Source organism: Flavobacterium sp. CR10 (assembly GCF_055814415.1).
In genome coordinates this window covers 4,553,822-5,015,194 of sequence record NZ_CP185985.1, presented here as the reverse complement: position 1 = coordinate 5,015,194, position 461,373 = coordinate 4,553,822, and the positions used below count along the sequence as shown (strand labels likewise).

Annotated in this window: 389 protein-coding genes, 5 tRNA genes, 2 other RNA genes and 2 pseudogenes (2 of these 398 only partly in view); 214 read left to right on the top strand and 184 right to left on the bottom strand. The window is 33.9% G+C overall.

Annotation, left to right across the window (positions count from 1 at the left end; translation table 11 throughout):
* Positions 1-307, top strand: the 3' portion of a protein-coding gene (locus ACNRYB_RS21095; RefSeq protein WP_473728640.1) for a metallophosphoesterase family protein. 188 nt of this gene lie to the left of the window's left edge; only the last 307 of its 495 coding nucleotides appear in the window; its start codon lies beyond the left edge, outside the window; it ends in the stop codon at positions 305-307.
* Here ACNRYB_RS21095 and ACNRYB_RS21090 read toward each other — a convergent pair whose 3' ends face one another.
* The 3 genes from ACNRYB_RS21090 to ACNRYB_RS21080 form a co-directional block, all read right to left on the bottom strand.
* Positions 308-1,222 (bottom strand): sensor histidine kinase, encoded by a 915-nt coding sequence (locus tag ACNRYB_RS21090; protein ID WP_129745647.1) that lies wholly within the window; start codon positions 1,220-1,222, stop codon positions 308-310. It lies immediately after the preceding gene.
* Positions 1,223-1,233: 11 nt separating this feature from the next.
* A complete protein-coding gene (locus ACNRYB_RS21085; RefSeq protein WP_129745648.1) occupies positions 1,234-1,893 on the bottom strand; it encodes a response regulator transcription factor in 660 nt (219 codons plus the stop codon).
* A gap of 151 nt (positions 1,894-2,044) precedes the next feature.
* The gene (locus tag ACNRYB_RS21080) at positions 2,045-2,455 is read right to left on the bottom strand and encodes a DUF4293 domain-containing protein (protein WP_129745649.1); all 411 of its coding nucleotides are present in this window, start codon (positions 2,453-2,455) and stop codon (positions 2,045-2,047) included.
* Between the two features lie 181 nt (positions 2,456-2,636).
* Between ACNRYB_RS21080 and rho the strand changes: the two genes are divergently transcribed.
* A complete protein-coding gene (gene rho, locus ACNRYB_RS21075; RefSeq protein ID WP_473728639.1) occupies positions 2,637-4,478 on the top strand; it encodes a transcription termination factor Rho in 1,842 nt (613 codons plus the stop codon).
* A 160-nt stretch (positions 4,479-4,638) separates the two neighbouring features.
* Here the strand turns inward: rho and ACNRYB_RS21070 are convergent, their stop codons facing one another.
* The 4 genes from ACNRYB_RS21070 to ACNRYB_RS21055 all read right to left on the bottom strand — a co-directional run bounded on the left by ACNRYB_RS21070 (position 4,639) and on the right by ACNRYB_RS21055 (position 8,024).
* Complete coding sequence (locus ACNRYB_RS21070) at positions 4,639-5,655, bottom strand: M28 family peptidase (RefSeq protein WP_473728638.1); 1,017 nt, start codon at positions 5,653-5,655, stop codon at positions 4,639-4,641.
* A gap of 9 nt (positions 5,656-5,664) precedes the next feature.
* Positions 5,665-6,639 (bottom strand): DUF3667 domain-containing protein, encoded by a 975-nt coding sequence (locus ACNRYB_RS21065; protein ID WP_129745652.1) that lies wholly within the window; start codon positions 6,637-6,639, stop codon positions 5,665-5,667.
* 49 nt (positions 6,640-6,688) lie between these two features.
* Positions 6,689-7,462, bottom strand: coding sequence for a dienelactone hydrolase family protein (locus ACNRYB_RS21060; RefSeq protein WP_129745653.1), 774 nt, complete (start codon positions 7,460-7,462; stop codon positions 6,689-6,691).
* A 109-nt stretch (positions 7,463-7,571) separates the two neighbouring features.
* Positions 7,572-8,024 carry an Lrp/AsnC family transcriptional regulator gene (locus tag ACNRYB_RS21055; protein WP_129745654.1) on the bottom strand — a complete coding sequence of 151 codons (453 nt, stop codon included), beginning with the start codon at positions 8,022-8,024 and terminating at the stop codon, positions 7,572-7,574.
* Positions 8,025-8,248: 224 nt separating this feature from the next.
* Here ACNRYB_RS21055 and rocD point away from each other — a divergent pair, with 224 nt between their 5' ends.
* The gene (rocD, locus tag ACNRYB_RS21050) at positions 8,249-9,499 is read left to right on the top strand and encodes an ornithine--oxo-acid transaminase (RefSeq protein WP_473728637.1); all 1,251 of its coding nucleotides are present in this window, start codon (positions 8,249-8,251) and stop codon (positions 9,497-9,499) included.
* 190 nt (positions 9,500-9,689) lie between these two features.
* On the opposite strand, the gene ACNRYB_RS21045 is transcribed toward rocD, so the two are convergent.
* From ACNRYB_RS21045 to ACNRYB_RS21015, 7 genes are all read right to left on the bottom strand, one after another.
* Positions 9,690-10,949 carry a YeiH family protein gene (locus ACNRYB_RS21045; RefSeq protein WP_473728636.1) on the bottom strand — a complete coding sequence of 420 codons (1,260 nt, stop codon included), beginning with the start codon at positions 10,947-10,949 and terminating at the stop codon, positions 9,690-9,692.
* 209 nt (positions 10,950-11,158) lie between these two features.
* On the bottom strand, positions 11,159-12,778 hold the full coding sequence (locus ACNRYB_RS21040; protein ID WP_473728635.1) for a sulfatase-like hydrolase/transferase: 1,620 nt from the start codon (positions 12,776-12,778) through the stop codon (positions 11,159-11,161).
* Positions 12,779-12,929: 151 nt separating this feature from the next.
* The gene (locus ACNRYB_RS21035) at positions 12,930-13,646 is read right to left on the bottom strand and encodes a thioredoxin domain-containing protein (protein ID WP_473728634.1); all 717 of its coding nucleotides are present in this window, start codon (positions 13,644-13,646) and stop codon (positions 12,930-12,932) included.
* 12 nt (positions 13,647-13,658) lie between these two features.
* A complete protein-coding gene (locus tag ACNRYB_RS21030) occupies positions 13,659-14,717 on the bottom strand; it encodes a sterol desaturase family protein (RefSeq protein WP_473728633.1) in 1,059 nt (352 codons plus the stop codon).
* A 178-nt stretch (positions 14,718-14,895) separates the two neighbouring features.
* Positions 14,896-16,812: an arylsulfatase gene (locus tag ACNRYB_RS21025; protein ID WP_473728632.1), complete on the bottom strand. Its 1,917-nt coding sequence runs from the start codon at positions 16,810-16,812 to the stop codon at positions 14,896-14,898.
* A gap of 174 nt (positions 16,813-16,986) precedes the next feature.
* The gene (locus ACNRYB_RS21020) at positions 16,987-18,459 is read right to left on the bottom strand and encodes a RagB/SusD family nutrient uptake outer membrane protein (protein ID WP_473728631.1); all 1,473 of its coding nucleotides are present in this window, start codon (positions 18,457-18,459) and stop codon (positions 16,987-16,989) included.
* Positions 18,460-18,475: 16 nt separating this feature from the next.
* Complete coding sequence (locus tag ACNRYB_RS21015; RefSeq protein ID WP_473728630.1) at positions 18,476-21,607, bottom strand: SusC/RagA family TonB-linked outer membrane protein; 3,132 nt, start codon at positions 21,605-21,607, stop codon at positions 18,476-18,478.
* Positions 21,608-22,535: 928 nt separating this feature from the next.
* Between ACNRYB_RS21015 and ACNRYB_RS21010 the strand changes: the two genes are divergently transcribed.
* From ACNRYB_RS21010 to moaA, 9 genes are all read left to right on the top strand, one after another.
* Complete coding sequence (locus ACNRYB_RS21010) at positions 22,536-23,708, top strand: molybdopterin molybdotransferase MoeA (RefSeq protein ID WP_473728629.1); 1,173 nt, start codon at positions 22,536-22,538, stop codon at positions 23,706-23,708.
* Positions 23,709-23,810: 102 nt separating this feature from the next.
* On the top strand, positions 23,811-24,557 hold the full coding sequence (locus tag ACNRYB_RS21005; protein WP_473728628.1) for a sulfite exporter TauE/SafE family protein: 747 nt from the start codon (positions 23,811-23,813) through the stop codon (positions 24,555-24,557).
* Positions 24,558-24,784: 227 nt separating this feature from the next.
* Positions 24,785-25,357 carry a molybdenum cofactor guanylyltransferase gene (locus ACNRYB_RS21000; protein ID WP_473728627.1) on the top strand — a complete coding sequence of 191 codons (573 nt, stop codon included), beginning with the start codon at positions 24,785-24,787 and terminating at the stop codon, positions 25,355-25,357.
* 5 nt (positions 25,358-25,362) lie between these two features.
* Positions 25,363-26,151: a uroporphyrinogen-III C-methyltransferase gene (gene cobA / locus ACNRYB_RS20995; RefSeq protein WP_129745666.1), complete on the top strand. Its 789-nt coding sequence runs from the start codon at positions 25,363-25,365 to the stop codon at positions 26,149-26,151.
* Between the two features lie 2 nt (positions 26,152-26,153).
* Positions 26,154-26,393 (top strand): MoaD/ThiS family protein, encoded by a 240-nt coding sequence (locus tag ACNRYB_RS20990; protein ID WP_129745667.1) that lies wholly within the window; start codon positions 26,154-26,156, stop codon positions 26,391-26,393.
* Positions 26,394-26,396: 3 nt separating this feature from the next.
* Entirely contained in the window at positions 26,397-27,458 is a 1,062-nt protein-coding gene (gene moeB / locus ACNRYB_RS20985; RefSeq protein ID WP_473728626.1) for a molybdopterin-synthase adenylyltransferase MoeB, read from the top strand.
* 157 nt (positions 27,459-27,615) lie between these two features.
* A complete protein-coding gene (locus tag ACNRYB_RS20980; protein WP_066034044.1) occupies positions 27,616-28,047 on the top strand; it encodes a molybdenum cofactor biosynthesis protein MoaE in 432 nt (143 codons plus the stop codon).
* A 9-nt stretch (positions 28,048-28,056) separates the two neighbouring features.
* On the top strand, positions 28,057-28,971 hold the full coding sequence (gene moaCB, locus ACNRYB_RS20975; protein ID WP_473728625.1) for a bifunctional molybdenum cofactor biosynthesis protein MoaC/MoaB: 915 nt from the start codon (positions 28,057-28,059) through the stop codon (positions 28,969-28,971).
* On the top strand, positions 28,958-29,965 hold the full coding sequence (gene moaA / locus ACNRYB_RS20970) for a GTP 3',8-cyclase MoaA (RefSeq protein ID WP_129745670.1): 1,008 nt from the start codon (positions 28,958-28,960) through the stop codon (positions 29,963-29,965). Before moaCB ends, moaA begins: the two co-directional genes overlap by 14 nt.
* 123 nt (positions 29,966-30,088) lie before the next feature.
* Here moaA and ACNRYB_RS20965 read toward each other — a convergent pair whose 3' ends face one another.
* The 3 genes from ACNRYB_RS20965 to ACNRYB_RS20955 all read right to left on the bottom strand — a co-directional run bounded on the left by ACNRYB_RS20965 (position 30,089) and on the right by ACNRYB_RS20955 (position 36,191).
* Positions 30,089-30,748, bottom strand: a complete 660-nt coding sequence (locus tag ACNRYB_RS20965) for a hypothetical protein (RefSeq protein WP_473728624.1) — start codon at positions 30,746-30,748, stop codon at positions 30,089-30,091.
* A gap of 132 nt (positions 30,749-30,880) precedes the next feature.
* A complete protein-coding gene (locus tag ACNRYB_RS20960; protein WP_473728623.1) occupies positions 30,881-32,311 on the bottom strand; it encodes a rubredoxin in 1,431 nt (476 codons plus the stop codon).
* Between the two features lie 364 nt (positions 32,312-32,675).
* Positions 32,676-36,191 (bottom strand): molybdopterin-dependent oxidoreductase, encoded by a 3,516-nt coding sequence (locus ACNRYB_RS20955; RefSeq protein ID WP_473728622.1) that lies wholly within the window; start codon positions 36,189-36,191, stop codon positions 32,676-32,678.
* A gap of 154 nt (positions 36,192-36,345) precedes the next feature.
* Here ACNRYB_RS20955 and ACNRYB_RS20950 point away from each other — a divergent pair, with 154 nt between their 5' ends.
* Positions 36,346-37,050 (top strand): Crp/Fnr family transcriptional regulator, encoded by a 705-nt coding sequence (locus ACNRYB_RS20950; protein WP_473728621.1) that lies wholly within the window; start codon positions 36,346-36,348, stop codon positions 37,048-37,050.
* Positions 37,051-37,332: 282 nt separating this feature from the next.
* Here the strand turns inward: ACNRYB_RS20950 and ACNRYB_RS20945 are convergent, their stop codons facing one another.
* The 10 genes from ACNRYB_RS20945 to nirB form a co-directional block, all read right to left on the bottom strand.
* A complete protein-coding gene (locus ACNRYB_RS20945; RefSeq protein ID WP_473728620.1) occupies positions 37,333-37,956 on the bottom strand; it encodes a class I SAM-dependent methyltransferase in 624 nt (207 codons plus the stop codon).
* An 8-nt stretch (positions 37,957-37,964) separates the two neighbouring features.
* Entirely contained in the window at positions 37,965-39,545 is a 1,581-nt protein-coding gene (locus ACNRYB_RS20940) for an SIR2 family protein (protein ID WP_473728619.1), read from the bottom strand.
* Between the two features lie 123 nt (positions 39,546-39,668).
* The gene (locus ACNRYB_RS20935) at positions 39,669-40,034 is read right to left on the bottom strand and encodes a hypothetical protein (protein ID WP_281633271.1); all 366 of its coding nucleotides are present in this window, start codon (positions 40,032-40,034) and stop codon (positions 39,669-39,671) included.
* Positions 40,035-40,172: 138 nt separating this feature from the next.
* Positions 40,173-41,432, bottom strand: a complete 1,260-nt coding sequence (locus ACNRYB_RS20930) for an alginate export family protein (protein WP_473728618.1) — start codon at positions 41,430-41,432, stop codon at positions 40,173-40,175.
* 95 nt (positions 41,433-41,527) lie between these two features.
* Positions 41,528-43,012 (bottom strand): MFS transporter, encoded by a 1,485-nt coding sequence (locus tag ACNRYB_RS20925; RefSeq protein ID WP_473728617.1) that lies wholly within the window; start codon positions 43,010-43,012, stop codon positions 41,528-41,530.
* Positions 43,013-43,111: 99 nt separating this feature from the next.
* On the bottom strand, positions 43,112-43,771 hold the full coding sequence (locus tag ACNRYB_RS20920; RefSeq protein WP_473728616.1) for a response regulator: 660 nt from the start codon (positions 43,769-43,771) through the stop codon (positions 43,112-43,114).
* 622 nt (positions 43,772-44,393) lie between these two features.
* Positions 44,394-46,202 (bottom strand): sensor histidine kinase, encoded by a 1,809-nt coding sequence (locus tag ACNRYB_RS20915; protein ID WP_473728615.1) that lies wholly within the window; start codon positions 46,200-46,202, stop codon positions 44,394-44,396.
* A gap of 6 nt (positions 46,203-46,208) precedes the next feature.
* Positions 46,209-46,793, bottom strand: coding sequence for a DUF4202 domain-containing protein (locus tag ACNRYB_RS20910; protein ID WP_473728614.1), 585 nt, complete (start codon positions 46,791-46,793; stop codon positions 46,209-46,211).
* A 136-nt stretch (positions 46,794-46,929) separates the two neighbouring features.
* On the bottom strand, positions 46,930-47,307 hold the full coding sequence (gene nirD / locus ACNRYB_RS20905) for a nitrite reductase small subunit NirD (RefSeq protein ID WP_473728613.1): 378 nt from the start codon (positions 47,305-47,307) through the stop codon (positions 46,930-46,932).
* Positions 47,308-47,528: 221 nt separating this feature from the next.
* Positions 47,529-50,042 (bottom strand): nitrite reductase large subunit NirB, encoded by a 2,514-nt coding sequence (gene nirB / locus ACNRYB_RS20900; RefSeq protein WP_473728612.1) that lies wholly within the window; start codon positions 50,040-50,042, stop codon positions 47,529-47,531.
* A 267-nt stretch (positions 50,043-50,309) separates the two neighbouring features.
* On the opposite strand from nirB, the gene ACNRYB_RS20895 reads away from it, so the two are divergent.
* The gene (locus tag ACNRYB_RS20895) at positions 50,310-51,089 is read left to right on the top strand and encodes an META domain-containing protein (protein WP_473728611.1); all 780 of its coding nucleotides are present in this window, start codon (positions 50,310-50,312) and stop codon (positions 51,087-51,089) included.
* Positions 51,090-51,222: 133 nt separating this feature from the next.
* On the opposite strand, the gene ACNRYB_RS20890 is transcribed toward ACNRYB_RS20895, so the two are convergent.
* Together ACNRYB_RS20890 and ACNRYB_RS20885 are read right to left on the bottom strand one after the other, a co-directional pair.
* Complete coding sequence (locus ACNRYB_RS20890) at positions 51,223-52,512, bottom strand: DUF2130 domain-containing protein (RefSeq protein WP_473728610.1); 1,290 nt, start codon at positions 52,510-52,512, stop codon at positions 51,223-51,225.
* 350 nt (positions 52,513-52,862) lie between these two features.
* Positions 52,863-53,744 (bottom strand): LysR family transcriptional regulator, encoded by an 882-nt coding sequence (locus ACNRYB_RS20885; RefSeq protein WP_473728609.1) that lies wholly within the window; start codon positions 53,742-53,744, stop codon positions 52,863-52,865.
* Between the two features lie 217 nt (positions 53,745-53,961).
* Between ACNRYB_RS20885 and ACNRYB_RS20880 the strand changes: the two genes are divergently transcribed.
* Positions 53,962-54,669, top strand: a complete 708-nt coding sequence (locus tag ACNRYB_RS20880; protein ID WP_129745686.1) for a class I SAM-dependent methyltransferase — start codon at positions 53,962-53,964, stop codon at positions 54,667-54,669.
* Positions 54,670-54,763: 94 nt separating this feature from the next.
* On the opposite strand, the gene ACNRYB_RS20875 is transcribed toward ACNRYB_RS20880, so the two are convergent.
* The 4 genes from ACNRYB_RS20875 to ACNRYB_RS20860 form a co-directional block, all read right to left on the bottom strand.
* Positions 54,764-55,222: a DUF3291 domain-containing protein gene (locus tag ACNRYB_RS20875; RefSeq protein ID WP_473728608.1), complete on the bottom strand. Its 459-nt coding sequence runs from the start codon at positions 55,220-55,222 to the stop codon at positions 54,764-54,766.
* Positions 55,223-55,379: 157 nt separating this feature from the next.
* Positions 55,380-55,658 (bottom strand): putative quinol monooxygenase, encoded by a 279-nt coding sequence (locus tag ACNRYB_RS20870; RefSeq protein WP_008468761.1) that lies wholly within the window; start codon positions 55,656-55,658, stop codon positions 55,380-55,382.
* Between the two features lie 2 nt (positions 55,659-55,660).
* On the bottom strand, positions 55,661-56,266 hold the full coding sequence (locus ACNRYB_RS20865; RefSeq protein ID WP_473728607.1) for an NAD(P)H-dependent oxidoreductase: 606 nt from the start codon (positions 56,264-56,266) through the stop codon (positions 55,661-55,663).
* A gap of 256 nt (positions 56,267-56,522) precedes the next feature.
* A complete protein-coding gene (locus ACNRYB_RS20860) occupies positions 56,523-57,509 on the bottom strand; it encodes an aldo/keto reductase (RefSeq protein WP_343707141.1) in 987 nt (328 codons plus the stop codon).
* Between the two features lie 116 nt (positions 57,510-57,625).
* Between ACNRYB_RS20860 and ACNRYB_RS20855 the strand changes: the two genes are divergently transcribed.
* The gene (locus ACNRYB_RS20855) at positions 57,626-58,471 is read left to right on the top strand and encodes an AraC family transcriptional regulator (RefSeq protein ID WP_129745690.1); all 846 of its coding nucleotides are present in this window, start codon (positions 57,626-57,628) and stop codon (positions 58,469-58,471) included.
* 190 nt (positions 58,472-58,661) lie between these two features.
* On the opposite strand, the gene ACNRYB_RS20850 is transcribed toward ACNRYB_RS20855, so the two are convergent.
* Together ACNRYB_RS20850 and ACNRYB_RS20845 are read right to left on the bottom strand one after the other, a co-directional pair.
* The gene (locus tag ACNRYB_RS20850; RefSeq protein ID WP_473728606.1) at positions 58,662-59,423 is read right to left on the bottom strand and encodes a C40 family peptidase; all 762 of its coding nucleotides are present in this window, start codon (positions 59,421-59,423) and stop codon (positions 58,662-58,664) included.
* A 67-nt stretch (positions 59,424-59,490) separates the two neighbouring features.
* Complete coding sequence (locus ACNRYB_RS20845) at positions 59,491-60,669, bottom strand: acetyl-CoA C-acyltransferase (protein WP_473728605.1); 1,179 nt, start codon at positions 60,667-60,669, stop codon at positions 59,491-59,493.
* A gap of 239 nt (positions 60,670-60,908) precedes the next feature.
* Between ACNRYB_RS20845 and ACNRYB_RS20840 the strand changes: the two genes are divergently transcribed.
* The 3 genes from ACNRYB_RS20840 (at position 60,909) to ACNRYB_RS20830 (ending at position 61,171) form a co-directional block, all read left to right on the top strand.
* Positions 60,909-60,992, top strand: a tRNA-Ser gene (locus ACNRYB_RS20840).
* A 14-nt stretch (positions 60,993-61,006) separates the two neighbouring features.
* Positions 61,007-61,081, top strand: a tRNA-Pro gene (locus tag ACNRYB_RS20835).
* A 16-nt stretch (positions 61,082-61,097) separates the two neighbouring features.
* A tRNA-Arg gene (locus ACNRYB_RS20830) sits at positions 61,098-61,171 on the top strand.
* Positions 61,172-61,280: 109 nt separating this feature from the next.
* On the opposite strand, the gene ACNRYB_RS20825 is transcribed toward ACNRYB_RS20830, so the two are convergent.
* The 3 genes from ACNRYB_RS20825 to ACNRYB_RS20815 are packed head-to-tail and all read right to left on the bottom strand — an operon-like array spanning position 61,281 to position 62,691.
* On the bottom strand, positions 61,281-61,487 hold the full coding sequence (locus ACNRYB_RS20825; RefSeq protein WP_473728604.1) for a hypothetical protein: 207 nt from the start codon (positions 61,485-61,487) through the stop codon (positions 61,281-61,283).
* A gap of 6 nt (positions 61,488-61,493) precedes the next feature.
* Complete coding sequence (locus ACNRYB_RS20820) at positions 61,494-61,961, bottom strand: lipocalin-like domain-containing protein (RefSeq protein ID WP_473728603.1); 468 nt, start codon at positions 61,959-61,961, stop codon at positions 61,494-61,496.
* Positions 61,962-61,989: 28 nt separating this feature from the next.
* A complete protein-coding gene (locus ACNRYB_RS20815) occupies positions 61,990-62,691 on the bottom strand; it encodes a S24 family peptidase (RefSeq protein ID WP_473728602.1) in 702 nt (233 codons plus the stop codon).
* A gap of 223 nt (positions 62,692-62,914) precedes the next feature.
* On the opposite strand from ACNRYB_RS20815, the gene ACNRYB_RS20810 reads away from it, so the two are divergent.
* From ACNRYB_RS20810 to ACNRYB_RS20720, 19 genes are all read left to right on the top strand, one after another.
* Positions 62,915-63,187 carry a hypothetical protein gene (locus ACNRYB_RS20810; RefSeq protein WP_473728601.1) on the top strand — a complete coding sequence of 91 codons (273 nt, stop codon included), beginning with the start codon at positions 62,915-62,917 and terminating at the stop codon, positions 63,185-63,187.
* Position 63,188: 1 nt separating this feature from the next.
* Positions 63,189-63,443, top strand: coding sequence for a hypothetical protein (locus ACNRYB_RS20805; RefSeq protein WP_473728600.1), 255 nt, complete (start codon positions 63,189-63,191; stop codon positions 63,441-63,443).
* Between the two features lie 115 nt (positions 63,444-63,558).
* A complete protein-coding gene (locus ACNRYB_RS20800; RefSeq protein ID WP_473728599.1) occupies positions 63,559-64,503 on the top strand; it encodes a hypothetical protein in 945 nt (314 codons plus the stop codon).
* 2 nt (positions 64,504-64,505) lie between these two features.
* Positions 64,506-66,530: a DNA translocase FtsK gene (locus tag ACNRYB_RS20795; protein ID WP_473728598.1), complete on the top strand. Its 2,025-nt coding sequence runs from the start codon at positions 64,506-64,508 to the stop codon at positions 66,528-66,530.
* A gap of 2 nt (positions 66,531-66,532) precedes the next feature.
* On the top strand, positions 66,533-66,706 hold the full coding sequence (locus ACNRYB_RS20790; RefSeq protein ID WP_473728597.1) for an NUMOD4 domain-containing protein: 174 nt from the start codon (positions 66,533-66,535) through the stop codon (positions 66,704-66,706).
* Positions 66,684-67,037, top strand: coding sequence for an HNH endonuclease (locus ACNRYB_RS20785; protein WP_473730261.1), 354 nt, complete (start codon positions 66,684-66,686; stop codon positions 67,035-67,037). The genes ACNRYB_RS20790 and ACNRYB_RS20785 overlap by 23 nt, the downstream gene beginning before the upstream one ends.
* Positions 67,025-67,420: a DUF3127 domain-containing protein gene (locus ACNRYB_RS20780; RefSeq protein ID WP_473728596.1), complete on the top strand. Its 396-nt coding sequence runs from the start codon at positions 67,025-67,027 to the stop codon at positions 67,418-67,420. The genes ACNRYB_RS20785 and ACNRYB_RS20780 overlap by 13 nt, the downstream gene beginning before the upstream one ends.
* Before the next feature lie 21 nt (positions 67,421-67,441).
* Complete coding sequence (locus tag ACNRYB_RS20775; protein WP_473728595.1) at positions 67,442-67,624, top strand: hypothetical protein; 183 nt, start codon at positions 67,442-67,444, stop codon at positions 67,622-67,624.
* Between the two features lie 177 nt (positions 67,625-67,801).
* Positions 67,802-68,572, top strand: a complete 771-nt coding sequence (locus ACNRYB_RS20770; protein ID WP_473728594.1) for a hypothetical protein — start codon at positions 67,802-67,804, stop codon at positions 68,570-68,572.
* Between the two features lie 8 nt (positions 68,573-68,580).
* A complete protein-coding gene (locus ACNRYB_RS20765; RefSeq protein ID WP_473728593.1) occupies positions 68,581-69,423 on the top strand; it encodes a hypothetical protein in 843 nt (280 codons plus the stop codon).
* Between the two features lies 1 nt (position 69,424).
* On the top strand, positions 69,425-69,973 hold the full coding sequence (locus tag ACNRYB_RS20760; RefSeq protein WP_473728592.1) for a hypothetical protein: 549 nt from the start codon (positions 69,425-69,427) through the stop codon (positions 69,971-69,973).
* 50 nt (positions 69,974-70,023) lie between these two features.
* Positions 70,024-70,281, top strand: a complete 258-nt coding sequence (locus tag ACNRYB_RS20755; protein ID WP_473728591.1) for an Acb2/Tad1 domain-containing protein — start codon at positions 70,024-70,026, stop codon at positions 70,279-70,281.
* A 63-nt stretch (positions 70,282-70,344) separates the two neighbouring features.
* Complete coding sequence (locus tag ACNRYB_RS20750; protein WP_473728590.1) at positions 70,345-70,938, top strand: hypothetical protein; 594 nt, start codon at positions 70,345-70,347, stop codon at positions 70,936-70,938.
* A gap of 18 nt (positions 70,939-70,956) precedes the next feature.
* Positions 70,957-71,454 carry a hypothetical protein gene (locus ACNRYB_RS20745; RefSeq protein WP_473728589.1) on the top strand — a complete coding sequence of 166 codons (498 nt, stop codon included), beginning with the start codon at positions 70,957-70,959 and terminating at the stop codon, positions 71,452-71,454.
* On the top strand, positions 71,451-72,506 hold the full coding sequence (locus ACNRYB_RS20740) for a nucleoid-associated protein (protein ID WP_473728588.1): 1,056 nt from the start codon (positions 71,451-71,453) through the stop codon (positions 72,504-72,506). The genes ACNRYB_RS20745 and ACNRYB_RS20740 overlap by 4 nt, the downstream gene beginning before the upstream one ends.
* Positions 72,506-72,889 carry a hypothetical protein gene (locus ACNRYB_RS20735; protein ID WP_473728587.1) on the top strand — a complete coding sequence of 128 codons (384 nt, stop codon included), beginning with the start codon at positions 72,506-72,508 and terminating at the stop codon, positions 72,887-72,889. The genes ACNRYB_RS20740 and ACNRYB_RS20735 overlap by 1 nt, the downstream gene beginning before the upstream one ends.
* Positions 72,867-73,148 carry a hypothetical protein gene (locus ACNRYB_RS20730; RefSeq protein ID WP_473728586.1) on the top strand — a complete coding sequence of 94 codons (282 nt, stop codon included), beginning with the start codon at positions 72,867-72,869 and terminating at the stop codon, positions 73,146-73,148. The genes ACNRYB_RS20735 and ACNRYB_RS20730 overlap by 23 nt, the downstream gene beginning before the upstream one ends.
* Complete coding sequence (locus ACNRYB_RS20725) at positions 73,135-73,566, top strand: hypothetical protein (protein ID WP_473728585.1); 432 nt, start codon at positions 73,135-73,137, stop codon at positions 73,564-73,566. Before ACNRYB_RS20730 ends, ACNRYB_RS20725 begins: the two co-directional genes overlap by 14 nt.
* 42 nt (positions 73,567-73,608) lie before the next feature.
* A complete protein-coding gene (locus tag ACNRYB_RS20720) occupies positions 73,609-73,860 on the top strand; it encodes an HU family DNA-binding protein (protein WP_473728584.1) in 252 nt (83 codons plus the stop codon).
* A gap of 36 nt (positions 73,861-73,896) precedes the next feature.
* Here ACNRYB_RS20720 and ACNRYB_RS20715 read toward each other — a convergent pair whose 3' ends face one another.
* From ACNRYB_RS20715 to ACNRYB_RS20705, 3 genes are read right to left on the bottom strand one after another with little or no spacing between them, the layout of a single operon-like run.
* Positions 73,897-82,449, bottom strand: a complete 8,553-nt coding sequence (locus ACNRYB_RS20715; RefSeq protein ID WP_473728583.1) for an LPD23 domain-containing protein — start codon at positions 82,447-82,449, stop codon at positions 73,897-73,899.
* A gap of 2 nt (positions 82,450-82,451) precedes the next feature.
* The gene (locus tag ACNRYB_RS20710) at positions 82,452-83,942 is read right to left on the bottom strand and encodes a hypothetical protein (RefSeq protein ID WP_473728582.1); all 1,491 of its coding nucleotides are present in this window, start codon (positions 83,940-83,942) and stop codon (positions 82,452-82,454) included.
* A gap of 2 nt (positions 83,943-83,944) precedes the next feature.
* On the bottom strand, positions 83,945-84,565 hold the full coding sequence (locus ACNRYB_RS20705) for a hypothetical protein (protein ID WP_473728581.1): 621 nt from the start codon (positions 84,563-84,565) through the stop codon (positions 83,945-83,947).
* A gap of 100 nt (positions 84,566-84,665) precedes the next feature.
* Between ACNRYB_RS20705 and ACNRYB_RS20700 the strand changes: the two genes are divergently transcribed.
* From ACNRYB_RS20700 to ACNRYB_RS20690, 3 genes are all read left to right on the top strand, one after another.
* Positions 84,666-84,771, top strand: a tRNA-OTHER gene (locus ACNRYB_RS20700).
* A gap of 326 nt (positions 84,772-85,097) precedes the next feature.
* Positions 85,098-85,259, top strand: coding sequence for a hypothetical protein (locus ACNRYB_RS20695; protein WP_473728580.1), 162 nt, complete (start codon positions 85,098-85,100; stop codon positions 85,257-85,259).
* A gap of 101 nt (positions 85,260-85,360) precedes the next feature.
* Positions 85,361-85,576, top strand: coding sequence for a hypothetical protein (locus tag ACNRYB_RS20690; protein WP_473728579.1), 216 nt, complete (start codon positions 85,361-85,363; stop codon positions 85,574-85,576).
* Here ACNRYB_RS20690 and ACNRYB_RS20685 read toward each other — a convergent pair.
* The 5 genes from ACNRYB_RS20685 to ACNRYB_RS20665 are packed head-to-tail and all read right to left on the bottom strand — an operon-like array spanning position 85,571 to position 93,266.
* Positions 85,571-85,972, bottom strand: coding sequence for a hypothetical protein (locus ACNRYB_RS20685; RefSeq protein WP_473728578.1), 402 nt, complete (start codon positions 85,970-85,972; stop codon positions 85,571-85,573). The genes ACNRYB_RS20690 and ACNRYB_RS20685 overlap by 6 nt on opposite strands.
* Entirely contained in the window at positions 85,965-86,690 is a 726-nt protein-coding gene (locus tag ACNRYB_RS20680) for a hypothetical protein (protein WP_473728577.1), read from the bottom strand. The genes ACNRYB_RS20685 and ACNRYB_RS20680 overlap by 8 nt, the downstream gene beginning before the upstream one ends.
* Before the next feature lie 11 nt (positions 86,691-86,701).
* Positions 86,702-91,705 (bottom strand): Ig-like domain-containing protein, encoded by a 5,004-nt coding sequence (locus tag ACNRYB_RS20675; protein ID WP_473728576.1) that lies wholly within the window; start codon positions 91,703-91,705, stop codon positions 86,702-86,704.
* The gene (locus ACNRYB_RS20670) at positions 91,705-92,562 is read right to left on the bottom strand and encodes a hypothetical protein (RefSeq protein ID WP_473728575.1); all 858 of its coding nucleotides are present in this window, start codon (positions 92,560-92,562) and stop codon (positions 91,705-91,707) included. The genes ACNRYB_RS20675 and ACNRYB_RS20670 overlap by 1 nt, the downstream gene beginning before the upstream one ends.
* Positions 92,562-93,266, bottom strand: a complete 705-nt coding sequence (locus ACNRYB_RS20665) for a hypothetical protein (protein ID WP_473728574.1) — start codon at positions 93,264-93,266, stop codon at positions 92,562-92,564. Before ACNRYB_RS20665 ends, ACNRYB_RS20670 begins: the two co-directional genes overlap by 1 nt.
* 109 nt (positions 93,267-93,375) lie before the next feature.
* Between ACNRYB_RS20665 and ACNRYB_RS20660 the strand changes: the two genes are divergently transcribed.
* The gene (locus ACNRYB_RS20660) at positions 93,376-93,612 is read left to right on the top strand and encodes a hypothetical protein (RefSeq protein WP_473728573.1); all 237 of its coding nucleotides are present in this window, start codon (positions 93,376-93,378) and stop codon (positions 93,610-93,612) included.
* A 48-nt stretch (positions 93,613-93,660) separates the two neighbouring features.
* Here the strand turns inward: ACNRYB_RS20660 and ACNRYB_RS20655 are convergent, their stop codons facing one another.
* The 12 genes from ACNRYB_RS20655 to ACNRYB_RS20600 all read right to left on the bottom strand — a co-directional run bounded on the left by ACNRYB_RS20655 (position 93,661) and on the right by ACNRYB_RS20600 (position 108,798).
* On the bottom strand, positions 93,661-94,743 hold the full coding sequence (locus tag ACNRYB_RS20655) for a hypothetical protein (RefSeq protein ID WP_473728572.1): 1,083 nt from the start codon (positions 94,741-94,743) through the stop codon (positions 93,661-93,663).
* Positions 94,744-94,804: 61 nt separating this feature from the next.
* Positions 94,805-96,154 carry a hypothetical protein gene (locus tag ACNRYB_RS20650; RefSeq protein WP_473728571.1) on the bottom strand — a complete coding sequence of 450 codons (1,350 nt, stop codon included), beginning with the start codon at positions 96,152-96,154 and terminating at the stop codon, positions 94,805-94,807.
* 25 nt (positions 96,155-96,179) lie between these two features.
* Entirely contained in the window at positions 96,180-97,373 is a 1,194-nt protein-coding gene (locus ACNRYB_RS20645) for a hypothetical protein (RefSeq protein WP_473728570.1), read from the bottom strand.
* A 129-nt stretch (positions 97,374-97,502) separates the two neighbouring features.
* Positions 97,503-97,799, bottom strand: a complete 297-nt coding sequence (locus ACNRYB_RS20640) for a hypothetical protein (RefSeq protein WP_473728569.1) — start codon at positions 97,797-97,799, stop codon at positions 97,503-97,505.
* A gap of 64 nt (positions 97,800-97,863) precedes the next feature.
* A complete protein-coding gene (locus ACNRYB_RS20635) occupies positions 97,864-100,278 on the bottom strand; it encodes a hypothetical protein (RefSeq protein WP_473728568.1) in 2,415 nt (804 codons plus the stop codon).
* Between the two features lie 3 nt (positions 100,279-100,281).
* The gene (locus tag ACNRYB_RS20630; protein WP_473728567.1) at positions 100,282-102,504 is read right to left on the bottom strand and encodes a hypothetical protein; all 2,223 of its coding nucleotides are present in this window, start codon (positions 102,502-102,504) and stop codon (positions 100,282-100,284) included.
* Positions 102,501-102,845, bottom strand: coding sequence for a hypothetical protein (locus tag ACNRYB_RS20625; RefSeq protein WP_473728566.1), 345 nt, complete (start codon positions 102,843-102,845; stop codon positions 102,501-102,503). The genes ACNRYB_RS20630 and ACNRYB_RS20625 overlap by 4 nt, the downstream gene beginning before the upstream one ends.
* Complete coding sequence (locus tag ACNRYB_RS20620) at positions 102,842-103,423, bottom strand: hypothetical protein (protein WP_473728565.1); 582 nt, start codon at positions 103,421-103,423, stop codon at positions 102,842-102,844. Before ACNRYB_RS20620 ends, ACNRYB_RS20625 begins: the two co-directional genes overlap by 4 nt.
* A 76-nt stretch (positions 103,424-103,499) precedes the next feature.
* Positions 103,500-104,180: a hypothetical protein gene (locus ACNRYB_RS20615; protein ID WP_473728564.1), complete on the bottom strand. Its 681-nt coding sequence runs from the start codon at positions 104,178-104,180 to the stop codon at positions 103,500-103,502.
* 3 nt (positions 104,181-104,183) lie between these two features.
* Entirely contained in the window at positions 104,184-104,756 is a 573-nt protein-coding gene (locus ACNRYB_RS20610; RefSeq protein WP_473728563.1) for a glycoside hydrolase family 108 protein, read from the bottom strand.
* A gap of 2 nt (positions 104,757-104,758) precedes the next feature.
* Positions 104,759-105,316 carry a hypothetical protein gene (locus tag ACNRYB_RS20605; protein WP_473728562.1) on the bottom strand — a complete coding sequence of 186 codons (558 nt, stop codon included), beginning with the start codon at positions 105,314-105,316 and terminating at the stop codon, positions 104,759-104,761.
* A gap of 11 nt (positions 105,317-105,327) precedes the next feature.
* Complete coding sequence (locus ACNRYB_RS20600) at positions 105,328-108,798, bottom strand: hypothetical protein (RefSeq protein ID WP_473728561.1); 3,471 nt, start codon at positions 108,796-108,798, stop codon at positions 105,328-105,330.
* A gap of 144 nt (positions 108,799-108,942) precedes the next feature.
* On the opposite strand from ACNRYB_RS20600, the gene ACNRYB_RS20595 reads away from it, so the two are divergent.
* On the top strand, positions 108,943-109,467 hold the full coding sequence (locus ACNRYB_RS20595; RefSeq protein WP_473728560.1) for a hypothetical protein: 525 nt from the start codon (positions 108,943-108,945) through the stop codon (positions 109,465-109,467).
* Here the strand turns inward: ACNRYB_RS20595 and ACNRYB_RS20590 are convergent.
* From ACNRYB_RS20590 to ACNRYB_RS20535, 12 genes are all read right to left on the bottom strand, one after another.
* Entirely contained in the window at positions 109,421-109,915 is a 495-nt protein-coding gene (locus ACNRYB_RS20590; RefSeq protein WP_473728559.1) for a hypothetical protein, read from the bottom strand. The genes ACNRYB_RS20595 and ACNRYB_RS20590 overlap by 47 nt on opposite strands.
* Positions 109,916-109,942: 27 nt before the next feature.
* Positions 109,943-110,437, bottom strand: a complete 495-nt coding sequence (locus ACNRYB_RS20585; RefSeq protein WP_473728558.1) for a hypothetical protein — start codon at positions 110,435-110,437, stop codon at positions 109,943-109,945.
* On the bottom strand, positions 110,434-110,700 hold the full coding sequence (locus ACNRYB_RS20580; protein WP_473728557.1) for a co-chaperone GroES: 267 nt from the start codon (positions 110,698-110,700) through the stop codon (positions 110,434-110,436). The genes ACNRYB_RS20585 and ACNRYB_RS20580 overlap by 4 nt, the downstream gene beginning before the upstream one ends.
* A gap of 1 nt (position 110,701) precedes the next feature.
* Positions 110,702-111,529, bottom strand: coding sequence for a hypothetical protein (locus ACNRYB_RS20575; protein ID WP_473728556.1), 828 nt, complete (start codon positions 111,527-111,529; stop codon positions 110,702-110,704).
* A gap of 1 nt (position 111,530) precedes the next feature.
* Positions 111,531-111,758 (bottom strand): hypothetical protein, encoded by a 228-nt coding sequence (locus tag ACNRYB_RS20570; RefSeq protein ID WP_473728555.1) that lies wholly within the window; start codon positions 111,756-111,758, stop codon positions 111,531-111,533.
* Positions 111,759-111,761: 3 nt separating this feature from the next.
* The gene (locus ACNRYB_RS20565; RefSeq protein ID WP_473728554.1) at positions 111,762-112,226 is read right to left on the bottom strand and encodes a hypothetical protein; all 465 of its coding nucleotides are present in this window, start codon (positions 112,224-112,226) and stop codon (positions 111,762-111,764) included.
* Positions 112,226-112,501: a hypothetical protein gene (locus tag ACNRYB_RS20560; RefSeq protein WP_473728553.1), complete on the bottom strand. Its 276-nt coding sequence runs from the start codon at positions 112,499-112,501 to the stop codon at positions 112,226-112,228. Before ACNRYB_RS20560 ends, ACNRYB_RS20565 begins: the two co-directional genes overlap by 1 nt.
* The gene (locus ACNRYB_RS20555; protein WP_473728552.1) at positions 112,498-112,935 is read right to left on the bottom strand and encodes a crossover junction endodeoxyribonuclease RuvC; all 438 of its coding nucleotides are present in this window, start codon (positions 112,933-112,935) and stop codon (positions 112,498-112,500) included. Before ACNRYB_RS20555 ends, ACNRYB_RS20560 begins: the two co-directional genes overlap by 4 nt.
* Before the next feature lie 3 nt (positions 112,936-112,938).
* Positions 112,939-113,280 (bottom strand): hypothetical protein, encoded by a 342-nt coding sequence (locus ACNRYB_RS20550; protein ID WP_473728551.1) that lies wholly within the window; start codon positions 113,278-113,280, stop codon positions 112,939-112,941.
* On the bottom strand, positions 113,273-113,425 hold the full coding sequence (locus ACNRYB_RS20545) for a hypothetical protein (protein WP_473728550.1): 153 nt from the start codon (positions 113,423-113,425) through the stop codon (positions 113,273-113,275). The genes ACNRYB_RS20550 and ACNRYB_RS20545 overlap by 8 nt, the downstream gene beginning before the upstream one ends.
* 10 nt (positions 113,426-113,435) lie before the next feature.
* Positions 113,436-113,684 (bottom strand): hypothetical protein, encoded by a 249-nt coding sequence (locus ACNRYB_RS20540; RefSeq protein ID WP_473728549.1) that lies wholly within the window; start codon positions 113,682-113,684, stop codon positions 113,436-113,438.
* A gap of 302 nt (positions 113,685-113,986) precedes the next feature.
* Positions 113,987-114,385: a hypothetical protein gene (locus ACNRYB_RS20535; RefSeq protein ID WP_473728548.1), complete on the bottom strand. Its 399-nt coding sequence runs from the start codon at positions 114,383-114,385 to the stop codon at positions 113,987-113,989.
* A gap of 1,555 nt (positions 114,386-115,940) precedes the next feature.
* On the opposite strand from ACNRYB_RS20535, the gene ACNRYB_RS20530 reads away from it, so the two are divergent.
* From ACNRYB_RS20530 to ACNRYB_RS20405, 26 genes are all read left to right on the top strand, one after another.
* Positions 115,941-116,156 (top strand): hypothetical protein, encoded by a 216-nt coding sequence (locus ACNRYB_RS20530; RefSeq protein WP_473728547.1) that lies wholly within the window; start codon positions 115,941-115,943, stop codon positions 116,154-116,156.
* A gap of 8 nt (positions 116,157-116,164) precedes the next feature.
* On the top strand, positions 116,165-116,398 hold the full coding sequence (locus ACNRYB_RS20525; RefSeq protein WP_473728546.1) for a hypothetical protein: 234 nt from the start codon (positions 116,165-116,167) through the stop codon (positions 116,396-116,398).
* 51 nt (positions 116,399-116,449) lie between these two features.
* On the top strand, positions 116,450-117,151 hold the full coding sequence (locus ACNRYB_RS20520) for a hypothetical protein (RefSeq protein ID WP_473728545.1): 702 nt from the start codon (positions 116,450-116,452) through the stop codon (positions 117,149-117,151).
* Positions 117,152-117,156: 5 nt separating this feature from the next.
* Complete coding sequence (locus ACNRYB_RS20515) at positions 117,157-117,318, top strand: hypothetical protein (protein ID WP_473728544.1); 162 nt, start codon at positions 117,157-117,159, stop codon at positions 117,316-117,318.
* Positions 117,319-117,325: 7 nt separating this feature from the next.
* Complete coding sequence (locus ACNRYB_RS20510; protein ID WP_473728543.1) at positions 117,326-118,648, top strand: N-6 DNA methylase; 1,323 nt, start codon at positions 117,326-117,328, stop codon at positions 118,646-118,648.
* 18 nt (positions 118,649-118,666) lie between these two features.
* Entirely contained in the window at positions 118,667-118,951 is a 285-nt protein-coding gene (locus tag ACNRYB_RS20505; protein WP_473728542.1) for a hypothetical protein, read from the top strand.
* The gene (locus ACNRYB_RS20500) at positions 118,948-119,361 is read left to right on the top strand and encodes a hypothetical protein (protein WP_473728541.1); all 414 of its coding nucleotides are present in this window, start codon (positions 118,948-118,950) and stop codon (positions 119,359-119,361) included. The genes ACNRYB_RS20505 and ACNRYB_RS20500 overlap by 4 nt, the downstream gene beginning before the upstream one ends.
* Positions 119,345-119,782, top strand: coding sequence for a PcfK-like family protein (locus ACNRYB_RS20495; protein WP_473728540.1), 438 nt, complete (start codon positions 119,345-119,347; stop codon positions 119,780-119,782). Before ACNRYB_RS20500 ends, ACNRYB_RS20495 begins: the two co-directional genes overlap by 17 nt.
* A 326-nt stretch (positions 119,783-120,108) precedes the next feature.
* Positions 120,109-121,065: a PcfJ domain-containing protein gene (locus ACNRYB_RS20490; RefSeq protein WP_473728539.1), complete on the top strand. Its 957-nt coding sequence runs from the start codon at positions 120,109-120,111 to the stop codon at positions 121,063-121,065.
* Positions 121,066-121,134: 69 nt separating this feature from the next.
* A complete protein-coding gene (locus ACNRYB_RS20485; RefSeq protein ID WP_473728538.1) occupies positions 121,135-121,413 on the top strand; it encodes a hypothetical protein in 279 nt (92 codons plus the stop codon).
* 86 nt (positions 121,414-121,499) lie between these two features.
* A complete protein-coding gene (locus tag ACNRYB_RS20480) occupies positions 121,500-121,655 on the top strand; it encodes a hypothetical protein (protein WP_473728537.1) in 156 nt (51 codons plus the stop codon).
* Positions 121,642-121,890, top strand: a complete 249-nt coding sequence (locus ACNRYB_RS20475; RefSeq protein ID WP_473728536.1) for a hypothetical protein — start codon at positions 121,642-121,644, stop codon at positions 121,888-121,890. Before ACNRYB_RS20480 ends, ACNRYB_RS20475 begins: the two co-directional genes overlap by 14 nt.
* Positions 121,868-122,155, top strand: a complete 288-nt coding sequence (gene acpP, locus ACNRYB_RS20470) for an acyl carrier protein (RefSeq protein ID WP_473728535.1) — start codon at positions 121,868-121,870, stop codon at positions 122,153-122,155. The genes ACNRYB_RS20475 and acpP overlap by 23 nt, the downstream gene beginning before the upstream one ends.
* 69 nt (positions 122,156-122,224) lie before the next feature.
* Positions 122,225-122,716: an ASCH domain-containing protein gene (locus tag ACNRYB_RS20465; RefSeq protein WP_473728534.1), complete on the top strand. Its 492-nt coding sequence runs from the start codon at positions 122,225-122,227 to the stop codon at positions 122,714-122,716.
* Positions 122,710-123,546, top strand: a complete 837-nt coding sequence (locus tag ACNRYB_RS20460) for a phosphoadenosine phosphosulfate reductase (RefSeq protein ID WP_473728533.1) — start codon at positions 122,710-122,712, stop codon at positions 123,544-123,546. Before ACNRYB_RS20465 ends, ACNRYB_RS20460 begins: the two co-directional genes overlap by 7 nt.
* Before the next feature lie 6 nt (positions 123,547-123,552).
* Entirely contained in the window at positions 123,553-123,777 is a 225-nt protein-coding gene (locus ACNRYB_RS20455) for a hypothetical protein (RefSeq protein ID WP_473728532.1), read from the top strand.
* Between the two features lie 45 nt (positions 123,778-123,822).
* Positions 123,823-124,215 (top strand): hypothetical protein, encoded by a 393-nt coding sequence (locus ACNRYB_RS20450; protein ID WP_473728531.1) that lies wholly within the window; start codon positions 123,823-123,825, stop codon positions 124,213-124,215.
* 3 nt (positions 124,216-124,218) lie between these two features.
* A complete protein-coding gene (locus ACNRYB_RS20445; protein ID WP_473728530.1) occupies positions 124,219-125,937 on the top strand; it encodes a DNA cytosine methyltransferase in 1,719 nt (572 codons plus the stop codon).
* A 56-nt stretch (positions 125,938-125,993) separates the two neighbouring features.
* Complete coding sequence (locus ACNRYB_RS20440) at positions 125,994-126,779, top strand: GIY-YIG nuclease family protein (protein WP_473728529.1); 786 nt, start codon at positions 125,994-125,996, stop codon at positions 126,777-126,779.
* A 256-nt stretch (positions 126,780-127,035) separates the two neighbouring features.
* The gene (locus ACNRYB_RS20435; RefSeq protein WP_473728528.1) at positions 127,036-127,419 is read left to right on the top strand and encodes a hypothetical protein; all 384 of its coding nucleotides are present in this window, start codon (positions 127,036-127,038) and stop codon (positions 127,417-127,419) included.
* A 4-nt stretch (positions 127,420-127,423) separates the two neighbouring features.
* Positions 127,424-127,705, top strand: coding sequence for a hypothetical protein (locus ACNRYB_RS20430; protein ID WP_473728527.1), 282 nt, complete (start codon positions 127,424-127,426; stop codon positions 127,703-127,705).
* Positions 127,706-127,707: 2 nt separating this feature from the next.
* On the top strand, positions 127,708-128,022 hold the full coding sequence (locus ACNRYB_RS20425) for a hypothetical protein (RefSeq protein WP_473728526.1): 315 nt from the start codon (positions 127,708-127,710) through the stop codon (positions 128,020-128,022).
* Positions 128,019-128,579: a hypothetical protein gene (locus ACNRYB_RS20420; RefSeq protein ID WP_473728525.1), complete on the top strand. Its 561-nt coding sequence runs from the start codon at positions 128,019-128,021 to the stop codon at positions 128,577-128,579. The genes ACNRYB_RS20425 and ACNRYB_RS20420 overlap by 4 nt, the downstream gene beginning before the upstream one ends.
* Positions 128,580-128,645: 66 nt before the next feature.
* Entirely contained in the window at positions 128,646-128,768 is a 123-nt protein-coding gene (locus ACNRYB_RS20415; RefSeq protein ID WP_473728524.1) for a hypothetical protein, read from the top strand.
* A 242-nt stretch (positions 128,769-129,010) separates the two neighbouring features.
* Positions 129,011-129,466 carry a TRM11 family methyltransferase gene (locus tag ACNRYB_RS20410; RefSeq protein ID WP_473728523.1) on the top strand — a complete coding sequence of 152 codons (456 nt, stop codon included), beginning with the start codon at positions 129,011-129,013 and terminating at the stop codon, positions 129,464-129,466.
* A 46-nt stretch (positions 129,467-129,512) separates the two neighbouring features.
* On the top strand, positions 129,513-129,746 hold the full coding sequence (locus tag ACNRYB_RS20405) for a helix-turn-helix domain-containing protein (protein WP_473728522.1): 234 nt from the start codon (positions 129,513-129,515) through the stop codon (positions 129,744-129,746).
* A 55-nt stretch (positions 129,747-129,801) separates the two neighbouring features.
* On the opposite strand, the gene ACNRYB_RS20400 is transcribed toward ACNRYB_RS20405, so the two are convergent.
* From ACNRYB_RS20400 to ACNRYB_RS20390, 3 genes are read right to left on the bottom strand one after another with little or no spacing between them, the layout of a single operon-like run.
* Entirely contained in the window at positions 129,802-130,203 is a 402-nt protein-coding gene (locus ACNRYB_RS20400) for a hypothetical protein (RefSeq protein WP_473728521.1), read from the bottom strand.
* Between the two features lie 35 nt (positions 130,204-130,238).
* Entirely contained in the window at positions 130,239-130,700 is a 462-nt protein-coding gene (locus tag ACNRYB_RS20395; RefSeq protein ID WP_473728520.1) for a hypothetical protein, read from the bottom strand.
* Positions 130,684-132,096 (bottom strand): tyrosine-type recombinase/integrase, encoded by a 1,413-nt coding sequence (locus tag ACNRYB_RS20390; protein ID WP_473728519.1) that lies wholly within the window; start codon positions 132,094-132,096, stop codon positions 130,684-130,686. Before ACNRYB_RS20390 ends, ACNRYB_RS20395 begins: the two co-directional genes overlap by 17 nt.
* Positions 132,097-132,293: 197 nt before the next feature.
* On the opposite strand from ACNRYB_RS20390, the gene ACNRYB_RS20385 reads away from it, so the two are divergent.
* Positions 132,294-132,806, top strand: coding sequence for an AAA family ATPase (locus tag ACNRYB_RS20385; protein ID WP_473728518.1), 513 nt, complete (start codon positions 132,294-132,296; stop codon positions 132,804-132,806).
* Positions 132,807-132,893: 87 nt separating this feature from the next.
* Here the strand turns inward: ACNRYB_RS20385 and ACNRYB_RS20380 are convergent, their stop codons facing one another.
* Positions 132,894-133,406, bottom strand: coding sequence for a PRC-barrel domain-containing protein (locus ACNRYB_RS20380; protein WP_202003876.1), 513 nt, complete (start codon positions 133,404-133,406; stop codon positions 132,894-132,896).
* Positions 133,407-133,412: 6 nt separating this feature from the next.
* The gene (locus tag ACNRYB_RS20375) at positions 133,413-133,583 is read right to left on the bottom strand and encodes a hypothetical protein (RefSeq protein WP_202003879.1); all 171 of its coding nucleotides are present in this window, start codon (positions 133,581-133,583) and stop codon (positions 133,413-133,415) included.
* Positions 133,584-133,861: 278 nt separating this feature from the next.
* Here ACNRYB_RS20375 and ACNRYB_RS20370 point away from each other — a divergent pair, with 278 nt between their 5' ends.
* Positions 133,862-134,386: an STM3941 family protein gene (locus ACNRYB_RS20370; RefSeq protein WP_473728517.1), complete on the top strand. Its 525-nt coding sequence runs from the start codon at positions 133,862-133,864 to the stop codon at positions 134,384-134,386.
* 26 nt (positions 134,387-134,412) lie between these two features.
* Here the strand turns inward: ACNRYB_RS20370 and ACNRYB_RS20365 are convergent, their stop codons facing one another.
* The gene (locus ACNRYB_RS20365; RefSeq protein ID WP_473728516.1) at positions 134,413-134,856 is read right to left on the bottom strand and encodes a GNAT family N-acetyltransferase; all 444 of its coding nucleotides are present in this window, start codon (positions 134,854-134,856) and stop codon (positions 134,413-134,415) included.
* 210 nt (positions 134,857-135,066) lie between these two features.
* Between ACNRYB_RS20365 and ACNRYB_RS20360 the strand changes: the two genes are divergently transcribed.
* Positions 135,067-137,343: a polyprenyl synthetase family protein gene (locus ACNRYB_RS20360; protein WP_473728515.1), complete on the top strand. Its 2,277-nt coding sequence runs from the start codon at positions 135,067-135,069 to the stop codon at positions 137,341-137,343.
* Here ACNRYB_RS20360 and ACNRYB_RS20355 read toward each other — a convergent pair whose 3' ends face one another.
* The 4 genes from ACNRYB_RS20355 to ACNRYB_RS20340 all read right to left on the bottom strand — a co-directional run bounded on the left by ACNRYB_RS20355 (position 137,344) and on the right by ACNRYB_RS20340 (position 140,617).
* Positions 137,344-138,117, bottom strand: coding sequence for a ThuA domain-containing protein (locus ACNRYB_RS20355; protein WP_473728514.1), 774 nt, complete (start codon positions 138,115-138,117; stop codon positions 137,344-137,346).
* Between the two features lie 27 nt (positions 138,118-138,144).
* Positions 138,145-139,914 (bottom strand): glycoside hydrolase family 9 protein, encoded by a 1,770-nt coding sequence (locus ACNRYB_RS20350; protein WP_473728513.1) that lies wholly within the window; start codon positions 139,912-139,914, stop codon positions 138,145-138,147.
* Positions 139,915-140,099: 185 nt separating this feature from the next.
* On the bottom strand, positions 140,100-140,303 hold the full coding sequence (locus ACNRYB_RS20345) for a hypothetical protein (protein WP_473728512.1): 204 nt from the start codon (positions 140,301-140,303) through the stop codon (positions 140,100-140,102).
* A gap of 38 nt (positions 140,304-140,341) precedes the next feature.
* Positions 140,342-140,617: a hypothetical protein gene (locus tag ACNRYB_RS20340; protein WP_473728511.1), complete on the bottom strand. Its 276-nt coding sequence runs from the start codon at positions 140,615-140,617 to the stop codon at positions 140,342-140,344.
* A 125-nt stretch (positions 140,618-140,742) separates the two neighbouring features.
* On the opposite strand from ACNRYB_RS20340, the gene ACNRYB_RS20335 reads away from it, so the two are divergent.
* Together ACNRYB_RS20335 and ACNRYB_RS20330 are read left to right on the top strand one after the other, a co-directional pair.
* Entirely contained in the window at positions 140,743-141,063 is a 321-nt protein-coding gene (locus tag ACNRYB_RS20335; protein ID WP_473728510.1) for a helix-turn-helix domain-containing protein, read from the top strand.
* A 173-nt stretch (positions 141,064-141,236) separates the two neighbouring features.
* Positions 141,237-142,340: a fatty acid desaturase family protein gene (locus ACNRYB_RS20330; protein WP_129745703.1), complete on the top strand. Its 1,104-nt coding sequence runs from the start codon at positions 141,237-141,239 to the stop codon at positions 142,338-142,340.
* A gap of 57 nt (positions 142,341-142,397) precedes the next feature.
* Here the strand turns inward: ACNRYB_RS20330 and ACNRYB_RS20325 are convergent, their stop codons facing one another.
* On the bottom strand, positions 142,398-142,919 hold the full coding sequence (locus tag ACNRYB_RS20325; protein ID WP_473728509.1) for a hypothetical protein: 522 nt from the start codon (positions 142,917-142,919) through the stop codon (positions 142,398-142,400).
* 204 nt (positions 142,920-143,123) lie between these two features.
* Between ACNRYB_RS20325 and ACNRYB_RS20320 the strand changes: the two genes are divergently transcribed.
* Positions 143,124-143,771, top strand: a complete 648-nt coding sequence (locus ACNRYB_RS20320; protein WP_473728508.1) for a M15 family metallopeptidase — start codon at positions 143,124-143,126, stop codon at positions 143,769-143,771.
* Here ACNRYB_RS20320 and ACNRYB_RS20315 read toward each other — a convergent pair whose 3' ends face one another.
* From ACNRYB_RS20315 to tsaD, 9 genes are all read right to left on the bottom strand, one after another.
* Entirely contained in the window at positions 143,772-144,338 is a 567-nt protein-coding gene (locus tag ACNRYB_RS20315) for a hypothetical protein (protein ID WP_129745706.1), read from the bottom strand.
* Between the two features lie 4 nt (positions 144,339-144,342).
* Entirely contained in the window at positions 144,343-145,524 is a 1,182-nt protein-coding gene (locus tag ACNRYB_RS20310) for a class I SAM-dependent methyltransferase (protein ID WP_473728507.1), read from the bottom strand.
* A gap of 2 nt (positions 145,525-145,526) precedes the next feature.
* The gene (locus ACNRYB_RS20305) at positions 145,527-146,618 is read right to left on the bottom strand and encodes an AI-2E family transporter (RefSeq protein ID WP_473728506.1); all 1,092 of its coding nucleotides are present in this window, start codon (positions 146,616-146,618) and stop codon (positions 145,527-145,529) included.
* Positions 146,619-146,723: 105 nt separating this feature from the next.
* Entirely contained in the window at positions 146,724-147,689 is a 966-nt protein-coding gene (locus tag ACNRYB_RS20300) for a zinc metalloprotease (RefSeq protein ID WP_343707126.1), read from the bottom strand.
* Between the two features lie 312 nt (positions 147,690-148,001).
* Positions 148,002-148,895, bottom strand: a complete 894-nt coding sequence (locus tag ACNRYB_RS20295; RefSeq protein ID WP_473728505.1) for a hypothetical protein — start codon at positions 148,893-148,895, stop codon at positions 148,002-148,004.
* An 88-nt stretch (positions 148,896-148,983) separates the two neighbouring features.
* Positions 148,984-149,481: a TrmH family RNA methyltransferase gene (locus ACNRYB_RS20290; RefSeq protein ID WP_129745711.1), complete on the bottom strand. Its 498-nt coding sequence runs from the start codon at positions 149,479-149,481 to the stop codon at positions 148,984-148,986.
* 10 nt (positions 149,482-149,491) lie between these two features.
* Positions 149,492-150,130 (bottom strand): DUF4159 domain-containing protein, encoded by a 639-nt coding sequence (locus ACNRYB_RS20285; protein WP_473728504.1) that lies wholly within the window; start codon positions 150,128-150,130, stop codon positions 149,492-149,494.
* 114 nt (positions 150,131-150,244) lie between these two features.
* Complete coding sequence (locus ACNRYB_RS20280) at positions 150,245-150,949, bottom strand: 16S rRNA (uracil(1498)-N(3))-methyltransferase (protein WP_473728503.1); 705 nt, start codon at positions 150,947-150,949, stop codon at positions 150,245-150,247.
* 3 nt (positions 150,950-150,952) lie between these two features.
* Complete coding sequence (tsaD, locus tag ACNRYB_RS20275) at positions 150,953-151,975, bottom strand: tRNA (adenosine(37)-N6)-threonylcarbamoyltransferase complex transferase subunit TsaD (RefSeq protein WP_129745714.1); 1,023 nt, start codon at positions 151,973-151,975, stop codon at positions 150,953-150,955.
* A gap of 194 nt (positions 151,976-152,169) precedes the next feature.
* Here tsaD and ACNRYB_RS20270 point away from each other — a divergent pair, with 194 nt between their 5' ends.
* From ACNRYB_RS20270 to ACNRYB_RS20250, 5 genes are all read left to right on the top strand, one after another.
* Complete coding sequence (locus ACNRYB_RS20270; RefSeq protein WP_473728502.1) at positions 152,170-156,705, top strand: translocation/assembly module TamB domain-containing protein; 4,536 nt, start codon at positions 152,170-152,172, stop codon at positions 156,703-156,705.
* Between the two features lie 309 nt (positions 156,706-157,014).
* Positions 157,015-158,001: a 6-phosphofructokinase gene (gene pfkA / locus ACNRYB_RS20265; protein WP_008468812.1), complete on the top strand. Its 987-nt coding sequence runs from the start codon at positions 157,015-157,017 to the stop codon at positions 157,999-158,001.
* Positions 158,002-158,096: 95 nt separating this feature from the next.
* Complete coding sequence (gene gap, locus ACNRYB_RS20260) at positions 158,097-159,101, top strand: type I glyceraldehyde-3-phosphate dehydrogenase (protein WP_008468814.1); 1,005 nt, start codon at positions 158,097-158,099, stop codon at positions 159,099-159,101.
* Positions 159,102-159,232: 131 nt separating this feature from the next.
* Positions 159,233-160,084, top strand: coding sequence for an N-acetylglucosamine kinase-like protein (locus ACNRYB_RS20255; RefSeq protein ID WP_008468817.1), 852 nt, complete (start codon positions 159,233-159,235; stop codon positions 160,082-160,084).
* 10 nt (positions 160,085-160,094) lie between these two features.
* Positions 160,095-160,469, top strand: coding sequence for a methylglyoxal synthase (locus ACNRYB_RS20250; RefSeq protein WP_053470300.1), 375 nt, complete (start codon positions 160,095-160,097; stop codon positions 160,467-160,469).
* Here the strand turns inward: ACNRYB_RS20250 and ACNRYB_RS20245 are convergent.
* Complete coding sequence (locus tag ACNRYB_RS20245; RefSeq protein WP_129745716.1) at positions 160,450-160,830, bottom strand: RidA family protein; 381 nt, start codon at positions 160,828-160,830, stop codon at positions 160,450-160,452. The genes ACNRYB_RS20250 and ACNRYB_RS20245 overlap by 20 nt on opposite strands.
* A 28-nt stretch (positions 160,831-160,858) precedes the next feature.
* Entirely contained in the window at positions 160,859-163,561 is a 2,703-nt protein-coding gene (locus ACNRYB_RS20240; RefSeq protein WP_165352392.1) for a putative LPS assembly protein LptD, read from the bottom strand.
* A gap of 82 nt (positions 163,562-163,643) precedes the next feature.
* Between ACNRYB_RS20240 and ACNRYB_RS20235 the strand changes: the two genes are divergently transcribed.
* The 7 genes from ACNRYB_RS20235 to ACNRYB_RS20205 all read left to right on the top strand — a co-directional run bounded on the left by ACNRYB_RS20235 (position 163,644) and on the right by ACNRYB_RS20205 (position 170,416).
* Positions 163,644-164,768 (top strand): N-acetylmuramoyl-L-alanine amidase family protein, encoded by a 1,125-nt coding sequence (locus tag ACNRYB_RS20235; protein ID WP_129745718.1) that lies wholly within the window; start codon positions 163,644-163,646, stop codon positions 164,766-164,768.
* Between the two features lie 50 nt (positions 164,769-164,818).
* The gene (locus ACNRYB_RS20230) at positions 164,819-165,784 is read left to right on the top strand and encodes an MlaD family protein (RefSeq protein ID WP_129745719.1); all 966 of its coding nucleotides are present in this window, start codon (positions 164,819-164,821) and stop codon (positions 165,782-165,784) included.
* Between the two features lie 6 nt (positions 165,785-165,790).
* The gene (locus ACNRYB_RS20225) at positions 165,791-167,128 is read left to right on the top strand and encodes a 4Fe-4S dicluster domain-containing protein (protein WP_129745720.1); all 1,338 of its coding nucleotides are present in this window, start codon (positions 165,791-165,793) and stop codon (positions 167,126-167,128) included.
* Positions 167,129-167,231: 103 nt separating this feature from the next.
* A complete protein-coding gene (locus ACNRYB_RS20220) occupies positions 167,232-168,023 on the top strand; it encodes a (Fe-S)-binding protein (protein ID WP_473728501.1) in 792 nt (263 codons plus the stop codon).
* 78 nt (positions 168,024-168,101) lie between these two features.
* Positions 168,102-168,584: an ABC transporter ATPase gene (locus ACNRYB_RS20215; protein WP_111365999.1), complete on the top strand. Its 483-nt coding sequence runs from the start codon at positions 168,102-168,104 to the stop codon at positions 168,582-168,584.
* A gap of 245 nt (positions 168,585-168,829) precedes the next feature.
* A complete protein-coding gene (gene bshA, locus ACNRYB_RS20210; protein ID WP_129745722.1) occupies positions 168,830-169,975 on the top strand; it encodes an N-acetyl-alpha-D-glucosaminyl L-malate synthase BshA in 1,146 nt (381 codons plus the stop codon).
* 15 nt (positions 169,976-169,990) lie between these two features.
* Complete coding sequence (locus ACNRYB_RS20205; RefSeq protein ID WP_343707114.1) at positions 169,991-170,416, top strand: protease complex subunit PrcB family protein; 426 nt, start codon at positions 169,991-169,993, stop codon at positions 170,414-170,416.
* Positions 170,417-170,590: 174 nt separating this feature from the next.
* Here the strand turns inward: ACNRYB_RS20205 and ACNRYB_RS20200 are convergent, their stop codons facing one another.
* Both ACNRYB_RS20200 and ACNRYB_RS20195 read right to left on the bottom strand, forming a co-directional pair.
* On the bottom strand, positions 170,591-171,088 hold the full coding sequence (locus tag ACNRYB_RS20200; RefSeq protein ID WP_129745724.1) for a hypothetical protein: 498 nt from the start codon (positions 171,086-171,088) through the stop codon (positions 170,591-170,593).
* A 139-nt stretch (positions 171,089-171,227) separates the two neighbouring features.
* Entirely contained in the window at positions 171,228-172,049 is an 822-nt protein-coding gene (locus tag ACNRYB_RS20195; protein ID WP_129745725.1) for a UDP-2,3-diacylglucosamine diphosphatase, read from the bottom strand.
* 189 nt (positions 172,050-172,238) lie between these two features.
* On the opposite strand from ACNRYB_RS20195, the gene aroC reads away from it, so the two are divergent.
* From aroC to ACNRYB_RS20180, 3 genes are all read left to right on the top strand, one after another.
* A complete protein-coding gene (gene aroC, locus ACNRYB_RS20190) occupies positions 172,239-173,297 on the top strand; it encodes a chorismate synthase (RefSeq protein WP_473728500.1) in 1,059 nt (352 codons plus the stop codon).
* A gap of 52 nt (positions 173,298-173,349) precedes the next feature.
* Positions 173,350-174,612 (top strand): dicarboxylate/amino acid:cation symporter, encoded by a 1,263-nt coding sequence (locus tag ACNRYB_RS20185; protein ID WP_129745727.1) that lies wholly within the window; start codon positions 173,350-173,352, stop codon positions 174,610-174,612.
* Between the two features lie 232 nt (positions 174,613-174,844).
* A complete protein-coding gene (locus tag ACNRYB_RS20180) occupies positions 174,845-176,920 on the top strand; it encodes a response regulator (RefSeq protein WP_473728499.1) in 2,076 nt (691 codons plus the stop codon).
* Here ACNRYB_RS20180 and ACNRYB_RS20175 read toward each other — a convergent pair.
* Both ACNRYB_RS20175 and ACNRYB_RS20170 read right to left on the bottom strand, forming a co-directional pair.
* Positions 176,917-178,164 (bottom strand): DEAD/DEAH box helicase, encoded by a 1,248-nt coding sequence (locus ACNRYB_RS20175; RefSeq protein ID WP_129745729.1) that lies wholly within the window; start codon positions 178,162-178,164, stop codon positions 176,917-176,919. The two genes, ACNRYB_RS20180 and ACNRYB_RS20175, sit on opposite strands and share 4 nt — an antisense overlap.
* Before the next feature lie 134 nt (positions 178,165-178,298).
* Complete coding sequence (locus tag ACNRYB_RS20170) at positions 178,299-179,336, bottom strand: formimidoylglutamase (protein WP_473728498.1); 1,038 nt, start codon at positions 179,334-179,336, stop codon at positions 178,299-178,301.
* Positions 179,337-179,434: 98 nt separating this feature from the next.
* On the opposite strand from ACNRYB_RS20170, the gene ACNRYB_RS20165 reads away from it, so the two are divergent.
* A complete protein-coding gene (locus tag ACNRYB_RS20165; protein ID WP_473728497.1) occupies positions 179,435-180,313 on the top strand; it encodes a hypothetical protein in 879 nt (292 codons plus the stop codon).
* Positions 180,314-180,473: 160 nt separating this feature from the next.
* On the opposite strand, the gene hutI is transcribed toward ACNRYB_RS20165, so the two are convergent.
* Together hutI and ACNRYB_RS20155 are read right to left on the bottom strand one after the other, a co-directional pair.
* The gene (hutI, locus tag ACNRYB_RS20160; RefSeq protein WP_473728496.1) at positions 180,474-181,712 is read right to left on the bottom strand and encodes an imidazolonepropionase; all 1,239 of its coding nucleotides are present in this window, start codon (positions 181,710-181,712) and stop codon (positions 180,474-180,476) included.
* Positions 181,713-181,805: 93 nt separating this feature from the next.
* Entirely contained in the window at positions 181,806-182,858 is a 1,053-nt protein-coding gene (locus tag ACNRYB_RS20155) for a glutaminyl-peptide cyclotransferase (RefSeq protein WP_473728495.1), read from the bottom strand.
* 88 nt (positions 182,859-182,946) lie between these two features.
* Here ACNRYB_RS20155 and ffs point away from each other — a divergent pair.
* The 5 genes from ffs (at position 182,947) to ACNRYB_RS20130 (ending at position 185,718) form a co-directional block, all read left to right on the top strand.
* An RNA gene (gene ffs, locus ACNRYB_RS20150) (signal recognition particle sRNA small type) lies at positions 182,947-183,044 on the top strand.
* A gap of 179 nt (positions 183,045-183,223) precedes the next feature.
* The gene (locus ACNRYB_RS20145) at positions 183,224-184,027 is read left to right on the top strand and encodes an SDR family oxidoreductase (RefSeq protein ID WP_473728494.1); all 804 of its coding nucleotides are present in this window, start codon (positions 183,224-183,226) and stop codon (positions 184,025-184,027) included.
* A gap of 4 nt (positions 184,028-184,031) precedes the next feature.
* A complete protein-coding gene (locus ACNRYB_RS20140; protein WP_129745734.1) occupies positions 184,032-184,223 on the top strand; it encodes a hypothetical protein in 192 nt (63 codons plus the stop codon).
* Positions 184,224-184,472: 249 nt separating this feature from the next.
* Positions 184,473-185,129 (top strand): fructose-6-phosphate aldolase, encoded by a 657-nt coding sequence (gene fsa, locus ACNRYB_RS20135; protein ID WP_066034088.1) that lies wholly within the window; start codon positions 184,473-184,475, stop codon positions 185,127-185,129.
* 91 nt (positions 185,130-185,220) lie between these two features.
* On the top strand, positions 185,221-185,718 hold the full coding sequence (locus ACNRYB_RS20130; RefSeq protein ID WP_129745735.1) for a hypothetical protein: 498 nt from the start codon (positions 185,221-185,223) through the stop codon (positions 185,716-185,718).
* 125 nt (positions 185,719-185,843) lie between these two features.
* Here the strand turns inward: ACNRYB_RS20130 and ACNRYB_RS20125 are convergent, their stop codons facing one another.
* The 3 genes from ACNRYB_RS20125 to ACNRYB_RS20115 all read right to left on the bottom strand — a co-directional run bounded on the left by ACNRYB_RS20125 (position 185,844) and on the right by ACNRYB_RS20115 (position 189,232).
* Complete coding sequence (locus tag ACNRYB_RS20125) at positions 185,844-187,313, bottom strand: MFS transporter (protein WP_129745736.1); 1,470 nt, start codon at positions 187,311-187,313, stop codon at positions 185,844-185,846.
* Positions 187,314-187,488: 175 nt separating this feature from the next.
* Positions 187,489-188,190, bottom strand: a complete 702-nt coding sequence (locus ACNRYB_RS20120; protein WP_343707104.1) for a LytR/AlgR family response regulator transcription factor — start codon at positions 188,188-188,190, stop codon at positions 187,489-187,491.
* Complete coding sequence (locus ACNRYB_RS20115) at positions 188,180-189,232, bottom strand: sensor histidine kinase (protein WP_473728493.1); 1,053 nt, start codon at positions 189,230-189,232, stop codon at positions 188,180-188,182. The genes ACNRYB_RS20120 and ACNRYB_RS20115 overlap by 11 nt, the downstream gene beginning before the upstream one ends.
* Before the next feature lie 278 nt (positions 189,233-189,510).
* Between ACNRYB_RS20115 and ACNRYB_RS20110 the strand changes: the two genes are divergently transcribed.
* The 5 genes from ACNRYB_RS20110 (at position 189,511) to chiA (ending at position 203,626) form a co-directional block, all read left to right on the top strand.
* The gene (locus ACNRYB_RS20110) at positions 189,511-192,531 is read left to right on the top strand and encodes a SusC/RagA family TonB-linked outer membrane protein (RefSeq protein WP_473728492.1); all 3,021 of its coding nucleotides are present in this window, start codon (positions 189,511-189,513) and stop codon (positions 192,529-192,531) included.
* A gap of 12 nt (positions 192,532-192,543) precedes the next feature.
* Entirely contained in the window at positions 192,544-194,136 is a 1,593-nt protein-coding gene (locus ACNRYB_RS20105; protein WP_473728491.1) for a RagB/SusD family nutrient uptake outer membrane protein, read from the top strand.
* 103 nt (positions 194,137-194,239) lie between these two features.
* Positions 194,240-196,177, top strand: a complete 1,938-nt coding sequence (nagB, locus tag ACNRYB_RS20100) for a glucosamine-6-phosphate deaminase (protein WP_473728490.1) — start codon at positions 194,240-194,242, stop codon at positions 196,175-196,177.
* A gap of 157 nt (positions 196,178-196,334) precedes the next feature.
* On the top strand, positions 196,335-198,401 hold the full coding sequence (locus ACNRYB_RS20095) for a beta-N-acetylhexosaminidase (protein ID WP_473728489.1): 2,067 nt from the start codon (positions 196,335-196,337) through the stop codon (positions 198,399-198,401).
* Positions 198,402-198,889: 488 nt separating this feature from the next.
* Positions 198,890-203,626, top strand: a complete 4,737-nt coding sequence (gene chiA / locus ACNRYB_RS20090; RefSeq protein ID WP_473728488.1) for a T9SS-translocated chitinase ChiA — start codon at positions 198,890-198,892, stop codon at positions 203,624-203,626.
* Positions 203,627-203,821: 195 nt separating this feature from the next.
* Here chiA and ACNRYB_RS20085 read toward each other — a convergent pair whose 3' ends face one another.
* Positions 203,822-204,052: a hypothetical protein gene (locus tag ACNRYB_RS20085; RefSeq protein ID WP_473728487.1), complete on the bottom strand. Its 231-nt coding sequence runs from the start codon at positions 204,050-204,052 to the stop codon at positions 203,822-203,824.
* A gap of 207 nt (positions 204,053-204,259) precedes the next feature.
* On the opposite strand from ACNRYB_RS20085, the gene ACNRYB_RS20080 reads away from it, so the two are divergent.
* Both ACNRYB_RS20080 and ACNRYB_RS20075 read left to right on the top strand, forming a co-directional pair.
* Positions 204,260-205,030: a TlpA family protein disulfide reductase gene (locus tag ACNRYB_RS20080; protein WP_473728486.1), complete on the top strand. Its 771-nt coding sequence runs from the start codon at positions 204,260-204,262 to the stop codon at positions 205,028-205,030.
* Between the two features lie 245 nt (positions 205,031-205,275).
* The gene (locus ACNRYB_RS20075) at positions 205,276-206,895 is read left to right on the top strand and encodes an ABC-F family ATP-binding cassette domain-containing protein (protein WP_129745745.1); all 1,620 of its coding nucleotides are present in this window, start codon (positions 205,276-205,278) and stop codon (positions 206,893-206,895) included.
* A 350-nt stretch (positions 206,896-207,245) separates the two neighbouring features.
* Here ACNRYB_RS20075 and ACNRYB_RS20070 read toward each other — a convergent pair whose 3' ends face one another.
* From ACNRYB_RS20070 to ACNRYB_RS20060, 3 genes are all read right to left on the bottom strand, one after another.
* Positions 207,246-207,419, bottom strand: a complete 174-nt coding sequence (locus ACNRYB_RS20070) for a hypothetical protein (RefSeq protein WP_008468862.1) — start codon at positions 207,417-207,419, stop codon at positions 207,246-207,248.
* Positions 207,420-207,579: 160 nt separating this feature from the next.
* Positions 207,580-208,836 (bottom strand): GTP pyrophosphokinase, encoded by a 1,257-nt coding sequence (locus tag ACNRYB_RS20065; protein ID WP_473728485.1) that lies wholly within the window; start codon positions 208,834-208,836, stop codon positions 207,580-207,582.
* 134 nt (positions 208,837-208,970) lie between these two features.
* Entirely contained in the window at positions 208,971-209,570 is a 600-nt protein-coding gene (locus ACNRYB_RS20060) for a DUF4145 domain-containing protein (protein ID WP_473728484.1), read from the bottom strand.
* 209 nt (positions 209,571-209,779) lie between these two features.
* On the opposite strand from ACNRYB_RS20060, the gene pyrR reads away from it, so the two are divergent.
* From pyrR to ACNRYB_RS20030, 6 genes are all read left to right on the top strand, one after another.
* Positions 209,780-210,319 (top strand): bifunctional pyr operon transcriptional regulator/uracil phosphoribosyltransferase PyrR, encoded by a 540-nt coding sequence (gene pyrR / locus ACNRYB_RS20055; protein ID WP_473728483.1) that lies wholly within the window; start codon positions 209,780-209,782, stop codon positions 210,317-210,319.
* 185 nt (positions 210,320-210,504) lie between these two features.
* Positions 210,505-211,431 carry an aspartate carbamoyltransferase catalytic subunit gene (locus tag ACNRYB_RS20050; protein WP_057120673.1) on the top strand — a complete coding sequence of 309 codons (927 nt, stop codon included), beginning with the start codon at positions 210,505-210,507 and terminating at the stop codon, positions 211,429-211,431.
* A gap of 214 nt (positions 211,432-211,645) precedes the next feature.
* Positions 211,646-211,978 (top strand): hypothetical protein, encoded by a 333-nt coding sequence (locus ACNRYB_RS20045; protein ID WP_008468866.1) that lies wholly within the window; start codon positions 211,646-211,648, stop codon positions 211,976-211,978.
* Between the two features lie 95 nt (positions 211,979-212,073).
* Positions 212,074-212,979 (top strand): ribonuclease Z, encoded by a 906-nt coding sequence (locus tag ACNRYB_RS20040; RefSeq protein ID WP_129745748.1) that lies wholly within the window; start codon positions 212,074-212,076, stop codon positions 212,977-212,979.
* Positions 212,980-213,183: 204 nt separating this feature from the next.
* Positions 213,184-213,828: a pyridoxamine 5'-phosphate oxidase gene (pdxH, locus tag ACNRYB_RS20035; RefSeq protein ID WP_129745749.1), complete on the top strand. Its 645-nt coding sequence runs from the start codon at positions 213,184-213,186 to the stop codon at positions 213,826-213,828.
* A 185-nt stretch (positions 213,829-214,013) separates the two neighbouring features.
* A complete protein-coding gene (locus ACNRYB_RS20030) occupies positions 214,014-214,520 on the top strand; it encodes a CAP domain-containing protein (RefSeq protein ID WP_473728482.1) in 507 nt (168 codons plus the stop codon).
* Between the two features lie 122 nt (positions 214,521-214,642).
* On the opposite strand, the gene ACNRYB_RS20025 is transcribed toward ACNRYB_RS20030, so the two are convergent.
* From ACNRYB_RS20025 to ACNRYB_RS20010, 4 genes are all read right to left on the bottom strand, one after another.
* Positions 214,643-216,586 (bottom strand): OmpA family protein, encoded by a 1,944-nt coding sequence (locus ACNRYB_RS20025; RefSeq protein WP_473728481.1) that lies wholly within the window; start codon positions 216,584-216,586, stop codon positions 214,643-214,645.
* Positions 216,587-216,598: 12 nt separating this feature from the next.
* Positions 216,599-217,516: a PorP/SprF family type IX secretion system membrane protein gene (locus ACNRYB_RS20020; RefSeq protein WP_473728480.1), complete on the bottom strand. Its 918-nt coding sequence runs from the start codon at positions 217,514-217,516 to the stop codon at positions 216,599-216,601.
* A gap of 133 nt (positions 217,517-217,649) precedes the next feature.
* Positions 217,650-227,600: an HYR-like domain-containing protein gene (locus tag ACNRYB_RS20015; RefSeq protein WP_473728479.1), complete on the bottom strand. Its 9,951-nt coding sequence runs from the start codon at positions 227,598-227,600 to the stop codon at positions 217,650-217,652.
* Between the two features lie 35 nt (positions 227,601-227,635).
* Positions 227,636-228,184 carry a hypothetical protein gene (locus ACNRYB_RS20010; protein ID WP_473728478.1) on the bottom strand — a complete coding sequence of 183 codons (549 nt, stop codon included), beginning with the start codon at positions 228,182-228,184 and terminating at the stop codon, positions 227,636-227,638.
* Between the two features lie 497 nt (positions 228,185-228,681).
* Between ACNRYB_RS20010 and ACNRYB_RS20005 the strand changes: the two genes are divergently transcribed.
* The 6 genes from ACNRYB_RS20005 to ACNRYB_RS19980 all read left to right on the top strand — a co-directional run bounded on the left by ACNRYB_RS20005 (position 228,682) and on the right by ACNRYB_RS19980 (position 234,260).
* Complete coding sequence (locus tag ACNRYB_RS20005; RefSeq protein WP_111377238.1) at positions 228,682-229,167, top strand: SixA phosphatase family protein; 486 nt, start codon at positions 228,682-228,684, stop codon at positions 229,165-229,167.
* Between the two features lie 5 nt (positions 229,168-229,172).
* Positions 229,173-231,251 (top strand): polyphosphate kinase 1, encoded by a 2,079-nt coding sequence (ppk1, locus tag ACNRYB_RS20000; RefSeq protein WP_473728477.1) that lies wholly within the window; start codon positions 229,173-229,175, stop codon positions 231,249-231,251.
* A gap of 35 nt (positions 231,252-231,286) precedes the next feature.
* Positions 231,287-232,177, top strand: a complete 891-nt coding sequence (locus tag ACNRYB_RS19995; protein WP_008467933.1) for a Ppx/GppA phosphatase family protein — start codon at positions 231,287-231,289, stop codon at positions 232,175-232,177.
* Between the two features lie 14 nt (positions 232,178-232,191).
* The gene (locus ACNRYB_RS19990) at positions 232,192-232,773 is read left to right on the top strand and encodes a TMEM175 family protein (RefSeq protein WP_343707087.1); all 582 of its coding nucleotides are present in this window, start codon (positions 232,192-232,194) and stop codon (positions 232,771-232,773) included.
* Positions 232,774-232,776: 3 nt separating this feature from the next.
* A complete protein-coding gene (locus tag ACNRYB_RS19985) occupies positions 232,777-233,337 on the top strand; it encodes a Crp/Fnr family transcriptional regulator (protein ID WP_129747647.1) in 561 nt (186 codons plus the stop codon).
* Between the two features lie 344 nt (positions 233,338-233,681).
* Positions 233,682-234,260 carry an NAD(P)H-dependent oxidoreductase gene (locus ACNRYB_RS19980; protein ID WP_473728476.1) on the top strand — a complete coding sequence of 193 codons (579 nt, stop codon included), beginning with the start codon at positions 233,682-233,684 and terminating at the stop codon, positions 234,258-234,260.
* Positions 234,261-234,339: 79 nt separating this feature from the next.
* Here ACNRYB_RS19980 and ACNRYB_RS19975 read toward each other — a convergent pair whose 3' ends face one another.
* Positions 234,340-234,756, bottom strand: a complete 417-nt coding sequence (locus ACNRYB_RS19975; RefSeq protein WP_129747649.1) for a DNA polymerase III subunit gamma/tau — start codon at positions 234,754-234,756, stop codon at positions 234,340-234,342.
* A 257-nt stretch (positions 234,757-235,013) separates the two neighbouring features.
* Positions 235,014-236,099: a DNA polymerase III subunit gamma/tau gene (dnaX, locus tag ACNRYB_RS19970; RefSeq protein WP_066034110.1), complete on the bottom strand. Its 1,086-nt coding sequence runs from the start codon at positions 236,097-236,099 to the stop codon at positions 235,014-235,016.
* 180 nt (positions 236,100-236,279) lie between these two features.
* Here dnaX and ACNRYB_RS19965 point away from each other — a divergent pair, with 180 nt between their 5' ends.
* From ACNRYB_RS19965 to ACNRYB_RS19955, 3 genes are all read left to right on the top strand, one after another.
* Positions 236,280-237,074, top strand: a complete 795-nt coding sequence (locus ACNRYB_RS19965) for a peptidase (protein ID WP_129747650.1) — start codon at positions 236,280-236,282, stop codon at positions 237,072-237,074.
* A 14-nt stretch (positions 237,075-237,088) separates the two neighbouring features.
* Positions 237,089-237,484 carry an NIPSNAP family protein gene (locus ACNRYB_RS19960; RefSeq protein WP_473728475.1) on the top strand — a complete coding sequence of 132 codons (396 nt, stop codon included), beginning with the start codon at positions 237,089-237,091 and terminating at the stop codon, positions 237,482-237,484.
* A 107-nt stretch (positions 237,485-237,591) separates the two neighbouring features.
* Positions 237,592-238,788 (top strand): DUF1963 domain-containing protein, encoded by a 1,197-nt coding sequence (locus tag ACNRYB_RS19955; protein WP_473728474.1) that lies wholly within the window; start codon positions 237,592-237,594, stop codon positions 238,786-238,788.
* Between the two features lie 369 nt (positions 238,789-239,157).
* Here ACNRYB_RS19955 and ACNRYB_RS19950 read toward each other — a convergent pair whose 3' ends face one another.
* Positions 239,158-239,451 (bottom strand): SH3 domain-containing protein, encoded by a 294-nt coding sequence (locus tag ACNRYB_RS19950; protein WP_473728473.1) that lies wholly within the window; start codon positions 239,449-239,451, stop codon positions 239,158-239,160.
* A gap of 125 nt (positions 239,452-239,576) precedes the next feature.
* Between ACNRYB_RS19950 and rnpB the strand changes: the two genes are divergently transcribed.
* Together rnpB and ACNRYB_RS19940 are read left to right on the top strand one after the other, a co-directional pair.
* Positions 239,577-239,908, top strand: an RNA gene (gene rnpB, locus ACNRYB_RS19945) — RNase P RNA component class A.
* Positions 239,909-239,938: 30 nt separating this feature from the next.
* The gene (locus tag ACNRYB_RS19940; RefSeq protein ID WP_473728472.1) at positions 239,939-241,186 is read left to right on the top strand and encodes a cation:dicarboxylate symporter family transporter; all 1,248 of its coding nucleotides are present in this window, start codon (positions 239,939-239,941) and stop codon (positions 241,184-241,186) included.
* 303 nt (positions 241,187-241,489) lie between these two features.
* On the opposite strand, the gene ACNRYB_RS19935 is transcribed toward ACNRYB_RS19940, so the two are convergent.
* From ACNRYB_RS19935 to ACNRYB_RS19925, 3 genes are all read right to left on the bottom strand, one after another.
* Positions 241,490-241,684, bottom strand: coding sequence for a hypothetical protein (locus tag ACNRYB_RS19935; RefSeq protein WP_129747656.1), 195 nt, complete (start codon positions 241,682-241,684; stop codon positions 241,490-241,492).
* A 96-nt stretch (positions 241,685-241,780) separates the two neighbouring features.
* Entirely contained in the window at positions 241,781-242,467 is a 687-nt protein-coding gene (locus ACNRYB_RS19930; protein WP_129747657.1) for a response regulator transcription factor, read from the bottom strand.
* 10 nt (positions 242,468-242,477) lie between these two features.
* Entirely contained in the window at positions 242,478-243,836 is a 1,359-nt protein-coding gene (locus ACNRYB_RS19925) for a sensor histidine kinase (protein ID WP_473728471.1), read from the bottom strand.
* A 139-nt stretch (positions 243,837-243,975) separates the two neighbouring features.
* Between ACNRYB_RS19925 and ACNRYB_RS19920 the strand changes: the two genes are divergently transcribed.
* From ACNRYB_RS19920 to ACNRYB_RS19910, 3 genes are all read left to right on the top strand, one after another.
* Entirely contained in the window at positions 243,976-246,090 is a 2,115-nt protein-coding gene (locus ACNRYB_RS19920) for a TonB-dependent receptor domain-containing protein (RefSeq protein ID WP_473728470.1), read from the top strand.
* A 72-nt stretch (positions 246,091-246,162) separates the two neighbouring features.
* Entirely contained in the window at positions 246,163-246,831 is a 669-nt protein-coding gene (locus ACNRYB_RS19915) for a hypothetical protein (protein ID WP_129747660.1), read from the top strand.
* A gap of 62 nt (positions 246,832-246,893) precedes the next feature.
* A complete protein-coding gene (locus tag ACNRYB_RS19910) occupies positions 246,894-247,577 on the top strand; it encodes a hypothetical protein (protein WP_473728469.1) in 684 nt (227 codons plus the stop codon).
* A 45-nt stretch (positions 247,578-247,622) separates the two neighbouring features.
* Here the strand turns inward: ACNRYB_RS19910 and ACNRYB_RS19905 are convergent, their stop codons facing one another.
* The 3 genes from ACNRYB_RS19905 to ACNRYB_RS19895 all read right to left on the bottom strand — a co-directional run bounded on the left by ACNRYB_RS19905 (position 247,623) and on the right by ACNRYB_RS19895 (position 249,629).
* Positions 247,623-248,045, bottom strand: coding sequence for a hypothetical protein (locus tag ACNRYB_RS19905; protein WP_129747662.1), 423 nt, complete (start codon positions 248,043-248,045; stop codon positions 247,623-247,625).
* Between the two features lie 160 nt (positions 248,046-248,205).
* A complete protein-coding gene (locus ACNRYB_RS19900) occupies positions 248,206-248,811 on the bottom strand; it encodes an RsmD family RNA methyltransferase (protein WP_473728468.1) in 606 nt (201 codons plus the stop codon).
* Positions 248,808-249,629 carry a DUF3822 family protein gene (locus ACNRYB_RS19895; RefSeq protein WP_119791930.1) on the bottom strand — a complete coding sequence of 274 codons (822 nt, stop codon included), beginning with the start codon at positions 249,627-249,629 and terminating at the stop codon, positions 248,808-248,810. The genes ACNRYB_RS19900 and ACNRYB_RS19895 overlap by 4 nt, the downstream gene beginning before the upstream one ends.
* A 316-nt stretch (positions 249,630-249,945) precedes the next feature.
* Between ACNRYB_RS19895 and ACNRYB_RS19890 the strand changes: the two genes are divergently transcribed.
* The 4 genes from ACNRYB_RS19890 (at position 249,946) to kdsB (ending at position 254,403) form a co-directional block, all read left to right on the top strand.
* A complete protein-coding gene (locus ACNRYB_RS19890) occupies positions 249,946-251,355 on the top strand; it encodes an ATP-dependent DNA helicase (RefSeq protein ID WP_129747665.1) in 1,410 nt (469 codons plus the stop codon).
* Positions 251,356-251,565: 210 nt separating this feature from the next.
* Complete coding sequence (gene ygiD, locus ACNRYB_RS19885; RefSeq protein WP_473728467.1) at positions 251,566-252,396, top strand: 4,5-DOPA-extradiol-dioxygenase; 831 nt, start codon at positions 251,566-251,568, stop codon at positions 252,394-252,396.
* A 303-nt stretch (positions 252,397-252,699) separates the two neighbouring features.
* Complete coding sequence (locus ACNRYB_RS19880; protein ID WP_473728466.1) at positions 252,700-253,512, top strand: class I SAM-dependent methyltransferase; 813 nt, start codon at positions 252,700-252,702, stop codon at positions 253,510-253,512.
* A 156-nt stretch (positions 253,513-253,668) separates the two neighbouring features.
* Positions 253,669-254,403, top strand: coding sequence for a 3-deoxy-manno-octulosonate cytidylyltransferase (gene kdsB, locus ACNRYB_RS19875; protein ID WP_263522857.1), 735 nt, complete (start codon positions 253,669-253,671; stop codon positions 254,401-254,403).
* Between the two features lie 204 nt (positions 254,404-254,607).
* Here kdsB and ACNRYB_RS19870 read toward each other — a convergent pair whose 3' ends face one another.
* The 9 genes from ACNRYB_RS19870 to ACNRYB_RS19830 all read right to left on the bottom strand — a co-directional run bounded on the left by ACNRYB_RS19870 (position 254,608) and on the right by ACNRYB_RS19830 (position 269,522).
* The gene (locus ACNRYB_RS19870) at positions 254,608-257,022 is read right to left on the bottom strand and encodes an alpha-ketoacid dehydrogenase subunit alpha/beta (protein WP_473728465.1); all 2,415 of its coding nucleotides are present in this window, start codon (positions 257,020-257,022) and stop codon (positions 254,608-254,610) included.
* A gap of 190 nt (positions 257,023-257,212) precedes the next feature.
* Positions 257,213-259,960, bottom strand: coding sequence for a gluzincin family metallopeptidase (locus ACNRYB_RS19865; protein WP_473730260.1), 2,748 nt, complete (start codon positions 259,958-259,960; stop codon positions 257,213-257,215).
* 298 nt (positions 259,961-260,258) lie between these two features.
* Positions 260,259-260,987, bottom strand: coding sequence for an LOG family protein (locus ACNRYB_RS19860; RefSeq protein WP_008467887.1), 729 nt, complete (start codon positions 260,985-260,987; stop codon positions 260,259-260,261).
* A gap of 10 nt (positions 260,988-260,997) precedes the next feature.
* On the bottom strand, positions 260,998-261,168 hold the full coding sequence (locus ACNRYB_RS19855) for a hypothetical protein (protein ID WP_165352455.1): 171 nt from the start codon (positions 261,166-261,168) through the stop codon (positions 260,998-261,000).
* 251 nt (positions 261,169-261,419) lie between these two features.
* The gene (gene uvrA, locus ACNRYB_RS19850) at positions 261,420-264,251 is read right to left on the bottom strand and encodes an excinuclease ABC subunit UvrA (protein WP_473728464.1); all 2,832 of its coding nucleotides are present in this window, start codon (positions 264,249-264,251) and stop codon (positions 261,420-261,422) included.
* Positions 264,252-264,352: 101 nt separating this feature from the next.
* A complete protein-coding gene (locus ACNRYB_RS19845) occupies positions 264,353-265,306 on the bottom strand; it encodes a Fic family protein (protein WP_129747674.1) in 954 nt (317 codons plus the stop codon).
* A gap of 64 nt (positions 265,307-265,370) precedes the next feature.
* Entirely contained in the window at positions 265,371-267,155 is a 1,785-nt protein-coding gene (locus ACNRYB_RS19840) for a chloride channel protein (protein WP_473728463.1), read from the bottom strand.
* 72 nt (positions 267,156-267,227) lie between these two features.
* A complete protein-coding gene (gene ggt, locus ACNRYB_RS19835; protein WP_473728462.1) occupies positions 267,228-268,916 on the bottom strand; it encodes a gamma-glutamyltransferase in 1,689 nt (562 codons plus the stop codon).
* Positions 268,917-268,937: 21 nt separating this feature from the next.
* Positions 268,938-269,522, bottom strand: coding sequence for an acyl carrier protein phosphodiesterase (locus ACNRYB_RS19830; protein WP_473728461.1), 585 nt, complete (start codon positions 269,520-269,522; stop codon positions 268,938-268,940).
* 208 nt (positions 269,523-269,730) lie between these two features.
* Here ACNRYB_RS19830 and glmM point away from each other — a divergent pair, with 208 nt between their 5' ends.
* A complete protein-coding gene (glmM, locus tag ACNRYB_RS19825) occupies positions 269,731-271,119 on the top strand; it encodes a phosphoglucosamine mutase (protein WP_473728460.1) in 1,389 nt (462 codons plus the stop codon).
* A gap of 315 nt (positions 271,120-271,434) precedes the next feature.
* On the opposite strand, the gene ACNRYB_RS19820 is transcribed toward glmM, so the two are convergent.
* Both ACNRYB_RS19820 and ACNRYB_RS19815 read right to left on the bottom strand, forming a co-directional pair.
* A complete protein-coding gene (locus ACNRYB_RS19820) occupies positions 271,435-272,919 on the bottom strand; it encodes a glycosyl hydrolase (protein ID WP_473728459.1) in 1,485 nt (494 codons plus the stop codon).
* 210 nt (positions 272,920-273,129) lie between these two features.
* On the bottom strand, positions 273,130-274,002 hold the full coding sequence (locus ACNRYB_RS19815) for a lysophospholipid acyltransferase family protein (RefSeq protein WP_473728458.1): 873 nt from the start codon (positions 274,000-274,002) through the stop codon (positions 273,130-273,132).
* Between the two features lie 112 nt (positions 274,003-274,114).
* On the opposite strand from ACNRYB_RS19815, the gene ACNRYB_RS19810 reads away from it, so the two are divergent.
* Positions 274,115-274,753, top strand: a complete 639-nt coding sequence (locus tag ACNRYB_RS19810) for a rhomboid family intramembrane serine protease (RefSeq protein ID WP_008467877.1) — start codon at positions 274,115-274,117, stop codon at positions 274,751-274,753.
* Positions 274,754-274,804: 51 nt separating this feature from the next.
* A complete protein-coding gene (locus ACNRYB_RS19805) occupies positions 274,805-275,497 on the top strand; it encodes an SIMPL domain-containing protein (RefSeq protein ID WP_473728457.1) in 693 nt (230 codons plus the stop codon).
* A 228-nt stretch (positions 275,498-275,725) separates the two neighbouring features.
* Here ACNRYB_RS19805 and ACNRYB_RS19800 read toward each other — a convergent pair whose 3' ends face one another.
* Entirely contained in the window at positions 275,726-277,096 is a 1,371-nt protein-coding gene (locus ACNRYB_RS19800) for a sensor histidine kinase (protein WP_473728456.1), read from the bottom strand.
* A gap of 250 nt (positions 277,097-277,346) precedes the next feature.
* Here ACNRYB_RS19800 and ACNRYB_RS19795 point away from each other — a divergent pair, with 250 nt between their 5' ends.
* Complete coding sequence (locus tag ACNRYB_RS19795) at positions 277,347-278,324, top strand: YheT family hydrolase (RefSeq protein ID WP_473728455.1); 978 nt, start codon at positions 277,347-277,349, stop codon at positions 278,322-278,324.
* 9 nt (positions 278,325-278,333) lie between these two features.
* Here the strand turns inward: ACNRYB_RS19795 and ACNRYB_RS19790 are convergent, their stop codons facing one another.
* Positions 278,334-279,101, bottom strand: coding sequence for a DUF2490 domain-containing protein (locus ACNRYB_RS19790; protein WP_473728454.1), 768 nt, complete (start codon positions 279,099-279,101; stop codon positions 278,334-278,336).
* 257 nt (positions 279,102-279,358) lie between these two features.
* Here ACNRYB_RS19790 and ACNRYB_RS19785 point away from each other — a divergent pair, with 257 nt between their 5' ends.
* The 18 genes from ACNRYB_RS19785 (at position 279,359) to ACNRYB_RS19700 (ending at position 312,509) form a co-directional block, all read left to right on the top strand.
* Complete coding sequence (locus ACNRYB_RS19785; protein ID WP_473728453.1) at positions 279,359-279,985, top strand: TetR/AcrR family transcriptional regulator; 627 nt, start codon at positions 279,359-279,361, stop codon at positions 279,983-279,985.
* 30 nt (positions 279,986-280,015) lie between these two features.
* Positions 280,016-281,257, top strand: coding sequence for a TolC family protein (locus ACNRYB_RS19780; protein ID WP_473728452.1), 1,242 nt, complete (start codon positions 280,016-280,018; stop codon positions 281,255-281,257).
* Between the two features lie 11 nt (positions 281,258-281,268).
* Complete coding sequence (locus tag ACNRYB_RS19775) at positions 281,269-282,171, top strand: HlyD family secretion protein (protein ID WP_473728451.1); 903 nt, start codon at positions 281,269-281,271, stop codon at positions 282,169-282,171.
* An 11-nt stretch (positions 282,172-282,182) separates the two neighbouring features.
* A complete protein-coding gene (locus ACNRYB_RS19770) occupies positions 282,183-283,133 on the top strand; it encodes an ABC transporter ATP-binding protein (RefSeq protein ID WP_473728450.1) in 951 nt (316 codons plus the stop codon).
* Positions 283,123-283,866, top strand: coding sequence for an ABC transporter ATP-binding protein (locus ACNRYB_RS19765; RefSeq protein WP_473728449.1), 744 nt, complete (start codon positions 283,123-283,125; stop codon positions 283,864-283,866). Before ACNRYB_RS19770 ends, ACNRYB_RS19765 begins: the two co-directional genes overlap by 11 nt.
* Before the next feature lies 1 nt (position 283,867).
* On the top strand, positions 283,868-284,974 hold the full coding sequence (locus ACNRYB_RS19760) for an ABC transporter permease (protein ID WP_473730259.1): 1,107 nt from the start codon (positions 283,868-283,870) through the stop codon (positions 284,972-284,974).
* Entirely contained in the window at positions 284,971-286,095 is a 1,125-nt protein-coding gene (locus ACNRYB_RS19755) for an ABC transporter permease (RefSeq protein WP_473728448.1), read from the top strand. Before ACNRYB_RS19760 ends, ACNRYB_RS19755 begins: the two co-directional genes overlap by 4 nt.
* Before the next feature lie 631 nt (positions 286,096-286,726).
* Positions 286,727-288,793, top strand: coding sequence for a fibronectin type III domain-containing protein (locus ACNRYB_RS19750; protein ID WP_129747690.1), 2,067 nt, complete (start codon positions 286,727-286,729; stop codon positions 288,791-288,793).
* A 4-nt stretch (positions 288,794-288,797) separates the two neighbouring features.
* Positions 288,798-293,900 (top strand): T9SS type A sorting domain-containing protein, encoded by a 5,103-nt coding sequence (locus ACNRYB_RS19745; RefSeq protein ID WP_473728447.1) that lies wholly within the window; start codon positions 288,798-288,800, stop codon positions 293,898-293,900.
* A 3-nt stretch (positions 293,901-293,903) separates the two neighbouring features.
* Positions 293,904-299,360, top strand: a complete 5,457-nt coding sequence (locus tag ACNRYB_RS19740; RefSeq protein ID WP_473728446.1) for a hypothetical protein — start codon at positions 293,904-293,906, stop codon at positions 299,358-299,360.
* Between the two features lies 1 nt (position 299,361).
* Positions 299,362-300,375 (top strand): hypothetical protein, encoded by a 1,014-nt coding sequence (locus tag ACNRYB_RS19735; RefSeq protein ID WP_473728445.1) that lies wholly within the window; start codon positions 299,362-299,364, stop codon positions 300,373-300,375.
* A gap of 362 nt (positions 300,376-300,737) precedes the next feature.
* Positions 300,738-301,160 carry a hypothetical protein gene (locus ACNRYB_RS19730; protein ID WP_473728444.1) on the top strand — a complete coding sequence of 141 codons (423 nt, stop codon included), beginning with the start codon at positions 300,738-300,740 and terminating at the stop codon, positions 301,158-301,160.
* Between the two features lie 18 nt (positions 301,161-301,178).
* On the top strand, positions 301,179-301,808 hold the full coding sequence (locus ACNRYB_RS19725) for a hypothetical protein (protein ID WP_473728443.1): 630 nt from the start codon (positions 301,179-301,181) through the stop codon (positions 301,806-301,808).
* Positions 301,809-301,939: 131 nt separating this feature from the next.
* Entirely contained in the window at positions 301,940-302,782 is an 843-nt protein-coding gene (locus tag ACNRYB_RS19720; RefSeq protein ID WP_473728442.1) for a hypothetical protein, read from the top strand.
* 30 nt (positions 302,783-302,812) lie between these two features.
* Positions 302,813-303,856, top strand: coding sequence for a hypothetical protein (locus ACNRYB_RS19715; RefSeq protein WP_473728441.1), 1,044 nt, complete (start codon positions 302,813-302,815; stop codon positions 303,854-303,856).
* Between the two features lie 61 nt (positions 303,857-303,917).
* Positions 303,918-305,261 carry a PKD domain-containing protein gene (locus ACNRYB_RS19710; RefSeq protein WP_473728440.1) on the top strand — a complete coding sequence of 448 codons (1,344 nt, stop codon included), beginning with the start codon at positions 303,918-303,920 and terminating at the stop codon, positions 305,259-305,261.
* Positions 305,262-305,268: 7 nt separating this feature from the next.
* Positions 305,269-307,725, top strand: coding sequence for a hypothetical protein (locus tag ACNRYB_RS19705; RefSeq protein WP_473728439.1), 2,457 nt, complete (start codon positions 305,269-305,271; stop codon positions 307,723-307,725).
* A gap of 89 nt (positions 307,726-307,814) precedes the next feature.
* Positions 307,815-312,509 (top strand): hypothetical protein, encoded by a 4,695-nt coding sequence (locus ACNRYB_RS19700; RefSeq protein ID WP_473728438.1) that lies wholly within the window; start codon positions 307,815-307,817, stop codon positions 312,507-312,509.
* Positions 312,510-312,960: 451 nt separating this feature from the next.
* On the opposite strand, the gene ACNRYB_RS19695 is transcribed toward ACNRYB_RS19700, so the two are convergent.
* Positions 312,961-313,350, bottom strand: coding sequence for a hypothetical protein (locus tag ACNRYB_RS19695; protein ID WP_473728437.1), 390 nt, complete (start codon positions 313,348-313,350; stop codon positions 312,961-312,963).
* A gap of 176 nt (positions 313,351-313,526) precedes the next feature.
* On the opposite strand from ACNRYB_RS19695, the gene ACNRYB_RS19690 reads away from it, so the two are divergent.
* The 4 genes from ACNRYB_RS19690 (at position 313,527) to ACNRYB_RS19675 (ending at position 316,674) form a co-directional block, all read left to right on the top strand.
* Positions 313,527-314,105 (top strand): Crp/Fnr family transcriptional regulator, encoded by a 579-nt coding sequence (locus ACNRYB_RS19690; RefSeq protein WP_473728436.1) that lies wholly within the window; start codon positions 313,527-313,529, stop codon positions 314,103-314,105.
* A gap of 163 nt (positions 314,106-314,268) precedes the next feature.
* Positions 314,269-315,126 carry an SDR family oxidoreductase gene (locus ACNRYB_RS19685; RefSeq protein ID WP_473728435.1) on the top strand — a complete coding sequence of 286 codons (858 nt, stop codon included), beginning with the start codon at positions 314,269-314,271 and terminating at the stop codon, positions 315,124-315,126.
* 46 nt (positions 315,127-315,172) lie between these two features.
* Positions 315,173-316,177, top strand: coding sequence for a VOC family protein (locus tag ACNRYB_RS19680; RefSeq protein WP_473728434.1), 1,005 nt, complete (start codon positions 315,173-315,175; stop codon positions 316,175-316,177).
* 416 nt (positions 316,178-316,593) lie between these two features.
* Positions 316,594-316,674 (top strand) — tRNA-Tyr (locus ACNRYB_RS19675).
* 220 nt (positions 316,675-316,894) lie between these two features.
* Here ACNRYB_RS19675 and ACNRYB_RS19670 read toward each other — a convergent pair.
* From ACNRYB_RS19670 to ACNRYB_RS19655, 4 genes and pseudogenes are all read right to left on the bottom strand, one after another.
* Positions 316,895-317,281, bottom strand: a pseudogene (locus ACNRYB_RS19670) (TlpA family protein disulfide reductase); the annotation flags it as partial.
* Between the two features lie 18 nt (positions 317,282-317,299).
* Positions 317,300-318,061, bottom strand: a complete 762-nt coding sequence (locus ACNRYB_RS19665; RefSeq protein WP_473728433.1) for a DUF4369 domain-containing protein — start codon at positions 318,059-318,061, stop codon at positions 317,300-317,302.
* Between the two features lie 262 nt (positions 318,062-318,323).
* Positions 318,324-318,764 carry a KTSC domain-containing protein gene (locus ACNRYB_RS19660; protein ID WP_129747705.1) on the bottom strand — a complete coding sequence of 147 codons (441 nt, stop codon included), beginning with the start codon at positions 318,762-318,764 and terminating at the stop codon, positions 318,324-318,326.
* Between the two features lie 374 nt (positions 318,765-319,138).
* A complete protein-coding gene (locus ACNRYB_RS19655; RefSeq protein ID WP_129747706.1) occupies positions 319,139-319,384 on the bottom strand; it encodes a hypothetical protein in 246 nt (81 codons plus the stop codon).
* A gap of 87 nt (positions 319,385-319,471) precedes the next feature.
* Here ACNRYB_RS19655 and ACNRYB_RS19650 point away from each other — a divergent pair, with 87 nt between their 5' ends.
* The 9 genes from ACNRYB_RS19650 to ACNRYB_RS19610 all read left to right on the top strand — a co-directional run bounded on the left by ACNRYB_RS19650 (position 319,472) and on the right by ACNRYB_RS19610 (position 327,979).
* Positions 319,472-320,014 (top strand): hypothetical protein, encoded by a 543-nt coding sequence (locus ACNRYB_RS19650; protein ID WP_473728432.1) that lies wholly within the window; start codon positions 319,472-319,474, stop codon positions 320,012-320,014.
* Positions 320,014-320,154, top strand: a complete 141-nt coding sequence (locus tag ACNRYB_RS19645; RefSeq protein WP_473728431.1) for a hypothetical protein — start codon at positions 320,014-320,016, stop codon at positions 320,152-320,154. Before ACNRYB_RS19650 ends, ACNRYB_RS19645 begins: the two co-directional genes overlap by 1 nt.
* 114 nt (positions 320,155-320,268) lie before the next feature.
* Positions 320,269-320,502, top strand: a complete 234-nt coding sequence (locus ACNRYB_RS19640; protein ID WP_008467808.1) for a hypothetical protein — start codon at positions 320,269-320,271, stop codon at positions 320,500-320,502.
* Positions 320,474-320,872: a YchJ family protein gene (locus ACNRYB_RS19635; protein WP_473728430.1), complete on the top strand. Its 399-nt coding sequence runs from the start codon at positions 320,474-320,476 to the stop codon at positions 320,870-320,872. The genes ACNRYB_RS19640 and ACNRYB_RS19635 overlap by 29 nt, the downstream gene beginning before the upstream one ends.
* 106 nt (positions 320,873-320,978) lie before the next feature.
* Positions 320,979-322,097, top strand: a complete 1,119-nt coding sequence (locus tag ACNRYB_RS19630; RefSeq protein ID WP_008467804.1) for a vWA domain-containing protein — start codon at positions 320,979-320,981, stop codon at positions 322,095-322,097.
* 167 nt (positions 322,098-322,264) lie between these two features.
* Entirely contained in the window at positions 322,265-323,728 is a 1,464-nt protein-coding gene (locus tag ACNRYB_RS19625) for a magnesium chelatase (RefSeq protein ID WP_473728429.1), read from the top strand.
* 306 nt (positions 323,729-324,034) lie between these two features.
* Complete coding sequence (locus tag ACNRYB_RS19620; RefSeq protein WP_129747710.1) at positions 324,035-324,889, top strand: DMT family transporter; 855 nt, start codon at positions 324,035-324,037, stop codon at positions 324,887-324,889.
* A 449-nt stretch (positions 324,890-325,338) separates the two neighbouring features.
* On the top strand, positions 325,339-326,625 hold the full coding sequence (locus ACNRYB_RS19615; RefSeq protein WP_207214075.1) for a Glu/Leu/Phe/Val family dehydrogenase: 1,287 nt from the start codon (positions 325,339-325,341) through the stop codon (positions 326,623-326,625).
* Positions 326,626-326,755: 130 nt separating this feature from the next.
* Positions 326,756-327,979 (top strand): sterol desaturase family protein, encoded by a 1,224-nt coding sequence (locus ACNRYB_RS19610; RefSeq protein ID WP_129747711.1) that lies wholly within the window; start codon positions 326,756-326,758, stop codon positions 327,977-327,979.
* Positions 327,980-328,132: 153 nt separating this feature from the next.
* Here the strand turns inward: ACNRYB_RS19610 and ACNRYB_RS19605 are convergent, their stop codons facing one another.
* Positions 328,133-329,731: a DUF6377 domain-containing protein gene (locus ACNRYB_RS19605; RefSeq protein WP_129747712.1), complete on the bottom strand. Its 1,599-nt coding sequence runs from the start codon at positions 329,729-329,731 to the stop codon at positions 328,133-328,135.
* Positions 329,732-330,213: 482 nt separating this feature from the next.
* On the opposite strand from ACNRYB_RS19605, the gene ACNRYB_RS19600 reads away from it, so the two are divergent.
* From ACNRYB_RS19600 to ACNRYB_RS19575, 6 genes are all read left to right on the top strand, one after another.
* Entirely contained in the window at positions 330,214-330,735 is a 522-nt protein-coding gene (locus tag ACNRYB_RS19600; protein WP_129747713.1) for a DUF5004 domain-containing protein, read from the top strand.
* A gap of 8 nt (positions 330,736-330,743) precedes the next feature.
* Positions 330,744-331,826: a hypothetical protein gene (locus tag ACNRYB_RS19595; protein ID WP_129747714.1), complete on the top strand. Its 1,083-nt coding sequence runs from the start codon at positions 330,744-330,746 to the stop codon at positions 331,824-331,826.
* Positions 331,827-331,854: 28 nt separating this feature from the next.
* A complete protein-coding gene (locus ACNRYB_RS19590) occupies positions 331,855-334,854 on the top strand; it encodes a SusC/RagA family TonB-linked outer membrane protein (RefSeq protein ID WP_242502556.1) in 3,000 nt (999 codons plus the stop codon).
* Positions 334,855-334,882: 28 nt separating this feature from the next.
* Positions 334,883-336,394 (top strand): RagB/SusD family nutrient uptake outer membrane protein, encoded by a 1,512-nt coding sequence (locus tag ACNRYB_RS19585; protein ID WP_343706649.1) that lies wholly within the window; start codon positions 334,883-334,885, stop codon positions 336,392-336,394.
* Positions 336,395-336,659: 265 nt separating this feature from the next.
* The gene (locus ACNRYB_RS19580; protein WP_473728428.1) at positions 336,660-337,904 is read left to right on the top strand and encodes a glycoside hydrolase family 99 protein; all 1,245 of its coding nucleotides are present in this window, start codon (positions 336,660-336,662) and stop codon (positions 337,902-337,904) included.
* 25 nt (positions 337,905-337,929) lie between these two features.
* Positions 337,930-339,948: a glycoside hydrolase family 97 protein gene (locus ACNRYB_RS19575; RefSeq protein WP_473728427.1), complete on the top strand. Its 2,019-nt coding sequence runs from the start codon at positions 337,930-337,932 to the stop codon at positions 339,946-339,948.
* Between the two features lie 311 nt (positions 339,949-340,259).
* Here the strand turns inward: ACNRYB_RS19575 and ACNRYB_RS19570 are convergent, their stop codons facing one another.
* Positions 340,260-341,171 carry a hypothetical protein gene (locus ACNRYB_RS19570; RefSeq protein ID WP_129747718.1) on the bottom strand — a complete coding sequence of 304 codons (912 nt, stop codon included), beginning with the start codon at positions 341,169-341,171 and terminating at the stop codon, positions 340,260-340,262.
* 174 nt (positions 341,172-341,345) lie between these two features.
* Between ACNRYB_RS19570 and ACNRYB_RS19565 the strand changes: the two genes are divergently transcribed.
* From ACNRYB_RS19565 to ACNRYB_RS19555, 3 genes are all read left to right on the top strand, one after another.
* Positions 341,346-341,822, top strand: a complete 477-nt coding sequence (locus ACNRYB_RS19565) for a MarR family winged helix-turn-helix transcriptional regulator (RefSeq protein ID WP_129747719.1) — start codon at positions 341,346-341,348, stop codon at positions 341,820-341,822.
* Between the two features lie 60 nt (positions 341,823-341,882).
* On the top strand, positions 341,883-343,304 hold the full coding sequence (locus ACNRYB_RS19560) for an MATE family efflux transporter (protein WP_473728426.1): 1,422 nt from the start codon (positions 341,883-341,885) through the stop codon (positions 343,302-343,304).
* A gap of 220 nt (positions 343,305-343,524) precedes the next feature.
* Positions 343,525-344,688, top strand: coding sequence for a hypothetical protein (locus ACNRYB_RS19555; protein ID WP_473728425.1), 1,164 nt, complete (start codon positions 343,525-343,527; stop codon positions 344,686-344,688).
* 100 nt (positions 344,689-344,788) lie between these two features.
* Here the strand turns inward: ACNRYB_RS19555 and ACNRYB_RS19550 are convergent, their stop codons facing one another.
* Entirely contained in the window at positions 344,789-345,223 is a 435-nt protein-coding gene (locus tag ACNRYB_RS19550; RefSeq protein WP_129747722.1) for a DUF6526 family protein, read from the bottom strand.
* Positions 345,224-345,524: 301 nt separating this feature from the next.
* Positions 345,525-346,010 (bottom strand): DNA-deoxyinosine glycosylase, encoded by a 486-nt coding sequence (locus ACNRYB_RS19545; protein WP_473728424.1) that lies wholly within the window; start codon positions 346,008-346,010, stop codon positions 345,525-345,527.
* Between the two features lie 171 nt (positions 346,011-346,181).
* Between ACNRYB_RS19545 and ACNRYB_RS19540 the strand changes: the two genes are divergently transcribed.
* Together ACNRYB_RS19540 and ACNRYB_RS19535 are read left to right on the top strand one after the other, a co-directional pair.
* On the top strand, positions 346,182-347,207 hold the full coding sequence (locus ACNRYB_RS19540) for a helix-turn-helix domain-containing protein (RefSeq protein WP_473728423.1): 1,026 nt from the start codon (positions 346,182-346,184) through the stop codon (positions 347,205-347,207).
* A 229-nt stretch (positions 347,208-347,436) separates the two neighbouring features.
* The gene (locus tag ACNRYB_RS19535; RefSeq protein WP_473728422.1) at positions 347,437-348,390 is read left to right on the top strand and encodes a bifunctional helix-turn-helix transcriptional regulator/GNAT family N-acetyltransferase; all 954 of its coding nucleotides are present in this window, start codon (positions 347,437-347,439) and stop codon (positions 348,388-348,390) included.
* A 77-nt stretch (positions 348,391-348,467) separates the two neighbouring features.
* Here ACNRYB_RS19535 and ACNRYB_RS19530 read toward each other — a convergent pair whose 3' ends face one another.
* From ACNRYB_RS19530 to ACNRYB_RS19485, 10 genes are all read right to left on the bottom strand, one after another.
* On the bottom strand, positions 348,468-349,667 hold the full coding sequence (locus tag ACNRYB_RS19530) for an NAD(P)/FAD-dependent oxidoreductase (RefSeq protein ID WP_473728421.1): 1,200 nt from the start codon (positions 349,665-349,667) through the stop codon (positions 348,468-348,470).
* A complete protein-coding gene (locus tag ACNRYB_RS19525; RefSeq protein WP_473728420.1) occupies positions 349,664-350,179 on the bottom strand; it encodes a low affinity iron permease family protein in 516 nt (171 codons plus the stop codon). Before ACNRYB_RS19525 ends, ACNRYB_RS19530 begins: the two co-directional genes overlap by 4 nt.
* Before the next feature lie 2 nt (positions 350,180-350,181).
* A complete protein-coding gene (locus tag ACNRYB_RS19520; RefSeq protein WP_473728419.1) occupies positions 350,182-353,001 on the bottom strand; it encodes an AsmA family protein in 2,820 nt (939 codons plus the stop codon).
* A 91-nt stretch (positions 353,002-353,092) separates the two neighbouring features.
* A complete protein-coding gene (locus ACNRYB_RS19515) occupies positions 353,093-353,914 on the bottom strand; it encodes an MlaD family protein (RefSeq protein ID WP_473728418.1) in 822 nt (273 codons plus the stop codon).
* 22 nt (positions 353,915-353,936) lie between these two features.
* Positions 353,937-354,713, bottom strand: coding sequence for an ABC transporter ATP-binding protein (locus tag ACNRYB_RS19510; RefSeq protein WP_473730258.1), 777 nt, complete (start codon positions 354,711-354,713; stop codon positions 353,937-353,939).
* A 4-nt stretch (positions 354,714-354,717) separates the two neighbouring features.
* Positions 354,718-355,476: an MlaE family ABC transporter permease gene (locus ACNRYB_RS19505; protein WP_129747731.1), complete on the bottom strand. Its 759-nt coding sequence runs from the start codon at positions 355,474-355,476 to the stop codon at positions 354,718-354,720.
* A 242-nt stretch (positions 355,477-355,718) separates the two neighbouring features.
* Positions 355,719-356,963: a beta-ketoacyl-ACP synthase II gene (gene fabF, locus ACNRYB_RS19500; protein ID WP_473728417.1), complete on the bottom strand. Its 1,245-nt coding sequence runs from the start codon at positions 356,961-356,963 to the stop codon at positions 355,719-355,721.
* A complete protein-coding gene (locus tag ACNRYB_RS19495) occupies positions 356,963-357,520 on the bottom strand; it encodes a TetR/AcrR family transcriptional regulator (RefSeq protein ID WP_473728416.1) in 558 nt (185 codons plus the stop codon). Before ACNRYB_RS19495 ends, fabF begins: the two co-directional genes overlap by 1 nt.
* Positions 357,521-357,671: 151 nt before the next feature.
* A complete protein-coding gene (locus tag ACNRYB_RS19490; RefSeq protein WP_473728415.1) occupies positions 357,672-359,942 on the bottom strand; it encodes a glycosyltransferase in 2,271 nt (756 codons plus the stop codon).
* Positions 359,923-360,981 carry a glycoside hydrolase family 130 protein gene (locus ACNRYB_RS19485; protein ID WP_473728414.1) on the bottom strand — a complete coding sequence of 353 codons (1,059 nt, stop codon included), beginning with the start codon at positions 360,979-360,981 and terminating at the stop codon, positions 359,923-359,925. Before ACNRYB_RS19485 ends, ACNRYB_RS19490 begins: the two co-directional genes overlap by 20 nt.
* Positions 360,982-361,251: 270 nt before the next feature.
* Between ACNRYB_RS19485 and ACNRYB_RS19480 the strand changes: the two genes are divergently transcribed.
* On the top strand, positions 361,252-361,413 hold the full coding sequence (locus ACNRYB_RS19480; protein ID WP_129747735.1) for a DUF1328 family protein: 162 nt from the start codon (positions 361,252-361,254) through the stop codon (positions 361,411-361,413).
* 91 nt (positions 361,414-361,504) lie between these two features.
* Here the strand turns inward: ACNRYB_RS19480 and ACNRYB_RS19475 are convergent, their stop codons facing one another.
* From ACNRYB_RS19475 to ACNRYB_RS19450, 6 genes are all read right to left on the bottom strand, one after another.
* Complete coding sequence (locus tag ACNRYB_RS19475; protein ID WP_129747736.1) at positions 361,505-361,972, bottom strand: DUF1440 domain-containing protein; 468 nt, start codon at positions 361,970-361,972, stop codon at positions 361,505-361,507.
* Between the two features lie 27 nt (positions 361,973-361,999).
* Positions 362,000-362,509 carry a DinB family protein gene (locus tag ACNRYB_RS19470; RefSeq protein WP_343706667.1) on the bottom strand — a complete coding sequence of 170 codons (510 nt, stop codon included), beginning with the start codon at positions 362,507-362,509 and terminating at the stop codon, positions 362,000-362,002.
* A gap of 177 nt (positions 362,510-362,686) precedes the next feature.
* On the bottom strand, positions 362,687-362,899 hold the full coding sequence (locus ACNRYB_RS19465; RefSeq protein WP_317126361.1) for a hypothetical protein: 213 nt from the start codon (positions 362,897-362,899) through the stop codon (positions 362,687-362,689).
* 13 nt (positions 362,900-362,912) lie between these two features.
* Positions 362,913-363,293, bottom strand: a complete 381-nt coding sequence (locus ACNRYB_RS19460; RefSeq protein WP_473728413.1) for a DoxX family protein — start codon at positions 363,291-363,293, stop codon at positions 362,913-362,915.
* Positions 363,294-363,821: 528 nt separating this feature from the next.
* Complete coding sequence (locus ACNRYB_RS19455) at positions 363,822-364,553, bottom strand: GNAT family N-acetyltransferase (RefSeq protein WP_129747739.1); 732 nt, start codon at positions 364,551-364,553, stop codon at positions 363,822-363,824.
* Positions 364,554-364,626: 73 nt separating this feature from the next.
* A complete protein-coding gene (locus ACNRYB_RS19450; protein ID WP_129747740.1) occupies positions 364,627-365,226 on the bottom strand; it encodes a Crp/Fnr family transcriptional regulator in 600 nt (199 codons plus the stop codon).
* 207 nt (positions 365,227-365,433) lie between these two features.
* Between ACNRYB_RS19450 and ACNRYB_RS19445 the strand changes: the two genes are divergently transcribed.
* Complete coding sequence (locus tag ACNRYB_RS19445; protein WP_473728412.1) at positions 365,434-368,289, top strand: hypothetical protein; 2,856 nt, start codon at positions 365,434-365,436, stop codon at positions 368,287-368,289.
* A gap of 168 nt (positions 368,290-368,457) precedes the next feature.
* On the opposite strand, the gene ACNRYB_RS19440 is transcribed toward ACNRYB_RS19445, so the two are convergent.
* The 6 genes from ACNRYB_RS19440 to ACNRYB_RS19415 form a co-directional block, all read right to left on the bottom strand.
* Positions 368,458-369,876: a TolC family protein gene (locus tag ACNRYB_RS19440; protein WP_473728411.1), complete on the bottom strand. Its 1,419-nt coding sequence runs from the start codon at positions 369,874-369,876 to the stop codon at positions 368,458-368,460.
* 320 nt (positions 369,877-370,196) lie between these two features.
* A complete protein-coding gene (locus tag ACNRYB_RS19435) occupies positions 370,197-373,361 on the bottom strand; it encodes an efflux RND transporter permease subunit (protein ID WP_473728410.1) in 3,165 nt (1,054 codons plus the stop codon).
* Between the two features lie 12 nt (positions 373,362-373,373).
* Positions 373,374-374,591: an efflux RND transporter periplasmic adaptor subunit gene (locus ACNRYB_RS19430; protein ID WP_473728409.1), complete on the bottom strand. Its 1,218-nt coding sequence runs from the start codon at positions 374,589-374,591 to the stop codon at positions 373,374-373,376.
* 249 nt (positions 374,592-374,840) lie between these two features.
* The gene (locus ACNRYB_RS19425; protein ID WP_008467721.1) at positions 374,841-375,434 is read right to left on the bottom strand and encodes a TetR/AcrR family transcriptional regulator; all 594 of its coding nucleotides are present in this window, start codon (positions 375,432-375,434) and stop codon (positions 374,841-374,843) included.
* A 438-nt stretch (positions 375,435-375,872) separates the two neighbouring features.
* A complete protein-coding gene (locus tag ACNRYB_RS19420) occupies positions 375,873-376,172 on the bottom strand; it encodes a type II toxin-antitoxin system RelE/ParE family toxin (protein WP_129747744.1) in 300 nt (99 codons plus the stop codon).
* Entirely contained in the window at positions 376,162-376,389 is a 228-nt protein-coding gene (locus tag ACNRYB_RS19415; protein WP_129747745.1) for a DUF2683 family protein, read from the bottom strand. Before ACNRYB_RS19415 ends, ACNRYB_RS19420 begins: the two co-directional genes overlap by 11 nt.
* A gap of 130 nt (positions 376,390-376,519) precedes the next feature.
* Between ACNRYB_RS19415 and ACNRYB_RS19410 the strand changes: the two genes are divergently transcribed.
* Positions 376,520-376,948 carry a cupin domain-containing protein gene (locus tag ACNRYB_RS19410; protein WP_473728408.1) on the top strand — a complete coding sequence of 143 codons (429 nt, stop codon included), beginning with the start codon at positions 376,520-376,522 and terminating at the stop codon, positions 376,946-376,948.
* A gap of 67 nt (positions 376,949-377,015) precedes the next feature.
* Here ACNRYB_RS19410 and ACNRYB_RS19405 read toward each other — a convergent pair whose 3' ends face one another.
* The gene (locus ACNRYB_RS19405; RefSeq protein WP_473728407.1) at positions 377,016-377,351 is read right to left on the bottom strand and encodes a hypothetical protein; all 336 of its coding nucleotides are present in this window, start codon (positions 377,349-377,351) and stop codon (positions 377,016-377,018) included.
* Positions 377,352-377,718: 367 nt separating this feature from the next.
* Here ACNRYB_RS19405 and ACNRYB_RS19400 point away from each other — a divergent pair, with 367 nt between their 5' ends.
* Both ACNRYB_RS19400 and ACNRYB_RS19395 read left to right on the top strand, forming a co-directional pair.
* On the top strand, positions 377,719-378,267 hold the full coding sequence (locus ACNRYB_RS19400) for a type 1 glutamine amidotransferase domain-containing protein (RefSeq protein ID WP_473728406.1): 549 nt from the start codon (positions 377,719-377,721) through the stop codon (positions 378,265-378,267).
* Between the two features lie 678 nt (positions 378,268-378,945).
* Positions 378,946-379,179 (top strand): hypothetical protein, encoded by a 234-nt coding sequence (locus tag ACNRYB_RS19395; protein ID WP_473728405.1) that lies wholly within the window; start codon positions 378,946-378,948, stop codon positions 379,177-379,179.
* A 213-nt stretch (positions 379,180-379,392) separates the two neighbouring features.
* Here the strand turns inward: ACNRYB_RS19395 and ACNRYB_RS19390 are convergent, their stop codons facing one another.
* From ACNRYB_RS19390 to ACNRYB_RS19370, 5 genes are all read right to left on the bottom strand, one after another.
* A complete protein-coding gene (locus tag ACNRYB_RS19390; protein WP_473728404.1) occupies positions 379,393-381,123 on the bottom strand; it encodes an ATP-dependent nuclease in 1,731 nt (576 codons plus the stop codon).
* A 32-nt stretch (positions 381,124-381,155) separates the two neighbouring features.
* On the bottom strand, positions 381,156-382,133 hold the full coding sequence (locus tag ACNRYB_RS19385; protein WP_473728403.1) for a phospholipase D-like domain-containing protein: 978 nt from the start codon (positions 382,131-382,133) through the stop codon (positions 381,156-381,158).
* Positions 382,134-382,437: 304 nt separating this feature from the next.
* Positions 382,438-383,526, bottom strand: coding sequence for an efflux RND transporter periplasmic adaptor subunit (locus ACNRYB_RS19380; RefSeq protein WP_473728402.1), 1,089 nt, complete (start codon positions 383,524-383,526; stop codon positions 382,438-382,440).
* A gap of 222 nt (positions 383,527-383,748) precedes the next feature.
* The gene (locus ACNRYB_RS19375) at positions 383,749-387,039 is read right to left on the bottom strand and encodes an efflux RND transporter permease subunit (protein WP_066034215.1); all 3,291 of its coding nucleotides are present in this window, start codon (positions 387,037-387,039) and stop codon (positions 383,749-383,751) included.
* A 12-nt stretch (positions 387,040-387,051) separates the two neighbouring features.
* The gene (locus ACNRYB_RS19370) at positions 387,052-388,437 is read right to left on the bottom strand and encodes a TolC family protein (protein ID WP_473728401.1); all 1,386 of its coding nucleotides are present in this window, start codon (positions 388,435-388,437) and stop codon (positions 387,052-387,054) included.
* 173 nt (positions 388,438-388,610) lie between these two features.
* Here ACNRYB_RS19370 and ACNRYB_RS19365 point away from each other — a divergent pair, with 173 nt between their 5' ends.
* The 3 genes from ACNRYB_RS19365 (at position 388,611) to ACNRYB_RS19355 (ending at position 390,946) form a co-directional block, all read left to right on the top strand.
* Entirely contained in the window at positions 388,611-389,648 is a 1,038-nt protein-coding gene (locus tag ACNRYB_RS19365; protein WP_473728400.1) for a sensor histidine kinase, read from the top strand.
* Positions 389,645-390,349, top strand: coding sequence for a LytR/AlgR family response regulator transcription factor (locus ACNRYB_RS19360; protein ID WP_473728399.1), 705 nt, complete (start codon positions 389,645-389,647; stop codon positions 390,347-390,349). Before ACNRYB_RS19365 ends, ACNRYB_RS19360 begins: the two co-directional genes overlap by 4 nt.
* Before the next feature lie 123 nt (positions 390,350-390,472).
* Positions 390,473-390,946: a hypothetical protein gene (locus tag ACNRYB_RS19355; protein ID WP_066034219.1), complete on the top strand. Its 474-nt coding sequence runs from the start codon at positions 390,473-390,475 to the stop codon at positions 390,944-390,946.
* A 116-nt stretch (positions 390,947-391,062) separates the two neighbouring features.
* Here the strand turns inward: ACNRYB_RS19355 and ACNRYB_RS19350 are convergent, their stop codons facing one another.
* From ACNRYB_RS19350 to ACNRYB_RS19310, 9 genes are all read right to left on the bottom strand, one after another.
* The gene (locus tag ACNRYB_RS19350) at positions 391,063-391,827 is read right to left on the bottom strand and encodes an SDR family oxidoreductase (RefSeq protein ID WP_473728398.1); all 765 of its coding nucleotides are present in this window, start codon (positions 391,825-391,827) and stop codon (positions 391,063-391,065) included.
* A 282-nt stretch (positions 391,828-392,109) separates the two neighbouring features.
* Positions 392,110-392,832 (bottom strand): SDR family oxidoreductase, encoded by a 723-nt coding sequence (locus ACNRYB_RS19345; RefSeq protein ID WP_129747755.1) that lies wholly within the window; start codon positions 392,830-392,832, stop codon positions 392,110-392,112.
* A 291-nt stretch (positions 392,833-393,123) separates the two neighbouring features.
* Positions 393,124-394,047, bottom strand: coding sequence for a helix-turn-helix domain-containing protein (locus ACNRYB_RS19340; protein ID WP_473728397.1), 924 nt, complete (start codon positions 394,045-394,047; stop codon positions 393,124-393,126).
* Positions 394,048-394,237: 190 nt separating this feature from the next.
* Complete coding sequence (locus ACNRYB_RS19335; RefSeq protein WP_473728396.1) at positions 394,238-394,798, bottom strand: 2'-5' RNA ligase family protein; 561 nt, start codon at positions 394,796-394,798, stop codon at positions 394,238-394,240.
* A gap of 25 nt (positions 394,799-394,823) precedes the next feature.
* On the bottom strand, positions 394,824-396,191 hold the full coding sequence (locus tag ACNRYB_RS19330; protein ID WP_473728395.1) for an alginate export family protein: 1,368 nt from the start codon (positions 396,189-396,191) through the stop codon (positions 394,824-394,826).
* A gap of 5 nt (positions 396,192-396,196) precedes the next feature.
* Positions 396,197-397,984 carry an amidohydrolase gene (locus ACNRYB_RS19325; RefSeq protein WP_473728394.1) on the bottom strand — a complete coding sequence of 596 codons (1,788 nt, stop codon included), beginning with the start codon at positions 397,982-397,984 and terminating at the stop codon, positions 396,197-396,199.
* A gap of 172 nt (positions 397,985-398,156) precedes the next feature.
* Positions 398,157-398,846, bottom strand: coding sequence for a hydrolase (locus ACNRYB_RS19320; protein WP_473728393.1), 690 nt, complete (start codon positions 398,844-398,846; stop codon positions 398,157-398,159).
* Positions 398,847-399,070: 224 nt separating this feature from the next.
* Positions 399,071-399,385 (bottom strand): hypothetical protein, encoded by a 315-nt coding sequence (locus ACNRYB_RS19315; RefSeq protein WP_129747760.1) that lies wholly within the window; start codon positions 399,383-399,385, stop codon positions 399,071-399,073.
* A 1,256-nt stretch (positions 399,386-400,641) separates the two neighbouring features.
* Complete coding sequence (locus tag ACNRYB_RS19310) at positions 400,642-401,673, bottom strand: helix-turn-helix domain-containing protein (protein ID WP_473728392.1); 1,032 nt, start codon at positions 401,671-401,673, stop codon at positions 400,642-400,644.
* A gap of 107 nt (positions 401,674-401,780) precedes the next feature.
* Between ACNRYB_RS19310 and ACNRYB_RS19305 the strand changes: the two genes are divergently transcribed.
* The 3 genes from ACNRYB_RS19305 to ACNRYB_RS19295 all read left to right on the top strand — a co-directional run bounded on the left by ACNRYB_RS19305 (position 401,781) and on the right by ACNRYB_RS19295 (position 406,911).
* Positions 401,781-404,174, top strand: a complete 2,394-nt coding sequence (locus ACNRYB_RS19305) for a TonB-dependent receptor (RefSeq protein ID WP_129749040.1) — start codon at positions 401,781-401,783, stop codon at positions 404,172-404,174.
* Between the two features lie 25 nt (positions 404,175-404,199).
* Complete coding sequence (locus tag ACNRYB_RS19300) at positions 404,200-405,432, top strand: DUF4374 domain-containing protein (protein ID WP_473728391.1); 1,233 nt, start codon at positions 404,200-404,202, stop codon at positions 405,430-405,432.
* Positions 405,433-405,567: 135 nt separating this feature from the next.
* Positions 405,568-406,911, top strand: coding sequence for a PepSY-associated TM helix domain-containing protein (locus ACNRYB_RS19295; protein WP_473728390.1), 1,344 nt, complete (start codon positions 405,568-405,570; stop codon positions 406,909-406,911).
* Between the two features lie 86 nt (positions 406,912-406,997).
* On the opposite strand, the gene ACNRYB_RS19290 is transcribed toward ACNRYB_RS19295, so the two are convergent.
* The gene (locus tag ACNRYB_RS19290; RefSeq protein ID WP_473728389.1) at positions 406,998-407,864 is read right to left on the bottom strand and encodes an alpha/beta hydrolase; all 867 of its coding nucleotides are present in this window, start codon (positions 407,862-407,864) and stop codon (positions 406,998-407,000) included.
* A gap of 479 nt (positions 407,865-408,343) precedes the next feature.
* Here ACNRYB_RS19290 and ACNRYB_RS19285 point away from each other — a divergent pair, with 479 nt between their 5' ends.
* The 8 genes from ACNRYB_RS19285 (at position 408,344) to ACNRYB_RS19250 (ending at position 418,494) form a co-directional block, all read left to right on the top strand.
* Positions 408,344-409,810 (top strand): MFS transporter, encoded by a 1,467-nt coding sequence (locus tag ACNRYB_RS19285; protein WP_473728388.1) that lies wholly within the window; start codon positions 408,344-408,346, stop codon positions 409,808-409,810.
* A 96-nt stretch (positions 409,811-409,906) separates the two neighbouring features.
* Positions 409,907-410,746 carry a 5-dehydro-4-deoxy-D-glucuronate isomerase gene (kduI, locus tag ACNRYB_RS19280; RefSeq protein WP_129749045.1) on the top strand — a complete coding sequence of 280 codons (840 nt, stop codon included), beginning with the start codon at positions 409,907-409,909 and terminating at the stop codon, positions 410,744-410,746.
* A gap of 1 nt (position 410,747) precedes the next feature.
* Complete coding sequence (locus tag ACNRYB_RS19275; protein ID WP_473728387.1) at positions 410,748-411,539, top strand: gluconate 5-dehydrogenase; 792 nt, start codon at positions 410,748-410,750, stop codon at positions 411,537-411,539.
* 24 nt (positions 411,540-411,563) lie between these two features.
* Positions 411,564-412,964 (top strand): glucuronate isomerase, encoded by a 1,401-nt coding sequence (gene uxaC, locus ACNRYB_RS19270; protein ID WP_473728386.1) that lies wholly within the window; start codon positions 411,564-411,566, stop codon positions 412,962-412,964.
* 99 nt (positions 412,965-413,063) lie between these two features.
* Complete coding sequence (locus tag ACNRYB_RS19265) at positions 413,064-414,083, top strand: sugar kinase (RefSeq protein WP_111425577.1); 1,020 nt, start codon at positions 413,064-413,066, stop codon at positions 414,081-414,083.
* A 216-nt stretch (positions 414,084-414,299) separates the two neighbouring features.
* Positions 414,300-414,968, top strand: a complete 669-nt coding sequence (locus ACNRYB_RS19260) for a bifunctional 4-hydroxy-2-oxoglutarate aldolase/2-dehydro-3-deoxy-phosphogluconate aldolase (protein WP_281633052.1) — start codon at positions 414,300-414,302, stop codon at positions 414,966-414,968.
* A gap of 220 nt (positions 414,969-415,188) precedes the next feature.
* The gene (locus ACNRYB_RS19255) at positions 415,189-416,634 is read left to right on the top strand and encodes a tagaturonate reductase (RefSeq protein WP_473728385.1); all 1,446 of its coding nucleotides are present in this window, start codon (positions 415,189-415,191) and stop codon (positions 416,632-416,634) included.
* A gap of 237 nt (positions 416,635-416,871) precedes the next feature.
* Positions 416,872-418,494, top strand: a complete 1,623-nt coding sequence (locus tag ACNRYB_RS19250; protein ID WP_473728384.1) for a UxaA family hydrolase — start codon at positions 416,872-416,874, stop codon at positions 418,492-418,494.
* Positions 418,495-418,803: 309 nt separating this feature from the next.
* Here ACNRYB_RS19250 and ACNRYB_RS19245 read toward each other — a convergent pair whose 3' ends face one another.
* Entirely contained in the window at positions 418,804-419,832 is a 1,029-nt protein-coding gene (locus tag ACNRYB_RS19245) for a LacI family DNA-binding transcriptional regulator (RefSeq protein WP_343706711.1), read from the bottom strand.
* A 288-nt stretch (positions 419,833-420,120) separates the two neighbouring features.
* On the opposite strand from ACNRYB_RS19245, the gene ACNRYB_RS19240 reads away from it, so the two are divergent.
* The 16 genes from ACNRYB_RS19240 to ACNRYB_RS19165 all read left to right on the top strand — a co-directional run bounded on the left by ACNRYB_RS19240 (position 420,121) and on the right by ACNRYB_RS19165 (position 450,992).
* Positions 420,121-421,560 carry a glycoside hydrolase family 28 protein gene (locus ACNRYB_RS19240; RefSeq protein WP_473728383.1) on the top strand — a complete coding sequence of 480 codons (1,440 nt, stop codon included), beginning with the start codon at positions 420,121-420,123 and terminating at the stop codon, positions 421,558-421,560.
* Between the two features lie 30 nt (positions 421,561-421,590).
* Complete coding sequence (locus tag ACNRYB_RS19235) at positions 421,591-424,692, top strand: SusC/RagA family TonB-linked outer membrane protein (RefSeq protein WP_473728382.1); 3,102 nt, start codon at positions 421,591-421,593, stop codon at positions 424,690-424,692.
* A 12-nt stretch (positions 424,693-424,704) separates the two neighbouring features.
* On the top strand, positions 424,705-426,390 hold the full coding sequence (locus tag ACNRYB_RS19230) for a RagB/SusD family nutrient uptake outer membrane protein (protein WP_129749054.1): 1,686 nt from the start codon (positions 424,705-424,707) through the stop codon (positions 426,388-426,390).
* Between the two features lie 100 nt (positions 426,391-426,490).
* A complete protein-coding gene (locus ACNRYB_RS19225) occupies positions 426,491-427,429 on the top strand; it encodes an alpha/beta hydrolase fold domain-containing protein (RefSeq protein ID WP_473728381.1) in 939 nt (312 codons plus the stop codon).
* 12 nt (positions 427,430-427,441) lie between these two features.
* Entirely contained in the window at positions 427,442-428,407 is a 966-nt protein-coding gene (locus tag ACNRYB_RS19220; RefSeq protein ID WP_473728380.1) for a DUF4861 family protein, read from the top strand.
* Positions 428,408-428,690: 283 nt separating this feature from the next.
* The gene (locus ACNRYB_RS19215; protein WP_473728379.1) at positions 428,691-429,890 is read left to right on the top strand and encodes a glycoside hydrolase family 88/105 protein; all 1,200 of its coding nucleotides are present in this window, start codon (positions 428,691-428,693) and stop codon (positions 429,888-429,890) included.
* Between the two features lie 22 nt (positions 429,891-429,912).
* Positions 429,913-431,136 carry a glycoside hydrolase family 88/105 protein gene (locus ACNRYB_RS19210; protein ID WP_473728378.1) on the top strand — a complete coding sequence of 408 codons (1,224 nt, stop codon included), beginning with the start codon at positions 429,913-429,915 and terminating at the stop codon, positions 431,134-431,136.
* A gap of 145 nt (positions 431,137-431,281) precedes the next feature.
* The gene (locus ACNRYB_RS19205; RefSeq protein WP_473728377.1) at positions 431,282-432,871 is read left to right on the top strand and encodes a glycoside hydrolase family 43 protein; all 1,590 of its coding nucleotides are present in this window, start codon (positions 431,282-431,284) and stop codon (positions 432,869-432,871) included.
* 254 nt (positions 432,872-433,125) lie between these two features.
* Positions 433,126-435,120: a pectate lyase gene (pelA, locus tag ACNRYB_RS19200; protein ID WP_473728376.1), complete on the top strand. Its 1,995-nt coding sequence runs from the start codon at positions 433,126-433,128 to the stop codon at positions 435,118-435,120.
* 353 nt (positions 435,121-435,473) lie between these two features.
* Positions 435,474-436,829 (top strand): glycoside hydrolase family 28 protein, encoded by a 1,356-nt coding sequence (locus ACNRYB_RS19195; RefSeq protein ID WP_473728375.1) that lies wholly within the window; start codon positions 435,474-435,476, stop codon positions 436,827-436,829.
* A 215-nt stretch (positions 436,830-437,044) separates the two neighbouring features.
* On the top strand, positions 437,045-437,788 hold the full coding sequence (locus ACNRYB_RS19190; protein WP_473728374.1) for a rhamnogalacturonan acetylesterase: 744 nt from the start codon (positions 437,045-437,047) through the stop codon (positions 437,786-437,788).
* 1,020 nt (positions 437,789-438,808) lie between these two features.
* Entirely contained in the window at positions 438,809-442,990 is a 4,182-nt protein-coding gene (locus ACNRYB_RS19185) for a tail fiber domain-containing protein (protein ID WP_473728373.1), read from the top strand.
* Between the two features lie 381 nt (positions 442,991-443,371).
* Complete coding sequence (locus ACNRYB_RS19180) at positions 443,372-446,218, top strand: hypothetical protein (RefSeq protein ID WP_473728372.1); 2,847 nt, start codon at positions 443,372-443,374, stop codon at positions 446,216-446,218.
* 529 nt (positions 446,219-446,747) lie between these two features.
* The gene (locus tag ACNRYB_RS19175) at positions 446,748-448,052 is read left to right on the top strand and encodes a gliding motility-associated C-terminal domain-containing protein (RefSeq protein ID WP_473728371.1); all 1,305 of its coding nucleotides are present in this window, start codon (positions 446,748-446,750) and stop codon (positions 448,050-448,052) included.
* 20 nt (positions 448,053-448,072) lie between these two features.
* Positions 448,073-448,990, top strand: coding sequence for a PorP/SprF family type IX secretion system membrane protein (locus ACNRYB_RS19170; RefSeq protein ID WP_473728370.1), 918 nt, complete (start codon positions 448,073-448,075; stop codon positions 448,988-448,990).
* A gap of 22 nt (positions 448,991-449,012) precedes the next feature.
* Positions 449,013-450,992 (top strand): OmpA family protein, encoded by a 1,980-nt coding sequence (locus tag ACNRYB_RS19165; protein WP_473728369.1) that lies wholly within the window; start codon positions 449,013-449,015, stop codon positions 450,990-450,992.
* A 116-nt stretch (positions 450,993-451,108) separates the two neighbouring features.
* Here ACNRYB_RS19165 and ACNRYB_RS19160 read toward each other — a convergent pair whose 3' ends face one another.
* The 4 genes from ACNRYB_RS19160 to ACNRYB_RS19145 form a co-directional block, all read right to left on the bottom strand.
* Positions 451,109-452,116, bottom strand: coding sequence for a helix-turn-helix domain-containing protein (locus ACNRYB_RS19160; RefSeq protein WP_129748205.1), 1,008 nt, complete (start codon positions 452,114-452,116; stop codon positions 451,109-451,111).
* A 30-nt stretch (positions 452,117-452,146) separates the two neighbouring features.
* Positions 452,147-453,127: a helix-turn-helix transcriptional regulator gene (locus ACNRYB_RS19155; RefSeq protein WP_129748204.1), complete on the bottom strand. Its 981-nt coding sequence runs from the start codon at positions 453,125-453,127 to the stop codon at positions 452,147-452,149.
* A gap of 441 nt (positions 453,128-453,568) precedes the next feature.
* Entirely contained in the window at positions 453,569-454,885 is a 1,317-nt protein-coding gene (locus tag ACNRYB_RS19150; RefSeq protein WP_473728368.1) for a sigma-54-dependent transcriptional regulator, read from the bottom strand.
* A gap of 5 nt (positions 454,886-454,890) precedes the next feature.
* Entirely contained in the window at positions 454,891-455,982 is a 1,092-nt protein-coding gene (locus ACNRYB_RS19145; protein ID WP_473728367.1) for a sensor histidine kinase, read from the bottom strand.
* A gap of 371 nt (positions 455,983-456,353) precedes the next feature.
* On the opposite strand from ACNRYB_RS19145, the gene ACNRYB_RS19140 reads away from it, so the two are divergent.
* From ACNRYB_RS19140 to ACNRYB_RS19120, 5 genes and pseudogenes are all read left to right on the top strand, one after another.
* On the top strand, positions 456,354-456,887 hold the full coding sequence (locus tag ACNRYB_RS19140; protein WP_129748202.1) for a YcxB family protein: 534 nt from the start codon (positions 456,354-456,356) through the stop codon (positions 456,885-456,887).
* Positions 456,888-457,042: 155 nt separating this feature from the next.
* Positions 457,043-457,483, top strand: coding sequence for a hypothetical protein (locus tag ACNRYB_RS19135; RefSeq protein WP_129748201.1), 441 nt, complete (start codon positions 457,043-457,045; stop codon positions 457,481-457,483).
* Between the two features lie 181 nt (positions 457,484-457,664).
* Entirely contained in the window at positions 457,665-457,865 is a 201-nt protein-coding gene (locus ACNRYB_RS19130) for a hypothetical protein (RefSeq protein ID WP_242502578.1), read from the top strand.
* A 9-nt stretch (positions 457,866-457,874) separates the two neighbouring features.
* Positions 457,875-458,943, top strand: a pseudogene (locus tag ACNRYB_RS19125) (DUF4861 family protein).
* A 418-nt stretch (positions 458,944-459,361) separates the two neighbouring features.
* Entirely contained in the window at positions 459,362-459,538 is a 177-nt protein-coding gene (locus ACNRYB_RS19120) for a histone H1 (RefSeq protein ID WP_008467640.1), read from the top strand.
* A 111-nt stretch (positions 459,539-459,649) separates the two neighbouring features.
* Here the strand turns inward: ACNRYB_RS19120 and ACNRYB_RS19115 are convergent, their stop codons facing one another.
* The gene (locus tag ACNRYB_RS19115; RefSeq protein ID WP_129748200.1) at positions 459,650-460,690 is read right to left on the bottom strand and encodes a GntR family transcriptional regulator; all 1,041 of its coding nucleotides are present in this window, start codon (positions 460,688-460,690) and stop codon (positions 459,650-459,652) included.
* Positions 460,691-461,074: 384 nt separating this feature from the next.
* Between ACNRYB_RS19115 and rhaT the strand changes: the two genes are divergently transcribed.
* Positions 461,075-461,373 carry the 5' end (the start) of an L-rhamnose/proton symporter RhaT gene (rhaT, locus tag ACNRYB_RS19110; protein WP_473728366.1) on the top strand. 751 nt of this gene lie beyond the right edge of the window, so 299 of the gene's 1,050 nt are visible here — the first part of the coding sequence; the start codon lies at positions 461,075-461,077; its stop codon lies off the right edge, out of view.

Here is a 461,373-nt window from a genome sequence, read left to right as displayed (position 1 = left end):
AGAATTTCCGCTAAATAACCGTTTTTCGTGCGAAAATGTATCGGTTTGGATTACGCATATCGGTGGTTATCCTGGAAAATACAATCAGAATGTTAGGGAAGAATTGGCTTTGAATCCGCCGAAATTATTTATTTGCGGACATTCGCATATTTTGAAAGTCATGTTTGATAAAAAGCATAATTTACTGCATATGAATCCGGGTGCAGCTGGAAAAAGCGGTTTTCATAAAGTGAGAACCATGCTTCGATTTGTAATTGACGATGATAAAATAAAAGATTTGGAGATTATTGAGATAGGAGCCAAATAATTAATGAGGCAACGGAATCTGAATTTTTATTTTAGTTCCCTGATTTTCTTTTGAAACAATTGATAATGAACCTTTGTATTTTTTAATTCTGGCTCTAATTCTATTTAAACCAAAACCTTCAGCATCTTTTAGTTTTTGAGTTTTAAAACCAATTCCGTCATCATAGATACGCAAGACCAATTGGTTATCTTTTTCCGTGAGAGAAAGTTTTGCTTTTTTGGCGTTGCTATGTTTTGTGATGTTGCTGAACAATTCGCTGACAATAAAATAGATTTTCATTTCAAATTTTTCGGCATATCTTCTGCTGGTCGGAATAAAGCTTGAAAACTCAAATTCAATAGCCGAATTGGAGTTTTTTTCGCATAAATCTTCTAAAGAATATATTAACCCAAAACGCACCAAAAGCGACGGAACAAGATCGTGAGACATATCTCTTAAAAGTTCATGAGCTTCAGATAAAATAGCTTTTGCTTTCTGTATTTCGTCCGATTTTATATTGTTTTGTGCTGTAAATGTATTTAAATGTAATCCCGCTGATGATAATAGCGAATTGATATTGTCGTGCAGAAAAGAAGCAATTTTTTTGTGCTCTGCTTCTTGAGAATCAATGCCAGAATTGATGATATCGAGAAGGATTTTCTGTTTGGTATCTTTTCGTTTTATTTTTTGCTTAAGCTTATTGTTTTGATATAAAAAATATAGCAAAAGAAAAATGATAACTGTAAGTATAATAGATAAGCTGACGATTTTCTTATTTCGTAACTGTTCCGATTTGCTAATAGGTTTAATTGTTGTTTTATTATCAACTTGAGTTTGAAGAGCTTTTGTGTTTACAGTGTCTTTCGGCTGTGCAAGACTAGTTGCTTTAACAGCAAAAAATAATAGCAAAGAGATAAAAAAACGAAAAACAGACATAAAAGCAATTGTTATGGATTAATCAGATTGTTTTTAAGAGCATATTTTACCAAGCCGATTGTACTTTTGATATTCAGCTTTTTCATGATGTTTTTACGATGCGTTTCAACAGTATGCGAACTAATAAAAAGCTTTTCACTGATTTCTTTTCCGCTGTATTCCAAAGCAATCAGAATAATGATTTCAATTTCTCGTGGACTTAAAATTGGATTTTCTATAATCACATTGTGATTCAGTTTCGGACTGTCCATAAAGGAGTTGAAGATTTTTTCTCTGACCGCGTCGCTAAAATATTCCTGGCCTTGATATACAGCTTCAATCGCTTCAATAATATTTTCTCCAGCACAATTTTTTGTAAGATAGCCTTTTGCTCCCAGTTTCATTACTTCTTTAATGATTTTTAAATCATCATAACTAGATAAAATGATGACTTTACAAAGCAGTTGTTTTTTATTAAATTCTTTAAGGGTTTCAATACCATCTTTTTTAGGCATGCTGATGTCTAAAATTAAAACATCGGCTCGGTCTTTCACAACATCATCATAGACAGTTGTGCCGTCTAGTGAAGTTCCTGCCACTTCAAAGTTTGAAACGGTTTGAAGTAAGTTGGATAATCCATCAATTAAGACCTGATGATCGTCTGCAAGATGAATTCTTATTTTTTGTACCATGATTATTTGAATTCGAAAAAAAAAACAAAATTATCATGTAAATTATATTTTATTATGCTCTTTAGGTTTGATTTATAACATAATAGGGTAAAAAAAAACCCGAATAAAAATTCGGGTTCTTCTTCGCACAAAATAAACTAAGTTTATAGGTTTACCTCAAACGATCAACAGATTTTACAAGATCTTCGTCCTTTTTGATGGCCTTATTAGCTAATACTAATAACACGATAGCAACAATCGGCATGAACATCCCAATACCTTTCTCAGAGACCTCAGCCCCTCCAGATAAATTTAGTGATCGATATACAAATAATCCTAATAAAATTAAATTTAATATTATATTAAGTCTGTTTAACACAAACTGATTTTGTCTCTTTTTAAATGAAATAATACTGATAATACTGAGCATAGTGGTCAAACCTAATAAAACAGTATAAAGCTGATCCTGCATAAAAAAGAATGGCTTTCCTGCACTAGTTGTCCAAAGCGGAACAAAAAGCATTAAAATGCCAGTTGCAGCAAAAGCTAGAAATAAGTATACAGTCTGAATTCTTTGTATCATGGTATAAAAATGTTTTACAAAAATATATTTTCTTTTTTTAAAATACTATTGTATGATAAAATTTTATTCGTATTATTGCATCATAATACCGTAAGCACTTCATACTGCGGTCAATTCAAATTAATTATCTACCTATTCTTTTTACAGTATTCCTTAAAATAATTAAATTCATAGAACATTCATGTTTGATATTTCTGCATTAAAAGAAATGAAGCTTTCTGAGCTTCAAGAAATAGCTAAGTTAGCTAAAACAATAAAGATAACTGGTGTCAAAAAAGAGACTTTAATTAGTCAGATTTTAGCACACCAAGAGGCATCTCTTGCGCCAACAGAAACTCCAAAAACTGAAGCAGCAGAAACTAAAGAAGAGAAACCAAAACGAGCTAGAATTGCACCAGTCAAAGCAAAAGCAGAAAATACCAAAAATGCACCTGTTTTAGAATTTGATAAAGTAGAGGAAACTGTTCAGAATACAGAAACTGCAGAAAAAGTAGAGCCAATTGCAGAAACGGTGACAGAAGCAGTACAAGAGAACAAGCCTGCAGCGGCAAAAAAAGAGCCTAAAGCGGTAAAATTCAATAAACAGGCATACGAGAAAAAAGTAGCTCTTAAAAAAGAGAAAGAGGCAGTAAAAGAAGTTGGAGCTACTGAAGAAGTTGCAGATTCAACTCCATCAGAATCAATTATTTCTGAGCCGACAGCAGAAACAGCTGAAAAAACTACACAAACTCCTGCAAAAAAGGTTAATCCGAATCCGAATAAAAATCAGAACCAGAACCAAAATCAAAACCCGAATCAGAACCAAAATCAAAACGGGAATGGCAATGGAAACGGAAACCACAATAACCAAAATCCTAATCATAAGAATAAAAAAAATAACAATAATTTCAGAGATTCTGATTTTGAATTTGATGGAATTATCGAAAGTGAAGGTGTTCTTGAAATGATGCCAGACGGTTACGGATTTTTACGTTCTTCTGATTATAATTATTTAGCTTCTCCAGATGATATTTATTTATCAACTTCGCAAATTAGATTATTTGGTTTAAAAACTGGAGATACTGTAAAAGGAGTGGTTCGCCCGCCAAAAGAGGGAGAGAAGTTTTTTCCTTTGGTTCGTGTATTAAAAATCAATGGTCACGATCCGCAAGTTGTTCGCGATAGAGTTTCTTTCGAACACTTGACACCGGTTTTCCCTTCAGAAAAATTCAAACTTGCCGAAAAAGGCAGTTCTATTTCAACAAGAATCATAGATTTGTTTTCGCCAATAGGTAAAGGTCAGCGTGGTATGATCGTTGCTCAGCCTAAAACTGGTAAAACAATGCTTCTTAAAGATATTGCAAACGCTATTGCAGCCAACCATCCAGAGGTTTATTTAATTGTTCTTCTTATCGACGAGCGTCCTGAGGAGGTTACTGATATGCAAAGAAGTGTGCGTGGTGAAGTTATTGCTTCAACTTTTGATAGAGAACCACAAGAGCACGTAAAAATCGCTAACATCGTATTGGAAAAAGCAAAACGTTTAGTGGAATGCGGTCACGATGTTGTGATTCTTTTAGATTCGATTACGCGTTTAGCAAGAGCTTACAATACTGTTCAGCCAGCATCTGGAAAAGTATTAAGTGGAGGTGTTGATGCTAATGCATTACAAAAACCAAAACGTTTCTTTGGAGCGGCTAGAAATGTAGAAAACGGAGGTTCTTTAAGTATCATCGCAACTGCATTAACAGAAACTGGTTCTAAAATGGATGAGGTTATCTTCGAAGAATTTAAAGGAACGGGTAACATGGAATTACAATTAGATCGTAAGATAGCCAATAAACGTATTTTCCCAGCAATCGATCTTACTTCATCTAGTACACGTCGTGATGACTTGTTATTAGATGAAAAAACATTGCAAAGAATGTGGATCATGCGTAAATATCTATCAGATATGAACCCAGTAGAATCAATGGATTTCGTAAACGATCGTTTCAAGAAAACGAAGAATAATGAGGAGTTTTTGATTTCGATGAATGACTAATTTAAAGTTGCTAAGATGCTAAGATTCTAAGGTTTTTAGCTTTGAGTAAAAAGTAAATCAAAAAATATAATATAAAAAAAAGGATGAGTTTTACTCATCCTTTTTTTATAACCGTTCCTAAAAGAAAACTTAGAATCTTAGCATCTTAGAAACTTAGCAACTATTTCTTATCCACCACTGGTCTATTTTCTCTATTAGCTAAATCCCAGGCTAAAACGAAAGCAAGTTTTGTTCTTTTAGTTAAAGCATCGTATTCGATTTTTTCCGGAGTATCGTCTTTTCCGTGGTAGTCTTCGTGAACGCCGTTGAAGAAGAAAACAGATGGGATGCCGTGTTTAGCAAAGTTATAGTGGTCAGAACGCTCGTAGAAATGGTTTGGATCTTTAGGGTCATTAAATTTAAAATCCAAGTCCATTTTGATGTATTTTTCGTTTTGAGCAACAACAGCATTGTGTAAATCAGAAGATAATCTGTCAGCACCAATTACATAAACGTAGTTGTTTGTATTTGAATGCTCAACATCACGACGTCCGATCATATCGATGTTGATATCGGCAATTGTATTTTCGATTGGAAATAATGGATTTTCAGAATAATAACGTGATCCATGTAAACCATGTTCTTCTCCAGTTACATGAAGAAACAAAATAGAACGTTTTGGTCCGTGGCCTTGTTTTTTAGCTTTAGCAAAAGCTTTAGCCATTTCAATAACCGCTACAGTTCCAGAACCATCATCGTCAGCGCCATTGTAAACTTCACCATCTTTAATGCCCACGTGATCGTAGTGTGCAGAAATTACCAAAACTTCATTTGGCTTTTCTGTTCCTTCAATGTAAGCCCAGATATTTTCAGAATCAGGAAGGTTTTGGTTGCGTCTTGCGTTCATAAAGGTTGCAGGAACTGGTTGGTAGTAATCTGAAGCTCCTTTAGGGAAAGATATGCCACTTTTCTTGTATTGCTCAATCATGTAAAGGCCTGCTTTTTTCTGTCCTTTAGAACCAGTTTCGCGACCTTCCATTTCATCAGAAGCAACAGTATAAAGCATTTTCTTTAAGTCTTTTTCGCTAATTGCTTTTACATATTTGGTAGGGTCCGAATTGTCATTGGATACAGTTGCCTGTGCGGTTTTACATGAATACGTAGAGACAATTAAGAATAAAATGAGTAATTTTTTCATTTCTTATGGTTAGTGTAAATTAATAAATGTGTAAAGAACGTATAAAGTCAGTAAAAATAGGATAAATAGTGAGTTTATTATAAACAAGAAAAAACTTTTGATAAAAGATACTATTCTTGACTCACCGTAAAAACGATGATGCGCTGGATAGAAATAATAGCACATCCAAATTGTTCCTACAAATGTCGTGATTGATGATATGAAAGACAAAGGACTATCTTCTCCAAAAAGGCCAATAAATCTATCTATAATAAACATGATTAGGAAAATTAGCAGTAGGAAAGAAAAATAGTGGAGTGTAAAAATTCCATGATCAAAGTAATACCATCTTTTTTTGTTGTGGAAAAGCCACAAGAAAAAAGCAAAAAACGGCATAATTATAAATAGTATTTTAGGAAGATTATGAAAGAACGATTCAACAAATTTTTCATAAATCTCTTTTTTGGTATATTTTTCCGTTACGTGTATTGCTTTTTCAGAAAACCAATAGGAGGAAGCATTTAACTTCTCATTTTCTTTTCCATATTTCTGAATCGAATCAATTTCTTTCATCGTTTTAAAATGGAAATATCTTTTGTCATTCTTTCTGCTTATATTTAGGCTGTCAGTAGCCTTAGAGAGTTCTTTGTTAAGTGCTTCTTCACTTTTATCAATTTTTTCGCCTACATTGTTTGGAAACATTGCAATTAATAAAAATGTAATAAAACTTATAAAAATGTAAAGTCGAACTGGTGCAAGATAAGATAAACGTTTTCCTGAAAGGTATTCTTTTGTAAGCGTAGACGGTTTGAACAGCAGATTTTTTATTGTTTTCCAAAAAGCATTTTCGTAATGCGTTAAATCTTCAAAGAAATGAACAAATAAATGATGAAAAGTTTTTCGGCTATCGCTGTTTTCTTGCCCGCAGTTTGGACAATATTTTTGTTCTACAACATGCCTGCAGTTTAGACAAGTTTTGTCTTCTCTAATTTTATTATGTGACATTGGTTTGTATGAATTGGTTTGTTCTGGTAGTCTTTATTTTTTTTTGAAATTATTTTTTCAGGACTTCGTTTAAGAAAAGCTGTAAATGGTCAAAAGATCTTTTTGCAGCAACAGCATTATACGCAGCACCTTTAGAATTATCACTTCCAGCTTCAGGATTTGTAAAAGAGTGAACAGCATTTGCGTAATAAATCATTTCCCAATCTGCTTTAGCATCGCGCATTTCCTGCTGAAAAGCGGCAATTTCGTCTTTAGGAACAAAAGGATCGTCGGCTCCATGGCAGATAAGAACTTTAGCAGAAATTAGTTCCGTTTTTCTACTCGCATCTTTTCCTAAACCTCCATGAAACGAAGCAATACCTTTTACATTCAGATGCCCGCGAGCAGCTTCAAGAACTCCAGTTCCTCCAAAACAATAGCCAATTGCGACAATGTTGTCTTTGTTTGCGCCAGATTTAACTAATTCCTTCAAAGCAGCATCAATACGTTTTTGATAAGCCTCATAATTCGTTTTATAGTAACCTGCCTGTTTTCCGGCTTCACCTGTGTTTTTAGGATAATTTCCTTCACCATAGATATCGGCGATGAAAACATGATAACCTAATTTGGACAATTCTTCTGCAATTCCTTTAGAAGCGTTATCAATTCCTAGCCAGGCTGGCAAAAGTAAGATTCCTGGATTGTTAGCGCTTTTTTTAGCAGATTTTATAAATAGACCATTCAGCTGCTGGCTTCCTTCTGAATATTTTACTGGTTTTAACTGCGCATTCATAAGATTAGAAAATAAGATTGCACTGAATAAAATGATTATGGAGTTTTTCATAATTTCTTCAATTTTTAACAAATATCAGAAATATTATGTTACAAAAAAACCTCACAAGTAAATTCTTGTGAGGTTTGTAACCAATATTATAAAAGAATATTTTTCCTTTTTATAATGATATGTTTCGTTTAAAAGCGCATCCTAATTCTACAATAGAATCGGTTTTGTCGATACCTGGAATTCCATCAATTTTTTCATAAAGAATACGGCGCATGTGCTCATGATTTTTCGCAATGATTTTTATATAAAGCGTAAAGGAACCCGTTACATAATAACATTCGGTAATCTCAGGAATTTCTTTAAGCGCTTCAATAATTCGTTCAGAATCAGAATCTTTGTTTAGTGTGAGTCCAGTAAAAGAAGCCCAGTCGTAACCTATTTTCTTTTCTTGAATAATGGGTTTTATTCCTCCAATTACACCTTGTTCAATCATTCTGTTAATACGCTGGTGCACCATTGTATTTGATATTTTAAGATTAGTGGCGATGGCAGAAAAGGCCATTCTTCCGTCTTTTTCTAATTCTTTAAGAATACTAATATCAAATTCGTCTAATAATTCCATTCAGTAAAAATCGTTTTAAAATTGAGTCTTTTGCGATTTATAAAAGTAATTCTTTTTTTTAATAAACGGTCATCTGATTAAACTTCTCCAAAAAATAATATGCCTTTTTTACGATGCTTAAATTTAAGTTTTGACTTTTATTTTGTTGTATTTGAGTCAAAATATTGTTTTTTGAGTTGTTATTTGTTTAATTTTAATATTTTTGCAGAAATAAAAAGCATATTATGACAAGTACAGAAAAAACACTTTCATCAAAATCAGAAGTTTTGATTGAAAAAGAAAACAAATATGGAGCTCATAATTACCATCCGCTTCCTGTAGTTTTAGAACGAGGAGAAGGCGTTTATGTATGGGATGTTGACGGAAAGAAATATTATGATTTTTTATCTGCTTATTCTGCAGTAAATCAAGGTCACTGTCATCCTAAAATTGTGAATGCAATGGTAGAACAGGCGCAAAAGCTGACTTTGACTTCGCGCGCTTTTTACAATGATAAATTAGGAAATTATGAAGAATATATAACGAAATATTTTGGTTTCGATAAAGTTCTTCCAATGAATACAGGTGCTGAAGCAGTTGAAACAGCTTTAAAAATTTCAAGAAAGTGGGCGTACGAAGTAAAAGGAATTCCAGAAAATCAGGCGCAGATTATTGTGTGCGAGAATAACTTTCACGGAAGAACTACAACTATAATTTCATTTTCGAATGATGAAACAGCACGCAAAAACTTTGGACCTTTTACAGATGGTTTCATCAAAATAGAATATGATAATCTTGAAGCTCTTGAAAACGCTTTAAATTCATCTAAAAATATTGCTGGATTCTTAGTCGAGCCAATTCAGGGTGAAGCAGGAGTTTATGTTCCTTCAGAAGGTTATTTAGCGAAAGCGAAAGCACTTTGCGAAAAACACAACGTACTTTTTATTGCCGATGAGGTACAAACAGGAATCGCGCGTACAGGAAAATTATTGGCAGTTCATCACGAAAATGTACAGCCGGATGTTTTAATTCTTGGAAAAGCAATTTCTGGCGGAGTTTATCCAGTTTCGGCTGTTTTATGTAATGACGAAATCATGAATGTGATTAAACCTGGTCAGCACGGATCTACTTTTGGTGGAAATCCTGTTGCAGCAGCTGTTGCGATCGCTGCTCTTGAAGTAATTAAGGATGAAAAATTGGCTGAAAATGCAGAACGTCTAGGAGTGATTTTAAGAGATGGATTAAATAAAATTGCTGCTAAAAATGATTTAATTACACTAGTTCGCGGAAAAGGTCTTTTAAACGCAATTGTAATCAACACAGATGAAGAATCTGATTTCGCTTGGGAAATATGCTTGAAATTTAGAGATAATGGATTATTGGCTAAACCAACTCACGGAAATAAAATCAGACTTGCTCCGCCTTTGGTAATGACTGAAGAGCAAATTAAAGAATGTCTTGACATTATCGAGAAATCCTTGAATGAGTTTAAATAATCCTCCTTTGAGATTAAAAATAGAAAAAGCAGCAAGTATACTTGCTGCTTTTTTTGTAGAGACCATTTTTTGTTTTAAAAAGCGACTGTTTTATAAAGAAACGCATCTCTACCCATTCCTTTAGGAACGTCAGCTCGATAAAATTGGATTAAATTGGTTTATATATTCCGCAGGAATCTGTGTTTTGTTTTTAAGGTTTAAAAAGCAAAAAAGCTATAATCAATGTAATAAAGATATTAAAGAATTGTGCGGTTAAAAATGCGATCAAAGGTTTTCTGCTATTATGCTGTAATAGATCTTTAAAATTGGTTTCTAAACCAATGCTAGTAAAAGCTAAAGCAAACCAAAGCCCTTGCAGATTTTTTAAACTTTCCTTTAATTCATCACGAGTTTCTGGTGCAACAAAAAAAGAGAAAACAATGGAAGCCGCAATAAAGCCAATGACAAACTTTGGAAAGCGTTCCCAAATAACGCGAAGCGTTGGCTTAGATTCTCGAACTTCTGAAGACTGATTGTGCGTGTAAGTCCAATAAACAGAAATGGCAAAAGCGGCTAATCCTAATAAGACATTTTGAGAAAATTTTACGATTGTGCTTATTTTTAGTGCTGTTTCGCCAACCAAAGTTCCAGATGCCACTACAGCGCCAGAAGTATCAATACTTCCGCCAAGCCAGGCTCCTGTAACTTCTTCGGGAAAATTAAAATGACTTGCAATGATCGGCATAAAAATCATCATAGGAATCGCTGTGACCAAAACCATAGAAATCACGTAAGACAATTTTTTAGAATCTCCTTTTATCGCCCCAGAAGTGGCAATAGCTGCAGATACACCGCAGATTGAAACCGCACTCGAAATCATCATGGTCAATTCGTCATCGACTTTTAGTTTTCTACAAAGCCAGAATGCAAAATACCAAACGGATAAAACCACGACCAAAGCCTGAATTAAACCTAACGATCCCGCTTTTAGAATATCCGAAAAGATGACGCTTGTTCCCAATAGAACCAATCCGATTTTGACAAAAAGTTCGGTTGACAAAGCAGAACGAAACCATTCTGGAAGCTTGAAAAAATTTCCGATAATCAATCCAATTGCTAAACTGAAAATGACAGCTTCGAGATTGAGTGCTTTTATTTCAGTATTTCCGGCTAATATTAATGCAAGTATTGTGAGAAGATAAACTATTGGAAATCCGAAAATGAAATTTTTAATCGATTTTCCAACTAAAAAAGTGCCGATTATTCCAATGACAATAAAATAAAAAAACTGAAAACCAATTATTTTAATGTTTTTAATTTCGAAAACATTATTTATTAAGTCTGTTCCGTTCGTCCATTTAAAAAAGGGAACTTCGGGAAGAAAAATAAAAAGAGACATTCCGATAATGAGAAAACCGAGAATTACGACGGTCCAGTCTTCGTGAATAGTAAATTTTGTTGAGGTTGACATTGTATTCTTAATTAATTTGTTATCCTAACAGTTTTTTTTAAACCTGTTAGGTATTATTTGTAGGATTAAAATAATAGCTGCTATGTAATTGATTTTGAATCTTCTAGATTTCCTGTTTGCTTTGGACTGATTTAAAAGTAAATACCTAACAGGTTTAAAAAAAACTGTTAGGATATTGGAATTATTTCGTCTGTAATGTTTTAGATAGTTTACAAATCGACAAAGTATTTTTGTTTGCCAAAGTCAAATTCATAATAAGTTAAATTAGGCCATAGCGGTTTAATTAAACCTTTTTCCCAAGTTTGCAGTGCAGTTTGCAATTCTTTTACTTTTTCGGGATTTTTTTGTGAGAGGTCTGTTGTTTCAGATTTATCTGAGGTAAGATTGTACAACCATTTTTCATGTGTTCTTCCGCTAATGACTAGTTTCCAATCACCACTTCTAATCGCTTTTGCATCACCCGAACGCCAGTATAAATCCTTGTGAACTGTTTTATTTTCATTGACAGTTTTTACTAAATCCACACCATCATAAATTCTGTCTTTTGGTAAATCAGAACCAATTGCCGATGCAATGGTTGTAAAAATATCCAAAGTGCTTACAGGCTGTTTATAAATAGTATGCGGTTTGATTTTTCCTTTCCACGAAAGTGCAAAAGGAACATTGATTCCGCCTTCAAAATGCGAAAATTTGCCGCCCTTCAATGGTGCATTTGTTGTCGCAAAAGTATAATCGGCACCACCATTATCGCTGGAAAAAATGATTAAAGTGTTTTCTTCAAGACCTTCTTTTTTGACTTTTTCACGAATTCTGCCAATCGCATCATCCAAAGCACTGATCATGGCAAAATAAACGCGTTTGTTTTCATCTTTTACATTCGGAAAACGATCGTAATATTTTTTACGAACTTGAAATGGCGTGTGAGGCGCATTAAACGGAATATAAAGCAAGAAAGGTTTGTTTTTGTTTTTATCAATAAATGCTTCCGCTTCTTCAGCAAATTTTTCGGTTAAATAAGCTTTTTCATCAATAATGGTGCTGTCTCTGCGAATTTGTCCAATTCCGACACGGCCGTTGCCCCAAATGGTTTTGTCGGTAAAATCTTTGTGATGATGATTAATGATATCTGGATTATCATCTTCTGGAGCATAAAGCGAAAATGCCTGATAAAATCCGTAATGATAATCAAAACCACGGTCTAAAGGAAAAAATCCTTTGTTGTGGCCTAAGTGCCATTTTCCGATAATTCCTGTGGCATAACCTTGTCTTTTAGCTAAATCGGCAAAAGTGATTTCAGATTTTGGAAGCCCTTGAGTTTTAATAAAAGCTTCGTTTGGGTAATTGATTTTATCGTTCAGTCTCCAGCTATCAGTATTCAGTAAATATTTAAAAGCATAATATTCCAGATTGTTTTTAGGATAACGATCTCCAGGCTGATATTCATGTCCAAAACGTTCTTGATATCTTCCTGTGATTAACCCCGCGCGCGAAGGCGAACAGATTGCAGCAGAGGCGTAACCATCGGTAAAAGCAACTCCAGAAGCTGCTAAAGAATCGATCTGTGGGGTAGGAGTCGATTTTCCGCCGTAGAGCGAAATATCATACTTGCCCAAATCATCGGCAAGCAGAATAATGATATTGGTCTTTTTTCCAACAATGGAATCTTTAGGTTTTGAGGCTAAAAATTCTTTTTTTCCTTGTGCCAATTTCTGATCTTCTTTGACTAAAGTGCCATCAGTATTAATCGGCCAGAATAAAAATGCTGCCAGAAGGAGAATCACTATTAAAATGGAGAGAATAATTTTAGTTATTTTTTTATAGGTTGCCATATTTTGGTTTTTGGTTAGTTCGCATTGCTATTGCCAGTATTTTGTCATCCTGAGGAACGAAGGATCACACACGTAGCTCTACAAAGATTGTCGACTCTGATTATGGGGCTTCGACTTCGCTCAGCCTGAAAAACTGTATAGTTTAAAACTGTCACTTAGAAGCCAACGCAACATCAACTTCGTTCTTCAAGTCATTTATTCCTTCTTTCTTAAAAACGATTTTTCCATTTTGATATAAGATCAAAGTCGGGAAGATTTTGACGGTTTTTAAATCGGCAATAACTTGCGGACTGTCTTCCAATTCAATTTCTACGATTTTTAAATTCGAACCATATTCTGATCTAATGTTTTCTAAAATTGGTTTTACTTTTTTGCAAGGAGCACAGTATTTTGAACCGATATCTACTAAAACAGTTTTATTATCAGCAATAATTTTATTGAATTCTGCCAAGGATAATTTGCTTTTTAGATTAGAATAAAAAGGTTTTCCGTTTCCAATCCAATTGGCAATTCCGCCTTCTAAACTATAGGCTTCTGAGAAACCATTTTTTAATAATTCTTTTTCTAAAGCGACACTTCTGCCAGCTCCGATGGAATATATAAAAACAGGTTTTGACTTGTCTAGTTTAGCAACAGATTGCGCATAGTTTTCAGATTGGAGATTAAAGTTTACAGCACCTTCAATATGATTCAATGCAAATTCTTCTGGAGTTCTGGCATCAACAATCTGTGGATTTTTTTGGCTTTTTATTTTCGAATAAAATGAATCGAGCGATAATGAGCTGTGAATTTCATTTTGCGAAAAAGCAGCAACTGCCCATAAAAAGGCAATTGCTGTTATACTGGTTTTTACGATTTGATTTTTCATATCAAGAAGCATTTATACTTGTTCTAATACCGGTGCAGGAGTTTCTTCGGTTGTAACTGGCTTTGGTTTTAGCGGAAGCGATAATACACCTTCGGCAAGAGAACTTCCTTCTTTTTTAGATTTAAAAATCGGCCAAAGAAACTGTGCATACCATTCTTCTTGTTTGTATGATTTTGTTCCGAATGATTTTGGATATTGGCGAGTAATCAATCCTGTTCCGAAAATAACATCCCAAATGAAGAACATGTTTCCGAAGTTTCCTTTAAAATGACCAACACCGTCTCCGCTTGTATCTGCGTGATGTGCGTGATGCGTAGCAGGAGTAGAGATCAATCTTTCTAAAACCCATGCAATTGGATGCAATATCCTGTATTTGTAAAATGGTTTATCCCACGGAATGCTTGAGTGCGCTCCTAAAGTGATGAAACTTTTAATCACTAAAACAAATAAAGCAGGAAGGCCTAAACCTAAATACGTTAAAGTGGCTGTCAAATAAATTTGAGAAAAGAAAACCGTATAAATAAAGTTTTGCCTAGAAGCCATTGCCATACCCATGTACGGAGCCGAATGGTGCGTTCTGTGAAAACGCCATAAAAATGGAACTTGGTGATGCAGTCTATGGTACCAATACTGCGTTAAATCGTCAGCAATTGCTATTAAGAAAAAGCCTCCCCAAAACGGAACCCACGCTAAAGCATTAGCCGCGCTTGGCAATAAATAAGGTAAAGCTGTTAAACTGAAAAATGCAATGATAGGAGGTAAAAGCAATTTTGGCGCTAAGAAACAAACAATATCAATTTTTCGTTCTTCGCCTGTCCATTCATCATCGTATAAGCCTGCAGCAAATTCGATTATTCCTAAAACCAGCATGAAAACGGTTAATCCCCAAGTGCGGATGTTTTCGAAAGCCGGTTTTGCAAATTCTAAAAACGAAGGCAATGCAATATGCGATTCACTTATAGCTCCGCCAGTTAATTTAAAATACAGATAAATTGCCACTACAGGCAATGAATAAATGAAGAAACTTATTGTTAAGTCTCTCGTTAGTTTTTCTTTTTGAACTATTGCCATGATTTCTTATTTTAAAAATTGATTTACTACTGCTAATCCGCCAGCTAGGATAGCCAGTGGAACTAAAAACAAGATTATCCCAACGACAATCTTTTTTCCTATGATTTCATAATCTACTCGTTTCATAATTATTCTTTTTATGTCCTGCAAGGTTTTTCAAACCTTGCAGGTTCTGTAATTAATTATTGGTTCCACCTGGTTTAGTTGCTTGTTTGATTAAATCAGAAATTGTTTTTCCTTTATCAGCACCAGTATTGTGAATTCTTCTGTTATAAACATCCTGCCAATCGATTAAAGGATATAGATTATTTTCTTTTGCCTGTTCGTCAAATAATTTTTGAAGTTCTGCCAGTTTTTCAGGATACTTTTTCGCTAGATTGTTGCGTTCGTTAAAATCTTCGTTTAGATTGTATAATTCCCAAACATCAGTATCGAAGTTGCTTGGAGCAGGTTTTTCGTTGCTTCCTAAAGATTTTTTTACTGCGAAAGAATCTGGCAAATGCGCCGCAGAAGCTTTCCACCCATCTTTATAAATTGCTCTATTTCCAAAAATGTAGTAATACTGCACTTTATGTAATGATTCAGCTTTCGGATTATCTAAAGAAGCTTGGAAAGAAGAACCTTGAATAATGTCTTGTTTAATTCCTTTGATATATTCTGGCACTTTAATTCCAACAATATCCAAAGTAGTTGGCAATAGATCTGTTACATGACTGTACTGATTTCTGATTCCGCCTTTGTCTTTGATTCCGTTTGGATAAAAAACAATCAGCGGGTTGCGGGTTCCTCCTTCAGATTGCGCATCTTGTTTCCAGTTTTTGAAAGGAGCATTTGTTGCCTGCGCCCATCCTAAGGGATAATTGGTATTTAAACCTTTAGCTGTTCCGATTTCGCCGATGTTGTTCAAATTGCTTTGGAAGTTTTCTTCGTCAGTTTTTCCTTGAGCAAATAAACTTTGGTTAATTGTTCCTTGCAGCGTTCCTTCTTTACTTGCACCGTTATCTCCAATGGCAACAAAGATTAAAGTATTATCCAATTGTCCGCTTTGTTTTAAATAATCCACAACTCTTCCAATTTCATAATCCGTATACGTTAGGAATCCAGCGTAAACTTCCATGAATCTTGCGTATACTTTCTTTTGGTCTGGAGTTAATTTTTTCCATTCTGTAATTAAAGCGTTGCGATCTGGAAGACCTGCATTTTGAGGAAAGATTCCCAATTTCTTTTGGTTTGCCAATACTTTTTCACGGTAAACATCCCAACCTTCGTCAAATTTGCCTTTGTATGGTTCGACCCATTTTTCAGCTACTTGATGCGGTGCGTGAACCGCTCCTGGCGCATAATACAAGAAGAATGGTTTTCCAGGCGCTGCTTTTTGCTGTTTCTGAATGTAGCTGATGGCTTTATCTGTAATTAATTCATTCAAATGACGTCCGTCTGGTTTAATGTGAACTTGATCTTCTACCAAATCAGGATTGTACTGATCGGTTTGAGAACCTAAGAATCCGTAAAAATGATCGAAACCTTTTCCTGTCGGCCATCTGTCAAACGGACCCGCATCTGTTGCATCTTCGTCTGGTGTAACACCATATTTTCCAACTGCAAAAGTGTTGTAACCGTTGTCACGTAAAATTTCAGCAATAGTTCCTTTATCAGAAGGAATTCTTCCGTCCCAACCTGGGAAACCTGCTGATAAAATAGTGTGAGAAAATCCGCTTACGTGAACTCTTCCTGAATTTCTTCCAGTTAATAAAGCGGCACGGGTAGGAGCGCAAATGGCTGTTGTATGGAAGTTCGTGTAACGTAATCCATTATTTGCTAGATTATCAAAAGTTGGCGTGTTGATTAAACCTCCAAAAGCGCTTGAAGCTCCAAATCCAACATCATCCAATAAAATCCAAACAATGTTCGGAGCGCCTTTTGGTGCCGTTACAGGATCTGGCCAGTATTCTTTAGAATCAGCCAAAGTTTTTCCGATTGTACCCTTAAATTCTTGTTTGTCTTGTGCTATTCCCAATTGGGCAATCAGGAATGCTGTAATCAAAAGTCCTTTCTTTGGGCTTTTGGCAACAATGTTATTTTTAAAATTTTTCATAGTCTATAATTTTTTTAGTTAAAAGGTTTTCAAATAATATTTTGTTTTTTTAGGAGCTAATCCCGCTATCCGTTGCAATCTTTTGTGGCGAACCCCGCCACAAAAGAATTTTCACTTCTATCGGGGATAGGGTATTCATTGTCAGAAGATTATTTGTTTACATTTCATTCAATACTAATATCCAGGATTCTGAGGCAACCCGTCAGGGTTAATATTTCTTTCGCTTTGCGGAATCGGATACAGATTATTTCTTTCTGATACTGAGTTTTTAGCTGTAACCTTTTTTACCTCAGTAACCAAAGTTCCCCATCTTACCAAATCGTACCAGCGCTGTCCTTCCTGAACAAATTCCTTTTTGCGCTCTTCCTGAATTGCAGCTCTAAAAGACGTCTGATTTAATCCCACTAAATCTATTGTTGGATCTGGAGTTGTAATGGCTTTTCCAAAAGCTCTTCTTCGCACTTGATTAATCAATTCATAAGCCTCTGCAGTCGGTCCGCCTTGTTCATTTATCGCTTCCGCTAAAGACAGAAGGATGTCGGCATAACGAATAACGGGAAAGTTGATTGCTACGTTTGAAGGTGTCGCCAGATTAGACAAATCCAAGTATTTTTTGAAGATAGGTTTTGGAAAAGTGTATAGCGTTCCCGTTGACGGATTAAGCAATTGTTTGGCATAACTGACATCTCTTCTTTTGTCTCCAGGCGCATAGATATCATAAAACAAAGCAACGTCTGAAATAATATCTGCTGGCTCAGTTGCTGTAAATCCAGTAAAAGAAGTGGCTTGAAAAGTACTTCCGCTTGATCCGTTTCCTGCTTGATTTGGCTCAAACTGAACAGAGAAAATATGCTCTTTTCCGTTCTTTTTTGTTTTAGTGAAAATATCTTGGAAATCTTCAAACAAAGCATATCCGTAACCTCCGTCAATTACTTCTCTAGCTTTTGCAATAGCGTTTGGCCAATCTTTTCTAGTCAGATATACTTTTGCTAAAATGGCTTTAGCGGCTCCAGAAGTAGCACGCCCAGCATCTGCTGCCGTATATGTTTTTGGAAGCGCTTCGGCATCTGTCAAATCTTTGATGATTTGGGTGTAAACTTCTTCAACTGTAGAGCGATTCGTTTTTAAATCTCTCAAATTGATAGATTTAGCTTCATGCAAAACAATCGGAACTCCGCCCCAAAGACGAACTGCTTGAAAATAAAGCAATGCTCGGATGAATTTAGCTTCATTAATTAATCTTGTTTTGATCACTTCAGAACCTGAAACTTTCGGAATATTGTCAATAGAAACATTCGCTCTATTAATTCCGTTGTAAATTTGTCTCCATGCTACCTGAACACGGTCATTTGTAGCATCGTGTGTTAAACTGCTCATGGCTCTAACCTGCGGATTTGTAGCAGAAACTCCTGCGGCAGCATAATCAGATCCCATGTCGGTTAAGAAGTAAAGGTTTCGACCAAATAAACTCTGTTCACCCGGATCAAGGCTTAAAGAAGCATAAACCGCAGTTACACTTGCAACAGCATCATCTTGAGTGATAAAATAATTGTCTTCAGTTACAAAAGAGTTGGGAGTTACCTCAAGATCAGCGCACGATACCAATAGACCGGTACTTAAAAGGAATGTTATAATTATCTTTTTCATTATATATTTTTTTTACTTAGAAAGTTACGTTCAAGCCCGAGATGAATGTTTTTGAGTTTGGATAAGAACCAAAATCAATTCCCGGATATAAGTTGTTTTGTTCGTATGAACTTACCTCTGGATCATAGCCAGTGTATTTGGTCCATGTAATTAGGTTTTCTGCTGATACGTAGATTTTTACGCTTTTTGTTCCCAGTTTTTTAGAAACGCTTTTTGGTAAAGTGTATCCTAATGTGATTAGTTTTAATCGTAAGAAAGAAGCATCTTCAACATAACGCTCTGAAACGATTCCTAGTGGTGAACTTGAAGCTCTCGGAATTTCATTGCTAGGATTTGTTGGCGTCCATCGATCATTTAGAGTTGCCGCCGCATTAGTTCCAAGTGTAGAAATCTCTAACTGTTGATTTAAAGCATTGAAGATTTTTCCGCCGTATGCGCCTTGAAAAGAGAAATTCAAGTCAAAATCATTGTATGAAACCGTGTTGCTGAAACTACCCACAAATTTGGGCTGAGATGTGCCTAAGTTTCCTTTGTCAAGAGCTGTAATTACACCATCTCCGTTGGTATCAACATACTTTCTGTCTCCCACTTTTGTGTTTGCCAAACTGTTGATTTTTGGCTGTGTATTTACTTCTTCTTGAGTTTGGAAAATTCCGTTGGTTCTATAACCCCAGAAAGTTCCTAATGGCAAACCTACTTTTACAGTAACAGGCTGCTGTTGCAATAAAGAGCCATTTGGCACAACAGGAAAAAATTGATCGACACCGTTTCCGATTTCTGTAACTTTATTTCTGTTTAAAGAAAATACGATGTTAGAGTTCCAAGCGAAGTTTTCTGTTTTAATGTTTTCAGTTGTTACACCAAACTCGAAACCTTTGTTTTCAACTCCACCAATGTTCTGAAGCACTGTGGCATAACCTGAACTCAATGGCACTGGAACGTTGATTAATAAATCTTTTGTCTTTTTATAATAAACATCAAAAACAAAATTGATTCTTCTATCTAAGAGTGATAAATCCAATCCAACATTATATTGATTTGTTTTTTCCCATTTCAAATCAGGATTTGCCAATCGGGTAGGAGCTAAACCTGTGTATAATGTTCCTCCAAAAGAATAGTTTACAGATCCCATTGAAGCCAAAGGAAGGTAGTTTCCAATTTCTTGGTTTCCTGTTGTTCCAGCTGTAATTCTTAGTTTTGCTTCGGTTACGCCTTTAATGTTATTGGCAAATTCTTCGTCGGTTATATTCCATGAGAATCCAGCAGAAGGAAAGTAGCCCCAAAGCGATTCTGAACCAAATCTAGAAGAACCGTCTGCACGTCCAGACAATGTAAAGTTGTATTTTCCTTTATAAGAATAATTGACTCTAGCCAGCCAAGATTTCAAAACACTTTCGTAAGCTTCACTGTATGGTTTTACCGCCACACCATCTTGAAGTGCATTGTAGGTATTGGCATCGTTAACAAAAGTCTGAGCTCCTGCATTCACAACCTCACCTTTTGTGTACTGAAGTGTGTAACCGCCTAGAGCAGAGAATTTGTGATCTTGACCAAAAGTAGTATTGTAAGTAAGCGTGTTTTCATTTAAAACAGAACTTACTAATCTTTCACCAATAGATGCCAAACCTTTTGTTCCTGCACCAGTAGTGGTATTAGAAGGCGCGTAATAGTTTTGTTTTGTATTTAAAACATCACCGCTCACGGCAACTTTAGCTGTTAATTCTTTATTGAATTTATATTCGCCAAACAAACTGGTTAGGATTCTATTCAATTTGGTTTCGTTCGTTGTATTTTCCAAATCATTAATCGGATTCGGAACAAAACCATTTACAGAAGTTGCATAAGGATTGTTCGTTACATTATAACTTCCGTCTGCATTTTTGATAGGAACAACAGGTGCTGTCAAAACCACGCTAACAAGCGGATTTGGATTTCTACCAGCATTGGCGCCACCATTTGTACCAACACCATTTGCAATGGAGTTCGTGTAATTGGCATTTACGCCAAATTTGAATTTTTGGGAATAATTTCGTTCGTAGTTAGCTCGAAGTGAAATACGCTTAAAATCGGAACCTAAAACGATACCATCCTGATCAAAATATCCTGCAGAAATAGCGTATCTCGATTTTTCGTCTCCACCCGAAAAAGATAAATTATGATTTTGAACAGGTGCTGCCGTTACAAATGCTGCCGACTGCCAATCGTAGTTTCCAGAAGTCTTCAAAGCCTCGATCTGTGCAGGAGAAAAAGAAGGAGCCTGACCAATACTTGCCTGAACGTCGTTTCTTAAACTTGCCCATTCGCTGGCATTCATCAATTTCAGTTTTTTTGAAATATTTTGGAAACCAAAATAGCCTTGGTACGAAATATTATCTTGTCCTTTTGTTCCCTTTTTCGTCGTAATAATTACAACTCCATTGGCACCTCTAGAACCATAAATTGCTGTTGCTGAGGCATCCTTAAGAACTTCAATAGATTCGATATCAGCAGGATTAATAGTAGAAAGCACATTGACACTCGCACCCGCATATGTTACTCCTGCGCTACTGTTACTATTATCGTTGTAAATTAAGATTCCGTCAACAACATAAAGCGGTTCATTACCAGCAGTAATAGAGTTTCCTCCGCGAATGCGAACACTAGAAGAAGCACCAGGACGGCCAGAACTTTGTGTAACTACAACTCCCGCTACAGCGCCCCTTAATAGATTATCTGCCGAAGAAGTTACCTGAGATAAATTGGCTTTTGGAACCGATGCCACAGAACCTGTAATGTCTTTTCTCTTTTGGGTTCCGTAACCTACAACTACCAATTCGTCTAGTTCTTGACGCTCTTCTTTAAGGTTAATAATGACTGGATTTTTCTCTACTATTATTTCGAGTTTTTTGTATCCGATGTAACTTACGATTAAGGTGTAAGGAAATTTTTGTCCAGTTTGAAAATAAAATTTTCCTTCTGCATCTGTGACAACACCGTGGGTTGTTCCTTTAATGGTAACCGAAGCACCTATAATAGGTTGATTTGTAATAGCATCAACAACGGTTCCGTCTAGTTTTGATTGAATAAGCGGGGTGGTATTCTGGGCATATATTCCTGCCGTTATGAAGAGTAGAAACAGCAGTATGTGTATGTTTAACTTTTTTTTCATTTCTTTGTGTTGGTTTTAAGTAATTAACAAGACGCCCTGAGCACTGTTTATACAGCACTCTAAAAGTGTTCTTGATTTAGTGATAAATGTTCTTTAAGCCTTGCCATTTCTGTTGCCGCAGAAATGGCTTTTTTTATTTAAAGCAACAGGTTTGCATTGTTTTCATTTTAGTCTTTTTAATTGTTAGTTATTTAATTTGAAAATAAAATAGGTATGGTTTCAAGAGCCTTGCCCAATACAATTGAATGCATTGGATAGATTTCTTGGTTAAAATTCAATAAATATTTTTGGTGATATTTTTTATGTTTTGCTTCGATATGATTCTAAAGGCAAACAAAGTAAGAATAGATAATTAACAACAGAAACACATATAACAAATAGTGCTATAAGTGTATTTTTTAGGAAGAATGTAACGCGATATGCTTTCTGTTGTTTTCACAATAATAATTTTTTATGGTTTGAAATATTATTTTAAACTCTACTAATCCTATAGACAAAGTTAAATTTTATATAATAAAAACCAAAAGTTTGTTGACTTTTTTTTGAAAAATATATGTTTGTAGAAGCGCTGTAAGAAGGATTTGTTTTGCTTGTCCCTTATTTTAAAAGGTCTAACAAAGAATCTTATAATCAGATAAATGTTAAAATAAATTTTGTCTTCGAGTTAAAATTGTAGTATTTTATACTTGTTTTTCAACTTGAAAACAAGGCTTCTAATAGAATTAAATGGCTTAAAAAGTATCAAAAGAGTCCTAAAAAACTCTTTTGATACGTATATCTAAAATCTAAATTTAAATTTCAAGTTGATTTTTAATAAATTAGAGTAATTTTATAGACTATAAAAGAAAAGTAAAATTTTTTAATCAACCTACGGATAAATACTTATATTTGTATTAAGTATTTTTACTTAGTTTTATAATTAAACGAAATGATAGAAGTAAAAGAAGCTTTAGAAATTGTCGCTGCAAACAGTTCAGTTTTGTCCACTCAGAAAATTTCTGTTCAAAAAGCGCTCGGATATGTTTTGGCAGAAACAATTTACTCGCCGATTTCAATGCCACCGTTTCGCCAATCGGCAATGGATGGTTATGCTTTTATTCATTCAAGAAGACATCAATTTGATGTGGTAGGAATTTCGCAGGCTGGCGATCATGCCAATGTAAAACTAAAAGAAAACCAAGCCGTACGCATATTTACAGGCGCATATGTCCCTAATGACGCAGATACTGTTGTAATGCAGGAACATGTAATGGTAAATGGAGATTCAATTTTGATTGCAAAAATGCCAGAACCTTTTGCTAATGTTAGAAACAAAGGCGAACAGATTAGTGCAGAGGATGTTGTTTTTGATGCCAATACATTAATAACTCCAGCAGCAATTGGTTTTTTAGCTTGTTTAGGAATTACAGAAATAACAGTTTATAAAAAACCGAAAGTGGCTATTTTGGTTACTGGAAACGAGCTGGTAAAACCGGGAAAGAAACTTCCTAAAGGAAAAATTTATGAGAGTAATTCGATAATGCTCCAAGCGGCTTTGCAAACCATCGGAATTAATAAAGTGAAAGTTCACACGGTAAAGGACAATTTGAAAGCAACGAAAAAAGCATTGCAGCCAATACTTAAAAAGAATGATATCGTACTAATATCTGGCGGAATTTCTATTGGAGATTTTGATTTTGTAAAAGAAGCTTTGCTGAAAAATGGAGTCGAAGAGCTTTTTTACAAGATTAATCAGAAACCTGGAAAGCCGATGTTTTTTGGTTCTAAAAAAGATACTTTAGTTTTTGCATTGCCAGGAAATCCAGCTTCGTCATTGACTAATTTTTATATTTATGTATATCCTGCAGTTAAAAATAAAATGGGATTCTCAAATACCCATTTACCAAAAATTGTTCGAAAATTAGAAAACGACATAGTCAATGACACGGGAAAAACACTTTTTTTAAAAGCATTATATAATGAAACAAGTGTTACAATTTTAGAAGGACAAGCCTCTTCAATGTTAAATTCTTTTGCTATTGCAAATGGTTTGGTAATTGTGCCGCAGGATGTTGAAAATATTAAAAAAGGCGAGTCGGTAACGATTCTCCCAATCGATTAAAGTTCTTAAGAGAATAAATTTTACGGCAAAAAGCAAAAAGCACTATATAAATAAAAACACATAGCAATAAACTTTAAACTTGAAACAAATAAAACAAAATACATGAGTCTCCTAAATTCAGAAAACATACTATTATTCAGTTTCGCATTAATTGTAATTGCGTTTTTATATTCAAGTGTTGGACATGGAGGAGCTTCGGGATATTTGGCCTTGATGAGCATTTTTGCTTTTCCGGTTTCGATTATGAAACCATCGGCTTTACTGCTGAATTTATTTGTATCCAGTATTTCGTTTTTGTTTTATTATAAAAATAATTATTTCAAGCCCAAGCTGTTTTATCCGTTTGCGATTGCTTCGATTCCCGCAGCTTTTATAGGAGGTTTTATCACTTTAGATAATGCGATTTATAAAATAATTCTCGGAATTGTATTGGTTTTTGCAGCGTTGAGGTTGTTTGGAGTATTTAATTTTAAAGAAAAAGAAGAAGTAAAAATAAATCTTCCATTTGCTCTGGCAATTGGTTTTGCCATCGGATTATTATCTGGAATGTTAGGAATTGGCGGCGGAATCATTTTGAGTCCAATCTTATTATTTTTAGGATGGGCGTCAGTAAAAGAATCGGCAGCGATTTCGAGTTTGTTCATTTTTGTGAATTCGTTCGCAGGAATGTTAGGATTTTTTTTAGGAGGAAAAACAATTCCAATGGAAAGTTTTTATCTCGTTCCAATTGCAGTTGTAGGAGGAATGCTGGGAGGATTTTACGGAAGCGAATCTTTCTCCAACAGAACATTAAAAATGGTTTTAGGAACTGTAATTTTAATGGCAAGCGTGAAATTGATTTTTCCATGATAATGATATGGTTTTGCCACTCCCGATAGCTATCGGGATTCACAGATTAAATAAGATTTTTATTTGCCACGAATTACACGAATTTCAGTTACATATTTTAAAAAAATAATTTGTGAAAATTTGTGTAATTCGTGGTAAAAAAATCAACACAAAGTATTTAAAGAAATCTTTTTAATCCTTTTAATCTGTGGCAAGAATAGACAAAAGAAACCTGAAATAAGAAAACTATGAAAACACTAACAGTATTTATTCTTTGCGGAGGAAAAAGCTCCAGAATGCAGTCAGAAAAAGGATTGGTTTTGTTTCAGGAAAAACCATTCATTGAGCATATCATTCAGGCAATTTTGCCCATTACAAACCATATAAAATTAATCACGACTTCTAAAGAATACGATTATTTAAACTATGAAAAAATACCAGATTTAGTTGAAGATAAAGGTCCGTTGGGCGGAATTTACACTGCTTTATCACATTCAGAAACCGAATTCAATCTGATTTTAAGTTGTGATATTCCGTTGATTTCAACTGAATTATTGCAGGAATTAATTTCAAAACATACAAGTGAGGCTGGAATTACAGTTTTTGCTTCCGAAAGTAAAACACATCCATTAATCGGAATTTATTCTAAAGAAATTGTTCCAATTATAAAAAAAGCGATTGATTCAGATGAATTGAAAATGATGGATCTTCTTGCGAAAGTGCCGCATCAGATTATCAATATAGAAGAAAGTGAAAACTTTCATTTGACGAATATTAATTCGGCAGACGAATTAGACGATTTGAATATCAATTTAAGTTAAGGATTATGCAAAGCTTAAAAACACCCAAATTGACAATCGTAGGCGCGGGCCCAGGCGATGTTGAATTGATTACGATGAAAGCCATAAAAGCTTTAAAAAGTGCCGATGTAGTTTTGTATGATGCTTTGGTAAACGAAGAATTGTTAGAGTATGCATCGAATGCAGAAATTGTTTTTGTTGGAAAACGATTAGGATGCCATGCTTACACACAAGATCAAATTAACGATTTGATTGTTTCTATGGCAAAAACTCATGGACATGTTGTTCGTTTAAAAGGTGGCGATCCGTTTGTTTTTGGAAGAGGAAGTGAAGAAATCGAATTTGCAGAAGATTTCGGAATTGAAACGGCTATTGTCCCTGGAATTTCATCTGCTTTAGGAGTTCCCGCTTCGGTTGGAATCAGTTTGACACAGCGTAAAGTAGCCGAAAGTTTCTGGGTTATTACAGGAACAACTTCAGACCATAAATTGTCAAAAGACATTCAATTGGCATCAAAATCAGCAGCAACGGTTGTTATTTTAATGGGAATGCATAAATTGGATGAAATCATTTCGATTTATCAAGAAAACAGAAATGATGATTTACCAATTGCCATTATTCAAAACGGAACAAAAAATTCAGAGCAAAAAGTAATTGGAACTATCAATACAATCACTAAATTGGTATCTGAAAAAAACATATCATCGCCGGCGATTATTGTGATCGGCGAAGTCGTAAGAAATACATCAAGTTGGATTTCGTATTTTCAGGAACACTTTGATGACGAATTTATTTTTCAGAATTTAAATTTATAAAAATGATTGAGGTTAAATATTTTGGAGCTGTTGCCGAAAAGACAAAATGTGAATTCGAAAAATTATCTTTTTCAGAAGAATTATCATTGCAAAAACTATTGCAGGATTTAAACGAAAAATATGAATTCGAATCGTTGACTTTCAGCGTAGCAGTCAATCAGAAAATAGTTCCCAAAGCTGTAGATTATGCACTGCAGACCAATGATATTGTAGCTTTATTACCGCCGTTTGCTGGAGGATAAATTATGAGTACAGATAAACGATATAACCGACAAATTATTCTTTCGGAAATAGGAGAAGAAGGCCAGCAGAAATTAGCAACAACAAAAGTTTTGGTAATTGGTGCTGGAGGTTTAGGCGCTGCAATTTTGCCATATCTGGCTTCTGCAGGAGTCGGAGAAATTGGAATTGCAGATCATGATGTTATTGAAATTTCGAATCTTCAGAGACAAGTAATTTATAAAACTGATGCTATCGGAAAATCAAAAGCAAAAGAAGCAAAAGCAATGATTGCTGAATTGAATCCTTTGGTTAAAGTAAAAGCAATTTCTGAAAAAGTATCTGGAAAAAATGCCATTTCGTTATTTGAAAAATATGATATTATTGTTGATGCAACAGACAATATTGCAATCAAATATTTAATAAACGATGCCTGTTTGGTAACTAATAAGCCAATGGTTTACGGTTCAATTTTCAGATTTCAGGGACAAGTTTCGGTTTTCAATTATCAGAATGGCCCAACATATAGATGTCTATATCCCGATGAAAATTTAAATGCACTAAATTGTGAAGAAGCCGGAGTATTAGGAGTTTCGGTTGGAATTATCGGAATGTTTCAGGCAAATGAAGTTTTAAAAATGATTCTCGGAATTGGAAACGTTTTAAGCGGAAAAATATTGGTTTATAATACGCTGAATAATGAACAGCAAAAGTTCGATTTCGAGAAAAGTGATATTCAAACCATAACCAGAGAAGCATTTGAAGAAAAATACAATAAATGTGAAGTTGAAGAAGTAAGTTTTGAATTGGTTTTGAATGAAATGGATAATGATGAGGTTCTTTTTCTTGATGTTCGAAATACAGATGAATCGCCAAAAATTAATATAAAAAATCAGATTCAGATTCCGTTGATGCATTTGGAAAAAAAAATTGAAAAACTGGATAAAAATCAGAAGATATATGTTTTTTGTCAATCTGGAATTAGAAGTAAAATTGCGTTCGAATTGCTTCAAAGGCATCGATTTAAAAATATAAAAAGCATTGCTGGGGGAGCTTTAGCAATGAAGCAATTATTAAAGAGGAAATAAAAATATAGCCACAAATTAGAATTTTAAGTTAGATTGTCACCCTGAGCGGAGTCGAAGGGCATTCCAATTGAACGTGGGCTTCGACTCCGCTCAGCCTGACAAAAACTAGTGTAAATCATTGTAATTCGTGAATTCGTGGCTATAAAAAAAATAAAAAATGAGTAAAAATGTATTTGTAGAAGGACCAATTTCTCCCGAATTTATCGCAGAATCGATTGCCAAACATCAATCGAAACATACAATTGGGGCACATAACATCTTTTTAGGACAAGTTCGTGCCGATGTTATTCACGACAATACCGTCGTGGCAATTGATTATTCTGCCTATAAAGACATGGCAAATGAAGCATTATATGCCATTAGAGAAAAAGCTTTCGCTAAATTTGATTTAACCTGCATGCACATTTATCACAGTTTGGGCGTTGTAAAAGCAGGCGAGATCTGTTTGTTTGTTTTTGTTTCGGCTACGCGTCGCAAACAAGTGTATGAAGCCACAGAAGCCATCGTTAATTGGATAAAAACTGATGTGCCGATTTTTGGCAAAGAAATGTTTGAAAATGATACATTCACTTGGAAACAAAATACCTAAGAAATTATAATGGTAGATATTACGCATAAAATAAGCACTTTAAGAGTCGCAACCGCAACCGCAATTGTAAAAGTTAGCAAACAAGAAACAATTGATGCCATTGTGAATAATTTAGTGCCAAAAGGAAACGTATTTGAAATGGCAAAAACGGCTGGATTATTTGCGGTAAAAAATACGCATTTGTCCATTCCAGATTGTCATCCGCTTCCAATTGAGTTTACTTCGGTTGAATATCAAATCGAAGGATTGGAGATTCACATTATTTTCAAGGTAAAAACGGTTTACAAAACAGGAGTTGAGGTTGAAGCCATGCATGGCGCATCTATCGTAGCCTTGACAATGTATGACATGTTGAAACCAATTGATAAAGAAATTGAGATTTCAACAATAAAATTAATCAATAAAGAAGGCGGAAAATCGTCTTTCAAAAATAAATTTCCGAATGCGATAAAAGCGGCGGTTTTTGTTTGCTCCGATTCGATTTTTGCTGGCGATAAAGAAGATCGTTCAGGAAAAACAATTGTAGAAAAACTGGATTCTTACGGAGTTGAAACTTCTCATTATGAAATCATTCCAGATGAATTGGATATTATTCAAGAAAAGACAAAAGCTTTCGCTAAAGAAAATCAGCTGGTAATCTTTACAGGCGGAACTGGTTTGTCTCCAAGAGATGTAACGCCTGAAGCTTTAGAACCGATTTTAGAAAGCAGAATTCCAGGAATCGAAGAAGCCATTCGCAGTTACGGACAGCAAAGGATGCCGTATGCCATGCTTTCCAGAAGTGTTGCCGGAACTTTAGGTAAAAGCCTAGTTTTGGCATTACCGGGTTCAACAAATGGAGTAAGAGAATCTATGGATGCTGTTTTTCCGCACGTAATGCACGTTTTTCATATTTTAAAAGGAAAAAACCATGACAGCCTCTAACACAATTTTGACGGACGGTTTCGGGCGCAAGCATAATTATTTGCGCATTTCGCTGTTGGAAAAATGCAATCTGCGTTGTACGTATTGCATGCCAGCAGATGGAATCGCATTATCTCCAAAAGCCAGCTTAATGACGGCAGATGAGATTTTTGCCATTGCTCAGACTTTCGTAAAAAATGGTGTTGACAAAATCAGGTTAACAGGCGGAGAGCCTTTATTGAGAAAGGATTTTCCTGAAATTGTTTCCAGATTATCGACTTTAGATGTTTCACTTTCAATAACAACAAACGGAATTTTAATAGATCGTTGCATAGACGTTTTAAAGCAATTTAGTGTCAAAAAAATCAATTTGAGTTTAGATACTTTAGTTTCATCTAAATTTCATACGATAACGCTTAGAAATCAGTTTGAGAAAGTGATTGATAATCTGCATTTGCTCCTAAATAATGATTTTCAAGTAAAAGTAAATGTAGTTTTGATTAAAGGTTTTAATGATAATGAAATTGTCGATTTTGTAAAATTGACCCAATTTCTGCCTATTTCTGTTCGTTTTATTGAGTTTATGCCGTTTGCTGGAAACGAGTGGGACAGGAGTAAAATGGTTTCGCAGAAAGAAATCTTATCTTTAGTAGAAACTGATTTTTCTTTAGACAACATTCAAAAACTGGAAGACGAAAAAAACTTTACTTCAAGGAATTATAAAATAAACGGTTTTCAAGGTGATTTTGGAATTATCAGTTCTATTACAAATCCGTTTTGCGATAGCTGTAATAGAATCCGCTTGACGGCTGACGGAAAAATAAAAAATTGCCTTTTCTCCAATTCAGAAACTGATTTGTTGACTGCTTTTAGAAATGGAGAATCCATAACAGATTTGATTTCAGAATCGATTCAAAATAAAAAGAAAGTCCGCGCTGGAATGTCGACAGTAAATGAGATTAATGATCCTACTCTTCATTCAGATAATCGTAGTATGATCGCAATTGGAGGGTAAATTAATTATTAATTGTGAATTATTAATTGTGAATTGTCTGGCTGAGTGAAGTCGAAGCCTAATTCGCAATGACTCGTTGGAGCGTAAAAAAAGGTTTAACTTAAAGTCAAACCTTTCTCATAACTATTTTTTCTTTTTAGCTTTCGCTTTTTTCTGAGCCTTTGCTTTCTTTTCAAGTTTCTTGGCTTTCGCTTTTGCTTTCTCTTTTTTAGCCTTTTCTTTTTTCTTCTCAGCTGCTTTTAGTTTTGCTTTTTTAGCTTTTTCTAATTTTTTAATAACAGCTTTAATCGCTTTTTCTCTTTTCTTTTCTTTTTCTTTTTTTGCTTTAAGTTTAGCTTTCAGCTTCGATTTTATATCGTTTTTTTCTTTTCCAATTTTTTCAATAGTTACAACAGGTTTGTTTTCTTCAAAAGGTACTGGAATGTCATTGGTTTTAATTTCTACGATTTCAGAAACGATAGGTGCTGTTTTTGCAGGTGCTGTTGCCACTTTTTTTACAGTTGCCGATGGAGTCGTTTTAGAAGCAGCTCTTACAGGAGTTTTTGCGGCAGGTTTTACAGTAGCAGCGGGTGCTTTTGTAGCTGTTGATTTCGCAGCAGGCGATTTTGTAGTAGCAGTTTTTGTAGAAGAAGTCTTAGAAGCTGATGGTTTTACAGCCGTTCGAGTAGTTCTTCTAATTGTTGTCTTAGTTTCTGGTTGTATTTCTGTAGTGCTTTCTACAGCTGTTTCTGCTGGAATATCGGTAACTTTTTCAACAGAAGATTGTGTTGTTCTTTTTATCATAACTGTATTTTTTTATTGAATAAATCGATGTTAACTAAATGGTTTTAAAGCTTTTGAAGTATGCAGCTTTACCATAAATTCTTAGTTAAGCTAAATATACGCAATTTTTGGATACATAAATTATAGAACTTATTAATTTTCAATAGTTTCCAAAATCCTAAAATTGCTTTTTGGCGCTTCGCAAAGAGAACAGCAATACGTTTCTGGGAGATTTTCAAACAAAAGGCCTTTTGGAATACCTTGCGTTTCATCTCCATATTCAGAATTATAAAGCGTTAAACATTCTTGACATTGGTAAATATCCTGCTGTGGTTTTTCTTTTTTCTGTTGCTTTTCAGTAGTCTCAGATGCTGTATTTCCTAGTTCTTCAAAATATTTTCGGCTTAATTCAATTAAAATGGTTGGCAGTTCGAGTTTGTCAATATCTTGCGAATGCACAATGTATTCACGTGTATTTGGGTCGAAATTCTTTGCAAATAATACATTATAAGTATCTCTGATTTTGATCGATTCTAAAGCTACCGGAAGTTCATTTTTTTCGATTACAATCGAAGTAAAATAATGTCCGTCGCGATTGTATTCTGAAATTCCAAAATTCAATCCGTAAGTACTGATATCGAATTGATCTAATGTTCTAACTAGAAAAGTTTTAAGATTTAAAGCCCATTCCATTGCAACGGGTAAATGCCAGTTTAGTTCTAATAGCGAATGGCGAACGTTTATGCCACGTTTTCCTAGGAATTTTTCCCACTCCAGTTTTCTATCTTTCGGAATTCCTTTTATAATGAAGGATTTCCAAGGCGTGATACAGATTTTCCCAATTTTGCATTCAAAACACAAATCACACATTTCTTTTAAGAAATCTAAATCGTAAAGATTGTTTCGCCAATACAATCCCAACCAATATTGATCGATTCCCATTCTATTCATTCCTTCGTAATACGGAAATGGATAAAATGGAATATTTAATGGCTTGTCAATCGTTCGGTTATTAGTATCTAAAGCTTCGCTAACTAAAGCAAAAAGCGTTTCTATATCTGCTGAATCTTCTTCTGCAATTTTTTCGATTTCATAATAAATCTTAGCCAAATCCCAACTGTAAAGCAAAACAGGATAAACTTCCATTTTCTCCCATTTCGTAAGACGAATGTACAAATACCAATAATCTTCGTGTTCTGAAGCAATGAAATTCAAATGTCCTGTAAACAAAGGAACCAATTGCTGTTTCGGGTCGGTTATATTAACTTTTAGTTTAGGCTGTTCTTTGAATTCTTCTAAAATATAGAGAAAACGATTTCCAGTCAGCCAATTGGTATTTCTGAAAATATCAGTTGAAACATAAGACGAAACAATATTATTCCCGCTTTTCTGATCTGGATAAACAAAGTGATGTTTCCCTAAAGTAGTTTTATCCAAAGATTTGAACCCTTTTGGAAAAATAATATCCTGTCTAGAACCAAACGAAATGGAATCCAGCTCTTCTTCCAAAGCGATATTTACAACTTCTCGTAATTCTCCCGGCGATATAACGCCTCCTTTTACTATTAATCTTGTTAGTTCCATTTTGTTTCTTTTGTTTCAGGTTTTCTTTGTTTCAGGTTTTTTACAAGGTTTGTCAGGCTGAGCGGAGTCGAAGCCCAATTCCAATTGGAGCGCCCTTCGACTCCACTCAGGGTGAAATTGCGTTGTTTCAAGTTTCAGGTTTTTGGGCTGTGTTGATTTTAACGCAGAGTTCACAAAGTTTTTTCGCAAAGGTTTTTAAGGTTTACATTCTTTATCATAAATTGTTTTCTATCGAAAAAGTTCACAAAGCTTGACTAAAATCTATTCTCAAAGCTTTGCGAACTTTGTCTACTCATTAAGAATCTATCAAATAAACTTTGCGCTCTTTTCGGTAAAATTTATGTTCAAAGTAAAGCAACAAAACTCATTTACACTTTGCCAATATTTCCTTAACCTCCGTTTTACAGCTTCCGCAACCCAATCCTGCGCCTGTATTTTTGCATAATTCTGTAAAATCGTTTACGCCACTTTTAATGGTTTCTTCAATGTTTCCAGCTCCGACTTGACTGCACGAACAGACTAATTTTCCTAAAACCGGTTTTGCATTAGAACTTCCTCTCAAAAGCGTATTTCGTTTGTCTGATAATTCGATTTTGCTTTCAATCATCGTTTTGAATTCGGCAAACTCATTTTTATCGCCCATTAAAATGGCACCAACCAAAAGATCGTCTTTTACGATACATTTTTTATAATAACGTTTTTTAAGATCGGCAAAAACAATTTCTTCATACGAATCATCATTTTCTGGAATCGTAATATCGCCGATACTGCAAAGGTTGATGTCTTCTAATTTTAGAATATTCATTAAAATCGAACCTTTGTAATAACTGCTGATATCACCCGCCAAAAAGTTAGCCAAGATATCGGCCTGTTCTTCTGCAGCAGACGTGATTCCGAATAGTTTATTGTTGAATTCGGCTATTTCGCCAATTGCAAAAATATCGGGATTTGAAGTCTGCAAATACTGATTCACTTTTACGCCTCTTCCGCAGATTAAACCGCTTTCTCGAGCAATTTCAATGTTTGGAATTGTTCCAATCGTATATACAATCGCATTCGCAGTCAATATTTTACCACTTTTTAAAGCAATTTCGATCTCATTTGGATTATCGGTTTCAAAAACGGTGCTGACTTCATTATCAAAATAAATCTGAATGTCACGAAGCTGTACTTCTTCGGCTAATAATTTACTTGAAATTAAGTCTAATTGTCTTTCCATTAAACGAGACGCACGCTGGATTATCGTTGTTTTTACCTTTTTATGTTTTAAAGCGGCAGCCAATTCTAATCCTAACAAACCACCGCCAATAATGACAACATGCTGTTCTTCTGGTGGAAGATTGGTGCTGTCTAAGTGTTTTTTCAAACGGTCTGCATCTTCTTTTCTTCGAACGGTAAATCGGCCGGGAAGATGAAGCTGTGCATTTTCCGGAACAAAGGGACGGCTTCCAGTAGCTAGAATCAACGAATCAAAAGTATGCGTTTCGCCTTGACTGTCTTTTATAATTTTATTTGCAGTGTCTATTTTATCAATAGCTACTCCGGCTTTCATCGTTATTTTTAACTTATTGAAAGTTTCGCCGTCTTTGACTTTTAAAAGTTGTTCCCAAGTAAATTCTCCCGTCATGTATTCAGGAAGCAAAACACGATTGTAAAACGGATTCATTTCATTAGAAAAAACAATAATTTCATCAGTCGAATTGAACTCACGATAGTTTTGAATGAATCGGAATGAAGCTGCTCCGGCGCCGACAATGGCAATTTTTTGAAATGGTTTTATATATTTTTTAATCGAAACGGTCGTGAACTTAAAATCGGGTTCTTTTGAAATTGGATCTACAACAGTATTCGTTAAATTATTGGTTCGGTTTAAATCATTTTCGAGTTGTTTTCCCCAATGCATGGGCAGAAAAAGAACTTTTTCTTTGATTGCGTCCGTCACTTTCGCTTTTACACGAACTTCGCCATTTTTGCTAGAAACGGTTACGATATCACCATTTTTAATATCGTTTTTAAAAGCATCAATTGGATTTATTTCTAAAACCGGACTCGGAATATGTGTTAACAAGCGCGATACTTTTCCGGTTTTCGTCATTGTATGCCATTGATCGCGAATTCTTCCTGTTGTTAAAATAAAAGGGAATTCGGCGTTTGGCTGAACCGATGTATTTTCGATCGAAACGGGTAAATTAAAAATCGCTTTTCCTGAAGGAGTATAGAATTTTTTATCTGTAAACAATCTCGGGGTTCCCGGATGATTGTAATCAGGAACTGGCCATTGAAACGTTCCTTCGTTTTTTAAACGATTGTAATTTAAGAATGAAATATCAATATTGGTATTTTTGGTAAGTGCACAATGTTCTTTATAGATTTCTTCGGCACTGTTGAAATTAAAGCCGTTGAAATTCATTTTTTTAGCAAAACGAATCAAGATTTCAATATCTGGAAGCGCTTCGCCTGGAGCATTAATTCCTTTTGGAAGATAGGAAATGCGACGCTCTGAATTGGTCATCGTTCCTTCTTTCTCTAACCAACCCGCTGCAGGCAATAGTAAATCGGCAAATTTGGCTGTATCCGCATTGTGTGAAATATCCTGAACCACCACGAATTTTGCATTTTTAAGTGCTTTTTCTGCTCTTCTAGAATCGGGTAAACTCACTAACGGATTGGTGCAGATAATCCAAACGGCTTTCATTTTTCCAGATTCTAAGGCTTCAAACATTTCTGTTGCCGTTAAACCCGGTTTATCGGAGATTTCGTCAACGCCCCAAAAGTCAGCAACTTCTTTTCGATGCATCGGATTTGCGATATCTTTGTGTGCGGCTAAAAGCGTAGCCATTCCGCCCACTTCACGACCGCCCATTGCATTTGGCTGACCTGTTAATGAAAAGGGACCAGAACCCGGTTTTCCAACTTGCCCTGTTAATAAAGATAAATTCAGCAATGCTGTATTCTTATCAACGCCAACAGCGCTTTGATTGAGTCCCATTGCCCAAAGCGAAATAAATCCTTTTGCTTTCCCAATAATATCGGCAGCAAGTTTAATGTCGTTTACGGAAATCCCGCAAAGTTTAGAAGCTTTTTCAAGAGAAGTGCCTAGAACTAAATCTTTGTATGGTTTGAAATTTTCAGCGTGATTTTTAACGAAATCATGATCTACATAACCTTTTTCGATAATGCGTCTGGCGATAGCATGATATAAAATAATATCTGAACCTGGAATAATCTGCAAATGCAAATCGGCGAAAGCGGCAGTATCGGTTCGTCTTGGATCGATACAGATTATTTTAGTTTTCGGATTTTTCTCTTTGTGTTTTTCTAATCTTCTAAAAAGAATAGGGTGGCACCAAGCGGGATTTGCGCCTGTAATTAAAAACGTGTCTGCCAATTCAATATCATCATAAGCAATCGGTACAGAATCTTCTCCAAAAGTCTTTTTATAACCCACAACTGCAGAGCTCATGCAGAGTCTGGAATTAGTATCTATATTGTTGGTTTTCAAAAAACCTTTTACCAATTTGTTGACTAAGTAATATTCTTCAGTCAAACATTGTCCCGAAATATAAAATCCAACGCTGTCTGGGCCGTGTTTTTTTATGATAGAAGAAAAAACAGCAGCGGCACGATCCAAAGCGGTATCCCAACTCACTCGCTCAAGCGGATAGGATTTGTTTCCGCGCATTTCAGGATACAGAATTCGGTCAGACGTATCATTAACTACGTAGTGCAAGTTCATTCCTTTAGAACATAACATTCCTTTGTTTACAGGATGATCTTTATCGCCTTCTACCATCACGCCATTTTTAGCATCGTTGGTTACAATTATACCACAGCCAACGCCACAGTAGGAACAGGTAGTTTTGATCTTCGTAGTTTGCATTACGTTTCGTTTTTAAATAAATCACTTACTTAAGTCGAAACAAAAATAAGTATTTTTTAAGTATTAATACTTAATTTTTGATTTATTTTTTTACTTTTGATAAAAAGAAATGAGGAACAACAAATTAGTTTTTAATTGCTAAAAATGAGAACTCATGAAAGAAGAACAAGCTGTATGTTATTCCTGTACAAATGAGAATTGTTTCATCAAGAAACACTTGTATTTGGAGCAGATGACAAGTTATATTTCTAAAAAACAAAACATTATCTGCAAAAAATCGGATCAGTTTATAACGGAAGGTTCGCCTTTGCAAGGCCTTTATTTTATTCGCAAGGGAAAAGTTAAAACGGTAAAAACAGGAATTAACGGTCGTGAACAAATAGTGAGATTAACCACGAATGGCGATATAATAGGTTTCCGAGGATTTGGAACAAGTAAGAAATACTTAATTGGGGCTTATGCGCTTGAAGATACGGTTTTGTGCAATTTTAGCAACGAAACCATGCGCGAAATTTTGCAGCATGTTCCAGAGTTTACTTATGCTTTAATGTTGTTTTATGCCGAGGAATTAAATAAAAGCGAGAATAATATTCGAAAGATTGCTCACATGAACGTCCGCGAACGTGTGATTGATTTACTGCTTTATATTCATCGCAAATTTGGACAAAGGAATGGTTTGATTGATATTGAGCTTTCGCGAAAGGAAATTGCAGATTTTGCTGGAACTACAGAAGAACAGGCGATTCGTGTTTTGTCTAGTCTTAAAAAAGAAGCATTGATTAAAACGGAAGGAAAACGTGTTGGGATTTTGGAAGTTTCAACCTTGCGAGCTGAAATTATGGAGCACAAATATTTTTGATTTGAGGCTCTAAGTTGCTAAGATTCTAAGATGCTAAGGTTTTGATTTGTGAGATTATTGTAGAGGCGCACTGCAGTGCGTCTCCACGTAGAAGTGTTTCATTTTGGAATAGATTTTTAAGGTTTTCTAACACATAGAAACATAGAATTTGAAATCTGTCGAAAAAGATTATTTTAAAAATCTAGATTTTTACACATAGCTATGTGTATTTATGAAAGTGAAACGCCTTTAAGCGCATTGGAATCTATGTTTCTATGTGTTAAAATTATTACGTACAAATATTTATTTTTTCCTTCCCACAAATCGAATTACAGAACCCGTTCCGTTATGAAATAAACCTTCGTTGAGTTCGATTTCTTTTTCTTCTAATTCGATGATTTCGTAGTTCGGAAAATCGGTTTTGATTTCTTCTATTGAAAAAAGAGATTCAACGTCTTTTGGTCCGCCTACTTTTTCATTTTTGGTTACATATTCTAAATGTTTTTTGCTGAAAGCTTCAAAAATAATAATGCCGTCTTTTTTTAATAAAATATTCAGCTGTTTATGAATATCCGACTTAATTTCTGCTGGAAAATGGGCGTAAATTAAGGCAATGGCATCAAATTGATTTTCTTCAAAATCTAAAGTTTCTAATTCTCCAACCTGATAATCAATCGAAACATTGTTTGCTTCAGCAAGTTTTAATGCCTTATTTCTTCCTTCTTCACTAATATCAAAGGCGGAAACATTCCAGCCTAGTTTTGAGGCAAAAATGGCATTTCGTCCTTCTCCTTCAGCGGGGAAAAGAATCGTACTAGGATTTAGTTTTTCAATTTGTTCTTTTAAATAATTATTGGGTTCTTCGCCGTATGCGAATTCTTCGCTTTTATAACGGTCGTCCCAACGTTGAGTCCAGTTGTTGTTCATTATATTTTTTAGTTTGTTTTGATGCTAATGAATAATAAATAATCATATAAGCATATAAGTTTTCTGAAATGTGTGCCTAATTTACTGTCGTTGATTAAATCAATATTGGCTTCTAGATAATTTTTTAATTGTTCTAAATCTATTTTTTCTGGTGATAATAAAGGAGTGTATAATAATATATGGAGCTGATTATTTGTCTTTTGTAACTCTTCAAAAGATGAAAAAATTTCATTTATTTCATCTAATTTTTTGGCATAATGTTTCGAAGGATAAAAAGACTCTATTTTTACATCATTCACTTTTTTTATAAATGCGGGAGAAAATTCTTTGATATCACTATTTTCGTCTATTTTTCCGAATTCGTTTAAAAGACCTGCGGCATTCAGGTGCTTAAAAAATGGAATATATGTTCCCATTAATGAGGGTAAACATAAAATAGAAATTTTTAAAGGATCCCAATTCCTTGATATTATTGAATCTATTAAAACATCTTTAAGTTCTATCCCTTTTATTCCAACTTCTGCAAATCTATCTTTTAAGCCTACTCCATAAACAAATTCAGCTTCATGTAAATTTTCAATATCGTCTAAATTATCAGCTACGTATATTTTAGATTTTGAAGAATTAGATTTTACAAAATCATACACCATCCCTTTCATTTGTCTCAAAATTTTTATAGGCAATTTTCTTTTATTGTTAGCAAGTATAGTATAAACATCAATAAAACTATTCAAGGTAATAAGTTTCAATGGAATTACTGTGTCAGAAATTAGAATTGTACTATCAATTATTGTAGTTTGCGTAGCTGAAGAATTCCATTGGCAAAATATTAAACGATCTTTTAATTTGCTTATGTTTTCTTTCGTTAAGCATTTAATGATTGATTTTAGAATGGATTGGATATTTTTGTCGTCTAGGCTGTAACCAATAAAGATTATAGGATTCTCAACAAATATTGTAAGTAGTTTTGAAGCGAGATATTCATTTCTCTCTTCGAAGTTTTGATAATCTTCTTCAGTTAGAACTAGTGAATTTGGTTGGGAAGAACAGCCATGTATTTTATAAATTTCACCAATTGAAAATAGTTCTGAAAAAATTAGTTCTTGTTGTCCAACAAATTTTTTAAAATCAGGGAATAGACTTTCAAGTAATTGGTCCCAATTAGTTGTGATAATTCCATCGATATTGATTTTTTTTAAAAGCTTAATTTCTTTTTCAACTATATCTTCCGTTAAAAGTTGCATTTTTTTATTTATTTTTTGTGCAATTTCATATTTTAACGGTGAAAATTTACTATTTGCTAGAGTTTCGAATGTTTGCCTGCTTTCGATAAATTCATCAGCACTCCACCATATCTCATTAAATTCATTTCCAATCAAGGAAGCAGCTTTTGGTAATTGTGAGTCAGCATTAGATTTATAAAAATTATAAGGTTTTGGTAATTTTAGTTCTTCACAAATTTCGCTTAACAATAATTCCCATGTTGGAAGACCTATATATCTTCTTGAAAATCCCGAACCAATGAATAAAAAAGGAGCAGTGGAAAATTTAGCAATATGTTCTTTGAATTGGTTTGTGAATGTTTCCATATTTTAGAGGTTAATTGGTTGATAAATACCAAATATACTTATTAACTATAATTTATTTTAAAAAAAAAACTGCCCTTTTTCTGTTTTGAAAAGGGCAGTTTATATATTTAGATTTCTTTAATCTTAGCCAACAAATTTTGTTTCACCACTATTAATGTCGATTTCAGCAAAATTATGTTTTCCGATTACGATAAGCAGTTTGTCTGAATTATAACCTACATATCTAATTTCAGGTTCTCCTTTTTTTGGTTTTCCGCAAACAGAAATTACATTAGTCTGCCATTTCAATTTGCTTCTTTTGTAGGCCGAAATGGTTTGCAAATCGTTTTCAACATAATAAACAATGTTGTTTTTTTTGATTCCTCTTTTTTGCGTTTTTGCAAAGTTTATTTCTGAGTTTTTAGAAATTAAGGCATCATTGTACTTTTGAGCGATACCTGTCTGCGTGACAATAAAAGTCACCAGAGATAATTTAAGAAATGGTTTCATTAGGATAGAATTGGGGGTTCATAATCGATTCAAATATAAATAATTAAATGATATAATAACTTTTCTAGTAGACAAAAAAAATACCCTTTTCCAGAAATAGGAAAAGGGTAAAATATATAAGTCAATTTTAAAGAAAAACTATTTTTTCCAGCTAAAAATTCTTGGATTGACAGAAACCATAACCCAAGCCCAATTGTTGGTATGATTGGCATCTCCGTTTTTGATAAATTCCATCGTTTTAGAGCCAAACATTTGAGAATAACCTCCTGTAACCGTGATGTCTTTTTTGAAATTGTAGCCAAAAGAAGCATCGATTTCAGTTCCTAAATAAGAGTCCATTTTTTCATTTAATGGCGTAACAACATCTGCTGCTGATAAAAACACATGCGGACTTAAGCCAAACTGCCATTTGTTTACATTATAACTCAGTTTGATAAAGACATCTTGCAAACCTACACTGTTTAAGTGATTTCCAACATAGAAATAATCCATAAAACCATTAAAGCCATGGTTGGTTCCAAAAATAGGATTAAATGATTTGATTACTGCACTTCCGTCATTTGTCGCTTTTCCTGATAAAAACTCGTATCCTAAACCGGCTTTAAAAGAATCGGTTACGCTGTAATTAAAGTTTGCTGCAGCATTCCAAGCGCTTACTTCCAGATCTGTGCTTTTTCCAGTTTGTCCGTAGAACCATAAATTGCTATCTATTTTACTGTTTTTGAAAGTTAAATAAGGCCCAAAAGTTTGTTTGTAATCTACTAATAATTTAGCATCGGCATTCGCATATTCGTACCCAGTGTTCAATAGTAAGAAACTTAAACCAAATGGATCGCTAAATTGGTTGTGATACCAAGCATATTGCATTGCTTTATAATTGGCAACGGTATAAGGTGTTTGAAAAGTATTTTCGGCAGTTGAATTATAGGCTCCTCCAAAATCTAATTTTTGTTTTTCGGACTTGTAAGTAACGGTTAACGCATCGTGGCTTTGACCTTGTTGCGCCCAATCCATTTCACCAAGAATACGCTGATTATCGTAAGAAAGAACCTGACGCCCCATTCTGGCACTCCATTTTTCAGTGAAATTATATTGTGCCCAAGCCTCGAAAACAGCCACACCATTTTTATCAGCAACTGTTGCCGGAGGAACATCTCCCCATGTTCTCGTGTTTTGCAAAGTTAATTTTACGATTAAATCATCTTGCTTGAAATTAATGCCAAGGCGAGAACGCTGCGAAATTTGTGAAGTTCCTTTTTGTCCTTCTGGAAGAAGGGTTTTGTAGCCGTTGCGATATTCAAAACGTGGCCTAATTTGCAGATTTACATCTAATTCTTGAGCTTGTATTTCAAAACTTAATCCTACGATAAGTATTAAAATTAGTTTAAGTTTTTTCATAAAATTATTAAGGTTTTATCGAAGGTAAAATTATAAGAAAAAGCTGTTTTTTATTATGATTTCAATCATATTTATAATTTTTTTTTAATCTAAGTCTAATATGCAGGCTCTAATTTTGCTCTACTTACTTTAACTTGTTTCTTCTTAGATAATTGTGTTATAGTGTAATGCATCCAAACAAGACATGCAGTTGAAAAGATTAAAATGAAGATCCATGAACTTGACCAGATTCCAGTTGCAGTTAAAAGATATCCGAAGATTATTGGGCCAAAGAAACCGCCTAATCCGCCGATCATTCCAACCATTCCGCCTACAACGCCAACTTCGTTGGGGAAATATTCTGGAATATGTTTGTAAACTGCCGCTTTTCCAATTCCCCAAGAAATCCCGATTAGAATTACGAGAATCAAGAAAACCCACATGTTGGCATCAAATTTAATAACCGTTACTCCTTTGGCAATGAGTTCTTTTTTCGCAACACTTTGATTGTGTGATACAACTACATCCTGCCAGCTTGAAGTGGTTGGGAAAATCGTATTTTGAGCTGTATTTGCTGTTTTTTGTGCAATTGGATATTCTTTATCTCCAACTTTTACGGTTTTATCGCTGATTTGGTTTACAACACCTTTTTTAGTTGCCAAGATTCCAGGACCAGAAGTCGTAATTTCCATTTTTGGAATTGATAATAATGCGCTTAAAATTACTGAAGAACCCAAAACCCAATACATTACTTTTCTAGCTCCGAATTTATCAGATAGATAACCTCCAAAAGCTCTGATTACACCTGATGGCAAGCTAAACATAGTGGCAAACAAACCGCCCATTACTAAGCTAGTTTGATACACATTCATGAAATTTGGTAGCAACCATTGTGAATAGGCCACAAAACATCCAAAGACCAAGAAATAATAAGCTCCGAATCTCCAAACTCTTTGTGATTTTAAAGGCACAAGCATTTGTGAAACCGTTTTGGTACTGCTTTCTGGTTTTTTGTTTTGAGTGAAAAGTAAAAAGGCAATGCCAATTACAACCAAAGAAACAGCATAAATAACAGGAAGAATTTTCCAGCCATTTTGCGGATCATTTACTGAAAAATGATTTAATAATGAAGGTGCTAAAAATGTTGTAATGGCAGCACCGGCATTTCCCATTCCGAAGATTCCTAAGGCACGTCCTTGCCATTCTTTTGGATACCAAATTGAAGTGTAGCCAATTCCAACTGCAAAGCTAGTTCCCACCATTCCGAAGAAGAAACTAAGTAAAGCAAACATGAAAAAACTGTCTGCGTAGGGAAGGAGGAAAAGCGGAATCGAACTTAATAAGAGTAAAAGTGAAAAAACATATTTGCCTCCAAATTTATCGGTTAAGATTCCTATAGGAAGACGCATAATTGAACCTGTTAGAATCGGAATTCCTAAAAGCCATCCAACTTGAATAACATCCCAATGGAAAATTCCGTTATCGACTAAAAAGGTTACTAAAACCCCGTTTAATGTCCAGCAGGCAAAACACACTGTAAAAGCCAATGTGTTCAAAAATAAAATTTTGTGTGATTGCGATAATGAGTTTGTCGTTTTCATAGTACTTATATTTTTTATCAAAATTAAGTACTATAACTTAGTTAAAAGATGCGAAAACGCAGTTTTAGAAAAATAATTACGTATTTATACGTATTTTTTTTAAATTAAAGAATACTCAGTCGCTTTATTAGAAAGTTCCATAAGGTTTTTCACTTTCAGTTTTTTCATTAGATTGAAACGGTGCACTTCAGCTGTTCTTTTACTAATGTCAAGTGCTTCAGCGATTTCTTTGTTTCCTTTTCCGGATAATAAAAGTGTAAGGATTTCTTTTTCTCTTTTGGTAATCATCATTTCTTCGCCTAAAGTTTGCTTAGGTTCTAATGATGTTGATGAATTAGTTAATTGGCTAATTAATATAGAAGAGATGTCTCCGCTGAAATATTTTCCTCCAGCTGAAACGCTGTGTAATGCTTTTAAGAATTCTTCTTTTGAAGAACCTTTTAATAAATAACCATCGGCGCCCGCTTTGATAGATTTCAATACGTATTCTTCAGATTCATGCATCGAAAGCATGATGATTTTTACGCTGTTTTTTTCGTTTCTAAGTTTTTCTACTACCTCTATGCCAGTTAAGTTTGGCATACGAATATCTACTATAAGTAAATCAGGATTTGTTGCGGCAACGATTTCAAGCGCATCTGCACCATCAATTGCTTCGCCCACAACCTCGATGTTTGCTTCGTTTTCCAATAAAGATTTGATTCCGTCTCGAACAAAAACATGGTCATCTGCCAGCACTACACGAATGATATTACTCATAATTTACTTAATTTAGATTCTAGATTTTTACGTATATTCATCTATAACGAAGACGCTAATATACGTACTTTTTTTAAAAGTAAATTCCAATATTAAAATTTCTAATGTTGGAATCTCCAAATTTCAAAGTATTTATGGGTTTAACTTTGTCAAAGTTTAAAACTTTGACAAAGTTTTTTTGTACAGTTTTCCCACCCAGTTTGTCATCCTGAGGAACGAAGGATCTCCGCAAGTAGCTCTACAAAGATTGGTGATTTTGATTGTGTTTTCTTTGCACGCAGATTCCGCAGATTTAAACAGATTTTTTTATTGTAAAGCTGTAAAGATTGTGGATTTTGATTGCGGAGTTTCTTGTGTGATTCTTCGTTCCTCAGAATGACAAAAAAGACGTTAAGTAAATAAGTCGTCTTTTGAAAACGAGTGCCCGCGAGAGGGATAGGAGCAGTCCGCCGCAGCGGAGCGGATAGCCCGACAGTATTAGGAAAAGTGGGCGAATATAGACAAAGTATGTTTGCCCACTTTTTCTAATACTGGCTCGCCCTAATTAATTAGAAAATGAGATAATGTGTCAATTAGATAATTCTTAGAATGCGTTGAATAATTATCTAATTTTCTAATTGTCTCATTTAAGAATTGGAATATTGAACGTAATTCTCGTTCCTTCTCCAGGAATTGATTTGATGAAAACACGTCCGTTGATGTATTGAATGCGTTCGTTCATGAATAATAAGCCCATTCCGGATTCGCTGTTGCGTTTTTTGTCTACTGAATTGATGTCAAAACCTTTTCCGTTGTCATCGACGATGATGCTTAATAGGGATTCACTATGCGAAAGCTGGACGATGATATGAGTTGATTCGGCATATTTTATGGCATTGTTGATGGCTTCTTGCGTAAGTCTGTAAATATTGATTTCGATTAAGGAATCTAAACGCTGATCGAAATCGGTTTTATTGTAGAAAAGGATTTCTTTCCCTGTAAGTTTTGAAAGTTCCTGAGTAAGTTTTGATAATGATGAAACGATTCCGTGATCGCTTAATTCTGGTGGCATTAGATTGAAAGTTGCCGTGCGGACACCTTTTATAATGTCTAGTGAAAGTTTCTTTAAATACTCGATTTTTTGCTCGGATTTTTCTCGGTCATCCAAATTGATACTTTCTAAACTGAATTTTAAACCTGTAAGCATTTGACCAATTCCGTCGTGAATTTCTTTAGCGATTCGGTTTTGTTCGTTTTCCTGATTTTCAACTATTTTGCTTGAAATAATCTTTTGCTGATTGATTTTTTCGGTTGTGTTTTCAAGGTTTAGACGCTCGACTTCGCGCTGTGCTTTTTTGCGTTCGGTGATGTTGAAACAAACGATCAAAAGTTCTAGTTCGTCTTTTTTGATCATTACAGGAACCATTGATAAATCTAGCCAAATGGTTTGATTTTCTTTGTTTAAAATACTGATTTCGCCTTGCCATCCACTGCGCTGTTTTTCGAAAATGAGTCGGTCGAAATTAACTTGTTCTTTTTCGTCGACAGTTAAAACTTCTGAGAATTTTTTGTTAGAAGAGAATTTGGTGTAATTGAGCAATTTGGCAAATTTTTCGCCGATATGAATTATGGAACCGTCTGGTGAAATTCGGCAATAGAGTAACGTGTTTTCCATTGCATAATTGAGCGATTTTAATTCTTTTACGGAGTTTTCTTTTATTTCGCTTAGGATTTCGGTGTCGTATGCGAGTTTTAACGCTTTCTTTTCTGATGATAGAAGTTTGGCAATTAATCTTTCGATTTTCTTGTTGGTTGGTTTGAAAATGAAGAAGAATTCTAGAAGTAGAACAAGTAAAGTGAATCCGAAAATCCAGTATTCGATTCGTCGTTGTTCGGTTACTTTTTCGTGTGCTTCGAGATCGTATTGGGTTACGATTTCATTCATTTTGGAAAGGAAATTGCCTTCGTTTTCCAGAATTGTTTTTACGTGTTTTTGATTTTCGGCTGATTGTTTCTTTTGTTTTAAATTCTTTAAAAACGAATCGGTTGCTACGGCAATTTTACTGAAAATCGGATTGATTTCCAGATATAGTTTAGAAAGTGTTTCTGATTTTTCTTTTGGAAAAGCCAGACTGTCGTTTCCGTTTTCAAGTGCGTTTTGGTTCTTTTTCCACAGTGCCAAAACTTCTTCTAAATGTGAAATTTGTTTAACAGATGCGGTATCAGAAACGAAATGCAGAATCAGAACTTCTTTGACGATTTTCTGACTCAGCATTCGCTGTTTTCCTGAAAAGTTTATGATTTTAGAATCGCTTAACTGCTGATTCAGATTGTATTGAACTAAAAACTGACTAATGATTATGGTTAAGGCAATAGTAAGAAGCGCAAAAAAATACAGACGGCGTAAATTTTTGAAAGTGATTTTATCTTCTTCCTGATTGCTTTTTTTCATACGGTTTTACAATCCCAAAGAGGCTTTTATGAGATTCAAATTTTCTTCAGAATATTTTATTTTTAATGCTTCCTGATGTCCTTTGTCCGACATTTTATCCCAGGTTTTCTTGATGATGTTTTTTAGTTTTTCTTCATCATGTTTGTGAACGAAAGGTTCTAAGTAATATTCTAAAAACACGAGACATATAACGTCTTCGAGTAATTGCGTTTCGGCATCTTTTTTAAGTAGTTTTTTCTCGATTAAGAAAGAAACACGATCGATAAACGTTTGATCGTAACCTGCTTTTTCAAGAATTTCAGCAGTAGTTTTTGCGTGGAATTTTTTCAATTCTTCTCTCCATTTCAAATAACCCACACGATCCATTGGGTACGATTCGCGAGCGACTTTCCATCGGCAGATATGTTGGGCTTTTGAAGCAATCTGAATTTCTTCGGATGCATTGGGCTCAAAATCCATAAGTCTTTTGTACATCCTGTCAGAATACAATAATTCTTTTGGATATTCTTTGTTTTGGTCGGTTTCTATGTTTGGGTCTTGTGCGTTTTCGGCATCAATCCATTCGCTTGCTTTCTGAAAAGGTGTGTTCATTTTTTTGGTTAAGTAATAGATTTCAAAGATACGGAATTAGTGGAAAAGTCGAAAGTCTAAAGTGAGATGAAAGAAGGAAGAGGCAAGACTATATAGGTTTTCAAATCTTGCTTCTTGCTTCTTGCCTCTTAAAAGTCTAATCTACAAACCCAACAAATACTTCATTTTCAACGATTTTTATTGGATACGTTGCTATTTTATAATCGTCTCCGTTTAGGTTTGTTCCGTCTATTAATGAAAATGTTTTTTTATGCATCGGACACGCAATTTTCGGAATATCATCAGCAGATCCTGTCATTCCTCTTGAAAGAACCATTTCCATTTTGTGCGGGCAGGCGTTTTGGCAAGCGTACCATTCGTTTCTGCGTGTGAAATTGAAAATGGCGATTTGTTTGTTTTTGTATTTGATGCATCCGCCTCGATTGGTTGGGAAATCTTCAACTTTACCTGCTTTGAACCAAATTGTAGCGTCGCTTGCGTGAACTGTTTCGTATTGATTTAAGATTTCTTCCATTTTGTTTTTGTTTTGATTTCCTGTTTCTTAGCCCTCTTTTTACAATCAAGAGAGATTTGATGGCGCAGTAAAAAAGAGGGCAAGAAGGACAGCAAACGTTTGTGATTTTTTTCTTTTTTTTGGAGCTTGATGTATTGCCGCCAAGGCGTAAAGGCGCTAAGTTTTTTTAAGTTTTTTTAATTTGACTTTGTGACTTTGTGTCTTTGTGGCAAAATATTTTTTTAAGTCCAGGCTTTTGGCATTTTTTGATCTCTTAGAGGAACAAAAACAGCATTGTCGTCTTTTTCGTCTGAGTTTATGAAATGATTGAAACGTTTTAATAATCTTGGTTTTTCCAGCACTTGTTTCCACTCGCATTCGAAAGTGTTTACCAAAGTCTGCATTTCGGCTTCTAGCGTTTCACAAATTCCTAAACTGTCTTCAATGATTACTTGTTTCAAATATTCTAAACCGCCGTCTAATTTTTCTAGCCAAGTTGATGTTCGAATCAGCGGACCAGCGGTGCGGATGTAATACATTAAGAATCTGTCCATGTATTTGATAACGGTTTCTTTGTCGATTTTTTCTGCTAATAAAACCGCGTGTTTTGGATTTGCACCGCCATTTCCTGCGATGTATAAATTCCATCCACCTTCAACGGCGATTAATCCGAAATCTTTTCCGCGTGCTTCTGCGCATTCGCGAATGCAGGCAGAAACTCCACCTTTTAGTTTATGAGGAGAACGGATTCCTTTATATCTATTTTCAAGTTCGATGGCAAATCCGGCGCTGTCGTCCATTCCGTAACGGCACCAAGCATTTCCGACACAGCTTTTTACGGCACGAAGTGATTTTCCGTAAGCATGACCGCTTTCAAAGCCGTTGTCGATTAATATTTTCCAGATTTTTGGCAAGTCGCTTAAATGTGCTCCGAATAAATCGACTCTTTGCGCTCCTGTTATTTTGGTGTATAAATCGAATTGTTTTGCTACTTCGCCAATAACGATAAGTTTTTCTGCGGTAATTTCGCCACCGGCAACTCTTGGAACAACAGAATAGGTTCCATTTCTTTGAATGTTAGCTAAAAATCTGTCGTTTGTATCTTGAGTTGTGACGTGTTTGTTAGCGGTGTCATTATAAATACTTGAGAAAATGGAAGCAACAACGGGTTTACAGATTTCGCATCCATCGCCTTTTCCGTGATGATCCAGAACGTCGTAGAAATTCTCGTATTTGTTGATTTTAACCAAATCAAATAATTCCTGACGTGTGTAGCTGAAATGCTCACAAATAACTTCTTTAACTTCTTTACCTAAAGATTTCTGAGTGGCTTTTACCAAATCAGAAACCATTGGTTTACAACCGCCACAGCCCGAAGTTGCTTTGGTTGCTTTAACAACATCTGAAAGTGAAGCACAACTTTCGTCTAAAATTTTACAGCAGATTGCGCCTTTGGTAACATTTTCGCAAGAACAAATTACAGCTGTATCTGGCAAATCCATTACGCTTCCTAAAGACGAACCTTCAGATCCATCACGAGAACCTAAAATTAGATCTTCTGGATTTTTAGGCAATGTCATTTCGTTGATATAAATCTGGAAAAGCGAATTGTAATCACTGGAATCTCCGACTAAAATTCCGCCTAAAAGTGTTTTAGAATCTTTGGTGACATTGATTCTTTTATAGATACCGCTTAATTTATTTTCATAAATAATTGCAGTTACATTTTCATTTTCAATGAAAGGATCACCAAAACTTGCCACTTCAACACCAATTAATTTTAATTGTGTTGACATATCGATGGTTTCTCTCATGATTTTATCGCCATTTAAAATTTGCTCGGCAGCAACATCGGCCATTTCGTAACCTGGCGCAACCAATCCGTAAATATTATGATTGTAAAGTGCGGCTTCACCAATAGCAAAAATGCAAGGATCTGATGTTCGCATTTGATTGTTTACCACAATTCCGCCTCGTACACCAACTTCAAGTCCAGAAATTCTAGCCAGTTCGTCGCGAGGTTTAATTCCAGCAGATATAACTAGCATGTCTACTTTTAACAATTCGTCGTTGGCAAACATCATTCCAGTTATACTTTCCTTTCCGTCAATATATTGTGTTGCTTTGTTAAGATGAATTCCAATATTTAATTCTTCAATTTTAGACTGAAGCATATCGCTTGCCCCTTGATCCAATTGTCTCGGCATTAAGCGAGGTGCAAATTCCACCACATGCGGATTCAATCCTAAATCTCTAACCGCTTTTGCAGCTTCTAATCCTAAAAGGCCTCCGCCTAAAACAGCTGCTTCTGTAGCGCCTTTGATTTTTATTTTTTTGGCGTAAGCCATAATAGCATCTAGATCTTCGATAGTTCTGTACACAAAAACACCTTCTTTTTCTACTCCTTCAATTGGCGGTACAAAAGCCGAAGAACCTGTTGCCAAAACTAAGTGGTCGTACGTATGTGTTTTGCCTAAGTGTGTATGAATTGTTTTTGAGTCACGATTAATATCTGTAATTAGCTCAGATGTGTTTAGAATAATATTGTTTTCTGTGTACCATTCGGTTGTTGATAATGATAAGTCATCAGCTGTTTTACCTCCGAAGTATTCGCTTAAGTGAACGCGATCGTAAGCTCTTCTTGGCTCTTCTCCAAATACTGTGATTTGATACTTTTCTTGTCCTGATTTTGCAACAAACTTTTCGCAAAATTTATAACCAACCATGCCGTTTCCAACTACTATTACTCTAATCATGATTTCTTTAATTAAGTATTACTACGCAAATATAAGTATTTATACTTATATAAATACGTAAATTATTTATTTTTTAATCGTAATATGTGTTTTTGGACTACGTATTTTAGCTTGATCTTTTACGTAGTGCGGGTTTTGAGAGAATTTAAAGAGCATTAAAAGTTTAAATTTGAAAAGAATCTAAATAAGGAATTCAGAAAAATGTCGTAAATTCATAAGAATTTTATTGATGTTTTGTTAAAAAGAAACGATTTAAAGAAAAACGTTATGAGAAAAATACTTTCACTTTTGCTTTTACTGTCAATTATGACAAGTTGTAAAACAACAGCGGGCAAAAATTCAGATACAAAAGAAACAGCGCAGGAAGGAGTTAAAGAAGACGATATGAATTACTTTTTTAAAGGAACTGGAAATGAGCCATTTTGGGGAATTAAACTAGGGAATGAAGAAATTGTTTTCACGTCATTAATTCCTGGGAAAGAAAAAATCACTTTTCCTGCTGTGGAAGCTATAAAAGCTATGGATGCTAACGTTAAGATGTATAAAGTAAGTAATGAAACAGCATCGGCTACGATTACGATTCAGCAATTGGATTGTCAGGATTCGATGTCGGGTGCAATTTTTCCTTATAGCGTAAAAGTTGAAATCAAAAATAATTCGGAATTAGAAACAAAAAAGTTGAGTGGATGCGGAAAATATCTTACCGATTATCGTCTTCATGATATATGGGTTTTGGAAGAATTAAACGGGTATAAAGTTTTTGCAACCGATTTTCAGAAAGAAATGCCTCGAATTGAAATTAATTCGGCAGAAAATAGATTTTCTGGTTATGGAGGCTGTAACGCCATCAGTGGTTCTATTTTTTATGAAAAGGATTTATTGCGTTTTACAAAAGTAATTTCAACGCTTATGGCTTGTCCGCAAGGGAATAAAGAAGGAGAATTTACAAAAGCATTGCAGAGTACCACTACTTATTCGATTGGGAATAATCAATTGATCTTGTCAAATCCTTCAGGGAAATTGGCTGTTTTTAAGAAGGTAGATTAACGCACTGTTTTGTCATTCCGAGGAACGAGGAATCACACACGAAACTTCGCAAAGATTGATGATATAGCATGAGGAATTACTTGTGTGATTCCTCGTTCCTCGGAATGACAGACTTAACCTTAAAATAGAGGATTTATTCAAACAATTCCTTTGGTTCTTCATCTTCTGATTCTTCACCTTCAATAAAATCCAATTCCAAAGCTTTCACGCTCTGAACCGCATTTCCGGCAATACCGCGAATCGAACCGTACATGCCTAATGTATTATGAACCACTTTTTCGATTTGTTTTTCGCGTTGTTTCCAGATTCTCTGCATCGCTCTTTTTTCAGAATCTAAGTCGCTTTGCATTTGCGTGAAGCCTTCTACAATACCTTCAATCTGCAAACGGAATTCGTTGCTCGTAAGGAAATCATATAACATCGACATTTTATCGCCTTTGTTTTCCTGCGCCTGAACGGCTTGATTAATCTGAATAAGCGACTGACGTAAAACCGCACTCAAACCTTTAAATTCTTCATATGTGCAAATCCAGATTCCGTCGCGCATGCCCATTCTTTCCATTCCGTTTGGCATTACTTCGGTCACTAAGACTCCGATATTGGCTCTTTTAGTTCGAATGTCATTTTTAAATTTTTCAATCCACGAAGGCTGAAATGCTTTTGTTCTTTTACTTTCATAATAAATAGAACCGCAGTTTTGATGTTCGCGCGTGTTTACAATCTGAAGGCAATCGGCACCGTTTGCGCCTTTTTTGACTTCGTCGATACTGTCAAGAGGGAAGTTATTGGCTAGCCATTCTTCAATCGCCAATTCCATTACTTCGCCTTGCAATTGCATCGAACCTTGTTCCTGCTTGCGTTTCATTTCTTCGGTTAATTTTTTCTGCTCTTCTAATTGCTTTTGAAGTTCTTTAAATTTTAACTCGTTTTTATCGTCTTCCTGTTTTCTGATTTTTTCACGTTCCAATGCCAATTGCGCGTTTAACTGCTTTTCGGCTTCGGCCTGAATTGCTTCTTTCATTTCCAGTTTTTCGCGCTGTAATTTTGCGATTTCACCTTCCATTTTATTTAGTTCCCTGATTTTTTCCGATTTCTCAGAGAGTTCTTTTTCCATTAAAAGCAAACGATCTTTGTTCTCTTCTTCGAGTTTGGCTTTTAGCTTTTCAGAAATTTCTTTTTCGGCTGTTTTTTTCTCGCGTTCCAAACGTTCTGCGAAAAGTTCGTTTTCTTGTTTCTTTTTGGCTTCAAATTCGGCTTTGGCTTTTTCGAATTGCTCATTTTTAAGCTCTAATTCACGATTCTGAATATTGGCTTTTTGTTGAAATTCTTTACGAATACTATCTTCCAATTGATGTTTTAATACATCATTTACATCGATAGGGGTTCCGCAGTTTGGACACTGAATTGAAGATTGCTCAGCCATTTTATATTGAGATTTTATTGTAGAATTTGAATTTGCTAAGATATTTAAAAGTTCTGTTTTTATAATGTGGATTTCTGTACTAAATTGTAACGAATTTTTGTTATAGCCACGAAGGTGCTAAGGCGCTAAGTTTTTTTATTTCACGCAGATTTTATAAGATTTAGGCAGATTCTGCAGATGTTTCTCTCATTTTTGTCATTTCGACGAAGGAGAAATCTTAGCAAGTAGCTCCGTTGCTATAAGCCAATCTTTGTAGAGCTTCTCGTGGAGATTTCTCCTTCGTCGAAATGACAAAAATGAGAGAAATTCTTTTAATCATTATAATCTGTGGCAGAAAAAGACTTTGCGTCTTAGCGTCTTTGTGGCAATAAAAACGCAACAGCAGATCGAGTGATTTCAGATTCATCTTCCCTCGAAGTTATAATCGAAACATCGGTTTTTAAATTGACTTTTTTTAATTCGATGAATCCGAGTTCAGGATTTTGATTGTTTCTTGCAATGTTAGAAGGAACAATCGAAACACCTAATCCATTCTTTACTAATTGTACGATTGAATTAATGTTGTTAGCTTCGTGAATGATTTTCGGCGTAAAGCCATAAAAAGCGCACAATTCCAGCAAAACTTCATGATAATGCGGTGCGTAATCTTTATTGAAGAAAACGAATGTTTCGTCTTTTAATTTTAATATCTCATTTTCCGATTTTATCTGAAGTGATTTTTTATTGTAAACCAACGAGAATCCATCCTGAAACCATAAATCGGATTTTATTTTAGGCGACTGAATTGGCGAACGGATAATTCCCATTTCGATTTTTCCTTGCTCCAAAGCATTGATTTGCTTGGTGGTTGAGATTTCAAAAAGTTTGAAATTTACGTACGGGAATTGTGTTTTTAGATGTTTGATTAAATCGGAAATCACGGCAGAATAAATGGAACTGATATAAGCGATTCTGAATTCGCCCGAAATATTTTCGGCTATCTTTTTTGTTTTTAATGAAATGCGTTCCAGATTCTGAAAAAGGTCTTTTACTTCTTTTTCGAAATATTTTCCGGCTTCGGTTAGTTCGACTTTTTTATTGTTCCGAATGAAAAGCTTTGCTTGAAGTTCTTCCTCTAATTCAGCGATTTGCCTACTTAATGGTGGCTGAGAAATAAATAGTTTTTCTGATGCTTTGGTAAAATTTAATTCTTCGGCTACTGCTAGAAAATATTTTAGGTGACGTAATTCCATGATACTTTTGAAGTATTATTAATTGATAAAAATAGTATTTTTAAAGTATTTATGAAAAATATAGTTTTGATAAAAAAATAATTCTCTCGATTAAGCAGATACAGCAGATTATTAATTTTAGATAAATCATCTTAATCATAATAATATCCCAATCATATAATAGCAAAAAGATTAGCTCAATCTGCTTAATCTGCGAGAGAAAAAAAAACAAAAGACCATGAAAAAATCAACCATCGAAGAAATTAAAGAAAGATTTGACAATGATGTCGAACGATTTTCAAATTTAGAAACGGGACAAGTGGCTACAATCGACGCTACTATTTCTTTGGAATTAATAACCGAAGCTTCAAAACGCATTGTTCCAAATGCTAAGAATGTATTGGATGTGGGCTGTGGAGCAGGAAATTATACTTTAAAAATGTTGTCAAAAGTGCAGAACTTAAACTGTACTTTGGTCGATTTGAGTTTACCAATGTTAAATCGTGCTTTTGAAAGAGTTTCAGGAGAAACCAAGGGAAAAGTGGAAATAAAACAAGGTGATATACGAGAAGTAGCTTTAGAAGAAAATAGTTTTGATATTATCTTGGCTGGCGCAGTTTTGCATCATTTACGTGATGATGAAGATTGGGAAACCACTTTCGCTAAATTGTTTAACTTATTAAAACCTGGAGGTTGTTTAATGATTTCTGATTTGATCACGCAAGATACGGAGTTATTGAACGAATATACTTGGCAACGTTATGGAGAATATTTGGAAGGAATAGGAGGGACGGAGTATCGTCAGAAAGTTTTGGATTATATTGAGAAAGAGGATTCGCCAAGATCTATGAATTATCAATTGGATTTGATGAAAAAAGTTGGTTTTTCAAAAGTTGAAATTTTGCATAAGAATATGTGTTTTGGTGCTTTTGGCGGAATTAAATAATTGTTTTTTGCCACGAATTTCACTAATTTACACGAATTATTTTTTTGTTTAGAAAGAAATTAGTGAAAATTAGTGAAATTCGTGGCGATAAAAGCTATGCTTCAACGGGCACTGGAAATTTGTTTCTAAGGTCAAAAACTAAATCTGATGGACCATTTTGCTGTAAATAATCTAATTTTTTTACAGCTTCTTCAAGGGTAGGAATATGTCCTTTCGGAATCCACCACATAGCGGTGTGGGCTTTTCCGAATTTTTGAAACCATTCTTTTCTGCGTTTTAAAAATTCGCTGTGAAAAGTTTTGTACATATAATGTTCCAATGTTTCTATATTTTCCCAAACGGAAACATTGATGATAATTTGTTCATCATTGTACGGATTAAGACTTGTAGCATTGTCAGTTTCGTCTTTTAAGCGCCAAACAAAACCTTCGCTTTCTTCAGCTAAAGTATTTACAGCATCTAAATTGTCTACAAATTCTTTCATGATCGGATCGTTAATATCGACTCCTTTCATTTTGGCAATATTAATTTCGGCAAGGTGATAATTGCTCATAAAAAAATTAGTTTTCTAAATTTTAGGCAATTTAGCTTTTTTCTGAATATTGTGTAGGATTTTTTTTTCGCCGCGAATTACACGAATTTCACTAATCTTCATATTCTCAATTAAAAAACAATTCGTGAAAATTTGTGTAATTCGTGGCAAACTAAACTTATAAAATCTGCGCAGTTTTGTAAACTTGAATCGGACTTGAAACTAGATTTTCAGTTTTTTTGATGAATTCTTGCAAATAAGATTGATTGTTATGCAAGTCTAATCCCGGTTGATCCTTCCATTCTTCCCAAAGAATAAAAACATTTTCGGAAGTGTGCAAATCGTAACGAATACATGCAGCTTCTTTTCTAGTTTCGGTTACTAGATGTGTCAGCAGGTTTTTAACTTCAATTAAATGCTCTGGTTTACTTTTTAAAATTGCGGTAATCGAAATCATAATTATAAGTTTTTAAAAGTTTGCTCTAAATGTTTCGTATAATTCTCTTTAAAGATAGCAATATTTTCTGGTGTTGCGCCTTTTTCTACATCGTGGAAATGGAATCCGTTTATTTTTTCCATTCCTGTGAATTTGTTCATTTTATGGAATCCGAACATAACGCCGTCATCAACAGAAGTTTCTTCGAAGAATTCGCCTGGAAGTGTAAAAGCCGTTGCTGGTGCGTTCCAGCTTGTGGTAAGCATGTACTTGCGTCCGTGCAGAAGTCCGCCAGTTCCGTAATTGATGTCTGGATTTACACGGCTTCTTCCGTCGCTTTTGTATATTCCGTTGTTGTGTCCTTGTGTGAAAACATCGTCAATGTATTTTTTGAAAAGATTCGGAATTTGAAACCACCAAACTGGTGTATGATAGATAATTAAATCTGCCCAAACGAATTTTTCTACTTCTTCTTGTAAATCGATTTGATCTTCGATGTGCGTTGTTTTTATTTCGTAATCGTTGTTTTTTGAAAGAAATTCAACTGTCCAATCTTGAACGGTTTTGTTGAATTGTCCTCCTGAATGTGCGAATTTTTGTCCGCCGTTAATTATAAATATCTTTTTCATTTTAATTGTTATTTATTTTGAAAATGGACGCGTGAGGGATTGAGGCGGTATCCTTTTGCGTAATGAAATGAAGCAAAAGATATAGTCGAAAGCCCGACCCGGAGGGGGCACGCCCAAATTCTAATTATTTATTTTTTGAGATTTTGTTTTAACACATAGAAACATAGATTTTTCTTTCGTTAAAAGGGAATGGAAAGAAACTAGTTTCTAACACATAGTACACTAATTGACTATGTTTCTATGTGTTAAAAAAGAATTATTTTATTTTAGCAATTGCCTGATTGATGAATTCTAATTCTGAAGCTGATAAGTCAAAATCCATTGTTTTGGCGTTTGAAATAGCTTGTTCTGCGTTTCTTGCTCCAGCAAGAACAATTGAAATTCCTTTTTGTAAAGTGGTCCAACGTAAAACCAATTGTGATAAACTTGCTTCTTTTGCGTGTGCTAAAGAAGTTAATTCTTCAACCAAAGTTTTTACTTTTTGAAGATCAAATTGATTGAAATATCCGTTTCTATGGTCGTTTTCTTTCAGTTTGCTGTCAGTGAAATATTTTCCAGTCAATAAACCTCTTTCCATAGGACTGTAAGCAATGATTCCGATATTTTCTGCAACTGTGAAAGGAATTAGTTCTTCTTCAATTTTGCGATTTAGCATGCTGTATGCCACTTGATTTGAAGCCACTTGAATTGTTTTTTGTGCTTCCTGAATTTGTGCGACATTGTAATTACTTACTCCGAAAGCTCTGATTTTTCCTTGCTGAATTAAGCTTTCAGCAGCTTCCATTGTTTCAGAAATTGGTGTTGTTGAGTCTGGCCAGTGAATTTGAAGTAAATCAATATAATCAGTTTGAAGACGTTTTAAACTTTCTTCAACTTCTTTTATTACGTTTGCTTTTGATGAATATTTGTAAACCGGAACTTTTTTACCATTGTCGTCAGCGTCGAAAAAGTAATCGCCTTTTCCGTTATTGCTTCCGTCCCAAACCAAACCAAATTTAGTAAGTAATTGAATTTTAGAACGATCGTAAGGTTTTATAGCTTCTCCGATCATTTCTTCGCTTAAACCAAATCCGTAAAAAGGAGCAGTGTCAATTGTAGTAACGCCGTGATCAATAGAAGCCTGAACAGATTCTATTGAATCTTTTTTTTCTGTTCCGCCCCACATGGTTCCACCAATGGCAAATGCACCGTATGTAATAGCTGATAATTCAAGTTCTGAGTTGCCTAATTTTCTATATTCCATGATTGTAATTTTATTTTGATTAATTTGACGAGGCAAAATTATACTGTTTTTATGATTCTTATTTGGTATATATTTGTCTTTTTTAGGTATATTTGCATCTTCAAATAAATGGAATTATGAAAAAAGAAAATTTATACGAACCTTTTACAGTCTCTTTTGAAACGCTGAATGAATATCCAGATGTGGGAGATCGTCATAATTTTTTCGAACTGGTTTATATTTTAGAAGGTACGGGAAGACAGTGTATTAATAAGAATATTTTTGAATATGATCCAGGGCATTTGTTTTTATTGACGCCTGAGGATTGTCATAATTTTACCATTGAAACCAAAACGAAATTTTTCTTTTTAAGGTTTAATGATATTTATTTGAAAAATTCGAGTCTGCAGAATGAAAATATTCAGCGATTGGAATATATTCTTCAAAATGCAAATCATCAGCCGGGCTGTATTCTTAAAAATGATCCTGATAAATGTCTGGTGAAAGTAATGATTGAAGCCATTTGCCGTGAACATCAAGATAAAGATGTTTATAACCAGGAATTGATTCAGCAGTTGGTCAATACGCTGATTATTATTGTGGCGAGAAATATTGCAAAATATCTTCCTGAGCAGGTTAATATTGGAACAGAAGCCAAAGCGATGGATATTCTGCAATATATTCAAAATAATATTTATTATCCGGAAAAAATCAAAGCAGAATCAATTAGCGATTATTTCGGAATTTCGAATACGTATTTAGGCCGTTATTTTAAGAAGCATGCCAGCGAAACGATGCAACAGTATATCAGTAATTATAAAACAAAACTGATTGAACACCGTTTGCAATTTAGCGATAAGCGTATTAATGAAATTGCGTACGAGTTTGGTTTTACAGATGAAAGCCACTTTAATAAGTTTTTTAGAAAACAAAAAGGGTATAGTCCGTCTGAATTTAGAAAGTCGATTCGATTGAGTGCTTAAGGCTTTTTGCCACAGATTAAGTGGATTACAAAGGATTTTTTATTTCACGCAGATTCTGATGATTTAGGCAGATTTAAAAAGATTTTTTTTAAAATAAATCTGCTTAATCTGCTCAATCTGCGAGAGAAAAAAGAAATCAGTACAAATCTGCGTTTTCGCAAAGCGAATCTGTTTTATCCGTGTACTTTAATTAGATAATTTTTTTGATAACACGAAGTTTGTGAGTGTGCTTGTTTAATTCGGGATTGTAAATTCCAGTGTGGTCCAAACGGTCAATACGTACTTTTCCACTTGCGTGAATGATGTAATTATTTTCCATTATGATGCCGACATGGGTAATGTTTCCTTCGTCATTATCAAAGAAAGCTAAATCGCCTGGTTCGCATTCTTCAATGAAACTTAACGGATCTCCTTCTAGTGCTTGTTGAGAGGCATCGCGATGAATTTTATATCCGTTTAATTTGTAAACCATTTGAGTAAATCCAGAACAGTCAATTCCGAAAGGTGTTTTTCCGCCCCATAAATACGGAGCATTCAAATACATAAAAGCAGTTTTGATTAAAGCGCTTTTGGGTTTGATGCCACTGGTTTTAGTTCCTTCAAAATCAAAATTTGAAGTATTGATTTCGCTGTTGTTTAAAAAAGACAGTGATGCTCCAAACGGAATAGGAAGCAATAGGTTATTTGGTGCCGTGATATAATCAATTAAATCTGCATTTAAAATAATCGACTCTTTACTCAAAAGATCAAATTGCTCTTTAGTAATTTCCTGATATTGTTTAGAATCTACCCAGCCTTCGTAATCATCGTATTGAATTCTGATTCGCGCCCATTGATTATGGCGTTCTAAAATTTCGATATGCTCGCCAAACAAGAGCTGTGTAACAATTTCACTTCTGTCGCTGGCTTCAGCTCGAACAGGTACTATGGCTAGATTGCAAATTCCAAACATTTAAGGAAATTTATTAGTTGAAAATCAGGAGTTATAAACATAACTCCTGATTTTTTAAGATATTGTTTTACGCTCTTTCGATAACAATTGCCGATGCGCCACCGCCACCGTTGCAGATTGCAGCAGCTCCAGTTTTTGCATTGTTTTGTTCTAAAACATTTAGTAAAGTTACAATAATACGTGCTCCAGAAGCTCCAAGAGGATGTCCTAAAGAAACAGCGCCACCGTTTACGTTTACTTTATTGTTATCAAGGTTTAATATTTTTGCATTGGCTAATCCAACTACAGAGAAAGCTTCGTTAAATTCGAAGAAATCAACATCTGAAATTGAAATTCCTGCTTTGTCTAAAGCTTTTGGTAATGCTTTTGCCGGACTTGTTGTAAACCATTTCGGTTCTTGAGCAGCATCTGCGTAACCTTTTATGTAAGCAAGAGGTTTTAACCCTAATGCATTTGCTTTTTCTTCAGACATTAAGACCAAAGCTGCAGCTCCGTCATTAATTGTAGAAGCATTTGCTGCGGTTACAGTTCCGTCTTTTGTAAAAACTGGTGCTAAAGAAGGAATTTTATCTAATTTCACATTAGTATATTCTTCGTCTTTTGAAAAGATAACTGGCTCGCCACGTCTTTGAGGAACTTCAACAGGAACAACTTCATTGTCGAATTTTCCAGCGTCCCAAGCTTTTGCACTTCTTTCATAAGATTGAATTGCGAAAGCGTCTTGTTCTTCACGAGTGATTTTATATTCAGAAGCACACAAATCAGCGCAAACTCCCATTGCGTTATTGTCGTAAGCATCTGTTAAGCCATCTTTCTGCATTCCGTCCAACATTGTTGCTGGACCAAATTTGTTTCCGGCACGCATTTGTACATAATGTGGAATCAAACTCATACTTTCCATTCCACCCGCCACTACAATTTCAGCGTCACCGCATGCGATTGCTTGAGCAGCGAACATTACGGCTTTCATTCCAGAAGCACATACTTTGTTTACTGTTGTAGCAGCAACTTCTTCAGACAGACCAGCAAAAAGTGCTGCTTGACGTGCTGGCGCTTGTCCGACACCTGCCTGAATTACATTCCCCATGAAAACTTCATCGACTAATTTTGGGTCAAGGTTAATTTTTGAAAGGGCTCCTTTTATAGCAGCAGCGCCTAATTTTGGTGCAGGTACAGTAGATAACCCGCCCATGAAACTTCCGATAGGTGTTCTAACGGCAGAAACGATAACAACTCTTTTGTTCATTTTCTGTTTAATAATAGTTAGTAAGCAAATTTAATGTTTATTTGAATAAATTCAAATTTTGTATTGAATAGGGGTGATTTTAAATTTAAGGTGAAATTTTTGTTAATTCTATTTGTTTGATTGTGAAGTGTTTTTGAAAAAAGATAAAAAAAAACTAAAAAAACTCAAAAAAAAGCTTGTGAGAAAAGGAATGTTGTTATACATTTGCACTCGCAAAACGGAAGCAATTCCACTAGCAAGGAGAGGTGCCAGAGCGGTAATGGAGCAGATTGCTAATCTGTCGACGGGTAACCGTCGCCAGGGTTCGAGTCCCTGTCTCTCCGCTTAAATTTTGCCTCGGGGTGTAGCGTAGCCCGGTTATCGCGCCTGCTTTGGGAGCAGGAGGCCGCAGGTTCGAATCCTGCCACCCCGACTACAATTGAAATAATGGACGCATAGCTCAGCTGGATAGAGCACCTGCCTTCTAAGCAGGCGGTCGAAGGTTCGAATCCTTCTGCGTTCACTTAATCAAAAGCGTAAGCCTTTAAATACAAGGGTTTACGCTTTTTTCTTTCGCCATTTTCCCGACAATTGCCCGACAACTTTTCTACAAAAAACAATAAAAAACCAGCTTATTTAGCTGGTTCGTAACATGTGTTGATAGGGTATTTATCAAAATCACTTGCATTAATTGTTATTTCCTTCCCATTGTCAAGAGTAATAAAGCTCCTGTCTTGGATAGTACTATGTCCTTTTATTTTTCCATTTGGACAATAATTATCATCTTTGGAGCATGATAATATACAAGAGATCGCTAAAATAAATAATGCTTTTTTCATATTATGTTAATTAATGCGGTTATATACATTAACACTTTGTCCTTCTGAGTAATTATCAGTATTCGGATTGCTTCCATCATTATTTGTTTCAAAAACAGAAATAGATTCTAACTTTAGTGAAGTACTTGTAAGTTCTTTTATCTTGTATTTTGCTTCATATATTGTAACATTTCCATTTTTTTGAGTATCCGTTAAAATATTATCCACAACAGTATAAGTACCGCTTTCAGAATACTGAACGCAAACGTTACTGGAATTTTTATCTGAATATTTTGTTACAGATGATCCATCTGACTTAAATTCAGTAATATCTAACTCCTTGTTACAAGAATAGCCAGAAATTGGTTTTCCGTTTTCTAAAATATCTACAAGATGCCATTTTCCAACAATTTCATTTGAGCTTATTTTTTTTTCATCGTCACTTGAGCATGACAGCATTAAAAAAAAACTCAGACCAAGTAATGCTTTTTTCATAATTTTTAATTTTAATTAATAGATTTATTTATAGTTGGGAATTAATTCTAATGGATGCTTTGACTAAGGCTAAAGCTTTTATGCTACTTATAGGAAATTCAACAGTTTGATGATGTTGATTCTGTGAAACAAATTGAACGTAACCTTCCCTTTCTGATTTTTTAATGAATTTAGTAAAGAAATACTCGTTTCCGTCATTGTTGACATAAGCTAAATACATTTCTCCCCAGATTATATTATGTTGAATGTTATTTATTTCTTTATACATTACTATATCCCCACTTTTTAATAATGGGTACATGCTATCGCCAGTAACATATAATGCGCCATCGCACTTAGGAAGTTTAGGAATTCTTATGTAGTCAATTGGTATTTGCTTTTGAGCGCCCGCAAAGAGATCGACAACACCTGCTGCCACTTGTACATCGTAAAGAGGTATATCTTGGTTATCAATAATTTTATCTGTCTTCAATTTTCTTACCGACAAACCATTTTCATCAGCAGTGTTCTTAAGCATATTTCCTTTGCCTATTAAAAGCCATTCAATATTAATATCTGGATAATTGGTAATTATATCTTCTATTGCATTGGAATTTATGGGCGTTAATTTTGATTTACCCTTAAAATTGCCATAAGTCATACCGATGTTTTCAAAAAATTTTTCCTTTGCAATCCCTTTGATTTCGGCTATTTGCAAAATCCTTTCTTTAATATTAGAAGATTTATCCACTTTAAATTTGTTTATTAGAAGATTTATTTACTATATTTGTTTCAACGAAAACAAATAAAAACTTATTCATTTTGATTGTTGTTTTTAATACAAACTAATAAAAACCAATAAAAGTGCAAATGTAGATGAAAAATCTCATAAATAAGATATTACAAATAAAAAAGGGTGTTTTTCCCCATTAATCATGTTCAATTGTATTTACTAAATAAACAACCTAACCGCTATGGAAATATTAAAAATTGAATTAAGTGAAGAGCAAATGAATACTATAGCAGAAAGAGCTGCTGATATTTGTGAAGAACGCTCATTAACAAAAACCGAAGAAAAGCAAAAGTTCTTTACAGTTAAACAAGTTGCTGACTTGACACATTCCACACCTTGGACTATAAGAAATCACATTAAACTGGGAGTTATGGAAGCATCAAAAACAGGGAAGAGCTGGCTTATGACACAAGAACAAATTGACAATTATACTAACCAAAATAAGAAAAAATAGTATGGCAAGACACGTAATTATTTCCCGTAAAAAACAAAAAACTGCTAAATTCTTAATTAAGCAGGGTTACACTGAATTAGAAGCTAGCGTTGAGGATTTAGATTCTAAAACATATCTGCTTTTAAATACAAAAATCAAAACTTTCTATTTTTTAGACAAGGAATCTTTACAGCATGCCATTTCCTTAATTGAAAATGCATTTAATAAAAAAGCAAAAATTATAACTCTAAAAGACATAAAGAAATGGGAAGATTAATCCCTGAATCAGATGAACCAGAAAAAGGATGCGCTTGGATGATTTTCGCCTTCTTCTTAGGAATTGCATTATGCATTCTAGCAACTAAAGTATAACGATGTAAATTATAAAAACCATGGTACACGAAACCGAAATCATTACAACTGAGCCAAACACAGAATTGATCTATCAGCAGGAAAAAGCTCAAATTGACACCCAAATTGCGACAGCAAAACATTATCCTAGGGATATTAAGCAAGCTGTAAACGATTCTATTGCAACAGTAACTATGGATTTAGAAACTGCGCAAAGCTGTAATTATGCTTTACCACGTGGTGGTAAAACCATAAACGGACCATCTATCCATCTTGCGCTTATTTTAGCCCAGAATTGGGGTAATTTAAGAATTAGTTCTAAAATAACAGATATTGATGGAAAAAACATTACATCTAGAGGTATATGTTTTGACCTGCAAAAAAATATTGCAATTGAGCAGGAGGTAAAAAGGTCAATAATGACGAAAAATGGCAGAATGAATGACGATATGATTACAGTAACAGGAAATGCTGCAAATTCGATTTCATTAAGAAATGCAATATTAAAAGTTATTCCTAAAGCCGTTGTAGATAAAGTTCTAAAATCTGCTAAAGATTATATTATTGGAGATGTTTCAGACGAAACAAAACTAATAAAAAAAGTCAATGACTACTTCGAACGCTTCTTAAATACTTACGGAGTAACTGAACAAGAAATTTTAAATCTATTTGGTAAACCAAACAAATCAACGATTACATCTGACGATCTTGTAACGCTAATTGGTTATGGTCAAGCTATAAAAGACGGCGATTCAACCGCAGATTTAATTTTCAGAGCTAAAAAAGTAAATGATGCTTCAAAAGCCGAGAAAGTTGATTCTGCCAAACTTCGCATTAAAATTAACCAAGCAAAAACAAAGGACGCTCTTGAAAAGCTAAAAAAGGATATTCCAGAAGAAGATACAGAAACCTACACATTGTATTCTGACAGATTAAGAGAATTATCCGCTTCGCCTGCAACTACTACAAAAAATACAATGCCATAATCATGAGTATCTATAACACATATTCTCCTGAGCAAATTGAAAACCATCTTTCTCAATTTTTAGTGAATAGCTGGTCATATTCTGCAGTTGGTACTTTTTCCCGAAACCAAAAGGCTTATGAAATGCAGTACGTATATGGTTATAAGTCAAAATCATCAGCTACTACAGTAGCTGGAAATGCTTACCACGCTGCTTTACAGCATTATTTTATTCAATTTAAAGAGAAAGCTGAAAAACTGCCAGAATTAGTTGATCTAGAAACAATAGCTTACAATTACATTGAGGAAATGGATCCTAGAGACTGGAAACTGCAGAAAACTAATCCAACTGTTGAAGATTGTTTTAAGGAAGCCTGCAAAACGGCCTCTAAACTGATTCAATATTTTTTGAAGGACATTTTTGTTTATACCGATGAAATTGAAGAAATATTAGATGTTGAACATTACGGTAAAGAAATTTTTGTAACAATAAACGGTGTAGAAATTCCACTGCCTCTTTATTATAAAGCTGATCTTGTAGTAAAACTTAAAGACGGAAGAATTGTTATAATAGACAATAAATCTAAACAGACTTATACACCTGAAGCTGATATAAAACTTTCTCACGGTAAACAAGCTATCACATATATTAAAGGTTATGAAGCTGAATTTGGCGTAAAAGTAGATGAAGTCTGGTTTATTGAAAATAAATCATCTGAAAATAGAGATAAAACGCCACAACTTGTTAAATATGTTTTGGATATGTCTACAGAGGATGTAAGGAGATACTATGAAGCATCGCTTTATGAAGGTCTTAGGGCTTTAGTTACTGCAGTAAATGACCCAGATTACGTGTATATAATGAATGATAGCGATAATTTCATTGACAAAGCAGAGATATATGAATTCTGGACCAAAACACTCATTTCTGAGGTTGAAGATTTCACTGGAGTTGATCCAACAAAAACTGAAATGGTTCAGCAACGATTAAAAAAAATAAAAGACACTGGAATAAAAACTATTAATCCAAAAGTTATTAAGCAATTCAGGCAAAATGCTGCTGAATTTATTCAATACGATTATTCAAACAAAGATATGACACAAGAAGAAAAAATTGAGCACTCTCTTCGCCGATTTGCAATTATTGTAAAAGTTGCAAAAATATTCGACGGTTATTCAAGTAATACTTATCTGCTTCAAATTGATGCAGGAACTAAGATTGGAAACATTGCTTCCCATAAACTAGATATAGCGAATGCTTTAGACGTGCCAAGTGTAAGAATTAGCACAAGTCTTACAGTATGGGAAGGAAAATCTTATCTAGCAGTAGAAGTATCTAAGAAACGTGAACGCGATCTTATTTTCAATAAGAAAGACTTGGTGGATTATAAAATCCCTATAGGAAAAAGCAATTTAGAAGAAGTGATTCACTGGGACCTGAATAATCATTCTACACCTCACGTACTCGTTTGTGGTGCTACTGGTTCTGGAAAATCAGTTGCTCTAAAGTCTATTATTGAATATATGAAACTTGCTAAAGTAAAAGATATTACAATTCTAGATCCAAAATATGAATTTGCTCAAATGAATATTCCAGGAGTTACAGTTATCAGCGATATCTACGAAATTGAAATGTTTCTGATAGAAGCCGTAGAAGAAATGAATGTGCGTGTAAAATCAGGACTAAAACATGGTTTTAAAGCAATTATTGCAGACGAGTTTGCTGATGCACAAGCGCAGGCGAGAAGTGGCAAAGCATTAGGCGGAGACAAATCTTTAGAAGAAAATCTTCGAATTCTATTACAAAAAGGACGTTCTGCGGGATTTAGAATTATTGCTGCAACTCAAAGAGCATCTGTAAAAGTAATTACTGGTGACGCAAAAGTAAACTTCCCTGTTCAAATCTGTTTCCGTGTTCCAAAGGAAGTTGATTCAAAAGTGGTTATTGATGAGGGAGGTGCTGAATCATTGGCAGGTGCTGGAGACGGTTTAATTCGTTCTCCAGAATATCCAGAATTAGTGCGTTTCCAAGCATACTTTAAGCCTTAATTATGGAGAATTGGATAGATATTGAAGGTTATGAAGGTTTATATAAAGTTAGTGATTTGGGCAACATTAAATCTTATTCATTTAGAATTCCAAGAAACATTTCACAGTATAAAAACAAGAAAGGTTATCTAACAGTAAAACTATCGAAAGAAAATAAAAGGTTTTCAAGCTCATAGATTAGTTGCTGAAGCATTTATTCCTAATCCTGACAATAAACCAGAAGTAAACCATAAAAAAGGAATTAAAACCGATAATAGAGCTTCTGAACTAGAATGGTGCACATCCAGTGAAAATAAAAAACATGCTGTAGAAGTATTGAAAAATATAAGTAAAAGGCGAAGATTCACCAAATCAGACATAATGTATATCCGAAAACATGCAATACAAGGAAAAGATGGTATTAATGGAAATGGAAATATAAAAGAGCTATGTCTTAAATTCAAAACAAGACAATCAGTAATTCATAGCATAATAACATTTAAAACATACAACCAATGGCCGAAATAACTGGAAAAATAAAGATTATAGGAGATATTCAAACATTTGATAGCGGTTTTTCAAAAAGACAAATTGTTATCACAACTGACGAACAGTATTCAAGTGATATTCCTATGGACTTTCTAAAGGATAAAGCAGAATTACTAAACAATTATAAAGTTGGTGAAGATGTTAAAGTATCAGTGAATATAAAAGGATCTGAATACAATGGAAAATACTATGTTGGATTAAACGCATGGAAGATTGAAAGGCTTGGCGCAGGAACATCTAATTCTAATCGGCCCGACAGCGCAGTTGATCAACATTTTAATCGCCAAGCAGAAACCAATGCACAGACATTTGCTCCAGCAACCAATGTCAATGAGGACGAGCCAGATGATCTGCCATTTTAATAAATTGTAATTTTTCAAATTATGGAACCTGAATTTTATATAATTCCTGCTTTAACTGAAAGCAATGTTTATTTTCTGTTTAGAGACATTGGAATAGAAGTAAAATTCACTCTAAAAGATGGCAGAGTAATGATTATCGGAAAAGGATTTCTAACTCCTAATGAACTAGAATTCATTAAAATCCATTTTTTATTTAAAATTTAGTGTAAATAAATTACACTTTAAATGTAAATTATTTATACATTTGTGTCGTAGAATTTAATATTCCATATGTAGACCATCCCCTACAGAAGACATAAAGGTTAAACTTAACCTTGACAACAAGCCCTTATTAAGACCGAGTGGATGGCGGTCTTTTTAAAGGGCTTTGTTTTTAAAATTATGGCACTAACAGATCAACCATACTTGCCACTTTATGTTGATGACTGGATGAACAACACAAAATTAAAAATGTGTAGTCCAGGAGCACACGGTTTGATGATTTCAATCATGTGCTTAATGCATAAATCAGAATCTTACGGAATCATTTTGCTTAAGCAAAAATTCAAGCAAAGCAATAAGCAACAATTAAATTTTGCTACGCAAATTGCAAGACTTTCTTCTTTTGATTTGCTTGAAATTGAAAAATATTTCTATGAATTAATCGATGAAAAAGTACTTGAAATTGATGGCGACACACTTATATGTTCACGAATGGTAAAAGATGCTGAAATCAGCAAAAAGAGAGCTTCAAGCGGAAAATCTGGAGGAAAAAAAACTCAAACATCCATTAAAAATTTTGCTAAAGCAAATATAGAAGCAAACTCTGTAATTGGAAATGAAAATGAAAGTGTAATTGAAAGTGTAATTGAAATAAAAGAAAAAAGGCAAATTTCAAAATTTTCAATTCCTACAATTCAAGAAATTGAAGATTACTGTTCAGAGAGAAATAATTCTGTAGACGCTAATAAATTTTTCGATTTCTATCAAGGAAAAGGATGGATGGTTGGAAAAAATAAAATGAAAGATTGGAAAGCTTGTGTTAGAACTTGGGAAAAAAATTCAAACGATTCAAAGAAAACTCCAAAAATAGATGATGATCCAATTGTTGCAGGAAGAATGAGAAAATCTGGATTTGAAGAAAGTATGAGTAACTGGATAATTCCAAAATAATAAAAGAAATGGAGTACAAAGTAGACAAATTAGCAATCGCACAGGAACAAGAAGCAAGAGCATCTGTGAAAATTGCAGAAATTGAAGATCGTTGTAGCGTACATGCTGTTTCTTTTTTAAAGCAAAATTTTGGATTTGTAAAACTTAGAGACAGAAAAACTGAACCTGAGTTTGCAATATTAATTGCAGCTGCAATGACAAAAGCAGCAGTTCTAGCAGGACTTAAAGGTATTGACAAACTTCATCAGCCTGATATTCTTAAAGCGATTTTTACTCATTACAGCGATTTGACTTTAGAGGAAATTTATAAAGCGTTTGAACTTGAAAGATTTAATGTTTATGAAGAAAAGACCGAACATTTTCAACAATTTAATGCCGAGTATGTAACTGCAATTTTGAAAAAGTACCGTGTTTACAAGCATAAAATCAAAACAGAACACAATATCGTACCCGCTAAAGATTCAGAAAAAGAACCTTCCGAAGAAGAGAAAGAGCAAATGGTTAAGAATGCAGTAAACCGTGTCTTCGACGAATACAAAGAGACTGGAACAATTGAGGGAATTACCGAATACATTTTTGATTTTCTGGTTGAGAAAGGAAAGATTAAAACAAGAGGCAGTGAAGCGCTTGTAAAATACTACGAACAAAAACTTTCCGAAGCAAAAGAGCAGCTGAAAAAAGAAAACGAAAAGACAGAAGCTAAAACTCCAGCAGAAAGAAAATCATTGACAATTGATCTTGAAAGAATTGTTTCTGGCAGATCGGGTAAAATTTTAATACGAGCCAAGCGAAACATTCTCCTGGAATTTTTTAAAAAACAAACTGAATTAAAAACCGAAACAATTTTTTAAGATGAAAGTTAAAGAGCAATTTTTACCAGAAGAGGTATTTGAATATCTGCAACTGTACTGTAAACACAACCAGTTCCAGATTGTAAAACGTGGGGAAAAAGAATTTAGCGTTTTGCCAACTCCTGATTTTATTTTGGAATATCTGCAAATACCAAACCACGAACTGCATTTAACTTTTATCCGAAGCGCAAACAAAGATTTTGATAATGATCTGCGTATTCATGCAGATAACATCATAGAGGGCAAAAAAACTGCATTGGCTTCTGTTTTATACATCAGTACAGGTGCAGAAACAAGTGTAAACGGAACTGCATTTTGGAAGCATCATAAACACGGCTTAAAGCTTCCAGAAAATGTTACCAACGAAGAATTCGACAGATTGCTGATAGAAGATAGTAATGACTTGAAGAAATGGGATTTGGTTAACATTGCTTGGGCCGTTCCTAATAGAAGAGTTCTTTATGATTCAAATCTTTTTCATTCAAAATGGCCCGCAGAAATTTCAGTCGGAACTCGAATCGTATTAGTATGTTTTTACACAAAAAATTAGAATATAAATCAATTAAACCTCGCTTGGTTAGGTTAAAGCTAATTTAAAATATGGAGAATACAACAGAAGAAAAAAGAGAATTGACTTTTGGAGAAAAAGCAGTCGGATTAACATTTAATCCAAGTCATAATTCAAGTGTAGACCAAATAAAAAGAAAGTTTGCAGAAGTAATTGATTTTCTAAATGACTTTAGAAATGATCAAAATCCTTCAATTGCAAACGAATCTAAAAGAATGGCTTCAATTGCAATTACAGAAGCACAAACCTCACAAATGTGGGCTGTAAAAGCAATTACTTATACAGAGTAATAAAGCACCTCCCCCGGAGACGGGGGAATTTAAAACGATTGGGAAATCATAAAAACGAAAATCATGTTAGTAAAATTTAAAAATTTAACCGATGTAACATACACACATCTTAAAAATGTTGTCTGTAAAGACGAATTAAGACCAGCAATGTCCGGAGTCTACATTGACTTAAAAGAATCAAAACTAGTGGCAACCGATGCACATGTATTAATAGCTTATCCAATTGAAATAATTGAAAATGATTCTGACAAAGAAGGAGTTATTGTTCCAATAGAGTATTTCAATAAATTAAGATATATGGTTCCATTGCCATCAAAAAGAAAAGGCCCAATTGAGCTTGAATATATTCTTACAGACACTTATGCAGAAATTCATTTTCTTGGAGAAATGATCTATAGAAGAAAATACATAGATTTTACTTATCCAAAATGGAACAGTGAAAACGTTATGGTAAATCCTGCTGACTATCCAGATAAACCTAAAGAACTTGGAGTTAATATCAATGTCTTGCAAAAGATGATATCTGGAATTCCGAAATCAAATACAGGGATTTATAAGATGGAAACCACATCTGCAAACAAATGCATTCTCTTTACTTCAAATAATAGCGATTACACTACGCCTATAAAAGCTATAGTAATGCCTTGTTCTCTCTAACTTAAAATCTAAAAACGAATGAATGAAACTAAATATTCAAAAAAGGAATTAGATGTTATATCTCATTCTTTAGGAATTGATTTATTCAAGTCTGTAATGTCAGATAAGAAAAAAGACAAAACTCTCCCGTTAGAATTTTACAGAAATAGGTATCAAATAGAAAGTGACGAAACACTAGATCATTTAGTTACAAAAGGATATGCTTATAAGCAAGATTATTCAAACCTAAATTTCTATCACATTACCGAAGAAGGAATTATAAAATTTAGAAAAGAGTTTGAAGTATTAGTAAATTATCAACCTAAAGCAAATAGAGATATAAACTATCTAAAGCACAAAATAAACTGGTATTGTGATTTTTATGGTTATCGTTTTTGTAGTGATAATTCTGATCATATTTTGGAAGAATATAATACAAAATATTCTAAAGGTATTTATGTGTCTCATACAACAAGAGATTGTATTCAGAGATTCAAAAAAGATTTAAAACAACATTTCAAAACTATAAAATCATGATAAATTTATTCAACGCACAGATAGAAACTCTGTCACTTCATAGAGTTGGCAACAAAAGTAGAAACGAAGCAATTTTTCTTTCAAACGAACCATACAAATTAAACGACGAAATTCTTCCGCTAATCAAAGAGTTTTTCTTTAAGCCATTCCGCGAAAAAGAAGAAAATTACTTTCAGTTCGCTCATGAAGTGGATATCGACTACAACGAAATGTATAACAATGTCCAGCGAGTTTTTAATGCTCCTGACCACTTTCATTTAATTTCACAAGAAATTACAAAACATCTTTATGAGCAGTCAAATCACCCACACATTAAAAACGGTGATGTTATCATTGCTCACATTACAAATGTTTCAATTGATAATAATGTTGTAGATGCAATAGGTATTTTCAAAAGCGAAATTCTTGACGATTTTATCAAGTTTGAAGAAAATGGAGATCATTTAGAAATGATTTTGCAGCAAGGAATCAACCTCAGCAAATTAGACAAAGGATGCTTGATTTTCAATTACAAAAAAGAAGAAGGCTACAAGATTCTTTCAATTGACAGCAATCGTTATGATGCCCGTTACTGGTTAGAGCATTTCTTGTCTGTAGATGCTTTTGAAGATGAAAATTTCTTGACCAAAAAGTATTTGAAATTCTGCCAAAACTTTGCTAAAGATGTTGTATTGCCTGCCGAAGACAAAAAAGAAGAAGTGATGTTCCTTAATAAATCGGTAAACTACTTTGCCAAAAATGACGAATTTGAAGAAAGTATTTTCTTGAATGAAGTTTTAGAGAATCCTGATTTGATTTCAGAATTCAAAAACTATAAAGTTGATCAGGGCGCCAAATATAGCATTGAAGATGTATCAAACTTCCAAATTTCAAATACCGCAGTTTCAGATGCCAGAAAATCATTCAAAAATGTGATTAACCTGGACACTGGTGTCACAATTAAAATTGACATTACAGATCCTGAAAAAGCTAATCAGATAATTGAAAAGGGTTATGATTCTGAAAGAGATCAATATTATTATTTAGTTTACTTCAATAAAGAAACAAAATAATGTCTGCCCATTTAAAAAGAATATGTTCCGGAATAACAATGGAGTGTTTCGGAACAACATTCAAGCTTAGAATAGCTAGAGATCAAAAGTACAGCCGAGGCAGATTTTTCATTCAGGTCACTTACAATGCAAAATGTAATAAAACTGGAAAAAATCAGGAATGGCATGGACGAAAATGGTATTTATCTGAACACATGACAGATGATGAAGTTATTAAAACTGCTTTTGCAGCATTTAAAGCAACCGTAGAACACGAAATAATGGAAGGATTTAAAGTTAATGGAATAACTCTTTTTAATCCGCATGTAAGTTATTTATCGTTATTAAGTATATCTAACCAAGAAATAAGCCGAGAATCACATGTCGAAGAAAACCACACTTAAAAATATTTCACGAACCGAATTTGTTGTAGAGGCAAAAGAAGGTAAAAGTTTTTCTTCTGAGCAGATAAAACTTTCCGCTTTACTTAGAATTGCAGATGCAGCAGAGAACATGAGTAAAAGTTATGTAGATATGCAGGCTGATCTGGATTTTTTTAGAAAACGAAATGAGGAATTATTGCTTGAAAATAGTCAGCTTAAGAAAAGAAATGCTAATCAAAAAGGACAACTAACTAAAAAAGCAAAGTATGGATCAGTATAGAGCGATAGAATTATGTAAAGAAGCTGTAGAATTGTGGGGGCAAGCAGAACAAATTAAAATGTGGCACGAAGAAGTTGGTGAATTAATGCAAGCTATAAATAAGCATCATAGAAAACCAACAAACGAAAATTTAGATCATTTGTGCGAAGAAGTTGTTGATGTTAAAATATTAACAATGCAACTTGAAATAATGGGGCCATCAGATAGAATTGGTTATTGGTTCGAGTTTAAAATGAATCGCTTGGAGTCTAGAATAAATGCTGAAAAAGAAAGACGAGCTCAATACGCAGAAGATTTAAAAAACAATAATCCAAGATACTACGAAATATTCAAATTGATAAATGATATGAATAGGCTCCCTTTAGACGGAGAAATTCAAGAACTTATCAGAGTAGTATTAGAAACCGAAAAATCTTAATTTAAAACCTCGCGATAATAGGTAAATCGCTAATCTTATGTTATGACTAAATCACAATTAATCGAGAATGTAGCAGCTGAAAATGGTTTAACTAAAGTAGATGCTAAAAAAGTAGTAGAAAGTGTTTTAAACAACATTCAAAGAGGCTTGAAAAATGATGGTAAAACATCACTTCAAGGTTTCGGTAATTTTTCAACTGCAGAAAGAAAAGCTAGGGTAGGTAGAAATCCACAAACAGGAAAGCCAGTAGAAATTGCTGCTAAAACTGTAGTAAAATTTAAAGCACAGTTCTAAAACCAAAAAGCCTTACTAAGATAGTAAGGCTTTTTTTTATTTCTCGAGATCTTTTTTCAGCTTTTTGTATTCTAGAATTACTCCTGGAGTAAGAACTCCTTTGGCACGTTTCATCTGGCGTATAACTTCTTTGCTGTCTTTGCTTCCATCGGTAATATCACCGTAGTAATGCATAATCATTAGAGCTTTTACATCATTTCCCTGTTCATATTTAATATCGATAATCGCTCCGTCAATTCCTTTAAGACGAATCTTATCTTTTATTTTATTGAACATTCTTTTTCTGTCAGCAGGATCTAATTCTTTCAGCTTTGCATTTACTTCTTCTTTGGTAACCTCTTTATTGATATAATCTTTAGCCAACTGATTAAACTCAGCTTTCTGTTTATATTTTTCAATATTTATTTTATCGATTTTTTCCTGAAGATCTTTTCTTGCTGAAAGCTTTCTATTGAAATCTGAAGGATAGCTTATAATTCTTTTTCCAGTTGATTTATAAACTGAATTAACCAAATCCTTACCAATTTCTTTCATTCCTTTATCTGACACAGCTGCATCCATTCCTCCATATAACATTCCAACAAATGGATTCGTATTTGGTCCGGTAATCAAGCTTTCAACAAATGCCTTGCTTCTTATTGGAGACACTTTATGGCTATCACCAATTTTTTTATAGAAATCCTCAACATTAGGATTATTTAACCCCTCAACCTGCAATGGAACTTTTCCAATATCGTTTGAAAGAGGTTCGTCTCTGAAAAAATCGTAACCAGTAGTGTATGTCAAAGTTCCTTTTACGATTGGTGTTCTTGTAAATAATCCTGCCGGACTTGTAAAATCGATAGGCATTACATTGCTATTGAAAGTAAATGCAGCATCATCTAAAATTCTTCCTGCAGTTTTCTTCTGCTGTCCAGTAAAACTGCGAATCATATTATTATAAATATCATCTGTAACAGACATTACTGGCGAAAGCTCCTGCGCTTTTGCAATTTTAATAACCATGTATTCGCCGTCTGCATTTTTAATAGGAACAGGAATATTCATATACTTACTTTTTTGGTAAGTGCTAATTCCTTCCATAGCATGCAAGTATATTTCAGCAGCAGTTTTATCTTCTTCATCGTCTGGTTTAAATGCGCTTAACAATGCTAAAGAAATTCCGATAGGAACTGCAGAAGCCAACGTAGCAACCTGCAATACTCTTGAAGTAGTACCTACAGGATCTCTTTCGAATGCTGTTGCTGCAACACGCCCGCCCTGAAAAGCTACATTTATATAAGGAACTGCAGATTCTAAATCCTTAGTCACATTACCGCCTTGATTGAAATCTAAAATGCTTCTAGCATTGGTAACAGCTTCGTTGTAAATATCATCCAACTGCTGTTTGTCTGTAACTTCTGAAATGTCATTTAATCCTAAATCTTTCAATTGATTTTGAATTGATCTTTGGAATATACCTAAACGGAACATCATTTCACTGTACTCAGATATTTTTGAAAGAGTAACTTTTGAAAAAATGTTTTTTGCTGCATCTTTAAATTTTGGATCAATCAATTTTTCAATTGTACGGCCAACAACAGAATTCTTTTTTAATCTACCTTCTGAACTTAAAAAATCCATTGCACCGCCGTATTCTATATATTTCTTAAGAACATCACTATTATCAGCATTTCTAAGTTCTTTAAACGATTTTAAGGCATCTTTTCCAACTTGAAGCATTGCTTTTGGAACAAAATTGCTATACTGGTCAGAGAAAGTAGTTGTAAACATAAAATCTCTAGGAGTATTGACAATAGGGAATGCTGGATTATTTCCTGTTGCAATAGCTTTTACCAATGCAGAACCAGTAGCGTATGATAAAGCTTCTTTAGCTCTAGAATCTAAGAAATTACCCAGTTTATCAACCCAAGATTCATAAAGTTCCTGTTCCAAAAAGAACTGGTGCTGTTTTCCATCAACATAATAATATGCTTTTTGGAAATTAGCAGGAGTTTTATCGTACTTGTATTTAGGATTACCGCTATCAGTATATCCAACAATTGGATTATCAATTACTTTTGAAGACAGCTCTTTGAAATATTTATAGAAACGTTCCTCTTCTTTATCTTTAAAGTTTTTCGGGTCAATTGCTTCGTAGCGTTTTAATGCTTTTGGATATTCCTCAGTCATAAAACGTTTGTTGAGGTTGTTCATTGCAATTGCTTTTTGGCGCGCAAGCAATGAGTTTGTAAGCAGCCATTCAGAATTCAAAACCAAGCTGTTTGCATCACCCTCTTTCATTGATTTAATCTGATCAGAACTCAATCCTCCAGTTTCAAGATTATTTGTTCTTTTATTTTGAGCCAAATCACCATTAAAATCTGTGACAAATTCTAAAAATACACGTGGCTGGTAATCGACATTATTCATAGAATCGAAAGATTCTTTTGAAATAAGGCCGTTATCATAAACCTGCTGCAATAAATCTTTGTATGTTTTAAAGTACTGCTTTGCTCGTTTTTCCAAGTCTTTATACTTTTCCTCGCCTAAGTTTTTTTCAAGCTTAGAAAGGAATTTTTCAGACTTGTTTTTATCAATGAAATTTGGATGCGAGACAGGTTCTAGACCTCTTTGCTCACGATTTTCATCAATGGCAATAAAACGTTTAGCCTGGATAATTTCATCTAACGTATTTCGTTCCTCACGTGTTAATCCTTTATAGATTTTGTTATATGCTTCTTCAAACATAAGTTTAGCCTTACCAGAAGCTCCATGAGCATTAATCATAAGATTTCTGGTATTTCGCAATCCGGATTTGGATAAAAGTGATTTCGATAAATACTGACGATCGGTAAATCTCTTTACAAAATTTCTATAAGCATCACGCAAATGTTCCTTTGCCGGCTTTTCATTGCGCAATTCTTCACGCTCTTTCTCAAATGTCTTAGAAACTTCTTCAAATGCTTCATCCTCAGAAATATTTTCTGAAGCAGATCTGTTCATTAAGTTTTCAGTCTGGCGAAGATTATCCTGATCAATTTGAGGTTTTCCAAAGGTATCATTGAAATCTTTTTCAGCCTCAGTTTTTTCAGAATCGCTTAAGCTTTTATACCAATCGGTATTCTTTAATGCATCAAGTCCTGACTGTACTACCTCAGCAACAGTCTTACCAGCTTTCACAGCAGCACGCATTGCCTGTATTGCAGCTTTGGCGACAACAATAGGAATTCCAGACGATAGGTTTTCTTTACCAAATTGGTCTAGATTATTTTCCATTTCGTCAAGCCAGTCTAAGAATTTCTCTGTAGGTGACTTTTCTTCTACTTTTTCAGTTTTCTGTTCTCTGCTGCTTTCTTCGCGATTGCTATCCTCATTGCTTTCTGGCGAATTAGGTAATCGCTCTGATCTTTCGGATTCGAATTGCTCGTAGATTTCTGCTCGGTCTTCTTCTGGGATTGATTCGATTGATTTTTCATACTGTTCAATATAATATTGTAATTTTTCCTCTTCGCTTAAACTTTCTTCCGCCTGTACTGATTCGAATAAAGCACGTTCAGAATCTGTCATAAATTCTTCATAAGCATTTATTGCTTCCTGCTCAGTCAAACCAAAATAAGGATCGATTGATTTCTGGTAGTTTTCATTTAACTGCTGTCTAACTGAATCTAAATTTTCATTAGAACCTAGAATGTCTATTAATGCGTTTCTTACTTCCTGTTCGTCTAAATTTAAATCTTCATTTTCAGCAACAATTCCCTCTGCAACATTCTCGATGCTTGCCATTTTCTTTTTAAAGAATTGATCGCTGGCCCAATTGGAATCTTTGTTCCCTAACTCCCTTTCAAGGCTTTCTTTTGAAAATTTAGTTCCTTTGGCTATCTCCAGCAAAGCAACTTCATACTCATTTGAGGGTATAAAGTTATCAATACTTTCCTGAATCTGCTTTTTATTGGCTTCATTAATTTCATTTTCAGTCATATTGCCGTCAGCAATCGCTAAAATTTTATAATAGTTAGCATTCTTAACGCGTTTTTTGCCGTCTTTTGTTTTTCTCCAGGTATATTCTTTTACTTCCTTGCCATTTTTTTTGATAATTTTTGTTTCGCCATTTGCCTTTTTCTCAATTGTAAATTCACTTCCTTTGAAATTAGCTTTTTTAGTTTCTGGCGCACCAAGCATCATATCATAAATTTTCTGCATTTCTGGAGAAAGCTTAATGTCAATTTCGCTATTTGTAATGCCGTTGTATATATCTGTAAGCCATTTTTTGAAATCTTCAAAAATTGATTTCATTTCTGGATTAGGAGCTATGCCATCAGCAAGATATTTTTCGAATGAACGTGCAAAATGCTCTGACGTTTCACGATTCCATTCTTTATGACCTGCATCATCTAAAATAGTTTTTCGTTCGGCATCAGTCAAATAATGTTCGTAAACGTGAGCCAGTTCATGTAGTGGAGTAGAAACGTTTGGATCTTCCAAAGCATAAATAATAAACTTTCCATCTTCCGCAAGCATGGCTCCTTTTTCTCCTTGGAAAAGAACAATCTGTTCGTCACGTTTGATATCTTCAGTTTCGGAAAGCAATGTGTTTCTTCTTTCTTCAGGTGTCATGCCTTGTCTAGTTTCGGTATTTCTAGCCTGTACCTCTCCAGCTAGACTTTCATATAAATCAAAATCACTTTTCTTTAAAATATCTTGAATGGAATTTAAATTTTCAAACGCTTTTAAAGGGTTAGAATTTTTTCCAAATAAGGAAGATTTAATTTTTTCTAGAACGTTCTTGTATTTAGGTTTTTTATCTATTGCTTCTTCTAATCTAATTCTTACTTCTCTAGGATTTCCCCCTTGTGCAAAACCTTCTTTATTCTGAATAAAATGTTGTAATTCATGTAAAAGAGTAGGCAAAATCTCTCTATAAGTTTCTATCTTACTAGGGTTAATAACGATTCTATTAGACTTCAATAAAGCAGAAGCTATAGAATTCATATTATTATTGATTTGGAGCCTAATATCCTTTAAGTCAGGGTATGCCTCAAATAACTCATCAAAATCTAAAGCTTCACCTATAGTTTCAGTTTTTGGGGTAATTCTTTTCAGGTTAGCTTTAGAGCTATCCAACTCATAACCCCATTTACCATCTATACCTTTTTCCCATCCAGTCGCTAATCTGATTTCTAAAGGAGATTTCCCCCCTTTTTCCATACTTCTTGCAACAGATAGGTTATTTTTTATTTCTGAAGCCAATTTTGCATTTTGTCCAACAATCTGAAATAATGCTTTTCCTTTCTTAGACAATTCTTTTGCAGTTTCAGAATTTCCTTTTTCAAAAATAAGCTTATCAAACATTTCTTCTTTAGAAATGCCTGATCTTTCAGCCATTGTTTCAATGGTTTTTTCCATAATGGCAGTACTGGCTTTAGACTGTTTTCTATCTAAGCCAAAAGTCTCCTGATTTATTTTTTGGAGTTTCTTTGTAACTTCTCCTTTGCGAGTTGGAGCGTTAGGGGTATTTTGTAAACGTGTTTCTTTCCCCTCACTTGCTGTTCTGTCAGTACTAGGTCGAACGTTTCCATCAGTAGAAACATCATTTCCTGCCGGTGATTCATTTTGAACAAATTTATATTGATAATCTGATGTGTTTCCTGTAGTCTTATCTCCGATCACTACCGCGTTTCCTTCTCTTTCTAATTTGGCCCATAATGCTTCAGATTCAGGAGTTCTCTGCTTGTCAGAAACAAGGTCCAGATTATACTTTGATTTCAATAAGTCGGCAGCCTGCTTATACATTATGGTTCCAATGCCTTTTTTTTCTAAAGAAGGATTGAATATTCCAGAAAGTTTAATGCTTACCTCTCCATTTTCTGGCTTGCTAATTTCAATATGGCCAATGCGGTTTCCATTCTCAGTAAATAAAAGCTTATTTTGTTTGTCTTCTGAAACTTCTATGTCTGCAGTATTTAAAGTCTCTTTTTCTCCTTTACCATTTGTATATTCTACAATTCGGCTTTCTTTTACAATTGGTTTTTTATCCGTTTTTTCATTTTGAGGGTAATTACCCTCTAATTCTGAACCATTTTTCTGAGTTTGAGTGCCATCTAAAGGTAAATTTACCTCACTTTTTGATTCAGCAGTTTTTTCTGTTTGTTGGGATTCATTTTTTTTAGAATCCGCATAAATTTCATTAGCACGTTCCAATACCTGTTCATTGGTAATAGTCATGTCTTTTTTACCATCTGGATTTAATTCGGTAACCAAATCTTCCAAAGCCTGTTTTTTAAGCTTTTCTTGCTCCTTTAATGGTAATACCTCTACAGCAGATGTTTTGCCCTCAACAATAGAATTTCGCTGTTCCTGTAATGCTTTATAATCTTCTTGAAGACCTTCCAATAATTGTTTTTTATTAGGGAGGTTACCGTCGGCAATTTCTTGTGCCTGAGCTTTAATTTCGCCTGCCTGTCCATTTAAACGAATAACCTCGTCGTAAAGTTCAGCGGGCATGCCATCAATTTTTCCAATAGTATTTGCAACAATTTTTGAACTGTCCGATGTAGCCTTTTCGATTTGTTTTTCAATAACTTTTCTTTCTGTGTCAGTAAGATCTTCATTTTCTAATTGCCTTGAAAATTCAATGATTTTTTTAGAGTTTTCGTCTAATGTGCCTAAATCATTTTTTGACTGGAAAGGACGGACAACTGCACCAAAAATATGTGGGTATGTTTTTAAAATTGAAGTAAGCGTAAAAGTATCTTTAAATACTTGGCCAGTATTATCCAATAGGTTTACATCTTTTTTGCCTAAAACATATTTATCATTGAAATTTTGTGCAAAATTTGTGAATTGTTCTCCAGACATTTCTTTGCTCATGTCAACCCCGAAATCTTTGGCCCAATCTTTAGCTTTTTGTGCTGCAGTTTTTTTAATTAGATCAGCTTCTCCTTTCGCAATAGATTCTAAAACACGTCCTCCTTTTTTTAGAATACCCATAGTAGGCAATTCAGAAACTACCTCAGCACCTCCATATAAAAGTGGAGCCGAAGCCATTTCAAGCGGAGAATAATTAGCTTTTCCAGACAATACTTCATCATTCATTTCTGTGAATTTCTTCCCAGTAGAAGAAGCGCCAAGTGCAGCCAATCCTCCTGCGCCAGTAGCAGTAGTAGCTAAAATAGGAAGTTGGTTTCCTACAAGATCAGAAGCATAGTTGTAAAACCCTTCAAGGCTTTCAATCTGGTCAACAGGCTTGCGGAGATTTTCTCTATTTTCCGCAATTTTTTTATCCAAGTCAGAAACCATCTTTTGCCCGCTTAATGCTCTTACTTGGTCCATTGCATTAGGGCTAAGGCTATTAATGTAATTGAATGCTCCCAACAATCCAGAACCTAATTCAGATGCAGATGCACCTATGTTTCCAACAAAGTTTTTTAAATCGCCATATTCTCGCTTAAATAAGTCAAGTTCCTGTTGAGCGGTTCCGAGATCTTTCCTGTTCTTAAGAATATAATCCTCATTCTTTTGAAGTTCAGCACCAATATTTTTTATTTCAGTGCCTAAATCCTGATATCTTTTAAATAGATCTTCTGGCAATGGCTGATTATTATCTCTAAATTTTGCCAGTTGGTTTTCAATGCTTTTATATTCATAAATTTTATTTTCAGCAACTCTGCGCATTGCAGATGTAACCTTTAATCTTTTTAGGTTGTCTTCCTCCAAATGATTTGCTTTTTCAGCTCTATCCACCATTAAAAGCTGTTTGTCTTTTTCTGGAAGATCATCTAAAAAAGAATTCGCACGATCAATAAATAAATTGTCCTTTTGTTTTGTTTTAAATAATTCTCCTGCACGCTGATTGATTTCTTGATCAGAAAGTTTCTCCTGATTTTTTTTAGCCTCAGAAACTACTTGTTTCTTTTCATCAGCCAAAGGATCTGTATCTGCTCTGTATGGCAATAAGCTTAAAGCTCCAGGTGTAGTTCCTGCAATACTTTCAATAGTAGTGTTATAAGCTTTTTTAGCTATGTTTTTGACGTTGTTCCATACGCCTTTTACCTGAACAGCATCTTGAAGTCTCTGTTCAGCCACTGCATCATCGTCATTATTTTGTGTAGCATTATAGAATGAATTTTCAAGCTGGCTCACTCTATAGTTTTGGTCGGCTTTCTTTTGTTTTTCAGATTCTTTCTGTAATGCAGAAAGCTCGTCTGTTTTAGACGAGATTATATCCATGTTTTCAGGAGTGACTTTTACATTGGCAAGTTCCTTGCGAAGCTGTTCCTCACGAATTTTGTTTTTTCCTGCTTTACTAGGTTTCGGGATATATTCCTCGAAAGGTTTTTCAATAGCGGGAAAACCCGAAGAACCATTGGCTGGTGCCGAATCCGAATTTGGACCAGGAGAAGCAGATCCAGAATTCTTTTTTTTTTTACCTCCAACCTTTAATTCAAAATCATCATAAGAGCCTAAATCAAAATTGTTTGCACTGGCAGCATCAAAAAGCTTTCTTCTTGATTCAGGACTATCCATTTTTGTATTAAATTCATCATAAGAACCTAAATCAAAATTGTTTGATGTTAATGCGTCGTATAATTTTCTTCTTGGATCTGGCATGACTAATAATCGATTTTAATTTTTTTAACTGTAGTTGTAGACGGAGTGTTTTTATTGGAGTTTTTATTTATCCTTTGAAGTTCTGATCTAAGTTCCTGTTCGCTAGAATAACCTGCACGGCTTATAAGGTCATTTAATTCAGTTCCTTTAACTTTTCTTCTGAAATTTCCATAACTATTTCCCGTTGAATAGCTATTTAGTGTTAGTGTTCCATCAGGAGATACATTATAATCTTCACCTGCTTTGTATTTCTGGCCTTTATTGACAAGAGCTTTTCCTGTAACAATTATATTATTATTGTTATCAATCGCAAATCCAGTTATAAACCCATCGTTTAGTTTAGAGTTTTTACCTCCTAAATTTTTGAATTTCAGATTTTCGCCTTTTATTCCAATCATATTAGGTTTTATTACATCTGCTTTTAATACGTTTCCAGTAAAATCATCTTTTCGCATCGAAGAATCGAATGTTGTTTGAGTTCTTTCAACTGCAGTTTTTGCATTGTCTTTCGCCTCTTGGCGAGCATCTTTTGCTGCTTGACGTGCCTCTTTCTGTTGGTCTAGGGTATTAAAGTTTCTTGTTTTTTCGACACCGCCTTTAACACGTAATTTTATGTCATTTTCAAAAGCATCTGCAATTGAACGTAAAGCCTGAGTGTCCGTGTAATCTGTGATACCTGCTTCACGGGCAAACGATTTTAATTTCGCTGTAGGAGTAACACCATCTGATTCAAATAACTGGTTATTTACATACTCCTTAAGCAATTGGGGATTTATAGCAGTAGTCTTAGTACGTGTTACTCCGTCGTCTGTCTGATTGACTTCTGGCTGTAATTTTGTTGAAGCTTCCAATACCTCCTTATCGCGATCAAATCTTTTTTGGAAATCATACTTTGGAACTACATTTTGTATCTTATCATACGTTTCGAAATCAGTTGTCCCATCGGGATTTTTAAAAGCAATCATTGGATATCCATTTTCATCCAATGCCAAAAGTTTGTTTTCATAACCAGTTTGAAAGTTATTTTCATAGGCTGGATCAGGAAATAATGTGCCGTCTGCTACACCTTTCCTAATTACCGCATCACGATCAGTCAAACTTTTGGTCATTGCAACAAGATTGTCTGGAAGATTATTTATGTTTTGAAGCTTTAAAGATGCTTTTAACTTTTCTTCATCTGTAGATTTGGGATTATTAAGTGTTTCCATTAAAGGAACGTACTCCTTCTGAGCTTCCATAATTAGACGGCCCTGAGCTTCATTTAAACTTTTAGATCCAGTATCGTAATTTGATAATGGTTTTACATATTTATTCCAAAGATCTTGTTTCTCTTTATCAGCTTTATCTTTTTTGTTTTGTGCAATAGCATCTTCAGCTCTTTTTTCAGCTCTTCTATGCGCATTGTTTTCTTCCTGCTGTTGAATATCTTGAGAGACATCACCTTCAAGAGGACGTAATTGACGATAAGCCGTAAATGTTCCCTGAGTAGCCATAATTAAAATCCGGTATTATAAATTTTAGAAAAGTCTGTTTTTGGCAATGCGCTTTTGTATGGGGCAATTCCTACTGTTTTTATTTTACCCGATATAGGGTCTACGACAGGGGTTTCTTTTGAAAAATCAATGTTGTTTGCTCCATAAATTGCAGCATTTCCAAGTCCTCTGAATCCGCTCCACATATCTTGACGTCCAACTTGAATTTGATTGCCTAATCCAGCCAAGTCAGCTTCTTCACGATTTTCTTTCATCGATCTGATTGCGGCATTATCTCCAGCTATAGCATAATTTCGTTTAGTGATCTGATCATCTAAGTATGCTCTAGCTTCTCTGGTAGCGGCATTGTTAGCAGAAACTATTCCTGGAAGATAGGCAGCGCCTCGCGAACCCATTCCTCGAATAGCATCAATAGCATTTGCCGAAGTTCTTTGAGATTCTTCACGCATAAGGTCACTTCCAACTGTACTAATTGGAATTGCCTGATACGGATTTGAAGCATCTAAATCTTGTCGCTCATAATCACGCAAAGCTTTTTCTCCTTTTCGTTTGTTTTCTGCTCCTTGATATGCCTGATAAGTAGCTAATCCAGTGCCGATTGCTGTTGTAGTTAAAGCCGCCATAATAGAAATAATTTATACTAAGTACAAATGTAATCAATTTTTAGTATAAATTAATTGCACTAAATATGTAAATGTTTTATATTTTTGAAAATATAAAAATGGGAATTAGCTCAGTTGTTAGAGCGGTTGCAAAATTGGTTATCCGAAAGGAGAGTAAACCCAAATAATTCGACAGCAGGTCGGCGGTTCAAGTCCGTCATTCTCCACAACCTTTAGAAAGGAATTTGATGATTTTTTTGCATACGGTATAAGTGGGTATTTATTCGATTAAGTGATTTCAGAATTTATACAGCCTAAAAAAATCACCTGTAAAAAAATTAGCAGCAATCAAATTCCGAACACTTGTAGACAAAATGCCCGTAGCAATACGGGCATTTTATAATTTATAACTAATTTATTGGTATATTTGTATACATTTAGTGAGGATATTATTTCTGATAATACAGAATGAATTTATAGAACAATAAACTTTAGGCAATAATATTAAAGTTAAAAATGAAATCAAGTTCGATAAACTCAAAAATGATTAATTATGGGAAAACAAAAAACAACAACTACACCAACTCAGAAGAAGATCATAGAAGCAATGGACAAAGTTTCTGAAAAATTAATTGAGTTTAAAAAGAAAAATAACAGCGATCTAGTTGTTATGCAGGATGGTAAAATTGTAAGAATAAAAGCTAGTTCTTTGTAAGCTGTTATTTCAATTATAGTGAAAGCTCTCATAAATGAGAGCTTTTTATTTTGTTACAATAAATAACATTTTGGTAAAGCACTATGTTTTAATTTTACCAAATGGAAGAAAAGTATCTATATAAAGGAAAATTATTTGAAACCGATCCTGATGTTGACAAGGCAAACGCAGAATATCAGGAAGCTATTAAAAAGTTTTTAGCAAAAGAAATCACACTTGAAGAATGCCGTAAATATCAACAAGCGGTTTTTGAAGCTGTCAATAACAGCACTATAGGGTGGACTATAAGAAAGGAAATAAGGGAAGGGAAATCATAGAACCTTAACCATTTCATCTACTTTAACAGTTCCTTCGATAAATCCAACATCTTGATAATCTTTTTTCAAAAACTGATTCTTTACCACCGTATAGATGTACTTGCTTCCTTTTTTTCGGGCCAGCTCACATAATTCATGAATTAATATCTGTTTGGCTTCTTTACGATCTTTATTTTTGTATTCTTTATCAGAAATAATAAACTCGCTCCAAGCAACAGCACTATTGGTAAAGTATATAAATCCGGCTATTATTGGAATGCCATCTTTCTCAACCATAAAACCGCCTGTTCCGTTCTCAGGAAGAAAATCTCTTGGCGGTATATCCCAGTTCCATTCTTTCCACCATTTGCATAGTAGATCATAGTCTTCCAGTTTTAAATATCTTATTTTAAACATAGCTTTTCACGGCATTAGTGCTTACTGCAAATAATTCTACTTTTTCGGTATCATCATTAATGAGTTCTACTTCCATGTAATAGCCGCGTACTTCACCGCCCTCAATACGTGATTCTTTTTTGGAGAATGAATATAATCCAGTAGTAGGAGCGGTTACAATTGCATCTACAGTTATAACAGATCCATCAATTGATTCTATTGTTCCTATTAGTTCATTATTGCTGCCATTCAATTGATAAAGCTTATCGCCAACACTTACAAAATCTGAAACTTGATTAAAAGTTATATCAAGTCCGGTAACAGAAGATATAACTCCAATTCCCTGAACAGAGTTTCCATGAAAATCATTTTCATCTTCATTCTTTCTCATGTAGGCGAAATGACGGCTCTCTCGTTTATCAAATTCTTCTTTTTTAATTGAACTGTTGGAGTAATTTGTTTTTACAATAGCGGACCACGGATTGTTTCCTTCCAAAACCATAGTCTTAAAAATCTTATCATCCGCGCTTGATTCATTAAAGAAAAATACAATTTTAGAAGAATGCTGAACTCCGTAAAAATTATTACGCACGCCAGTGTCCTCGTTATGAAGATATAACTGGCCGTTTTTAATAGTGTAAAATCTATTGTTCAAACGAATCATTCCATCTGGAAGATAAGTCCAAAAAGAAGTCCATCCTTCTGATTTCTCCGAATGTGATAATGTATATTGTGGCATTTCTTAAATTTTTATATTGTTCCTGTATTCAAAATAGTACCATCTGAATCAATTTCCCACCATGTAACGCCGTCATTAATAAACTTGTTTGTTGTAGAATATCCGAAAAGACCAAAATCAGTATCTCCTTTTATGTTGGTATAGAATCTGGCAGGAGTAGTCTGTAAAAAGAACTTCATTGATTTTGTTTTCGCAAGCGAAGTTTTGTTTGCATCATCATAAAAGCCCCAAACTATCTTGTCGTTTCCAATTTTTAAATTTTCTTCTGGTATAGGACACACTCCATTAAAAGTCCATGCAGTTCCAGAAGTACCAGTCACTCGTATTTTTATTGTTGTTGGAGTTGCAGAAGTTTTATTAAACAGTAATGTTCCATTACCATCTGTAGCTTCTGTAACATTATCGGCGATATCTGACTGCACTACTGTAAAATCAGGTTCTATGTTTCCAGTATCTTCAAATGTACTTCCGTTATAACTGTAAATATGAAATCCAGTTTTTAGACCTAAGAGACCTGAGTAACTAACTGGCGGACCAGGATTTAATCCATCACCTACATACTTAGAATCAGAAACTTTAACATCATTATAATATATTTCAAATCTGTCAGGAACACTCTGAGCATCATATTTAATTCCAGTAAATCCAGTAGATGTTCCCACATTAATTACAGCTTCATAAACGCCAGTAGCACCTCCTGCAGTAACAGAAGCAGAACAAGGCACACCAAGGCTAATAAAAATTGAAGCAGTTGAGCTGCATACTCCGTTATCAACCTTGTAAACCAAAACATCATCATAATTAGCAGAACCATCATGAGTATATGTAATTGTTTTGTCTGTATTTACTATCGCGGTTCCATGCAGAGGGTTCGTGAAAATAGTCACGGTAACATCTGCAGGATTAATATCATCATTTGCAAGCACATTCACATTCACGCTTCCGCCAACTGTTGCATTTGCATTATCATCTGATAATACCGGCTTACGGTTAGTATAATCCCAAATCAGATATAAAATTTCATCAGTATCTGATCTGTTGAATAGAAAGTTTCCGAATTTTGTATCTGAATAGCCAGGCTCGATTAAAGATGAAATGCTTATAAAATTTGCAGCAGAGAGAATAGTATCAATGTTTGAGGCATTGTAAACCGTATCTGTTATCAGGAATCCCATTCTGTTGCATTCTTCCAATGAAAATTCACCAGAAGTTGTCATGTCTTTAAAGGCTTGCATTGTGAAAATAGAATTGTTCAAAGGGAACTTGCCAACTCCTTCAATTCCTGTTTCAGTGAAAAACTTGCTTACAGGACTTGTGCCAAAAGCATCGTCGCTAGAATATAATACAGAACTTCCCCATTTAAATCGAGTTGTTGTATTTTTACCAACATCTTCAGTATCATTTACAATTATGCTCACAATCTTTAGTTCAGATCCAACAGGACATACATTACCAATTGAATAGCTGATTGATTCTGAAGCTACAGGAGTAATGGTTACTGTCACAATATTCTGAACCAAACTCGTTCTAGCAAAAGTTAAATTGCCTAAACCTGTTACATTTGAAACAACATGGTCAACTTCATTAAATCTGGCTACTATTGTCGCATTTCCGACAGTAATATTATAATTTAATATAATATCTCCACTCAGGTCATTTAGCTTAAACTCGTAAACGAATACACCTTTCTGATCATCTTTTATAATTTCATTTCCGCACGACAATTGAAGCAGGCGTACAGGCTCTTCACCAACAGAAAACATATACTGCTTTGTATATCCATCATAACCGCCAAGCATTTTTGCATTAGGCTGTGAAATGAATAAATCTCTAAACCAATCCTGCATTCCTTTTGTGATTGCTGTGGTACCGTCAATAGATAATCTTGTAATTTCTCCCTGTTCCGGATTTGCATAGTAAATCTGATAATTGTTTTCAGCAAAACTTTCTGGGTGCTTTCCAATGCCATTGCTACCTAAATAAGTTATTTCTGAACCTAATGTTTTATCAATAGAACCCACGTTTGAAGAGCCGTCAACATTGTACAAAACATCTTTTTCAAACATTACTTTAGAAGCCTTACGCTCTTTTAAAACAAGAATATCGTTATCTCGGCTATGAAGCTTCTGAATGCTTCCATACTGCTTATCCAATTCTTTGAAATTTCCAGTAGCAGTATTAAAAACATTAAGTCCATTAATATTTCCGCTTTCAATATATGCTTCTCCAAAAATCAAATCAGTTGATCGCCGAATCGCTTTGTATTGTTCAATAGCTGCAATTGAAGGTCTTAAATCTACATTCAAAAACTCCTTATTAAATGCATCTTTAATTATATAACTTTCGGCACCATTGCCCATGCAATAGCAGTTGAAAAAATCCAAGTCAATTATTGCAGGAAGAACACTTGTCTGATTCTGCAGATTACCCTGATGCTGTCCGTTAATAATTTCAAACGTCTGCTCAGTTTCATAATATAACTCTTCATCTGTAGATTTCTTTTCTTCAGTTTCAAGAATTATCAAGCCATTTGCTGCAGTTATATTGACCGAACCAGTTAAATAAGAAGGGTGCTGTCCATTTCCATTTAATTCATTATGGATTCGTAAGAAATACTTTCCTGCTGGATCTTCAACAAAAAATTTAATTCCAAACATGCTAACCAATTTGCCTCGTACCACGCCATTAGTATCATAGCTAAATTCACCTGTGTTACCTCCAACTTCTGTATCATACCAAAGTTTAAAATTGTCGTAGTCAGCAGTAGCAAAAAATGTTTTTTCAAATTTTTTATTGCCTCCAGAACTTCCATACTTTACATTTTCAAGAAGAATGTCTATGCGAGAACCTTGTTTTATTGGCAGGTCATTATTCTCTGAATCTACAAATGGACCTATTCCCATGTCAAAATTATCTCCTTCGCTTTGCCTTTTTCCCGTGAATTCTTGAAATCCACCAGAAATATAATCCATAGAAATCCCAGCAGGCGGTTTTACCTTTATATAATTCCCTTGAAGTTCTTTTATTTCATTTCCATCAGGATCAATATTTCCCTCTATAAAGTTCTTTGGCTGAGAGGTTTTTTCTAGAACTTTAAGTTTTGTTAATGTTGCGACAAAACCTTCAGTATCTCGCTTAACGATTAAGTTATCTCCAACAGATACTTTGTCATAGTTGTCATTCTCCATTTTTATCCATCGGAATAAACCGTCAGTATAAAAAATAGTTGCATATATGGTCTGATAGCCGAGAGGTCGCTGTTTTATAACAAACTTGTATCTGTCTGCGAAAGCAGGCGGATTGCTTGACAATATAATTTTTAAAGTGTTTTTAGACAATGCTAAATTATGGTCTATGAAAACCGTATTATTTAATTGGGTCAATACTGTTGTTGAACGGTTAAACCCATCCATATACACAATTCCGACTTCAATACTTCTGTTAGTTTTTAAAGAGGAAACATTGCCTATTTCATAGAATAAGACGTTTGAATCTAATTGAAATGGCCAGTATATTGTTTTATCGTCAGCTGGAGGGCCATCTTTGTGAAAAACAAGCTGAGGAGATTTAATGGAAATTGAAGATGCCGTATAACCGTCAATAGAAAAAGGAGTATTTGATTGTAATGTATAGCCATCTAATCCAGACACTGTGTAGTTTGACAGAAATATATTTGTTATTAAGTCATTGACAAAGAAAATGAAATCTTCATCCTGTGCAAGTTCTGAAGCATCTTCAAAATCTTTATAAAGATTAAATGGAAAATTTCCATTAAACTCAGTTTCTGGAGAACTTGTGCTTCTAAGTGATATAAATATATTAATCTTGCTTCCTGACTTTAATTCTTTTCCTGCAAGATTAATATTTAAAATATCATTTGGTGTACTTCCCGAAGTTCCTAAAGTTATCGGCAATGGAGATCCTGCCAAACTATTTGAAACAATAGAAAGGTTGTACATCGGTTTGATCTTTTGTCCATTAATATCAATCAGATCATATCCCTCTAAAAAATTACCCATTACGAGCAAGTTGCCAATAATTGTCTGAGCCTTTGCTTTTCTTGGCACATTGTCATAAGCCCTGTACAGTTCTTTTTCTGGAAAAACGGTATAAATCTTATTGTTTGAAAAAACAAAGCTTCTTAGTTCATTATCTCCCCATCCTTCTTTCTCCTTATTGAAAGTTTCAATATTATAAATACTGTTGCTGTTTGTAGATTTTACGGCAACTTTTATGTCTGTAACCCTTTTGTCGCCTGTATTGATTGTTATTCTTACTGCGTTGTAAGAATTAAGCATACCCAAGTTATCCAAAACTTCATAATCAAGCTTAAATGAACCGGGATAGAAAACGTAATTAGTATATGAAGACAGGGCGCTATACTCGCCGTCCAAGTATTTGTATTTATATGAAAATGTCAAAAATCTTTCCTCGATATCATTACTTGAACCTGGAATAAAAGTTGGCTGCACTCTTGGTGCGAATCTCGGCGGTTTCTTAATAAGGAAAATATCTTCTTTTTCAAATCCATTGGCGCCATAAGTTTTTGCACGCTCAATATTGAAGCATAATGGCTCTAAATTATCGTCATTGATAATCATTAAATCTTTTTCTGGCGTAGAAGTGACCACTTTAGTCATGGCCGTGATTAAAAAGTTCTCTTTCCAATCCAAAACACGATTCGGAATAGCTCTAGTATCTTCCAACACTTTAACGGCAACAGCATTTACCACATCATATTCAATGAAAAAGCATCCGATATCGGATTTAACAGCCCAATAAAGCTTTTTATTAGTTTCATCCGCGCCAGTTCCTAATGTGATCGGATTTGGCCCCAAATTTAGATTGGTAAGCTTTCTGTTTGAAAATGAATTTTGGATGGCTCCAAGATCAGATCCTTCAGATTCCAAAATAAGAATATTTTCTGCATAGCGATATTGACCGTCTTGCAGTAGACGTTCATCAATATCTTGTTCCATATGTCCGGAAATAAAGGTTCTTCTTAAATCAGCCATTATAAGTATTTTGATTTTGATCGCAATACGCGATTAATTTTATTTAAATCTATTCCAGCGAAATCCTTTATTGCTTTGTGCTTTAAAGTCCTGTATTCGAGTTTTGCTCTTACTTTTTCATTTGCAGGAACAGTCTGCCTTTTTTCAATGCAGCCATAATAAGCCCATGCTTTTACAGCTTCTTCTATGTATTTGTGTACAGTTATTTCTTTGGCATCAATATATTCCAAGTACAGTCCATCAGATAAGTACTGAAGAACAATTTCTCTGTTGACGAGATTGTCACTAAGGATTAGCTTTCCATTATTAATATCAACTTTAAACTCTCCGTATTTAGTCATTTTTGAAGTATCGGAAAAAGCAAAACTTCCATCGCAATCGGGACCACTTAATCCCTCGCTTCGATAAGGAATGTTATATGCATTCGAAGCATCCGCGGTTAATATTCCTCCCTCATCATCAAATAGAATCTTTGCTTCATCATCTTGCAAATATCCTGTAGCGGTATTTATTGCGTTGTTTTCATCCAGCGATTTTAAATATCTTTTTCCGTTATCGGGATCTATCTGCACAACCGATACATCAACCCACTTAACATAATTTTGAGGAAGAACAATGAAAGATTCTTCTCCAACTGTCATTTCAATTTCTAAAATTGATGCTGCCGTATCTTTGGATAATTTTTTTATGCCATTTTTAGCGTGCAGAATGATAAGATTACGGTTTGTATTCTTTATGTAGCTGTCAGAGTCTAACCTTGCAGCAGCGACCATTTCATCAATAATATCCTTTAAAGTTGTAAATTGATAGTTCCCATGCGAATCAGGATTGTTGTAATATTGTTCAGCCGTTTCCATCAGTTAGAATTTTCTTTGTTGTATGTCTTGATTTCCTCTTCGTTTCCAGATTCTTTTAAATCATTTTCTTTTAGGTTTATTCCGAATTTCACGCAAAGCCTATTCACTATTTCGTCAAATTCAGATTCATGCATGTCGATATCGCTAAAGTCAGGTGCATCAGGATTGAAAGTCTCAGCTCCATTTAATGTAGTAAAAGTCCATTTAGGCTTTTTCAATTTTCGTCTGTAGCTTGCAATAACATTATTTTGAATGGTAGATGGAAGAATTTCGACACTGTTTCCTGCGCGTAAGCCAATAGGAAAATCAGCAGATGGCTGAGTATGTTTAAATCTCTTTATAAGGTTAAATTCTGAAGCGTTTTTAGATAGTTCAACTTCACCATTGGTAGTAGTGTAAAAAATTGAATTTAGATAATGTAAATCTTCTGGAAGAGTAAACTTTCCAGCTGAAAAAGCTAATTCTTCGCTAGGTTTTAAATAAAAATCCATTTTCTCCTGAAGCAAATCCACGATATTCTGATCTCCTGGATTAACTAGACCTTTATTCAAACGGTTTGTCCACTTGTTTAACTCAAATGGATATTCCTCGAAAATTTCACACAGAACCTTATACAATGCCAGATTAAAAGCAAATGGTTTCATATTACCTCTAATCTCGGTATTCGCAAGCATTCTAAGTGTTTGGTAAACTCTATCGATCATGTCGCTTTATATAGAAATAATTTATACTAAGTACAAATGTAATCAATTTTTAGTATAAATTTATTGCACTAAATATGTAAATTGTTTATACTTTTATTTAAAACGAAATATGATTGAAAAAGTAAAAATATTAATTGATGATTATCATAATAAAACAGGAGGGAAGTGTGGATTTAGCATACCAGATATTCAGCAGCAATCGAATGTTTCAACAGATGATTTAAAACCAATTTTACGCCAGTTATATGAAGAAAAATACATATTTGTTAGGGAAGGGCTAAACGGAAAACTTATTTTCAGAGAACCGAAAAGCAAAAGCAGTAGAACAAAAAAGCCCGCTCAATAGCGGGCTAATCCGAGACTGGGAATGTCTGAACCAAACTAAAATGGTATTTTATGTAAGTTTAGTCAAGATTTGATTGTTAATCCAATCTAAATCATTCTTTTTAAGATTTGCCACCTCTTTACCAAATAATTCTAAGTATTTAGCTCTAGCAGAATCTATATTAGCAGAATCATATCCTTCTGTAGTTCCTGCACTTGTATCTGTTTGAGTAGCCAAGCCAGTTTTGCCAAGATCTCCATCAGGGACTAAATTTGTATCTTTATTTTCCTGTGCAACTTCTAGTCTTGCATCTGCCAAAGCTTTCGCTTTTACTTCGGCATATAGTTCATCTCTTATTTGAGCCTCTGTCTTTACTGGAAGATTCTGAGCATTATCAGCGGTTCTGGTGCCAACATTCGTTGTTGCCTCTAAAACGTCTACTTTTTCACCAATTCTTTGAAGAACAGCAGTTGATTTTTCTGTTTTGGTAGCTAAAAACTCCCCAAACTTATCAATTCCATTTTCTCCTTCAGCAACTCTAACGATAACACCTTCGTTATCTTCATTCCATAAAACAGCGGTCTGAAATGCATTATATTTTACAATTCCCTTTGTGAAAGCTAATGCAGCCATAAATCTACCGTCAAAGTTTTTCTTATTTAATTCTTTCAAATATGCAGTACTATGATTTCTAGCATATTTCAATAACTCTGCTTTACATTTAAATGGATCCCAATTTGCAGCATCTAATGAAATGATAATCATTGCCATTGCTTTTAATCTTAAATTATCTTTTTCTTCGATAATTGAATTTGAAGCTATAGTAATTTTTTCAAAATTATCAATTTCTTCTTTAGCCGCGGCTTCTTCATTAACTAAATAATATTTAGTATTAAACCATGGGTGAGCTTGTAATAGTTCATTTAGAACTTTATCGTCTGGATTTACTCTAATTTCCCCGTCGTCAAACCAAAGTGGTCTTGGTTTTGTGTCGCCTTTGTGGTCTTCTTTATAAAAAGAATTTGCCCCCGGAACATACTGTATTTCTTTCTGGTAGTTTTCACCATTTATTTCTCTAGTCACCAAAATACCTCTTAGTGGCAATTGAAACGCTCCGCTTGTTTTACCGCTTTTTAATTTGTAAATATTCATATATTTTGTATTAGGTTAAAAAAATACAGGAGCGCCGTATTACAACGCTCCTGTTATTAATTTAGGCGTAAGCTGCGTTACGTCTTCCAATGAAGTACTCATTTGCGCCAGCCAACTGATTAAGCTGTTCTTGCGTGAAGTGAGATTCCATAGTATCTTTTTTATGGTCTGTAAATCCAGGACCAAAAAGTTTTACCTGTTTTTTTCTATTAGTAGCTCCAGATTTACGGTAACGGATAGACAAGTATGGAACATCTTTAGTTTCTCCATCTTGGTTGATAGCTTTATTACCTGCAGGAACTATAATGAATGCTGGAGCAGTTGCTTTAAAGTGTTCTGCACCCATAAACTGAGTATCATCCAAAATACGCAATGCAGTGATAAAGAAAGTAATTCCCATCAATGTAACAGAAATAAAATCCAAATCTAACGACATTTGTTTGCTGTTGTTGAAGATACCGTAGTTTCCGCCGTTTACAAAGCTTGCGTTTACTCCACCCAACATCGTGTTGAATTTGAACATTTGCATGTGGTCAGCCCAAATAGTATAAGAAGTACATCCTCCTTGCTGCTTAATACGGTAAGCAATATCATTTAAATCGTCGATAGTCTCAATGTACTCATTAGCAACATTTCCTCTTTCTTCAATTTGCTGAACTATTCCTTTCATACCTCTTGTTTTTCCTGCAGCAGTAGAGGCAGCAGCATCGGCAGCTCTTCTGTGGAAAGTATGGGTAATCTCGGCAAGGTTATCAAAGTAACGAGAGTGATTTCCCAATTCATAGTTAAACCACATTGGGCCATCATCTGTCATTAACCAAGTATCGTGTGCTCTGTCTGAATCATTAATATCATAAAAACCTTTTATGATATGAGTATGATTTCTGTAGATTGCAGGATCCCAATGGAAACCAGTAGTGAAGTTTTCAGTCCCTTTTGCAAAACGGTTTGATCCGCTAAATAAAGTGACATTTCCTGCAAAAGCAAATGATGCAGCAGTATCGCTCAATGCAGTAAATACTTTAGAAGTAGAAACTGCTGTAACGATTGCCTGATCTTCATTTGTACCATCAGAAATGATAATTACATCATCTACACGAAGCTGATGATCGGTTGGTGAAGTAAACACGTTTCCTGCAACAGCCACGTTTTTAGAAATAGTATGCAGGCGGTTTTGTTCTCCCCATTGAATCTGATCGGAAGCATAAGTGCTTTCAGATCCTGTCATACGTGTAAAACCTAAAATAGAGCCTTTTCCATATCTCAAGTGAAATTTAGAAACAAGTTCTGGTTTGTAGATCATTGCGTAATCGTATGGATCGATAAAATTCGCTGAAGATTTAATTGTATTGGCTGGCCTATCAATGACAGCAGGCCCCAATAAGTTATTATCTGGTAATTCGAAAGCCATGATTTTTTAGATTTAGAAGTGAAAATTAATATGTGAATTTCATACCAAATCCAGTTTGTTCTTGAAAGATATCAGACTGCTTAGAACTGTTCCCATTATTAGGAAGCCTGTTTCTGTTTAAGTTGATATTGTTTTCATTTTCTTGAAGTCTAAGTGTTGTGTCGGCGATAGCCTTGTTAACAATAGCAGAAACTTCTTTTTCCCAGTTCTTTTGATCTAATCGCCAGATTGCTTTTGCAAATGCTTCGTGATTAAATCCTTTTTCGGTATTAAAGAGCCTTGCAGCAGTTTGATCAATATCTGCAGACAAAGAAATCATATTCTTTTTGTCGTCAGCATCATATTCGTAATCAAAACTTAGGGTTTCTTTAGTACCATTATTATCAAATTCTACGCTTAAGGAAGTCGGAGCGACACTGTCCACTGCAACCTGCATATCTTTTTGGTAGGCTTGATGTTTTTTCATGTGATCTTCATAGATCGATTTTTCTACTTTTTGTCCATTCTCCAAAGTAATCATTTCAACTCCTTCGTTTCCTGGATCTTCTTTTGCTAAAGGCGTTTTGTATTTCTCCTGTTCAGCTAATAGACTGTTTCGGTAATCTCTTACAAACTCATTTAGTTTAGCTTTTTCAAGTGCCGTAAGTTCGTCTAAACCGTCAATATCAACACCTATTTTTTCTTCAATGTAAGTAACCAAATCTTCTCTGTCAAGAGTATCGTCTCCAAGATTCTTTTTAGCTAAAGCAATTGCAAGATCATTAACGGGTATCTCATTGATGTTCTCTTGAAGTTTTTGATAATCCGCAAAACCTCTTCCGGTTTCTTTTACAAAATCTAAGAAGCTTTTTACTTCTGGATTTTCAATAACTGAAGAATAAGGGTTTTCGGCAGGCGCAGACTGTCTTTCTTGCAATAGGTCTTCAATTTTTTCAAATTTTCCGCCTTTTTTTCTTAAAAACTCAGCAACTTGTTCTTCTGATGGCTCTATAACATCTTTATTTTCATCCTTTTTTTCTGGATCAACGACATCTTTACCTTGATCATCATTAGAATCAGGTTTTTCAGTTTCATCAGGCTTATTTTTATCATCTACATTTTCATCACCTTTATTTGGATCAGTTGCGTTGTTTTCTAAGCCTTTTTTTGCATCTTCACCTGAATTATTATCAGTTTGATCTAATGCGTTCATCATATCAGGATTAATACCAAATGCCATAATAAATAAATTTTCGTTATAGTTACGACAAATGTAATAAAAAATAATTATAAGTGTAAATTATTTACACAAAAAAAAGCTGGAGCGAAATTCCAGCTTTTTTTTGAATATGTGTTTTTCTTTTCTTCTCTATATGGTAAGAGATTGATGCAATTTTATTTTCCTCGAAATTTCCGCCAGATAATCTGATCCAATTGAAGTTGCTAAATTATAGTTCGGAATTTGCTTAATTGGAGACGTTTTATGGCTGTTGTCACTAACAACCTCCTTTAATTGCTCACATACTAACGAAGTGTTAATAGTAAAATCTGGCTGTAAAACTGTTTTCTCAATTTTTACCTTTTCCTGTTGTTTTTCTTTTACCGTGTTGGCAGATACGGCAAATGAAAAACTAATAATTAATAATCCTGCTAAGAGCTTTTTCATTTTTAAATAATTTAAATTAATAATTAGAAAATCAAATTTACATAATTAGTATAAATAAATTACACTAATTTTGAAATAAATTTTCAATATCAAAAGTATTTTCAAAATCTATTGGACCAGAATCATTTTTTCTCTGTTCTATCATTTCAGAATTCTGTGATGCCTGTCTGTCCAAACGTGCATCTTTTGCTTGTTCTTTAAACGCATCTGATTCTATTTTAGTCGCAGATTTAATTCTTTCCAAATATACTTCTTGATTGAACTCTTCTTCTCTTACCGGAGCTTCAATTCTTTGTTTCTCTGCAAATTCATTAAGCCTTATCACAGAAGATTTTGCTTCGTATTCTAAATCAATTTCTTTCTGTTGTGCATAAGCTTGTGTTTTTGCTGCTTGCGCTGCTTGTGCCGAAGCAATATCATTTTGGCTTTTTTCTTTTTGTAACATGGATTGCTCTTCAAGTCTCTGTTTGATTCGTTTTCTTCTGCGATACTTCATGTATTCCAAAGCTAGCTTAATATTTGTTTTTGCAATTCTTTCAGTTTCAATTTTATCTTCTACATCAATAGTTCCCTCTTTCATTGCGATTGCTAAATCACCTTCCAATTTATCCAACTCCTTTTGCGCTGGAACCATTTCAATGATAAAACCAAATTCATGCAAACTTCTGTCGGCCAATACTTCTAAGCTATCTACAAGGTGTTTGCCAACAGCATTTTCATATATGCGTTTTAGATACCCAGATTTATCATGTTTGAAAATAGAATGTATTCTTGTAGAAATTACTTCAGACACCTTTTTGTTAAACCAAGTTGCTGCATCAACAATATCTTTTGTAACTGTATTACTTGCTAATTCAGCCATTTTATTTACGCCAAGTAAAGCATCTGCAGGCAAAGATCCATCACGTGCAGGGTTTACACCCGTAATGTCTCTAATCAGATTGTAATAATGCGCCCAAGTATTTAATAAAGGAACTAATGCACTTCCCTGAGAATTGCTCATTGGTCTTGCTCCAGAACTGTCTTTCATTCCCATTTCACCCATGTCAACACGCTCTTTAAGCACAACACCTTTGGTGTTAAGTAAATTAAGAGCCATAACCCAATTTTCCTTTTTCTTGTTTCCTTCTCCTTGTTCCAAATTTGCAAGAGAATCTAAATCAATTTCAATAAGGTCTGGTTTCAATTCCGCAACTAATTGCTGTATTTTAAGATGCTGGCGCTGCAGTTGCTTAGCCATAGGCTCAATATCAGAAAGAAAAGATCTTAATTTGTTTTCATATATGTTAGTTGCTATAGTAACGAAAGGAGGAAGTGCTTTATTCATGTCGTCTCGAACGAGATTCTCACACTCTTTATATCCGTATAATGTATCGGCACCAATAATATAGTTCCCTTCATACCAAGTATCTAGTGTTTTTGAAGACTTCAATTCCTTCATGTTTTCAGGAGGATTAAAATTATCGTCCTTTTTGGCTACTTTTTTAATCTGGCCTTTCTTATTCAATACTTTTTTATAAGTAATTGTTTTTGCCGACTTATAAGCAAATCGCATTACATGAATACGCATATCAAGGATATCATTGATACTGCAGGTATCATAATTTATTTCAGAAAAAAATGATCCAGGACCAGCCTGTTTCTTTGCTATTTTTCTCAAAGTGTCATTATCAAATCCACTTTCTCTTTTTATATCGTTAATGCTAATGGTATCTACTTCAAAATGATAAAATGCATCTGAAAAATCCTCTTTTTCGACCATACTGTGTCCGTAATTTTCTGGATTTACGGACTTTACTTTTATTCCATCATTTGAATCAGTCCATATCCTAGCAGATGCGATACCAATGTCAACTAAGTTTTTGTTCTTTGTTTTTTCTATATATTCATAATCATTTACATCTTTTGTGTATTTGATCATTATCTCTTCTGCAATTTCAATTCTAGGACGGTCTTTTATTTCGATAAAAAGATTTAATTCTTCTTCATCTTCCGGAACAAAGCCTTTTGGAGTTAAATCAATTCCAGAAAGCTCTCTATATCTTTCAAGCATAGGTTTTGCATACATTTTTGTTTTTAAAATGTTTATCCTGTCTTGTTTAAGCTTAACAGAAAGCGCATCCGTCGATCTAATATCTAAATTATAGAATTTATCGCTAATACCATTTGATACAATTCGGCAGAACTTCTGAGAAATATTTAACTGTTCCCAATCTAAATTGATGTAATCTAAATCTCCGTCGTTTCTTGAAATCCAGCTTTTATCATTTTCAGTGCTTCCTTCTCCGCGAATAAATAATCTTTTCTTACGAATCCAATCACGTCTGGTCATAAAATTGCAATTTTTATTCATGATACCGCCATTAAACCACTCACTTTCTATGAAGTGGCACATTTGCAAACCATATTCGTTTGTAGCTTTCTCTGAATCAGGAGCTAAAGGATCTGGAATTTTGTATGTGTTTTTTGTAGTACTCATGGCTTATTCTTTAATGGTTGATAGATTACCTTTGTTGTTGTATCTTGTAAAAGGGATGGTTTTCTTTTTTCGTTCTTTTAGTTTTATTTCTAATTTTTGATTGCCTAACCTAGAAAGCGACGAACCGATGTAAGCATCGTATTTTGTTCTCTGGGTTGGGTCAACATCTTTCCATTGGCCTAGAGTTCTTGTAAAAGACATATTTCCCATTTCTCCTTCAGGCCTATTAGTAGATTCTCTTGCAACGCCAACATGGTCTTCTATGTAACTTTCTATGGCATAAAATTGCTGATCCCCAACTTTTGAATCTTGTGGTGGAATTCCACCGTATTCTTTTTCGGTATCGCTTAAATCTGTCCAGTTTTTAAAAGGATTATTCATGCTGAAATGGCGATAACCTCTATCTTTAAATGTTGTAAGGAATTTTTCATTAGACAACTCGGCCATCATTGGCATAGAAAAGTATACGCAGCACATAATAACGTCCTCAAAAAAAAGTTCGACCTTAGCAGGACGATCAATATATTCAAGAAAAAAACATTCATTTGGGAAATGACTTGTATTGGTTTTAGTTGAACCAATTATCGCACCTTTAGAACCTCTGCTATCGACTGTTTTGCTTCGGTTGTAAGGATCTACGCCAAAGCACCCTATGTGTGTAGCTAAGGGGGCCCAGGCTAACACGCCATTAATAAATTTTTTCTCTCTTTTATTTTTAAATTCATCAGATGGATGACAACCTTTCTTTATCCAAAAACGACCTTCTGGATTTGGATTCCACTTTACACTTGTGTCTGGAATTCCGTTTTCCCATGAAAAATTTCCTCGTTCGATTTCATCGGGCATCAATTCATTTTCATTATGGTCAATCTGTTCAGTAATTTTAACTAGATTGAACGAACAATCAGTTGCTTCATCACGGAATGCGTCCCGGTCTGTATCTGGATATTGTCTTAATTGTTCATTATAATCTTCAGGATCGTCTTTTAATGCATCTAATTCCTGTTTTAAATACCTAGCAGCTCCAATTTCTGTAGTATCTCCCAAATCAGTCATGACTTCTTCTTTAGGATCATCTACAATTGAAAAACCATAAATATCAAAGAAGCCTTCTTGACAATATTTTGCAGGAATAAAAATTCTATACAATCCAGATTGTGTTTGATTATTAGCTGTCCTTTTTGTCGGGTCACTATTATCATATACTTTTTTAAATTCAGCTCCACCATCTTTCATTGCATTTACAGTAGAACCAGTCATTGCTTTACCTACAATTCTTCTTCCTAAACGATGTGAAGTTTTAACAATTGACCAATATCTTGTAAATGGTACATCTTTTGGGAATTTTCCACATTCATCAATTGCCGAACGGTAAATTTTCCCTCCATCCATTTTATTTAAAACTGTTGCATGCCATTTTATTTTTGTATTTAAGCCATCATCCGTTTCTTTTGTTTTAATTTTATCTCCAGCTTTTCTTTTTTTAGTAGGTTCAGAGAAAGACAATTCTTTTTTAGGAGTTGTTGTACCATCCCAAATAGGCATAAAGAAAAAAGGCATTGTTTTGAAAGAATAAACCATTCTGTCAAATAACTCCTGAGCATCATCACCTGTTTTAGAAATAAGACCTATCTTTTTGTTTTCGACTACAGTTCCAGCATTTAACATTTCTGCTAAACATAACGCAGACCATCCAAAACGTCTATTTTTTACATAACAAATTCCATAAGATCTTTCATCAGCCTTACATGCTTCCCAATAAATCATTAATTCGTTTTGGATTATACGGAAATTAGGAAAACCTTCTTCTTGTTCCATCCATTGCAAGAACATGTAGTATAGTCCAGTAATATATACTGCTTTTCCGTTAATATAAATCCAAATTCCTTCTTCTCTCCTTCGGAACTCTTCTTCTATATACTCGCTATATTTTGGACTAAACTGATTTTCTTCAGTTAATCCTTCCTTCAAAGGCTTGCGTTCCCAAATTTGATTTTTGGAAGTCTTATCCCAATTAATAATTTGTTTGTGTTCTGGTTTTTCGGGAAAACCAATAAGAAGTCCATTGATTTCATAAATATCTCCAAGTGTTCCATCTTTAGAAATAATTATAACATCAATCTCTTTATCATAGCCATATTTCCAAGATTTAGCTTTATTACGAGCTAATCTTGTTTTATTGTCTATAACTTCTTCCTCCAGTTTATCTCCTAAATAGAATATCATTTATTTTCTGCATGTTTTTTTGCCCAGGATCTTTTTGGTTTAGAAGAATCTTCTTCTAATGGTAAATCTGGATTATATATATATTCTAACTTCTCAATTTTATCAAGCATTAGATCTACCTCGTCCAATGCAATTCTTCTTTTTTTAATTGCATCAAGAAATTTTTGTTCTGTTTGACTGTCATCTCCATCCTGCTCAATTTTATCCTGCAATAAATCCTTATCAGCCACTGAAAATGTTTTATCAATAAGATCTTTATACTTTTCAATTAATTCTAAAGTCTTTTCTTTTCGATAATTCTTGATTTCGTCTAAACTTTCTTTTCCTAAATTTTCACTCATACCGCTAATACATGTTTAGTTGTTATCCAATACAATGTTTCGTATTTGAAGAAAAATGGAATTCCGGAACCTGGCTTTATATAAATCTCCGTTCCATTTTCAACCCCAATTTCTTCTAGTGCCTTATTTCTGTACTTAACTTTAGCCTTTCCTTCTACAATTTTTTTATTTTGGACCGTGATTAAAGAGGTTTCTATTTTTGGAACTTCATAAATAAAAGCGACCATAAGATTTTCTTTAAATCCTTTCCATTCAGCCTTTTCATTTTCTCGGTAAAGGATAATCATATCAGATTCAATCTTGAAATGATTTTTGTCTCTGTCAACTAAGTGAATGCTTTCCTGGACTCCCTCTTTATAAATCTGTTTATAGAGAATAGTTGCATCAAAAATTATTTCATACCCTTTTTCTAATCCGAAATGTTCTTGTAGAATAGGGCAGGAGACAATTTTTCCTATTCTATTAACCGATCTGTCTCTAGACATTTTCTTATCAACAAATAATTTCATGTTGCCTATTTCAACAAGATCCCTGTAAGGGTCTTTAACTTCTATAATAAAGTGCTGTAAACCTTCCATATTATTTTGATTCAGTTAGTGTAAAAAAATAAATTTTAAATGTAAATAATTTACACTAAAATGTACATAAAAATTATTACCTCTTTAAATTTAAAATCGATTTCTTTATGCCTATCAATCCAAAATCCTGACCGTTTACTCTCATATATTCCCCAGAAAAAATATCACCACGTTTATTTTGAAAATCAACATCAAACTTATAAACGCCTCGGTTTAGCTCCTTGTTTATTCCGAAGGAAGCACCAATTAAAACTCTTAAGTAAGTTTCTTTCTGTTTGACTTCAATTGGAATTTCTATTGATTTTTTTGTATAGCTCGGTGTGATTTCCAGAACTTCTCCGCGAACAATTCCATTGACATTTAATATCAGATGATCATCTTCGAATTTTGATGAAAACTGATTCAATTCAATAGCCTTTTCATAAGACTTCTGCTTTAAAGTATCACTCTGTAATTTTGCAAAGTCTGATTTAAGCTTTTCATTTTCTGCCAAAAGTTTTTTGTTTAAAGGATTTTCCACATAAACCAATCCATCTTTCTTTGTTTCATTAGCCGGAATCTGTTTAATTTCAATTGGCTTTGATGTTGGTTTTTTAGATTTGAATGTAGATTTTACTTCCGGAGTTTTTACCGTAACCTTTTTTACTGATTCAGTCTGTGAAGAACAGCCTTTAAGCCATATTGAAAGAAAAAGAAGAATCCATCCTAAGTAACCAAGTACTTTTTTAATATCGATATTTAATAAGTTGATTTGCATGTCTTATAATTTATATTTGAAATCTGATAATCTATTTTTCCACCCTTTTAAAAATTTCTTTTGAGACGGATTATTCTTTACTATATCATCAAAAAACTTTTCACGTGCTGCATAAATTTTGTAGAACAGAGACTCTGCATCTGCATCTATAATCTCGTTTAACTTTGAAATTGTTTTTGGACCAACAATACCATCTTCAGTTAATCCCATAATTCTTTGAGGAATTACAATACCCCACTTTCCAGAAGCCCAATACCAGTCAACTAAAATGTTAGCAATAGATTGGTTTTTTATACTATTTGCCTGCCATTTATCCCAATATTTTTTCAATACTAGGTTGAAATCTTCTTTAGATAATAAGCGTATATCTTTATCGTCTATTTTTCCATCGTTATTTTTGTCATAGCCAACCAATTTCCAAGTGTTCAAAGTGACTCCCATATTTGTAGAACCACCTTTATCATCAGGGTCATTTACATATCCGCCTTCCCATTTGGCTATTATCGGCGATAATTTTTCGATTTTTGATGAAACAAAAACCGATTTATTAAATAATGATTTTTCGAAATTTGCCATAATTATTCAGATTTATCTTGATCTGGAAACAAATCATTTAAGTTTCCAGTTTTTTCAAAGTTGTATAACCGCTCCATTATAAAAGAAGGAGGAAACTGTTTATTAGAAAGGATATACAAATTCTTTAATGCTTTTCCACCAGGCCAAAGAAGTGTGGAAACCTGTATAAGTGTTCTATATCCATCTGCAAGTATATTTTGTCCAGCAGTTATTGCTATCATTTCAAGCATAGTATATGCGAGAATTAAAATGGCGGCCATCTTAGCATTTTTTAAGATAAATTCTTCCCATGAAAATGAGTTCATCTCTAAGTGATACCATACACCAACACCTAGGTTTAGAATCAGGGCAGCAATGATTAAAATTGAAAACCTTTTATTTTCAATAAACCACCCTGAAAGCCCCTCAAAAATCATTACAATTGGCCCAAGAGTTGAAATTACCTGAAAAAAATATTTAAGCTTATCTATAAAGCTTGGTTGATTATCCGCAAGCAAAGCTATTTTGCTTAAAAATTTTAAGATCATAGTAGGTATATATTTAGTTATTGAATTTGTCATTTTATATGGATTTATGTAATTCTCTTTTTCAGATATCCTGTTGAACTTTCAAAATATGTATCTCCAACTTGTATAATTCCACCAGCTGCCGCTGCTGCATCGTCTGCATAAGTCAGCATATTTGTAGATGAAATTCCGTAAGGAGTAGTAAAACTATTTTTAATTCCAATATTATTGACGAAATAAGCTTTTGAATTTGTAGGTAAAATATTTGGAAAAGTGGTTGCTGTTGTGGTTGGATCTACAACTCCATTAACTTTAGCATAGCAGTTAACAACTTGCAAAGACTGGTTGTTTGTGAAGTTTGTATCAGCAAAATCACATATTTTTGAACCAGTTGCAATCTGAAGGTTAAGGTCAATGTAAAATCTATTGCTGAAAACTAATGAAGTGCCTTTTTTAAATAATGTTCCTAAAGCAGAAAATCCTATAACATTACTATTGGTAAGCTTCCATCCAGACCAATTACCATCTAATGTAAATCCGTCTGATAAGCCATAGAAACCACAGGTAGTTCCTGTAAATTGTCGATATCCTTTTAATATTCCTAATGAAGAGCAATTTATAAAATTAACATCATTAAATTCAATTGCATGTGATCCGTCAGAGTCTGTCAGATTAAAAACACTTCCTATTCCTGAATTATATTGAATATCTTTGGTTACTAAATTACCGCTATTTCCGGCAGGACTTATGTAAATAGATTCACCAGATACATTTTTGTTTATTTGTGAAACATCGAAGCCATATCCGGCAATAGTTAAGCCACTTGAAGGAACTCTTATATATTCACCCGCCAATAATGTTATAGATCCGTCAATTATGTAGGTAATATTTGAAGATAATGTTTTATTTACCAAATCAACTTTATCTCTAATTACAATTTCTTTTGCTTTTTCCTTAAATGTTAGTCCTAAATCAATAGCTGACACATTAGCACCATAAGAAGTAGTATTAGTTTTTAGTGTTCCATTAATATCAAAAGTAGATGAGGAAGTAACAGAAGTAAATAGATAATTCGGTGTATCATAAATTACAGAACAGCTTCCATTAAATATAGTAGACAAAATACTTGAACCGGTTATAAATTCATTTGCAACTCTAAACGTCGAGTTGTTAAATGTAAAATTTGATAAATTAGAATAATTTAAAGAAGATATTCTACCTATAAAATTTTCAAAAATAACAGTTCTTGAGTTTCCAGTATTTGTAAAATTTAAGGTCTTAGTAAGTGAACTCGAACCTGTTATTTTTGTTATACCTGATCCATTATCATTTATAACTCTTATTGTAATAGCGGCGTCTACATCAAATATTGAAAAGTTTATATTCATATTTGCACCTCCTGTGCTTTTAAAAACAAATGTACCTCCTGTACCTCTAACTTCTTTTATATTTATAGTTACCGTTCCAGTACCTCCTGCAGCCAAAACATTTACTGTTCCGTTGGTTGTTTTGGTTATTTTATTTACCGTAAAATTTAAATCTGTGGTTATACCGTTTGCTAGTATTGTTCCTGTACCCATTTGCAATTCGTTTACAGTAACTATTCCGTTTACACCGAAGATCTGTCCACCTAGCGTGTTTGATAAAATATTACATGAAAAATTAATAGTTCCAGAGTTAAAAAATCCCCCAGTACCAGATATAGAACAATTTATCGTGAAATTATTACAGGAAACAGCTATGATATTAGAAGAACCAGCAGTATTGAAAGAAGTCGCTATTGAACTATTAAATATAAGATTACATTTTTTTGTATCAATTGTAACATATTTATTTACTGCAAGCGTAAACCTGTCTTCGGTAATAGAAAAATTAAAACTTCCTGTACCTAAGCATTGGATTTTTAAATTTCTATTTGGCATTTTTCCTAAATTCCTTACAACATTATTATCTATATATAATAATGTCCATTCCGATCCATCATCAACAGGTAATGCAGCGTATGCAGCAGCATCTGTTTTAAATGGTCTAGCCTTATTTTCAATCTGACCTGTTGCATCAACTCCATTTACAGTATCTAGAAAAACTGTAAAAGGAGTAAAAGGTGATATTTTTATTTTTTTTGTTGATGCATCCAAATCAGCACCTTCTACTCTCAAGTAGGTATCAATTTCAAATACTTGTACCCCTTGAGCATTTTGAATAGATATTTTATCATTAATCGGAGTAGGGTCTTCAATTACATCTCCAAAAACATTTATAAAAGAAACAGGAACACCAACTTGTCCAACTGGAATATCAGGTCTTTGAGCTACAGTTAAACTTTCAGTTCCTACTGTTTTTACAATTGTATTATCATCTTTAAACCAAATCAAATCGATTCTTTTATGATTAGTGGTTGATGCAACATTTATAGTTGTTATAAATTGCGCAGGGTTATTTCTGATTGTTTTATTTATTAATGCTACATATTGAGTGGCAGGATATGTGAATGTATTTACTGATCTAGTTGGTGGAACAGATGATATTAATGTATCAGGTTGATAGATTGCATCTATATCAGCTTTTAAATTTCCTGCATTTCCTGTGTAAGTGCCTTTATCTAATTTTAAAGCATCACCTGCGTTTACAGCGTCAACAGTTGGGTATTTTTGACCTGTTCCATCGGTTACAAGTGAATTTTGTTTATTGATTTTGTCTTCTTTTCCTGAGATATCTTGTGTACCTCCAAGATTATCCCAAACAGTTCCTGTCCAAGCCCAATTAATATCTGTATCAAGTGCATTATATACATCTCCTATAGTTAATCCAGTAGAAGGAAGACTCGCATAATTTGGAACATTTCCTTTAAATCTGTAAACGCTAGAAATTTTTCCGTCAACTTCTAGTTTTGTATAATAGTTGTTCGCTAAATTAGAAGCCACATCATCGATTTCATTTTTCAAATCTTGGCCCGTACCAGAATAACCGCCATGATCTAATTTAGAATCCAACGCGATATTTATATCTTCTATTTCAGAAATCCACTCTTTTGTTTCCCAATACAAACTATAAATTGTTTCATTGGATAATTCACCTATATACAAACCGTTATATGGTTGCACTTCGAAAATGAAGTAATCTGTTTGGTTACTTATTGAAGTAACTTTCAAAGTAAAAAAGTTGTTAGGATCTCTAGGGTTGTCAATGCCAATAAATAAATCTTCTATTTCTGATAGAAAATCGAAAAGAATGCTTAAATCGTAATTACCTAAAGTCTTTTTATTAAAAATTAAGCTAGAAAAATTATTTACATCAGTTTCATTATTATTTGTAAAAAATGCTCCAGGAGTGGTATAATCAACATCAGGAGTTAATTCATTAAAAAACTGATACTGAATTACATTTTTTCCATTTACACCATTAATAAGGTTAACAATAGACTGCAAAGAAAAGTTTCTGGTCTTTCCATTTTTGTCTTTGCTTCCAATTAGATAGTCAAGAAGATCAGGCAGATCTTCTAATGCATATATAATTTTATTGTTAATCTTCGCCATTATAGTTGCAGTTGATAATAAAAACAAAGATAATAGAATTTATTTATATTGTGTAAATAATTTACATTTGTAGTGTAAATTATATGTGTTATTATGAATCGCAAACCAGTAAAAGAAATTCTTTCAGAAGATACTCTTAAAGCAATGAAAAAGCAGAAGATGGTTATTAAATATGCTGCCAATAAAAATTCTAAAAAAGGCAAGTATTCAAAAACTTTACACTTGGAGTTTTTTGAGGGATATAATCTGCTTGAAAACATGCTAGTAGCCAGACCATACATTCAAAAACGTTACAATATCGACCTAGGATTGCTCGAAATTCTTCTGTTTCTAGGTCCTAAACAGTTTTTTACCCAAAAAGACTATGCGGATATGCCAAAACAATATAAATACAGATCAATTAAAAATTTGATGAATACGGGATTTGTAAGCATTGTCCAAAATGGAGAAAACTTGGGAAAACACATTTATAGGGTGAATAGGCAAGGATCTGAGATAATTCGTCATTTTTATGAAATATTATCTGGAGAAAAGAAAATTCCTGAACGACCAGATTATAATCATCTTGCTAGAAAAGATGCTAATCCATTTGATAAAAAGAAATTTGATTTAATAAAAAGGATTAATCAGCTTCCCGCTCCGGAGAAGAAGAAACCTTTATACCTTTAAGAAGATCATGGCGGATTTTATTAATTGGCTGCTTATTTATACGCTCCAATATTTCGCGTAAAACTTTGGTCCGCTCTTCTTCCGAACCTCTGAAAAAGAAAACAGGGCTTACTTGATACAGCCCTCTGCCTTTACAGTTTGATATTAAGTCATGCTTTGCCAGATTTGCAAAACATCTGTGAATTGTGGTGTCTGAATAGGTTTCCTGACCTATTTTTTTTAAAAGCTTATTGAATTTATCTCGATTCTGCTTACTATTTGTAATGAAATTATGATCATCCATTTCTTCGGTAATGAAATCAAGTAATATTCGCTCAGATCGCGATAATTTCATTAAAGATAATAAAGAATTATGGTATCTTTTTGTAAATGCAGCCTCAACCGAAACAGATGAAAATTTGAAAAGCTCCAGTTTTTCCCTGTAGCTTTTCGAAACATCTTTCGCCAAATACGCAATTACTTTTTTTTTTTCATATTACCACCAAGTATCTTTATTTACTGTCTGGAACTTTTTTTCGTACTTTATAAATTTGTAAATGAAGCCATAATCATGACAAACAAATTTATTTCCAATCCAACCCCAGTTATCCCTTTTTAAATCGGTAAAAAAAGCAGGAACGCTTTTAGGTCTTTCTTTTTTCGGTTTTTCGAAAGTGCGTTCCATTACCAAAATTTTACCATTTGGACTAATCCACTTTACAGGAGCAAACCAATCTCTAACCCATACTAATGAGCCTCTCAATTCTTTGACTTCTTCCCATAGCATATACTCCACAATATTATTCCTTCCGTTTTCTGGCTCAACTTTAATAACATATTTTGGATCCAGATTATAAACATAAGTTGATCGGCTATGACCATCACCTAATTGCTCTCCGCATAATGAAGTTATAAAGTCAATAGATAAATCCTGCCAAGAAAGGATATTTTTTATTTCTTCCAGATTATTTAATTTATTGGATAGTCTCATAATTTCAAACAAACTTCTCCTTCTTCTCGAAGAATTATGCAATTTTTACCATCATGTTCAACTTCAGTTCCACAGTGCTCATAGTATCTGACTTTATCGCCAACTTTTAAACCTTTGACATGAGGGCCGCACATCAAAACAGTTCCCTCAAATTTGCTTTTTACAGAAGAGCCTCCTGGTAAAAATAATCCAGAAGCCGTTTGAGTTTCTGCAGGTGAAATTTCAACTAATACTTTATCTTTAACTAAACTTGTAATTGTCATTTTAGATTGATTTTAAAAAATTAAAAAGTTCTTTATTCCAACGAGCATCTTCTAGAGCATTATGTTCGTTTTCTTGTTTTGGATATTTAGGATGGTTTTTAAATCTTTTTAAAGCATCATTAAAAGATGTCGGCTTAGCGCTAAAAAACTCCATTGGTAAAGGCATATAGAAACTTACTTTAGCATCCAACATTTGCTTTAAATCGTGGCAGTACATCGGAAATCCTTCTGGAAGATCAATCATTTTACCAAATAACCAACAAAAAACAACCCAATCATAATCTGCGTAGTAAGCGTAGAATTCAGGATTAAATCCATAGGCTCTTTGCAAACATTCCATTCTTCCTTCAAATGACTTACGAGTTTCCGAATTAATTCCTTGAATAGTTTCTACAGGATTATCTAATCTATATTTTTCAGAAACAAAATCTTTTATCTCTTCTGAAATTTGTGCATTTGTTTTTCCAAAACATCTTAATAAATACTTCATTGAACCATAGGAAAATGGCTCAGACAATCCCCAATGGTGTGTTTTCTCATAAACAGTTCTTTTCTGCAGAAGCTCATTGTAAATAGGTTCTAATACGTTATCACGAATCCAATATTTTTTTACTGGTTCTTCTCCCAATTTATGATCCCATTGAAAACGATTCCAGGCTTCATCTAAATTAAAATCTTTTGAAATAGCGTAATATTCTCGGCCATCCTCTGCGACAACTCCAATAGAAATCAAGTCAATTGTATTTGGCGTGTGTTTTCTGAATAATGATATTGGAAATTTCTCTTTCTGAGGGCCTTCTAAAAATTCTGTGTCTATGAAATATTTCATGTTATTTTTCTAAAAAGTTAAACCATAAATAAATTTTTGCAAGTGAAATGGATATTGCAATAGCAATAAATACAAACATAAATAAGCCTATATATCCACCTTCTTTCCAGTTACTATGAAATCTATTTCTGCCTTTATTCCATGTTGGTTTTGTAAAAAGCATTGTATATAGCCAATAAATAAAAGCTATAGATTGAACAACAAAATATATGTTTAAGAATGTTTTCATATTTTATTTTTTGGTTACTTTAAAACATGTTATACCGCTGAAATTACCAGTTGTAATATCAAAATCTATATTTGAATGTTCAGAAGCCATTCGCTTTTTAAATCGCTCTAAAGCTTCCATATTTAAATGCATTTGGTTCTCTTTGTCACGCCCTTCATAGACATAAGTAATTCCTTTTTCAAAGAATTCCTGCACCCATCGGTCTACCAATTTTGTTGTTTTGCCTGTTCTTCTATCAATATGCTCAGTAGTAACGTCAATAGAAAAAATGGATGCTAATAATTCTAAATCAGTAAGTTCTAAATCAGGATTTCTTATTTTAAACTTATTTAAATCAATTTCTATAGAATTTATGACTCTAGTACTCATATCACTTAAAACAAAATCTCTTTTGTAAATACGGATATTTTCATGTGTGGCTGAATGTTCCTGTGGATTTTGGCTGAATGGATAATATATCTTGCTCATTATTTCTTAAGATTACGTTTAACGGTTTTTCCTTTGTTGCAATTGCAGTTCTCGCATTTGCATGGCTTTTTACTCACTTCGTTTACAATTGGAGCATACTGTCCATTTTTCCAGAAAGTGATCGCTCCGCCTACAGAAGTCCAAATTTCAGCTTCCGTATCGTATTCAAATTCGGTTATGCCTGTTACATCAACATTAATCTGATTGGTAATGCAGGTCACAGTTTTAGCATTAGAAAACTGTTTTCTGACTGCCTGTAAGTTTGGTTTTATCATAGGTTTAAATCCTTTTTGGTTAATCTATATAAATGAATTGCATCTGCTGCATTATCATCTGCAGGAGAAAATCCTAAATCAAATGCAGCTTTAATCATAAGTGGTTTTCCTGCGTTACCATTTCCTGTAGCATCCTTTTTAATTTCTTTTGCAGAATAAGAAGCCATTTCAATTCCTAACTCAATACATAAATCTTTTAATACTCCAATCATTTCTGAGGCCACCATAATACTTGATTTATGCATTCCGGCACATCGTTCATAAGAGACCAATGTGATATTTTCAAGCTTTATTATTTCCCGAACTTTAGCTTTGAATCTGACAACTCTCATTCCTTCACTTTCTCCGCGATTTGGTTTTAAATCCCAAGAACCATTAGCGGTAGCAGTACACCAACCTGTTTTTGTAGCGATATCTAATGCTAGAATATTCATAATTTATTTTTTTATATTAAAGTGACCTGCTTCATCTATTTTGGTCCAATCAATTTCATTAGATATTTCAGGTTTTATATTTGTATTATGCCAAGATATAATTGTATCTAATCCATTAAACGTTACTTTTTTTTCCTTTAAAAGCCATTCAGGAGCCGTTAAGAAGTATGCTGGAATGTGTCCAGGTATTTCCTTTTTCTCTAGCTCACAAAGAGACTTTGGAAACCATTCTAAACGGCCTGCTGAATAATTTTGTGTTTCTGGATCAATATGCACATCAACCAATAATCCATAGCATTTTTTACTTTTGCCATGATAGCCGACACGAACTTTGTGATTAGGCATTGTTATCGTGCTCTAAAGTTTCTATAAAGAATGGAATACCTAAAAATCTCCAAATGACTGTTTTGTCTGATACTCCATATCTAATCTCTCCATAATAAGACTGCTTTACTTTTGTTCTTTTTGTAATGATTGCAAATTTTTTCATAGTTTATAATTTATACTGTTAGACCAAGTTTTTTCAAAGCGTTCTTTTTATTCAAAGCAGATATATAACTGCATCCTTCTTCCATTACAACTTTCTTCTTGACCTTTTTTGGATTTTTAAAATCAGCTGGAAGCAATTCATATTTAGCCTCGTCAATTTCTTTAGTGAGGTGGTTGTATTTAAAAAGTGTATGTCCCGGCTTTGGTTTATAACTGCCTCTAAATTGTTCTCTTTTAGCAGCCTGAACATGCTGGATCATTTATTTTGTTTCAGGAATAAATTCGTTTTTCATATTCATAGCATCAGTATTTGAATTTTCTCACTTTTCTATATTTTTTCTTATGCTCATTATTGTCAATAGCCTTTTTTGTTATTCGGATTTTTTTAGATTTATTCTTTGAAAGAGTGCCTATGTGGAAAAATTTGCAGATACGGCACTTGTAGATATTCGCTTTTTTGCTTGTATTGCTATTCTCCAATGCATACTCGGCACTCAGCTTGTTTTTATGCTGTATCTTTCCAGCACATTCTTTCATAAATCTATCCGAGCACGCCATTCTTCTATTTTTTTAGAATCTTAGCCCAATATCCTTTGAATTTCTCAGCATAAGGATTCCATATCCCTTTTTCATCAATTAAAGGATGAGTGGAAATGATTGGTTCGTTATTCAGCTTAAACCATAAATCTTCAACAGTAATTAATTCCTGCTCTCCAACCTTTCCAAAATTTAATTCGAACATATAATGTTCAATCTCGCAGAATGAATCTTTCTTAGGGAATTGCAAGTGAAGTATTGAAAGAAGACTTTTTATTAAGAGACTATTATCATATAGTTGAAAACTAGAGCTGTCAACTTGAAAAGCTTTAGAAAGATTATAAGAGTATTCTTTGTCTTTATCAATCTGCAATCGAATTGATTCAATAATTGAAGAGAATGCTTCAAAAGTTAGATTTACCATTTTGTTTTCGTTTTATAACAACAAATGTAAACTATTTACACTAAAAATAACAATTGTTTGCATCGAAATTACCAACTGTCGACATTAAAGTTATCGCTGGGTGGTAATTTCAAATAGCAGAATTGATTATAAAGTATTGATTATTAATGTTTTAAATACAGATAAAAGCAGTCACTTTCTATACTAATTACTTTGAGTAAAAAATTGATTCTGGAATATCCAAATTTAATTGGAATTTTAACAGTTTTTGAATGAGTTTTTATGTAAAGTAAAATAAAAGTCTTACAATATGTTTTTGAGGAATAAACGATTCGCTTAAAAAATATTCCTTTGAGGTCCAATTTCGAAATTATCATAAGCAGTCATTCCTGGACAAAACTTTACGTCCTCACAAAACGAAAAAAAAAAAAAAAAATATAGAAATTTTTGCGGAAAAAAATTATCAAAAATTATTTCAAAAAATTAAATTTTCAGTTTTAAAAATTTTTATCATATGACTATACTGTTGGGAGGGTATAGGTATATATTCGCGTTCGGTGCAAAACGGAAACTCGATCGTGTAGGGGTATGGGGTCACGATTTCGGTCGATGTCTTAAAATTTTTTGGCTTTTTTGGTTGGTCAATCGATCATCTATTTTGCGTTATACTATATTTTGTAATCGTACTGCGATCACTTACTCTTTCTGTAAACCCTTACTATTGCTGGGAAAGTTTTAAATTATACTAAATTTCCCCGACAATATGCCCGACAACACAAAAACTAAATCAAAAATGTACTGTTTCGAAACTTCCTGCCCTCTGAGGTTTCGATATTTGAAAACAAACTGTACTTTCTCCCGAATATCGAAAGCATTACACGGACACAAAGCGTCTTTATGTCTGCTCTCGCATCCGTTACAGCCAAAACAAAAAAATTCTATCGCTTATAAATATTGTTACGAATGAATTGTAATTGAGTTTTGATATTGCTGTTTATTTAAATGAGTGGTTGTTGATTGATACCGGTTATACTGTTTTTGTAATAGGGTTAATCTATTGGTATTAAATTGATGCTTCAATGAGTATGAAGCAAAACTTTGTGTCACAGCGTTATTTTAAATGCTGTTTGGGTTTGATTTGTGTGTGTATAGTAAAAATCTATTGATATGCATTGTGTTATAAATATTTAGTATCGACACTTAGTGTAAATAAAGTGCAAATCATTTGCATTAATAGTGTAAATTGTACTATATTTGTAGGACACAAAAGGGGAATAGTTTAGTACTCTTAAAGTTGTAGGAATTGTAGGAAAGCGGGACGGGCGCTTTACGATGGCGAGACAACAGCCAGTTAACAAAGTTGCGGACTGGAAAACAGGATAAAGCGGGTTTGGTACACTCTCCTTTAAAAAGGCAGTACTCGCGTTAACTAAATAGGATTGGCGCGGAAAAAACTGTAACGGCATGTGTTGTGCCGTCTGACGAGCCGAAAACGGCGAAACAGTTATTAAGGGAAAGGTGTATTTAATTTAGTGTAAATTATTTTCACTTAGTGTAAATTTTAAAACTCATCCACATGTCACAAACTAATTCAAAACAGCAATTGATTAACCAATTAGATGAAATTGCGCAGAACATGCTTAACACGATGCAGGAGCAATACAAACAGGCTTCTATTGTCATTGCTACTTTAAACGAATTGCGAGCCTCAGAGCCTGTTAAAAAGCTTGGTGATATGGTTTCATATTCTGAAATGATTTCACTTACTGAATACGGTTTAACTGTTAACTAATTATAGATATGAAAAAGATTTTAATTATCGCATTAGCGGTTGCAGGTGCGATTGCAGGATTTAAAGGAGCTGAAAAAATTGACAGCTATTTGTTAACTCAGCGTATCGAGCGCATGAATAAACACATTCAATACTTACACGATGAAGAGGGTTATTCGTGGGAAGCTGCTCGAAAAATTGGAGCTACAGAGGCGGGATTTATTCCGCAGGACGAACAATACTTAATGCTAAAAGAAGATTAATTACAGGGCGCTAAATGCGCCCTTTTTATTTACTCATAAATCATCCACATTATGAAAAGCTTAATTACACTTGATAACGAAAAATTTAAAGAAATATATTCAAATGAAGAATTTAGAAACCAAGTAGCATTTGCTCATGGTTGCTATTCTGCTTCTCCTAATTCGGTATTTCAACATTTTAAAACATGTTCTTATCCTGTAGAATATATTGTTAGCGAAGAGCAAAAAAAATTAGCAGAAGCCGAAAGACAGAAAGCAAAAAATACTGCAATTGAAAATGTAAAGAATGATTTGGTTTTCGTAGGTATGGGAATGTGTTATAACTCTAGCATTGAAAATGATGTTTGCAACTATAGAGTTAGAACCGAATTTATTAATTCTAAAGGAAAGAAATTTTTTATTGAGTTTGGTTCAAGTTCTCTATCAGGACTAAGAATTGACCACGCAATTGATAGAGATTTACAGGAATTACACAATTCTAAGCTTAATGAGCTGAAAGATAAAATTACAGATGCTAAAGCAGAAAAAAATCAATCTTTAGTAAATTATCTCTATGCACAACGTCAAAAATGGCTTGAACAGCCGTATCACAATTATAAAAATCTTGAAAGGGCATCTCCTAGACTGTCTTATACTAAAGACAGTCTTTTGCTAATTGTAAATGAATACTTTGACTGTAATTTTAAAAACATTCGAATTGATGAATATAATTTAACTACTGACGATTTTATCTGCACTAGTCCTAAAAATTAAAACCCATGAAGAGAGATTTATTTATACGCCTACTATTAATAGCAGGAGTTGCTTTTTGTGCCTATAATTTAGGCTATTACTACGCAAAACACGAGGTTGTAGAAAAGGCTTTAAAAGACAAAAAGCCTTGTCACGACCTGTACGACATTTATTTAATTACAAACTAATTTAGTTATGGATGCTTTTTATAATGATGGTTCACAGAAATCAACAAAAGACCTAATAAAAATGTGGCAGGAAGAGATAAAACGTCTTCCTGCTTCTGATATTTTTTACCACGGAACATTAGAAATTTATGCTGGCGGTTCACTTCCTGACCCAAACACTTTTTGCGGTCAATGTTGGTTAGCTTTAATAAACGATACAGCAGGAGAACGACTAATTGATTGGAATTTTTATGAAGAGGACATAGTTGATTTCTTAGAGAAATTAGATTATACTAATACAGATAAAAAGCATCCTTACTACATTTTTTTAAGTAATAAATTAACGCTTATCAAATGTCAAAAACTAGCTTCTCTAATTGATGGTTTTGATTATTCTGATTTAGAAATAACAGCTCTTTCTTTTACTGTTAAAGGTAATCGGTTAGAAATTCCGAAAGATATTTTTATTTCAAATTATTCTGATTTGAAAGCTATGTTTAAAAATTTCGAGGGAAAATATTCTAACAATGGTTTTGACTTTCCGTATTCTGCAGAACAGGTTTTAAATAGAATCCGAAACAAAGAGACAACTAATCTAAAAAAGTCTTTCCAATATTTCGGAACACCAAAAAAGCTTTGCGATTTGATGTGTGAAAAGGTTTTCGACCCATATTTAAATAAGAGATTAAAAGTTCTTGAACCATCCGCAGGACAGGGAGCAATTGTAAAGTCTGTTTTAGAATGGTTTGAAAAAGAATCTGTTCATTGTGAACTTGATTCTATTACAGCTATTGAATACATGGCTGAAAACTACGGAATATTGCAGGAGTCTTTTAAAGACAATGCTTTGGTTAATACTAAGCACATGGATTTTTTAGAGTATGATGAATTCATTAATTATTTTGATGTAGTCATTGCAAACCCACCATTCTCAAAAGGGCAAGATATTAAGCATTTTCGCAAAATGTATGAAGTATGCAAACCTAATGGTTATGTGATTTCAATCATGAGCAACGGATTTCTTTACAATTCACAGAAAATATATAAAGAATTTAGAGAGTTTATCGGATTGCCTGAGGGAGCAGAAACAAGATTTGCAGCTAAAAACGGCGGTTCGGTTTGTGAAAGCGAAAACGGACAGCTCTATGTTCAAACTATTGATGGTGGAGAATTCAAAGAATCTGGAACAAATGTGCACACAGCTTTAATATGTTTTAGAAAAGATGCAGTAAGCGGATTTGAAGAAAAAACACCAGTTATAAAACAGACTAAAGAAAAGCCACTACCACAAGTTAAACAATCTAAAAAACAATCAAACCCTGAATATATTCAGGGTTTGATTGTTTTTTAAAAATTTAATACCAAAGCCATGAGTACAGCAGAAGCAATGAGAGCGCAGGGTTTTAGATATTTTTCGAGCCTTACGCCAGTCCAAAAGGACACAACTATTTATTTTATCGTTATGGCAAAAATGGGGTTGTTGGGAATGTCTCCGAAGCTTTCTAATAGCGTTATGCCGACCATGACAAAAGAATTAATTGAAACTCGGGAGCTTGTAGAACGTCAATTAAAGAAGCAGAAATGTTTTAATAAAAATGGGGTGTACTATCCTCTGAACGTTCGTGAAATCCTTTTAAATGAAGCCAAATTATGACACAAGAAAATATATTACTATCTGAATTTATAGAGCTTAAATTCAAGCCTTACAAATATAACTGTAGCGTAGATATTAGTTTTAGCACTTACAAAGAGTGCTTGGATTGGTGTAAAAAAAATCAAGCCTATAAGGAATACTTGCCACAATTAGGTTGGGAAAATCTAGGAGATTTTTCAACAAATTGGAACTCTTTAATGTCTGTAGTGGAAAAAATAGAACAACTGCGAGAAGAAAACGGTGATGTTATTGCGCACGTTGGTTTTGGCCCGAAATACTGCGAAATAATGGTAATTGATTGTGTTTTTGAATGTGAAGCAGAAACAAAAATTTTAGCTGTTTATGAGGCGTGTATTGAGTTTATAAAATGGTTTAATAAAAAAATGGAAAGAAATGAGCACTCAAAATAAAAAAGAAGATCCTTTTAAAAAACAGATTACGGTTTATTTAGAAAGCGTTGCTTTGAAAGATGCTCTTTTCGCTGTAACTCTAAAGAAACCGAATAAGAATATCGATGAATGTATTAATTACATCTTTGATGAAGTTAAAAAATCAAACCGTTATCGCTGGACAGATGAAGAAGTTTATCAATTGGCTATTCATTATTATGATGAAGACGAAATTAAAGGCATAAAACCTATAAACTGTAGAGTTAGCCATATTGCAGAGAAACCGCAGGACGATACAATACAAAAAATTAAGGAAGAAGCCATTAAGAATTCAACTGCAACCAAAAAAGAACCTATACAGCCAATTAAACCGACTGTTGCAAAGAAAAAAACTAAGACAAAACAAGATTGCACTCAAACTGCTTTATTATTATTTGATTGATTATGAAACCAACTACATTATTTCAGAAAAAAGTAACAGATTTGAAACCTTTACTTTCTCCTATTACTGAAAAACACGAAAATTGGGGAACAAAAAATTTATTTGAATGTCACGGAGTTATTTCGAGAAATAAACACGTTTGCTTAGAATGTAATCACGTTTGGAAGCTTGAAATTGAATCTAAAAAAGTATCATGTCCTAACTGCAACAACAAGTTAAGCATGTTTGGAGAGAATTCAATAATTTTTCATCAAAGAGAGTATTTCACGCTTATTCAAAGGGTTAAAGATTTGCAGGTTGTTCGATTTATCTTTTCAGTAAAAACCATGAAAAAAGATAAAAAGCCTACCTATTCTTATACAGAAGTTATGCAACATTGGATAAATGAAAGTGGAGAAACGGTAAGTTTTGCAAAAGCTGTTAATGGATTCTCTTATTATTTAGATGCCTGGACTTTGCATTCTCCAATGACTATAAAATTAATCCCGCAAGAAACTGCAAAATTCAAAATCAATCCTAGAAAAGTTTATCCTGTTAAGACTGTGCTTCCAATTCTAAAAAGAAACGGTTTTAAAAGCGGTGTTTTTGATATTGCACCGCAAGTATTGTTTACTAATATTTTAAAAGATTCTATAGCAGAAACTCTTTTAAAAGCAGGACATACAAATCTATTAGCCTACTATATATATCGTAGTAACAAAATCAAAAAGAATTGGAAGATTATAAAAATTTGTCTAAAAAACAATTATGATGCTGTTGATTGGCAAATTTGGGAAGATTATATTGATTTACTTAAAGAGTTTGGTAAAGACATATTCAATCCTGATTTAATCTGTCCTAAGGATTTAAAACAGGCTCATAATTTTTATATGAATTTGCAGAAAGCCGAAAATGAAAAAGAAAAATCAATGTCAAATGAAGAACTTTTTGAAAGATATGTAAAAGCTAAAAGCAAATATTTCGACTTGGTTTTCAAAGAAAAAGAAATTACTATTTATCCATTAAAAACTTTAAAAGAGTTCAAAAAAGAGGGCAAAGTACTAAATCATTGCATTTTTAGGAACAAGTATTTTAAGAAAAAAGATTCATTATTGTTTTCTGCCAAAATTGATAATAAGTCGATAGAAACAATTGAAATTTCTTTATCAAAAATGGAAGTAAATCAAAGCAGAGGCTTTGACAATGTAGCCACTGACTACAATGAAAGAATCTTAAATCTAGTGAATAAAAATATTTACAAAATAAGACGATTATCTAAACAAAATAATAAGCAAGTCGCTTAACAGAACCCGAATTAAACATTCGGGTTTTTTATTATTTCAAACTATTTAAAAACCAAAAATCAATTTATCATGGAAAAAGTTACAGTATTAGCAGTTCTAGCAATTTTTATTATCGTGTGTACTCTTTATTGCTTAAAGGACACCATTTTGGAAGTTTTAAGCGGTGGCAAATCGTTTATGCCTGCCGAGTTGAAAAGTTTTAAATCTGGGCGAAAAATCAAGCCTACAGAAGAACAACAGATAAATCGAAACAAAACAACAATTTTAATCATTGATTTGATAAGCATCGCTTTTGTTGTATTCATTGCCTATATGCTTTTTCAAAAGTACATACAGCCAATAATATAAAAATGAGCAAGAAGCAAGAAATCATTACGATTATAATTTTAATCGTGTTAAGCATTTTAGTATCAATTATCTAATAAAAAAAGACAATGAGCAAAATTATTGACCTATTTCATTTATTTAGAATCAGGCTTAGAACCGTGGCTTTTAATACAAATCCAAATATGGTAAGCACATTAAAAGTGCATCCGCAATATATCAAAGACAAATACAATCACAAATTCAAGAAGAATGAACCTTATTGAAAAACTCGAAAACGTTAGCATCGACGAATTAGACGCATTTGAAGAGACTTATTTTCATGACTATTCAAAACGAATGAGCAAAGTAGATGCTCTTCAAAAAATAATTAACAATGCTGAGGGCGATTACTCGAAGTTAAGCGACTGTTTAGCTGAAATCGCCCAAGCGCAGGAAGAACAAAAAGAATCATTAACTAAAAAATCCAAAAGTAAAAATGGGAAATCAAAAAACAATTGAAGAAAGAGTAAAGGACTTAATTTCTGACAAGTTAGGAGTTGAATTGGAAGAAGTTGTAAACGAAGCCGAGTTAGGCAACCAGCTGGGCGCTGATAGTCTTGACGTAGTTGAAATTATCATGGAACTAGAAAAAGAATTCGACATTGAAATTAAAGACGACGTAGCTGAGAACCTAAAAACTGTCAAAGACCATGTTGAATTTGTTCAGAAGCTTTATGTTGAAGAAATGGAAGTAGATTTGAGCAACGAAAATACAGAAGGTTAAGTTTAACCTTTTTCTACAAACACAAAGAGCAGTTATTTATTAGCTGCTCTTTTTTTATTCTATCAAATTATGAAAGCACTTTCTATAAAAAATCCAATGGGAATCCTAATTGCATTAGGAATAAAACCAATTGAAAACCGAACAAAACGAACTCACTTTCGAGGTAAAATTTATATCCACGTATCTGCAAAATATATGGATGAAGATTTTTTAGAATATTATTTTGATACTGCTCGATTTGACGATATGCATAGAAAATTACGCGAAAGTGGTAAACTTGATTCTGATGAAAGAATAGCAGATTTTCTTAAAAAACAACCAAAATCGGCAATTATAGGAGAAGTTGAAATAATTGACTGTGTAATCAATCATTCGTCAATTTGGGCAGATAAAACACCAATCAAAGGTTATACTGTAGAGGGAGAAACCTTATATCAAGAAGAGCCAATTTGGAACTGGGTTTTGGCTAATCCTGTACTTTACGAAAAACCGATTCTAAACGTAAAAGGAAAGCTTTCTTTTTGGGAGCCTGATCAATCCATTATTCAAGAAATATGCTAGAAAAAAACACTAAAAAAGCATTAGTTGTATTAGTTTCTGGCGGAAGATCTTCTGCAATGATGGCAAGACATATTCAAACTAGTCCAAAGTATGCAGAATATGAAAAGCTATATGTTTTTTGCAATACTGGAATGGAACGACCTGAAACAATTCAGTTTTTAAAAGACATTGTACATTACTGGAAAATACCATTAAACATAATTGAGGGAGTTTATAGCCAAGAAGTTGGTGTAGGTGTCAAAAGTAAACTAGTTGACTTTGATACAATGGATATGTCAGGTAAAGTTTTTTCGGATATGATAGCTCATTTAAATAAAAATAAATGGACTGGAGTTCCAAACCAAGCTATTCCATACTGCTCAGAATATTCAAAGACTAGGGTTTCTCATCATTTTTCTAAGATCATTTTCGGTACGACAAAATACCTTAAAGCTTTAGGTTATAGAAAAGAAGATATACCAAAAAGAATAACCTTAGCGGAATTAAGAGAAGATGAAACTAGAATAGCTCCACTTCTTACAGATTATGAAAAAACAATAGGAAACTTAGAATTAAATGTATTCTTTGATAGCCAACCTTTCAAATTAAAAATTCATTCTAAGCTAGGAAATTGTGAATTATGCTGGAAAAAATCAGATAAAAATTTGATTGAATCTATACAATATGGTACAAGATTTATTGATTGGCATATAGAAGAGCAAGAAAAGTATGGAAATATGTTTTTCAGAAACAACCTATCTATTCAAGATCTTGTGAAAATGGCAGAAAGCGGAACTCAATTAGAAATGTTTAACGATTCTGATGGCGATAAATGCGTCTGTAATTTTTAATCAGCTATGAACTTTCCATTAGACCCGACTAAAAACTACAGCCGTAAACAGTCAATTGTTTATGACGAAAACGACACGCCAATCATAAAATTTAATTCATATCTGCCTGATTTCGCAAAATTATCGGTAGATGCGGTTAATTATATGAATCGCTATTTTGAAGCTTCTCCTGAGAAATTTGAAGTATTCAATCAAGAAAAAGAAACCAATCAACAACTAGAATTATTTTAAATCCAACTACTCGAGAAATTCGAGTAGTTCAAAAAACTAATTGCTATGATTAAAAAAGACATAATCGAACAAAACTGGATTTCTGCAGTTGGAAATAAAATTTACAGTCAAGTAAAAGAAGGCATTAATGAAGATGGATGGTTAAGAGAGTGGGTAGAAACAATTCCTGCACAAGTCCTTTTCATGTTTGATGGACGATTTAATAACTCAGAGTTAAGACCTAAATCATTGAGAGGAATTGACGATAATATGGGATGGAGTAAACCCAAAGAAAACGGACTTCCCAAGACTAGCGGAGATTATATTTTTCTTGCCCCAAACAAATCACAGCATACTTTCCATTTAAAGCTTCCTCTTTCAAAAGAAGACATAAAGCATTACTTGGAAGATTTCACTCATTATAAACCACAAAAAACCGAGCCTTTGCCGTTCCACTAAACTATGATAAGAGATTTAACTTTAGATATTGACAGATTTATTAAACACGTAAAGGCAAACTATAATCCAAGTTTGCCTTTAGTTTTTTGGATTGATCTGTTTTGCGGTGCTGGCGGAACTTCCACGGGAATTCATTTGTCAAACGCAAAAAATGTTTTCGTGTGTGCATGTGTAAACCACGACAAAAACGCTATTAACAGCCATTCCGAAAACCATCCTCACACGCTTCATTTTACAGAAGACATAAGAGACTTCACTGTTGTCCAACATTTGGAAAAATTGGTTACAGAATTAAGAAAAGAATTTCCTGACTGCAAACTTAAAATTTGGGCTTCTTTGGAATGTACTAATTTCAGTAAAGCAAAAGGAGGTTTGGCACGTGATGCCGACAGCCGAACATTAGCCGAACACATGTTTATGTATATGAGTTTGAAACCTGACGTATTTTGGTTTGAAAATGTGCGTGAGTTTATGGCTTGGGGTCCGCTTGATGATAAAGGCAAACCGCTTTCTAAAGATAATGGAAGAGACTATTTGAAATGGGTTAAGAAATTAAAAGGCTATGGCTACAATTTTGATGCTAAAATTTTAAATGCAGCTGATTTTGGAGCCTACCAGTCGCGTGAGCGCTTGTTTCTGCAATTTCCAAAGAAAGGTTTTCCATTTGCATGGCCAGAACAAACACACAGCAAAAAAGGTTCATCCGGAAGTTTGTTTTTTATTCCTAAATGGAAACCGGTACGTGAAGTTTTGGATTTAGAAGACGAAGGAAATAGTATTTTTAATAGAAAGAAACCTCTTTCCGAAAATACAGAGAAAAGAATCCTGGCAGGATTGGAAAAATTTGTTGCTAAAGGAGAAAATAATTTCATAAAAAAGTATTACTCAGGTCGTCCAGAGGGAAAAGTAATCGGCATAGACAATCCTGCAGGAACTGTTAAGTGCATAGATGGGCAAGCAATTGTGACAGCTTCTCATCTTTCAACCTATTATGGAAATTTTGGACTACACTCAATTGATAGTTCATCCCCAGTAGTACCATGTAAAGATACTATATCTAAGGTTGCAGTTAATTTTATAGACCAACAGTATGGTAATTCTTTGCCGTCAAGCATTGAACAGCCTATAAATACTGTGACACGTGTTCCAAAGTTTGCATTAACCAAAATAGATATTCATAATTGGGTAATGAATACAAATTTTAATAATGTTGAAAGATCAATTAATGAGCCATCTAAAACGCTTATTACAAGCAGAAGACATCCTTATTTAATTAATGCCAATTCAAGCACATCACCGCCAATTGATATTGATAATCCTTCGCCATCTGTTACTTCAAGAACCCATTTAATAATTAATCCTTCTTGGTTTGGTCATTGTACGGGAGTTGATGAATCTTGTGTTACTGTTATTGCTAGACAAGACAAAGCTCCGCTTTATTTATTAGCTGTAGAAAAAGGTTCTGTTGCATGGATGGTCTTTGAAGATGATTCTGAAACAATGGTAAAAATAAAAGAATTTATGGTTGCGTATAATATTACAGATATTAAAATGCGTATGCTTAAAATTCCTGAGCTTTTACAGATTCAAGGTTTTCCAAAAGACTATAAATTAATTGGAACACAAACCGAACAAAAGAAGTATATCGGAAATGCTGTAGAAGTAAATATAGCTCGTGCACTCGCAACAGCCGACTACGACCGTGAATTAAAATTAGCTTAAAAATTATTCCGAAAACCCGTAATAACTAAAATTATTACACAAAAACGTAATTACTTATGAAATTCAAAGCATTTATACGTGTAGTAAAATCAATATGTCATGATGATTCCATGTGGGGATTTGACAGAGTTGAAGTTGAAAGGATTCCATTAATTGAAGCTGACGACAAAGCTCATGTGAAAAGAATTTTAGCAGAAGAATATCCTCAGTTTTTTCAAAATGGTAAAGTATATGAAAAAGAGACGAAAGATCAAGCACAGTTTTTTTATGTTGTCATTTTTCCGCTTTACAGCTATGAAGAAAGATTAATTGAAGAGGGAGAATGGAAATGTGAAGAGTGCGGACAAATCCATGAAAGCAAGTATCATTCAAGTCCTAGAATAAATGATAGGCTTTTAGGTTCTGAAATGTTGTTTTGCAAAAGTAAGGATGACATTTGTCTGAATAAATTTCTTGAAAAAAAATATGAAGGAGTTGAGTTGGCAGATAATCCGTACCACATAAAAAAAGAATCTCCAAATTACATTTACAAGATTACTGAGAAATCAACTGGTAAATGTTATATAGGAAAAACTCGAAATGCACCATTTTTTAGATGGTGGGATCATTTAACCAGAAGTAGTAGTCCTTTTGGTTTGTATTTGTCAAAAACAAAACTTAGCGAATGGACATTTGAAGTATTAGAAGAACTTCCGCCTAATGCTATAGATTCAGATGTTTTTAAAATTGAAAGCGATTATATTCTAAAGTATGATTCAATTTCAAATGGATTCAACACTTTAATAAGCAACAAGCAATCTAAAACAATAGATTCAAATCAGGAAACTCTAGTTTTTGAATAATCATGGCACTCACTCCGAAACAAAAGAAAATACTTGAATTTGCAAGTTCTCACGAAAAGCAGATTACTAAGAAACAGGCGGTTGAATTGATAGGCAATTCATACTACTGTAACGCATCAAAACACGTTGGCGATGTTCTTAGTCGGATGGTTAATTCGGGTCTTTTAAAACGGCTAAAAAACGGTCATTTTCAAATATCTGAAAAGAAAACAGAAACTGTAAAAAACATTATTAATCCTAATCAATTAGAATTATTATGACTAAAGAGGAAAAAATAAAAGAAGAATGGAATAAAGTAGAGCTTGAAGAAAATCTCAATGAAGATGGATGGTCAAGATTTCCTGTAAAAAGAATAGGTTTTAATGATAAATTGTTAGAAGAAAAAGAATCTTTAAGTTATTTTTTCTATAGACCAAAATCTCTTGCTGGAATAGAAGACAACAATGGATGGATCAAGATTAAAAGCAAAGAAGATTTTCCAACTGAAACTATAAATTGTTTTATTAATATTCAAGATGAAATTTTTACAGGATCCTACAATATAGATTTCAGTTGTTTTTGTTTTAATGGATTAATATTAAAAGACCATCTGATTTCTCATTATCAACCTATAACTAAACCTCAACCACCTTTATACTAAAATCATGAAAAATAAAAGAATTGAAATTAAAACATCGGATGATTTAAATGATATTTTATCTGATATGCTAAGTGATTTCCTAAAAAATATCACAGATTACGAGCAATACACAAATCCTGCAGATAGAGATAGTTTGTTTGAATATGAAGAGGGAATTGAGTTTTATTACACCAGTAAAGGTTCTGCGCTTGTCGAAAGATGGCATCTTCGAATGAAAAAGATTTATGAAAAGTATTTCGATGATGATAATTTCAATCCCCAATCTACATATTACAAAACTTGGTAATCATGTCTGAGGAAGAGGAAGCAATAAAAGAGCTAATGTCAATGTCTCAGGAAGAACTTGATTTAGTTTCTTATGATACGGTAAAATTAATTTGTCAGGCGAAAGGCTGTAAGCGACACACTAAGATTCGCGATTACGGTCTTTCGCCTGTTTACTATTTAAGGCGATATTCTTTAAAATGGTGGGATATTACGAAGATTTTCTTTCTGTGTCCAACCCATTATAAGTTTTACTACAGGCTTTTAAAATCATTTGATGCAAAACATGTGATAGATAAAATAATAGATTTAGATAAATACCCAATAGAAAAATTATGAAACTAAAATCAATGACCGAGTTCGTTTTTATGCTTAGAAACAGAACTACATCTGAATTATGCAAAGACTTTCCTAGAGCTTTTACGTTGCCTGTTTACAATGGCAATCAAGATGATATGGTAAAAGCAATGCTTGCTATTGATGCTATACAATGGAAACTGACAGGCGAATATGCTAAATTTCTAATCAAAAAACTAGAATTATGGATGTTTGTTCCTTGTAAGCTTATAAATAGCCAATGGATTGTTTTGGAAGAGCCTGAAAAGCATGAAGAACATCTAAGAAATAGCCATTATAATGGTGAATGGTGGCAAAAATATATTGACTATAAAAAAGAGTACCAAGAAGCAAAAGAGCGTATTTTATTTGAAGGTTTTGAATTGGTTGAAATGTCACGTAACTTTAATATAATAGCCAACACGGAAAAAGATTTTCAAGTTTTTGCTTCTAAGTTTAAAGAGAAATTTTACAAGTGCAAAGAATTTACAACTGTAGAAAATTTAATTAAATGTGATTTAGTTTTAACACCAACCGCACAAAAACTTATCGGATTATGAAATACACAAAAGCAGTATCCTGTGATTGGTGTGGAGAAATTCAATTATCTATGTCAAAAAAAAAACATGAAATCATTCATTAAAAATATCGGTTGGTTTCAACAAATAAACGGAAACGGAACAACAAATGAGTTCTGCTCAAAAGAATGTGTAAAATATCACAAAGAAGAATTGAAAAACAAAAAATGAAATGCTATTACACGATCGATCCTAAAACGTTGAAAAAAATTTTCATTCCAATGTGTCTAGGTTCGATTCATCGGGATGATAATAAAAACTGTTGTTGTCCTGACCCGCTTACAGAGCATCAATTTCAAAAAGAAAGGTATAACAAGGTTTTAGCTGAAAAGAATCAAACAATCGAAGCAATGCAAGCCGAGATTAATCATTTGAATAAAATAATTGTAAAACTTAAATCAAAAAATTAAAACATGAACTTAGAAGAAATCTTAAAAGGAAAAAATATATTAGATGCTTGTTGTGGTTCAAGAATGTTTTGGTTCGATAAAGAAAATCCAAATGTATTATTTGCCGATATCCGAAATGAAGAACATATTTTATGTGATGGCCGTGAACTAAAAATCAATCCAGACATAATTTGTGACTTTAGAAATATGCCATTTAAAGACAATACTTTTAAAATGGTTGTCTTTGATCCTCCGCATTTAAACAAACTTGGAAATGATACTTGGATGGCTAAAAAATATGGTGTTTTATTTTCTTCTTGGCAATCTGATTTAAAAGAAGGATTTTCAGAATGCATGAGAGTTTTAGAGCCTAATGGGACATTGATTTTTAAATGGAATGAAGCACAAATAAAACTAAGTCAAGTATTAGCAAATTTTAATCAAAAACCACTATTTGGACACGTAACAGGCAAACACTGAAAAACTATTTGGGTTGCTTTTATGAAACCCTCTAATTAAAAATATTATGTCTACCAATATAGAGAAACCAACCGAAATGCAGAAGTTTGCAAAATTTGTAAAAGACAAAAGAGAAGCTTTAGGGCTTTCGCAACCAGATTTGTCCGAAATCTTAACTGGAAATCGCCGAGACAAATACATTTCAGATATTGAAAGCGGATTCCGAAAAGGAATAACTCTTGATAAAATGGAGCAGATTTTAAAAGCATTAAATACCGAATTAAAGTACAATGAGCTTTAATCTAATTCCCAAAGGGAGGGAAGATATACTACAGCTAAATAAAAAGCCGATAATCTTATTGATCATCGGCTTTTTTTGTTTCTAATAAATCGATTAATTTACCAAGCTTAAAATCAATTGATTTTAAAGTCAGAAAAACTTCTTCATCGTAAATTGGTTTTTCCATTTTTGCAACATCCGGAAAAAGCACGTTTAGTTGATTTTTAGCTAACTTTCTGTCAAGAAGCACAGGCTCTTGTCCTTTTGTTAGGAATAGATAGTTTACTTGTGGAAATTTAGAAGTTATTCTATTTATCATGTCCTGGCTAATTGAGTTTTGCTTTTTCAGAATATTATGAATTGTGCCATGACTTTTATATCCTAACTCTGTAGAAAAAGCAAGGCCAGAATATCTTAATGCTTCCAATACTTTTGACATGATCTTATCGTCACTCAATTTTTTATGATTATCACTCATTTTATTTTCGTTTTATTTAATTCCCAGTTTAATTATTATTTTACAAGTCCAGTCTGAATCATTATTTTCTTAAGTTCAGATTTATTTTTTACTTTTCCATGAAATAATGTGCTTTGTTCGATCCTTTCATTGGCAACATTTTGATCAAAATATATCCAAACATTTCCATTTACCAACAGAATTTCATATTTTCTACTGTTATAAATTCCATGAAAAAAATTATCTCCATCATAAATCCATCCTAAACTTTCAATATCTTCTTTGTCCAATTCTTTAATACGACAAAATTTACCGTCAATATTTCCTTCTAATGACATTTCATTGTGACATTCCATTAAATCTTCTAATTCAGATATTTTAAAATCTAACCACAATGAAGCTTTTCCATTTCTAGGATGAGATATTACATAAATTTGAAATTCAAATCCAACATGAAATTCTTCGATTGACGGTGTGTAATATTTTGCTTCCATTTGATTATTAATTTGCTTCCGCATATTTACTAGCCCAGACTTTTTTAAGTGTCTCAGCGTGCTCTCTATTCGTTTTCTTGATATATTTTAGCATCATTTCTTCGGTCTTCCAACCACATATTGACATTAACGTATTATTCGGTACTGTATCATATACATTTGTTGCAAAACTTCTTCGGCATATATGGCTTGTTACAAGTTCATGTTTGGGGTATAAAGCTACAACTTTTCGTTTTACTTTCGTTTTTTCATCAACTTTATCAACGCCTCCCATCATAACCTGATTAAATTTAAGTATCTCAGCTATAGTTTTAATATGGTCATTAAATTTTTGGTCTGATATTTTATTTGGCAAAGATCCATTTCTTTTTTTTAAAATTTCGCTAATCATCCAATGGATTGGGATGCTTACAGAGGTCTTCGTTTTTTTAGTTTTTATCTCAATAAAACCTTCTTTGAAATTATTCAAATTTAACCTTGACAAGAAATCTGAAACTCTTAAGCCAGTCCATAAACCAATAATTAAATTGTCTCTTACATTATCCAAGGTTGGGTTATTTGAGAAATCGTGTTCGTAGATTTTCTTAATTTCCATTTCATCAAAATAAGGCTCTTGATAATCCTCAGTTTCTTTCTTAATGAATACACGATTTGTGTATGATTGATCAATTTTAATATTTTCAGCTTCTGCTCGCTTACAGAAAAACTTGAACCGTAAAATCATTCTTTTTGCAGTAGCAAAAGCATATTTTTCTGAAGAAAGAAATTCGGAAAAAGAATCAATCAAAACTTCGTTTATATCCTTAAATTTTAATTTATTTTTTCCTTCAAATTTTTTGATTTGAACTAATGCTGCTTCATAATGTCCAATGTTTCTGCTGTCCATGTATTTTTCTGGACTTATTTTGAATTTAGGAGCTTTTTCTTTTAACCACCAACTGCAAAAATCAGTAAAATAAACTTTATGTAATTCAGCTGTTTTTTTTAATTCGCCTGATGGACGATTATAGAATTTAGCAATGGTTTTTTCAAGCCAAGCTCTATTTAATATTTCACCATTTGAAAAATCAAAATTTGCAGCATCAAAAATCGAAAGTTTCAACTCAATTAACTTTTTGTTTAATTCGTCGCGATTTGGAACTGCAATAACATTTCGGATTTTTTGATTTTCCTTATCCCAATGTTTGGGATCAATAAACATTTTTATTCTGGCTTCGATATCAATTTCTCTACCGCGAATAAAACGAGCACTAATTTCCGATGGATTTTTTTTACCAGAAACCTGATATTTTAATGTAGCCATTTTTTTTCGTTTGATTTTTAACAATATATTTTCCCACGATATATTGCCTTTATTAATAAGCTTTTTGTTGTGTTTTGGCCCGACAATTGCCCGACAAATATGTTTAAATGCAAACATATTACACTGCAAATATAAAAAATATTTACATTAAAAATGTAAAATATATTGGTTTTTGTTAGTTTGCGTGTAAAATTAGTGCAAGTTTGTGATCCTTCTGCGATCACTTTATAGGATGATCATTTTTGATCATCCTTTTTTGTTTTGCATCTATTTTGTTTATTTTTAGTTGTTTATGATTAAAAAATATTAATGGTATGAGAATAGCAATACTTGGAGCTCATAAGGTTGGTAAAACGACATTGGCAGAAAAACTGCATGAAACTCTTTCTGATTATGAGTTTTATTCAGAACCGTATTTTGAATTGCAGGAAAAGGGTTTTGATTTTTCTGAAATGCCTACTGCAGATGATTATATGATCCAGTTAAAACATTCTTTAAAGCAAATTGTAAGAAGTAACAGAAACGCTATTTTTGACCGCTGTCCAATTGATCTTTTAGCATATGCTTTAGCGGTTGATGATAAAATAAATTTTTCGTCAATATTTAATAAAATCCAAAACACAATTAAAGAAATTGACGTTTTTGTATTTGTTCCTATTGAAAAGCCAGATCGAATTTTGTGCTCAGCCTCTGATTTGCCTGAACTAAGGTATGAAGTAAATGATATTATCAGAGAATTAATTGATGATTTTGATTTGGAAGTGATTGAAGTAAAAGGGAATTTATCTGAAAGATTAAATCAAATTCAAAATAAAATAGAGCATTAAAGAGATAAAATAAATAAAGACCAAAACATTCTTGAACGCTTGGTCTTTATTCGTTTGTAAGATTTATTATTAATACAATTACATTTATTAATAATTGTCAAATTCTCTTCGTTTGTAAAAAGTATCGTCATTACTTTCAGAAGCAAGGCGCGATTCTTCAGTAGGATAATAAGAATTCAACACTCTTCTTTCGTACTCCCTATCAAAATCATTTTGCCAGTTATATCTGCTTGTTTTTCTAAATGTATCATACCCGATGTTGTTGGCCATGACAATTTTAGTATCTTTATTTATACTCACAGAACCGATTGGTATAATAATGTGGCTGTCTCCATCTTTATAGATAAATTCCTTTCCATTTTCATTCGCAATTGCATCATGTACTTCATTACGACTGTCTTCAATTAATCCTTTGTCCAAATTAACATCAAGATAAACAACACGTTGCATGTCTTTATTGACCCAAAGATTATCAATTTTTCCTATTGTGCGGTTGTCTGCATCTACAATTTTCCAACCTCTTACATCAGAATAGTTTGAAGCAACTTTATAATCAGAAAGCTCGTCTAATCTGTATAAATTTCTATCTTTATTTTCCATAGTTTCTTAATAATTTGCTGTGCTGTCTACACTAGAATTGTTTTCGATTTCCATTCTGTTTTCGTTTTGCACTTGATCATCTCTCAAAAAGACATAGTATACAAGTGCAGAGATTAATAGGACTGCTACAATCCATGGCCAAATTGGCTTCTTTTTCTCAATTTTAATTTCTGCCATAACCTATATTTTTATTGTGAATATTTAATTTTATAATAAAGGTACAAATGAGGAAAGCCTTGGGAAGTATTTAATTTTAGATAGAATTTATACAATTCCCAGCTGACTGAAACAAGATTTTTGCAGACTTAATTGTCTGGAATATGTTTATTTGATCTTGTGATGATTTTAAAAATGCCCAATGTTTACGGGTATTTCTTGCTTTCTTAAAATATTTTGCACTAAATTGCTTCTTCATTTTTGATTCTAATAACAAATAAAATTTTTTACTACGCCCCATGAATGAAGAAATAATTTTTTACCGAAACGCCAAGAAAACAAGAAGTCTGCTTTTATATGCTAGTGCATTAAGTCTTTTATTGGCGATTGCATTTTTATACGGAATAGGAGCCTTTGATGGAGTATTTAAAATTAAACTATCTATTGCTACTGGTGCTATTCTTTTGATAATGCTTGTTTTGATATTTAAAATGCTTGCCAGTATAAAAGACAAATCTCCTTTAATTCAAATAGATGCAAATGGTTTTTCTGGAAGGACAACTCCAGTGGCTAAAGCTTTTGGAAGAATTGAATGGCAAGATGTTACCGATGTGCAATTGCATAAAGTAGGAGGAGATACTTTGGTAGCCATAACTATTGACAATATATCTAAGTATGATGGCCGTGTTTCTAAATTTCTTTGGAAAATGGCTTATGACGAGCAAAATTCGAAATTGAATATAATGTACTCGGCTTCAGAAATTGAAATTAATGCAGATGAATTGTATAAGCTGTTTTTAAAATACTGGAAAAAACAAAAATAGTCTGTTATAAAATTTAAAGAGCCACTTTAGTTAAGTGGCTCTTTTGTTAGTTCTAAATGCAAAATCGGATAGGGTTTTCCACAGCCGTCTAAATCAGAGGTAGATTTTACCTCAAATCCAAAATGCTTGTAAAAAGCTGTGGCAGTTAGATTATCTTTATTTACATCAACTTTCGAGATTTTAAGCTCTTCAATGGCATACAATAATAGTTGTTTACCAATTCCTTTTCCTATTTGGTCTGCCGTTACAAACAGCATTTCTAAGTTTTCTTCATGAGTTCCAACAAAACCAATAATCTGTTGTTGGTCATTTTTTATGCAGTGCAAAGAAACATTGTCAAAAAAGTTTGGAATAAGTTCTTTGTAAAATATAAAATCTTCAGGTTTTAAGAAGTCGTGTGTCGCTTTTACAGACGATTCCCAAACTGAAATTAATTCCGGATACTCTGTTTTATTTACTTTTTGAATCACAGTCTTGATTGTTTAATTTTTTTGATGACTGGCAAAAATAGCAATTATGTGTAATATTTAAATAATGGGCTTATTTTCTAAATGGTTCAAGCATTTATGCAGTTTAAATATGTTATTTGAATGTTAAGTATTTGTTTTTTAGGTATATATGTTTCTTTTTTCTTTAATTTTATTCTTAAGAAAATAACTACAACTAATATCTCTGAAGCTATGAAAGAAGAACTATCTACTCAAGAAACGAATTTTAAAGTTATTTTAGAAAATTATCCTTCAACCTGGCCTAAAGAGGGATTTATTGATTTAAATATACACGACTTACCGCATTATGGTTCTGTTATAGAATGGTGGTATCTTAATTGTCATGTTGTTTCAAAAGAAGGTAAAAAGCTTTCGTTATTTGCTTCTTTTTTTAGATTGACTCTCGGAAAAGATGAGTACGGAGATTACAAGCATACGCATTCAATGATATGGTCATTGTCAGATTTGACAGATGGGAAATATTATTCAAACTCTCTTCTTGATAAGGAAACTCCAACCGAAATTTTGAAAATTATTAAAAGAAATGAAGGAAAAAATGTTGGAAATAAATTAGTTCGTCGCGCCTTAAAAGAGGTATATGAAAAAGGGAATTTGCCGCTTCCAGACAAACTTTTAAAAGAACCGGCTAAAGTGGGAATAAAAGATCTTTTACTTGAATATGATGGAAACTCTTTTAAAAAAGATGATCAGAATAATTATCATTTAAAACTTGAGAATTTATCTGATGGGATTACGTGCAATATTGAATTTATTCCTTTAACAAAACCAATAAGACACGGAAAGGACGGATTGGTTAGAGGTATCAGAAAAGAAGATATGTTTTATTATTTTATTCCGAAATGCATTGCCAGAGGGGAAATTAAAATAGGGGATGAGATTTATGAAATGGAAGGAAGCGGTTGGTACGATCATGAGTTTAGTGGTTCGGCAGAAGAAACATCGGCAATAGAATTTAAACACGATGTAGCCTGGAATTGGGCTGCATTGCAAATGGATAATGATTGTCAAATATCGGCTTATAATCTTTTTGATAATACAGACAATGGGAAACCTTTGGGAGGAACTGTAATTGTCATTGACAAAGATGGAAACGAAAACAGTATAGAAGATTTTAGTTTTGTTACTGAAGAATACTGGACAAGTAGTGGAACTTTTGTATCCTACCCAATTTCATGGAAGTTTGAAATTCCAGAAATGAATATTTATCTTTCTATAACAGCTAATTTTCCTGAACAAGAATTTATTACCATTCTTTCTCCGCCCGCATTGTGGGAGGGATCTGTAAGCGTTACAGGAAATTTTATGGGAACTCAAGTTTCGGGATGCGGATACATAGAGAGAAATGGGTTTAATACCAATGATAATATTGAAAATTTTTTAAAGGGTATTGGAAAAGCTACTCAAAAGTCGGTAGAATCCCTGTTGCCTTTAAATCCCACTGACGATCAATTCTACAGATTAGTTGATAGTCCTTTGGGGATTGATTTTTTTACATCTGAAGATAAAGAGCAATATATTTCGTCTGTAATTAAGCCTATTCGTGAAGTGGTAGATCGTAGTAAAAAAGCTTGGCGTTCTTATGTTTTCCTAGCCTGTATGGATGCCGTTGGCGGAAATTCTCAACCATTTATAGATTGGCTTGCCATGCCAGAACTTATCCATACAGGATCATTGATTGTAGATGATGTACAGGATCGGTCTGATACAAGAAGAGGAGGAACTGCTCTTCATCATTTATATGGAGAAGCGCTTGCTATTAATGCGGGGAATGTATGTTATTTTATTGGAGAATTGTTTACATACAGTCCAAAGCTTGCAGATCAAACCCGTTTAAAAGTATATGAAATGTATTTTGAAATGATGCGTGTTGCCCATGCAGGACAAGCAATGGATATAAGTGGTCTTCATTCGTTCATGCCTGAGGTCGTGAATAGTGGGGATAGTTCTGTGCTTGAAAAAAGAATTTATACAATTCATCGCTTAAAAACCGCTGCTCCTGCTTGTACATTAGCTAAAATGGGAGCTATCATAGGAGGAGGAAACGAAGAAGAAATAGATGCATTGGGTAATTTTTTTGAAGCGATTGGGATTGCTTATCAAATAATGGATGATGTGCTTAATTTGGAAGGCTATGAAAACAATTTGAAAGATAAAGGAGAGGATATTACAGCAGGAAAAATAACTATGCCAGTTGCAAAATCAATGCGCTTATTGCCTCTAGATAAAAGGAAATATATTTGGAAGACTATTCAAACCTTGCCTAAAGATCATGAGATAATAAAATCAGTAATCGTTTTGCTGGAAGATTGTGGCGCGATTCATGAATGTCGCAAAGAGGCCGAAGAGCTTATGGAAGGAGCTTGGAAAGAAGTAGACAAAATTATAGCTGATTCTTTTTTTAAAATTAAATTACGAACATTTGGCTGGTATGCATTGAAAATAGAATAATTATTTTTTGCATGCTGCCCAGAAAATGGAATTTCGAAGTAGGGTAGTGTATGCTTCATTTTCAAATAATTCTGGTGCGTGTCCCATAAAAATATAAACGTTTCGTGAAGAAAATTTATCGTTTGTCCACACTACAGGATGGTCTCCCATTTTTATTTTTGAATCTGGCTGATAGGTAGATTCATCAACTGAAGCCAAAACATGAACATTTTGTCTAGGGCTTTTATCATAAGTGTACCATTCTTCTTTTTGAATAAGGAAATCAGACGGAATTCCTTTAGTGACAGGATGAGATTTATCTTCGATATTTACTTTTCCGCTTGCAAAATCTGGAATGTAATTTACAAATCTGATTCCGCCCATAAAATCAGAAAACCATTTCCACATTGGATATCCATCAAACTCTCCAAGCAAAGTAGCATGATGCAAACCAACCCATCCGCCTTTTCCACTTTTCATATATTTCTCAAACGCATGCATTGATTCTTCGTTCCAAGTATACGGAGGATAATCTAGTTGTATAAAAACCTGATATTGTTTTAAAAGTGCTTCATTGATTGTTTTGGTGCTTTCAATATAATCAATGGTAAAGCTGCTGTCAATGGCGAGTTTGTTCAGCCAAGGTTTTGCGGCTTTGGTAAACGGAAGATGATGTCCGCCATTTTCATATAAAACTAAAGCTTTAAAACGTGATTTTTTTTGTTTTTGAGCCAGACAGTCCTGGAGCAAGAAACAATTTAAAATAAGTAAAATGAATACTATTGAATTTTTCATGAAGGAAAATTTGTTAAGACGAATTAATTATGGCTCAACCATTGCGGTTATAGCTTGTAAAAACCACGCAGAATGCGGAATCCATTGTTCGGTCCAGCGCCATTCATTCCCTTTGTCTTCCATTTTAAAATCGATTCCAGAACCGTCACCGTTTCCATCTTTTCCTGTAATTCCGTTAGAAATACCGCCTATTTCCGATCCATGACCGTAATTAGAATGCATATAAGGAACATTGTTCTCTCCAAATTTGTACAAAAAGCACATAGAATACGGATTGCATCCTAAAATCCAAGATAGTTGCTGTGACGCATACAAATCGAGCGATTTTTTTGTGCTGTTATTTTTTTGCAGTGAAATACCTTTTCCGCCTTCTATTGCTGCAGTTGCCAACGAAGCTAGTCTGGCATTTTCGCCCTGCCACCACCAGCCAGTTTCATTATCATGCGGAATAAAAAATCCGTCTTGAATTTTATCATTCAATAAAAAACTTTGTCTTGCATAACCAAACGGATTAGCGACATTGTTTGTAACAGCTAAATTGTATTCTAAAGCTTTTTTTATCACATTTTCTGCCGCAGTTCTTTCTTTGCTCTCAGACTCTTTTTTTAGATATCTAGTTAATGCCACAACAGGTAAACCTGCATCGGCTGCATGCCAAAACGGACGATTTCCGTCATTGCTTCTAAACCAGCCTTTATCCGTCATTCGGTTTTCAAGTTTATGAGCCCATTTTCTGGCTTCATCCTTATAAAAATTTTCATCGGTAGCGATCCATAATTCTGTTGCCGCCATCAAAGCACAATAATCATCTATGATGTTTTCTTTTCCGTCGTCATCATATTTTGTGTTATTGATTAAAAGATGTGCATAAGCTCGTTTTGCTCCATCCAAATATTGTTTTGAAGTAAAATCTCCGCTTTTATTCCATTTTGAAATTCTAGCAAGTGAAGCTATTGCCATTCCTGCGCCTTCGCGAAAAGCAGATTGATATTCGTCAGTAGTAATACTATTGGCTTTTAATCCGACAATTCTTCTTGCGGCTGGGTTTTTGTCAAAATAACTGAAAACAATCATATAAAAATAATCTTCATCAGAAAGACAGCGCATCATATAATCGGCTCCCCAAAGAGCTTCATTATCTAAAGAATCTTTTATTTTCCATTGTACGAGTTTTTTTGAAATGGTTTCAGACGTATTTATAAGAGACCAAGTTACCAAAGGCGTCTGCTGTGGCGATACAAAATTAGCGTAGGCTAAATGCGAAAAATATTTGCTCACATCTCCAGATGCATCACACCATCCGCCGTGAACGTCTACTTTTTTATTACTTCCAAACAACAACATGTTTTTGTCGGCTTCAAGTTCTTCGGGTGTGTTGGCTCTTTGTTTATTGTAATAATGTACTATCGAAGAAATAGTGCGTTTCGCCAATATATCTTCTTCAATAGAAAAATGGGCGGAAGTATAAATTTGACCGTCAATTTTGAGCTTTACTTTATAATTTCCTGGTTTTTGAAAAGACGAAAAATCGGCTTTATAATAAAAATTGCCCAATTTCCAGTCTTCAACACTTTCTGCCTTTCCAATTTTAGAAGTGAAAACTGTCTTTTCAGAATCAGCATCTATAATGTCAAAAGTTGAATTCAAAAAATTGCTGTCATATTCAATAATTGCAATTTTTGGACTTTTTGGATCAAAACCTACTTGGTTTACATGTATGATAGTTTTGCTATAAGCCGAAATAGAAAGGAACAAAACTATTAGAATGCATCTTAATTGTTTTCTAAGTTTTAGCATGGTTTTTTGTTTTTTTGCTTGTAGAAAAGGCAAATTACAAAAAAGAGCCATTTTTTCTAAGTTAAAAGGTCATGCACTAAAAACTGACATTTAGAATGGAAACAAGTTTTATGAGGGTTTGTGCTAAAATTTAAAAACCAATGATGTGTATTTGATGTGATTTTTGAGAGCAGTTTTGGATTATTTTAATGCACTATCCTTTTCACTTTTTCCATCTGATTAAAACATTTACAGTGTATTTCTAAGCCTTCTTTATATTGTTCAAGGCTCATTCCGTATAAACGAGGAATATATTCTAGATCCATTTTATTTACAGATGAGATTTCAAATTGGTTTTGAATGGTATCTGGTTGGTTGTTTTCGTTTTTATTGGTATTTTGGTTTGTCATAGAATTAAACTTTGGTTAAAAATGGCCAAATAATATAATTAAGATTGAGAGATAAGGAGTTTTATTTTCTCTATTGCCTGTTTGTTGTCATGTGCAACCTCTACTAATGCTAGTAAAATATCGTTTCGCAGTATAGTTTTGTTCCTAACATTTCTAATTAAGGCTTTACTGGGAGCCGGTTGTCCTTTTTTTACGATACATGCAATAGTAAGATCAACATAGGTTACAGGTAAATGCTTATCTATAAATTCATAAGCTTTTATATTGTGAGAATTATCTTCTTTAAAATTGCTATTATTGATTAATTTTGACATATATTTGCTAATAATTATTTGTATGTATTTTATTACGGGTAAATGTAAGAATAATATTATATTATTTATTCTTTTTAATGTTAAAAAATATATTATATCTATATTTTGTTTGAATTTTAATGATGATGTATCACGAGAAACTAAGCAAATTCTTTAAGGATAAAGGATTAAAGCAAAAGGAAGTTGGGGCAATTTTAGGATTTAGCCCAGCAATGATTGGAAGGTATTTACATGGAACGGCTAGTATTGGTTCTGAATTTATTATTAGCTTAAGTAAAAATTTTCCAGATGTGGATTTGAATGATCTTTTTGCCGATGAGCAAAATAAGGTTAATGAAGTTGGCCCAGTATATGAGAAGCAGAATATCTTGAATGACTTGCAAGAAATTGAAGGACGCATTCATAATATTCGCTTGCGACTGGCAAACACAAAGTTTGAGGAATAATAAATTTTTTTCCAAAAAAAAATCTAACAATTTTAAATGTCACAGCATTAATTTAAACCGCTCTTTTTGAGTGGTTTTTTTGTTTAAAATACTACTTTTTTATTTGAATCTACGCTTACAGTTTAAGTTTTTTTTTTACTAAATTTGATTAACAATTTCTAGCAGTAACCAATATGGAAAAATTAAAACGACCGGTTTATGTTAAACCAGGAGCAGATGATTTTTTTAAAAAGATGCGTTTAGAAGTGAATGAAACGGTCTTAAAAAACTCGTCTTTGTATGTATTAAATGTTGTGAAGTCTTTAGGGCTTCTGGCAGTATTTTTTTTGTTCTACGCCTGTATTTTAATTTTTGGCAACCAGACGCCTTTATTATTTCTTTTTTATATTCTGTGTGGTGTTACAATGATCGTTTTATTTATAAATGCATTTCATGATGCTGCACATGGAGCTTTGTTCAAAAAACCAAAGCATAATGAATGGTTTTTGTATGTTTTAGAACTTTTTGGAAGCAATCATTGGCTTTGGATGCGGCGTCATATAAGTCTGCATCATGCTTATCCAAACGTGCCAGATTGGGATGTAGATATCAAGCAGAGTGATATTATCAGAATATTTCCAAATAGCCCGCTCTTTAATTATCATAAATATCAGCACATTTACATGTGGTTTATTTATCCTCTTTATAGCCTAAACTGGCTTTATATTAGAGATTTTAAAGATTTCTTTGGCACAAAAGATAATTACGTAAAGAAAGTTGTAGATAAAATACCAAGACAGGAAGTTTACAGACTGTTTGCCGCTAAGATTATCAATCTTATTTATTTGCTTTTTATCCCGATGATGTTGTTAAGCCAGCCTTGGTATATGGTTCTTTTTGCGTGGCTGTCAATGCATTTATGCGGTAGTGCACTTGGGGTAGTGGCATTGGTTTCTACGCACGTTGATGAAGATGCTCATTTTCCGCATACCGATGAAGATGGAAATCTTTCAGATACTTGGGTAATGCACCAAATGATTGTGACTAAAGATTTCAGTACAGAAAGCAAACTGGCTAATTTTCTTTATGGTGGCTTTACGCACCATGTAGCGCATCATCTTTTTCCTGCTGTTGGACATACATACTATCCTTATATTACGCCAATTATAAGACGATATGCAGAAGAATATAATCTTCCATATACTTCATATCCATTTTATCATGCTGTTCGATCTCATTTTAGAATGCTAAAAGACAAAGGTGTAAAAGAGAATATTTTAGTTACGGGAGAAATATAACTCTTAGAATATTTAATAAAAAAGCGGTTCTTAAAACCGCTTTTTTTTATGCTTGCATTATTTTTTATTTTGGATATTCTCCTTTTTAATATTTAAATCTTTTAAGAAGTTGCCTTTTATTTCAATGTCAAAATTGTCTTCTTTAAAAACCGTCAGTTTTGACTCAGAGAATTTGTAAACATTGATTTTATTGTTTTTAACGTCAATGTACAAATCATAAGAATAAGTGCTGCAGTCATGCTGTTTACAGCCCCAAGCATGTAGTATGTTATCTTGTTTTTCAAAAGGAGTTTCGGTGTTCCAATTTTTAACCATTTGATCATAATCCGTTCCTAATAATTTTTTTAATCTCGGAGCTAAACTGCTTTTCGTTAAAAACTGTATTCCAACAACACTTTTATCTACTAAATTATATAAAGAATCGTTCGGGTTTAAAGTAGTGCTGTCTGTCTTTAAAGCCTCAGTTTTTATAGAGGTGGAATCTGTCGTAGGAACTTCTTTTATGATTTCTTTTTTGCATGAAAACAAGATTAAAATGCTTACAATAGCTGTTGAAATGTATTTGGTTCTATAATTCATAATAACTGATTTTAGAATTAATAATTTAATTTGCAAGGTTGTAATGATCTAATTTTCATAAAGATATTAAAAATAATGTTTGTTTTGAAAGTAATTTATGACGGATTTTGAATTGAAAAAATAAACTTCAAAATTTAAGATATTATCATAAGAACCCATTTTTAAGATTTTTTGTTTAACTTCAATTTTTAAAATTGTCTTACAATGAATCATACTTTCAAAATTTTAATCTTTTTTCTTTTAGGAATTAGCTTTTTACAAGCCCAGAATGAAACTTACACTTCTCCAGCAGAAGTTAAAATTTCTGATACTACATTTGTAAATCTGAGGGACTACAGCAACGATTTTGTTTATGATATGAAATATGCAACTGAAGACAATTTCTTGAAAACAAAAGTGTACGACTGTGCTGAATGTATGCTTCGTTTAAAAACAGTAAAAGCATTAATTGCCGCTAATAATGATTTTATGAAGAAAGGTTATAAAATCAAATTATATGATTGTTACAGACCTTTAGATATACAAAAAAAAATGTGGGAGATTGTATCCAATCCTATTTATGTTGCGGATCCAAAAAAAGGCTCCATCCATAATAGAGGAGGAGCCGTAGATATTTCTTTGGTTGATATAACTGGAAAAGAAGTGGATATGGGAACTTCTTTTGATTTTTTTGGAATTATGGCGAGTCACAATTTTAAACAGCTTTCAAAAGAAATTCTTTCTAATAGAGCTTATTTAAAAAAGACCATGATTAAAAATGGTTTTAACTCTTTTGATTCTGAGTGGTGGCATTATAATTTAAAAACAGGTTTAAAAGATAATGTTTCCAACCAGAAATGGAAATGCGATTAATTATTCAACGCACCTAATATTTTCCATAAAATAGACATTCGGATTTGTTACCTTTCCAGTTAATTCAGATTTAAGTTCGCGTTTTACAATATAATCTTCAGTATTGGTAAGGTATTTAATTCGCATTATAGAAATTGGAGATTTTTTCAGTTCCTCATAATTATCTTTCATAAACATAAAAATCCCAGTATTGATACGGTTATCAAACCCTTTTTCATCACGAACAAGTGTACCACAATTTTCTTGATCGATATGCATTAAGGTGACAATCTTTCCATTCTCCAATTGTAAAAATATTTTTGAGTTTTTGTCAAAACAGTTTGCTTTAATGAAATCTTTGCTTTTTTGGATGGATTGAAGGTTTAGAGTTGGTAAACCATCAGTTTGAGCCAAAGAGAAGAAGATATAATTGAAGCTTCCGCCAAAATATTTCTCACTCATCAAATATTCATTTGTTATTTTATAAGATCCGATAGAATCATTTACATTTACACTATATTCACAAGGTTTTTGGGCAAATGCGGTAATCGTTAATAAGAAAAGAGTTAATGTAATTAATTGTTTCATTGCGTTAGATTATTTTGGTGCAAATTAAAACTATTTTGTTATCTTTTACATCTGTCGTAAAAAAACAATACAAATTTCCTCCATTTTTTATTTTCCATTTCTTTCGGATGTTTTCTACGGTCTCAGGAAAATTGCGTGTGGTAATATTAGCTTGCTTATTGGCTAATTCATTTTTCATCTCATTTTTATTGTATGAAATGACTTTTTGAACCTCAAATTTTCTTCCCGGAAAATCAATTAAATTTTCTGAAGTATATAAATGCGAATGCTTATGCAGTTTATTAATCTGAAAAGTCGCGCTAACTTCGTCAAAACCTCCAGATTTCATGATGGAGGCATTGGGTTCGTAAAGATAGTGCTGAGGTAAACCGTAAGAAAACGATATTGTTTCGCGGCCTAAAACAAATTCAAAAGTTTCTATTTTTTCTTTTAAAATGTTAGCGGTTTTTAAAGTTATTTCACCAGAATAACCTTTGTGAATTTCAAAAAGCAGTTCTTTAACTTCGTTTTCTAGAGCGATAATGTGAATGTTCTTTACATTTTTTAATTCTGATAATCCTGCTGAAATATCTAATAAAGGAGCAGTTTTAATTAAAATGGAATCTGATTTTTCAAAATAGAAATCAAGCAATTCAGGAACATTTGGAAGACAGTCTTTTAGCATAAAAACTTTGCCTTTGCTGTCATTTCTTCGCGAAGGATCAATATAAATCCAATCGTATTTTTGTTTTGTTTCTTCTAAGAAATGGATAGAATCACCAGTATTAAAAGTACAATTTTCAACTTTTAATTGTTTAAAATTATGAGATACAATTGCAGATAATTCTTCGTTAATTTCGCAATGTGTTATCGATTTAAATTGCTTCGAAAAATAATAATCGTCAACGCCAAAACCGCCAGTTAAATCAATGAGAGATTCTCCAGAAATTAAAGAAGGTTTGTAAGCAGCTGTTTTTTCTGAAGAGGTTTGTTCTACAGAAATTTTACTTGGGTAAATGATATTTTCGGCACCAAACCAAGTCGGAAGTTTTTCCTTTGCTTTTGTTCGGGCTTCAATTTGATTTAAAATTAAAATCCAGTCCACTTCTGGAAATGGATTTTTCTGCAGCGCCAATTTTGTTATATCTGCACCAGTATTTTGAATTATATATTCTTGAATTTCTGGATGCAAAATAGGATTGTTCAAAACTAAATTCTTTCTGTTAATACGGAGACGATTTTATTGTCAGGGAAAAATTCTTTTAATATTACTTTAATCATTGTAAATGCTGGAATTGCGATTATCATTCCGACAATTCCAAATGTAATACCACTGATTAATATAACTAAGAATATTTCTAACGGATGCGAATTTACGCTTTTTGACGAAATTATTGGCTGGCTAATATTGTTGTCAATTGCCTGTACCAATAAAAAGCCTATAACAACATAAATAGTTTTTGGTAAAATTTCAGATTGAAAATCTTGTCCAATCATACTGATCATAGTTAAAATTGCAGCCAGAGTTGTTCCAATAATTGGTCCTAAGTAAGGAATTATGTTTAGAATTGCACATAAAAAGGCAATTACAAAAGCATTTTTATTTCCGAAGATTAGCAATACGACAAGATAAAGAATAAATACGACAATTAATTGTAGCAAGAGACCAATAAAATATCGGGTTAATAAGTGATTAATTTTTGTGATTGAATTCAAAATTTTATCTTCATTCGAATCAGGAAGGATTCTTCTTGCCTGATCTTTAAAAATTTCCTGATCTTTTATGAAAAAGAAAGTGATGAAAAAAACCGATACCAATCCCATTCCCATATCAGCCATAAAATTGATAATCGAATTTATAAAACCAGTGAAGTAGCTGAAATCTAAGAATGATGTAAGCTTAGAATCTTTTATAATTTTATTTAAATCAACATGCTGGATATTAAAGTATTCTTCAAGATGGGTTTCTGTTTCCATAAATTTAGTTTGGAGATGTGCCGTGTCAAGAAGTGCCAAATTATTTGCTTGAGAAATAATTAAAGGAACAAACAATAATATGAAACCCACAATTAAAAAAATGAAAAAGATAATTGTAGTTGTGGCCGCCAAAGAATTGCTGAATTTTAATTTGTTTTTTAAAAACAAGACCATCGGATTTGCAATTAAACACAATATTAGCGAAATGCACAAGTAGACAATTACTGTTTGGATTTCATATAAAAAATATAAAACGATGCCAATTATTAATATGGTTGCTAAAGCTCTTAATATTCCGTTTGAAATAGTTTTTGATGTGATCATGCTTAAAATTTAGACTATAAATATAGGAAAAAGCATTCTAAAATTTAGTGATAAACAAAAAAAGGCGAGATGATTTCATCTCGCCTTTAATTAAGTTTTTTTTTATTATGGTTGTGCAAAAGAAGCTCTAGCGCCTCCAGTTGTAAAAATAGCAGCAATTCTATTTTTCTGACCTGTTGAGAACATATACATAGCAGCATCATCCACATAATCCATGTAGTTCATTGTCATCTCTACTGGCGTACCTGAACAAGTACTGTAGTGAGGGTAAGCAGGAACACCGTAGTTTGCTGTGTTATGAGTTGGAGTATCAGCAACAAGGTCGCTTCCGCAAGTTGCATCTCCCCAAATGTGGCGTAAGTTCATCCAGTGGCCTACTTCATGTGTAGCTGTTCTTCCTAAGTTAAATGGCGCATTTGCAGAACCAGATAAACCAAAGTATTTAGGATCGATCACTACTCCGTCAGTAGCAGAAGCGCCACCAGGGAATTGTGCATAACCTAAAATTCCGCCACCAATTACGCATGACCACATGTTTAGTTTTGTAGTTGGAGAAGTAGGTGCAATTCCGCCTTGAGCTGTTTTTTTCATAGCGTCATTTGTTCCCCAAGAAGTTTTTGTCGTAGATTTTCTAATAACTTGATCTAAAACAAAAGAGATTCCGATGTTTGCTTTAACACCTGCGAATAATGCTGGCACATTATTGTAATCTGAGTTTAACGCGTTAAAATCTTTGTTTAGCACATCAATCTGTGATTGAATTTGTGCATTTGAAATATTTTCAGCTGTAGTTCTATAAAGAACATTCACTACAACTGGAATTTCAATTTTTCCATTTACCAAACGGCCTGTGAAATTTTTACCTTCGTGTTGCACAGTAAAAGTTTCGATTTCGTTCATTCTAATAGCCAATGTTGGATCAGCTTTCAATTGAGCTTCTAAAACTTCTTGTGTAGCACATCCTCTTCTAGAAGCAACACTTGCATCTGCATTTGCAGAATCAGCCGATTGGTCATTTTGACAAGCAAACAGCATTAATGCTGCAAATGTGGTAATAATAACTTTTTTCATAATAAATTGGGTTTTTTGTTATAAAAATGTTGATTAGTTGAATAATGCGGCAATTTTATAACAAAAAAATGTTATGTAAAAATATTACAAAGAAAATTTTGTCAGAAATTTTACAAACCCTTACAAATACTGATTCTTACAAAAAATGAATAAAAAATATTAATAAGTTTTTTCTTTCTTTGTTGTTTTTTTAATGTAGTTTGTCGTGATTATCTGTAGTTTAACGATAAATTCAGACAATTAAATTGGTGGGAAAATCGAAATAAATCTTTAGAAAAGAATTTTTAGAATGACTTTTCGATTTACAGATATTTAAAATCTACTCTGCCAAAGCAACCATTCCTCTTCTTTCCAAAACATTTGAGGTTTAGAAAATTGGACTAAAATCGGTTCTAAAAATTTATTTAGATTTTTATATTTTTCAATTAATTCTCCGTTAAACTCAATATTATAAATTTGTTTATCATCATAGGCTTCTTGTAAATCAAATGTTTCAGGAAGATTTATTATGATGTAATCTTCCCCAACTTGATAATTCAGGATATTTTGTTTGTTAGCATCATTTATTGTATTAAATCCGAGTTTATGATATAACTCTTTGCAGAGCGCTTGAATAATGTTAGGACCATCTATCCCATTTTTTAGATTAACTAAAAAAGAACTGTTTCGCCAAGTTGAATGTAAACTATTCAGGATTTTAGAACGTTGTAATTCTTTTACACTTAAAGATGTACTTTTAGGATATAAATAATCATTTACTGCCAAAGAGTATCCAGCACTTACATAGTAATAAGTTAGTGAATAGAAAGAATGGCTTATAAAATGATAAATTTCTTCCCATGAGATGTTTTCTTCAAACTCAAAGTAAATTATATTAGGAGTTTTATTTGGGAATTCTTTCTTAATATTTCGAATTAAAAAATTTACAGAATTTTTTTGTAATTGATTTTTGTTAGAATCGGTAAAAGATAACGTACAAACGTTATCAAAATCATGTTTATCTATTATGCTGTTAAAAAGTTCGTGCCACTTACCATTAATATTTTTTAAATCGTGAGTTAAATATCTATAAGAGGAATAACTAGGATTAACAAAATCTACAAAATCATTTATTAGTTCTTTGATAATATCTTTCTTGGGATCCTGATAAAAATAAAAAACAATGCTTTTTCTTAGACCGTAAAATTTATTATCAATCAACTTCATTTTAAAATGATTAAAAATTAAACAACAAAATTACATAACGTATTTTTGGAGTAAAATATTTATAGTTAAAAATTAAAAAAAAGATTTTTTATAACGAAGTAATCTCATAAAGCGCTATGCTTGCAGCTTGCACAACATTCATACTGCTATTTTTACCAAACATATTGATATGCACAATTTGGTGAGAAATTTTTAGAAGTTCGTCTGATATTCCGTTAATTTCGCTCCCAATTAAAAGTGCAATTTTTTTGTCGAAAGGAATTGTAACTTCTTTTAAAGGTTTGCTGTTTGAAGTAATTTCTAAGGCAATAATTTCAAAATTATTTTCAGTCAAATAGGAGTGAAGATCTGTATAGTCTTCAATGATAGAATGAGGCACATGTAGATGTGTGCTGCGAGAAGTTTTATTGATTTTACGAGGTGTCAGCGGAATATCTTTTCCGAAAAAGATAATATTTTCAACTCCGAAAGCTTCAGAAATTCGGAACAAAGAACCAATATTCTGCTGAAAGTAAATATGATCGCATACCAAAGTAATGGGAAATGTTTTTCTTTCAAATTGATTTTCTTCGTGAGTTAGCTGCACTTTCTAAAATTTAATTGGTAAAAATATAATTGATAATGTTCGCACCCATTTTAAGCGCTTTGTCTCTTACGTTTGCAGGATCGTTGTGCACTTCTGGATCTTCCCAGCCGTCACCCAAATCACATTCGTAAGTGTAAAGTAATACTAGTTTATTTTCTATAAAAATTCCAAAAGCCTGCGGACGCGTTCCGTCATGCTCGTGAATTTTTGGCAATCCGTTTGGAAAAGGAAACGGTTTCTGAAAAATTGGATGATTTGCCGGAATTTCGACTAAATTATTATTTGGAAATATCTTTTTGATTTCTTTTCGAATAAACTGATCCATTCCGTAATTATCATCGATATGCAGAAAACCTCCAGCCGTTAGATAATTTCTCAAATTGGTTACATCACTATCGCTAAAAACAACATTTCCGTGCCCCGTCATGTGCACAAACGGATACGAAAACAAATCTGGATTGCTTGGTTCTACAGTCGAAGGTTTGCTTTTGATACGTGTATTAATATTAGCATTGCAAAAACTGATCAAATTAGGCAAAGAAGTTGGGTTTGCATACCAATCGCCGCCGCCACTGTATTTAAGCAAAGCAATTTCTTGTGAAAAAGAAGAGATTGAAAAAAGTAATAATAAAAAGAATATTTTTTTCATTTGATTTTTTAATTATAAGGCTTTACCGTACTATTTGTCATTTCGACGAAGGAGAAATCTTCACAAGTAGCTCGACAATGATTAGTAGGTTTCAATGATAAAGTTGTCTAGTAACTATTCATTAAAAAAAACAACACTATGACAAGCCACAACAGCAGCTGTTTCTGTTCTCAAGCGGGTGTTTCCTAAAGTTACAGGTTTGTAATTGTTTTCTAATGCCAAAGCAATTTCTTTTTCAGAAAAATCACCTTCTGGACCAATTAAAATCGTAACATCTTCATTTGGTTTTAAAACTTCTTTTAGTGACTTTTTATCTGTTTCTTCACAATGTGCAATTAATTGAAGGCCATTTTGCTGTTGTTTAATGAATTCTTTAAACGAAATAGCTTCATTCAATTTTGGAAGAAACGTTTCGTTGCATTGCTTCATTGCCGATAAAATGATTTTTTCGAAACGATCTCGATTAATGACTTTTCGTTCAGAACGATCACAGAAGATCGGAGTGATTTCCTGAATTCCAATTTCGGTAGCTTTTTCCAAAAACCATTCAAAGCGATCATTCATTTTAGTTGGAGCCACGGCCAAATGCAAGTGAAATTTTGGTTTCTCGGCATTTTTTATCGAAAGAACTTCAACCGTACATTTATTGTCTGAAGCCAATGTAATTTGCGTTTCAAACAATAATCCTGAGCCATTTGTAACGTGCAGAATATCTCCGTCTTTTTTTCTAAGAACTTTTATAATATGACGGCTTTCTTCTTTATCAAAAGAAAAACTTTGAGTTGTCTCGTCTATATTTGGATTAAAAAATAACTGCATGATTTAAAATTCGATTCTTGCTTTAGAAACCACAGCAGAAGTTTCAAAACGATTAGATAAGTATTTTTGGTAGCCTACAATTCCAATCATTGCAGCATTGTCTGTTGTGTATTCAAATTTCGGAATAAAAGTTTTCCAGCCATATTTGCTTTCGGTTTCTTTTAGCGTATTTCTAATCCCCGAATTTGCTGAAACTCCACCGCCAATAGCAATTTGAGTAATTCCAGTTTCTTTTACAGCCAGTTTAATTTTATCCATCAGAATCTCGATAATGGTATGCTGAATAGAAGCGCAAATATCATTCAAGTTTTCTTCAATAAAATTCGGATTCTGTTGTTTGTTTTTTTGAATGAAATATAAAATAGCGGTTTTCAATCCAGAGAAACTGAAATCTAATCCCGGAACTTTCGGTTTTGTAAAAGGAAACGCTTTCGGATTTCCTTCTTTCGCATATTTATCAATCAAAGGTCCGCCAGGATAAGGAAGTCCCAGAATTTTGGCGCTTTTATCAAATGCTTCACCAACAGCGTCATCTGTAGTTTCTCCTATAATTTCCATATCAAAAAAGCTATTCACTTTTACAATCTGAGTGTGTCCTCCGCTAATGGTTAAAGCTAAAAAAGGAAATTCAGGTTTGTCATAACCTTCTTCGTCAATAAAATGAGCCAATATATGAGCATGCATGTGATTTACAGCAATTAACGGCACATTTAAGGCCAATGATAATGATTTGCTGAAAGAAGTCCCCACCAATAAAGAGCCCATTAATCCTGGACCTTGCGTAAATGCGATTGCGCTTAACTGTTCTTTTTGTACATTTGCTTTACGAAGTGCAGCATCTATCACAGGGACAATATTCTGCTGGTGCGCTCGGGAAGCCAATTCGGGAACAACACCTCCGTATTGATTATGAATTAATTGATTGGCTACAACATTTGACAATACTTTGTCGTTATGTAAAACCGCGGCAGCAGTATCATCGCATGAACTTTCGATGGCTAGAATAAAAACCTCTGGATTTTGCATATAAAGGCACAAATTTTGAATTATATTTGACAAATCAAATGATTATATCTCTTTGATTTAAGCAGTGCCCCAAAATTAAAGAATTTTTATCAAAAACAGCCGTTCTTTGTCTGTTCAAAATAAATTAAAAGAAAACTAAAATTAAAGAAGCTATCAAAAAAGTAAAGAAAATAATATCTAGAACCCTAATTGGGTTGATTTTACTTTTGTTAGCATTGGCTATCATACTCTCTCTTCCTGTGGTTCAGACACAGATTGCTAATTATGTTACCAACAGATTAAATGAAGATTACAAGGTTAATATTAACGTTGAAAAAACGGCAATCAATATTTTTGGTGGAGTAAAATTGAAGAAAGTGACAATCCTAGATCATCATAAAAAAACGATGATTTATTCGGATATCATCACTACTGATATTGCCAGTTTTAGTAGGCTCTTAGACGGAGATTTAATTTTTGGCGATTTACGTTTGACAGGTTTGATTTTTAATTTGAAAACCTACAAAGGTGAAGATGAAAATAATATCAATAAATTTATCCAAGCTTTTGAGGTAGAGAATACGCCTAAGAAAAAATCAACCAAGCATTTTCTTCTGACGGCCAAAAACGCTTATATCGAAAAAGGAAGATTTTCTGTTGTTGATGAAAATAAAACTACTCCTAAATTCCTAGATTTTACGAAATTAAACGCTTACATCAGCGAGTTCAAATTGTACGGACCAGATGTAAATACAAACATTCACCGATTTTCATTTATGGATCATCGCGGTTTGTATGTTTCTAATTTCGCAGGGAAATTCAGTTATACCAAAAAACAGATTAAAGTTGAAAATCTGGCCATTAAAACCAAAAGATCTTCTATTTATGGTGTAGCCATTTTAAGTTATAAACCATCAGATTTTCTTGATTTTACAGATAAAGTTCGATTTGATGTTTTGATTGATTCTTCTTCTATTGCAACCAATGATATTCGCCATTTTTATGATGGTTTGGGTAAAAATCAGCATTTTAAACTGAAAACCAAATTAGACGGTCCTTTGAACAATATGACGCTTACAGGATTGAGACTAAGCGATACAAACGGATCAAAAATTAATGGAACAATCAATTTCAGAAATCTTTTGGGCAGCAAAGAGCAGAAGTTTTCTATGGATGGAAAGTTTAGCAAACTGCTTTCTAGTTATGACGATTTAGTGGTTTTACTTCCTGGAGTTTTAGGAAAAAGGCTTCCGAAAGAAATGAAGCGAATTGGTAAATTTAATATTGTTGGGAAAGCTAAAGTTTCGACTGTAGCATTAGAAACCGCTTTTAAAATCGCTACAGATGTAGGAAACGGCCAAGTAGATCTTCATTTAAATAATATGGATTTTATTGATAAGGCTTCTTATTCGGGAAATATTATTTTAGATAATTTTGATGTTGGCTCGGTTTTAAATAGAAAAGATATTGGAAAAACGACTTTGAATCTTGATGTTGATGGAGTTGGTTTTACTGAGAAATATTTGAATACGGTTATTAAAGGAGACATCTCGAAACTGGATTATAATAAATACACTTATAATAATATAGTAGTAAACGGAAATTTTAAGCTTCCTTATTATAAAGGTCAAATTGCCATAAACGATCCGAATTTGAATTTAAATTTTGATGGTTTGTTGGATTTGAGTAAAAGAGAGAATCGCTATGATTTTCATATTAATGTAGAAAACTCGGATTTAAGAAAACTTAAGTTTGTAAGCGATTCTATTTCGCGCTTTAGAGGAGATGTTGTCGTTCAACTATCTGGGAATTCTATTGAAAATCTTCAAGGAGATATTTTTATAAATGATGCAGAATATCAGAACCCAAAAGCTACTTATGTTTTTGACCAAGTAAATCTAAACTCAAGTTTTGATGCTGACCGTTTAAGAACCATTACAGTAAGTTCTAATGATGTTGTAGACGGAAAAATTGTCGGTAAATTTAGATTTGATCAATTAGATAAATTGGTCATGAATTCGGTTGGTAGCTTATATACCAATTATAAACCTTATAAAGTTAGAAAAGGGCAATTTCTGAATTTCAATTTCCGTGTTTATGATAAAGTGGTTGAAATGCTTTATCCAGAAATAAACATTGATTCGTCAACGGTTGTACGAGGAAAAATAGATTCAGATTTGCAGGAATTTAAATTCCGTTTCAGATCTAAAAAAATTACGGCTGACAAAAATACATTTGACAACATACGTATTAATATCGATAATAAAAACCCACTTTACAATGCTTATGTCGAGTTAGATAGTATTAAGACACCTTATTATAAAATACGTGATTTTAACTTGATTAATGTTACGGCAAATGATACGCTTTTTGTTCGCTCTGAGTTTAAAGGCGGAGATAAAGGCGAAGATTATTTTAATCTGGATTTGTATCATACAATTGATAAAAACAAAAATAATATTGTCGGAATCAAAAAATCTGAAATGAAGTTTAAAGACTATATCTGGTATTTAAACGAAGACGCAGAAAAAGATAATCAGATTGTTATTGATCAATATTTTAAAAATTTCAATTTTGATAATATTGTTTTATCTCATGAAAACCAGAAAATTGATTTAAACGGAGTTATAAAAGGAAAAGATTATAAAGATCTCGTACTGACCTTTGAGGATGTTGATATTAATAAAATTACCCCAGCAAATTCCAAATTTGTATTTAATGGTAATTTGAATGGAAACGTCAATTATAAACAGAATAAGAATGTTTACCAGCCCACGGCATCCATAAAAATTGATCATCTTGTCATGAATAGTACTGAATTGGGCACGCTTAATTTTGATATTTCTGGAGATGAATATTTTAGAAAGTTTACAGTTAACTCATCGATTCAGAATGGTTTTACCGAATCGTTTAGAGCAAACGGAACTTTTGCTGTAGAGAATAAAGAAACGATTATGGATATGAGCCTGAAATTAGAAGGCTTCAATCTGGCTACTTTAGGAACTATCGGTGGAGATGTTCTGTCAAATGTGCGCGGTTCTGTTTCTGGAAATGCAGCTGTTGTCGGGAATTTGAAGAAACCTGAAATCAACGGACGTTTGTATGTCGAAAAAGCTGGAATGACAATTCCGTACTTAAATACCGATTACGAATTAAGTGATCGAACGGTTATCGATTTGACTAATGAAAAATTCCTGTTTAGAAATAATCAGTTAACTGATACTAAATACGGTACAAAAGGTCTGCTGAACGGAAGTATCGAACATCATAATTTTGGTGACTGGAAATTAGATTTAAACATTACTTCTAAACGTTTGGTAGCTTTAGATACAAAGGATAGTGATGATGCCGCTTATTTCGGAACAGCGTTCATAAATGGTACTGCTAGTATAAAAGGTCCTGTGGACGGTTTATTTATTAAGGTAGATGCAAAGTCCGAAAAAGGAACAGAAGTTAAGATTCCAATTAATAATACGCAAAGTGTTGGAGAAAGCAGCTGGATTCATTTTGTAACGCCAAAAGAAAAGTACAATCTAGAGAACGGAATTGTTGAGAAAACAAGAGACTATAATGGACTTGAGTTGGAGTTTGATTTTGATATTACGCCAGATGCTGAAGTAGAAGTTATTCTAGATCGAAATTCGGGCCATGGTATGAAAGGAAAAGGATACGGATCGCTTTTGTTTAAAATTAATACTTTAGGTAAGTTTAATATGTGGGGAGATTTTCAGGCATACGAAGGAACTTATAATTTTAAATACGGCGGACTTATCGATAAAAAGTTTACGGTCAAAAAAGGTGGTTCGATTATTTGGGAAGGAAACCCAATGCGTGCCCAGCTGAATTTGGAAGCAGTTTATAAAACGCAAGCCAATCCAGCAGTTCTTTTGGATAATACTTCGTCATTCAACAAAAAAGTTCCCGTAGAGGTGGTTATTGGATTAAGAGGGGATTTGGCAAGTCCAGAACCTAACTTCGATATTCAGTTTCCATCGGTAAGTAACGTTTTAAAATCGGAGATACAATATAAACTGGATGATAAAGATATTCGCCAAACACAAGCTCTTTATTTGTTATCGACTGGTTCGTTTATGAGTACCGATGGATTTAGCCAGGGAGATTTTTCAGGAACATTGACAGAAACAGCTTCTAGTTTGTTGGGAGGCATTATTAAGTCAGATAATGATAAGGTAAATATCGACTTAAACTACATCGCGGCAGATAGAAGAACAGGGCAGGAGGTTGACGGTCAGTTTGTGGCTAATATATCTTCTCAGATTAATGAAAGAATCACAATTAATGGAAAATTAGGAGTTCCTGTTGGAGGTGTAAATGAATCTGCGATTGTTGGAGATATTGAAATTTTGTATCGTGTAAATGAAGATGGTACAATGAACCTTCGTTTGTTCAATAAAGAAAATGATATTAATTATATAGGACAAGGAATTGGTTATACGCAAGGTGTGGGTATCTCTTATGAGGTAGATTTTGATACTTTTAGTGAGCTTGTAAATAAGCTGTTTAAAAACCATAAAATAGAAAAAGCTGTAAAAAGTTCTTCTCATGATGATCTTCAAGACTCATATCTTCCTGAGTATATGAATTTCTCAAGTAAGAAAGATTCAGAAAAAAACAAGAAAAAAGCAAAAGAGGAGGAAGAGAAAAAGAAAAAGGAGGAAGAAAAGAAGAAAAAAGAACAGGAACATACACCAAGCAATAATCAAGGATTAATTCCTGACAACGATTATTAACACTTTGTTAAAAATAACCTTTTATAAAACCATTATTCTCATAATGGTTTTTTTTGTGCTAAATTTAGGCACTCTTTTAAAATTTTCCATGTGAGCGGGAAATTCTGATTTTTATAACACTTCATTAGGGTATTGTTAATTTTGACGATTTAATTAAAAAAATAGCGTTTTATTATTTTTAATGAAATTTTTTCCTAGAAAAAACTTATTAACGAAAACGTTTGAATTTAACAGATTTTATTAATTTATGATAATCGTAACCCGAAAAGTGCTGAATGTTTGCTAATTTTACACTTTAATACTTAAATAATGCCAAAAACAATAAAAAAAGTAGGTGTTCTTACCTCAGGAGGAGATTCACCTGGAATGAATGCTGCAATACGATCAGTTGTTCGAACTTGCGCATATCATAATATAGAATGCATAGGAATTTATAGAGGGTACCAGGGAATGATTGAGGGTGACTTCAAAGAGATGGGACCACGTAGCGTAAATAATATTGTAAACAAAGGTGGAACGATCTTAAAATCGGCTCGTTCAGTTGAGTTTAGAACCCCTGAAGGAAGGAAGAAAGCACACGAGAATCTTGTTAAGGCTGGTGTCGATGCTTTGGTTGTTATTGGTGGTGACGGAAGTTTTACCGGAGGATTAATTTTTAATTCAGAATTTGGTTTCCCGGTAATGGGAATTCCGGGTACAATTGATAATGATATTTATGGTACAAGTTTTACTTTAGGGTATGACACAGCTTTAAATACTGTTGTAGACTGTATCGATAAAATTAGAGATACAGCGAGTTCTCATAACCGTCTTTTCTTTGTAGAGGTTATGGGTAGAGATGCTGGTCATATTGCTCTTAATGCAGGTATTGGTGCAGGGGCAGAAGAAATCCTTATTCCTGAGGAAGATCTAGGTTTAGATCGCCTTTTAGATTCACTTCAAAAAAGTAAAGCATCAGGAAAATCATCAAGTATAGTGGTTATTGCTGAGGGAGATAAAATTGGTAAAAATGTATTCGAATTAAAAGATTATGTTGAAGCCAACCTTCCTGAATACGACGTAAGAGTTTCTGTTTTAGGACATATGCAGCGTGGTGGTTCTCCGTCTTGTTTTGACCGTGTTTTAGCAAGCCGTTTAGGAGTAAAAGCAGTAGAATCTTTAATTGAAGGAAAATCTAATTACATGGTTGGACTTCGTGAAGATAAAGTGGTTCTAACTCCACTTGAGCAAGCTATCAAAGGAAAATCAGAAATTGATAGAGAATTATTAAGAGTGTCAGACATAATGTCTACATAATCAATATAAAAAGTTTAAAAAAGAAAAGAAGTTTATTGTGAGGAAATTAGACTTTGAAATAGTGTAATAAAAACAAAAGCAAAAAATTTAGTAAAATGTCAAAAGTAAAATTAGGAATAAACGGATTTGGACGTATCGGAAGAATCGTTTTTAGAGAGTCTTTCAATAGAGATAATGTAGAAGTTGTTGCAATCAACGACTTGTTAGACGTAGATCACTTAGCTTATTTATTAAAATATGATTCAGTTCACGGTCGTTTCAACGGAACTGTAGAAGTTAAAGAAGGAAAATTATATGTAAACGGAAGAAATATCCGTATCTCTGCTGAAAGAAATCCAGCTGACTTAAAATGGAACGAAGTTGATGTAGATGTTGTTGCTGAATGTACTGGTATCTTCACTACTATCGAAACTGCAAGTGAGCACTTAAAAGGTGGAGCTAAAAAAGTAATCATTTCTGCTCCTTCTGCTGATGCTCCAATGTTTGTAATGGGAGTGAACCATGAAACTGCAAAAGCTTCTGATTTAGTTGTTTCTAACGCTTCTTGTACTACAAACTGTTTAGCTCCTTTAGCTAAAGTTATCCACGATAATTTCGAAATTGTTGAAGGTTTAATGACAACTGTTCACGCAACTACTTCAACTCAAATGACAGCTGATGGACCTTCTAGAAAAGACTGGAGAGGTGGACGTGCTGCTGCAATCAACATCATTCCTTCTTCAACAGGTGCTGCTAAAGCGGTTGGAAAAGTTATCCCATCTTTGAATGGAAAATTAACTGGAATGTCTTTCCGTGTTCCTACTGCTGACGTTTCTGTAGTAGATTTAACTGTAAAAGTTGCTAAAGAAACTACTTACGAAGAAATCTTAGCTGTATTGAAAAAAGCTTCTGAAAATGAAATGAAAGGTATCTTAGGATATACTGAAGATGCAGTTGTATCTCAAGATTTCATCTCAGATAAAAGAACTTCAATCGTTGATGCTGGTGCAGGAATCGGATTAAATTCTACTTTCTTCAAATTAGTATCTTGGTATGACAATGAGTACGGATACTCAAGCAAATTAATTGATTTATCTGTACATATTGCAGGTTTAAAATAATAATATATATTTTTGCAAAATCCCGTTACTTTACAATAACGGGATTTTCTTATTTTGTTACCTCTATAATTAATGTAAAAAATACACTTTTAAATTAAAAATAGAAAAACCTAATTCCAAAAACTAAACAAATGAAATTAATAGTTGACAGTGGATCTACTAAAGCCGATTGGATTGCGATAGATGATAATGGAAAAGTATTATTCACAACACAAACTTTAGGATTAAATCCTGAAATTCTAGACGAGCCAGAAATCATTGAAAGATTAAATGACCGTTTTGATATCTTACAAAATAAAAAAAATGCTACGCATTTATTCTTTTATGGTGCCGGTTGTGGTACAGATAGAATGAAAGAGTGGTTGAAAAGAATTTTTCAAGAATATTTTTCTAACGCAATTGTAGATGTTCAAGAAGATACCTATGCTGCAGTTTATGCAACAACTCCAAAAGGAGAAGAAGCTATTGTTTGCATCTTAGGAACAGGATCAAACTGCAGTTATTTTGATGGAAAAACATTGCATCAAAAAGTACAATCATTAGGATACATTGTTATGGATGATTGTAGTGGTAATGTTTTTGGAAAAGAATTAATTAGAAAATACTATTTTAATAAAATGCCTAAAGAATTGGCTGTTGAACTTGAAAAAGAGTACGACGTTGATCCAGATTTTATTAAAAATAAATTATATAAAGAACCAAACCCAAACGCTTATTTAGCAACTTACGCTAAATTCTTGATTAAGCATAAAGATACAGAGTTCTGCAGAAAAATCATTTTCAAAGGAATGAAGTCTTTCGTTAAAAATTACATCAAGCAATTTGATAATTGCAAAGAAGTTCCAGTGCATTTTGTTGGATCTATTGCGTTTTATTTGAAAGATGAATTACAAGAGACATTTAACAAATATGAACTTCAATTAGGGAATGTTTTAAGAAGACCTATTGATGGATTAATTGCTTACCATGTCGCTAATCAATAGTTCTGGTTTTATGGAAATTGCCATTATTGCTCATGATGGAAAAAAAGCAGATTTGATTGATTTCTTAATCAAAAATGAAGCTGTTTTGCACAATGAAAAAATAAGGCTAATTGGTACTGGTACTACGGGAGGAAAAGCAGAAGCTGCTGGATTTAAAACTCAGAGAATGCTTTCTGGTCCGCTCGGCGGAGATGCGCAAATTGCAGGAAGAGTAGCGGAAGGAATTACGCAGATGGTTTTCTTTTTTAAAGATCCTCTGTCAAGTCATCCGCATGAAGCAGATATCAATATGCTAATTCGCGTTTGCGATGTGCATAATGTGCCGCTGGCAACCAATGAAGCAACGGCACAATTATTATTAGATGCTATTGCACTGCAATTATAGAAATTTCTACATTAACATTTTTTGGCAGACAAGCCACTTGAACCGTTTCACGAGCTGGAGCGGTTTTTTCGTTAAAATAAGAACCGTAAACGGTATTTATTGCTCCAAAGTTGTTCATGTCCATGATGAAAATAGTTGACTTTACAACATTTTCAAAAGTCATGTTAGCTGCTTCAAGTATAGCAGCAATGTTTTTCATAACTTGAGTAGTTTCATCATTAATATTGTCTGTAATCAATTCTCCTGACTCAGGATTGATTGCAATCTGTCCAGAAGCATAAAGTGTGTTTCCAGATAAAACAGCTTGATTATAAGGCCCGATTGGAGCCGGAGCTTTCTCGGTAAAAATGATTTTTTTCATAATGAAATTATTTTGATTCGAAAGTAGTTTATCTATTTGAAACGCTACGTTTGTTCCATTTGATATCGCTAAGCATACCAGATTTAATTCCGATGAAGAAGTTCCAGTTAGAATTTGTTCCTAAAGGTTGCCAGTTAAAGGCCATTCTCCAGCTTAATAAGTCTCTTTCAAAACGAAATTGTGTAAAGGTAACTCCTTTTTGTACAAAATCGTAACCAGTCGAAACTCCGGCTTTCCATTTAGGAGTAAGGTCTGTATTAATAGAAACCATGATAGAGTTTCCAGAAATAGTGCTCTCTCTTTTTATATTTGAATATGTTAGCGAATATGCAAGTGTCATGTCCCACGGAACTTTAGAATTAAAGAATTCTGTAATAACATCCTCCTTCTCAGGTTCATTCGCAAATTGGCTGTTACGGCTGTCATTTAAGTCTGTATTCGTACCAAACAAATCATCGCTACGTCCACCGTTCCGTTGGCTCTGTGTATTTTTGTCTTTTTCTTTTCCAGTTCCTTTATTTGAGAATGAATAGTTTACAGTTACGTTTGCGCTTGTCATTCTGAATAAACTTCCTCCATTGTCAATATTGAATTTGTCAATTTTGTTCCCTCCATTATCAATCGCATAAGGATCTAATGTTGCACCAAAATTCATATTCATTTTATTGTCAAAAAACTGAGTTCCACCACTAACTAATACAGGTTGCCATCCAAATGTTGTTTTTCCGTCAGCATTGAAATTATAGCTTGTACTGAAGTTTAAGTTATTCAACAGCATTATTTTTTTAGGCTCTGTTTTTGTGCTGTCACGGTCTCTTACTTTGGCTTCAAATGTGTTGCTCAAAGCAAAACCAACGATGTTAGAATTTTCTTTTCCTGGGGCACCGTATAATCCATTTTCGAATCTGGTATACTCAGATGTAATTCTTCCAGAAGCATCAACAGCATAAGTGTCATAGTATTTCTCAAAACTTGGCGTATAAGCATACGTTATGCTAGGACGCATGACGTGTCGAATAGATTGAATTCTTTTATCGTCTCCAAAATTAAAAGTACCATAAATAGTAGTTCCTAAATTGGTGCTGAAATTATAAGTTCTGAATGCATCAAAACCATTAACAGTTTTGTTAACCGTTTGTCCAGCGGCAGGATCGTAAACTTTCTGTATGGTTTTGTTAACCCATGTTTCCTGATAAGTTGTAGAAGCTCCAGCACTAAAATATTTAAAAATCTTAAAATTGGTGCTCAACGGAATGGTCTGTTGTAAACCTAATTGAGCATCATCAAACATCTGAGGTTTGAAAAACAGTGAATCTTTTGTTTTGAAATAGTTTTTACCGCTTACATTATATTGTAAGTTGATGTTCTTTATTAACCCTTTTTTTACACCATTCTTACCAACAAACGGATATACACGGTCAATACTTCCTTGTAAAGACGGAAGCGTCATAATAATGTCTTCTGTTTGGGTGTTCTGACTGTGAGTTGCAGATAATGAAATACGGGAGCCAGGAATAGTGTTAAAAGTTTTATTGTAGGAAATAGAAGAGCTTAATGTGTTGTTTAAGTTTGAGCCAATATTAGCTTGGTTGATAGACTGTTTAAAGTACTTACTGCTACCCATGTTGACAGAAGCAGAAAAGGTTGAATTCGGATTTGATTTGGTGTCTTTAGAATGCGACCACTGAATATTGTAAATGCTTTGTTTTGAGTAATCAGGATAACCTCGTTCACTGTTGATTAGATTCTCAAAACGGATATTGACATTTCCTCTAAATTTATATCGCTTTGCATATGCCGATTCGAATCGCATGGCGTAACTACCGTTGGTGTAATAATCTCCAAGTACGGTTAAGTCATAATTGTCGCTAAGAGCAAAATAATAACCTCCATTTTGCAATGAAAAACCTCTTGTGTTAGAATCGTTATAACTTGGAATGATAATACCTGATACGCTTTTTTCTTTACTTAAAGGGAAAAAACCGTAAGGCAATGCAAGTGGAGTAGGAACATCAGCAATTACTAATTGTGTTAAGCCTGCAACGATTTTTTTACCTGGAACAAACTTAATTCTGCTGGTTTGAAAGTAGTATTCAGGATTGTCAATGTCTTGAGCCGTTGTAATACGTGCTCCTTTTAAAAAGTATACAGAATCGTTTTCTTTTTTAGTAACAGAGGCTTTAATGTTTAATTCACCTTGTTTTGTTCTTGAATTGTAAATTAAAGCTTTTTTTGTTTTAAAATTAAAACGAATAGAATCAGGCTGTACTTCACTTGATCCCTGTTTGAAATTAGGGTATTGGGTTAAAACGCCAGCAGAATCTTTAATTCTTCCTGCATAAACTTCATCTTTTTCATAATTAAGTACAATGATACCTGATTTTAATTCTACATCTTTGTAGTATAATTCTGCTTCATTGTATAAAGTGATCAGCTTTTTTTTCTGATCAATTTTAGCATAATCTTTGGCTTTATATCTAACTTTTCCGTCCAAAAAAGTCTTTTTTGGTTTAACAGTATCTAGTTTGATGGTATCTGTAATCGCAGTGTTTTCTTTATCTGTTTGTTTTACAGCAGGTAAAGGCTTTTTTTTATTTTTTATTTCTTGCGAGTATAAATTACCACAACCTATAGTTAGGAAAAATGATATTAAAACGATATTAAATAAGTTTGTATGCAAAGGTTTAAATGCTATTTTTGTAAAATTATGGCTTGTTTTTTGACACGTCAAACTTACATATAATTTTTTGGCAAAAATAATCAATTCTAAAAATTATAACAGCTGCGTTTTATTAAAATTAACTTTTAGATTTATGAATAGAATTAACAAATTTAAGGTAATATTTACTTTATTTCTAACTATATCGTCCTTTTGTGCTCAAAGTCAGTCAAATGTGTTTAAGGTAACACTTGACGCTGGACATGGAGATCATGACTTTGGGGCTGTTTACAGCGGACGAATCGAGAAAAATATTGCTTTAGCTATTGTTTTGAAAGTGGGGAAGATCTTAGAGCTAAATCCAAATGTTAATGTAATTTATACTCGTAAAACAGATGTTTTTGTTGATTTGGTCGAAAGAGCAAATATTGCAAACAGAGCAAATTCGAATATTTTCGTCTCAATTCACTGCAACGCCAATAAAAATACAGCGGCCGACGGAACTGAAACTTATGTAATGGGTTTAAGTAAAGTTGCATCAAACCTTGAAGCTGCGAAAAAAGAGAACTCCGTAATTACATTAGAGAAAGACTACAAACGTAAATATGAAGGTTACGACCCTAATTCGCCAGAATCTATGATTGGTATGACCTTGATGCAAGAAGAATATTTAGATAATAGTATTACGCTGGCAACTAAAATTGAAGAAAACTTTGAAAAACTAGGAAAAAAACTTCGTCATGGAGGTGTAAAACAAGCGCCTTTTATGGTGCTTCATAAAGCCTATATGCCTAGAGTTTTGGTTGAAACAGGATTTGTTTCTAATCCGACAGAAGGAAATATTTTAAATTCAGAAGAAGGGCAGGACGATATTGCGAGAGCAATTGCAGAAGCTATTTTAAGTTATAAAAGAGAATACTTTGGTTCAGGAACTGAGTCAGAGGACAGTCGGCCCATAAGAGATACTTCAACTAAGGCAAAACCAAAAACAAATACTCCAGTTGCTGCTGTTAAAAATGCGCCAAAAGGAACTTTTTTTAAAGTGCAGCTTATTGCAAGCATCAAAAAAACACCTTTAGAACCTAAAAATTTCAAAGGGCTTAAAAATGTTACGATGGTATACGAAAATAATATTTATAAATATTTCTACGAGGAAACTTCAAGTTACGAAACGGCGCAAAAATATTTGCAAGAAGCTAAAAGTAAAGGATATGGCGCTGCATTTTTGGTGGCAACTAAAGATGGCGAAAAAATCAGTATTCAGGACGCAATTAAATAATAAGCGCAAGTTCGAATATTTATATTAATTTTGTACAAACACTTAGAATTTTGAAACTAACAAGAGAAATTAAAACGGCTATTTTAGTCATCGCATCCATTCTACTATTTATCTGGGGATATAGTTTTTTAAAGGGAAGAGACCTTTTTACTAATTATACAATATTATATGCTGAGTATGATAATGTTGAAGATTTATCGCCTTCAGCGCCAGTAACGCTTAACGGACTTGCGATTGGTAAAGTAAATAAAATTACAATTGATGAAGTTACAGGTAAATTATTGGTTGAGCTTCAGCTTAAAACAGATTTTCCAATTTCTAAAACGAGTACAGCATCAATTTATACTCCGAGTTTAATTGGAGGGAAACAAATTAAAATTATTCCAAATTTTGCTGATAAAGAATTGGCAGAAGACGGACAGAAATTAGTTTCGTCTGTTGAATTAGGATTAACAGAATCATTAGGCGGAAAAATTGAGCCAATTCAGCAGAAGCTTGATAAAATGCTTGTGAATATTGATAATTTGGTTACAGGATTAAACAATACTTTAGATAAAAATACTCAAGAAAATCTAAAGAAAACAATTGCTGAACTAAGTCAGACAATGACACAGTTTCATAAAGCTTCAGGAAGTCTAAACAATATTTTGGATACCAATAAAGGACAGATTAACGGAATGGTTACAAACTTTAATAAGATGTCTGGTAATTTCAATAAAATTTCAGATTCATTAAATAAAGCAGATTTAGGTAAAACCGTGCGTAATTTGAACCAGACCTTAGCTAAAGTAGATGTTTTAATGAGCAATCTGAACTCTGGAAAAGGTACAGCAGGAAAAATACTTAACGATGAGGCTTTGTATAACAACCTGACTAAAACTTCGAAAGAACTTGAACTGTTATTGCAAGATCTTCGCCTTTATCCAACTCGTTACGTAAACGTTTCTCTTTTCGGAAAGAAAAATAAACCATACGTAGCACCAACTGAAGAAACAAACTCAACCGATAAAAAATAATGATAAATGAGTTATTTAGATAATATTTTATTCGCAGTACTTCTTATAGCAGGTTTCGGTTTTTTTGCAGCGAGCGTAAAAAAAATCATCCGAAATATTAATCTGGGAGTCGATGTAGATCGAAAAGATAATCCTAAAGCTCGTTGGAAAAACATGGCATTGATTGCTCTTGGGCAGTCAAAAATGGTGAGACGCCCTGTTGCTGGAATCCTTCATATTATTGTATATGTAGGTTTCATTATTATTAATATCGAATTACTCGAAATCATCATTGATGGGTTATTTGGAACGCATAGAATTTTTGCGCCTTACTTAGGTGTAGTTTATGATGTTCTAATTGGTTCATTCGAAATTTTAGCTATTCTGGTAATCTTTGCTGTTACTGTTTTTTGGCTTAGAAGAAACTTTATTCGATTAAAACGTTTTATTCATTCAGATTTAACTGGTTTCCCTAAAAGTGATGCTAATTACATTCTGTATTTTGAAACGGTTTTAATGATTTTGTTTTTATTGATGAATGCTTCTGATTATCATTTGCAAAATGTGCCTGGGGGATATTCTCATTTTCATAAAGCAGGAAGTTACCCAATAAGCCAATTTATAGCGCCGATTTTTAATGGAACTTCTAATGAAACAGTTGGATTGTTATTTGAGGTTTTCTGGTGGCTGCACATTGCAGGTATTTTAGTTTTCATGAACTATTTATACTTTTCAAAACATTTGCACATTCTTTTGGCATTCCCGAATACGTATTTTGCAAACTTAAAACCAGAAGGGCAGTTTGATAATTTAGCTTCAGTTACGAAAGAAGTAAAATTAATGATGGATCCAAATGCAGATCCGTTTGCGGCAGCTCCAGCTGATGAAAATGCACATCCGGCTAAATTTGGCGCAAGTGATGTTCAGGATTTAAATTGGGTTCAGCTGTTGAATGCCTATACTTGTACAGAATGCGGACGTTGTACTTCTTCTTGTCCAGCAAATCAAACAGGTAAAAAATTGTCTCCTCGTAAAATTATGATGGACACAAGAGATCGTTTGACAGAAGTTGGTAAAAATATCGATGCTAATAAAGGTGTTTTTGTTCCAGACAACAAAACTTTACTAAACGATTATATCACACCAGAAGAATTGTGGGCTTGTACGTCTTGTAATGCTTGTGTTGAAGAATGTCCAGTAAATATCAGTCCGTTGTCTATTATTATGGATATGCGCCGTTATTTGGTTATGGAGCAAAGTGCTGCTCCAATGTCATTAAACGCGATGATGACTAATATTGAAAACAATGGTGCGCCTTGGCAATACAGCCAGCAAGACCGTTTAAATTGGAAAAACGAAAATTAAAAATATAGTTTAATCGGTTAATCGTCAATTCGTTTAATCGTACTTAGGATTCGATCAACTGCCGATTAAACAATTAAACAAATCAACGATTAAACAAAAAGAGATGTCAGAAAATTTAGTAGTACCAACAATGGCAGAAATGCTTGCCGAAGGAAAACAGCCAGAAGTTTTGTTTTGGGTAGGTTGCGCAGGAAGTTTTGATGATAGAGCAAAAAAAATTACCAAAGCGTTTGTGCGAATTTTAAATCGTACCAATGTTTCTTTTGCAGTTTTGGGTACAGAAGAGAGTTGTACTGGTGATCCTGCAAAGAGAGCGGGAAATGAATTTTTGTTTCAAATGCAAGCCATGATGAATATCGAGGTTTTGAATGCTTATGAAGCAAAAAAAATTGTTACAGCTTGTCCGCATTGTTTTAATACTTTAAAAAATGAATATCCTGAATTAGGTGGGAACTATGAAGTTATTCATCATACAGAATTTTTGAAATCATTAATTGATGATGGAAGATTAACTGTTGAAGGCGGACAGTTTAAAGGGAAAAAAATTACTTTCCATGATCCTTGTTATTTAGGAAGAGCAAATAAAGTTTACGAAGCGCCAAGAGATTTAATTCAGAAATTAGACGTTGAATTAGTCGAAATGAAGCGTTCTAAAGCAAAAGGATTATGCTGTGGAGCAGGAGGAGCACAAATGTTTAAAGATGCTGAACCTGGAAACAAAGAAGTAAACGTTCTTCGTACAGAAGATGCTTTAGAAACCCAGCCAGATATTATTGCTGCTGGTTGCCCATTCTGTAACACGATGTTGACAGACGGAATTAAGAATAAAGAAAAAGAAGGCCAAGTTAAAGTTCTGGACATTGCTGAATTAATAGCAAATGCGCAGGATTTGTAATCTGAGTTACTAAGATGCTAAGGTTCTAAGATTGAATCTTAAAAATCTAAAATCAACAATCTAAAATCTAAAATTAAAATGTATATACCTTTTGAAAATTTACCAGGTGAATCTAGAGTTTGGATTTACCAGTCTAACAGAAAATTTTCTGAGGAAGAGTTTTCTGAAATAGAAACCGATTTAAAAGCTTTTGTAGAACAATGGGCTGCACATGGCACAAGTCTTGAGGCTTCTTATTTGTTGAAATACAACAGATTTATAATTTTAGCTGTGAATCAAGATGTTCAAGCTGCGACAGGATGTTCTATAGATAGTTCGGTTGAGTTTATCCAAAGTTTAGAAAAGAAATATGACGTTGATTTATTAGATAAAATGAATGTTACTTTTAAGCTTGGAGAGCATATTGCACACAAACCATTAATTGATTTCAAGAAAATGGTTAAGGATAAAGCGGTAACAGCAAATACAATTGTATTTAATAATTTGGTTACCAATATCGAAGAATTTAATGAAGCTTGGGAGGTTCCCGCTGCTGACAGCTGGCACAGCAGATTTTTCTAAGAGTATTTAAAGTATATTTGAAAGGCATGAAATTATAGATTTTGTGCCTTTTTTTATGGTTTCATGTTTCAAGTTTCAAGTTTGAAACCTAACAGGTTTTTAAAACCTGTTAGGTTTGGTTGAAATATTGTGATTTTTAAAAATATTTATCAACCAGAGTTAATCTAATTTTGTCAAAAATCTAACAATTTAAACGGTTAATTAAACGCTATTTTTGAGTATTTTCGTAGAATTAAATTTAATCCATGAAAATAGCAATCGTCTGTTATCCTACTTTTGGAGGTAGTGGTGTAGTAGCCACCGAGTTAGGTCTCGAATTAGCCAGAAGAGGACACGAAATACATTTTATTACATATAGTCAGCCAGTTAGATTGGCACTTTTAAATCCGAATGTTCATTACCACGAAGTAAATGTTCCGGAATATCCTTTATTTCATTATCAGCCTTACGAATTGGCTTTATCGAGCAAGTTGGTCGATATGGTGAAATTGTACAAAATAGAGCTTCTGCATGTGCATTATGCTATTCCTCATGCTTATGCTGGTTATATGGCAAAGCAAATGCTGAAAAATGAAGGAATAAATCTTCCGATGATTACAACACTTCACGGAACTGATATTACGCTGGTTGGAAATCATCCGTTTTACAAACCAGCGGTGACTTTTAGTATCAATAAATCTGATTATGTGACTTCGGTTTCTCAGAGTTTGAAAGATGATACTTTGAAATTATTCAAAATCAAGAATAAGATTAAAGTAATTCCGAACTTCATTGAGTTGGATAAAGTGAAGAAAGACCCAAATGCGCCTTGCCATCGTTATGTAATGGCCAATGAAAATGAGCGTATTATTACCCATATCAGTAATTTTAGAAAAGTAAAACGTATTCCAGACATCATTAAGATTTTCTACAATGTTCAGAAAGAAATTCCAGCTAAACTGATGATGGTTGGTGATGGACCTGAAAAAGAAAAAGCAGAAATGTTATGTCAGGAATTAGGGATTTTAGACAAAGTGATTTTCTTTGGGAATAGTCACGAGATTGATAAAATCTTATGCATGACCGATTTATTTTTGCTTCCTTCAGAAACCGAAAGTTTTGGTTTGGCAGCTTTAGAAGCAATGGCTTGTGGCGTTCCAGTAATTTCAAGTAATTCTGGAGGTTTGCCTGAAGTTAATTTTGATGGTTTTTCTGGATATTTAAGTAATGTCGGAAATGTTGAGGAAATGGCGCAAAATGCTTTGAAAATACTGAAAGATGATGCCGTTCTGAATCAGTTTAAGGCTAATGCATTAGAAGTGGCAAGAAAATTTGATATTAAAAACATATTGCCTAAATATGAGGCTCTATACCAAAAAGCCGTTGATGATTACAAATTGGAAAAACACTAATTTAAAAGGATAAAAATGAAAAAAGTAATTTCTGTTTTAGCGGTTTTTGTTTTGGTTTCATGCGGAGTGAAGAAGGTTGAAAGTTCAAACGCATCGCTGTATGAGGTTTTGACAACACAGTCTGACGGTGGTGGGAATATTAAATTTTTCGAAATTTTGACGGAACCAAATGAAATCAAAATGCTTGAAAACGATCCGAATTTGGCTCATAAGATGAAAGATCCGGATGTTCAAGATTATAATTATGTGATTCTGAATATGGGTGAGAAAAACACTAGCGGTTATACCATCGATGTTGAAAAGGTGGAAGAAACAGATAAAAATATCATCATAACTGTAAAAGAAAACAATCCTCCAAAAGATGCAATGACCCTGCAGGTGATTTCATATCCTTATACGGTTGTAAAAATCCATTCTAAGAAAGAAATTATTATTAAATAAAATTTATAAAGGTAAGGCTTAAACTCCGCTCAGTCTGACATTGATTGTTTTTAAGAAGCGATCCCAAAGTTTGTCAGGCTGAGCAGAGTCGAAGCTCTTTTTTTTCTTTTAAAACCATAAAAAAAAAAGCCTGTCGCTTTAAACGACAGGCTTCTTCTTACAATTATTTTTTATTTAGAATCTAAATTTGACACCTAAACCAACGTCAAATCCGAAATTGTCATCATCATAATAACCTGAACCAATTTCTGGTCTTGCGTCTAATGATAAAGTAAGCGGCACTTCTTTAAATCTATATTCAATACCGATATCACCAGCAGCAAAAACATAAGTTCCACTATCATTATATCTGTAATTATTGTTGTAGTAATCGTGATCCCAAGCAGCTAGTCCTCCTCCGACACCAGCATACCAGTTAAATCCTCCTTCAATGTTCCAAACCCATTGATAAAGAGCAACTCCTTTAATTGCATCTACATCTCTGCTGTTTCTCCATCCCAAATCGAATTCAAGTCTGTTTTTTTGACTTAATCCTAATTGATATGATATTTCTCCCCCAAATCCGTTATTGTCTCCCAGACGTAATCCTAAAGCGTGTTTCGAAATTTCTTGTGATTGAGCCGTAAATGCTAAACCAAGAAGCATAATGGCAGATAATAGTATCTTTTTCATAAAAATGGTAAATTAAATTTTTTCAAATGTATTATTACAGTCAAATACAAAACGTATAATATTTTTGAAAATTGTTACATAATTTACATTTTTCTAAATTTTGACAGTTAAAATTCTTAAAAAGCTCTTTGTAAGGCTTTTATTTTAGTATTATTGATGAAATTAGCTGGGAAGTAAGAATGTCTTCCATTTCTAGGAGATTTTCTTCTTCTGCAAAATTGCTGGCCTTGTAAGAAAACAGTTTCCATCGCTTTTTATGATATTCTAAAGCAGTTAAATTTTCTACCCAGTCTCCAGAATTAAGATATAAAGTAGAACCGTGTTTGTTTTCTTTAGTCATGATTTTTGGTTCATGAATGTGACCGCAGATCACATAATCGTAATTTTTTTCGATAGCAAGATCAGTTGCAGTAGTTTCAAAATCTGAAATGAATTTTACTGCTTTTTTAACGCTTGCCTTTATTTTTTTGGAAAAAGAATAAGGTTCGCGGCCTAACTTTGATAAGCACCAATTTACAAATCGGTTCATTAAGATTAAATAATCATAACCCAATCCGCCCAGTTTTGCAATCCATTTTGAATGCTGAACTGAGGCATCGAACACATCTCCGTGAAAAATCCAGGCTTTTTTATCATCTAATTCTAAAACCAATTTATCAACCAGAGCAAAATTTCCCATATTCATATCGCTGAATTTCCTAAGAATCTCATCGTGATTTCCAGTAATATAGTACACTTTTGTCCCTTTAGAAGCCATCCCGATAATACGCTGAATAACGCGTAAGTGTGCTTTTGGAAAATAAGACTTACGAAACTGCCAAGCATCAATTATATCGCCGTTTAAAACTAAAGTTTTTGGTTTAATGCTTGAAAGATAGTTGTTTAGTTCTTTAGCGTGACTTCCGTAAGTTCCTAAATGGACATCGGAAAGAATGACCAATTCGACATTTCTTTTTTTCAATTTTTTCTTGATTTGAAGTTTTACAAATGAAAGAAAGTCTGTGAAATCTGACTTTATTAAAAGGTTATTAAAAAGAGGATAATTTTACCAAATTGTGATTTTTATCCCATTTAATGTTTCGTTAATAATACCAGTTTTAAATTTTTTAATTTAATTCATAAAACTTACATTTGCTCAAAACAAAACACAATGGCAGGAAACAGCTTCGGCACACTATATAAAGTAACTACATTTGGAGAATCTCACGGTGAAGCTTTAGGCGGAATTATCGACGGATGCCCTCCAGGAATACAATTAGATTTTGAAGCAATTGAAGTAGATATGGCTCGCAGAAAGCCAGGTCAGTCAGCAATTGTAACACAGAGAAAAGAGCCAGACTCGGTTCAGTTTCTATCAGGAATATTTGAAGGAAAAACAACTGGAACTCCAATTGGTTTCATTATTCCAAATACCAATCAAAAATCAGACGATTACTCTCATATAAAAGATAATTACAGACCAAGCCACGCTGATTATGTTTATGATCAGAAATATGGTTTTCGAGATTATCGCGGTGGCGGAAGAAGTTCTGCCAGAGAAACAGCAAGTAGAGTAGTAGCAGGTGCAATTGCAAAACAAATGTTGCCTGAAATCAAAATCAATGCTTATGTTTCTTCTGTTGGTCCAATTCATTTAGATACACCTTATCAGGAATTGGATTTTTCTAAAATTGAAAGCAATCCAGTGCGTTGTCCAGATGAAAAATCTGCAGCGATTATGGAAGAATATATTCGTGATATTCGTAAGCAGGGAGATACTGTTGGCGGTGTTGTAACTTGCGTAATTCAGAATGTTCCAGTTGGCTTGGGAGAACCAGTATTTGATAAGCTTCATGCAGAATTAGGAAAAGCAATGCTTTCTATTAATGCAGTAAAAGGTTTTGAGTACGGAAGCGGTTTTTCAGGTTCTGAAATGAAAGGAAGCGAACATAACGATTTATATAACGCAGACGGAACAACAAAAACAAATCTTTCTGGTGGAATCCAAGGTGGTATCAGCAACGGAATGGATATTTATTTCAGAGTTGCTTTTAAACCTGTTGCAACTATCATGCAGACTCAGGATTCTTTAGATAATAAAGGTAACATTACACCAATGACAGGAAAAGGACGTCATGATCCGTGTGTAGTGCCTCGCGCAGTGCCAATCGTAGAAGCGATGGCAGCAATTGTTTTGGCAGATTTTTATTTAATCAACAAAACATATTAATAAAAGGTAAGACAGTGAGGGTCTTATATTTTAATAATCAAAAAATAATTTAATGCAAGAAGTTACAGAAACTAAAAAAACATCATTTCTTTCGGGATTAACAGGGCAGATTATAATTGCAATGGTTCTAGGAGCCATTTTAGGAATTATATTGCACAATACCATTTCGCCAGAAGCAGCACAGGCGTTTAGCGGGAAAATAAAAATGTTAGCCACTATCTTTATTCGTTTGGTGCAAATGATTATTTCTCCATTAGTTTTTTCTACTCTGGTAGTTGGGATTGCGAAATTGGGAGATATCAAAACTGTGGGAAGAATTGGAGGAAAAGCTATTGGATGGTTTTTTACAGCTTCGTTTATTTCTCTTTTAATTGGATTGTTTTATGTAAATATTCTACAGCCAGGAGTTGGTTTAAAACTTGAGCATGTTGATATGGCAGCGGCTTCTGAAGTTACAGGAAAAACACAAAACCTGTCTTTTGATAATTTTGTTGAGCATATCGTGCCAAAAAGTATTATCGAAGCAATGGCGACTAATGAGATTTTGCAGATTGTAGTTTTCTCTATTTTCTTCGGACTGGCAGCAGCTTCTCTAGGAGATACAGTAAAGCCAATTATTGGTGCTTTCGATAAACTTTCTCATATCGTTCTGAAAATGGTAAACTACGTAATGAAATTTGCGCCAATTGGAGTTTTTGGTGCTATTGCAGGTGTGTTTGCTATACGTGATGCAGAAGAGTTGGTAATTACTTACTTTAAATTTTTCGGATCGTTTTTAATTGGTATCAGTACTTTGTGGGTTATTTTGATTGCCATAGGATATATTTTCCTTAAAGGAAGAATGACCGAACTGTTAAGACGTATTACAGGACCTTTAGCAATTGCTTTTGGAACAACAAGTAGTGAAGCTGTATTTCCAAAATTGACTGAAGAATTAGAAGGTTTTGGTGTAAAAGATAAAATTGTTTCTTTTATGCTTCCTCTTGGATATTCGTTTAACCTTGACGGAAGTATGATGTACATGACATTTGCGAGTATTTTTATTGCTCAATTCTACAATGTGCATTTAGATTTAGGAACACAAATGGCAATGCTTTTAGTTTTAATGCTTACGAGCAAAGGTATTGCGGGAGTACCAAGAGCAAGTTTGGTTGTAGTTGCTGCAACGTGCGGTATGTTTGATATTCCAATTGAAGGAATTGCATTAATTCTTCCTATTGATCATTTCTGCGATATGTTTAGAAGTGCAACTAATGTATTAGGAAATGCGTTAGCAACTTCTGTTGTTGGACAATGGGAGAGTGATAAAGAATAAATAGAAAAACTGAGAATTTAATTTTTTTCTTAGTTATTGAAATAGTATTTGACAAGCTGTATTTTTTTATGAAATACAGCTTTTTTTTATTTTAAAGTGTATATTTGATCAAACTAGCCGATTAATGCCCCACAGACGGATTTTTTTACTACTATTTTTGATTCTGAATTGCTTTGCCATTTCAGCAATTGCGCAATCTAATTGTAATCTCGATCCTAAAATTGAAAAGAATGTGAAGAAAGCGCTTTTAAATTTTAGAGAATCCAACTTCGAAAAATCACTCATCTATTCCAGAGTCGCTCTAAATGCTGCAACGGCAATAAAAGATTATTGCCTTACTGCTCGTTCTTATAATATTATAGCTGCCAATTATAACGAATTGGAAGAGTATGATAAAGCCATTTTTTTCTATAAAAAAGGTTTGTATTATGCTAATAAAACTACTAACGATTCCTTAAAATGTAACCTTTATAATAATTTGGGAAACATGTATTGTTTTGGAAAAGAACAATTTGATGAAGGAATTCGTAGTTATAAAAAGGCAGTAGCTTATGCTTTGAAAATAAATGATTTAAAAGAGGTTTATTTTACAAACGTAAATATTGCATGGGCTTATTTTGATATTGGAAATTACAATCAGGGATATCTCTTTTTGAAGTATGTAAACAGTACTAAAGTAAAGTATAATGACCAATCAACAGAGGTTATTGTGGCCATGTTAAATGGTATTTACTCTAGCTATAAAAATGATAATAAAGCAGCCAATGCTTATTTTTTGAGTGCTATTGAATCAGGCAAAAAATGTCAGGAGAAAATAGATTTGTCACGTGCTTATTTAGAATATTCACATTTTTTAAATAAAACCAACAGGCATAAAGAAGCGTACGATGCACTTGTTAAACATTATGATATTTCAGATAATTTATATGATGTTAAGAAAATTAAAAAGGCCTCTCAAGCTGGTTTAAGTCTAGAATTGGACGAATATAAGAGACAGATTGATAAAGTTGAGGGAGAAAAAGTAGAGCAATCTCAAAGTTTAAGGAAATCAAAAATCATTGTAATTCTTTTTATTTTGATTTCTCTTATCCTTTTAATTTTGATTATTACGTTAATAAAGAATATTAGATACAAGAAAAAACATAATTTAGAGCTTCTTAAAGCAAAAGAAATTGCAGAGGAAGCCTCTTTGCTCAAAACTCAGTTTATATCGACTATAAGCCACGAATTACGTACGCCACTTTATGGAGTTGTTGGAATTACCAATATGCTGCTCGAAGAGCATAAAGAAATCTCAAGAAGTCAGCATTTAAGTTCGCTTAAATTTTCTGCCAGATATTTACTGTCTCTTGTAAATGATATTCTGCAGATTAATAAAATTGAAGAGAATAAAATTGTACTTGAAAACCTGACTTTCAATATTTCTGACGAAATTACGGTAATCAAAAATTCGCTTTCTTTTCTTTCGCAGAAGAACAATAATAGAATTTCTACCAATATCGACTCAAATATTCCTGAATATTTAATTGGAGATAAACTGCGTCTAGCTCAGATTTTAATGAATTTGGTAAGTAATGCATTAAAATTTACTAAAGACGGACAAGTTGAAATTAATGTAAAGTTAAATAAAGTAGAAGGAAAACTGTATTATTTAGATTTCTTAATTAAAGATGACGGAATCGGAATTGCAGTTGCAGATCAGAATAAGATTTTTGAAAAATTTGTGCAAGTTGGTAGACGAGATGAGGATTATCAAGGTACTGGTTTAGGGCTTAGCATTGTAAAAAGATTGCTTGGACTTTTTGGAAGCACCATTACTTTGGATAGTGATATTGGAAAAGGAACTGCATTTTCGTTTACAATTGCCTTTGAGCACGATTTAGCAAAAACGAAAAGCATCATCGATGAAATTGAAGTTGACTTGACTTCAAGCGAAGTTTATAAAATTTTAGTTGTTGAAGACAACTTGATTAATCAGCTTGTGACGAAAAAGATTATCGAAAAGAATAATTATTCTTGTAAAGTAGTTGATGATGGTTTTGCAGCGCTTAAAATTTTAGAAGACGAAACGTTTGATTTGATTTTAATGGATATCAATATGCCTTTAATGAATGGATTTGAAACGACGAAAAGAATACGTCTTCAAGGTATTGAAACTCCAATTGTTGCCTTGACTGCTTTTGATAAAGATGAAATTACAGATGAAGCTATTTCTTCTGGAATGAATGATATAATCATTAAACCTTTTGAACCGGTTAAATTATTCAAGATAATCAATTTTCTTATAAACGAAAAAAACGCTGTTTAGTACCAGCGTTTTTTATTTTTCTTAGCGTTTGTTGATTTTCTCGATTTATGAGCGCCACCGCTTCTGTTCGAGTTTTTAGGTTTTTCTCCAGCTTCTGGGCTTCCAGAATGCCATTGATACGGATGATCGGCAACTGTTTTTACGTCAACTTTAATCAGTTTTTGGATGTCTTTCCAATAAGGAAGTTCATCTTTTCCGCAGAAAGAAATTGCTATTCCGCCATTTCCAGCACGACCTGTACGACCAATACGGTGAACATAAGTTTCAGGAATATTCGGTAAATCAAAATTGATTACATATGGCAATTGTTCAATATCAATTCCACGTGCAGCAATATCGGTTGCAACTAGAACACCAACTTCTTTGTTTTTAAAAGCGTCAAGAACTCTTTGCCTTGCATTTTGAGATTTGTCTCCGTGAATGGCTTCAGCAGGAATATCTTTTTTGCGAAGTGCTTTTACAACATTGTCAGCTCCATGTTTTGTTCTAGAAAACACAAGCACGTTTGATAAATTTTCTTCTTTAATTAAAGTGTATAATAAGTTTCTTTTTTCTGTCTTATCAACAAAATAGACGCGTTGCTCAACATTTTCAGCTGTCGATGAGACTGGTGAAACTTCAACTTTTGCAGGATCTTGAAGAAACATTTCTGCAAGCTCGCGAATCGCAATTGGCATTGTCGCAGAGAAAAGTAAGGTTTGTCTGTTTTTTGGAGTTAGTTTAACGATTTTTTTTACATCGTTTATAAAACCCATATCCAGCATTTGATCGGCTTCATCCAGCACTAAAGTGTGCAAGTGATTTAAATCAAGAAAACCTTGCTTATGTAAGTCAAGCAAACGTCCGGGAGTGGCAATTAAAACATCGACTCCGTTTTTTAAAGCATCTACTTGAGGGTTTTGAGAAACTCCTCCAAAAATAGTCAACTGTGTTAAATTGGTATATTTGGCATAAGTGTCAAAACTTTGTCCAATTTGAACAGCAAGTTCTCTTGTAGGCGTTACTACAAGCGCACGAATTTGTTTGGCTTTTTTTGACGAACCTACAATGCGATGCAATTGATGTATGATTGGAATGGCAAATGCTGCGGTTTTTCCTGTGCCTGTTTGAGCACAGCCAATTAAATCGCGACCTTCTAAAACAATAGGGATTGCTTTTTCCTGAATAGGAGTCGGATTTAAATAGCCTTCTTCAAATACGGCTTTTTGTATACTTTTTGAAAGTGATAGATCTTCGAATAACATATCTTGGTGATTAACTATTTTAGTTTTAATTCTAAAATGACGTGCAAAGATAGGTTTATTCAGTCAATCGTTTGTTTGAATTGGCTTTTATTTGGCAAAACCAATTTGTTTTGTATTTAGAATGCGCTTTTAAATCAGTCTTTTTCGATGCTTGCCTTGACGAAATCGGTTACTAAATAGCCAATTAATTTCCCTATTAAATTGTTATTTGGAGAATTGTCTAAGTCTGGTGCGCCTTCGCAAATATGCAAATAAGTGGCGTTTTTATGTTCGCCGAAAAAAGAAACAAATTGTCTCAATTCTTCCACAGAAAAACCGCTTATGGTCATGGCGCTGCTGGCAATGTTTGGAATTGCATCAAGGTCGATCTCAATTCCGAAAGAATCATTTTTAATAAAATCCAAAGCTGTAATCATCTCGCGATTAAAATCTTTTTCTTTTCTAATATTGACACTGTCGTAAGTATTATAGCGAACGCGATCTTCCAGTTTTTTTATAATGTCTAGAACGCTTTTTGAAGTATAATTTTCATGAAGTCCAAAAATGAAATATTTCTTTAAAAAACCTTCTTCATAAGCGTACGAAAATCCATTTCCGCTATGACGGCCTTCTAAAATTCTAAAATCAGAGTGTGCATCAAAATTAATAGCATTTACAGGCTTTCCTTTTGCAAGAGCTGCGCCTTTAATATTTCCGTAGGCATTATTGTGCCCACCACCAATAATAATTGGTGTCTTTCCAGCTTTAATGATAGTGAAAATGATATGTGATACTTCTTTGTCTATTTTTTCAACCAGCTGACTTAATTTTGAACGATCGTCTATATCATTAAAATCAAGGTTTTCTACTTCGCGCATTTCATTTGTAACATTAATTTGTCCTAAAACAATAATGTTGCTTCCTTTACAAAAACGATTATGCTGAATGTTTGCAATGCTTTTTATGGCAGATTGCCATGCCGATGCAGCTCCAGGTCTTCCATAATTGGCACGCACACCAATATCTTCAGGAATTCCTAAAAGTACATACTTTGCTTCGCTTTCTTTGAGAAAATTAACTTTGTCAGCTCCTGGCGGAATAACAATCATTTTTTCTCCGAACTTTAATTCACCACTTCTATGATTTGTGACTTTTGCTAAATCATTTATAGTGAAAGGGATTAATTTTTCCATGAAAAAAATTTATTTTCCAAAAATAATATAATTGTAGAAACTTACGTTATTACCTTATATTAATTCTTAAATTTGTTATTAAAGAAAATTATTTAAATATGGAAAACCCAAAGAACAACAATTCAAGTCTAAAGGCGGTAATCGCAGTTTTAGCAGTCCTACTGATCGGTAGTTTAGTGTATATTTTTAAATTATCTTCTGATACAGAAGTAGTTAAAGCTGAGCTTACAACAACTTTGACAGAGAAAGAGTCTGTAATGAAAGATTTACAGGAGTTAAAAGCAACTTATGACGCTGCAATTGCTGAAAATACTTCAATGTCTGATGAATTAATCCAAGAAAGAGATAAAGTAGTAGCTTTAATGGATGATTTGAACAAGTCTAAAGGAGATGTTTCTAAATATAGATCTCAAGTTCAGGCAATGCAAAGCAAAATGAAAACTTTAGTTGCTGAAAACGATGAGTTGAAAAAACAAAATGGTGTTTTAACTACTCAAAGAGATAGTACTATTGTAGTTTTAGGAGAATCTAAAAAATATAATGAAGTATTAGTTGGTCAAAACGAAGAATTAGCTAAAACTGTAGAAAAAGGTTCTAAATTATCTGTATTAAATACTAAAACATCAGCTTACAAATTGAAAAGCTCTGGTAAACAAATCGAAACAGATAAAGCTAGCCGTGCAGACATTTTAAAAGTTAGTTTTACAATTGCTGAAAATCAAATCGCTAAATCTGGAGACAAAACGTATTATGTTCAAGTTATTGATTCTAAAAACAATGTCTTAGGAGAAAAGAAAACAGAAAGTTTTGGGGATAATACTTTAACTTATAGTTTTAAAACTACAGTAAAATATGAAAATAAAACTGTACAAGTTAGTGAAGATCTTCCAGGAAAAGATTTTGCAAAAGGAACTTACTTTATCAATGTTTTTGATAATGATGAATTGGTTTCTAAAACTAGTTTCAGCTTAAGATAATTTTGCCGAATGGATAAAATACCACTAAGATATTAAAGGTCTGTGATTCTCACAGACCTTTTTTTATGTATGGAATTGAATGGTTTTATTTGTTGTTTGAAAAACAATATGTTGTTTCCCGTGGTTGAAACCACGGGCTATATTTAAATCGTTGAAGTCATTATTCTAAAATTTTGCCTTCAACAAAAACAGATTCAATAAGATTGCTTCCAAAAGCATAAGGAATTTGATAATAAGAAGAAATTGGTTTTGTGAGGATCAAATTGGCTTTTTTGCCTTTTGTAATGCTTCCGTGAGTTTCTGAAAGCCCCATTGCGTAAGCGCCGTTTATGGTTGCGGCATTTATGGCTTCTTCTGGTGTCATTTTCATTTTGATGCAAGCCGTTGCGACAACAAAATTCATATTTCCAGATGGAGTAGAACCAGGATTAAAATCTGTTGCCAACGCTAAAGGAAGTCCAGCTTTTATCATTTCGCGTGCTGGAGTATAAGGAATGCTTAAAAAGTAAGAACATGAAGGTAAGGCGACAGGAATTGTTTCTGTTCCTTTTAAAGCTTCAATATCTTCGGGATTCATAATTTCTAAATGATCGACAGAAAGTGCAGTAAATTTAACTCCAGACTGAATTCCGCCAATTGAATTGAACTGATTTACGTGAATTTTCGGTTTTAAGCCAAATGCTAAACCTGCTTCCATAATTTTTTCAGTTTCTTCTACAGAAAAATAACCGCTCTCGCAGAAAACATCTACATAGTCAGCAAGTTTGTTTTTGGAGATTTCTGGCAGCATTTCATTGATAATTTCGTCCAAATAACCTGCTTTATCGTCTTTGTAATGTAGAGGAAATGCATGTGCGCCTAGAAATGTAGCTTTAATTGCGATTGGATAGTTTTCTGCTAGTTTTTTAATTACACGAAGCATTTTTAATTCGCCATCAACAGTCAATCCATAACCTGATTTTATTTCTACAGCTCCAGTTCCTAAATGCATTACTTCTTCGAGGCGAATTTTAGATTGTTCGTAAATTTCTTCTTCAGAAGTTTCGTTTAGTTTTTTAGCCGAATTTAGAATTCCTCCGCCACGATTGGCGATTTCTTCATAAGAAAGTCCGTTGATACGGTCTACAAATTCCTGCTCACGATTTCCTGCATAAACAATGTGAGTGTGGCTGTCACACCAAGACGGAAGCACAACTTTTCCTGTTGCATCTATTGTTTTGTCGGCATTTATTTTTGGAAGATTATCCATTGAACCGAAATCTTCAATGAGATTGTCTTTTAAAACTAAAAAAGCATTTTTAATTGTTGGAAGATTAGCCATTTCAGAACCTGAAACTTTAGCAATAGAAGTTTCTCGAATCTGTAGTAATTCTTGTATGTTTGTGATTAAAGTGATCATTAATATGAATTGTTATAAAACACAAATTTCACAAATTTCCACGTATAAATGTGTGAAAACTTGTGAAATTCGTAAAATTGTTTTGTTTTAGATTTATTCCGAAACAGTAATTTCAAACATTTTGCTCCAGTTTTTACCAGTCACAAAAATGGTTTTAGTTTTAGGATTGTATGCAATACCATTTAATACATCATCAGTTGTGATATCATTCATGGTTTTTCTTAAATCGGAAAGATTTAAAATTCCTTCGACAGCTCCGTTTTCAGGATTTACAACTGCAATAGCGTCTTTAAACCATACGTTTGTGTAAATTTTTCCGTTAATCCATTCTAGTTCGTTAACAGCTTTGATTTTTGAAGTTCCAGAATAAACATTAATGTAATCAATCATTTTTTGAGTATTTGGATCTACTTTCCAGATCTTTTCGGTTCCGTCAGTTTGATAGATATATTTTCCGTCATTCGTCATTCCCCAACCTTCAATATCTTTTTCGTAATCAAAAGTCTTTTCCAGTTTTAATGTTTTAGCATCGTAGATAAATCCTTTTTTGTTTTTATATGTTAACTGAAATAATTTGCCATTTATAAACGTAATTCCTTCTCCAAAATATTGTTTATCAAGATCAATTTGTTTGAAAACTTTACCCGTTTTATAATCGTATTTTTTTATAAATGAAGCGCCTTCTTGTCCAGTGCTTTCATATAAAGTATCGTTGTAAAATTCAAACCCTTCCGTAAAAGCTGTTGTATCATGTGGAAAAGTGTTTACAATTTTATAGTTTAATAATTTAGGTTCGATATCAGATACAACTTCAATTCTTTTAGTAGCATCAGAAGAATCTCCTCCAAAATAAACAGTAGCTTTTAGGTATTGGTAGCCTAATTTTTGATCTTTTAATTCAAATTTAAATTTTTCGGCACCTTTTGTACCTCCAACTCTTTTATCGTTTATAAAGTAAGCAATGCTGTCGATTTCTTTCGAATTTGGGTTTAAAACTCCGATTGAAAGCGATTCTTTTTGCGTAAAATGGGCTGGAAAAGCAGAATCATCGATAGTAAACAAAGAATTTTCACCTTTTTTTGTGTCTCCACATCCAATTAATGTGATTCCTAATAAAATGACAGCTAGGATGTTATATTTTTTCATAGTTTAAAATTTCAATAAGCCAATATACGATGTTATTTTTATAGCAACAAAGCTCTTGCAAAAATATAAAAAGATTGTATATTTGCACCGGCAAGTCCTACACGACCAGCTCCTGCAGACTCCCCCAGGATGGGAACATAGCAAGGGTACGTGGTTGAGCGGTGCGATGTAGGTCGCTTGCCATTTTTTTTAGAATTTAATTAGTTTGTAATCTTCCTTATCAGGAGGATTTTTTTATTTTTGACCCAATCTGAAGTTAGATGTTGTTGGTTAAAAGTTAAATATTGGGCATTTTATGTACTGTTCAAAATATTACCATTCTCCAAAACTCATAACTCAAAATTTATAACTTATAACTAAAAAAAATGAGCAAAGTCGTTTTAATTACCGGAGGATCATCAGGAATTGGAAAATCTATTGGTGAATTTTTACACCAGAAAGGTTTCGTTGTGTACGGAACAAGCAGAAATCCTGAAAAAGTTCTGAATTCTATTTTTCCTTTGGTTGCTTTAGATGTCCGAAATGCAGATTCTATAAAAACGGCTGTCAATAGAATTATAGAAACTTCTGGAAGATTGGATATTCTTATCAATAATGCAGGTGTTGGAATTACAGGACCTTTAGAAGAAATTCCGATAGAAGAAATTCGAAATAATTTTGAAACGAACTTTTTCGGCCCAATTGAAGTTATGAAAGCTGCACTTCCGCAAATGCGTAAGCAGAATTCGGGACTTATTATTAATATTACTTCAATTGCTGGTTATATGGGACTTCCGTATAGAAGTGTTTATTCGGCATCAAAAGGAGCTTTAGAGTTGATTACTGAAGCTTTAAGAATGGAAGTAAAAGCTTTTGGAATTGAAATTACAAATGTTGCGCCTGGAGATTTTGCAACTAATATTGCAGCTGGACGCTATCATGCGCCAGTTATAAAAGATTCGGCTTACGAAAAGGTGTATGGAGAAGTTCTAGCAACTATGAATGATCATGTTGATGCAGGAAGCAATCCAAATGAAATGGCAGAAGCGGTTTATAAAATCATTCAAACCAAAAAACCTAATGTGCATTATAAAGTGGGGGCTTTTATGCAGAAGTTTTCGATTGTATTAAAACGTGCTCTTCCGGATAAAATGTACGAGAAGATGCTTATGAATCATTATAAATTATAAAATTATGGAAAAGATTGCCGAATATTTACCAGCTGTTTTTGGCGTGTTAGTTTTACTGATTATTTGGTTTGTAATTCGTAGGATATTAGGAGCGGTAAGCGATAAGATAAATAATTCAGAAAGTTACAAAGAAGATACTTTAAGAGTTTTGGAAGAAATTCGAGATGAATTGAAAGAACTAAACAGAAATAAATAATTTACGGTTTGTAAATATTTTGTGAATTTTTGTATAATTTACAAATTGATCTCGTTTTTGAAATTGTTATTGGTATTGATTTCGTAATTTTGCAGCTGCGTTTGCGTGAGGGATAGGAGTAAACTACCGAAGTAGTACGGATAGCCCGACCGGATTTGGAAAAGGCGCTTGTAAACGTTCTGATGAGTGCGCCTTTTGCAAATATGGTCACGCCCAGAATAAATCAACACAATTTAAATAATATAAATTATGAAATTTTTTATTGACACAGCTAATTTAGCTCAAATTAAAGAAGCACAAGCTTTAGGTGTTTTAGATGGTGTGACGACTAATCCGTCATTAATGGCAAAAGAAGGAATCACTGGAAAAAACAATATCCTTAAGCATTATGTTGACATTTGCAACCTTGTTGATGGTGATGTAAGTGCTGAAGTTAACGCTCTTGACTTTGAAGGTATGGTTAAGGAAGGCGAGGAGCTAGCTGAATTGCATGAGCAGATTGTTGTAAAACTTCCTATGACTAAGGAAGGCGTTATGGCAGCTAAATATTTTTCTGATAAAGGAATTAAAACTAACGTAACTCTTGTTTTCTCTGTGGGACAAGCTATTTTGGCAGCAAAAGCTGGAGCAACCTATGTTTCTCCGTTTGTTGGCCGTTTGGATGATATTTCTACTGACGGATTAAACTTAATCCAAGAAATTAGAGAGGTTTATGATAACTATGGTTACGAAACTCAAATTTTAGCAGCTTCTGTGCGTCACACAATGCACATTGTAAACTGTGCAAAAATTGGTGCTGATGTTATGACTGGACCTCTTTCTGCAATTTACGGTTTATTGAAACACCCATTAACAGATATCGGTTTAGCTCAATTCGTAGCTGACTTCGAAAAAGGAAATAAATAATCCTTAGATATTTACAAAATTAAAATCGTCTTTTTTCTAACGAGAAAGGGCGATTTTTTTTACTTTTATATTGAATCTTAAATAGTTAAATATGAAAGTTATCTTATTTATGTTGTCTTTTTTTGTTGCGAGTTTCTCAATAAACGCCCAAGCCGCTAAAGTTATTACTTCGGTAAATGAGGCTGGAGATGTTGCAACTTATGAGTTGGATTGTTCGGTAAAATTTCAAACCCTTGCTAAAGGTCTTCGGTATAATATAACGAGACATGAGTTTAAAGGCCCGGAATTGAAAAACTCGTACCGCCTTTTGCTGGTAATGGATGGGTTTTATTCGAAAACATTAAATAGTGAAATGACAATCTCGGCAGTTTTAAGCGATGGCACGAAAATAGAAGCTAGAAAAACTATAGAAGATGATGGTTTCTTTGATGGAGCTTGCACCTTAAAAATAAAAGATCCGAAAGCGCTTTTAAATGCCGATATTGATAAGATAATAGTACATGCGGACAAAGATGTCGTTTATCCTTTATCGGCTCAGAATAAAGCTATTTTTAAGAAGAATTTGAGTAATATTATTAATGCTAAGTAAAAGCGGCTAAGTTTCTGAGATACTGAGATTCTAAGTTTTTACTTTTTTTTGAAATAAAAAAAAATCCAAATTCCGATTAGTAAAATTGGAATTTGGATTTTTTATATATTGGAATTTTTTAATTTTTAGTGTCCTCCGCCAGCGCTTTCGATGTGGCTGATTCCTTGTTTTTTCAAGATTTTAGGGCAATAGAAACCATAGAAACCTAAATAAGCAAAACCGATAAGCGGTACAATATATGAGAAATGTGTATATGTGATGCCAAAAATTCCGTTTGGATTTGTAGCGTCTAAATCACAGATACTTCCTTGTAATAATGGAATTACTCCACCACCAAGAATCATCATAATTAAGAAAGATGATGCTTTTCCTGTGTTTTTTCCTAATCCTGCAATCGCTAAATCGAAGATTGAAGGCCACATGATAGATAAGAACAATCCTCCAGAAATAAAAAAGAATTTAGCAATTTCTGGGTCTGGCCAAGCCAATCCTAAAACCATCATCGTCAATCCTGAAATTCCGAAAAGCATTAATGTTTTTCCAGCGTTTTTACCACCAACAAAACTTACAGCAATAAATAGTAAAATCCAGATTGGGTAGATGTAGAATGAAGAAACGTCGTGAGCAGCAAAGATATTTGCTCCGATAATTACTCCAAATGCAGCAGCAGGCACAATAAATTTAAGAGCCGTATTTACCAAGTTAGAAGTGTTGAAAACATTTACTCCACCATTCCAACGGCCGATCATTAAACTTCCCCAGTAGAGTGCGATAAATGGTGCAACTGCGTCTTCTAAGATGTTTCCAAATTCGTGTGTGTGTAGTAAAGCGGGCAAGTTGCTGATGATAGTTACCTCAGTTCCAACATAAATAAAAATCCCTAACATTCCCAAGTATAATTGCGGATAGTCAAGGATGTTAAAAGTGCTGTGTTTGTCTTTGATGATTGCTTCTTCCTCTTTTACAGGATCTTCAATTTTAGAAAAGTTCATGAAAACGGCAACAGCAATAAATGCAAGACCTAAAATGATGAATGGCAGTTTAATATCTTCTAATGAAAGCGCTGTTTTTTTGTTGTCTCCCATTCCGAATAAAGCGATACCTAACAAGATAGCTCCGATTGTTGTTCCAAAAGAGTTGATTCCTCCTGCAAGCGTTAGACGGTGCGCTCCAGTTTCCGGACTTCCCATTTTAATGGCTAACGGGTTTGCTACAATTTGCTGGATTGAGAATCCTAAGCCTACTGTAAATAAAGCTGTTAAGAAGAAGGGGAAGCTTTGGATTGTAGCCGCTGGAACAAATAAAAACGAACCTACGGCAGATAAAACTAAACCTGCAGATAGTGTTCTTTTGTAACCGTATTTTTGTAAAACGTCTACTTTTAAAGAAACGATAAAGAATATAATTGATCCAACAAAATAAGCAGCATAGAAAGCCCAAGCTACTAATTGAGATTGTACTTGCGATAACGTAAATACTTTTTTGAATACTGGAATCAGGATGTCATTGGCTGACCCAACAAAACCCCAAAAGAAGAAGACGATTATCAAAGAGATAAATTGCCCCCATTTGGTTTGCACATTTTCTGAACTCATAATAATAAGGTTAATTTTTTATTTTATTGTTTTTTGAAGACCGTAAATATATTTGTTAGGATTATCAAAAAAAAATAAAAAGGTATAAATAATGTTAAATTTAAACCAACGACTATGTTTTTTCAACAAAGTGTTAATTTTAACCCACTTAGAAAATGTAATTCGTAATTATATTTTATTCCAATATCTTGTTTTTAACCTCTTTGCTGTAGTTTCTGCCTATCGGAATGTTGTAAGATTGAATTTGAACGCGGTTTCCTTCTATAGATTTTACCTTATTTAGAGCAATTACATAAGATTTATGTATTCTAAGAAAGCGATCTTGAGGTAATTCTTCTGAGAGCGATGTAAGAGATTTATGTGTAATATAGGTTTTGTCTGGCGTAACAACTTTTATATATTCTTTCATTCCTTCAACAAATAGAATTTCTTCAATATTAATTTTCATCATTTTTTTATCGACTTTAATAAAAATATGAGAATCGCCTTTTGCGGTTTCAACTTTAATATTGTTTTTGAGATTGTATTCGGTGGTTATTTTATTGATGCATTTTATAAATCTTGGCAGTGGAATCGGCTTGACCAAATAATCTAGAACATCCAAATCATAACTTTCGGCGGCAAATTCTCTAAAAGCAGTGGTAATGATAACTTTAGTTTTATTTTCAATAAGACTGATAAGTTCAAAACCAGTCATCATGGGCATGTTAATATCTAAAAAGACGGCATCGACAGCAGTGCTATTAATAAAATCGAGCGCTTCCAGAGAGTTAGTGAATGTTGCTATAACTTCAAAGTCTGTAAAATTGGTAAAATAATTTTCCAAGACTTTAATAGCTAAAGGCTCATCATCAATTAACACGCATTTAATTTTCATTCTGGGTTGGTATTTGTAATCTGATTATGTAGAAATTTAATTTGGTTTGGTGTTTAAGGCTAAAATTGTTTTTGTAAATCAGTTTCAGTCTCTTTTTTGTATTGACTAAACCAATTCCTCTCTTTGGATTATGATTTTGTGAAATTACAAAATTATTTAAGATTTCAAAATCGAGTATTTTGTTATCGATAACTCTGCAATTGATTTTTATTTTTAAGTTTTTGTTATTCAAGCCGCCATGCTTGAATGCATTTTCTACCAATGAAATAAAAATTAGAGGAGGTACAACAACGTCATCTATGTTTGATTCTAAATTTATGGTCACTTCAACATTCTCAAAACGGAGTTTTTCAATTTCGATATAATTCTGGATATAATCGATTTCTTTTATTAAAGGAACAAATTTGGTTGCTTTTACATCATATAAAACATACTCCATCAAATTGGAAAGTTTTATGATTACATCAGGTACTTTCTTTGAAGATTCCAGTGATAAAGCATACAGATTGTTTAATGTATTAAAGAAAAAGTGCGGCTGAATTTGATTTTCGAGGTACTTAAGTTTAATCTTAAATTGGTTTTCTCTTAGCGACCTGTTTCTTTCTCTTTCTCGCAACCATGTCAGTGTAAGATAGACTGATGATGCCATTGCTAGTACATACAACTCTCCAATGCAAACGGCAACGATATGATTAATTTCAAAAGGATGATATTCTCTATTAGCTTCCGGCCAGATATTTTCAGATATTATATAATAGGTAAGAGCAGTTTTAGCCAAATAAATTGCAAATAGGCTTAGAAGCAATAAAAATGTATACATAATATATTTTTGCTTCAATACATACTTCGGAACCAAAACAAATAAATTCAGATACACTAAAGGAATAACCAGCGAAAATTCGATTAAGTTTGATTTGAATGCATACGGATAATCATTAAAGTAAGCACCCCATCTTAAAAAGTTTAATGTAAAGTATACTCCCCAAAACCAAACATGATTTTGCAGTTTAATATCAAATTTAACTTTTCGTATTTCTTTCAACTGGCTTTAAGTTCTTTACGGGATTTTGGGTTTTTCTTAACAATAATGAAATATTGTGCAACTTTAAACAATTAACTGCAAAAAGCCAATTTTTTTGAATAAAATTTCGCAAAAAAAGGATATAGGTGCTTAATTTTTGTATTAGAACGTTTTCGTAAAGCGTATTATTGAATGATTTATGTCGTTCGTTTAAATTTTATTGCTGTTGGTTTAATTTATTTTTTTTAACAATGCCTTAAGAATAATTTTACTTCATAACTAACAAAATAAAAATAAACATGAAAAAAATTTTCTTAATCTTTATGATTGTTTTTACGGCGCAAGTTTCGCTTGCACAAGTAAAAAGTGTCAAAGGTGTGATTACAGATTCTGATGGTATGCCATTACCAGGGGCTTCTGTTGCTGTACAAGGAGGTCAAAAGGGAACAACTACCGATTTTGACGGATTGTATACTATCGAAGTTCAAAAAGGTCAGAGCTTGGTTTTTACTTATGTAGGACTAGAAACTCAGACAATAGCTGTAGGAGATGCTTCTACAATTAATGTGAAGATGGTTGCAGCTGCATCAAATGCTTTGAATGAAGTTGTTGTAACTTCTTTAGGTCTTAAGAAGTCTAAAAAATCATTGACTTATGCTACTCAAGAATTAAAAGGAGAAGAATTAGTTCGAGTAAAAGATGCAAACGTTATCAATACTATTGCAGGTAAAGTTGCTGGTGTTGCTGTTACTAAAAGTGCTGGTGGTACTGGTGGTTCTACAAAAGTAGTAATTCGTGGTAACTCATCTATTATGAATAGCCAGCCATTATATGTAATTGATGGTATTCCGATGTATAATGGATCTTCAAGCCAACCAAATGGTACTTTTGGAGATACAAATGGAGGTAACCGTGATGGTGGTGATGTAATCTCTCTTGTAAATCCTGATGATTATGAAAGTATGACAGTATTAAAAGGTGCTGCAGCTTCTGTATTATATGGTTCTCAAGGAGCAAATGGTGTAATTTTGCTTTCTTCTAAAAAAGTAAAAGAAGGAAAAGGTAATTTTACAGCTTCATCTGTAACTACATTCGAAAATGCAGCTTACTTGCCAAAATTCCAAACAGAGTACAATAGTACTGGAGCAAAAGAAAACACAAAAGATCACGTAAAAGACTTTTTTGACACAGGTGTAACTCAAATTACTTCTTTCGGATTTACAACTGGTTCACCAACTGCTACAACTAGTATTACTTATGCTAACACTTCTTCTTCTGGAATTATGCCAGGAAACAGTTTGAAGAAAAATAACTTTGGTATCCGTCAAACAGGAAAATTCTTTAATGATAAATTAACTGTTTCTGCAGATGGAAAATATACTACTCAAACTATTGACAACAGACCGCTAAGTGGACTTAACTTCAACCCATTAACAGGTGTTTATTTAATGCCAAGAGGAAATGGAAATGACTTTAATTACTATAAAAACAATTTTGAAGTTTTTGATCCAGTTAGAAACTTAAATGTTCAAAACTTCCCAGTAATTAATGAATATATTCAAAACCCGTATTGGTTAATCAACAGAGCTAAATCTGAAGATAAAAACAACTTCTTTAACGGATCTTTAGCCTTAGATTATAAAGCAAATAACTGGTTAAATATTACAGCAAGATATAGCTATAATAGAATCGAAAGCATTTTTGATAAAAAAATCTACGCAACTACTTCTGAAATTATTGCGGCTCCAACAGGAACTTATATCAACATTGGTACATTAAGTACTCAGCGTTATGGAGATTTAATTGCAAGAGTAAATACAGATTTTAGTGAAGATTTCTCTTTTAATGCTGTTCTTGGTACAAGTATAAACAATACTATGGCTAACCAACAAACAATCTTAAACTCAGGAACAAATAATGGTGGATTAGTTAACACAAACTGGTTTACTTTAGGAAACTTCGTTAACAATAAAGCAAATCAACAAGTTTCAGGTTCTAACAGAGAAGTACAATCTGTATTTGCATCTGCATCACTTGGATATAAAGGTATGTTGTATTTAGATTTAACAGGTAGAAATGACTGGTCGTCTACGTTAGTTAACACAGGAAATGGTTCTTACTTCTATCCATCTGTTGGTTTAACAGGAATCATTAGTGAAATGACTACAATGCCAGAGTGGATTAATTTTGGTAAAGTGAGAGGATCTTATGCACAAGTTGGTAACGACATTAACGCTTTTGTAACTTCTCCTAGATATACAATCCTTGGAGGGCAGTTTATTGCGCCAAGAGTTGGACCAAGACCAGGAGAAACATTAAAACCAGAATTAAAATCAGAGTACGAAATTGGTACTGAGTGGAGATTGTTTAACAATAGATTAGGTTTTGAATTCTCTTACTATAATTCAGAAACTAAAAACCAATATGTTGAAGTTCCAGCGCCTTCTACAAACCCTTACGGATATACTAACTATGCATTTAATGCTGCAAGTATAGCTAACCAAGGTATCGAGATTGTGTTAAATGGTAAAATTATTCAAGGAGACAAATTTTCTTGGGATACTACAGTAAACTACTCTCACAATAAAAATACGGTTAAAGAACTTCCAGAAGAATTAGGAGGACGTGTAATATTGACAGATCCAGGATCTAATGCATATAGATTCTCATTAATAGAAGGAAGACCATTTGGAGTTATTGAAGCTTACACTTTAGTTAGAGATGCTCAAGGAAGACTTCTTCTAGACGATCAAGGTAAGCCACAAGTTGATCAGAACTTTAAAGAAGTTGGTAATGCTAATCCTGATTTCATGTTAGGTTGGTCTAACACTTTCAAATTCGGATCTTTCTTTGCAAATGTTTTAGTTGACGGAAGATTTGGAGGAAGTGTAATGAGTATGACTCAAGCTTTAAATGATTCTTATGGAGTTTCTAAAGCTTTTGGAGATGCTAAAAATGCTGGTGGTGTTACAGTTAATGCAATTGCAGCAGATGGAGTTACTCCAGTTAATAAAATCTCTGCAGAAGATTACTACGGAACAGTTGGTGGTAGAAGTGGAGCTTTAGCTGAATATGTTTACAAAGCAACAAACGTTAGCTTAAGAGAACTTTCTGTAGGATATACATTTAACCCTAAAGCAGTTCCATTCATTCAAAATGCAAGTATTTCTTTAATTGCTAGAAACTTATTCTTTTTCTACAAAGACGCACCGTTTGATCCAAATGTTGCTTTAAGTACAGGTCAAGGTTTACAAGGTGTTGACATTTTTGGATTGCCAACAACTAGAAGTATCGGTCTTAATTTAAACGTTACATTTTAATAAAAAAACATCATGAAAAGAAAATATATACAAAAGTCGATTCTCTGCTTAGGCTTATTAGCTGCTATGAGCTGTACTGATAACTTTGACGAGATTAACTCTGATCCTCAAGGTTCTACTGCTGAACAATTAGCACAGGATTTTAATAATATCACAGGTTATTCAAAAGTAATGTTCAATTTTATTTTTGAGCAAGATCCATTGTGGGGATATCAAATCCAGCAAAACTTGCAAGGTGATGTATGGTCAGGTTATATGGCTACTCCAAACCCATTTGGAAGTAATAATAACAACATGACTTACAATCTTGTAAATGGTTGGAATGGTAGAGCATGGGATGATGCTTACACAAACGTAATGTCAAATGCTCTAAAAATAGAGCATGAAACCAAAACAAAAGGATTATATCCAGAAATATATGCAATGTCTCAGATATTAAAAGTTGAGGCGATGCATAGAATAACTGATATTTATGGACCAATTGTGTATTCAAAATATAGTTCTGAATCTTCTGTTAAAGAATACGATTCACAAGAGCAAGTGTACACGCAGATGTTTGCAGATCTTGATGAGGCGATTGTAACTTTAAGTAAAGCAGCAGATTCTGGTGAAAGCTCAATTATTACTAAAGCTGATTTTTCTAAATATGGAGGAAGCTATTCTAAATGGGTAAAATTTGCGAATTCTCTTCGTTTAAGATTAGCAATGCGATTAGCTGTAAAAGCTCCAGCAGTAGCCAAAGAACAAGCTGAAAAATCTATTTCTCAGAAATATGGTGTAATGCTTACAAAAGACGATAGTTTCGTTTTCTTAAGTGACTTTACAAATCCTGTATATGGAAATAGTAATAGTTATGAAGATATCAACATGTCAGCAGATATGGAATCTATCTTAGTAGGATATAATGATCCAAGACTATCAAAATATTTCGCTGTTTCAGTTAAATATCCAGGAGAATATAAAGGAATTAGAACAGGAATTGTTCTACCAGTTGCTCCAGATGGAGCTACAAAAGCAGCTCGTAAAGATTTTTCTAAAGTTGGAGAAGCTATAAATGTAAAAGAAACTGTTTTCTTATCTACTGCTGAGGTTTTCTTTTTAAGAGCGGAAGGAGCTTTGAGAGGATGGAATATGGGAAGTGATGTTCAATCTTTATATGAGGCAGGAATCACAGCTTCTTTCGAGCAGTTTGGAGTTTCTTCATCAACATACAAAACTAGTACAGCATTGCCAAAAGCTTATGTTGACCCACTTGATGCAACAAATAATGCTGCTGCTGTTAATAATGTGACTGTAGCTTGGGAAGCTGGTGCTTCTAATGAAGTTAAACTTCAAAAAATTATTACTCAAAAATGGATTGCTGTTTTCCCTGACGGACAAGAGGCTTGGACTGAGTGGAGAAGAACTGGATATCCAAAATTATTCCCAATCACAAATAACACAAGTAACGGAGTTATTAGCTCTCAGTTGGGTGTTAGAAGAGTAAATTTCGTGGCATCTGAAATTGCTGGAAACAAAGATGGAGTTGCAACTGGTATTGCTAAGTTAGGTGGACCAGATAACGGTGCAACAAGACTTTGGTGGGATACTGGAGTGAACTTCTAAAAAAATGGGATATTAAGTTTGGTTAGTAGTATGGTATAGATGGCGAAAGCTGTCTATACCATATCTTAAAACCATGATGGTAACTACTACAAAAAAGAAAAAAATGAAAAGTGCTTTAGAAATAAAACCTGATATCAGTTATAAAAGCGCTGGAAAATTTGAAGAAACACGTTTTGAAAAAATTCATAACGAGATTTTCAAAAGTTCTATTGAAGCTTCTGTAATTGTAGCACAGGAAATTGCGCAGCTTATTAGATCTAAGCAGGAAAAAAATAAATCTTGTGTTTTAGGTTTGGCAACAGGTTCTTCTCCGATCAAAGTTTATGAGGAACTAGTGAGAATGCACAGAGAAGAAGGACTTAGTTTTAGCAATGTAATCACCTTTAATCTGGATGAATATTATCCGATGACTAAGGAGAATAATCAGAGCTATCATTATTTCATGTATGAGCATCTTTTTAATCATATTGATATTAAACCTGAAAATATTAATATTCCTGATGGTACAGTGGCAATTGATGAAATTAATCAATACTGTATCGATTATGAAATGAATATTAAAAACGCTGGTGGCCTTGACTTTCAGTTATTAGGAATTGGACGTACAGGACACGTAGGGTTTAATGAGCCAGGTTCGCATATTAATTCAGGAACAAGAATTATCACTTTGGATCATATCACAAGAGTCGATGCTTCATCAGCTTTTAATGGTATTGATAATGTGCCGAAACGTGCCATAACAATGGGAGTTTCGACTATTCTGAGATCAAAACGTATTGTTTTGATGGCTTGGGGACAGAATAAAGCAGATATTATCAAAAGAACTATTCAAGGCGATATCAGTTCAGAAGTTCCGGCTACATTTTTACAGAATCACCCAAATGCAACTTTTGTTTTAGATCAGTCAGCAGCATCTGAATTAACGCGTTTCAAAACGCCTTGGTTAGTTGGCGAATGCCTTTGGACACCTGAATTAAAAAGTAAAGCGATTGTTTGGTTATGCCAAAAAACAAAACAGTCTATCTTAAAATTGACAGACCGCGATTATAACAATAACGGAATGTCTGATCTTTTGGCTCAAGAAGGTTCTGCTTATGATATGAACATTAACATGTTTAATATCTTACAGCACACTATTACCGGTTGGCCAGGAGGAAAACCAAACACAGATGATTCATTTCGTCCAGAAAGGGCAAATCCGGCTAAGAAGAGAGTAATACTTTTTAGTCCGCACCCAGATGATGATGTGATTTCTATGGGAGGAACATTTTCTAAATTAATCAAGCAAGGACACGATGTTCATGTGGTGTACCAAACTTCAGGAAATATTGCCGTTTCAGATGATGAAGCACTAAAATTTGCAGAAGTTGCCAGTGATTTTATCGGGGATGGTCAAGCTGATATCAATTTCAAATCGGTTATCGAGTTTTTAAATAATAAATCCGAAAATCAGATTGATTCTTTAGAAGTAAGAAAACTAAAAGGATTAATTAGAAGAAGAGAGTCTTACGGAGCAACAAGATACATCGGATTAAAAGATGAGAATACCCACTTTTTAGATCTTCCTTTTTATGAAACAGGACAAGTTAAAAAGAATCCTTTAGGACCAGAAGATATTGCTATTGTAAAAGATATCATTGCGAGGATAAAACCACATCAGGTTTTTGCTGCTGGAGATCTTGCAGATCCTCACGGAACTCATGAAGTTTGTTTAAATGCCATTTTTGCCGCGTTAAAAGAACTTAAATCAGAACCATACATGGATGATTGTTGGTTGTGGCTTTATAGAGGCGCTTGGCACGAATGGGATATTCATGAAATAGATATGGCCGTTCCGTTAAGTCCATCAGAAGTTTTATTGAAACGTCATGCCATTTTACACCACCAGTCTCAAAAAGATAGAGTGATGTTTCAAGGAAATGACTCTCGTGAATTCTGGGTTAGGGCAGAAGATCGGAACAAAAACACAGCCATATTATACGATGAATTAGGTTTGGCTGAGTATGAAGCGATTGAAGCCTTTAAGCGTTTTGACTACTAAAATTTTTTTCCGATTCATTTTATAATGAATCAAATAGCAAAATTCAGATTGATCTCATTGCGAAAGTGAGGTAAAAGCTGGAATCATTCTGAGTTTTGTTTTTTTATATAAATTTTGGATACTTATTAAAAACTATCCAACCAAAAAAAAAAGAAAAATGAAATATCTATTTGTACTATTATTTGCTGGCATATCTGCAGGTGCTCAAGTCCAGAAAGAGCAGCTGAATCTTATGCCTTGGCCTCAGAATGTTGTTATTAATGAAGGTAATTTTAATTTAAGCAAAAATTTTAAAGTAAACATTACTGGAAATCCAAATCCAAGAATTTTTGGAGGAGTAACTCGTTTTTTGCGCCGTTTAGATGGTAGAACAGGTATATTTTTCGAGCAAGGTTTTATTGAAAAATTAAATGAAGTTCCAAATGCGGAATTACAGATCAATTGTACCAAAAGCGGTAAAATTGGTTTGTACGAAGACGAAAGTTATCATTTGGACATCACTTCAAACAAAATTACTCTAAACGCTTCAAGCGATTTAGGAGCTTTGCATGGTTTAGAGACATTATTGCAAATGCTTCAAAACAATTCAAAAACATTTTATTTTCCAGCTTCAAAAATTTCAGATTTCCCAAGATTTACATGGAGAGGTTTAATGATGGATGTTTCAAGACATTTTCAGCCAATTGATGTAGTTAAGAGAAATATTGATGCATTGGCAGCAATGAAAATGAATGTTTTTCATTGGCACTTGGTTGACGATCAAGGCTGGAGAATTGAAATGAAAAAACATCCAAGATTTACGCAAGTAGCTTCGGATGGAATGTATTACACACAAGAGGAAATTAAAAATATCGTAAAATATGCCGATGAGCGCGGTATTTTAATTGTTCCAGAAATAGATGTTCCGGGTCACGGATCTGCAATCTTAACAGCTTATCCAGAAATTGGAAGCAAAGCGATTACGCTGACAGGAGGAACATCCGAAAAAAATATTCAAGGTACAGCAATTGCTACCTATGGAATTGAAAGAAATGCTGGGATTTTTTCGCCAACATTAGATCCTTCAAATCCTAAAACATACCAGCTTTTAAGCGAAGTTTTTGATGAGGTTTGTCCGTTGTTTCCTGGCGCTTATTTCCATATTGGAGGAGATGAAAACGAAGGAAAAGACTGGGATGCAAACCCTAAAATTCAAGAATTCAAAAAGAAACATAATTTAAAAACCAACCACGAACTGCAAACGTATTTCACGATGCAATTGGCACCGATGTTAAAGAAACACGGAAAACAATTAATGGGTTGGGAAGAAATTTTAACCAAAAATTTATCTAAAGAAGCCATTGTGCATTCTTGGAGAGGTCCAAATGAAGGAATGCCAGCTGGACAATCTCTTGTAGATGCCGTTAAAAAAGGATACAAAACCGTTTTATCAAATGGATATTATATCGATTTAATGTATCCAATCGCAAGCCATTACCTAAATGACCCAATGCCAAAAGGAGCTAATTTAACTAGCGACGAAAAAGCAAGAATTTTAGGGGGAGAAGCTACAATGTGGACAGAGTTGGTTACCCCAACAACTATTGATTCTAGAATTTGGCCAAGAACTGCTGCAATTGCAGAAAGATTATGGTCGGCAGAAGATGTAGTAGATGTTGAGAATATGCGCAAACGTTTAGAGAATATTTCTTTTAGATTAGAAGAATTGGGCATTACACATATTCGTAATAAAGATGTGATTTTAAGAAACATTGCAAACAATCAAGATATCAAATCATTGGAAGAATTCTCTAATGTAAGCGAACCATTGAAAGGATATACTCGAAATAAAGGGGGAACAGAGTATCAAATGTATTCTCCATTTACCTTGTTTGCAGACGCTTGCGGGCCAGACGCAAAAGATGCTCTTGCATTTGACGCAGCTGTAAATCAATATTTAACAAATAAATCGGCAGACAATAAAGCCAAAGTAGCTGCATTTTTTACAAAATGGATTGCAGTTCATAAAGGATTAACAGAATTAAGCAATAACGCACCGTTGGTGCAGCCAATATTACCATTATCTAAAAAATTAAATGATGCTTCTCAGGAATTATTATTGGTTTTAGATAATAAATCAACTTTAGCGCCTGCAGATCTGAAAAAATTGATTGAACAATGCAATACAAAAGATCATGCAGATGTAGAACTGTCTGTTTATGAGAGTTTAAAGAAATTAATTTAGAGTTGGATTTGAATTAGTATTTAGTACGTTTTTGAGTTACTAATGTTTTTTTAGAGTGATAATTATCTCTGCCATATTTATGGCAGGGGTAATTACAATGACAACTTTGAATTTTTAGAACAAACACATCAGAAATAATCAGTAAAAATTTTTAAAAAAAATAACCAATAACGGAGTATTAACCTTTTAAAAACCAAATAGAAAGAATACCACAAAACATGACAATAAAAGAGTATAGATTGATGAGTAGTCCCAAATTTATCATTTGTATTTAACATTAATTTTTTAAAAATTATAAATAAATATCAGTCACTACTATTTGCTAATGATTATGTATGAATCAGTAATAGTAATATTTATCTATAGAATTTAATTTGAGTTTATTTCCAATCGACCGCAGCCTTCCAACCTGCAGTTGAGCGAAACCCAGAAGCTAAAAGCTGCTGTGTCCAATTACTTATTTTCTATTAACTAAATATTTATTAACTATGAAACATTATTACAGATTGCTCTTTTTGTTACTGTTTCCCTTACTTGCGTTGGCTCAACCGGCCCACGGAAAAAAAGTAGTAGGGTATTATGCGCAATGGTCTATCTATGCTCGGGATTTTAATGTTCCGAAGATTGATGGAAGTAAATTGACGCATTTAAATTATTCTTTTTATGGGACTACTTATGATCCTGCCCATCCTGAGAATACAAAATTAAAATGTTTAGACACTTATGCTGATTTTGAGCATATGGAAGGTGGAATTCCGTGGGATGCACCAGTAAAAGGAAACTTTTATGATTTAATGAAATTGAAAGAAAAGTATCCGCATTTAAAAATTTTAATCTCTGTGGGAGGTTGGACAAAAGGTCAAGATCTTTCTCCAATTGCTGCAAGTCCTGTAGCAAGAGCGGCTTTAGCAGCAGACATGGCAAACTTCATTACTACATATCCGTTTATTGATGGTTTCGACATCGACTGGGAATATCCACTTTCTGGCGGAACTGACGGTACAGAAATAGTAAATGGTGCGCCTGTTCCTCCACAAAAATATAGCCCAGACGACAATAAAAATTTAGTGCTTTTATTGAAAGCTATGCGTCAGGCAATGCCAAATAAATTGGTTACAATTGCAGCTGGAAACAATGTTAGAAATGTTTCTAAACAGTATTTAGGGCCAAACAACAGAGCACAATACGGAATGACAGAAGATATTTCGACTTATTGTGACTATATCACTTATTTCGGATATGATTTTGGCGGTAACTGGTACGATAAAACTTGTTACAACGCACCTTTATATGCAAGCGGAAACCCTAATGACCCGTTGTATGGCGCAACGCAATCAGAATCATTAGACGAATTAACAAATCAATATTTGAATGTAATTGGTTTTCCTGCCAATAAATTAATTATGGGATTGCCTTTCTACGGAAAAAAATTCGATAACGTTGCCGCAAATTCAACAAACGGATTGTTTGTTTCAGCACCAAGATATATAGTTGGTGGATGTACAAATCCGCAAAACCCAACAGGTACATGGGATGGTTCTGGAGCTTGTGAAAAATCAGGAAGTATCGAAATCTGCGATTTAGTAGGAAATCCAGTTACCAATTCACATCCTTACTTAGATCCAAATACTATGATGGTAACACCTTCTGCAGCTTCTGCTGGATGGGTTCGTTATTTTGACAATACTACTAAAGTTCCTTACTTATATAATGCTACTACCAAAGAATTTATCTCTTATGAAGATAAACAGTCAATGGATTTAAAGGTGCAATATATAAAATCTAAAAATTTAGCAGGAGGTATGATTTGGGAATTGTCTCAAGATACAAGAGGCTCAATTCCAAATTCATTATTAAACCAAGTTGATACTTCTTTTGGAAGCGTTGTTCCGGGAACAGTTAGTATTTCTGGTTCTGTTAAAAATGGAGCAACTTTAGTTACAAACGTTACAGTTGAATTGCGAAATGCAAGCAATGCAGTAATTCAAACAGTAGTTTCTACTACAGGAAACTTTGCTTTCAATAATTTAACTTCAGGACAAAATTATTCGCTTACAGCAGTAAAAGCAAGTTATACATTTGTTCCTGTTAGTTTAACGAATGTTACAGTTAATCAGACTGGAGTAACAATCAACGGAACTCAACCAACTTACACAGTAAGCGGAACGGTTCTAGACGGAACAACAGGAGTTTCTGGTGTTACAGTTTCTGCAGTTTCTGGAAGCACAACTTTGACAGGAGTTTCAAATGCGAGTGGAGCTTATAGCGTAGCAGGATTAACAGCAGGTTTAAACTTTACCGTTACTGCTGCAAAATCTGGATTCTCTTATACACCGGCTTCAACAGTTTACAATGCAATTGATGCAAACAAAACGCTTAATTTTACTCAAGGAGCAGCAGTGGTAACGTACACTGTAAGCGGAACGGTTCTTAACGGAACAACTCCAGTTTCTGGTGTAACAGTTACTGCATCATCTACAGCAGGAAATGTTACAGCAACGACTAATGCAAGCGGAGCATATTCATTGACTTTAGCTTCTGGCGGAAATTATACCGTAACGGCTGCTTTAACAGGTCAAACATTTACACCAGCATCTACAGTTTATTCTAACTTGAATGCTAATAAAACATTGAATTTTACTCAAGATGTTGTAACAACTACAAGTAAAATTAGTGGAACAGTTAAAAACGGAACAATTCCTGTTGCTGGCGCAAAAGTAGAATTGGTTTTACCTTGGACAGATAATAACCACAATTGGAAAAGCGTTTTGGCAACAACAGATGCACAAGGAAAATACAGCTTTGACAATTCAGTTATAGATGGTTATACACAGGCTTTGAGTTTGAAATTAAATTCTTGGCAAAATGGAGAAGTGGCTTATTACCCAAATAATTTAGCCAACTTTGCAATTCCTGCGACTCCAACAGTTTATAATTTCAATACAAGCTCAACGGCTAAAACAGCGTTGGCAGCAGCTACAAACTTAATCAGCGGAACTGTAAAAAATGGTTCAACGCCTGTAGCGAATGCAAAAGTCGAAATCGTTTTACCATGGACAGATAACACGCACAACTGGAAAAGCGTTCTAGCGACAACAGATGCATCAGGAAATTATACTTTCGATAATTCAGTTGTAGCAGGTTATAATCAGATTTTAAGCTTGAAATTAAATTCATGGCAAAACGGAGAAGTAGCTTATTATCCAAATAATCTAGCAAACTTTGCTGTTCCTACAACGCCAACAATTTATAATTTTAATACACAAACTACGGTTGTGACTAAGCCAGTTGTTGCTATTACAGCACCAACAGCTTCTGCGATAGCTATAAACTTAGGATCATCAATTAATTTTGTTGCAAGTGTAGGATTAAGCGCTGCAGATGCTACAACAATCTCATCTGTTGTATTTAGTTTAGACGGACAAACGATAAGTGCTACCAATTCTTCTGGAACTTATACTTCGGTTTGGACGCCAGCAGCAAATCAGTTTGGAGTTTCTCATACGTTAACCGTTACGGCTACTGCATCAAACGGAACAACAGATTCAAAAACCTATAGTTTTACATTAACTTGTTCGGGTGCAAACTGTCCAAATACATTGCCTGTAATTACTTGGAATTCACCGTCGAATACTACAATATACCAAAGCTCTTTCCAAGCTGTTCCAATTTCAGTTACAGCGGTTGACAGCGACGGATCAGTTTCTGGTGTTACTATTACCATAAATGGAGGAACATTTAATATGACAGCAGGTACAAATAATACTTATACGTATAATTTTACGCCAACTGCTTATCAGGATTATCCAATTGTAATCAAAGCAACAGATAATAAAGCTGCTGTGACTACTTTAAACAATACCATTAAAATTGCTACAATAAGTGGTAATAGATTCATACCGCTTCCATCTAAAATTATTTTAGGGTATGCGCATTCTTGGGAAAATACTGCAGCTCCATTCTTATATTTTTCTCAAATAAAGGGAAGCAAATTTAATGTAGTCGATTATGCTTTCGTAGAAACCGTTAATCGTGATGGTTATACACCAATACTAACTACAAATGACGCTAGATATTTGACCAATGGTGTTTTCGATAAGCAATTGTTGAAAAATGATATCAAAACATTAAGAGATAGCGGTGTTCCAGTTATTGTTTCTATTGGTGGTCAAAATGGACATGTTGTTCTGGAAAATGTAACTCAGAAAAATATTTTCGTTAATGGTTTAAAAGCCATTATTGATGAGTACCAATTTGATGGAGTTGATATTGATTTTGAAGGCGGATCTATGAATTTTAGCGCAGGAGGTTTAAGAGATATTTCTTATGCAGGTATTTCTGCTTATCCGAGATTGAAAAACGTAGTAGATGCTTTCAAAGAATTAAAAGCATACTATGGTCCTGGATTCTTGTTAACTGCAGCTCCAGAAACACAATATGTACAAGGAGGATATACTACTTATACTGATACTTTCGGTTCGTTCTTGCCAATTATTCAAAACTTGCGTAACGAATTGGATTTGTTAGCAGTGCAATTGTATAATACAGGAGGAGAAAACGGATTAGACGGTCAATATTATGGTACAGCTAAGAAAGCAAACATGGTTACTGCCTTGACTGATATGATCATAAAAGGGTATAACATTGCTTCAACAGGAATGCATTTTGATGGATTGCCAGCTTCAAAAGTTCTTATTGCATTACCAGCTTGTCCGAGTGCAGCAGGTAGCGGATATCTAACTCCTACAGAAGGAATTAACGCTATGGACTATTTAAGAAACGGAACCAATTTCTCTGGAAGAACCTATACTATGCAGCCAGGCGGGCCATATCCTTCTTTAAGAGGTTTAATGACTTGGTCTGTAAACTGGGATGCCTCTTCTTGCGGTAATTCATCTGAATTGTCTAAAGCGTATGCAGCTTATTTTGCATCGCAAGCTACGGCTAAAACATTGGCTGTAGAAGATATAACGGCTGATAGCAATACGACTGTGGCTTATTTTAGAAACAATACTTTATCGGTTTCTAATGAAACAGAAGAAATTGCTCAAGTTGACGTATTCAATACGATAGGGCAGAATGTTACAAGCCACAGAAACATTCAAAACAATAAAGAAGTGCTGCTTAACAGCCCAAGTTTTGCCAGTAAACAGATTTTTGTTGTGATTGTAACCAATAAATCAGGACACAAAAAGTCATTGAAAGTAATGAACTTTTTAAACTAAAATAAAAGGATTGAAAATTTAGAAATAAGAAAATTGGGACGGTTAAAATTGAGTTTGGTTATTTATTTTTTAACCTAATTTTTATTTCTTAAATGCTGTGAAGTGAGGTAATTTGTTATTTGGTTTTTGCCTCATGTAGCGCATTATGAACCTGGCAATTTTTGTTGCCAGGTTTTTTTATGGCTAAAACATTTTTTATGCCTCTAAATAAGGATCTAAAACTTCTGCAAGTTGATTAAGCCAATAAAAATTATCATCGACATTCTTTATTCCCGATTCTATCGTTTCGCATTTTCTCATAACTGATAACGAAAGTACATTATTGACTTCGCGTATCATTTTTGCCATTTCTTTATAATCAATTTTGTCTGTAAAGAAATCGTTTAATTTAGTTTCCATTTCGATTGAAAAATTATTTGTAATCATTATCTTGTTTTTTGCCAAATCTAAAGAATTACTATTTTTATTGTGACACATATTTGTTTCATAATGAAAGATTTTAGAAAAAAATCTGCAGTCCCGATAGCTATCGGGAGCGAGAAACCCTTTGCGAACTCTGCGTAAATCCTTTGCGAACTTCGCGGTTAAAAAGAAATCCGTACTTTTGAATTTACAATTATCGCATAAAACTTCATGAAAAAAATATTTCCTATTATAATCGCTTTTTTAATTTTCGTTACTTCTTTTGCTCAAAACAAATTCGGAAATCCAGAAGTAGATCCCATTCAAATCCAAAAGACTTACGAGCAATGGTCGGTTTATAATAAAGGAATTATGCTTTCCAGAGATTTCACTGCACTTGATTCGTCTTCTAAAGAAATCTCAAAAGAAATTTTTCTAGATAAATTGGCAAATGAAAACTATATTCCAATTCGATTAAAATCTGAAGAAAGCGCATATGTTTATAAGCTTTTTAAAATTTTACCAAAAACAGATACAAGTATAAAAGCGACAATCAATCAAATTGGTTTTGATGCTTATAAAAACTATAAAATGGAAGGAACCGCTTTTCCGCAATTTTCTTTTAAGGATTTAAACGGAAATTTGGTAACCAACGAATCCATGAAGGGAAAAATTATTGTGATAAAATGCTGGTACATTCACTGCACGCCGTGCATCAGAGAATTTCCTCAAGTCAACAAATTAGTTGAAGAATATAAAGACAGAAAAGACATTATTTTTATGAGTTTGGCCGAAGATTCAGCAGAACAATTAAAAACATTCTTAGCTAGAAAACCACTTTCATATTCTGTAATTCCAGATATGAAAGAATATATGAATAATGCTTTGCAGTTGAATTCATTTCCAACACATTTTATTCTAAACAAAGAAGGAGTGATTGCAAAAGTGCTTCCTAATTTTGAGAGTCTTGAAGTGGCTTTAGCGAAAGAAAGTAAAATGTAGTTTTTTTAACCATATAAGCTCATGTAAGAGATTATAAGTTTTTTTTCTTATAGCAGAAATTATAAGTTTAGTTTAAATGAACTTATATCACTTATATGGTTTTATTTTTTGTGGAAAGTTTTTTCTCTGCGCCTTTGCGCCTCTGCGAGAACCCCTCACCAGCATAAAAAACTTTGAACCTTTGCCTCTTTGCAACTCTGAACCTTTTTCCGTACTTTTGCACCAAATTAATTAAAAAGACATTCATGTTAACAGTCAATAATTTATCAGTTCAGTTTGGTAAAAGAGTTTTATTTGATGAAGTAAATACAACTTTCACTCATGGAAATATTTACGGAGTTATCGGAGCAAATGGTGCTGGAAAATCTACTTTCTTAAAAGTGATTTCGGGCGATATCGACCCAACTTCTGGACACATTCATTTAGAGCCGGGAAAACGTATGTCGGTTTTAAACCAGAACCACAACATGTTCGACGAACATACTGTTTTGGAAACCGTTTTAATGGGAAATAAAGTTCTGTACGCTGTTAAAAAAGAAATGGATGAACTTTATTTAGATTATAATGATGCTAATGCAGACAGAATAGGGGAGTTACAAGTTCAGTTTGAAGAAATGAACGGATGGAACGCCGATTCTGACGCGGCAGCAATGTTATCTAACTTAGGAATCACAGAAGCAGATCATTATACTTTAATGGCAGATATGGAAGGAAAAATGAAAGTACGTGTGCTTTTGGCGCAGGCGCTTTTCGGAAATCCTGATTTGCTGATTATGGATGAGCCTACCAACGATTTGGATTTCGAGACAATCGCTTGGTTAGAAAACTTCTTGGCAAATTACGAAAACACTGTAATCGTTGTATCTCACGACCGTCACTTTTTGGATGCGGTTTGTACGCATATTTCTGATATTGATTTCGGAAAAATCAATCACTACTCAGGAAACTATACGTTCTGGTACGAGTCTAGCCAATTAGCGGCAAAACAGCGTGCACAGCAAAACAAAAAAGCAGAAGAGAAGAAACAAGAGTTGGAAGAATTTATTCGTCGTTTTAGTGCAAACGTGGCGAAATCGAAACAAGCGACTTCTCGTAAAAAAATGATTTCGAAATTAAACATTGCCGAAATCAAACCTTCTAGCCGTCGTTACCCTGCGATTATTTTCGATCAGGATCGTGAAGCTGGAGACCAGATTTTGAATGTAGAAAACTTAGCGGCTTCTGTAGATGGAGAAGTTTTATTCAAAGATATTAACTTGAATATGGCAAAAGGCGATAAAATCGTTCTTTTCTCTAAAGATTCACGTGCTACAACTGCTTTCTACGAAATCTTAAACGGAGAACAAAAAGCAGACGCAGGAACTTTTGATTGGGGAATTACAACCAACCAAGCGTATTTGCCAGCTGAAAACCACAAATATTTTGAAAACGATTTGACTTTAGTTGACTGGTTACGTCAGTATGCAAAAACGGAAGAAGAGCGTGATGAGGTATTCATTAGAGGTTTCTTAGGGAAAATGATTTTCTCTGGAGAAGAAGCTCTTAAAACATCTAGAGTTTTATCTGGAGGAGAAAAAGTGCGTTGTATGTTGTCAAGAATGATGATGGAGCGTGCAAACGTTTTAATGTTAGACGAGCCAACAAATCACTTAGATTTGGAGTCTATTACAGCTTTCAACAACTCATTGAAAAACTTTAAAGGTTCTGTAATTTTCACAACACATGACCACGAATTCGCGCAAACTGTTGGTAACAGAATCGTAGAGCTGACGCCAAACGGAGTTATCGACCGTTACATGACATTTGACGAATATCTTGATGATGAAAAAATTCAAGAACAAAGAAAGAAGATGTACAATCTTTAAAATTTAAAATTCCAATATATTAAAATCCCAAATTCCAAATTAAAACTTGGAGTTTGGGATTTTTTATTGGGGTGTAATTTTAAACACATAGTTTTAGTGTCGAATTAAGTACGAATAAGAACTCCAAAAAAGAAATATATTTCTTTCATATAGCTATGTTTTTTGAAAAAAAAGTGAAACGCCTTTCTGCGATTCCAAAAACTATGTTTCTATGTGTTAAAAAAAAATATAGCCACTAATTACACGAATTTCCACGAATTAAATTTGTGCTAATTTGTGTAATTTGTGGCAAAAAAACAATCCCGCTATAAAAATTGGAATTTAGGATTTTTTATTTGTTTATTTTACTACTATTTGCTTCCGAACATTTTAGCGAAAATCCAGATAATAATCGCAATAATAAAAATTACGATAAAAATCCCGAATCCCATTCCGGCTTTAAAAATGTCTCCAATAACTTCACAACTTGTAAATGAAAACAGTATTACAAATACCATTAACAATCTTAGTATTTTATTTTGCATGACTTCTGATGTTTTAAATTGATATTTAAAATTACTTCAGGAATCAGGAAAATGTGTTATAGAATTTTTTGGAAATGTTTTAGGATTTCTTATTATCTATTATATATGATTTTAAATTTGAGGAATAATTCATACGTTTTGTAAGTTGATTTAGGAAGTTTTAAAGATTGCTTAATTCTGTTTTTAATTTTTTGCTTGTTGTTTTGTTTGGTATCTTATCGATAACTTTTTCTGTAAGTTGATGCAATAATTTATAACTGTCCATCAGATAATTTTCAGTTGGAGTCTCAATACCGTGTAATAGATTGTTTCTTACTTTTCGTAATGACTGCAGTTGATTGAATTCTCGTGTTGAAAGTATTTTTTTATCTTTCAGAATAGATAAATTAGGAATTAAATATTTTCTTGATTCAATTTCTTCATTAGTTAGAAATTCTTTTCCTGCTTTTTCTAAAATGACCCAACATTTTACAAAAGATTCAAATCCAGAAGCTTTCTTTTCAGAGAGATTCAAATTTTTAAAATAATTTTTCAAGTTAGGTTTTTCTGTGTCGTAATATTCTACAAGAAGCATATTTAATAATTGGTCTGTAACTGTATCTTCTGAATTAAGATCAATCAAATTAATATAATTATTAAAATCTTTTGTGTCTAATTTTTTTTCGGTATTCAAATAATTATTCAAAAGGTAAGTGTCTCCTAATTTTAATTTTTTAGAATAATTTTTGTCAATCGTATTTAATAGAAAATTTGTTAATTCATATCGATCTGTAATATCATTAGTTTTCTTTGTTCTTTCAGCCATTGCAGATTGTAATCTTTCTAATGCAATTTCACCAGTTAATACAAGGCCATTGATTTCATCTAAAATTGCTAATTCTTCTTTAGATAAATCTCCTGAAAAAGGTTTGTAAACCAAATCATGTTCAACTTCTGACCATGCATGCATTAAGACTGAAGCTATTTGTATTTCTGCTATGGTGTCTCCGTACCTTTTCGTTAAATTTTCTGGTTTGAGTTTAATTCTGTAGTGTGTTGCCCAATATCCGGAAAAGCGTTTAGTATATTTTGGAGTATGAGCTTCTGGGAAAATTTTCTTTTTTTCAACGTAAAATATTTCATTTACAATTTCATCTAAAATTTCTCTGTCTGACGGGAAATATAATGAAACTCTAATTCCAGCTAAGTCTACGATATCTTGAAAGATTTCTAGGATATTTTTGTATTTTTTTTCATCATTCCGTTTTATTAACTTGTCTTTTAATCTATCGGGCTTCTTAGCTCTATGAGTAACAATAGCCTTAATTCCACGTTTGAAAAGTTGATCTTCAATTTTAGCTGCAATAATTTGAGATAATTTTTGATAGTAATCGAATTCTTTGTTATACTGTTTTATGAAATCATCTATTACCTTCATCTTTAATATCTTTAATTTTAATGGTATGTTTAGTATAATTGTTCTGTTAAATGTTGATAGACTCTTTTAAAACGTCTATCGCAAAATTTTTCAAATAAGAAAAGAATAACATAACAGAATGATAGAATCACTTCTTAGCTTCTTGATGATTCAATTCCTCTACTTACTTTTAAAGGTAAAATAAATAAAAATTCAGCTAATGTTTGGGTAAATGCAATTGCTTTTTTTGCATCATCAACTGTTGGTAACTCAGAATCCATATCAGAATGTCTTTCGTCATTAGCATCGAGTCTGATTTCGTGGGCCCAAGTAGCCATTTCAGGAGTTAGAAGGCCATTCTGTACAGCAGTATTTATTCTAGCATATAGACTTCCCGTAATAAGCCCTTTTTCTTTTAACATTGCATCTACTGAACTGGCGCAAAGCATTACAGATCCAGAAGGAGCGAATGTACTGTCTATAGCTTGTTGTAAATATGTTTTTACTTTTAGAGGTAGATTTGAATCTACCGATTCAATATTTGGATATATTTCGTGCACATTTCTATGAGGTGGTTTACAATATGCTGTAACAACTCCTCCACATCTAGCACAGGAATATATTCTCCAAGCTCTAATGTTTAAGCCATTATCTGCACGAGTTTGGAATTCATTTATTAAAGATGATAGATTTGGATTGTCAACAGAGCAATGTGGACACCTAAGAATTTTTAAATGTGTATCTAAGTCTGGCATATTCTTCTAATAATGTGTGAATGTTTTTTCAGGCTAAAATATAGTTTTTTAGGTAAAAGAATATTGAAATAAGTTTTATTTTGTTAAATATTGATGTTTTTTTTGGTTTTTAAAGCAATTTTTAAAATCAAAAAATATTTGTAATTACATCACCCCAACAAATAAAATCAGATTCCGTATATTTGCCCAACCAAACATTACAATCACTTATGAGTCAAAAAGTATTACTTAATTCTAAAGAAGTTACTATCATACTCCATCGTTTGGCTTGTCAGTTAATCGAAAAACATCTTGATTTCTCTGAAACTATTTTAGTTGGAATTCAGCCAAGAGGCGTTTTTTTAGCTGAACGTTTAAAACAAATATTAGAAAACGAATACAACGTTCCTGAAATTTCTTTAGGATATCTGGACATCACTTTTTTTAGAGATGATTTCCGTCGTACTGATAAACCGCTTGAAGCCAATAAAACCCAAATCAATTTTATAGTCGAAGACAAAAAAGTCATTTTTATAGATGACGTTTTGTTTACTGGACGTAGCATTCGTTCTGCTTTAACTGCCATTCAATCTTTTGGAAGACCTTCAGAAATTGAGTTATTGGTTTTAATTGACAGACGTTTCAGCCGTCATTTGCCAATTCAACCCGATTACAGAGGCCGTCAGGTAGATGCTATTAATGGCGAAAAAGTAATTGTAAGCTGGAAAGAAAATGATGGTGAAGATGTTGTTCACCTAGTGACGAATTAAATTTGGTTAATCGTGTAATCGGTTAATTGTTTAATCGATTTATTTCGATTAAATAATTTAACAAATTTTAAAATTAGTTGAACCGTTAAATCGCAAAGCAGACGATTAAACAATTAAACAAATAAACGGTTAAACATTAAAAAAACGATTAAACAATTCAACGATTAAACATATAAACACACACAATGAAAGAATTAAGCGTAGATCATTTATTAGGAATCAAATATATCAATGAGAATGATATTAACCTGATTTTTGAAACGGCAGATCATTTTAAAGAAGTCATTAATAGACCAATTAAAAAAGTTCCTTCATTACGAGATATTACCATTGCCAATATTTTCTTCGAAAACAGTACCAGAACCAAACTCTCTTTCGAATTAGCGCAGAAACGTTTATCTGCTGATGTGATCAGTTTTTCTGCAGCTCAATCATCGGTTAAAAAAGGAGAAACTTTGATTGATACTGTAAACAATATCCTTTCAATGAAAGTAGATATGGTTGTAATGCGCCACTCTAATCCCGGAGCGGCTTATTTTTTATCTAAAAATGTCAAAGCAAGCATCGTTAACGCTGGAGACGGAGCACACGAGCACCCAACTCAGGCTTTATTGGACAGCTATTCTATCAGAGAAAAACTGGGAGATGTTGCAGGAAAAAAAGTAGTTATTGTAGGTGATATTCTGCATTCGAGAGTTGCCTTGTCTAACATATATGCTTTGCAGATGCAAGGCGCAGAAGTAAAAGTTTGCGGACCAAAAACATTGATTCCGAGATATATTGAATCTCTTGGAGTTACAGTTGAACCGAATTTAAGAAAAGCTTTAGAATGGTGTGACGTAGCGAATATGCTTCGTGTACAAAATGAGCGTATGGATGTGAATTTCTTCCCATCGACACGTGAGTACGCACAACAATACGGAGTTGATAAACCGCTTTTGGATTCGCTAGGAAAAGAAATTGTAATCATGCACCCAGGACCAATCAACAGAGGAGTAGAGATTACTTCTGAAGTGGCAGATTCTGATCATTCGGTAATCTTGAATCAGGTAGAGAATGGTGTAGCGATTAGAATGGCGGTTATTTATTTGCTGGCTTCTAAGATTCAATAGATTAAGTATTCAGTGTTCAGTTTTTTAGTGATCAGTTTAGAAACAAGTGTCACACTGAGCGGAGTCGAAGTGCTTTTGAAAACAGAGTTGCTTTGCAAACATGGGCTTCGACTCCGCTCAGCCTGACAAACTTGAAACTTCGAACATGAAACTTGAAACAACAAAAAAAACTTATTAAATTAGCATAGTAAATATAAGCCCTATACATTATAAAATGAAAGTAGATCAAAAAGGACATACCGTTACGATTAAAGATACGCAAGGAGATGTAAATGCTTTCTTGGAAAAAGTAACGCAACAATTTAAAACCTTTGAAAAACAAAATATTATAATCGATTTATCAGCTGATTCTAATATTTCTGAAAATGATTTAAAAGCTTTTTTACCGCTTTCTAAAGTTCAGAAAAAAGCAAAAAAATCGTTTGTAATTGTAGCAACTGATCTTGATTTTAATGCTATTTCAGATAAATTGGTTGTAGTTCCTTCTCTTTTAGAAGCTCACGACATCATCGAAATGGAAGAAATCGAAAGAGACCTCGGATTTTAATATTGGTTTAATTGTTTATTCGTTTAACCGTTTAATCGAATTGATTAATTTTAACCGATTAAACGATTTACCAAATAAACGAATAAACAATAAAATTGAAATTAACTATACTTGGCTGTTATGCCGCAACTCCTAGAACGCTTACAAATCCGACTTCACAGGTTTTAGACATTAAAAACAGATTGTTTTTGATTGATTGCGGAGAAGGTACTCAAGTTCAGCTTCGAAAGAATAAGATTAAATTCTCAAAAATCAATCACATTTTTATCTCGCATCTTCATGGGGATCATCTATATGGATTAATAGGAACAATTTCGACTTTTTCACTTTTAGGCAGAACCACAGATTTGCATATCTATGGTCCAAAAGGAATTAAAGAATTGATTCTGCTTCAATTAAAATTGACAGAATCATGGACAACTTATTCTTTGTTTTTCCATGAATTAGAATCGAAAGAAAGTGAAGTTATTTTTGAAGACAAAAAGGTCATTGTGAAAACAATTCCGTTAAAGCATCGAGTTTATACCAATGGTTATCTTTTTCAAGAAAAACCAGACGAAAGAAAATTAAATGTAGAAGCTGTTCAGCGTTATAATATTCATGTTGCTTATTATCAGAAAATCAAAAACGGCGGAGATATTACGCTTGACGACGGAACTGTAATTGAAAACGAAAAACTTACTTTTGACCCACCGCCAGCAAAAAGTTATGCCTTTTGTTCTGATACGGTTTATAACGAAGAAATAATTCCAATTATACAGAATACTGATATTTTGTATCACGAATCGACATTTTTGGAATCTGAAGCTAGATTGGCAGAAAAAACACTGCATTCCACAGCAAAAGAAGCGGCAAATATCGCTTTGAAGGCAAACGTAAAACAACTTATTTTAGGGCATTATTCAACGCGATACGATGGAATAGAACCTTTTAAGAAAGAAGCAGAAGAAGTTTTTCCGAACGTGCTTTTGGCAGATGATGGGGTGAGTTTTGATCTTTAAAGTTGCTAAGATACTAAGATGCTAAGGTTCTAAGTTTTGAAAATTGTTGTCACACTGAGCGGAGTCGAAGTGCTTTTTTTAAGCAGAACTTGCTTTGTAGACGTGGGCTTCGACTCCGCTCAGCCTGACAAACTTGAAACCTGAAACTTGAAACTTGAAACAAAAAATCTAAAATCTAAAGTCAATAATCTAAAATAATAAATCATGAACGATTTAAGTAATTATAGAAAATCTTACGAGAAAAGTGAGTTGTTAGAAACGAATATTCCTGAGGATCCGATTAATCTTTTTAACCGATGGTTTCATGAAGTGGAAGATTTTGGTGGAAGTGGTGAGGTGAATGCTATGACGGTTTCGACAATTGGATTAGATGGTTTTCCGAAGTCTCGTGTGGTTTTATTGAAGAAATTTTCTGAGGAAGGTTTTATATTTTATACCAATTATAATTCAGAGAAAGGAAAAGCAATAGAAGCAAATCCAAATATTTGTCTGTCATTTTTTTGGCAGGAGATGGAACGTCAAGTTATCATTAAAGGAATTGCACAGAAAACTTCTGAGATTATTTCGGATAATTATTTTGATTCTCGTCCTGATGGCAGTAAACTTGGAGCGATTGTTTCTCATCAGAGTGAAGTGATTCCGTCAAGAACATTCTTAGAAGAAAACTTAAAAAAACTAGAAACTGAATTTGAAGGAAAACCAATTCCGAGACCAGAAAATTGGGGCGGTTATATTGTGACTCCGCTTCAAGTAGAATTCTGGCAAGGAAGACCAAATAGACTTCATGATCGAATTCGTTATACTAGCCAGTCAGATTTTTCTTGGAAGATTGAAAGATTATCTTCGTAAAAGTATTTTTACGTAGGAATTTTATAGGTAAAAATACGAAATAAATGCATTTCATCGATTATTTTTGCACTTTAACGGTAAATTGAATACGTTTGAAATATAAAATTGCAAATGATATTTATTCAAAGATAAATTTAAAGGATTTGCCCCAACATTTACTTTAAACCGCTAAAATGCTGATGATTATGAAAAAGATTACGCGCACCATGTTGTTCATTGCGATTTTAGTCGCAATGAACGCATGTTCTGCTGATTCTGCCGAAGCAAGTTTGGATACTGCTACTCCAACAGAAACGCTTGTTACAAATTACACATACAACGATACTGAAATAGAAACAATGAGACTGATAAACGAATACCGTGTGAGTATTAGTTTAAAAGCCTTGGAAAGAGTTAATCATATATCATTTAAATGCGAAGAGCATAATAAATATATGATTGCGAATAATGTTGTGGATCATAACGATTTTGTAGCAAGATCTAGTAATATGACTAGTGTTTTGGGTGCAAAGAAAGTAGGGGAGAATGTTGCCTACAATTATAAAACTCCCGAAGCGGCTTTAAAAGCTTGGTTAGATAGTCCAGGTCACAAAGAAAATATAGAAGGAGATTTTACTCATTTTGGATTGTCTGTGACGACAGATCCAGCTACAGGAAAAAAATATTATACTAACATTTTTGTTAAGCTTTAAAGATTTATTGAACAGGTTGGTTTTTTAGAAGTCGTTGTGATTCATAGAATTACAACGACTTTTTAAATAAAAAAAAGCTGCTTTTGAGCAGCTTTTTTTGTTTGACTTGACTATTGTTAAGATTATAAAGCAGTGATGATAAATTCGCTTCGTCTATTGGCCTGATGCTCTTCTTCGGTACATGGAACACCATCAGCACATTTATTTACAAGTTCTGTTTCTCCGTATCCTCTTCCAGTTAGACGTTTAGGAGAAACTCCATTTTTTACCAGCCACTGTATAGTTGATTTTGCTCTTCGGTCAGATAAGGCTTCGTTGTATTGATGAGAGGCTCTACTATCTGTGTGTGAACGAATGTCCAGTTTCATATTAGGATAATCGTTTAGAACAGCTAGTATTTTTTCTAAATCCAATGCCGCTTCGGTTCTAATGTTAGATTTATCCAAATCGAAATAAATCATTTTAATTCCGAAACATTTTCCTAAATCATCGCCCACCGTAACTTTGCAGGTTGCTTTTTCCAGTGCAATTGGCAAGTTTGTTTTACCGCTTGTTTTTTCAATCGTAACGCTTAACTCTCTGGTTGTATATTCAGGTTTTTCGGCTCTGACATAATATGTTTTTCCACATTCTACAGCAAAGGAATAAAGTCCGGAACCATCTGCAACGGCAGAGTTTTTAAGATTCATCTGATCATCATATAAAGTAACTTTTGCCCCAGGAAGCACAGCTCCAGTTTCAGCATCTGTTATGGCACCATATAATTCCTGAACACATCTGAGTCTTCTGGTTTCTAAGAATTTATAGATATCATCAGAACCCTGTCCGCCATCTTTATTGGAAGAGAAAAATCCTCTTCTTGTTTCGGGATCAATGATATAAGCAAAATCATCTTTTGGAGAATTGACATCTGCTCCGACATTTTGAATATTGCTTACTTTTCCGTTATTGTCAATATTACCCACAAAAACGTCTAAACCTCCTAAACCTGGATGTCCGTCAGATGCAAAATAAATCTCGTTTTCGCTGGTCAGATAAGGATATGTTTCTTTCCCTTCCGTATTAATGCTATTTCCGAGATTTTCTGGTGGTCCATATCCACCATTTGGATTTATGCTGACTTTATATATATCTGACTCACCAATTGATCCTGGCATATCAGAAGCAAAATACAGTGTTTTTTCGTCTGGACTAAGAGCTGGGTGAGCCGTACTATAGTTATTGCTATTGAAAGGAAGCTCGGTAATATTGGTCCATTTATTATCTTTTCCCAGCTCTGCTTTGTAAAGTTTGATTAAGGTAACTTTCTTTTCGTCTTTTCCTTTTTTTCCATCAGTATAGTTGTTCCTGGTAAAATAAACTGTTTTCCCATCTTTGGTAAACACAGGAGATGCCTCATGGAATTTGGTATTGATAGCCGATTTAAATTTATTTACTTTTGATGCGCTTCCAGTGGCAGAATCCAGATCGGCATCGTAAATGTTGGTGAAATATTCGCCTGTCCATTTGTGCTTGCGCTGAGAAAAATTTCCCGTGTCACGCGCCGACGCAAAATATATTTTGTTGTTGTAAACAAACGATCCGTAATCCGAGTACCTGCTATTTATACCCGCGTTTTCTATCTGGTACCTCCCAGAATTTGCTTTAATCTGGTCCAAGTAGTTTACATCTTCTTTGTAAAGTTTTCCTCTGCTGTCATTTTTAGAGATAGCGTTAAATTCATCCAGAAGCTTATTGGCTTTGTTAATGTCACCAGTAGATTTTAAAGATTGTGCATATCTAAAATAGTATTCTGGTTCTACATTTGTGTTCATTGCAAATAATTCGCCATACCATTTCGCTGCATTTTGAAAATCTGAATTGAAGTAATAGGCATTTCCCAGTTTTTTAAACATGTCTTCAGATTTGTAGCCTTTTGCAGCAACTTTTTCATAGGTTTTTATTGCATCGATATACGCATAACCGTCATATTTTTTATCTGCATTATTTATTTTTGACTGCTGTGCATAACTGCTAAATGAAAAAGCACCTATAATTGTAATTAAAAGTAGTGTATAGTTTTTCATGATACCTAATTTTTAGAAGAAACGAGGAGTTGTCATTTTGCCTTTGTTTGAGAAGAATTCATAGCGAAGGAAAATTTCGTGTGATCCTGAATTATAATTGTTTAAGTGTGTGGTTTCTCGGTCATACCCATAACCTAAATAAAGTCCGTCTGTGATTTGAAATCCGACCATAGCACTTAAAGAAGCACTCCATCTATAGGCTGCACCAAGCATAAATTTATCATAGAACATAAAGTTGGCTGAAAGATCTACTTGAAGCGGTGCGCCCTGAACCATTTTGGCTAAAACAGCCGGTTTAAATTTTACATATTCATATTTGTCAATATTGAATACATAACCTCCCATTAAATAATAATTGATTTTATCTTTATAAATTGCGACATCATTATCATCATAACGATTTGTTTCGATAAAGTTTGGAACGGATAAACCAATATAAGCTTTGTCTGAATGCCAGTAAACTCCGGCACCAACGTTGGGACTAAATTTATTCTTTAAATCTTGAAATTGAGGATCTCCCTGATCTGCAGGATTCAATTTATTTACATCCAAGTTGAAGATATTGGCAGTTCCTTTAATACCAAATGAAAGTTTAAAATCGGCAGATGTCTGGATTGTGTAAGAAACATCGACTGAAATATTATTCTCATTGGTAGGACCAATTTTGTCATTTACTAATGAAGCTCCTACACCCAGTCTGCTATTATTTATAGGAGAGTTAACTGAAAAACTGCTTGTTTCTGGTGCTCCGTCTAGACCTACCCATTGGGTGCGGTAAAGACCAAAAATACTAAGTGCTCCACGAGAACCCGCATAGGCAGGATTTATATTTATTGTGTTATACATATACTGCGTATACTGTGCATCTTGCTGTGAATACCCTGAACATGTAACTAACAGAATGACGAAGAAAAATAATTTTGTTCTCATAGTAGATTTTATTTAATAATTACTATTGACTGTTTAAATCATTGAATTTCAATATGTTCTATTCAAAATTAATCAAATTATTCGGATTTTTTTAAACACTCTGTAAATTAGGTTTTACAGAGTGTTTTAATTACTATTTGGATAGATATAAATATCCGTCTAATTTATGTTCTTGAACATTGTTGTTTCCATCCAGAGATTTATAGTTAATAATGTAAAAATAAGTTCCAGTTGGTAGTCCATCAGATTGCTTAACAGTTGTTCTTCCTCTTGAAGTTCCGTCAAAAGCATTTGTTGTATTATTATAGTTTGTAGTTTCAAACACTAAAATTCCCCAGCGATTGTATATTTCCACAGTATTACCAGGATAACAAGTGGTGTCATCGATATTGTCAATTTTAAAGAGATCGTTGATATTGTCGCCATTTGGAGAAAAAGCATTATGTACTAACACTTTACCACAAGCTAAAACTCTACAATCATCATTGATTTCCATATTTAAAACAATACTTCTAGGGCATCTTTCGTCAGCTATTATATATTCAAAAACATAATTGCCTAATGCTAAACCAAACGGATTAAGAATGCTTCCTTGAAGTGCATTGGTATTGTTTCGATCCTGCCAAACTCCTGTTAAAGGACTTCCCTCAGGAAGTAAGTTACTCAAGTTTATTAGTGTTGAATCATCTGTACAAGCTGTACTTCTGGTTTCAACAACACCTTGAGGCAGTACTATGATTGTAACAATTGCAGAATCACAATTTTGAGAACTTAATTTGTCACAGATTGTATAGTTGTAAGTATAAGTACCAGCAGGTGTTAAGCTTGATACATTTACGTTTCCAGAACCGTCAATAACAATGTTTGGATCTGTTTTAGTGTTGTTCCCTTCTGCAAGAAGTGTAAAGTCTACTAATTCTATAGTTGCAGGGATTCTTCCTTTCAAATCGTTACTCAATACATTACCCACAAGCCCAAAACTGTTGCATCCAATATTACTGTAAGTATCATCATTTGCAATAATTGGAGAGATTACAATAACAGTCACTATAGCGGTATCGCAATTTCCAAAATCGGCTTTTTCGCATATTTGATATGTTAGTGTATAAGTACCTCCAGGGGTGTTTTCTGCAACATCTACAGATCCATCAGGATTTAATATTATTGAACCAGTTGGATCGGGTACAGTTGTTGTTAATGTTACATCATTTATATTTACAGCAGTGCCATTTAACGTATCATTTGTTAAAGCGTTAATCACATTGGTTTGTGCTGCATTTCCAATTATTGGTGCAGGATTATCATCATTTGCCACAATAGCAAATGTTGGTCTAGCAGTACAGAAAGGATCAGCAGGAGGATAGCTAACTGTGATAGTCTGACTAGGATTTAGAGATAAAGTCACATTGGCAGTTGGACGCAATTTTTCGAATCCATCAGCTGCTTCAATCCATCTGTTATTTTCAAAAATCCAGCCTGGCCAGTCAATTCCTTTTCCTTGATCATCTACTACAGCTCCAGGCCATAGCACACGTCCGCTTAATGGCAGATCAGTCATTGTTGTAACAACATTGTTATTGCTATCTGCCCATGCTATGGTCACGCCATTTACAGGAGTAAAGTTTCCTGGTGTTACCACATAGTCAAGATAAGGAACATCGTTTACGCATATTGATGTTGCAGTAACAGTCATTACTGGAGCTTCTATTGTGATGCTAACAATTGCAGTGTCACAATTGTCTGTTTGATCAGCTTCGCAGATTTGATATACCATTGTCAATGTTCCTACTGGAGCATTTGGTAATACGTCAACTGAACCATCAGGATTTAATTGTAAAAACTCGTTTGGCGTTACAGTTGTTATGATTACATCAGATGCAGTTATAGGATTTCCTTCTAAAGTATCATTTGGCAATACATTTAGCACATTGGTTGTAGTGTGATTTACACCTGCAATTGGACCGGCACTGTCATCATTAGCCACAATGTCTTTGTATTCTTTACAGCTTACGCCGAAATCAAGATCTAAATGAACTAAATCTTCTGGTGTAACTGTTACGACATAACCGCTATCTGTTGTGGTTTTACATACGGTATGCAATTGTGCTTTACTTGTTTTGCCAGCTATGTTTTTAGCAGACATTGAAGGAATGACTTTTACTAAACCAGTAAATCCTAAGTTTGTAGCTGCAGTATCGAAATTAGCATCTCTTACCAATTTTACGGTATATTGTCCATAAGGATTTGCTATTTCTGGGCGGTTTCTCCAGAAACCTTCTATTCCCACAATAACTTCATCATGATATCCATTTGGACCATCGATGATCACATTGGCACTAAGAGCGTTTCCGAAACCACCGGCATTTAATTCCCCAACATTTTGAGGACCAGCATAGCTTCCGTCTCCGTTAAGATCTATCCATTCCCATTGGCTGTAGTCAATAGCTCCATTTGAATCTGGAATATTTTTGGTAACTGCACCATCATTGTTTGCATCATACCATTCATCTTGAATTCCGTTGCTATTAGTATCGTACCAAACATAATCTCCGAGAACAGGAAGTTTAGAAGCTCCATATTCGAAGTTATGCACTTGGAAAGCACATTCTTCTAGAGTAGTAAAGAATAAGCTAGAATCAACAGGATATAATTGATATGCACTATTTAAATTAGCATCTTGTACTTGCACTAAATAACTTCCGGCAGGCATTCCTGTAAAACTGTACATTCCGTCTGCACCTGTAATACGTAATTGTATTGGTCCTGTAGTGGTTCCTTGAGGAATCAATGTTACAGGTACATTTGCAAGAGGAGTGTTAGTATCTACATTTATGATTTGACCAGATATTTTAACTCTATAATTTGGTTCTGTAATCACAACTGTTGCAGTTGCTGTACAAGTTTCATTTTCAGTATTTACTGAAGATGTTGCAGTAAGTGTATAAGTTCCAGCTGGCAGATTAGTATTTCCAACTACCTCATTATTTTGGTTGGTAATAACTACAGTGGCTCCAGCAGTGCTAGTAACTGCAATTGAACCATCGCTTTCTCCTTGGCAGCTTACATTTGTAGCAATACCGCTTACAGAAACTTTATTTTCAACTGTAAAGGTTTGAACTAATTCAGTTTTATTGCCTGCACAGTCTGTTAGAGTATAAGTTCTGGTTAAGATGTAAGATTGTCCGTTACATCCTGTTCCTCCATTGTTAGTGTCGCTTACAGTGATATTTACAGTTCCTGCGCAATTGTCTGTGGCATCTTTTATGTCATCTGGACTTCCTGCTGGAATGTCTGCTGCACTTTGTAGATTAGCAACATCTGCTGGCGCAGTACCTGTTGGAGGAGTAGTATCTCTTACTGTTATAATTTGAGTATAAGAAACTGAATTTCCTCCACAGTCACTTGTTGACCAGTTGCGAGTTAAGGTATATTCTGTACCACATTCGTTTTTAATATCACTTTTAGTTTCACTGAAAACAATTGGTAAGTTTCCATTGCAATTATCAGAAGCTTCCATATTAAATGGTTCTGGAACAGCGTCACAAGAAACTGTAATATCTGCAGGAAGTTCACCAGCGAAAGTTGGTTTTGTAGTATCCTGAATTGTGATTACTTGAGTAAAAGTATCAGAAACATTGCCGCAGTCGTCTTTAACTGTCCAAGTATTGGTGTAAGTTCCTGCGTTTCCGCAACCTTCAGAAGCCACGAACTGTCCGCTTGCTTTTTCGATGTTTAGAACATCCGTGTCGCATAAGTCGGAAGCTGTTGGGAACATTGCTTGAGCATTTGTTAGTCCAGAAGCATCGCTGCATTCTAAAGTTATGTCTAGAGAACCAGCAACAGTATTCCAAGTTGGCGCTGTTGTGTCCTGAATGGTGATCACTTGAGTGAAAGTTTCGGAAGTGTTTCCGCAGTCGTCTTTAACTGTCCAAGTGTTGGTGTATGTTCCGGCATTTCTGCAACCTTCAGAAGCCGCGAACTGTCCGCTTATTTTTTCGATGTTTAGAACATCCGTGTCGCATAAGTCAGAAGCTACAGGGATTTTAGCTTGAGCCGCTGCAAGACCTTCTGTGTCGCTACATTCTAAAGTTATGTCTAGAGAACCAGCAACAGTATTCCAAGTTGGCGCTGTTGTGTCCTGAATGGTGATCACTTGAGTGAAAGTTTCAGAAGTGTTTCCGCAGTCGTCTTTAACTGTCCAAGTGTTGGTGTAAGTTCCTGCATTTCCGCAACCTTCAGAAGCCACGAACTGTCCGCTTGCTTTTTCGATGTTTAGAACATCCGTGTCGCATAAGTCGGAAGCTACAGGGATTTTAGCTTGAGCTGCTGCAAGACCTTCTGTGTCGCTACATTCTAAAGTTATGTCTAGAGAACCAGCAACAGTATTCCAAGTTGGCGCTGTTGTGTCCTGAATGGTGATCACTTGAGTGAAAGTTTCAGAAGTGTTTCCGCAGTCGTCTTTAACTGTCCAAGTATTGGTGTAAGTTCCTGCGTTTGCACAGCTTTCAGAAGCCACGAACTGTCCGCTGATTTTTTCGATGTTTAGAACATCTGAATCGCATAAGTCGGAAGCTGTTGGTAACATTGCTTGAGCATTTGTTAGTCCAGAAGCATCGCTGCATTCTAAAGTCACATTTAAAGCTGTTGGAGCAGTTGTCCAAGTTGGCGCTGTTGTGTCCTGAATGGTGATCACCTGAGTGAAAGTTTCAGAAGTGTTTCCGCAGTCGTCTTTAACGGTCCAAGTATTGGTGTAAGTTCCTGCGTTTCCGCAACCTTCAGAAGCCACGAACTGTCCGCTTGCTTTTTCGATGTTTAGAACATCTGAATCGCATAAGTCGGAAGCTGTTGGGAACATTGCTTGAGCATTTGTTAGTCCAGAAGCATCGCTGCATTCTAAAGTCACATTTAAAGCTGTTGGAGCAGTTGTCCAAGTTGGCGCTGTTGTGTCCTGAATGGTAATCACCTGAGTGAAAGTCTCAGAAGTATTGCCGCAGTCATCTTTTACTGTCCAAGTATTGGTGTAAGTTCCTGCGTTTCCGCAACCTTCAGAAGCCGCGAACTGTCCGCTTATTTTTTCGATGTTTAGAACATCTGAATCGCATAAGTCGGAAGCTGTTGGGAACATTGCTTGAGCATTTGTTAGTCCAGAAGCATCGCTGCATTCTAAAGTCACATTTAAAGCTGTTGGAGCAGTTGTCCAAGTTGGCGCTGTTGTGTCCTGAATGGTAATCACCTGAGTGAAAGTCTCAGAAGTATTGCCGCAGTCATCTTTTACTGTCCAAGTATTGGTGTAAGTTCCTGCGTTTCCGCAACCTTCAGAAGCCGCGAACTGTCCGCTTATTTTTTCGATGTTTAGAACATCTGAATCGCATAAGTCGGAAGCTGTTGGGAACATTGCTTGAGCATTTGTTAGTCCAGAAGCATCGCTGCATTCTAAAGTCACATTTAAAGCTGTTGGAGCAGTTGTCCAAGTTGGCGCTGTTGTGTCCTGAATGGTGATCACTTGAGTGAAAGTTTCAGAAGTGTTTCCGCAGTCGTCTTTAACTGTCCAAGTATTGGTGTAAGTTCCTGCGTTTCCGCAACCTTCAGAAGCCACGAACTGTCCGCTGATTTTTTCGATGTTTAGAACATCTGAATCGCATAAGTCGGAAGCTGTTGGGAACATTGCTTGAGCATTTGTTAGTCCAGAAGCATCGCTGCATTCTAAAGTCACATTTAAAGCTGTTGGAGCAGTTGTCCAAGTTGGCGCTGTTGTGTCCTGAATGGTGATCACTTGAGTGAAAGTTTCGGAAGTGTTTCCGCAGTCGTCTTTAACTGTCCAAGTGTTGGTGTAAGTTCCTGCATTTCCGCAACCTTCAGAAGCCACGAACTGTCCGCTTGCTTTTTCGATGTTTAGAACATCCGTGTCGCATAAGTCGGAAGCTACAGGGATTTTAGCTTGAGCTGCTGCAAGACCTTCTGTGTCGCTACATTCTAAAGTTATGTCTAGAGAACCAGCAACAGTATTCCAAGTTGGCGCTGTTGTGTCCTGAATGGTGATCACTTGAGTGAAAGTTTCAGAAGTGTTTCCGCAGTCGTCTTTAACTGTCCAAGTATTGGTGTAAGTTCCTGCGTTTGCACAGCTTTCAGAAGCCACGAACTGTCCGCTGATTTTTTCGATGTTTAGAACATCTGAATCGCATAAGTCGGAAGCTGTTGGTAACATTGCTTGAGCATTTGTTAGTCCAGAAGCATCGCTGCATTCTAAAGTCACATTTAAAGCTGTTGGAGCAGTTGTCCAAGTTGGCGCTGTTGTGTCCTGAATGGTGATCACCTGAGTGAAAGTTTCAGAAGTGTTTCCGCAGTCGTCTTTAACGGTCCAAGTATTGGTGTAAGTTCCTGCGTTTCCGCAACCTTCAGAAGCCACGAACTGTCCGCTTGCTTTTTCGATGTTTAGAACATCTGAATCGCATAAGTCGGAAGCTGTTGGGAACATTGCTTGAGCATTTGTTAGTCCAGAAGCATCGCTGCATTCTAAAGTCACATTTAAAGCTGTTGGAGCAGTTGTCCAAGTTGGCGCTGTTGTGTCCTGAATGGTAATCACCTGAGTGAAAGTCTCAGAAGTATTGCCGCAGTCATCTTTTACTGTCCAAGTATTGGTGTAAGTTCCTGCGTTTCCGCAACCTTCAGAAGCCGCGAACTGTCCGCTTATTTTTTCGATGTTTAGAACATCTGAATCGCATAAGTCGGAAGCTGTTGGGAACATTGCTTGAGCATTTGTTAGTCCAGAAGCATCGCTGCATTCTAAAGTCACATTTAAAGCTGTTGGAGCAGTTGTCCAAGTTGGCGCTGTTGTGTCCTGAATGGTGATCACTTGAGTGAAAGTTTCAGAAGTGTTTCCGCAGTCGTCTTTAACTGTCCAAGTATTGGTGTAAGTTCCTGCGTTTCCGCAACCTTCAGAAGCCACGAACTGTCCGCTGATTTTTTCGATGTTTAGAACATCTGAATCGCATAAGTCGGAAGCTGTTGGGAACATTGCTTGAGCATTTGTTAGTCCAGAAGCATCGCTGCATTCTAAAGTCACATTTAAAGCTGTTGGAGCAGTTGTCCAAGTTGGCGCTGTTGTGTCCTGAATGGTGATCACTTGAGTGAAAGTTTCGGAAGTGTTTCCGCAGTCGTCTTTAACTGTCCAAGTATTGGTGTAAGTTCCTGCGTTTCCGCAACCTTCAGAAGCCACGAACTGTCCGCTGATTTTTTCGATGTTTAGAACATCCGTGTCGCATAAGTCGGAAGCTGTTGGGAACATTGCTTGAGCATTTGTTAGTCCAGAAGCATCGCTGCATTCTAAAGTCACATTTAAAGCTGTTGGAGCAGTTGTCCAAGTTGGCGCTGTTGTGTCCTGAATGGTGATCACTTGAGTGAAAGTTTCAGAAGTGTTTCCGCAGTCGTCTTTAACGGTCCAAGTATTGGTGTAAGTTCCTGCGTTTCCGCAACCTTCAGAAGCCACGAACTGTCCGCTTGCTTTTTCGATGTTTAGAACATCTGAATCGCATAAGTCGGAAGCTGTTGGGAACATTGCTTGAGCATTTGTTAGTCCAGAAGCATCGCTGCATTCTAAAGTCACATTTAAAGCTGTTGGAGCAGTTGTCCAAGTTGGCGCTGTTGTGTCTTCAATTGTAATCACTTGAGTGAAAACTGAAGATGTATTGTTGCATACGTCTTTTGCGGTCCAAGTGTTGGTGTATGTTCCAGAATTTATGCAAGTTCCCGCAACGAAAGTTCCGCTTACCTTTGTATATGTTACAGTTCCACCGCAGTTGTCTGTAGCAACAGGAGCCTGATTTTTGGCAGCAGTCAATCCTGCAGCGTCACTGCATTGAAGCGTAACGTTTAATGCATTAGGCTGAGTTGTCCAAGTTGGAGCAGTGGTGTCTTGAATAGTGATCACCTGAGTGAAAACTGTTGAAGTATTATTGCAGACGTCTTTAGCGGTCCAAGTGTTGGTGTATGTTCCAGAATTGGCACAAGTTCCAGCAACGAAAGTTCCGCTTACCTTTGTATAAGTAACAGTTCCACCGCAATTGTCTGTAGCAACAGGAGCCTGATTTTGGGCAGCAGTCAATCCTGCAGCATCACTGCACTGAAGCGTAACGTTTAATGCATTAGGCTGAGTTGTCCAAGTTGGAGCATTGGTGTCTTGAATAGTGATCACCTGAGTGAAAACTGTTGAAGTATTATTGCAGACATCTTTAGCGGTCCAAGTGTTGGTGTATGTTCCAGAATTGGCACAAGTTCCAGCAACGAAAGTTCCGCTTGTTTTAGTATAAGTAACGGTTCCGCCGCAGTTGTCTGTGGCAACGGGAGCCTGATTCTGTGCAGCTGTCAATCCTGCAGAGTCACTGCACTGAAGCGTAACGTTTAATGCATTAGGCTGAGTTGTCCAAGCTGGCGCAGTTGTATCGTTAATACTGATAGTCTGCGGAGCAGTAACATTTCCACAGCTTGTAGTAACTTTAAAAGTACGAGTAACTACGGTTGGACATGTTCCAGATGCAGTGTCTGAATAAGATATAGTATATGAGCCAATAGAACCACTGTTGGATAATGATCCTCCAGCACTGTTTAATTGTGCAAGGGTTATATTAGTGCTTGCTGTACTATATGGAAGTCCTGTTATTGCAGCAGTACTGCAACCTGAAATACTTGCATTTGCAGGCGCAACAAGAGCAGCTGCAGGACTAATTGAAACAGTTACATCTGCTGAAGTTAATTCGCAATTTGTAACACCATTTTTTACTTTTACTTTATAAACCCCACTTGCTGTTGCTACGAGAGTAGAAGCAGTTTGACCTGGCAAAACTGAATTGTCTTTATACCAAACGTATGTTGGAGAGGCGGCATTTGTAGTCGCTGTCAAAGTTGTAGATCCGCATGCTGTTAAAGTTCCTGTAATCACAGGTGCACACGGAACAAAATAACTAGGACTGGTTATTGCCTTCGAATCATTGGCACAAGATGAATTTTGATAATTCAAAGTTGAGGTGCTGACAGTTTGATTTCCACAAGCAGATCCAGTTGGAGTCAATTGATAATTTAAAGTAATGGTTTCTGAGTTTAAGAAATCGGTATTCCATGTAATTACTTGTCCAGATAATGAAGCTGTACCTTTAGTTGTTGTAATTGCGCTAATAGTAAAGCCTGGAATAATGGTTTCTTTTGCAACCAAAGTTTGTGCAACCCAAGAAATCTGAGTAGCAATCTGATTGTAAATTGAAGTAAGATTGGCACCGCTTTGTGTAATATAAGCTGCACTGCCTTGAATATTGTCTAAAGTATATTTAGCAATATTTTGATCACTGTTGTTGGTATTTATATTTCCACTGATACCGCCAAAAAGACCAACAGAAAAAACTTGATTGTTGTAAACAACACTATTTTTTGTAGTGGTTTTAGCGTTTGTAGCTGCATTTATAGCATCTGTTACGCACTGAGATGTTTTACTTACGTTGCAACTTGTATTTCCATTAGTGCCTGTTACGTTTGTAACCCCATCTGTAAGTAAAATTATAGCTCTAGCAGTGCTACAGTCAAAACGACCATTGGTTTCTAATTCAGTTTCAGATCTCACAATACCAGCATAAATATTAGTGGAATTAGTAGCTTGTAAAGAATTAATCTGATTCGTTATTTGTGTTACACCAGTTGCATCCAGATAAGTAAGACCTATTTTTAGGGTGGCAGTCGTACTGTAGGCAACAATTGCAATTCGGTTCTGAGGATTTGCTTTTGCTTGATTAAGAAATGCTAAGGCAGCATCTTTAGCATAATCCATCGAGGTTTTAAAATCTCCTGGAATAGTATTACCCATACTACCCGATATATCAATAGCTAGAATTACATCCGAATTTCGAGTAATTGGATTTGCTCCAGTAATATCTACTTTTACATCTATGATGCCACAATTGCTAGCATTAGCTGTTACGGTTTTGTTTGTAGTTATCGTTTGTGCAAGACCTACTGTTGATGACAGAAGAAATAATACAACAAATTGTATTTTTTTTATATCTCGTAAAAAATTGTTTAAAAAAAGTAATTGTTTTTCCATTTTAAATCATTTTAATAGAACTTGATATAGCTTGTTTAATCATTAACCGGATTAATGATAAAAGTGTGTAAAACAGTATCAGCAGTATAATTGATACAGTTTTTTGAAGTGGCGGTAATCTTGTTGCAAGACCATTTTTGTGTTGAAGTGCCAGCAGGAACTGTAATGTGTATATAGAAATTTACAGATTCACCAGCGCTTAGAGTTACTTCGTTTAGAGAATTTCTTGTAGAGTCAATAAAATCAGTATTGATGATGACATTTCCCGCAGTAGTACTTCCATCAGTATTAGCACAAGAAGAATTAATATTCTTAGAGCTTAAAACAAAAGTGTCTGTAGATGAGCTGTTGTTTGTCAGGACCATAGAGTAGTAAGTTCCATCGAGGGGAGTGCTCCTGATATTTCCGTTATTTTCAACAATCAAAGTTGCATTGCATGAACCTGATTGCGCCAAAGAAATTGTTGTTGTAAAAAGAAAGAGTAAAATCAATAAATTTTTCTTAAAAACATTTCTTAAAGAAAAAATGAACTTACAATCGCTTACAAATTTCACTGCTTTTTCAAGAGTAGATTTAGTTTTCATAACTTAAGATTTAATTTTAAAGTATTTATGAAATTTTAACAGAATCAAAGTTATATTAGAGTTTTTCTAATATGATTTTTTTATCTGTAACTAACCTAAAAACTCGTTGAAATGTTGTTTTTTTATAAAAAATTGACTCAAAAACACTTTTTTTTAACTCAAAAAAGTAGAATTTTTTCGTACATTTTTTTGCTTTATTCGCGATGTTGAGTTTTTTAAAAACAGTTTAAATGATTAATAATCAAGTATTTAGTTAAAATTTTAAAAGATTGTATAATATCGACCAAATACTAATTTTATAGATGAAGTACATAAAAATGCAATTTTTGATTTTTTAGAATATTTCAAATGTTAACATTTTGCGAATTATTTATTCTTGTTAAAATTTCGATATAATGTTAACAGAAATAAAAAAAAAGAAAGGTTTAAAATTTCTTTTGTAAATTAGAACTTAATTAAAAAATGACCTGCAATTCAGGTTTTTAAATTTGCTACTTATGAAAAATCTTATATTAATACGTCATGCCAAATCTAGCTGGGAAGCACCATTGAAAGATTTCGATCGTCCATTAATGAAAAGAGGAATTTTAGATGCGCATGATGTTTCATTAAATATTTCAGAGTATCTTCCAAAAACGTATATTATTTGGAGCAGTACAGCCGCAAGGGCCACAGAAACTGCTTTAATCTTTGCGCAAAACATATCTTATCCATTAGAAAGCATCATTTTTAGAGATGATTTATACACTTTTGACGAAAAGCAACTCGAAAAAGTTATTAAATCGTGTGATAATAGTTTTGAAAGCGTTATTCTTTTTGGACATAACGAGGCTATTACAAATTTTGTTAATAAATTTGGGGATGTTTTTATAGAAAATGTACCAACTTCAGGCTTTGTATCGTTACAGTTTGATGCCGAAAGTTGGGACACGATCCATAAGGGCAAAACACATAAAACTATTTTCCCCAAAGATTTAAAATAATTACAGTGTACGAACAGAAATATATCGATAGAGAAAAAAGCTGGTTAGCGTTTAATGCAAGAGTACTTCAGGAAGCAGCAGACAATACAGTGCCACTTTTAGACAGACTGCGTTTTGTTGGAATTTTTTCAAACAACTTAGACGAATTTTTTAGAGTTCGGTACGCGGCCATTCGACGATTAAGTCTCTCAGGCATTTCTGGCGAAAAATATTTAGGCGGTATTTCTGCTCACCAATTAATTAAAGATATTACAGAAATTGTAATCCAACAGCAATCTGAAAGTTTGCGTATTCTTGGAAATATTGAAGCAGAGCTAGAATCTGAGAATATTTTTATTATCAACGAAACACAGATTACACCAAAACAAGAGTGTTTCTTAAAGGACTTTTATACCCAAAAGTTAAGTCCGGAATTGGTGACGATTATTTTAAACGATTTAGCTGTTTTTCCAATTCTAAAAGATACTTTAGGATATTTGGCAGTTCGTTTAGAATTAGCAAACGATGAGGTTCGTTATGCCTTAATTGAAATTCCAAAAAACATTAACAGATTTGTTGTTCTTCCTTCTGAAGACGAAAAACAATATGTCATTTTAATTGATGATGTGATTCGCTTTAAGCTAAAAAACATCTTTAATATATTTGATTATAAGAGTGTTTCTGCTCATATGATCAAAATTACTCGTGATGCGCAATTGGATATAGACAGCGATTTGAGTAAAAGTATGCTCGAAAAAATTTCAAATTCTGTAAAAGATCGCCGAATAGGGGAGCCAGTTCGTTTTATTTACGATAACTTAATTGAGGAAGATACTCTGCAATTTTTCTTAGATAAAATGAAAATTGTAGAAACAGACAGTATTATCCCAGGTGGAAGATATCATAACCGCCGCGATTATATGAGTTTTCCAAACCTTGGCCGATACGATTTGTTGTATAAGCCAAACGAACCGCTTCCAGTGCCCGGTTTGAGCTTGGAAGGAAGTATTTTGGAAAAAATCTCTAAAAAAGATTATTTGGTTCATGCGCCATATCAGTCATTTTCGTATCTGACTAAATTTTTGCGCGAAGCTGCTTTAGATCCAAAAGTAACGAGCATTAAAATTACCTTATATCGTTTGGCTAAGAATTCGCAGATTATCAGTTCGCTTATAAACGCTGCCAAAAACGGAAAAAGAGTAGTGGTGCAAATCGAGCTTCAGGCACGTTTTGATGAAGCTTCAAATATTTCGTATGCAGAACAAATGCAGACAGAAGGAATCGAGCTTATTTTTGGTATTAAAGGACTGAAAGTGCACAGTAAAATTTGTGTAATCGAAAGATTGGAAGAGGGCAAAAACCGTCGTTACGGATTTATTTCAACTGGAAACTTCAACGAATCGACAGCAAAAATTTATACCGATGTAACGCTTTTTACTTGTCATCAAGGAATCTTAAAAGACACATCAAAAATATTTGAGTTTTTTGACATTAATTATCGAGTACACAGATACAAACATTTAATTGTGTCGCCTCATTATACGAGAACCAAATTTATCAAACTAATTGATCGTGAAATTCTTCATGCACTTGCTGGGAGAAAAACGCATATCAAATTAAAAATGAATAGTTTATCCGATTTTAAAATGATCGATAAATTATATGAAGCAAGTAATGCTGGAGTAAAAATTCAGCTTCAAGTAAGAGGAATATGCTCTCTGATTCCAGGAATTCCAGGAATGAGCGAAAACATCGAAGCCATAAGTATCGTAGATAATTACTTAGAACATTCGAGAGTTTATATTTTTGGAAATGCTGGTTTGACCGAAGTTTACATTTCGTCTGCCGATTTCATGACCAGAAATTTAGACGGAAGAGTCGAAGTAACCTGTCCGATTTACGACCTTGAAATTAAGAAAGAACTAATTGATAATTTCAATATTGCATGGAAAGGAAACGTAAAAGTGAGATATCATTCTTATAAATTAGATAATAAATATAAGCCTAAAAATCATCATGCCCCATTTAGAGCACAATTTGAAACCTATAAATATTATCAGAACAAAGTAACCATACTTGAAGAGGTTGCTCAAAAAGTAAATTAATAATAAATACCAATTTTCAAAATCATAAAGTGAGCATGATTAATATTAGGAAGTTTGCAGCGATAGATATCGGTTCAAATGCCATGAGGCTTTTGATCGCTAACGTTGTGGAACAAGAAGGCAAAGAACCGCAGTTTAACAAAAGTTCCCTTGTTCGTGTGCCAATCCGTTTAGGGCAAGACGCCTTCACAGTTGGAGAAATTTCACCAGAAAATATAGATCGAATGGTAGATGCCATGAAAGCATTCAACCTTTTGATGAAAGTACATAAAGTAGAGCGTTATATGGCATTTGCAACTTCCGCAATGCGCGAAGCTTATAACGCAAAAGAAGTTGTGGCTTTAATTAAGAAAAAGGCCGACATAAAAATCGAGATTATCGATGGTAAAAAAGAAGCCGCAATTATTGCTTCTACAGATTTGCATCACTTAATTAAATCTGACGAAACCTATCTTTTTGTGGATGTTGGAGGTGGAAGTACCGAGTTTACTTTATTCTCTGACGGAAAAATGATTACTTCAAGATCTTTCAAAGCAGGAACCGTTCGTTTATTGAATAACATGGTGCATGATGTCGTTTGGGATGAAATTGAAAAATGGATTAAAACCAACACGGCAGATTACGATGAGGTAACGCTGATAGGTTCTGGAGGTAACATCAATAAGTTGTTTAAAATGTCTGGAAAACAGCAGGAAAAACCGCTTTCGTACATTTATGTTAACTCGCAATATGCATTCTTAAATTCATTGACTTACGAACAGAGAATTGCTGAATTAGGTTTGAATTCCGACCGTGCCGACGTAATTATCCATGCAACTCGTATTTATCTGAATGCGATGAAATGGAGTGGTGCGCGCCAGATTTATGTTCCTAAAATCGGACTTTCTGATGGTATCGTAAAAGCAATGTATTACGGTAAAATTTAATACCTATTTTTTAAATGAATAAAGGCAGACTTGAAGCTTTCAGTGATGGTGTTTTGGCTATCATTATAACGATTATGATTTTGGAAATTAAAGCGCCAGGTGGACATGAATTTGCAGATTTAAAACCGCTTATCCCAAAATTTTTAAGTTATATTTTGAGTTTTATTTACGTCGGGATATACTGGAATAATCACCATTATTTGCTTCACAGTTTATCGAGAGTTAACGGAAAAGTGTTGTGGAGTAACCTGCACTTTTTGTTTTGGCTGTCTTTAATTCCCGTTTCTACCGCTTGGATGGGAGAGCATAATTTTGAAAAAGCGGCAATGACAATGTATGGTGTTGTGTTGCTTCTTTCAGCAATCTCTTATATTATTTTGCAGTACACAATTATGTGTAGCGAAGGAAAGAATTCTGCTTTGAGAAAAGCGCTTAACAAAGATTATAAAGGTAAAATCTCTTTAGTTTTATATGTTATCGGAATTGTTACGGCATTCTTTAACCAGTGGGTTTCTGGAGCAGCTTATTTTACAGTTGCAATGTTATGGCTTATTCCAGACAAAAGAATCGGAAGGATTTTTTCTTCAAACGAATAACATATGAAATCTGTATTTCAGTCCATTCAAGATTTTTCTGCCGATGAATTAAGTCTTTTAGACAGTTTGATTACATTTCGGACATTAAAAAAAGGAGAGCTTTTATTGACTGAAAATCAGGTTTGCAACGAAATAGTTTTTATCGAAAAAGGAATTCTCCGTTCTTTTTTTGTCAATCATAAGGGCGACGAAATCACCAATTGTTTTGCTTTTGAAAATGAATTTATGGCTTCTTTTGCAAGTTTTATTACAAAAGAAATAGCAGAAGAAAATATTCAAGCCCTTACCGATACAAAATTGCAGATTCTAGATAGAAAAGCTTTAGAGAAATTATACCAATCCGGTTTTAATTGGCAGGAAACTGGTAGAAAATTGACCGAATTAGAATTTGTAAATCTGCATAAAAGAATGGTTGCTTTTCAAAAACTATCGGGTGCGCAACGTTACGAAGAACTTTGTAAAAATCATCAAAAGTATATTCAGCTAATTCCGTTGCAATATTTAGCTTCTTATCTAGGAATTACCCCAAGACATTTAAGCCGAATTAGAAAAGCAGTGATTTGATATTTTTGTTTCACGCAGATTTAAAATGATTTGAGCAGATTTTTATCTGATTCTTTATTCATTTTAAACAGAAATCTGCGTAAATCTATCACAGATCAAAATATCTGCATAATCTGCTCAATCTGCGTGAAAAAGTGTTTTTTTAAGTTTACCAAAAGACTACTGTGTTCAAATCAAGATTTGTTTTCTTGCTCTTTTATATGAGACTAAAATCTATATTTCGTTTAGGCTGAGATTGAAATAATCCTTTTAATCTCTGTAATCTGTGGCAAAAAAAAACTTTTCAGGACATTTGTCCAGTAAAAGAAAATGTACTAATAGTATTTTTGAAAAAAAACATAAGCATGAAAAAAATACTAATTATAAACGGACACCCGAATGCAGAAAGCTTCAATTTTGGAATTGCAGAATCGTATCAAAAAGGCGCTGTAGCTTCTGGAGCAACAGTAGAAACCATTACAATTGCCAATTTAAATTTCAATCCAAATCTCAAATTTGGTTACCAAAAAAGAACAGATCTTGAGCCAGATTTATTAGAATCGTGGGAAAAAATAAAAAGAGCCGATCATTTAGTTTGGATTCATCCCGTTTGGTGGGGTGGACTCCCAGCGATAACGAAAGGATTTATGGATCGCTTGTTTTTGCCTGGAATGGCTTTCCAATATCGTGAAAATTCAGTTTGGTGGGATAAATTGCTCAAAGGCAAAACAGCTCACATCATAACAACCCTAGATCAGCCAAGCTGGTATTATAGATTGTTTTTCGGAAGACCAAGTGTCAATCAGCTAAAAAAATCTACTTTAGAATTTTGTGGGGTAAAACCCGTCAAAGTAAGTTATATCGGAATTATAAAAGGTTCTAATGAAGAACAAAGAAAAAAATGGCTAGAAAAAGTCTATAATTTCGGTGTTAGAAACAAATAATTTGAATGATTATTTTTAATAACATGAAATAGAAAAAAATAATAGAATTTAAAAAGAAAAATTCGTGGCTATTAAAAGATTAATCCTTCAAGTCCAATCCAAATGTTGTTCGTAAAAGTTCAATATTTGGGTTGATTTCCAAGAAACGATTATAGCGATCCTGATTGTTATAGCTTCGTTTCATTTCTACTTTTTCATTTACAATTACTTCGATAGTAATGTCGTGATTATGTAAATGTCCTTTTAAATGTCCCAATAAACCATTCATTTGGCTTTCAAATTCCAGTTTAGAACCTTCGTTTGGCAACTCATACGTAATTCTTGTTCCATCCAAAATAGGATCGTTGATCAACAAGATAGATTCCATGATCTTTAATCCCTTTTGACCTAAACGTTCTGCATATTTGTTCCAATGAAGACGCATATCGGTTTCATTAAATTCTTCGGTAGGTAAAACAGAAGAAGGTTTAACGTACGATTTGCTGCTTTCCTCCATTTCTTTTTTCTTGCGAATGCTGGCAAGAGAAAAGGCAGAAACTTTTGGAGCACCGTTTGTATCTGTTTTCGGAGTTTCAGGAGCCTGAACTTTTGGACTTTCGACAGGAACTTGAACTGTATTTTGGGTATTTACAGATGCGGCATTATTTTTTTCTTCCGAATTTGGAATTTGGGATTTTGTATTTGAATCTTCCTTACTTGGACTTTGAACTTCAACTATAGAATAGCCTCCGTTTTTAAAGTAAACGGGCGGAATTATGAATTGCTCAACTTTTTTTTTTCTCCATCAAAGTTGATAGAGGCCAATTGCATCAAGCATAATTCAACTAAAAGTCGTTGATTCTGACTTAATTTGTATTTTAAATCGCAGTCATTTGCAATATCAATTCCTTTAAGTAAAAACTCTTGAGAACATTTTTGAGATTGAACCGCATACATTTGTTGCGCCTGTTCACCAACTTCTAATAAAGCAATAGTTGAAGGTGTTTTGCTTACCAATAAATCTCTGAAATGTGAAGCCAAACCAGCAATAAAATGATGTCCGTCAAAACCTTTGGCCAAGATATCATTGTATGCTAGTAAAAGTTTTGGAATCTCATTTTCCAAAAGTAAATCAGTAATCGAAATATAAGTTTCGTAATCTAAAACGTTTAGGTTTTCGGTTACTGCCTGACGCGTCAAGTTTGTTCCGCAGTACGAAACTACACGGTCAAAAATAGACAAAGCATCACGCATTGCACCATCTGCTTTTTGAGCAATAATGTGCAGTGCATCATCTTCAAAAACGATTCCTTGACTTTCAGCAACATCTGCCAAATGTTCTTTAGCATCTTTTACCGTAATTCTTTTGAAATCAAAAATCTGACAGCGAGATAAAATCGTTGGAAGAATTTTGTGCTTTTCTGTTGTTGCTAAAATGAAAATAGCATGTTTTGGCGGTTCTTCTAATGTTTTAAGAAAAGCATTAAAAGCAGCCGAAGACAACATGTGAACCTCGTCAATAATATATACTTTATACTGTCCAGTTTGTGGCGGGATTCTAACCTGATCGATAAGGTTACGAATATCATCTACCGAGTTGTTTGAAGCAGCATCTAACTCAAAAACGTTAAAAGCAAAATCTTCGGTAGGATCATCATATCCAGGCTGATTTATCTTTCGAGCCAAGATACGAGCGCAAGTAGTTTTACCAACTCCACGCGGTCCTGTAAATAAAAGAGCAGACGCTAGGTGATTGGTTTCAATAGCATTCAACAAAGTGTTGGTAATGGCTTTTTGCCCCACAACATCCTTAAAGGTCTGCGGGCGATATTTACGTGCCGATACTACAAATTGTTCCATATTCTCTTTTATTGGATAGCAAATATAGAGTATAATTTAATGATTTAAAAATTTAAAAATTGAAAGATTTTTAAGTGATTGAATTGTAGAAAGAAAAAAATATTATCTCTTGCGTTTCAATAAAAAGTAATACTTTTACTTCAAAACATTTAACAGCTTATTTATTATTAATTAGAAAAAATGAACGCAAAAAAAATCGTCAGGCTCAGTAATATTATCGGAATTATTTCAATTCTTCTATTGGTTTATTGGGTATTTACGTTTATAACTATTGAAGTTTTTGGATTGAAAGTATTTCGAAAAAACATGACCGAAACTTTCTACCTAAGCGTGTTAGGAATCTTAGCTCTAATGTCGGGCTCTTTGATTGTGAATATAATGTTTAATCTAACGAGGATTGCTGAAAAAGATAAAGAAGAGGTTTTGCAGAAGAAAGCTGGCAAATTTAGAATTGTGGCTATGGTTTTAGGTTTTCCTATCATTTTAGTAGTTCTATTTGGGGGAAATTATCTCACTTCTATTAAAAAAGAAAAAATGCTTGTAGAATCTGCAAAGTCCATACTTGAAGCGAATAAAACAAACAGTGATAAATTGTTGGATTATAATTTTTCAAAAAAGTATATAAATGAAACAGCAAATGTTTTGGAAATCTTATCTAAAACGGATAAAAATTTTCCAAATGTTGTTGTTTTGGTAAAAGATACAATAAAAGAAACTCCTGTGTTTCTAGGCTTTCAGGCATATCAGTCTATACATTCGAATGATACAATCAAACCTGCAAAAACTGGGTATCTTTATGAAACAACGAAAGAAGAAAGGGAATATCTTAACAGTATTTTTGATAAAAATAGTAACGAATTAAGATATAGCTCGTACGACGGAAATTATGAACTATTTTATCCATACAAAAAGAATGGAAAAAGAATTGTTTTGTATTTTTCTGAACAGCAGCGATATGGTAAATTAGGAAGCTGATAAATTTATAAGTTATGAAGAAGTATTTTCTACTATTAGTTTTGCTTGCGGCATTTAATGTAAAAGCCCAAAAAACTCGAACGAGTCCAATTTATCAATTGCGAATCTATGAGATTTTTGAAAGCAATAAAAAAGAATTTCACGAACGTTTTCGCGATCATGCCATGCGTATAATGAAGAAATATAACTTTAAGATTATTTCGATGTACGAATCAAAATCAGATAAGAAAACCGAATTTGTCTATTTTTTGGAATGGCCAGATGAAGCAACAATGAAAAAAGCTTGGGAAGATTTTAGGAAAGATCAGGAATGGATTGATATCAAAAAACAATATACTGCAAAATATGGTGATGTAGTTGGGAATATCGAAGATCGTGTTTTGACTAAGCTTGATTATTCGTCTAATTAAAATATATTAGACATTTACCTTGGAATTTTTTGCGATTTGATTATTCAAAGTGATTTTTTTTGTAGTAAAAAGTTTATTATTTTTGCATCTGATAAATTTTAGTTTTAATGAATGGGAAGCAAATAATTAGATTGACTGAAACAATTAGGTTTGTGTCGATAGCATTAATAGTATTTTGGTTTTATGATTTATTAATAAATCGCGGCTTAGGAATAACCAAAAGTTTTTATTTAGGTATTTTAGGGGTTTTAGCTCTAATGATTGGAATCTTATTGTATTTAGTTTTAAAGAACCAAACTTCGATGTTTGAAATGCATAATAGAAATGTAAATAGGGAGCGGGTAAGATATGTTAGTATTGTTCTAATTTTTTCAGCTTTTGCAATATTTCTTTTTGGTGTTGATTATTGCACAAAATTTCAATCTAGTTTGCTAAATTTTTCAGAAACTGAATATTATACAGATTCTCAGCATGAAACAATAGAATTTGAAAAAGATGAATCAAGTGTAGACACATTTATAGAAGATACTGTATCTATACTGGAAAAATACAAAAAAAGCGCAACGCTGTTACAGCCGCGAAAATCTGAACATGAAATAAGTTGGAAAGAAAGCAAATTTGGAGGTTATCCAAATATGGAATCTTTTTCTGAATATCCAAAATGTAATGTATGCAAAAGTTCTTTAAATTTTGTTTTTCAAATTTACAAGAGAGATTTTCCTGAATTTTATTTTCCTTCAAAGACTAATATTTTTCAGCTTTTTCGTTGTCCTAACAACAATTGTAGAAGTTCGTATACAAATTCCCGTTCTGATCATAAAATGTTTCACTACTATTCAGAAGTCGAATGTGTACAAAATAAGATATTTTCGAAGACCAGGATTAATTCAAAAGATATTGAGAAAGAAGTTCCAGATTGTTATTTAAAACCTTTGAAAGTGTTTGATTATCCATATTATGATGATTACAAAAAAGAGGATTTGGCAAAACTCGATGCTAATTTTAAATTTAAACTAGGTGATCAGCAAATAGAAAGGTATATCACTAAACCAGATACAAAAATTGGAGGATATCCTAATTTTATCCAAGAGTCATATTACCCTAAATGCAAGTGTGGTAGAATTAAAGAGTTTTTATTTCAACTTTCAAGTGATGATAGAGATAATAGAAATATAATTAATTATAACAACCCGATTCACGGGTCAGATCATGGAATAATGATTGGAGACGCTGGCAATATTTATTATTATATATGTTATTATTGCGGAGAAAAGAGTATTGGAAGTTATTGGGATTGCTCTTAATGCCAAAATTATTTATTCTTTTACTGGAACATATAAACTCTGCGACAGCATGTTATAATCTTTTAAGCCTAAAAAAGTAGACAGTAAGTTTATAGTAAAATAAGGAGCAAAGAGACAGAGATTCGGAGTTGTAAAGTTTTTTTATTTTTATGTCATTCCTAAGGAACGAAAAGAATTTCAGTTTTTAGGAATGACATAGATTATTGAATCATTTTTTGTTCTCATTTGTTTTATTTGATTTATGAAGATTTTTCTTTTGAAACCGATTGCTCTGGCCCTGATGGGAGCGGCATCCTTTTGTGGCGGTCCCGATAGCTATCGGGAGGCGCAAAAGATACAGCGGACAGCAGGTTCCCGGCTCCTTAAAAACTATCTTCCTCTAATGCTTAAATCAAATAAAAACTTTGCGGTTTCCTGATCTGAATCGGCTGAGAAACCAGCAACATAAACTCCTTTTTTGCCCGTAGTCGACTTAATTCCGTATACAACTGCTTCATCCGCTGGGTCTGACTCACCCTCGTATCGATACACATGAACAATTTCAAATTTCTCAGGATTCTTTTTAATCGCATCAGCATTTCGATTAAAATCACATGTAAATCCTTTCTCATTCAATTGATCTAAAGCTTTTGAAACAGTTGCGTAATGATACATTCTTTTCATGATAAACTGTATTTAAAATTATAGAATTCTAAAGATAACTATTTTAGAATTAAAAAGTTATGATAAAATTCATAAAATCTGAAATTTAAAATCATTATTGTTAGTTCATAAATCGCTACTTTTGCAGCGCAGACCGCCTTATCGTCGTCTCGTCTTTTGGGACGAGAGGGAGGAAAGTCCGGACACCATAGAGAAGCATAGCGGGTAACGCCCGTCGGTTCCGTAAGGGATTAGGACAAGTGCAGCAGAAAGTATGTACAGGTAATGCTGTAGTGAAACCAGGTAAACTCTATGCGGTGAAATACCAAGTATATCGGCATTTAAGGGCTTCTCGTTCGTTGCCGAAGGGTAGGTAGATTGAGTCCATCAGTAATGGTGGATCTAGATAAATGATAAGGTATTGTCCTGTTGCAAGATAAGACAAGAACAGAATCCGGCTTACAGGTCTGCATTTTTTATATATTTGTGAACTATCTAACTTATTCTCATGAATATTACCACTCCAAATCCTTCGCCAAAATCTAAAAAAAGCCTTTTTAGAACTGTCGTAACCAATCTTACTTTTTGGGTTTTAATCGCTATTATTTCGGGTGTTTTACTCGGACATTTTTCTCCAGAAAATGGCGTGAAGATGGAATTTCTAGGCAAGAGATTTATTCAGCTTATTTCACTTTTTATTGGTCCGATTATATTTTTGACTATTGTTTTGGGAATTTCGGGAATGGGAAATTTAAAAAAAGTAGGACGTATCGGGGTTAAAGCTTTAACTTACTTTGAAGTGGTTTCGACCGTTGCTCTTGCAATTGGTGTAGCAGTCGCTTATTTATTTAAACCTGGAAAAATTGATAAATCGGGATTGACTTTTGGCGACGCAAGCCAATATACAAATGGAGCAGCAAAGGATTTTTCGTGGTTGCAGTTTTTCTTGTCCAATTTTACATTGCAAGTTTTGCTGGCAGCTATTATCTGCGGAATCGCACTAAACTTTTATCAAAAAAGGGAGCAGACTATTTTGGTTCTTGAGCGATTTTCTAAAGTGGTTTTCTTCGGATTAAAATATGTAATGTATCTAGCTCCAATTGGCGCTTTTGGCGGAATGGCATATACAATCGGGAAATTTGGTTTGGCAACTTTGATTCCGCTAGGAAAATTGATGCTTTGCGTTTATCTAACTATGGCATTGTTTGTCTTTTTGGTTTTGGGAAGCATATTGAGATATTATAAAATCAGTATTCTTTCGATTTTAAAATATATAAAAGAAGAACTTTTACTCGTTCTCGGAACTTCATCTTCGGAAGCAGCGTTGCCAAGTATTATGGTAAAATTGGAGAGAATGGGATGCAGTAAATCGGTTGTGGGATTGGTGATTCCGACTGGTTATTCTTTTAATCTTGATGGAACTTCAATTTACCTTTCGATGTCGGTGCTTTTTATTGCGCAATTGTATGATGTGCATTTGAGTTTTTTCGAAATCCTGACCGTTATCGGAATTCTGATGATTACTTCGAAAGGCGCAGCAGGAGTAACCGGAAGCGGGTTTATTGTTTTAGCATCAACTTTAACCGCATTGCATAAAATTCCAGTTGAAGGTTTAGCATTTTTATTGGGCGTAGATAAATTTATGAGCGAAGCCAGAGCAATTACCAATTTAATAGGAAACACAGTCGCAACGATAATCATTTCTAAAACAGAAAGAGATTTTACAGAATTGAATCTTGATCCTGTCTCGGAATGATTTTGCCACAAAGGCGCTAGGGCGCAAAGTTTTTTTTCTTTGAGTTTAAAATTGCTCGCAAAGTCGCAAAGTTTTTTTGAGTTGACTCCAGCTTTAGCTGGAGGTTATGGTGAATTAAATTCAAAAGGCTTTAGCCAAACAGCTTCTAGTTTGGCTAAAGCCCTTGTCCTTCATTAATTTGAATAGCGTCCAGCTTTAGCTGGACGCTATTCAAATTAAATTTTATAAATAAACTTTGCGACTCCGTGAGACTTTGCGAGATTAAAAAAACTTCGTGCCCTAGCGCCTTCGTGGCAAAAAAAACTACGATTCGTCTTTAGTTGTTCGCACCAAGCTAATGCCTGAGGTGAAAAAGACGATTCCTAATATTCCGTAAATGATAAGCGATTTTATATCTCTGGTTTCTCCAGATGTGCCGGCAAAAATAACGGCAGTATAAATAAGTCCTACTATTCCGAGGATTGTAAGCAACCCGCCGAAAAATCTTTTTAGGTTCATGATTGTTAGATTTTAAAGTTCTCTAACAAAGTTAAATTTCGATAAGTTAATTGCTGTTATACAATTGCTTATGAAAAATTATATGATTTTCAGAACTTATTTTTCTATTTTAAATTCCAATCCGATATTTCGAACACTTTCAATCTTGATTTTAGGATCTGAATTAAAATATTTTCTAAGTCTGCTGATAAAAACATCCATGCTTCTTCCTGAGAAATAATCGTCTTTTTTCCAGATCGACATTAAAATCTGATCTCTTTTTAAGAGTTGATTATGATTCAAATATAAATATTCAATAAGAGAAGCTTCCATTTCAGTAAGCTGCTGAACGTGGTTTTTATTATTTAGAGTTAAACGTTCGTTATCAAAAATATACGAACCAATTTCGATGATATTATTTCCGTCTAAAGTTCTTTTTTGTTCAATTCTTTTTAGGATGTTCTGTAAACGAAGAACCAGTTCGTCAACTTCAAAAGGTTTTGCGATATAGTCGTCTGCGCCAAGTTTTAGACCGATGATTTTGTCTTCTTTGAGCTTTCTCGCCGTTAGAAAAATAAAAGGAATTTCTGGATTGATGGTAATGATTTTTTCTGCCAATGAAAACCCATCCATCTTGGGCATCATGACATCAAAAATGCAAATATCAAAAACCTGGTTTTTAAAATAGTCTAAAGCGATCTCGCCGTTTTCTGCCCAGATTACTTCAAATTGATGCAATTCAAGGTATTGTTTTAAAATCGCCGCAAAGTCAAAATCGTCTTCGGCTAAAAGTAATCTTTTCAAAATAAGGGAATTAAACTTTTAATAAAATAGTAAACTGAGCGCCTTTTCCTAATTCGCTAATAACATTAACAGAACCCTGATGTGCTTTTACGATTTGGTCAACATAGTACAATCCTAAACCTAAGCCTTTTGTATTGTGCAGGTTTCCTTGTTCGACACGATAAAATTTTTCAAAAAGAAATGCTTGTTTGTTTTTGGCAATTCCAATTCCGTCATCTTCAAAACTAATTGAAAATTGTTTTTCTACAATTTTGGTTTTTACTGTAATTGTGTTCGAACCGTATTTTACAGCATTTTCCAGAACATTCAAGAAAGCAGTCGTTAAATGAAATTTATCTAAAACTAGAATTGTTTTTTCCGTCTGAAAATCGGTTTTCAAAATAATTTTAGGGAAAGCAATCTTAAAATCATTTACAATAGAAAGGAGAAAATCTTCTGCTTCTATTTTTTCTTTCTGCAATTCAATTTCGTTTTCAGCCAATGAATTAGCCATAACCTGGTCAATCAGATTCTGAAGACGATTATTCTGGCGCGAAATGGTATTTACAATCGAATTGAAATTTTCGTCGTTGTCACGAATATTTTTCTGAGCTAGAATCTTTGTCGAAATTCCTAAAGTTGCCAGAGGCGTTTTAAGTTCGTGTGTGATATTATTGATAAAATCGGTTTTAACGTCGCTGACTTTTTTCTGTTTAATCAAAGCTTTTAAGGCAATGACAAAAAGCGTGATTAAAGTCAGAATTGAAAATAGAGATAGAATCAAAATAAAAGTCATTCGTCTCAAAATAATCATTTCCCAATCAATAACAGACACATACATTGAATCTTCTGTTAATAATTGATATTCCTGATTCTCAAAAGTTCCGTTGGTTGTTCCAACATAATTTCTAACTAAAAAAGCATGATTTAAAGACGCTAGATTTCCATACAATTTATTTTGGATAAAAGGTTTTTCCGAGAAAATCGTATCAGCTTTTTTTGCACTTTGATATAGAATAAACTTGTTGAGGACAATGGCGAAATCAATTTTGAAATTAGGCAAATCTCTTTCAAATTTTCGCTGAATTTCTTGTGTTACGGCACTCTGATATTCATTTTGTAAAACACCAATTTTGATATCCAGTTTGGTGTTTTTTCCATTTATATATTTTTCTGAAAGACTTTTGTAAAGTGCTTCCTTTCTGGCAACAAAAGCCGAATCAATATCGCTGTAATTGTTTGAAATCTGAGCAATTTCATTTTTAATCTGTGTATGAAACTGCGCCACTTTATATTCGTAGGCTGTTTTTACCAGATAACACTGCACGGTCATAAGCACAACTAGTGCAACGACAGAAAATGCGATTAGTAAATTGATTCTTTGTTTCATACTCTTTCGGAATTCTGTTTCAAAAATACAGCTTTTACCATACAAATGGCAGATTAACTCTGCATTAACCTACGATTAACTTTCGGAACTAGGTTTTAAAAGCACTTTTGTGGCAACATAAATCAATTTCAATTTTAAAATGAACATTTACCAGCCCTTAAAAAATCTAATTACACTTTTACTTTTTTGCCTTTCATGTATTGCAAATGCCCAAAACGACACACCAAAAGATTCAATTTCAAATCAATTAGATGAAATTGTAATCAGTCAGGAGAAAAAGACGTTTACAAACTCAAAAGGAAATATAAAAGTTGACGTTGCCAATTCGGTTTACAATTCAATTCCAAATCCCGTCGACTTGCTTTCAAAACTGCCAAATGTTCTAGTAAACTCAGATCGTGAAAATATATCTATAGTTGGAAAAGGAACGCCGTTGATTTATATTGATAATCAGAGAGTAGGAATGAACGAACTGAACGCGCTGTCTGTGAGCGATATTAAAACAGTTGAAATTATTAAAAATCCGTCTTCAAAATATGAAGCTGAAGGCCGTGCAGTGATTCTAATCACAAGAAAATTAAGCAAAAAAGACAGTTTTAAAACTGAAATTTCTGAAGTAGCATCTTTTAAAAGAAACTATAATAATTATTTAGGTTTCAATTCCAGTTCTAAAAAAGGTAAATTAGAGTGGAAAGCCAATTTCAATTATAATAAATTGAATCCTTGGGAAAATCATACTTTAGAATATGAGATTCCAAAAGCTTTAATTGTTTCTAATTATGATGTAACGGCAATTACAAAACGCAATCAATATGTTTTTGGAGGTGGCGTATTTTACAAAATAAAAGAGGAAGACTATTTTTCAATTAATGTAAATGGAAAACTGCAAAATGATACTTTTGACATCAATACTTTTACTTCTAATAAAAATCAAAATAAGGAAAACAATGTTTTTACTCTAAGTGATAATGCAAGTAAAAAGAATTTTGTAAATGCTTTTATGAATTATTCTAAAAAGATTAAATCGATTGATACACAGTTTTTTACTGGTTTTCAATATTCAAATTTTAATCAGCACTTAGAAAGTTTAGTTTCCAATAATTATAATGAAACCAATTTTGAATTATCGCAAAACCGTGATCAGAAATTTAATGTTGATGTCTTTTCGGGAAGAATTGATTTGGAGAAAAAGTTTAAAAATGAAATGAATCTGGAATACGGCGGATTGTATTTGAAAGCGAAATCAAAATCTGATGCAACGATTTTGGATTTTGAAAAAAAGGACAATGAAGTTTCAAATTATGATTTTAAAGAAGAAAACTTGGCAGCATATATTCAGTTTTCGGGAAAACTCAAAAAAATAGACTTCTCATTAGGATTAAGGACAGAGAATACCGATGTGTATTCAAAGTTTAGAACAGAAGTTTCAACTTCAATCGATAAGAATTACACTAATTTATTTCCTAAAGCCGATCTTACATTTTCTATAGACAGTACAAAAAGCATCAATATAAATTATGCGAAAAGCATTGTGAGGCCAAAATATTCTTCATTAAGCCAAATTGCAACTTATATCAATCCGTATTTTTTGTACGGAAGCAGTTTAAATTTAGGTCCAGCATTTGTCGATGAAGTTTCGAGTTCATTTCAATACCGCGACAAAACTTTAAAATTGAGTTATTTTCATACCAAAAACGTGACCAATCCGAGTTTTATCTTTAATGAAGAAACAAATGTGCTAACTATTAACGATGTAAATTTTAAACGAGAAACTGGTTTTACAATAGATTTAGCACTTCCATTTACCTATAAATTCTGGACAACAACCAATAATTTTGTTTTTGTAAAAAGTAAGGTTGAAGACGACACAGCGGTTTTGCATCCTTCGAAACCATATTTATATTATTACTCTAACAATACATTCAAACTGCCTAAAGATTTTACTTTCGTTTTATCTTTTTGGGGATTGACCAAACAAAATGATGGAATTTTTGAACGAAAAGCCAATTTTATAGTCGATTTGTCGATGGTAAAAGCATTTGGCAAAAACTGGAATTGTACTTTAAATTATAATGATATTTTTAAAACCACGAGTTACACCGATGGTTTTACAGTGAACGATATAAATGCGAAGTTTAAATATTGGGTCGATGCAAGTGAGATTTCAATTGCAATTCGTTATTCTTTTGGGAAAGTAAAGGATTCCGAGTTTAAAGAAAAAAGTGTTAATGAAAGTGAAAATAGAATCAAATGAAAAAGTAGGTTAATTCTTTCTTTTTAGGAATGGTATTTGTGTGCTTAATTTTAAAAATTAAATACACAAATAATGAAGTTTTATAAATTTAAAAAGGAGATTTTTTCAGTTTTAGTAATGTTGTCATTTTCAATTGTAAACGCGCAAGCTATTAGAGGATTTGGAAATGTTACAGCTTATAGTGTTAACAATGATTTTAAAAAAGGTGCAATTGTCGATATTGGTGGAGGAGCAGAATTTGAGTTCCATCCTTTATTTAAACCAGAAGTAAGCCTTAGTTATTCTCTTATGGGACTCAACGATCAAGAGTTTTATGATTTTGACACTAATACTTTAGAAAAACTATATGGAGATGTTTATATGCTAAACTTTACTGTAGGGCCTAAAATATACTTTTGGTACAGCGGAGAAACTTTTGATACCGCTGCCTGCTCATATTACATAATCCCAAAATTAAACATGTCAAGAATTGTTGCGAATGGGAATTATCAATTTATAGATTATGACGATCCACAGAATAATTTAATTCAAAAAGGACACAGAGCAGATTGGCAGCATTCTTTTGGTTTAACTCTTGGAATGGAATTTCCAATATTTAATTCAGATGCTATAGCTCTAAGTGTTACAGTAAATAAAATTAATATGGGAAAAACTTTAAATAGACTTCCTTACAACAATACAGATTATGGCACTTTATTAGCTGGAGCAGGAATTAGTTATTATTTTGGAATTAAAAAGTAAGTTAATTCTTTCTTTTTTGGAATGATTTTTGAATATTTAATTTTAAATTAAATATTTGAATGATGAAATTTTATAATCTAAGAAATGCTGTTTTATGCCTACTATTTTTATTGTGTTTTTTTAATGTCAAAGCTCAAGAAATGAGAGCTTTTGGTAATTATTCTATGTATTTTGGGAATAAAAATACTGGAACAATAAGAAGTGTAGAGGCAGGAATAGATTACGGAGATTTTCCATCAGTAGCTTTTCAGCTTTCAGCAAGTTATTTAAACTCTGATAATAAAGACAAAGAACATTATGATTATGATAATTATGTTTTGGAAAAACTATCTACAAAAGGTTCTGCTATAAATTCTAGTTTAGGTTTAAAAGTTTATAATGTTTTTTTAGATCAGGATGAAGAAAAGACCTTTATTTATTATATAATGCCAAAATTGAATCTAGCGCGAATACGAGCAACAGAAAATTTCAGTAGCACTGATTATTTTTACCCTTCCCATTCTTTTGATGAAGAACGAAGTATTTCAAGCTGGCAAGTTTATTTTGGAATAGAAATTGGCTATGAATTTTTTCTTTCTGAGAATAATTCAAATTCGATTGCAGTTTGTGCTTCTTATAATCGAATAAATCTAACGAAAGGCTTAAGCAAGATTTCTCATGAAAATTTTCAATATGGAAGACATGATAGCTATGGAGTGGGACTTTCTTTTTATCTAGGAGTAAAAAAGCCATCAAAGAAAAAATAAGAAGAGAAAAACTATTAATTTTAAGAGTTTTCTCTTCTTTTTAAGTTATTGTTTTATATATATTCCAGGCATTAAACCTGTAGATTCAATTTCAGATTCTGATATTCGTATAAAGCTAAATTTTTTGCTAGGTGCATCATTTAGGCAATTATACTTTATGCTATAATAATCTATTAATTCAACTTCCTGAACATTTGGAGTTTGATAATTACCATACTCTTTTAAGTAATATCTCTCATAATCAAATATTTCAGTAGTAGCAGAAGTATATTTTTGCATAGGATATTTGTATAACAAATCGTCTTCAGTAAATTGAATCATTCTGTCTTTGTTGTCTTTCCAAGTTCCCTGAATCCAAACTGGCGGATCCATATATCGTGGTCCGTTGTAATTTTTTTCTTTATAATCATCATCTTTCGAACAAGAGATTAAGGAAATGAAAGCAAGTGATAAAAGGAATTTTTTCATGATTTGAATTTTATACAAAAAAATGTAGAAAATCTATACAGAAATAACCGTTTAGGACTTTTTTATAATATATTAAGACATTTTTGATTTTAAAAATTAGTCAAAAGAAACCCCTTGTAAAATTCATAACAAGAGGGCAATATATTAAAAAATGAAAAAACTATCCTTCGTCTTCTTCAGATTCTTTTATAGAAAGATCGTGAGGTAATTCTTCATCATCGTCTGTAGAATTCAATTCAAAAAAACTAAAGAAAGAGCCGCCGTAACTTTTCTGAAAAGAAAAATTACTCATATGCTCAAGTTTTGTATATTTTGAATGCTCAATAATCATCATTCCATCATCTTCAAGTAAACCTCTTTCAAAAACGGTCGAAACAATTTTTTCAAAAGTTGCCTGATCTAATCCGTAAGGCGGATCTGCGAAAATAATATCGTAAGTCGTTTTAGAATTTTCTAAGAATTTAAAAACATCGCTTTTAGTTGCAGCAATATCAAAATCGTATTCTGATGAAACTTGTTTAATGAATTTAATGCATCCGAAATCACCATCAACAGAGGTAATTGGAGCGCTTCCGCGGGAAGCAAATTCATAGCTAATATTTCCCGTTCCCGAAAAAAGATCTAAAACCTTTAAGCTGTCAAAATGAAAATGATTATTCAAAACATTAAACAATGCTTCTTTACTCATATCAGTCGTTGGTCTTACAGGTAGATTTTTTGGCGGATTAATACGGCGTCCTTTGTATTTTCCTGAAATGATTCTCATGATTGAAATAAGATATAATGTTTTTGATTTTGAGCGGTAGTAAAGCTGTTTCTTTCTTTTAGGTTTGAGACATCCATAAAAGAAATATGGCGCACATATTTGTAAGCTATAGCATAAAATGGATCGTTTTCTGAAATGGTTCCCAATAATTCTAATTTGAAACTTTCAGGATTCATGCTCATTTGCTCAGCCGTAAATAAAATGTAGTAGATAAAATCTTCTGGAGTATTGTATTCGAACGTATTAAACAATAAAAGTTTTTGATTCTGCACCACGATAATTTCAAAATTACCAGGATTAAAATTCACAATCATTTTCTTGTCGTCATTGTTTCGTGAATTGTCCAGGATTTTTTCGACCAAAATGGTATTAGCGTGTTTAGAATCAAAAGATCCTACATTGTCAATCAGGAAATTGTTGATATTCACATACGGAATATAAACTGAATTCATCTGATAATTAGGGATTTGATCAAAAGTAAAGTGATCTGTTTCAAATACTTTTGTAGTGTATTGCAGATAACTTCCTAAATAATTCTCATCAAATAAAGCTGTTGGAACAAAAGTTGAAAAAGTGTTATTGTGGATAACCATTACTTCGTCGTAAGTTTCTTTTAATTCAGGATTAACCTTAAAAGCATTGCTGAATAAATCTTCAATTCGGCTTGTTTTGCTAGTGGTGTCAAACTTTATTTCTTTAAAAGAAGTAATGACATTGTTTAAAGTATCAAAACAGCAGTATGAAAATCCAGTCAGGGAAACCTGAATAGAAAGTTTTCTGTAATTTTTTGAAGTAATGTTAGTATTTTGTAATGACATAGTTGATTTACAATTCGTTACCTGTTTTAAATCAAGAAAGAATTTAAGCGACCACAAACTTACAAATAAAAAAAATAACAATGTCAATTTCAATATCAATGAAAAAGACTTAATCAACATGCAATTTCAAAATTTAATATTGCAAAAAAGTTAGCAGAATGTTATCATTTTGTTTATTATCAGTTATTTAATTGTGTAATTAAAATTTAAGTTCTGAGATTGTTTTTAATTTTCATATTAAACTTGATTTTGTCATTGAAATTGATTTTTGTCATTGCCATTTAAAAAGACGACCTTTGTATTTCAATATTATTTTATGAATTCTGCACAGTTTTACGGTATTTTACAAAAGCGATTTCCTTTTCCTCCAACCTATAAACAGGATATTTTTTTTCAGAAAATTGCCATTTTCCTGACTGAACCTCAAAACGACACTATTTTTGTTTTGAAAGGATATGCCGGAACGGGAAAAACAACTGTTATTTCTACTATTGTCAATAATTTAGGCGATATTAATAAAAAGTACGTTTTATTAGCGCCAACGGGACGTGCAGCAAAAGTAATTGCCAATTATTCTAATAATCCAGCTTTTACGATTCATAAAAAAATATATTTTCCGAAGAAATCTTCTGGAGGCGGAGTAGCATTTACCAAACAAGTCAACAAACATAAAAACACCATTTTTATCGTCGACGAGGCTTCGATGATTTCAGACAGTACTTTAGACAGTGGTTCGCTTCTAGACGATTTGATTAATTATGTGTATTCTGGGCAAAACTGTAAAATGATTCTTTTGGGAGATACGGCGCAGCTTCCGCCAGTCAATCTGGATGTAAGTCCAGCTTTGGATATTGATACTTTAGGTTTCCATTATAGTAAAGAAATTGAACATATAGAATTGGACGAAGTAATGCGTCAGGAAGAAAGTTCTGGGATTCTATATAATGCGACAGAATTGCGAGAATTGCTTAAAGAAAGCTTTATAACTGAGTTCAAGTTTAATGTAAAGAAGTTTAAAGATATTGTTCGCTTGACGGATGGTTATGATATTCAAGATGCGATAAATTCGGCTTACAGCAATTATAGTATTGAAGACACTGCTTTTATTGTTCGTTCAAATAAAAGAGCGAATCAGTACAATGAACAGATTAGAAGCCGTATTTTATTTAAAGAAAGCGAACTTTCGGTTGGTGATTTTTTAATGGTCGTAAAAAACAATTATTTCTGGCTGAAAGAAACTGATGAAGCTGGATTTATTGCCAACGGAGATATTATTGAAGTTCTGGAACTTTTTGGAATTAAAGAATTATACGGATTTAAGTTTGCAAAAGTAAAAATCAGAATGGTCGATTATCCAGAACAAAAGCCTTTTGAAACGGTTTTAATTCTAGATACTTTAACAAGCGAATCACCTTCTTTAACTTATGAAGAATCAAATCGCTTGTACGAAGAGGTGATGAAAGATTATGAAGATGAACCGACTAAATATAAAAGATTTCAGAAGGTAAAAGAAAACGAATATTTTAACGGTTTGCAGGTGAAATTCTCTTACGCGATAACCTGTCATAAATCGCAAGGCGGGCAGTGGAATACGGTTTTTATCGAACAGCCATTTCTGCCCAACGGCATTGATACTGATTATATTAGATGGCTTTATACCGCCATGACACGTGCCAAAAATAAGCTATATTTGATAGGATTTAAAGACGAGAGTTTTGAGGAATAAATTTTAGCCACAGATTAAAATGATTTCCACAGATTTATTACAAAGTAAAACGCATTTTTGTTTCACGCAGATTTTGCAGATTGAGCAGATTTTTTGAAATCGTTTTTTAAATTGATATCAGCTCAATCTGCAAAATCTGCGTGAAAAATTTTAAAGTGCAATAAAAATCTTTTTAATCATTCTAATCTGTGGCAAAAAAAAATCTAAACAATGACAACACTAAACGATTTACATTCGATCTCATCTAAGTTTTCGAATACCGATAAAATGCCAGTTCTGTTTTTAGGACACGGCAGTCCCATGAATGCTATTGAAGAAAATCAATTTGTGACTGGATTTCGAGATTTGGCAAAAACACTTCCGCAGCCAAATGCTATTTTATGCGTTTCTGCGCATTGGTTTACAAAAGGAACAAAAGTTACTTCGATGGAAATGCCAAGAACGATTCATGATTTTGGAGGTTTTCCGCAAGCACTTTTTGATGTGCAATATCCCGCAAAAGGAAGTCCAGAATTGGCAGCTGAAACTAAGAAGATTTTAGATCCAGTCATGGTCGAATTAGACGAACATTGGGGATTAGATCATGGCGCTTGGAGCGTAATTAAACATTTATATCCAAATGCTGATGTTCCTGTTATTCAGCTGAGTATAGATTACACCAAATCGGGACAATATCATTTCGAATTGGCTCAGAAACTGCAAGCACTTCGCTACAAAGGCGTTTTAATTATCGGAAGCGGTAATATTGTCCATAATCTTAGAATGGTCGATTTTAGAAATTTTGACAAAGACAATTATGGTTACGACTGGGCAATTGAAGCAAGAGAAACCGTAAATAATTATTTATTAGATGGGAATTTCCAGCCATTAATTGATTTCGAAAAAATGAATAAAGCCATTCAATTAGCAGTTCCAACACCAGAACATTATCTGCCATTATTATATACTTTAGGTTTAAAAGATAAAAAGGATGAATTGGAATTGTTTAACGATAAACTTTTGGCAGGTTCGTTGAGTATGACTTCGGTAAAAATATTGTAATAGTATTTGTTTTTAAATCGTTTCCCAATCGTTTCCAATTTATTTGATAATGGCCTAAAAGTTATAATCTACACAATTTGTTTGAAAAATAAATTGATGCGATAGTAAAATGTTTCATTTAAATTTGTTTATTTTTACATAAGTAATTGTTTATCAGTTGATTGTTTGGTTTCTTTCTTCTTTTTAAGTAGTTTTTTAAATGCCTTTTGTGGATTAACTGGTGATAATTTAAAAAACGATAGAAGATGTTTACAAATTAAGTAAGAGTGCGGCATCAGCACTATAATCACTGATAAAACTAAGATGAATCCAAACAAAGCATTATGGGAAAAAGGCGATTTTACGCGTGTTGCAGAATCTATGAGAGAAAGTGGTGCGGAATTGGTTGCCAAAATTGGAATTAAAGAAAATAGTAACGTTTTAGATCTCGGCTGTGGCGATGGTACTACCGCAATACCTTCGGCAAAATTAGGAGCCAATGTTTTAGGTGTTGATATAGCAAGAAATTTAGTTGAAGCTGGTAATCTTCGAGCAAAAAAAGAAGGGTTGGATAATGTTGTATTTCAAGAAGGTGACGCAACCGATTTGAATGAATTGAAGAATCAATCTTACGATGTTACAATGAGCATTTTCGGAGCAATGTTTGCTCCAAAACCTTTTGATGTTGCCAAAGAAATGGTTCGCGTCACGCGACCTGGAGGTAAAATTATTATGGGTAATTGGATACCGGGAGATCCAACGTTGATTGCACAAATCCTAAAAATTAGTGCTGAATTTACTCCTCCGCCTCCTGAGGGTTTTGTAAGTCCAATGCTTTGGGGTATTGAGGATAACGTCATCGAAAGATTTACAAATGCGGGTGTTCCTAAAGAAAATATTTCTTTTGAGAGAGACACCTTTACATTTAAAGCTGCATTTCCACCTTCGGAGTGGCTAAATCGATTAAAAACGTACTATGGACCAACTATGAATGCTTTTGAAGCTGCTGAACAAAATGGAAAAACTTCGGATTTGTATGCTAAACTTGAAGGATTAGTTAATAGCCAAAACCAAAGTAATGATCAAAATTCTACATTAATTCCAGCAACTTATCTTCGTGTTACAGTTTTGGTTTAATTTTTTGGCTTAGTATTCTCGAAGATGATTTTCGTCCTTTACAGAAATAGAAAAACAGAAATTTAAAAGTAATTTTTGCATATTTGCAAACACTTAAAAACCAGTGAAAATTAAATTACTAAATTTTAAGTTTTTTAAACTCAGTAAAATATAAAAATGAAAATAATAGCGGTAATTCCAGCCAGATATGCTTCAACACGTTTTCCTGCAAAACTAATGCAGGATTTAGGTGGAAAAACAGTAATTCTAAGAACCTACGAAGCAGCAGTTTCTACAAAATTGTTTGATGATGTTTTTGTAGTAACCGATTCTGATCTGATTTTCGATGAAATTGTTTCTAATGGCGGAAAAGCAATTATGAGCATCAAAGAGCACGAATCTGGAAGCGACCGTATTGCAGAAGCAGTTGCGAATCTTGATGTTGACATTGTAGTAAATGTTCAAGGTGATGAACCTTTTACAGAAGCAGAACCTTTAGCACAAGTTTTATCGGTCTTTAAAAATGATCCTGATAAGAAAATTGACTTGGCTTCGTTAATGCGCGAAATTACAAATGAAGACGAAATCAATAATCCAAATAATGTGAAAGTTGTGGTAGATCAGTCACAGTTTGCTTTGTACTTTTCTCGTTCAGTAATTCCGTATCCGAGAGAGAAGAATGTTGGAGTACGATATTTTCAGCATATCGGAATTTATGCTTTCAGAAAACAGGCTTTATTAGATTTTTACAGCCTTCCAATGAAATCTTTAGAAGCTTCTGAGAAGTTAGAGCAATTACGTTATTTAGAGTTCGGAAAACGCATCAAAATGGTTGAGACATCTCATGTTGGAATCGGAATTGATACAGCTGAGGATTTGGAAAGAGCGAGAGCGATGTTGAAGGATATTTAATTATTTGAATAACATTATCCACAATCTTGTCATTTCGACGAAGGAGAAATCTCCGCGAGAAACTCCACAATGCTGATCAATCTTTGTCGAGCTGCTTATGGAGATTTCTCCTTCGTCGAAATGACAAAACTGTGTGAACACTTTGGGTAAAAACAAAAAAAGCTCCAAATTCTTGGAGCTTTTTTAATATCTAAAAATCTTATTTTACTGGTATAAAGCAGGATATTTTGAAGGATTAACTTCGTTCATCATATCGTAAATTTTCTCGTAAATATCTTCTGCAGAAGGTTTAGAGAAATAATCACCATCAGTTCCGTAAGCAGGTCTGTGTGCTTTAGCAGCTAAAGTCTGTGGCTTGCTATCCAAATGTTTGTATGCATCTTGTTCTTCTAAAATCTGTTGCAAAATAAATGCTGAAGCTCCTCCAGGAACATCTTCATCGATTACTAAAAGACGGTTTGTTTTAGCAATACTTTTTACGATGTCTTTGCTAATATCAAAAGGAAGTAAAGATTGAACATCGATAACTTCACACTCAATTCCTTTTTCTGCTAATTCATTAGCCGCTTGCATAACCAATCTTAAAGTTGATCCGTAAGAAACTAAAGTAATATCAGAACCTTCTCTTAAAGTTTCTACAACTCCAATTGGCGTTTTAAATTCACCAAAATTTAGAGGCGTTTTCTCTTTTAAACGATATCCGTTCAAGCATTCGATCACCAAAGCAGGTTCGTCACATTCTAACAAAGTGTTATAAAAACCAGCAGCTTGTGTCATGTCTCTTGGAACCAAAACGTGAATTCCACGAATCGCATTGATAATCATTCCCATTGGAGAACCAGAATGCCAGATTCCTTCCAAACGGTGTCCGCGGGTTCTAATGATTAATGGTGCTTTTTGTTTACCAACAGTTCTATATTGCAATGTAGCTAAATCGTCACTCATGATCTGAATTGCGTACAATAAATAATCTAAATACTGGATTTCAGCAATCGGACGTAATCCTCTCAATGCCATTCCGATTCCCTGACCAATAATAGTCGCTTCACGAATTCCGACATCGGCAACACGAAGTTCTCCGTATTTTTCCTGCATGCCTTCAAGACCTTGATTTACGTCTCCAATGTTTCCAACATCTTCACCGAAAATTAAAGTTTCAGGATATTTCGCAAACAACGCATCAAAATTATCACGAAGAATCATTCTTCCATCCAAATCTGGTTTTGCATTTTCTGCATATTTAGGAAGAACTTTTTGTACAGAAAATACATTTTGAGCCGATTCCGAATGCTGATTACTGCTGAATTTTTCTTGAGTTTCATTCAAGAATTTTGTAATCCAATTTGATAAAAGAACTTTGCTATTTGGCACTTCAATAAAACGAAGGATCTTTCTAGCATAAACTAATAATTCCTTTTTTAAAGGCGCTTTAATTGCAGCCAATTCAGAAATTAATTTTTTGATTCTTTCTTTATGATTGATGCTTGCTTCAGCAATTTGTTCCAATAAAGCTAAAAGATTCTTTTGTTCATCAATGATAGGATTAATGAAGTTATTCCAAGCTTCTTTTTTAGCCTCTAAAACTTCTTTTTTCAATTCGAAATCAAGTTCTGCCAATTCCTCTGGAGAAGCAATATTAATTGCAATCATCCAAAGACGCATTTGACGAATACAGTCAAAATCTCTTTCCCAAGCCAATCTTTCGGCACTTTTGTAACGTTCGTGAGAACCAGAAGTAGAATGGCCTTGAGGTTGTGTCAATTCGTTTACGTGAATTAAAACAGGAATGTGTTCTTCGCGCGCAATTGCTCCGGCTCTTTCATAAGTCGAAACCAATTCGGCATAATCCCAGCCTTTAACTCTAAAGATTTCATAACCTTTAGAATCTTCATCGCGCTGATATCCTTTTAATATTTCAGAAATATTTTCTTTAGTAGTCTGATGTTTAGCATGAACAGAAATTCCGTATTCGTCATCCCAAACACTCATTACCATCGGAACTTGTAGAACTCCTGCAGCATTTATAGTTTCAAAAAATAAACCTTCAGAAGTACTTGCATTACCAATTGTTCCCCAAGCTACTTCATTTCCGTTAACTGAAAATTTATCTTTGATAGTGATTCCGTCAACGTTTCTGTAGATTTTTGATGCTTGAGCCAAACCAAGCAATCTTGGCATTTGTCCTGCTGTTGGAGATATATCTGAACTTGAATTTTTTTGTTTTGTTAAATCTTTCCAAGAACCATCTTCGTTTAAACTGTGCGTTACAAAGTGTCCGCCCATTTGTCTTCCTGCAGACATTGGATCAAAAGCTAAATCGGTATGACCATATAAACCAGCAAAAAACTGTTTAGCGTCCAATTCGCCGATAGCCATCATAAAAGTTTGGTCGCGATAGTATCCAGAACGGAAATCTCCGTTTTTAAAAGCTTTTGCCATTGCCAGCTGCGGAACTTCTTTTCCGTCTCCGAAAATACCAAATTTAGCTTTTCCTGTTAATACTTCTTTTCGACCTAAAAGACTACATTCACGGCTTGTTACCGCAATTCTATAGTCATTCAATACCTCAGTTTTGAAATCTTCAAATGTCAGTGTAGTATTGTTTTTTTCTTTTATCATAATCTTGTAGGGTCATGTTGTTTATGTCGCGAAATTACTTAAAAACAATCAATAATCATAATTCTTTAAACTAAATATAATTTAATTATTTGTATTCAAATCTAGAAACTACGTATTTTATTTATGTGATTTTTATGTAAAATTTAATTTTATTGATAATTTCGCAAGTTTTTATTTAATTTTCATTTGATTAAAACCATTTTCGGGTAAAAAGAGTAACTAACGTTTTTGGCGAAAATGTGATGATAAATCGTATTTTTTCATTGTATTTAGGTTGTGATATTTCCCATCCGTTATTAGAATAAACAGGAAAATAGAGTTCAAAGTAATCAGGAACAAGGTTTAAACGTACTCCAGAGTCGTAAGCAAAGAACTCACTTTGATGTTTATTTTTCAAAAAACCAATGTCTCCATAAAGTTCCACCCAGTTCCATACCGCATAACTCGCATTTAGAGTTGCCATCCATTGGTTGGCGTAAGAAGGTTCTAATTGTGATTTGAAGCCTCCTTCGGCAATTACATATTGCTGACTAAAAAATCCTGTACTTTCTGATCTCCCAAACAAATTGTAATCAAATAAATAATCTGTTGGACGGTCTAAACCAAAACTAAAATAATCTGAGTTTGTTGTGTTATAAACAAAACTTCCAGCGTATAATCTTAAATTTAACTTCTTGTTGTTTTCAAATAATCTTCTGTATTCTACTTCTCCTGCAACCTTTCCGAATCCACTAGAAAACTGCAAATCGGTCATAAAGTTAAAATGATCAATTAATTCAGTTTTAGTATTAGAATAACGGGCATTAAATATGGAATAATTTGGTTCTGAATTGTCTGTAATGTAATCGCTTGCTTCACGATTTACGATAACCTGGCGGAACATAAACATTTGCTTTCTGTTGTCTCTGAAATCTTTTTCGCGAATGCGAAATACTACCATCGGATTTAATCTCAAATAAGTTGCATCTGGTGCATAATGAAAATAATTCTGACTGATAGAATATCGAACATTAAATAAAGTGCTGTTTCTATAATACTGATTCCAAGAAAAGGCAGATGAACCAGAAATTGTACCTGCTTTGATTGAATAAGCCGGATTAATATCAAAATTAAAAGGTTTGTCTAAAATAGTTTTATTATGAAAACGGATTCCTGGGGTGAAACCATCATAATAATTATAATTTAATGTCGGAATGTATAAAATCTGATTGTAATCTGGATCTTCCAAATCTTTAGTAAAATTAAATTTTACAGGACGATTCAGTGAAACACTTTTTAAAGATCTCCAGTTGTTTCTTTGATTATACTCAGGAACTTCATTATCGTAATTAATGACAATTTTTTCCGCATTTTTTCGGCTGAATTCATAAACAGAATCTTTTTTGGTAGGTTCAATCCATTCTTTAAAAACAACTTCTTTCTTTTTAATTCCGTAAATCGGAATAGGAGCGTAGATTCCAGTTTTATTTTTAACCGAAAATGTAACGCTGTCTGCAGTTCTCGACACATTCGAAAATTTATAATCTATAATATCTCTCGAATCAATAATGGTTTTAAAGAACCAATCGATATTTTTTGGACTTTTTTGAGTTAAGATTTTTTCAAAATCATAACGGTTTGATTGTCCAAATTGGTTAAGATTGTAAAACTCTTTTACGCTTTTAGGTACAATATCATGATTAAGATAATCGTCTAAATAGCTTAAACTTAAGCCAGCGCGATATTTACTGGCAATCTGTTCATTAAATTTTATCAGTGTGTTTTTTGGGTCTCCTAAAGGCTGATCCAGATTTTTACGAGCCATTAACATATAGTAATAGCTGTATTGTTCATTAAAAGTTAGGTTCGTAATGTTATAACTTTTAAAAAGCTTCATATCTGAAAGTTTTCCCAGCATTTTTTCATCTTGATGATGCTCTTCCATATATTTCATCATCGTATATATCTGGATTCCATCATAAACCCAATTGTCTTTTCTTGGATCTAAGCGCAGACTGTTTTTGAGGTAATTGTTTAAAAAAGTCTTTAAAAATTGAATCTCAAACATAAAATCATCTTCAAACGGACTAATAAACGAAGGCAGCTGATTTAAGCCATAAAACGGATTTCGGTCATAATCTATCTGAGAAACCGTAATTCTCTCGTGTGGATATTTGCCAATAAATTTTTCAGCATAAGAAACTACTCGATTAATAATAATGGCTTTCTGGAATTCGTCTATTTTTTTGTTTTTTAAATTTGTCAGAACCTGTAAAGAGCCATTATCGTAGCTTCTAAAACTGTTTTTCTTTTCGATATAAAGACTAAAATCGGTTCTGTTTTTTCCAGAGAAAGAATAAATATTGTAGCTCTGATTGGTTGAATCTTTTGAAACCGAATTTAAATCGGTAGTGATAGAATACTGATTCGGAATTTTAATTTCCACTTCGTAATCACTCACCGCATTAGCAATATCATCTAGATTGAAATTATTGTACTTTACAAAAAAGCCATTTTCAAATCGCGCAGGACTTAAAAACCAATTTTTTAATGCCATACCGCCATTTTGAGTAAATCCAAAATGAGTGAATTTGTCGTTCGGTATTTTTACAATGTAATTGAGATGTAAAACGATTTTTTCATTAGGAAGAAGCTTGCGATTTAATCTTACGGTAATATAATCAGGATCTTCGGCGCTTCTTTCCCATTCCAAAGCCGAAAAATTGGTTTCGGTTAGATTTATAATGGTTGTTTTTCCTCGATCTACTGCCTTAGCTAAATGAAAACCTCTGTAAAACTCATCAGAAAAACGTTTTGCCAAAGGCGTATTTTTGTCAGCAAAAGCATTATTCCAATCATTCAGAACAATCGATATTAGAGTGTCATTTGAATTATTATGGTACGTAATATCCTGTTTTACATTTAGTGTCTTAAGTTCAAGATTTACCGCCACCTCCATCTTAGATTGATGTTGTGCGGTTAGTTTTATCGAAAATGATAAAACTGAAATGAGGCAAATAATTTTATAAAGTGCTTTCAAGTAATGGCTTAAAAATTATCAGACATACTTATGTACGGACATAATGAAGTTACGGATTTTTGTAAAAATAGTATAAAAAAAGCTGTTTAAAAAAACAGCTTTCAATTTTTACGTATTTGCAATATAATTTAACCATATAAGTGATAAAAGTGTTTTTAACGCAAAGCTTAAAAACATACTTTTAAATGAACTTATATCACTTATATGGTTTTGAAAATTAGAAATTCGGACTTAAATCGTACTTTTTGTAGAATTTATCCAATGCTTCTACAACTTCGTCTTCTGTGTCTACGATTTTAAATAAATTTAAATCTTCAGGGCTTACGGTATGCATTTTTTCAACCAATACCGTTTTAACCCAGTCAATCAGGCCAGACCAGAATTCAACTCCAACTAGAATAATAGGGAATTTTCCAATTTTTTTAGTCTGAATCAAAGTGATGGCTTCAAACATTTCGTCTAAAGTTCCGAAACCTCCTGGCATAACCACAAAACCTTGCGAATATTTTACGAACATTACTTTTCTCACAAAGAAATAGTCGAAATTCAAGTTTTTATCGTGATCAATATATGGGTTAAAATGCTGCTCAAACGGAAGTTCGATATTTAAACCAACCGAAGTTCCTCCTCCTAAATGCGCACCTTTATTTCCAGCTTCCATAATTCCGGGACCACCTCCTGTAATCACACCGTAACCTGCTTTACTGATTTTATAAGCGATTTTTTCAGCCAACTGATAGTACTTGTCATCTGGTTTTGTTCTTGCCGATCCAAAAATAGAAACACAAGGACCAATACGTCCCATTGCTTCGTAACCATTTACAAACTCAGACATAATTTTAAAAATTGCCCAGCTGTCATTGGTTTTAATTTCATTCCACGTTTTTTGCTTTAAACGATCCTGAATTACTTTATCTTCATCATTATCAAAATCTTCTAATCTCATTTTAGGTATTTTAATTTATTATTTTATTTATGTCTTTTTTGTCATCCTGAGCGTAGTCGAAGGAAGGAGCTAGTTCCTGCTGTCCACTATATTCCCGATAAACAAAAACTACGGCTAAAAAGCCTTGTTTTTCTAAATCGGGAGATGCCGCTCCCATCAGGGCTAGGGCAGTTGGTTTCAAATAAACATTGGTTTTAATTGAAACATGTTTTCTTTAAAAAAGCATGGATTTTTCAAAAAAAGCGGACACTAAATTAACGCTTTTTTCTAGAATTGTTATAAAAAACAGGAATTATAATCCAAAAGTAATGTTATGATAATAATCAAATTCGGTTTTTTGATTCATTATCAGGTGTATAGTATCTGTAAAACTGAAAGTTTTTTAGATTTAATCTTTGTCAAAGTTTAAAAACTTTGACAAAGATGTTGTTTCTACTCTAGTTCTTTTTTCAAAAACTTAGCCGTATAACTCTTTTTATTCTGAGCCACTTCTTCTGGAGTTCCTTTAGCAACCAATTGTCCACCGCCTTTTCCACCTTCTGGACCAATATCAATAATATAATCGGCAAGTTTAATAACATCCATATTATGTTCGATGACAAGAATTGTATTTCCTTTGTCAACCAATTTATTGATTACTTCCATTAAAACGCGAATGTCTTCAAAGTGTAATCCTGTTGTAGGTTCGTCGAGAATATAAAATGTATTTCCAGTATCTTTTTTAGATAATTCTCCCGCTAGTTTTATACGTTGCGCTTCACCACCAGAAAGTGTTGTGCTTTGTTGACCAAGTGTAATATAACCTAATCCAACATCTTGAATGGTTTTAATTTTTCTATGAATCTTCGGAATATTTTCAAAAAATGGAACTGCTTCATCAACCGTCATATCCAAAACATCAGAAATAGATTTTCCTTTGTATCTGATTTCTAAAGTTTCCCTATTAAAACGTTTTCCCTGACACGTTTCACATTCTACGTAAACATCTGGTAAAAAGTTCATTTCGATAGTTCTAACACCAGAACCTTCACAGGTTTCGCAACGTCCGCCTTTTACGTTGAAACTAAAACGTCCCGCTTTGTAACCACGAATCATACTTTCAGAAGTCATCGTAAATAGATTTCTGATTTCTGTGAAAACCTCTGTATATGTCGCTGGATTCGAACGTGGTGTTCTTCCAATCGGACTTTGGTCAATATCAATTACTTTGTCAATATGTTCTAAACCTTCAATCTTTTTATATGGTTGCGGTTTCTTTACTCCATTAAAATAATACGCATTCAGAATCGGATAAAGCGTCTCATTAATTAAAGTTGATTTTCCGCTTCCAGAAACTCCTGTAACGCAAGTTAATTGCCCTAACGGAATTTCAATCGAAACATTTTTTAAGTTATTTCCAGTTGCTCCAGTCAGTTTCAAGAATTTGCCATTTCCTTTTCTTCTTTTCTTCGGAATATCAAATTTCATTTTACCATTCAAATATTGAGCGGTAATAGTGTCTGATGCTAAAGTTTCTTTTGGAGTTCCTATACTAATAATTTCTCCTCCATATTTTCCAGCTTTTGGACCAATATCAATTACATAATCAGCCGTTTCAATCATGTCTTTGTCGTGTTCAACCACAATAACTGAGTTTCCGATATCGCGTAATTGTTCCAAAGAATGAATCAGTTTTTCGTTATCTCTTTGGTGCAGACCAATACTTGGTTCATCCAAAATATAAAGAACTCCAACGAGCTGAGAACCAATTTGTGTTGCCAGACGAATACGCTGTGCTTCACCACCAGAAAGCGATTTTGAGCTTCGGCTTAAAGCTAGATAATTCAAACCAACATTCATCAAGAAATTCAAGCGGTCTTTGATTTCTTTTACGACTTCAGAAGCGATTAAAAGCTGCTTGTCAGTTAAATGGCTATTTAGATCATGAAACCACGCTGTCAAATCTGAGATATCCATATCACACAATTCGGTGATATTTTTTTCATTTACTCTAAAAAATAATGCTTCTTTTTTAAGACGAGAACCATCGCAAACAGGGCAATTGATTTCGTCCATAAAATCTTTTGCCCAACGCTTTATGCTCGTTGTGGCACTTTCGTCATATTGATTTTTAATGAAATTAGAAATTCCTTCAAAATCAATTTTATATTCTCTTGTAACACCAAGATCTTTTGAGTTGATAGAAAATTTATCCTTTCCGCCGTACAAAATCATTTGCATGGCTTCTTCCGGAATTTTTTCAATCGGATCAGTTATTTTAAATCCGAATTTTTCTCCAATGGTTTCCAATTGCTTGAATATCCATGAAGATTTGTATTCGCCAAGAGGCGCAAAACCACCTGCTTTTATAGATAATTTCGGATTTGGAATGATCTTCTTGACGTTTATTTCGTGTACAGTTCCCAATCCGTTACAATGCGGACAAGCTCCTTTTGGAGAGTTAAATGAAAATAAATTCGGTTCTGGATTTTGATACGATATTCCTGTTGAAGGACACATTAAGTTTCTACTGAAATAACGCACTTCATTAGAATCCTGATCCAAAATCATCAAAACATCTTCACCGTGATGCATAGCTGTATTGATGCTTTCCGATAATCTTTTTTGCGTATCAGGATTATCTTCAATCACCATTCTGTCTACAATAATCTCAATATCATGAGTTTTGTAACGATCCAATTTCATTCCGACAACCAAATCTTGAACTTCACCATTTACACGAACTTTCAAGAATCCTTGTTTGGTAATCTGCTGAAATAATTCTGCATAATGTCCTTTTCTGGCTTTAATAACTGGAGCCAGAATATTGATTCGTTTTCCTTTATAGTCCTGAATAATCAAATCTTTAATCTGTTCATCAGAATATGAAACCATTTTTTCGCCAGTGTTATAACTGTAGGCATCTGCGCCACGTGCGTATAAAAGCCTTAGGAAATCGTAAATTTCAGTAATAGTTCCAACTGTAGAACGTGGACTTTTACTTGTTGTTTTTTGTTCAATCGCAATTACAGGAGAAAGTCCGTCGATTTTATCAACGTCAGGACGCTCTAATCCTCCAAGGAATTGTCTGGCGTAAGCTGAAAACGTTTCAACATAACGACGCTGACCTTCAGCATAAATGGTATCAAATGCCAAAGAAGATTTTCCCGAGCCTGATAAACCAGTAATGACAACCAGTTTTTCACGGGGAATAGATATATCGATATTTTTTAGATTGTGAACTCTTGCACCAAGAACTTCAATAGTATTGTCTTTATCTAACATAATTTTGAGCAAAACGCAAAGTTACCACTTTGATTTGTTCTTTTAGTGCTCGATAGCAAAAGTTTATGTTACAATTAATAACAAAAAACGCTGATTTAAAATCAGCGTTTTCTTTTTCGGGTTGCCATATAGTTTTCAATTGCTTCTTTGGTGGTATACCAGTTTCTGCCTTCTTTGTAAGCATCTATTTTTCCTGTTCTGGCCAATAAACTTACATATTCTTGGCCGTACGGAGTATCAGGCTCACTAACAATGTTTTGAATAGATTGATAATCATAATTGCTTCCTGGCATTGCACCTAAATATATATTAAGCGTTCTTTCGAGTGCCTGACACATCAAAAGTGTCAATTTTTGGTAATTTCCATTATTAGCTTGATTGAGCGCTTCGTAGTATTTCTTGCGATCATTTTTTAAAATAATTGCAGGAGGAAAACCGCATCGAATCAATAATAAATTCATGCTTAAACGAACGGTACGACCATTTCCATCAAAAAAAGGATGAATCCAGACCAGTTTATGATGATAGATTGTTGCCAATTCTATATCGTTTAAACCTAACGGATTTTTATTGATAAACTCGATTAATTCGTCTAAATAATCTGAAACTTTATTTGCATTTGGTGGCATAAAATTAGCACCAGAAATTCGGACGCCTCCATTACGAATTCTGCCCGCGAAATCTTCTTCGATAGAACGCATTACTAATCCATGTATAGAAAGAATATCGATGCTTCTTAGCTTATATTCTTCATCTACAATTGAATAAAGATAATCAATAGCTTTGTCATGATTATGAGTTTCAAAATGTTCACGAAGCGATTTTCCTTTAATGGTAATTCCTTCTTGAATAACCATTTGAGTTTCTCTTAGACTCAGTGTGTTTCCTTCAATGCTATTAGAGTTATAAGTCCATTCGAGAGAAAGGCTTTCTCGTATTTTGTTCAAAGCAATATTGGGCAATGGTCTGCTGTTTTGCAGTTCTTGCCTTTTTTGGTACAATCGATCAAAGGTTGATTGAAATTCTTCTCTGTATGTTAGGTCAATATTAAACATAATCCTACAAAGATACTTCTTAATATCGGATAAATAAAATTTTTAACGTATCCGATATTAACGTTTATTCAATCGTCATAGAACGGAGTTTTGTTCTATAAGCTTCGAGTGCTATCGATTTGGAAATAAATCCGTGGTATTTTCCATCTCTTAAAACAGGAAGGAAAGCAGATTTTGTAGTTTCAAATTTTCGCATTACAATTTCCATGCTGTCGAGTGTAGAAATTGTCGCAGCAGGCGCTTTCATTACGTCTCTAATAAAAGTGTATTTAACTCGGTAAGAATTAAAAATGATTTCTCGAATATCATTAAAATGAACTACTCCAACCAAATCTTTGTCTTGATTTACAACTGCAAAAACTACTTGATTGGAATGCGAAATAAGATCTACTAATTTACTTAGATTTTCGTCTGGGTGAACTGTCAAATAATCGCATTGAATAATTGAGTCAATGTCTAAAGTCGATAGGATATTAGAATCTTTATTGCTTGTAAACGCATGTCCTTTTTTGGCTAATCCTTTTACGTCAAGCGAATATTTTTCGAAACGTTTAGAAATGGCAAAACTAATGGAAGAAACGATCATAAGCGGAATCATTAATCCGTAGCCTCCTGTAATTTCTGCAATTAAGAAGATTGCTGTTAGAGGCGCATGAAATAAACCGCTAAGAATCCCAGCCATTCCAACCATTGTGAAATTACTGATAGGAAGTTTAGATAAACCTATCATGGTTACAAGTTTAGAAAAGAAATATCCCAGATAAGATCCTAAGAATAGAGAAGGAGCGAAGTTACCTCCATTTCCTCCACTTCCAAGTGTTAATCCAGAAGCAAATACTTTAACCATCATGGTAGCGCCAATAAATAAAAGCAAAACCCATTGATTGTTTCTGAAATCGGCAAATAAAGTATTGTCTAATAATTTTCCTGGATCGGTTTCAGATAAAGTTTTGATGCTTTCGTATCCCTCACCAAACAGAGTTGGAAAAATAAAAATTAATAACGCCAATAACGATGAGCCAATTAAAGCTTTTTTATAAGGATTGATTTGCTGTTTGGCAAAATAATGCTCGACTCTTTGAAAGTTTCTTGAGTAATAGATAGCAACCAGTCCAGTTAGAACTCCCAAAATAACATAAAACGGAATATTATGATAATCAAAAGATTCTTGTTTTTTAAAGCTCAAAAGAATGCTTTCGTCCAAAACAATTGCAGAAACCAAAGCGCCCGTTGCCGCAGAAATCATAATAGGCGTAAAAGCAGAAATGCTGACATCTACCAATAAAACCTCAATAGCAAAAAGAACACCTGCAATTGGAGCGTTAAAAGCCGCCGCAATTCCAGCAGCTACACCACATCCAATCAGCAAAGTTCGATCCTTATACTGCATCTTATAATTTTGGGCATAATTTGAGCCAAAAGCTGCACCAGTAATTACAATCGGACTTTCTAAACCTGCAGAACCTCCTAAACCAACTGTTAATGAACTTGTCACAATTTGGGCATACATCTGCTTTCTCGGAATAATACTGGCTTTTTTCGCCACTGCATAAAGTATTTGCGAAGTTCCTTTTTGAATGCTTCCGTTAAGAACTTTATTTACAACAAAAACGGTTAATGTAATACCAATTATTGGCAGGATACTGTTAATGAAACTCAATTTCAAGATTCCATTAATGTATGTTGCAAATGAGAATACACTATGCGCGAAAGTTTTAAGTACGATAACCGCAAGTGAACAAGATATTCCGATAAGAACGCTTGACAAAAAAAGAAACTGCTTTGGAGTCATTAAGGATTGTGCCAAAGCAATGATGCTTTCGAGTCTTCTGAAATATTTTTTTAGCATTCTGTTTTAAAATTATCGTTCTTACAAAATTAGTTCATAATGTTAGATTAAAAAAATAAAAACTGAGAACTATTAAAAACCAACGGCTTTATCATCGCCTCTAAAGTCAGCTCCGCCTTCTAGATTTTTGTTTGGCAAAACCAAAATAGCATCTACTTTTCCGATAATTGGAGTTGGTTTTTCGTTGATGATGTAGCTTTTTGCTTTAAGCTGATCAATTGTTTTTGTTTCAAAAGTATTGGGTTCGAAAGTAATTAAATCTGGCAGCCATTGATGGTGGAAACGTGGAGCATTCACGGCTTCTTGCATGCTTAGATTGTATTCGTAAACATTTAGAATTGTCTGTAAAACAGAAGTAATAATCGTTGAACCTCCCGGAGTTCCTACAACCATAAATAATTTTCCGTCTTTTTCTACAATGGTTGGCGTCATAGAACTTAACATTCTTTTTTGCGGAGCGATACTGTTGGCTTCATTTCCAACCAAACCAAACATGTTTGGAGAACCTGGTTTGGCACTAAAATCGTCCATTTCGTTATTTAAAAAGAAACCTAATTCGTCACAATAATATTTTGAACCATAACCATCATTTAAGGTTGTTGTAGCAGCAATTGCATTCCCGAATTGATCTACAATTGAATAGTGTGTTGTTTCTGTGCTTTCGGCATAATTCACTTTTCCTTCTTTTATTTCGCTAGATAAAGTTGCTTTTTCAGGATTAAAGCTAGCCATTCTTTCACGAAGGTAACTTTCATCTAATAGTTCTTTCAGCGGAATCTTGACAAAATCTGGATCGCCTAAAAAATAGCTTCTGTCTGCATACGCTCTTCTTTCAGCCTCAACAATAACCTGTATGGCATCTGGTGAATTATGTCCCATTTTGGCTAAATCATAAGGCTCGAGCATCTTTAAAATTTGAGCCAAACAGATTCCGCCACTGCTTGGTGGAGCCATTGAAGTAATCTTTAAACCTTTATAAGTAAACTGTAATGGTTTTCTCCATTTCGCTTCATATTTCGCTAAATCCTGCATCGTAATAATGCCACCTTTTTCCTTTAAATAATTGACTAAGATTTTTGCAGTTTCGCCTTTATAAAATTCGTTTCTTCCTTTTTTCTGGATTCTTCTTAAAGTTTTGGCCAATGCTGGATATTTGATCGTATCGTTTTCTTTGAAACTGCCAGATAAAAGCGAATTTTCTCCATTTATTTTTACAATGCTTTCATGATAATCTTTTAAGCTTTTCTCTTGTTTTTTGGTCACTACAACACCTCTTTCCGCTAAAGCAATTACAGGCTCAAGGATTTTAGAAATCGGCATTGTTCCGTATTTTTTATGCACAGCAAAAACGCCTGCAATTGTTCCTGGAACGCCAATGGCAAGTGCTGTTTGGGTACTTTTTCCTTTTATTACATTTCCTTCGCTATCCAAAAACATATCTTTTGTTGCTGCCAGTGGAGCTTTTTCGCGATAATCCAAAGAACCGACTTCGCCATTGGCTTTTCTATACACCATAAATCCGCCGCCGCCGATATTTCCTGCAAACGGAAAAGCAACTGCAAGAGCTAACTCTGTTCCTACCATGGCGTCAAAAGCGTTTCCGCCATTTTTCATAATATAAGAACCGATTTTTGAAGCTTCCTCGCGTGCAGAAACCACCATGGCTCTTGTAACAACTAATCCTGTCGGATTTGGATCTGTCTGTTGTGCATTGCTGCTGCTTATATATAAAAGTGCTATTAAAAATGTAATTTTTTTCATGTTCAATAAAATTAAATTGGCTTAAAGAGAAAGCAGTTTTTCTTTGGCTTGTGCTCTCATTTCTTCAAAAAACAATGTAAATTCTTCTTCAAATTCATCATAAAATTCCGTAAGTTCTTCTACAGCAAACTGCATTTGAGAAACATTTTTGGATCTTCTATCCATTTGGGTTAATATATGTTGGATTCCTTCGGTTGTACGATAACTTACAAGCCAGTTTCTTTCAATCATATACGGCATTAAACCTTGAGTTTTTTCGGTTAAAATTTCATAATTATCGTGAAGCGAATGATAAAATCGATTTACAAAAAGTTCTAATTTTTCATCCGAATATTTTTCCCAGTTTTTGGCTAGAAAATGATCATAAACAATATCTACAATTACACCAGCATAATGATGGTATCGGTCATGCAGGCGTTTGGTGCTGGTTCTAAAAATATCGTGAGAATCGGTATAGGTATCTATGAATCGATGCAGTAAAATTCCTTTTTGAACATCTTCAGGAAAATGCTCAAATTGTTTTCCGCGAATTCCGTCTGCCATAAAATTCCCGATTTTAATTAAATCATTGTCTCCAGAAAGATATATATGGGCTAAGAAATTCATTTTTTTATAAGTTTCTAAGAATCGAAGTTTTTTAAGATTCTGAGTTATTTTAGTAAATGTATAAAAACTTTTTTAAATCATTTTGTTATAAAAATAACGAGATACAAGTAGTTTCCTAATAGGTTAAAATTAAAATCTTAGAAACTTAGCACCTTAGTAACTCGGTAACTTTTTTATATTTGTAAAAAAATAACCCTAACTCACAAAAATGACTCTAATAAAATCTATTTCTGGAATCCGTGGGACGATCGGAGGAAAAGTGGGAGATAATCTAACTCCTGTTGATGCAGTAAAATTTGCATCGGCTTACGGAACTTTCTTGAAAAATAATATTGCGAAAGATAAATTGACAGTTGTAATTGGCCGTGATGCGAGAATCTCTGGACCAATGATTCATAATTTAGTAGTGAATACTTTAATTGGTTTAGGAATCGATGTGATTGATCTTGGACTTTCTACAACGCCAACTGTTGAAGTGGCTGTTCCTTTGGAAAAAGCTGATGGTGGAATTATTTTAACAGCTTCTCATAATCCAAAACAATGGAATGCTTTAAAATTATTAAATGCCAAAGGTGAATTTTTAAGCGGTGCAGACGGAGCAAAAATTCTTGAAATTGCTGAAGCCGAAGCTTTTGATTTTTCTGATGTGGATAGTTTAGGCGAAGTTATTTCAAATGATGCTTATATGGATATTCATATCGATGAAGTTTTAAACTTGCCATTGGTAGATATCGAAGTAGTAAAAGAAGCTAAATTCAAGGTTGTTGTTGATGGTGTAAATTCATCAGGAGGAATTATTATTCCGAAGCTTCTAAAATTAATGGGAGTGGAAGTGGTTGAATTGTACTGTGAGCCAAACGGACATTTCCCGCATAATCCAGAGCCTTTAAAAGAGCATTTAACTGATATTTCTGAGCTTGTTGTAAAAGAAAAAGCAGATTTTGGTATCGTCGTAGATCCAGATGTAGATCGTTTGGCTTTTATCAGTGAAGACGGTGAAATGTTTGGAGAAGAATATACTTTGGTTGCTGTTGCAGATTATGTTTTAAGCAAAACTCCAGGAAATACAGTTTCTAACATGTCATCTTCTCGTGCTTTAAGAGATGTTACCAAAGCGCACGGCGGAAGCTATGAAGCAAGTGCTGTAGGTGAGGTGAACGTGGTAGAGTTGATGAAGAAAAACAATGCTATCATCGGTGGTGAAGGAAACGGTGGAATTATCTATCCTGAATTGCACTACGGAAGAGACAGTTTGGTTGGAGTTGCTTTGTTCTTAACGCATTTAGCAAACAAAAAAATGCCAGTTTCTGCTTTGAGAGCTTCTTATCCAGAATACTATATGAGTAAAAATAAAATTGAATTGACTCCGCAAATTGATGTTGATGCAATTTTAACTCAAATGACAGAGAAATACAAAAACGAAGATATTTCGACAATTGACGGTGTGAAAATTGATTTTGCTACAGAATGGGTTCATTTAAGAAAATCAAATACAGAACCAATTATTCGTATTTATACTGAAGCGCCTTCTCAAGATGCAGCAGATCAATTAGCGCTTCGAATTATTGATGAAATTAAAGTAATTGCTGGAATCTAAGATTCTCAGTTGTTAAAAATTAAAAAAAAGCTCTTTAGATTTATCTAAAGAGCTTTTTTTATTAAAAACATTCCGTTAGGAATGTCTCATCGGTAGAAAAAAATGACGTTGTTTATTGTAGGGACACGTGATTTTTTCGAATTGAATGCATTTCCGATTAATCAGACGTTCCTACGGAACGTGTAACTCTTACTTAAAATCTGATATCTACCGATGAGACATTCCTAACGGAATGAATTTTACATAAAAACCTGTTTAGAAATTCTAAAGATTCTTTTGTTTATTCAAAAACAAATTTATTCCTAACGGAATGAATTAGTTCTTAATTATTTTAATCGATTTTTTAATATTTCCATACGAAGCGTTTACAATGTAAACTCCTTTTGGAAGCTTATCTCCAATTTTAATATCTTCATTCGTAAAATAATCTGAAGAAGAAAAACAGACATCTCCTTTCATATCAATTATTTTGATCGTTAAAGGTTCAGTAGTGTTTGATTTAATATGCAAAGTGGCTTGCGTTTTTACAGGATTTGGATAAATAGTAAAGCTCTCTTTTTCTAGCTCATTATCTTTAACGCCAAGATTGGCAACAGCAAAATCGATGAAATTAAAATTGAAGTCATTTGATTTGAATTTGATTTTTAAATACACCTCGCCTTTTGGTAAAAAAACATCATTTACCGTTTTATTAGCAAAAGTTTGCCAGTCACCTGTTGGTGGAAAGGTTTCATCGGCTTTTACCACAACATCATTTACTAGAATGTCAAATTTGCCAGTCAATACGGGAGATGCCACTCTAAAAGTCAAATTGTAGGTTCCAGCATTGGCAACATTCAGCATAAATTCGTTCCAGTCTCCTTCATTGATGAAACAAACATTTTGCCCCGTTCCAGAATCTGTTGTTGCTTGTAAACCAGTTCCTTTTCTTCTGTAATGTTTATTGGCAATGACACGTCCAGGTACATTCATTTTTTTTGTTGTATAAGGAACATTGATATATTCAGTTCCAATTGGTCTTAAGACACCACTTGTAGCACTTAACAATTGTCCTTCTAACATATCAGTCCAAGTTGGATTTACTCTTCCAGAAAACCATGAATAACGAAAAATATCTGGATCATTTTCATAGCTGGTTAAAATTTGTTTCATGAAAGCTGTTTTTTCATCAGCGGTCTGTATAACTCTATTGGCAAACTCAGTAATCCAAAGCGGGCGATTGAATTGTTTTAAAATTCCTGTTACTCCAATCACAGATCCTGCAGTGGCATCATAAGTATGAAAAGCGATATAATCTACTTTACAGTTGGGGCATAATTGGAAAAACTGATTGTGCCAAACAACAGGGTCAGAAATTCCTCCGTAATTATTGGGGCCATTATAAGCTGGTGAGGCGCTTACAATTTCTAGATTTTTTGCAGCAGCGATTTTTTCAATATTTGCCCATGCATTTACTGCTTCTTGTGGTGTTAATCTTGCGCCGTCGGTAAAATTAGGTTCATTAAACGCCAGAAGATATTTGGCTCCAGGTTTTATTTTATTTATGAAAGTTTGTACGTCATTATCGTTGACTTTTCCCCATGCCATTGGAACAAACTCAACGCCGAGAGATTCATAAGTAGCTCGCAAATCGGCATCAGGTTCTGGGGACCAGTTGTACCACCAAGAAAGGCCTGGTTTTAAAGCCTGCATATCGGCTTGGGAGTGGTATCCGTAAGCAATTCCTCGTTTCGGACTTTGGGCGAAGACAGAAAAAAAGAGCACCGATACGAAAAATGAAAAAAATAGTTTTTGAATCATGGGTTAATGATTTTAGGTTCTTTTAGATAATTAGAGAAGAGCCAAATTTAAATTGTTTCCTTTTTTTATCCATTCAAAAAAATCATTACAAAAACACATCAAATCTGATATACAAAGCCCATTTATGTAGTATTACTCGGTTTTAAAAGAAAAAAGTCCGAAAAGCAGCATCTGTTTTTTCGGATTTTCGGTTAAATTATTTTCGAAATATTATTCTATACGGTGTTTCCATCTTTTGTGCGTCCATAAATAAAACTCGGGAGCTTCTAGAATTTGTTTTTCTACTTCTTTAAGATACATTTCAGTAATTTTAAAGTTTTCTACTTCTTTCGGATTATCAGCAAGCGGAATAAATGTAGCCTCATAATAGCCTCTTCTAACTTTTTTAACCTCTACAAATAGAACTGCTAAATCATATTTTTTTGCTAATGTTTCGGCGCCTGTATGCACAGGAACTTCAACTCCCATAAATTTCATCGAATGAAAAATCCTTTCCATTTTTGGCGATTGGTCGCTTGCTAAACCATACAGACTTAAAATACCCTCACGTTGGTTCTTTGCCATTGTTGGAATTGCTTTTCGGGTTTCGATCATCTCGGTATTGTATTTAGAACGGATTTTTCGAATTAATTTGTCAAAATAAGGATTAGCTAGCCTTTTGTAAACAGCAACTCCTTGAAATCCAAGTTTAGGATTTATCGTTAAAAGCCACTCGTAACTTGCATAATGTGAAGCTACCAAAATCACGCTTTTTCCCTTTTTAGCATAATCGCGAACAAGATCTATATTGGTTACATGAAATCTTCTTTCCATTTCCTCTGGAGACATGCTCATGGTTTTTACCATTTCTAAAAACATATCGCACATATGTTTGTAGAATTTCTTTTCTATGATTTTTCTTTCTGCATCGCTCAAATGAGGTAAAGTAAGCGCAAGATTCTCACGCACCACTTTTTTACGGTATCCGATAACTTTATATACTAAAAAATATACAAAATCTGAGAATAGGTAAAATACAGGAAAGGGAAGTATAGAGATGAGCCAAAGTAACGGGTAGGCTAAAATATAAACAAGAAATTGCATGTAAATTTTTTTTGCAAAGATAAATTAAAAATGATTAGCGATTGATATTTTGCTTTCTTGCTAACTTATCTTTAAGAATGATTATATTTACCATTCACAATAATTATTATTTATGAATATTATTTTAATAGCGATTATCGTTGCGAACGTTGTTATTAGTTACAAAGGTTTTAACGATCTTTATTTTTTTAGAAAATACGAGTTTCATGTAGGAAGCATTCGTTCTGGCGAGCAAATCAGAATGCTGTCTTCTGGCTTTCTGCATGTTGATATGATGCATTTGATTTTTAATATGCTGACTTTGTATTTTTTTGCACCTGTAGTTTTGGGTTGGCTTGGTAATTTTTCTTTTATCTTGGTCTATTTTGGAAGTTTAATTTTCGGAAGCCTTCTTACTATGCTCTTTCATAAGAACGATTATAGTTATAGAGCCGTTGGAGCATCTGGCGCTGTTACTGGAGTTCTGTACTCGGCAATATTATTGGAGCCTGACATGATGCTTGGAATATTTTATGTCATTCCGATGCCGGCTTATCTTTTCGGAATTTTGTATTTGTTGTACTCAATTTATGGAATGAAGGCCAAAAATGACAATATTGGGCATACGGCACACTTCGGAGGTGCTATAGGCGGCTATTTAATTACCTTGATAAAAATGCCATCATTATTTACAGACCATACATTGATGGTAATTCTGCTTGCAATTCCGATTTTGATACTTTTTGGAATGGCAAAATTGGGAAAACTGTAAGCTTGGCACAACTTTTGGAATGCTCTTGTCAAACATTAAAATTTAACAAAAATGAAAAAACTAGTATTATTTTTAACAATCATGTTTATGACTATGTCTTACGGCCAAGAAATCAAACAAATACCTCTAATTAATGTTAATGGAGAAGGAAAAGTAAAAGTAGCACCTGATCAAGTTTGTATTTCAGCTTCTGTTGAAACAAAAGGGAATAATGCTAAGGATGTTAAAAAACAAAATGATGAAAAGATGGATGCTGTTTTAAAATTCATCAAAAAAATGAATATCCCCACAGCAGATTTCAAAACAAAACAAGTAGCTCTTAATCCGCAGTACGATTATGAGAAAAAGAAAACTTCTTATAACGCTACACAAACTGTAGAAATCGTCGTAAAAGATTTGTCTAAGTATGATGAGTTAATGGAAGGTTTGGTTCAGCAAGGAATCAATAGAATCGACAGAGTTTCTTTTGAATCATCTAAATTAGCGCAATACGAGTCTGAAGCTAGAAAATTAGCGATGAAAGATGCTAAAGTAAAAGCTGAAGAATACGTTTCTGTTTTAGGACAAAAAGTGGGTAAAGCGTTTACAATCTCTGATAACTCTCAAATTTACCGTCCACAGCCAATGTATGCTGCTATGAGAATGAAAGAAGCAGATGCAATGGGAGGAGCTTCAAACGAAACTTTAGCGATTGGCGAAATCGAAATTACAGCAAATGTTAGCGTAAGTTTTGTGTTAGACTAAACGTTTCTAAAATTCCAAAATATTTTAAAATCCAAATTCCAATTTATACTGGGATTTGGATTTTTTATTTTGGATTTTTCCTAAGGATTCACGTATAGTTTGTTGTCCTGAGCGGAGTCGAAGGATTTTGTGCAAAATCATTATTGTGCGCTCATCGATATGTGTCCTTCGACTCTGCTCAGGAAGACATAAAATGAGAATTGGAATTTGGAATTTCAGTTTTGGAATTTAAACAGTCTTTAGCGGAAGCGTAAACCTAAACGTACTTCCTTTTCCTTGTTCGCTTTCTACCCAGATTTCTCCTTTATGAATGTTTACGAACTCTTTGCAGAGCAGCAATCCGAGTCCGCTTCCGAGTTCGTTTTCGGTGCCTTTCTGAAGCACTTTTCCGTTGATTTTAAATAACTTTTCTTTGATGTAATCAGGAACTCCAATTCCATTATCCGTAATAGAGATTTCTGCTTTCTGATTGGTTTTAATCAGTTTTAGTTTAACTTCTCCATTTTTACCTGTAAATTTAATAGCATTGCTCAGTAAATTGCGCAAAATGGTGCTAATCATATTTTTATCAACTTCTGCCTCAAGCAAAAAAGCCGATTCAAATGTGATGTCTATATTTTTACTTAAAGCGATATTTCTGCTTAGTTCAATATTTTCCTCAATTAAAGCATTTAGCAATATATTTTTAGGATGAAAAGTAATCATTCCCGTTTGGACTTTAGACCATTCCAAAAGATTTTCGAGCAGCTTATAAATGTTTTTATTTGAGTCATGCAGCAGTTCCGATATTTCTTTTATTTCTTCACGGCTGTACTGTTCTATATTTTCCAGCAAAATTTCAGAAAGGGAAACCGATGATCCTAAAGGTCCTCTTAAATCATGTGAAATAATAGAGAAAAACTGGTTTTTGTCATTCAAAAGCTTTTTGATTTTATGATCTTGTCTTTCTTTTACCAAAAGCAAAAAGCCAACAATTCCGATTAAAGTTAGAAGAAACAAACAGATGCTGTAAAAGCTATCAAAAGTATCGTTAGAAATAATAAGATCTTGCGGATGCAAGTATCTGTGGACTATTCGTATTGCAATTAGAATTTCAAATCCTGTATAGCACAAAACATAAAAAGTCTTGAAAAAGCTTTTTTCTTTTTCTGTGAAATAAATAATTGTAGGCAATAAATAGATAGTAAAAACACCAATGCCGCCAATGATAACACGAGTATTCATTGAAGCATAAAAAAGTGTTGAAATATTAAAAAGCAATATCGCTATTGCTGTAATGGCTATCTGAATTTGAAACTGTCTTTTTGCACGAGCTTTAATGAGCGATAACATGGCAAGTGTTTCGAAACAGCAGGCGCCAAAAATCATCGAATTGGCAATATTTATAGAAGCAAAATCTGGAATAATATTTCGTAAAAGAGCCAATATCCAAGCAAGAGTCAGTATTAATTTACCTAAACCGAACCATTTTAATATTTTTCTATTATCGCTAGTAGCGTACGAAAAAGAAAAACTGAATATAAGGATGCAGGTAAAAAAATTACCCCAGAAATAAAGCAGAAAAATGGTTTTTGGATCTACTGGTAAAAGTTCAAACATTAAAAGGGTTTTGCTTTTTGGAAATCGATTTTACAAATATACAAATAAAGTAAACATTCAGACCTGAGTTGGCGGTTCATCAGCCGTGCTCCTGTATATTTAACAATTAGTTTTCTTTAGAATCTTTACTGTTTTTTTTAAATTTACATATAGTTAAATTATTAAAAAGGGAAACAAATTAAAAGAAAGAATTAAATTACATGTTGATTGATTTCTTAGCTTTGTAAAAAGTACCACAAAACTTCTTGTTATGCCACTAATTGAACAATCAGAATATAATGCTCCTTCGATTATTCATCGCAACAGGCATATTTCTACCATTTATGCTGCCTTGATAAAAAAGTTCGAAGTGCCTCAATATACAAGAGAAAAGCATGAATTGAATGACGGAGATTTTATCAACATCGATTATATTTTAAGCGACTCAAAAAAAGCAGTCATTTTATGCCATGGCTTAGAAGGCGATTCGCGCAGAACATATAATAATAGCTGTGCGGCCTATTTTCTGCAGAAAGGTTTTTCGGTTTTTGCTTGGAACAATCGCACTTGCGGTGGAGAAATGAACCGACTTCCAAGATTGTACCATCATGGAGCAGTTGACGATCTTGATGAAGTGGTTCAGTTTGCTTTGAAAAAAGGAATTGAAGATATCTATTTGATAGGATATTCGATGGGAGGCGTTCAGTTGCTTAATTATTTGGGTTGGACAAAAATTGATCAGCGTATAAAAGCTGCAGTTTCAATTTCGGTTCCTACTCATATTGCTACTAGTGCAAAAGTGCTTAAGCAAGGTTTTAATAGAGTGTATCTAAAGAATTTTACCATTGATATTAAAAAGAAATTGAAATATAAAGCAGCTCAATTTCCTGATTTTATTAATAGTGATCAAATTGATAATATCTCGACTTTTGATGAAGTCGATCAGTATTTTACGGCACCGCTTCATGGATTTGCGAGTCGCGATGATTATTACGAACGCGTTTCTCCTGAGTTTTCTCTGAAAAACATTACAACTCCGGTTTTAATTATTAATTCGCTAGACGATCCATTTCTGGGCGAAAGATGTTACCCGAGAACAATTGCCAAAGACAGCGCCTATGTGTATCTGGAAACGCCTAAATATGGTGGACATTGTGCTTTTCCGCTACGTGATTCTGAATATTCATATGCTGAGAAAAGAGCTTTTGAGTTTTTCGAATCTTTCAGGTCTAACAATACTTTGGTTTAGAAATAAATTTTATTCATCGCCAGAATTCTCAATTTCGGATGGCGCTTTTTTTCTAATGCTGGTATTCAGATAAAAAAACAATCGTATCGTGTGATTCATATCATATTGATATCCGGAATATTTTTGCTGATAGGCATTCATATAACCAAAATCGTAACTCCATTTCGGATTAATATTTTTTCTGATTCCCACAAAGAAGCGGTTTTGATCGAAAGTATTATAAATGACTTCTTTTCCAAAATGCAGCAGAATCTCATCTGAAAGAACCATTTGCGGCCAAGTTTTTTTATCAGAAATTCGGAAAGTAAAACTCATCAGGTAACGAATTCTATTGGTGAAACGCCAATCGCCACTGGATTTATCATTAACAATTTTTTCCTGCCAACGCTGTTCATTTCGCAAGCGCTGCAAAATGCTTACATTTCCAAATTTCGTATTTAATTGGGCCTGCTGATAAATTCTATTTTCATCTGAAAAAGTATTCCAATCGGGATTTGACGGAGCAAGCCACATGTGCGCATATCCTAGATTTAAGGAAATATTTGAATTTGGAATATAGCTGATTCCTCCTCTTATAAAGTAAAAACTGGGATCAGATACAAAATCATTTCGTCTAATATGAAAGTCACCAATCACGCCCCAATGGTCTGCAAATTTGGTAACTGTGTTTATAGAAACCCAAGTTTGAAGCTGCTGGTTAATTTCTTTTTTTTGAGTTTGTCCAAATGCATTTAAAGAAAGCAAGAAAATCAGGATTCCTATAAAATAAGTCTTCATAAAAAGCACGATAGAAATTAATTAAAAAAGTAAATTTCTTTAAAATCGGTAATAAACAATCAATTATTAGCGTAAAGATATTCTTTTTTAACGAGAAATTATATCGTATATTTAAGTTTTAATTTGTTTTATATCAAGTGTTTAAATGTTTTTTAAAGAGAATATTTAAACAGTTAAACAACTTTTTTAATCATTTGATTAAAAAAGTTGTTTAACATATTTATAAAAACCATAAATTTGCCTTTAAATTATTTATTATGAGTGCTTCAGCATCTGAGAAAAAAGATTCTACTACAGAAGAAAAGATAAAAACAGCAGCTAAAACTGTTTTTTATAAAAAAGGTTTTGCCGCAACGCGAACGAGAGATATCGCTGAAGAAGCAGGTTTGAATTTGGCTTTGCTCAATTATTATTTCAGAAGTAAGGCTAAGCTTTTTGAAATCATAATGACAGAAACTTTTACTGGTTTTATAGGCAGTATGAAAGTGATTTTGAATGATGAAAAAACTTCTTTAGAACAAAAAGTAATAACTATTGCCGAGCGATACATTGATTTTATCAGCGTTGAGCCAGAAATTCCAACCTTTATTTTAACTGAAATCCGCAATAATCCAGAAGAACTTTTAAAAAGACTGCCGATTAAAGAAATTGTAAATGATTCTGTTTTTATCAAACAATTTCAAGAAGCAGTTCAAAATAAAGAAATAACAGAACCCAATCCGCTGCATTTTTTGATGAATCTGTTGGGATTGGTCGTTTTTCCATTTATAGTCAAACCCATTATTATGGGAAGCAGAAATTTGGAAACAGAACAGTTTCATGCGCTAATGCAAGAGCGTAAGAAAAAAATTCCGATATGGATTAATATGATGTTTAAAGCCTAATAGTAACCAGAAGTTTTAATTTATACTGTAATGAAAAGGAAATTATACTTTAAATATATTGGAATCTTGTCCTTTATAACAGCACAGGCACAAATCTTGACAATTGATCAAAGTTATCAGTTGGCTGTTGAGAATTATCCTTTAATCAAACAATATGAACTTATTGAAAAAAGCAAAGAATATACTTTGAGTAACGCCAATAAAGCTTATCTGCCTCAAATAAGCATAACCGCAATTGAAGGATACGTTTTTGGAGATTTTCCAACTTTGGGAAGTTCAGGAAGCGACAGCAAATTTAAATTTATTGGTCTCGGGCAAGTCAATCAGACTATTTGGGATGGAGGCGCTACCAAAACGCAGAAAAAGATTATTGAAGCATCTTCAAACGCAGATAAGGCTTCTGTAGAAGTCTCGCTTTACGATTTACGTTCTCGTGTAAATCAGCTTTATTTTGGAGTATTGCTTATTGACGAGCAATTGAAACAGCTTCAAATTCAAAATGCCATTATTGCCAATAATATTGACAAGGTTAAAAAACTTCATGAAAATGGTTTGGCCTATAAAACGGATGTTGACGAAATGAAAGCCGAACAGCTGAATCTCAGCAGACAGAAAAAAGATTTCGAGTATACTAAAGCAGGCTACCAAATGATGCTTTCTTATTTGATAGGCAAAAACATCAGCCAAGAGAAATTTGGAAAGCCTTTCAATTCTTCTAGTCTCGACACCATTATCAAACGCCCCGAACAACAGCTTTTTGCCAGTCAGCGGAATTTGGTAAATGCACAATCCGAAATGCAAAAAGTCAGTCTTATGCCTAAAGTTGGATTACTGGGCGCGGGTGTAGTTTTGGCACCAGGAATTAATTTAGGAACCAATAAAATTTCTACCGTTGGAGTTGCTGGAGTAAGTGTTGGATGGGATATAAAGGGATTATACAAAAATTCAAATGAAAAACAGCTGACGCAGCAGAATTTGAAAAAAATAGATGTTCAGGAAGAGACATTTTTATTTAATACCAGATTTCAAATGAATCAAAAAACGGCTGATATAGAACGACAGAAAGCCATTTTGAAAGATGATGATGAAATTGTAAAACTTCGTCAGACTATTCGCGAAGGATATCAGCTGAAATACGACACTGGCGCTGGCCCGCTAATCGATTTATTGAATGCGACAGAAAAAGAAGGAAATGCACGAGCGGAAAAAGCTCTGCACGAAATTCAATTGCTTATGGCAGAATACGAGTATCAAACAATCAAAGGAAATTAATACTAAACACTATGAAAAAGATAAAGCTTTTATATTTTTTTATTCCAGCAATATTCATGTTTTCATGCAATAATAAAGAAAATGATTTTGATGCTTCGGGATCTTTTGAAGCTGTTGAAACCATTTTGTCAGCAGAAGCAAACGGTCAGATTTTGCAATTGAATGTAGAAGAAGGCCAGCAATTAGAAGCAGGACAAAAAGTGGGTTTTATAGACAGTACGCAGCTTGCTATAAATAAAATGCAATTGCGCCAGAATGAAAAAGCAATTCTGAGCGGAAGACCACAAATACAGATACAAACCGAAAGTTTAAAAAGACAGCTTGATAATGCTATTTTAGACCGCAACAGAACTGAAAAATTGGTAAAAGGCGGAGTAGCTTCTCAAAAGCAATTGGATGATATAAATTCTAAAGTAGCCGCTTTGCAAGCGCAAATAAATGCGCAGAAAAGTTCGTTGGAAACTACAAATGAAAACTTGACACAACAGGGAAATACGGTTGGAGTTCAGTTAAAAGGAATTGAAGATCAATTGAGTAAAAGCGTAATTGTAAATCCGATAAAAGGAACCGTTTTGGCAAAATATGCGGAGCAGTATGAAATGGCTGTAATTGGAAAACCGTTATACAAAATTGCCAATTTGGAAACACTCGACTTGAGAGCATATATTACGGGAACACAATTGCCTCAAATTAAAATTGGACAGCAAGTTAAAGTGCGAATTGATAAAGGAGAAAAGAAATACAAAGAATATCAAGGTACAATTGGATGGATTTCAAACAAATCTGAGTTTTCGCCAAAAACAATTCCGACCAAAGACGAACGAGCTAATTTAGTTTACGCCATAAAAGTAAGAGTGAAAAATGATGGTTATCTAAAAATTGGAATGTACGGAGAAGTGCTTTGGTCAAAATAAAACAATAGTTTATGCCTGCAGTTGCATTAAAAAATATTACTAAAAAATATGGTGATTTTGTCGCTGTAGATGAGGTGTCTTTTGAGGTTCAGAAAGGAGAGCTTTTTGGATTAATTGGTCCCGATGGTGCTGGAAAAACGTCGATTTTTAGAATCTTAACGACATTGCTTTTGGCGGAAGGAGGAACTGCAACTGTTGAAGGACATGATGTTGTAAAAGAATTTCAGGAAATTAGAAATAAAGTAGGCTATATGCCTGGAAAATTCTCCTTGTATCAGGATTTGACAGTAAAAGAAAATCTCGAGTTTTTTGCTACTATTTTCGGAACTACAATTGAAGAAAATTATGATTTTATTAAAGATATTTATGATCAGATAAAACCTTTTAACGACAGACGTGCCGGAAAACTTTCGGGTGGAATGAAGCAAAAATTGGCTTTGTGCTGCGCATTGATTCATAAACCTGAGATTTTATTTTTGGACGAGCCTACTACTGGTGTAGATGTGGTTTCTCGAAGCGAATTTTGGGAAATGCTGGCAAAACTTAAAAAGCAAAATATCACAATCGTAGTTTCGACTCCTTACATGGATGAAGCAAAATTATGCGATCGGATTGCGCTTATCCAAAACGGAAAAATAATGACAGTTGACGAGCCACAGCAAATTATAAACAGTTTTCCTAAACCGCTTTTTGCTGTAAAAGCAAAGAATATTTATAAGCTTCTGCAAAATCTAAGAACTGAAAAAGAAGTTGAAAACTGTGATGCTTTTGGAGAATATCTTCATCTTACATTGACTTCAGAACTTGCGGATGAAGAGAAAGTTAGAACTATCGCTCAAAAATACAATCCCGAAGATTTAGAAGTAAAAAAAATAGAACCAACAATTGAAGACAGTTTTATTCACCTAATGCGAGAACAAAACGATTCTAGAGAACCAAAAGAAATGCTGGATGGAAAATAAAGCTATAATTTGTAAAGATCTAACCAAACAGTTTGGCGATTTCAAAGCGGTTGATAAAATTAGCTTTGAAGTGAGCGAAGGCGAGATTTTTGGCTTTTTGGGCGCTAATGGAGCTGGAAAAACAACAGCAATGCGAATTCTCTGCGGACTTTCTTTTCCTACTTCGGGAGAAGCTAGCGTAGCCGGTTTTGATGTGTATCGACAGCAGGAAAAAATCAAGAAGAATATTGGTTATATGAGTCAGAAGTTTTCGTTGTATGATAATCTGACCATTTTGGAAAATATTGAGTTTTTTGCAGGTGTTTATGGCGTTTCAAGACCCGAAATTAAAGAAAGAAGTAAGGATTTGATTTTGACTTTAGGTTTAGAAAAAGAAGCTAAAAAACTGGTTGGAGGATTGCCATTAGGATGGAAACAGAAATTGGCTTTTTCTGTTGCCGTATTTCATCGGCCTAAAATTGTTTTTCTAGACGAACCTACAGGCGGTGTTGACCCAATAACGAGACGCCAATTTTGGGAAATGATTTATCAGGCAGCAGCAGACGGAATTACGGTTTTTGTCACCACACATTATATGGACGAAGCCGAATATTGCGACCGAATCAGTATTATGGTTGATGGACGCATGGCTGCAATAGATTCTCCTTCGGCATTAAAAAAACGCTTCAATGCCGTTTCTATGGATGAGGTTTTTTATGAACTGGCGCGAAATGCCAAAAGAACATCAGATTAGTATGAAAAGATTACTGGCTTTTATTCGGAAAGAATTTTATCATGTTTTCAGAGACAAAAGAACGTTATTGATTCTCTTTGGACTTCCTGTTGCGCAGATTGTTCTTTTTGGTTTTGCATTGAGCAGCGAGGTCAAAAATATCGGAATTGCCATTCAGGATAATTCGCACGATATTCATACCGAAAAAATGATACAAAAGATACAGTCTAGTTCTTATTTTCATGTTGAAAATCCGATTTTGAATTACCATGATATTGAAAACAGATTTAAAGATGGAAGTATTAAATGTGCAGTCATTTTTCCGTCTAATTTTGGTTCTGATGTGCAACGTCTCGGAGGGGCAAAAATTCAGGTAATTGCAGATGCATCAGATCCTAATACGGCAACAATTGTGACCAATTATTTAAACGCAATTGTTAGAGATTATCAGCAGGAATTAAATCCGTCTGCGAAGTTAAATTATCAAATAATTCCAGAATTAAGACAGCTTTATAATGAAGAGCAAAACGGTTCGCTCAATTTTATTCCAGGCGTAATTGCCTTGATTTTTATGATTGTCAGTACAGCTTTGACTTCTGTTTCTGTTGTGCGCGAAAAAGAGCTCGGAACCATGGAAATTTTGCTTGTATCGCCTTTTAAACCCATTATGGTTTTAATCGCAAAAGCAATTCCGTTTTTAGTACTTTCCATAATCAACTTTATCATTATTATGTTTCTTTCGGTATATCTGCTTGATGTTGAGATTAAAGGAAGTTTTCTGCTTCTTTTTGCAGAAAGTATTTTGTTCATTATCACTTGTCTTTCCCTTGGTTTGTTGATTTCAAATGTTACCAATTCGCAACAAACTGCGATGCTTATATCGATGATGGGAATGATGGTGCCGACTTTAATTCTGACTGGTTTTATGTTTCCGATAGAAAATATGCCTTGGATATTTCAGGCGATTTCTCATTTAATTCCGTCGCATTATTATTACATCATTGTAAAAGCTGTAATGCTCAAAGGTTTGGGATTTTCATACATCTGGAAAGAAACTCTAATATTGGCAGTAATGACCGTTTTATTGCTTACGATCTCTTTGAAAAAATTTAAAATCAGATTGTCATGAAAGTGCTGCGTTTTATATTACAGAAAGAATTTCGACAAATCTTTAGAGATAAAACGATTCTTGCCATGATGTTTTTTGTGCCAACAATACAGCTCATCATTTTACCGCTTGCTGCTAATTTTGAAGTAAAAAGTGTAAACATTGTTTATGTAGATCACGATCACAGTTCGTATTCACAAAAATTAATCAATAAAATAGGCTCTTCGGGATACTTTCATATTGTAGGAGCTCCAGCATCGTATTGGGAAGGCATGAAGTTCATTGAAACGGGAGGTGCCGATTTAATTTTAGAAGTTCCTTCTGGATTTGAACGAAACTTGGTAAGAGAAGGCAGTCAGAAAGTAAATATGGCTGCAGACGCCATTAACGGAACCAAATCAAATATTGGAAATGCTTATTTGAATGTTGTGCTGGCAGATTTTAGTAATGATTTGGATATAAGGTTTAAAATGCCGCCACAATCGGCTTCTGTTTCGCCATCTTTAATTACTTTAAATAGCACAAATTGGTATAATCCGAGAGCGGAATATAAATATTATATGGTTCCAGGAATTCTGGTTTTGTTGCTCACATTGATTGGCGGATTTATTACGGCACTAAATATTGTAAAAGAAAAAGAAATAGGTACAATTGAACAGATTAATGTAACGCCAATTCAGAAATGGCAATTTATTCTGGGCAAACTCATTCCTTTTTGGATTGTCGGAATGATTGTATTTACAGTTGGTCTTATTGTAATGTATTTGATTTATGGAATATTTCCGCAAGGCAGTTTCTTAGTGTTGTATCTTTTTGCAGGAGTTTATCTGACCGCTTTATTAGGATTAGGGCTTTTGATTTCGACATTTGCTGATACGCAATTACAAGCTATGTTTATTGCTTTTTTCTTTATGATGATTTTTATGCTGATGAGCGGTTTCTTTACTAGTACCGACAGCATGCCGAATTGGGCAAGAACCATTTCAGAATTTACTCCTGTAACGCATTTTATAAAAGTGGTTCGGCTTATTGTTCTAAAAGGAAGCGGTCTGCAAGAAGTTGGAAGAGAGCTTTTATACTTATTTATTTTTGCTATTGTTTTGAATTCGTTGGCGATTTATAATTATAGAAAAACAAGTTAATAGAAAGATGCCGATTACGCAATGATAGGCAATGATAGCGCGGATTTGCAATCCGTGCCCACAAAGATTGGTTAGTTTAGTCTCTTTGTAAATATAAAAAAGTGTATTATTTTGTGAATTTTTGCCTTAATGATTTGTTTTTGTTTCTTATTGTTGCGGGCACGTACACGGATTGCGAGTCCGTGCTAACGGCACTAATAGTTTTAGTTTGGCTATGCTGGTATATCCCTATTTATTATATTTAATCCACAAAATAGTAGAATGAGAAGGGGCTTCTGTTTCCTTTTGAAATTTAAATAAACGACATTAAAAGCTTATTTTCTTCGCTAATATACTTTGACTTAATTTCTCGTGTTTTATTTTTAAGATCTAAAAAAAAAGTAAAGTGTTGTTATCTAAAGTGTTATAGGAAATGCAATAAAAAGTATTATCATAAAAAATATTGAAATAATATTTTTTTTTGATTTTAATTTGTAATTAAAAAGCGGTAAATTTTAGTGTATATTGTTGTTTTTTAGTGTGTTATCTTTTTGTGTTTAAGTGTTGTTATATTGTAGTACGGAAAACCGTATTTAAATCATAATTAAAAAGACTACTTTTGCTTTTTTTAACATGGAAATAATTACATCTTATGTCCCCAAATAAGTATTTTTTTTTCTTTTTATTGTTTGTATCGTTATCTTATTCACAGACCAAACGTGCTGCTGTTGTGGTAAATGCCAGAGCGCAAAAGGATAAAATCTTAATTCGTTGGGCTGTCAATTCTCCAATTGAATGGCAAAAAGCAAATAAAAAAGGTTTTGTAATTACCAGAACTACAGTTTTACGTGACGGAAATGTTCTATCTAAACCAGAAAAAGTCCGCCTAACTCTAAAACCATTAACTCCCGAACCCTTAGATTCTTGGATTGACTTTGTCCAGAAAGACAATAATGCCGCTATTATTGCTCAATCTATTTATGGTGAAAGTTTTGAAGTAACCGACTCCAAAGAAGGTGCTTTGTCAAGAATTGTTAACATGGCAGATGAACTTGATCAACGCTATACTTTTGCTTTATATGCTGCAGATATGAGTTTTGAAGGAGCAGTAAAAGCAGGCTGGGGTTATATTGATACAAATATTAAGTCTAATGAAGTTTATGCCTATCAGATAAGCGTTTTTGAAAGTCCACAGGTAAAAGAATCATCTTATATGATTGGTTTAAAAGACTACTCTGTTCTGCCTGCTCCAACAGATTTTATTGCGGTTCCCGATGATAAAAAAGTATTGCTTTCTTGGGATTATGAAACCTTCAAAAGAATCTATACTTCGTTCATGGTAGAGAAATCTGCAGATGGAATCAATTACACACCAATCTCAAATACGGCTATTGTTAATTTAAATGACAAAGACGAGCATCCTTCTAAAAACATGTATTTTGTAGATACTCTAAGTGTAAATGATAAGGTGTATCATTATAGATTATACGGTATAACTTCATTTGGAGAAAAAGGAGAATTTACAAAACCAATTACAGCCAAGGGTGTTGCGGCTATTGTAACTCCTGCAAGGCTTGTAGACTACAATATTATAAATTCAAATGAAGTTAATCTTGAATGGGATTATCCAAAAGAATCAGAAGGTTTTATTCAAGGTTATGAAATTAATTTAGCCAATAATGATAAAGGACCTTATAAGGTTGTATCTAAACTTATTCCGCCATCTGAAAGAAAACTTAATTTTAAAGATAATCTGTATCCATCTAACTATTTTACGATTTCTGTAGTTGGAAAAAATAATCAAAGACTAACCTCGCAAAGTATGTTGGTACAGCCAGTTGACTCTATACCGCCAGCCAAACCAATTGGACTTGAAGGTGTTATTGATAGTCTCGGAACGGTAAGACTTAAATGGAAGCCAAATCTGGAAAAAGATTTAAGAGGGTATAGAATATTAAGAGCCAATACGACAGGCGAGGAGTTTGTAGATATTTACCATCAATCTTATATCGGTACAGAGTATAAGGACAGTGTGAGTTTGAAAATGACAAACAGTAAAGTCTATTACAGAATTGCTGCTGAAGATATGCGTTACAATATCTCTGATCCTTCTGATATTTTAGTATTAGATAAACCAGATAAAATTCCGCCAGCAGCACCTATTTTTAAAGATTATGAGAATAAAGATGGCAAAGTGCATTTGAAATGGATACGAAGTTATAGTGAAGATGTTGTTGCTCATAGTTTAAGAAGAAGAGAAAAAGGTCAGGAAAAATGGCTTGAAATTAAACAGATCAATGACACGATTCAGGAATTTACAGATGATAGGGTAGAAAATAGAAAGACCTATCAGTATGCGATTTTAGCCAAAGATAAAAGTAATCTCTGGTCATCACTAGAACATTCAGTAGTAACTGTTAGCGTACTAGATTTTACTCCTGTAAAAGTCATTACATTTTTGCAGGGAACAGCTGATCGGGAAAATAAAAAAATTCTTCTTTCTTGGAATTATGTAAAAAACAAAGGCAAGGTTTTAGGCCTTAGCATTTATAAAAATGAAAAAGGTTTTCCGCCAACTTTATGGAAGGAATTAAACGGAGATATTTTTACGTTAGAAGATAAAAGTTTAAAAATTAATAAAGAATACGAGTATCATCTGGTTCCAAATCTAGAAAATGATAGTCCAGCCAAAGCAGAAACCTTAACAGTTATTTATTAAGCCTATGAGGAAGTTTTACGTATTAATGTTTTTATTGGTTTGCGGATTAGGATATGCTCAAACCAATTATGTTGTAAAAATTTCTAACCTTAATTATTCAATTAATGCAGGGGTTAAAAACAGTACAAGCTCTAGAATTATAATAACAGTTCGTTTTAAAGATGGAGCAAGTAGGCAACTTTATTATAGAGACATTCGTAATAATGGAGATAAGGAAGTTAACTTGGATATTGGAGCTATTGAGTATGTTTCGAAGCCAGTTTCTATTGAGTGTTTTGCTTTTGTAAACTTCAGAACGGGAACAGATGCAGATGGCACAGTAAAGAAAAATGTTGACGCATTTTGTCCTAATGGCAATTTTAGCGGAAGTTATTCTCCTAGAATGTCGCCAGTAACATTTAGCTATAAAATTGAACCTAAATTTTACATTACTAGAACAGGAGACGATATTTTACCAACCCATTCAAAAAAAACAATGACTGCCACGCCAGGCTATGATTCTTATTATTATAGATGGCAGTATACCTTATTGCCAAATGGTAATTCAACTGTTTGGACAGATTTACCTCAATTTAATAATTTACCAAGCATTACTGTTGACGCTGTAGATATTTTAAATGAAAATGCAGGATTGTATATAGGGAAAAATATTTACTTTAGAATTAAACCATGTAGTGCAACACCCAGCTTAAGCGAATCTACTTCTTATTCTATACGTTTGTCTGCACCAAAAGTTAATTCTCTAACACGAATCCAACCTTCTTGTAGTGATTCTGATGATGGTTCTGTACAACTTGTCTTTGATAGAACTTTACTAAAAGGTGAGCAATTAAATTATACATTATTTGATGAAATTGCGCAGACTCCTGCCGGTTATAATGGTGTTTTGGCAATAGATGCAAATAAAACTTTTACTATAAAGGATTTGTCAGCAGGAACTTACACATTACAGTTAATAGGATTCAAAGACGGATTAAATACTGATGTATCTCCTGGCATGGATCCAGATTTATTTGCACTTAAAACCTTTGATATTACTCGACCTGAACCTGTAGATTTTACTCTGACTCCAACTAATGTTAATTGTTTTGATGGAAAAGACGGAACGCTAACAATCAATGCCTCTGGCGGCACCAAAGAAGGGTATCAATATTCACTAGATGGTGGTAGTTCTTGGATTCCTTTTACAGATCCAAAAAGTACAAAAGAAGTTTTAACAGGTTTATTTCCTGTAGTAAAACCTTCAATTGCTTACAGTATAATGGTTAAAGACGAGCATGGCTGTGTGGCAAAGCAAGGTACTAATGCAAAAGTTTTGACAGAAACTATCTCAGAACCTTTATCACCGTTAACTTTAAAATATACTTTTAAGAAAAATCCAACTTTTTTTGGAGCCGAAAATGGTATACTGGCAGCTGCAGTATCAGGAGGAACAATAAAAGATGATAACTCTTATGACTTTGTATGGGAAAATAGCAAAGGGGATAAGTTGCCAGCAACAGGAGAATTCAATTCTGCAGATAAAACATATACTATTACATTGGAAAATATTCCTGAAGACGAATATAAACTGACTGTAACAGATAAAAATTATAAAATCGCTTCCAGTAAAGAAGGCTGTTCTATTATTAAATCCTCTGAAAGTTTGACACAGCCAAAAAAGATAAAGATAACCTTAGTAGAAACACAGTCTATTTCCTGTAATACGGAAAATTCCGAGACAGACGGAGCTAAGTTTTCGGATGGAATTTTAACAGCAATTGTCACGGGGGGAATTCGATTTGAAAAAACAAAAAATGGCGGTTTGCCGTATATATATACTTGGTCAAAGAAACTAGGAGATGGCTCATGGGAAGTAATGACAGAAGTTAAAGATTCAGTTGCAAGAAATCTCCCAAAGGGGACCTACGCACTAAATATTGAGGATGCTAACAAGATAAAACAAGGAGAATATAGTACAACAGATTTAATAAAAGAAGTTCCTACCGAAATAGAAATTTTTGAACCAGAAAAACTTGAACTGTCATTTGATTTTGTTAATGTGTCTTGCTATCAGGGTAATAATGGATGGTTAGCAGCGAATGTAACAGGGGGAAGTCCTATTGAAAAAGATGGGATTAAGGAGTATGGGTATGTTTGGTATTTTGAGGGAAAGAAAATAGTTGGAACAAAAGAAATATCAAATTTGACAGCAGGTACTTACACTGTTGAGGTTACTGATGGAAAAGGCTGTTTTATTACTGGAAGTTTTGAAATAAAAGATCCAGATTTTCCTGTAACAATTAATTATTCAACAATTTCAACTCCTACTTTTTCAGGAGCAAGTAACGGAAAGATCGTAGCTCAGATTACGGGAGGAACGACATTTGACCCAACAAATAATAATGGCAAATTGTATAATTACGAATGGAAAAATCTTGCGGGAGACATCCAAAGTCCATCTGCAGAAATAGTAAATGGAGTTTATACCATTACTTTAGATAATCTGCCTGCAGACTCGTATTTTTTAACAATTAAAGACAGTAATTACAATGAAGCTACAGGTCAGACTGTTAATTGCTCTGTAGTAGAATCTGAAATTAAATTGACAGAACCTGATCCTTTAAAAGTGGTTTTTGAAATCATTCAGACTATTTCTTGTAATGCCAAAAATGAATATGGAGACAAGACTGACACAAATCCAAATGACGGGCAGCGTGACGAATCTCAGGATGGAATTTTGAAGGCGCATGTAACTGGAGGAACTACTCTTGCATTAAACAAGAATAATGGACATCCCTATTACTTCCGTTGGAAAAAACAGCAAGATGACGGGACTTGGAAAGATTTAGCTATACAAGATTCTATCATCTCAAACCTCTCTTATGGAAATTATGCCCTTAATGTTGAAGACAGAAATGGGGTTATTTTGGGTGATTATGTAGCTGGAAATTGGATAGCAAAAGATTCTATCCAATTTATGGATCAGCCTCCAGTATTGTCAGTAAAAATTGAAAAAGGAAATGTCTTTTGTAATGGAGGTAATGACGGATGGGCAACTGCAATTGCTGAAGGCGGAAGCGGGGGGTATACTTACGAATGGTCTAATGAATTTAAGTCGGATAAAAATACCATTTTAAAAACAGGAAATTATTGGGTAATTGCCACAGATAAAAAAGGCTGTACAGCTTATGCTGAGGTTTTTATTGATGAACCTAAAGCGCCACTTTCGATTAAATATACTGAGATTTTAAATCCGAGCTTCTATAAAGCAACAAACGGAAAAATAGTTGTTGAAGTATCAGGTGGAACAATAGCAGCAGATAATACCTATTGGTTTGAATGGAAAAATAGTAAAGGAGTAGTGCAAACCAGTTTTACAACAAGTTTTAGTAATGGTATTTATACAATATACTTGAGCGGACTTCCAGAAGAAATTTATAGTTTAACAGTTCATGATGCTAATTATGATGAGGCAACAAATAAAACAAGTTGTACAGTAGTTAATTCTCTTACGGAATTAGAAGATCCTGATCCGCTTGAAGTCACTTTTGAAGTTATTCGTACTATTTCTTGTAATTCTGGCAATGAATTTGGAAATGAGACCGATGCTAATCCGCTAGACAATCAAAGAGATGAATCGCAAGACGGTATTTTGAAAGCTCACGTGACGGGAGGAATCCAGCTTGGAACAGATAAAAATAATGGATTACCATATTTTTACACTTGGAAGAAAAAACAAAAAGATGGTTCATGGGCACTATGGAACAATACAGGTGATACGGCTGAATATCTTTCAGAAGGAACCTACTCTCTGAACGTTGAAGATGCTAACGGAATAAAACTAGGAACTTATGTAGATAATATTTTAGTTAAAGAGATTGATGCCGAAAAGTATATTTCACAACCTGAGCAGTTGAAATTAACCTTTACTAAATTTGATGTCGGTTGTACAACAGGGGATGACGGCTGGGCAGAGGCACATGTAACAGGAGGAACATTGCCTTATACTTATGAATGGACAAATGGAGAGACAACTCCCAAAATAGTAAACATTACTTCAAACAACTATTTTGTAATAGTAAAAGATGCTAAAGGATGCACAGTACAGGGAAGTATTTTTGTGGGAGATCCTAACGGAATATTTACTACAGAAACAGTTAAAAATCCAACTTGTTATCAAGGAAATGACGGGTCGATTGAACTTAATGTTACTGGCGGAAATTTACCTTATACATATTTATGGAATACAGGTGCAATTACCAAAGATTTGAATAATCTTACCGCTGGCAATTATGAAGTTACGATTACTTGCCCAGATTGCTGTGTTTATAAGAAAAGATTTGTTTTAAAAGATCCAGAACAAGTTATTGTAAATATTGGACCAGATAGAACATTATGCCTTGACCAAAGTTTAGATTTAGATGCTACGATTAAGGACCCTCACGCAAAATACAGCTGGACTTCTACTAATGGATTCACTTCAAGTGAATCTAGAATCAACATATCAAAAGCAGGGACTTATCACGTTAAAGTAACTTCGGCTCTAGGTTGTATTGGTGAAGATGAAATTGTAATAAAAACGAGTCAAATGGCTATTAGCGCAGAATTTTTATTGAGTTCGCAAGCTTATTTGGATGAAGAGGTAATTTTGGTTAATACCAGCAATCCTTTTGGAGAAAGCACAGACTGGGTTATTCCAAACGGAGTAAAAGTGGTCGAGCAAAAAGAAAAATACATCACAGTAAAGTTTAATGCAACGGGAGTATATTCTATCGGATTAAAACAGACACAAGGCGAATGTTATGCCGTTTACACCAAAAATATTACAGTCGAACAGCGTAGTGCAATGCCAAATGAAGGCACTGCATCAAAGTTTATTACAGATTTTATTGTAACCCCAAATCCGAGCAATGGTAATTTTAAAGCAATTGTAAATTTAGAAAACAATAGTGCCATAAATTTAAGATTGTTCTCATCTTCTGGACAAAACACCATGATTCAAAAACAAGAATCAGGAAAGAAAAAGTATGAAGTAGATTTTAATACTTCATTACAATCTGGTATGTATATTATAGTATTAGAGACAGAACAGCAAACCTTGGTTAAAAAAATTATCATCAATTAAAAAATGAAGAACCTTTTCCATAATATATATTTCTTTGTTCTATTTCTGTTTGTTAATGCAATTGGATATGCACAATTATATCCAGTTCAATTAACACCGGTATTCAATAGTCCGTATAGCGTCAAAATATCCGATTATGCTACAAGCATGGATACTAAAATGCAATTGTTGATTAATCCGACAGATATCACAATATCGCAGAGAAGAGTACGCTTAAAACTTTATATACAAGGTAACGGATTAAATATCCAAACCTCTGATTATGCACAGGAACAAAGACCAATATACATAAATGGAGGAGAACTTCAGACTTTAACCAATGTTGATATTGCATCACTTTTCAGATTAGAAAACCTGCAAGGAATTTCTCCAGCGCTATATGCCAATCCTTTGCCAGAGGGAATGTACAATTTCTGTTTTGAGCTATACGATTTTATAACCAATCAAAAAATATCGCAGAAAAGTTGCGCTAATTTGTACCTGATATTAAATGATCCTCCAATATTAAACACGCCGCAGAAAAACGAACAAATCGCTTCAACGGAGTTTCCTAATATTTTATTTACTTGGACTCCACGTCAGATTAACGCAACAAACATATCGTATAAATTTGAGCTGAAACAACTTTTGGATCCAACATTAGATCCTCAGATTGGGTTTCAAATGTCACCGACTTTATACGAAGAAACGTTGTTTGGCACTGCGGTTTTGTACAATTTGAGTATGCCGATACTTACTCCAGGTTTGCGCTACGCATGGAGAGTACGAGCGATTTCGACAACGGGACTTTCAGAAAATGCTGTTTTCAAAAATGACGGCTATAGCGAAATATATTCGTTTAAATACACTGCGTCTTGTGTCGCGCCAACTTTTTTGTTAAGCGAAGCCCAAAGTTCTAAAAGCGTAAAAATTACTTGGGAAGGCGTACCTGAACATACACGCTATCAAGTCCAGTATAAAAAACAAGATGTTCGTAATGCGCAATGGTTTTCTACAAATAGTTTAAACAGACAAAGTTTAATTACCAATTTAGAGCCAGGTGTTACCTATCAGTTTAGAGTAGGCTCCAGCTGTGATCCTGCCGAGGATGGCGTGCAGTCGTTTACTTACTCTAATATAAGCACTTTTACTACACCTACAGAAACCAGCGGTGTTCCTGCTTATAATTGCGGTATTGTGCCTCAGATCAATATCCAAAATCAAAAACCGCTTACTAATTTAATTCAAAGCGAAACGTTTAGAGCTGGCGATTTTCCTGTAACTATTTTAGAACTGCAAGGAGAAAACAGTCCATATTCAGGACGTGGATACATCATTGTACCTTATTTAGCTGATACTAAAATAGCGGTAGAGTTTAAAGATATTGTTGTGAATACCGATTATCAATTGATAAGCGGTATTGTGGAAACAAGCTATAATCCAGATTGGAAAAATGTTACTGATATTGAAGATTTCACAGGCGAAGGTCAAGGAGGACAAATTGAAGAAAAAGTTCCGTTTGAAGTAAAAGACATTGTAATCAATCCTAATGGTGATATTATTGTTAACGGTAAAGATGGTGAACAAATCACAATTCCAGGAGGAAAAGATACTGTAATTATAGATAGCAAAGGAAACACCTATACTGTAGATAAAGACGGAAACGGCAGTAATGAGCCTGTGATAGCCGCCGCGGGAGGAAAACCAACACCAGAGAATACCGATGGTGTAGATAAAAATGGCCAAGCGACAGCTTTTACTGCCAAAGGAATTTCGATTGTTTTTTCTGGAAACGGAAGCAAATATGCTTTTGACGTGATGCCTGAGAATGCATCTTCCGCGTTGAAAAAAATGTATGCCAAAGCAGGAGATAATGTATTGCCTTATAAAGCAGTTTTGAATGGCGATACAGATACAGTTGTTGCTACAGTAAATCTGAGTGATTCTAACATAAAATTAGATAGCGTAGTTTTTAAAACCCAGAATGGAGCAAAAGTTGACTTTAAGAGAACTGATAAAGTATTTGTTCTTACTGTAAAAGGAAATCTAAGTTATGCCGAAGAACAAATCTTAGCGACCATAAAACAGGGCAAGAAATGGCAGGTTATTGGTGCATTTATGCTAGTGCATATTTCGCCAAAAGATGTTAATGTGGCTTTGGTTCCTACATATGACAATTCAGATAGTAGACTTAATGGAATTATTGTCAAAACACAGGAAATTTACAATAAAATTGGTATTAAAATCAATTTTAAGAAAGAGGAAAAATTAAAAGATTTTGATAATGTTGTTTCAAAAGATATAAGTGTAATTCAGACAGAAAAGAATACCATTACATCAACTTATAGTACACAGCAACAAGATATAAATGCACTTTATAAAGGTGGCGACGGTAATTATGTTCTATTCGTAACCAATAAAAGGTCAAGTACAGGGCAAGAGGGTTATATGCGCTTGAATGGCCAGTTTGGGTATGTATTTACTAAAGCCAATGGTCAGGAAAACCCAAATACATCGGCTCACGAGCTAGGACACGGAATCTTTAAATTGGAACATCCTTTTGAGCAATATAAAACTGCAGAAGGAAGCACTGATTTTTTAATGGATTATAGTTCAGGCACTGTTTTAAACCATATGGATTGGAAACAGATTAATGATCCTGCATTTAAATTGTATGTATTTCAGAGTCAAAGTAGTGGGGAATTTGCAAGTGGTTATGTGGTAAGTCCTAATTATGAGGTATTTACTGTAGGTTCAGAACGTAGAAAAGTAGATAGAAATACGTACTCCACTGCCGATGTTAGGGCTAATGATGGAACTATTCCAGGATTTGTATTCAAAGGAGATGCTTATTGGTGGAAAAATGGCCAGTATGTGAGTGAATCAGGTAGTTATACATTAGAAAAGGTTACTAATTTAAGCTCTATCAGTAACAAATGGCTGTATCTGTTTTTTAATAAAGACAATGAATGCGGTAAAACAACATATGTTACTGTTCTCATTTCAGAATATTTGAATAGCAAGAAAACACTTAAAGATTTTATTGAGGGTTACGTAGATTCCAAGAACAAGAAAACAATTATTTGTAACCAAGCTAGTGAAAGTAATTGGTCAGAAACAAAAGGTGAATCAGGCAACAATAGTCAAGGATTGTTTGTTAGAAACTTAATCAAAGGTGAAGTTAAAAAAGAGGTACTAGATAAATTAGAAAGCCTAATGTCTGGTAAATCAAAAAACTGGATTACAGGACAAGCACATCAAATTAAAGGGCATATACTTTTAACATCAGAGGCAGAAAAAACAGATAGAGTAATATTCAAAGACAATAGTTTTTATGTAGATAATGTTAAGGATGAAATTAAGCCAGATGAAATTGTATTTTGGTTAGAATATAGCAACGAAGGAAAAATTAGAGTTAAACAAATCCTTTCAGGAAGTAGTTTTGACGAAAATATTTCTGTCGCTTTAAAATCATGGGAATCAAGTTTAGATTGGAAGCAAAAAACTTTATTCGAGAAGATAATTGCAATTGGTTATGAGTCTGTAGACGGTTATTTTACAGCTTATTACGATATGTTTGATATGTTGAGTAGTGGTATAAGTAAAGTCAAAATTAAACCTTCAGTATACGATTGTAATGATAAAGACTATAATGAAATTTATGCAAAGGTCTTTAGCTATTTATCTTTATCTGGTGCAGTTTATGATATCGTAGCGGAAAATCTGGCTGATGCTTATCCGGAGTTTAATAAAGTATTTGAAAAAGCAACTCCTAGTCAAATTCAATTTGCTTTGTTCTGCGGAATGTATAATGGACTTATTGATGTCGTAAAATCTGTTCCTGATTTAGCAAAACTGCTGGTTTCTCCATTATCATCTAAAGGGAGAGAAGCAAATAGCAAGTTTTTGACCCAGATAGAAGAGATGGAGATGTTTGAGAAAGATGCTAGTGGAAAAGAAACTCTTATTTATGGTAAAGGATTAAGTTTTGGTAAAGTATGGTATTTGTTAAAAGATGGTATTGCAAGTCAATTTGATGCTAACAAACCATGTATAGGAGCTGAATTTGTAGGTTCTGTTGTGGGACCAATAATTGTTATGTGTATTGGAGATGTAGAGGCAGGTGCAGGAATTGTTAGCAAAGTTGCTTCAACAGCCTTTAAGGCAATACAATTGTGTGATAAACTTAGTGATCCTTTTAGATACATCGGAATGTCATTTAGGTTTGTTAAAGGAGTGTCAGGAAAAGTCGGTGTTGTAATAAAAAATGCTACTAGCGACGTTATAACCCAATTAGATAATGGATTATTCAGATTAAAAGTTATTGTTAATAATACTGAACTGCCAACTCTAGAGATGTCGTTTGAAGATGTTAATCGATTAGTATTAGCTGGAGCAGATGGAATTGATTATCCAATAAATGGTGTTAACCAGCGTATAAAACTAAGTGTAAGTCCAGGTTCAATAGGGTCTCCGAATCTTAGTACATACTCTGCGCAAATTTTTGGAGCTGCGAATGAACAATTACTAAAACGTCTTACGGATTTAGGTGTTGATCCTTCAAGATTAGAGAAAGTTATAACTGTATTAGGTAAAACAGTACAAAATGGAGAGAAATTAGCTCTAATGTTAGAGAAAGCTCCATTTAAAGATGACATTTATAAAATAAGAGCTTTTTTAAATGATTTAGAAGCCAGCACAGATTTACAGGATTTTGTAAAAAGAGGAGAGGATATTACGAAAGAATGGGACGTATTAGAGTCATACAGTATTTTTTCTCCAAAAAGTAAATTGTTTACGCAAAGTGGAGCTATTTTGAAACAATTAAAATCAGTTTTAAATAAAGGACATATTAGTGCAGATGATTTAAAAACAATACTTAATGTTAATAGTGGATTAGGAAAAAGAGCTACCGATTTGGTAAGCTTCCTTGATGATTTAGACTTTTTTGCATTATATAAAAAACAAGGAGGATTTGATGCAGTAATATCAGGTTTGAAAGCGAATTGGTTTAACGGAGCAGGAGCAGATGGTGCCAATTGGGTAATAGCAGTATTGCGCAAGGAAGGTAAATTAGTTTTTGTTCCTGAAAAAACTAATTTTGAAGTTGTAGAGAATATTTTAGGAAACAAACGTAGGTATGATGCTGTCGTAGATGATGCTGTATCAATTGGAGGTAGGAGTAGAAAAAAATACTTCGAGTTTAAGTCATATAGTAAAGTGCCTCCTACTGATTTTGCTAAACAATTTTTGAATGATTTAAATAATGCTGATATTATAGATCTAAAACAATTACAATGGATGTTTGATGCAGCTAAAAATCCACCAGATTTTGTAACAAACATGAAAAATGCTATTGATAATTTGCTATTAACAGATGATATAGCTAAAAAATTCTTAAAAGATGTGGAGAATCCAACGGTATCTAAATTAAAAAAATATTTAAAGGAAGATTTCGATGAAATATTTAAATTGAAGTAATATGAAAATAGTAGACAAAATTTATAATGTAAATAATGAGATCTGGGATATTAGTAAAAATGTAATAATCAATAAAGATAGAAGTCTGGTAAATCTTAGTACAAAAAAAGTATTACCATATGATGACAATATTAAAAGATGTTTCTATAGTAATAATTTTTTATTCTTGTTAAGTGATAAAGAGATCTCTATACTAGATGAAAACCTAAATTTATTAAAACAGATAAATCAAAATGCTGCAGTGAGTATAAGTATTTTTGATAAGGACAACTATGCGGTTTGGTTTGAAAATGAAGAAGAAGATGAATATTTTGATTTATATGTTAATGCTGAATTAATAGGGAAAGGAGATTTTTTTTACGGTAAGTTTTTAAATAAACACTACAGTTACAGGTTAAAAGGTAGGAAAGATTTTCAATATTTTAGATTAACGGATTTACTAGATACAAAAACGTATTTTGAATTTAAATGCGAGCTAGGATACGAGCTAGTTTCAGATTTTTACATGTGGCAAGAGACTTTAGTTTTTATGTATTTTAAAGATTCTGATTTGAAGCTAGAACAGCGAGATATAAAAACAGGTAGCGTGATTTGGAAAACAGATATTAAGGATTCATCGTTTGTTTTCGATGACACAAGAGGTTTAATGGTTAGCATATGGGGTAATAGTAGTAGGTATCCAGAGAGTGAAGACAATTATCAAATTATAGATATAGAAAAACAAACTGTAGAAATAGGAACTCCTCAAAAGAATTTTGATTTTATAAATGTAGAAAGTCATATGGGGTCTGCATTGTATAAAAATAAGCTTTATTTCTCGGAGCATCCTTTTTCTTATGTAAATGAAGAATCAAAACCTGTTTATGTAGGCTGTTTTGATATCGAAACTAAGAAAGTTGATTTTTTGCAGGCAATTCCAGAAATGGCAGGGAGTCAGATAGCCCAAATCGTTTGTAATGACGAAAAATTATATGTAAGAAGCTCTAATGGAGATTTAATAGTTTATGAGATTTAAAATGTTTTTAAAAAAAAATATAGCGTATTGATGGTTAGGTGTTTGTGGGTAAATGCTAACCATAAAATGTTTTATAGTGACAGAAAGGAATATCCTAATTATGGCAACTACGACAAAACAGATTATGTTGAGTTTTTTATTATTGTCAAGAGAGCTAAAAGTGTCTGGTTGGATTAATATAATGCTAAATTTGAAATTCTGAAAATAATAAATTACTAAGAAATGAGACTAAAAAAAAGGATTTACTATTCTTTATTGATAACCCCATTAAATTATTTAATAAAGAAATCTATGTGGCAATTCATGCAGAAAGTAAATTCTCTAGATGAAGGTTTATTTTATTTTATTAAAATAGAATAGATATGTACAGTAATTTAATTAAAATAGAAAAAGTGTCAAATTTCTTTTTAGATAATCAGTTTAGATTGTATTGGAAAGGTGGAGGACTATACCATATAAAGCATAATGATTTATTGGCTAATGTTAATGGTAATATTTTTCAGGCGTTTAAAAAAGATAATTTAATTGTTGTTAATTATTTTTCAAATGAAGATGGTTTGGAAATGCTTTGCGAATTTGAAGTCTGTGAAGATTTCAAATTAAAAAAAATAAAAGAGGAGAAAAAAATTTTAAAAGAAATAGAAAATAATGTAGTCATCGAATTATCATATGATTCATCATTTAATACAATCTTAAATGTTGTGAAATTTGATGGCGAAAAAATTATTGAAAGTATTGTTGATCCCTTTGGGTTTAAACTCTTTGAAACGATATTCGTAAGTTGAGATAAATTGAAGTTGGTGTTGTATGAATTAAAGAAAGGAATAAAACTATTTGAATTTTCATTTTCAAAACTAGTAAATGGCGTTAATGATGAAGAAACAAATGTAGAAGTTGTATCAGTAATAGGAGTTTATAAAAAGGTGCTTTGGATACTAGTCACACATCGTAAAATTATTGGACTAGACGTAGAGCATGGGGCATTATTACATGAATTAGATTTGAGAAAAGAATTAGGATTAGCACCTAATTCAAATGAAGATTTTAGTTTTTCTGTTAAAGATATTCATATAGATAATGAAAAAGGAATTATTAAAAGTTTATCATATAGATATTATTGGGAGCTAAATTTAGACACTTTGAAAATCCAAATCAAAAAAGATTTTGGAGAAAATTCTAAAGAATCGTGGCGAATAAATAGAAGCAAATATTATTCTGGAGATAGAAATCTTTATTTTATCGGTACCAATAAAGGAGAAGTTGTTAATAGGGCAGTTGGTGTTTTTGATACAGAAAAATTTGAAGTTATATGGTTTAAAGCGCCATTAGAAGAAAGGAAGCTTTTGTTCTTCACAGATGTGCCACAGGTCAACAATGAAGTACTAGGGGTTATGGATAGTGAAAATAATTTAAGGGTTTACGAAAAAAATTAAATCTGTTTTCTATTAGCTCAAGCATCTTGCTCATGATAGCAAACAGATATTGATATGTAAATTATAAAAGCTTCTATTGGCGAATAGAAAAAGCAGTTTATACGACATTAATTAAAAATGAAAACTTGCATATGAAAAAAAATATTTTAGCCCTGTTAGTAATATTAATTAGCACATGCAGTTTTGCACAAAAATTAAAAATTGATAAAGGAGAAATAAAACTAGACGATAAGACAATAGGTTTTGTAGAGGGTAAAAAACCGCTTTTTACTATTTTTAGTTTAGATAAAAATTATTCAATTACTGCAGAACTAAAGAAAGCTCCAAGCGAAGAATCTTTAGTATTGCCATGGATTGAACTTAAAGATCTAGCAACAGGAAAAACTAACGAAATAGAATTTAAGAATAAAAGCAGAAAATTCAGTGCCTTTAATTACGACCGCAGTGTTGTCTACGAATTATTGGACAGAGGAATGGTCGGAACAGAGGGTTTAAACAAAGAAGCAATTGAAAGTTTTATAAATGGCGCATCGGCAGGTATAGCCGCAAAACGTTTAGGAATTCAAGATGAAGTAGATAATGCGAATAAAATTGCAGATACCTATCAGTTAGCAATTGATGATTTTGGTACTATTTTTAGCATTAAAGCACAAAATCAAAATATAGACGATAAAAGAATTGGGTTTGTTAGAATGACTTCACCCTCTTCAAATGGAGATTTAAAATATGAGGTTTTAGATCTTGATAATAATTTAATAGGAACATGGTTTGCCAGAGGAGGAATGTTCTCAGGTTATGATAAATTATTAAACCAAGAAGTAATCACATTCAACGGGAAAGTGTTTAAGGCTAGTTTTGAAAATAGAGGAAATCCAGTAGGATATAAAATGAGCCAGGATATAACGGCAATGAATATTGTTAGAGTATTGGTTGGTAATGGCTATACTTTAGGTAGTCAGTTTAATGGAAAATAAAACAATGAATTAAGATATAAAATGATAATAATGAAGAAAAGTATTTTAGTAGCTACAGCATTACAGTTTTTGTTGATTTTAAATAGCTGTTCAGGATCAGACAGTCAGCCTGGAGGGACTCCCGAAGAAAAAGGAGAAATAAAAGCAGACTATATTACAAGTTTCTTTATCAATGATTTTGTTGTTGGTACTGATAATACGCTATATACGATAGGACAAACGCAAGACGAAAAGGGATATGCTATAAGTTTAAAAAAGACTGATCTAGATGGAAAAGAAACCACACTTAAAAATCTTGATCTCGCAACGTATACATATGCAAAACTTGGTTTAACAGAAAACGGAGATGTTCTAATGGTTGCAAAAGGGAATGATAGTCCAGATCAGGATAAAATAATGCGTTTCGAAAATAACTTTTCAGAATTGAACCCATTTTATATCATGAAACCAATAAGTTCTCCATTTGCCAGTAAGATCAATCTTTTTAGCATCTGCAATAATAACGATAATACATATTTTGTTTTTGACTTGAATGCAAGAAACATAAAACGTGTTTTACCAGAATTAAATGGTGATGTTTTTGTTGCTGGCTCAGGTAAAAATGAAATAAAAGATGGAGCGGGGCTAGATGCAAGTTTTGCTGCTGTAACAAAAATCATTAGCTTGAATAGTATTTTATATTTAATTGATCATGTTCAAGATCCGAGTACAGGAATTTACAAAAACTCTGCAATTAGAAAGTTAGAATATGTGAATAATGAGTGGAAGGTAACAACTCTAGTTTCAGCAACAAACGGTGATCATTTTTCTGATATTACTTTTGATACAAAAAATGAGTTATATGTTGTAAATGCAGGAAAAGGAATCTTTAAATTAAATCTTCAAGATAATAGTCTGTCTCTTTTTAAAGATGGAGATTTAAAAGTAAGAGCGGCATCTGGTAGAGGGGTTTTCTCTTCTTTCAAATACACTGAAATGCTTAAGTTTAAAGGGAACGATATTTATTTACTTGTTTCTGGAAACTTAATCAAGATTTCGGACTTCCAAACAAAATTTGCTGCTGCAGAAAAATAATAGATTTTAAAAAAAACACTGCAGGTGTTTTAAATAACCGCAGTGTTTTAAAGTGCTCTAAATGAAAAAAACTTTACTCTTATTCCTACTTATTGTTCTTGCTTCTTGCTATCAAGAAACTGCTATAGCTATAGAAGGTGAATTTACAACTTCGTATGTTGATCAGGATGAATCTATCCCCGTTATTATTAAAATTGATAATAAAATAACGGGTGCAGATACGTATGAATGGACATTTGAGGGAGGGAATCCTTCTGTTTCAAATTCTAAAAATCCAGGAGAGATTTTATACAGTAAGCAGGGAACTTACACCATTAAGCTAATAGCAAAAAATGTAGACGGAGAGAGTAGAGAATTTACTAAAACGGTTGAAATAAAAGATGGTATCAATATTGAGTTTACGCATGAAATTATAAAGAGCAATTACTCTCCAGTTGAGATCATCTTAAAAAATTCTACTATTGGAGAAGGATTGACATTTAAATGGGAATTTCAGGACGGATCACCAGCTTCTTTTACAGGAAAAACTCCGCCAAACGTGGTGTTTACAACTCCAGGGGAGCATACCATAACTTTGACTGTTTCAAATGGTTTTGAATCTGATAAACAGACTAAAACCATAACTGTCGCTCCTTACTTAGTAAGTTCATTTACATATGAGCCAAAATTTGAAGATGATGATTACGAAGCTCCAGTAAGCATTAATTTTACTAATAAATCAGTTAGTGCGACAAGTTATAAATGGAGTTTTGAAGGTGGAAATCCAGCTATTTCGACAGAAGAAAATCCAACAGTTGTTTTTGCAAACGCAGGCACTCACGAAGTGACTTTAGAAGCAATTAACGATAAAACAAGCCAGATTTTTAAATCAACAATTAAAGTTCTTCCTGATACAAACTTGAGGACTTTTACTAATGTTAAATTAGGAATTAACTCGGCACATAATGGCAATAATATTGGTGCAATGTTTTCGACCATTACGCGTAAAGTTTATAAAGCAAACGAAATCGATGACCAGAACAGCGGTCAAATTGATATTGTATTTCAAGGCTTAAACAGCAATTTTACCTATAACAGATTTATCTCTCCAGATCAGGCCAATAACTATGGATTTTTAACATTGAAAAATGCACAGAGCACCATTTTTGTCAATTCTCAAAATTTGTGTAATTGCGGTTTAAATTTTACTGAAGCACAATTTGACAGTATGGTAAATGACATACCAATAAAATCGTTAAATATAAATTATACGGCAGGAGGAGCACAGGAATTTGGTTTTATCTACCCTAGAATCATTTTGTTTAAAACGCAAGACGGCAGAAAAGGAGCTATTAAAATTAAAGAAATGGTAAAGAACGGTACGAGTTCTTATATTTTATGCGATATCAAAGTTCAAAAACAATAACCAGTAAATGAAGATAGAAAATAGTAAAATCTTATTTTGGTTATGTATTGTTTTTGCCTGTTGTTTTTGCAGGAAAGGATATGCACAGGATGTAGATTTGGAGAATTTTTATAAACCTAATTTTAAGGTAACGGGTAATATTAATGCCAATATGATGTATTACAACTCTAATATGGAAAATTCGCGTGAACCTTTCACGTACCTATTTTCTGGTAGTTTGAACATCAGCGCTTTCAATTTTAATGTTCCGTTATTTTATAGCTTCACCAATCAAGGAAATAATTTGGGCTACACAGCACCATTTGATTTTAATAGATTGAGCATTATGCCTAAATACAAATGGGTAAAAGCTTATATCGGAAATGTAAATATGACATTTTCGCCTTACACGTTAAGCGGTTATCCTTTTAAAGGTGTTGGATTAGAACTCACGCCCAATAGTCCGTTTAAAATTGCCTTAATGGGCGGACAGTTGCTCAAAGCCGTTTCAGAAGAAAACGCTTCAGGAGGAATTCCTGTATATCAGCGTTTTGGTTACGGCGCAAAAGTGGGTTTTGAGAAAGCACAGTATAAATTGGGCTGGATTGGTTTTTATGCCAAAGACGATGCCAACTCATTAAATATGACGACTGATAAAGGAGTTACGCCAAAAGAAAACTTTGTAAACAGTTTGATTTTTAGTACTTCGGTAGTTAAAAACTTAAATTTAAATGTCGAGTACGCTTTGTCTGTGTTGACAGATGATACGAGAAGTGAAAGAATTTCTGGCGGAGGTTTTAGAGATAAAATATTTTCTAGCAAAGAAAGTACAAGTTATATGAACGCCTTCAACGTTAATTTTGATTATAATATTCAAAAAAGTACTGTTGGACTAACCTACGAACGTATTGATCCCAATTATAGTACTCTTGGGGCATTATATTTTAATAATGATTTAGAAAATATCGCATTGCGTTTCGCAAGACCTTTTTATCATGACAAAATTACGGTTTCAACCAGTTTAGGATTTCAAAAAGATGATTTGGATAAAGTAAAAAAGCAAAACACAAAGCGTGTGGTTGGCTCTATTAATATGAATTATAGAGTTACAGACCAAATAAACATTACAGGCAGCTACTCTAACTTTTCTACTTATACGAACAAAAAATTAGATCAGTTCGAGCTTATAAACAATCCTAACGTTGTTCAAGCAGATACTCTGGATTACAAGCAATTATCGCAGAATGCCAATGTAAATATGTCCTATGCTTTCGGAAAGAAAAGAAATCAAAATTTAAATTTCAATTATAGCATTGCGGGTCAGGCAAATGAGCAAGGCGGAATAATACGCAAAGGACAGGCTAGCACTGTTCAGAATTATAACTTAGCGCATACGGTTAGTTTTCTTGCCACAAAAGTTGCTTTAAACAGTTCGCTTAATTATACAAATAACCAAGTTAGTCGAAATAATAATTCTTCAATGGGAGCTTCAGTCGGGGCTTCGAAAAAATTATTTAAAGACAAGTTAAATACCAATCTTGGTTTTTTGTATAATAATTCGCAAGGAAATATGAATTCAAGTTCTGTCTTTGGAGTTAAATTCAATAACAGTTACGTAATGCTCGAAAGGCATAATTTCAGTTTGAACATTATTTCGATGTTTAGAAGCAGTACAAATACTCAGAAATTTAACGATTTAACAGCAACTTTAAATTACTCTTGCTCACTTGACAAGATTAAACTGCCAGCTAAAAAAGAGCCTAAAAAAGAAAAAGAAGAGGTTTTGAATCCTATCTTAAAAATAAATCATAAAGACAAGACTTACGAAGGAACGAGGGATGAAATTATAAAGCAACTTCAAGACATGCAGTTGGCACTTCGCCCAATGCCTAAAGAAGATGTTGACGAGCTGCAGCATTTGCTGACACTTACCACTTTGACTCCTGATGACGATAGCTTCAAAGAAAAAGCTTTAAACTATCTTAAAGCGTATGATGCAAATAATGATATCTTAAATAAATACGATAGTTACATTCTTGAAACAGCCAAAAGTTTAAAAGAAGAAATGATCAGAAAAGATGAAGGATATGAGAATGATTATGTAATGGCTTTGGGAAGGGTAAACAAACATAAAATGCATGGTGTAAGTGAGCAAGATGTAACAGATAAGGTGAGTTATAATTCTTATTTAAAACTTGTTGATCGAAAAAACAAAAAGTTGCAACCTTTATTGGTGCATCGATGGATGTATAATGAAATTGCAATACTCTCAAATACACCAGTAGATCAGATTTCTAAAAATGAAAATCTTTCTGCTTTTAATAAAGAAGAACTGGGAGATTTCTTTAAGATGATGAAAGAGAAGAAAACTGATGCGGCAGTAATTGAAGAAATAAAGATCAAATTAATTCCATTCTACCATGATTTAGCGCTTAAAAATGTAAAAGGTGATGAAGTTGATTTTAAGTTTTTAAAGAATAATTAATTGTCAAAACTAAATAAGCTTTAAAGAAGCGCATTAATATAAAAGAAATTAGCATGCTTTATTTTTCAAAAAAACAGAATAATTTGCTTATGAAAAAGAATTACAAGATATATTTTGCCACCTTACTGACTATGCTTTCGGTTGTGTTTTCTTATGGACAGGACATTGCGCCTCCAAAAGAACTAAGCGCCGCTTCGAGTTCTATCGAAAAAATTGAAGCCTCTGATCGTTGGGTAGATAAATTCTCAAATCAGGATTTGGTAGAACTGCCAATAGGTATTCGTAATACAGTAAACAATATTCAATATTCTATAGGGATTACAAAGGCTACTTTTGCGCCAGAATTTACTACGCTGACTGTTTTTTGCAGGGTTGATATTCCTCAGAAAGATAAAAATGGACAACCTATGCAACTTTTCTTTGGTGCTGATAATGTAAAATTATCACATCAAGGAGGTATTATTGGTGAGGCGAAATTAGTATTGCTTGGTAATGTCGATATTCCTTTTAATGAAAATAAATGGCAGCTATCTTTATATGGCGGTTTCGATATGGCAACCGGAAATGTAAATGATTTGACCTATGTAAAGATTGATTGTGACGGCTTTAAAGAGATGAAAATTTCTGGAGCAGTTGAGTTTTCGAGGAATCTAATTTTGCCAATAGATCCATTGACAAAGACTGTGGATGAAGCAAAAACAACAATCCCTAAAACGTATTATAATGGAAAGACCGTTCAAATTCCAAATAGAGTTAGAGGAGAATTTAGTTTTACAGCAGGAAGCTGGAATGATATTCTGCTGAATGTAAGCTTACAGCCATTTGTATTGAAAGATAAACGAAATGGAAAAGATTTTGACGGTAATTTTCAGTTTCTGGTAAATAATGCTGTTTTAGATTTGAGCGACTTGAAAAACGATCCAGTAGTTGTTTTTCCAGAATATTATGCAAAAAATGCACTTTTGGTTCCAAGTCAGGAAGCTTGGAAAGGAGTTTTTGTTCAGACATTTGATGTTGGCCTACCAAAAGAATTTCAAACCACAGATACTGCATCGAGTAAAGAAAGGCTTCATGTAGGAGCGCAAAACCTTATTATAGATAAATTTGGTGTTTCGGGAACCTTTTATGCAGATAATGTTTTTCCTTTAGATCGAGGAATAACGAGTCAGGAAAAATCATGGGCCTACTCGTTAGATCATATTGATGTTACCATTGCGGCCAACACTTTTGTAAAAGCGAATTTAAAAGGACAAATCCTTTTGCCAATTAGTAAAGCTTCGCCAGAGAAAAAAGAAACGGTTTCTAGTCCAGCAGCAAACACGCCAGCAGATCCTGCATCAAATACTTCAGGAAATGTTCCGTCTAAACCGAAACAGACTAATCGAGCTGGTTTGGAGTACAACGGATTTATTTCGATGGAAGAACAGCAATTAGTTGTTATTACAAAAGATTCTATTGCTTTTGATATATGGAAAGCAAAAGCATTACTGTTGCCAAATAGTTCTGTAGAATTAAAATTGGTCAACGGACGATTTTTACCCAAAGCAAATCTTAACGGTTCGGTTTCTTTTGGAACAAATAAAGGAGCTACAGATGATAAAGATGTAGAGGGAAAACGCACCGTAGATTTTAAAGGAATTACTTTTGAGAATCTTCAGTTGCAAACCGTTTCTCCTATTATTTCTGTTCGAAATATGGGTTACAAAGGCACAGTTGGTTTTGCTAATTTTCCTGTTTCTATCGGTAATATAAATGTTGCCATTAATGGAGATGATTCCCGAATTGATTTTGATTTAGGAATTAATTTAATGGAAAGCATTGGAGCAGGTGCGACGGCAAGAATTGGGATAAAAGGTAAGATGTATGACGATGGATATAGGCAAAGAAGCCGATATGCTGGTCTAGACCTTTCTGCCATTAATATAGATTGTAAGTTTAGCGGATTAACTATAAAAGGAGGCCTTATTCTAATGGAAAAAGATCCTGTTTATGGAGATGGTTTTAATGCAGATGTTGAAGTCGACGTTGTTAATATTGTCAATGTAAAAGCAAAAGCAATTTTTGGGCGTACTACTTTTAGATACTGGTATTTTGATGGAGCTGTGAAGTTTCCTCCAACACCTGGTGTTCCTTTTATGATTACAGGCTTTGGTGGTGGAGCGTATTATAAAATGCATAGAAATCAAGATATAGCTATTGGTGAATTTTCTCCTTCAGGATTAAGTTATACACCAGACGAAAAAATAAGTTTAGGAATTAAAGCTCTAATTTATTTTCACGTAGGATCAGAAACAATATGCGATGGTGAAGCTGGATTCGAAATGGCATTTAACTCAAAAGGAGGAATAAATAGACTGGCCATTTTTGGTAAAGCTAATGTTATGGCGAAAATACCGGGGCTTAAAAATGTTACCGATTTAATGGGAAAAGTAGCATCAAACGTTACTGCTAAGAAAAGCTTTTTAGGAATTACAGATAGCGATCTTAAAGGTTCTTTTGCGAGCAAATATATTCCAGAAGCAAAAGAAGCAATTCCAGGTGACTTATCGGCTGCAGTTGGAATTAAAATGGCAGCTGCTATAGAATTTGATTTTGAAAACAATTCCATGCATGCTACAACAGATGTTTATATTAATACGCCTGGAAATTTCCTTTCAGGAACAGGGCCAGGAGGGAGAGCTGTTTGGGGAGTTTTCCACAAAGACCCTAAAGATTGGTACATGTATATGGGGACACCGGATGACCGATGTGGAGTGAAAATCGGAGTAGCAGGAATGTTCTTAAAAACTACAAGTTATTTTATGGCAGGAACGGTGCTTCCGGGGAGCCCGCCACCGCCGCCTCAGGTTGCTAGTATTCTAGGTGTCGATTATAAAGAACTTGATTACATGCGTGACGAGAATGCATTGGCAAATGGAGGAGGCCTTGCCTTTGGAGCAAGTTTAGATTTTGACACAGGAGACTTAAGTTTTCTACTTTTTTATGCGCGTTTTCAGGCTGGAATGGGATTCGATATTATGCTTAAAGATTATCAAGAAGCAAGATGTTCTAATACTGGAGATCGTGTAGGTATAAACGGTTGGTATGCTAATGGACAATCTTATGCCTATTTGCAAGGAGAACTTGGAATTAGAGTTAAATTGTCATTCTTAAAATTTAAAGTCCCAATTATTTCTGGAGGAGCCGCAGTTTTATTACAGGCAAAATTGCCAAACCCGGTTTGGATGCGAGGATATATGGCAGGAAATATGAACATACTGGGAGGATTGATAAAAGGAAAATTCCGCTTTAAATTTGAGCTGGGAGAAGAATGTCAATTTGAAAATGCATCGCCGCTTGGAGGCATCAAGCTGATAACGGATGTAACACCAAAACAAAGTTCAACAGATGTAGATGTCTTTGCCATTCCGCAAGCCGCATTTTCTATGAAAGTTAATGAAGCCTTCGTAATACCTGAAGACACGGGAGATGTTACTTACAAAGTAATTTTAGAAAAGTTTAAAGTATTTGATGGAACAAAAGAAATTCCAGGAACCTTTGAGTGGAGTACGATGAAAGACCGTGTTAATTTTGTTTCAACAGATATCCTTCCTCCACATAAAGAATTAAAGGTTCAAGTTGAGGTTAGTTTCCAGAAAATGGTAAATGGTTATTTCCAACCTATAAAAGTGGACGGAAAAGTAGCCACAGAATTTGAAGAGAGAATATTTACAACGGGAGGAGCTCCAAACCATATTCCGCTTACCAATATAAAATATTCATATCCGATTGTAGATCAGAAATATTTCCTTGAAGAAGAATATCCAAAAGGATATATACAACTTAAACGTGGTCAGGATTATCTGTTCGAAGATTCAAACTGGGAAACCAGTATAAAAATGGATCAGGATGGAACTTCAAATTCAAAAGCTGTAGCATTTAATTATGATACAAGTTCAAACGAAGTGTATTATAATTTGCCAAATATCGATCAGGAAAAGAAATATAATTTTTCAATTGTGAGTAATTTGAAGCAGAATGCATCTACCAGAGGAACTACAGCTGAAAAAAGCAATACAATTAACGATCAAGGTAATGATATACAAATAAGAGAAAATCAAGCCGATGCCTTATCTAAAGCAGAGGGAAGCATTGATCGTTTAAGCTATTCGTTCAACACTAGTAAGTATAAGACTTTTGCATCTAAGATGAATGCAATCAGTACCCAAAGCTATAACTTTGGAGTTCTATATTCAGATGTGATTTATTTGACCAATACTATTTCTAGCCAAGAAGCTTTTGATATAGTTGAGCTTAGTGGAGTAGTATATAGCGATAGTAAGGCCATAATATCAGCAGAATCTAAATTGAACGATCAATATTACACAACAGATATCTATCCTTATTTATACAAGGATTATCCTTTAAACGGAACTTTCTCGATAAACAATAGAGATACCAGCGAGTTGGGAGTTGTTCCTGCCAAAGCAATACCGCTTAACGCGTATTATATGACTAGTATTGAAAATGATGTTAATCAATCATGGACAAAAGGTAATTTTCCATTCAAGTATAATATGCCGTTAATTTATAAGCAGGATTGGGTTGATTTAAGTAACCAGATTGTCAATTCATATATTAATGGCGAACCAGGCGTTGAAGCACTTGCGCAAAAGTTTATAAATAGCAATTTCCAATTCATGCGATATGGGAATTATGAAATACTAATGAAATACAATTTGCCAGGAAATAAACAGTCAAATGAGTTTGTTTATAAGTATAAAAACAATAATAATTTTAGATAAAAAAAAATTAGAATTTATATACAAAACTTGTAGATAATTGAAACCCCATAAGATTCTCAAATGGGGTTTTGTTTTGTTTTAAATATTCCGATTCAGATCGGTTCCAGATTAACCTTCTCCAAAATTTTTACGATTAAATTCATCTTTACCTTCAAATTCTTCGCCATAATCAGGTTCTACATTATCGCTTATGTAATGATATGCTGGCGCAGCGTCAATGTCGATTCATTTCGGGTTTCATCATCTTGAAAATATTGGTCTTCCAGTTGGTTAGTTTAGTTCTCTTTGTAAATATAAAAAAGCATATTATTTTGTAAATTTTTGTCTTAATGATTTGTTTTTGTGTCTTACTGTTGCGGGCACGGATTGCAAGTCCGCGCTAACGATCGATAAAACAATAAAAAAAGAAAAAGATTCCTTAAAATATCAGGAATCTTTTTTCATTTAAAAATTACTTCAACAAAATGTCTTTTATAAGTTTAGTCAGCTCATCAGATTTTGATGTAAATGGACTATGCCCAGAATTGATGGTATAAATATTTGTAATGCCTGCATCTTTAGCCATTTTCTGCTGAAAATTATAAGTTATCATATTGTCTGCTGTCGTAAAGATGTAATATTTTTTTCCTCCTGCATTATAATTTTCTGTTCTATAGTTTAAAGGCGTTCCAAGCGGAATTGTCGGCTCTGCTTTGTATTTTGAAACAAGAAATTGCTTTTGGGCATCTGTGGCATCTTGCGCAAATATTTTTGGAAGATTAACTTCTGGATTTACAATTCCTGCTAAAGTCTGATCATCGGATAATTTTAATGATGGAGGTAAAAGTGAAGCCGTATCCATTTGAGAATAATCTAAAACGCTTTTTCCGCTTTGCGGAATAAAACCAGCGACATAAATTAGTTTTTTGATTTTTTGGGGAACTTCTGAAGCACTGCATTAAAGATTTCTTTAATTCTTTTGATCCAATTTCGTTTTGAATTTGTTGGTCAAAAGCCTTTTGCATAATTTTACATGCTATGTATGAAATATTCCAAAAATATCTTGACGAAAAAGCTGAACTGACCCAGGCCGAATCAGAACGTATACAATCATTTGCTATTATTAAAAAACTTCGCAAAAGACAGTATTTACTCCAAGAGGGAGATGTCTGGAAATACGATGCGTTTATAACGCAAGGCTGCGTAAGAACCTATACTGTTGATGAAAAAGGTGGTGAACATGTAAATAGTTTTAGTATTGAAAATTGGTGGACAGGCGATCGTGAAAGTTTAATGTTACAGCAGCCGTCTCGTTTTAATATTGATGCTATTGAAGATACTGAGCTAATACTTTTTACCCATGAAAATTTTGAGTTGCTGTGCAAAGAAATTCCAGGGTTTAATAATATGGTCAATGCTATTCTGCAAAGAAGTTTTATTGCTGCTCAAAACAGAATTCAGGCTTCACTGGCGCTAACTGCTGAAGAGAAATATTTAAACTTCGTAAATAAATATCCAAGTTTTGCTTCAAGGATTCCGCAAACTATGATAGCCTCATATTTGGGCATGACACCAGAAACACTAAGCCGTATTCGGAAACAGACGGCAAAGAAATAATACATAAGGAGCTTTAAAAGCTCCTTTTTTTATGTCCACTTTCAAACTCTTGATCTATATCAAGTTTTTACTTATTTCTAATCAATGTACAGGATTTGCTTTAGACGCAACTTTGTAATGTTCAAAAGAAACAAACATTATAAACATTTAAAAAATAGAAATCATGTCAAAAACAATTTTCATTACAGGAACAAGTACAGGCTTTGGAAAATTAACAGCTGTAACATTGGCAAATGCAGGTCATTCAGTAATTGCAGGAATGCGTAACACAAATGATAAAAATGCCGCTGCCGCGAAAGAACTTCAAGCAATAGAAAATATTGAAGTAGTAGATATTGATGTTACAGATGATGCATCAGTTAGAAATGCAGTCGAAAAAGTAATCATTAAATACGGAAAAATTGATGTTCTAATCAATAACGCGGCAGTAAGCGGTTTTGGTCTGCTTGAAGGCTATTCTGTTGATCAAGTTCGTAAAATGTTCGATGTAAACGTCTATAGCGTGCTTCGTATGTATCAGGCAGTGCTTCCTTCTATGAGAAAAGAAAAAAACGGTCTGGTTATTAATATTACAACTGGAGCAAGCGGACATACACTTCCTTTTATGATTCCGTACATCGCATCAAAATTGGTAGTAGAAAGCTTTACAGAAGGATTGCAAGATGAACTTGCAGATTACGGAATTGAAAATGTGAGTATTCAGCCTGGAGTTTATCCAACTGAAATGAATAACGGATCGAAAGCTGGTATTCATGCTGATAAAATAGCAATTATTGAAGAATACGGTGATGCAGCAACTGAAAAATTCAATGCATTAGGTACAGCACTATTTGGTAAAATGGCTCAGTTTGATATGAATCCACAAACAATAGCGGATGGTATTCTGGAATTGGTAAACATGAAAAAAGGGGAGAGACCGCTTCGTTTTCCTCTTGATGCCATTGCTCAAGGAACCGACAAAGAATTTATAGAAGCCCGCGCCAATATTAAAGCAAAATGGGTAGCAGCTTACACTAATTAATTCCCCATTTTAAATGAAATTAAGAATAATAAACATACATACAGTCATGAAAACAAATCATAAAAAATCAAATAAAAAAGTACAAACTTCTGCGGCAGCGATGCTTAATTTTCTAATACTATTTTCCGCTTCAGATAAAACAGCAGCACAAAACAATGCAGGAATTGTGGGAATTGATCATGTCGGAATCAATGTTCCCGATCTTAATAAAGCCGTTACATTTTTTAGTGATGTGCTTGGTTTTACACCCGTAACGCAATTGGGTCCAATTCCGCTTGACGCTGATTGGAAAAAACTAAACCATATTAATCCTAATACAGGAGACGTTACCATAAAAATGATCAATGCAGGAAATGGAGCAAGTATTGAAGTGTTTGAATATGCCGACAATAAAGGAAGTAAAACATATCCGAATACAGATGACATTGGAGCATCTCACATTGCTTTTTATGTAAATGATATTCATGTAGCGGTCGAATATTTAAAAAGTAAAGGCGTAAAAATATTAGGAGAACCTTTTACAACGCCTTCTGGCGACACAGCAGGCGAGTCTTGGGTTTATTTTGAAACACCTTGGGGTTCTAAAATGGAGTTGGTTTCGTATCCAAACGGAAAAGGATATGAGAAAACACACCCCAAAACAGTCTTATGGTCTCCGAAAAATAAAGCGATCAAAAAAACTGCAGATGATTTCGATCCTAAAAAGAACACATTGATAGTAGAAAATCATCTAAAAATCTGGAATGAAAAAGACGAAGCAAAACGTAAAGTTTTATTGAATCAAATTTACGCTACTGATGTAGAAATGGTAGATCGTCATTTTATTGCTGAAGGATTTGAAGATATCAGTAAATTTATTGTAGAGCTTCAGACTAAAAATCCTGATTTTAGGTTTTCAGCCAAATCTATTGAAACCAATCATAATATTGTGCGATTATATTGGCAATTTGGTTCAAAATCAAAACCATCGGTGGTTAGCGGCATGGATTTGTTTGTGATTGAAAACAATAAAGTTCAAAAGCTATATGTCTTTTTAGATCAAAAGGAATAATGCTGACTCGTTTTAAAAAATTACAAAAGCCAGAAATTATTTTTCTGGCTTTTGTAATTATATATAATAGTTTTGACTTCTATTGCAGATATTTGAAAATATTGAGTAAGTCAATTTGAAAGCAATTTCTAATAATTAATTTATCTTGAGTATTTATTTTGGCACATCAATAAAAACAATAACTAACAGCTTTGTCAAGGGAAAATAAAAACTATTAGTATATGTGGGAATAATCTTTGTTTTTAAATTGAATTTAAAAAAATGTAATTTAGATTTTTTTTATTTTATTCAATTCCAATGAATTAAAAAGCAACTTTAAAATAACTTAAAATTAAGTAGTTTTTTTGTTTGGAAATGTAGAAAACGTTCCTATCTTTGCAACCGCTTAGAACAACTAAGCGCAACGCTAGAGAGTCGGGGAGATACTCAAGCGGCCAACGAGGGCAGACTGTAAATCTGCTGTGAAAACTTCGCAGGTTCGAATCCTGCTCTCCCCACAAGGTCCTAATCTTTGATTAGGACTTTTTTTATGCCATATTTTTAATGATATGTAGAATCTGATTTATTAAAATTGAAATATCATTCGTTTCAATTTTATCATTCTTTTAGGACGAGTTATCTTTCCTTGTAATGAAATCTTACTACTAAATTGCCATTGTCATAAGACAAAAAAAATCTCCACTAGGGAGATTTTTTTGTCTTATTTTAAATGTAGAATTATTTAGCTAGCAATTCTTGGATTTTTGCTTTAAGTTCAGCACCTCTTAAGTCCTGAGCTACAACTTTTCCTGATGCATCAAGTATAAAAGTTGCTGGAATAGCTTCAACATTGTATTGTTTAGCGATTGGCTCTTCCCAAAATTTTAAATTAGAAACATGAGTCCAAGTTAGACCGTCTTTTGCAATAGCTTCTTTCCATTTTGCCGCATCTTTATCTAAAGATACTCCAACAATATTTAATCCTTTTGAATGAAACTCTTTATATAGAGCTACAACATGAGGATTTTCTTGTCTGCATGGTCCGCACCATGAAGCCCAGAAATCGACAATAGTAACTTTGCCTAAGCTTTCTTTAAGCGAAACTACTTTTCCTTCTGGATTAGGAGCCGAAAAATCTGCTCTTCATTTAGCGCTGCCTACTGGTGCAGCTGTAGCTCCAACAGATGGCATTTTTGCTTGTCCAAATCTAGTTTTGATTTCTTTTCCAGGAGCAGTATTCTTTAAAGACTCATCCAAACCATTGTAAAGTCCTTCTAGTTTTTTCATGTCAGCTGTTGGATCATTCAATAAACTTTGGATTATTAAAGCTGTAATGAAAGATTTAGGGTGACCTTCAGCATAAGTTAAATATTTCTTTTTGCTGCTTTCTTGTACTTCTTTCTGAATTTCCATGTATTGTTTCATCAAGCCATTGATAACTGCTGTATCTTGTGCTTGTTGAGCTTGCTTCATTTTTTCGTTATTCTTTTTTTGGAAATCAATTAAACTTTTTTGAGTTTTATTCATTTCTTCCATGAAAGCAAAATACTCGTCGTTGTTGTAAGTTCCAGAGATTTTAGATTTGTGGATACTATCTTTATCAATAGCAATATTAATTTCTCCAGTTTCAAGAATGAATGGAATAGGACCATTAGCACCTTGTAAAATTAATGTATGGAAAGCTGGTTCTGTAACTTTTCCTTTTATTTCAAATTTTCCGTTTTCAACTTTTACTGTATCAAGAGAAACTGGCATTCTTGTAGCAGGGTCCTGACCTTGTAAGATGATAGTTTTTCCGTTTTCAATTCCTGTAGCAGTACCTGTAATAAGGTATTCTCCATCTTTAACTTTGCTGCAAGAAATGATAGCCGCAGAAGCTGTAAGTACAAAAAGTATTTTTTTCATTATAAAAAATTAATTAGTTAATTGATTTGTGTGACAAAAGTATCTAAAAATATAAAACATACAGAATTTTGTAACCTAAAATTTTGTTATAGTTTTTTTAGGTTTAAAACCCATGAAATCAGTATGTTTGTTGGCTTGATTTGATGAAAAACTCTTAATGTGGAACATATTTGGGAGTGTACTATTCAATTTTTTAAATTTTAGGCATAAAAAAAGCACTCGTTTTATTGAGTGCTTTTTTGTAAAATATAGTGTTGTAAAACTATTCTTGATTTGTTTTCTTTCTCCAAGTAAAAGCATTTAAAATATGTCTTTTAGCAAATCTTGCAGGAGAATCAGCATTTACCATTTTCACGTAAGTTGCTTTAGGAACACTGATGTATTCGTAAACACTTCCGTTAGAAAAATCAATAATTAAACGACCTTCAACAAATTTAAAATCTGTAATAGAACAAGTTGAAATTGTTTCTGTGTATTCAGGTAAATTAAGTTTGATAGTATCAGGGTGAATACTTACTAAAAAGTGGTAAGCTTCGATAATCGTTTTACTTTTTTCTTCTGCTTCTTTTAAACCAGCTTCATTTCCAACAAATTTATCAGGATGAGATTCTTTCATCGCATTACGATAAATTGTTTTTAAATCTTTTAATTCTGCAGTTTTGTCTACGTTTAGTAACTTGCGGTATTCAACTATTTTTTTCATAAATAAAGGTAACTACTTGTCTATTAGTTTGAAATCGTTCTTTTTTAGTTCAAATCGACAAATTTTTTGCAAAGGTACACTTTTTTTTAACTTTTTAGTTTTGATCGAAAAAATATTGAAAAAAGTTAACGGTAAGTTTATTTAACAGCAAAGTACGCGAGATTTTTTTTTTTTTACCGCAAAGCACGCTAAGGTTTACGCAAAGCACGCAAAGATTTTTTTGAGATTCATTAAAATGAAAAGTTCGCAAAGCTATGTCTACACAAAGCTTTGCGAACTTAAATATTCTCAATTCATAACACTCAGAAAAACATAAACTTAGCGTACTTTGCGTTAAAAATTACACGTTCCAACAAAAACTTGAAACTATAAATTTATTCTGGCTTATGATTGGCCTTGTCAAAGTTTCTTGATTTTTTAGGATATTTATCATAGCTCATGTCACTTGGATTTTCGATAACCGATTTTATAGTAATCCAATCGCCCTCTTTAAATTTGGCTTGAACCATTTTATAGTCTAAAAGATATTCTCCGCAGAAATAATTATTATTTTCATCTTTTTCGATAATGCCGGTAAAAACTCCTTTTTGTGGCATTTTTTGTTCTGTATCTTTAGACATGATTTTTTTGTTTTGAATTAAAAGGGCAAAGGTAAGCAATTTAGGTTTGTTTTAGGGAGTTCGCCGTAATCTAAGTATATTTGCAGCATGCAGAAAAATTTTAAGCCACATCCTAATTCTTTTAAAAATACTTTTTGTGCATTCAATGAGGTGTTTCCTGAAGCCATTAAAGGTTTAAAGAAACAATTTGAAAGTAAAGCAGGAAGTTCCTATTATTATACTGAAGAAGGAATGTATCGAGTTTCTAATCATTGGGGAAGACTTGCAAATAGTAAATGGCGCTTGGTCGCACGTGATCCCGAAACAGAATCAAAGACAAAAATTGGTTTTGCAAAATGGACAGAATTTTATCCAGACAATGCAACGGAAAAACTGTATTATATTGAAGCCGATTTCGAAAAAAATCTAGCCAATTATCAGCATAAAAATAATCCTCAGTATGATGGAAAAGCGATTTTAAGAACAAGTGCTGAAACTGCAAAAAGATTAAAACAGATTAGAAACCTACAGCAGTTGACCAATTGGGCAAAACATTTTGATTATGATGATATTGATGATTTGCGAAAACAGCTTATCAACGAATTGATTTTTACTGAAAAAACGTTAGAACAAATTAAAAGAGAAGTGTAATGGGACGTAATAACGATAGGAACATTAAAAAACACAACGATAAATTGCATAAAGCCCAGGCAAAAGCAAAACAGGCTGAAATTTCCAGAAAAGAAAAATTAAAGGAAATCATAAAGAAATTCAACGAAAGCAAAGAGTAAATATAAGTTGCCACGAATAACACGAATTAGCACGAATTTTATTTAAAATCTGTGTTCAATGCATATTTAAATTCGTGCTAATTTGTGTAATTCGTGGCTAAAAACAAAAAACAAATGAATTCAAAATTCGAAAACCTAAAAGCAAACGTACAGGAAATCATTGATTTGATTGCTGCGAAAAACGATAGAGAAGCAAACAACAAATTATTGGAAGTAAGCGAAACATTGGACGAAATGATTGATTTTGCTGAAGAAGATGAAGAAGTTAGAGAGATCACTCGTTATCAGGTTTTGCTTAATCAACTTCATGTAAAAATTAATGGAGAAGAACCAGTCGATGGAGAATAAAAAATGTTTTTGCGATACAGGATTGCTTTTTGAAGATTGCTGCGGATTGTATCTCAATGGCAATCAAAAAGCACCTTCAGCTTTAGCTTTGATGCGTTCCAGATATTCGGCGTATGCGACACATAACGCTGAATATTTAATGGAAACCACTTATATCTCAGAAAGAAAATATTATTCGAAATCTGAAATTTTAAGATGGGCAGTTTCTAATAAATGGCAGAAATTGGAGATTTTGAGTTTTACTGAAAACACCGTAGAATTCAAAGCTTATTTTTTAGATTCAGATAATAAACCGCAAGTTCATTATGAATTTTCTGCTTTTAAATTCGAAAATGGTGCTTGGTATTATTTGGACGGAAAGTTTGAATAATTATTATATCTAACACTGTTAGTTGAGATTTTTGATTAAATATTTTAACTAAAAATTAATAAACGATTCGTTTTTCATAATTCCAAAAAGATGTAATTTTAGATTTATGAAAAACGAATTTAAAAAAGGCTTTTATTTTAAGACTTACGAAGCTCCTTTTCAGTCTCCGTTTGACAAACTTTTTACGATTTTTAAAGAGTTGATCACCCATACTTCGGGCGATTTTGATGAAGCCATCAACTGGCTTCGGGAACTGGATAAAGAATACAAACTTACCGACGAGAACTATACTATTGATGATTTTATCGAAGACCTTAAGAAAAAAGGATACATCAGAGATGAAGTAAAAGGCGATGGAAGTTCTGGTTTTGGCATTACGGCAAAAACTGAAAGAGCAATCAGACAGCAAGCTTTGGATCAGATTTTTGGAAACTTGAAAAAGTCTGGAAACGGAAATCATAAAACAAAATATGCTGGGAGTGGCGATGAGCACACAGGGGAATTCCGCGAATATAATTTTGGAGACAGTTTAGAGAGAATCTCATTAACGGAAAGTCTTCGAAATGCTCAGGTAAATAACGGTGTCGAAAGTTTTATGCTTACCGAAAACGATTTGATCGTAGAAGATGCGCAGTACAAAGCGCAAATGAGTACGGTTCTAATGATCGATATTAGCCACAGTATGATTTTGTATGGCGAAGACCGAATTACTCCTGCGAAAAAAGTTGCCATGGCGTTGGCTGAGTTAATCACAACAAGATATCCAAAAGATACATTGGACATTTTGGTTTTTGGCAATGATGCGTGGACAATTCCAATTAAAGATTTACCGTATTTGCAAGTTGGACCTTATCATACTAATACAGTTGCTGGTTTGCAATTGGCGATGGATATTTTGCGAAGAAAGCGAAATACCAACAAACAGATTTTTATGATCACAGACGGAAAACCAAGTTGCGTTCGCGAACGTGATGGTTCTTATTATATGAATAGTAATGGTTTGGATGAATACATTGTCGATAAATGTTATACTCAGGCGCAACAGGCAAGAAAATTACACATTCCGATTACTACTTTTATGATTGCGAGAGATCCGTATTTGCAGCGTTTTGTGAATCAGTTTACAGAAGCCAATCAAGGAAAAGCATTTTATACCGGAATTAAAGGTTTGGGTGAAATGATTTTTGAGGATTATGAAGCGAATAGGAAGAAGAGGATTAAATAGAGTTGCTAAGGTTCTAAGATGCTAAGATGCTAAGGTTTCTTTGCGCCTGAATATACGTTGCGTATATTGTAGAGACGCAACGTAGTGTACCTAACACAACAATTGTCACGCTGAGCGGAGTCGAAGCGCGCCAAATCAATAAATAACAAAATCTATATTTCAACACAATGGAAATAAATACTATAAAGACATTAGGTCAGTTAAAAGCCGCTGGATATAAAAGTACAAGCATTAAAGATGAATTGCGAAATAATCTACGCGACAAAATCAAATCGGGAAAACCTGTTTTTGAAGGTGTTCACGGATTCGAAAATACCGTAATTCCAGAATTGGAAAGAGCAATTCTATCTCGCCATAACATCAATTTACTAGGACTTCGCGGACAGGCAAAAACGCGTTTGGCTCGTAAAATGGTCGAATTATTGGATGAATACATTCCGTTTGTGGAAGGTTCAGAAATCAATGACGATCCATTAAATCCGATTTCTCGTTTTGCAAAGGATTTAATTGCAGAAAAAGGAGATGAAACGCCAATTGCATGGCTGCACAGAAGTGAACGTTTCTTCGAAAAACTGGCAACTCCAGATGTAACTGTTGCTGATTTAATTGGAGATGTCGATCCGATAAAAGCGGCAAATTTAAAATTATCGTATGCAGACGATCGCGTAATACACTTCGGAATGATTCCTAGAGCGAATCGCTGTATTTTTGTAATTAACGAATTGCCAGATTTGCAAGCCAGAATTCAAGTAGCATTATTTAATATTCTGCAGGAAGGCGATATTCAGATTAGAGGATTTAAATTGAGAATGCCTCTAGATATGCAATTCGTTTTCACTGCGAATCCAGAAGATTATACCAATAGAGGAAGCATTGTAACGCCTCTAAAAGATAGAATTGGTTCACAAATTCTGACGCATTATCCAGAAAGTATCGAAATTGCTAGAACAATTACAGAACAAGAATCCAAATTAGATAAAAACCAAACAGATGTTGTTTACGTTCCGAGTTTGGCTAGAGATATTTTAGAGCAAATTAGTTTTGAAGCACGCGAAAGCGAATACATTGACAATAAAAGTGGAGTTAGTGCGCGAATGAGCATTACGGCTTTCGAGAATTTAATAAGTACTGCAGAACGTCGTGCTTTAATTTCTGGAGCTGATAAAACGACTTTACGTTTATCAGACTTCATTGGAATCATTCCAGCTATTACAGGAAAAGTAGAATTGGTTTACGAAGGAGAGCAGGAGGGAGCCAATGTTGTAGCCGAAAGCCTAATTGGTTCTGCTATTCGAACATTATTCCCTGAATATTTTCCTAAAATCGAAAAATTGGAAAAACCAGACGAAAAAACGCCATACTCTGATGTGGTAGAATGGTTTTTCGCCGAAAGCGGTTTCGAATTATTGGATGATGCTTCAGACAAGGAATATAAAAGCATTTTGGATGAAGTAGCGCCGTTAGATGAATTATTAAAAAAATATCAGCCTCAATTGGCAAAAGAAGATGTTTATTTTATGAAAGAATTCATTCTTTGGGGATTGGTAGAATACAGAAAGCTGAGTAAAGACCGTTTTGCAAAAGGCAATCAGTTTAGAGATATTTACGGAAGTTATATTAGTAAATTCTAAAACGATATTTAAGAATAAAGTTAAACCCGACAGATATATGAAGTCTGTTGGGTTTGTTTTTTTTAACACATATCTTCATTGCTGTTTGTCTTCCTGAGCGAAGTCGAAGGATACGCTAGAAACTCAACAAAGATTGGCGAAATGTTGTAAGGAGCTACTTGCGTCCTTCGACTTCGCTCAGGAAGACAAGTAGGAGTGACTCTATGTGTTTGAAGAATAATTTTAATCTGGTCTATCGTGTTTTTCAAAACCGGCTGAATCTTTTTCATTACTAATGCTGTATTTTTACAATCCAAATATTAATTTATGTTATTTCTTATTTTAAGCATTCTTTGCAGCGTTACAGTTGGCGTTATATTCAAAATTTCAAGAAAGTATAATGCTAATCCTTCTCAAATAATTTCATTCAATTATGTAGCTGCAATTGCACTTTGCTATTTTACTTTTAGTCCAAATCTTAAAGAGTTAGATGATAATGCACCATTAGAAATTTATACTTCTGTTGGGGTTTTGCTTCCAATATTATTTCTGTTTCTGGCACTTTCAATAAAATTTATGGGAATTGCAAAGACAGATGCTGCACAACGATTATCATTGTTTATTCCGATTTTGGCAGCTTGGCTATTGTTTAATGAAGGATTTAATACTTATAAAGTTATTGGAGTTTTAGTTGGTTTTGCAGCACTTTTATTCATCTTAAAAAAGCCATCAGACAACGCAGAAAACAAATGGATTTATCCAGCAACGGTTTTACTTGGTTTTGGAATTATAGATATTCTTTTTAAGAAAATAGCTTTATATACTGTTGTTCCTTATACAACGTCTTTATTTTTTGTTTTCTTAATTGCTTTTGCCGTTTCTATTTTAATAGTGCTGTATAAACTGTTTATAACAAAAGAAAGTTTTGTTTTAAAAAGCATTCCTTTCGGAATATTGGTTGGAATTTTCAACTTCGGAAATATATTATTCTACTTAAAAGCACATAAAGCATTTGCAGAAAATCCATCAACTGTTTTTGCGGGAATGAATATGGGAGTAATTATTTTAGGAACTCTTATTGGCGCTTTTTTCTTCAAAGAAAAGCTATCCAAAATCAATATTTTGGGATTGTTTTTGGCTCTTATAGCAGTTGTTTTCATATTTTTATCGCAATTGCAGTAATTTTTTTTAGTTCATAACCCTTTAGTTTACAGTTGTTTTTGTAAGTAAATTGAAATTGATTTAAATTAACTCTACTAATTCTATAGAATTTATAAATATATTTTTGTAGCTTTGTCTCAACAATGAAAAACTATAGTCAAAATATAAGAACGTCTTTTCCATGCTGCTTTGCGATGTGCTGCATGATGAATCACGTTTTGAAATGGCGTTAATAGAGAAAGTACTTGTTAGTTATTTTTTTTTTAGCCTTTCATTGCACCATGAAAGGCTTTTTTTTGAATCGTTAAAAAATCAAGATATGAGAACCAACAGAAATATGAAAATTTTGATGCGCCGTTGCTTAATCAAGATTCCGTGTTGCATCTAAATGGACAGCATAAAATAGATACAATCTTCAGAGAGAAGGTTGATAAACATAAAAAATAACCCAAACCTAAAAACTATATAGTATGAGCTCAGAAATTATAAAACAGAATCCGTTTCAATCTATGATTGATCGCTTTAATATCGCTGCAGATATTTTGAATTTAGATGATTCAATTAAACAAAAACTACAGCGCCCTGAAAAACAAATTACGGTAAACTTTTCCATTACATTAGATAACGGAAACGTTCAAAACTTTGAAGGATACCGTGTAATTCACAATACGGCTTTAGGCCCTTCAAAAGGCGGAATTCGTTATGATACTGCTGTTAATTTGGACGAAGTAAAAGCACTTGCCGCCTGGATGACCTGGAAATCTGCTGTAACCGGAATTCCATTTGGTGGAGCAAAAGGCGGCATTATTTGCGATCCTAGAAACCATTCTAAAACTGAATTAGAAAAAATTACAAGAGCTTATACCAAAGCTTTAGCTGATATTTTCGGACCAGAAAAAGATGTTCCCGCACCAGATATGGGAACAGGTCCAGACGAAATGGGATGGCTGATGGATGAGTTTTCAATACTGCACGGAAGACCAATTCATGCAGTTGTAACAGGAAAACATCTTCATTCGGGAGGATCTTTAGGTAGAGTAGAAGCAACGGGAAGAGGCGTTAGTATTATTACGATTTTGGCGCTTCAAAAATTAAAAATCAGACCGGCAAGAGCTACAGCAGCGATTCAAGGATTTGGAAATGTTGGTTTGCATTCTGCTTTATTTCTGCATGAAAAAGGCGTAAAAATTGTAGCTGTGAGCGACGTTTCAGAAGCATTTTATAATCCGAACGGGATTAATATTCCAGAACTGATTTTGTATTACAATTTGAATAACAAAACCATAAAAGGATATCCAAATTCAGTTGCTATAAAACACGAAGATTTGTTGCTTTTAGATGTTGATGTTTTAATACCAGCTGCGAAAGAAGATGTTATTACACAGAAAAATGCAGGCGATATTCAAGCCAGAATTATTGTTGAAGGCGCCAATGGTCCAATTGCTTCAGATGCAGATCAGATTTTGCATGATAAAAATATATTAGTTGTTCCTGATATTTTAGCCAATGCAGGCGGTGTTACCGTTTCTTATTTCGAATGGCTTCAGAATTCGCTTTTGGAGTCTTGGAGAATCCATCAGATAAATAAACGTCTGGAGGACATATTAGAGAAAGGTTTTGAAACTGTTTTTAGAGTGGCAGTAAAACACAATGTAACGCCTCGTATTGCTGCTTATATTATTGCTTTGAAAAAAGTAGCCGAAACACAATCAGTTAAAGAAGTCGCTTTGGAAGCTCCTTTGTTTAAGCAGAATTAAATCAGGTTTACTTCGTAAAAGATCATTTTCGTTGATTGCGTTTTTTGTCTGCTAAAACGCAATTGATGGAAGTGTCTTTTTCGTTTGAGCTGTTAAATATAATTTTTAGAATCGAAAAGTATCATATTAAATGAAAAACATCAATTTTCTAGCATTTGCTATGCCGGCCTTTTTTCTTTTTTTGTTTTTAGAATATAAGCTTGCCCAACGCAGAAAAAAGCCTGAAATTTTTAACTATGAAAGTTCCGTTTCCAATATCTCAATCGGAATTGCAGAACGTTTGATTAACCTATTTGTTGCGGCCAGCTTTTATCAGCTGTATTATTTGATTTATGACGATTATAGAATATTTGAGATTCCGAGTAATGCCTTAGTTTGGTTCGCCTTAATTCTTGCTACAGATTTCGTTTGGTATTGGTATCATAGATTAGGGCATGAAGTCAATTTTTTTTGGGCTGCGCATATTGTGCATCATCATAGCGAAGAATTTAATTTTACGGCTGCGGCCAGAATTACTACTTTTCAAGCGATTATTAGGACAGGATTTTGGTGTGTTTTGCCTTTAATTGGTTTCCATCCAAGTATGGTAATCACGATGCTGATTGTTCATGGAGCTTATTCTTTCTTCACACATACACAGCTTATTGGTAAAATAAAATGGCTAGAATATGTTTTTGTAACGCCTTCTGTTCACGGAGTGCATCATGCTTCTGACGAAAAATATCTAGATAAAAATTATGGAGACATGTTCACTTTTTGGGACCGTCTTTTTGGAACTTTTCAAACCGAAGAAGAAAAACCAAAATACGGATTAACGCATCCGCTAAAAAGCTATAGTTTCTTGTGGCAGCATTTTCATTATTATTTCGAAATCTACGAATTATGGAAACGCTCCAGTGGATTTAAAGCCAGATGGAATGCTGTTTTTGGAAGTCCAGCCGATATGGATCAAGATATTCGTCCGATTCTAGAGAAACGTTTTCTGCAAGATAAAGCAGCTCCAAATCAGAGGCTTCGATTTAAAAATTACCTTTATATACAATTAGGAATCTGTACTTTGATTCTAACGGTTTTTACCTATTATTTTGATTATTTGGAATTGTATGACAAAGTGTTTGTGCTTTCTTTGGTAATCATCACTTTAATCAATTGCGGTGCTTTATTAGAACAGCGCAAATGGATTTATTATCTCGAATATACCCGTTTAGCTATGATTTCGACTTATTTTCTATATGAAGAAGATTTAATCGCATTTTTCTTTGTTCCGATTGCTGTAATGATTTTTGCTGAGCAGTTATTTTCGCTAAGTAAGATTTATCAAAATACCATTTTGCAGTTGGAACCTGCGGAGTAATTTTTTTTTTTTCCGCCACGAATTCACAAATTATTTTTTAATATCTATTCGCGTAATTGTTGCGTACAAATTTCACGTATCATTTTAAATAAAAATTCGTGAATTCGTGGCTAAAAAAAACTTAGCATCTCAGCATCTTAGAACCTTAGCAACTTAGATTGTCTTAATTTCCATAATCTTCTGTTCAAAAGTGTCTTTAAAATCAGATTTACTTTTAATTCTGGTTTTGTATGTATAAATGGTAGCTACAGAAAGTTCTAGAAATTCTGCCATTTGACTACTGTCTTGAATTCCTAATCTATACAAAGCAAAAATTCGTAATTCAGTATTCAGCAATTCACCTTTTTTGACAATACATTTATGATCGTTTGGGAATAAATTATTGAAATCGATTACAAATGTTGGGAACAGTTTCAAGAAGATTTCGTCAAATTGATGAAACAGATTTTCGCGCTCTTCTTTTACATTATAGCGCTTTAAACTCGCAATAACTTCATCTGTTTTTTTGGTGATGATTTTATGCAGTGTGCTTTTCTGAATATGATCTATTTTATTGATGAAAGCCGAAGTTGCTTTGATAAAATACGTAATATATTCTTCTTTAATGGCATTGGCTTCACTCAAACTCACATTCATTTCCTGCAATTGCAAATAAGAATCGGCCATGATTTTTCTGGCTTTATTTTTCTCTTTTAATTGTTTGAAAATGATGCCGAGGAAAACAAAAATGATAACTGTAAGAATCGTTAGAAGAATAATAATCTTTTCCAGTTTATCATTCTTGTCTTTTACATTATTCAACTGTGCTTTTTCTATAATCGGCAAAATCGACGAAATCTCAATTTTTCGATGTCTTGCATTATAAAAAGTAGCATCATCCATTGCAATATTGATGTATTCGTTTGCTTTATCCAAATAACCCATTTTAAAAAGTTCATTGGCTAAATTTCGAAGCGCAACGGTTTCTTTCGTAGCATTTTTAACATCGGCAATGGCAGCAAGAGCCAAATATTGGATGGCTTTTTTAGTATATCCGCGTTCAGAATAAATGTAACCGAGACTCGAAGTGGCAATTCCGTAATAATCTGGAGGCAGATTATAGTTGTTAATCCAATAGCTGAACGCAAATTCAGCGCCTCGCCAATCTTGCTGTTTCAGACGTTTTAAACTTTCGGCCGCCCAATATTCATTGGTATTGGTTCCGATTAATTCTAAAGCTTTTTTTAAGAAATGATTTCCTTGCTGTACATAATGAATATTAAAACGCTGATCACGGTTGTAATCGGCTAAATCATAATAAGCACGAGCTTTGATGTTGTAATACTCAAATTTGTTTTTGAGATCCAATTTGGTATCATCAATCACATTTAGGGTATCAATGGCTTCTTTAAAAAGGCCAGAAGACAGAAGCACAAAACCTTCTTTTATTCGGCTTTTAGACAAATACTTTGGATCTTTTAGAATTTTAGCTTTGATTTTGGATTGCTCTAAATAGTAATACGCAGAGTCATATTTAAAAGATTTGTATTCATCAAACAAAGACATATAACAGTTGTACAGTTCTTCATTATTCTGACTAAGGGTAAACTTAGATACATTTTTCTTTAAAGATTCGATTTTTCGATATTTCTGTTTCAGGTAGATATCTTTTTTCAAGAGCACCTGATCTAATTCTTCCAAATAAGGATTTGTCTCTTTCGCAGTAAGAGAAAAACCTGCCAGGAAGAAAAGCAGCATCAATATTCTTTGCATGATTTTGTTTTGGTTTAGGGAAAAGTTGGTTGATAGATATGGTTAGTTAATTCGTTTTAAAATTAAGAATAAGTTTGAGATTAAGCTAAACCTGTTTTTCTAGAATCTTGTAAGTTGTTTAAAAACATTGCTTTAGAAGGGGATTTTCTGACTGAAAATAAGCTATATATGTTAAAAACAGGTAAATTATTTGCAATTATACAATAAAAACCAGTTATATATATGCATAGTGAAAAAAATATGCTTATTATTTTACATATTGTCATTTTTACCATTAAAAAACACCTGATTTTCATCTAAACAGCGTCTTGATTTTTTACTTATGTTGAAAAATTTAATTTGTTTATTATCAGTGCTTTATGTTTTGCATTGTTCGAATTTTATCTTGATTTTTCTCAGATTTTTTTTTTAGGATTTATTTAACGGCTAGTTTCGCTGTATCCTTTTGAAGGGGATAACAAACTAACGAAAACCAAAAATTTATGAAATGTAAAAGTCTTTATTGGCTAGCTTTTATGATGTGTTTTTTTGCGATAGGATGCGATAACACAGATGACGGAAGCTACGTAGATCCGATTACCCTTTATGAAAAAGTAAATGGAAATTGGGGATTAACAAATCTGAAAATGGTTGATGAAGTTGCGAAAGCAAATAAGATCGAACCAAACGAAGAAAACTTGAGTACTTACTTTAACTACGAAGATTTTAAAATCAAATTTAACGTAGATGAAAAGAACAATCCAACAAGTTATGAAGTAACTGGAGATGTGCCTCCGTTATTTGCTCCTAAAGGATATTGGGCGCTAAGCTCAGATTTTCAGCAAACCAATGGAGTTGGAACAAAAATCTATTTGTACAGCGATGCTCAAAAAACGCAGAAAACAGATGAATTGAGATTGGTTTCGGTTCCTGGTAAAACCAAAGAAATGCAGATCCAATTGACACATGCTTCTGGAGGTGTAGATTTTGTGTCTTATGTGTTTAAATTAAATGCTATTAATTAAAAAGTAATATGAAAAAGTTTATATATACAGTTTTACTTGCCTTATTGATGGCTCCTAATTTTATTCAGGCACAAGAAGCCGCTGGAGCTGTAGGGCCAATATCATCATTTCCTGTTGTATACAAATATGATGAAAAAGTTACATGGTACTTTGATATGTCGGCATCGACATTTGCAGAAACGGAAGATTTATATATCTGGATTTGGTCTCCATCTGAGCCAGACGCTGGACACTGGGAAAACTCTTCTGACTTTGCAAAATTGAAATATGAAGGAAACAAAATTTGGAGCTTTACGCTGACTCCGACAGCTTATTTTTCTAAAACTCCAGACGAAATTGCTGCAAGTGCCGGATTTTGGTTTCGTTTAAAAAATAAAAATGGATCTAAACAAAGTGATGTTGCCAATGTGCCATATACTGATTTTTCATCTTTTTACACTTCTGGTGAATTATTTAGATCATATCCATCAAAACCATTAATTGATAAACCAGTAAGTATCGTATTTAATGCAAATCTTAATCCTGCATTTGCTGGTACTCCAAGTGTGCACATGCATGGTGGTTTGAATGACTGGGCTATTCAGCAGATGTACGAAGCTGCTAAACCAGAAATTGCCGAAAAAACAAAATTGAAAGATCTAGGCAACGGTTTTTATAAAATGGATTTTGTTCCGAAGCAGTACTTCAATGCTCCAGATGATTTTGTAATGGAAAAGATAAATTTTCTAATGGTTGCAGAGAATTGGACAGCAAATTCTGGCGATCAGGTTATTTATGCAGGAGAATTTATTCCGCCGCCGCCGCCAAGTTTTGCTTTTTTTCCATCGCAAATCAGCCAAAAAGATTTTCTTGGAATGTCAAGAAAAAATAATGAGGTAGGTGTAAACAAATTGATCTACACGATTACAGCTGGACCAAAAACAATTTCTGGTGAGTTTACTGGAGGAACTGCAGAAATTAAAGGTTTTGTCAATTTAGTTTCAGAACTAAACGGAGTTCCAAATTTAAGTGAAATCCACGTTTTGGTAAAAGACAACAAGGACAAAACGATTTCGGATACGACAATTCCGCTTAAAACTTTAGATAAATAATCACTATTAAATTAAAACACCAATTCTAATGAATAGTAAAAATACAAAAAGCGTCCTGCATCAAATGTGGACTGCTAAAGCAGCGGTATTGATGATTTTTATGCTTTTTCTTTCTGTTAGCACTTTCGCGCAGACGAAAAAACAAATCTCAGGAACCGTTTATGACAATACAGGTACGGTATTGCCGGGAGCTTCTATCATTGAAGTAGGAACAAAAAACGGAACTACTACAGATTTTGATGGTAAATTCAGCCTTCAGGTAGCCGTAGGAGGTGCAATCGAAGTTTCGTTTATCGGATCGACAACACAAAAAATTCAAATTACAGGAAACACTTCAAATCTTGAAGTGCGTCTGCAAAATGATGGCTATACTTTAGCCGAAGTGCAAGTTGTTTCTGTAGGTTACGGAAAAGTAAAAAAATCAGATTTAACGGGAGCAATTTCAACTGTTGGAGCAGATGATTTAGTAAAAGGAACTATCGGTTCTACAGAACAGGTTTTACAAGGAAAAGTAGCGGGATTAAATATTATTCGTCCTTCTGGAGATCCTGCAGCGGGTTCTACAATCCGTCTTCGTGGAGGAACTTCCCTAACTGCAAGCAATAGTCCGTTAATCGTTGTGGATGGAATTGCTGGAGTTGATATTAACGTGGTTCAACCTTCAGATATTAAATCGATTGATGTTCTTAAAGATGCTTCGGCAACGGCAATTTACGGTTCTCGTGGAGCAAATGGGGTAATCATGATTACCACAAAATCTGGAACAAAAGGGGTTTCTGTTGTATACAACGGACAAACTGGGGTAGGTTATGTAAATGATAACTTAGATTTATTATCGGCAAATCAATGGAGAGGATATGTTCGTCAGAATCAAATTGCAGATGCCGTAGATTATGGAGCAAATACAAACTGGCAAAAGGCAATAGAGCAGACTGCAATTTCTCAGTCACATACTTTAAGTATCAACTCTGGAAAAGCGGATAGCGGTTTTAGAACTTCGCTTTCTTATTTAAATAATGAAGGGGTTATTAAAAAATCTGGTTTAGAAAGATTAAGCGGAAATGTTAGCGCTTATCAATTTCTTGGCGACAACAAAGAAGTGAAATTTGATATGGGATTATTTGCAAACATTGACAAATGGCACCCAATTGATTACAGAATTTTTGAAAGAGCTTATAATTTAAACCCAACAATTCCAGTTTATGATGCAAATGGAAATTTTAGTTTGGTAACAGGAAATATCTACGATAATCCAGTTGAGATTTTAACCAACAGAACTTTTGACAACGAAAGACACAGACTTTTAGGTTACTTTAAAACAGATGTAAAATTCTTGAATGACTTTACTGCTACAGCGAATATTTCGTTAGAACATAATGCTGTAAAAGGAGGCACTTACAAACCATCTTATGCGGTTATGGAAGGACAGACTGAAGGTGGTTTTGCTCAAAGAACTTACGCAGAATATACTAATGCACAAGGTGAACTTTATGTAAACTACAGCAAAGTGATAGACAAACATAACATTAGTGCTCTAGCCGGTTATTCTTACCTTGAAAATATCTACGAAGGTTTTGGAGCGCAAAGAGGCGGATTTGTAACAGATGCTTTCAGCTATAACAATTTAGGAGCTGGTTACAATTACCGTTTGAGTGATGTGTATTCATACAAAGGAAAATCAAATTTAGTTTCTTTCTATGCTCGTGCTAACTATGGTTACGATGGCAAATATTTATTGACAGCAACTGTAAGACGTGACGGATCTAGCCGTTTTGGTGAAAACAATAAATGGGGAACTTTTCCATCTGCTTCTGCTGCGTGGAGAATTTCTAATGAAGAATTTATGGAATCTTCAAAAGGATGGTTGGATAATTTAAAACTTAGAGTAGGTTACGGAGTTACAGGAAATCAGGACGGAATTGGTGAGTACAAATCGCTTTCTATTTTGGGAGTTGGAAACGATAGTTACTACGATCCAGTTACAAAAACTTGGAGTTTGGCTTATTCTCCAAAACAAAATCCGAATCCTGACTTGAAATGGGAATCTACAGAACAAGTTAATATTGGTTTCGATTTTGGACTTTTCAACAGAATTACAGGATCTTTCGAATGGTATTCTAAAACAACAAAAGATTTATTATATACTTACGAAGTGCCTCAGCCACCGTATTTAGTAGGAACAATGTTGGCAAACGTTGGTGAAATGTCAAACAAAGGGGTAGAATTAACTTTGAATGCTGACATTATCAGAGGAGATAAATTCAATTGGAATGCTAATTTAACTCTTGGACACAACGTTCAGAAAATCGAAAAGCTTTCTAACCCAACTTATAAAACAGATGTTATCTACAGCGGATCTCTTCATGGTTTAGCAGGTATGTCTGGACAATATTCTCAAATTATTGCAGAGGGATATCCTGTTGGAACTTTCTGGGGATTCAAAAATGCAGGTTTGGATGCTAATGGAAAAATTCAGTATTACAATGCAGCAGGACAAGTTGTGGATGAAAGTGCTTTGGTTGATGCAGACAAAACAGATTTAGGTAACATTCAGCCAGATTTGACTTTAGGTATCGGAATGAATTTTACTTATGGAAATTTTGATCTTGGATTTTCTGGATACGGAATGTTTGGGCAAAAAGCTTTAAATGCTACAAACATGATGTTAAACGACCCGAACAGATTACCAGCTTTTAATGTGCCAGATTCTTTCTTAAGTAGCGGTATTACTTCTGCTCCTAAGTATTCTGATTATTGGATTGAAGACGCATCTTTCTTTAGACTTCAGACTTTGACATTTGGTTATACTTTACCATTGAAATACAAAAAATCTAAATTTAGAATGTATGTAATGGGAGAAAACTTATTTGTAATTACAGGTTACAAAGGTGTAGATCCAGAGATTGGTTTAAATGCTCAGGATGGTGTGGATCAAACTGGATTGGCAGCTCCTGGTATCGATAAATACAACAATTATCCTCGACCAACTACAATTTCTGTTGGACTAAATTTTACGCTGAATAACTAAGCGAATTGATAACCATAAAATATTAAAAATGAAAATCAAAATAACAGCAGCCATACTTTTAAGCATGCTTTTTACGGTATCATGTACTGATTTGAACGAGCAGTTGTATGATCAGGTAGAAGACGGAAATTTTGGAAATACAACCAAAGAAATTGATGCGCTGGTAGGTGGAGCTTATTCTTCGTTAAGAGGATTCTCCGATGCAATCTCAAATAATTTTCCAACTTGCGAATATGTTTTCTTTTTGAATGAGGTAGTTTCAGACGAAGCTACAATTCCGACAAGAGGTACAAACTGGTACGACGGAGGGCAATATCAAGAAGCTCAAAAACATACTTGGAAATCAGATAATAGAATGATTCTTTCGGCTTGGCGATATAACTATACTGGAATTGCTAAAATCAACGCGATTATTTATCAGATCAATAAATCATCTTTGTCAGATAAAGCAAAAGCGCCGATTTTTGCCGAATTAAAAGCGCTTAGAGCCTATTACTACTACAATCTTTTAGATTTGTTCGGAAATGTGCCAATTGTAACCAATTTTGAAGACACAGATCTTCCGACAAATTCAACAAGAAAACAAGTGTATGATTTCGTTGAAAAGGAATTAACAGATGCTATTCCGTATTTAAATCCAAATGTGGTGTATTCTAAATTTACTAGAAACGTAGCATACTCTGTTTTAGCTAGATTATATCTTAATTCAGAGGCATTTATAGGTCAGCCACGTTGGCAAGATTGTATCAATATGTGCCAAAAGGTAACAGGATATAGCTTAACGCCAGATTTCTTCGATAATTTTGTGACAGAAAACCAGACTTCTCCAGAAATTATTTTTGCTATTCCTTACGATTCAAAAGCAGGAACAGTTGGAAATTATATGAACTCAATGTCTTGCCACTACAATCAAAAACTTGCAATTTCTGCAATACCAAACAATTATCCTTGGAGTGCAAACGGAATGTGCGCGCAGCCTGGAGTTTACTCAGCTTTTGCAGATACAGACAAAAGAAAGAAATGTATGCTTGAAGGAGATCAGATCAATCTTGCGACAGGATCTGTAATTATGATGGACAACGGAGAACCATTAACCTATACTGAGAATCTAACAAGTTTAGAAGATGCAAAAGAGAATGAAGGAGTTCGCTTGCATAAATACGAAATGAAAGCAGGAGAACAATGGGAGCGTGATCACGATTTTGTACTGATTCGTTATGCAGAAATCCTGATGATGCAGGCAGAATGTTATGTTCGTTTAGGATCGCCAGATTTAGCTAGACCATTTGTACAGCAAGTAGCATCTCGTGCAGGCGAAGAAGTCCCAGCAACTATTGACTTGGCGTTTATAGATCAAGAATTACTGAAAGAATTCACATTTGAAGGAAGAAGAAGAACAGACAATATCCGTTTCGGAACGTTCTTCCAGCCATGGTGGTCAAAAGGTACGACTGAGAAATACAGAGCAATTTTCCCAATTCCGAGTACTGTTTTAACTACCAATAAAAATCTAAAACAAAATCCTGGGTATCCAAATTAGGTTACTAGAATGTCAGTCTTCCATGTTGGTTAGTCGTGGAAGGCTGACATGTTTTTAAACGTTGCATTAAATAGATCGACAGTGCTTAAAATATATTTAACACATAGAAACATAGGTTTTTATGTGTAATAAAGAAAAGGAAAGGAACTAGTTTCTAACACATAGCTATGTGTATTTATGTGAGTGAAACGCCTTTTTCTAAGTTTCAAAAAGCTATGTTTCTATGTGTTTAAATTATTAAGTATAAATAAAATAGTATCTCAATATGAAAAGATATATCACATCGTTGGTTTTGGGTTTGATAAGCATTGTGATGGTTGCTGGATGCAGTAGCGATGACAAAGGCTCAGATAAACCTGTAGAACCAGAAAAAACAGCGCCTGTTGCGATTGAGAAAACCAACAGCACCAAGATTTATATGCATTATATGCCGTGGTTTGAAACCAACGAAAGCAGTGCCGATAAAAAATGGGGATATCATTGGACAATGGCAAACAAAAATCCGAACAACGTAGGAGCAAACGGCCGAAGAGAAATCGCATCGTATTATTATCCGCTGATTGGACCTTATCACTCAGGCGATAAAAATGTGATTGAAAATCATTTGCTATTGATGAAATATTCAGGAATTGATGGAATTTTGATCGACTGGTATGGAACTTACGATGTAAACGATTATAGAATGGTCAAAGAAAATACAGATCAGCTTATTGAAATGCTTGACAAAGTAGGTTTAGAATATGCCATTGTATACGAAGATCGATTCTTGACGAATGTTGTCAATGCAGGAAAAGCAATTTCGGTAACCGGTGCAGCAAAAACAGATTTGGCTTATGTAGAAAAGAATTATTTCCCTGATGCTAATTATATCAAGATTAATGGGAAACCGCTGTTAATGAATTTTGGCCCAATCGTGTTACAGACTCCAGCAGAATGGACAAATGTCTTTAATGCCTTGACTACAAAACCGACTTTCCTAACACTTTGGGATCATTCATCGATGGCAGGAGAAAATGCTTCTGGCGAATATGCATGGGTATATAAAGATAACAGCTATTTGACGAATTTTTATACCAATACAAAACCAAAATTGGGCGTGGCAATGGGAAGTGCTTATCCAGGTTTTAAAGATTTTTATGCTGCCGGCGGAGGTGGAGCAGCGATTGGTTGGACTATCGAACATAATAACGGAGCGACGCTTGATGAAACGCTTGCTTTAGCTAAAAATGCCAATATGAATTACCTGCAGCTGATTACTTGGAATGATTTCGGAGAAGGAACCATGATTGAACCAACAGTTGAATTTGGCTATTCTTTTATCGAAAAAATAAAAACTTTCTCTGGCGTAAAAAACACAGAAAGCGTATTTCCAGACATCAGCAAATTGTATGATTTACGCGTACAGAAAAAAGGAAATGTCGAAATCCAGAAAAAACTTGACCAAGCGTTTAATTATTTTGTTTCGATGCAGCCAGCAAAAGCAAAACAAGTAATAAGCGAAATAAAATAGAGCTGTAATTAATACAATTTAAATAATGAAAAACAGAAAATATAGATACTGTCTTGTGGCTTTTGCATCAATGCTTATTATGGCCTGCAGTACTAAAAAAACGTATAAAATCAGTTCTCCTGAAAAAATATCTGAATTAACCTTTGAATTAACGCCTTCCGGACAACCGCAATACAGTTTTTCTTCTAACGGAAAATCGGTTATTGAACCGTCTCTTATGGGATTTGAATTTCAAGGATTAGCAAAAATGACAGACGGTTTTGAAGTCATTTCTACAGAAGAAAAATCGGCAGATGAAACTTGGGAACAACCTTGGGGCGAATTCAAAAAAGTAAGAGATCATCATAACGAACTGATTGTTCACTTAAAAGAAGCAAAAGGTGAAGAGCGTCTAGTTGATATCATTTTTAGGGTTTTTGATGATGGTGTCGGATTTCGCTATGAATTTCCAAAACAGCCTCATTTAGGAAAAGTGAAAATCTCTAACGAAGTAACGCAATTTACTTTTAAAGATAATAACGAAGTTTGGTGGATTCCAGTTCATCGCGAAAACAGTTATTACGAAAGCGAATATCGCAAAACGTTAATGAGTAAAACCGACACGATTAATACGCCTGCCACTTTTGAAACCAAAGATAAATTATATGTAGCCATTCACGAAGCTAACTTGACAGATTTTGCTTCAATGACGCTTTTAAAAACTACAGACAAACAATACAAAAGTGATTTAGTGCCGTGGGCTGATGGTGTAAAAGTATATGCCGAAACACCTTTTAAAACGCCTTGGAGAACAATTGTTGTCGGGAAAAATCCTGGAGAAGTAGCGACTTCAACTATTATGCTAAATCTAAACGAACCTTCAAAAATTGAAGATTTATCTTGGATCACGCCATCAAAATACATCGGAATTTGGTGGGGAATGCATTTAGAAAAATACACTTGGGGACAAGGTCCAAAACATGGCGCAACAACCAAGAATACAAAAGAATATATTGATTTTGCTGCGAAAAATGGTTTTGACGGAGTTCTAGTAGAAGGCTGGAATGAAGGCTGGGACGGCGACTGGACAGCGGACGGTTCTGCGTTTAGTTTTGTAAAGGCCTATCCAGATTTTAATTTGGAAGAAATCACAAAATATGCAGCAATGAAAAATGTTCGATTAATTGGACATCATGAAACTGCAGGAGCAACCAAAAATTACGAAAACCAATTGGAAGATGCTTTTAAACTGTATCAGAAAATGGGAGTGAATTCGGTTAAAACGGGTTATGTAAACAAATTTTTAGACAAAAAAGAATGGCATGACAGCCAATACGGAGCGCGTCATTACAGAAAAGTAATTGAAACTGCGGCGAAATATCACATCATGATTGATAACCATGAACCAATGAAAGGAACTGGTTTGCAACGTACCTATCCAAACTTTATGTCGCAAGAAGGCGGACGCGGACAAGAATATAATGCATGGTCTGTAGACGGAGGAAATACACCAGAGCATTTAACAACTCTACCTTTTACAAGAATGCTTTCTGGACCATTTGATTACACGCCAGGAAATTTCAATTTTGATTACAAAACGCCATCTGGAGCAAAAGTGCAGACTACTTTAGCAAATCAATTGGCATTGTATGTGATTATTTTCAGCCCATTGCAAATGGCTTCAGACTTGCCTGAAAATTATGAAGGAAAACCAGAATTTCAGTTTGTAAAAGATGTTCCTTGCACTTGGTCGGATACTAAAGTTTTAGATTCTAAAATTGGAGAATATACTACAATTGCCCGCAAAGATTGGGATGAGAAAAATTGGTATTTAGGATCAATCACAAACAGAAATGCAAGAGACTTAAAAGTTGCATTGTCATTTTTAGATAAGAATAAAGAATACGAAGCAGAAATCTACGCTGATGGACCTGGAGCAAATTATAAAACTAATCCATATCCAGTTACAATCTCTAAACAAAAAGTAAACAGCAAAACTGTTTTAGATATCAAATTGGCAGCTGGTGGAGGAACAGCAGTAAAATTTTCTCCAATCGAAAAATAGTTTTTTTTTAAGATTCTAAGTTTCTAAGATGCTGAGAATCTAAGTTTCTGAGCATAAAGTTTTATTTTGAGTTAAGTTAAGTAAGTTTAAGTTTGGTAATAAACCCGATAGCTGGAGAGTTGTCGGGTTTGTTTTTTTTATTTGTTTAAAGTTTAAAGTTTAAAATTTCAGGTTTGAGTAACTTTGAGTATAATTTTACCGCAAAGAGCGCTAGGATTTTTCGCAAAGTTCGCAAAGGTTTTATTTTAAACCTTTGCGAACTTTGCGGTTAAAAAAAACTTAGAACCTCAGTATCTTAATACCTCAGAACCTTATTTCGTAACTTTAACATGCTTTCCAAAAGTGTACACTGCAGTTATTGTTGGTCCGTTATAGCCCCATTTTAAGAAACCGTTTAATCTATCCTGAATAGTGTCTATTCTAAAGTTTAATCCAGTATAACCTGCGGTAAGACTAAAGTTTTGGACAACATTGTATAAAACCGCCAAATTGTAGCTTATAATTCGGCCATCTGTATCATTAATTTTTACTGCTAGATAATTTACGTTGGCATATAAACCCCAGCGTTTTCCAAGAACAAATTCTCCCCAAATTCCAATATCTGGCAGTGGAGCCGTAAAGTTAAAAGTATCACGATATTCTACACTTTGTGTATTAGCATTTAATTTTAGGCCTAAATCTGCAAAAAGGACATGCGCCCCAATTAGTAAACCAGCTTGATATTTAGGTTTAGACAGAATGGCGTAGCCATAAGCAATTCTAGCAATTTGTACATTAAACGTACCTCGAACGCTTCCGTCTACAGGATAAGTATGGTCTCCGAAATTAATATCTCTTTGTAATGTTTTTGTTGCAGTTCGGTCTAACACAAAATACTCAAAACCTAGTCGCGATCTTTTGGATATACGCCAATCAAACGTTCCCAAAAAAGATGCAGTTGATTTAGAAAATCCCAAATCACTTTCAAGATCAATTTCAGTTCCTATATTTCCGTTATTACCTTCAACTTTAACTTGAGTGTTGTTTACGGGAAAAAAACCGCCAGCAGTAACTTTAAAACGTCTATTGTGCCAGGGCAGATCATCTACACTATTATCTTGATAATCATCGGTTTCGGTTTTTACAGTTGTTAAGCCTTCATCATTACTGTTTTGAGCAAGAGTTTGAGCGTTTAGAGGAATCCAAAGGAGCATCATTACCAAAAAAATAAATAATTGTTTCATCAGAATAGTTTTTAAGTTTTTATTAGGTAATATTTAACATTTAAAGTTAGTAAAAATAATCGTTCATTTTTGATTTTAATGTGGAATTATTTTTATGAATAAACTGGTTATCAGTAAAATAAGAATTTGTTTGAAAAATAGTTGACATATCACTCTTTTTTGTAATTTTGCGTTATGGAAATTAAACATACCGATAAAGACAGTTTTTCAAATTTTTGGAAAGAAGAAATATCAGATAGTTTCTTCTTTCAGATTCATCGTATCAAACGAGCAATTTTTAGACGTGCAAATGCGTTAATGAATGAAGCAGGAATTACATTACAGCTGGAACAATTGCCGTTGCTGATGATTCTGCACCACAAAAGTCTTTCGCAGAGAGAATTGTCAGACAAAACAATGCGCGACAAATCTTCTATTTTAAGAAGCATTTCGGCATTAGAAAAAAAGAATCTTGTTGAGGTGGTAAAAGACAAAATGGATAAGCGTAAAAACATTGTGAGTCTTACAGATGAAGGAACTGCATTGGCTAAGAATATTCGTTCTCTGATGAAAAGAGCGGAAGAGGAGGTAATGTCCGTTTTCTCTCCAAAAGAAAGAATAGAAGCGCTAAATGCTGTAAGATCGTATGCAGATAAGCTTGAAACGCTTTAATTTTTTTTAATCTTAAAAAGTTGACATATCAACTTATTTTTAAATAGTTATTTTTGATAAATGAAAAAAAATGAATTGTTAGAAGGGCCAATCCTTTCTTCATTATTAAAATTGGCGGTCCCAATTATGATTGCTAATTTACTGCAAGCCGCATATCAGTTGGTAGATGCTTTTTGGGTAGGACGTTTGGGCGGAGACGCTGTTGCGGCAGTTTCTATAAGTACGCCCGTGATATTTTTAACCATAGCTTTAGGAACGGGACTGGCGATTGCGGGTTCTATTTTAATTGCACAATACTTTGGTGCGGGAAATCAGAAAATGGTCAATCACGTTGCGGCGCAGACTTTGTCGATGGTGATTATAGTTTCTGTTTTCTTGTCGATTATTGGATATATTTTGAGTCCCTATTTTTTATATCTGCTAAAGGTAGAACCTACAGTTTATGTTGATGCGTTAGGATTTATGCGTGTCGCTTTTGTCGGTTTGGTTTTTAGTTTCGGATTTATGATTTTCCAATCGATTATGCGTGGTGTTGGGCGTGTAACATTGCCAGTTTATATTGTTTTAGGAACTGTTATTTTGAATTTTGCACTCGATCCGTTATTTATTTACGGATGGAATTTTATTCCGGCTTTGGGCGTAAAAGGCGCTGCTTTGGCCACTTTATCTACACAGCTTTTGGCAATTATAATCGGATTTGCGATTCTATTTAGAGGAAAACACGGAATCCATCTTCGTATTGCCGATTTTAAACCTGATTACAAACACATTAAAAGAGCTTTCGAAATTGGTTTTCCCTCTTCAATCGAGCAGTCTATGCGTGCTTTGGGTATGATGGCAATTACGTTTCTGATTGTTCGTTTCGGTACATTGACAGTGGCTTCTTATGGTGCAGGTTCCAATTTGATTCAGCTGATTTTAATTCCGGCTTTAGGTTTGTCCATGGCGATTGCTACTCTTGTCGGACAAAATATTGGAGCAGGAAATGTTACGCGTGCCGCTGAAATATCAAAATTAGGAGCCTATTTAGGTTTCGGATTATTGACTGGTCTCGGAATTATTGCTTTTATTTTTGCCCCATATTTAATTGCTTTTTTCGTTCCGAATGATCAAGCAGTTATTGAAGGCGGAACAGAATTGCTAAGAATCACTTGTCTTTCTTGGGGATTTCTTGGTTTACAACTTTGCTTGACAGGAGTGTTTCGCGCTGTTGGAAATACCAAATTGCCAATGATTCTAACTTTGGTTTCGCAATGGGTAATACAGTTTCCGCTGGCTTATATTTTGTCTCACAATACTTCTTTAGGAAAAATTGGAATCTGGTGGGCTTTTCCGATTGCTTCTGTTGTAACGGCTTTAATTACAGTTGTCATATATGCTAAAGGCGATTGGAAGAAAGAAAGATTAACCGGTAAAACCAATAAATTGATTGATAAGGTTGAAAGCGAAATTGTGAAGGAAGGATTTGATATTTCTAAATAAAGGTTCTGAGATTCTAAGATGCTAAGGTTCTGAGTTTTTTTGTAGAGATGCACTGCAGTGCATCTAACGAAAGATTGGCAGATTGCTGATATTTTAAATATTAGATGAACAATGTGCGTAATTTTAATTTTCTAAATGTATTTTTATGAAAGACAAAATAAATTTTAAGTATATTAAAACCTTAGTATCTTAGCATCTCAGAATCTTAGCACCTTTAAAAATGACAAAAAATCTAAAGCGTTATTTCATAAAATCTATTATTGTATTAGCCTTAATTCACCTAGCTTACTTTTTATATGGTTATTTTACTTTTAAGGGGCTTAAGAATATTAATATCTATACCGAATTTTACCGTTTTAAATTTTATGATGACGTTTCGATTTCTCATTTTTTCGTAAGCGGATTGTTTTTACTCATTTTTTTGATTTTTCTGATTCGCAATCATTCGAGAGAAAGCTATAAAGGCGGGAATCTTTTTAAAGTTGCCATTTGTTTGCTGCTGATCTCATTTTTGACTTTTTCGTTTTTTGTTAGTTACAGTTTCGGAATGAACGCTAAACTGAAAACAGAATTGTCTGAAAATGATTTTAATAATGACAAAAAACTCTTGAATGTTTTAAATCCGTTTTTGTATGGATACACTTCTTATAGTTCTGAGAAATTATTCAATTACGAGAACATTTTATATCCAAAACCTTATCCTGTAATTAAGCAAGAAGATACTATTTCGCCTGGCGAATATCCTATCACAGAAACTAGTTATTATAGTATTGATACATTAAAGGCGCTGACAAGCACTTTTGATAAAACAACAAATAAAGCAGATAGTATTTTTAATATTCTTGGTTTTGACAAAGAGGAATTATACAAAAGAGTTATCTCAAAAACGGTTGTAGGCGATAGCACAGAAATTGTTTTTAAGAGCGTTCAAGTGCATCCAGAACATGATAGCAATATTTGTATTTTTCTAGAAAACAAGTCTTTGTTTAATCCCGTTCAAGGTGATTCTATAAATAAACAAATCTATCAAGTAGCTGTAGATCGTTATAAATTGCTGTACAATTCTAAGAAGGATTCGCTAACCTATACTTTCCAAAGATTGGATACGCTTTTTAGAAAATACAATATAGAAACGAGTTTAGTTCCAAAACAATTAACTCAAGATGTCTATCGTTACAAGGATAACCGTGACGAACCTCTTAACGGAATTAGAAATACTTTTGATAGAAAAGCTTTAGCAGAAAAATTTAAGACTTTAAATAAGTTGTTTTACGAACCTAATTATCTGCATCCGAACATTATTGCGATTTATTTTGCTGTAATTGTTGCGGTTTGGATTGTACTATTTCTGTTTTACCTTGTTTTTAATAGAAAGAAAAATTAATGTAAATATCAATGACAATGGCAAAAATCAATAATTAATTAAAAAAACTAAAAATTAAAAATTGATATTGTTATTGAATTTTGTCATTGTAATTACCATTTTAAACTCTATGATAATCTGCTTTCCAGTGTACGATTGCTTTTTTGATTGCATCGCCGGTTAAGTTGTTTTTTAGAACATCTTCTACAAGCGGAATCAATTCATCGTCTGGTGCAAAGCGCAATGCAAATATCTGGTCATCTGTAAGTTTGTATTCAAATTCTTCGAATCTTTTACCTGTTAAAGTAAAATAACGGTAACGCATTTCTAAACGAACAATCCTATTTTGCAATGTTAACGCATAGTGCTGGCGAAGCATATAAGCCAGTACAAATAGAAATATAAAAGCAACACTGATAAATGCCCATATTAAATGATCTTCTGTTGTAATTCCTAAATAAATGCTAGCAATTAGGAATAAAATTAAAACAGGATAATATATAAAATGGTGTGGGGTATAAAACCGTATATGATTATAATATGTCTGAATTTTCATGTTTTCAACTTTAGATGACAGCCTATAAAAACAAAACTACTCTATATTTCTATAGAGTAGCTTTTTCCCAAAAATAAACTAACATAACCAATGTTCTCTTTATAGACTAAACTTTTTACAGTTTGCTTTGTAAATTTTAATAAGAATAAAGCCTTTTTCATTTCATTAATCAAACCGTCAATATGGCTTATTTTTCTTTGATGTAAAATTAGATCGAGAGCAGTTGTTTTTTGTTATACTTTAAACGGAAAAAGTTACATGATTTCAATATTTGCATTTTAATTACATAAAATTTGTGCTCTTATAATAGGGTTTTAATAATACTCCATTCATTCAATTTATCTTGCAAAGCCTTGCTAGCATTGGCTGGACTTGTTGACGGGAGTGTAAATGTTTTATATTCTTTTGTTAAATGAACATATTTTTTAAAAAACGCCGCTGCTTTTTGTCCATTAAAAATAATGCTTTCTATTTGAGTATGTGTTTCTAGGAAATTTTCAAAATCATTTGCAATTTCATTTTTTATGGCGCTGTCCAAGCTTCCAACGCGTTCGCAAAATTGTAAGACATCCCAAAGAGCAATGTCGTTTTTTATTAATAAGCTTTTTCGTATTTCATAATCTTTAGAAAAGTCTTCTCCCAAAATTTGAAACATAAATTTCCAAAAGTTATTCTGATTGTGGCCATAATATTGATTGAGTTCTAAAGATTTTGTTCCAGGCATCGTACCTAAAATCAGAATTTTAGAAGTTGGAGAACTAATAGGAGCAAACGAAAAGCTTTTCATATTTCTTTCTTTAATGAATTGATATATAGGTTAAAATAAACATTAATAAGGAATTATAAAACAAAACTGAAAAATTATATAACATTTTTGGTCTGTCTTTAAGCGAACTTTGACTTTCAGATTCTAGGAAATAATCTGTTTGGCAAATTATAATTTTAAATCCGGCGAACCATGAAAATTGTTACTATAAATACAGAAAAAACTCAAAATATATTTGATGAACTTCAAACTAGTTTTGGCGGAAAAGTGACATTTGACATAGATGAATATACACTCGAAGTAGAAAATAGTTTTGCAGAAGGTTCTATAATTGGAGCTTCTTTTAACGATAACATTTCGTATGTTCAGTTTGATATGACATTTTCGACAGATGTCAGACTGGATATTCTAAATGTAAAATCATCACCAGTTTATTTTGCTTATTGTTCTAAAGGAAATCTTTCGCATAGTTTTGGATTGGATGGCGAAGAACGAAAATTAAAAACATTTCAGACGGCAATTGTAACATCTAAGCAAAATCAGGACAATGTTTTGTTGTTCGAAAAAGGCAAGAAAACAAAACTCACATTAATTATTGTAGGAACACAAATTGATGCAGAAAATCAGATAAACTCTCTGAACCAACAAGTAAAAGATACCTTTTTTGAAAATAGCCAAACCACAGATTTCTTTTATATAGGCTCTTATAATTTACAGATTGCAGAGAAGATCGAACAGCTTAATTCGATTACGCAAAGAGGAATTGTTAGAAATCTGTTGAAAGAAGGAATCATGAGAATTATTCTGGCAATGGAAATTCAGCAGCATTCAGACGATTTGCATGCTTTTGCAAACGAGTCAAACGGATTGACCTTAAGAGAACTTGAAGAAGTAAAAGAACTTTCTGAATTTATAAAATCAAATCCAGAAGAAGCTTTTTCAATAAAATCTTTAAGCAAAAAATCGGGTCTTTCTCCAAGCAAACTTCAGGAAGGATTTAAAATGATTCACAACCGTACTGTCAATGATTATATTACTCACATGAGAGTACTTAAAGCAGAAATCCTAATCAGAACTTCTGATCTAAATATTTCAGAAATTGTATACTGCATTGGTTTCACCAGCAGAAGTTATTTCTCTAAAATATTCAAACAAAAATTCAACTGCAGTCCAAAAGAATATAAATTTAATTTGAATTCTCTAGCTATTACGGCCTAACGGCCGAAGTTTCTAAGGTTCTAAGATGCTAAGATTCTAAGCTTTTTCTTATACTGAATGTATCAAAATCTCAAAAAATAAAGTCGCTAGCTCTAAAGCACATTATATACACAATAAGGTTCTAAGATTCTATAGTTTTCAAAAAAAACTTAGAATCTTAGAACCTTAGTTTCTTAGTATCTAAAAAAACTATACATTTGTATAACTAGTTATATAATTAATTATTGTTATGGAATTTTTTGATAAAGTTGGAAAATCGGCGCTTGGAAGCCGTTTACGTTTAATGACAGCTACAGTAACGGATGATGCTGCAAAAATATATGAATTGTATGGAGTTGATTTTGTCCCGAAATGGTTTCCTGTATTTTATACTTTGGCTGAGGAACGTGAAATTACAATTACCGAAATTGCTAATGAAATAGGACATTCACAGCCTTCTGTTAGTAAAATTATTCAAGAAATGATTATGGCAGGATTAATTGAGGAAAGTGCGAAAACAGATGATAAACGTAAAAGTAATGTTCTTCTGACTGAAAAAGGTGTTTTGATTTCTAAGAAAATCAAACAGCAACTAGAAGATATTGATGTTGCAATTGAAGAAATCATTGCAGAAAGCAAACATAATTTGTGGGCAGCATTGGAAGAATGGGAATTTTTGCTGGAGCAAAAATCCTTGATTGATAGAGTGAGGGAACAAAAGAAAAAAAGAGAAAGTAAAGACGTAAAAATAGTAGATTACAAACCAGAATATCAGGAAGCTTTTAGGGCGCTGAATGTAGAGTGGATTTCAACTTATTTCGAAATGGAAGAGGCTGATTATAAAGCGCTGGACAATCCTGAAGATTATATTTTAAAAAAAGGAGGAAAAATTCTTGTGGCTCTTTATGAAAACGAAGCTGTTGGAGTTTGTGCGTTGATTAAAATGAATAATTCTGAGTATGATTTTGAAATGGCAAAAATGGCTGTTTCGCCCAAAGCACAAGGAAAAAGTATAGGATGGCTTTTAGGAAAAGCAATTGCTGAAAAAGCAAAAGAACTCGGTGCCAAGAAAATATATTTAGAAAGCAATACAATCTTAAAACCAGCCATAAATCTATATTACAAATTAGGTTTCGAAAAAGTTTTTGGACTTGAAACGCCTTATAAGAGATGTAATATTCAGATGGAGTTGGTGCTTCGTTAAGTTGCTAAGGTTCTAAGATACTGAGGTTCTAAGTTTTTTTTCTCAGTATCTTAGAACCTCAGTATCTTAGCATCTTTCTAACGTCCAAATCGATAATAATCCAAATCTGTATTTTTTTTGTTGTAAAGGGAATCTAAGATAGAATCCATTCCTAATACGCTGAAGGTTATTCCATTTCCTCCAAACCCCAGAATATAGTGTTCATTTTTTCTTGGATTTGGTTTTCCGAAGTAGGGAAGACCATCTTTAGTTTCTCCAAAAGTACCTGCCCAGGAATAATCAATTTTAAAATCGAGATCAGGAAATCGTTTGTAAAACTGTTTTAAAAGATATTGTTCTTTTTTAGGAAGCAATTTATCACGTTTAGTGGTATCTTTAAAATCTTCGTCTCCGCCGCCCATTATAATACGATTATCATCTGTTGTTCTAATATAATGATAAGGCGATCCTGTATCCCAAAAGATTGTATTTTTGAAGTTTTCAGGAAGATCGGAGTGGCTTTCTGATGCAATCACATAAGTGCTTTTTAAATCGACTACTTTTTCTTTTAGTGTTTCTGTACTTTCGTAACCTGTACAATGTATAATGTGATCGGCTGTAATAACGTGTTTAGAATCGGTTGTGGCAATAATTTTACCTTTCTGATGCTGAATTGTAGCGATATTGGTTCGATCAAAAATCTGCATACCTTTTTCATGGCAATGAAACAAAAGGTCGCTCGCAAGTTTAAAAGGATCCATAACTGCTGCAGTTTTAGATTCTATTCCTGCAATGGCATTCAGTCCCATTTTTTGCAATTCTGACCTGCCAAGCCAGCTGATTTCAAAGCCATGCTGTTTTCTGGCTTTATACTCATTTTTTAAATAAGGGACATCTTTTTTTAAAATGGTGAAATAAACGCTTTTTTTAAATTCGAAACCGCAGTCACTGCCTATTTCGTCAATAATATTTCGGAGGTCAAAAATGGCTTTTTTCCCATTTTGGTAACTGTCTACAGCACATCTGGTGCCTCGAAGTTTGATGAGCTGATGCAAAGGAACGTCAATCTCATATTGCAGTAAAGCAGTGCTTCCTGAGGTGCTTCCCCCACAGACATCACGACGGTCAACAAGAACAATTTTTTTTCCTTCATTTAATAATTTATAAGCGATTAAAGCTCCTGTAATACCGCCGCCAATTATTAAAATGTCGGTAGTAATATCGGAATCTATTGAAGGATAACTTTGTTTTATGGCATTTTTTAAAGGCCAATAGGTTTCAGTAGAGCTTAATTTCATTTTTTGGTTATTTTTTTAGAGGTGCTTTTGGTAGTTTTTTTGGTGTTATCTGGTTTTATATTTTTTTCTTTTTTTCGATTATGGAGTTCGTTTGCTTCAGCAATTGAATGAGAAGTTCTTATGCCGCGATCTTTTTTGGCCAATTGGCTTAAATGGTGATAGTATTTCTGAATAATAATCATTTCGTCTTCAGTCATATTTTCAATATCAACAAGACTATTGCTTGACAGATCGTTTGATGCTACGAGTTCGTTTAGTTTTAACTGAATGGCAAGCGAATCCTTGTTTTGGGCTTTTTGAATTAGGAAAACCATCAAAAAGGTAATAATGGTTGTGCCCGTATTAATGACCAATTGCCAAGTTTCGGAATAATCGAAAATTGGTCCCGAAGCTGCCCAAGCAACAACGAGAGTAAATGCACCTATAAAAGCTGGAGTGCTTCCAGCGGCCTTTGAAACTTTTGTAGCAAATTTTTCGAATGCGTTACTTTTATGTTGAGATTTTGAATTCATTTCTATTTGGTTTTGGGTTTACTGACTTTTTCTTTTCGAATAACTTTATTGTTTTTTTCATCATAAACAGCAGGGTTAATTTCTTGACCTGTTTTGCTGAATATTTTAATTTTTGGAGCTTCATGCGTTCCAGTAATGACAATTGGAAAACCAATGATTCCGAAAAGCGGAAGACCTAAACGCATTCTTAGATCCAAAAGTCCGTCAAAGCTTGTAGTTCCTTTTATCGTTGGCCTGAAACTGGCAACACTAAAGGTAAATGGCTCAATATTTATAAGGTTTTTATCTATAGTCGATTTAATTTCAATTCTTTTCATATCAGGATTATTCAAACCGCTTTGTCCTGTTTTAGAACTAATTCCGTCAAAAAGTTTCAGTCCTTTTATTTTTACATCACGTAAATTAATCGTGCCGCCGCCTTGCATCGATTCATAAATTGGGCCCATATTTCCGTTCAAATCTCCTTTAACTTTGTAATCAACAGAGATTATTCCGTGTGCTTTCTCAGCAGCTGTGACCATATCATGAAACATCGGAATTTCTTTATAGGCTCGCTGTACATCAAAGTCTTTTGCTGTAAAATGAGCATCAAAATGTGCAGAGGTTGGAGTTTCGTCTCTGTACAGTCCATTAATTCCTAAAATGCAGTCAATAATACTAAAGGTAATATTTTCTAAGTAAAATCCTTCTTTTTTTATTCCTATTTTTCCGTTTAATTTGTTAAAAACCAATTTGTTGAATTCTATTTTATCGGCATTGGCATTTAAACTGACATTTAGATTTTTCGGAATAATAACGACACCGCTCATTTTCGGATGATCTTCTTTGGCATATTCAACTTCTATATTTCGATCTTTATTTTCACCTTCTTCAAGTGCCATAAATTCGTCTATATTAATCAGTTTTGATTTTAAGTTGAAATTACCGCTCAAAGTTCCCTTAGATTCTAAGAAATAATTAATAGTGTTGAGCAGATAACCATTAATATCAAAATCTGATTTCCCATACGAAGCATTGAATTTTTCAAACCACATTTTTTCGTTCTGAAAACGGAAATTTCCCTGTTTGATAAAGAATGCTTTCGGAAACAATTCGGATGTTGCTTTTATGTTTTTTAGCAGTAATGTTCCTTTATTATCGAGTTTATCATACTGTCCCGTTGTAGCATAACTTTGTTTTCCTTTTAATGAAAGATCAGCTTTGGCGTAACCTGTTAAATCCAAACCTTTTTGCGAAAAAACCTGATAGATTCTGCCTACATTCAGTTCGCCTTTAATTTTGGCATTATAAGCTAAATCACTGAAATCGGATAATGTAGCGTTGACATAAACCGGATTTCCCTCAAAATCAAAAGAAAAAGGAGCTACGGCTACAATTAAATCTTGATACGTTCCAGCTTTATTCAGCATATTGGCTATAAAAGTGATATTGGTAATTGGATTTGGATAATACTTTGTTTTAAGCCAACCGTCTCGCAAAGAAATGCCGCCAATAGTTTTAGGAAATAGTTTTTTTGAAGTGCTAAAAACTCCTCGCGCCTTAATATCGGTTTTTAATATTCCTTTCAGATCAATATTTTCCAATCCTAAAGCAGCATCTACTACAGCAAGGTCTAATGCGCCCTTTATACTGGCATTTATCGACATTTCGCTTAAACCTTTGCTGTGCAGATAAGCATTAAAATAATCTTTTTCGCCAACTTTAAATTTCAATGTTCTCAGATTAACCATCAATTGTTCGGTATCCAAAGACGGAAGCAAGGCATTCAAATCCATTTGGAAATCGGTTAAAGGAACGGGAGCATTTTTATAATTTACCGAGCCTTCGTTGATTTTTAAATTAAAAGCCAAGTTTGGCTTTTGTTTTTTCTGAACATTGTAATTTCCTTTAAAACTAAGAAGCAAATCACTTCTTCCTGAAATTTCTGTTTTTTCAAGCCACGTTAAATATTCGGGAGGCATTACAGAAAGTAAATCTTTTACGGTTGTATTTTCCGATGCCGCTTTTATATTGATTTTATATCCGTCTCTTAAAATGGAAAATAAACCAGTAAATTTTAAAGGCAATTTATTGATATGAAGTTCATTTTTTTGAAGAATAAAGGTAAGCGCATGCGTATTGATTCGGGTAATTAAATCGGCACTCACTTTTTTTCTTCTCAAATAACCTGTTCGATCATAAAAGAAATCTAGATTATCAATTTTGGCATCGGTTGCAAGGTCAAAAATATCTTCACTCAAATTTCCTTTTCCGATGTAATTAAAACCTTTTGCGTCAACCAAAATCTTTGCGGAACGGTCGTTATATTTTACATGACAGTTTTGTAAATCAATGCGTTCTAGTCGGATAGCCGTTCCTTCTTCTGGAGCATTCGGATCTTCTTTTTTATTTCTGTCTTCTGGGGCAACATAAATATTATAATTGGCTTGGCCTTTTTCGTTGACCATTACATTTATTAAAGCATCAGAAACATAAAGTTTATTGATTTTTACTTCATTGTCAAAAAGCAGTCTTTTGATATCAATTCCAAAAGCAACTTGATCCGCCTTTAATAATGTATCATTGCTAAATGGTTTAGAACCCGTTAGAGACAAATCATCAAGAGCAACAGTCAATGAAGGGAAATGTGTAAAAAATGAAAGCTTAGATTTGGTAAATTCCAATTTGGTATCCAGACGTTCGTTCGCAATTTTCTTCACTTCCGAAGCAATTTTTCCAGGAAAAAGCAACGGAATAATAAACAGCAAAAACAAAATCACCGCAATCGTAATTCCAGTAATTTTTAAAACTTTTAAGGCGGTATGTTTTATTGAACTTGGCATGTAATTTTAATTATGAGTTATGAATTATGAAACATACACTCAGGAAGACTTAAAATGAGAATTGGAATTTGGCATTTTAAAAAATTGGCATTTAATTTTTAGTTTCTGCTTTTTTAGCGTCTTCCTGTTTTTGCTGTTCCTCTTGCTTCTCTTTTCTTGCTTCTTCTTTCTCTTTTTTAGCTTCTTCTTGCTTTTCTTTCTTCTCCTCTAGTTTCTCTTTTCTTTCTTCTTGTTTTTCCTTTTTTTCTTTCTCTTTTTTCTTGAAGTAACCTCTAAAGAGGAAATTACTTTTTGCCGCTTCCATGTTTTCGCTGAACCCTTTGGTTCCGCTTTCTAGATTTGAAAGCGTATTCGAAACGCTATTGGCCATTTTATCATCTTTAACTAATCTTGCCAAAGCACCATTTCCGTTGTTCATGCTGTGACTGAAAATGGCTATCTCGTCTGAAATCACGCCAATATTATCAACGCTTTTCTTCACGCTTTTCATAATATCATGCATTTCAATTCCGTCAACAGAAGCAATCTGTCCGTTATCTTCGATGACTTTTTTGGATTTTGCTCCTGGTGAAATGGTTAGCACTTTGTCTCCCATTAAACCATCTGAACCAATGCTGGCTGTAGCATCCGTTTTAATGAATTTTCGAACTTCTTCTTTCATTACTAAAACCACGACTACGGTTGAGTCATTTTTGAGCTGAATTTGTTCTACGGTTCCCACATTAATTCCTGAGAAACGAACATTGTTTCCGACCTCTAAACCGCTTACTGTTTTAAATTGAGAAGTAATATGAAAGGTGGATCCGAAGAGATTTTGCTGTTTTCCGATAAAATACACTGCCATTATAAAAAGCAGCAAGCCTATCGTTACAAACATTCCTAATTTCCAAGTATATCCAGATTGCTTTTCCATGATTTCTATTATTTATTTTGCTTTATTCAAAAAATGAGCGTACCCATTCATCTTCGTCTTTTTCTAATTCTTCGTATGTTCCTTCGGCGTGAATTACACCATCTTTTAAAACCACAATTCGGTCAGCAGTCAATTTTGCGCAAGCCATATCGTGTGTAATAATGATTGAAGAAGTCTTTTGTTTATGTTTAATATCAAGAATCAATTCACTGATTTCTCTTGATGTTATCGTATCCAAACCCGTTGTGGGCTCATCGTATAAAATGATTTCTGGTTTTAAGATTAGTGTGCGTGCCAGACCAATTCTTTTTCTCATACCACCTGAAAGTTCAGAAGGCATTTTGTCAATCGCATCGGCTAAGCCCACATTTTCTAGTGCTTCCATTACTTCATTTTCGACTTCTTGCCCGTTCAAATCACGTTTGTGTTTTGTCAATGTAAAAGCGAGATTTTCTCTAACGGACATAGAATCGTAAAGTGCCCCGCTTTGGAACAAAAATCCGATTCGGACTCTAATTTCATTCAGCTCGCTTTTTGATATATTAAGAACGTTTTGATCAAAAACTGTAATTTCGCCTTTATCAGGTTCAATCAATCCGACAATACATTTTATGGTGACAGACTTTCCAGATCCTGAACGTCCTAAAACCACTAAGTCTTCACCTTTGTTCAATGTGAGATTTACGCCTTTTAAAACGGCATTATCTTTACCAAAAGTTTTATGAAGATCTTTAATCTCTATAATTGGAGTCTGATCTTTTTCTTTTGTTTTGCGTTCTTTATGTAATTTTTCCTTCATCATTTTAAAAGAATAAATCGGTTATTTGTACAGCGACCATATCAATAATGAAAATGCTTAGCGAGGCCGTTACCACAGCAGAATTGGCAGCTTGTCCCACACTTTCTGTTCCGTTAGAAGCATTGAATCCCTTGTAGCAGCCAATGATTCCGATGAAAAAGCCAAAAAAGAATGTTTTTAGCGTTGCAGGAAGCAGATCTAAATATTCTAAGGATTGAACAATCTGGGTTAGAAACCTGTAAAAATTAACATCTCCATGAATATTAATTCCAACATAACCTCCAATAATTCCTATAGCATCTGCAAAAAAGACAAGAATAGGAACCATCAGCGTACATGCTAGAACTCTAGTCACCACCAAATAGTTATACGGATTAACGGCTGAAACTTCCATAGCATCAATCTGTTCCGTTACTTTCATTGATCCTAATTCAGCTCCAATTCCTGACGAAATTTTCCCTGCACAGATTAAAGCTGTAATTACAGGGGCAATTTCTCTTATCAGCGAAAGTGCAACCATTCCTGGAAGCCACGATTCAGCACCAAATTTTACCAGCGTTGGACGTGATTGAAGCGTAAGTACCAATCCCATGATAAAACCTGTAATGGCAACCAGCGGAAGAGATCTATATCCGATGACATAACATTGCTTCAGAAATTCTCTGGTCTCATAAGGCGGAATAAAGACCTCCTTAAAAAACCTTTTGGCGAATATCGTGGTCTCTCCAATTTCGGCGAATGTATTTTTAATATTTAGAATCAAAATGGTTCGTTTTATGTGAATGATATAAAATGAAAATCAATTATTTAACAGTTTTTAGCAACTCGTTAAATTATATATGAAAGTTAGATCAATACTTGTTAAAATGCATTACAAAACTTTTTTTCACCCTTATATAATTTTCATAAACTCACAATAATTAAAGTGTATTGGCGTTATGAGCACAAACAAAAAATCCCTTTCATAGATGAAAGGGATTTTTAATTGACAGTAATTATATAATGCTATTCCTTAAACTTTTTAAAAATAGAACTGGCTACATGGCCACCAAATCCAAAAGTATTGCTCATAGCATAATTCACTTCTCGTGATTGTGCTTTTCCAAGAGTCAGATTAAATTTATTTGCAAAATCCAGTTCTACATTTTCTGTGTTTATGGTTGGTGGCACAATATTCTCTTGAACAGATTTTATGCAGGCAATTGCTTCAATTGCTCCCGCACCACCAAGTAAATGACCCGTCATTGATTTTGTTGCGCTGATATTTGCATTCGGATTTATCCCAAATACTTTTTCAACAGCTTTTAGTTCGCTTAAATCGCCAGTAGGAGTAGAAGTTGCATGAGCATTGATGTAATCAATTTTATCTGGTGTAATTCCAGCCTCTTCCAGAGCAAGTTCCATTCCTAGAACAGCACCTTCTCCCTCAGGATGAGTTCCTGTTAAGTGATAAGCATCAGCGGCTAATCCGCCTCCAACAATCTCGGCTAGAATTACTGCATTTCGTTTTACAGCATGTTCATAGCTTTCTAAAATAACAACACCGGCTCCTTCGCCCAAAACAAATCCATCTCTTGTAATATCAAATGGGCGTGAAGCTTTTGTGTAATCATCATTTAAAGTAGATAATGCTTTTGAAGCATTAAAGCCTCCAATTGAAGATTCTGAAACAGATGCTTCAGAACCTCCGCTGATGATCATGTCGGCTTTGCCCCAGCGAATGTAATTAAATGCATCTATAATAGAAGTATTACTAGCGGAACAAGCCGCAGCTGTAGTATAGTTGATTCCTCGAAGTCCATATTTAATAGAAATAACTCCTGAAGCTATATTCACAATTCTTTTTGGAATAAAAAATGGACTAAATCTAGGCGATCCATTTCCTAATTTATATTCTCCAAATTGTTCTTCAAAAGTTGAAATGCCTCCGTCTCCGCAACCCCATATCACACCAATTCTGTTTTTGTTTAAGGTTTCAAAATCGATATTGGCATTTTTTACAGCTTCGTCTGCGGCATGCAGAGCATATTGTGTAAAAAGATCATATTTTCTAATTTCATTTTTTTCAAAAATATGCTGGGCATCAAAGTTTTTAACCTCACAGGCAAATTTAGTTTTGAAATGTGTTGTATCAAATCTTGTTATGGGAGCGGCTCCACTAACTCCGTTAATTAAGGAACTCCAGTATTCTTCAACGTTATTTCCAATTGGAGTCACGGCTCCTAATCCAGTTATTACAACTCTTTTCATTATTTCTTAGGTCTTAATTCTGTTAATATTGTTTCTTTTACCAATTCAAAATCATCATCGCTTGTAAGTCTTGAAAGCTGGACAATCGCAACCATATTAGTAATGATCATTATGGCTTTTGTTCTTGGTAACATTTCATAAGCAAATTGGTTAAGTTCTTTTCCCTCAATTAAAATTTCAGTTAACCAATTGATTACAATTTTGGCAAATGTCTGCAGTTCTACTTTTATGGAGTTATCTAGTGTGTTTAAGTCTGTCGCTAATGATCCTACTATGCAGACTTTATTTTCTCTTTTAATTTGAGTCTGGACTTCTAAGAAGGCTTCAAGTTTTACCAATGGAGATTCATTGGCAACTTTTCCTTTTAAATCTTCAAATCTTGCAATATGTTCTTTAATTGTCGCCACACCAAGATCTGATTTTGTTGGAAAGTGATAATGAATAGAAGCGGTTTTTATTCCTATATCATTAGAAATATCTTTAAAGCTAAAGGCATTGTAACCTTTATCCCGAATAAATTGATCTGCTTTATCTATAATATTTTCTCTTGTAGTCATAGCAATAATTTTTCCGACAAATATACTACCTATTAGTAGATAGGCAAATTTATTTTGTTTATTTTTAACAAAAACAAAAAATCCCTTTCATTAAGAAAGGGATTTTCAGGGTTTAAAAAATGAAGTATTTGGTTAGCTTCAGTTTCTTTTCTTATAAATTTATGGCAATGCCGCTGCGAGATTTCATTAACGGAATTACACGAGATTGTGAGATGGCCAGTTTTTCCATTAACAGTCTTGCGGTTAAATAACAAACTGTAGATTCTGCACCTTGATTTAAATTGACATTATGTTTTTCTAATCCATCGTAACCGCCACCGCTTACGGGGTTATACATAATTTGATTTAAATGATTTTTACCTAAAAACCAGTTAAAAGCAGCTTTCATTTTCTTTTTGTATTCTGGAGTTTTAAAAGCATTATAAAATGCATTTAAAGTTTGAATCGTGTAGGTTACATCTATTGGCTGCTCGCCATACTGGCTTGGCTCTGAGCCTTTATGATGCCAGCTTTGGTTTGAGATAGCTTTAAATGTTCCTTTTATAAACGTTTTAGAAATCAAGAAATCTAACGAGTCAAGCGCAACTTTTTTGTAAACCGGTTTATTGGTAATCAAATAAGCGTAAAGCATTGATTCTGGTAAAATGCTGTTTCCGTAAGTCAGATAATTTTCAAACCATTGCCAATCTTCTGTTGCAGTGTCTTCGTAGTTTGCAAGCAGTTTAGCATTTAGTTTGTTGATGATTGCCGCTACATATAAATTTGGAATTGTAGAATGGTACAAATACAGACCTTTTGTCGCAAAACCAATTGAACGAGGCGACTGAATGTTTTCGGCCCATTTCAGTGTATTCAATAAACATTTTGTTGCCTTTTTGGTAATTGCTTCCGGAAGAATATCCGACATAGAAACAACAGTTCCTAACGCCCAAATGGCTCTTGCATTAGAATCTTCTAAATTTACTTCGGCATTTTGTTCTACATGTTCGCGGTTTTCCTGGTCGACATAATTGATAAAATCTCCTTTTGGTTTCTGACAACGCTGAATGAAATCTAAATAAATTAAGATATAAGCCAAATCATCTTTATCCTGAGTCAGTTTGTAATGCATGCAAAACGCGATTAAAGCTCTCGCATTATCGTCTAAAGTATATCCTGAATCTAAATCTGGAATAGAAATTTTACTAAATTGAATAATTCCTAATTCGGTAGTTAGTTTTTTGATATGTTTTAATTGAATAGGAGGATAGCTATATTTGATTTCTGACGGATTTTTAATCAGGTTTTTATAAGTATTCATTTGCGTGATGGCAACATTTTCCCATGATGAAGCTCTCATTTTGGTAAATGAATTGATTCCCATTTCATGTCTTAAATTTTCGTTTTCGATCAATTTAATTGCAGCCGCTGCAAATTGGTCAGAATCTCCAATATCGCACAGAATTCCAGAATCTGCAGTTAAAACTTCTCTCGTATGCGGAATTTTAGATGCCACAATCGGACATGCGCAGCTCATAGCATAAGCAAAAGTGCCGCTCACTGCCTGGTTCGGGTCTTTTGATGTAAACATATAAATATCGGTTGCTTTCAAATACTCTAAAAGCTCATCTGTATCCAAATATTTGTTTATAAAACGAACATTATCTTGAAGATTTAATTCTTTAACCAAACCTTCCAGTTTATCTCGATAAGTATCAATGCCATCTCTAATTAAGTTTGGATGCGTTTTTCCAATAATTAAATACAAAGCATTTGGCGCTTTTTCTATAATTTTTGGTAAGGCCTGTAAACCTGTTTCTATATTTTTACCTTCGCCCAATAGTCCGAAAGTAGCCAAAACTAATCGGTCTTGAATTCCTAATTTTTCTTTTGCCTGTTCTGGTGTTTCATATATCACAATATGAGTTCCGTGAGGCACGCAAGTAATTATTTCTTCATTGATGTCGTAGTCGTTAATTAGAATTTCTTTAGATTTATTAGTCATTACAAAAACCGAATTGCTATAGCTTAATAATAGCTTAACGAAAGTTCTCAATTCTTCATTCGGATTCGGAATTACACTGTGAAACGTAAAAGTAACAGGTGCTTTTATAGTGTTTAAAAAATCTAAAAGATGATCTCCGTAATTTCCTGAAAACAAACCAAATTCATGCTGAATATGAACCAATTTCACAGTTTCATCCTGATTAATTTCCTCTGCGACTTTTGTATACTCTTCACGATTTTTGGTATTTAAGGTAAATGCTTGAGTTGGCTGATCTTTGGGTTTATCAACAAGTTCACATATTTCGCATTTGATAGATTTACCATAAACATCTGTAATCCCTTTAATGGTATCTTGAGTATAGGTTGCTATGCCACATTGCGTAGGCGGAAAAGTAGATAAAAAAACGATTTTTGATTTATTTGATATTGCTTTCATGAGGATTCATTTTTAGTTCGGTTAATAACTCGTTTAGGTTCAGAGATGCCACCGCAATCTTATCATCGGCAGCGCCATAATAAATATATAGTTGGTCATCAAAGATGGCGGTTCCTGTTGGGAAAACCACATAATTGACATAACCATGTCTTTCGTAATATTCTGAAGGAGTAATAATGGGTTTTGGCAGTCTTGCGATCACTTTTGATGGATCTTCTAAATCCAGTAAGACAGCGGCAGCATGATAAACCAAACCTTTCTCTCTTCTTTCAGCAGCATGATAAATTAAAAGCCAGCCGTCTGCTGTTTCTATTGGCGGGGCTCCAGGACCAATATGACTTGTTTCATGATCAAATTTTGGTTCCATTACAATATGATCGGGAAGATTCTTCAGGTAATTTTTCCAAAAATCTTCTGTAAGTTCTGATTTCTTTTCAAACGAAAAAATTTGAATGGATGGAAATAAGCGGTGCAGAGCAACAAATTTCCCATTGAATTTCTTCGGAAAAAGAACCACATTTTTATCCCAAACAAACAGATTCTCTTTAATAGTCTCCGTCAGCGGGTAATTTCTTTCAGTATTAAAAGCCAGAATCTTTGCAATGCTCGGATTTTGTAAATGCTTTCTAATAAGATTTGTAAATTCGTTAAGAATAAATTTTGGCGTTATAATTCCTTTCTTCTTAAAAACTTTTAAATCTTTAGAAACAGCCAAAGCGCCACAAGCATTAATTCCGTCGTAAGTGACATAAGTCATATAAAAACTGTCGTCTATTTTAGTAATTCTTGGGTCTTCGACACCATGAATTTCATAAATATAATCGGGAACAAAAACGGGCTGCGTATTTCTTTCAACTAAAGTGGTTGGACCTTCAAAACGGCAATAACCGATGGTTGAAAAATTTCCTTTTTTGGCAGCTCTGTAAAACATGTGAACAGTATTTCCGTCTTGATAAATAGCAGGATTTAAAACACCTAATTCCTCAAAAGTCCGATCTGTTTTTTCTAAAATGACACCATGTTTTTTAGCTTCTTTCATTACCCTTCTAAATTTTATCTAAAATTACTTTGAGACAGAAGCGACAATTAATCCAATCGATCAAAAAATTAACTCAAAAGCACAAACATGGTAATTCTGTAAGGCTTGCAAATAATAGTGAAAGTGGATTATACTCTAGCATTGATTTAATTTATTGCGATAATAATAAAGCGCATAGAGTTAATACGATTTGTAGGAATAAAGGAACTTTGAGATAGACAGAAAAAGGCTTATAAAACAGTCATATTAAGAACTTAAAAATCAAATATTATGTTACGTTGGACAGTTATATTTATCATTTTGGCCATTATAGCCGGAATTTTTGGTTTTGGCGGAATCGCTGCCGGAGCCGCGAGCATTGCAAAAATTTTATTCTTTATCTTTTTAGTCCTGTTTATCATTTCTTTAATTACAGGAAGAAGAAAAGTTTAGTTTCTTTTTTAAGGTTAAAAGGTTCAGAGTTACAAAGGTTCAAAGTTTTTAGCCTTTGTAACTCTGAACCTTTGTTTCTTTGCACCTTATTTTAGTACCATTTTGCATAATATTTCCGAGTTATAAAAGCAATCGGAATTCCTACACAGCAAATCACAATAAGGATAGACAGTAAAAGCGCGAAATCTAAATTTTTCTCGGGTAGAACTGGAAAAACAATTGGCAGCACGACAAGATTCATTACAATCCAAATAAAAAAGCCATAAGAAATTCCTGAGAGCAAAGTATTTATTTTAAAAAATGGGATATAGGGAAAAATTTTAAAATAAAACCAAGCAAAAATAAAAGCAATTAAGAAATGAAGTCCCAAACCCACAAAAGTCATTTCTGTTCCTGCTGTATACGCTTCTTTTTTAAAAATTCCGCTTGCAATAGATTGCAAAATTTTTTCTGCTGTTGTTTTATGTAATATTCCTGCATAAATCAAAATAGCGGCTGTAATGTCTAATGTTCCCGCTACTAAACCAGATGAAACAATGGTCTTAACTTTTGATCTCATAAAATTTGTTTTGAGTTAAATACTGCTCTAATGTTTTTTGATATGTTCGTAAATCGATTTTAACTGGCGAGTATGTCTCTGCGTATGCACAATGGCAAAATGAAGCCATTCGTATATAGTGAAATAATCAAATCCGGGTACTTTAGCATCCATGCATGTCAGTGTCAAATCGTAAGTTTCTGCAGCTTCAAATAAATCATTTTGTATTTTTTTGACAGAAGCCAGCAGAGTGCTTTTTTCATACTCAATAGCAGGAGGTTTTATATTTTCAGGAGATTGGTATTTAGTAGTATAATCTAAAAAGATGGAGTCGAGTCCTTTTACATTTTCGTCAGGTTCTCTATTGGTTTTTTCGGTTTTTCCAGCAAATAGCATGGTAAGACCTGAGCAGGCTAGAATACTATGCTGTACGGTTTGTCCAGCTGTCCAGCTTCCTTCAAACGGAACAATATTGATTTCTTCTTTTGAAAAAGAAGAAAGTAAGTCGCCCAATTTACTGTAGGTTTCCAGTATGGTATTTTGAATAGCGCTTTTCATTTTTTTTAATTTTAGAAATTAAAAATTCAACAGTACATGTTCACCGATTGGTTAAAAAACCTCAGTACATTATCTGTGAAATTAAATTTATAGAATTAGGGGAAATGATACTCCTTCAAATATACAATAAAAAATATTAAAATACTATAAGTCAGGTATTTGGGGAGTGTTAATTTTTTAAGGAAGCACTTCGCAGAAGTAACCGTGCGAATTTAAAATGTCGATGATTTTTGTATTCGAAATAGTGGGTGCATGAATACGGAGGATTTTGTCGCAATCTTCTAAATCGAAGTTGATCGAGCTATTTGGAAAATGCTCAAGAAGCTTCTCAATGATAACTTGACATTGAGATTCTTCCTGAACATTTGTTTTAAAAACTTCAATAATCATAAAGTTTTGATTTTTAGAGTGCTATGTTTTTATAACGCTGTATTCTGTGATATGTTACATACGATACAATTAAAACGGCAAAAACAATTAAAGGAAAGAAAGATTGAAAATCTACTCCATCAACTGCAAAATGACTTATGGATGCAAAAATGAAATCGAATGCAAATCCGGCATAAGCCCATTCTTTGATTCTTCCAGGCACTTGAGGAATAATTAAGGCTAAAACTCCAAGAATTTTAAATACGACTAATGCATTCCCGAAATATTCAGGATAGCCAAGGTGTCTGATTCCTTCTTTAGCTAGTTCAGTCTGAGAAGTTAAAGCCGGCATAACGCCTTCAAATAAAAAAATAAGAATAGTAGTAGTCCAAAAAATAATTTTTGTTGTCTTCATTGGGTATTTATTTTAAATAGTTATTAGTTAATGTATTACAAATGTACTATTCTTATTTTTTCATGAAATACCTATTTATGACTATTTTGGGGGCATTTGGGACAAGAATCTGATTTTAGATTTTAGAATGTAGATTTTAGATTTTAGATTTTTTCTAGCGGTATTTAAAAACGATTGTCAGTCTGAGCGGAGTCGAAGACCTTTTACGTTATGAAAGTGCTTCGACTTCGCTCAGCATAACATATGGAAAATTTGAACAAAAAAAACTTTGTCAAAGTTTTAATGAAAGTAGTTCTCGCAAAGACGCGAAGTCGCAAAGTTTTTTTTAGCTCTCGCAAATTTGGCAGATTGAGCAGATTATTTATTTTCTTGCTTAAAAATCTAATCTGCTTAATCTGCCAAATCTGTGGGAAACAAATCCTTTAATCTTTTTTAATCTTTGGCTTGAAAATAAAACTTTGCGACTTCGCGTCTTTGCGAGAGATTTATGTGTTGATTTATTGGAATTTGGATATTAAAATTTGGAATTTACGTCAGTTGGTAATTCGTAATCGTAAACAAATCCACAAAGCCCAATCTCGTATAAATGCCTTTTCCTAATGCAGAAGCTTGCAGTTGTGCATATTCACAATCGGCATCAATGGCTTCATTAATGGCAAATTTCATGATTTCTTCGGCGAAACCTCTTTTGCGCATTTCTGGAATAACGCCGACGCCGTGAATTCCCATAATATCTCCAGTTTGAAAAAGAGTCAATGTTCCAATCGCTTTTCCTTCAAAATGAACTAAGTAGAATTTCACATTTTCGTAATTAGCAACCAAAGTTTCTTTGCTGATTACATAACTAAAAGAAAGCGGATAAATATCTGACCAAGTTTTGGCATCTTCTTCATTTAAAACTCTTTTGAAAGTAAGGCTGTATTGAAGCGGAAATTTTTCTCTCAGTTTTAAAGCCATTGCCACAAGCTGAATTCGAATATGAAAGCCATTTTTTTCGAAAATTTCTTTAGAATTACTTCCAAAAATATCCCAATAAGGAATAACCAAACCTGGATTTTTCTCCATTGTTTCCTGAATCTGCAGAAAGTTTTCTTCGGTAATATCTTCTCTAGACCATAATCTATTTGGCCAGCCTGAGTTTTTTATTTGAGAAAATTCAAAAGGATCATTTTTATGATAAGAAAGGAGAGGAGTTGCAACAGTTTTCCAAAGAGTGGTAAGATTGTCAATATTGTCTTTGATGAGGTCTAGATGGTTCATTGTAAATGACGAGTTTGAATTATACTGACAAAGGTAAATTGAGTTTTTCAGAAAAGCCTTTACATATGTTGATTTACAAATCTTTTTCCAAACTTTTTCTGATTCGGCTTAACTGCGTTGGCGTAATGCCCAAATGCGAAGCAATATGCAATAATGGAACACGATCTGCAATAGTTGGATGTTTCTCTAAAAGGCTTACATATCTTTCGGTTGCGTTTTGCATCACTAAAGCGACTTCTCTTTGTTCTTTTTCGATGATCCAATTTTTTTCTAGATGGGCAATATAAAAGTTTTTGAGATCGTCATTTTTATAGATCAGCTCCATATATTTTTTATAATTGATGTTGATGACGATACAATCTTCTAAAGCTTCAATTGTAAAATTTGAGGGAGTTTGGAGCATCAGCGAAACTTTAGAACCTGCAAAATAATTTTCAAGAAAAAGATTTTTGTTATAGAAATTTCCCTGCTCATCTGTAATAAAAGCCCTTAAAATTCCTTTGGCAACAAAATGAAGATTTTTAGCAATTTCTCCATTTCCTAATAATGTTTCTCCTTTTTTAAGAGTTTGGAAATGCGTAGTGCTTTCTATCTGCTTCCAAGACTGATCAGAAAGCGGGTAGTAGCTTTCGATGGTTTGTTTTAGATTGTTGAGGTACTCTTGATGATGCATTATTGTAGTATTTTTAAGCTTATCAAAAGTAGCAAAAAACTGTTTCGTGTTTTTTGTTATTAAGCTATTAAAAATATATTTAGGATAAAAAAAGTAAAAAAAATAGCTCATTTTAATACAAAGAAAACTTTTAGAGGTAAAATCCTGCATGCTGTAATTTTATTTTCGTGCTCATTTTATGAATTAATCAATTAAATAAAATAAACAATGAAAATAAAGAAGATTGTCTGTATGCTTTTATTAGCTCAAAGCGGATTTGTGATGGCACAAACAGAAACATTAGTAACACCAAATGGAAAAAAGGTAAAAGTTTTCACTAATCCTATTACAGCAAATAACGGATTAAAAGCTGAAAGTGGTAACATTGAATTAGGAGGAGCTTTACTAAAACCTACTACAATTGTAACCAATTCTGAAAATACGTTAACTATTGATGGATTACAGGTTGGAGCGAACACAGATAACGTTTTAGTTGCAGACCCAACCGGAGTTTTGAAATGGGTAACAAGAGCTTCTCTTGGAGATAATTTGGGAAATCATATTGCGACACAAACTTTGAATATACAAAATTGGCCAATTAACAATAATGGAAATCCAAATTGGGGATTGAGCTTTTCAAAAAATCGTGATGACAAGAACGTAGTTGCAATACAGGGTGCTGGATTAAGTGTTGATTATTTAGATAGAAAATATATCTCAAATCTTAATGACGCTAACATGCTAAAATTTATTACAGTCGATGCCGCTGGAAGCGATTTTAAAATAATCACTTTAAAAGAAGTAATGCAAAAATCTCAGGAATTTTATATTATTCCAGAAATAGCACTTTCTGATACTAAATCGACAAATGGTTTACAATATGAACCAATAATTGGTCAATTAGTTTATAACTCTAATGATTTTATGCAAAATGGAGCTGGTGTTGGATTGTATTACTGGGGTAATATTGGCGGTGACTATGGCTGGGTTCCCTCAGGAAAAGATAACCTTGGCAATCATAAAGCAACTCAACACTTAGATATGGGAGTCTATGGTATTAACGGAGGTGGTGGTAACTGGGGATTGAAATTCGCAAAAGGACTAGGTGATTTTGATTATACAAGTAAGGATTATACTAATGTGAATAAATATCTTTTTCAAAATGGATATGTTGTAATTGAGCAACTGCCAAATTTGAAACCAAATGATCCTTCGGAGAGAAAGCCAAATGGTTTTGATTTTGTCACACGAAATGAGAATGGTGGAATACTAAGAAGCACATCATTAGATGAAATCATGAATGTTGCTCAAAATCAATATTTCATGCCTAAAATAAGCCTTGTGGATAATACTGTAAGTCATGCTCTTGCAAATTTACTTCAATTGCCCGAAGAAGGACAGTTTGTGTACAACATAAATCCATATATGCAAAATGGAAAAGGCATAGGAATATATTATAAAAAAGGAAATTCATGGGTTCCTTTAGCTGATCCTACACCAGGAGATAATTTAGGTAACCATACAGCAACTCAAGATTTAGTGATGAGTACTAAGAATATTTCTGGTGCAACAGATATAACAGCTAGCGGTACAGTTACTGGTGATAACCTTACAGCTACAACAAAAACGGTTACTCCAGCAGCGCAGATTACTACAGGAGCAGGAGCAGGAAAAATAGCAGTTTCTGATGCTTCTGGTAATCTTACTTGGACGGATCCTTCTGCTATTACTGTTGCAGGAGATAACTTAGGAAATCATATTGCAACTCAAGATTTAGTAATGAGTTCTAAGAATATTTCTGGTGCGGCAAATGTAACAGCGAGTGGCACAGTAACAGGAACGAACCTTACAGCTACAACAAAAACAGTTACTCCAGCAGCGCAGATTTCTACAGGAGCAGGAGCAGGAAAAATAGCAGTTTCTGATGCTTCTGGTAATCTTACTTGGACAGCTCCAGCTTCAATCACGGGAATTGGAGACAATTTAGGTAACCATACAGCAACTCAAGATTTAGTAATGAGTTCTAAGAATATTTCTGGTGCGGCAAATGTAACAGCGAGTGGCACAGTAACAGGAACGAACCTTACAGCTACAACAAAAACAGTTACTCCAGCAGCGCAGATTACTACAGGAGCAGGAGCAGGAAAAATAGCAGTTTCTGATGCTTCTGGTAATCTTACTTGGACGGATCCTTCTGCTATTACTGTTGCAGGAGATAACCTAGGGAACCATACAGCAACTCAGGCCTTAAACATGAATGACAATCTTATCAATGGTGACGGAACTAATAATTGGGGGATTGGATTTAATCAAAACAAGGTAGTTGCTGTAGAAAATGCTGGATTTCGTGTTGACTTTTTAGATAGCAGATGGATTGGAACAGCAAATGATGCTAATATGCTTCAATTTATTACAGTCGATGGTAGTGGAGACGTTTTTAAAATGATCAATTTGAGAGAAGTGATGCAAAAATCTCAGGGGTTTTATACTGTTCCAAATTTATTGCTTTCAAGCAACAAATCTAAAACGGGATTACAATATGAACCTATACCTGGACAACTGGTCTATAATAATAACGATGATATGCAAAATGGTAATGGTATAGGATTGTATTATTGGGATGGAACTAGTAATGATACAGGGTGGGTTTCGACAGCAAAAGATAGATCGGCATGGCAAGTTGTTTTAACTGGTGGTACAGCAAATATTAGTAAGAATACCTCAACGAGCTCTACTGTCAATTTTACTGATAGCAAAATTATTGGTAATGGAGGATCTTTAGTTGAAAACAGCATAGTTCAAGTGCCAAAAACAGGATTGTATGAAATTAGTTTTAATAGTCATACAAAAGGGTACACCAGCCCATACCTTACTGCCTTTGAAATTACGGTAAATAATGTTGTAGTTTGGAGTCCAAATTATGCATCGCCATCAGAAATTTATGGGACAAATTCAGGTACTAAAAATTATTTAAAATTGAATATGAATGATCGTGTAACAATATCTCTTACAAGCAAATTAGATAGTAATAATTCTGCAAATACTTGCGATGATACTAGTTTTGTATTGAAATTGATAAATTAAATATAACCATTTAGAAATAATAAGACTGTTCGAGAATCATTTTTCGAGCAGTTTTTTTATATTTTACTTCCCGTTTACGGAACAAAACAAAAAACGCCATGAAACCCAAAAAGTCTCACAGCGTTTTCATCTCAAAAAATAAATAATTAACGGGTAATGTAACGGGTATTATTTCCAGCCTCCGCCAAGAGCGCGGTACAAATCTGTATTGGCTGTAAGCTGTTGTCTTTTAATATCGGCAAGTTCTAATTCGCTTTGCAATAAGTTTGCTTGAGCTGTTAAAACTTCAAGATATTCTGCCAAACCGTTTTTGAATAAAAGGTTAGCATTTTTAATAGCCTGCTGTAATGTTTTTACTTTTTCTTTTAAGAAAGTTTCCTGCTGCTGTAATTTCTCTACTTTAACCAAAGCATCAGAAACTTCGCTTACAGCAACCAAAACAGATTGTCTAAAAGCTAAAACTGCTTTTTCTCTTTCTGCTAAAGCAATATTATATTGCGTTTTAAGTCTTTTGTTATTCAAAAGCGGTTGTGTTAAACCTCCTGCAACAGTTCCGAATAAAGAAGCCGGAATGTTGAACCAATTGCTGGTTTCAAAAGAGTTTACGCCACCTTGAGCCGTAATTCTGAGAGCTGGGTATAAATCCGCTTTCGTGATACCGACATTTGCGTTTGCCACTTTAAGAGCCAATTCGGCACTTTTTACATCTGGCCTTCTGCTTACTAAAGCAGACGGAACTCCAATTGCTGTATTATGTTTTACTTCAAGTGCGCTTAAACGAACAGATCTTTCTTTAGAATTCGGAAACGAACCTGTTAAAACGCTCAAAGCATTTTCCTGAATCGCAATATTCTGTTCCAATAACGGAATTAATTGTGCCGAGTTTAATTTTTGTGCTTCAGACTGTTGAATCGCTAAATTAGTTACCTGACCGGCATCGTATTTTAATTTGATAATATTGGTTGTACTATCATTTAAACGTAAATTTTGTCTGGCAATATCCAATTGTGCGTCTAACATCAAAAGATTATAATATCCTCTAGAAACATTAGCCACAATATTCGTTTGCAATGCTTTTTTTACCTCTTCTGATTGAAGATATCCTGCGTAAGCCCCTTTCTTTTGGTTTCTGATCTTTCCCCAAATATCAGCCTCCCAAGAAAGAGAAGCTCCAGCAGAATAGTCGTCAATATGTTTAGCTCCAATTGCCTGATTTAAGTTTAATCCCGTAAAACTATTGTCAGACGGATTGCTTGTGCTTGCGTTTACAAATAAGTTAACTTGAGGTACATTTCCCCATTTTGACTGTGTAAAACGGTATTGCGCAATTTCTATATTTTTTTCAGCAATCTGAAGGTCGTTGTTTCTGGCAACGGCACTGTCAATTAATTTGATAATATCTTTTTCTGTAAAGAAGTTTTTCCACTCCACATCGGCAATACTCGTAGTATCACTCGAAACCGATGCATTCCTGAAATTCTCAGGAAATGCATCTTTTGGAGTTTCAATATCCTTAGAGACTTTACAGGATATTAAAGTCGTGATCAGAATGGCGAAGGTCACGATTTTGGTTATATGATTTTTCATTAGTCTTTTTTATTAAAATTCCTTTAACCCGCTGGGTGTAATTTTTTTGAAACACATAGAAACATAGCTTTTGAAACCGCATAAAAGGCGTTTCACTTGCATAAATTCACATAGATCTATGTGTTAGAAACTAGTTTCTTTCTCTATTCTTTCGAAAAGCAAAAAAAATCTATGTTTCTATGTGTTTAATTTTTTTTCTCAACAGATTACTCTGTACAAGTATCTTTTCTAGTTTCAAGATCTCTTGAGATTCTGTACGATATATATCCGATGCCAAATATGATGGCGATAAGAATGGTTGTGATATAGTTTTCCATTTATTATTTTTCTTCGTTATGAATTACAGCGATTGGTTTTCCGCTCACTTTTTCTTGTAAATGCTGGAAGATGATGAATAAAACAGGGATGATGAACAAACCTAGAATTACTCCTGACAGCATCCCTCCAGCTGCCCCGATACTAATGGAGTGGTTACCTTGTGCTGATGGACCTTTGGCGCTCATCATTGGTATTAATCCCACCACAAAAGCAAGAGACGTCATGATAATTGGTCGCAAACGTAATTTTGCTGCCATAATTGAAGCTGCTACTAAACCTTGTCCTGATCTTCTTCGCTGTGCTGCGAATTCCACAATCAGAATGGCATTTTTAGCGAGAAGCCCGATCAGCATGACAAGTGCAACTTGTACGTAAATGTTGTTTTGAATTCCTGTTAAACCAATAGCAGCGAATACTCCAAAAATACCTGCAGGAATTGACAAGATTACTGCCAAAGGCAAAATGTAACTTTCGTACTGTGCAGCAAGTAAGAAATAAACGAATATCAAACACAGTAAGAATATAGTTGCCGATTGTCCTCCTGACGAAATCTCCTCACGCGTTTGGCCCGAGAATTCAAACCCGTAACCTGCAGGCAATTGTTGTGCTGCTACTTCCTCAATAGCTTTAATGGCATCTCCTGAACTAAATCCTGGTTTCGGAATCGCATTAATTGAAATTGAGTTAAACAAATTATATCTAGAAGCGGTTTCAGAACCATAAATACGAGTCAGCTTTACTAAAGTATTTATTGGCACCATTTCGCCTGTTTTGTTTTTTACAAAAACTCTGTCAATCGAAGTCGGATCGGCTCTGTCTTCAATATCTGCCTGAACCACTACACGGTAATATTTACCAAATCGGTTAAAGTCAGATGCCTGTGCGCTACCAAAGTAAGCTTGCATCGTTTGTAAAATGTCTTTTACATTAACACCCAATTGATTTGCTTTTTCGTCGTTAACTTCCAATTGCAATTGTGGATAATCGGCTTTGAAAGAAGTAAAGGCAACGGCAATCTCAGGACGTTTCATTAATTCTCCGATAAAATTCTGAGAAACTCCACTGAATTTATCCAGTTTTCCTCCTGTTTTATCTTGCAGCACTAAATCCAATGCTTCAACGTTACTAAATCCTGGAACGGTTGGGAAACTGAATACGAAGAAACTTCCTCCAGAAATAGATCCCAGTTTACCGCGAACCTGATTCATGATTTCGTCAATATTTTTTATTTCTCCGCGTTCTTCGTTTGGTTTCAATAAAACGAAAACTACTGCAGAGGATGGGCTTGTTGAATTCGTCAATAAGTTAAAACCAGAAATCGCTGTTACGAATCTTGAAGCGTCTAATGCTTTTAAAGTATTCTCAGCTTCGGTCATTACCTTTTGAGTTCCGTCTAATGATGTTCCAGATGGCGTATTCACTGCAATCGCAATAAATCCTTGATCTTCTGTTGGAATAAACCCAGAAGGAGTTGTTTTTACCATCACCACTGTTGCCAAAGTAATTAAAGCTAATCCGCCTAAACTCAACCATTTTCTTCTGATTAAGAATTTAATTCCGCCAACGTAACGATTGGTAAGTGATTCAAAACTGCTGTTGAAAGCACTAAAGAATTTTTCTTTAAATCCTTTTTTCTGATAAGGTTCATTGTGATCGTGTGCTCCGTGATTATCTTTTAAGAATAATGCAGCAAGCGCTGGACTCAATGTTAAGGCATTTACAGCCGAAATTACAATTGCAATTGCCATTGTAAAGGCAAACTGACGATAGAAAACTCCTGTTGAGCCTTCCATAAAACCAACCGGCAGGAATACAGCAGCCATTACCAGCGTAATCGAGATAATAGCACCCGTTATTTCGTGCATTGCTTCATGGGTGGCGATTTTTGGAGACAAACGTTTATGCTCCATTTTCGCATGCACCGCTTCGACTACCACAATGGCATCATCGACCACAATACCAATCGCCAGAATTAATGCGAAAAGTGTTAAAAGGTTGATCGAAAATCCGAATAACTGCATGAAGAAGAACGTTCCTAAAATTGCTACAGGTACAGCAATAGCCGGGATTAATGTTGATCTAAAATCTTGCAAGAAGATAAATACCACAATGAATACTAAAATGAAAGCTTCAATTAAGGTATGTTCAACCTGTTCGATAGATTGGTCTAAAGATACTTTTGTACTATAGAAAATATTGTGTTTAATGCCTTTTGGAAAATCTTTAGAAGCTTTTTCCATCATTTTGTTAATGGCAATCTGAATATCATTTGAGTTAGATCCAGCTAACTGGATAACTCCAATTACAATTCCTTTTTTACCATTTAAACGAGTTAAACTGTTGTAAGAGTAAGCTCCAAGTTCAACTCTCGCTACATCTTTTAAGCGAAGTACTGAGCCATCTGCATTAGAACGTATAGCAATATTTTCATAATCTTCGGGTTTAGTTAATTTTCCTTTGTATTTAATAACGTATTCAAAAACCTCCTTGCTTCGCTCTCCAAATTTACCTGGAGCCGCTTCCAAACTTTTGTCCTGAATAGCGCCCATAACTTCGCTTGGCGTTACTTTATAAGCTGACATCTGTGTTGGATTCAGCCAAACACGCATAGAGTAATCTTTTACACCACCAAAAATACTGGCAGAACCTACACCCGGAATACGTTTTAATTCCGGAATAATATTAATTTGTGCATAGTTGGCAACAAAAGTCTGATCGTATTTTGCTTCATCATCGGTATACATACCAATCGCCATGATGAAAGAGTTTTGCTGTTTTGCCGTGATCACACCTTGCTGAACCACCTCTGCAGGCAATTGGCTTGTCGCTTGCGCCACACGGTTTTGCACGTTTACCGCAGCTTGATCAGCATCTGTACCCAGTTTAAAGAAAACCGTAATAGCCAAAGTACCGTCGTTACTGGCAGTAGAACTCATATAAGTCATGTTTTCTACACCATTTATAGACTCTTCTAGAGAAGGAGCCACAGAACGTAAAACCGTTTCTGCGTTAGCTCCTGGATAAACCGCCGTTACCAAAACCGATGGAGGCGCAATATCAGGAAACTGTTGTAAAGGCAGTTTAGTTAAACCCAATACTCCCAGAATTACCAATAAGATGGAAATTACAGTTGCCAGTACAGGTCTTTGTATAAATATTTTGAACATTGTGTTTTAGGATTATTTTTGATTAGTTACTTGGGCAACTTTTGTAGATTTCTCTGGCTGAATTGCCTGTCCGTCCTGAAGTTTGTCAATACCGCTCAGCACGATTTGGTCACCCGATTTTACACCTTCTTTAATTAAATAATTAGTTCCGCTTTTACCTACAACTGTTATAGGCATTTTAGTTACTTTGTTATCTTTCCCTACAGTGAAAACAAATACTTTGTCCTGCATTTCTACTGTAGCTGACTGTGGAACCAAAATTGCATCAGCGTGCTGTAATCCTAAACGGATTCTCCCTGTGTTTCCAGAACGTAACACGCCGCCTTTGTTAGGGAAAGTTGCTCTAATAGTGATTGCACCAGTAGTTTTATCAAACTGACCGTCAACCATATCGATTTTTCCAGTTTGAGGATAAGCATTGTTATCAGCTAAAATCAAAGTAACTGGAGGTAATTTTTTGATTTTATCGCCTAATGAACTTCCTGCATATTGCTCTTTAAAGTTGATGAAATCAGTTTCACCTAAAGAGAAATAAGCAAATACTTCATGAACGTCTGATAAAGTTGTTAACGGTTCAACATCTGTTGCAGAAACTAAACTTCCTTGTTTTTTAGGCAATCTTCCAATGTAACCGCTAACAGGAGCTGTTACGTTTGTGTACCCTAAGTTGATTTTTGCAGAACCAACCATTGCTTTTGCTTGTTCGATATTCGCTGTGGCTATTTTCTGAGAAGCTTTAGCTGTTTTTAACTGATAGTCAGAAACTACTTTGTTTTGTACAAGCGGAGTCAGTTTATCAACTTCTAAGTTGGCGTTGATTAAAGCCGCTTCAGCTGCATGAAGACTTGCCAAAGCATTGTTTAACTGCTCACGGAATGGACGCTCATTGATTTTAAATAAAGTTTGTCCTTTGCTTACATAAGCACCTTCGTCTACATAAATTCTGTCAAGGTTTCCGCTCACTTGAGGGCGAATTTCAACATCAACAGTTCCTTGTATTGAAGCAGGATATTCAGAGTCAGTTGTTGTATTTGCACTTGTAATAGCTAATACTGGTAAAACCGGTGGGGGTGGAGCAGTAGGCGCCTGATTTTTGTCGGCACAGCTGCTTAAAACTAAGGCCAGGATAAAACTGGTTATAATTACATTTTTCATTTTCATTGTGGTTTTAATTGGTTGAACATTTTCTCGGATAAAATTCTTTGGTATTCTGGCATTCTCGGGATTCATATTTAATTGAATTAAATTATCTAACGTTGTTAAGTAAAAGTGCGCAAATTTCCATACAGTAAGTTTTTCCAATTCTATTTCAAAATCAGTATTAAATTATCTAACGTTGTTAAGTAAAAGTCTAAAAAAAGAGCTTTTATTACCTTTATTAAATTTTCTAACAGTGTTAAGCGAAAGTTATAAAAAAAAGGATTCTATGTTATCCCGTTTAAATTATTTTACACTGTTAAGTAAAATTGAAAATTTTTTTTATTGTATAGATTTGATGATACCAGTAATAGCATCTTTCAAAATCTGAGCATTTATGGTTTCTAAAATATCACTTTTATTAATGATGTTGATGGCGATTAAACCATGAATAACAGAAAAGAAAGTAAAATATTTTTGTTTTATGATATCTTCACTAGGATTGCTGTCCTTCATAATTTCAGCAATGACACCAGTAAATAATTTGTAAGGTGCTTCCTGAGCCGAACATCGCTGTGCGCAGCAAGTCATTTGAACACCAAACATAAGTTGATACATTTCAGTATTAGTAAAAGCAAAATCCCAATAAGTCATCCACATGGCTTCTAACTGATCTTCTGGTTTTTCAAACTTGTCTTTTGCAGTCTGCAACTCTTTAGCCAGTTTAATAAAACCTTTGCCTGTCAGTTCTTCTAATATTGCTTCTTTATTCGAGAAATATTCATAAATAATAGGAGCAGTATATTCGATTCTGTCGGCAATTTTACGCATACTCAAACCATTCCAGCCTTCATCTTTTACGATATCATAAGCAGCGCCAAGAATATTATTTCTTGTCTCTTCTTTTTGTCTTAAAATTCGATCTTTGCTAGCCATTGTATTCAAGTATTAAATCGTTTAACACTGTTAGGCAAATGTATGGCGGATTTTCGGATTTCAAAATATTTTTATCATAATATTTTCTTATCGTACTATAGATGGTTTGAAAAGGCTTGATTTTACTGATGTTTTTGTTTTTAATTTTTTTCAGGAGCAGAAGATTTTTCGTTTTTAAGAACGTTTTGTCCCGCTCTACATTATATTTTTTGTGGTGAACCCCACCACAAAAAGATGCCATTTCGATCGGGGCTAGGAGAGAACGCATATTTTTTCATTAGATTTCACCTCAAAGTTTGTCATCCTAAGGAACGAAGGATTACACTCGCAAATCGACAAAGATTAGATCTCGCAACTAAATAATGCCTAAAAAGAAATTGCAAAATCCTTATCAGGCTAAACGAAGTCGAAGTTCTCAATAATAATAATCGATGATTCTTATCTTACAGGATATTTTTCTGGATTTTGAGAAGTATGAAAAATAGCATTTAGAAATACAGTTTTTGATAATTCATCGACTATGAAAAATGCTACGTATGGAAATTTTTTAAATGGAAGATAACGATAATTAGTATCGTGAATTTGATAGAAAGGATTTAATTGTAATGCTTTATAAACTTTTTTATAATCATTAAGGAAGTCTAAAGCTACTTTTTTGCTGACTTTTAAGATATAATATTCTAAAGCTTCTTCAATATTTTTTAATGCAACTGGAGAAACAATAACCTTATAATTCATACTTCTTTTTTAAATCGGTATACACAGAGTCCGCGTCTGTATATAGGCTTTTATCTGAAATAATTTGATCGTTCAATATATGCTGTTGTTCTTCAGATAACTCATATGGTTTTACATTTGCTATCTCAAATTTAATCTTTAGTGCTTTCATAAAGGCTTTTACAGCTTCTATTTGAGAAGCGTCTTCTGTATATGCCGTGATGTTAATTGCTTGCATGATATTAATTTACTAAAGTTGATTTACAAAGTTAAGACAAAAGTCTAATTTTCATGTTAATCTCTATGATTTATTTGTTTGCTTCGTTAGTGCGAATTGCATTTTTTCGTAACATTACAACAAAAAGAAAATGAAAACCCTAACTATCCTAAAAACCACAATTACGGTCTTATTTTTCCAACAGACTTTTTCTCAGGAAACCAAAAAAGAAACTCCGCAATACACCATCGAAAACTGTGTCAATCATTTTGATATAAACAAAGCCGCAAAAACAAAAGTCGGTTACCAATATTGGTTTGCCAACAAAGATTTTACTCAAGAAAATACTTTAAAAATGAGTATTGTCGAACCTGGAAAATCGACGCACGCGCCGCATCATCATCCTGAAGAAGAATTTTTCTATAATTTAGAAGGAACTGCTGAATTTTTCCTTGACGGAAAAACCGTTACCTCGGGTCCAAATACCAGTTTCTATTGTCCGCCAAATGCCGAACATGGAATCAGTAATGCAGGAAAAACAGACTTGAAATATTTAGTTATTAAAAAGGATCTGAGATAGGTTACTTTCTTGTCTTTTGAATTTTTGGTCATTTTCAATCCGAAATAAATTAGCATTGAGGGCAACATCAATCTGCATGTTTTGCAAAATAGAGAGAAGCCATTTCTACGATTGCTTCTTTGGTTGTAAAACTGTATTGTACTCCATGATTGAGGGTATAAGAATCTCCCAGTTCGGGATAATGCTGTTTTCCATCTATTTGAAACGGATCTAGAACCGACAGCCAAAGATTGCGATGCCGATCTTTAAAATAAAACTGATTCCGGTCTGAAACAACTAAGATTGTTCCGTTGTCATTATCAAGAATCGAAGTATGATTGCTGCCCTCGTAATCGCCCAAAATAGTAATATTGGTATTGTATTTTTTGGTCATTAATTCCGCAATTTTTTTTGTAAGTGGCATAAGAAGTGGTATTTGGTTTGTCTCGAGGTCAGTAAATTTAAAACGGCATATTTTATTGATATTACCCCTAAAAGTTTTTTTTGTATTAAAATAAGGTTTTTTTTTAGTTTTTTATGTAGTTAGAGTTTTAAGTCTGAGAAAAAAAATCCGTAGAAATGAAATCTTGATTGATTCATAAATGCCTATAAAATAGTAAACCAAATTGACCTAAATTTTACATAATTTCATTTTATTTTTTAATAAAAATTTGATTGCCAATTAATTAACTTTTATTAAAGAAAGCTTTAACACGGTCTTTTTTCTCTGCCTTTCTCAAATAACTAATTTTAGGTAAATCAAAATTAATAACGTTTAAATATTTGAAATTATGAAAAAGAATATCGCCATATTAGCCACAAACGGTTTCGAAGAATCAGAATTAGCATCGCCTAAAGCCTATCTGGAAGAGCAAGGTTGGAATGCAGATATCGTCAGTTTGAAATCTGGAACTATCAAATCTTGGAAAGACGGAAATTGGAGCAAAGAATATAATGTTGATGTTGTATTAGATCAGGCGAATGAAGCCGATTACGATGCTTTGGTTCTGCCAGGAGGAGTAATAAATCCTGATTTATTAAGAAGAGAAGAAGCTGCAGTAGATTTTGTACGTTCCTTTTTTGAAAGTAAAAAACCAGTAGCCGCTATTTGTCACGGACCTCAAATTCTGGTTGATGCTGATGTTTTAGAAGGTCGAAAAGTAACATCATTTTTCTCTGTTAAAAACGATTTGAAAAACGCCGGAGCACAATGGGAAGACTCAGAAGTTGTCGTAGACAACGGATTAGTAACTAGCCGAAACCCAAATGATTTACCCGCTTTTAATAAAAAAATGGTGGAAGAAATTAAAGAGGGAATACATGAACGCCAGAGAGCGTAAAAAGTCGTTTTCTTTTAGATTTATAAAAATTATAGAAAATGCAAGATCAATTTGGTCTTGCATTTTTTTATTGCGTAGCCCCTAGTTTTAACTAGGGGATTAAAAGATTAAATAGTAACAAGGCTTTAGCCAAAACACACATTTAGGCTAAAGCCTTTCTATGATTCCTATTTATACCTCCTGCTAAAGCTGGAGGCAATTGATTCTTTTAATTAAAATGTGGTTTTTAAATCTGCAAAATAAAATTCCAGAGGAATGAAATATTTATAGATTCAAAAAACGCACCGACCAAAAGCTCCAGCGGAGCGGCATATTGTAGACAAGATTTCACCCCGCTGGGGCTCTTTTGAAATGGGAAAAATTATTTTCTATAAATATTTCGTCCCGCTGGGACTTTCTCAAGACAATTCATATAATTTTAAAAATGATTATTTCTACTAATGATTTTATACATTTGGTATATTATATAGTTGATAAATATAGAAACAATATTGAAAGAAAAATCTTTCTTTTTAAAAAAGTTTTCTTACATTTGAAGTTCCTATAATTACGACTTTAGATTTGAACAAGACTTGCCCTTGTATTATGTGTACGGTATCGGAAACGACCGTAAACGCTGTCGTAGGCGTTAGGAACACTAAGATGCAAGGGTTTTTATATTCCTAATACTACGACATTATGAATTCAAACACCCTTTCCAAAGAAGCCGAAACAAGGCTGCTTGATTTTTTTAACCATATTATAGATCCTGAAGATATGGCTAAAATTTTAAGACAAGTAAATTGCATTTTAGCTCTAGGCGTAATGCGACAACACGAAACCCTCCAAATCGGACTAACCAATTTTGAAGACAATTATTATTGGCTCAATGAATTGGCGGAGATTTTGAATCCTTATTTGAGTGAGGAGTAAATTATTAAAATATAAAAACCTCGATTTTTTTTTTAGAATCGAGGTTTTTATATTTTAATTTATTTACTCTAAATTCTCGTTTATATTGTACGAAGTCTCCTGACTTCTTACCCATTTCAATGGTACATTGCAAATCTAGATAGGAATGGAATATAAGGTTGTGTACGAAGTCGGGAGACTTCGCATAGCACGGGATGAGATGGGAGATGTTTTTTATATGTCTACAATTTCGGTTATAGAATCTAACTCTAAAAAGCTGGTCAAATTTTCTGGTATCAAATCAATTCCAAAATCTTCAATTTCTTGGAGACGATTCCATATACTTAAACTGTTTTTATCATCATTTTCGTAACCTATCACTCTTTCAAGTTTTGGGATGTTAAAATGAATTTTTTCTATTCCTGCACTTTTTAATAAATTAAAGTTTGTGGTAATTATTCCTTTTGAAGTAGCATTTCTATTTTCATCTCCATCAAACAAATATAAGTCACTCTCTTGTAATTCATTTAGTTCTGCAAACTGATTCAATTCTTCTATAATATTGATTTCCATATCTAAATCATTTATCAAGAAATAATCTAAACCAAAATGCTTACACAATTTTAGTAAATATAAGGCTGTGGCTTTTCCGTGATGTGGCAGAATAGAAATATTTCTGAAGTTCAAATATGCCTTAGAAAAATTAGAATCCTCAGTAATATTATAGATTATTTTTTCAAAAGCGTAGTTATAGCAAAGTAAATCATTCGGGCCTTCTACAAGAATTACTTTTCTGCTGAATAGAATTTTATTTAGATTTGGTTCAATTGATTTTATATAACTGTTAAAATTATTTATCTGGACAATATTCTCAAAGTTAGGTTCTTCCTCTGTGTTATTATATTTACAGACAGTTCTCTTTTCAGTTTCATCAAACTCGAGTCTTATAATACTTTTAGTGTCAAATATATCAATCATTTTGTCTGAATGAGTTGTGTATATAACTTGATGGCCTTTATTTGCTAATGGACACAAAACCATTTTGTAAAAATATTCTTGATGGTTTTCATGTAAAAAACTTTCAGGTTCTTCAAATAAGAATATACATTTATCTTCAGTATTTGTTTCAGCAATTGCTTGAATAACTGCCATTACAAACATAGAAATGAAACCATCTCCAAATTGCTCGATCGGTATTAAATTTTCAGAGTTTCCATTTAAACCAATTTTAAATAGCATTTGTAAAAATATATCTTCATAATTAGGAAGTCCAAATTCAACATAACAATCATTATTTCTTAAATTGGTATTATAATTAACTCTAATTTTTTCAATGAAATTTTGAAGAAGTGAATCTCTTAATACATTTTCTGTCGCCTCTTTAGTCTGTCTATCAAATTCTTCTTTTTTATCAATTAATACTGAATCTGTTTCAACTAATTTATGAATGTGTTTTGCTAAGAATGAAGATAAATTTCCCCAACTAGTTTTCTTAGTCTTTATTTCTTCTTTTATATTGTGAAAATTAATGTAAAAAACATTGTAATATTTTAATGCCCCAAATGATTGCCAATTTTCTTGTTGTCCCGTTGGGTCAGTACTTTTAAATTTAGCCCCTTCAATTTCAATTCCATCTATTTGTATTTCTAATTGCTGATAACCGTTTAAATTAGCTAGCTTACCATCATATTTATCTTCAATTGAGCTTTCTAATAAAATGCCAATATGTGGAACATTTTCAATTTGTCTATTGTAAAAATCATTAATTGTAAAAGTCTCTTTTGTAGTATATTTATAACCAATAGAGTATAATATTGCATTTAGCATATTGGTTTTCCCACTGTTGTTATATCCGATAATTGAAATAGGCTTTAAATATTCTTTATTGGGAAAATTAAAGACTATGCGTTCATTAAATGATCTGTAATTTCCAATCAATAATTTTTTGATTCTTAATTCTGACATAGTTTTGATTTAAAATATCGTAAGAAGTTTTACTAGTTGTCGGTGTTTGTAATAATATTTTCAAATTTATTTATTATAATTTGATTTTTGCTTTCTAGATCATAAGGCTTTTTCATTTCAAACTTAGCCAATTGAGACAGCGCATTGTCAATTGTTTCAAGCAATTCTTGATGGATTTTATTATAATTATTTATTATTTCTTCATTTAAATCTATATTTAATTGTTTTGATTCAATTGAAATTAGACTTTCGTTGTAGATATTGGTGTAAGCATAAATACATAATTTGTTCGCTTTTTTAAATATGGATCTGGATAATTCCCTTACTTCTAAATAATCGTCAAAATATTCCGATTCAAACCAAAAAGCAGACACGTTTTCGAGATATAATGATACGTTCTCAAAATTTTCTAATGTTTTTATAACTTTTTCAATTGAGGGATTTAGTCGAAGCATCTTAGATTTTATATTGTTCCAAACCAATCTTGTATAGACAATTAGTCCGATTCGACGAGTCATAATTTTTCGTTTATGAATTTTGTTGATTTCTTCTAGAACAAAACTTTTAAAATCATTAACTGTTCTGGTTTTCCAAGGTAAATTAATACTAGATAAATTGTGAATAGTAACAACTTCAACTCTATTTTTCCAACTATATTCAGAAAAATTACTAGAACCGTAGTATAAATCATTTTCAGTTAAAATCCATTTAGAGTGATTATTACCATTTAGAATTAAGCCAATTCCATTCGCAATACAGAAATTTATAGCATCTTGATGGCTTTTGTTATTTCCCGAAAGATTAGGAGGAATAATCATTAAAATAGGAACTCCTTGGGTTGATTTTCTATAAAGTTCTTTGAAAAAGGTATATCCTGCAGTTTTAAATGTAAAATTATAACCGCCAATAATTATATAATGTTGCGCATTAGAAATTATTCCAATAATATCAGTTCTTATATTTTGACCGCTTCTTTTTACGCCCCAAGTTGAAGAAGAATTTCCTATCATTTTATATATTTCGTTTGAATGTTTTTTGTTATTCTGGATAATAAGAGCTAACTTATAAATAGCTGCAATTAACTACAATCTATCCAAATTGAGCTGTTTATTTGAAAGTTTGTTTGGTGTTATTTTTTCAAAAATATGATTTTACTAATCTAAACAGTCACGTATTTATACCTGTTTATTAAACAACAAAAAAAGGACAGTCCTCCAAAAAAGAAGAACTGCCCTTTTAGGCAAATTTTAAATTTGCATTCCTAAGAATGCGTACAGTTTTTGGTAATCACTAAATTGAAGACTAAAACGCAGGTTATTCGTTTATGACATCGCCTTCTTTAGTTTCTTCGCTGGCAATTTTTACCAGTTTATCGTTTGGAGTCAAATCGCCGAAAATTTCGATTTTATCTTCGATTTCTCTTCCTTTTTTAATGTCAACTCTTGTTGCTTTGTGGTTTACTACTTTTATCACATATAAACCTTCCGCAGAATTCACCACTGCCGATTTTGGCACTACAAACGTACTGTCTTTCGCGTTAAGCGGTAATAAAACTTCGGCAACCATTCCTGGCAATAAATTTCCTTTGGTGTTGTGAACGTCCATTTCGACTCTTTCAGAACGTAGTTTTAAATCTAAAGCGCCAGACATTCTGGTAATTTTAGCGGTAAAAGTTTCTGGCAACGATTTTACATTAAAACTCATTTCGTCGCCTGGGTGCAAATATCCTGTGTACAATTCTGGAACAGAAACTGCCAAACGCAATTTAGATTGCTCTTGAATCGTCAATAATGGCAAATCAGATCCTTTTCCTTGCGGGCCAACAAATGTTCCTAAATTGACATTTCTAGCCGCTACAACACCGTCAAACGGAGCACGAATTTCAAGATAACCTCTCATAATCGAGATTTCTTTGTGTGCTGCAATTGCTGCCTGATATTGCGCGTAATCAGAATTCTTTTTACCGCTTGCCATTTCTAAATCGTTTTTAGAAATCGTTCCTTCGACTTTGCTTGTTTCATACAAACGGTTGTAAGTGCTTTTGCTGGTTGCATAAATGGCTTCCATAGATTTTAATCTCGATTCGGCTGCAGCCAATTGCGAACTGATTTCTGGCGCTTCCAACACAATTAAAAGCTGTCCTTTTTTTACTTTAGAACCAATATCAACTTTTAAGGTTTTTACGAAACTGCTCACTTTTGCATACAAATCAACTTGTTGAAAACCGGTTAATTCGGCTGGCAAACGCAATTCTGTTGTTAGTTTTTCTTTCGCTAAAGCGAAAGTTTCTACTTTAGGTTCAATTTCTGCTTTAACAGGTTCTTCTTTTTTAGAATTACAGCTGTTAAGGAAAAATACTGCTGCGAGAAACAGCGGGCTATATTTTATAATTTTAGTGTTCATTTTTTGGTTTTATATAATGAATATGTTTTTAATTCTTTGGGAATAATTATTTTAACACATAGACACATAGCTTTTCTTTGTGCATAAAAGGCGCTTCACTTTTTTTAAATGCATCCCGATAGCTATCGGGACTATGTGTGAAAACTAGTTTTTTCTTTTACCTTTTTTTAAAAACTAAAATCTATGTTTCTATGTGTTAAAAAAATAATTACACTCAACGAGTTAGGACTTTCCAACTTTCGACTTACTCAATGATGAAATATAATGGATACTTTCTTCGTCTTCAGGATCTAAAGAAACAGATTGTGTCGATGTTTTTTCTTGGGCCCACGCAAATATCTGCGGCAAGATCAATAATACGGCAAAAGTAGAAAATAATAATCCACCGATAACCGCTCTTCCTAACGGAGAAACTTGATCGCCTCCTTCGCCGTGTCCAATTGCCATTGGCAACATACCCATAATCATCGCAACAGAAGTCATGATAATCGGACGAAGACGCAACGCAGCCGCTTCTCTTGCAGATTCTAAGGCGTTTCCGTTTATTTTTCGAAGCTGTTCTGCATTGGTAACCAAAAGAACGGCATTGGCAATAGAAACCCCAACCGACATGATGATTCCCATATACGATTGTAAATTTAATGTTGAACCAGTTAAAGTCAGCATTAATAACGATCCTAAAACTACGGCAGGAACTGTTGTTAAGATTACCAGCGAAACCTTGAACGATTGGAAATTAGCGGCCAGCATTAAGAAGATTACAAACACAGCGACCAATAATCCTGTTTGTAAGCTGCTTAATGTCTCTGTCAATACAGTACTTAGTCCGATTGGCGTGATAAACAAACCACGTGGTAATTCGCCCAATGAACTAATTGTTTTGCTCACATCTTTTGATGCCGTCCCCAAATCGGTTTTATAGATGTTTGCCGTAACGGTAATGTATGGCATGGCCCCTAAATTGTCATTTTCTCCGCTCACAAATCCCGGTGTAATTTTGGCAACGTCACTCAATACCGGACGAAGCGAATTTTTCAGAACCGGAATTTCTCCAATATCGGTTTTGCTTTTCATTTTATTCAATGGCACTTGAACCTGAACAGAATATGATAATCCTGCTTTTTCGTCTACCCAGTTATTTTTTTCTGTATAACGAGAAGATGAGGTCGAAGCGACAAGCGAACGAGAAATATCATTCATATCAACTCCCAATTCGGCTGCACGGGTTCTGTCAATATCAATATTCATTGCTGGATAATGTATTGGCTGACCAATCTGTACGTCTCTGAAATACGAAATCGCTTTTAGTTTATCTACGATTTGAGTCGCGTACAATTCGTTTTTCTTTTTGTCTTTTCCAGCCACACGAATCTCGATTGGAGTAGGAGAACCTTGGCTTAAAACTTTATCCGTCAATTCGATTGGCTCAAAAGAAAGTTTAGTATCAGGAAGCAATTTTTTAAGTCTTGCTCTAAATTCATCTTTAAAGTCATCCATATCTGCCTCATAATCTTTTAAGCTCACTTGGAAAACCGCTTCGTGAGAACCAGCCATGAACAGATAAATTGGGTTGATCGAGAATAGAGAAGGGTGCTGACCCACATATACAGACGAAATTCCGATATGCTCTTTTCCGACCATTTTCTCCAATTCTTTTAAAACAATTCTAGCTTGTTCTTCTGTTCTTTCCAAACGAGTTCCATCAACAGCACGCATTCTCAATTGGAATTGGCTTGAATTGGTTCTTGGGAAAACGTCTTTTCCGATAAAAGTAATAAATACAATAGCCAGCGCAGTTGCAGAAACCAGATACGTAATACTCGTTATTTTTTTGTGAACAAATAAACGGTCTAATGTTCGCATGAAACGAATCTTGAAGCGTTCGAAAGCGCTGATTTTTCCGTTGTTGTTAGTATCTTCTCTTTCTACATAAACTTTTTTCTGAGTAATCAGATTTTGTTCAGATTCTGGTGTTAAACCGCAGTCGTTAAACTCCGCTTCGTCATCCGTAATTTCTGGTCCGTGTGCATGTTTTTCATGTCCTTTCATCATCCAGTTGGCCATTACAGGTACAAAAGTCTGAGATAATAAGAACGAAATAACCATTGAGAAACCAATTGCTAAAGCCAAAGGCAAGAACAACGCTCCCGGAATACCCACCATGGTAAAGGCTGGAGCAAATACGGCAAGGATACAAAGAAGGATCAATAATTTTGGTAAAGCGATTTCTTTACAGGCATCCCAAATGGCGAGTGCTTTGGGTTTCCCCATATCGAGATGCTGGTGAATGTTTTCGATCGTTACGGTACTTTCGTCAACCAAAATACCAATCGCCAAAGCCAATCCCGAAAGAGACATTAAGTTAATCGTCTGTCCGAATAATTTAAGGAATAAAACTCCCGAAATAACCGAAATCGGAATGGTCATAATTACGATTAAAGCCGCACGGCGGTCGCCTAAGAATAATAAAACCATTAATCCCGTTAAAACCGCACCAATGATTCCCTCAGTAATCAAACTTTTTACCGAGTTGATTACATAAACCGACTGGTCAAATTCATATGATAATTTTACATCTTCAGGAAGTGTGCTCTGAATTTTAGGCAATTCTGATTTTAATTTCTGAACAACATCCCAAGTAGATGCGTCTCCCGCTTTTGCAATACTAATGTAAACCGAACGTTTTCCGTTTACCAATGCATAACCCGCTGTAATATCGGCACCGTCTTTTACCGATGCAACATCGCCTAATTTTAAGTTTTGAACACCGCCTTTGAATAACGGAATCTGTTCAAAATCTTTAATTTCTTTAATCGTATTATTGGTTGGCGTAATATAGTTTTTGTCGCCCATACGAACGTTTCCTGATGGAGCCGTCTGGTTGTTTAAACGAATCGCTTCTACAATTTGATCTGGCGTCATATTGTGAGAACGCAATAAATCTGGATCTACGTTGATCTCAATAGTTCTCGGGCTTCCTCCAAATGGTGCTGGAGATAATAAACCAGGAATCGAAGTAAAAGAAGCACGAACATAAACGTTGGCCAAATCCTGCAATTCATTATTTGATCTGATTTTACTGCTCAAAACCAATTGCCCGATTGGAAGTGAAGAAGCATCAAAACGAATGATAAACGGAGGTTGTGTTCCTGGAGGGAAAACCGCTTGGATTCTGTTTGAAAGTGCACTTAACTCGGCAGCTGCCTGCGCCATGTTGGTTCCTTCATAATAGGTTAATTTCATAATCATTAACCCCTGAATATTTTTAGTTTCTACCGATTTGATACCGTTCGAGAAAGGTAAAACGTTTACGTAGTTTTTGGCAAAATAAGCTTCCATCTGGTCTGGCGTATAACCTCCAAACGGGTGCGCGATATAGATAACCGGCAAATTCATTTTTGGTAAAATATCTACCTTAATGTCTTTGATGGCACCAATTCCGAAGAAAAATAGACCCGCAACCAGTACTAAAATGGAAATGGGTTTGCGGAGTGCAAAACGTATTAAATTCATTAGGATTTATAATTAAAATTCATTTATAAATAAGTCAAAATTTCCTGTTGCAGCGACTTTCAATAAGTACGATTGCCACACATTATTATTGACAATATCTCGATCGATTTCAGCACGATTCAGCGTGTAAATGGTTTGTGTCAGATCGGTTAGATCGGTTAAACCATTTTTGTATAATGTCGATTTCTGAATGTAAGCTCTTTGGGCTGCATCAACCTGAATTGGCGCTTCGGCATAATTCTCCAAAGTAATTTTGATTTTATCTTCGGCGAATGTCAGCTGAGACTTCAATTCTCTATCTGCCTGATTGTATTCTTCCTGTAAAGCCTGAGATACAAATTTCTGAGCGCTTACTTGTTTGCTTGAACGGAAAGGCGTGGTTAAATTCCACGTAATTCCAACACCAACTAAATAGTTCGTGCGATCTGGATTTACGCCGTCCCAATAATTTCTCGTAAATGCGTTTTGATTGGTTGCATAAGAAGAATCAAATCCCGAGGCTCTGGTCTGTAAAACTCCAAATGCACTCATGGTTGGATAATAGAATCGTTTGTACAATTTAACCTGCTGATTGCTGTAATCGATTTTGGTTTTATAGAATTGCAACAATGGGTGAAGACTGTCTGTAGCCGTTTCTTTGGTTACCAATTCTTTCGGAATCTGAGTTACAAAAAGAGTATCGGCAACAAAATCCTGAGGCGCAACGCCCATTAAATCGACTAATTTGTTGTTTTGTTCTTTAACGAAATTTTTAGCTAGGTTTAAAGCCATTTTTGCTTTAGAAACTTCTGCAGTTGCCAAGGTGGAGTCAACTCCAGCTAATAATCCGTTTTTAACTCTTGCAACGGCAGTCTTTTTGAAAACTTCTGCGCGAGAAAGATTTTTTTCTTGCGAAATCAGTAATCTTTGGCTCGCCAATAAATTTAAATAAGCAGCTGAGATTTTGATTTCCTGCTGGAATTTTTCCTGTGCTAAATCTTTTTCTTTAGCCTGAACATCAATTTTAGATAAATTGATTTTTTCCTGTGTTTTTCCGAAAGTGAAAAAATCCCAGTTCATATTGACTAAATAAAGCGCACCAAATGCCGAATTCCAGTTTTGTTCTGGCAACGGAAGACCTGATGAAGCAACTCCTAAACCTCCAAAACCATAAAGAGGTCCGTTTTGTCCGTTTACGGTTCCGTAATCCTGCTGTGCCGATAAGTTCAGGTTTGGCAGATAATCACGGCGAGATTGTTTGAGAGTCTCTTTTGATGCATTGGTGTAATTGTTTTTTGCTCGGATAGAACCGTAGTTTTCAAGTCCTATCTTTATGGCTTCTTTTAAAGACAGGGTTTGAGCGTAGCCGGCTGAGGCAAAAATCAATAAAAATAATAAGGTAATTTTTTTGAAATACATAAACTCAAGTGTGATATAGAATATTTTTGATGCAACAAATTTATTTCTCTTACACTGATAAAAGTCAGGTTAAGTGATGTACTGCACTAGTAAATGACGAATTGAATTGGTCATTTTTTGAAAAAAATAATTAAATATTTGTGCGTACTTTGTAAACTATTTCACAATTAAGAATGAACAAAAAAATTGATAACATATTGGATAACAAATGGTGGCAGGAGGTTGCTGTTGTCCTTTTTTCATTTACAATTTATACCCTTAAGAATGACTGGATGCTTTTTAGCTCCTTCGTTTCTATTTTGATGGGGATATTTTTTTATTGCATTTTATACATGCATGCGCAGTTTAACCGCTTTTTTTTACTTCCAATTTTATTCAAAGCTAATAAACCTTTCACTTATATTATCCTGACGCTTTTTGGTGTTTTTGTATTCTCGGTCATTTTGTATGAAATTACCATGCTGGATATGTTTGCCAAATGCCATTTGTACCAAAATTCGCATCAGAGAAGCTATGTGTACCAATTGGCGAGTGTTTTAGGAACATTGGTATGCATTCTCAGTCCGATTATTGTTTTTAAATTTTATCGTATTCACAGAAAACAAACCGATGCGGCTTTATTGTTCAATCAAATGCAGTTAAATTCATTGAAAGGACAATTAAATCCGCATTTTTTGTTTAATACTTTTAATACACTTTACGGAATCAGTCTTCAGTTTCCAGACAGAACGCCTGATTTAATTATGAAGGTTTCGCAATTAATGCGCTATCAATTGGAAAGCAACAGCAAACAATGCGTATCTTTAGAAGATGAACTGGAGTTTATAAACAGTTATGTACAGCTAGAAAAAGAGCGCGTAGGCTATAGATGCGAAATTGATTTTGAAAGTAAAGTAGATATCGAATACACGTATAAAATTTCTCCGATGCTTTTAATTGCATTTATAGAAAATGCCTTTAAACACGGAACTTGCGCTATTGAAAATTGCTTCGTAAAAATTACTATTACGGTCGAAAACGGATTATTGCATCTTCATGTTGCCAATTCAATTCCGAAGAAAAATGATGTGATTTCTACCAAAATTGGTTTAAAAAACACGATCGAACGTCTGAATTTAATTTATGGGAAAGACTATAAATTGGATGTTCAGGACGATAAACAAGTTTATGTTGTTGATTTGGAAATACAGCTTAAAAAGTTTGTAGGATGAGAGAAACAAAGAAATGCATTATTGTAGATGATGAACCCGCTGCGCATTATGTTTTGGCTAATTATATAAAACAGAATCCGCAGTTAGAATTGGTTTTTCAAGGATATAATGGTATTGAAGCGATGAATTATCTCAGAGAGAACCCAGTCGATTTAATGTTTTTGGATATCAATATGCCTGAGATTTCGGGAATGGAACTGCTCAAAATTCTTCCAACGCATCCTAAAACTATTTTGACTACAGCGTATTCTGAATTTGCTCTCGAAAGCTACGATTATGGTGTAATTGATTATTTGCTAAAACCCATTTATTTTCCAAGATTTTTAAAAGCAATTGACCGTTTTTTTGCGACAGAAAGTGTGAAACAAAAAGCGGAAGAAACCGTAAATTCGGTAAGCGTAAAAGTAGATGGTTATTTGATGGATATCGAATTAGATCAGCTTTTATACGCACAGAGCTTTGGCAATTATGTAAAGCTTCACACAACAAAAAGAACTTATCTGGCTTCTATTACTACAACAGAATTTGAAAAATGCCTGCCAGAAAAGAGTTTTATGCGCATTCATAAATCATATATCGTAGCTCTGGATAAAATTGATGCAACAGAAAAAGATTTTGTAGTCATTAAAAACGAAAGAATTCCAATCGGAATTACGTATAAAAGAGAGCTTATCGACCGATTAAAAAAACTCGAATTGTAATTTAATACTTGATTTTGAAGGAGTTTTTCCTGCAGCTAAAAAATGTTAAAATCTTCATGTTATCTTAATAAAAAAGTAGTACTTTTAATACGTTATTAAAGTTTAATTTTAAAAAATGAAACTATGAAAAACGTGTTTTTATCTTTTACTTTTTTATGCAGTAGTTTTTTAATAGCTCAAGAGGGAACCAATATGAAAAAGGTAATTACACCACCAGAAAAGGTTCGATTTGCTTTTGAGAGAGAATATCCGGGAAAAGTGCCAGTCTGGTCTGAAGAATATGTGGGAGATGATGCAGATGAAATTCGATTTGAAGCGCGATATAATGTAGACGATAGAACCAAAGCGGTGGCGATTTACGATAATCTGGGAAACATGAAAGCGTATGAGTTGCAGATTCCGTTTAAACAGCTTCCGATAAAAGCGCAGTCTTATCTAAAAAAGAATTATAAAGCAAAAGCCATTCAAGAAATTGCAATGGTGGTAGACGATAAGAAAAAAACAACCTACGAAGTAGGCGTAACAAAAGATACTAAATTTTATGATATAGTTTTTGATGCAGAGGGAGGTTTTGATGTCTCTGTAGAAAAAAATTAAAACGCTTTACTAATTCAAATATTATTTGAAATGACAAACCCGATGAGTTTTTAATGCTTATCGGGTTTTGTTTTATAACAAACCTAACAGGTTTTTAAAACCTGTTAGGTTTACTATTATAGCATCATTCCGCCAGAAGCTTCAATTCTTTGAGCATTTATCCAGCGGGCGTCTTCAGTACATAAAAAGGCAACCACACCGCCAATATCATCAGGAAGGCCAACTCTTCCCAAAGCTGTTACAGAAGCAATTTGTTGGTTCATTTGTTCATTGTCGCGAACAACTCCGCCGCCGAAATCAGTTTCAATAGCGCCTGGCGCCACTATATTGGCTCTAATTTTTCTTGTACCCAACTCTTTTGCTTGATATTTTGTCAAAGTTTCCATTGCGCCTTTCATAGAAGCATAAGCTGCATAACCTGGGAAAGAGAATCTTGCCAAACCAGTTGAAATATTTATAATTCCGCCACCGTCATTCATTACATTAAGTCCTTTTTGAGTTAAGAAAAACGGACCTTTAAACTGAATGTTAGTCAATTGATCAAATTCTGCTTCAGTGGTTCCAATGAACGAATTGTGAATTCCGATTCCAGCATTATTAACTAAAAAGTCAAATTTGTCTGTTTTAAAAGTGTCTTTCAAAACTGTTTTTACATTTTCGAAAAAAGAATCAAAAGTTCCTGATTCTGCAACGTTCAATTGTAATGCAGCCGCTTTTTGACCTAAATTTTCAATTTCTTTTACGACCAAATCAGCTTCGTCTTTTTTGCTGTTGTAGGTAATAATTACATCCAATCCTTTTTTTGCAATCGCAATTGCCATGTTTTTTCCTAAACCTCTGCTACCGCCTGTAACTAGAGCTATTTTTGTATTTACTGCCATCTTATATAGTGTTAATTGTTTGTTGTTTGTTGTTTGTTGTTTGTTGTTTGTTGTCAGTCTGAGCGGAGTCGAAGACCTTTATAGTTAGAGTGTCCTTTGGCTACGCTCATGAAGACAAATAGTTGTGTTTATTTTTTTAACACATAGAAACATAGATTTTGTTTTTCTTTAGAAGATTATATAAAGAAACTAGTTTCTAACACATAGCCTATGTGTTTTATTAAAAGTGAAACGCCTTTTATTCACTACTAAAATCTATGTTTCTATGTGTTTAATTTAAAATTAAGAATGCATTGCATTAAAATGATTTCTCAATTCTTCTGCGCTTGCGTTTAATCTCGTTTCGCTGGTGCCGAAAGTAAGTTCTTGTCTGCCTTCTTTCAATTGTTCGAAAATAGATTCGATAAAACTGCTTACACTTGGATGTGCGTCGTGAAGTCCGATTCCGCCCAAATCTGTGTTTAATGCGGGTGGAATAATTTCTACCACTTCAATATTTTTTTCTCTTAATAAATGACGAAGCGAAAGTGTAAATGATCTGAAAAATGCTTTTGTAGCCGAATAAACCGGGACTTTTGCAAAAGGAGAAAATGCCAGTCCAGAAGTTACATTCATCACTGTTTTTAGCGAGGACAACTGAATAAATAGCGAAGTTAAATGCAAAGGAGCTTCGATGTTTGTGGCAAGCTCATTTTTCATGTTATTGTAAAAGTCAGCATCTGTTATGTTCATCCAGTTTTGAATTCCAGCATTATTGACTAAAACATTTAAATCAGGATGATTTGCTGCAATCCATTGATAAAGCGCAATGCGTTCCTCTTCTATAGACAAATCGCATACTTTAGTAATAATCGATGGAAACTTAGCTTTTACTTCTTCTAGAAGAGAAGCTCTTCTTCCGCAGATAATTACGGTATTGTTTTCCTGAATAAATCGTTCGGCAAGTCCAAGTCCGATACCGCTTGCACCGCCAGTTATTAAAATTTTGTTGTCTGATAAATTCATCTTTTCGTTCTTTTAATTTGATAAGACAAAGGTAGGAGCGAAGTAGACTTGGGGAGTTGTAAATATCAAACCGATGTTTGCGAAATTCAAATCAGGATAGTGAAATTCCAATTTTTAAAATTCCAAATTCCAAAATCTCAGTTTATGTCTTCCTGAGCGGAGTCGAAGGACACGCTCCGTAAAACATACTGTATGGATTTAGCATGTGATCCTTCGACTCCGCTCAGGAAGACAAGCTTTGAGATAACTATTGGCAACAATCTAAAATCTAAAATCTGCAATCTAAAATATCTAACTCCTAAAAGCCAATGGCGTAAAAGAAGTTTGTTTTTTAAAGAAATTAGAAAAATGCGCTAATTCTTCAAAACCAAGTGAATAGGCAATTTCAGAAATATTCCAATCGGTTTGTTTTAAAAGTATTTTGGCTTCGTTTGTTAATCGGTTGCTGATTAATTCTGTTGTGGTTTTTCCGGTATTTTCCTTTAAAACCTTATTTAAATGATTCACATGAACAGATAATCGCTCTGCAAAATCTTTTGCTGTTCTCAATTCCAATCTTTGATTTGGGGATTCTATCGGAAATTGTCTTTCTAACAATTCAGCAAATAAAGAAGAAACTCTCGCTGCCGAATTGTGTTTCGAATACAATGCAGTTATAGGCTGTAATTTTTGTCCGAAGTGAATTAATTCAGCGACATAATTTCGAATTAAATCGTATTTGTAAATATAATCGGAGTTGATTTCTTTCTGTATTTTGTTGAAAATCAAAGAAACTTCTTCTACTTCTTCATCAGAAAGTTGAAAAATAGGATAACCGTCTGATGCGAAAATTGGAAGTTCGTCTAGATCGATTCCGCTTTTACTTTTCGATAAAAACTCGCTCGTAAATACGCAAAACTGTCCGCCTTGATTTGTGTCTTGCGGTAAATAATTGTATGGAATTTTTGGTGTTGCAAATAACAATCCCTGTTTTTCGATTTCGATTACTTTATCGGCATATTCGGCTTTGTTGTGACCTCTAATTAAACTTATTTTATAATAAGCTCTTCTGTCATAAGGCATTCCAGGTTTTCCTTTCATGCGTTCCAGAAGTTCTTTTATATCAAAGACATTAAAATGCCCGATCTCTTTCTGAATGTCATTTGGCAATAATGAATTGGGATCAACTGCTGAACCTTCGGTAATATCTTGGTAAAATGAATCTAGAGATTTCATATCGTAATGAATTGCGAAATTCAAATATACGAAAAAATGTTTTTTGCCACGAAGGCGCTAAGGCACGAAGTTTTTTTATATTGTTGTGCAATTTTATTTGTATTTCGTTTCAATCTTTTACTAAGTTTTTTCGCATTTTAAGAAATTACTTGAAATCTTTGCGCCTTAGCGTCTTTGTAGTTAAAAAAAATTAAAACAGACTTCCCTGTACAAATTCAGGTTCAGGATTGCTTCCGAAAGGAAAAGAATCAATCACAAAAAACTGTTTTACTTTGGGATCAAATTCTCTTAAAACAATTTCATTGCATTCAAATTGAAGGTCAATTGTAGTGAAAAGTTCAGAAGCGATTTTAAGCTTTTCGGGTGTTAATCTTCTTCCGATTGACAAGTGCGGATTATCACTTTTTTTGAGTTTTAAAAACTTAAAGGCTTCATGAATCTTTTTCATGATAGGCACTAGATTATTTTTTGAATCTTCGGTTACACCTATAAAAAAAGCGCCGCTATTTTGGTAAGCATCAAAATGATTTAATGAAACTGGGAAAGGGGTAAAAGAATCTGAAATTTTAGAAAGCTTTTGTTTAATTGAATCGAACTCAGATTCGTCGATTGTAAATTCACAAATCGTGATATGTGCTTCAGAATTGCAGCTGTTGTACCAATCGATTTTACTTCTTAAAAAATCTTTCAGCTTTTTAACGGGTTCAACTAAATCTTTTGAATAAAATACAACCGAATATGTTTTTTCCATTTTTAGGATTTTGAATTACACAAATTTAAAATTTAAATTGTGCTGTCAATGCGGCGTAAAAATAATCTTTTCCAGACCCCACTTCTTTTAAAAAACTGCCCGCATTAAACCAACCCGTTTCTAGTGTAAATCCTAAATGATTATTCATGTCGTAGTTTACATTCGAAATTAATTGCGAACCAATAAAACGTTCCGTTGTGTCTTTTCCGGAATATAAAAGCTGCATGTTAGGGGCGTATATACCGTCACTTAAGGTTTGTCTCCAGAAAATATCGTAATCAATTCCAAGTGTCCATTTTTCCGATAAACTAAAATTAATTGAAGGATGAACATCTATTAAATTAGAAGGGCCAATTAAGGCAACTAATCCAAAATAAGCGCCTCTTGGATATAACGGATTAAAAGTTTGTAAGTGAGTATCTCCCGAGCTTTTATCGCCAGAAATGATTTCTGTTTTCAATCCGATTTCAGGCGTATATTTTATGTTTTCGAAAGTATAACAGGCAAAAGATGAAAGTGTCCAGCCTGAGATTGTCTTTTGATTGATGTTTCCAAATTGGTAAACGCCTTCAAAATCGTATTTCCAAGTTCCTTTATTTTTCCAGATTCGGGTTCCAACAGATTGTCTGTTTTCTTCCCCAATGGCATCATCAAAAACAGATCGGCTTTTCCATAAGCCTAAATAATACAGATCGATGTTTTGAATGAATGGCACTTTGTGAATTACAGTATAACTTCCCCAAAATTTTGCGTTTTCATTAAAACTATCATTAAAAGTTCCTTGTTTATTGGCAATAGGATGTGTGAAAAATGCATCTGACTGCCAGTTATTTTTTTTATAAAATAGTTTTACTGCATCAAATGCAAGTCGACTGTTTGGACCTTCACGCACTGCAATTAAACGCTGTGAACCGTACATCATTTCTTGTCTTCCAGAACGCAATGTCAATTGCTCATTTTCTTCTTTAATAAAATCAATATCGAGAAATGCCTGATGAATGTCTAGCTGATTTTCGTCAACTGGACTGGGATCTGTTTTGCCATTTGCTAAACTGCTTTGCAATTCAAAAAAGGTTCTGAAAGCTCCCAATTGAACATTTGCATGAAACAGATATCTGGAAAGTAAGTACCCATCGTCATCAGCTTCGTCTCCCCATTTATTATTTACTGTATATGTATATTGCAACCTTACTTCACCGCCAACTGAGGCATAATATCTATCGTTTTTTCCTAACGGAATATATTTGATTCTCTCGTATAAAGTTTTGGTCGAATCTGCTTTTAGATAAGTGAAATCATCCTCATATCGCAGCCTTTGGAAAACTGGTTTTTGTTGTGCGTTTGCAGAAAAAATGATTCCCAAAAGCAACAATAAGAAGAATGTGTTTTTCATTTGAATTAGTTTTTTTGATAACCTCCAAAGTAATTTACCGGACTCCAGTCTGGAATTGCTTTTGGTTTTTCGTTGGCAAAGGTTCTAAAGTCATTATCGGCGTAAACTACTTTTCCGTTTACTACTGTAAGTTTTGATTCGATATTTAAGATTTTTTCTTCAGAAGTCGAGAAGTAATCGTCAGAAAGAATAGCGAAATCGGCCAATTTTCCAGATGCCAGCATTCCTCGATCTTTTTCAATATTGATTAATTGGGCGCTTCCGTACGTGAATAGTTTTAAAGCAGTGTTTCTGTCAACAATATTTTCATCATTCATATATTTTAAGCCGCCCAAAGTTTTTCCTGTTGCGAGCCAATATAAACCAACCCAAGGATTGTAGCTTGCTACGCGTGTTCCGTCAGTTCCCATTCCAACTTTAATTCCTAGCTCGAACATTTTCTTTAATGGAACTGTGTTTGAAGCAGCTGTTTTTCCATATCTTTTAATGAAACTTTCTCCTTGATACGCCATCCTATGCTGGATTGCGATTCCTCCATTTAAAGCTTTAATTCGTTTTAAATTTTCTGTAGATACCGTTTCAGCATGATCAAAGAACCATAAAAGTCCATTTAAAGGTGTTTCTTTGTTGATGTCTTCTATTACGTTTAAAAATCTAGTGATGCTTTCATTGTAAGTAGCGTGAATTCTGAAAGGCCATCTATTTTTCACTAATAAAGATAACACTTCTTTTAATTGTCCTTCCATCGCTGGACTTAGTTCTGGTCTTGGTTTGTCGAAGTTTTCAAAATCTCCTGCGCTCATTACCAAATTTTCTCCAGCACCCTGAACGTGATATTCTACTTTATCCGAATGATGATCGTCATCACAGCCTTCGCCAATTTCAACGGTTTGCATCCATTTGGTGTAATCGTTTAATTCTGTACCTGCTTTTTGCGCAAACAAATAATAAGGCATTCTAACAGTTAAATCGCTGTCTTTGCATAAACCATTGGTTACACCATAATCATCAGGAAAATTTTGAAATCCGCCTCCGGCATCCATAATTGCAGTTACGCCAAGACGATTCATTTCGGTCATAAATTGTTTAGTCGAATTGAATTTTTCTTCTTGAGTCAATTCGGGAAGTTTGGCAAGAGTCGAATATAGAATGAAAGCATTTGGTTCTGCCACCAATAATCCTGTTGGATTTCCGTTTGGATCTTTTTCAATCAATCCTGCATTTGGATTTGGCGTGTTGGAATCAATTTTCAAAGCTTCTAAACCTGCTTTGTTCAAATAAGCATGTCCATATAAATGAAGAATAAATGTTGGAACCTCACCCGTTGCGTCATTGATTTCTGCTAAAGTTGGAAGTCTTTTTTCTTCAAATTGATAAGCATTCCACCCGCCCACAACACGCACCCATTGTCCTTTTGGCGTTCTTTGTGCCTGTTCTTTTAACATAGCTAAAGCTCTTTTTAGAGAACGAACACCATCCCAACGCAATTCTGTATTGTAAAATCTTCCGCCTCGGATAATATGCATATGAGAATCGAATATGCCAGGAATAATCGTTCTTCCTTTGGCATCGATTATTGTTGTTTTTTTGTCTTTTAATTTTAAGATTTCACTGCTTTTGCCCGTTTTTAGGATTTTTCCATCTGCCACGGCCATGGCTTCAACAACTGTATTTTTATTGTCCAGAGTATGAATTATGGCATTATGAACAATGAGAGTAGCTTTTTTATTTTGCCCAAAAACAGGGAGGGAAATGATTAAAAGAAAAGCTATTAGTTTGAAAGAGAGTTTCATGATTGTGGTATTTTTGGTTTGGTAGATTTAATTAAAAATTGAGAATTAAAAATTAAAGGTTAAGTAAAATATCTTTAAAAAAGAGATTCAAACTTTTAGTTTTTCACGCAGGTTTAGCGGATCTAGAAGATTTTTTAATTTTTAATTCTCAATTTTTTAATTTCTAAAATTATTAGTGTTTCAACATTTCGTGCGCATATTGAACACCTACACCATAAGCTCCGCCGTATTTTTTAACTAAATCGGTTACAGGTACATAAGTTTCCTGACGAGCCCAGTCACGCTGTAATTCTAATAAATATTGCAATGAAGTTATAGGATGTGCACCAGCCTGAACCATACGAGTTACAGCCATTTCATGAGCTTCTTTCGAAACGTCACCACTTGCATCTGTAATTACATAAACATCATATCCTTCGTTGATAGCTGATAAAACTGGTCCAACAATACAAACACTTGTCCATAAACCGCCAAATACGATTTTCTTTTTGCCAGTTGCAATGATTGCTTTGCGCGCAGGAGCGTCTTCCCAAGTATTCATTGTGGTACGGTCAATATAGTTTGAAGTTTTTTGTGGGTAGAATTCTTCAATTTCTCTGAAAACAGGTCCGCTGAAAGATTTTTCGGCTACGGTTGTAACGACAGTCGGCACTTTAAATATTTTTGAAGCTCCAGCTACTAAAGCGGTATTGTTGCGTAATTGATCGATTGGAATGTTGCTTACTGCAAATGCCATTTGGCTTTCGTAATCAATTAAAACTAATGTATGATTTGTTGGATCTAATAACGCTGGACTTGGTTTTTGAGCGAATCCGATAAAAGTTACTAAAGATAAAACTGCTGTAAGGATTAATTTTTTCATGATAATTTGATTTTGTTGTTAAATAAAGGTTTTAAATATTTTGTATTTGATTTTCAGTGTATTGCATTCAAAATAAATGCCTTGTTTGTAATGTATTGATTTTAAAAGGTTTTTCAGAAAAGGCAATAGTGATCCTAGCGATATATCGTTATTAAAAATTGGATATTCGTTAAATGATATTCGTTAAGCTTTTAATGAATTTTTAAAAGAGAAAAATGCGGTACCTAAATTTTTCCTTTTAGATGTAATCGGTGAAGGATTTCGGACTTTAATAATCCGCTTCCTCCGCCAAAATGTTCAATTACTTCTACGTCTGGCTGTTGTTGTAAGCAAAATAAAGTAAATTCTTTTTCGACATGGTCTTCGATTCCGGAGCTCAATAGCACAACGTCGATTTTGTGATTCTGAAAATAGTCCTGAGCTTCTGTTTCGTTGCTAAATGCGACTGCATTCCAGTCTTCATAAGCATTTACAAGGCGAAGTAAAATGGCCAGAATCGCTTCGTTTTTTCCGAGTAATAAGAATTCAAGTGTTTTCATTTTCTTTTTAGTTTCTGAGGTTCTGAGGTGCTAAGATTCTAAGTTTTTTTATTTTAGAATTTCAGTTTCACAGACCTTGTGATTTTACTTTACAAATTTATTGCTTTCATTATTGCTTCAACTTAATCTAGAACAAGAAAAGATTTTTTTAAGTTTCCAAGATGCTAAGATGTTCAGATACTAAGTTTTCTTCTTGTTTTTGATTTCAGTTTTTGACAGAACTTGTAATTTATATTGCAAATGTATTAGTTCCCATTTTGCTTCAACTTAATCTAGAATAAGAAAAGATTTTTTTAAGTTTCCAAGATGCTAAGATGCTCAGATACTGAGTTTTCTTCTTGTTTATGATTTCAGTTTTTGACAGAACTTGTAATTTATATTGCAAATGTATTAGTTCACATTTTGCTTCAACTTAATCTAGAATAAGAAAAGATTTTTTTAAGTTTCTAAGACGCTAAGATGCTCAGATACTGAGTTTTCTTCTTGTTTTTGATTTCAGTTTTTGACAGAACTTGTAATATATATTGCAAATGTATTAGTTCCCATTTTGCTTCAACTTAATCTAGAAAAAGAAAAGATTTTTTAAGTTTCTAAGATGCTAAGATGCTCAGATACTGAGTTTTCTTCTTGTTTATGATTTCAGTTTTTGACAGAACTTGTAATTTATATTGCAAATGTATTAGTTGCCATTTTGCTTCAACTTAATCTAGAATAAGAAAGATTTTTTTAAGTTCTAAGATGCTCAGATACTAAGTTTTTCTTGTTTTCGATTTCAGTTTTTAATAGAACTTCTAATCTACATTGCAAATGTATGCGATGAAGACAAAGAAAGCTCTTAATCTAGAATAAGAAATATAATTTTAGAGGCCATCTAGTTTAGAAACTAGTATTTTATTTGACAAATTTACGTTAAATAGAATTTTGGCAATGTTTTGCGGTACAGTAACTTAAGCTTTTAAGTTAAAGTTAAGAATGTTAATTTTTTCACACAATGAGGAAAACCGTAAGGTTATCTATTTTGCGAATTTTAATTTTGGTTTGTAGAAATTTGAAAACGGTGATGGCCTTTACCTTTTTGGGGATCATTTAATTTCTATAAAAAACTGTTTTTGGAGAAACGTTTTTACAGTGAAATTTTGACATATTCATTTGATCGTGGGTATTTGTATATAAGTTTGCAATATACATTAATGTCTAATTTTTTTAGGGTTTTAAGATTAAGTCGACGGACGTAATTTTAAGACCCTTTTTTTTTTTTACCACAATAATGAAAAGCCAATTAGCCAAAATTGAATACTATCGGTATTGATTTTGAACTTTTGAGGCGAGAAACCGTAATAGCTTTTAAATGCTGCCGAAAAATGCGAAACGTCTTTGTAGCCACATTTATAAGCGGCTTCACTTACCGTAGCAGTTTTGTTTTGAAACAATTCTTTGGCATGTTCCATTCTTAGTTTTATGATATAGCTTTTGACAGTTGTGCCAAAACAAGCTTTAAAACCTTTTTTGAGTTTGAACTCGTTTAACGAAATAAGTCTGGAAAGTTCGGGTAGAGTGGGTGTGTTTCTATAATCGTTTTCTAATATTTTTTTTGCTTCTAAGAGTTTGCTATAATCTTCATCGTTTATATTTTCTGATGCTATAGGCTTAATGGTTAAAGTTTCAAGCTGATGAATAAGAAGCTCTTTAATTTTACTTTCGATATAAATTCTTTTTAATACGCCTTCTCGAGTGCAGTTTTTTATTTCAGATGTTACCCACTGAATTGCAGGCGTGAAAGAAAGATATTTTGAGGTGAGATAACTGGATTGCTTTTGGAGGATTTTGTTTGAAAATTTTTCGTGCAACTGCCAGTCTTCATTGATGATGTTATAATAAAACTCTTTAGAAAGAATAATCGACAAATAGTTGATCTCAGTAAAAGGCGGAATGTTAAACGTTGCTTTAAAATTATTGGTGTAGAAAATATTATGCGTGTTTTTTTTAGAATACTTTTCGCCTTCCAATTGATCAATATGAGTCTCTACATTACTGCTGTAAATAAAATTCATCACAACGGATTCTTCATCAATTTCAAATGTTACGGTTTTTGGTTCTGAATAATACATCTGAGTATCAAGAAGAACCAATCCTTCGGTGATGAGATGTCGGCTTATAATTTTTTCAGAATCTCCATTTTGAATATTGATATTTTCTTCGGTTAAAATGCTTTTTGGATAATAGTTATCTCCAATTTGAATTTTAATTATAGGCGTTTCTGACGTTAAAAGTGTGGCTTTGATTTTCAAAATTTAATCCGTTTTTACAAAATAATAATCCGTTTTTCCCTATCTTTTTTTAAGACGTTGATGGTACTTTTGCAGCAAAGTTATTTATAATTAGTCTAATTAAATATATGTCAACTCAAAAAATTTTATTTGCCTGTTTGTTTTTTTTATTTACGTTCTTATCGTTTTCCCAGCAAAATCAGGGCTTTTTGGTGTCTGGAAAAGTTGTTGAAAATTCTGGAGAGACAATTCCGTTTGCAACGGTTATTATTGAAAAAACGGATTTGAGTGTGATTTCAGATGAAAATGGGAATTATATTTTCAAAAATGTTGCTCCAGGAAAATATGTTCTAAAAGTTTCCGCAGTTGGGTTTGCAGTTCAGAAAAAACAGATCGAAGTTTCAGCAAGTAATTTAGATGTTTCGATTAAAATGGAAAATGAATTGCAAGAGTTAGAAAGTGTAACTGTACTAGGAAGATCTCAAACAGAAAAAGTAAATAAACAAGCTTACAGTGTAACTGCAATAGATGCTAGAAAGCTTCACAATTCAACTTTAGATTTATCTCATGCATTAGATCGCGTTTCGGGAGTTCGAAACCGTGAAGCAGGCGGAGTAGGTTCAAGATCAGAACTTTCGATCAATGGATTCTCAGGAAATCAAATTAAAGTATTTATTGATGGCGTTCCGATGGATAATTTTGGTTCTTCTTTTCAGATAAATAATATTCCAATCAATCTAGCGGATCGCGTAGAAGTTTACAAAGGTGTTGTGCCAATTTGGTTGGGTGGAGATGCTTTAGGCGGAGCGATCAATATTGTAACAAACAGTAAACCTAGAACTTTTATTGATGCTTCTTATTCGTTCGGATCTTTTAATACACATCGTTCAAGTATTAATGCTGGATATACTGCAAAAAGCGGTTTTACAACAGAAATTAATGCTTTTCAAAACTATTCAGATAATAATTATTGGGTAAATGTTGATGTCGCAGATTTAAATACTGGAGCTTATTTCCCAAATCAAAGAGTGAGACGTTTTCACGATAAATATCGTAATGAAACCGTGATTTTCAATATTGGAATAACTGGAAAAAAATACGCTGATAAGTTAATGATCGGATTTACTGGTGGTGAAAACAAAGCTGATATTCAAACTGGAGCCAGAATGGTAAGCGTTTTTGGTCAGATTTACAGAAAAGGAAGTATTGTAATGCCTACTTTGAAATATCAGGTTAGAGATTTATTTACAAAAGGTCTGAATGTAAATGTTACTGGAAATTACAATTTTGGTTATGAACAGAATATAGATACTGTTTTTAGAAGATACAATTGGTTTGGCGACTATAAAGAATATGATGGTGACGGAGGAGAAAGAAGCCGAACTCTGCGCAAGTTTTACAATAATAATGGAGTAGCGACGGCCAATGCTACTTACACACTTAATGACAGACATTCGTTTATGGTCAATAATACGTTTAACACGTTTGATCGTAAAGAAAGTGACGAATTAGTTCCAGAATCTTTGGTGTATAAACAGCCTAAGAAAACGCAAAAGAATGTTTTAGGATTGGGTTATAAATTAGATTACAATGATAAATGGAGTACTTCTGTATTCTTAAAAGATTATTCGTTAAAAACTACTTATTCAAGAAGTTATAATCCGTCTGGAAACGCTGGAGATATTGCCTATCAGAAATATGTAGACCATACTTCTACAACTGGATATGGGGCTGCTACGAGTTATTACTTGAAACATAATTTGCAGATTAAAGCTTCTTACGAAAAGACATACAGACTGCCAACTCCAGAGGAAATCTTTGGTAATGTAAATGATAATTTAGAAGGAAACCTTTCTTTAAAACCTGAATCAAGCAACAACTACAATATTGGAGCGAGTTATCAGACCAGTTTCCGCGAAAAGAATGCTTTATCGTTTGATGTGAATCTTTTGCATAGAAATGCAGTCGATTTTATTCGTCCGACATTGAATAACAATCAGACCATGACTACCAATGTCAATCAGGGAAAAGTTACCAATTATGGTATTGATGGAGAGGTAAGATATTCTTATGGGAATCGTTTTACGGCTGGTTTCAACGCAACATACCAGAACATTAGAAACAAAACAATGTACGAGCCAAATCAAAATTATGTGTCTCCTTTTTATAATGACAGAATTCCGAATATGCCATATCTCTTTGGTAATGCTGATGCGACAATGTTCTTTAATAATGTTTGGAAAAAAGGAAATAATCTGTCTGTAGGCTATAATCTGTTATATGTTCATACGTATTATTTGTCTTGGCCAAGCATGGGAAGCAAGGATAGCAAACTAGAAATTCCGCAACAGTTTAGCCATGATTTAAATGCTGTTTGCACAATGGCAAACGGAAAATACAATATTGCTTTTGAATGCAAAAACTTTCTTGACAACAAGCTTTTTGACAATTTCTCATTGCAAAAGCCAAGTAGAGCTTTTTATATCAAGTTTAGATATTACTTCAGTAAATCAAATAATTAAATTTTAATACAAACACTATATTACAATGAAAAAAAGTACCACATTAGCGTTATTATCAGCTGTTATAGTTTTTACAGCTTTTTCTTGCAGCAGTGATTCAGATAAATCAGGAGGAGAAACTGGCGGCGGGACTGATACAGGAAAAACGAAATATATTATTACGGCAACAACAGGAGCAGCCGGAATTGCAGATTATTTATTAACTGCAGACGATGTTTCTACAGGTTCTATTACCACTACAGGAAACGGATTGGAGCAAGACGGAACTTACCGTTACTATATTACAGCGCAAAACAACTTCTTCAGTTTGCTTTACGGACAAGGAAATCCTGGAGCGGTAACAACTTACAACTTAAACGCTGAAGGAAAATTGGTTAAAAAATCAGATTTTCAAGCAGAAACGGTTCACGTATTTGCTGCTATAAACAAAGATATTTTGACTATTAAAGTTCCGAGAAGTGGTGCTTCAATCGCTTCTATGTACAAAATCGATGCAGCAAAATCACTTATTATTGGCGAAGCTCAACAAGATACCAAGAAATTGGCTGGAAACGGAGAAAGAGCTTTCTTTACTTGGGCGACTCAGGTGGGAGATAAAGTGTATATGCCTTATATGAGTATCAAAGGAGATGGTGTAGACAACTTTGGAACTGCAAATCCAGATAGTACTTGGGTTGCAGTTTACAACTACCCAGAATTGAAATTAGAAAAAGTAATTAAAGATAACCGTACAAGTTATTTAGGAGCTTATTTCACAAACGGATTATTCCAAGACGAAAATGGAGACGCTTACGGTTTCTCTGGAGCAATTGCTACTAGCAATGCTGTGATGACTTCTACAAAACCTTCTGCGATTGTGAAAATTAAAAAAGGAACTACAGAGTTTGACAAATCTTATTTCTTTAATGTTCAAGAAAAATCTGGTGGATATAAAATTTCTTCTACAACTTATATTTCAAAAGGTAAATTCTTATTGTTAATGTACGGAAATGTGGGTAAAAACAATGGTGCAGTTAAAATGGCAATTGCCGATGTTTACAACCAAACTTTTACATGGGTAACAAATGCTCCAGCAACTTTAACTTCTGTAACTAGCCGCTACAATATTACTTCAGAAGACGGAAATTCTGCAATTGTAGGTATCAATACTCCTGACGGAAACTGGATTTACTCAATCAATGGTACAACAGCTGTTGCAACAAAAGGTATGAAGGTTGAAGGCGGACAAATTACTGCAATCCAAAAATTAAAATACTAATATTTTTTTGCCGTAAGTACTTATTTGATGAGGACTTGCGGTTTTTTTATTTATCCTATTATCTATCCAATTATGTTTTCTTCTTCAAAACCAAATAACAAGAAAAAAAGTAAAAAGTCGCTTTTTAAGCGTATCATGGCCTGGCTGCATTTGTGGCTTGGTTTGGCATCTGGAATCATTGTAGTAATTGTTAGTCTTACAGGCTGCATTTATGTTTTTGAAAATGAAATTAAAGATTTTATTGAAGACTGGCGTTTTGTAAAACCTCAGAATGAAGCATTTTTACTGCCTTCGCAATTGGTCTCGATTGCTGATAAAAAAATGAAAGACAAAAAAGCTACAAGTGTCACTTTTGGCGCAAAAGATGAAGCAGCTATTGTTGGTTATTTTGTGGAGAAAAAAGAAGAAGGTGAAAAAGGAGGGCGCGGAGAGAAAAGAGGAGAAAGAAAAAAAGATTTCGCTAAAAACGAAAACGCAAAAGGAAAATTTGCTGAAAAAGAAAAAGGAAAGGGTGAAAAACGCAAAGGAGGAAGGAGACAAGGAACTTTTATAAGCGTTTATATGAATCCATATACGGGAGATATATTAAACGTAAAAACTTTCTCAAGAGGAGAATCGCCAGATTTTTTCAGATGGATTTTAAACGGACACCGTGCTTTGTGGCTTCCTTATGATATTGGAAGGCCAATTGTTGGAGTTGCAGTTTTAATTTTTGTGGTTTTACTGATTTCGGGTATCGTTTTATGGTGGCCAACAAAATGGATTAAATCTATTATTGATAAAAGTTTTAAGATTAAATGGGATGCCAGTTTTAAACGTGTCAATTATGATATGCATAATGTGCTTGGTTTTTACAGTTGTATATTTCTGTTTTTCATAGCCGTGACAGGTTTAGTATGGAGTTTTGGATGGTGGAGTAAATCTTTATATTGGGTAACTTCTGGAGGAAAGCCTTTGGTTGAAAATCGCGAATCTCCAAAATCTGATACAACTCATGTGAAGGAATTCAATATCACAACTGCCGATAAAGTTTTATTGAATTTAAGAAAAGAAAATCCGCAAGCGGCTGGAATTTTAATCAGTATTCCAGCGAAACCTGCAGATCCAATTGGTGCTTTTGTTTACAAACAAAGACACACCTTTTATAATATGGACCGATATAATTTTGATCAGCAGACTTTGAAAGAAATCTCGATTAAGACTCCATTTTCAGGAAAATATATTGAAGCCAATATTCCAGACAAAATCAGACGTATGAATTACGATATTCACGTAGGAAGCGTTCTTGGACTTACAGGGAAAATTATTGCATTTTTGGCTAGTTTGATTTCTGCCAGTTTGCCTATTACAGGATTTATTATCTGGTGGGGAAAACAGAAATTTGGCAAAAAGAAACCTGCTGCAAAATCAAAAGTGGCAACTAAAGCAATTTCCGTTCCTAAAGTGAAAAATACAACAGAACAAGAAGTTGCTGTTTAAACATATTAAAATTAGTTTTTTAATTCCTTTTTTTTTTTTTTTTTTTGATAAAAGGCAAAACTTGTAAAAGTTTTGCCTTTATTTTTTTAATTATATCCGTTTGATTTAAGCCATTCTTCGCAATCTCTAGTCCAAAATTTACTAGTATCAGCAACTCCCAATCCAAATCCGTGGCCACCTTTTTCATATACATGCATCTCAGCTGAAACGCCATTTTTCTTTAATGCCAAATAATAATTAATACTGTTTTCTGGAATTACGACTGTATCATCTGTCGCATGAATTAAGAATGTAGGAGGTGTTTTAGAAGTTACTCTCTTTTCGTTTGAATAAGAATCTATTAACTCTTTTGAAGGATTATTTCCAAGTAAATTGGTTTGAGAGCCTTTGTGGGTGATTTCATTTTCCATTGAAATTACAGGATAGATCAGCAGCGAAAAATCAGGGCGTGCACTCACTTTATATGCCGATTCATAAACTTTGTCATCGTAATGTGTTGAAGCTGTAGACGCTAAATGTCCTCCAGCTGAAAAACCTAAAATTCCAATTTTATTAGGATCAATATTCCATTTTGCTGCATTTTGTCTTACATAGCGAATGGCTTCTTGCGCATCTTGCAGCGGACCAACATTTTTATTTTTCATCGTTAAATCAGTTGGCATGCGGTATTTCAATACAAAAGCTGCAATTCCTAAGCTATTGAACCATTCAGCTACTTTTGTTCCTTCTTTGTCAAAAGCCAAATGCGTGTAGCCGCCTCCAGGGCAAATTACAACAGCAGTTTGATTAGTTTTTGTTTCTGTCGGAATAAAAATGCTTAAAGTAGGTACAGAAACCTGACTTGTACTTTGCATTTTTCCATCTTTCAGTTCTGGTTTTTCTTTATAATCAGGAGCTTTTATTTCATCAGGAATTTTATTCCACAACGGGATTACTTGATTTTGTGCACTCATACAAAATAGTCCTGAGAAAAGAAGAAAACTCAACGTAATGCCTCTTGAGAATTGTATTTTAGTAGTTTTCAATTTAATTTATAATTATTTGGTTTGTAATTATTTATGTTTTTGTATTTGAAAATGCAAGCGAAAAACCGAAGAATCTAAAAATACATAAAATTGGTTTGTTTAAAGTTAGCTTATGGGACAATTTTACCCCAACAAAAGGATAAATTTCACCTGTTGGCTTTTAACAAATATATTGTTTAATGTGTAATTTTGTATTCCTTTTTTTATATAATATGTTTATTTTAACGAACTAAATTATTTTTTTACACAATATTATTTGGATTGTACAGATTAAAAACTATATTTGTGCAATCGATTACATTATTTCTCTCCAAAGGTATTAATTTATTGATTATACTATTCTTAGAAAGCAGTAATGAGAATCTTTAAGATTGCCAAAAATTACAAAACTATAATACCCACTTACTATGAATCAAACCGAAACTGTTGCAGTAAATCAGAGTGTTAAAACCACAGGAAAATACCGTTGGAGTATTTGTGCATTATTATTTTTTGCAACTACGATCAATTATCTGGACAGACAAGTTCTTTCTTTAACTTGGAGTGATTTTATTGCACCAGAATTTCATTGGACAAACAATGACTACGGAAATATCACTGCATTATTTTCTATTTTTTATGCAGTTTCTTTACTGTTTGCTGGAAGATTTGTGGATTGGTTGGATACTAAAAAAGGATTTCTTTGGGCAATCGGAATATGGTCTGTGGGAGCTTGTCTTCATGCTTTTTGCGGAATAGCTACTTCAGGAATTATTACAGGAGAATGGTTTGTGAGTTTTCATGGTTCAAAAGAAATAATCAGTACAATAAGCGATACAGCGTTGGTAATCAATGTGAGTGTTGCTTTATTTATTTTTGCACGTTTCGTTTTAGCAGTTGGAGAAGCAGGAAACTTTCCTGCGGCAATTAAAACAACAGCAGAATATTTCCCTAAAAAAGACAGAGCTTTTGCAACTAGTATTTTTAATGCAGGAGCAACTGTAGGAGCTTTAGCAGCGCCAATTACGATTCCGTTTATCGCAAAATCTTTCGGATGGGAAATGTCTTTCATTATTATTGGAGCTTTAGGTTTTGTTTGGATGGGATTTTGGATGTTTATGTACGATAAGCCAGAAAGACATTCTAAAGTTACAGCAGAAGAATTGGCTTATATTCAACAAGATGATATTGAGGATAGTAAAATTGGTTTCAAACCTGAAGCTAAAGGAAAAGTTTCTTTAGCAGATTGTTTTAAATACAAACAGACATGGGCGTTTGCGTTTGGTAAATTCATGACAGACGGAGTTTGGTGGTTCTTTTTATTCTGGACTCCAGCTTATTTAAGTTCTGTTTACGGAATGGATTCTACAGAAGCTGCTTTTCCATTATTTGTACTTTATATGATTACATTATTATCTATCATTGGAGGATGGCTACCAACGTATTTCGTTGAGAAAAAAGGAATGAATCCGTATGAAGGAAGAATGAGAGCGATGTTGATTTTTGCATTTTTTCCATTATTAGCCTTGATCGCTCAGCCATTAGGATATATTAGTTACTGGGTTCCTGTTGTCATTATCGGAATTGCGGGAGCAGCACACCAGTCTTGGTCGGCAAATATTTTTACTACAGTAGGAGATATGTTTCCTAAAAAAGCAATTGCAACTATCACTGGAATAGGAGGTTTAGCAGGAGGATTAGGATCAACTTTGATTAATAAAGGTTCAGGAGTATTGTTTGATTATGCAAAAGACACTAATATGGTCTTTATGGGATTCAAAGGAATTGAGGCTGGATATTTTATTATTTTCTCTATTTGTGCTGTTTGTTACTTAACAGGCTGGATTGTAATGAAATCATTGGTTCCTAAATATGCTCCAATAACTGATTTATAAAGAAAAATAGACATAATTGAAATATTTTTTTCATTTCAATTATGGTTATTCCATTTAAAAAATTAATTTGTGCAATCGATTACATTTATTTAAATTATGACAAAATATAGTTCAAGATACGCGTCAAGCCCAGAAGCTGTAAAAAAATATGATACACAGCAATTGAGAGAAGAATTCTTAATTGATGACTTAATGCAGGAAGATGAAGTGGTATTGGTTTATTCGCATTATGATAGATACATTGCAGGTTCTGCAGTTCCTGTAAAAGGAGATTTAGCCTTAGAAACAATCGATCCTTTAAAAGCGCCTTATTTTTTAGAAAGAAGAGAACTTGGAATTATTAATGTAGGAGGAAGCGGTTCTGTTGTTGTAGAAGGAACAGCTTATGAGTTAGGTTTTAAAGATGCTTTGTATATCGGAGCTGGAAATAAAGAGGTGGTTTTTAAAAGTGATGACAAAAACAATCCTGCTAAGTTTTATTTAAACTCTGCGCCTGCGCACACGACTTACCCAACTAAAAAAGTAAGTTTAGCTGAAGCTAATAAATTACAATTGGGAAAAATGGAAACGGCAAATCACCGTACCGTAAACCAAATGATTATTGGAAGTGTAGTTACAACTTGCCAATTGCAGATGGGAATGACAGAATTGAAACCAGGAAGTGTTTGGAATACCATGCCAGCTCACGTTCACGATCGTAGAATGGAAGTGTATTTCTATTTGGATATTCCAGAAGATCAGGCAGTTTGTCACTTTATGGGACAGCCACAAGAAACAAGACACATCTGGATGAACAATCATCAGGCAGTAATTTCTCCACCTTGGTCTATTCACTCAGGTTCTGGAACTAGCAACTATACATTTATTTGGGGAATGGCAGGAGAGAACTTAGATTACGGAGATATGGATGTTTGTAAAATCACTGATTTAAGATAAGATGACAAATTTATTTGATATAAAAGGAAAAGTTGCCCTTATCACAGGTTCGACTCACGGTCTGGGAATGGCAATGGCAAAGGGATTAGGTCAGGCGGGTGCTACAATTGTGGTGAACGGAAATTCATCTCAAGAAAAAATTGATCATGCTGTAGCAGAATTAAAAAACGAAGGAATTAATGCAGTTGGTTACAAATTTAATGTAACAGAAGAGCAAGAAGTGAAAACTGCGGTTCAAAAAATCGAAAGTGAAGTTGGACCAATCGATATCTTGATCAATAATGCCGGAATTATTAAAAGAATTCCGCTTCTAGATATGGAAGTTTCAGATTTCAGAGAAGTAGTTGATATAGATTTAGTAAGTCCGTTTATCGTTTCTAAGCATGTTGCAAAAGGAATGATTGAAAGACGTCAAGGAAAAATCATCAACATTTGCTCGATGATGAGTGAGTTGGGAAGAAATACAGTTTCTGCTTACGCTGCTGCAAAAGGAGGCTTGAAAATGCTGACTAAAAACATGGCAACAGAATGGGCAAAATACAATGTTCAGATCAACGGAATCGGTCCTGGATATTTTGCAACAGAACAAACCAAACCAATTAGAGTTGACGGACATCCGTTTAATGATTTCATCATCAACAGAACTCCTGCAGCAAAATGGGGTGATCCAAGCGATTTGGCTGGAGCGGCGATATTTTTATCATCAAAAGCAAGTGATTTTGTAAACGGTCACATTTTATATGTAGATGGTGGAATCCTAGCTACAATAGGAAAACCTTCAAACGAAGAATAATTTTCAAATTATATTTTAAAAGACATGAGCCAGACATTCATAAACGATAATTTTTTATTAGAAAATAAATATGCTGAAGAGTTGTATCACAATTACTCTAAAAATCAGCCCATTATTGACTACCACAATCACTTAAATCCACAGTTTATTGCTGAAGATAAAATCTTTGATAATATTACGCAAGTTTGGATTAATGGTGATCACTACAAGTGGCGTGCAATGCGTACTTTGGGAATCAACGAGCAGTTTGTAACTGGAAATGGTTCAGATAAAGATAAATTCTTAAACTGGGGAAAAACAGTTCCGTACACTATGCGTAATCCGTTGTACCATTGGACACATTTAGAATTGGCTCGTTATTTTGATATTTATGATTTGTTGAATGAAAGGTCGGCTGAGAAAATTTATATCGAAACTTCCGAGAAAATAAATTCTCAAGCGTACAGCACACAAAACCTTCTTAAAAAAGTAAATGCTGAATTGGTTTGTACTACAGAAGATCCAATTGACAGTTTAGAATTTCACCAAAAATTCGCAAACAATTCGACTGGAATCAAGATGAGTACAGCTTTCAGACCTGATAAAGCCATCTTAATTGCTAATGATGGTTATAATGCATATCTGGACACATTAGGGGATGTGTCCGGTATTGCAATTAACACGTATGCTGATTTGCAGTCTGCTTTGAGAAAAAGAATCGAATTCTTTCATGCAAACGGATGTAAATTAAGCGATCACGGATTAAATCAAATTGATTTTGAGAGCTTTACAGAAAGTGAAATCAATGCGATTTTCAAAAAGAAAAGAGAAAATGGAACGTTGTCTCAAGAAGAGATTTTAAAATTCCATAGTGCCATTTTAGTTTTCTTATCAGAAACATATCATGAATTTGGATGGGTACAGCAATTTCACTTAGGTGCATTGCGTAACAACAATGCTCGTATGCACAGAATCTTAGGCCCAGATACAGGATGGGATTCTATTGGAGATTATCCTCAAGCACAAAAATTATCAGCTTTCTTAAATGCGTTAGACAGTAAAGATAAATTGACTAAAACGATTATCTACAACTTAAATCCTGCTGATAACGAAGTTATGGCAACAATGATTGGAAACTTCAACGACGGTAGCGTTCGCGGAAAAGTACAATTCGGTTCTGGATGGTGGTTTTTAGATCAAAAAGATGGAATGACAAAACAATTGAATGCGCTTTCAAATATGGGCTTAATTAGCTGTTTTGTTGGAATGCTGACAGATTCTAGAAGTTTCTTATCGTTCCCGAGACACGAGTATTTCAGACGTATTTTATGTAATCTTTTGGGAGACGAAATCAAACGTGGAGAACTTCCAAACGATATGGAATGGATTGGAAAATTAGTTGCTGATATTTCATACAACAATGCTAAAGAATATTTTAAGTTTTAAATAAAGTCTAACCGCAAGGTTCGCAAAGATTTACGCAAGGCTCGCTAAATGAAATCCTTTTTAATCATTGTAATCTGTGGCAAAAAAAATATATAAATAATGAGTAGAGTAGTTGCATTTGGAGAAATTATGCTGCGTTTATCGACAGAAAGGCATTTGCGTTTTTCGCAATCTACAGCATTTGGTGCTACGTACGGTGGCGGCGAATTTAACGTATGCGTTTCTTTGGCTAATTATGGTGTAAATGCTGAATTTGTTACCAGGCTGCCTGAAAATGAAATTGGTTTTTCTGCATTAAAAGAAATCAGAAAGATGAATGTTGAGTCTAAAAATATTGTTTACGGAGGAGAACGTCTAGGAATTTATTTCTTAGAAACAGGAGCAGGAACCCGTGGAAGCAATGTGGTTTACGATCGTGCTCACAGCGCCATGTCAACGATACAAAAAGGACAGGTGGATTGGGAAAAAGTTTTGGAAGGTGCAGAATGGTTCCATTGGAGCGGCATTACGCCAGCGATTTCAGAAAGTGCTGCCGAAGCTTGTTTAGAGGCAATTAAAGTTGCTCATAAAAAAGGAATTAAAATTTCATGCGATTTAAACTATAGATCAAAACTTTGGCAATACGGAAAAACTCCGAGCGAGGTTATGCCAGAAATGCTGAAATATAGCAATGTGATTTTAGGAGATATTGATACGGCGTATTTCATGTTAGGAATTCCGAAAGTGAATCCGAATTATCAGGACGAAAAATCACTTCCAGCGGTATATGATAAATTGTTTGAATTGATTCCGAGTTTAAAAATCGCAGCAACAACACTTCGTTATTCTGTTAGCGCATCTCACCAGAGAATTGGTGGGATTTTATATGACGGAAAAGCGATTTATAGCGCAGCAGTTAAAGAAGTGACTCCGGTTGTAGACCGTGTAGGAAGCGGTGACGCTTTTATGGGCGGATTAATATACGGTTTATTGGAATATAATAATAACCAGAGAGCTTTAGATTTTGCAGTTGCAGCTTGTTGTCTAAAACATACAATTGCAGGAGATTATAACTTGGTTACTTTAAAAGAAGTTGAAAATATGATTGATGGTGATGGTTCTGCATTGGTATCAAGATAAACCCATTAGGTGTAACTAAAAATGATATGTTTTAACACATAGAAACATAGATTTTATATCAAAAAAAGAGAACAGAAGAAAACAAGTTTCAACACATAGTTAGACTATGTGCATTTAAATTAGTGAAACGCCTTTTTAACGCTTCCCAAAACTATGTCTCTATGTGTTGAAAATAATTACACTCAACGGATTAAGATAATTTTTTTAAATAAGAAAATGGCAAAATATTCAAGAATTGAAGTAGCTCAAACGATGAAAGACAACGGTATGGTTCCGTTATTCTTTCACTCTGATATTGAGCTAAGTAAAAAAGTTTTAAAAGCATGTTATGATGGAGGTTCCAGATTAATGGAATTTACAAGCAGAGGTGATTTTGCACATGAAGTTTTTGGAGCTTTAAACAAATATGCTTTAGCAGAACTTCCGGGAATGATCTTAGGAGTAGGTTCTATTACAGATGCAGCTTCGGCTTCTTTGTACATGAGTTTAGGAGCAAATTTTATTGTAACACCAGTTTTTAGAGAAGATATAGCTATAGCTTGTAATCGCAGAAAAGTGCTTTGGTCGCCAGGCTGTGGTACTTTGACAGAAATTGCAAGAGCAGAAGAATTAGGTTGCGAAATCGTAAAACTATTCCCTGCTGATACGTACGGACCAGAATTTATTAAAGCCATAAAAGGGCCATGTCCGTGGACGAATATTATGCCGACAGGAGGTGTTTATCCGACAAAAGAGAGTTTGAGCTCTTGGTTAAATGCTGGAGCAACTTGCGTTGGTTTGGGTTCTCAGTTAATTTCGAAAGATATACTAGACAATAAAGATTTCGACGGACTTACTGCAAAAGTGAAACAGGTTCTTGACATTATAAAAGATATTAGAAAATAGATTAAGGGGTAATCATGCCTAACTCCTTATTTTATAAGTTTTTTTTAGATTTTTAGAGATTGTAATTGAACATTACGCTTGAAAAATTTGGCTAGCCATTCCTCACAGCCGGCTTTATTTTACTCAATCGGGTGTAATGTTTCATTTACAATTTAAAAGGCAGAAATAATGAAATAAGGTTTATAAATGGTTATTTATAACGCATTAAAGAAAATTCAAAATGAAAAAATTAAATCGAGTAAATACAGGATTAGAAAAGTTACAGCCAATTAAGGTAGTTCAGTTTGGAGAAGGTAATTTTTTAAGAGCCTTTGTTGATTATGCTTTTGATAAACTAAATAAAGAAGTTGATTTTAATGCCGGTATTGCAGTCGTTCAGCCTTTGAAAGACGGTATGGTAAATATGATTAATGATCAGGACGGTCTTTATACCTTGTTTATGAACGGAATTAAAAAAGGTGAAAAGATACAAGATATTGTGTTGATTAATAATATTGTAAAAACGATAAACCCATATACTGAATTTGCAAATTATTTGGCTCTAGCCAAAGAAGAAGAACTTCAGTTTATTGTTTCTAATACTACAGAAGCTGGAATTGAATTTATTGAAAGTGATACTCCAGACATGCAGCCGCCAGTATCATTTCCTGCAAAATTGACGGTTTTATTATATGAAAGATTTAAACATTTTAATGGAGATGCTTCTAAGGGAGTTACAATAATTCCTTGCGAATTAATTGATTATAACTCTGAAACACTTAAAAAATATATTTTACAATATGTTGATTTATGGAAATTAGAAGATGCGTTTAAAACTTGGGTATCAGATGCTTGTACCTATCATAGTACTTTGGTTGACAGAATTGTACCTGGATATCCAAGAGCTGAAATTGAAGAGTACAATAATAAATTAGATTATGAGGATAATTTAATTGTTGCGGCTGAACCTTTTTTCCTTTGGGCTATTGAAGGTGGAGATGATTTAAAAGCAAAATTGCCTTTTCATAAAACAGATTTGAATGTAAAAATCGTTGATGATATACGTCCTTTCAAAATGATTAAAGTTCGTATTTTAAACGGTGCACATACGGCAATGGTTCCTTTTTCACTTTTGCATGGCAATAAATTAGTAATGGAAACTGTTAACGGAGATTTTACAGGAAAATTTGTTAATAGTGTTATTAGTGAAATCAGTGAAACTCTTGATATGGATAAAAATGAAATTACGACCTATTCTGAGGAAGTAATGGACCGATTTAAAAATCCATTTATCAAACATGCACTTGCTGATATTGCATTAAATTCTGTATCGAAATTCAAAGTAAGAGTTTTGCCTAGTTTATTAGGATATTATAATGCAAACAAAAAATTGCCTGTTAATTTGACTTTTTCATTAGCGAGTTTAATTCGTTTCTACAAAGGAACTTGGAATGGTCAAAGTTTGCCGGTTAAAGATGGTGAAGATATTACAACATTCTTTAACGGACTTTGGAAGTCTGATGATTACGAGAAAATTGCTCGTTTGACATTACAAAACAAAGGTTTCTGGGATCAGGATTTAACTGAAATTCCAGGTTTAACAAGAGCAATTACAATTGCTTTAGAAGAAATTGATTCAAACGGAATTGAAGCTGGCTTTGCTAAGTTTCAAGAAAGAATAAAATAAACATTTTGGGATTGGGCTAAGAAATAGTTTGATTCAATAAACAAAAATCTAATTTGATCTGCTAAAATCTTTTTAAATCTGCGTGAAATATTTGTTACACATCGATTTTTTCACGCAGATTTATACAGATTAAAGCTGATTTACACAGATTTAAATTTAAGTTGGTGAATATATTGAAAAAAATAATTTCACTTAACAGATAAAATAAGAGAAAAACAAAAAGAACAAAGGTTAATTATGGCAACGCAGAAAAAATTAATAAAAGTAAACCCAACCGATAATGTTGCGGTTGCTTTGGTGGATCTTACTGCAGGCGAAGTGATTGATTTTGAAGGACAATCAATTACCGTAGAGTCTGATGTAAAAATGAAACATAAGATTGCAATGGTTCCTTTTAATGTAGGGGACAGAATCATTATGTATGGTGTTTTGGTTGGAAAAGCTAGCGCTAAAATTGAAAAAGGCGGACTGCTTTCTACTGCTAACGTAAAACACGAAAGTGATAAAGTTACTGGTAAAACAGAAACAATTGGCTGGACGGCTCCTAATGTTGATAAATGGAAAGACAGAACGTGGCAGGGCTATCATAGAGAAGATGGACAGGTTGGAACAGAAAATGTATGGTTGTTTTTTCCATTGGTTTTTTGTGAAAACAGAAACATCGAAATCTTAAAAGATATTTTTGAGAAAGAATTGATGAAACCTAAAGAAAACGATTACCAATTATTGTTGCGTTCTTTGGTGAAATCAGAAACGGGTGGAGCAGGAAATCAAGAAGCTTCAAACGATGCTAACTTATTCAATAATATTGAAGTAAAATTCATCACACACCAAGGTGGTTGTGGTGGAATTCGTCAGGATTCTCACAGTTTAGCTAAACTTTTGGCGGGTTATGTAAATAATCCAAATGTGGCTGGAGCAACAGTTTTGAGTTTAGGATGCCAGAATCTTCAAATTTCAATTTTCAAAGAAGCTTTAGATGCGATTAATCCAAACAGTAAAAAACCTGTTTTAATTTACGATCAGCAGTCTATCGGAACTATTGAAACGATGTTGAGCAGTGTGGTTAAAGATACTTTTGAGGCTATTAAAAAAGCAAACGAAATTAAGAGACAGCCAGCTCCATTGTCTAAATTAAGAATTGGTTTAGAGTGCGGTGGATCTGACGGATTCTCCGGAATTTCTGCTAACCCGACATTGGGAGTGTTATCCGATCATTTAGTGGCTTTGGGAGGAACTACAATTCTTTCTGAATTTCCTGAATTATGTGGAGTAGAACAGGAATTAGTAAATCGTTGTGTGGATGATAAGGATGGAAAACGTTTCTTAGATTTAATGCAATGGTACGAAAAAACAGTTGTTGATGCAGGTTCAGGATTTGATATGAATCCTTCTCCAGGTAACATTAAAGACGGTTTGATTACAGATGCTATGAAATCGGCTGGTGCTGCCAAAAAAGGTGGAACCTCACCAATTACAGGTGTTTTCGATTATGGAGAATATATTAACGAACCAGGATTTACATTGTTATGTACGCCAGGAAACGACGTAGAATGTACAACTGCAATGGTAGGTTCTGGTGCAAATATGGTATTGTTTACAACAGGTTTAGGAACTCCAACAGGAAACCCAATTGCACCAGTTGTAAAGATTTCATCAAACACACAGTTAGCAAACAAAATGTCTGATATTATCGATATTGATACTGGAGGCATTATTACTGGTGAAAAATCTATTGAGGAAATGGCTGACGAAATGTTAGAATTCATCATTGATGTTGCCAGCGGTACAATAAAAACCAAAGCTGCAATTTTAAACCAAAACGATTTTATTCCTTGGAAAAGAGGGGTTTCGTTGTAATTTTTTTGGTGCAAAGGAACAGAGATGCAAAGTGACAAAGGTTTATATAGAAGACGCACAATATAGTGCGTCTTTTTTTTTGTGTTAGTTTTATATGTAGAGACACACTGCAGTGCGTCTCTTGTTTTTTGAGAAAGCTCCAGCGGAGCAAGATATTTATAGCAAAAGATAAATGGTTACAGTATAAAGCTCTGGGGCTTTTGTTAGTCTGTCTTATTGCAATTCTATAAATATTTCGCTTCTCCGAAACTTGCATAAAAAAAGCCCATTCTAAAATGAGCTTATATAACTTATATGGTGAAGAAAAAATTAAAAATTAGTTCTCGTAGAAGATTTACGAATATGTAATTCTGGAGCAAGCACTACCTTTTTTTCAATTTTGATCGCATCTGTTTTGTCGACTTGTTCTAAGAAAACTCGGGCAGACATTCTTCCCATTTCAAGTGGTGACTGATCTACAGAAGTAATAGATAGTTCCATGAATTTGGTAAAAGGTTCGTTACTGAAACCTGCAACACAAAACTCACTCGGAATACTGATATTTCTTTCTTTTAATTCTTGTATGGCGCCCAATGCAGCAAAATCACTCGAAGAAAAAATAGCATCAGGCGGAGTTTGCAATTGTAAAAGTTTGTCAACCGATTCTTTACCTGCGTCAACGCTACTTTTGGTATAAATAACGTATTCTTCTTTAAAATCAAGTCCGCTGTCTAATAAAGCTTGTTTATATCCTAAAAACCTGTTTTTAAATATGTCTAATGATTGGTCTCCAGAGAAATGAGCAATGTTTCTGCAACCTTCGTCAATTAAATGTTTTGTGGCCAAATAACCGCCTTTAAAGTCATTTATGGTTACAGAACTCACTCCGTCAATATGTTTACTTCTATCAAAAAATATCAGTGGTACATTTTTCTCCAGGACATTCCTGAAAGCGCTGTCGTTCTCGTCTGAAATGCCAGTAACCGACATCATAATGCCGTCAACTTGTGCATCTACAAGCGTGTGAAGATTTTCATTTTCTCTTTTGATGCTTTCATGAGTCTGGCAAATAATAACCTGATAACCGTGAGGATAAAGCTCTTCTTCGATTCCTCGAATGACTGAGGCGAAAAAGTTGCTGTCAATACGCGGCACAATAACTCCGATATTATTACTTCGGCCACTCTTCAAAGCAAGCGCCAATTTATTTTGCTTATAGTTCATTTCAGCAGCAGTCCTGATAACCAACTCACGCGTCGCTTCCTTTATTTTAGGATTATTGTTTAACGCTCTAGAAACTGTCGCAGCTGTGATGTTTAATTTTTCAGCAATATCGTAAATAGTTACTTTTTCACTCATTCAAAAAAAGTTTATCGAATTATTTTTAAACAAAAGTACATTTTTTTTTATTACGCAATAAATATTGTTATCGATTACCATAATTTAAAACTCAAACGTTTTAGATTTTACAATGATAATAAATTATCTAATTTTTTGCATTAAATGTAAATAAAATTTGTAATAAAAATTAAATATATAATTTTTTTCTAAATTAATTTGGTGTCTAAGAACTATTTTTTTACTTTCGTGTAATCGATTACATGAAACCTGAAGTTTTTGATATTCAAACTAGAAAAATCTGTGCAAATGATTACAAATAAGATAGTCCTAACCCAAAAGATTCTTTTTTTAGCCATTTTAGGACTTTTAGTGTCATCATGTGCAAGACATTCTTCTCCTGTTTCCTCAGAGAATCCATGGCAAAAAATGGATTTGGTTGTAAAAAGTATTCCGCAAGTACATTTTTCAGATAAAGTGTATAACATAAACGATTTTGGTGCTGTTGCGGACGGAAAAACGTTAAACACTTTAGCATTCCAAAAAGCCATTCAAGAATGTGTTGCAAACGGCGGAGGTCAGGTTTTGGTTCCAAACGGAAAATATTTGACAGGAGCTATTCATTTAGAAAGCAATGTCAATCTGCATTTGGAGGATCATGCTGAGATTCTTTTTAGTTTAAATCCGAAAGATTACCCGATTGTTCATACTTCTTGGGAAGGCACAGAAGTAATGAATTATTCTCCGCTTATTTATGCAAAAAACAAAACCAATATTGCGGTTACAGGAAAAGGAACCTTAAATGGCCAAGCGGACATTACAAACTGGTGGATTTGGTCTGGCGGAAAAAACTATGGTTGGAAAAAAGGAATTCCGTCTCAAAATGACCCGACAAATCGTGAAGTTCTGGTAGATATGGCAGAAAAAGGAGTGCCCGTATCAGAAAGAGTTTTTGGCGAAGGACGTTACTTAAGACCAAATTTTATTGAGTTTTTTGAATGCAATACTGCTTTAGTAAAAGATATTAAAATCATTAATTCTCCATTTTGGATTCTGCATCCAATAAAAACAAACAACATGATTATTGATGGCGTAACGGTTAATAGCCATGGCCCGAATAATGATGGTTGTGATCCAGAATATTCGCAAAATATCGTAATCAGAAATTGCACTTTTAATACGGGCGATGATTGTATTGCGATTAAAGCAGGTCGTGATGGCGACGGAAGGAGAGTAGCCATACCAAGTAAAAACATTATCGTGCAAAATTGCAAAATGATTGATGGCCACGGAGGTGTCGTAATTGGAAGCGAAATTTCGGCAGGAGTAAATAATGTTTTTGTAGAAAACTGTGTGATGGACAGTCCGAATTTGGATCGTGCCATACGCATCAAAACCAATTCAAAAAGAGGCGGAATCATTGAGAATATATATGTTCGAAACCTTGAAGTGGGAACCGTAAAAGAATGTGTTCTGAAATTGAATATGTTCTATAATGTTTACGGATCGCAGACAGGAAATTTTATCCCAACTATCAGAAATGTAAGCTTAGAGAATGTGACTGTCAAAAACGGTGGTAAATACAGCGTTTGGGCAGAAGGCTATAAGGAATCTCCAGTTGAGAATATTACCCTAAAAAATGTAAAAATTCAAAAGGTTGATTCTATCTATTTATTAAAAAACGTAAAAAACATAAATTTTATAAATACCTATATCAATGAGAAAAAAGTAGAATCTATTACTAACTAAATACTATCAATTAACCAAACTTTAAACCACATGAGTATTAAACAATTATCTAAGAAAAAAGACAAGTACTTTGTATTTTTCTTTTTCCTGAATTTCTTACTGTGCAGTTCTATACATGCACAGACAACCACAATAGAAGGGAAGATTACCGACGCTACTGGTATGTCACTGCCAGGGGTAAACATTAATGAGAAGGGAACAAAAAATGGAACTTCGACAGATTTTGAAGGAAGTTTTAAGATTAATGTATCAAACAGTAAAGCTATTTTAATAATAAGCTATTTAGGATTTCAGACACAAGAAGTAAGCGTTGCTGGAAAATCAAAAATCAATGTGACACTTGCTGAACAATCCAATTCATTAAATGAAGTTGTTGTGGTCGGATACGGATCTGTAAAAAAGACCGATCTTACCGGATCTGTTAGTACCATCAGCGCAGCAACTATTACAGAAAGAAATACTACAAGTCCATTAGAGGCAATTCAAGGAAGCACGCCAGGAGTTCAGATTTCATCTGCTTCAGGACGTGCAGGAGACGGATACAAAGTGGTAATCAGAGGGAACAACTCATTAGTGGGGTCATCGCCTTTATATATCGTAGACGGCGTTCCAGTTGATAATATTGACTTTTTGAACCCGCAGGATATTTCTAGAATGGACGTTTTAAAAGATGCTTCTTCGGCTGCAATTTATGGTTCTAGAGGAGCGAGTGGTGTTATTATCGTAACTACAAAAAGTGGTGCTAATGTTAAATCTGGAATTAACGTAACTTTTGATACTTCTTACGGAACTAAAACTGCCGCTAGAATGCCAAAAATGATGACTGGAGAAGAGTGGTGGAAATTCCATCAGGTTGCGTATATGAGTGCAACACCTCAAACACAAACGCCAGCGCAATTAGCCGCTTTAGCAGGAAATCAGAGTCCTTTATTGGTTTCTCGCGCTAACAGCGGTTATAATTTTGACTGGGCAGACGCAGTTCTTAAACCGGGTATGACTCAAAATAATTACTTAAATGTTACAGGACGTTCAGATTCTGGTTTGAGCTATAACTTAGGATTTGGTGTTCAAAGCGATGAAGGGCTTATCGAAAATGATTCGACTGATAAGTATTCTTTTAAACTAGGATTAAACCACAAAATCAATGATAAATTTACCACAGGAGCCAACATTACGGTAGCACGACTTGATACACAATTAGGCAGTGATTTAGCAATGCAGGATGCTTTCAGATTAAGTCCGCTAATGTCGCCTTGGGCTGTTGATGCACAAGGAAACGAAAAAGTGGGAACGCTATTTTTCCTTCCAGGGAAATTAACTTATCCTGACGGTTCATGGGCAATTAATAAAACAAGTACCGTAAACCCTTTAATGGAAATTGCTAATTCTTCTCAAACAGAAAAAACGTGGCAAACTGTTGGAAATGTTTTCTTCCAATACCAACCATTAAAATGGCTTTCGTTTAAAACAACATTTGCAGCAGGTATCGAAAATACCGTTACCAGCGCTTCTTATAAAGCGCAAACCAATGCAGGTGTAACCTTAAATGGAAAAAATTCGGCATCAATTAAAAACTTCAACAACTTTAATTATACTTGGGATAACCAAATCGATTTGAAACACACCTTTAAAGAAGTGCATGATTTTAGTGTTTTATTATTGCAGAGTTTATATTCAAATGTTGATGAAACGTCTTATTTATATTCAAACAATCAGCCTTTTGATGTTGGATCAAATAATATGGGATCTGGAGTTCAGACGAGTTATAACATTAGCTCAGGTTATCAAAAGAATACTTTAAGTTCTTATGCAGTTCGTTTAAATTATGCTTTTAAAGACAAATATTTATTGACAGCTTCTACAAGATGGGATGGTTCTTCTGTTCTATCTGAAGGCAATAAATGGCAGAGTTTCCCTTCTGTAGCTTTAGGATGGAAAATCAGCAAAGAATCTTTCTTAGCAAACAGTACTGTTATTTCAGATTTAAAGTTACGCGCAAGTTTAGGTTATACAGGAAATGATAACGTTGCACCATATACTTCTCAAGCATTATTGAATCAGCAGACTTTTTATGCAAACGGAGCCAATGTGGTTTCGGGCTGGCAGTCTGAAAATTTAGCGAATCAAAACTTAACTTGGGAAAAAACACGAGAGTTAAACTTTGGTCTTGATTACGGATTCTTAAACAACAGAATTACAGGTAGCGTAGACGTTTATGATAGACTTTCAGATAAATTAATTTATAAACAAGAATTGCCTCTTGAAACAGGTTATAAAAACACATTTGCTAATGTTGGATCTGTTAGCAATAAAGGAGTAGAGGTTTTGTTAACTACAAAAAATATCAAAAGCAAAAATGTAAATTGGGAAACTACTTTCACATTTACTAAAAACGTAAACAAATTAGAGTCAATTTACAATCAGGATCAAGTAAGTGATATTGGTAATAAATTAATCTTAGGATCTGAATTGAATCCAAACTATAATTACGTTTATGATGGAGTTTGGCAGGAAAGCGAAGCGGCGCAGGCAGCATTGTACGGAATGGCTCCTGGACAAGCAAGACCAAAAGATTTGAATAATGATGGCAAATTCAACCAAGATGATAGAACTGTAATCGGAAACGCGAATCCAGACTGGCAGGGAAGTTTATATTCTAAATTGACTGTTGGTAATTTTGATTTGAATTTTTCAGTTTTAACAAGCCAAGGGCAAACGGTTTTGAGTACTTTCCACCAAAATTTTGCTGATGTGAGCGACCGTGGACGCCAGAAATTGGCAATGGATTATTTTATTCCAACAAACGGAACAGGAATCGCAGCTAATGCAAATAATGAACACCCAAGACCAGGCCCTGTTGCTACTGGAGCAGGAGCTTATTGGACTTCTTTATTTGGGTACTACAGAGACGTTTCTTACGTGAAAATTAAAAATATATCTTTAGGATACACATTGGATTCTGAATTGTTGAAAAGGCTTAAAATCAGTAATCTGAGAATTTATGTGAATGTTTTAGACCCATTTGTATTTACAGATTTTGATGGATATGATCCTGAATGGGCTGGCGCTGCTTTTGGAGTAAACCGTCCAGCATCAGTGACTACGCAATTGGGATTAAGTGTTAAATTTTAATAAAGATATCAAATGAAAAAATTCATCATATTATTAGGAATCATTGTGGGAACTTTAAGTTCTTGCAGTAATTATATAGAAGAGGAAAGTTTATCAAATGTTCCTGCTGACGGAACTTATAAAACAGCTGCTGGTTTTCAATTATTAATAAACACAAATTATGCTTGGCTTAAAAGCATTTATGGCGGAAATCCGTGGCTTTTTGAGGCAGGAACAGACATGTACGCCGAAGGAAGAACTCCAGAGCCTGCAGGTCTAAGTCAGTATACGCTTCTAATTCCATCTTCAGACAATGTTGCCGATTTGTACAGACCTTGTTATCAGTTAATTCAATCTGTGAATAAAGCAATTTATTATTCAAGTGTAACAGAACAAACTGCCAATTTGAATATGCTATTGGGAGAAGCTAGATTTTTAAGAGCTCAAGCTTATTTCTTATTAGTTCAGACCTATGGAGGTGTGCCAATTGTAAGCGAGAATATTACAACACCAGTTTTATCTTTTACAAGAAATAGTGCAGAAGAAGTGTACACACAAATTATAACAGATTTGGATTTTGCTTTAGCCAATGTTGGAACTGCTGCTTACAGTACATCTGGAAAAGTAAACAAAAGAGCGGTAAACGATTTATTGGCAAAAGTGTACTTAACAAGAGGATACGAAACTTTTGGTAAAGCAGATGATTTTTCAAAAGCTGCCTCTTATGCAGATGCTGCAATTGCGGGACAAGCCTTAAATATTCCTTTCAATCAATTATTTGTTACAACAGCGACTGGTGACAACGATTTGAATGCTGAAACTATTTTTTCAGTACAGTATGATAAAGCTTCAACAAGTACAGATCCTACAAAATTGGGTAACAGTCAGTTTTATTATTTCAGTTCATATTTAGGAGGAGCAGAAACGGGAGCGCCATTAAGAAGCTACAATTTGTGTCCTACAGATTATGCTTTAGGTTTATACGAAAAAGGCGATGCAAGATGGAATGCTACTTTTATGACTGAAATTGTAGAAGGACCCGAAACAGTAAACGGATCTACAAAGACTATTTTGTATTATCCGTACTACAGAAGTTCAAATCCGGCTACATTAAAAGTGAGACATTTTTATGAGCCAAAATGGTTTACACCTGCAGATAAAACAGCATGGATGACAGCAAACGCTTCTAGACTAGCTTCTACATTTGTATATCATCCTTGGGGAGAATATTCTGCTGCGCATACGTTAATTAAAAACTTAGACTGTTACACAATTCCAGTTAAGAAATTTGATGATGCAAATCCGACTACGCCTTCAAGTACAGGACCTGTAAGCACAAGAGATATTATTGTTTCAAGACTTGGAGAAACGTATTTAATTGCGGCAGAAGCGTATTTAAAAGCAGGAAATCCAGGAACAGGATTAGCTCGTCTAAATGAAGTAAGAAGAAGAGCAGGAGTTGCCAATGCCACTTTAGCTCAATTTAATATCGATTATATCTTAGACGAAAGAGGAAGAGAGTTATTAGGAGAGTACAAACGCTGGTTCGACTTAAAACGTACAGGAACTTTGGTTGCAAGAGCTTCAGCTTATAATTATAAAATTAAAGAAGCAAATTTTGTTGGTGTTGACGGCAAGCTTAAAATTTTAAGACCAATACCACAATCTGCTTTAGATTTAAACCAAAATAAAGATTTTCCTCAAAATCCTGGTTATTAGTAATTTGTTAGTTTTTTGAGAACTATGTTTTTTGAAGTAGTTAAAAGGGAGTTTGACTATAGGTCGAACTCCTTTCTTAACTAAAAAGTAAAGAGTAGAAATGCGAAAGTTTAAATTAATCTTAGTGTTGTTTTTTAATGTAATTGTAATGCAAAGCCAGCAGTACAAGGTCGACACGTCGTATACCATTAAAAGCACTTATGCTAAATTAATTAAGAAATATCCGTTTATCACGATTCCAGAAATAAAGATAAACCCAGACGTTGAAGAAACATTCGATTTGGTTTACAATCAAGAACAAGATCGCGTTCTGCATTTTGATGCTTTTGTTAATACCAAAAAGAAAAAAAATCCTGCCGTAATTATGATTCATGGCGGAGGATGGAGATCGGGGAATAAAAATCAGATGCAGTTTTTAGGTGCAGCAATTGCAGCAAAGGGCTATTCTTGTTTTGCTATCGAATACCGATTATCACTAGAAGCAAAATACCCGACAGGAGTTATTGATGTAAAGAATGCTATAAAATTTATCAAAGACAATGCGGCGAAATTTAATGTAGATCCAAACAAAATTGCGGTTTTAGGCTGTTCTTCGGGAGGGCAAATGGCAGCTTTGATTGGTACAACAAATACGAATTCGCTTTTTGAAGATAAAAATTTTAAAAGCCGTTCTTCTTCAAAAGTGCATGCCATAATAGATGTAGACGGTGTTTTGGCATTCAAACATCCAGAATCGTCAGAAGGAGATATGGCAGCATTTTGGCTGGGAGGAAAATCAGATGAAATTCCTGAAAATTGGAAAAATGCTTCGGCACTGAGTCATACGGACAAAAATGCGCCTCCGATTTTATATATCTGTAGCAGCATTCCGAGATTTCATGCAGGAAGAGACGACATGATTCAGATTTTGAACCAATATAAAATCTATAATGAAGTGCAGACTATTCCAGATTCGCCACATTCATTTTGGTTTTATGAGCCTTGGTTTACACAGACAATCTCGTACAGCGTACGATTTTTAGATAAAATTTTTAAATAATTTAGAATACAAATGAAAGCAAAAATCACCACAGCAGTTTTATTTTTCGCAGGTCTAACAGCCATAAATGCGCAGAAATATGATATCAAAACCAATAAAACGTATGCCGAAATATCTGCAAAAACAGATGGAAAATGGGAAGGAAGAAAGTACAAAGACGGTACGGTGTTTAAAAATGTGGACCGATTAAAGTTGGCTCCAGAGCATACTGACCATTCTTTTGACATTCGTTATGAAGGGCCAGGCTGGGAAAACAACAGAATTGGATACCGTTTGTATTTAGATTGGAGAAATGCTATTGATATCTTCGGAAAAAAGACATCAGAAAATATTCTTCCAATTGTTGGTCAAGATGGTTTCGATTCTTATCACAATATGAGCGATTGGGGAGCAGATATTTTAAAAGCAGGAAAAGGAATCGGAATTGGTTCTATCGACCGTTATTTAAACAACGAAAAATTACACTTTCGTGAAGTTGATTCAACCATTGCAACGGTGGCTAATAAAGCTAAGGAGTCTACAGTAAAAGTAAATTATTATGGATGGAAAACAGCTTCAGATAAAATCGATTTTGTTTCAGAATTGACCATTAAACCAGATCAATTGTATACGCAACATACGGTTAAAGCATCACAAGCAATCAAAGGAATCTGTACTGGAATTGTAAAACAAAAAACAGCTGAATTGCTTAAAAAAGAAAGCAAAAACAAAAAATGGGCATATCTGGCAACTTATGGAGAACAATCTTTAGTTCCAGATAAATTAGGAATGGCAATTTTTTATGAAATTAGTACTATTGAAAACATAGCAGATACAGACTTGGATTATCTTTTGGTTTTTAAACCAACTACAAAAGCGGTGACTTTTTACCTTCTAGGTGCTTGGGAACAAGAGGTAAACGGAATCAAAACAAAAGAAGAATTTGCTCAATATTTAGATAAACAATTAGAAGTGCTAAATAAAAAAAGCAAAATGTAAAATTGTTTTTTGCCACAGATTACAGGATTAAAGAGATTAAAAAAATCTGCTGGATCTGCTAAATCTGCGTGAGAATAATTTTAACACATAGAAACATAGAATTTATTGTATTTTAAAAAAGTATCAAAAGAAGCTCGCTTCTTACATAAAGCATACTATGTTTTTTATTGTAAGTGAAACACCTTTTATTAAGTTTTCTAAACTATGAGTCTATGTGTTTAAAAAAAAAAACAGCCAAAGAATAATCCAAATAATCCATTAATCTGTGGCTAAAAAAATAAATATGATGTATAAAAAAACAGTTCTACTATTATTTCTGCTTTTCAATGTTTTTGCAATGGCACAAAATCAGACTGAGGCATCAGACAATGTAATTCCGTACGATTTAAAATGGTCAGAACGAACAGCACTTTCTATTTTAAACAAGTATCCGAATGCATGGCAGCTAGACGGAAATGATAAACCAAAATGGGATTATAAAATGGGTTTTGTATTGTCTGGTTTTGAAAAATTATATCAGAAGACCAACAATAAAAAATACCTGAATTATATTCAAGAGTATGTTGATGGAATGATTGACAGTACAGGAAACATTAAAAAATATGATGTTAAAGAATACAATATCGATTGTTTGAATCCAGGGAAACTGCTGTTTAATTTATATGATGTTACAAAAGATTCGCGCTATCTGCAGATTATCGGAAAACTGAGAAATCAGTTGGAAAGCCAACCGAGAACAGCAAGCGGAGGATTCTGGCACAAACAGATTTATCCAAACCAAATGTGGATTGACGGTTTGTATATGGCAGAACCTTTTTATGCGCAGTTTACGGTTAAATATGAAAAAGGAAAAAGCTTAGGTGATATCGCAAAACAATTTGAATTGGTTCAAAAACATATTGTAGATCCAAAAACAGGATTGGTTTATCAAGCTTGGGATGAAAGTAAAGAGATTGCGTGGGCAGATAAACAAACAGGAACTTCGCCAACTATTTGGGGCAGAGGAATTGGCTGGTACATGTTAGCGTTGGTTGAAACACTAGATTATTTCCCAAAATCACATCCAAAATATAAAGTTTTGGTAGGATACTTGAATCAGATAGCAAAAAATGTGAATCAGTTCAAAAGTGAAGCTGGGTTATGGTATCAAGTTGCTGATAAACCAGAATTGTACGGAAATTATGTAGAACCATCAGCTTCTGGAATGATTATTTATGCTTTTGCAAAAGGAGCAAATAAAGGCTATTTGGCGTCAAGCTATAAAACAACTGCTAAAAAATCATTTGGCAGTTTTGTAAAAGAATTTGTGAAAGTAGATAAAAAAGGAGAAGTCAATGTCTTGAATGTTTCATCAAATGTAGGTTTGGGCGGAAAACCATTCCGTGACGGAACAAACAATTATTATCTGTCTTCCAAAACAAAAGAAAATGGTGCAATTGGCCTAGGAGCATTTTTATTAGCATCGATTGAATTAGAAAAATAGTTGAATTTAAATATATGTTGAAATGAAAAATAGTAGAAAGCACAATTACTTCATGTCGGCTCTGATGGTCTTTGTTATGACTATTACGAGTTGTAAAGTAACCTCACAGGAACCTGCAAAAGATATCGTGATTGGAAAAAATGCGAAATGGTCTGATAAAATGGCTTTGACCTTGATGAAACGCCATCCAGAATCGTATATGATTGACGATGCTAAAAAGCCAAAATGGGATTACGTTCATGCTTTAGTGCTGCATTCAATAGAAGAATTGTACAAGAAAAATCCTGATGCGAGATACAAAAATTACGTAAGAAGTTATGTGGATCAGTTTGTGCAAACAGACGGAAGCATTACTACGTATGAGTTTGATAAATACAATATTGATTTAGTATTGCCAGGACGTCTTCTTTTTGATGTATATGAAACTTCAAAAGATGAAAAATATTTAAAAGCATTACAGCTAATTCGCAAACAGCTTGCAGAACAGCCAAGAACTCAAAGTGGCGGATTCTGGCACAAACAAATCTATCCAAACCAAATGTGGTTAGATGGTTTGTATATGGGAGAGCCATTCTATGCAGAATACACAGCTAAATTTGAAAATGGGAAAAGCTTTGACGATATCGCAAAACAATTTGAAGTGATTCAGCTGAAAGCTACAGATCCAAAAACTGGATTATTGTACCACGGTTGGGATGAAAGCAAACAAATGCCTTGGGCAAATAAAGAAACAGGAAACTCTCCAAACTTCTGGTCTAGATCTTTAGGCTGGTATGTAATGGCGTTGGTTGATGTTTTAGATTATATGCCAAAAGACCATCCAAAAAGAAAAGAGTTGATCAAATATTTAAACAATGCTTCTGAGGCGATTCTTAAATTTCAAGATAGCAAATCAGGTTTATGGTATCAGGTTACAGACAAAGGCGGTCAAAAAGACAACTATTTAGAAGCTTCTGGTTCGGCTATGTTTGCTTACGCGTATGCAAAAGGGGTAAACAAAGGATATTTGCCAGCTAAATTTAAAAAAGCGGCCAACAAAGCTTTTGACGGATTAACTACAGTTTTAATCAAAAAAGTAGATGAAGATGGCGGAATCACTTTAACAAACTGCTGTCAAGTGGCAGGTTTAGGGGGAAATCCATATCGTGACGGGTCTTACGAATATTACGTAAACGAAAGAAAAAAAGACAACGATCCTAAAGCAACAGGGCCTTTTATTTTGGCAGCTATTGAGTTGAACAGATAATTGTCAATTGTTAATTATCAATTGCAATGCCTTGTCTTGCTGAGCGGAGTCGAAGCATCGCAAAGTAACTCCTCAAAGAAAAGCAAATTTAGAACCCGACAGGTTTTTAGAACCTGTCGGGTTTAAATAAAAAGTATAGTTAAAAATGAAAAATATTAAAATCATCTTATTCCTTTTCTGCATTATTCCTTTTCAAAAGAATACAGCACAAGTCTGGACGCCAGATAACGGAGACGGAACCTACACCAATCCTGTCATTCATGCCGATTATTCAGATCCGGATGTTGTTCGCGTAGGCGATGATTATTATATGACAGCTTCATCTTTTAACTGTATTCCGGGCTTGCCGATTTTACATTCAAAAGACTTGGTAAACTGGAAAATTATTGGTCATGCTTTGGTAAAACAGCCGCCATTTGAAACGTACGATAGCGTACAGCACGGAAACGGAGTTTGGGCGCCAAGCATTACCTTTCATAAAAACGAATTTTACATTTATTACCCAGATCCCGATTTCGGAATCTATATGATAAAAGCCAAAAAAGCAGAAGGGCCTTGGTCTGAACCGCTTTTGGTTAAAGCAGGAAAAGGATTGATCGATCCAAGTCCGCTTTGGGATACAGACGGAAAAGCGTATCTGACCCATGCCTTTGCAGGAAGCCGAGCGCAAATTAAAAGTTTGTTAGTGGTTTGCACCATGAATCCAGAAGGAACCGTTGTGAATAATGACGAAGTAATGGTGATTGACGGACATAAAGGTGAAGAAACTATTGAAGGGCCAAAATTCTACAAACGAAATGGATATTACTACATTTTTGCTCCCGCTGGTGGCGTTCAAACAGGATGGCAGACCGTTTTAAGATCGAAAAATGTTTTCGGACCTTATGAAAAAAAGAAGGTTCTAGAACAAGGTTCGACCGCTATAAATGGTCCGCATCAAGGTGCTTGGGTTACGACACAGACAGGAGAAGACTGGTTTTTCCATTTTCAAGATAAAGGCGCTTACGGACGAATTGTGCATCTACAGCCAATGAAGTGGGTAAACGACTGGCCAGTTATGGGAGAAGATTTTGATAAAAACGGAATTGGTGAACCCGTAACCACTTATAGAAAGCCAAATGTTGGCAAAAAATATCCGAAAGAAGTTCCGGAAACTTCAGATGAATTTAATGAACCTAAACTGGGATTGCAATGGCAATGGCAGGCGAACAAACAAACCAATTTCGGATTTCCGACAAGTTTAGGATATCTGAATCTGTTTTGCAACACGACAACTTCAAACATTTTTAATGCGCCAAATTTATTATTGCAAAAATTTCCAGCAGAAGAATTTACTGCTACAACAAAACTGACTTTTAATTCTAGACTTAAAGGCGAATCAACAGGTTTGATTGTTATGGGATTAGATTATAGTTTTCTATGTTTTAAAAATGTTGATGGAAAACTATACTTGAATCAGAAAACGGGAACTTTTGACAAAACGGTTTCAGAAACAGGAACAAAACCAATTTTAATTGAAAACAATACGATTTATCTAAGAGTTCAAATTAAGAAAGACGGAATGTGCAGTTTCTTTTACAGCTTAGACGATAAAAATTATCAGTCTATCGGAAATGATTTCAAATCTAGAGAAGGAAAATGGATTGGTGCCAAAGTCGGACTTTTTGCTTTAGGCGAAGAAATAAAAAATGATTCTGGAAATGTTGAAGTAGATTGGTTTCGAATCACAAAATAAAAAAAGTACAAAAAAGGAAGAAAAAGGAAGAAAAAGGAGAATTTTTAATTTTTTTCAAAAAAACGGCTTTCATAATTTGATTCTGCTGAACGAAAATTAAAAAGCAATATTAAAACACATTTTGTAAGAAAAAGATTTCTTAAATATGTATTTAGATGATTTTTCTTACAATTAAATTGAAAATGAACTTAATTTTTCACTTTTTAGAAGATAAAATAGTTCCTTACAACAAAGCATTAAAAAACGATTAAAAGATGCAATTAAAAAAAACAGCTTTAATGCTTATTCTATTTTTAAGCATTGGAATTCATGCTCAAACCACTTACAAAAGATGGCCTGACATTATTCGTAAGAGTGATGCCGCTTGGTTTGCTTCGGCGGAAGCCAAAAAAATAGCCGAAAATGTATTGCTCTACCAAAGAGACATTGGAGGCTGGCCAAAGAATATTCAAATGCAGGATGAACTGACCGAAAAGCAGAAAAAGGATTTAATTGTACTCAAAAAAACGGCCGTAGAAACGACAACAGACAACGGAGCAACTTGTCAGGAAATGCTTTTTATGTCTAGAATGTACTCGCAGGTAAAAGACGAACGTTACAGAGAATCTTTCTTAAAAGGCTTAAATTATCTGCTTGAAGCGCAATATGCAAATGGAGGCTGGCCACAGTTTTATCCGTTAAAAAAAGGCTATTATACGCACATTACTTATAATGACGATTCTATGGTTAATATTATGAATGTCATAAAAGCCGTAGCAGACGAATCGGATTATTACAGTATTAAACCATCAAAAGAAGTTGTAGAAAAATGCAGAAAAGCTTTTGATAAAGGAATCGATTGCATCTTAAAAACACAATACAAACAAAACGGAGTTTTAACGGCATGGTGCGCACAGCATGACGAAGTTACATTGGCTCCCGCAAATGCTAGAGCTTTTGAGTTGGCTTCGTTAAGCGGTTACGAATCGGCAAAAATAGTATTGCTTTTAATGTCGATTCACAAGCCTTCAAGAGAAATTGTAACAGCCGTAAAAAGTGCTGTGGAGTGGTTCGAAAAAACAAAAATCACCAATTTAGAAGAAAAAAGAGTCTTAAATGACGCTGGAAAAATTGTAGACAAAAAAATGATTCCAACCGTAAATGCAAAACCGATCTGGGCAAGATTTATGGATTTGGAAACTAATGAACCTTTCTTTTGTGACCGCGACGGAATCAAGAAAAAATCATTGGATCAAATAGGATCAGAAAGAAGAAATGGCTATTCTTGGTATTCAGACGCACCGCAAGAGGCATTGAAAAAATTTCCAGATTGGGCAGTTAAAAATGGCACCAAAGTAGGCGCTTCAGAAAAGAAAAATGTAAACTATATTACCGTAGCGCAAGACGGATCTGGAGATTATACCAAAATTCAGGATGCGGTTTATGCAACGCCAGCTTTTCCGTATGAAAAAGTGACAATCTTTGTAAAAAACGGAACGTATAACGAGAAAGTCCGAATCCCAGAATGGAATACCAACGTTGTTTTGCAAGGCGAAAGCAAAGAAAACACCATAATTACCTTTGATGATAATTTTTCTAAAATTGCTCTAGGAAGAAATAGCACCTTTTATACCTACACGCTTTTGGTTGAAGGAGACGATTTTTCGGCATCCAACTTAACCATTAAAAATACTTCGGGAGAACGCGGACAGGCTATTGCATTGTCGGTTACAGCAAATCGCGCCAAAATAACAAACTGCAATCTGCTTGGAAATCAGGACACCTTATACCTATCAGGAAAAGAAGCCAAACAATATTTTAAAGACTGTTATATCGAAGGCACAACCGATTTTATCTTTGGAGGCGCGACAGCTTTGTTTGAAAACTGTACTATCCACAGCATTAAAAGTTCGTATGTTACAGCCGCTTCAACTCCGGAAGGAACACCGTTTGGATTCGTTTTTAAGAACTGTAAACTCACAGCAAATCCAGAAGCAAAAGACGTTTATCTAGGAAGACCATGGCGCATATATGCCAAAACGGTTTTTATAAACTGCGAAATGGGCGCACAAATTAAACCAGAAGGCTGGGAAAATTGGTCGAAACCCGAAGCAGAAAAAAACGCCTTTTATGCCGAATACAATTGCGCAGGGGAAGGATTTCAACCATCAAAAAGAGTAAAATGGTCACATCAGCTTTCAAAGAAAGAAGCGGCACAATATTCTATTGAGAACATTCTTAAGGATAAAGCTGGAACGTGGTATTTTTAGTATTCAGTCGCAGTTTCAGTTTACAGGACAAACTGTAATATTTTGCGGTTAATTTTTTAACGCAAAGCACACAAAGAATACGCAAAGCACACAAAGAATACGCAAAGAACACGAAGTTTTTGTAAAGGAGACAAAGGTTCAAAGGTTTTCCGTAGAGACGCACCGCAGTGCGTCTACACAAAGAGAATCGACAAAGCTCTGTGCCCTTTGACAAAGTAAATAAAGAAAAAAACTTAGCGACCTCTGCGTAAATCATAGCGCACTTTGCGGTATAAAAAAAGAAAAAATAAATCTGCGCAGATCGGCTAAAATCAGCAAAATCTGCGTGAAAAAAAAATAATAATATTTAAAAAATGAATTTAAAATATCTTCTCTTAATACTCATCACCAGCGCATGTTTTGCACAAAACGCAGATTTTCCGTCAGCAAAAGTCGATTCTATTGTAAAGAACATAAAGCTTCCAGAAATTCCTTCTTTTCAAATCAATGTGACGAAATTAGGAGCAAAAGGAGATTCTGTTTCAGACAATAAAAAGGCTTTTGATAAAGCGATGGCATTGTGTAAAAAGAACAATGGCGGAACTATTATTGTTCCAAAAGGAATCTACAAAATAAACGGACCAATTCATTTTGTAAGCAATGTCAATTTGAAACTGGAAAAAGGCGCAAAAATAAAATTCAGCGACAATCCAAAAGACTATTTGCCAATGGTTTTAACAAGTTGGGAAGGAACGATGCTGTATAATTACAGTCCGCTTATTTATGCCAACAACTGCAATAATATTGCCATTTCTGGCGAAGGAACAATTGATGGAGAAGGAGGAAAGACGTGGAAAACTTTTAAAGCAAAAGAAAACGAAGGCAAAAACCGTAGCCGTGACATGAATCATAATAATACTCCATTAAGCGAAAGAAAATTTGGAGAAGGCTACTTTTTAAGACCGCAGATGATTCAGTTTTTAAACTGCAAAAACATTTTAGTCGAAAATATCACAATCGAAAATTCGCCATTTTGGTGTCTGCACCTTCTGAAATCAGAAAGCATAACCATTCGCGGCATAAGTTATAAATCGCTAAATCATAACAACGACGGAATTGATCCAGAATATGCAAAAGACGTTTTAATTGAAAATGTAACTTTTAATAACGGAGACGACAATGTTGCCATAAAAGCAGGAAGAGACCACGAAGGAAGAGCCAATACATCCACGCCAAGTCAAAATATTATCATTAGAAACTGTAATTTTAAAGGGCTTCACGGAGTCGTAATCGGCAGCGAAATGTCGGCTGGAGTTCAGAATGTATTTGTAGAAAACTGCAAAACAGCAGGATATTTAAAAAGAGGCATTTATTTAAAAACCAATGCCGATCGCGGCGGATATATCAAAAATATATTTGTTAAAAACATTCAATTAGATCAAGTAGAAGATTGCCTGTACATCACAGCAAATTATCACGGAGAAGGAAAAGGCTATCAATCGGATATATCAAATGTATATTTCTCGAATATTACCTGTAACAAAGCATCAGAATCGGGAATTGTAATTCAAGGATTCACAGATAAAAAAATCAAGAATATTTCATTAAAAAACATAGAAATAAAAGAAGCTAAAAATGCCTTGTCGAACGAAAATGCAGAAAATGTCTTGATGACGGATGTTTTTATAGGCAAACGAGCGACAGTGCCAACGGCAGTTTCCAAACATTAAATTTTTACTGCAAAGTTTTTTTAACCGCAAAGTGCGCTAAGATTTACGCAAAGTTCGCTAAGTTTTTTCTTTATATTCCTTATATAAAGGGCGCAAAGCTTTGTCTTCTTAAAACTAAATCTTTGCGAACTTTGCGCTTCCTTTGCGCACTTTGCGGTTAAAAAAAACACGCAGCACTAAAAAAACACTTAGCAGTAAAACAAAAATAAAAGAAAATGAAAAAATACATCATCCTAACATTCCTCATCAGCACAGTTTGTTTTGCACAAAAAACAACCCTATACTGCATTGGCGACTCCACAATGGCCAATAAAAAAGACCCAGAAAAAAATCCAGAACACGGCTGGGCGCAGGTATTGCAACCTTTTTTCAACGAAAATCTAACCGTAATCAACAAAGCAGTAAACGGACGAAGCACTAGAAGCTTCATCAACGAAAAACGCTGGGATTCTATTTACAGCAAATTGAAAAAAGGAGATTATGTCTTTATAGAATTCGGTCATAACGATCAGAAAATAGAAGACTCTGCACGTTATACAAATCCGCATACGGCTTACAGATACAATCTGATTCGTTTTGTAAAAGAAAGCAGAGAAAAAGGAGCAATTCCTGTATTATTAACATCTATCGCTAGACGAAATTTCAATGAAAAGGGAGTTTTAGTGCCTACACATGGTGATTATCCTCTGGAAACACGTTTGGTTGCACAAGAGTATAAAGTTCCATTTATTGACATGGAGTACTATACAGAATTATTAGAACAATCTTATGGTCCTGAAAAGTCTAAACTATTGCATTTACATTTTAAAGTTGGCGAAAATCCATATTATGATAATGAAAAAGCAGATGATACACATTTGTCATTGAAAGGAGCGACAGAAATAGCAGAGATTTTTGTTGATCAAATTAGAAAAACAAAAGACCCTTTATTAGAAAAACTTAGAAAAGAAATAAAATAGAGATTAAATTTTTTCTAAAATCCTAAACGAAAAAATACCTGCAATAAAATTTTATTACAGGTATTTTTTGTCTTTCACTCTTTATTCTGTTATTTTTTTAGGTTTTTAGTGGAAAAATAAATATTTCGTCTAATAATACTTTTGCCCCTCGGAAAAAATTATGCAAATCCTATGTCGTATTATTTTAAGAAAATTGAAATGAACAATTGTCATTTTAGAGATGATCTTTATTTTTTTACATTGCTAATACTGCCTTTTATTAGTAATTAGGTTTTTTCGCAAACTGTTTCAGACGTATTACTGGCTGTCAGAACAGCGGTATTGTTATGGTGAGTAGTACATGTTTATGACAGATACGGGTTGATATTCTACTAGAAGAACGGCTATGATAATGTTACGAATCCTCTTCAGGGCTTTTCAGATGGATGCGTGACAGTTGAGTATAAGGAATAAGCTTCCAACAGGAACTTATTGTTATATGCTCGAATATGACAGCACGGAAATAAAATTGAAAGCCTATCTTTAATTAGATATTCAATAGAAAGTTAATTTTTTAGTATAGTAATGGAAAAAGACAGCTTTAAAAAATTAGCTGTCTTTTTTATTTAAGAAGTGTCTTGTTATAGCATTTTTTTAATTTTTAACGGTAATCGTATTTCTCTATACCAATTTTAAAAATTAGTAATTTTTTGGGAATCTGAATATTTTTGGTTTTTGATATTTTGATTTTTTTACATAAGTGTGGGAATTTCAGATCCTCTCACTTTTTTTATTTTAAAAAAAAGAAAATAATTACTTATAAATTTAAGCTTCAGCTACAAGAATACCCTAATTTATAATTTTTAAAACTTCTAGTGGTATTTGTAAAAATACTTTCGACGGAACTTTGTATCCTCAAATTAAGTATGTTTTAGTTCGTTTTTGTTTTGATTTCCAATTGATTGTTTAGTTAACGGATTGAAAATTTAAAGAGATACTTCATTTTGAAAAAGCAAAAATCAAATTGATAATTTAAATGTTATGAAAAATAAATTACTTCCTTTACTATTTGTGTTAGGTGGTTATTCTGCCTACTCCCAAGTAGTAATAGGAAAAGTAGAGCCAAATCCTTCTGCACAGTTAGAGGTATATGCAAATAACAGAGGTGTTTTGATTCCTCAAATAAAATTAACTAGCACTACAGATCGTACTACCATTAAGGATGGAAAAAATGTAAACAGTCTTCTAGTCTTTAACACTGCGACAATTGCAGATGTGAAACCAGGTTATTACTATTGGTATATTGATAGATGGCATAGGATTGCGCTTTCTGATGAAATTGGTGCTGGAGGTAAAACTATTTCTAATACAATAGTTAACCCAACAGGTAATCTTATTATTAACTTTTCTGATGGAACTAGTATAGACGCTGGAAAAGTAAAAGGAGATCAGGGACCTCAAGGTTTGCCAGGTAAAAATGGTAATGACGGAAAAAGTATTACTGGAACAGCTATTGATGGTTCTGGAAATCTTATCATAACGTATTCAGATGGTATAACAAAAGAAGCGGGAAAAGTAAAAGGGGATAAAGGAGACAGAGGAGATAATGGAGTAGGCATTTCGGGAACGGCTGTTAATGGTTCAGGAAATCTTATTATTACGTACTCAGACGGTTCTACAAAAGATTTAGGAAAGATATTAGGTGCCAATGGCGCTAATGGACGCGATTTCAAATATGAAGATTTCACGCCAGAACAACTGTTAGCTCTTAAGGGAGACCCAGGAACTAATGGTGCAAATGGTATAGATGGGACGAATGGACGTGATTTCAGATATGAAGATTTTACCGATGCGCAGCTAGAAAACTTACGTGGGACTCAAGGTCTTCAAGGTGAGCAAGGTCTTCAAGGAGAACAGGGACTTCAAGGTGAGCAAGGTTTGCAAGGAGAACAGGGGCTTCAAGGAGAACAAGGTCCTCAAGGAGAACAGGGGCTTCAAGGTGAGCAAGGTCTTCAAGGAGAACAGGGACTTCAAGGTGAGCAAGGTTTGCAAGGAGAACAGGGGCTTCAAGGAGAACAAGGTCCTCAAGGAGAACAGGGGCTTCAAGGTGAGCAAGGTCTTCAAGGAGAACAGGGACTTCAAGGTGAGCAAGGTTTGCAAGGAGAACAGGGGCTTCAGGGAGAACAAGGTCCTCAAGGAGAACAGGGACTTCAAGGTGAGCAAGGTTTGCAAGGAGAACAGGGGCTTCAGGGAGAACAAGGTCTTCAAGGAGAACAGGGACTTCAAGGTGAGCAAGGTTTGCAAGGAGAACAGGGGCTTCAGGGAGAACAAGGTCCTCAAGGAGAACAGGGGCTTCAAGGTGAGCAAGGTCTTCAAGGAGAACAGGGACTTCAAGGTGAGCAAGGTTTGCAAGGAGAACAGGGGCTTCAGGGAGAACAAGGTCCTCAAGGAGAACAGGGACTTCAAGGTGAGCAAGGTTTGCAAGGAGAACAGGGACTTCCAGGATCGAAAGGCGAGCCCGGAAAAGGCATTGCAGGAACTTCTGTAGACGGCTCTGGTAATCTTACCATCACCTATTCGGACGGCACATCGAGCGAGGTTGGTAATGTGAAAGGGGCTCAGGGCGATCAGGGTCTTCCTGGATCGAAAGGCGACCCCGGAAAAGGCATTGCAGGGACTTCTGTAGACGGCTCTGGTAATCTTACCATCACCTATACGGACGGCACATCGAGCGAGGTTGGTAATGTGAAAGGGGTTCAGGGCGATCAGGGTCTTCCTGGATCGAAAGGCGACCCCGGAAAAGGCATTGCAGGGATTTCTGTAGACGGCTCTGGTAATCTTACCATCACCTATACGGACGGCACATCGAGCGAGGTTGGTAATGTGAAAGGGGCTCAGGGCGATCAGGGTCTTCCTGGATCGAAAGGCGACCCCGGAAAAGGCATTGCAGGGACTTCTGTAGACGGCTCTGGTAATCTTACCATCACCTATACGGACGGCACATCGAGCGAGGTTGGTAATGTGAAAGGGGCTCAGGGCGATCAGGGTCTTCCTGGATCGAAAGGCGACCCCGGAAAAGGCATTGCAGGGACTTCTGTAGACGGCTCTGGTAATCTTACCATCACCTATACGGACGGCACATCGAGCGAGGTTGGTAATGTGAAAGGGGTTCAGGGCGATCAGGGTCTTCCTGGATCGAAAGGCGACCCCGGAAAAGGCATTGCAGGCACGTCTGTTGATTCATCAGGAAATCTAATTATAACCTATTCTGATGGAACGACTTCAGATGCGGGAAAAGTGAAAGGCATCGATGGAACCAATGGAGTTGACGGAACAAATGGAACCAATGGCGTTGACGGAACTAATGGAAGAGACGGAGTTGACGGAACAAATGGAGTTGATGGAACTAATGGAAGAGACGGAAAAGGCATTGCAGGCACGTCTGTTGATTCATCAGGGAATCTAATTATAACCTATTCTGATGGAACGACTTCAGATGCGGGAAAAGTGAAAGGCATAGACGGAACAAATGGAGTTGACGGAACAAATGGAACCAATGGGATTGACGGAACCAACGGAAGAGACGGAGTTGATGGAACTAATGGAGTTGATGGAAATAATGGAAGAGACGGAAGAGGCATTACAGGCACGTCTGTTGATTCATCAGGAAATCTAATTGTCACATATTCAGACGGAACGACTTCAGATGCGGGAAGAGTGAAAGGCATAGACGGAACAAATGGAGTTGACGGAACAAATGGAACCAATGGCGTTGACGGAACTAATGGAAGAGACGGAAGAGGCATTGCAGGCACGTCTGTTGATTCATCAGGAAATCTAATTGTCACATATTCAGACGGAACGACTTCAGATGCTGGAAAAGTGAAAGGCATAGACGGAACCAACGGAAGAGACGGAGTTGACGGAACAAATGGAGCAAACGGGCCAGAAGGCCCAACAGGTCCTCAAGGGCCAATAGGAAATACTGGATTGACAGGACCAGCGGGTCCAGCAGGTCCGCAAGGTCCTATGGGAAATACTGGATTAACAGGTCCGCAAGGAGCGCCAGGCTCCGATGCTACAGTTACAAAAGCTAGTTTAATTGCAACAAGTCCAATTACGGTATCAGGTTCTGGTAAAGTTGTAGATAGTAATTTGACTATAGGGATTAATTCAAAAAATCTAACAACAACAACTCCAGCAACAGTATTAAAAGTTGTTAATGGTAGCGGTGCAGCGTTAACAGATGTGCAAGTAAATATGGTTCCCGCTGTTACAAAACCAGCATATTTATATACTGACCCTACAGGAATAATAGCATGGTCACTAGATATGCCTTGGGTATTGGGAGGAAATGATGCAAATGATGGGCTTACTAAAGAGAAAAATTTTGGTACCGTAACTAACTTTGATTTACCATTTATTACTAATAATAAAGAACGAATGCGTTTGGATACAGATGGTAGGCTAGGTATTGGTACAAATAATCCTAAATATGGTATTCATCTTATTAATAACTCAACAGATGATTTAATGGATGATTTGAAATTGGCAACATATTCAAATGGAACAAATTCACCATCATTCTCTTTTTTACATAGTAGAGGCTCAGAAACTGCGCCAGCTGTACTTACAAGTGGGCTTGCAATGGGAGCGTTCAACTTTCAGGCACAGACAGGTACAACTGCAGGTGCGATTCAATCGCTTTCTAGTGTGATTGCATATTACGAGGGGGGAACTGGAACAGCTGCTAAGAGTAATCTTGAATTTAAAACTAGTAATACTTTAAGTTTAGAAATTGCATCGAATGGTGACTTGTTGCCTGGTGTTGATGCTAGTGGAGTTACTACGGGAGTTTTGAATTTAGGTAATATTAATCAAAGATGGAGAACATTGTATTGTGCAAATGTGGTTAATGTGTCTGATATTCGTTTGAAACAAAATATTGTGCCTTTAAAATACGGTTTAAAAGAGATTATGAAAATTGAACCTATTTCTTACACTTTAAAAAATGATGCAACAAATGAGATTCAGTTAGGTGTTTCTGCTCAACAAATGCAAATTGTTTTGCCAGAGGTAGTTGAAGAAGGAAAAGATGTAAATAAAACTTTAGGTGTTCATTATACTGAAATGATTCCAGTATTAATTAATGCAATAAAAGAACAGCAAGCAGAAATTGAGCAATTAAAATCTCTTGTGAAGGAATTAACAGATAAGAAATAATTTTTTCTTTTAGAAACTAAAAATCCGATTATTTATAATCGGATTTTTTTTGCTGCAATACAATCCTAAGGATTTATTTCTTTACAAGTGATGATATGATCAATCTGTAATCCCTAGTATATTATCTTGTTATTTAGATTATCTGGAAAAAATCAAATAATGTAAAGCATGTCTTTTTCTTTCTAAAAATATAGTTTAATGAAATTTTCAAAATCGAAATATGTCTTAAAATATAAGAATATAAACTTTTAGGGGTAAGAAAAAAACTATTATAAAAGAATCTTTGCAGGATTAGAACTGAACTTTTAGATAAAATGTGGTTGTAGATCAATCATATATAATTATCAAATAATTTAATAACACATTAATAGATTAAATCTTATGAAGAATAGATTACTTCCTTTACTTTTTGTCTTAGGTGGATACTCCGTCTACTCTCAGGTAGTAGTTGGAAAAAAAGAAGTAACAACACCCTCTGCTCAGTTAGAAGTTTATGCTACAGACAAAGGTATTTTGATTCCAAATGTTAAATTGACGGGTTCAACAGATGCTACAACAATTAAGACTGGTAATGAAGAAAGTTTATTGGTTTTTAATACTGCAACAGTAACAGATGTTAAGCCAGGTTATTACTATTGGTATGCTGGAAAATGGCAACGACTTGCTGTTTCAGGAGAAATTACATCTGGTAAAGATGGTATTGCAGGAGGAAATGGAGCTCCAGGAACAGACGGAGTGTCAATTCCTGCCGAAGCAAATTTGTATATAGATTATAATACTAAAACAGTTTACGTTCTTAAGCCTAATTCAGATCCTAAAGATCCTAATAACTGGATTCCTACCAATGGTAAAAACGGCATCGACGGCATTGCCGGAGTCGACGGCCGACCTGGCGAAGGCGGACAGATCACGACATTGGATGCGATCCTGAAGGACGGGTTTGGCAATATTTATGCTTATGTTGGCGATAGCAGAGATGTTGCAGTGCGCAATGCAGACTGGCAGAGCAAAGCTTCAACATGGGTAAAGATCAACGGGTCTAACGGAGCCGATGGCCTTCCGGGGGCAGAAGGCACAAAAGGTGCTGACGGACAGATCACGACCCTTGATGCGATCATCAGATACAATAATGACATCTATGCTTATGTTGGGGATTCAAAAACCACAGCAGGCCGTACTGACGAATGGAACAGCGGTTCTGCGAACTGGGTTAAGATCAGCGGATTAAACGGTCTTGACGGCAAGAATGGTATTGCTGGGGGCAATGGGCTTCCTGCAGATCAGAGCCCCGCATTGGATCCGAGCATCCAGATCTATGTTGATTACACAAGCGGAAAAATATATGTAAGAGATCCGAAGAATGAAGGCGGATGGATTACCACTAACGGCATCGACGGCATTGCCGGAGTCGACGGCCGACCTGGCGAAGGCGGACAGATCACGACATTGGATGCGATCCTGAAGGACGGGTTTGGCAATATTTATGCTTATGTTGGCGATAGCAGAGATGTTGCAGTGCGCAATGCAGACTGGCAGAGCAAAGCTTCAACATGGGTAAAGATCAACGGGTCTAACGGAGCCGATGGCCTTCCGGGGGCAGAAGGCACAAAAGGTGCTGACGGACAGATCACGACCCTTGATGCGATCATCAGATACAATAATGACATCTATGCTTATGTTGGGGATTCAAAAACCACAGCAGGCCGTACTGACGAATGGAACAGCGGTTCTTCGAACTGGGTTAAGATCAGCGGATTAAACGGTCTTGACGGCAAGAATGGTATTGCTGGGGGCAATGGGCTTCCTGCAGATCAGAGCCCCGCATTGGATCCGAGCATCCAGATCTATGTTGATTACACAAGCGGAAAAATATATGTAAGAGATCCGAAGAATGAGGGCGGATGGATTACCACTAACGGCATCGACGGCATTGCCGGAGTCGACGGCCGACCTGGCGAAGGCGGACAGATCACGACATTGGATGCGATCCTGAAAGACGGGTTTGGCAATATTTATGCTTATGTTGGCGATAGCAGAGATGTTGCAGTGCGCAATGCAGACTGGCAGAGCAAAGCTTCAACATGGGTAAAGATCAACGGGTCTAACGGAGCCGATGGCCTTCCGGGGGCAGAAGGCACAAAAGGTGCTGACGGACAGATCACGACCCTTGATGCGATCATCAGATACAATAATGACATCTATGCTTATGTTGGGGATTCAAAAACCACAGCAGGCCGTACTGACGAATGGAACAGCGGTTCTTCGAACTGGGTTAAGATCAGCGGATTAAACGGTCTTGACGGCAAGAATGGTATTGCTGGGGGCAATGGGCTTCCTGCAGATCAGAGCCCTGCATTGGATCCGAGCATCCAGATCTATGTTGATTACACAAGCGGAAAAATATATGTAAGAGATCCGAAGAATGAGGGCGGATGGATTACCACTAACGGCATCGACGGCATTGCCGGAGTCGACGGCCGACCTGGCGAAGGCGGACAGATCACGACATTGGATGCGATCCTGAAAGACGGGTTTGGCAATATTTATGCTTATGTTGGCGATAGCAGAGATGTTGCAGTGCGCAATGCAGACTGGCAGAGCAAAGCTTCAACATGGGTAAAGATCAACGGGTCTAACGGAGCCGATGGCCTTCCGGGGGCAGAAGGCACAAAAGGTGCTGACGGACAGATCACGACCCTTGATGCGATCATCAGATACAATAATGACATCTATGCTTATGTTGGGGATTCAAAAACTACAGCAGGCCGTACTGACGAATGGAACAGCGGTTCTTCGAACTGGGTTAAGATCAGCGGATTAAACGGTCTCGACGGCAAGAATGGTATTGCTGGAGGCAATGGGCTTCCTGCAGATCAAAGCCCTGCATTGGATCCGAGCATCCAGATCTATGTTGATTACACAAGCGGAAAAATATATGTAAGAGATCCGAAGAATGAAGGCGGATGGATACCAGCAAACGAAATAATAATTCCTCAACAAGTTGTTAAAGAATTTGCGCCTACAAATGGTCAAACAGAGTTCATTTTAGATTTTACACCATCATCATTATCTCAAGTGGGAATGTATATAAATGGAGTTCGTATCAACATAAATGCATTTTCTGTAGATGGTACTAAAGTAACTTACGATCCGACTAAAAATGGAAATAACATTTTAGGTTTAAATCCGCTTAATAATGACAATGTAATGTTTGATTATTCAAAATAATGTTTACAAGCGTGGAAGGCTGTTAAAAAATAATAAACAGCCTTCCTAATTTTTGATTGCTTGAAATGATGCTGATTTTTTATGGTTTGGGTTATTTAAAATTGTTGTGTCTCTAGTAATTGAAGAACAATAGTAAATGTTGAAAGCAGGCATTGCAGAATTGAAATCTCAATTATAAGTAGTATTGCAAGTGGCTAAAAAATAGCATCAAGCTTTAGATAATCTTAAATTAACGTCTTTAGTTGTAAGTAATAAATTTGAAAACAATATAAAAATCTCGATTGTAAAAAATATAATCGAGTTTTTTTTCAAATTTTGATGGTACTGATACAAAATTTAATACGTATTAGTAAAACTGCTAATAAAAATAACTTCTTCATTAGAAAGTAATTAATCTATAATCTCAACTTGAGATTAACCCTATTCTAATACAACAATAACTTTTTCGGGGTAAGCATTTTTACATCCGAAAGTAATTTTGCATAGAAATTTAAAGTAACAAAGTGCCGAATTAAATAATAAACAAGAAATGAACAATAATTACTTGGATAATATAGTAAAAAACTCAGTATCTGTTTGGGAAACAGCTAAGTCAGGAGTTTGTTTAATTGGCTTTGCGGTAAGTTTATTGGCAAGTCAAAATATAAATGCACAGCTTGTAAATACAGGAGATGTAAAAATTAATCCAAACACTATCATGAGTGTATATATGGATTATGAGAATACTCCACAAGGAAGTTTTGTAAATGATGGTAAATTATTCATTTTTCAAAACTGGAAAAACGATGGTTTGGTAACTTATACAGAAAACCAGAATGGCTCTACTTATTTCTACGGAACAGAAGATCAATTTATTGAAGGATCACAAGTTTCAAATTTTAAAAATACCTATTTTGAAAATACATCTTCTTTGGTGCCTTTTCATTTATCAGGTAAGATAGCTGTAGGAGGTAACTCAGAATTCAAAAAAGGAGTGGTGCTTGCTGCAGATTATGGCGGTAAAGTAATTTTCAAAGAAAAAGCAACACACACCCTTACTAGTGACTTGAGCTTTGTTGATGGTCAGGTAGAAAAAGATGGTGTTATTGCATTTGAATTTCCAGTAGGACAAGGACAGTATTTTAGACCTTCTTATCATGCATCAGGTTCAAAAAACGGAGGTGTTTATACTACGCAATATTTCAACAAAAACTCGAATAGTCTGCATTCTCATGACGACAGAGAAGAAAAAATCCTAAAGATAAACAATCAAGAATACTGGGAAGTAACACAGGATCAGGGTGCGGATAAAATTGTCTTGAGTTTATCAATGGATAGTCGTACAACACCTTCAGAGTTTTTTAATGTAGATGAACAAAAATACAAAGTCTCAATTACACGCTGGGATCCAGCATCGAACAAATGGATCAATGAGGGAGGAGAGGTTAGTGCTCCTTTAGCGGGAAAGCCGTATGAGAAACTGTTAACAGCACCAGTAACAGGTTACGGTCTTTTTACAATGGCGTTAATTGATTTAGAAGAAAAATCTGATGATGTCATTGTTTATAATGCAATTTCACCAAATGACGATGGTTTAAATGACAGTTTTGTTATAAAAGGAATAGATAAATTCCCAGATAACCAAGTAGAGATTTACAACAGATGGGGAGTAAAAGTTTATGAGACTAAATCTTATAATGAAAGTGATAACATGTTTAAAGGATATTCTGACGGACGTGCAACAATTAAGAGAGGCGATAAACTTCCAACAGGAACGTATTTCTATATTCTGAAATACAATACTGGAAAAGAACAGAAAGAGAAAACAGGTTATTTATACATCAATAACCAATAATTAAAAAGGAATTAGGACTAATGAAAAAGATTTCATATTTATTAATCTTGTTGTTCGTAGGGATGTTGGAAGCCTCCGCACAGCAGCAGTCGCAGTATACACAATACATGTATAATACGATGACTATAAATCCAGGTTACACAGGAACTCGAGCGATACCAAGTATATTTGGGTTATACAGGACACAATGGGTTGGTCTGGATGGAGCTCCAAAAACAGCAAACTTTTCTATAGAATCGCCAATCACAGAGAACGGACAAGGTTTAGGTTTGTCTGTAGTAAGTGATAAAATAGGACCATCTCAGGAAACTACTTTAACGGCAAGTTATGCATATCCTATTCAGCTTTCGGCAGATATCTTTTTATCATTAGGTATTAGTGCATCAGGAAATTTTATGCAAGTTGATTATAATAAACTGAACGTGCTAAATCCTGAAGATCCATTTTTGTCAGGAAATTTATCTAAAACTTCTCCAAATTTTGGAACGGGTGCTTATTTTCACTCTCAAAAATGGTACGCAGGTTTATCTGTACCTATGATTTTAGAGACCAAATTTTATGACGATGTTAAAACATCTGTTGCTTCACAGAAAATGCACTTTTATGCAATGGGAGGTTATGTGTTTGATCTTAACGACAATTTAAAGTTCAAACCTGCGGCAATGGTAAAAATGGTTAGCGGTGCGCCTTTAGCAGTCGACTTATCTGCAAACTTCCTATTCAATGAGAAATTGACTTTAGGAGCTGCTTACAGATGGGATGCTGCAGTAAGTGCAATGGCAGGATTTCAGGTTACACCAGGTATGAATATTGGTTATGCTTATGATTATGATACGCAGAAAATTGGGAATTACAATTCAGGTTCTCATGAGATTTTTCTGCGATTCGATTTATTTTCTTCAACCAAATATAGACTGGTTACTCCAAGATTCTTTTAATAACCATAAACTAGGATAAAAAATGATATCTAAAAAGATAAAGAAAGCATTGGTTGTACTTTCTATTTGTTTATCACAAATAGGAGGAATCAATGCTCAGGATAAAAAAGTTGAGAAAGCAAATGAAGCCTATAATAGGTTTGCATTTATCAAAGCAAGTAAGTTATATCAAAAGCTTGCAGATAAAGGAAATTCTTCGTTAGAAGTTTTAACTAAGTTAGGAAACAGCTATTATTTTAATGGTCAGTATCCTGAAGCTGAAGAAGCCTATGGAAATGTTTTTAACTCAGGGCAGTCAATAGATCCAGAATTTTATTTCAGATATGCACAAGCTTTGAATAATGTTAGAAAATATGACGAAGCGAATACTGTTATCAAGAAATATTACACAATAACAGGCAAAAAAGATTTAAGCGACAATTGGAAAGAGAAAAAGTTAATGGCTGATATTCAAAAACAGTCAGGACGTTATAGTATTAAAGAACTTAGCATCAATACACCAGTTTCAGATTTCGGAACTGCATTTTATGGTAAAGACAAAGTAATCTACGCTTCAGCAAAGGATACTGGAGTATTTATCAAAAGAAAGCACAGCTGGAATGAAAAATCATTCATGAAATTGTATGAGGTAAAAATTTCTACAGATGGCGGTCTCCAAGATCCTATATTGTTAAAAGGAGATGTAAATACGAAATACCATCAGAGCAGTGCTGCAGTAACAAAAGATGGTAAATACATGTATTTTACCAGAAACAACTTTAATAAAGGAAAATTAGGAGCAGATAAAAATGGCACTAATTATCTAAAAATCTATATTGCTGAGAATGTAAAAGGCGAATGGAAAAATATTAAAGAATTGCCATATCCAATAAACAGTGACGGTTTTTCATCAGCACACCCAGCGCTTAGTCCAGACGAAACACAATTGTTTTTTGCGTCAGATCGTAACAATACTTTTGGAAACTCAGATTTATATGTAGTGAGTGTAAAAAATGGAACTCTAGTTGGAAATGATGTAACAAAACTTGGAGACGAAATTAATACTCCAGGCCGCGAAACATATCCATACATGGATAGTAAAGGAGTTTTATATTTTGCATCTGACGGTCATCCTGGACTTGGAGGACTAGATATCTTCGCTGCGATTAAAGATAATGATGGAAAATACCACGTTGTAAATGTTGGTAATGATATAAACACAGTTTCTGACGATTTTGCTTATGTGATTGATGGAGATACCAAAAAAGGATATTTTTCTTCTAATAAAAGTGGGAACGATGATATTTATGGGTTTATAGAAACAAGACCTATAACTTTTGATTTTGATACAAGACCAATGATTTATGGAACTATTACAGAAAATGGTAAGCCAGTACCAAATTTCAATGTCCAGTTGTTTAATCCAAATAATGAAAGCATTGGTACAACTGCAACTGATAGCGAAGGTAAATACAAAATGTACTTAGATCCGTATCAAAATGATATAGTGGTTTATAAAAAAACTTTTTATGCTGATAAAACAGTAAATGTAGATCCATTAAAACCTCTAGAGAAAAAAGAAATCAGTTTTGAAATTACTAGAGAGATGGAAGTATTAGTTGATGGCGAAAAGGTAATTATAGCTGATGGTGACAACTTAGCAGATAAGCTAAAACTTAGTCCTATCTACTTTGATTTAAATGGTTACAACATAAGACAATCTTCTAAGAAAGAATTGGATAAAGTAGTGGCATTAATGAAAGATCGTCCAGGTATTTCTGTTAAAGTTAATTCTTATACAGATAGTAGAGGAAGGGATGAATTTAATATGAAGCTTTCAGAAAACAGAGCAAAAGCAACAGTAGATTATATAGTTAAAGCAGGTATTAAGCAAGAAAGAATTAGTGGTGAAGGATTTGGTGAAACCAAGTTGTTAAATCACTGTTCAAATGGAGTAAAATGTTCTGAAAAGGAACATGAGCAAAATAGACGCTCAGAGTTTATAATCAGTTTTAGTAAATAGAAGTTTTTTTTCGTTAAAAAGTTGCTGAATAGTACAAATACTATCAGCAGCTTTTTTTGTTAGGAAAGTTTTTATAATCGGTATTTTAAGAATAGTATAGCAACAAAAAAAGTGACTTAAGTCACTTTTTTTGTTGCATTTTTTTTGACAAAGTCATCTGTAGGTTTTCTTTTTAATATCTCAAAATATTTAGTGCAGAAGTAACTGAGTTTGGTATAATTAAGTTCATACATTATAGCTGTTAAAGTACTATATTCTCCACTTCTTAAGAGTTTTTGAGCAAGTTTTATTTTTTCTTCTATGAATAAATTTTTAGGAGTATCGTTAAAATGTTTTTTGAATAAGCTTTTGTATTTAGATTCAGACATACCAGCCATTCCAGATAAAAAGGTTAAAGAAGGAAAGGGACCGTATAGATTATTGGTCAGGTAATTTTTGGTTTTTTCTAGTGCTTGACCTTCTACATCTGTAAGTTGAAGGTTTTTGTTTTTAGGTTCATAGAATTTATTGAAAAAATTGCCCAGTACTTTTAATGAAATTCCTTTTAAAAAGGAATCAAAAGAAAGATCGTAAATCGATTTTGTTTTTATGGATTGAATCAATAAAATACTATTGCTATCAATATTTCCATAATGGTAAAACGCTTTTTTATTTGATTTGCTTTTTGCAAAATAATTTTCACTTGTGCTAAATTTCAGGATAAAATCATGGAGAAGTTTTTTATCAATTAACAATCTTAAAGCAATAGTTCTTTCACCTACTGCGGGTTTAAAAGCGCTCTCTATTTGGTTATCTAAAATAGCCAAATCCAATTGGTTAAAAGAGCCTATTTCGTAATCTACGTTGTTTATTTTGATTAGATTAACATGCTCGCTTAAATCAAAGTGGAAAATGAATAATTCATTATCAGATCTTTGACGGATAATCTTTAACGGTTCCTTGGTAAGTAAGTCTGCATAAACAACAGAAATACCTTCCATGATTTGAGAGAAGTAGAAAAAACCGTCTCCTATATGGTTAGGCACAACAATTAGTTTGTTGTCTATTAATTCGGTACTTAACTGTTCTGCTACATTTAGCTGCCATTCTGGCGTTAAACTATAATAATGCGTAAGTTTTCTCATAGGCTCAAAGTATTTATTATAGATTTGTTTTTACAATTGCTTATAGAATGCCTTTGGCGATAGCCCAAAATGTTCTCTAAATTTTGATGCGAAGTAAGAATTATTTGTAAAATGTAGATGATCTGAAATTTGAGAAACAGTAAGTTGTTTTTTTTCAAGAAGTTCTTTGGCAAGTTGCAGTTTGTTTTCCATAAAGAAAGCATTGGCAGTATCACCCGTTATTTTTTTAAACAAACTTTTAAATTTTGATTCAGACATATTAGCCATTTGTGCCATAAAATGAATGCTTGGAAAATGTTCTCCCAAATGCTCAATCAAATACATCTGTACGCTGATTATCTTTGCAAGATCATTTTCATTTACGGTTTGGATAATAACTCTTTTTGTAGCAATTTTTTTGAGATAATTGGAAATCAGTAGATGAACAGTGCCTCTCAAATTTAAATCAAAAACAGCTCCGCCAACTTCTAGTTTTTTTAAATCGTTCAGCACATGGAAACTTTCATTGCTCATCCTATCAAAACGAACAATGGTGTTTACTTTTGAATCTATGAGGGTATCGATATTCTCAATAATAATATTGTTTCGTTTAAGAAAAGCCTTAATCATGCTTTTTTTTATAAAAATGCAAAGTGCAAAAGTTTTGCTCCCTTTTAAAACTTCATATCTTGATTCTAAAGCTCCGTCTATTACAGATAAATTGTATTGCCATCGCCCGACATTGTACATAAAATGCCCGCTTCTTACGGTTGCTTCACCTTCAGTAAGATTATAATAAAAGCCAACAAAGTCTTGATTAAGATTTTTTTGTATAAGACGGAAATTTCGATGGTATTCTACATTGAGATAATAAGCGATAATGCCATCACCGCAATCTAAAAAATACCGGGTTCCAGTTTGGAAATCCTCTGATGTAGTGATAAAATTTCCTTCAATTTTTCCTCCAATTTGGGCAGCATAATGCTCTACCCATTCTAAATCTGCACTGTAACGATGCTCAATTATTTTCATGGAAATGTGGATTTTGTATTATAAAGTTAAGTTATTTTTGCTTAACTGATAATGTTTTTATTTGTAAGTCATTGATTTTTAGTTTTGTGTAGGTTTTTGTGCTCTAGAATGGGAGCCAAGGGAAGCGATTGTTAAACTTTCAACGGCTGTAATGCGGGATTGGATCCAAATGTTCTATTCTTTTAAAACAGTACAGGACTCTATAGTATAAATAACTTTTAATTTTTCGTGAAAGACTGCTTTTATAAACAGTTTTGAGATTAAGAAGAGACTTCATTTGTTTAATTTTGATTTATTTTAATACTTTTTTGTCTTTTAAAGGCAAATTATATGCCCTGATTTTTACTATGTTGTAAATCAATTTATTAAAATGGAAGCTTGTTGTTTTGGGTAGAAAGTGAGTGGGGAATTTATGGTCGGATGGGGAGAAAATGTTCTTTTTTAAAGAATTTTCTGATTCAAAGTTTTGCGGTCAATTTGTAAAATCTGGGCAGCTTTTGTCTTATTATTATTTACAAATGATAAAACTTTTAAAATTTGTTCTTTTTCGTATTCTTTAAGCGATTTAAAAATATCTTGCGAAGTAGGAATATGATATTTTAGATGATCTGGAACGTGGTTTAAATCAATAGAATCATCGCTCATAATAACCATTCTGTGAATAAGATTTTCTAGTTCCCTAATATTTCCCGGCCAATCGTAACGAAATAAAACTTCTGTTACTTTTTCGTTAATTTTTAAGTTGGATTTATTGTATTCTTTAGAGTATTTTTCAATAAAAGTCTTTATTAATAATGGTAAATCTTCTTTACGATTTCTCAATGCGGTCGTTTTTATGTTGACAATATTAATTCGATAATATAAATCTTCTCTAAAAGTACCTTTGGATACCATTTCTTCTAGATTGCTATTAGTGGCACATATTATTCTGATGTCAATTTTTTCTGGTCTTGTAGATCCAACTCTTACGATTTCTTTTTCCTGCAACACTCTCAATAACCTTGTTTGGACTGCCATTGGAGCATTGCCAATTTCGTCCAAAAATATTGTGCCACCATCTGCCGCTTGAAATAATCCAGTTCGTGTTTCTGAGGCTCCAGTAAATGCCCCTTTTACATGTCCAAATAATTCTGACTCGATGAGATTTTCTGGAATTCCGCCACAGTTTACCGTAATTAGAGGCTTATTGCCAAATTTTCCAGTAAAATGAATAGCTTTGGCAATAAGTTCTTTTCCGGTACCAGTTTCTCCTTCAATAAGCACATTTGCTTTAGTATCTTTAATTCGCTTAATTATTTCAATAATTTCCTTAAATTGGCTAGAATGGCCAATTATTTCGCCATATGTATTTTCATTTTGAGAACTTTCATTAGGTAGCATTAGATCTGTCTTTACTAAACAATTTGTGATTGCTTTATTTAATTCATCGCTTGTGAACGGTTTGGTTAAGTAATCTAAAGCCCCAGATTTCATTGCACTAACAACATTGTGTATGGAAGGGATACCGGAAATAACTAGTTTAGGTAATGATGGGTAATGTTCTTCTGCATATTTTAGCAACTCAAGGCCATTTATGTCGGGCATGTTTATGTCGCTTATTAGCAAATTGATATTGGATTGTTTTAAGACTTCGATAGCTTCAGTAACAGAAGAAGCTTTATAGGTCCGATAATTAGAAGATTTTAATTGCCTCTGTACCAAATCTAGCATGTCATTATTGTCGTCAACAACTAGTATATTTTCTTTTTTAAAATTCATTTTGTTTATTTTAAAGGGATTTTAATTATAAAAATTGTCCCATTTGGAAAATTGTCTTGCAACAAAATTTGACCATTATGATTCTTAATAATGCCATAGACAACACTCAGTCCTAAGCCACATCCGTAGTTGACAGGTTTTGTCGAAAAGAAAGGATCAAATATTTTTTCTTTAATGTTTTCAGGAATACCAGTTCCTTGATCCTCTATTTTTAAATACAAATTAGACTCATCGTCATCGATAATTATTTTGATAGTACTTTTTTCAGGAGAAGCATAAATAGCATTAATAATTAAATTAAACAAGACTTGGGTGATCTGTACTGAATCAAATTTTGCAGTAATATTTTCATTTTTAATAAAAAGTTCATTCTTAATCTCTTTCTTTTGAAAGTTTGATTTTAGAAAGGATAAAGCAAAAAGTATAACCGGTTTTATTTCTTGAACTTCTAGTTTTTGGGGCATTTCACAAGAAAAAAACATTAATCGTTTTACAATTTCCCTTGAATAAATAACAGAATTAATTACAATTGAAATATCAGAATCAATATCTGGATCTGTATTATGGTCTTTTATGAGTTCTGCAAAGCCTAAAATATTGCCCAACGGTGTATTTAATTCATGTGCGATTCCTGCTGTCATCTCGCCCAAAAGAGTAAGACGTTCCATACGCTCAAGTGTTCTTCTTAAGGCAGCTTTTTTTTCTAGCGTCTGGTATTTTTCAATATAATTTCCTACTTCTAGAGCAATGGTGTCAAGAAGTTTCTGCTCATCCTCATAAAAATCTTCCTGCACATATTTCTTTGATGGATAATTAACTTTGATATAGCCACAATCATTGTCACTAATCTTTATTTTACTCAATTGAAAAATGCTGGATTCCTTTTGCTCGGAGGTGAATAAATGATAGTCAATTATGTGAATTTCAACTATTGCATCTTCGTTGTAGCGCCAAGCATTTTTTGTGCAAACTATAATTTCGTACAGTGTCTGTATATGAATGGAATGTGATTTAGAAATAATCTTTGAAATTTCATATAAACATGTGAGTTCTTTGATTTTTTCCTTCAGATTTTCCTCTGTTAATTTCAGATTCATTATAAGAAAATATTTGTTTATTTTTTTGTTTAAGCGGCCCAAAAGTAAATAAATATCTTTGAGATACATGTAAAAGAAAGTTAAAAGTTAACTGTTTGAAAATAAAATAAATAGAATTGTAATTAAGGTCTTATTGTGATGCTTTTTTGTCTTCTTGAGGCAATTTTTAAAGTTATATTTCTATAAAAAACAGGTTTGTTTTGAGATGTATTTTTTACAAGCCTATTGTGGGAAATTTTTATTGAAAATGAAGATTGGCGGAATAGAAATTTGGTCTTATTTTGATATTTTAAAAACTTCTACGTCTGAATAGCATTTTCTTATTAACATATTTTTGTAAAGAATAAAAGATTAAAAAAAAAGACAAAAATATGCCAGCATCTAATTTTTCATTAGAGTTACAGTTAAATATTTCTGAAATTAGAAAGCTTAACAAAATGTACTTTGAGCATTTGTTTAAGGAATGGATTGTATATGTTTTGTTTATTGTTGCACTAGTTACAGCAACGCTTGAGTTTGTTAGAGAAGCTGATTTTTTTCAATGGTTAATAAGTTGTTTGCTTACCCTTGTTCTTTTAGTGGTTATTCAATTCTTTTTTGTTGATGTTATATCTAGAACAATTTTAGGCTTGGCAAAAAGACTTATAATGTATCATCAATTTTATAATAGATATAAACTTACTTTTACTTATTTTGATATTAGCATTCAATCTCCATTGGGAGAGTTAAAACATAAATGGACAAAGATTGAAAAAGTTATTTCTACAAAAAAATCCTTGTTTCTTTATGTAAAAGAAAAAAATACCTACATAATTTCTATTTCAAAAAAAGATCATAATTGTCAGGAGATAGAAAAACTGCTTTCGTTTGTTGAAAATCATGTCATGAATGTGATAAAGGTTTAGTGAAGTTTTTAGTATTAATCTAAAAAATACCTTATAGTGATTGTTTTATGACTTATTGGAGCAAATCAATAATTGACTAAGACCTAATTTTGTTAAATATTTTAATAATTAGTCTTAAACTAAATGGTGTAGTTACAATTTAAAAAGTTGAAAAAATGCAAAAGGAGCGAGTTTTAGTGCATGATAACAATGGTGTTTTTCTAAAAATGTTTAAAAGAAAATTTAAAGAGGAATTTGAGTTTTTAGAAACATCCTTTGCAGATAAAAATGATGAGATAATAAATCAATGTGACCGTATTATTTATGTGCTCTACAATAGAGAAGAACTGCTTCGCTTTTTGCAAGAAGATAAAAGAACAAATATTTTGGTTTGTTTGTTTAATAAGCAACTGCATAAAAGCTTATCTTTTTTAGATGTTAATAATAATTTGATTTTATTTGATGAATCAAAAACCAGTCGTGAAATTTTTAAAGAAGTAAAACTTTTTTTGACAAAGAAGTTTGATTATAGAAATGAGAAAAAAACAGTTTCTCAATATAATCTTTCGAAAACAAGGTTTTATGAGTATTATAAAGCGATGTATTTTTTAATGTGATGTAATTTATTTTTTTATTTCATATTATTTGATTAGTAATATGTTTCACAAAGCAGGATAATTGTTGTTCGTTATCCTGCTTTCATATTTTTGAGTTCATTTCATTTTTAAAATACTCTTACTTTTAAGTGTTGTAACGGCAATTAAAAATTCTTAAATTGTTATAAAATAAATTATAAGAATGAAAAAAAGAGCCTTATTTTATCTTCCAATTGTTTTTATTATTGCTTCTTTAAGTTGCTGTAAAGTTTCTAAAAATACTTCAAAAAATACAATTGCATTAAAAAACAATAGTTCTTTAGTATTATCTCAAAAAGCAATTTCCATTAGAAAAGAAAATCTTGGTGTTGATAAAGAAAGTTTTCCAGTTTTACTTTTCTAAACAGATACAATACCAGCGCAGATAAATGATCTTAATTGTGACGGAAAATGGGATGAACTTTTCTTTACTATAGATTTTCTGCCAAATGAGGAGAAAAATATTCAGCTAAAATGGTCTGAAGCTGATCCAAAATATCCGATAAGAACCAGTGCTCGTTTTGGAAAAATATAATGAAAGAATTTTCTTGTTAATACAAATAAGCAAGAAGTCTTAATGGCAGATCAGGTTCATAAAAAACTTGGATATCAAAAATATCAAACAGATGGGCCAACTTGGGAAAATGACAAGGTTGGTTTTAGACATTATTTGGGTGGAAGAAACTCTAAAGATGTTTTCGGGAAAAAACTTCCAAAGATTACGCCAGAAAATGTAGGGATAAATAGCAAAGGTGCATTTGAAGATAATTATCATGTACGATTGGGGAAGGGATATTTTTCCTGTTGGAAATTCTGTTGGCTTAGGAGGTTATGCATTATTAATTGATAACAAAATAAATAGGCTTGGAATTTTAGGAAATGATACTATTAACAATGTAGAAAAGACGACTTTTAAGATTGTTGCAGAATGCTCAGTAAATTCGGTTTTGAGTTATCATTATCAAAATTGGAATGCTGCTGGAAATTTGTATCAAGTACAGGAAACCACTTCGATCTGGCCCGGAATGTACGACTACAAAAACCCAGCTTCGATAAATGGCATTAAAGGAAAAGAAACTTTTCTGGTGGCACTTTCTAATTTAAATAATAAAAATCCGCTTCGGGTTATTGAATCTGTAGATTGGATATGCTTAATTCAGCATGATTATCTAACTTATGAGCGTCAGTGGATTTTAGGGACAGCTATTTTAGTTCCTGCAAATCTTTATAAAGGCTATATTGAAGCTCCTAAAACAGGACAGTTGACAGATTCATATTTAGCAAAATTAAAAATTGAAAACAATAAAGAAATCAGCTATTATGCTGTTGTTGCTTGGGAATTAAGTGTCGATAAAGGCTTTAATGATTCTTCTTTTTTTACCAATTATGTAATCAATTTGGCTAAACAGCTTTCTGTTAAAGTAAAAGTTGAAATTAGATAATTGGACGTTATAAATTGAAAGACAGAGCGAAGTAAAAGAGAAAAATTTTGTCCTTCTAAATCCTCGATATCGAGATTAAAATTGAAGCATTTTAAACAGTCTGTTGGGGATTTTTTCCCCTTTTGGGGTAATTTTTCTCTACAGGAATTAACAAATAGAAGTACTTTCAGACAATATGTGAAAGAAAATTTTATTCATTGCAACACTTTCTACAAAGCCTTAAAACAGGAATGTTTTGAAAGTTGCGATAATAAGTATTTGATTGTTAATGTATTGTGTTTTGTGATGTTTTAGAAAAACAAGAAGTCAATTTATTGTAAAGAAAATGAATGAAAAACTGCATTAAATTTAACAGCAAAATTGTTGTAACTATCACACAAACTTTTATTTTTGTGGCTTAATTTAACAATATATAAGCATGAAAGATTTATTAGTAAAAATCAACGCCGAAATTGAAACATTCAAAGCTGAAGCTGAATCTTTGACTGAAAAAGGAATTAAAGCTGCTGGACCAAGAGCACGTAAATCAACTTTAGAAATTGAAAAACTTTTAAAAGAGTTCAGAAAAGTTTCTATCGAAGAATCAAAAAAATAATACAACTAAAACCTCGTCAATCGGCGAGGTTTTTTTATGCTTAAAAAAAGTAAAGTTTAAGACAAAGAGAAGGAAACCTTTGTTACTTTGCTCCTCTGTTACTTTGCATCTTTAAATTGAATTTCTATCAATAAAATTAAAAGGAACTTTTACCTGAGCTTTTTCTTTGTTTAGGATTAATCTGGCTGCTGTTTCTCCCATAACATTAAAATCGGTAGACATTACGGTAATGCCTAATAATTCTTTTAACGGAGTATCATTATAAGAAATAACGCCAATCTCTTTTCCCAAAACAAATTCTTCATCGCGAATTTGTTTCATTAAATTCACTAGATCAGATTCTTCAATGGTGATAAATAAATCTCCTTTTTTAAGGATCATATCATCATAAACCTCACTTAGAATTTCAAAATTAATTTCGTGCTCGACACAGAATTTTCTAAATCCGTGCAAAATTCGTCTAGGATAAGGGTAAACTGCTTTATCTGGATATACTAGAATTAAACGTTTGTATTTTGCAATTTTAGAAAGACCTTCCTTAAGTGCATTATAAATATCATTTTCAAAATCCTGATAAATCTTAATGACATCATCACCAGTTCCTAATTTGATATTATCTAAAATAACCAGTTTTTCTTGTGGAATTTTTTTAATGGCACTTACAACATCATCAGTAAAACTTAAATGTTTTAATTGGTCTGTTTTAAAGTGCGTTGTAATGACATAATAATCGTAAGCTCCCTCAAACTTATCTAAGATATTCAGAAATAAAGTTTCGTCGCAGTGGTAAATTTGGAGATCAACATGAGCATTAGCGCCTAAAGTATCAATAAACGAACTATAAGTCTTCATTTTATAGGAGCTCAATTTATTTGTCAAAAACAAAATATTGACCTTAGATTCTAATTTTGTTCGAGTAATATAGTAGCCTTTTCCTCTAATCGAAGAAATGATTTTTCTTTCTTTTAAAATGTTATAAGCTTTCTCAACAGTATCACGAGACATATAAAACTCTTCGCTGAAACTATTTATAGAAGGAATTTTTTGATTGATTTTTAAATTTCCGTTAGCGATGTTCTGAAGTATAGAGTCAACAATCTGCTTGTATTTAGGAACTCGAGAATCTTCATCTATTTTAATAAGTTTAATCATGTTCATTTTGAGGAAATCTGTCTCGTATTTAAACAAGACTCTTTTAATTCTAAATAATTTTAAAAAATCTCTTCTTAAAAAAGGAATCTCTTAAACAGAATCATTTTTATAATGAAAAAGAGAAATTGACAAGGCTTGTAATCTTTTTTTTATGATTTCTGAATTTTAACCCAAATGAAGAATTAATAATTGCGAAATCGATTGCTAAAATAGCCATTTTAAATTTATTTACCCAATAATTGCAAGCCCTTATTTCTAATAATCTTTAGTTTTAACAAAAAATATGAAATCCGTAAAGGATAGTACAGGACAGTTTTCTTTTTGACATTCTCTTATTTTACAAAACCAAATACTAACAAACCTAACCTAAACCAAAAACATTATATGGAATCATTATTAGGAATTATTTTTCATTCTATCGGAGGATTTTCTTCGGGTAGTTTTTATATGCCTTTTAAAAAAGTGAAAGACTGGGCTTGGGAAAGCTATTGGCTTGTGGGAGGATTTTTCTCATGGCTGATTGTTCCTCCAGTTGCCGCTTACTTAACGATTCCAAATTTTACTGAAATTATTGCAGCAGCTTCTCCATCAATAAAAACCTTCACTTTTACAATGGGATTAATCTGGGGGATAGGCGGTTTAACTTATGGTTTGGGCGTTCGCTATTTGGGAATGTCATTAGG

Bases quoted from the DNA above. Each gene is read 5' to 3' on its own strand.
- ACNRYB_RS21090 (WP_129745647.1), bottom strand. From the start codon at position 1,222: ATGTCTGTTTTTCGTTTTTTTATCTCTTTGCTATTATTTTTTGCTGTT.
- ACNRYB_RS21085 (WP_129745648.1), bottom strand. From the start codon at position 1,893: ATGGTACAAAAAATAAGAATTCATCTTGCAGACGATCATCAGGTCTTA.
- ACNRYB_RS21080 (WP_129745649.1), bottom strand. From the start codon at position 2,455: ATGATACAAAGAATTCAGACTGTATACTTATTTCTAGCTTTTGCTGCA.
- rho (WP_473728639.1), top strand. From the start codon at position 2,637: ATGTTTGATATTTCTGCATTAAAAGAAATGAAGCTTTCTGAGCTTCAA.
- ACNRYB_RS21070 (WP_473728638.1), bottom strand. From the start codon at position 5,655: ATGAAAAAATTACTCATTTTATTCTTAATTGTCTCTACGTATTCATGT.
- ACNRYB_RS21065 (WP_129745652.1), bottom strand. From the start codon at position 6,639: ATGTCACATAATAAAATTAGAGAAGACAAAACTTGTCTAAACTGCAGG.
- ACNRYB_RS21060 (WP_129745653.1), bottom strand. From the start codon at position 7,462: ATGAAAAACTCCATAATCATTTTATTCAGTGCAATCTTATTTTCTAAT.
- ACNRYB_RS21055 (WP_129745654.1), bottom strand. From the start codon at position 8,024: ATGGAATTATTAGACGAATTTGATATTAGTATTCTTAAAGAATTAGAA.
- rocD (WP_473728637.1), top strand. From the start codon at position 8,249: ATGACAAGTACAGAAAAAACACTTTCATCAAAATCAGAAGTTTTGATT.
- ACNRYB_RS21045 (WP_473728636.1), bottom strand. From the start codon at position 10,949: ATGTCAACCTCAACAAAATTTACTATTCACGAAGACTGGACCGTCGTA.
- ACNRYB_RS21040 (WP_473728635.1), bottom strand. From the start codon at position 12,778: ATGGCAACCTATAAAAAAATAACTAAAATTATTCTCTCCATTTTAATA.
- ACNRYB_RS21035 (WP_473728634.1), bottom strand. From the start codon at position 13,646: ATGAAAAATCAAATCGTAAAAACCAGTATAACAGCAATTGCCTTTTTA.
- ACNRYB_RS21030 (WP_473728633.1), bottom strand. From the start codon at position 14,717: ATGGCAATAGTTCAAAAAGAAAAACTAACGAGAGACTTAACAATAAGT.
- ACNRYB_RS21025 (WP_473728632.1), bottom strand. From the start codon at position 16,812: ATGAAAAATTTTAAAAATAACATTGTTGCCAAAAGCCCAAAGAAAGGA.
- ACNRYB_RS21020 (WP_473728631.1), bottom strand. From the start codon at position 18,459: ATGAAAAAGATAATTATAACATTCCTTTTAAGTACCGGTCTATTGGTA.
- ACNRYB_RS21015 (WP_473728630.1), bottom strand. From the start codon at position 21,607: ATGAAAAAAAAGTTAAACATACACATACTGCTGTTTCTACTCTTCATA.
- ACNRYB_RS21010 (WP_473728629.1), top strand. From the start codon at position 22,536: ATGATAGAAGTAAAAGAAGCTTTAGAAATTGTCGCTGCAAACAGTTCA.
- ACNRYB_RS21005 (WP_473728628.1), top strand. From the start codon at position 23,811: ATGAGTCTCCTAAATTCAGAAAACATACTATTATTCAGTTTCGCATTA.
- ACNRYB_RS21000 (WP_473728627.1), top strand. From the start codon at position 24,785: ATGAAAACACTAACAGTATTTATTCTTTGCGGAGGAAAAAGCTCCAGA.
- cobA (WP_129745666.1), top strand. From the start codon at position 25,363: ATGCAAAGCTTAAAAACACCCAAATTGACAATCGTAGGCGCGGGCCCA.
- ACNRYB_RS20990 (WP_129745667.1), top strand. From the start codon at position 26,154: ATGATTGAGGTTAAATATTTTGGAGCTGTTGCCGAAAAGACAAAATGT.
- moeB (WP_473728626.1), top strand. From the start codon at position 26,397: ATGAGTACAGATAAACGATATAACCGACAAATTATTCTTTCGGAAATA.
- ACNRYB_RS20980 (WP_066034044.1), top strand. From the start codon at position 27,616: ATGAGTAAAAATGTATTTGTAGAAGGACCAATTTCTCCCGAATTTATC.
- moaCB (WP_473728625.1), top strand. From the start codon at position 28,057: ATGGTAGATATTACGCATAAAATAAGCACTTTAAGAGTCGCAACCGCA.
- moaA (WP_129745670.1), top strand. From the start codon at position 28,958: ATGACAGCCTCTAACACAATTTTGACGGACGGTTTCGGGCGCAAGCAT.
- ACNRYB_RS20965 (WP_473728624.1), bottom strand. From the start codon at position 30,748: ATGATAAAAAGAACAACACAATCTTCTGTTGAAAAAGTTACCGATATT.
- ACNRYB_RS20960 (WP_473728623.1), bottom strand. From the start codon at position 32,311: ATGGAACTAACAAGATTAATAGTAAAAGGAGGCGTTATATCGCCGGGA.
- ACNRYB_RS20955 (WP_473728622.1), bottom strand. From the start codon at position 36,191: ATGCAAACTACGAAGATCAAAACTACCTGTTCCTACTGTGGCGTTGGC.
- ACNRYB_RS20950 (WP_473728621.1), top strand. From the start codon at position 36,346: ATGAAAGAAGAACAAGCTGTATGTTATTCCTGTACAAATGAGAATTGT.
- ACNRYB_RS20945 (WP_473728620.1), bottom strand. From the start codon at position 37,956: ATGAACAACAACTGGACTCAACGTTGGGACGACCGTTATAAAAGCGAA.
- ACNRYB_RS20940 (WP_473728619.1), bottom strand. From the start codon at position 39,545: ATGGAAACATTCACAAACCAATTCAAAGAACATATTGCTAAATTTTCC.
- ACNRYB_RS20935 (WP_281633271.1), bottom strand. From the start codon at position 40,034: ATGAAACCATTTCTTAAATTATCTCTGGTGACTTTTATTGTCACGCAG.
- ACNRYB_RS20930 (WP_473728618.1), bottom strand. From the start codon at position 41,432: ATGAAAAAACTTAAACTAATTTTAATACTTATCGTAGGATTAAGTTTT.
- ACNRYB_RS20925 (WP_473728617.1), bottom strand. From the start codon at position 43,012: ATGAAAACGACAAACTCATTATCGCAATCACACAAAATTTTATTTTTG.
- ACNRYB_RS20920 (WP_473728616.1), bottom strand. From the start codon at position 43,771: ATGAGTAATATCATTCGTGTAGTGCTGGCAGATGACCATGTTTTTGTT.
- ACNRYB_RS20915 (WP_473728615.1), bottom strand. From the start codon at position 46,202: ATGAAAAAAAGCAATCAGGAAGAAGATAAAATCACTTTCAAAAATTTA.
- ACNRYB_RS20910 (WP_473728614.1), bottom strand. From the start codon at position 46,793: ATGAACACACCTTTTCAGAAAGCAAGCGAATGGATTGATGCCGAAAAC.
- nirD (WP_473728613.1), bottom strand. From the start codon at position 47,307: ATGGAAGAAATCTTAAATCAATACGAAACAGTTCACGCAAGCGACGCT.
- nirB (WP_473728612.1), bottom strand. From the start codon at position 50,042: ATGATTAGAGTAATAGTAGTTGGAAACGGCATGGTTGGTTATAAATTT.
- ACNRYB_RS20895 (WP_473728611.1), top strand. From the start codon at position 50,310: ATGAGAAAAATACTTTCACTTTTGCTTTTACTGTCAATTATGACAAGT.
- ACNRYB_RS20890 (WP_473728610.1), bottom strand. From the start codon at position 52,512: ATGGCTGAGCAATCTTCAATTCAGTGTCCAAACTGCGGAACCCCTATC.
- ACNRYB_RS20885 (WP_473728609.1), bottom strand. From the start codon at position 53,744: ATGGAATTACGTCACCTAAAATATTTTCTAGCAGTAGCCGAAGAATTA.
- ACNRYB_RS20880 (WP_129745686.1), top strand. From the start codon at position 53,962: ATGAAAAAATCAACCATCGAAGAAATTAAAGAAAGATTTGACAATGAT.
- ACNRYB_RS20875 (WP_473728608.1), bottom strand. From the start codon at position 55,222: ATGAGCAATTATCACCTTGCCGAAATTAATATTGCCAAAATGAAAGGA.
- ACNRYB_RS20870 (WP_008468761.1), bottom strand. From the start codon at position 55,658: ATGATTTCGATTACCGCAATTTTAAAAAGTAAACCAGAGCATTTAATT.
- ACNRYB_RS20865 (WP_473728607.1), bottom strand. From the start codon at position 56,266: ATGAAAAAGATATTTATAATTAACGGCGGACAAAAATTCGCACATTCA.
- ACNRYB_RS20860 (WP_343707141.1), bottom strand. From the start codon at position 57,509: ATGGAATATAGAAAATTAGGCAACTCAGAACTTGAATTATCAGCTATT.
- ACNRYB_RS20855 (WP_129745690.1), top strand. From the start codon at position 57,626: ATGAAAAAAGAAAATTTATACGAACCTTTTACAGTCTCTTTTGAAACG.
- ACNRYB_RS20850 (WP_473728606.1), bottom strand. From the start codon at position 59,423: ATGTTTGGAATTTGCAATCTAGCCATAGTACCTGTTCGAGCTGAAGCC.
- ACNRYB_RS20845 (WP_473728605.1), bottom strand. From the start codon at position 60,669: ATGAACAAAAGAGTTGTTATCGTTTCTGCCGTTAGAACACCTATCGGA.
- ACNRYB_RS20825 (WP_473728604.1), bottom strand. From the start codon at position 61,487: ATGAAAAAAGCATTATTTATTTTAGCGATCTCTTGTATATTATCATGC.
- ACNRYB_RS20820 (WP_473728603.1), bottom strand. From the start codon at position 61,961: ATGAAAAAAGCATTACTTGGTCTGAGTTTTTTTTTAATGCTGTCATGC.
- ACNRYB_RS20810 (WP_473728601.1), top strand. From the start codon at position 62,915: ATGGAAATATTAAAAATTGAATTAAGTGAAGAGCAAATGAATACTATA.
- ACNRYB_RS20805 (WP_473728600.1), top strand. From the start codon at position 63,189: ATGGCAAGACACGTAATTATTTCCCGTAAAAAACAAAAAACTGCTAAA.
- ACNRYB_RS20800 (WP_473728599.1), top strand. From the start codon at position 63,559: ATGGTACACGAAACCGAAATCATTACAACTGAGCCAAACACAGAATTG.
- ACNRYB_RS20795 (WP_473728598.1), top strand. From the start codon at position 64,506: ATGAGTATCTATAACACATATTCTCCTGAGCAAATTGAAAACCATCTT.
- ACNRYB_RS20790 (WP_473728597.1), top strand. From the start codon at position 66,533: ATGGAGAATTGGATAGATATTGAAGGTTATGAAGGTTTATATAAAGTT.
- ACNRYB_RS20780 (WP_473728596.1), top strand. From the start codon at position 67,025: ATGGCCGAAATAACTGGAAAAATAAAGATTATAGGAGATATTCAAACA.
- ACNRYB_RS20775 (WP_473728595.1), top strand. From the start codon at position 67,442: ATGGAACCTGAATTTTATATAATTCCTGCTTTAACTGAAAGCAATGTT.
- ACNRYB_RS20770 (WP_473728594.1), top strand. From the start codon at position 67,802: ATGGCACTAACAGATCAACCATACTTGCCACTTTATGTTGATGACTGG.
- ACNRYB_RS20765 (WP_473728593.1), top strand. From the start codon at position 68,581: ATGGAGTACAAAGTAGACAAATTAGCAATCGCACAGGAACAAGAAGCA.
- ACNRYB_RS20760 (WP_473728592.1), top strand. From the start codon at position 69,425: ATGAAAGTTAAAGAGCAATTTTTACCAGAAGAGGTATTTGAATATCTG.
- ACNRYB_RS20755 (WP_473728591.1), top strand. From the start codon at position 70,024: ATGGAGAATACAACAGAAGAAAAAAGAGAATTGACTTTTGGAGAAAAA.
- ACNRYB_RS20750 (WP_473728590.1), top strand. From the start codon at position 70,345: ATGTTAGTAAAATTTAAAAATTTAACCGATGTAACATACACACATCTT.
- ACNRYB_RS20745 (WP_473728589.1), top strand. From the start codon at position 70,957: ATGAATGAAACTAAATATTCAAAAAAGGAATTAGATGTTATATCTCAT.
- ACNRYB_RS20740 (WP_473728588.1), top strand. From the start codon at position 71,451: ATGATAAATTTATTCAACGCACAGATAGAAACTCTGTCACTTCATAGA.
- ACNRYB_RS20735 (WP_473728587.1), top strand. From the start codon at position 72,506: ATGTCTGCCCATTTAAAAAGAATATGTTCCGGAATAACAATGGAGTGT.
- ACNRYB_RS20730 (WP_473728586.1), top strand. From the start codon at position 72,867: ATGTCGAAGAAAACCACACTTAAAAATATTTCACGAACCGAATTTGTT.
- ACNRYB_RS20725 (WP_473728585.1), top strand. From the start codon at position 73,135: ATGGATCAGTATAGAGCGATAGAATTATGTAAAGAAGCTGTAGAATTG.
- ACNRYB_RS20720 (WP_473728584.1), top strand. From the start codon at position 73,609: ATGACTAAATCACAATTAATCGAGAATGTAGCAGCTGAAAATGGTTTA.
- ACNRYB_RS20715 (WP_473728583.1), bottom strand. From the start codon at position 82,449: ATGCCAGATCCAAGAAGAAAATTATACGACGCATTAACATCAAACAAT.
- ACNRYB_RS20710 (WP_473728582.1), bottom strand. From the start codon at position 83,942: ATGGCTACTCAGGGAACATTTACGGCTTATCGTCAATTACGTCCTCTT.
- ACNRYB_RS20705 (WP_473728581.1), bottom strand. From the start codon at position 84,565: ATGGCGGCTTTAACTACAACAGCAATCGGCACTGGATTAGCTACTTAT.
- ACNRYB_RS20695 (WP_473728580.1), top strand. From the start codon at position 85,098: ATGGGAAAACAAAAAACAACAACTACACCAACTCAGAAGAAGATCATA.
- ACNRYB_RS20690 (WP_473728579.1), top strand. From the start codon at position 85,361: ATGGAAGAAAAGTATCTATATAAAGGAAAATTATTTGAAACCGATCCT.
- ACNRYB_RS20685 (WP_473728578.1), bottom strand. From the start codon at position 85,972: ATGTTTAAAATAAGATATTTAAAACTGGAAGACTATGATCTACTATGC.
- ACNRYB_RS20680 (WP_473728577.1), bottom strand. From the start codon at position 86,690: ATGCCACAATATACATTATCACATTCGGAGAAATCAGAAGGATGGACT.
- ACNRYB_RS20675 (WP_473728576.1), bottom strand. From the start codon at position 91,705: ATGGCTGATTTAAGAAGAACCTTTATTTCCGGACATATGGAACAAGAT.
- ACNRYB_RS20670 (WP_473728575.1), bottom strand. From the start codon at position 92,562: ATGGAAACGGCTGAACAATATTACAACAATCCTGATTCGCATGGGAAC.
- ACNRYB_RS20665 (WP_473728574.1), bottom strand. From the start codon at position 93,266: ATGATCGATAGAGTTTACCAAACACTTAGAATGCTTGCGAATACCGAG.
- ACNRYB_RS20660 (WP_473728573.1), top strand. From the start codon at position 93,376: ATGATTGAAAAAGTAAAAATATTAATTGATGATTATCATAATAAAACA.
- ACNRYB_RS20655 (WP_473728572.1), bottom strand. From the start codon at position 94,743: ATGAATATTTACAAATTAAAAAGCGGTAAAACAAGCGGAGCGTTTCAA.
- ACNRYB_RS20650 (WP_473728571.1), bottom strand. From the start codon at position 96,154: ATGGCTTTCGAATTACCAGATAATAACTTATTGGGGCCTGCTGTCATT.
- ACNRYB_RS20645 (WP_473728570.1), bottom strand. From the start codon at position 97,373: ATGGCATTTGGTATTAATCCTGATATGATGAACGCATTAGATCAAACT.
- ACNRYB_RS20640 (WP_473728569.1), bottom strand. From the start codon at position 97,799: ATGAAAAAGCTCTTAGCAGGATTATTAATTATTAGTTTTTCATTTGCC.
- ACNRYB_RS20635 (WP_473728568.1), bottom strand. From the start codon at position 100,278: ATGAGTACTACAAAAAACACATACAAAATTCCAGATCCTTTAGCTCCT.
- ACNRYB_RS20630 (WP_473728567.1), bottom strand. From the start codon at position 102,504: ATGATATTCTATTTAGGAGATAAACTGGAGGAAGAAGTTATAGACAAT.
- ACNRYB_RS20625 (WP_473728566.1), bottom strand. From the start codon at position 102,845: ATGAGTGAAAATTTAGGAAAAGAAAGTTTAGACGAAATCAAGAATTAT.
- ACNRYB_RS20620 (WP_473728565.1), bottom strand. From the start codon at position 103,423: ATGGAAGGTTTACAGCACTTTATTATAGAAGTTAAAGACCCTTACAGG.
- ACNRYB_RS20615 (WP_473728564.1), bottom strand. From the start codon at position 104,180: ATGCAAATCAACTTATTAAATATCGATATTAAAAAAGTACTTGGTTAC.
- ACNRYB_RS20610 (WP_473728563.1), bottom strand. From the start codon at position 104,756: ATGGCAAATTTCGAAAAATCATTATTTAATAAATCGGTTTTTGTTTCA.
- ACNRYB_RS20605 (WP_473728562.1), bottom strand. From the start codon at position 105,316: ATGACAAATTCAATAACTAAATATATACCTACTATGATCTTAAAATTT.
- ACNRYB_RS20600 (WP_473728561.1), bottom strand. From the start codon at position 108,798: ATGGCGAAGATTAACAATAAAATTATATATGCATTAGAAGATCTGCCT.
- ACNRYB_RS20595 (WP_473728560.1), top strand. From the start codon at position 108,943: ATGAAAAAGCAGAAGATGGTTATTAAATATGCTGCCAATAAAAATTCT.
- ACNRYB_RS20585 (WP_473728558.1), bottom strand. From the start codon at position 110,437: ATGAGACTATCCAATAAATTAAATAATCTGGAAGAAATAAAAAATATC.
- ACNRYB_RS20580 (WP_473728557.1), bottom strand. From the start codon at position 110,700: ATGACAATTACAAGTTTAGTTAAAGATAAAGTATTAGTTGAAATTTCA.
- ACNRYB_RS20575 (WP_473728556.1), bottom strand. From the start codon at position 111,529: ATGAAATATTTCATAGACACAGAATTTTTAGAAGGCCCTCAGAAAGAG.
- ACNRYB_RS20570 (WP_473728555.1), bottom strand. From the start codon at position 111,758: ATGAAAACATTCTTAAACATATATTTTGTTGTTCAATCTATAGCTTTT.
- ACNRYB_RS20565 (WP_473728554.1), bottom strand. From the start codon at position 112,226: ATGAGCAAGATATATTATCCATTCAGCCAAAATCCACAGGAACATTCA.
- ACNRYB_RS20560 (WP_473728553.1), bottom strand. From the start codon at position 112,501: ATGATAAAACCAAACTTACAGGCAGTCAGAAAACAGTTTTCTAATGCT.
- ACNRYB_RS20555 (WP_473728552.1), bottom strand. From the start codon at position 112,935: ATGAATATTCTAGCATTAGATATCGCTACAAAAACAGGTTGGTGTACT.
- ACNRYB_RS20550 (WP_473728551.1), bottom strand. From the start codon at position 113,280: ATGCCTAATCACAAAGTTCGTGTCGGCTATCATGGCAAAAGTAAAAAA.
- ACNRYB_RS20545 (WP_473728550.1), bottom strand. From the start codon at position 113,425: ATGAAAAAATTTGCAATCATTACAAAAAGAACAAAAGTAAAGCAGTCT.
- ACNRYB_RS20540 (WP_473728549.1), bottom strand. From the start codon at position 113,684: ATGATCCAGCATGTTCAGGCTGCTAAAAGAGAACAATTTAGAGGCAGT.
- ACNRYB_RS20535 (WP_473728548.1), bottom strand. From the start codon at position 114,385: ATGGTAAATCTAACTTTTGAAGCATTCTCTTCAATTATTGAATCAATT.
- ACNRYB_RS20530 (WP_473728547.1), top strand. From the start codon at position 115,941: ATGTCACAAACTAATTCAAAACAGCAATTGATTAACCAATTAGATGAA.
- ACNRYB_RS20525 (WP_473728546.1), top strand. From the start codon at position 116,165: ATGAAAAAGATTTTAATTATCGCATTAGCGGTTGCAGGTGCGATTGCA.
- ACNRYB_RS20520 (WP_473728545.1), top strand. From the start codon at position 116,450: ATGAAAAGCTTAATTACACTTGATAACGAAAAATTTAAAGAAATATAT.
- ACNRYB_RS20515 (WP_473728544.1), top strand. From the start codon at position 117,157: ATGAAGAGAGATTTATTTATACGCCTACTATTAATAGCAGGAGTTGCT.
- ACNRYB_RS20510 (WP_473728543.1), top strand. From the start codon at position 117,326: ATGGATGCTTTTTATAATGATGGTTCACAGAAATCAACAAAAGACCTA.
- ACNRYB_RS20505 (WP_473728542.1), top strand. From the start codon at position 118,667: ATGAGTACAGCAGAAGCAATGAGAGCGCAGGGTTTTAGATATTTTTCG.
- ACNRYB_RS20500 (WP_473728541.1), top strand. From the start codon at position 118,948: ATGACACAAGAAAATATATTACTATCTGAATTTATAGAGCTTAAATTC.
- ACNRYB_RS20495 (WP_473728540.1), top strand. From the start codon at position 119,345: ATGAGCACTCAAAATAAAAAAGAAGATCCTTTTAAAAAACAGATTACG.
- ACNRYB_RS20490 (WP_473728539.1), top strand. From the start codon at position 120,109: ATGAAAAAAGATAAAAAGCCTACCTATTCTTATACAGAAGTTATGCAA.
- ACNRYB_RS20485 (WP_473728538.1), top strand. From the start codon at position 121,135: ATGGAAAAAGTTACAGTATTAGCAGTTCTAGCAATTTTTATTATCGTG.
- ACNRYB_RS20480 (WP_473728537.1), top strand. From the start codon at position 121,500: ATGAGCAAAATTATTGACCTATTTCATTTATTTAGAATCAGGCTTAGA.
- ACNRYB_RS20475 (WP_473728536.1), top strand. From the start codon at position 121,642: ATGAACCTTATTGAAAAACTCGAAAACGTTAGCATCGACGAATTAGAC.
- acpP (WP_473728535.1), top strand. From the start codon at position 121,868: ATGGGAAATCAAAAAACAATTGAAGAAAGAGTAAAGGACTTAATTTCT.
- ACNRYB_RS20465 (WP_473728534.1), top strand. From the start codon at position 122,225: ATGAAAGCACTTTCTATAAAAAATCCAATGGGAATCCTAATTGCATTA.
- ACNRYB_RS20460 (WP_473728533.1), top strand. From the start codon at position 122,710: ATGCTAGAAAAAAACACTAAAAAAGCATTAGTTGTATTAGTTTCTGGC.
- ACNRYB_RS20455 (WP_473728532.1), top strand. From the start codon at position 123,553: ATGAACTTTCCATTAGACCCGACTAAAAACTACAGCCGTAAACAGTCA.
- ACNRYB_RS20450 (WP_473728531.1), top strand. From the start codon at position 123,823: ATGATTAAAAAAGACATAATCGAACAAAACTGGATTTCTGCAGTTGGA.
- ACNRYB_RS20445 (WP_473728530.1), top strand. From the start codon at position 124,219: ATGATAAGAGATTTAACTTTAGATATTGACAGATTTATTAAACACGTA.
- ACNRYB_RS20440 (WP_473728529.1), top strand. From the start codon at position 125,994: ATGAAATTCAAAGCATTTATACGTGTAGTAAAATCAATATGTCATGAT.
- ACNRYB_RS20435 (WP_473728528.1), top strand. From the start codon at position 127,036: ATGACTAAAGAGGAAAAAATAAAAGAAGAATGGAATAAAGTAGAGCTT.
- ACNRYB_RS20430 (WP_473728527.1), top strand. From the start codon at position 127,424: ATGAAAAATAAAAGAATTGAAATTAAAACATCGGATGATTTAAATGAT.
- ACNRYB_RS20425 (WP_473728526.1), top strand. From the start codon at position 127,708: ATGTCTGAGGAAGAGGAAGCAATAAAAGAGCTAATGTCAATGTCTCAG.
- ACNRYB_RS20420 (WP_473728525.1), top strand. From the start codon at position 128,019: ATGAAACTAAAATCAATGACCGAGTTCGTTTTTATGCTTAGAAACAGA.
- ACNRYB_RS20415 (WP_473728524.1), top strand. From the start codon at position 128,646: ATGAAATCATTCATTAAAAATATCGGTTGGTTTCAACAAATAAACGGA.
- ACNRYB_RS20410 (WP_473728523.1), top strand. From the start codon at position 129,011: ATGAACTTAGAAGAAATCTTAAAAGGAAAAAATATATTAGATGCTTGT.
- ACNRYB_RS20405 (WP_473728522.1), top strand. From the start codon at position 129,513: ATGTCTACCAATATAGAGAAACCAACCGAAATGCAGAAGTTTGCAAAA.
- ACNRYB_RS20400 (WP_473728521.1), bottom strand. From the start codon at position 130,203: ATGAGTGATAATCATAAAAAATTGAGTGACGATAAGATCATGTCAAAA.
- ACNRYB_RS20395 (WP_473728520.1), bottom strand. From the start codon at position 130,700: ATGCGGAAGCAAATTAATAATCAAATGGAAGCAAAATATTACACACCG.
- ACNRYB_RS20390 (WP_473728519.1), bottom strand. From the start codon at position 132,096: ATGTTTGCATTTAAACATATTTGTCGGGCAATTGTCGGGCCAAAACAC.
- ACNRYB_RS20385 (WP_473728518.1), top strand. From the start codon at position 132,294: ATGAGAATAGCAATACTTGGAGCTCATAAGGTTGGTAAAACGACATTG.
- ACNRYB_RS20380 (WP_202003876.1), bottom strand. From the start codon at position 133,406: ATGGAAAATAAAGATAGAAATTTATACAGATTAGACGAGCTTTCTGAT.
- ACNRYB_RS20375 (WP_202003879.1), bottom strand. From the start codon at position 133,583: ATGGCAGAAATTAAAATTGAGAAAAAGAAGCCAATTTGGCCATGGATT.
- ACNRYB_RS20370 (WP_473728517.1), top strand. From the start codon at position 133,862: ATGAATGAAGAAATAATTTTTTACCGAAACGCCAAGAAAACAAGAAGT.
- ACNRYB_RS20360 (WP_473728515.1), top strand. From the start codon at position 135,067: ATGAAAGAAGAACTATCTACTCAAGAAACGAATTTTAAAGTTATTTTA.
- ACNRYB_RS20355 (WP_473728514.1), bottom strand. From the start codon at position 138,117: ATGAAAAATTCAATAGTATTCATTTTACTTATTTTAAATTGTTTCTTG.
- ACNRYB_RS20350 (WP_473728513.1), bottom strand. From the start codon at position 139,914: ATGCTAAAACTTAGAAAACAATTAAGATGCATTCTAATAGTTTTGTTC.
- ACNRYB_RS20345 (WP_473728512.1), bottom strand. From the start codon at position 140,303: ATGACAAACCAAAATACCAATAAAAACGAAAACAACCAACCAGATACC.
- ACNRYB_RS20340 (WP_473728511.1), bottom strand. From the start codon at position 140,617: ATGTCAAAATTAATCAATAATAGCAATTTTAAAGAAGATAATTCTCAC.
- ACNRYB_RS20335 (WP_473728510.1), top strand. From the start codon at position 140,743: ATGTATCACGAGAAACTAAGCAAATTCTTTAAGGATAAAGGATTAAAG.
- ACNRYB_RS20330 (WP_129745703.1), top strand. From the start codon at position 141,237: ATGGAAAAATTAAAACGACCGGTTTATGTTAAACCAGGAGCAGATGAT.
- ACNRYB_RS20325 (WP_473728509.1), bottom strand. From the start codon at position 142,919: ATGAATTATAGAACCAAATACATTTCAACAGCTATTGTAAGCATTTTA.
- ACNRYB_RS20320 (WP_473728508.1), top strand. From the start codon at position 143,124: ATGAATCATACTTTCAAAATTTTAATCTTTTTTCTTTTAGGAATTAGC.
- ACNRYB_RS20315 (WP_129745706.1), bottom strand. From the start codon at position 144,338: ATGAAACAATTAATTACATTAACTCTTTTCTTATTAACGATTACCGCA.
- ACNRYB_RS20305 (WP_473728506.1), bottom strand. From the start codon at position 146,618: ATGATCACATCAAAAACTATTTCAAACGGAATATTAAGAGCTTTAGCA.
- ACNRYB_RS20300 (WP_343707126.1), bottom strand. From the start codon at position 147,689: ATGAAAAAAGTTATTATTACCACATTTGCAGCATTAATGCTGTTTGCT.
- ACNRYB_RS20295 (WP_473728505.1), bottom strand. From the start codon at position 148,895: ATGAAGTTGATTGATAATAAATTTTACGGTCTAAGAAAAAGCATTGTT.
- ACNRYB_RS20285 (WP_473728504.1), bottom strand. From the start codon at position 150,130: ATGAAAAAAATATTCTTTTTATTATTACTTTTTTCAATCTCTTCTTTT.
- ACNRYB_RS20280 (WP_473728503.1), bottom strand. From the start codon at position 150,949: ATGCAGTTATTTTTTAATCCAAATATAGACGAGACAACTCAAAGTTTT.
- tsaD (WP_129745714.1), bottom strand. From the start codon at position 151,975: ATGCAAAATCCAGAGGTTTTTATTCTAGCCATCGAAAGTTCATGCGAT.
- pfkA (WP_008468812.1), top strand. From the start codon at position 157,015: ATGCCAAAAACAATAAAAAAAGTAGGTGTTCTTACCTCAGGAGGAGAT.
- gap (WP_008468814.1), top strand. From the start codon at position 158,097: ATGTCAAAAGTAAAATTAGGAATAAACGGATTTGGACGTATCGGAAGA.
- ACNRYB_RS20255 (WP_008468817.1), top strand. From the start codon at position 159,233: ATGAAATTAATAGTTGACAGTGGATCTACTAAAGCCGATTGGATTGCG.
- ACNRYB_RS20250 (WP_053470300.1), top strand. From the start codon at position 160,095: ATGGAAATTGCCATTATTGCTCATGATGGAAAAAAAGCAGATTTGATT.
- ACNRYB_RS20245 (WP_129745716.1), bottom strand. From the start codon at position 160,830: ATGAAAAAAATCATTTTTACCGAGAAAGCTCCGGCTCCAATCGGGCCT.
- ACNRYB_RS20235 (WP_129745718.1), top strand. From the start codon at position 163,644: ATGAATAGAATTAACAAATTTAAGGTAATATTTACTTTATTTCTAACT.
- ACNRYB_RS20225 (WP_129745720.1), top strand. From the start codon at position 165,791: ATGAGTTATTTAGATAATATTTTATTCGCAGTACTTCTTATAGCAGGT.
- ACNRYB_RS20220 (WP_473728501.1), top strand. From the start codon at position 167,232: ATGTCAGAAAATTTAGTAGTACCAACAATGGCAGAAATGCTTGCCGAA.
- ACNRYB_RS20215 (WP_111365999.1), top strand. From the start codon at position 168,102: ATGTATATACCTTTTGAAAATTTACCAGGTGAATCTAGAGTTTGGATT.
- bshA (WP_129745722.1), top strand. From the start codon at position 168,830: ATGAAAATAGCAATCGTCTGTTATCCTACTTTTGGAGGTAGTGGTGTA.
- ACNRYB_RS20205 (WP_343707114.1), top strand. From the start codon at position 169,991: ATGAAAAAAGTAATTTCTGTTTTAGCGGTTTTTGTTTTGGTTTCATGC.
- ACNRYB_RS20200 (WP_129745724.1), bottom strand. From the start codon at position 171,088: ATGAAAAAGATACTATTATCTGCCATTATGCTTCTTGGTTTAGCATTT.
- aroC (WP_473728500.1), top strand. From the start codon at position 172,239: ATGGCAGGAAACAGCTTCGGCACACTATATAAAGTAACTACATTTGGA.
- ACNRYB_RS20185 (WP_129745727.1), top strand. From the start codon at position 173,350: ATGCAAGAAGTTACAGAAACTAAAAAAACATCATTTCTTTCGGGATTA.
- ACNRYB_RS20175 (WP_129745729.1), bottom strand. From the start codon at position 178,164: ATGTTATTCGAAGATCTATCACTTTCAAAAAGTATACAAAAAGCCGTA.
- ACNRYB_RS20170 (WP_473728498.1), bottom strand. From the start codon at position 179,336: ATGGAAAAATTAATCCCTTTCACTATAAATGATTTAGCAAAAGTCACA.
- ACNRYB_RS20165 (WP_473728497.1), top strand. From the start codon at position 179,435: ATGGAAAACCCAAAGAACAACAATTCAAGTCTAAAGGCGGTAATCGCA.
- hutI (WP_473728496.1), bottom strand. From the start codon at position 181,712: ATGATCACTTTAATCACAAACATACAAGAATTACTACAGATTCGAGAA.
- ACNRYB_RS20155 (WP_473728495.1), bottom strand. From the start codon at position 182,858: ATGAAAAAATATAACATCCTAGCTGTCATTTTATTAGGAATCACATTA.
- ACNRYB_RS20145 (WP_473728494.1), top strand. From the start codon at position 183,224: ATGAGCAAAGTCGTTTTAATTACCGGAGGATCATCAGGAATTGGAAAA.
- ACNRYB_RS20140 (WP_129745734.1), top strand. From the start codon at position 184,032: ATGGAAAAGATTGCCGAATATTTACCAGCTGTTTTTGGCGTGTTAGTT.
- fsa (WP_066034088.1), top strand. From the start codon at position 184,473: ATGAAATTTTTTATTGACACAGCTAATTTAGCTCAAATTAAAGAAGCA.
- ACNRYB_RS20130 (WP_129745735.1), top strand. From the start codon at position 185,221: ATGAAAGTTATCTTATTTATGTTGTCTTTTTTTGTTGCGAGTTTCTCA.
- ACNRYB_RS20125 (WP_129745736.1), bottom strand. From the start codon at position 187,313: ATGAGTTCAGAAAATGTGCAAACCAAATGGGGGCAATTTATCTCTTTG.
- ACNRYB_RS20120 (WP_343707104.1), bottom strand. From the start codon at position 188,190: ATGAAAATTAAATGCGTGTTAATTGATGATGAGCCTTTAGCTATTAAA.
- ACNRYB_RS20110 (WP_473728492.1), top strand. From the start codon at position 189,511: ATGAAAAAAATTTTCTTAATCTTTATGATTGTTTTTACGGCGCAAGTT.
- ACNRYB_RS20105 (WP_473728491.1), top strand. From the start codon at position 192,544: ATGAAAAGAAAATATATACAAAAGTCGATTCTCTGCTTAGGCTTATTA.
- nagB (WP_473728490.1), top strand. From the start codon at position 194,240: ATGAAAAGTGCTTTAGAAATAAAACCTGATATCAGTTATAAAAGCGCT.
- ACNRYB_RS20095 (WP_473728489.1), top strand. From the start codon at position 196,335: ATGAAATATCTATTTGTACTATTATTTGCTGGCATATCTGCAGGTGCT.
- chiA (WP_473728488.1), top strand. From the start codon at position 198,890: ATGAAACATTATTACAGATTGCTCTTTTTGTTACTGTTTCCCTTACTT.
- ACNRYB_RS20085 (WP_473728487.1), bottom strand. From the start codon at position 204,052: ATGATTACAAATAATTTTTCAATCGAAATGGAAACTAAATTAAACGAT.
- ACNRYB_RS20080 (WP_473728486.1), top strand. From the start codon at position 204,260: ATGAAAAAAATATTTCCTATTATAATCGCTTTTTTAATTTTCGTTACT.
- ACNRYB_RS20075 (WP_129745745.1), top strand. From the start codon at position 205,276: ATGTTAACAGTCAATAATTTATCAGTTCAGTTTGGTAAAAGAGTTTTA.
- ACNRYB_RS20070 (WP_008468862.1), bottom strand. From the start codon at position 207,419: ATGCAAAATAAAATACTAAGATTGTTAATGGTATTTGTAATACTGTTT.
- ACNRYB_RS20065 (WP_473728485.1), bottom strand. From the start codon at position 208,836: ATGAAGGTAATAGATGATTTCATAAAACAGTATAACAAAGAATTCGAT.
- ACNRYB_RS20060 (WP_473728484.1), bottom strand. From the start codon at position 209,570: ATGCCAGACTTAGATACACATTTAAAAATTCTTAGGTGTCCACATTGC.
- pyrR (WP_473728483.1), top strand. From the start codon at position 209,780: ATGAGTCAAAAAGTATTACTTAATTCTAAAGAAGTTACTATCATACTC.
- ACNRYB_RS20050 (WP_057120673.1), top strand. From the start codon at position 210,505: ATGAAAGAATTAAGCGTAGATCATTTATTAGGAATCAAATATATCAAT.
- ACNRYB_RS20045 (WP_008468866.1), top strand. From the start codon at position 211,646: ATGAAAGTAGATCAAAAAGGACATACCGTTACGATTAAAGATACGCAA.
- pdxH (WP_129745749.1), top strand. From the start codon at position 213,184: ATGAACGATTTAAGTAATTATAGAAAATCTTACGAGAAAAGTGAGTTG.
- ACNRYB_RS20030 (WP_473728482.1), top strand. From the start codon at position 214,014: ATGAAAAAGATTACGCGCACCATGTTGTTCATTGCGATTTTAGTCGCA.
- ACNRYB_RS20025 (WP_473728481.1), bottom strand. From the start codon at position 216,586: ATGAAAAACTATACACTACTTTTAATTACAATTATAGGTGCTTTTTCA.
- ACNRYB_RS20020 (WP_473728480.1), bottom strand. From the start codon at position 217,516: ATGAGAACAAAATTATTTTTCTTCGTCATTCTGTTAGTTACATGTTCA.
- ACNRYB_RS20015 (WP_473728479.1), bottom strand. From the start codon at position 227,600: ATGGAAAAACAATTACTTTTTTTAAACAATTTTTTACGAGATATAAAA.
- ACNRYB_RS20010 (WP_473728478.1), bottom strand. From the start codon at position 228,184: ATGAAAACTAAATCTACTCTTGAAAAAGCAGTGAAATTTGTAAGCGAT.
- ACNRYB_RS20005 (WP_111377238.1), top strand. From the start codon at position 228,682: ATGAAAAATCTTATATTAATACGTCATGCCAAATCTAGCTGGGAAGCA.
- ACNRYB_RS19995 (WP_008467933.1), top strand. From the start codon at position 231,287: ATGATTAATATTAGGAAGTTTGCAGCGATAGATATCGGTTCAAATGCC.
- ACNRYB_RS19990 (WP_343707087.1), top strand. From the start codon at position 232,192: ATGAATAAAGGCAGACTTGAAGCTTTCAGTGATGGTGTTTTGGCTATC.
- ACNRYB_RS19985 (WP_129747647.1), top strand. From the start codon at position 232,777: ATGAAATCTGTATTTCAGTCCATTCAAGATTTTTCTGCCGATGAATTA.
- ACNRYB_RS19980 (WP_473728476.1), top strand. From the start codon at position 233,682: ATGAAAAAAATACTAATTATAAACGGACACCCGAATGCAGAAAGCTTC.
- ACNRYB_RS19975 (WP_129747649.1), bottom strand. From the start codon at position 234,756: ATGGAGGAAAGCAGCAAATCGTACGTTAAACCTTCTTCTGTTTTACCT.
- dnaX (WP_066034110.1), bottom strand. From the start codon at position 236,099: ATGGAACAATTTGTAGTATCGGCACGTAAATATCGCCCGCAGACCTTT.
- ACNRYB_RS19965 (WP_129747650.1), top strand. From the start codon at position 236,280: ATGAACGCAAAAAAAATCGTCAGGCTCAGTAATATTATCGGAATTATT.
- ACNRYB_RS19960 (WP_473728475.1), top strand. From the start codon at position 237,089: ATGAAGAAGTATTTTCTACTATTAGTTTTGCTTGCGGCATTTAATGTA.
- ACNRYB_RS19955 (WP_473728474.1), top strand. From the start codon at position 237,592: ATGAATGGGAAGCAAATAATTAGATTGACTGAAACAATTAGGTTTGTG.
- ACNRYB_RS19950 (WP_473728473.1), bottom strand. From the start codon at position 239,451: ATGAAAAGAATGTATCATTACGCAACTGTTTCAAAAGCTTTAGATCAA.
- ACNRYB_RS19940 (WP_473728472.1), top strand. From the start codon at position 239,939: ATGAATATTACCACTCCAAATCCTTCGCCAAAATCTAAAAAAAGCCTT.
- ACNRYB_RS19935 (WP_129747656.1), bottom strand. From the start codon at position 241,684: ATGAACCTAAAAAGATTTTTCGGCGGGTTGCTTACAATCCTCGGAATA.
- ACNRYB_RS19925 (WP_473728471.1), bottom strand. From the start codon at position 243,836: ATGAAACAAAGAATCAATTTACTAATCGCATTTTCTGTCGTTGCACTA.
- ACNRYB_RS19920 (WP_473728470.1), top strand. From the start codon at position 243,976: ATGAACATTTACCAGCCCTTAAAAAATCTAATTACACTTTTACTTTTT.
- ACNRYB_RS19915 (WP_129747660.1), top strand. From the start codon at position 246,163: ATGAAGTTTTATAAATTTAAAAAGGAGATTTTTTCAGTTTTAGTAATG.
- ACNRYB_RS19910 (WP_473728469.1), top strand. From the start codon at position 246,894: ATGAAATTTTATAATCTAAGAAATGCTGTTTTATGCCTACTATTTTTA.
- ACNRYB_RS19905 (WP_129747662.1), bottom strand. From the start codon at position 248,045: ATGAAAAAATTCCTTTTATCACTTGCTTTCATTTCCTTAATCTCTTGT.
- ACNRYB_RS19900 (WP_473728468.1), bottom strand. From the start codon at position 248,811: ATGAGAATCATTTCAGGAAAATACAAAGGACGCCGTATTAATCCGCCA.
- ACNRYB_RS19895 (WP_119791930.1), bottom strand. From the start codon at position 249,629: ATGTCATTACAAAATACTAACATTACTTCAAAAAATTACAGAAAACTT.
- ACNRYB_RS19890 (WP_129747665.1), top strand. From the start codon at position 249,946: ATGAATTCTGCACAGTTTTACGGTATTTTACAAAAGCGATTTCCTTTT.
- ygiD (WP_473728467.1), top strand. From the start codon at position 251,566: ATGACAACACTAAACGATTTACATTCGATCTCATCTAAGTTTTCGAAT.
- ACNRYB_RS19880 (WP_473728466.1), top strand. From the start codon at position 252,700: ATGAATCCAAACAAAGCATTATGGGAAAAAGGCGATTTTACGCGTGTT.
- kdsB (WP_263522857.1), top strand. From the start codon at position 253,669: ATGAAAATAATAGCGGTAATTCCAGCCAGATATGCTTCAACACGTTTT.
- ACNRYB_RS19870 (WP_473728465.1), bottom strand. From the start codon at position 257,022: ATGATAAAAGAAAAAAACAATACTACACTGACATTTGAAGATTTCAAA.
- ACNRYB_RS19865 (WP_473730260.1), bottom strand. From the start codon at position 259,960: ATGGAGGTGGCGGTAAATCTTGAACTTAAGACACTAAATGTAAAACAG.
- ACNRYB_RS19860 (WP_008467887.1), bottom strand. From the start codon at position 260,987: ATGAGATTAGAAGATTTTGATAATGATGAAGATAAAGTAATTCAGGAT.
- uvrA (WP_473728464.1), bottom strand. From the start codon at position 264,251: ATGTTAGATAAAGACAATACTATTGAAGTTCTTGGTGCAAGAGTTCAC.
- ACNRYB_RS19845 (WP_129747674.1), bottom strand. From the start codon at position 265,306: ATGTTTAATATTGACCTAACATACAGAGAAGAATTTCAATCAACCTTT.
- ACNRYB_RS19840 (WP_473728463.1), bottom strand. From the start codon at position 267,155: ATGCTAAAAAAATATTTCAGAAGACTCGAAAGCATCATTGCTTTGGCA.
- ggt (WP_473728462.1), bottom strand. From the start codon at position 268,916: ATGAAAAAAATTACATTTTTAATAGCACTTTTATATATAAGCAGCAGC.
- ACNRYB_RS19830 (WP_473728461.1), bottom strand. From the start codon at position 269,522: ATGAATTTCTTAGCCCATATATATCTTTCTGGAGACAATGATTTAATT.
- glmM (WP_473728460.1), top strand. From the start codon at position 269,731: ATGACTCTAATAAAATCTATTTCTGGAATCCGTGGGACGATCGGAGGA.
- ACNRYB_RS19820 (WP_473728459.1), bottom strand. From the start codon at position 272,919: ATGATTCAAAAACTATTTTTTTCATTTTTCGTATCGGTGCTCTTTTTT.
- ACNRYB_RS19815 (WP_473728458.1), bottom strand. From the start codon at position 274,002: ATGCAATTTCTTGTTTATATTTTAGCCTACCCGTTACTTTGGCTCATC.
- ACNRYB_RS19810 (WP_008467877.1), top strand. From the start codon at position 274,115: ATGAATATTATTTTAATAGCGATTATCGTTGCGAACGTTGTTATTAGT.
- ACNRYB_RS19805 (WP_473728457.1), top strand. From the start codon at position 274,805: ATGAAAAAACTAGTATTATTTTTAACAATCATGTTTATGACTATGTCT.
- ACNRYB_RS19800 (WP_473728456.1), bottom strand. From the start codon at position 277,096: ATGTTTGAACTTTTACCAGTAGATCCAAAAACCATTTTTCTGCTTTAT.
- ACNRYB_RS19795 (WP_473728455.1), top strand. From the start codon at position 277,347: ATGCCACTAATTGAACAATCAGAATATAATGCTCCTTCGATTATTCAT.
- ACNRYB_RS19790 (WP_473728454.1), bottom strand. From the start codon at position 279,101: ATGAAGACTTATTTTATAGGAATCCTGATTTTCTTGCTTTCTTTAAAT.
- ACNRYB_RS19785 (WP_473728453.1), top strand. From the start codon at position 279,359: ATGAGTGCTTCAGCATCTGAGAAAAAAGATTCTACTACAGAAGAAAAG.
- ACNRYB_RS19780 (WP_473728452.1), top strand. From the start codon at position 280,016: ATGAAAAGGAAATTATACTTTAAATATATTGGAATCTTGTCCTTTATA.
- ACNRYB_RS19775 (WP_473728451.1), top strand. From the start codon at position 281,269: ATGAAAAAGATAAAGCTTTTATATTTTTTTATTCCAGCAATATTCATG.
- ACNRYB_RS19770 (WP_473728450.1), top strand. From the start codon at position 282,183: ATGCCTGCAGTTGCATTAAAAAATATTACTAAAAAATATGGTGATTTT.
- ACNRYB_RS19765 (WP_473728449.1), top strand. From the start codon at position 283,123: ATGGAAAATAAAGCTATAATTTGTAAAGATCTAACCAAACAGTTTGGC.
- ACNRYB_RS19760 (WP_473730259.1), top strand. From the start codon at position 283,868: ATGAAAAGATTACTGGCTTTTATTCGGAAAGAATTTTATCATGTTTTC.
- ACNRYB_RS19755 (WP_473728448.1), top strand. From the start codon at position 284,971: ATGAAAGTGCTGCGTTTTATATTACAGAAAGAATTTCGACAAATCTTT.
- ACNRYB_RS19750 (WP_129747690.1), top strand. From the start codon at position 286,727: ATGTCCCCAAATAAGTATTTTTTTTTCTTTTTATTGTTTGTATCGTTA.
- ACNRYB_RS19745 (WP_473728447.1), top strand. From the start codon at position 288,798: ATGAGGAAGTTTTACGTATTAATGTTTTTATTGGTTTGCGGATTAGGA.
- ACNRYB_RS19740 (WP_473728446.1), top strand. From the start codon at position 293,904: ATGAAGAACCTTTTCCATAATATATATTTCTTTGTTCTATTTCTGTTT.
- ACNRYB_RS19735 (WP_473728445.1), top strand. From the start codon at position 299,362: ATGAAAATAGTAGACAAAATTTATAATGTAAATAATGAGATCTGGGAT.
- ACNRYB_RS19730 (WP_473728444.1), top strand. From the start codon at position 300,738: ATGTACAGTAATTTAATTAAAATAGAAAAAGTGTCAAATTTCTTTTTA.
- ACNRYB_RS19720 (WP_473728442.1), top strand. From the start codon at position 301,940: ATGAAAAAAAATATTTTAGCCCTGTTAGTAATATTAATTAGCACATGC.
- ACNRYB_RS19715 (WP_473728441.1), top strand. From the start codon at position 302,813: ATGAAGAAAAGTATTTTAGTAGCTACAGCATTACAGTTTTTGTTGATT.
- ACNRYB_RS19710 (WP_473728440.1), top strand. From the start codon at position 303,918: ATGAAAAAAACTTTACTCTTATTCCTACTTATTGTTCTTGCTTCTTGC.
- ACNRYB_RS19705 (WP_473728439.1), top strand. From the start codon at position 305,269: ATGAAGATAGAAAATAGTAAAATCTTATTTTGGTTATGTATTGTTTTT.
- ACNRYB_RS19700 (WP_473728438.1), top strand. From the start codon at position 307,815: ATGAAAAAGAATTACAAGATATATTTTGCCACCTTACTGACTATGCTT.
- ACNRYB_RS19695 (WP_473728437.1), bottom strand. From the start codon at position 313,350: ATGGATACGGCTTCACTTTTACCTCCATCATTAAAATTATCCGATGAT.
- ACNRYB_RS19690 (WP_473728436.1), top strand. From the start codon at position 313,527: ATGTATGAAATATTCCAAAAATATCTTGACGAAAAAGCTGAACTGACC.
- ACNRYB_RS19685 (WP_473728435.1), top strand. From the start codon at position 314,269: ATGTCAAAAACAATTTTCATTACAGGAACAAGTACAGGCTTTGGAAAA.
- ACNRYB_RS19680 (WP_473728434.1), top strand. From the start codon at position 315,173: ATGAAAACAAATCATAAAAAATCAAATAAAAAAGTACAAACTTCTGCG.
- ACNRYB_RS19665 (WP_473728433.1), bottom strand. From the start codon at position 318,061: ATGAAAAAAATACTTTTTGTACTTACAGCTTCTGCGGCTATCATTTCT.
- ACNRYB_RS19660 (WP_129747705.1), bottom strand. From the start codon at position 318,764: ATGAAAAAAATAGTTGAATACCGCAAGTTACTAAACGTAGACAAAACT.
- ACNRYB_RS19655 (WP_129747706.1), bottom strand. From the start codon at position 319,384: ATGTCTAAAGATACAGAACAAAAAATGCCACAAAAAGGAGTTTTTACC.
- ACNRYB_RS19650 (WP_473728432.1), top strand. From the start codon at position 319,472: ATGCAGAAAAATTTTAAGCCACATCCTAATTCTTTTAAAAATACTTTT.
- ACNRYB_RS19645 (WP_473728431.1), top strand. From the start codon at position 320,014: ATGGGACGTAATAACGATAGGAACATTAAAAAACACAACGATAAATTG.
- ACNRYB_RS19640 (WP_008467808.1), top strand. From the start codon at position 320,269: ATGAATTCAAAATTCGAAAACCTAAAAGCAAACGTACAGGAAATCATT.
- ACNRYB_RS19635 (WP_473728430.1), top strand. From the start codon at position 320,474: ATGGAGAAGAACCAGTCGATGGAGAATAAAAAATGTTTTTGCGATACA.
- ACNRYB_RS19630 (WP_008467804.1), top strand. From the start codon at position 320,979: ATGAAAAACGAATTTAAAAAAGGCTTTTATTTTAAGACTTACGAAGCT.
- ACNRYB_RS19625 (WP_473728429.1), top strand. From the start codon at position 322,265: ATGGAAATAAATACTATAAAGACATTAGGTCAGTTAAAAGCCGCTGGA.
- ACNRYB_RS19620 (WP_129747710.1), top strand. From the start codon at position 324,035: ATGTTATTTCTTATTTTAAGCATTCTTTGCAGCGTTACAGTTGGCGTT.
- ACNRYB_RS19615 (WP_207214075.1), top strand. From the start codon at position 325,339: ATGAGCTCAGAAATTATAAAACAGAATCCGTTTCAATCTATGATTGAT.
- ACNRYB_RS19610 (WP_129747711.1), top strand. From the start codon at position 326,756: ATGAAAAACATCAATTTTCTAGCATTTGCTATGCCGGCCTTTTTTCTT.
- ACNRYB_RS19605 (WP_129747712.1), bottom strand. From the start codon at position 329,731: ATGCAAAGAATATTGATGCTGCTTTTCTTCCTGGCAGGTTTTTCTCTT.
- ACNRYB_RS19600 (WP_129747713.1), top strand. From the start codon at position 330,214: ATGAAATGTAAAAGTCTTTATTGGCTAGCTTTTATGATGTGTTTTTTT.
- ACNRYB_RS19595 (WP_129747714.1), top strand. From the start codon at position 330,744: ATGAAAAAGTTTATATATACAGTTTTACTTGCCTTATTGATGGCTCCT.
- ACNRYB_RS19590 (WP_242502556.1), top strand. From the start codon at position 331,855: ATGAATAGTAAAAATACAAAAAGCGTCCTGCATCAAATGTGGACTGCT.
- ACNRYB_RS19585 (WP_343706649.1), top strand. From the start codon at position 334,883: ATGAAAATCAAAATAACAGCAGCCATACTTTTAAGCATGCTTTTTACG.
- ACNRYB_RS19580 (WP_473728428.1), top strand. From the start codon at position 336,660: ATGAAAAGATATATCACATCGTTGGTTTTGGGTTTGATAAGCATTGTG.
- ACNRYB_RS19575 (WP_473728427.1), top strand. From the start codon at position 337,930: ATGAAAAACAGAAAATATAGATACTGTCTTGTGGCTTTTGCATCAATG.
- ACNRYB_RS19570 (WP_129747718.1), bottom strand. From the start codon at position 341,171: ATGAAACAATTATTTATTTTTTTGGTAATGATGCTCCTTTGGATTCCT.
- ACNRYB_RS19565 (WP_129747719.1), top strand. From the start codon at position 341,346: ATGGAAATTAAACATACCGATAAAGACAGTTTTTCAAATTTTTGGAAA.
- ACNRYB_RS19560 (WP_473728426.1), top strand. From the start codon at position 341,883: ATGAAAAAAAATGAATTGTTAGAAGGGCCAATCCTTTCTTCATTATTA.
- ACNRYB_RS19555 (WP_473728425.1), top strand. From the start codon at position 343,525: ATGACAAAAAATCTAAAGCGTTATTTCATAAAATCTATTATTGTATTA.
- ACNRYB_RS19550 (WP_129747722.1), bottom strand. From the start codon at position 345,223: ATGAAAATTCAGACATATTATAATCATATACGGTTTTATACCCCACAC.
- ACNRYB_RS19545 (WP_473728424.1), bottom strand. From the start codon at position 346,010: ATGAAAAGCTTTTCGTTTGCTCCTATTAGTTCTCCAACTTCTAAAATT.
- ACNRYB_RS19540 (WP_473728423.1), top strand. From the start codon at position 346,182: ATGAAAATTGTTACTATAAATACAGAAAAAACTCAAAATATATTTGAT.
- ACNRYB_RS19535 (WP_473728422.1), top strand. From the start codon at position 347,437: ATGGAATTTTTTGATAAAGTTGGAAAATCGGCGCTTGGAAGCCGTTTA.
- ACNRYB_RS19530 (WP_473728421.1), bottom strand. From the start codon at position 349,667: ATGAAATTAAGCTCTACTGAAACCTATTGGCCTTTAAAAAATGCCATA.
- ACNRYB_RS19525 (WP_473728420.1), bottom strand. From the start codon at position 350,179: ATGAATTCAAAATCTCAACATAAAAGTAACGCATTCGAAAAATTTGCT.
- ACNRYB_RS19520 (WP_473728419.1), bottom strand. From the start codon at position 353,001: ATGCCAAGTTCAATAAAACATACCGCCTTAAAAGTTTTAAAAATTACT.
- ACNRYB_RS19515 (WP_473728418.1), bottom strand. From the start codon at position 353,914: ATGGAAAAGCAATCTGGATATACTTGGAAATTAGGAATGTTTGTAACG.
- ACNRYB_RS19510 (WP_473730258.1), bottom strand. From the start codon at position 354,713: ATGAAGGAAAAATTACATAAAGAACGCAAAACAAAAGAAAAAGATCAG.
- fabF (WP_473728417.1), bottom strand. From the start codon at position 356,963: ATGAAAAGAGTTGTAATAACTGGATTAGGAGCCGTGACTCCAATTGGA.
- ACNRYB_RS19495 (WP_473728416.1), bottom strand. From the start codon at position 357,520: ATGACTACAAGAGAAAATATTATAGATAAAGCAGATCAATTTATTCGG.
- ACNRYB_RS19490 (WP_473728415.1), bottom strand. From the start codon at position 359,942: ATGAAAGCAATATCAAATAAATCAAAAATCGTTTTTTTATCTACTTTT.
- ACNRYB_RS19485 (WP_473728414.1), bottom strand. From the start codon at position 360,981: ATGAAAGAAGCTAAAAAACATGGTGTCATTTTAGAAAAAACAGATCGG.
- ACNRYB_RS19480 (WP_129747735.1), top strand. From the start codon at position 361,252: ATGTTACGTTGGACAGTTATATTTATCATTTTGGCCATTATAGCCGGA.
- ACNRYB_RS19475 (WP_129747736.1), bottom strand. From the start codon at position 361,972: ATGAGATCAAAAGTTAAGACCATTGTTTCATCTGGTTTAGTAGCGGGA.
- ACNRYB_RS19470 (WP_343706667.1), bottom strand. From the start codon at position 362,509: ATGAAAAGCGCTATTCAAAATACCATACTGGAAACCTACAGTAAATTG.
- ACNRYB_RS19465 (WP_317126361.1), bottom strand. From the start codon at position 362,899: ATGATTATTGAAGTTTTTAAAACAAATGTTCAGGAAGAATCTCAATGT.
- ACNRYB_RS19460 (WP_473728413.1), bottom strand. From the start codon at position 363,293: ATGAAGACAACAAAAATTATTTTTTGGACTACTACTATTCTTATTTTT.
- ACNRYB_RS19455 (WP_129747739.1), bottom strand. From the start codon at position 364,553: ATGAACCATCTAGACCTCATCAAAGACAATATTGACAATCTTACCACT.
- ACNRYB_RS19450 (WP_129747740.1), bottom strand. From the start codon at position 365,226: ATGCATCATCAAGAGTACCTCAACAATCTAAAACAAACCATCGAAAGC.
- ACNRYB_RS19445 (WP_473728412.1), top strand. From the start codon at position 365,434: ATGAAAATAAAGAAGATTGTCTGTATGCTTTTATTAGCTCAAAGCGGA.
- ACNRYB_RS19440 (WP_473728411.1), bottom strand. From the start codon at position 369,876: ATGAAAAATCATATAACCAAAATCGTGACCTTCGCCATTCTGATCACG.
- ACNRYB_RS19435 (WP_473728410.1), bottom strand. From the start codon at position 373,361: ATGTTCAAAATATTTATACAAAGACCTGTACTGGCAACTGTAATTTCC.
- ACNRYB_RS19430 (WP_473728409.1), bottom strand. From the start codon at position 374,591: ATGAATCCCGAGAATGCCAGAATACCAAAGAATTTTATCCGAGAAAAT.
- ACNRYB_RS19425 (WP_008467721.1), bottom strand. From the start codon at position 375,434: ATGGCTAGCAAAGATCGAATTTTAAGACAAAAAGAAGAGACAAGAAAT.
- ACNRYB_RS19420 (WP_129747744.1), bottom strand. From the start codon at position 376,172: ATGAATTATAAGGTTATTGTTTCTCCAGTTGCATTAAAAAATATTGAA.
- ACNRYB_RS19415 (WP_129747745.1), bottom strand. From the start codon at position 376,389: ATGCAAGCAATTAACATCACGGCATATACAGAAGACGCTTCTCAAATA.
- ACNRYB_RS19410 (WP_473728408.1), top strand. From the start codon at position 376,520: ATGAAAACCCTAACTATCCTAAAAACCACAATTACGGTCTTATTTTTC.
- ACNRYB_RS19405 (WP_473728407.1), bottom strand. From the start codon at position 377,351: ATGCCACTTACAAAAAAAATTGCGGAATTAATGACCAAAAAATACAAT.
- ACNRYB_RS19400 (WP_473728406.1), top strand. From the start codon at position 377,719: ATGAAAAAGAATATCGCCATATTAGCCACAAACGGTTTCGAAGAATCA.
- ACNRYB_RS19395 (WP_473728405.1), top strand. From the start codon at position 378,946: ATGAATTCAAACACCCTTTCCAAAGAAGCCGAAACAAGGCTGCTTGAT.
- ACNRYB_RS19390 (WP_473728404.1), bottom strand. From the start codon at position 381,123: ATGTCAGAATTAAGAATCAAAAAATTATTGATTGGAAATTACAGATCA.
- ACNRYB_RS19385 (WP_473728403.1), bottom strand. From the start codon at position 382,133: ATGATAGGAAATTCTTCTTCAACTTGGGGCGTAAAAAGAAGCGGTCAA.
- ACNRYB_RS19380 (WP_473728402.1), bottom strand. From the start codon at position 383,526: ATGAACACTAAAATTATAAAATATAGCCCGCTGTTTCTCGCAGCAGTA.
- ACNRYB_RS19375 (WP_066034215.1), bottom strand. From the start codon at position 387,039: ATGAATTTAATACGTTTTGCACTCCGCAAACCCATTTCCATTTTAGTA.
- ACNRYB_RS19370 (WP_473728401.1), bottom strand. From the start codon at position 388,437: ATGTATTTCAAAAAAATTACCTTATTATTTTTATTGATTTTTGCCTCA.
- ACNRYB_RS19365 (WP_473728400.1), top strand. From the start codon at position 388,611: ATGAACAAAAAAATTGATAACATATTGGATAACAAATGGTGGCAGGAG.
- ACNRYB_RS19360 (WP_473728399.1), top strand. From the start codon at position 389,645: ATGAGAGAAACAAAGAAATGCATTATTGTAGATGATGAACCCGCTGCG.
- ACNRYB_RS19355 (WP_066034219.1), top strand. From the start codon at position 390,473: ATGAAAAACGTGTTTTTATCTTTTACTTTTTTATGCAGTAGTTTTTTA.
- ACNRYB_RS19350 (WP_473728398.1), bottom strand. From the start codon at position 391,827: ATGGCAGTAAATACAAAAATAGCTCTAGTTACAGGCGGTAGCAGAGGT.
- ACNRYB_RS19345 (WP_129747755.1), bottom strand. From the start codon at position 392,832: ATGAATTTATCAGACAACAAAATTTTAATAACTGGCGGTGCAAGCGGT.
- ACNRYB_RS19340 (WP_473728397.1), bottom strand. From the start codon at position 394,047: ATGAAATCTCTAGATTCATTTTACCAAGATATTACCGAAGGTTCAGCA.
- ACNRYB_RS19335 (WP_473728396.1), bottom strand. From the start codon at position 394,798: ATGGAAAAAACATATTCGGTTGTATTTTATTCAAAAGATTTAGTTGAA.
- ACNRYB_RS19330 (WP_473728395.1), bottom strand. From the start codon at position 396,191: ATGAAAAACACATTCTTCTTATTGTTGCTTTTGGGAATCATTTTTTCT.
- ACNRYB_RS19325 (WP_473728394.1), bottom strand. From the start codon at position 397,984: ATGAAACTCTCTTTCAAACTAATAGCTTTTCTTTTAATCATTTCCCTC.
- ACNRYB_RS19320 (WP_473728393.1), bottom strand. From the start codon at position 398,846: ATGAAAAAATTAATCCTTACAGCAGTTTTATCTTTAGTAACTTTTATC.
- ACNRYB_RS19315 (WP_129747760.1), bottom strand. From the start codon at position 399,385: ATGAAAACACTTGAATTCTTATTACTCGGAAAAAACGAAGCGATTCTG.
- ACNRYB_RS19305 (WP_129749040.1), top strand. From the start codon at position 401,781: ATGTCAACTCAAAAAATTTTATTTGCCTGTTTGTTTTTTTTATTTACG.
- ACNRYB_RS19300 (WP_473728391.1), top strand. From the start codon at position 404,200: ATGAAAAAAAGTACCACATTAGCGTTATTATCAGCTGTTATAGTTTTT.
- ACNRYB_RS19295 (WP_473728390.1), top strand. From the start codon at position 405,568: ATGGCCTGGCTGCATTTGTGGCTTGGTTTGGCATCTGGAATCATTGTA.
- ACNRYB_RS19290 (WP_473728389.1), bottom strand. From the start codon at position 407,864: ATGAGTGCACAAAATCAAGTAATCCCGTTGTGGAATAAAATTCCTGAT.
- ACNRYB_RS19285 (WP_473728388.1), top strand. From the start codon at position 408,344: ATGAATCAAACCGAAACTGTTGCAGTAAATCAGAGTGTTAAAACCACA.
- kduI (WP_129749045.1), top strand. From the start codon at position 409,907: ATGACAAAATATAGTTCAAGATACGCGTCAAGCCCAGAAGCTGTAAAA.
- ACNRYB_RS19275 (WP_473728387.1), top strand. From the start codon at position 410,748: ATGACAAATTTATTTGATATAAAAGGAAAAGTTGCCCTTATCACAGGT.
- uxaC (WP_473728386.1), top strand. From the start codon at position 411,564: ATGAGCCAGACATTCATAAACGATAATTTTTTATTAGAAAATAAATAT.
- ACNRYB_RS19265 (WP_111425577.1), top strand. From the start codon at position 413,064: ATGAGTAGAGTAGTTGCATTTGGAGAAATTATGCTGCGTTTATCGACA.
- ACNRYB_RS19260 (WP_281633052.1), top strand. From the start codon at position 414,300: ATGGCAAAATATTCAAGAATTGAAGTAGCTCAAACGATGAAAGACAAC.
- ACNRYB_RS19255 (WP_473728385.1), top strand. From the start codon at position 415,189: ATGAAAAAATTAAATCGAGTAAATACAGGATTAGAAAAGTTACAGCCA.
- ACNRYB_RS19250 (WP_473728384.1), top strand. From the start codon at position 416,872: ATGGCAACGCAGAAAAAATTAATAAAAGTAAACCCAACCGATAATGTT.
- ACNRYB_RS19245 (WP_343706711.1), bottom strand. From the start codon at position 419,832: ATGAGTGAAAAAGTAACTATTTACGATATTGCTGAAAAATTAAACATC.
- ACNRYB_RS19240 (WP_473728383.1), top strand. From the start codon at position 420,121: ATGATTACAAATAAGATAGTCCTAACCCAAAAGATTCTTTTTTTAGCC.
- ACNRYB_RS19235 (WP_473728382.1), top strand. From the start codon at position 421,591: ATGAGTATTAAACAATTATCTAAGAAAAAAGACAAGTACTTTGTATTT.
- ACNRYB_RS19230 (WP_129749054.1), top strand. From the start codon at position 424,705: ATGAAAAAATTCATCATATTATTAGGAATCATTGTGGGAACTTTAAGT.
- ACNRYB_RS19225 (WP_473728381.1), top strand. From the start codon at position 426,491: ATGCGAAAGTTTAAATTAATCTTAGTGTTGTTTTTTAATGTAATTGTA.
- ACNRYB_RS19220 (WP_473728380.1), top strand. From the start codon at position 427,442: ATGAAAGCAAAAATCACCACAGCAGTTTTATTTTTCGCAGGTCTAACA.
- ACNRYB_RS19215 (WP_473728379.1), top strand. From the start codon at position 428,691: ATGATGTATAAAAAAACAGTTCTACTATTATTTCTGCTTTTCAATGTT.
- ACNRYB_RS19210 (WP_473728378.1), top strand. From the start codon at position 429,913: ATGAAAAATAGTAGAAAGCACAATTACTTCATGTCGGCTCTGATGGTC.
- ACNRYB_RS19205 (WP_473728377.1), top strand. From the start codon at position 431,282: ATGAAAAATATTAAAATCATCTTATTCCTTTTCTGCATTATTCCTTTT.
- pelA (WP_473728376.1), top strand. From the start codon at position 433,126: ATGCAATTAAAAAAAACAGCTTTAATGCTTATTCTATTTTTAAGCATT.
- ACNRYB_RS19195 (WP_473728375.1), top strand. From the start codon at position 435,474: ATGAATTTAAAATATCTTCTCTTAATACTCATCACCAGCGCATGTTTT.
- ACNRYB_RS19190 (WP_473728374.1), top strand. From the start codon at position 437,045: ATGAAAAAATACATCATCCTAACATTCCTCATCAGCACAGTTTGTTTT.
- ACNRYB_RS19185 (WP_473728373.1), top strand. From the start codon at position 438,809: ATGAAAAATAAATTACTTCCTTTACTATTTGTGTTAGGTGGTTATTCT.
- ACNRYB_RS19180 (WP_473728372.1), top strand. From the start codon at position 443,372: ATGAAGAATAGATTACTTCCTTTACTTTTTGTCTTAGGTGGATACTCC.
- ACNRYB_RS19175 (WP_473728371.1), top strand. From the start codon at position 446,748: ATGAACAATAATTACTTGGATAATATAGTAAAAAACTCAGTATCTGTT.
- ACNRYB_RS19170 (WP_473728370.1), top strand. From the start codon at position 448,073: ATGAAAAAGATTTCATATTTATTAATCTTGTTGTTCGTAGGGATGTTG.
- ACNRYB_RS19165 (WP_473728369.1), top strand. From the start codon at position 449,013: ATGATATCTAAAAAGATAAAGAAAGCATTGGTTGTACTTTCTATTTGT.
- ACNRYB_RS19160 (WP_129748205.1), bottom strand. From the start codon at position 452,116: ATGAGAAAACTTACGCATTATTATAGTTTAACGCCAGAATGGCAGCTA.
- ACNRYB_RS19155 (WP_129748204.1), bottom strand. From the start codon at position 453,127: ATGAAAATAATTGAGCATCGTTACAGTGCAGATTTAGAATGGGTAGAG.
- ACNRYB_RS19150 (WP_473728368.1), bottom strand. From the start codon at position 454,885: ATGAATTTTAAAAAAGAAAATATACTAGTTGTTGACGACAATAATGAC.
- ACNRYB_RS19145 (WP_473728367.1), bottom strand. From the start codon at position 455,982: ATGAATCTGAAATTAACAGAGGAAAATCTGAAGGAAAAAATCAAAGAA.
- ACNRYB_RS19140 (WP_129748202.1), top strand. From the start codon at position 456,354: ATGCCAGCATCTAATTTTTCATTAGAGTTACAGTTAAATATTTCTGAA.
- ACNRYB_RS19135 (WP_129748201.1), top strand. From the start codon at position 457,043: ATGCAAAAGGAGCGAGTTTTAGTGCATGATAACAATGGTGTTTTTCTA.
- ACNRYB_RS19130 (WP_242502578.1), top strand. From the start codon at position 457,665: ATGAAAAAAAGAGCCTTATTTTATCTTCCAATTGTTTTTATTATTGCT.
- ACNRYB_RS19120 (WP_008467640.1), top strand. From the start codon at position 459,362: ATGAAAGATTTATTAGTAAAAATCAACGCCGAAATTGAAACATTCAAA.
- ACNRYB_RS19115 (WP_129748200.1), bottom strand. From the start codon at position 460,690: ATGATTAAACTTATTAAAATAGATGAAGATTCTCGAGTTCCTAAATAC.